General features: G+C 36.8%; 488 protein-coding genes, 23 tRNA genes, 1 rRNA gene, 1 other RNA gene, 12 pseudogenes, 4 riboswitches and 5 other annotated features (2 of these 534 running past the window's edge). Of the genes and pseudogenes, 177 read left to right on the forward strand and 348 right to left on the reverse strand.

What is annotated here, in order from left to right:
* Positions 1 to 81 carry the 5' portion of a LysR family transcriptional regulator gene (locus EKQ63_RS24750; RefSeq protein ID WP_087954091.1) on the reverse strand. It extends 762 nt beyond the left edge of the window, so 81 of the gene's 843 nt are visible here — the first part of the coding sequence; the start codon lies at positions 79 to 81; its stop codon lies beyond the left edge, outside the window.
* A 124-nt stretch (positions 82 to 205) separates the two neighbouring features.
* Between EKQ63_RS24750 and EKQ63_RS24755 the strand changes: the two genes are divergently transcribed.
* Positions 206 to 1,150: a DMT family transporter gene (locus tag EKQ63_RS24755; RefSeq protein WP_087954090.1), complete on the forward strand. Its 945-nt coding sequence runs from the start codon at positions 206 to 208 to the stop codon at positions 1,148 to 1,150.
* An 11-nt stretch (positions 1,151 to 1,161) separates the two neighbouring features.
* Here the strand turns inward: EKQ63_RS24755 and refZ are convergent, their stop codons facing one another.
* On the reverse strand, positions 1,162 to 1,800 hold the full coding sequence (refZ, locus tag EKQ63_RS24760; RefSeq protein ID WP_087954089.1) for a forespore capture DNA-binding protein RefZ: 639 nt from the start codon (positions 1,798 to 1,800) through the stop codon (positions 1,162 to 1,164).
* Positions 1,801 to 1,947: 147 nt separating this feature from the next.
* Between refZ and EKQ63_RS24765 the strand changes: the two genes are divergently transcribed.
* Complete coding sequence (locus tag EKQ63_RS24765; protein WP_000494335.1) at positions 1,948 to 2,427, forward strand: GAF domain-containing protein; 480 nt, start codon at positions 1,948 to 1,950, stop codon at positions 2,425 to 2,427.
* Positions 2,428 to 2,489: 62 nt separating this feature from the next.
* Here the strand turns inward: EKQ63_RS24765 and megL are convergent, their stop codons facing one another.
* Complete coding sequence (gene megL / locus EKQ63_RS24770) at positions 2,490 to 3,668, reverse strand: methionine gamma-lyase (protein ID WP_087996642.1); 1,179 nt, start codon at positions 3,666 to 3,668, stop codon at positions 2,490 to 2,492.
* A gap of 398 nt (positions 3,669 to 4,066) precedes the next feature.
* On the opposite strand from megL, the gene rpsD reads away from it, so the two are divergent.
* Entirely contained in the window at positions 4,067 to 4,669 is a 603-nt protein-coding gene (rpsD, locus tag EKQ63_RS24775) for a 30S ribosomal protein S4 (protein ID WP_000135311.1), read from the forward strand.
* A gap of 54 nt (positions 4,670 to 4,723) precedes the next feature.
* Here the strand turns inward: rpsD and EKQ63_RS24780 are convergent, their stop codons facing one another.
* On the reverse strand, positions 4,724 to 4,852 hold the full coding sequence (locus EKQ63_RS24780) for a hypothetical protein (RefSeq protein ID WP_000050944.1): 129 nt from the start codon (positions 4,850 to 4,852) through the stop codon (positions 4,724 to 4,726).
* 149 nt (positions 4,853 to 5,001) lie between these two features.
* Here EKQ63_RS24780 and EKQ63_RS24785 point away from each other — a divergent pair, with 149 nt between their 5' ends.
* Positions 5,002 to 5,304 (forward strand): YjdJ family protein, encoded by a 303-nt coding sequence (locus tag EKQ63_RS24785; protein WP_143881599.1) that lies wholly within the window; start codon positions 5,002 to 5,004, stop codon positions 5,302 to 5,304.
* Between the two features lie 77 nt (positions 5,305 to 5,381).
* On the opposite strand, the gene tyrS (EKQ63_RS24790) is transcribed toward EKQ63_RS24785, so the two are convergent.
* From tyrS (EKQ63_RS24790) to acsA, 6 genes are all read right to left on the reverse strand, one after another.
* Positions 5,382 to 6,638 carry a tyrosine--tRNA ligase gene (tyrS, locus tag EKQ63_RS24790; RefSeq protein ID WP_001994474.1) on the reverse strand — a complete coding sequence of 419 codons (1,257 nt, stop codon included), beginning with the start codon at positions 6,636 to 6,638 and terminating at the stop codon, positions 5,382 to 5,384.
* A gap of 70 nt (positions 6,639 to 6,708) precedes the next feature.
* Positions 6,709 to 6,938 (reverse strand) — a binding site (T-box leader).
* Positions 6,939 to 7,015: 77 nt separating this feature from the next.
* Positions 7,016 to 7,261 (reverse strand): hypothetical protein, encoded by a 246-nt coding sequence (locus EKQ63_RS24795; protein ID WP_087954086.1) that lies wholly within the window; start codon positions 7,259 to 7,261, stop codon positions 7,016 to 7,018.
* On the reverse strand, positions 7,242 to 7,787 hold the full coding sequence (locus EKQ63_RS24800) for an RNA polymerase sigma factor (protein ID WP_000057192.1): 546 nt from the start codon (positions 7,785 to 7,787) through the stop codon (positions 7,242 to 7,244). Before EKQ63_RS24800 ends, EKQ63_RS24795 begins: the two co-directional genes overlap by 20 nt.
* Positions 7,768 to 8,223 carry a hypothetical protein gene (locus EKQ63_RS24805; protein WP_087996640.1) on the reverse strand — a complete coding sequence of 152 codons (456 nt, stop codon included), beginning with the start codon at positions 8,221 to 8,223 and terminating at the stop codon, positions 7,768 to 7,770. Before EKQ63_RS24805 ends, EKQ63_RS24800 begins: the two co-directional genes overlap by 20 nt.
* Positions 8,224 to 8,316: 93 nt before the next feature.
* Positions 8,317 to 8,865 (reverse strand): GNAT family N-acetyltransferase, encoded by a 549-nt coding sequence (locus tag EKQ63_RS24810; RefSeq protein ID WP_087954920.1) that lies wholly within the window; start codon positions 8,863 to 8,865, stop codon positions 8,317 to 8,319.
* Positions 8,866 to 8,933: 68 nt separating this feature from the next.
* Complete coding sequence (gene acsA / locus EKQ63_RS24815; protein WP_000862052.1) at positions 8,934 to 10,652, reverse strand: acetate--CoA ligase; 1,719 nt, start codon at positions 10,650 to 10,652, stop codon at positions 8,934 to 8,936.
* Positions 10,653 to 10,828: 176 nt separating this feature from the next.
* Here acsA and acuA point away from each other — a divergent pair, with 176 nt between their 5' ends.
* The 4 genes from acuA (at position 10,829) to EKQ63_RS24835 (ending at position 14,305) form a co-directional block, all read left to right on the forward strand.
* On the forward strand, positions 10,829 to 11,461 hold the full coding sequence (gene acuA, locus EKQ63_RS24820) for an acetoin utilization protein acetyltransferase AcuA (RefSeq protein WP_000581384.1): 633 nt from the start codon (positions 10,829 to 10,831) through the stop codon (positions 11,459 to 11,461).
* Between the two features lie 17 nt (positions 11,462 to 11,478).
* On the forward strand, positions 11,479 to 12,123 hold the full coding sequence (locus tag EKQ63_RS24825; RefSeq protein ID WP_087954084.1) for an acetoin utilization AcuB family protein: 645 nt from the start codon (positions 11,479 to 11,481) through the stop codon (positions 12,121 to 12,123).
* The gene (gene acuC / locus EKQ63_RS24830) at positions 12,120 to 13,286 is read left to right on the forward strand and encodes an acetoin utilization protein AcuC (RefSeq protein WP_081110423.1); all 1,167 of its coding nucleotides are present in this window, start codon (positions 12,120 to 12,122) and stop codon (positions 13,284 to 13,286) included. The genes EKQ63_RS24825 and acuC overlap by 4 nt, the downstream gene beginning before the upstream one ends.
* A 179-nt stretch (positions 13,287 to 13,465) precedes the next feature.
* Complete coding sequence (locus EKQ63_RS24835) at positions 13,466 to 14,305, forward strand: alpha/beta fold hydrolase (RefSeq protein WP_087954082.1); 840 nt, start codon at positions 13,466 to 13,468, stop codon at positions 14,303 to 14,305.
* Positions 14,306 to 14,359: 54 nt separating this feature from the next.
* On the opposite strand, the gene EKQ63_RS24840 is transcribed toward EKQ63_RS24835, so the two are convergent.
* A complete protein-coding gene (locus EKQ63_RS24840; RefSeq protein WP_087954081.1) occupies positions 14,360 to 14,647 on the reverse strand; it encodes a hypothetical protein in 288 nt (95 codons plus the stop codon).
* 277 nt (positions 14,648 to 14,924) lie between these two features.
* Between EKQ63_RS24840 and EKQ63_RS24845 the strand changes: the two genes are divergently transcribed.
* Both EKQ63_RS24845 and mscL read left to right on the forward strand, forming a co-directional pair.
* On the forward strand, positions 14,925 to 15,851 hold the full coding sequence (locus EKQ63_RS24845; protein ID WP_087954080.1) for a Gfo/Idh/MocA family protein: 927 nt from the start codon (positions 14,925 to 14,927) through the stop codon (positions 15,849 to 15,851).
* 128 nt (positions 15,852 to 15,979) lie between these two features.
* The gene (mscL, locus tag EKQ63_RS24850; protein ID WP_000267012.1) at positions 15,980 to 16,378 is read left to right on the forward strand and encodes a large conductance mechanosensitive channel protein MscL; all 399 of its coding nucleotides are present in this window, start codon (positions 15,980 to 15,982) and stop codon (positions 16,376 to 16,378) included.
* A gap of 49 nt (positions 16,379 to 16,427) precedes the next feature.
* Here the strand turns inward: mscL and EKQ63_RS24855 are convergent, their stop codons facing one another.
* On the reverse strand, positions 16,428 to 16,700 hold the full coding sequence (locus tag EKQ63_RS24855) for a DUF3917 domain-containing protein (protein WP_048551339.1): 273 nt from the start codon (positions 16,698 to 16,700) through the stop codon (positions 16,428 to 16,430).
* A gap of 152 nt (positions 16,701 to 16,852) precedes the next feature.
* Between EKQ63_RS24855 and EKQ63_RS24860 the strand changes: the two genes are divergently transcribed.
* The 3 genes from EKQ63_RS24860 (at position 16,853) to EKQ63_RS24870 (ending at position 17,755) form a co-directional block, all read left to right on the forward strand.
* Entirely contained in the window at positions 16,853 to 17,074 is a 222-nt protein-coding gene (locus EKQ63_RS24860; protein WP_088326030.1) for a hypothetical protein, read from the forward strand.
* An 80-nt stretch (positions 17,075 to 17,154) separates the two neighbouring features.
* Entirely contained in the window at positions 17,155 to 17,391 is a 237-nt protein-coding gene (locus EKQ63_RS24865; protein WP_139866418.1) for a DUF3949 domain-containing protein, read from the forward strand.
* A 1-nt stretch (position 17,392) separates the two neighbouring features.
* Entirely contained in the window at positions 17,393 to 17,755 is a 363-nt protein-coding gene (locus tag EKQ63_RS24870) for a DUF4288 domain-containing protein (RefSeq protein WP_143881786.1), read from the forward strand.
* Between the two features lie 34 nt (positions 17,756 to 17,789).
* On the opposite strand, the gene ccpA is transcribed toward EKQ63_RS24870, so the two are convergent.
* From ccpA to EKQ63_RS24895, 4 genes are all read right to left on the reverse strand, one after another.
* A complete protein-coding gene (gene ccpA / locus EKQ63_RS24875) occupies positions 17,790 to 18,788 on the reverse strand; it encodes a catabolite control protein A (RefSeq protein ID WP_001103293.1) in 999 nt (332 codons plus the stop codon).
* A gap of 643 nt (positions 18,789 to 19,431) precedes the next feature.
* Entirely contained in the window at positions 19,432 to 20,448 is a 1,017-nt protein-coding gene (locus tag EKQ63_RS24885; RefSeq protein ID WP_001971058.1) for a CamS family sex pheromone protein, read from the reverse strand.
* Positions 20,449 to 20,565: 117 nt separating this feature from the next.
* Entirely contained in the window at positions 20,566 to 20,892 is a 327-nt protein-coding gene (gene ytxJ, locus EKQ63_RS24890; protein ID WP_001057468.1) for a bacillithiol system redox-active protein YtxJ, read from the reverse strand.
* Positions 20,892 to 21,404: a DUF948 domain-containing protein gene (locus EKQ63_RS24895; protein WP_087954076.1), complete on the reverse strand. Its 513-nt coding sequence runs from the start codon at positions 21,402 to 21,404 to the stop codon at positions 20,892 to 20,894. Before EKQ63_RS24895 ends, ytxJ begins: the two co-directional genes overlap by 1 nt.
* A gap of 187 nt (positions 21,405 to 21,591) precedes the next feature.
* Here EKQ63_RS24895 and EKQ63_RS24900 point away from each other — a divergent pair, with 187 nt between their 5' ends.
* The gene (locus EKQ63_RS24900) at positions 21,592 to 22,707 is read left to right on the forward strand and encodes an aminopeptidase (RefSeq protein ID WP_000654739.1); all 1,116 of its coding nucleotides are present in this window, start codon (positions 21,592 to 21,594) and stop codon (positions 22,705 to 22,707) included.
* 34 nt (positions 22,708 to 22,741) lie between these two features.
* Here EKQ63_RS24900 and EKQ63_RS24905 read toward each other — a convergent pair whose 3' ends face one another.
* The 7 genes from EKQ63_RS24905 to EKQ63_RS24935 form a co-directional block, all read right to left on the reverse strand.
* Positions 22,742 to 23,176 (reverse strand): hypothetical protein, encoded by a 435-nt coding sequence (locus tag EKQ63_RS24905; protein WP_088326026.1) that lies wholly within the window; start codon positions 23,174 to 23,176, stop codon positions 22,742 to 22,744.
* A gap of 15 nt (positions 23,177 to 23,191) precedes the next feature.
* Positions 23,192 to 23,374 carry a hypothetical protein gene (locus tag EKQ63_RS24910; RefSeq protein WP_087954074.1) on the reverse strand — a complete coding sequence of 61 codons (183 nt, stop codon included), beginning with the start codon at positions 23,372 to 23,374 and terminating at the stop codon, positions 23,192 to 23,194.
* The gene (locus EKQ63_RS24915; RefSeq protein WP_088326024.1) at positions 23,371 to 23,775 is read right to left on the reverse strand and encodes a PH domain-containing protein; all 405 of its coding nucleotides are present in this window, start codon (positions 23,773 to 23,775) and stop codon (positions 23,371 to 23,373) included. Before EKQ63_RS24915 ends, EKQ63_RS24910 begins: the two co-directional genes overlap by 4 nt.
* Positions 23,776 to 23,851: 76 nt before the next feature.
* Positions 23,852 to 24,343 (reverse strand): GNAT family N-acetyltransferase, encoded by a 492-nt coding sequence (locus tag EKQ63_RS24920; protein WP_088326022.1) that lies wholly within the window; start codon positions 24,341 to 24,343, stop codon positions 23,852 to 23,854.
* A complete protein-coding gene (locus EKQ63_RS24925; RefSeq protein WP_000494674.1) occupies positions 24,340 to 24,888 on the reverse strand; it encodes a GNAT family N-acetyltransferase in 549 nt (182 codons plus the stop codon). The genes EKQ63_RS24920 and EKQ63_RS24925 overlap by 4 nt, the downstream gene beginning before the upstream one ends.
* 57 nt (positions 24,889 to 24,945) lie before the next feature.
* Positions 24,946 to 25,851, reverse strand: a complete 906-nt coding sequence (locus EKQ63_RS24930; RefSeq protein WP_088326020.1) for a DMT family transporter — start codon at positions 25,849 to 25,851, stop codon at positions 24,946 to 24,948.
* Positions 25,841 to 26,254: a MerR family transcriptional regulator gene (locus EKQ63_RS24935; protein ID WP_088326018.1), complete on the reverse strand. Its 414-nt coding sequence runs from the start codon at positions 26,252 to 26,254 to the stop codon at positions 25,841 to 25,843. Before EKQ63_RS24935 ends, EKQ63_RS24930 begins: the two co-directional genes overlap by 11 nt.
* Before the next feature lie 123 nt (positions 26,255 to 26,377).
* On the opposite strand from EKQ63_RS24935, the gene EKQ63_RS24940 reads away from it, so the two are divergent.
* Positions 26,378 to 26,722, forward strand: coding sequence for a PadR family transcriptional regulator (locus EKQ63_RS24940; protein ID WP_088326016.1), 345 nt, complete (start codon positions 26,378 to 26,380; stop codon positions 26,720 to 26,722).
* On the forward strand, positions 26,719 to 27,381 hold the full coding sequence (locus tag EKQ63_RS24945; RefSeq protein ID WP_087954069.1) for an HAAS signaling domain-containing protein: 663 nt from the start codon (positions 26,719 to 26,721) through the stop codon (positions 27,379 to 27,381). The genes EKQ63_RS24940 and EKQ63_RS24945 overlap by 4 nt, the downstream gene beginning before the upstream one ends.
* Positions 27,382 to 27,434: 53 nt before the next feature.
* Here EKQ63_RS24945 and murC read toward each other — a convergent pair whose 3' ends face one another.
* From murC to EKQ63_RS25000, 10 genes and pseudogenes are all read right to left on the reverse strand, one after another.
* Positions 27,435 to 28,745: a UDP-N-acetylmuramate--L-alanine ligase gene (gene murC / locus EKQ63_RS24950; protein ID WP_000219470.1), complete on the reverse strand. Its 1,311-nt coding sequence runs from the start codon at positions 28,743 to 28,745 to the stop codon at positions 27,435 to 27,437.
* A gap of 252 nt (positions 28,746 to 28,997) precedes the next feature.
* Entirely contained in the window at positions 28,998 to 30,116 is a 1,119-nt protein-coding gene (locus EKQ63_RS24955; RefSeq protein WP_000658369.1) for a nicotinate phosphoribosyltransferase, read from the reverse strand.
* Between the two features lie 61 nt (positions 30,117 to 30,177).
* Positions 30,178 to 34,306: pseudogene (locus EKQ63_RS30755) on the reverse strand (DNA translocase FtsK).
* Positions 34,307 to 34,461: 155 nt separating this feature from the next.
* Positions 34,462 to 35,418: an N-acetylmuramoyl-L-alanine amidase gene (locus EKQ63_RS24970; RefSeq protein ID WP_143881600.1), complete on the reverse strand. Its 957-nt coding sequence runs from the start codon at positions 35,416 to 35,418 to the stop codon at positions 34,462 to 34,464.
* A 38-nt stretch (positions 35,419 to 35,456) separates the two neighbouring features.
* Positions 35,457 to 35,801 carry a thiamine transporter gene (locus tag EKQ63_RS24975; RefSeq protein WP_087954067.1) on the reverse strand — a complete coding sequence of 115 codons (345 nt, stop codon included), beginning with the start codon at positions 35,799 to 35,801 and terminating at the stop codon, positions 35,457 to 35,459.
* Between the two features lie 229 nt (positions 35,802 to 36,030).
* Positions 36,031 to 36,645: a YtpR family tRNA-binding protein gene (ytpR, locus tag EKQ63_RS24980; RefSeq protein ID WP_001006759.1), complete on the reverse strand. Its 615-nt coding sequence runs from the start codon at positions 36,643 to 36,645 to the stop codon at positions 36,031 to 36,033.
* Complete coding sequence (locus EKQ63_RS24985) at positions 36,642 to 37,454, reverse strand: DUF1444 domain-containing protein (protein ID WP_000784600.1); 813 nt, start codon at positions 37,452 to 37,454, stop codon at positions 36,642 to 36,644. Before EKQ63_RS24985 ends, ytpR begins: the two co-directional genes overlap by 4 nt.
* A gap of 78 nt (positions 37,455 to 37,532) precedes the next feature.
* Complete coding sequence (locus EKQ63_RS24990) at positions 37,533 to 37,847, reverse strand: thioredoxin family protein (RefSeq protein ID WP_000838192.1); 315 nt, start codon at positions 37,845 to 37,847, stop codon at positions 37,533 to 37,535.
* Positions 37,848 to 37,929: 82 nt separating this feature from the next.
* Entirely contained in the window at positions 37,930 to 38,439 is a 510-nt protein-coding gene (locus tag EKQ63_RS24995; protein ID WP_001971113.1) for a DUF84 family protein, read from the reverse strand.
* A gap of 279 nt (positions 38,440 to 38,718) precedes the next feature.
* Positions 38,719 to 39,792, reverse strand: coding sequence for a M42 family metallopeptidase (locus EKQ63_RS25000; RefSeq protein ID WP_002170155.1), 1,074 nt, complete (start codon positions 39,790 to 39,792; stop codon positions 38,719 to 38,721).
* A 148-nt stretch (positions 39,793 to 39,940) separates the two neighbouring features.
* Between EKQ63_RS25000 and EKQ63_RS25005 the strand changes: the two genes are divergently transcribed.
* Positions 39,941 to 40,252, forward strand: coding sequence for a PepSY domain-containing protein (locus tag EKQ63_RS25005; RefSeq protein ID WP_000118543.1), 312 nt, complete (start codon positions 39,941 to 39,943; stop codon positions 40,250 to 40,252).
* 216 nt (positions 40,253 to 40,468) lie between these two features.
* Here EKQ63_RS25005 and EKQ63_RS25010 read toward each other — a convergent pair whose 3' ends face one another.
* The gene (locus EKQ63_RS25010) at positions 40,469 to 41,323 is read right to left on the reverse strand and encodes a YtnP family quorum-quenching lactonase (protein WP_073530602.1); all 855 of its coding nucleotides are present in this window, start codon (positions 41,321 to 41,323) and stop codon (positions 40,469 to 40,471) included.
* 69 nt (positions 41,324 to 41,392) lie between these two features.
* A complete protein-coding gene (gene trmB, locus EKQ63_RS25015) occupies positions 41,393 to 42,046 on the reverse strand; it encodes a tRNA (guanosine(46)-N7)-methyltransferase TrmB (protein WP_001239380.1) in 654 nt (217 codons plus the stop codon).
* A 233-nt stretch (positions 42,047 to 42,279) separates the two neighbouring features.
* On the opposite strand from trmB, the gene EKQ63_RS25020 reads away from it, so the two are divergent.
* Positions 42,280 to 42,558 carry a YtzH-like family protein gene (locus EKQ63_RS25020; protein WP_001122234.1) on the forward strand — a complete coding sequence of 93 codons (279 nt, stop codon included), beginning with the start codon at positions 42,280 to 42,282 and terminating at the stop codon, positions 42,556 to 42,558.
* Positions 42,559 to 42,561: 3 nt separating this feature from the next.
* On the opposite strand, the gene EKQ63_RS25025 is transcribed toward EKQ63_RS25020, so the two are convergent.
* The 4 genes from EKQ63_RS25025 to pepV all read right to left on the reverse strand — a co-directional run bounded on the left by EKQ63_RS25025 (position 42,562) and on the right by pepV (position 48,038).
* Entirely contained in the window at positions 42,562 to 43,359 is a 798-nt protein-coding gene (locus EKQ63_RS25025) for a phosphotransferase family protein (protein WP_087954066.1), read from the reverse strand.
* A 227-nt stretch (positions 43,360 to 43,586) separates the two neighbouring features.
* Entirely contained in the window at positions 43,587 to 45,728 is a 2,142-nt protein-coding gene (gene pulA, locus EKQ63_RS25030) for a type I pullulanase (RefSeq protein WP_143881601.1), read from the reverse strand.
* A gap of 138 nt (positions 45,729 to 45,866) precedes the next feature.
* On the reverse strand, positions 45,867 to 46,412 hold the full coding sequence (thpR, locus tag EKQ63_RS25035; RefSeq protein WP_087954064.1) for an RNA 2',3'-cyclic phosphodiesterase: 546 nt from the start codon (positions 46,410 to 46,412) through the stop codon (positions 45,867 to 45,869).
* Positions 46,413 to 46,631: 219 nt separating this feature from the next.
* Complete coding sequence (gene pepV / locus EKQ63_RS25040) at positions 46,632 to 48,038, reverse strand: dipeptidase PepV (protein WP_087996616.1); 1,407 nt, start codon at positions 48,036 to 48,038, stop codon at positions 46,632 to 46,634.
* A gap of 357 nt (positions 48,039 to 48,395) precedes the next feature.
* Here pepV and EKQ63_RS25045 point away from each other — a divergent pair, with 357 nt between their 5' ends.
* The gene (locus EKQ63_RS25045; protein ID WP_000805512.1) at positions 48,396 to 48,617 is read left to right on the forward strand and encodes a DeoR family transcriptional regulator; all 222 of its coding nucleotides are present in this window, start codon (positions 48,396 to 48,398) and stop codon (positions 48,615 to 48,617) included.
* 81 nt (positions 48,618 to 48,698) lie between these two features.
* Here EKQ63_RS25045 and EKQ63_RS25050 read toward each other — a convergent pair whose 3' ends face one another.
* Both EKQ63_RS25050 and EKQ63_RS25055 read right to left on the reverse strand, forming a co-directional pair.
* Positions 48,699 to 49,427, reverse strand: coding sequence for a pseudouridine synthase (locus EKQ63_RS25050; protein ID WP_001234935.1), 729 nt, complete (start codon positions 49,425 to 49,427; stop codon positions 48,699 to 48,701).
* A 41-nt stretch (positions 49,428 to 49,468) separates the two neighbouring features.
* The gene (locus EKQ63_RS25055; RefSeq protein WP_087954062.1) at positions 49,469 to 51,121 is read right to left on the reverse strand and encodes a putative polysaccharide biosynthesis protein; all 1,653 of its coding nucleotides are present in this window, start codon (positions 51,119 to 51,121) and stop codon (positions 49,469 to 49,471) included.
* A 254-nt stretch (positions 51,122 to 51,375) separates the two neighbouring features.
* Here EKQ63_RS25055 and EKQ63_RS25060 point away from each other — a divergent pair, with 254 nt between their 5' ends.
* Both EKQ63_RS25060 and EKQ63_RS25065 read left to right on the forward strand, forming a co-directional pair.
* Positions 51,376 to 52,647, forward strand: coding sequence for a BaiN/RdsA family NAD(P)/FAD-dependent oxidoreductase (locus EKQ63_RS25060; RefSeq protein WP_042875807.1), 1,272 nt, complete (start codon positions 51,376 to 51,378; stop codon positions 52,645 to 52,647).
* Between the two features lie 202 nt (positions 52,648 to 52,849).
* The gene (locus EKQ63_RS25065; RefSeq protein ID WP_087954061.1) at positions 52,850 to 54,286 is read left to right on the forward strand and encodes an MDR family MFS transporter; all 1,437 of its coding nucleotides are present in this window, start codon (positions 52,850 to 52,852) and stop codon (positions 54,284 to 54,286) included.
* A gap of 32 nt (positions 54,287 to 54,318) precedes the next feature.
* Here the strand turns inward: EKQ63_RS25065 and EKQ63_RS25070 are convergent, their stop codons facing one another.
* Positions 54,319 to 54,642 carry an ArsR/SmtB family transcription factor gene (locus EKQ63_RS25070; protein WP_087954060.1) on the reverse strand — a complete coding sequence of 108 codons (324 nt, stop codon included), beginning with the start codon at positions 54,640 to 54,642 and terminating at the stop codon, positions 54,319 to 54,321.
* A complete protein-coding gene (locus EKQ63_RS25075) occupies positions 54,643 to 55,074 on the reverse strand; it encodes an SRPBCC family protein (protein WP_087954059.1) in 432 nt (143 codons plus the stop codon).
* A 423-nt stretch (positions 55,075 to 55,497) separates the two neighbouring features.
* On the opposite strand from EKQ63_RS25075, the gene EKQ63_RS25085 reads away from it, so the two are divergent.
* Positions 55,498 to 55,725 carry a DUF3973 domain-containing protein gene (locus EKQ63_RS25085; protein WP_048551376.1) on the forward strand — a complete coding sequence of 76 codons (228 nt, stop codon included), beginning with the start codon at positions 55,498 to 55,500 and terminating at the stop codon, positions 55,723 to 55,725.
* A gap of 34 nt (positions 55,726 to 55,759) precedes the next feature.
* Here EKQ63_RS25085 and EKQ63_RS25090 read toward each other — a convergent pair whose 3' ends face one another.
* Together EKQ63_RS25090 and EKQ63_RS25095 are read right to left on the reverse strand one after the other, a co-directional pair.
* Entirely contained in the window at positions 55,760 to 55,942 is a 183-nt protein-coding gene (locus EKQ63_RS25090) for a sporulation protein Cse60 (protein WP_000621752.1), read from the reverse strand.
* 1 nt (position 55,943) lies between these two features.
* Entirely contained in the window at positions 55,944 to 56,180 is a 237-nt protein-coding gene (locus EKQ63_RS25095; RefSeq protein WP_000533799.1) for a DUF2553 family protein, read from the reverse strand.
* Positions 56,181 to 56,435: 255 nt separating this feature from the next.
* Between EKQ63_RS25095 and EKQ63_RS25100 the strand changes: the two genes are divergently transcribed.
* The gene (locus tag EKQ63_RS25100) at positions 56,436 to 56,930 is read left to right on the forward strand and encodes a CarD family transcriptional regulator (protein WP_001993652.1); all 495 of its coding nucleotides are present in this window, start codon (positions 56,436 to 56,438) and stop codon (positions 56,928 to 56,930) included.
* Positions 56,931 to 57,003: 73 nt separating this feature from the next.
* Here EKQ63_RS25100 and EKQ63_RS25105 read toward each other — a convergent pair whose 3' ends face one another.
* From EKQ63_RS25105 to moeA, 7 genes are all read right to left on the reverse strand, one after another.
* Entirely contained in the window at positions 57,004 to 57,789 is a 786-nt protein-coding gene (locus tag EKQ63_RS25105; protein ID WP_138320943.1) for a glucose 1-dehydrogenase, read from the reverse strand.
* A gap of 13 nt (positions 57,790 to 57,802) precedes the next feature.
* Positions 57,803 to 58,660 (reverse strand): glucose uptake protein GlcU, encoded by an 858-nt coding sequence (glcU, locus tag EKQ63_RS25110; RefSeq protein ID WP_071743045.1) that lies wholly within the window; start codon positions 58,658 to 58,660, stop codon positions 57,803 to 57,805.
* 36 nt (positions 58,661 to 58,696) lie between these two features.
* Positions 58,697 to 59,116: a DUF3888 domain-containing protein gene (locus EKQ63_RS25115; protein WP_087954057.1), complete on the reverse strand. Its 420-nt coding sequence runs from the start codon at positions 59,114 to 59,116 to the stop codon at positions 58,697 to 58,699.
* 93 nt (positions 59,117 to 59,209) lie between these two features.
* Positions 59,210 to 59,443, reverse strand: a complete 234-nt coding sequence (gene moaD, locus EKQ63_RS25120; protein WP_087954056.1) for a molybdopterin converting factor subunit 1 — start codon at positions 59,441 to 59,443, stop codon at positions 59,210 to 59,212.
* Between the two features lie 2 nt (positions 59,444 to 59,445).
* Complete coding sequence (moaE, locus tag EKQ63_RS25125) at positions 59,446 to 59,910, reverse strand: molybdopterin synthase catalytic subunit MoaE (protein WP_087954055.1); 465 nt, start codon at positions 59,908 to 59,910, stop codon at positions 59,446 to 59,448.
* Complete coding sequence (gene mobB / locus EKQ63_RS25130; RefSeq protein WP_143881602.1) at positions 59,907 to 60,422, reverse strand: molybdopterin-guanine dinucleotide biosynthesis protein B; 516 nt, start codon at positions 60,420 to 60,422, stop codon at positions 59,907 to 59,909. The genes moaE and mobB overlap by 4 nt, the downstream gene beginning before the upstream one ends.
* A complete protein-coding gene (gene moeA, locus EKQ63_RS25135) occupies positions 60,392 to 61,681 on the reverse strand; it encodes a molybdopterin molybdotransferase MoeA (protein WP_143881603.1) in 1,290 nt (429 codons plus the stop codon). The genes mobB and moeA overlap by 31 nt, the downstream gene beginning before the upstream one ends.
* A gap of 83 nt (positions 61,682 to 61,764) precedes the next feature.
* On the opposite strand from moeA, the gene moaC reads away from it, so the two are divergent.
* On the forward strand, positions 61,765 to 62,250 hold the full coding sequence (gene moaC, locus EKQ63_RS25140) for a cyclic pyranopterin monophosphate synthase MoaC (RefSeq protein WP_087954052.1): 486 nt from the start codon (positions 61,765 to 61,767) through the stop codon (positions 62,248 to 62,250).
* A gap of 38 nt (positions 62,251 to 62,288) precedes the next feature.
* Here moaC and EKQ63_RS25145 read toward each other — a convergent pair whose 3' ends face one another.
* From EKQ63_RS25145 to EKQ63_RS25175, 6 genes are all read right to left on the reverse strand, one after another.
* Entirely contained in the window at positions 62,289 to 63,302 is a 1,014-nt protein-coding gene (locus tag EKQ63_RS25145) for a molybdopterin-synthase adenylyltransferase MoeB (protein ID WP_087954051.1), read from the reverse strand.
* A 16-nt stretch (positions 63,303 to 63,318) separates the two neighbouring features.
* The gene (gene moaA / locus EKQ63_RS25150; RefSeq protein ID WP_087996608.1) at positions 63,319 to 64,332 is read right to left on the reverse strand and encodes a GTP 3',8-cyclase MoaA; all 1,014 of its coding nucleotides are present in this window, start codon (positions 64,330 to 64,332) and stop codon (positions 63,319 to 63,321) included.
* Positions 64,333 to 64,505: 173 nt separating this feature from the next.
* Positions 64,506 to 68,390, reverse strand: a complete 3,885-nt coding sequence (locus EKQ63_RS25160; RefSeq protein WP_143881604.1) for a BclA-related collagen-like exosporium protein — start codon at positions 68,388 to 68,390, stop codon at positions 64,506 to 64,508.
* Positions 68,391 to 68,506: 116 nt separating this feature from the next.
* Positions 68,507 to 68,830 carry a hypothetical protein gene (locus EKQ63_RS25165; RefSeq protein WP_001110853.1) on the reverse strand — a complete coding sequence of 108 codons (324 nt, stop codon included), beginning with the start codon at positions 68,828 to 68,830 and terminating at the stop codon, positions 68,507 to 68,509.
* A gap of 23 nt (positions 68,831 to 68,853) precedes the next feature.
* A complete protein-coding gene (locus EKQ63_RS25170; protein WP_087954048.1) occupies positions 68,854 to 69,075 on the reverse strand; it encodes a spore germination protein in 222 nt (73 codons plus the stop codon).
* A 79-nt stretch (positions 69,076 to 69,154) separates the two neighbouring features.
* Positions 69,155 to 69,460 (reverse strand): rhodanese-like domain-containing protein, encoded by a 306-nt coding sequence (locus EKQ63_RS25175; protein ID WP_000141212.1) that lies wholly within the window; start codon positions 69,458 to 69,460, stop codon positions 69,155 to 69,157.
* Between the two features lie 199 nt (positions 69,461 to 69,659).
* Between EKQ63_RS25175 and EKQ63_RS25180 the strand changes: the two genes are divergently transcribed.
* The gene (locus EKQ63_RS25180; RefSeq protein ID WP_000171883.1) at positions 69,660 to 69,842 is read left to right on the forward strand and encodes a hypothetical protein; all 183 of its coding nucleotides are present in this window, start codon (positions 69,660 to 69,662) and stop codon (positions 69,840 to 69,842) included.
* A 49-nt stretch (positions 69,843 to 69,891) separates the two neighbouring features.
* Here the strand turns inward: EKQ63_RS25180 and EKQ63_RS25185 are convergent, their stop codons facing one another.
* Positions 69,892 to 71,016 carry a homoserine O-acetyltransferase family protein gene (locus tag EKQ63_RS25185; protein ID WP_087996604.1) on the reverse strand — a complete coding sequence of 375 codons (1,125 nt, stop codon included), beginning with the start codon at positions 71,014 to 71,016 and terminating at the stop codon, positions 69,892 to 69,894.
* A 152-nt stretch (positions 71,017 to 71,168) separates the two neighbouring features.
* Between EKQ63_RS25185 and EKQ63_RS25190 the strand changes: the two are divergent.
* From EKQ63_RS25190 to EKQ63_RS25210, 5 genes and pseudogenes are all read left to right on the forward strand, one after another.
* A pseudogene (locus EKQ63_RS25190) lies at positions 71,169 to 73,312 on the forward strand (spore germination protein).
* Positions 73,313 to 73,329: 17 nt separating this feature from the next.
* The gene (locus tag EKQ63_RS25195) at positions 73,330 to 74,430 is read left to right on the forward strand and encodes a spore germination protein (RefSeq protein WP_087954045.1); all 1,101 of its coding nucleotides are present in this window, start codon (positions 73,330 to 73,332) and stop codon (positions 74,428 to 74,430) included.
* Positions 74,400 to 75,485: a spore germination protein GerHC gene (gene gerHC, locus EKQ63_RS25200; RefSeq protein ID WP_087995863.1), complete on the forward strand. Its 1,086-nt coding sequence runs from the start codon at positions 74,400 to 74,402 to the stop codon at positions 75,483 to 75,485. The genes EKQ63_RS25195 and gerHC overlap by 31 nt, the downstream gene beginning before the upstream one ends.
* A gap of 90 nt (positions 75,486 to 75,575) precedes the next feature.
* Entirely contained in the window at positions 75,576 to 75,761 is a 186-nt protein-coding gene (locus EKQ63_RS25205) for a hypothetical protein (RefSeq protein WP_000038779.1), read from the forward strand.
* A 98-nt stretch (positions 75,762 to 75,859) separates the two neighbouring features.
* Positions 75,860 to 76,282 (forward strand): pyrophosphohydrolase domain-containing protein, encoded by a 423-nt coding sequence (locus EKQ63_RS25210; RefSeq protein WP_000180552.1) that lies wholly within the window; start codon positions 75,860 to 75,862, stop codon positions 76,280 to 76,282.
* Between the two features lie 44 nt (positions 76,283 to 76,326).
* Here EKQ63_RS25210 and EKQ63_RS25215 read toward each other — a convergent pair whose 3' ends face one another.
* The 11 genes from EKQ63_RS25215 to EKQ63_RS25270 form a co-directional block, all read right to left on the reverse strand.
* Positions 76,327 to 77,256 (reverse strand): hypothetical protein, encoded by a 930-nt coding sequence (locus tag EKQ63_RS25215; RefSeq protein ID WP_143881605.1) that lies wholly within the window; start codon positions 77,254 to 77,256, stop codon positions 76,327 to 76,329.
* Between the two features lie 203 nt (positions 77,257 to 77,459).
* On the reverse strand, positions 77,460 to 79,868 hold the full coding sequence (leuS, locus tag EKQ63_RS25220) for a leucine--tRNA ligase (protein ID WP_087995861.1): 2,409 nt from the start codon (positions 79,866 to 79,868) through the stop codon (positions 77,460 to 77,462).
* A 65-nt stretch (positions 79,869 to 79,933) separates the two neighbouring features.
* Positions 79,934 to 80,153: a binding site (T-box leader), on the reverse strand.
* A gap of 187 nt (positions 80,154 to 80,340) precedes the next feature.
* On the reverse strand, positions 80,341 to 81,534 hold the full coding sequence (locus tag EKQ63_RS25225) for an MDR family MFS transporter (protein WP_087954041.1): 1,194 nt from the start codon (positions 81,532 to 81,534) through the stop codon (positions 80,341 to 80,343).
* A gap of 277 nt (positions 81,535 to 81,811) precedes the next feature.
* A complete protein-coding gene (locus EKQ63_RS25230) occupies positions 81,812 to 83,035 on the reverse strand; it encodes a cation:proton antiporter (RefSeq protein WP_143881606.1) in 1,224 nt (407 codons plus the stop codon).
* 3 nt (positions 83,036 to 83,038) lie between these two features.
* Positions 83,039 to 83,536: a cation:proton antiporter regulatory subunit gene (locus EKQ63_RS25235; RefSeq protein ID WP_074620071.1), complete on the reverse strand. Its 498-nt coding sequence runs from the start codon at positions 83,534 to 83,536 to the stop codon at positions 83,039 to 83,041.
* A gap of 35 nt (positions 83,537 to 83,571) precedes the next feature.
* Positions 83,572 to 84,138 carry a tyrosine-type recombinase/integrase gene (locus EKQ63_RS25240; protein WP_000454216.1) on the reverse strand — a complete coding sequence of 189 codons (567 nt, stop codon included), beginning with the start codon at positions 84,136 to 84,138 and terminating at the stop codon, positions 83,572 to 83,574.
* A 331-nt stretch (positions 84,139 to 84,469) separates the two neighbouring features.
* Positions 84,470 to 86,329 carry an FtsX-like permease family protein gene (locus EKQ63_RS25250; protein WP_087995859.1) on the reverse strand — a complete coding sequence of 620 codons (1,860 nt, stop codon included), beginning with the start codon at positions 86,327 to 86,329 and terminating at the stop codon, positions 84,470 to 84,472.
* 16 nt (positions 86,330 to 86,345) lie between these two features.
* On the reverse strand, positions 86,346 to 87,107 hold the full coding sequence (locus EKQ63_RS25255) for an ABC transporter ATP-binding protein (RefSeq protein WP_029440190.1): 762 nt from the start codon (positions 87,105 to 87,107) through the stop codon (positions 86,346 to 86,348).
* Positions 87,108 to 87,453: 346 nt separating this feature from the next.
* The gene (locus EKQ63_RS25260; protein WP_087954039.1) at positions 87,454 to 88,476 is read right to left on the reverse strand and encodes a DUF418 domain-containing protein; all 1,023 of its coding nucleotides are present in this window, start codon (positions 88,474 to 88,476) and stop codon (positions 87,454 to 87,456) included.
* A gap of 136 nt (positions 88,477 to 88,612) precedes the next feature.
* A complete protein-coding gene (locus EKQ63_RS25265; protein ID WP_001129344.1) occupies positions 88,613 to 88,762 on the reverse strand; it encodes a hypothetical protein in 150 nt (49 codons plus the stop codon).
* 15 nt (positions 88,763 to 88,777) lie between these two features.
* Entirely contained in the window at positions 88,778 to 89,041 is a 264-nt protein-coding gene (locus tag EKQ63_RS25270; protein ID WP_143881607.1) for a YtzC family protein, read from the reverse strand.
* 111 nt (positions 89,042 to 89,152) lie between these two features.
* Here EKQ63_RS25270 and EKQ63_RS25275 point away from each other — a divergent pair, with 111 nt between their 5' ends.
* The 7 genes from EKQ63_RS25275 (at position 89,153) to EKQ63_RS25315 (ending at position 95,129) form a co-directional block, all read left to right on the forward strand.
* Positions 89,153 to 90,112: a tRNA modification radical SAM protein MnmL/YtqA gene (locus tag EKQ63_RS25275; protein ID WP_087954038.1), complete on the forward strand. Its 960-nt coding sequence runs from the start codon at positions 89,153 to 89,155 to the stop codon at positions 90,110 to 90,112.
* A complete protein-coding gene (locus tag EKQ63_RS25280; RefSeq protein WP_087954037.1) occupies positions 90,109 to 90,681 on the forward strand; it encodes a tRNA 5-(aminomethyl)-2-thiouridylate-methyltransferase MnmM in 573 nt (190 codons plus the stop codon). The genes EKQ63_RS25275 and EKQ63_RS25280 overlap by 4 nt, the downstream gene beginning before the upstream one ends.
* 281 nt (positions 90,682 to 90,962) lie before the next feature.
* Positions 90,963 to 91,796 (forward strand): ABC transporter ATP-binding protein, encoded by an 834-nt coding sequence (locus EKQ63_RS25290; protein WP_087995856.1) that lies wholly within the window; start codon positions 90,963 to 90,965, stop codon positions 91,794 to 91,796.
* Positions 91,797 to 91,814: 18 nt separating this feature from the next.
* Complete coding sequence (locus EKQ63_RS25295; protein ID WP_087995854.1) at positions 91,815 to 92,495, forward strand: ABC transporter permease; 681 nt, start codon at positions 91,815 to 91,817, stop codon at positions 92,493 to 92,495.
* A gap of 24 nt (positions 92,496 to 92,519) precedes the next feature.
* On the forward strand, positions 92,520 to 93,194 hold the full coding sequence (locus tag EKQ63_RS25300) for an aspartate/glutamate racemase family protein (RefSeq protein WP_143881608.1): 675 nt from the start codon (positions 92,520 to 92,522) through the stop codon (positions 93,192 to 93,194).
* A complete protein-coding gene (locus EKQ63_RS25305) occupies positions 93,191 to 93,715 on the forward strand; it encodes a tetratricopeptide repeat protein (protein ID WP_087995852.1) in 525 nt (174 codons plus the stop codon). Before EKQ63_RS25300 ends, EKQ63_RS25305 begins: the two co-directional genes overlap by 4 nt.
* 112 nt (positions 93,716 to 93,827) lie before the next feature.
* A complete protein-coding gene (locus EKQ63_RS25315) occupies positions 93,828 to 95,129 on the forward strand; it encodes a PepSY-associated TM helix domain-containing protein (RefSeq protein ID WP_143881609.1) in 1,302 nt (433 codons plus the stop codon).
* Between the two features lie 36 nt (positions 95,130 to 95,165).
* Here EKQ63_RS25315 and EKQ63_RS25320 read toward each other — a convergent pair whose 3' ends face one another.
* The 3 genes from EKQ63_RS25320 to EKQ63_RS25330 are packed head-to-tail and all read right to left on the reverse strand — an operon-like array spanning position 95,166 to position 97,347.
* Positions 95,166 to 95,399 (reverse strand): hypothetical protein, encoded by a 234-nt coding sequence (locus EKQ63_RS25320; RefSeq protein ID WP_140421175.1) that lies wholly within the window; start codon positions 95,397 to 95,399, stop codon positions 95,166 to 95,168.
* Positions 95,400 to 95,441: 42 nt separating this feature from the next.
* Positions 95,442 to 96,506 carry a tetraprenyl-beta-curcumene synthase family protein gene (locus EKQ63_RS25325; protein ID WP_001102457.1) on the reverse strand — a complete coding sequence of 355 codons (1,065 nt, stop codon included), beginning with the start codon at positions 96,504 to 96,506 and terminating at the stop codon, positions 95,442 to 95,444.
* A 37-nt stretch (positions 96,507 to 96,543) separates the two neighbouring features.
* Positions 96,544 to 97,347, reverse strand: coding sequence for an alpha/beta hydrolase (locus EKQ63_RS25330; protein WP_087954918.1), 804 nt, complete (start codon positions 97,345 to 97,347; stop codon positions 96,544 to 96,546).
* Positions 97,348 to 97,421: 74 nt separating this feature from the next.
* Between EKQ63_RS25330 and EKQ63_RS25335 the strand changes: the two genes are divergently transcribed.
* The 3 genes from EKQ63_RS25335 to EKQ63_RS25345 all read left to right on the forward strand — a co-directional run bounded on the left by EKQ63_RS25335 (position 97,422) and on the right by EKQ63_RS25345 (position 99,767).
* A complete protein-coding gene (locus EKQ63_RS25335; RefSeq protein ID WP_000640209.1) occupies positions 97,422 to 97,934 on the forward strand; it encodes a gamma carbonic anhydrase in 513 nt (170 codons plus the stop codon).
* 144 nt (positions 97,935 to 98,078) lie between these two features.
* On the forward strand, positions 98,079 to 98,612 hold the full coding sequence (locus tag EKQ63_RS25340; protein ID WP_087995848.1) for a phosphatase PAP2 family protein: 534 nt from the start codon (positions 98,079 to 98,081) through the stop codon (positions 98,610 to 98,612).
* A 12-nt stretch (positions 98,613 to 98,624) separates the two neighbouring features.
* Positions 98,625 to 99,767, forward strand: a complete 1,143-nt coding sequence (locus EKQ63_RS25345; protein ID WP_087954027.1) for a glycosyltransferase family 4 protein — start codon at positions 98,625 to 98,627, stop codon at positions 99,765 to 99,767.
* A 279-nt stretch (positions 99,768 to 100,046) separates the two neighbouring features.
* On the opposite strand, the gene EKQ63_RS25350 is transcribed toward EKQ63_RS25345, so the two are convergent.
* Both EKQ63_RS25350 and EKQ63_RS25355 read right to left on the reverse strand, forming a co-directional pair.
* A complete protein-coding gene (locus EKQ63_RS25350) occupies positions 100,047 to 100,649 on the reverse strand; it encodes a molybdenum cofactor guanylyltransferase (protein WP_087995844.1) in 603 nt (200 codons plus the stop codon).
* The gene (locus tag EKQ63_RS25355) at positions 100,646 to 101,155 is read right to left on the reverse strand and encodes a MogA/MoaB family molybdenum cofactor biosynthesis protein (protein WP_143881610.1); all 510 of its coding nucleotides are present in this window, start codon (positions 101,153 to 101,155) and stop codon (positions 100,646 to 100,648) included. Before EKQ63_RS25355 ends, EKQ63_RS25350 begins: the two co-directional genes overlap by 4 nt.
* 252 nt (positions 101,156 to 101,407) lie before the next feature.
* Here EKQ63_RS25355 and EKQ63_RS25360 point away from each other — a divergent pair, with 252 nt between their 5' ends.
* The 3 genes from EKQ63_RS25360 to EKQ63_RS25365 are packed head-to-tail and all read left to right on the forward strand — an operon-like array spanning position 101,408 to position 102,318.
* Complete coding sequence (locus EKQ63_RS25360; protein WP_087954024.1) at positions 101,408 to 101,587, forward strand: hypothetical protein; 180 nt, start codon at positions 101,408 to 101,410, stop codon at positions 101,585 to 101,587.
* A gap of 6 nt (positions 101,588 to 101,593) precedes the next feature.
* The gene (locus EKQ63_RS30045; RefSeq protein WP_087954023.1) at positions 101,594 to 101,770 is read left to right on the forward strand and encodes a hypothetical protein; all 177 of its coding nucleotides are present in this window, start codon (positions 101,594 to 101,596) and stop codon (positions 101,768 to 101,770) included.
* A 23-nt stretch (positions 101,771 to 101,793) separates the two neighbouring features.
* A complete protein-coding gene (locus tag EKQ63_RS25365) occupies positions 101,794 to 102,318 on the forward strand; it encodes a GNAT family N-acetyltransferase (protein WP_087954022.1) in 525 nt (174 codons plus the stop codon).
* A 41-nt stretch (positions 102,319 to 102,359) separates the two neighbouring features.
* On the opposite strand, the gene metK is transcribed toward EKQ63_RS25365, so the two are convergent.
* Positions 102,360 to 103,559, reverse strand: a complete 1,200-nt coding sequence (metK, locus tag EKQ63_RS25370) for a methionine adenosyltransferase (RefSeq protein ID WP_000163123.1) — start codon at positions 103,557 to 103,559, stop codon at positions 102,360 to 102,362.
* A gap of 169 nt (positions 103,560 to 103,728) precedes the next feature.
* A riboswitch (SAM riboswitch) is annotated at positions 103,729 to 103,850 on the reverse strand.
* A gap of 228 nt (positions 103,851 to 104,078) precedes the next feature.
* On the opposite strand from metK, the gene pckA reads away from it, so the two are divergent.
* On the forward strand, positions 104,079 to 105,665 hold the full coding sequence (pckA, locus tag EKQ63_RS25375) for a phosphoenolpyruvate carboxykinase (ATP) (RefSeq protein ID WP_000108805.1): 1,587 nt from the start codon (positions 104,079 to 104,081) through the stop codon (positions 105,663 to 105,665).
* A 288-nt stretch (positions 105,666 to 105,953) separates the two neighbouring features.
* Positions 105,954 to 106,151, forward strand: coding sequence for a hypothetical protein (locus EKQ63_RS25380; RefSeq protein ID WP_087954021.1), 198 nt, complete (start codon positions 105,954 to 105,956; stop codon positions 106,149 to 106,151).
* 257 nt (positions 106,152 to 106,408) lie between these two features.
* Here the strand turns inward: EKQ63_RS25380 and EKQ63_RS25385 are convergent, their stop codons facing one another.
* Positions 106,409 to 106,792: an ATP synthase subunit I gene (locus EKQ63_RS25385; protein ID WP_048551200.1), complete on the reverse strand. Its 384-nt coding sequence runs from the start codon at positions 106,790 to 106,792 to the stop codon at positions 106,409 to 106,411.
* A gap of 279 nt (positions 106,793 to 107,071) precedes the next feature.
* Here EKQ63_RS25385 and EKQ63_RS25390 point away from each other — a divergent pair, with 279 nt between their 5' ends.
* Positions 107,072 to 107,293 (forward strand): hypothetical protein, encoded by a 222-nt coding sequence (locus tag EKQ63_RS25390; protein WP_000639042.1) that lies wholly within the window; start codon positions 107,072 to 107,074, stop codon positions 107,291 to 107,293.
* Between the two features lie 28 nt (positions 107,294 to 107,321).
* Here EKQ63_RS25390 and EKQ63_RS25395 read toward each other — a convergent pair whose 3' ends face one another.
* Both EKQ63_RS25395 and EKQ63_RS25400 read right to left on the reverse strand, forming a co-directional pair.
* Positions 107,322 to 108,227 (reverse strand): DMT family transporter, encoded by a 906-nt coding sequence (locus tag EKQ63_RS25395; RefSeq protein WP_087954020.1) that lies wholly within the window; start codon positions 108,225 to 108,227, stop codon positions 107,322 to 107,324.
* 227 nt (positions 108,228 to 108,454) lie between these two features.
* A complete protein-coding gene (locus tag EKQ63_RS25400) occupies positions 108,455 to 108,778 on the reverse strand; it encodes an iron-sulfur cluster biosynthesis family protein (RefSeq protein WP_143881611.1) in 324 nt (107 codons plus the stop codon).
* Positions 108,779 to 109,104: 326 nt separating this feature from the next.
* Between EKQ63_RS25400 and EKQ63_RS25405 the strand changes: the two genes are divergently transcribed.
* The gene (locus EKQ63_RS25405; protein WP_087995832.1) at positions 109,105 to 110,025 is read left to right on the forward strand and encodes a Nif3-like dinuclear metal center hexameric protein; all 921 of its coding nucleotides are present in this window, start codon (positions 109,105 to 109,107) and stop codon (positions 110,023 to 110,025) included.
* Between the two features lie 21 nt (positions 110,026 to 110,046).
* On the opposite strand, the pseudogene EKQ63_RS25410 reads toward EKQ63_RS25405, so the two are convergent.
* Positions 110,047 to 110,319 (reverse strand): annotated as a pseudogene (locus tag EKQ63_RS25410) (HAD family hydrolase); the annotation flags it as partial.
* A gap of 690 nt (positions 110,320 to 111,009) precedes the next feature.
* Here EKQ63_RS25410 and EKQ63_RS25420 point away from each other — a divergent pair.
* Positions 111,010 to 111,915, forward strand: coding sequence for a collagen-like domain-containing protein (locus tag EKQ63_RS25420; RefSeq protein ID WP_411469473.1), 906 nt, complete (start codon positions 111,010 to 111,012; stop codon positions 111,913 to 111,915).
* 243 nt (positions 111,916 to 112,158) lie between these two features.
* Here the strand turns inward: EKQ63_RS25420 and EKQ63_RS25425 are convergent, their stop codons facing one another.
* Positions 112,159 to 113,379, reverse strand: coding sequence for an ATP-binding protein (locus EKQ63_RS25425; RefSeq protein ID WP_143881612.1), 1,221 nt, complete (start codon positions 113,377 to 113,379; stop codon positions 112,159 to 112,161).
* A complete protein-coding gene (locus EKQ63_RS25430) occupies positions 113,376 to 114,629 on the reverse strand; it encodes an ATP-binding protein (RefSeq protein WP_143881613.1) in 1,254 nt (417 codons plus the stop codon). Before EKQ63_RS25430 ends, EKQ63_RS25425 begins: the two co-directional genes overlap by 4 nt.
* 268 nt (positions 114,630 to 114,897) lie before the next feature.
* Between EKQ63_RS25430 and EKQ63_RS25435 the strand changes: the two genes are divergently transcribed.
* Positions 114,898 to 115,707, forward strand: coding sequence for an alpha/beta fold hydrolase (locus EKQ63_RS25435; RefSeq protein WP_143881614.1), 810 nt, complete (start codon positions 114,898 to 114,900; stop codon positions 115,705 to 115,707).
* Between the two features lie 206 nt (positions 115,708 to 115,913).
* Here EKQ63_RS25435 and EKQ63_RS25440 read toward each other — a convergent pair whose 3' ends face one another.
* Complete coding sequence (locus EKQ63_RS25440) at positions 115,914 to 117,983, reverse strand: LTA synthase family protein (RefSeq protein ID WP_087954010.1); 2,070 nt, start codon at positions 117,981 to 117,983, stop codon at positions 115,914 to 115,916.
* Positions 117,984 to 118,273: 290 nt separating this feature from the next.
* Here EKQ63_RS25440 and EKQ63_RS25445 point away from each other — a divergent pair, with 290 nt between their 5' ends.
* Complete coding sequence (locus EKQ63_RS25445) at positions 118,274 to 119,527, forward strand: glycosyltransferase family 39 protein (RefSeq protein ID WP_000956217.1); 1,254 nt, start codon at positions 118,274 to 118,276, stop codon at positions 119,525 to 119,527.
* A gap of 82 nt (positions 119,528 to 119,609) precedes the next feature.
* Here the strand turns inward: EKQ63_RS25445 and EKQ63_RS30405 are convergent.
* From EKQ63_RS30405 to EKQ63_RS25455, 3 genes and pseudogenes are all read right to left on the reverse strand, one after another.
* Positions 119,610 to 119,684, reverse strand: a pseudogene (locus EKQ63_RS30405) (DUF2196 domain-containing protein); the annotation flags it as partial.
* Between the two features lie 294 nt (positions 119,685 to 119,978).
* The gene (locus tag EKQ63_RS25450; RefSeq protein ID WP_087954009.1) at positions 119,979 to 120,209 is read right to left on the reverse strand and encodes a hypothetical protein; all 231 of its coding nucleotides are present in this window, start codon (positions 120,207 to 120,209) and stop codon (positions 119,979 to 119,981) included.
* Between the two features lie 11 nt (positions 120,210 to 120,220).
* Positions 120,221 to 120,517, reverse strand: a complete 297-nt coding sequence (locus EKQ63_RS25455) for a DUF3986 family protein (protein ID WP_087954008.1) — start codon at positions 120,515 to 120,517, stop codon at positions 120,221 to 120,223.
* 120 nt (positions 120,518 to 120,637) lie between these two features.
* Here EKQ63_RS25455 and EKQ63_RS25460 point away from each other — a divergent pair, with 120 nt between their 5' ends.
* The 3 genes from EKQ63_RS25460 to EKQ63_RS25470 are packed head-to-tail and all read left to right on the forward strand — an operon-like array spanning position 120,638 to position 123,232.
* The gene (locus EKQ63_RS25460) at positions 120,638 to 121,645 is read left to right on the forward strand and encodes an ABC transporter substrate-binding protein (protein WP_142940722.1); all 1,008 of its coding nucleotides are present in this window, start codon (positions 120,638 to 120,640) and stop codon (positions 121,643 to 121,645) included.
* Between the two features lie 11 nt (positions 121,646 to 121,656).
* On the forward strand, positions 121,657 to 122,421 hold the full coding sequence (locus tag EKQ63_RS25465) for an ABC transporter ATP-binding protein (RefSeq protein ID WP_087954007.1): 765 nt from the start codon (positions 121,657 to 121,659) through the stop codon (positions 122,419 to 122,421).
* Positions 122,414 to 123,232, forward strand: a complete 819-nt coding sequence (locus EKQ63_RS25470) for an ABC transporter permease (protein ID WP_087954006.1) — start codon at positions 122,414 to 122,416, stop codon at positions 123,230 to 123,232. The genes EKQ63_RS25465 and EKQ63_RS25470 overlap by 8 nt, the downstream gene beginning before the upstream one ends.
* A 21-nt stretch (positions 123,233 to 123,253) precedes the next feature.
* Here EKQ63_RS25470 and EKQ63_RS25475 read toward each other — a convergent pair whose 3' ends face one another.
* From EKQ63_RS25475 to EKQ63_RS25490, 4 genes are all read right to left on the reverse strand, one after another.
* The gene (locus EKQ63_RS25475; protein ID WP_000849109.1) at positions 123,254 to 123,481 is read right to left on the reverse strand and encodes a hypothetical protein; all 228 of its coding nucleotides are present in this window, start codon (positions 123,479 to 123,481) and stop codon (positions 123,254 to 123,256) included.
* A 215-nt stretch (positions 123,482 to 123,696) separates the two neighbouring features.
* Complete coding sequence (locus EKQ63_RS25480) at positions 123,697 to 124,812, reverse strand: hypothetical protein (protein ID WP_087954005.1); 1,116 nt, start codon at positions 124,810 to 124,812, stop codon at positions 123,697 to 123,699.
* A 169-nt stretch (positions 124,813 to 124,981) separates the two neighbouring features.
* Positions 124,982 to 125,461: an antimutator 8-oxo-(dGTP/GTP)ase gene (gene mutTA / locus EKQ63_RS25485; RefSeq protein ID WP_087995819.1), complete on the reverse strand. Its 480-nt coding sequence runs from the start codon at positions 125,459 to 125,461 to the stop codon at positions 124,982 to 124,984.
* An 84-nt stretch (positions 125,462 to 125,545) separates the two neighbouring features.
* Positions 125,546 to 125,863, reverse strand: coding sequence for a hypothetical protein (locus EKQ63_RS25490; RefSeq protein WP_000435820.1), 318 nt, complete (start codon positions 125,861 to 125,863; stop codon positions 125,546 to 125,548).
* A gap of 83 nt (positions 125,864 to 125,946) precedes the next feature.
* Here EKQ63_RS25490 and ytzI point away from each other — a divergent pair, with 83 nt between their 5' ends.
* The 5 genes from ytzI (at position 125,947) to EKQ63_RS25515 (ending at position 127,626) form a co-directional block, all read left to right on the forward strand.
* Positions 125,947 to 126,096, forward strand: a complete 150-nt coding sequence (ytzI, locus tag EKQ63_RS25495) for a YtzI protein (RefSeq protein WP_000472802.1) — start codon at positions 125,947 to 125,949, stop codon at positions 126,094 to 126,096.
* Between the two features lie 213 nt (positions 126,097 to 126,309).
* Positions 126,310 to 126,540 (forward strand): YczI family protein, encoded by a 231-nt coding sequence (locus EKQ63_RS25500; RefSeq protein WP_071722159.1) that lies wholly within the window; start codon positions 126,310 to 126,312, stop codon positions 126,538 to 126,540.
* Positions 126,541 to 126,888: 348 nt separating this feature from the next.
* Entirely contained in the window at positions 126,889 to 127,122 is a 234-nt protein-coding gene (locus EKQ63_RS25505; RefSeq protein ID WP_071722156.1) for a DUF3953 domain-containing protein, read from the forward strand.
* 24 nt (positions 127,123 to 127,146) lie between these two features.
* Complete coding sequence (locus tag EKQ63_RS25510) at positions 127,147 to 127,386, forward strand: hypothetical protein (protein WP_071722154.1); 240 nt, start codon at positions 127,147 to 127,149, stop codon at positions 127,384 to 127,386.
* Between the two features lie 9 nt (positions 127,387 to 127,395).
* Positions 127,396 to 127,626, forward strand: coding sequence for a DUF3953 domain-containing protein (locus EKQ63_RS25515; protein WP_087954004.1), 231 nt, complete (start codon positions 127,396 to 127,398; stop codon positions 127,624 to 127,626).
* Positions 127,627 to 127,689: 63 nt separating this feature from the next.
* Here the strand turns inward: EKQ63_RS25515 and luxS are convergent, their stop codons facing one another.
* On the reverse strand, positions 127,690 to 128,163 hold the full coding sequence (gene luxS / locus EKQ63_RS25520; RefSeq protein ID WP_074602366.1) for an S-ribosylhomocysteine lyase LuxS: 474 nt from the start codon (positions 128,161 to 128,163) through the stop codon (positions 127,690 to 127,692).
* A gap of 128 nt (positions 128,164 to 128,291) precedes the next feature.
* Between luxS and yidD the strand changes: the two genes are divergently transcribed.
* The gene (yidD, locus tag EKQ63_RS25525) at positions 128,292 to 128,528 is read left to right on the forward strand and encodes a membrane protein insertion efficiency factor YidD (RefSeq protein WP_000809329.1); all 237 of its coding nucleotides are present in this window, start codon (positions 128,292 to 128,294) and stop codon (positions 128,526 to 128,528) included.
* On the opposite strand, the gene EKQ63_RS25530 is transcribed toward yidD, so the two are convergent.
* Positions 128,525 to 129,088: a beta-class carbonic anhydrase gene (locus EKQ63_RS25530; protein WP_000838160.1), complete on the reverse strand. Its 564-nt coding sequence runs from the start codon at positions 129,086 to 129,088 to the stop codon at positions 128,525 to 128,527. The two genes, yidD and EKQ63_RS25530, sit on opposite strands and share 4 nt — an antisense overlap.
* A 224-nt stretch (positions 129,089 to 129,312) precedes the next feature.
* Between EKQ63_RS25530 and cydA the strand changes: the two genes are divergently transcribed.
* Complete coding sequence (gene cydA, locus EKQ63_RS25535; protein ID WP_001286198.1) at positions 129,313 to 130,662, forward strand: cytochrome ubiquinol oxidase subunit I; 1,350 nt, start codon at positions 129,313 to 129,315, stop codon at positions 130,660 to 130,662.
* Positions 130,652 to 131,680, forward strand: a complete 1,029-nt coding sequence (cydB, locus tag EKQ63_RS25540; protein WP_000017662.1) for a cytochrome d ubiquinol oxidase subunit II — start codon at positions 130,652 to 130,654, stop codon at positions 131,678 to 131,680. The genes cydA and cydB overlap by 11 nt, the downstream gene beginning before the upstream one ends.
* Positions 131,681 to 131,847: 167 nt before the next feature.
* Here cydB and EKQ63_RS25545 read toward each other — a convergent pair whose 3' ends face one another.
* On the reverse strand, positions 131,848 to 132,081 hold the full coding sequence (locus EKQ63_RS25545; protein WP_140168638.1) for a spore germination protein: 234 nt from the start codon (positions 132,079 to 132,081) through the stop codon (positions 131,848 to 131,850).
* Positions 132,082 to 132,163: 82 nt separating this feature from the next.
* Positions 132,164 to 132,988, reverse strand: a complete 825-nt coding sequence (locus EKQ63_RS25550; RefSeq protein WP_087995811.1) for an S-layer homology domain-containing protein — start codon at positions 132,986 to 132,988, stop codon at positions 132,164 to 132,166.
* A 708-nt stretch (positions 132,989 to 133,696) separates the two neighbouring features.
* Between EKQ63_RS25550 and EKQ63_RS25555 the strand changes: the two genes are divergently transcribed.
* A complete protein-coding gene (locus EKQ63_RS25555) occupies positions 133,697 to 134,731 on the forward strand; it encodes a YdcF family protein (RefSeq protein WP_143881615.1) in 1,035 nt (344 codons plus the stop codon).
* Between the two features lie 187 nt (positions 134,732 to 134,918).
* Positions 134,919 to 135,791 (forward strand): YitT family protein, encoded by an 873-nt coding sequence (locus EKQ63_RS25560; RefSeq protein ID WP_000411240.1) that lies wholly within the window; start codon positions 134,919 to 134,921, stop codon positions 135,789 to 135,791.
* 71 nt (positions 135,792 to 135,862) lie between these two features.
* On the opposite strand, the gene EKQ63_RS25565 is transcribed toward EKQ63_RS25560, so the two are convergent.
* The 5 genes from EKQ63_RS25565 to EKQ63_RS25585 form a co-directional block, all read right to left on the reverse strand.
* Positions 135,863 to 136,117 (reverse strand): hypothetical protein, encoded by a 255-nt coding sequence (locus tag EKQ63_RS25565; RefSeq protein WP_143881616.1) that lies wholly within the window; start codon positions 136,115 to 136,117, stop codon positions 135,863 to 135,865.
* Between the two features lie 97 nt (positions 136,118 to 136,214).
* The gene (locus EKQ63_RS25570; protein WP_088327160.1) at positions 136,215 to 137,030 is read right to left on the reverse strand and encodes a DUF4247 domain-containing protein; all 816 of its coding nucleotides are present in this window, start codon (positions 137,028 to 137,030) and stop codon (positions 136,215 to 136,217) included.
* Positions 137,031 to 137,042: 12 nt separating this feature from the next.
* Positions 137,043 to 137,549, reverse strand: coding sequence for a DUF4178 domain-containing protein (locus EKQ63_RS25575; protein ID WP_000051759.1), 507 nt, complete (start codon positions 137,547 to 137,549; stop codon positions 137,043 to 137,045).
* A 21-nt stretch (positions 137,550 to 137,570) separates the two neighbouring features.
* A complete protein-coding gene (locus EKQ63_RS25580; protein WP_000220322.1) occupies positions 137,571 to 137,975 on the reverse strand; it encodes a DUF350 domain-containing protein in 405 nt (134 codons plus the stop codon).
* Between the two features lie 80 nt (positions 137,976 to 138,055).
* On the reverse strand, positions 138,056 to 138,721 hold the full coding sequence (locus EKQ63_RS25585) for a PspA/IM30 family protein (protein WP_088327162.1): 666 nt from the start codon (positions 138,719 to 138,721) through the stop codon (positions 138,056 to 138,058).
* A gap of 403 nt (positions 138,722 to 139,124) precedes the next feature.
* Here EKQ63_RS25585 and EKQ63_RS25590 point away from each other — a divergent pair, with 403 nt between their 5' ends.
* The 5 genes and pseudogenes from EKQ63_RS25590 to EKQ63_RS25610 all read left to right on the forward strand — a co-directional run.
* Complete coding sequence (locus EKQ63_RS25590) at positions 139,125 to 139,703, forward strand: lipoprotein BA_5634 family protein (protein ID WP_088327164.1); 579 nt, start codon at positions 139,125 to 139,127, stop codon at positions 139,701 to 139,703.
* A 135-nt stretch (positions 139,704 to 139,838) separates the two neighbouring features.
* A pseudogene (locus EKQ63_RS25595) lies at positions 139,839 to 139,970 on the forward strand (YolD-like family protein); the annotation flags it as partial.
* 170 nt (positions 139,971 to 140,140) lie between these two features.
* Positions 140,141 to 141,513, forward strand: a pseudogene (locus EKQ63_RS25600) (WXG100 family type VII secretion target).
* Positions 141,470 to 141,871 (forward strand): hypothetical protein, encoded by a 402-nt coding sequence (locus EKQ63_RS25605; RefSeq protein ID WP_014893454.1) that lies wholly within the window; start codon positions 141,470 to 141,472, stop codon positions 141,869 to 141,871. The pseudogene EKQ63_RS25600 and the gene EKQ63_RS25605 overlap by 44 nt, the downstream one beginning before the upstream one ends.
* Positions 141,872 to 141,983: 112 nt before the next feature.
* Positions 141,984 to 142,082 (forward strand): annotated as a pseudogene (locus EKQ63_RS25610) (IS3 family transposase); the annotation flags it as partial.
* A gap of 49 nt (positions 142,083 to 142,131) precedes the next feature.
* On the opposite strand, the gene EKQ63_RS25615 reads toward EKQ63_RS25610, so the two are convergent.
* Genes EKQ63_RS25615 through EKQ63_RS25625 form a run of 3 tightly spaced genes read right to left on the reverse strand, consistent with a single transcriptional unit; the run spans position 142,132 to position 144,528 of the window.
* On the reverse strand, positions 142,132 to 142,299 hold the full coding sequence (locus EKQ63_RS25615; protein WP_000989597.1) for a FeoB-associated Cys-rich membrane protein: 168 nt from the start codon (positions 142,297 to 142,299) through the stop codon (positions 142,132 to 142,134).
* 16 nt (positions 142,300 to 142,315) lie between these two features.
* A complete protein-coding gene (feoB, locus tag EKQ63_RS25620) occupies positions 142,316 to 144,304 on the reverse strand; it encodes a ferrous iron transport protein B (protein ID WP_088327166.1) in 1,989 nt (662 codons plus the stop codon).
* Positions 144,301 to 144,528, reverse strand: a complete 228-nt coding sequence (locus EKQ63_RS25625) for a FeoA family protein (RefSeq protein WP_087953081.1) — start codon at positions 144,526 to 144,528, stop codon at positions 144,301 to 144,303. Before EKQ63_RS25625 ends, feoB begins: the two co-directional genes overlap by 4 nt.
* A 194-nt stretch (positions 144,529 to 144,722) precedes the next feature.
* Positions 144,723 to 144,824: riboswitch (TPP riboswitch) on the forward strand.
* An 86-nt stretch (positions 144,825 to 144,910) separates the two neighbouring features.
* Here EKQ63_RS25625 and thiT point away from each other — a divergent pair.
* Positions 144,911 to 145,579: an energy-coupled thiamine transporter ThiT gene (gene thiT, locus EKQ63_RS25630; RefSeq protein ID WP_087953082.1), complete on the forward strand. Its 669-nt coding sequence runs from the start codon at positions 144,911 to 144,913 to the stop codon at positions 145,577 to 145,579.
* A 209-nt stretch (positions 145,580 to 145,788) separates the two neighbouring features.
* Here thiT and EKQ63_RS25635 read toward each other — a convergent pair whose 3' ends face one another.
* The 6 genes from EKQ63_RS25635 to EKQ63_RS25660 form a co-directional block, all read right to left on the reverse strand.
* Positions 145,789 to 147,639 (reverse strand): sensor histidine kinase, encoded by a 1,851-nt coding sequence (locus EKQ63_RS25635; protein ID WP_087953083.1) that lies wholly within the window; start codon positions 147,637 to 147,639, stop codon positions 145,789 to 145,791.
* On the reverse strand, positions 147,636 to 148,325 hold the full coding sequence (locus tag EKQ63_RS25640) for a response regulator transcription factor (protein WP_087994072.1): 690 nt from the start codon (positions 148,323 to 148,325) through the stop codon (positions 147,636 to 147,638). The genes EKQ63_RS25635 and EKQ63_RS25640 overlap by 4 nt, the downstream gene beginning before the upstream one ends.
* Positions 148,326 to 148,364: 39 nt before the next feature.
* A complete protein-coding gene (locus EKQ63_RS25645) occupies positions 148,365 to 148,985 on the reverse strand; it encodes a class D sortase (RefSeq protein ID WP_087953085.1) in 621 nt (206 codons plus the stop codon).
* Between the two features lie 89 nt (positions 148,986 to 149,074).
* A complete protein-coding gene (locus tag EKQ63_RS25650; RefSeq protein WP_087953086.1) occupies positions 149,075 to 149,551 on the reverse strand; it encodes an LPXTG cell wall anchor domain-containing protein in 477 nt (158 codons plus the stop codon).
* 178 nt (positions 149,552 to 149,729) lie between these two features.
* Positions 149,730 to 150,062 carry a hypothetical protein gene (locus EKQ63_RS25655; protein WP_000415599.1) on the reverse strand — a complete coding sequence of 111 codons (333 nt, stop codon included), beginning with the start codon at positions 150,060 to 150,062 and terminating at the stop codon, positions 149,730 to 149,732.
* Positions 150,063 to 150,246: 184 nt separating this feature from the next.
* Positions 150,247 to 150,462, reverse strand: coding sequence for a hypothetical protein (locus EKQ63_RS25660; protein ID WP_143881617.1), 216 nt, complete (start codon positions 150,460 to 150,462; stop codon positions 150,247 to 150,249).
* Between the two features lie 161 nt (positions 150,463 to 150,623).
* Here EKQ63_RS25660 and hpt point away from each other — a divergent pair, with 161 nt between their 5' ends.
* Both hpt and EKQ63_RS25670 read left to right on the forward strand, forming a co-directional pair.
* A complete protein-coding gene (gene hpt / locus EKQ63_RS25665) occupies positions 150,624 to 151,151 on the forward strand; it encodes a hypoxanthine phosphoribosyltransferase (RefSeq protein WP_001019304.1) in 528 nt (175 codons plus the stop codon).
* 82 nt (positions 151,152 to 151,233) lie between these two features.
* On the forward strand, positions 151,234 to 152,136 hold the full coding sequence (locus EKQ63_RS25670; RefSeq protein ID WP_071722123.1) for a diacylglycerol/lipid kinase family protein: 903 nt from the start codon (positions 151,234 to 151,236) through the stop codon (positions 152,134 to 152,136).
* 100 nt (positions 152,137 to 152,236) lie between these two features.
* On the opposite strand, the gene EKQ63_RS25675 is transcribed toward EKQ63_RS25670, so the two are convergent.
* The 7 genes from EKQ63_RS25675 to EKQ63_RS25705 all read right to left on the reverse strand — a co-directional run bounded on the left by EKQ63_RS25675 (position 152,237) and on the right by EKQ63_RS25705 (position 158,466).
* Entirely contained in the window at positions 152,237 to 152,653 is a 417-nt protein-coding gene (locus tag EKQ63_RS25675) for an SRPBCC family protein (RefSeq protein ID WP_087953087.1), read from the reverse strand.
* A gap of 17 nt (positions 152,654 to 152,670) precedes the next feature.
* On the reverse strand, positions 152,671 to 153,681 hold the full coding sequence (locus EKQ63_RS25680) for an aldo/keto reductase (protein WP_143881618.1): 1,011 nt from the start codon (positions 153,679 to 153,681) through the stop codon (positions 152,671 to 152,673).
* 389 nt (positions 153,682 to 154,070) lie between these two features.
* The gene (locus EKQ63_RS25685) at positions 154,071 to 154,250 is read right to left on the reverse strand and encodes a hypothetical protein (protein WP_025966497.1); all 180 of its coding nucleotides are present in this window, start codon (positions 154,248 to 154,250) and stop codon (positions 154,071 to 154,073) included.
* A 190-nt stretch (positions 154,251 to 154,440) separates the two neighbouring features.
* On the reverse strand, positions 154,441 to 155,040 hold the full coding sequence (locus tag EKQ63_RS25690; protein WP_143881619.1) for a DedA family protein: 600 nt from the start codon (positions 155,038 to 155,040) through the stop codon (positions 154,441 to 154,443).
* Complete coding sequence (locus tag EKQ63_RS25695; protein WP_143881620.1) at positions 155,040 to 155,618, reverse strand: class I SAM-dependent methyltransferase; 579 nt, start codon at positions 155,616 to 155,618, stop codon at positions 155,040 to 155,042. Before EKQ63_RS25695 ends, EKQ63_RS25690 begins: the two co-directional genes overlap by 1 nt.
* A gap of 141 nt (positions 155,619 to 155,759) precedes the next feature.
* A complete protein-coding gene (locus tag EKQ63_RS25700) occupies positions 155,760 to 157,709 on the reverse strand; it encodes an ABC transporter permease (RefSeq protein ID WP_143881621.1) in 1,950 nt (649 codons plus the stop codon).
* A complete protein-coding gene (locus EKQ63_RS25705) occupies positions 157,696 to 158,466 on the reverse strand; it encodes an ABC transporter ATP-binding protein (RefSeq protein WP_087953092.1) in 771 nt (256 codons plus the stop codon). The genes EKQ63_RS25700 and EKQ63_RS25705 overlap by 14 nt, the downstream gene beginning before the upstream one ends.
* 307 nt (positions 158,467 to 158,773) lie before the next feature.
* Here EKQ63_RS25705 and EKQ63_RS25710 point away from each other — a divergent pair, with 307 nt between their 5' ends.
* A complete protein-coding gene (locus tag EKQ63_RS25710) occupies positions 158,774 to 159,646 on the forward strand; it encodes an AraC family transcriptional regulator (protein ID WP_087953093.1) in 873 nt (290 codons plus the stop codon).
* Positions 159,647 to 159,691: 45 nt separating this feature from the next.
* Here EKQ63_RS25710 and EKQ63_RS25715 read toward each other — a convergent pair whose 3' ends face one another.
* Complete coding sequence (locus EKQ63_RS25715; RefSeq protein ID WP_029440261.1) at positions 159,692 to 160,327, reverse strand: SdpI family protein; 636 nt, start codon at positions 160,325 to 160,327, stop codon at positions 159,692 to 159,694.
* Entirely contained in the window at positions 160,324 to 160,596 is a 273-nt protein-coding gene (locus EKQ63_RS25720) for an autorepressor SdpR family transcription factor (protein WP_087953094.1), read from the reverse strand. Before EKQ63_RS25720 ends, EKQ63_RS25715 begins: the two co-directional genes overlap by 4 nt.
* 208 nt (positions 160,597 to 160,804) lie before the next feature.
* On the opposite strand from EKQ63_RS25720, the gene EKQ63_RS25725 reads away from it, so the two are divergent.
* From EKQ63_RS25725 to EKQ63_RS25750, 6 genes are all read left to right on the forward strand, one after another.
* On the forward strand, positions 160,805 to 161,500 hold the full coding sequence (locus EKQ63_RS25725; RefSeq protein WP_000276738.1) for a response regulator transcription factor: 696 nt from the start codon (positions 160,805 to 160,807) through the stop codon (positions 161,498 to 161,500).
* Between the two features lie 2 nt (positions 161,501 to 161,502).
* Entirely contained in the window at positions 161,503 to 162,525 is a 1,023-nt protein-coding gene (locus EKQ63_RS25730; protein WP_000765345.1) for a sensor histidine kinase, read from the forward strand.
* Positions 162,526 to 162,619: 94 nt separating this feature from the next.
* The gene (locus EKQ63_RS25735; RefSeq protein ID WP_143881622.1) at positions 162,620 to 164,593 is read left to right on the forward strand and encodes an FtsX-like permease family protein; all 1,974 of its coding nucleotides are present in this window, start codon (positions 162,620 to 162,622) and stop codon (positions 164,591 to 164,593) included.
* 80 nt (positions 164,594 to 164,673) lie between these two features.
* A complete protein-coding gene (locus EKQ63_RS25740; RefSeq protein WP_087953095.1) occupies positions 164,674 to 166,629 on the forward strand; it encodes an ABC transporter permease in 1,956 nt (651 codons plus the stop codon).
* Positions 166,630 to 166,648: 19 nt separating this feature from the next.
* Positions 166,649 to 167,401, forward strand: coding sequence for an ABC transporter ATP-binding protein (locus EKQ63_RS25745; RefSeq protein WP_000393244.1), 753 nt, complete (start codon positions 166,649 to 166,651; stop codon positions 167,399 to 167,401).
* On the forward strand, positions 167,398 to 169,377 hold the full coding sequence (locus EKQ63_RS25750) for an FtsX-like permease family protein (RefSeq protein ID WP_088327180.1): 1,980 nt from the start codon (positions 167,398 to 167,400) through the stop codon (positions 169,375 to 169,377). The genes EKQ63_RS25745 and EKQ63_RS25750 overlap by 4 nt, the downstream gene beginning before the upstream one ends.
* Before the next feature lie 50 nt (positions 169,378 to 169,427).
* Here EKQ63_RS25750 and EKQ63_RS25755 read toward each other — a convergent pair whose 3' ends face one another.
* Positions 169,428 to 169,622, reverse strand: a complete 195-nt coding sequence (locus EKQ63_RS25755; protein ID WP_001290395.1) for a YjcZ family sporulation protein — start codon at positions 169,620 to 169,622, stop codon at positions 169,428 to 169,430.
* A gap of 277 nt (positions 169,623 to 169,899) precedes the next feature.
* On the opposite strand from EKQ63_RS25755, the gene EKQ63_RS25760 reads away from it, so the two are divergent.
* Together EKQ63_RS25760 and EKQ63_RS25765 are read left to right on the forward strand one after the other, a co-directional pair.
* Positions 169,900 to 170,493, forward strand: coding sequence for a TetR/AcrR family transcriptional regulator (locus EKQ63_RS25760; RefSeq protein WP_143881623.1), 594 nt, complete (start codon positions 169,900 to 169,902; stop codon positions 170,491 to 170,493).
* 47 nt (positions 170,494 to 170,540) lie between these two features.
* Positions 170,541 to 171,212: a YqeB family protein gene (locus tag EKQ63_RS25765; protein WP_143881788.1), complete on the forward strand. Its 672-nt coding sequence runs from the start codon at positions 170,541 to 170,543 to the stop codon at positions 171,210 to 171,212.
* A gap of 88 nt (positions 171,213 to 171,300) precedes the next feature.
* Here the strand turns inward: EKQ63_RS25765 and gntP are convergent, their stop codons facing one another.
* From gntP to EKQ63_RS25840, 15 genes are all read right to left on the reverse strand, one after another.
* Positions 171,301 to 172,626, reverse strand: coding sequence for a gluconate permease GntP (gene gntP / locus EKQ63_RS25770; protein ID WP_143881624.1), 1,326 nt, complete (start codon positions 172,624 to 172,626; stop codon positions 171,301 to 171,303).
* Positions 172,627 to 172,674: 48 nt separating this feature from the next.
* The gene (locus EKQ63_RS25775) at positions 172,675 to 173,400 is read right to left on the reverse strand and encodes a GntR family transcriptional regulator (protein WP_000539279.1); all 726 of its coding nucleotides are present in this window, start codon (positions 173,398 to 173,400) and stop codon (positions 172,675 to 172,677) included.
* Positions 173,400 to 174,416: a sugar kinase gene (locus EKQ63_RS25780; protein WP_143881625.1), complete on the reverse strand. Its 1,017-nt coding sequence runs from the start codon at positions 174,414 to 174,416 to the stop codon at positions 173,400 to 173,402. The genes EKQ63_RS25775 and EKQ63_RS25780 overlap by 1 nt, the downstream gene beginning before the upstream one ends.
* Positions 174,409 to 175,164 carry a 2-dehydro-3-deoxy-phosphogluconate aldolase gene (dagF, locus tag EKQ63_RS25785; protein WP_143881626.1) on the reverse strand — a complete coding sequence of 252 codons (756 nt, stop codon included), beginning with the start codon at positions 175,162 to 175,164 and terminating at the stop codon, positions 174,409 to 174,411. Before dagF ends, EKQ63_RS25780 begins: the two co-directional genes overlap by 8 nt.
* A 1-nt stretch (position 175,165) precedes the next feature.
* A complete protein-coding gene (locus EKQ63_RS25790; protein WP_087953101.1) occupies positions 175,166 to 176,269 on the reverse strand; it encodes a DgaE family pyridoxal phosphate-dependent ammonia lyase in 1,104 nt (367 codons plus the stop codon).
* Positions 176,247 to 177,347, reverse strand: coding sequence for an amidohydrolase/deacetylase family metallohydrolase (locus EKQ63_RS25795; protein ID WP_143881627.1), 1,101 nt, complete (start codon positions 177,345 to 177,347; stop codon positions 176,247 to 176,249). The genes EKQ63_RS25790 and EKQ63_RS25795 overlap by 23 nt, the downstream gene beginning before the upstream one ends.
* Positions 177,348 to 177,707: 360 nt before the next feature.
* The gene (locus EKQ63_RS25800; protein ID WP_087953103.1) at positions 177,708 to 178,568 is read right to left on the reverse strand and encodes a M15 family metallopeptidase; all 861 of its coding nucleotides are present in this window, start codon (positions 178,566 to 178,568) and stop codon (positions 177,708 to 177,710) included.
* Positions 178,569 to 178,650: 82 nt separating this feature from the next.
* A complete protein-coding gene (locus EKQ63_RS25805; RefSeq protein WP_143881628.1) occupies positions 178,651 to 179,757 on the reverse strand; it encodes a HAMP domain-containing sensor histidine kinase in 1,107 nt (368 codons plus the stop codon).
* Complete coding sequence (locus EKQ63_RS25810) at positions 179,750 to 180,448, reverse strand: response regulator transcription factor (protein WP_143881629.1); 699 nt, start codon at positions 180,446 to 180,448, stop codon at positions 179,750 to 179,752. Before EKQ63_RS25810 ends, EKQ63_RS25805 begins: the two co-directional genes overlap by 8 nt.
* 256 nt (positions 180,449 to 180,704) lie before the next feature.
* Complete coding sequence (gene menC / locus EKQ63_RS25815) at positions 180,705 to 181,811, reverse strand: o-succinylbenzoate synthase (protein ID WP_087994056.1); 1,107 nt, start codon at positions 181,809 to 181,811, stop codon at positions 180,705 to 180,707.
* Complete coding sequence (locus EKQ63_RS25820) at positions 181,812 to 183,257, reverse strand: o-succinylbenzoate--CoA ligase (RefSeq protein WP_143881630.1); 1,446 nt, start codon at positions 183,255 to 183,257, stop codon at positions 181,812 to 181,814. It abuts the gene before it with no gap.
* Between the two features lie 224 nt (positions 183,258 to 183,481).
* A complete protein-coding gene (gene menB / locus EKQ63_RS25825) occupies positions 183,482 to 184,300 on the reverse strand; it encodes a 1,4-dihydroxy-2-naphthoyl-CoA synthase (RefSeq protein WP_087953108.1) in 819 nt (272 codons plus the stop codon).
* 69 nt (positions 184,301 to 184,369) lie between these two features.
* Positions 184,370 to 185,182: a 2-succinyl-6-hydroxy-2,4-cyclohexadiene-1-carboxylate synthase gene (gene menH, locus EKQ63_RS25830; protein WP_143881631.1), complete on the reverse strand. Its 813-nt coding sequence runs from the start codon at positions 185,180 to 185,182 to the stop codon at positions 184,370 to 184,372.
* Positions 185,179 to 186,933 (reverse strand): 2-succinyl-5-enolpyruvyl-6-hydroxy-3-cyclohexene-1-carboxylic-acid synthase, encoded by a 1,755-nt coding sequence (gene menD / locus EKQ63_RS25835; RefSeq protein ID WP_143881632.1) that lies wholly within the window; start codon positions 186,931 to 186,933, stop codon positions 185,179 to 185,181. The genes menH and menD overlap by 4 nt, the downstream gene beginning before the upstream one ends.
* On the reverse strand, positions 186,930 to 188,324 hold the full coding sequence (locus tag EKQ63_RS25840; protein WP_087953111.1) for an isochorismate synthase: 1,395 nt from the start codon (positions 188,322 to 188,324) through the stop codon (positions 186,930 to 186,932). Before EKQ63_RS25840 ends, menD begins: the two co-directional genes overlap by 4 nt.
* 194 nt (positions 188,325 to 188,518) lie before the next feature.
* Between EKQ63_RS25840 and EKQ63_RS25845 the strand changes: the two genes are divergently transcribed.
* Entirely contained in the window at positions 188,519 to 189,472 is a 954-nt protein-coding gene (locus EKQ63_RS25845) for a 1,4-dihydroxy-2-naphthoate polyprenyltransferase (protein WP_087953112.1), read from the forward strand.
* A 109-nt stretch (positions 189,473 to 189,581) separates the two neighbouring features.
* On the forward strand, positions 189,582 to 190,313 hold the full coding sequence (locus tag EKQ63_RS25850) for a yteA family sporulation protein (protein ID WP_061182731.1): 732 nt from the start codon (positions 189,582 to 189,584) through the stop codon (positions 190,311 to 190,313).
* Between the two features lie 44 nt (positions 190,314 to 190,357).
* On the opposite strand, the gene cspD is transcribed toward EKQ63_RS25850, so the two are convergent.
* Positions 190,358 to 190,558, reverse strand: coding sequence for a cold-shock protein CspD (gene cspD, locus EKQ63_RS25855; protein ID WP_001193054.1), 201 nt, complete (start codon positions 190,556 to 190,558; stop codon positions 190,358 to 190,360).
* Between the two features lie 326 nt (positions 190,559 to 190,884).
* Between cspD and EKQ63_RS25860 the strand changes: the two genes are divergently transcribed.
* Complete coding sequence (locus EKQ63_RS25860; RefSeq protein ID WP_001147834.1) at positions 190,885 to 191,667, forward strand: TIGR00266 family protein; 783 nt, start codon at positions 190,885 to 190,887, stop codon at positions 191,665 to 191,667.
* A 23-nt stretch (positions 191,668 to 191,690) separates the two neighbouring features.
* Here the strand turns inward: EKQ63_RS25860 and EKQ63_RS25865 are convergent, their stop codons facing one another.
* Entirely contained in the window at positions 191,691 to 192,461 is a 771-nt protein-coding gene (locus EKQ63_RS25865; RefSeq protein WP_143881633.1) for a MerR family transcriptional regulator, read from the reverse strand.
* Positions 192,462 to 192,602: 141 nt separating this feature from the next.
* Here EKQ63_RS25865 and EKQ63_RS25870 point away from each other — a divergent pair, with 141 nt between their 5' ends.
* Together EKQ63_RS25870 and EKQ63_RS30535 are read left to right on the forward strand one after the other, a co-directional pair.
* A complete protein-coding gene (locus tag EKQ63_RS25870) occupies positions 192,603 to 193,325 on the forward strand; it encodes a lipase family protein (RefSeq protein WP_087953114.1) in 723 nt (240 codons plus the stop codon).
* A gap of 76 nt (positions 193,326 to 193,401) precedes the next feature.
* Positions 193,402 to 193,536 (forward strand): hypothetical protein, encoded by a 135-nt coding sequence (locus EKQ63_RS30535; protein WP_000911071.1) that lies wholly within the window; start codon positions 193,402 to 193,404, stop codon positions 193,534 to 193,536.
* A gap of 132 nt (positions 193,537 to 193,668) precedes the next feature.
* On the opposite strand, the gene glgP is transcribed toward EKQ63_RS30535, so the two are convergent.
* From glgP to glgB, 5 genes are all read right to left on the reverse strand, one after another.
* A complete protein-coding gene (gene glgP / locus EKQ63_RS25875) occupies positions 193,669 to 196,077 on the reverse strand; it encodes a glycogen phosphorylase (protein WP_143881634.1) in 2,409 nt (802 codons plus the stop codon).
* Positions 196,078 to 196,095: 18 nt separating this feature from the next.
* Positions 196,096 to 197,526 carry a glycogen synthase GlgA gene (glgA, locus tag EKQ63_RS25880; protein WP_143881789.1) on the reverse strand — a complete coding sequence of 477 codons (1,431 nt, stop codon included), beginning with the start codon at positions 197,524 to 197,526 and terminating at the stop codon, positions 196,096 to 196,098.
* Positions 197,527 to 197,638: 112 nt separating this feature from the next.
* Positions 197,639 to 198,673: a glucose-1-phosphate adenylyltransferase subunit GlgD gene (gene glgD / locus EKQ63_RS25885; protein WP_087953116.1), complete on the reverse strand. Its 1,035-nt coding sequence runs from the start codon at positions 198,671 to 198,673 to the stop codon at positions 197,639 to 197,641.
* Between the two features lie 18 nt (positions 198,674 to 198,691).
* Positions 198,692 to 199,822, reverse strand: coding sequence for a glucose-1-phosphate adenylyltransferase (glgC, locus tag EKQ63_RS25890; protein ID WP_000057613.1), 1,131 nt, complete (start codon positions 199,820 to 199,822; stop codon positions 198,692 to 198,694).
* The gene (gene glgB / locus EKQ63_RS25895; protein WP_087953117.1) at positions 199,770 to 201,707 is read right to left on the reverse strand and encodes a 1,4-alpha-glucan branching protein GlgB; all 1,938 of its coding nucleotides are present in this window, start codon (positions 201,705 to 201,707) and stop codon (positions 199,770 to 199,772) included. Before glgB ends, glgC begins: the two co-directional genes overlap by 53 nt.
* A 468-nt stretch (positions 201,708 to 202,175) precedes the next feature.
* Here glgB and EKQ63_RS25900 point away from each other — a divergent pair, with 468 nt between their 5' ends.
* Both EKQ63_RS25900 and EKQ63_RS25905 read left to right on the forward strand, forming a co-directional pair.
* On the forward strand, positions 202,176 to 202,781 hold the full coding sequence (locus EKQ63_RS25900; RefSeq protein ID WP_048551095.1) for a CalY family protein: 606 nt from the start codon (positions 202,176 to 202,178) through the stop codon (positions 202,779 to 202,781).
* A 32-nt stretch (positions 202,782 to 202,813) separates the two neighbouring features.
* Entirely contained in the window at positions 202,814 to 207,037 is a 4,224-nt protein-coding gene (locus tag EKQ63_RS25905) for a S8 family serine peptidase (protein WP_143881635.1), read from the forward strand.
* Between the two features lie 170 nt (positions 207,038 to 207,207).
* On the opposite strand, the gene EKQ63_RS25915 is transcribed toward EKQ63_RS25905, so the two are convergent.
* From EKQ63_RS25915 to rrf, 24 genes are all read right to left on the reverse strand, one after another.
* On the reverse strand, positions 207,208 to 208,152 hold the full coding sequence (locus tag EKQ63_RS25915; RefSeq protein WP_143881636.1) for an L-lactate dehydrogenase: 945 nt from the start codon (positions 208,150 to 208,152) through the stop codon (positions 207,208 to 207,210).
* A gap of 714 nt (positions 208,153 to 208,866) precedes the next feature.
* Positions 208,867 to 208,938: transfer RNA gene (locus tag EKQ63_RS25920), tRNA-Glu, on the reverse strand.
* A gap of 5 nt (positions 208,939 to 208,943) precedes the next feature.
* A tRNA-Ser gene (locus EKQ63_RS25925) sits at positions 208,944 to 209,034 on the reverse strand.
* A 7-nt stretch (positions 209,035 to 209,041) separates the two neighbouring features.
* Positions 209,042 to 209,116: transfer RNA gene (locus EKQ63_RS25930), tRNA-Asn, on the reverse strand.
* A 7-nt stretch (positions 209,117 to 209,123) separates the two neighbouring features.
* Positions 209,124 to 209,200, reverse strand: a tRNA-Ile gene (locus EKQ63_RS25935).
* Positions 209,201 to 209,210: 10 nt separating this feature from the next.
* Positions 209,211 to 209,281: transfer RNA gene (locus EKQ63_RS25940), tRNA-Gly, on the reverse strand.
* 13 nt (positions 209,282 to 209,294) lie between these two features.
* Positions 209,295 to 209,370 (reverse strand) — tRNA-Lys (locus EKQ63_RS25945).
* A gap of 10 nt (positions 209,371 to 209,380) precedes the next feature.
* Positions 209,381 to 209,456, reverse strand: a tRNA-Thr gene (locus EKQ63_RS25950).
* Between the two features lie 14 nt (positions 209,457 to 209,470).
* A tRNA-Phe gene (locus tag EKQ63_RS25955) sits at positions 209,471 to 209,546 on the reverse strand.
* Between the two features lie 12 nt (positions 209,547 to 209,558).
* Positions 209,559 to 209,634: transfer RNA gene (locus tag EKQ63_RS25960), tRNA-Asp, on the reverse strand.
* A gap of 3 nt (positions 209,635 to 209,637) precedes the next feature.
* Positions 209,638 to 209,714: transfer RNA gene (locus EKQ63_RS25965), tRNA-Met, on the reverse strand.
* 27 nt (positions 209,715 to 209,741) lie between these two features.
* Positions 209,742 to 209,834, reverse strand: a tRNA-Ser gene (locus tag EKQ63_RS25970).
* A 16-nt stretch (positions 209,835 to 209,850) separates the two neighbouring features.
* Positions 209,851 to 209,927, reverse strand: a tRNA-Ile gene (locus tag EKQ63_RS25975).
* A 4-nt stretch (positions 209,928 to 209,931) separates the two neighbouring features.
* Positions 209,932 to 210,008, reverse strand: a tRNA-Met gene (locus EKQ63_RS25980).
* A gap of 20 nt (positions 210,009 to 210,028) precedes the next feature.
* Positions 210,029 to 210,101, reverse strand: a tRNA-Ala gene (locus EKQ63_RS25985).
* 16 nt (positions 210,102 to 210,117) lie between these two features.
* Positions 210,118 to 210,191 (reverse strand) — tRNA-Pro (locus EKQ63_RS25990).
* Positions 210,192 to 210,201: 10 nt separating this feature from the next.
* Positions 210,202 to 210,275 (reverse strand) — tRNA-Arg (locus EKQ63_RS25995).
* Between the two features lie 3 nt (positions 210,276 to 210,278).
* Positions 210,279 to 210,367, reverse strand: a tRNA-Leu gene (locus tag EKQ63_RS26000).
* Positions 210,368 to 210,383: 16 nt separating this feature from the next.
* A tRNA-Gly gene (locus tag EKQ63_RS26005) sits at positions 210,384 to 210,458 on the reverse strand.
* A 29-nt stretch (positions 210,459 to 210,487) separates the two neighbouring features.
* Positions 210,488 to 210,568: transfer RNA gene (locus EKQ63_RS26010), tRNA-Leu, on the reverse strand.
* A 22-nt stretch (positions 210,569 to 210,590) separates the two neighbouring features.
* Positions 210,591 to 210,666 (reverse strand) — tRNA-His (locus EKQ63_RS26015).
* Positions 210,667 to 210,675: 9 nt separating this feature from the next.
* Positions 210,676 to 210,751 (reverse strand) — tRNA-Thr (locus EKQ63_RS26020).
* Positions 210,752 to 210,755: 4 nt separating this feature from the next.
* Positions 210,756 to 210,831 (reverse strand) — tRNA-Val (locus EKQ63_RS26025).
* A gap of 4 nt (positions 210,832 to 210,835) precedes the next feature.
* A 5S ribosomal RNA gene (rrf, locus tag EKQ63_RS26030) occupies positions 210,836 to 210,951 on the reverse strand.
* A 731-nt stretch (positions 210,952 to 211,682) separates the two neighbouring features.
* Between rrf and EKQ63_RS26035 the strand changes: the two genes are divergently transcribed.
* Both EKQ63_RS26035 and EKQ63_RS26040 read left to right on the forward strand, forming a co-directional pair.
* Positions 211,683 to 212,363: an MgtC/SapB family protein gene (locus tag EKQ63_RS26035; RefSeq protein WP_000386681.1), complete on the forward strand. Its 681-nt coding sequence runs from the start codon at positions 211,683 to 211,685 to the stop codon at positions 212,361 to 212,363.
* A gap of 94 nt (positions 212,364 to 212,457) precedes the next feature.
* Positions 212,458 to 213,453: an ion channel gene (locus tag EKQ63_RS26040; RefSeq protein ID WP_143881637.1), complete on the forward strand. Its 996-nt coding sequence runs from the start codon at positions 212,458 to 212,460 to the stop codon at positions 213,451 to 213,453.
* Here the strand turns inward: EKQ63_RS26040 and EKQ63_RS26045 are convergent.
* Both EKQ63_RS26045 and EKQ63_RS26050 read right to left on the reverse strand, forming a co-directional pair.
* The gene (locus tag EKQ63_RS26045) at positions 213,440 to 213,853 is read right to left on the reverse strand and encodes a YugN-like family protein (RefSeq protein ID WP_016718787.1); all 414 of its coding nucleotides are present in this window, start codon (positions 213,851 to 213,853) and stop codon (positions 213,440 to 213,442) included. The genes EKQ63_RS26040 and EKQ63_RS26045 overlap by 14 nt on opposite strands.
* A 107-nt stretch (positions 213,854 to 213,960) precedes the next feature.
* Entirely contained in the window at positions 213,961 to 215,313 is a 1,353-nt protein-coding gene (locus EKQ63_RS26050) for a glucose-6-phosphate isomerase (RefSeq protein WP_087954953.1), read from the reverse strand.
* Positions 215,314 to 215,587: 274 nt separating this feature from the next.
* Between EKQ63_RS26050 and EKQ63_RS26060 the strand changes: the two genes are divergently transcribed.
* Positions 215,588 to 215,821: a DUF378 domain-containing protein gene (locus EKQ63_RS26060; RefSeq protein WP_000105788.1), complete on the forward strand. Its 234-nt coding sequence runs from the start codon at positions 215,588 to 215,590 to the stop codon at positions 215,819 to 215,821.
* A gap of 111 nt (positions 215,822 to 215,932) precedes the next feature.
* Here EKQ63_RS26060 and yugI read toward each other — a convergent pair whose 3' ends face one another.
* From yugI to EKQ63_RS26075, 3 genes are all read right to left on the reverse strand, one after another.
* Complete coding sequence (gene yugI / locus EKQ63_RS26065) at positions 215,933 to 216,277, reverse strand: S1 domain-containing post-transcriptional regulator GSP13 (protein ID WP_000003767.1); 345 nt, start codon at positions 216,275 to 216,277, stop codon at positions 215,933 to 215,935.
* A 253-nt stretch (positions 216,278 to 216,530) separates the two neighbouring features.
* Complete coding sequence (locus EKQ63_RS26070) at positions 216,531 to 217,721, reverse strand: aminotransferase (protein ID WP_087954954.1); 1,191 nt, start codon at positions 217,719 to 217,721, stop codon at positions 216,531 to 216,533.
* Entirely contained in the window at positions 217,718 to 218,215 is a 498-nt protein-coding gene (locus EKQ63_RS26075; RefSeq protein ID WP_000255706.1) for an Lrp/AsnC family transcriptional regulator, read from the reverse strand. Before EKQ63_RS26075 ends, EKQ63_RS26070 begins: the two co-directional genes overlap by 4 nt.
* 118 nt (positions 218,216 to 218,333) lie before the next feature.
* Between EKQ63_RS26075 and EKQ63_RS26080 the strand changes: the two genes are divergently transcribed.
* Together EKQ63_RS26080 and EKQ63_RS26085 are read left to right on the forward strand one after the other, a co-directional pair.
* Entirely contained in the window at positions 218,334 to 219,326 is a 993-nt protein-coding gene (locus tag EKQ63_RS26080) for a 2-hydroxyacid dehydrogenase (protein ID WP_143881638.1), read from the forward strand.
* A gap of 109 nt (positions 219,327 to 219,435) precedes the next feature.
* Positions 219,436 to 220,275 (forward strand): alpha/beta fold hydrolase, encoded by an 840-nt coding sequence (locus tag EKQ63_RS26085; RefSeq protein ID WP_087954956.1) that lies wholly within the window; start codon positions 219,436 to 219,438, stop codon positions 220,273 to 220,275.
* Positions 220,276 to 220,305: 30 nt separating this feature from the next.
* Here EKQ63_RS26085 and EKQ63_RS26090 read toward each other — a convergent pair whose 3' ends face one another.
* The gene (locus tag EKQ63_RS26090) at positions 220,306 to 220,557 is read right to left on the reverse strand and encodes a YugE family protein (RefSeq protein ID WP_087954957.1); all 252 of its coding nucleotides are present in this window, start codon (positions 220,555 to 220,557) and stop codon (positions 220,306 to 220,308) included.
* Positions 220,558 to 220,674: 117 nt separating this feature from the next.
* Between EKQ63_RS26090 and EKQ63_RS26095 the strand changes: the two genes are divergently transcribed.
* Positions 220,675 to 221,826 (forward strand): MalY/PatB family protein, encoded by a 1,152-nt coding sequence (locus EKQ63_RS26095; RefSeq protein WP_143881639.1) that lies wholly within the window; start codon positions 220,675 to 220,677, stop codon positions 221,824 to 221,826.
* A gap of 207 nt (positions 221,827 to 222,033) precedes the next feature.
* Here the strand turns inward: EKQ63_RS26095 and sodC are convergent, their stop codons facing one another.
* Together sodC and EKQ63_RS30050 are read right to left on the reverse strand one after the other, a co-directional pair.
* Positions 222,034 to 222,573 carry a superoxide dismutase [Cu-Zn] gene (sodC, locus tag EKQ63_RS26100; protein WP_087954959.1) on the reverse strand — a complete coding sequence of 180 codons (540 nt, stop codon included), beginning with the start codon at positions 222,571 to 222,573 and terminating at the stop codon, positions 222,034 to 222,036.
* Positions 222,574 to 222,641: 68 nt separating this feature from the next.
* Entirely contained in the window at positions 222,642 to 222,818 is a 177-nt protein-coding gene (locus EKQ63_RS30050; RefSeq protein WP_000982762.1) for a hypothetical protein, read from the reverse strand.
* 269 nt (positions 222,819 to 223,087) lie between these two features.
* On the opposite strand from EKQ63_RS30050, the gene EKQ63_RS26105 reads away from it, so the two are divergent.
* Positions 223,088 to 223,471 carry a kinase-associated lipoprotein KapB gene (locus EKQ63_RS26105; protein WP_001209345.1) on the forward strand — a complete coding sequence of 128 codons (384 nt, stop codon included), beginning with the start codon at positions 223,088 to 223,090 and terminating at the stop codon, positions 223,469 to 223,471.
* Between the two features lie 41 nt (positions 223,472 to 223,512).
* On the opposite strand, the gene kapD is transcribed toward EKQ63_RS26105, so the two are convergent.
* Positions 223,513 to 224,136, reverse strand: coding sequence for a 3'-5' exonuclease KapD (gene kapD, locus EKQ63_RS26110; RefSeq protein WP_048553468.1), 624 nt, complete (start codon positions 224,134 to 224,136; stop codon positions 223,513 to 223,515).
* Between the two features lie 290 nt (positions 224,137 to 224,426).
* On the opposite strand from kapD, the gene EKQ63_RS26115 reads away from it, so the two are divergent.
* The gene (locus EKQ63_RS26115) at positions 224,427 to 225,752 is read left to right on the forward strand and encodes an ArsB/NhaD family transporter (protein WP_140168650.1); all 1,326 of its coding nucleotides are present in this window, start codon (positions 224,427 to 224,429) and stop codon (positions 225,750 to 225,752) included.
* Positions 225,753 to 225,806: 54 nt separating this feature from the next.
* Here the strand turns inward: EKQ63_RS26115 and EKQ63_RS26120 are convergent, their stop codons facing one another.
* Entirely contained in the window at positions 225,807 to 226,274 is a 468-nt protein-coding gene (locus EKQ63_RS26120; RefSeq protein ID WP_131100963.1) for a hypothetical protein, read from the reverse strand.
* Between the two features lie 118 nt (positions 226,275 to 226,392).
* Between EKQ63_RS26120 and EKQ63_RS26125 the strand changes: the two genes are divergently transcribed.
* On the forward strand, positions 226,393 to 227,106 hold the full coding sequence (locus EKQ63_RS26125; RefSeq protein ID WP_087954961.1) for a DNA alkylation repair protein: 714 nt from the start codon (positions 226,393 to 226,395) through the stop codon (positions 227,104 to 227,106).
* Positions 227,107 to 227,453: 347 nt separating this feature from the next.
* On the forward strand, positions 227,454 to 228,830 hold the full coding sequence (locus EKQ63_RS26130; RefSeq protein WP_000287154.1) for a glycine--tRNA ligase: 1,377 nt from the start codon (positions 227,454 to 227,456) through the stop codon (positions 228,828 to 228,830).
* A 40-nt stretch (positions 228,831 to 228,870) separates the two neighbouring features.
* Here EKQ63_RS26130 and EKQ63_RS26135 read toward each other — a convergent pair whose 3' ends face one another.
* Positions 228,871 to 229,254: a hotdog fold thioesterase gene (locus EKQ63_RS26135; RefSeq protein WP_001140611.1), complete on the reverse strand. Its 384-nt coding sequence runs from the start codon at positions 229,252 to 229,254 to the stop codon at positions 228,871 to 228,873.
* A 95-nt stretch (positions 229,255 to 229,349) separates the two neighbouring features.
* On the opposite strand from EKQ63_RS26135, the gene EKQ63_RS26140 reads away from it, so the two are divergent.
* The 3 genes from EKQ63_RS26140 (at position 229,350) to EKQ63_RS26150 (ending at position 231,720) form a co-directional block, all read left to right on the forward strand.
* Positions 229,350 to 230,093, forward strand: coding sequence for a DUF3298 and DUF4163 domain-containing protein (locus tag EKQ63_RS26140; RefSeq protein ID WP_087954962.1), 744 nt, complete (start codon positions 229,350 to 229,352; stop codon positions 230,091 to 230,093).
* A 50-nt stretch (positions 230,094 to 230,143) separates the two neighbouring features.
* On the forward strand, positions 230,144 to 230,737 hold the full coding sequence (locus EKQ63_RS26145) for a biotin transporter BioY (RefSeq protein ID WP_048553477.1): 594 nt from the start codon (positions 230,144 to 230,146) through the stop codon (positions 230,735 to 230,737).
* 146 nt (positions 230,738 to 230,883) lie between these two features.
* Positions 230,884 to 231,720 carry a hypothetical protein gene (locus tag EKQ63_RS26150; protein ID WP_143881640.1) on the forward strand — a complete coding sequence of 279 codons (837 nt, stop codon included), beginning with the start codon at positions 230,884 to 230,886 and terminating at the stop codon, positions 231,718 to 231,720.
* A gap of 104 nt (positions 231,721 to 231,824) precedes the next feature.
* On the opposite strand, the gene galU is transcribed toward EKQ63_RS26150, so the two are convergent.
* Together galU and EKQ63_RS26160 are read right to left on the reverse strand one after the other, a co-directional pair.
* Positions 231,825 to 232,712: a UTP--glucose-1-phosphate uridylyltransferase GalU gene (galU, locus tag EKQ63_RS26155; protein WP_087955269.1), complete on the reverse strand. Its 888-nt coding sequence runs from the start codon at positions 232,710 to 232,712 to the stop codon at positions 231,825 to 231,827.
* Positions 232,713 to 232,819: 107 nt separating this feature from the next.
* A complete protein-coding gene (locus EKQ63_RS26160; RefSeq protein WP_087954964.1) occupies positions 232,820 to 234,544 on the reverse strand; it encodes a phospho-sugar mutase in 1,725 nt (574 codons plus the stop codon).
* 143 nt (positions 234,545 to 234,687) lie between these two features.
* Here EKQ63_RS26160 and cdaS point away from each other — a divergent pair, with 143 nt between their 5' ends.
* The gene (gene cdaS / locus EKQ63_RS26165) at positions 234,688 to 235,293 is read left to right on the forward strand and encodes a sporulation-specific diadenylate cyclase CdaS (RefSeq protein ID WP_087954965.1); all 606 of its coding nucleotides are present in this window, start codon (positions 234,688 to 234,690) and stop codon (positions 235,291 to 235,293) included.
* Between the two features lie 84 nt (positions 235,294 to 235,377).
* On the opposite strand, the gene pepA is transcribed toward cdaS, so the two are convergent.
* The 5 genes from pepA to EKQ63_RS26190 form a co-directional block, all read right to left on the reverse strand.
* Positions 235,378 to 236,862 carry a cytosol aminopeptidase gene (pepA, locus tag EKQ63_RS26170; protein WP_087954966.1) on the reverse strand — a complete coding sequence of 495 codons (1,485 nt, stop codon included), beginning with the start codon at positions 236,860 to 236,862 and terminating at the stop codon, positions 235,378 to 235,380.
* A 144-nt stretch (positions 236,863 to 237,006) separates the two neighbouring features.
* Entirely contained in the window at positions 237,007 to 237,633 is a 627-nt protein-coding gene (locus tag EKQ63_RS26175) for a 3D domain-containing protein (RefSeq protein WP_140168651.1), read from the reverse strand.
* A gap of 86 nt (positions 237,634 to 237,719) precedes the next feature.
* Positions 237,720 to 238,037: a YuiB family protein gene (locus EKQ63_RS26180; RefSeq protein WP_000027015.1), complete on the reverse strand. Its 318-nt coding sequence runs from the start codon at positions 238,035 to 238,037 to the stop codon at positions 237,720 to 237,722.
* On the reverse strand, positions 238,034 to 238,540 hold the full coding sequence (locus EKQ63_RS26185) for an NUDIX hydrolase (RefSeq protein WP_087954969.1): 507 nt from the start codon (positions 238,538 to 238,540) through the stop codon (positions 238,034 to 238,036). Before EKQ63_RS26185 ends, EKQ63_RS26180 begins: the two co-directional genes overlap by 4 nt.
* Before the next feature lie 122 nt (positions 238,541 to 238,662).
* A complete protein-coding gene (locus tag EKQ63_RS26190; RefSeq protein ID WP_140168649.1) occupies positions 238,663 to 239,871 on the reverse strand; it encodes an NAD(P)/FAD-dependent oxidoreductase in 1,209 nt (402 codons plus the stop codon).
* 462 nt (positions 239,872 to 240,333) lie between these two features.
* On the opposite strand from EKQ63_RS26190, the gene EKQ63_RS26195 reads away from it, so the two are divergent.
* From EKQ63_RS26195 to EKQ63_RS26205, 3 genes are all read left to right on the forward strand, one after another.
* A complete protein-coding gene (locus EKQ63_RS26195) occupies positions 240,334 to 241,323 on the forward strand; it encodes an NAD(P)/FAD-dependent oxidoreductase (RefSeq protein ID WP_000829779.1) in 990 nt (329 codons plus the stop codon).
* A 125-nt stretch (positions 241,324 to 241,448) separates the two neighbouring features.
* Entirely contained in the window at positions 241,449 to 241,925 is a 477-nt protein-coding gene (locus EKQ63_RS26200; RefSeq protein WP_143881641.1) for a GyrI-like domain-containing protein, read from the forward strand.
* Between the two features lie 175 nt (positions 241,926 to 242,100).
* Positions 242,101 to 243,348: an MFS transporter gene (locus tag EKQ63_RS26205; protein ID WP_087954972.1), complete on the forward strand. Its 1,248-nt coding sequence runs from the start codon at positions 242,101 to 242,103 to the stop codon at positions 243,346 to 243,348.
* A 17-nt stretch (positions 243,349 to 243,365) separates the two neighbouring features.
* Here EKQ63_RS26205 and EKQ63_RS26210 read toward each other — a convergent pair whose 3' ends face one another.
* Positions 243,366 to 244,247, reverse strand: a complete 882-nt coding sequence (locus tag EKQ63_RS26210; RefSeq protein ID WP_143881642.1) for a helix-turn-helix domain-containing protein — start codon at positions 244,245 to 244,247, stop codon at positions 243,366 to 243,368.
* 79 nt (positions 244,248 to 244,326) lie between these two features.
* On the opposite strand from EKQ63_RS26210, the gene EKQ63_RS26215 reads away from it, so the two are divergent.
* On the forward strand, positions 244,327 to 244,788 hold the full coding sequence (locus tag EKQ63_RS26215; RefSeq protein ID WP_087996055.1) for a 2-thiouracil desulfurase family protein: 462 nt from the start codon (positions 244,327 to 244,329) through the stop codon (positions 244,786 to 244,788).
* Positions 244,789 to 244,815: 27 nt separating this feature from the next.
* On the opposite strand, the gene EKQ63_RS26220 is transcribed toward EKQ63_RS26215, so the two are convergent.
* Both EKQ63_RS26220 and EKQ63_RS26225 read right to left on the reverse strand, forming a co-directional pair.
* On the reverse strand, positions 244,816 to 245,169 hold the full coding sequence (locus tag EKQ63_RS26220) for a YxeA family protein (RefSeq protein ID WP_087995152.1): 354 nt from the start codon (positions 245,167 to 245,169) through the stop codon (positions 244,816 to 244,818).
* A gap of 105 nt (positions 245,170 to 245,274) precedes the next feature.
* The gene (locus EKQ63_RS26225; protein WP_223290772.1) at positions 245,275 to 245,376 is read right to left on the reverse strand and encodes a methyltransferase; all 102 of its coding nucleotides are present in this window, start codon (positions 245,374 to 245,376) and stop codon (positions 245,275 to 245,277) included.
* Positions 245,377 to 245,657: 281 nt separating this feature from the next.
* Between EKQ63_RS26225 and EKQ63_RS26230 the strand changes: the two genes are divergently transcribed.
* Positions 245,658 to 246,221 (forward strand): GNAT family N-acetyltransferase, encoded by a 564-nt coding sequence (locus EKQ63_RS26230; protein WP_087954977.1) that lies wholly within the window; start codon positions 245,658 to 245,660, stop codon positions 246,219 to 246,221.
* A gap of 109 nt (positions 246,222 to 246,330) precedes the next feature.
* Here EKQ63_RS26230 and EKQ63_RS26235 read toward each other — a convergent pair whose 3' ends face one another.
* From EKQ63_RS26235 to EKQ63_RS26245, 3 genes are all read right to left on the reverse strand, one after another.
* Positions 246,331 to 246,684, reverse strand: coding sequence for a HesB/IscA family protein (locus tag EKQ63_RS26235; protein ID WP_000573822.1), 354 nt, complete (start codon positions 246,682 to 246,684; stop codon positions 246,331 to 246,333).
* 41 nt (positions 246,685 to 246,725) lie between these two features.
* Complete coding sequence (gene dapF, locus EKQ63_RS26240; protein WP_048528380.1) at positions 246,726 to 247,592, reverse strand: diaminopimelate epimerase; 867 nt, start codon at positions 247,590 to 247,592, stop codon at positions 246,726 to 246,728.
* A gap of 245 nt (positions 247,593 to 247,837) precedes the next feature.
* A complete protein-coding gene (locus tag EKQ63_RS26245) occupies positions 247,838 to 248,077 on the reverse strand; it encodes a YuzB family protein (protein ID WP_000595026.1) in 240 nt (79 codons plus the stop codon).
* A gap of 352 nt (positions 248,078 to 248,429) precedes the next feature.
* On the opposite strand from EKQ63_RS26245, the gene EKQ63_RS26250 reads away from it, so the two are divergent.
* The 4 genes from EKQ63_RS26250 to EKQ63_RS26265 all read left to right on the forward strand — a co-directional run bounded on the left by EKQ63_RS26250 (position 248,430) and on the right by EKQ63_RS26265 (position 251,399).
* Complete coding sequence (locus EKQ63_RS26250) at positions 248,430 to 249,500, forward strand: NAD(P)/FAD-dependent oxidoreductase (protein ID WP_000682074.1); 1,071 nt, start codon at positions 248,430 to 248,432, stop codon at positions 249,498 to 249,500.
* A 230-nt stretch (positions 249,501 to 249,730) separates the two neighbouring features.
* Entirely contained in the window at positions 249,731 to 249,904 is a 174-nt protein-coding gene (locus tag EKQ63_RS26255; RefSeq protein ID WP_001103326.1) for an aspartyl-phosphate phosphatase Spo0E family protein, read from the forward strand.
* Between the two features lie 54 nt (positions 249,905 to 249,958).
* The gene (locus EKQ63_RS26260; RefSeq protein WP_087995168.1) at positions 249,959 to 250,618 is read left to right on the forward strand and encodes an ABC transporter ATP-binding protein; all 660 of its coding nucleotides are present in this window, start codon (positions 249,959 to 249,961) and stop codon (positions 250,616 to 250,618) included.
* Complete coding sequence (locus tag EKQ63_RS26265) at positions 250,602 to 251,399, forward strand: ABC transporter permease (protein WP_087995169.1); 798 nt, start codon at positions 250,602 to 250,604, stop codon at positions 251,397 to 251,399. The genes EKQ63_RS26260 and EKQ63_RS26265 overlap by 17 nt, the downstream gene beginning before the upstream one ends.
* A gap of 258 nt (positions 251,400 to 251,657) precedes the next feature.
* Here EKQ63_RS26265 and phnA read toward each other — a convergent pair whose 3' ends face one another.
* From phnA to EKQ63_RS26290, 4 genes are all read right to left on the reverse strand, one after another.
* Positions 251,658 to 251,999 (reverse strand): alkylphosphonate utilization operon protein PhnA, encoded by a 342-nt coding sequence (gene phnA / locus EKQ63_RS26275; RefSeq protein ID WP_000212737.1) that lies wholly within the window; start codon positions 251,997 to 251,999, stop codon positions 251,658 to 251,660.
* A gap of 519 nt (positions 252,000 to 252,518) precedes the next feature.
* Positions 252,519 to 253,196, reverse strand: a complete 678-nt coding sequence (locus EKQ63_RS26280) for a CPBP family intramembrane glutamic endopeptidase (protein WP_087954981.1) — start codon at positions 253,194 to 253,196, stop codon at positions 252,519 to 252,521.
* A 98-nt stretch (positions 253,197 to 253,294) separates the two neighbouring features.
* Positions 253,295 to 254,089 (reverse strand): nucleotidyltransferase domain-containing protein, encoded by a 795-nt coding sequence (locus EKQ63_RS26285; RefSeq protein ID WP_143881643.1) that lies wholly within the window; start codon positions 254,087 to 254,089, stop codon positions 253,295 to 253,297.
* Positions 254,090 to 254,141: 52 nt separating this feature from the next.
* Positions 254,142 to 254,450 (reverse strand): YuzD family protein, encoded by a 309-nt coding sequence (locus EKQ63_RS26290; protein WP_000248590.1) that lies wholly within the window; start codon positions 254,448 to 254,450, stop codon positions 254,142 to 254,144.
* A gap of 196 nt (positions 254,451 to 254,646) precedes the next feature.
* Between EKQ63_RS26290 and EKQ63_RS26295 the strand changes: the two genes are divergently transcribed.
* Both EKQ63_RS26295 and EKQ63_RS26300 read left to right on the forward strand, forming a co-directional pair.
* Complete coding sequence (locus tag EKQ63_RS26295; protein WP_000431159.1) at positions 254,647 to 254,883, forward strand: NifU family protein; 237 nt, start codon at positions 254,647 to 254,649, stop codon at positions 254,881 to 254,883.
* Positions 254,884 to 255,077: 194 nt separating this feature from the next.
* On the forward strand, positions 255,078 to 255,293 hold the full coding sequence (locus EKQ63_RS26300; protein WP_001125496.1) for a hypothetical protein: 216 nt from the start codon (positions 255,078 to 255,080) through the stop codon (positions 255,291 to 255,293).
* Between the two features lie 61 nt (positions 255,294 to 255,354).
* Here the strand turns inward: EKQ63_RS26300 and yutH are convergent, their stop codons facing one another.
* Positions 255,355 to 256,356, reverse strand: coding sequence for a spore coat putative kinase YutH (gene yutH / locus EKQ63_RS26305; protein ID WP_087954983.1), 1,002 nt, complete (start codon positions 256,354 to 256,356; stop codon positions 255,355 to 255,357).
* Between the two features lie 120 nt (positions 256,357 to 256,476).
* Between yutH and EKQ63_RS26310 the strand changes: the two genes are divergently transcribed.
* Positions 256,477 to 256,968 (forward strand): phosphatidylglycerophosphatase A family protein, encoded by a 492-nt coding sequence (locus tag EKQ63_RS26310; protein WP_000665103.1) that lies wholly within the window; start codon positions 256,477 to 256,479, stop codon positions 256,966 to 256,968.
* Between the two features lie 130 nt (positions 256,969 to 257,098).
* Here the strand turns inward: EKQ63_RS26310 and EKQ63_RS26315 are convergent, their stop codons facing one another.
* Positions 257,099 to 257,578, reverse strand: a complete 480-nt coding sequence (locus EKQ63_RS26315) for a GNAT family N-acetyltransferase (RefSeq protein ID WP_088326872.1) — start codon at positions 257,576 to 257,578, stop codon at positions 257,099 to 257,101.
* A 162-nt stretch (positions 257,579 to 257,740) separates the two neighbouring features.
* Here EKQ63_RS26315 and EKQ63_RS26320 point away from each other — a divergent pair, with 162 nt between their 5' ends.
* The 5 genes from EKQ63_RS26320 (at position 257,741) to EKQ63_RS26340 (ending at position 263,195) form a co-directional block, all read left to right on the forward strand.
* Positions 257,741 to 258,844: an HpcH/HpaI aldolase/citrate lyase family protein gene (locus EKQ63_RS26320; RefSeq protein ID WP_087954986.1), complete on the forward strand. Its 1,104-nt coding sequence runs from the start codon at positions 257,741 to 257,743 to the stop codon at positions 258,842 to 258,844.
* Positions 258,789 to 260,135: a phosphoribosyltransferase family protein gene (locus EKQ63_RS26325; protein WP_087954987.1), complete on the forward strand. Its 1,347-nt coding sequence runs from the start codon at positions 258,789 to 258,791 to the stop codon at positions 260,133 to 260,135. The genes EKQ63_RS26320 and EKQ63_RS26325 overlap by 56 nt, the downstream gene beginning before the upstream one ends.
* A gap of 5 nt (positions 260,136 to 260,140) precedes the next feature.
* A complete protein-coding gene (locus EKQ63_RS26330) occupies positions 260,141 to 261,253 on the forward strand; it encodes a cysteine protease StiP family protein (protein ID WP_143881644.1) in 1,113 nt (370 codons plus the stop codon).
* Positions 261,250 to 262,065 (forward strand): HAD family hydrolase, encoded by an 816-nt coding sequence (locus EKQ63_RS26335; RefSeq protein WP_087954989.1) that lies wholly within the window; start codon positions 261,250 to 261,252, stop codon positions 262,063 to 262,065. The genes EKQ63_RS26330 and EKQ63_RS26335 overlap by 4 nt, the downstream gene beginning before the upstream one ends.
* A 548-nt stretch (positions 262,066 to 262,613) precedes the next feature.
* The gene (locus EKQ63_RS26340; RefSeq protein WP_087995173.1) at positions 262,614 to 263,195 is read left to right on the forward strand and encodes an NAD(P)H-dependent oxidoreductase; all 582 of its coding nucleotides are present in this window, start codon (positions 262,614 to 262,616) and stop codon (positions 263,193 to 263,195) included.
* Positions 263,196 to 263,228: 33 nt separating this feature from the next.
* On the opposite strand, the gene EKQ63_RS26345 is transcribed toward EKQ63_RS26340, so the two are convergent.
* The 4 genes from EKQ63_RS26345 to EKQ63_RS26360 form a co-directional block, all read right to left on the reverse strand.
* Positions 263,229 to 263,759 carry a DUF5673 domain-containing protein gene (locus EKQ63_RS26345; protein ID WP_087954991.1) on the reverse strand — a complete coding sequence of 177 codons (531 nt, stop codon included), beginning with the start codon at positions 263,757 to 263,759 and terminating at the stop codon, positions 263,229 to 263,231.
* A 115-nt stretch (positions 263,760 to 263,874) separates the two neighbouring features.
* Positions 263,875 to 264,639 carry a TIGR01457 family HAD-type hydrolase gene (locus EKQ63_RS26350; RefSeq protein WP_000276470.1) on the reverse strand — a complete coding sequence of 255 codons (765 nt, stop codon included), beginning with the start codon at positions 264,637 to 264,639 and terminating at the stop codon, positions 263,875 to 263,877.
* Positions 264,640 to 264,748: 109 nt separating this feature from the next.
* Positions 264,749 to 265,381 (reverse strand): helix-turn-helix transcriptional regulator, encoded by a 633-nt coding sequence (locus EKQ63_RS26355; protein ID WP_000503352.1) that lies wholly within the window; start codon positions 265,379 to 265,381, stop codon positions 264,749 to 264,751.
* Between the two features lie 71 nt (positions 265,382 to 265,452).
* Entirely contained in the window at positions 265,453 to 265,893 is a 441-nt protein-coding gene (locus EKQ63_RS26360; RefSeq protein ID WP_087954992.1) for a DUF86 domain-containing protein, read from the reverse strand.
* A 147-nt stretch (positions 265,894 to 266,040) separates the two neighbouring features.
* On the opposite strand from EKQ63_RS26360, the gene glpX reads away from it, so the two are divergent.
* From glpX to EKQ63_RS26375, 3 genes are all read left to right on the forward strand, one after another.
* Positions 266,041 to 267,012 carry a class II fructose-bisphosphatase gene (gene glpX / locus EKQ63_RS26365; protein WP_000439091.1) on the forward strand — a complete coding sequence of 324 codons (972 nt, stop codon included), beginning with the start codon at positions 266,041 to 266,043 and terminating at the stop codon, positions 267,010 to 267,012.
* A gap of 17 nt (positions 267,013 to 267,029) precedes the next feature.
* On the forward strand, positions 267,030 to 267,296 hold the full coding sequence (locus tag EKQ63_RS26370) for a DUF3055 domain-containing protein (protein WP_000392606.1): 267 nt from the start codon (positions 267,030 to 267,032) through the stop codon (positions 267,294 to 267,296).
* Between the two features lie 368 nt (positions 267,297 to 267,664).
* Positions 267,665 to 268,162, forward strand: coding sequence for a DUF1062 domain-containing protein (locus EKQ63_RS26375; protein ID WP_087995174.1), 498 nt, complete (start codon positions 267,665 to 267,667; stop codon positions 268,160 to 268,162).
* A 40-nt stretch (positions 268,163 to 268,202) separates the two neighbouring features.
* Here EKQ63_RS26375 and EKQ63_RS26380 read toward each other — a convergent pair whose 3' ends face one another.
* Positions 268,203 to 268,505 carry a YutD family protein gene (locus EKQ63_RS26380; RefSeq protein WP_000435943.1) on the reverse strand — a complete coding sequence of 101 codons (303 nt, stop codon included), beginning with the start codon at positions 268,503 to 268,505 and terminating at the stop codon, positions 268,203 to 268,205.
* Between the two features lie 118 nt (positions 268,506 to 268,623).
* On the opposite strand from EKQ63_RS26380, the gene EKQ63_RS26385 reads away from it, so the two are divergent.
* On the forward strand, positions 268,624 to 269,202 hold the full coding sequence (locus EKQ63_RS26385; protein ID WP_000744038.1) for a YhcN/YlaJ family sporulation lipoprotein: 579 nt from the start codon (positions 268,624 to 268,626) through the stop codon (positions 269,200 to 269,202).
* 38 nt (positions 269,203 to 269,240) lie between these two features.
* Here the strand turns inward: EKQ63_RS26385 and EKQ63_RS26390 are convergent, their stop codons facing one another.
* Positions 269,241 to 269,972: a MerR family transcriptional regulator gene (locus tag EKQ63_RS26390; protein ID WP_000178117.1), complete on the reverse strand. Its 732-nt coding sequence runs from the start codon at positions 269,970 to 269,972 to the stop codon at positions 269,241 to 269,243.
* 99 nt (positions 269,973 to 270,071) lie between these two features.
* On the opposite strand from EKQ63_RS26390, the gene EKQ63_RS26395 reads away from it, so the two are divergent.
* Entirely contained in the window at positions 270,072 to 270,887 is an 816-nt protein-coding gene (locus tag EKQ63_RS26395) for a YhfC family intramembrane metalloprotease (RefSeq protein ID WP_140168570.1), read from the forward strand.
* A gap of 23 nt (positions 270,888 to 270,910) precedes the next feature.
* Here EKQ63_RS26395 and EKQ63_RS26400 read toward each other — a convergent pair whose 3' ends face one another.
* Entirely contained in the window at positions 270,911 to 271,354 is a 444-nt protein-coding gene (locus tag EKQ63_RS26400; RefSeq protein ID WP_143881791.1) for a hypothetical protein, read from the reverse strand.
* A 133-nt stretch (positions 271,355 to 271,487) separates the two neighbouring features.
* Between EKQ63_RS26400 and EKQ63_RS26405 the strand changes: the two genes are divergently transcribed.
* Positions 271,488 to 272,042, forward strand: a complete 555-nt coding sequence (locus tag EKQ63_RS26405; RefSeq protein WP_087954997.1) for a histidine phosphatase family protein — start codon at positions 271,488 to 271,490, stop codon at positions 272,040 to 272,042.
* Between the two features lie 74 nt (positions 272,043 to 272,116).
* Positions 272,117 to 272,596: a YbaK/EbsC family protein gene (locus EKQ63_RS26410; RefSeq protein ID WP_143881645.1), complete on the forward strand. Its 480-nt coding sequence runs from the start codon at positions 272,117 to 272,119 to the stop codon at positions 272,594 to 272,596.
* Between the two features lie 20 nt (positions 272,597 to 272,616).
* Here EKQ63_RS26410 and lipA read toward each other — a convergent pair whose 3' ends face one another.
* Positions 272,617 to 273,513 (reverse strand): lipoyl synthase, encoded by an 897-nt coding sequence (gene lipA / locus EKQ63_RS26415; protein ID WP_000166370.1) that lies wholly within the window; start codon positions 273,511 to 273,513, stop codon positions 272,617 to 272,619.
* 189 nt (positions 273,514 to 273,702) lie between these two features.
* On the opposite strand from lipA, the gene EKQ63_RS26420 reads away from it, so the two are divergent.
* Positions 273,703 to 274,686 (forward strand): M23 family metallopeptidase, encoded by a 984-nt coding sequence (locus EKQ63_RS26420; protein WP_000944672.1) that lies wholly within the window; start codon positions 273,703 to 273,705, stop codon positions 274,684 to 274,686.
* A 36-nt stretch (positions 274,687 to 274,722) separates the two neighbouring features.
* Here the strand turns inward: EKQ63_RS26420 and yunB are convergent, their stop codons facing one another.
* The 3 genes from yunB to EKQ63_RS26435 all read right to left on the reverse strand — a co-directional run bounded on the left by yunB (position 274,723) and on the right by EKQ63_RS26435 (position 277,292).
* On the reverse strand, positions 274,723 to 275,454 hold the full coding sequence (yunB, locus tag EKQ63_RS26425; protein WP_087955000.1) for a sporulation protein YunB: 732 nt from the start codon (positions 275,452 to 275,454) through the stop codon (positions 274,723 to 274,725).
* Positions 275,455 to 275,508: 54 nt separating this feature from the next.
* Positions 275,509 to 275,811: a YunC family protein gene (locus EKQ63_RS26430; protein ID WP_000248463.1), complete on the reverse strand. Its 303-nt coding sequence runs from the start codon at positions 275,809 to 275,811 to the stop codon at positions 275,509 to 275,511.
* A 65-nt stretch (positions 275,812 to 275,876) separates the two neighbouring features.
* On the reverse strand, positions 275,877 to 277,292 hold the full coding sequence (locus tag EKQ63_RS26435; RefSeq protein ID WP_206766604.1) for a bifunctional metallophosphatase/5'-nucleotidase: 1,416 nt from the start codon (positions 277,290 to 277,292) through the stop codon (positions 275,877 to 275,879).
* A gap of 541 nt (positions 277,293 to 277,833) precedes the next feature.
* Between EKQ63_RS26435 and EKQ63_RS26445 the strand changes: the two genes are divergently transcribed.
* Together EKQ63_RS26445 and EKQ63_RS26450 are read left to right on the forward strand one after the other, a co-directional pair.
* On the forward strand, positions 277,834 to 278,163 hold the full coding sequence (locus EKQ63_RS26445; protein WP_000356633.1) for a PadR family transcriptional regulator: 330 nt from the start codon (positions 277,834 to 277,836) through the stop codon (positions 278,161 to 278,163).
* Complete coding sequence (locus EKQ63_RS26450) at positions 278,163 to 278,891, forward strand: VanZ family protein (RefSeq protein ID WP_088326904.1); 729 nt, start codon at positions 278,163 to 278,165, stop codon at positions 278,889 to 278,891. The genes EKQ63_RS26445 and EKQ63_RS26450 overlap by 1 nt, the downstream gene beginning before the upstream one ends.
* A 240-nt stretch (positions 278,892 to 279,131) precedes the next feature.
* Here EKQ63_RS26450 and sufB read toward each other — a convergent pair whose 3' ends face one another.
* The 16 genes from sufB to EKQ63_RS26545 form a co-directional block, all read right to left on the reverse strand.
* Positions 279,132 to 280,529, reverse strand: coding sequence for a Fe-S cluster assembly protein SufB (gene sufB, locus EKQ63_RS26455; protein WP_001118827.1), 1,398 nt, complete (start codon positions 280,527 to 280,529; stop codon positions 279,132 to 279,134).
* Positions 280,530 to 280,577: 48 nt separating this feature from the next.
* A complete protein-coding gene (gene sufU / locus EKQ63_RS26460; protein ID WP_000009523.1) occupies positions 280,578 to 281,009 on the reverse strand; it encodes a Fe-S cluster assembly sulfur transfer protein SufU in 432 nt (143 codons plus the stop codon).
* Entirely contained in the window at positions 280,999 to 282,219 is a 1,221-nt protein-coding gene (sufS, locus tag EKQ63_RS26465) for a cysteine desulfurase SufS (protein WP_001020760.1), read from the reverse strand. The genes sufU and sufS overlap by 11 nt, the downstream gene beginning before the upstream one ends.
* Positions 282,219 to 283,511, reverse strand: coding sequence for a Fe-S cluster assembly protein SufD (sufD, locus tag EKQ63_RS26470; protein WP_087955003.1), 1,293 nt, complete (start codon positions 283,509 to 283,511; stop codon positions 282,219 to 282,221). The genes sufS and sufD overlap by 1 nt, the downstream gene beginning before the upstream one ends.
* Before the next feature lie 15 nt (positions 283,512 to 283,526).
* Positions 283,527 to 284,312 (reverse strand): Fe-S cluster assembly ATPase SufC, encoded by a 786-nt coding sequence (gene sufC / locus EKQ63_RS26475; RefSeq protein ID WP_061129185.1) that lies wholly within the window; start codon positions 284,310 to 284,312, stop codon positions 283,527 to 283,529.
* A 238-nt stretch (positions 284,313 to 284,550) separates the two neighbouring features.
* A complete protein-coding gene (gene metQ, locus EKQ63_RS26480; protein ID WP_087955004.1) occupies positions 284,551 to 285,357 on the reverse strand; it encodes a methionine ABC transporter substrate-binding lipoprotein MetQ in 807 nt (268 codons plus the stop codon).
* 71 nt (positions 285,358 to 285,428) lie between these two features.
* The gene (gene metQ, locus EKQ63_RS26485; protein WP_087955005.1) at positions 285,429 to 286,241 is read right to left on the reverse strand and encodes a methionine ABC transporter substrate-binding lipoprotein MetQ; all 813 of its coding nucleotides are present in this window, start codon (positions 286,239 to 286,241) and stop codon (positions 285,429 to 285,431) included.
* A 24-nt stretch (positions 286,242 to 286,265) separates the two neighbouring features.
* Positions 286,266 to 286,931 (reverse strand): methionine ABC transporter permease, encoded by a 666-nt coding sequence (locus tag EKQ63_RS26490; RefSeq protein ID WP_000359556.1) that lies wholly within the window; start codon positions 286,929 to 286,931, stop codon positions 286,266 to 286,268.
* A complete protein-coding gene (locus tag EKQ63_RS26495) occupies positions 286,924 to 287,949 on the reverse strand; it encodes a methionine ABC transporter ATP-binding protein (protein ID WP_088326906.1) in 1,026 nt (341 codons plus the stop codon). The genes EKQ63_RS26490 and EKQ63_RS26495 overlap by 8 nt, the downstream gene beginning before the upstream one ends.
* Positions 287,950 to 288,248: 299 nt before the next feature.
* Positions 288,249 to 288,356, reverse strand: a riboswitch (SAM riboswitch).
* Positions 288,357 to 288,481: 125 nt separating this feature from the next.
* Positions 288,482 to 288,826, reverse strand: coding sequence for a hypothetical protein (locus EKQ63_RS26505; protein ID WP_087955006.1), 345 nt, complete (start codon positions 288,824 to 288,826; stop codon positions 288,482 to 288,484).
* Positions 288,827 to 288,980: 154 nt separating this feature from the next.
* The gene (locus EKQ63_RS26510) at positions 288,981 to 289,289 is read right to left on the reverse strand and encodes a thioredoxin family protein (protein ID WP_081257791.1); all 309 of its coding nucleotides are present in this window, start codon (positions 289,287 to 289,289) and stop codon (positions 288,981 to 288,983) included.
* A 3-nt stretch (positions 289,290 to 289,292) separates the two neighbouring features.
* Positions 289,293 to 289,637 carry a toprim domain-containing protein gene (locus tag EKQ63_RS26515; protein WP_087955007.1) on the reverse strand — a complete coding sequence of 115 codons (345 nt, stop codon included), beginning with the start codon at positions 289,635 to 289,637 and terminating at the stop codon, positions 289,293 to 289,295.
* Positions 289,638 to 290,135: 498 nt separating this feature from the next.
* A complete protein-coding gene (gcvH, locus tag EKQ63_RS26520; RefSeq protein WP_000026900.1) occupies positions 290,136 to 290,519 on the reverse strand; it encodes a glycine cleavage system protein GcvH in 384 nt (127 codons plus the stop codon).
* A gap of 41 nt (positions 290,520 to 290,560) precedes the next feature.
* Positions 290,561 to 290,926, reverse strand: a complete 366-nt coding sequence (locus EKQ63_RS26525) for an arsenate reductase family protein (protein WP_000218967.1) — start codon at positions 290,924 to 290,926, stop codon at positions 290,561 to 290,563.
* Between the two features lie 526 nt (positions 290,927 to 291,452).
* Positions 291,453 to 291,692, reverse strand: a complete 240-nt coding sequence (locus EKQ63_RS26530) for a DUF3937 family protein (RefSeq protein WP_071722402.1) — start codon at positions 291,690 to 291,692, stop codon at positions 291,453 to 291,455.
* Between the two features lie 623 nt (positions 291,693 to 292,315).
* Positions 292,316 to 292,705, reverse strand: a complete 390-nt coding sequence (locus tag EKQ63_RS26545; protein ID WP_140168493.1) for a hypothetical protein — start codon at positions 292,703 to 292,705, stop codon at positions 292,316 to 292,318.
* 136 nt (positions 292,706 to 292,841) lie between these two features.
* Between EKQ63_RS26545 and EKQ63_RS26550 the strand changes: the two genes are divergently transcribed.
* A complete protein-coding gene (locus EKQ63_RS26550; RefSeq protein ID WP_088326910.1) occupies positions 292,842 to 293,231 on the forward strand; it encodes a hypothetical protein in 390 nt (129 codons plus the stop codon).
* A gap of 374 nt (positions 293,232 to 293,605) precedes the next feature.
* Here the strand turns inward: EKQ63_RS26550 and EKQ63_RS26560 are convergent, their stop codons facing one another.
* Positions 293,606 to 294,133 carry a hypothetical protein gene (locus EKQ63_RS26560; RefSeq protein WP_071730811.1) on the reverse strand — a complete coding sequence of 176 codons (528 nt, stop codon included), beginning with the start codon at positions 294,131 to 294,133 and terminating at the stop codon, positions 293,606 to 293,608.
* A 143-nt stretch (positions 294,134 to 294,276) separates the two neighbouring features.
* Here EKQ63_RS26560 and EKQ63_RS26565 point away from each other — a divergent pair, with 143 nt between their 5' ends.
* Positions 294,277 to 294,924 (forward strand): phosphatase PAP2 family protein, encoded by a 648-nt coding sequence (locus tag EKQ63_RS26565; RefSeq protein ID WP_087994651.1) that lies wholly within the window; start codon positions 294,277 to 294,279, stop codon positions 294,922 to 294,924.
* Between the two features lie 57 nt (positions 294,925 to 294,981).
* Here EKQ63_RS26565 and EKQ63_RS26570 read toward each other — a convergent pair whose 3' ends face one another.
* The 11 genes from EKQ63_RS26570 to EKQ63_RS26620 form a co-directional block, all read right to left on the reverse strand.
* On the reverse strand, positions 294,982 to 295,995 hold the full coding sequence (locus EKQ63_RS26570; protein WP_000666177.1) for a PTS sugar transporter subunit IIC: 1,014 nt from the start codon (positions 295,993 to 295,995) through the stop codon (positions 294,982 to 294,984).
* Positions 295,996 to 296,017: 22 nt separating this feature from the next.
* Entirely contained in the window at positions 296,018 to 296,968 is a 951-nt protein-coding gene (locus tag EKQ63_RS26575) for an L-lactate dehydrogenase (RefSeq protein WP_087955013.1), read from the reverse strand.
* 245 nt (positions 296,969 to 297,213) lie between these two features.
* Positions 297,214 to 297,462 carry a spore coat protein gene (locus EKQ63_RS26580; protein ID WP_001002987.1) on the reverse strand — a complete coding sequence of 83 codons (249 nt, stop codon included), beginning with the start codon at positions 297,460 to 297,462 and terminating at the stop codon, positions 297,214 to 297,216.
* A 13-nt stretch (positions 297,463 to 297,475) separates the two neighbouring features.
* Positions 297,476 to 297,661 carry a hypothetical protein gene (locus EKQ63_RS26585; protein WP_001180555.1) on the reverse strand — a complete coding sequence of 62 codons (186 nt, stop codon included), beginning with the start codon at positions 297,659 to 297,661 and terminating at the stop codon, positions 297,476 to 297,478.
* Between the two features lie 146 nt (positions 297,662 to 297,807).
* The gene (locus EKQ63_RS26590) at positions 297,808 to 298,521 is read right to left on the reverse strand and encodes a CPBP family intramembrane glutamic endopeptidase (RefSeq protein WP_088326912.1); all 714 of its coding nucleotides are present in this window, start codon (positions 298,519 to 298,521) and stop codon (positions 297,808 to 297,810) included.
* A 463-nt stretch (positions 298,522 to 298,984) separates the two neighbouring features.
* Complete coding sequence (locus EKQ63_RS26595; protein ID WP_088326914.1) at positions 298,985 to 299,551, reverse strand: permease; 567 nt, start codon at positions 299,549 to 299,551, stop codon at positions 298,985 to 298,987.
* 98 nt (positions 299,552 to 299,649) lie between these two features.
* Positions 299,650 to 300,207 carry a TetR/AcrR family transcriptional regulator gene (locus EKQ63_RS26600; RefSeq protein ID WP_087955016.1) on the reverse strand — a complete coding sequence of 186 codons (558 nt, stop codon included), beginning with the start codon at positions 300,205 to 300,207 and terminating at the stop codon, positions 299,650 to 299,652.
* 3 nt (positions 300,208 to 300,210) lie between these two features.
* Positions 300,211 to 300,933 (reverse strand): MBL fold metallo-hydrolase, encoded by a 723-nt coding sequence (locus EKQ63_RS26605; protein WP_088326916.1) that lies wholly within the window; start codon positions 300,931 to 300,933, stop codon positions 300,211 to 300,213.
* A gap of 139 nt (positions 300,934 to 301,072) precedes the next feature.
* Entirely contained in the window at positions 301,073 to 302,875 is a 1,803-nt protein-coding gene (locus tag EKQ63_RS26610; protein WP_002025016.1) for an acyl-CoA dehydrogenase family protein, read from the reverse strand.
* Positions 302,876 to 303,123: 248 nt separating this feature from the next.
* The gene (locus EKQ63_RS26615; RefSeq protein WP_001206342.1) at positions 303,124 to 304,296 is read right to left on the reverse strand and encodes an acetyl-CoA C-acetyltransferase; all 1,173 of its coding nucleotides are present in this window, start codon (positions 304,294 to 304,296) and stop codon (positions 303,124 to 303,126) included.
* 21 nt (positions 304,297 to 304,317) lie between these two features.
* Entirely contained in the window at positions 304,318 to 306,699 is a 2,382-nt protein-coding gene (locus EKQ63_RS26620; RefSeq protein WP_087955018.1) for a 3-hydroxyacyl-CoA dehydrogenase/enoyl-CoA hydratase family protein, read from the reverse strand.
* Positions 306,700 to 307,086: 387 nt separating this feature from the next.
* On the opposite strand from EKQ63_RS26620, the gene EKQ63_RS26625 reads away from it, so the two are divergent.
* Positions 307,087 to 307,233 (forward strand): YuzL family protein, encoded by a 147-nt coding sequence (locus EKQ63_RS26625; protein WP_001096347.1) that lies wholly within the window; start codon positions 307,087 to 307,089, stop codon positions 307,231 to 307,233.
* An 87-nt stretch (positions 307,234 to 307,320) separates the two neighbouring features.
* Positions 307,321 to 308,160: a D-alanyl-D-alanine carboxypeptidase family protein gene (locus tag EKQ63_RS26630; RefSeq protein ID WP_087955019.1), complete on the forward strand. Its 840-nt coding sequence runs from the start codon at positions 307,321 to 307,323 to the stop codon at positions 308,158 to 308,160.
* A gap of 22 nt (positions 308,161 to 308,182) precedes the next feature.
* Here the strand turns inward: EKQ63_RS26630 and EKQ63_RS26635 are convergent, their stop codons facing one another.
* The 5 genes and pseudogenes from EKQ63_RS26635 to EKQ63_RS30765 form a co-directional block, all read right to left on the reverse strand.
* Entirely contained in the window at positions 308,183 to 309,100 is a 918-nt protein-coding gene (locus EKQ63_RS26635; RefSeq protein WP_000436772.1) for a proline dehydrogenase family protein, read from the reverse strand.
* A 310-nt stretch (positions 309,101 to 309,410) separates the two neighbouring features.
* The gene (locus tag EKQ63_RS26640; RefSeq protein ID WP_001290594.1) at positions 309,411 to 309,656 is read right to left on the reverse strand and encodes a YusU family protein; all 246 of its coding nucleotides are present in this window, start codon (positions 309,654 to 309,656) and stop codon (positions 309,411 to 309,413) included.
* A 48-nt stretch (positions 309,657 to 309,704) separates the two neighbouring features.
* Positions 309,705 to 310,007: an MTH1187 family thiamine-binding protein gene (locus tag EKQ63_RS26645; protein ID WP_001018862.1), complete on the reverse strand. Its 303-nt coding sequence runs from the start codon at positions 310,005 to 310,007 to the stop codon at positions 309,705 to 309,707.
* A gap of 79 nt (positions 310,008 to 310,086) precedes the next feature.
* Entirely contained in the window at positions 310,087 to 311,094 is a 1,008-nt protein-coding gene (locus EKQ63_RS30760; RefSeq protein WP_411469474.1) for a methyl-accepting chemotaxis protein, read from the reverse strand.
* Positions 311,083 to 312,087, reverse strand: a pseudogene (locus tag EKQ63_RS30765) (cache domain-containing protein); the annotation flags it as partial. The gene EKQ63_RS30760 and the pseudogene EKQ63_RS30765, both read right to left, overlap by 12 nt.
* A gap of 186 nt (positions 312,088 to 312,273) precedes the next feature.
* On the opposite strand from EKQ63_RS30765, the gene EKQ63_RS26655 reads away from it, so the two are divergent.
* Positions 312,274 to 313,032 (forward strand): TrmB family transcriptional regulator, encoded by a 759-nt coding sequence (locus EKQ63_RS26655; protein ID WP_000939491.1) that lies wholly within the window; start codon positions 312,274 to 312,276, stop codon positions 313,030 to 313,032.
* Between the two features lie 29 nt (positions 313,033 to 313,061).
* On the opposite strand, the pseudogene EKQ63_RS26660 reads toward EKQ63_RS26655, so the two are convergent.
* From EKQ63_RS26660 to EKQ63_RS26680, 5 genes and pseudogenes are all read right to left on the reverse strand, one after another.
* Positions 313,062 to 313,508: pseudogene (locus tag EKQ63_RS26660) on the reverse strand (SpaA isopeptide-forming pilin-related protein); the annotation flags it as partial.
* A 564-nt stretch (positions 313,509 to 314,072) separates the two neighbouring features.
* Positions 314,073 to 315,866 (reverse strand): annotated as a pseudogene (locus tag EKQ63_RS26670) (SpaA isopeptide-forming pilin-related protein); the annotation flags it as partial.
* 270 nt (positions 315,867 to 316,136) lie between these two features.
* Positions 316,137 to 316,307 (reverse strand): hypothetical protein, encoded by a 171-nt coding sequence (locus EKQ63_RS30055; RefSeq protein WP_087994658.1) that lies wholly within the window; start codon positions 316,305 to 316,307, stop codon positions 316,137 to 316,139.
* A 79-nt stretch (positions 316,308 to 316,386) separates the two neighbouring features.
* The gene (locus EKQ63_RS26675) at positions 316,387 to 317,571 is read right to left on the reverse strand and encodes an MFS transporter (protein WP_143881648.1); all 1,185 of its coding nucleotides are present in this window, start codon (positions 317,569 to 317,571) and stop codon (positions 316,387 to 316,389) included.
* A gap of 107 nt (positions 317,572 to 317,678) precedes the next feature.
* The gene (locus EKQ63_RS26680; protein ID WP_000546300.1) at positions 317,679 to 318,995 is read right to left on the reverse strand and encodes an APC family permease; all 1,317 of its coding nucleotides are present in this window, start codon (positions 318,993 to 318,995) and stop codon (positions 317,679 to 317,681) included.
* Positions 318,996 to 319,060: 65 nt separating this feature from the next.
* Positions 319,061 to 319,298, reverse strand: a binding site (T-box leader).
* A gap of 165 nt (positions 319,299 to 319,463) precedes the next feature.
* Between EKQ63_RS26680 and EKQ63_RS26685 the strand changes: the two genes are divergently transcribed.
* Complete coding sequence (locus tag EKQ63_RS26685) at positions 319,464 to 319,691, forward strand: hypothetical protein (protein WP_143881649.1); 228 nt, start codon at positions 319,464 to 319,466, stop codon at positions 319,689 to 319,691.
* A 78-nt stretch (positions 319,692 to 319,769) separates the two neighbouring features.
* Here EKQ63_RS26685 and EKQ63_RS26690 read toward each other — a convergent pair whose 3' ends face one another.
* The 3 genes from EKQ63_RS26690 to EKQ63_RS26700 all read right to left on the reverse strand — a co-directional run bounded on the left by EKQ63_RS26690 (position 319,770) and on the right by EKQ63_RS26700 (position 321,957).
* Positions 319,770 to 320,732, reverse strand: a complete 963-nt coding sequence (locus tag EKQ63_RS26690) for a hypothetical protein (RefSeq protein ID WP_087994660.1) — start codon at positions 320,730 to 320,732, stop codon at positions 319,770 to 319,772.
* Between the two features lie 129 nt (positions 320,733 to 320,861).
* Positions 320,862 to 321,644 carry a membrane protein insertase YidC gene (gene yidC, locus EKQ63_RS26695; RefSeq protein ID WP_087955027.1) on the reverse strand — a complete coding sequence of 261 codons (783 nt, stop codon included), beginning with the start codon at positions 321,642 to 321,644 and terminating at the stop codon, positions 320,862 to 320,864.
* Positions 321,645 to 321,672: 28 nt separating this feature from the next.
* Positions 321,673 to 321,957, reverse strand: coding sequence for a hypothetical protein (locus EKQ63_RS26700; RefSeq protein WP_000394930.1), 285 nt, complete (start codon positions 321,955 to 321,957; stop codon positions 321,673 to 321,675).
* Between the two features lie 277 nt (positions 321,958 to 322,234).
* On the opposite strand from EKQ63_RS26700, the gene EKQ63_RS26705 reads away from it, so the two are divergent.
* Complete coding sequence (locus EKQ63_RS26705; RefSeq protein ID WP_000530037.1) at positions 322,235 to 323,128, forward strand: YitT family protein; 894 nt, start codon at positions 322,235 to 322,237, stop codon at positions 323,126 to 323,128.
* Positions 323,129 to 323,238: 110 nt separating this feature from the next.
* Here the strand turns inward: EKQ63_RS26705 and EKQ63_RS26710 are convergent, their stop codons facing one another.
* Positions 323,239 to 323,760 (reverse strand): GNAT family N-acetyltransferase, encoded by a 522-nt coding sequence (locus EKQ63_RS26710; RefSeq protein ID WP_087955028.1) that lies wholly within the window; start codon positions 323,758 to 323,760, stop codon positions 323,239 to 323,241.
* Between the two features lie 459 nt (positions 323,761 to 324,219).
* Between EKQ63_RS26710 and EKQ63_RS26715 the strand changes: the two genes are divergently transcribed.
* Positions 324,220 to 324,606, forward strand: coding sequence for a DUF3938 domain-containing protein (locus EKQ63_RS26715; protein WP_001077770.1), 387 nt, complete (start codon positions 324,220 to 324,222; stop codon positions 324,604 to 324,606).
* A 195-nt stretch (positions 324,607 to 324,801) separates the two neighbouring features.
* On the opposite strand, the gene EKQ63_RS26720 is transcribed toward EKQ63_RS26715, so the two are convergent.
* From EKQ63_RS26720 to EKQ63_RS26740, 5 genes are all read right to left on the reverse strand, one after another.
* Positions 324,802 to 324,942, reverse strand: coding sequence for a DUF3985 family protein (locus EKQ63_RS26720; protein ID WP_000404782.1), 141 nt, complete (start codon positions 324,940 to 324,942; stop codon positions 324,802 to 324,804).
* Between the two features lie 96 nt (positions 324,943 to 325,038).
* The gene (locus EKQ63_RS26725) at positions 325,039 to 326,091 is read right to left on the reverse strand and encodes a zinc metalloprotease (protein WP_140168502.1); all 1,053 of its coding nucleotides are present in this window, start codon (positions 326,089 to 326,091) and stop codon (positions 325,039 to 325,041) included.
* A 42-nt stretch (positions 326,092 to 326,133) separates the two neighbouring features.
* Complete coding sequence (locus tag EKQ63_RS26730; protein WP_140168497.1) at positions 326,134 to 326,841, reverse strand: DUF3169 family protein; 708 nt, start codon at positions 326,839 to 326,841, stop codon at positions 326,134 to 326,136.
* The gene (locus tag EKQ63_RS26735; RefSeq protein WP_000776157.1) at positions 326,831 to 327,052 is read right to left on the reverse strand and encodes a helix-turn-helix transcriptional regulator; all 222 of its coding nucleotides are present in this window, start codon (positions 327,050 to 327,052) and stop codon (positions 326,831 to 326,833) included. The genes EKQ63_RS26730 and EKQ63_RS26735 overlap by 11 nt, the downstream gene beginning before the upstream one ends.
* A gap of 215 nt (positions 327,053 to 327,267) precedes the next feature.
* Positions 327,268 to 327,882: a DedA family protein gene (locus EKQ63_RS26740; RefSeq protein ID WP_000454756.1), complete on the reverse strand. Its 615-nt coding sequence runs from the start codon at positions 327,880 to 327,882 to the stop codon at positions 327,268 to 327,270.
* Between the two features lie 404 nt (positions 327,883 to 328,286).
* On the opposite strand from EKQ63_RS26740, the gene EKQ63_RS26745 reads away from it, so the two are divergent.
* From EKQ63_RS26745 to EKQ63_RS26765, 5 genes are all read left to right on the forward strand, one after another.
* A complete protein-coding gene (locus EKQ63_RS26745) occupies positions 328,287 to 328,730 on the forward strand; it encodes a DUF3978 domain-containing protein (protein ID WP_000388760.1) in 444 nt (147 codons plus the stop codon).
* A 30-nt stretch (positions 328,731 to 328,760) separates the two neighbouring features.
* Positions 328,761 to 329,222 carry a L,D-transpeptidase gene (locus tag EKQ63_RS26750; protein WP_000735050.1) on the forward strand — a complete coding sequence of 154 codons (462 nt, stop codon included), beginning with the start codon at positions 328,761 to 328,763 and terminating at the stop codon, positions 329,220 to 329,222.
* Positions 329,223 to 329,586: 364 nt separating this feature from the next.
* A complete protein-coding gene (locus EKQ63_RS26755) occupies positions 329,587 to 330,252 on the forward strand; it encodes a response regulator transcription factor (RefSeq protein ID WP_000148833.1) in 666 nt (221 codons plus the stop codon).
* Positions 330,230 to 331,672: a sensor histidine kinase gene (locus EKQ63_RS26760; protein WP_087994667.1), complete on the forward strand. Its 1,443-nt coding sequence runs from the start codon at positions 330,230 to 330,232 to the stop codon at positions 331,670 to 331,672. The genes EKQ63_RS26755 and EKQ63_RS26760 overlap by 23 nt, the downstream gene beginning before the upstream one ends.
* Positions 331,673 to 331,811: 139 nt before the next feature.
* Entirely contained in the window at positions 331,812 to 332,714 is a 903-nt protein-coding gene (locus EKQ63_RS26765; RefSeq protein ID WP_087955032.1) for an EamA family transporter, read from the forward strand.
* A gap of 41 nt (positions 332,715 to 332,755) precedes the next feature.
* On the opposite strand, the gene metG is transcribed toward EKQ63_RS26765, so the two are convergent.
* Positions 332,756 to 334,390, reverse strand: a complete 1,635-nt coding sequence (metG, locus tag EKQ63_RS26770) for a methionine--tRNA ligase (protein ID WP_143881650.1) — start codon at positions 334,388 to 334,390, stop codon at positions 332,756 to 332,758.
* Positions 334,391 to 334,440: 50 nt separating this feature from the next.
* Positions 334,441 to 334,711: a binding site (T-box leader), on the reverse strand.
* A 114-nt stretch (positions 334,712 to 334,825) separates the two neighbouring features.
* On the opposite strand from metG, the gene EKQ63_RS26775 reads away from it, so the two are divergent.
* The 4 genes from EKQ63_RS26775 to EKQ63_RS26790 all read left to right on the forward strand — a co-directional run bounded on the left by EKQ63_RS26775 (position 334,826) and on the right by EKQ63_RS26790 (position 340,102).
* A complete protein-coding gene (locus EKQ63_RS26775; protein ID WP_087955034.1) occupies positions 334,826 to 335,644 on the forward strand; it encodes a class I SAM-dependent methyltransferase in 819 nt (272 codons plus the stop codon).
* 412 nt (positions 335,645 to 336,056) lie between these two features.
* The gene (locus EKQ63_RS26780) at positions 336,057 to 337,751 is read left to right on the forward strand and encodes a methyl-accepting chemotaxis protein (RefSeq protein ID WP_143881651.1); all 1,695 of its coding nucleotides are present in this window, start codon (positions 336,057 to 336,059) and stop codon (positions 337,749 to 337,751) included.
* A gap of 224 nt (positions 337,752 to 337,975) precedes the next feature.
* The gene (locus EKQ63_RS26785) at positions 337,976 to 339,667 is read left to right on the forward strand and encodes a methyl-accepting chemotaxis protein (protein ID WP_143881652.1); all 1,692 of its coding nucleotides are present in this window, start codon (positions 337,976 to 337,978) and stop codon (positions 339,665 to 339,667) included.
* Positions 339,668 to 339,784: 117 nt separating this feature from the next.
* On the forward strand, positions 339,785 to 340,102 hold the full coding sequence (locus EKQ63_RS26790; protein ID WP_087955037.1) for a metal-sulfur cluster assembly factor: 318 nt from the start codon (positions 339,785 to 339,787) through the stop codon (positions 340,100 to 340,102).
* Between the two features lie 77 nt (positions 340,103 to 340,179).
* On the opposite strand, the gene nprB is transcribed toward EKQ63_RS26790, so the two are convergent.
* The 7 genes from nprB to EKQ63_RS26825 form a co-directional block, all read right to left on the reverse strand.
* On the reverse strand, positions 340,180 to 341,829 hold the full coding sequence (gene nprB, locus EKQ63_RS26795) for a neutral protease NprB (RefSeq protein ID WP_140168498.1): 1,650 nt from the start codon (positions 341,827 to 341,829) through the stop codon (positions 340,180 to 340,182).
* A gap of 159 nt (positions 341,830 to 341,988) precedes the next feature.
* Entirely contained in the window at positions 341,989 to 342,684 is a 696-nt protein-coding gene (locus EKQ63_RS26800) for a pirin family protein (protein WP_143881653.1), read from the reverse strand.
* A gap of 50 nt (positions 342,685 to 342,734) precedes the next feature.
* Positions 342,735 to 343,145, reverse strand: coding sequence for a MarR family winged helix-turn-helix transcriptional regulator (locus EKQ63_RS26805; RefSeq protein WP_143881654.1), 411 nt, complete (start codon positions 343,143 to 343,145; stop codon positions 342,735 to 342,737).
* A 112-nt stretch (positions 343,146 to 343,257) separates the two neighbouring features.
* Positions 343,258 to 343,692, reverse strand: coding sequence for a DUF3920 family protein (locus EKQ63_RS26810; RefSeq protein ID WP_087955040.1), 435 nt, complete (start codon positions 343,690 to 343,692; stop codon positions 343,258 to 343,260).
* A 108-nt stretch (positions 343,693 to 343,800) separates the two neighbouring features.
* Entirely contained in the window at positions 343,801 to 344,409 is a 609-nt protein-coding gene (locus EKQ63_RS26815; RefSeq protein WP_143881655.1) for an undecaprenyl phosphate transporter UptA, read from the reverse strand.
* Positions 344,410 to 344,487: 78 nt separating this feature from the next.
* Positions 344,488 to 345,687, reverse strand: coding sequence for a cation:proton antiporter (locus tag EKQ63_RS26820; protein ID WP_087955042.1), 1,200 nt, complete (start codon positions 345,685 to 345,687; stop codon positions 344,488 to 344,490).
* On the reverse strand, positions 345,688 to 346,185 hold the full coding sequence (locus EKQ63_RS26825) for a cation:proton antiporter regulatory subunit (RefSeq protein ID WP_087955043.1): 498 nt from the start codon (positions 346,183 to 346,185) through the stop codon (positions 345,688 to 345,690).
* Positions 346,186 to 346,595: 410 nt separating this feature from the next.
* Here EKQ63_RS26825 and EKQ63_RS26830 point away from each other — a divergent pair, with 410 nt between their 5' ends.
* From EKQ63_RS26830 to EKQ63_RS26840, 3 genes are all read left to right on the forward strand, one after another.
* Positions 346,596 to 348,029: an alanine/glycine:cation symporter family protein gene (locus tag EKQ63_RS26830; RefSeq protein ID WP_087955045.1), complete on the forward strand. Its 1,434-nt coding sequence runs from the start codon at positions 346,596 to 346,598 to the stop codon at positions 348,027 to 348,029.
* Positions 348,030 to 348,242: 213 nt separating this feature from the next.
* Positions 348,243 to 348,683: a Dps family protein gene (locus tag EKQ63_RS26835; RefSeq protein WP_001041890.1), complete on the forward strand. Its 441-nt coding sequence runs from the start codon at positions 348,243 to 348,245 to the stop codon at positions 348,681 to 348,683.
* 432 nt (positions 348,684 to 349,115) lie between these two features.
* Complete coding sequence (locus EKQ63_RS26840; RefSeq protein ID WP_087955046.1) at positions 349,116 to 349,313, forward strand: hypothetical protein; 198 nt, start codon at positions 349,116 to 349,118, stop codon at positions 349,311 to 349,313.
* Positions 349,314 to 349,329: 16 nt separating this feature from the next.
* On the opposite strand, the gene EKQ63_RS26845 is transcribed toward EKQ63_RS26840, so the two are convergent.
* Entirely contained in the window at positions 349,330 to 349,611 is a 282-nt protein-coding gene (locus EKQ63_RS26845) for a hypothetical protein (RefSeq protein WP_000390910.1), read from the reverse strand.
* A 104-nt stretch (positions 349,612 to 349,715) separates the two neighbouring features.
* Positions 349,716 to 350,279 (reverse strand): LOG family protein, encoded by a 564-nt coding sequence (locus EKQ63_RS26850; RefSeq protein ID WP_170955601.1) that lies wholly within the window; start codon positions 350,277 to 350,279, stop codon positions 349,716 to 349,718.
* 88 nt (positions 350,280 to 350,367) lie between these two features.
* On the opposite strand from EKQ63_RS26850, the gene EKQ63_RS26855 reads away from it, so the two are divergent.
* Positions 350,368 to 350,691, forward strand: a complete 324-nt coding sequence (locus EKQ63_RS26855; protein WP_087955047.1) for a MazG nucleotide pyrophosphohydrolase domain-containing protein — start codon at positions 350,368 to 350,370, stop codon at positions 350,689 to 350,691.
* A gap of 53 nt (positions 350,692 to 350,744) precedes the next feature.
* Positions 350,745 to 351,251, forward strand: coding sequence for a ferritin (locus tag EKQ63_RS26860; protein WP_000949392.1), 507 nt, complete (start codon positions 350,745 to 350,747; stop codon positions 351,249 to 351,251).
* A gap of 25 nt (positions 351,252 to 351,276) precedes the next feature.
* Here EKQ63_RS26860 and EKQ63_RS26865 read toward each other — a convergent pair whose 3' ends face one another.
* The 5 genes from EKQ63_RS26865 to EKQ63_RS26885 form a co-directional block, all read right to left on the reverse strand.
* Positions 351,277 to 351,510: a hypothetical protein gene (locus EKQ63_RS26865; protein WP_087955048.1), complete on the reverse strand. Its 234-nt coding sequence runs from the start codon at positions 351,508 to 351,510 to the stop codon at positions 351,277 to 351,279.
* 92 nt (positions 351,511 to 351,602) lie between these two features.
* Positions 351,603 to 352,784, reverse strand: a complete 1,182-nt coding sequence (locus EKQ63_RS26870; protein ID WP_000706846.1) for a NupC/NupG family nucleoside CNT transporter — start codon at positions 352,782 to 352,784, stop codon at positions 351,603 to 351,605.
* A 350-nt stretch (positions 352,785 to 353,134) separates the two neighbouring features.
* The gene (locus EKQ63_RS26875) at positions 353,135 to 354,316 is read right to left on the reverse strand and encodes a NupC/NupG family nucleoside CNT transporter (RefSeq protein ID WP_016718867.1); all 1,182 of its coding nucleotides are present in this window, start codon (positions 354,314 to 354,316) and stop codon (positions 353,135 to 353,137) included.
* Between the two features lie 296 nt (positions 354,317 to 354,612).
* Positions 354,613 to 356,052 carry an alanine/glycine:cation symporter family protein gene (locus EKQ63_RS26880; protein WP_143881656.1) on the reverse strand — a complete coding sequence of 480 codons (1,440 nt, stop codon included), beginning with the start codon at positions 356,050 to 356,052 and terminating at the stop codon, positions 354,613 to 354,615.
* Between the two features lie 333 nt (positions 356,053 to 356,385).
* Positions 356,386 to 357,816, reverse strand: coding sequence for an alanine/glycine:cation symporter family protein (locus tag EKQ63_RS26885; protein WP_087968627.1), 1,431 nt, complete (start codon positions 357,814 to 357,816; stop codon positions 356,386 to 356,388).
* Positions 357,817 to 358,117: 301 nt separating this feature from the next.
* On the opposite strand from EKQ63_RS26885, the gene EKQ63_RS26890 reads away from it, so the two are divergent.
* Complete coding sequence (locus tag EKQ63_RS26890) at positions 358,118 to 358,756, forward strand: NAD(P)-dependent oxidoreductase (RefSeq protein ID WP_087955050.1); 639 nt, start codon at positions 358,118 to 358,120, stop codon at positions 358,754 to 358,756.
* 45 nt (positions 358,757 to 358,801) lie between these two features.
* Here EKQ63_RS26890 and EKQ63_RS26895 read toward each other — a convergent pair.
* The 4 genes and pseudogenes from EKQ63_RS26895 to EKQ63_RS26910 form a co-directional block, all read right to left on the reverse strand.
* Positions 358,802 to 362,016 (reverse strand): annotated as a pseudogene (locus tag EKQ63_RS26895) (putative mucin/carbohydrate-binding domain-containing protein).
* Positions 362,017 to 362,550: 534 nt separating this feature from the next.
* Positions 362,551 to 363,468 carry a thioester domain-containing protein gene (locus EKQ63_RS26900; protein WP_087955053.1) on the reverse strand — a complete coding sequence of 306 codons (918 nt, stop codon included), beginning with the start codon at positions 363,466 to 363,468 and terminating at the stop codon, positions 362,551 to 362,553.
* Between the two features lie 109 nt (positions 363,469 to 363,577).
* Positions 363,578 to 364,417 carry an aldo/keto reductase gene (locus EKQ63_RS26905; protein ID WP_048528200.1) on the reverse strand — a complete coding sequence of 280 codons (840 nt, stop codon included), beginning with the start codon at positions 364,415 to 364,417 and terminating at the stop codon, positions 363,578 to 363,580.
* Between the two features lie 16 nt (positions 364,418 to 364,433).
* Positions 364,434 to 365,597: an MFS transporter gene (locus EKQ63_RS26910; RefSeq protein ID WP_173601837.1), complete on the reverse strand. Its 1,164-nt coding sequence runs from the start codon at positions 365,595 to 365,597 to the stop codon at positions 364,434 to 364,436.
* A 373-nt stretch (positions 365,598 to 365,970) separates the two neighbouring features.
* On the opposite strand from EKQ63_RS26910, the gene EKQ63_RS26915 reads away from it, so the two are divergent.
* The 3 genes from EKQ63_RS26915 to EKQ63_RS26925 all read left to right on the forward strand — a co-directional run bounded on the left by EKQ63_RS26915 (position 365,971) and on the right by EKQ63_RS26925 (position 368,414).
* Positions 365,971 to 366,315 (forward strand): winged helix-turn-helix transcriptional regulator, encoded by a 345-nt coding sequence (locus EKQ63_RS26915; protein ID WP_000760472.1) that lies wholly within the window; start codon positions 365,971 to 365,973, stop codon positions 366,313 to 366,315.
* A gap of 435 nt (positions 366,316 to 366,750) precedes the next feature.
* Entirely contained in the window at positions 366,751 to 367,191 is a 441-nt protein-coding gene (locus EKQ63_RS26920) for a DUF1641 domain-containing protein (protein WP_001115309.1), read from the forward strand.
* 44 nt (positions 367,192 to 367,235) lie between these two features.
* Positions 367,236 to 368,414: an NAD(P)/FAD-dependent oxidoreductase gene (locus EKQ63_RS26925; RefSeq protein WP_000043204.1), complete on the forward strand. Its 1,179-nt coding sequence runs from the start codon at positions 367,236 to 367,238 to the stop codon at positions 368,412 to 368,414.
* A gap of 270 nt (positions 368,415 to 368,684) precedes the next feature.
* Here the strand turns inward: EKQ63_RS26925 and tyrS (EKQ63_RS26930) are convergent, their stop codons facing one another.
* Positions 368,685 to 369,944 (reverse strand): tyrosine--tRNA ligase, encoded by a 1,260-nt coding sequence (tyrS, locus tag EKQ63_RS26930; protein WP_001021075.1) that lies wholly within the window; start codon positions 369,942 to 369,944, stop codon positions 368,685 to 368,687.
* A gap of 51 nt (positions 369,945 to 369,995) precedes the next feature.
* Positions 369,996 to 370,211 (reverse strand) — a binding site (T-box leader).
* A gap of 96 nt (positions 370,212 to 370,307) precedes the next feature.
* Positions 370,308 to 371,225, reverse strand: a complete 918-nt coding sequence (murB, locus tag EKQ63_RS26935) for a UDP-N-acetylmuramate dehydrogenase (RefSeq protein ID WP_001057083.1) — start codon at positions 371,223 to 371,225, stop codon at positions 370,308 to 370,310.
* Positions 371,226 to 371,596: 371 nt separating this feature from the next.
* Between murB and EKQ63_RS26940 the strand changes: the two genes are divergently transcribed.
* Complete coding sequence (locus tag EKQ63_RS26940) at positions 371,597 to 371,692, forward strand: DUF3967 domain-containing protein (protein ID WP_087955055.1); 96 nt, start codon at positions 371,597 to 371,599, stop codon at positions 371,690 to 371,692.
* A gap of 92 nt (positions 371,693 to 371,784) precedes the next feature.
* Here the strand turns inward: EKQ63_RS26940 and EKQ63_RS26945 are convergent, their stop codons facing one another.
* The 5 genes from EKQ63_RS26945 to EKQ63_RS26965 form a co-directional block, all read right to left on the reverse strand.
* Positions 371,785 to 372,072, reverse strand: coding sequence for a DUF3986 family protein (locus EKQ63_RS26945; RefSeq protein WP_088327784.1), 288 nt, complete (start codon positions 372,070 to 372,072; stop codon positions 371,785 to 371,787).
* A gap of 20 nt (positions 372,073 to 372,092) precedes the next feature.
* Positions 372,093 to 372,689, reverse strand: a complete 597-nt coding sequence (locus tag EKQ63_RS26950; protein WP_087955057.1) for a hypothetical protein — start codon at positions 372,687 to 372,689, stop codon at positions 372,093 to 372,095.
* Between the two features lie 550 nt (positions 372,690 to 373,239).
* Entirely contained in the window at positions 373,240 to 373,635 is a 396-nt protein-coding gene (locus EKQ63_RS26955; protein ID WP_000573649.1) for an SET domain-containing protein, read from the reverse strand.
* 166 nt (positions 373,636 to 373,801) lie between these two features.
* On the reverse strand, positions 373,802 to 375,304 hold the full coding sequence (locus EKQ63_RS26960) for a DUF4077 domain-containing protein (RefSeq protein WP_088327786.1): 1,503 nt from the start codon (positions 375,302 to 375,304) through the stop codon (positions 373,802 to 373,804).
* Positions 375,305 to 375,331: 27 nt separating this feature from the next.
* Positions 375,332 to 376,390 carry an endonuclease/exonuclease/phosphatase family protein gene (locus tag EKQ63_RS26965; RefSeq protein ID WP_088327787.1) on the reverse strand — a complete coding sequence of 353 codons (1,059 nt, stop codon included), beginning with the start codon at positions 376,388 to 376,390 and terminating at the stop codon, positions 375,332 to 375,334.
* Positions 376,391 to 376,607: 217 nt separating this feature from the next.
* Positions 376,608 to 376,667, forward strand: a riboswitch (Fluoride riboswitch).
* A gap of 54 nt (positions 376,668 to 376,721) precedes the next feature.
* Here EKQ63_RS26965 and crcB (EKQ63_RS26970) point away from each other — a divergent pair.
* Both crcB (EKQ63_RS26970) and crcB (EKQ63_RS26975) read left to right on the forward strand, forming a co-directional pair.
* Positions 376,722 to 377,126 (forward strand): fluoride efflux transporter CrcB, encoded by a 405-nt coding sequence (gene crcB, locus EKQ63_RS26970; protein ID WP_000639329.1) that lies wholly within the window; start codon positions 376,722 to 376,724, stop codon positions 377,124 to 377,126.
* Positions 377,123 to 377,479 (forward strand): fluoride efflux transporter CrcB, encoded by a 357-nt coding sequence (crcB, locus tag EKQ63_RS26975; protein WP_087955060.1) that lies wholly within the window; start codon positions 377,123 to 377,125, stop codon positions 377,477 to 377,479. Before crcB (EKQ63_RS26970) ends, crcB (EKQ63_RS26975) begins: the two co-directional genes overlap by 4 nt.
* Positions 377,480 to 377,508: 29 nt before the next feature.
* Here the strand turns inward: crcB (EKQ63_RS26975) and EKQ63_RS26980 are convergent, their stop codons facing one another.
* The 7 genes from EKQ63_RS26980 to EKQ63_RS27010 all read right to left on the reverse strand — a co-directional run bounded on the left by EKQ63_RS26980 (position 377,509) and on the right by EKQ63_RS27010 (position 382,892).
* Positions 377,509 to 377,748 carry a DUF3947 family protein gene (locus EKQ63_RS26980; RefSeq protein ID WP_087955061.1) on the reverse strand — a complete coding sequence of 80 codons (240 nt, stop codon included), beginning with the start codon at positions 377,746 to 377,748 and terminating at the stop codon, positions 377,509 to 377,511.
* A gap of 78 nt (positions 377,749 to 377,826) precedes the next feature.
* Entirely contained in the window at positions 377,827 to 378,060 is a 234-nt protein-coding gene (locus EKQ63_RS26985) for a DUF3955 domain-containing protein (protein ID WP_087955062.1), read from the reverse strand.
* A gap of 157 nt (positions 378,061 to 378,217) precedes the next feature.
* Entirely contained in the window at positions 378,218 to 379,411 is a 1,194-nt protein-coding gene (locus tag EKQ63_RS26990; protein WP_142940753.1) for an MFS transporter, read from the reverse strand.
* 5 nt (positions 379,412 to 379,416) lie between these two features.
* On the reverse strand, positions 379,417 to 380,964 hold the full coding sequence (locus tag EKQ63_RS26995) for an ABC-F family ATP-binding cassette domain-containing protein (RefSeq protein WP_088327966.1): 1,548 nt from the start codon (positions 380,962 to 380,964) through the stop codon (positions 379,417 to 379,419).
* A gap of 437 nt (positions 380,965 to 381,401) precedes the next feature.
* Positions 381,402 to 381,917 carry a spermidine N1-acetyltransferase gene (speG, locus tag EKQ63_RS27000; protein ID WP_001071092.1) on the reverse strand — a complete coding sequence of 172 codons (516 nt, stop codon included), beginning with the start codon at positions 381,915 to 381,917 and terminating at the stop codon, positions 381,402 to 381,404.
* 142 nt (positions 381,918 to 382,059) lie between these two features.
* The gene (gene psiE / locus EKQ63_RS27005; protein WP_000834703.1) at positions 382,060 to 382,464 is read right to left on the reverse strand and encodes a phosphate-starvation-inducible protein PsiE; all 405 of its coding nucleotides are present in this window, start codon (positions 382,462 to 382,464) and stop codon (positions 382,060 to 382,062) included.
* Positions 382,465 to 382,535: 71 nt separating this feature from the next.
* The gene (locus tag EKQ63_RS27010; protein WP_143881658.1) at positions 382,536 to 382,892 is read right to left on the reverse strand and encodes a winged helix-turn-helix transcriptional regulator; all 357 of its coding nucleotides are present in this window, start codon (positions 382,890 to 382,892) and stop codon (positions 382,536 to 382,538) included.
* 164 nt (positions 382,893 to 383,056) lie between these two features.
* On the opposite strand from EKQ63_RS27010, the gene EKQ63_RS27015 reads away from it, so the two are divergent.
* Both EKQ63_RS27015 and EKQ63_RS27020 read left to right on the forward strand, forming a co-directional pair.
* Positions 383,057 to 383,704 carry a nitroreductase family protein gene (locus EKQ63_RS27015; protein WP_087955066.1) on the forward strand — a complete coding sequence of 216 codons (648 nt, stop codon included), beginning with the start codon at positions 383,057 to 383,059 and terminating at the stop codon, positions 383,702 to 383,704.
* 96 nt (positions 383,705 to 383,800) lie between these two features.
* Positions 383,801 to 383,914, forward strand: coding sequence for a DUF896 domain-containing protein (locus EKQ63_RS27020; protein ID WP_223290773.1), 114 nt, complete (start codon positions 383,801 to 383,803; stop codon positions 383,912 to 383,914).
* Positions 383,915 to 384,106: 192 nt separating this feature from the next.
* On the opposite strand, the gene EKQ63_RS27025 is transcribed toward EKQ63_RS27020, so the two are convergent.
* A complete protein-coding gene (locus tag EKQ63_RS27025) occupies positions 384,107 to 384,538 on the reverse strand; it encodes an Lrp/AsnC family transcriptional regulator (RefSeq protein ID WP_087955067.1) in 432 nt (143 codons plus the stop codon).
* A 167-nt stretch (positions 384,539 to 384,705) separates the two neighbouring features.
* On the opposite strand from EKQ63_RS27025, the gene EKQ63_RS27030 reads away from it, so the two are divergent.
* From EKQ63_RS27030 to EKQ63_RS27040, 3 genes are all read left to right on the forward strand, one after another.
* The gene (locus EKQ63_RS27030; protein ID WP_087994685.1) at positions 384,706 to 385,287 is read left to right on the forward strand and encodes a beta-class carbonic anhydrase; all 582 of its coding nucleotides are present in this window, start codon (positions 384,706 to 384,708) and stop codon (positions 385,285 to 385,287) included.
* Between the two features lie 31 nt (positions 385,288 to 385,318).
* A complete protein-coding gene (gene cynS / locus EKQ63_RS27035; protein ID WP_143881659.1) occupies positions 385,319 to 385,768 on the forward strand; it encodes a cyanase in 450 nt (149 codons plus the stop codon).
* A gap of 123 nt (positions 385,769 to 385,891) precedes the next feature.
* Positions 385,892 to 387,172: a purine/pyrimidine permease gene (locus EKQ63_RS27040; RefSeq protein ID WP_087955070.1), complete on the forward strand. Its 1,281-nt coding sequence runs from the start codon at positions 385,892 to 385,894 to the stop codon at positions 387,170 to 387,172.
* 52 nt (positions 387,173 to 387,224) lie between these two features.
* Here the strand turns inward: EKQ63_RS27040 and alo are convergent, their stop codons facing one another.
* From alo to smpB, 10 genes are all read right to left on the reverse strand, one after another.
* Positions 387,225 to 388,763 carry an anthrolysin O/cereolysin O family cholesterol-dependent cytolysin Alo gene (gene alo, locus EKQ63_RS27045; protein WP_088327964.1) on the reverse strand — a complete coding sequence of 513 codons (1,539 nt, stop codon included), beginning with the start codon at positions 388,761 to 388,763 and terminating at the stop codon, positions 387,225 to 387,227.
* Positions 388,764 to 389,213: 450 nt separating this feature from the next.
* Positions 389,214 to 389,966: an iron ABC transporter ATP-binding protein gene (locus EKQ63_RS27050; RefSeq protein ID WP_087955072.1), complete on the reverse strand. Its 753-nt coding sequence runs from the start codon at positions 389,964 to 389,966 to the stop codon at positions 389,214 to 389,216.
* Positions 389,963 to 391,027 carry an iron chelate uptake ABC transporter family permease subunit gene (locus EKQ63_RS27055; protein WP_000631245.1) on the reverse strand — a complete coding sequence of 355 codons (1,065 nt, stop codon included), beginning with the start codon at positions 391,025 to 391,027 and terminating at the stop codon, positions 389,963 to 389,965. Before EKQ63_RS27055 ends, EKQ63_RS27050 begins: the two co-directional genes overlap by 4 nt.
* Complete coding sequence (locus EKQ63_RS27060) at positions 391,024 to 392,040, reverse strand: ABC transporter permease (protein ID WP_000041820.1); 1,017 nt, start codon at positions 392,038 to 392,040, stop codon at positions 391,024 to 391,026. Before EKQ63_RS27060 ends, EKQ63_RS27055 begins: the two co-directional genes overlap by 4 nt.
* 19 nt (positions 392,041 to 392,059) lie before the next feature.
* Positions 392,060 to 393,076 carry a siderophore ABC transporter substrate-binding protein gene (locus EKQ63_RS27065; protein WP_143881660.1) on the reverse strand — a complete coding sequence of 339 codons (1,017 nt, stop codon included), beginning with the start codon at positions 393,074 to 393,076 and terminating at the stop codon, positions 392,060 to 392,062.
* 333 nt (positions 393,077 to 393,409) lie between these two features.
* Entirely contained in the window at positions 393,410 to 394,087 is a 678-nt protein-coding gene (locus EKQ63_RS27070; protein ID WP_087995395.1) for a response regulator transcription factor, read from the reverse strand.
* 601 nt (positions 394,088 to 394,688) lie between these two features.
* A complete protein-coding gene (locus tag EKQ63_RS27075; protein ID WP_088327963.1) occupies positions 394,689 to 395,645 on the reverse strand; it encodes a nuclease-related domain-containing protein in 957 nt (318 codons plus the stop codon).
* A gap of 607 nt (positions 395,646 to 396,252) precedes the next feature.
* Positions 396,253 to 396,651 carry a VOC family protein gene (locus tag EKQ63_RS27080; protein WP_087995397.1) on the reverse strand — a complete coding sequence of 133 codons (399 nt, stop codon included), beginning with the start codon at positions 396,649 to 396,651 and terminating at the stop codon, positions 396,253 to 396,255.
* A gap of 352 nt (positions 396,652 to 397,003) precedes the next feature.
* Positions 397,004 to 397,358, reverse strand: a transfer-messenger RNA (tmRNA) gene (gene ssrA, locus EKQ63_RS27085).
* Between the two features lie 126 nt (positions 397,359 to 397,484).
* Entirely contained in the window at positions 397,485 to 397,952 is a 468-nt protein-coding gene (gene smpB, locus EKQ63_RS27090) for an SsrA-binding protein (protein WP_001123905.1), read from the reverse strand.
* A gap of 123 nt (positions 397,953 to 398,075) precedes the next feature.
* Here smpB and EKQ63_RS30060 point away from each other — a divergent pair, with 123 nt between their 5' ends.
* Positions 398,076 to 398,246 carry a hypothetical protein gene (locus EKQ63_RS30060; RefSeq protein ID WP_176398076.1) on the forward strand — a complete coding sequence of 57 codons (171 nt, stop codon included), beginning with the start codon at positions 398,076 to 398,078 and terminating at the stop codon, positions 398,244 to 398,246.
* An 80-nt stretch (positions 398,247 to 398,326) separates the two neighbouring features.
* On the opposite strand, the gene rnr is transcribed toward EKQ63_RS30060, so the two are convergent.
* The 5 genes from rnr to EKQ63_RS27120 form a co-directional block, all read right to left on the reverse strand.
* Positions 398,327 to 400,765 carry a ribonuclease R gene (rnr, locus tag EKQ63_RS27100; RefSeq protein ID WP_087955078.1) on the reverse strand — a complete coding sequence of 813 codons (2,439 nt, stop codon included), beginning with the start codon at positions 400,763 to 400,765 and terminating at the stop codon, positions 398,327 to 398,329.
* A 142-nt stretch (positions 400,766 to 400,907) separates the two neighbouring features.
* Entirely contained in the window at positions 400,908 to 401,648 is a 741-nt protein-coding gene (gene estA / locus EKQ63_RS27105) for a carboxylesterase (RefSeq protein ID WP_000761976.1), read from the reverse strand.
* Positions 401,649 to 401,809: 161 nt separating this feature from the next.
* Entirely contained in the window at positions 401,810 to 402,043 is a 234-nt protein-coding gene (gene secG, locus EKQ63_RS27110; RefSeq protein WP_000557262.1) for a preprotein translocase subunit SecG, read from the reverse strand.
* Between the two features lie 94 nt (positions 402,044 to 402,137).
* Entirely contained in the window at positions 402,138 to 402,830 is a 693-nt protein-coding gene (locus EKQ63_RS27115; RefSeq protein WP_029440954.1) for an LrgB family protein, read from the reverse strand.
* Positions 402,827 to 403,195, reverse strand: a complete 369-nt coding sequence (locus EKQ63_RS27120; RefSeq protein WP_000673222.1) for a CidA/LrgA family holin-like protein — start codon at positions 403,193 to 403,195, stop codon at positions 402,827 to 402,829. The genes EKQ63_RS27115 and EKQ63_RS27120 overlap by 4 nt, the downstream gene beginning before the upstream one ends.
* A gap of 426 nt (positions 403,196 to 403,621) precedes the next feature.
* Here EKQ63_RS27120 and EKQ63_RS27125 point away from each other — a divergent pair, with 426 nt between their 5' ends.
* The gene (locus EKQ63_RS27125; protein WP_143881661.1) at positions 403,622 to 404,572 is read left to right on the forward strand and encodes a nucleoside hydrolase; all 951 of its coding nucleotides are present in this window, start codon (positions 403,622 to 403,624) and stop codon (positions 404,570 to 404,572) included.
* A gap of 50 nt (positions 404,573 to 404,622) precedes the next feature.
* On the opposite strand, the gene eno is transcribed toward EKQ63_RS27125, so the two are convergent.
* From eno to EKQ63_RS27170, 9 genes are all read right to left on the reverse strand, one after another.
* A complete protein-coding gene (eno, locus tag EKQ63_RS27130) occupies positions 404,623 to 405,918 on the reverse strand; it encodes a phosphopyruvate hydratase (RefSeq protein ID WP_000103949.1) in 1,296 nt (431 codons plus the stop codon).
* A gap of 30 nt (positions 405,919 to 405,948) precedes the next feature.
* Entirely contained in the window at positions 405,949 to 407,478 is a 1,530-nt protein-coding gene (gene gpmI / locus EKQ63_RS27135; RefSeq protein WP_001231152.1) for a 2,3-bisphosphoglycerate-independent phosphoglycerate mutase, read from the reverse strand.
* A complete protein-coding gene (gene tpiA / locus EKQ63_RS27140; protein ID WP_001231037.1) occupies positions 407,475 to 408,230 on the reverse strand; it encodes a triose-phosphate isomerase in 756 nt (251 codons plus the stop codon). Before tpiA ends, gpmI begins: the two co-directional genes overlap by 4 nt.
* Positions 408,231 to 408,262: 32 nt before the next feature.
* Complete coding sequence (locus EKQ63_RS27145) at positions 408,263 to 409,447, reverse strand: phosphoglycerate kinase (protein ID WP_088327961.1); 1,185 nt, start codon at positions 409,445 to 409,447, stop codon at positions 408,263 to 408,265.
* A gap of 139 nt (positions 409,448 to 409,586) precedes the next feature.
* Positions 409,587 to 410,591 carry a type I glyceraldehyde-3-phosphate dehydrogenase gene (gene gap, locus EKQ63_RS27150; RefSeq protein WP_000161236.1) on the reverse strand — a complete coding sequence of 335 codons (1,005 nt, stop codon included), beginning with the start codon at positions 410,589 to 410,591 and terminating at the stop codon, positions 409,587 to 409,589.
* 26 nt (positions 410,592 to 410,617) lie between these two features.
* On the reverse strand, positions 410,618 to 411,646 hold the full coding sequence (gene cggR, locus EKQ63_RS27155; protein WP_001258187.1) for a gapA transcriptional regulator CggR: 1,029 nt from the start codon (positions 411,644 to 411,646) through the stop codon (positions 410,618 to 410,620).
* Positions 411,647 to 411,781: 135 nt separating this feature from the next.
* The gene (locus tag EKQ63_RS27160; RefSeq protein WP_143881662.1) at positions 411,782 to 412,027 is read right to left on the reverse strand and encodes a glutaredoxin family protein; all 246 of its coding nucleotides are present in this window, start codon (positions 412,025 to 412,027) and stop codon (positions 411,782 to 411,784) included.
* A 9-nt stretch (positions 412,028 to 412,036) separates the two neighbouring features.
* Positions 412,037 to 413,344, reverse strand: coding sequence for an RNA polymerase factor sigma-54 (gene rpoN, locus EKQ63_RS27165; RefSeq protein WP_143881663.1), 1,308 nt, complete (start codon positions 413,342 to 413,344; stop codon positions 412,037 to 412,039).
* A 257-nt stretch (positions 413,345 to 413,601) separates the two neighbouring features.
* A tRNA-Arg gene (locus EKQ63_RS27170) sits at positions 413,602 to 413,677 on the reverse strand.
* 205 nt (positions 413,678 to 413,882) lie between these two features.
* Here EKQ63_RS27170 and EKQ63_RS27175 point away from each other — a divergent pair.
* The 8 genes from EKQ63_RS27175 (at position 413,883) to clpP (ending at position 418,466) form a co-directional block, all read left to right on the forward strand.
* Positions 413,883 to 414,089: a DUF1657 domain-containing protein gene (locus EKQ63_RS27175; RefSeq protein ID WP_000216166.1), complete on the forward strand. Its 207-nt coding sequence runs from the start codon at positions 413,883 to 413,885 to the stop codon at positions 414,087 to 414,089.
* 89 nt (positions 414,090 to 414,178) lie between these two features.
* A complete protein-coding gene (locus EKQ63_RS27180) occupies positions 414,179 to 414,667 on the forward strand; it encodes a YhcN/YlaJ family sporulation lipoprotein (protein WP_087955083.1) in 489 nt (162 codons plus the stop codon).
* A 29-nt stretch (positions 414,668 to 414,696) separates the two neighbouring features.
* Positions 414,697 to 415,173 carry a stage V sporulation protein AC gene (spoVAC, locus tag EKQ63_RS27185; RefSeq protein WP_016099831.1) on the forward strand — a complete coding sequence of 159 codons (477 nt, stop codon included), beginning with the start codon at positions 414,697 to 414,699 and terminating at the stop codon, positions 415,171 to 415,173.
* Positions 415,174 to 416,190 (forward strand): stage V sporulation protein AD, encoded by a 1,017-nt coding sequence (gene spoVAD / locus EKQ63_RS27190; protein ID WP_000938952.1) that lies wholly within the window; start codon positions 415,174 to 415,176, stop codon positions 416,188 to 416,190.
* Positions 416,187 to 416,537, forward strand: coding sequence for a stage V sporulation protein AE (gene spoVAE / locus EKQ63_RS27195; protein ID WP_000575919.1), 351 nt, complete (start codon positions 416,187 to 416,189; stop codon positions 416,535 to 416,537). The genes spoVAD and spoVAE overlap by 4 nt, the downstream gene beginning before the upstream one ends.
* A 9-nt stretch (positions 416,538 to 416,546) precedes the next feature.
* Entirely contained in the window at positions 416,547 to 416,753 is a 207-nt protein-coding gene (locus EKQ63_RS27200) for a DUF1657 domain-containing protein (RefSeq protein WP_002167398.1), read from the forward strand.
* A 20-nt stretch (positions 416,754 to 416,773) separates the two neighbouring features.
* Positions 416,774 to 417,643 (forward strand): DUF421 domain-containing protein, encoded by an 870-nt coding sequence (locus EKQ63_RS27205; RefSeq protein ID WP_000018910.1) that lies wholly within the window; start codon positions 416,774 to 416,776, stop codon positions 417,641 to 417,643.
* Between the two features lie 241 nt (positions 417,644 to 417,884).
* Positions 417,885 to 418,466 carry an ATP-dependent Clp endopeptidase proteolytic subunit ClpP gene (clpP, locus tag EKQ63_RS27210; protein ID WP_001049162.1) on the forward strand — a complete coding sequence of 194 codons (582 nt, stop codon included), beginning with the start codon at positions 417,885 to 417,887 and terminating at the stop codon, positions 418,464 to 418,466.
* 398 nt (positions 418,467 to 418,864) lie between these two features.
* Here the strand turns inward: clpP and EKQ63_RS27220 are convergent, their stop codons facing one another.
* The 23 genes and pseudogenes from EKQ63_RS27220 to EKQ63_RS27330 form a co-directional block, all read right to left on the reverse strand.
* Positions 418,865 to 419,113, reverse strand: a complete 249-nt coding sequence (locus EKQ63_RS27220) for an HPr family phosphocarrier protein (RefSeq protein WP_000250307.1) — start codon at positions 419,111 to 419,113, stop codon at positions 418,865 to 418,867.
* 23 nt (positions 419,114 to 419,136) lie between these two features.
* A complete protein-coding gene (gene whiA, locus EKQ63_RS27225) occupies positions 419,137 to 420,087 on the reverse strand; it encodes a DNA-binding protein WhiA (RefSeq protein WP_000006561.1) in 951 nt (316 codons plus the stop codon).
* Positions 420,088 to 420,176: 89 nt separating this feature from the next.
* Positions 420,177 to 421,130 carry a gluconeogenesis factor YvcK family protein gene (locus EKQ63_RS27230; RefSeq protein WP_000712175.1) on the reverse strand — a complete coding sequence of 318 codons (954 nt, stop codon included), beginning with the start codon at positions 421,128 to 421,130 and terminating at the stop codon, positions 420,177 to 420,179.
* A gap of 3 nt (positions 421,131 to 421,133) precedes the next feature.
* Entirely contained in the window at positions 421,134 to 422,015 is an 882-nt protein-coding gene (rapZ, locus tag EKQ63_RS27235; protein ID WP_087955086.1) for an RNase adapter RapZ, read from the reverse strand.
* A gap of 20 nt (positions 422,016 to 422,035) precedes the next feature.
* Positions 422,036 to 422,494, reverse strand: coding sequence for an NUDIX hydrolase (locus EKQ63_RS27240; RefSeq protein ID WP_001190080.1), 459 nt, complete (start codon positions 422,492 to 422,494; stop codon positions 422,036 to 422,038).
* Positions 422,495 to 422,722: 228 nt separating this feature from the next.
* Entirely contained in the window at positions 422,723 to 423,529 is an 807-nt protein-coding gene (locus EKQ63_RS27245; RefSeq protein ID WP_000455203.1) for a DUF368 domain-containing protein, read from the reverse strand.
* Positions 423,530 to 423,694: 165 nt separating this feature from the next.
* Complete coding sequence (gene trxB, locus EKQ63_RS27250; RefSeq protein ID WP_143881665.1) at positions 423,695 to 424,651, reverse strand: thioredoxin-disulfide reductase; 957 nt, start codon at positions 424,649 to 424,651, stop codon at positions 423,695 to 423,697.
* An 84-nt stretch (positions 424,652 to 424,735) separates the two neighbouring features.
* On the reverse strand, positions 424,736 to 426,247 hold the full coding sequence (locus EKQ63_RS27255) for a tetratricopeptide repeat protein (protein ID WP_016718902.1): 1,512 nt from the start codon (positions 426,245 to 426,247) through the stop codon (positions 424,736 to 424,738).
* Between the two features lie 142 nt (positions 426,248 to 426,389).
* A complete protein-coding gene (locus tag EKQ63_RS27260; protein ID WP_087955088.1) occupies positions 426,390 to 426,899 on the reverse strand; it encodes an acyltransferase in 510 nt (169 codons plus the stop codon).
* A gap of 23 nt (positions 426,900 to 426,922) precedes the next feature.
* The gene (gene ppaX / locus EKQ63_RS27265; RefSeq protein ID WP_088325759.1) at positions 426,923 to 427,573 is read right to left on the reverse strand and encodes a pyrophosphatase PpaX; all 651 of its coding nucleotides are present in this window, start codon (positions 427,571 to 427,573) and stop codon (positions 426,923 to 426,925) included.
* A gap of 67 nt (positions 427,574 to 427,640) precedes the next feature.
* On the reverse strand, positions 427,641 to 428,453 hold the full coding sequence (lgt, locus tag EKQ63_RS27270) for a prolipoprotein diacylglyceryl transferase (RefSeq protein WP_087955090.1): 813 nt from the start codon (positions 428,451 to 428,453) through the stop codon (positions 427,641 to 427,643).
* 24 nt (positions 428,454 to 428,477) lie between these two features.
* Positions 428,478 to 429,407, reverse strand: a complete 930-nt coding sequence (gene hprK, locus EKQ63_RS27275; protein WP_029440973.1) for an HPr(Ser) kinase/phosphatase — start codon at positions 429,405 to 429,407, stop codon at positions 428,478 to 428,480.
* Positions 429,408 to 429,563: 156 nt separating this feature from the next.
* Positions 429,564 to 429,944, reverse strand: coding sequence for a phage holin family protein (locus EKQ63_RS27280; protein WP_001267308.1), 381 nt, complete (start codon positions 429,942 to 429,944; stop codon positions 429,564 to 429,566).
* Between the two features lie 114 nt (positions 429,945 to 430,058).
* A pseudogene (locus EKQ63_RS27285) lies at positions 430,059 to 430,322 on the reverse strand (DUF4275 family protein); the annotation flags it as partial.
* Positions 430,323 to 430,350: 28 nt separating this feature from the next.
* The gene (locus EKQ63_RS27290) at positions 430,351 to 430,827 is read right to left on the reverse strand and encodes a DUF5680 domain-containing protein (protein ID WP_087955091.1); all 477 of its coding nucleotides are present in this window, start codon (positions 430,825 to 430,827) and stop codon (positions 430,351 to 430,353) included.
* A 125-nt stretch (positions 430,828 to 430,952) separates the two neighbouring features.
* Positions 430,953 to 433,829 (reverse strand): excinuclease ABC subunit UvrA, encoded by a 2,877-nt coding sequence (gene uvrA / locus EKQ63_RS27295; RefSeq protein WP_087955092.1) that lies wholly within the window; start codon positions 433,827 to 433,829, stop codon positions 430,953 to 430,955.
* Between the two features lie 5 nt (positions 433,830 to 433,834).
* Positions 433,835 to 435,811 carry an excinuclease ABC subunit B gene (gene uvrB, locus EKQ63_RS27300; RefSeq protein ID WP_087955093.1) on the reverse strand — a complete coding sequence of 659 codons (1,977 nt, stop codon included), beginning with the start codon at positions 435,809 to 435,811 and terminating at the stop codon, positions 433,835 to 433,837.
* A 275-nt stretch (positions 435,812 to 436,086) separates the two neighbouring features.
* The gene (locus EKQ63_RS27305; RefSeq protein WP_143881666.1) at positions 436,087 to 436,707 is read right to left on the reverse strand and encodes a hypothetical protein; all 621 of its coding nucleotides are present in this window, start codon (positions 436,705 to 436,707) and stop codon (positions 436,087 to 436,089) included.
* Positions 436,704 to 437,465, reverse strand: a complete 762-nt coding sequence (locus tag EKQ63_RS27310; protein WP_048553078.1) for a MerR family transcriptional regulator — start codon at positions 437,463 to 437,465, stop codon at positions 436,704 to 436,706. The genes EKQ63_RS27305 and EKQ63_RS27310 overlap by 4 nt, the downstream gene beginning before the upstream one ends.
* Positions 437,466 to 437,565: 100 nt before the next feature.
* Complete coding sequence (locus EKQ63_RS27315; protein ID WP_048553074.1) at positions 437,566 to 437,793, reverse strand: hypothetical protein; 228 nt, start codon at positions 437,791 to 437,793, stop codon at positions 437,566 to 437,568.
* Between the two features lie 57 nt (positions 437,794 to 437,850).
* Complete coding sequence (locus EKQ63_RS27320) at positions 437,851 to 438,072, reverse strand: hypothetical protein (protein WP_048553072.1); 222 nt, start codon at positions 438,070 to 438,072, stop codon at positions 437,851 to 437,853.
* 18 nt (positions 438,073 to 438,090) lie between these two features.
* The gene (locus tag EKQ63_RS27325; protein ID WP_143881667.1) at positions 438,091 to 438,480 is read right to left on the reverse strand and encodes a hypothetical protein; all 390 of its coding nucleotides are present in this window, start codon (positions 438,478 to 438,480) and stop codon (positions 438,091 to 438,093) included.
* Between the two features lie 11 nt (positions 438,481 to 438,491).
* Positions 438,492 to 438,689 (reverse strand): helix-turn-helix transcriptional regulator, encoded by a 198-nt coding sequence (locus EKQ63_RS27330; protein ID WP_000538359.1) that lies wholly within the window; start codon positions 438,687 to 438,689, stop codon positions 438,492 to 438,494.
* A 100-nt stretch (positions 438,690 to 438,789) separates the two neighbouring features.
* Here EKQ63_RS27330 and EKQ63_RS27335 point away from each other — a divergent pair, with 100 nt between their 5' ends.
* Entirely contained in the window at positions 438,790 to 439,803 is a 1,014-nt protein-coding gene (locus EKQ63_RS27335; protein ID WP_143881668.1) for a phosphotransferase, read from the forward strand.
* A 22-nt stretch (positions 439,804 to 439,825) separates the two neighbouring features.
* Here EKQ63_RS27335 and EKQ63_RS27340 read toward each other — a convergent pair whose 3' ends face one another.
* Positions 439,826 to 440,848, reverse strand: a complete 1,023-nt coding sequence (locus EKQ63_RS27340; RefSeq protein WP_049112546.1) for a YeiH family protein — start codon at positions 440,846 to 440,848, stop codon at positions 439,826 to 439,828.
* Between the two features lie 151 nt (positions 440,849 to 440,999).
* Here EKQ63_RS27340 and EKQ63_RS27345 point away from each other — a divergent pair, with 151 nt between their 5' ends.
* The 4 genes from EKQ63_RS27345 (at position 441,000) to abc-f (ending at position 444,762) form a co-directional block, all read left to right on the forward strand.
* Positions 441,000 to 441,893 (forward strand): LysR family transcriptional regulator, encoded by an 894-nt coding sequence (locus EKQ63_RS27345; RefSeq protein WP_087955098.1) that lies wholly within the window; start codon positions 441,000 to 441,002, stop codon positions 441,891 to 441,893.
* A 51-nt stretch (positions 441,894 to 441,944) separates the two neighbouring features.
* Entirely contained in the window at positions 441,945 to 442,313 is a 369-nt protein-coding gene (locus EKQ63_RS27350) for a MerR family transcriptional regulator (RefSeq protein ID WP_049112550.1), read from the forward strand.
* Positions 442,314 to 442,317: 4 nt separating this feature from the next.
* Positions 442,318 to 442,863, forward strand: a complete 546-nt coding sequence (locus tag EKQ63_RS27355) for a flavodoxin family protein (protein ID WP_088325765.1) — start codon at positions 442,318 to 442,320, stop codon at positions 442,861 to 442,863.
* A gap of 264 nt (positions 442,864 to 443,127) precedes the next feature.
* Positions 443,128 to 444,762 carry a ribosomal protection-like ABC-F family protein gene (abc-f, locus tag EKQ63_RS27360; protein WP_143881669.1) on the forward strand — a complete coding sequence of 545 codons (1,635 nt, stop codon included), beginning with the start codon at positions 443,128 to 443,130 and terminating at the stop codon, positions 444,760 to 444,762.
* Between the two features lie 248 nt (positions 444,763 to 445,010).
* On the opposite strand, the gene EKQ63_RS27370 is transcribed toward abc-f, so the two are convergent.
* From EKQ63_RS27370 to EKQ63_RS27435, 14 genes are all read right to left on the reverse strand, one after another.
* Positions 445,011 to 445,322 (reverse strand): heavy metal-binding domain-containing protein, encoded by a 312-nt coding sequence (locus EKQ63_RS27370; RefSeq protein ID WP_000637523.1) that lies wholly within the window; start codon positions 445,320 to 445,322, stop codon positions 445,011 to 445,013.
* A gap of 67 nt (positions 445,323 to 445,389) precedes the next feature.
* A complete protein-coding gene (locus tag EKQ63_RS27375) occupies positions 445,390 to 447,105 on the reverse strand; it encodes an ABC transporter ATP-binding protein (RefSeq protein ID WP_000944619.1) in 1,716 nt (571 codons plus the stop codon).
* 267 nt (positions 447,106 to 447,372) lie between these two features.
* Positions 447,373 to 448,575 (reverse strand): PDZ domain-containing protein, encoded by a 1,203-nt coding sequence (locus EKQ63_RS27380; RefSeq protein WP_087955101.1) that lies wholly within the window; start codon positions 448,573 to 448,575, stop codon positions 447,373 to 447,375.
* Between the two features lie 134 nt (positions 448,576 to 448,709).
* A complete protein-coding gene (locus EKQ63_RS27385; RefSeq protein WP_140168428.1) occupies positions 448,710 to 450,194 on the reverse strand; it encodes a S41 family peptidase in 1,485 nt (494 codons plus the stop codon).
* 70 nt (positions 450,195 to 450,264) lie between these two features.
* On the reverse strand, positions 450,265 to 451,158 hold the full coding sequence (gene ftsX / locus EKQ63_RS27390; protein ID WP_000645019.1) for a permease-like cell division protein FtsX: 894 nt from the start codon (positions 451,156 to 451,158) through the stop codon (positions 450,265 to 450,267).
* Entirely contained in the window at positions 451,148 to 451,834 is a 687-nt protein-coding gene (gene ftsE, locus EKQ63_RS27395; RefSeq protein ID WP_087955103.1) for a cell division ATP-binding protein FtsE, read from the reverse strand. Before ftsE ends, ftsX begins: the two co-directional genes overlap by 11 nt.
* Positions 451,835 to 452,124: 290 nt before the next feature.
* Complete coding sequence (gene cccB, locus EKQ63_RS27400; protein WP_000727972.1) at positions 452,125 to 452,448, reverse strand: cytochrome c551; 324 nt, start codon at positions 452,446 to 452,448, stop codon at positions 452,125 to 452,127.
* A 443-nt stretch (positions 452,449 to 452,891) separates the two neighbouring features.
* Positions 452,892 to 453,990 (reverse strand): peptide chain release factor 2 gene (gene prfB / locus EKQ63_RS27405; protein WP_096334510.1). Its coding sequence is split into 2 segments (ribosomal slippage): positions 452,892 to 453,917 and positions 453,919 to 453,990, totalling 1,098 coding nucleotides; the frame shifts between segments, so codons are not numbered across the junction.
* 144 nt (positions 453,991 to 454,134) lie between these two features.
* Positions 454,135 to 456,642: a preprotein translocase subunit SecA gene (secA, locus tag EKQ63_RS27410; RefSeq protein ID WP_143881670.1), complete on the reverse strand. Its 2,508-nt coding sequence runs from the start codon at positions 456,640 to 456,642 to the stop codon at positions 454,135 to 454,137.
* A gap of 276 nt (positions 456,643 to 456,918) precedes the next feature.
* Entirely contained in the window at positions 456,919 to 457,461 is a 543-nt protein-coding gene (gene hpf / locus EKQ63_RS27415; RefSeq protein WP_087955105.1) for a ribosome hibernation-promoting factor, HPF/YfiA family, read from the reverse strand.
* Positions 457,462 to 457,781: 320 nt separating this feature from the next.
* Positions 457,782 to 457,979 carry a cold shock protein CspC gene (gene cspC / locus EKQ63_RS27420; RefSeq protein WP_001162041.1) on the reverse strand — a complete coding sequence of 66 codons (198 nt, stop codon included), beginning with the start codon at positions 457,977 to 457,979 and terminating at the stop codon, positions 457,782 to 457,784.
* A gap of 126 nt (positions 457,980 to 458,105) precedes the next feature.
* On the reverse strand, positions 458,106 to 458,810 hold the full coding sequence (locus EKQ63_RS27425) for a ComF family protein (protein ID WP_087955106.1): 705 nt from the start codon (positions 458,808 to 458,810) through the stop codon (positions 458,106 to 458,108).
* Positions 458,810 to 460,159, reverse strand: a complete 1,350-nt coding sequence (comFA, locus tag EKQ63_RS27430; protein WP_087955107.1) for an ATP-dependent helicase ComFA — start codon at positions 460,157 to 460,159, stop codon at positions 458,810 to 458,812. Before comFA ends, EKQ63_RS27425 begins: the two co-directional genes overlap by 1 nt.
* 126 nt (positions 460,160 to 460,285) lie before the next feature.
* Positions 460,286 to 461,373, reverse strand: partial view of a C40 family peptidase gene (locus EKQ63_RS27435; protein WP_140421129.1) — the 3' portion only. The gene runs 328 nt beyond the window's last position; the window shows 1,088 of its 1,416 coding nt (coding positions 329-1,416); the start codon falls outside the window, past its right edge; it ends in the stop codon at positions 460,286 to 460,288.

The raw sequence follows: 461,373 nt of genomic DNA on the forward strand, positions 1-461,373 counted from the left end.
AATATGTAAAATCTTACTCGCCTTTGATAAACTTCGCGTATTCTTTACTTCAATAAACGATCGTACTGCCTCCAAATCCATCGTACACACCTCTAACAAAAAGTTATAACTGTCATAAAGAATCGATATTTCCTTCTATAAACAATTACTCTTTATACTTATTTCATCAACTTACTATAACGAAATGTAAAGGGGAAAGATACTCTTGAACAAAAAACAAATGCTACTCGGATCCCTCCTATGCTTACTTGCCGTAACGGCTTGGGGATTTATGTTTCCTGTCATGGCAAACGCCTTACAATTTATCGATCCGTTCTTCTTCACAACGATTCGCTATGGATCAGCAGCTATTATTTTTCTTATTTTGCTATTCACTACTGAAGGAAAAAATTCACTCCGCTTAGAAAAAAGAACACTTTCGTTATTCTTTTACGGAACGGTCGGCTTCGCTGGATATGGTTTTCTCGTTTTTTACGGCCAACAACTTGCCGGACCTTCTGGAGCCATCCATGCCGCGATGATTCAGTCTCTTATGCCACTCATCGCTTTATTATTACAGTGGATAACGAAAAACAAACGCCCACAAAACTACACATTCCTTTGTATGTTCGTTGCACTTATCGGTGTTATGCTTGTCATTTCAAAAGGAAATATTCACTTATTATTTGGAGCTGCCAGTCACCTCACAACAAATATACTTATGCTGTGCGGCGTTACTTGCTGGGTCATTTATACAAACGGTGGTGCTAGTTTTCAATCTTGGTCACCACTGAGGTACACGACGTTAACTTGTTTATTTGGCTCAATTTCACTCATTGTTATCGTCACTTTCTTTACTTACACAAACGTCATTACTGTACCGTCACTACGTACAATTATGAACGTTCGTTTTGAACTCTTGTATATGTCGATTATTGCAGGTGTTATCGCTGTATTTTGCTGGAACACAGGAAATCGCTATATTTCATCTATTAACGGCATATTATTTATGAATTTAGTTCCTGTACTTGCACTTATCGGTTCCATCTTTCGAGGTTATACAGTCGACAAAATTGAAATTGCCGGAGCTTCATTAACAATTATCGCGCTATTATGCAACAATGTATGGCAAAGAAAAGAAAGCACAAAAATCCCCACCTCAGTTCGTTAGGTGGGGATTTTTCACATATGAACAGCTCTTGGCCATTCCTGATACATATTCGTTATACATAATGTTTGTTCCATCCATTGTTCAATTTCTTTCGTGTACATTTCTAAGAAAAATGTCTCAGACGGAAAAGAATGCAGTACTTCTGATATATATTGCGGATATAAAAACGGCATATTCATCATGCCTTTTAATTGCGTCATAAACATTGTAAAAGATACCTTCTTAAACTCTCGTTTCATTTGTCCTTGCTTTATGATTTGCTCTATATAATATCTTTCTTTAGAAAAGTAAATGGTCATCACTTCTCGAATTAATGTCGTATCAAGCGACAGCTCTCGGTAAAAGAAACGTGTCAGCTCCCTATTATCAAATTGATATCGTAAAATCCCGCGCACCATTTGCACCATCACATCTTTAGCCGACAAATACTCTCTCTGTTCAAAGGACGTTTCAATCACATGAATATACCCTTCTAAAAAATCCGTAATAAGCTGCTCTAATAGGCCTTGCTTTCCAGCAAAATAATATGAAATATTCGCTACATTCACATCCGCTCGCTTTGCAATGTCTCGCACCGACGTTCCATCATAACCTTTCGTGTTAAACAACGATATTGCCGCATCAATTACTTTTTGTTTCGTCTGTTTCATGCGCTCACTTCCTCTCACTGAACAGCTATAGTGTAAATTTCTTGACTTTTAAGACAAATTCCTTTAATTTTCTATCGACAAAGTCATGTGAAATACATCGTATTTTGCTAATATTTTACACATCTCGATAAAAAAGGAGCTGTTTCCATGTTTACTAAAGAAAGTTATGCAGGATCTCGCGTGCAGCAATATGAGACAGTAATTAAACAACTGGATGCATTATTAACTGGCGAATCAAACGTAGTCGCAAACTTATCAAATGCGTCCGCATTATTAAACCAATTTTTGGATCGTGTGAATTGGGTTGGCTTTTACGTAACAGAAGGAAATCAGCTTGTTCTTGGACCATTCCAAGGAATGCCTGCTTGCGTGCGCATTCCATTTGGACGAGGCGTTTGCGGCGTTGCAGCTGAAACGAAAACAACGCAGCTTGTAGCAGACGTTCACCAATTCCCAGGACATATCGCTTGCGATAGTGCTTCGAATTCAGAAATCGTCGTACCGATTATTAAGGATGGGAATGTCATTGGTGTACTTGATATTGATAGTCCTGAAAAAAATCGTTTCGACGAAGTAGATCAGCGCTATTTAGAAAAGTTTGTGGAAACACTCCTAAAACATATGTAACAAAAAAAGAGCTAGTTATCGATTAAGTACATTACGTACAAAACCGATAGCTAGCTCTTTTTTTATTGATTACTAACCGTAGATATTTTCTTTAACGCTTGCTCTAAATCAGAAACGATATCCTCCCACGATTCTAAACCGACAGATAAACGTATTAAATTATCATAAATGCCCATTTCTTGTCTTAAATCAGCTGGAATCGCAGCGTGCGTCATTGTTGCCGGGTGCTGAATTAACGTTTCCGTATCTCCTAAACTTACCGCAATTGTAATAAAGTGAAGGTCATTAATAAACGCCTGCGTCTCTTCTTTCCCGCCTTTAATTGAAAAAGATATAACGCCGCCCCCACGTTTCATTTGGCGAGATGCTAACTCCCCTTCTGGATACCAAACATCTTCTACCGCATCATGATTTTTTAGGAACGATACAATTTTTTCTGCATTATCACAATGGCGATCCATTCTTACCGCTAACGTCTTTAATCCGCGTAACAATAACCATGCATCAAACGGCGCCATAATACCGCCGATATCTTTTCGCATCGGGCGAATTTTTTCAGCTAACGCTTTCGTTTTACAAATTGTTACACCCGCTACCACATCACCGTGACCACCAATATATTTTGTCGCACTATGAACAACGGCGTCACAGCCAAGTTCAAGCGGTCTTTGTAAATAAGGTGAACAAAACGTATTATCAACAATTACAAGTAAACCATTTCTCTTCGCAACCTGAATCACTTGTTTTAAATCAATTAATTTCATTGTCGGATTAATCGGCGTTTCAACGAAAATAAGCTTTGTATTTGGACGAATTTTATTTTCAATATCAGCCTCTGTCTCCATATCACAAAACGAATGCGTAATCATAAATTTTTCTTCTAACACTTCTAAAAAGCCGTACGTGCATCCATATAATCCATTTGAACAAATAATATGATCTCCAGCTTTTAAAAAACCAATTAACGTTGCGGAAATAGCTGCCATACCGGATCCGAAAGCAAGCGCTTCTTCTCCTCCTTCTAACACCGCCATACGTTCTTCAAATAATTTCACAGTTGGATTTCCAAGTCTTGAGTAAATATAAGATGGATCCACTCCCGCAAAACTCGCTTCTCCTTGCTGCGCAGTTTCAAATGTAAATGTAGACGTTTGAAATAAAGGCGGTGTCAAACTTCCTTTATGTTCCTCTGATGTATAACCGTGATGAATTAACGCTGTCTCCATATGCTTCTTTTTCATAAAAACATCCCCTTTTATGTTTTTATTGCCGCATATTCATCAACAAAAATTTGATGAACGTTTTTACTACATTTTATGTAAGCGTTTTATTTGTGTTTCTATCTCTTCTTTTATATCGTTTTAAATTCCTTCTTGTTCATTTCCAAAATTTATATGCATAAAACAAAAACGTACTCGCTTGACGAAACTCTGGGTAAAAGATATAATAGCGTTTGTGTAAAATAAAAAGGCAGCCTTGTAATGTGAGTTTATCGTTTGTATTTTGTTCCTCTACGGAGGTGTATCTCGTAACTCCCTGCTGCTGGAGCGAAGGTACATGAAAACAAAATGCCCGTAAATATCGATTACGTCTGTTTTTATTTTACGTAAATAAAAACATTTTAAAGGAGGAGTCAACTATGGCTCGTTATACAGGTCCAGCTTGGAAACTGTCTCGTCGTCTTGGAATCTCTCTAAGCGGCACAGGAAAAGAATTAGAAAAACGCCCTTACGCACCAGGTCCTCACGGTCCTAACCAACGTAAGAAACTTTCAGAATACGGTTTACAATTACAAGAGAAACAAAAACTTCGTCACATGTACGGCATGACTGAGCGTCAATTCCGTCGCACATTTGACCAAGCAGGTAAAATGCCTGGTAAGCACGGCGAAAACTTCATGATCCTTCTTGAAGCTCGTCTTGACAACTTAGTTTACCGTATGGGCTTAGCTCGCACTCGTCGTGCAGCTCGCCAATTAGTAAACCACGGTCACATCATGGTTGATGGCGCTCGCGTAGATATCCCATCTTACCGTGTAAAACCTGGTCAAACTATCAGCGTTCGCGAAAAATCTAACAACCTTGTTGTTGTTAAAGAAGCGATCGAAGTTAACAACTTCGTACCAGAATACTTAACTTTCGATGCTGACAAATTAGAAGCTACTTACACTCGTCACGCTGAGCGTGCTGAGTTACCAGCTGAAATCAACGAAGCATTAATCGTAGAGTTCTACTCTCGTTAATGACAAAAAGCCAATCCTGTGGATTGGCTTTTTTCGTTTATATATAAAATAAAATTATTTATTTTCCTCTTTCTGAACATATACATAAGCATCTTTCTGCTCTTTATGTACATCCACCTTCGAATTCTCTGCAAGCTGACCCGCATTTAGCAAAGAAAAAATAATGAGCGCTTCTAGTGACATTTCGTTTTACCACTCCTTTCTAGTTGTTATACATTTATCATACCGCTTACATGTGATTTCCGTATGAACTCGAAAAGGAGATTACAACAAAATGGTTACAGACATATGAATGCACGCTATAATAACCATTAAATAGGAGGTGGATTCTTTTGACAATAAACCAAATGGTTCAGTTAGGCAGTGCATGTATGCTATTTATTACTTCGGCACTTATGAGTTGGTATCAGGGAAGTAATTTGATAGATTATCCTGATGAATGGAAATATAGCGCTAAGTTTACAAATTACTTCAAAGGCACCGTTTCAAATTACGAAGATATTTATCAAATCGACTTCTTTATATATGCAGCAAAATTTTATCCAACAGCATTTATCGTTATGCTTATTAGTTTACTTTATATGCTCATATTAATTCTTTATATTCTATTTAAAAGAAAAGATCCGGCAATTTAAATCCATACATAAAAAACCCGAATCATAAACTTTTCAGCCTACAATTCGGGGTACTATTTGTTTATATTCGTTTCTAATTAGTAACGAATTAAGAAATATTTCTTTTTACCGCGGCGAATGATTGTGAATTTACCTTCGATGCGGTCGTTTTCTGTTACAACGTAGTCTAATGCTTGTGTACGCTCACCGTTTACGTAGATTGCGCCGTTCGTTACATCTTCACGTGCTTGACGTTTTGATGGAGAGATTTTGCTTTCTACAAGTAAGTCGATTAATACTGTATCTTCTGCAGTACGTTCTACAGATGGTACGTCTTTGAATCCTTGCTCGATTTCACTTGCAGTCAGTTCTGCTACAGAACCGCTGAATAATGCAGCTGAAATTTTAATCGCTTGCTCTAATGCTTCTTCGCCGTGAACAAGTTTTGTCATTTCTGCACCCAATGCTTTTTGTGCTGCACGTTTTTCTGGTGCTTCAGCTACTTGCTTTTCAAGCTCAAGAATTTCTTCATGAGATAAGAATGTGAAGTATTTTAAGTATTTAACAACGTCGCGGTCATCTGTGTTAATCCAGAATTGGTAGAACTCGTAAGGAGTTGTTTTCTCTGGGTCTAACCAAATTGCGCCGCCTTCTGTTTTACCAAACTTCGTACCGTCAGATTTCGTAACAAGTGGAATTGTTAAACCGAATGCTTTTGCATCTTCTTCTGATTTACGGATTAATTCAAGACCAGCTGTAATGTTACCCCATTGGTCACTACCACCGATTTGTAGGCGGCAATTATGGTGTTGGTATAAGTTTAAGAAGTCGTATGATTGTAAAATCATATAACTAAACTCAGTAAATGAAATACCAGTTTCTAAACGAGATGCTACTGTATCTTTTGCTAACATATAGTTTAAACCGAAGTTTTTACCGATATCGCGTAAGAATGAAATGACATCTAAGTTACCAAGCCAGTCATAGTTGTTAGCCATTGTTGCCGGGTTGTCCACGTTTTCGAACTCTAAGAAGTTTGAAAGTTGGTTTTTGATACTTTCTGTGTAGTAAGCAACTGTATCTTTCGTATTTAATGTACGTTCTGCTTTTTTACCACTTGGGTCACCGATCATACCAGTACCACCGCCAACAAGTGCGATTGGTTGGTGACCAGCTAATTGGAAACGACGTAACATTAATACTGGTAACATATGACCGATGTGTAAGCTATCCGCTGTTGGGTCGAAACCACAGTATAATTTAACGCTTTCTTTTTCTAATAATTGCTCAAGGCCCTCAGCGTCAGTTTGCTGATTAATTAGACCGCGAAATTCAAGATCTTGTAAAATACCCATATCCTACATACTCTCCTTTAAGTTCATTACTGGCGTGAAGGTTAAAAACATAAAAAAATCGCCCCTTCAAATAAGGGACGATTTTGATTATCGCGTTACCACCCTAGTTGCAGACCAAAAAAAGCCTACCACCTTATTTACATAACGGCTTAGCACCGTCTCTTCCCTTTTGAATACAATTCAATCGAAAAAAGATGCTCTAGGGGCGTAATTCGCGATCATCTATGTGCTGATTTTCACCGGCCATCAGCTCTCTAAAACAGGGAAATGATCACTACTTCTCCCTTTCCACGCTCAATTATTCATATACTTTTCTTTATACCATCATTTATATAGGCGTGTCAAATAGAGGTCAGGTTTCTCTCCTTGCCAATCCTTTACAGCGTCATAAAGAGTATCGTAATCAGAGAAAGAATTGGAACCCCAACTAATAACGATACATGAAACACAATTGATAAATCATTCCCAAGCGTAGCCTCCACAGGATCTTTCGCCGGGGAACCAAGAAACCCGATTAATCGATCGAATCGACTTACCGTTTTTGGAAAATCCGGTATTTCTACATGGTCACCATCTAAATGTTGCTTTAACTTATATTCATTCTTAAAGGGATTTTCGCTCAATTTCATCCACCTCCAGCAATTGTTTCAATTTCTTTATCCCGTTATGAAGTCTCGACTTCACCGTTCCCACCGGAATATCTAATACCTCTGCAATTTCTTTTTGCTGCATGTCATGATAATAAGAAAGGATTAGGACTGCTCTTTGCTCTTCTGGAACTTTCAAAATTGCTTCTCTTACTGTGAGCCGATCTTCGTGAGAAAATTCTTTTTCCTGAATCGGCACTAAAAACGGCAAAAGCGTACGCCACTTTTTTCTCCTATTTAATTTATTAATCATAAGACGATAACCGATTTGAAATAAATACGTTTTTATTTTACCTTTTTCAGGTTCATACATATGTTTCTTACGCTCTAGCGTCAAAAACGTATCTTGGACAAGATCGATACTCAATTGTTCATCTCGGTTAAATCGATATAAAAATGTGTATAGCGCTGGTTTGATTAAAACGTATAGTTTTTCCCCAGCCTGCTTATCTCCACTTTGATACGCAAGCATAAGTTCCTCCTCAATCCCAATCTGCGCCATGATTTTTGATCTCCTTTATTCCTTTTAACGTTAATGAAATACGGGAAATTAAATAGCAACTTGCGACAATAATCCATACTTGTGATTGATTCGTAAAAAATTGAACGTACGGATTTTGAATTGTCTCGCCGGTTGAAACTAAAATATTTAATGCTTGCACACATATACATGCATACACTGCAAGACAAGCCGAAATTGTATCAAATACATTCCAGCGAAAATACACCTTTGTTTTTGTAAAATCAATTTTATATCCATTTTTCCGTACGATATGTTTTCTATCAAACGGAATAATGATGGAAAACATAACAATCATCATAACCCCAGCTGTAATCATCGACACTTTAAATCCGATTGGCATCGGTAATATTAGACCACAAGAAAACACAACTATAGTTCCAATGAATGCAAAAGTAAGAAGTAATTTATTAGACATAAAAAAGCCTCCCTCATCTATTCTTTCATAAATGTATACAGACGAGGAAGGTGCTTCGTTCAAATATTATTTTATTTTTTTTACTATAATCTTTTATGCAAACCAATCCTTTTTATATAATACATAATGATTTTCTAAAAACATTTTATTGTATTTAGGGAATAAGCACTCCACTTGTTTCTCCAATTTAAATCCTATTTGCTCCATAGATTTGCATGAATTGATATTTTTATCCCAAGCCTGCGCACGGATCTCATCCACAGCTAAAGTTAAAAATAAGTAATTATATATTAAATTCCTTGCTTCTCGATTGACACCTGTACGCCAAAACTTACGTGCAATCCGCTGAGCCTCTGCCCTCACAATTAACTTTTTATTTTCATCCACCGTTGGCACAGAGATCCAATATGTCCCTACCATTTCCTTTGAGTGTTTCATTATAATTGACCAAGCTATAATATCTTTCAAATTTTTATAAGTATGTAACAGCTCTTTCATTTCATTACTATCTTTCGGGATCGTATTCGCTGTCCAACGATGCATATCAGGATCTTTCATTACCTCATACCACTCAGTGTGATCCTTTTCCGGTTCTACAGAGCGTAAGTATACTATGTCTCCTTCTAAATTTGGTATCTTCATCTACGTTAACTCCTTTATTATTTACAAAAAGAAAGGCCTGAACATTATTTCGTTCAGACCTTTCTCTCTTAATCTTCCATCGTTGATAAGTCACCTGTTGGTAAGTTTAACTCCCACGCTTTTAATACGCGGCGCATAATTTTACCGCTTCTCGTTTTCGGTAATTTATCTCTAAATTCAATTTGTCTTGGCGCTGCATGAGCTGCTAGACCTTTCTTTACAAATTGACGAATTTCTTCTTTTAATTCTTCAGATGGTTCGTATCCTGCTCGAAGTGCGATAAATGCTTTAATGATTTCGCCGCGCACCGGATCAGGAATACCAATTACACCAGCTTCTGCAACAGCAGCATGCTCGATTAATTTGCTTTCTACTTCAAATGGTCCAACGCGCTCACCTGATGTCATAATTACATCGTCAATACGTCCTTGGAACCAGAAGTATCCATCTTCATCCATGTATGCAGAGTCACCTGATACGTACCAATCACCCGGCATGAAGTAAGACTCATATTTTTGCTTGTTATTCCAAATTCCGCGCATCATAGCTGGCCAGCCTTTGCCAATTGCTAAGTTACCCATTGTGTATGGAGGTACTTCATTTCCTTCATTATCAACAATCGCTGCTTTTACACCTGGAATTGGTTTCCCCATTGAACCTGGACGGATTTCCATACAAGGGTAGTTACAAATAACTTGTCCACCTGTTTCTGTCATCCACCACGTATCATGAATACGAAGTCCAAATGCGTTCATACCCCAGCGAATTACTTCTGGATTTAACGGTTCACCAACACTTAACACGTGGCGTACTTGTGATAAATCATATTTTTTAATTGCATCTTGTCCAGCACCCATTAACATACGGAAAGCTGTTGGTGCGCTATACCAAACTGTTACACCGTAATCTTGCAGCGCTTCATACCAAGCTTCTGGACTAAAGCGTCCGCCTAAAATAACATTTGATGCTCCAACTAACCACGGTGCGAAAATACCGTAAGCAGTTCCCGTTACCCAGCCTGGGTCAGCTGTGCACCAATATACATCATCTTCTTTTAAATCTAATACCCATTTCGCCGTTTGATAGTGCTGAACCATTGCGTTTTGCGCATGAAGCACACCTTTTGGCTTACCAGTAGAACCAGACGTGTAATGTAGAATTAAACCGTCTTCACGGCCTAACCATTCAATATGTAATTCTTTTGAAGCTTGTTCAAATAAAGGGTTGAACGCTACCGTCTTACCGCCTTCTTCTACATTATCTCCAACAAGGAAAACTGTTTTTAAAGCTGGTAAATCATTTAATGGTACACGCTCTAACAATTCAGGTGTAGTAATTAACACCTTCGCTTCGCTATCTTCTAAACGATCGCGAACTGCACCTTCCATAAATGCTTCAAATAACGGACCAACAATTGCCCCTAATTTCACTGCACCGAGAAGTGCGAAATATAACTCTGGGGAACGCGGCATAAAAATAAAAACGCGATCGCCTTTTTCTACATCGCCATAATTTTTCAGGACGTTTCCTGCTTTATTAGAAAAATCCTTCATTTCCTTAAATGTATACTTCTCTTTTCGCGATCCATCTTGATAATAAAGGGCTACTTTATTCTTTCGATCGGATTTCGCATGCTTATCAATTGCCTCATACGCCATATTTACTCGGCCTGTTTCATTCCAAGTAAAGTTTTTATTAACCTCTTCCCAGTTAAAATTTGCGTATGCCTCATCATAATTCGGCAAATTATTTTCTCCTTTAATGACAGGAAGCGTTTCTACTTTCATACTTTACATCCCCCTCCTATGTATTCTATTATCTATTATAATAACATTATTTAAAATTTTCAGTATATTTGTTGATTTTTAGACAAATTTTTAATGACAAATTTCGATTCACATCGCATATATTATAAAGTACGATATGAATAGATTCACAAACCCTCAAGGTGGTGAGCAATACATTGATTCATAAAAAAATATATAATGCTAGAAACTTAAAAACAGCGAAAGGCACTTTAATTATTGAAGGGCCTGTCTCTACACATAACTTAGAAATGTATGAGTTTCATCCAGACTTAATTGCGTTTCGTCCTGCCGAGCAGCAATATAAAGCAATTGTCGAAATTTCTAAATTGCCAGAAGCTCGTCTCATTATTGCTAGACATGACCAAACGATTGTTGGATATGTTACATACTTGTATCCTGATCCACTTGAACGATGGTCAGAAGGAAAAATGGAAAACTTAATTGAACTCGGGGCGATTGAAGTTGTCCCTGCCTTCCGTGGTTGCGCTGTCGGAAAGAACTTATTAGAAGTTTCAATGATGGACGATTATATGGAAGATTACATTATATTGACGACTGAATATTATTGGCACTGGGATTTAAAACAAACAGGCTTAAATGTTTGGGAGTACCGAAAAGTAATGGAAAAGATGATGAATGCTGGCGGGTTACAATGGATGGCTACAGATGATCCTGAAATTTGTTCACATCCTGCTAACTGTTTAATGGTCCGCATCGGTAAACGCGTTGATACGGATTCTATTCAAGCATTTGATCGTCTACGTTTTCACAATCGTTTTATGTATTAATAAAGGGGGCAACTGGAATGATTGTAGAAGAAATTATGAATCAAGATGTAGTGACGCTACATCCAAACGATACAATCGAAACAGCAATCCGAACGATACGTACGAAAGGCATTCGGCACATTCCAATTGTCGATCAAAATAATCATGTCGTAGGCATTATTTCTGATCGGGATGTAAGAGATGCAAGTCCGTCTATTTTAGATGAACAAGTTTCACTCGATATGCTGAAGCAACCGCTTGAACTGATTATGAAACATCCTGTTATGACTTGCCATCCTCTCGATTTCGTTGAGGAAATTGCTACTTTATTTTTTGAAAATAAAATTGGCTGTCTTCCTGTTACAAAGGCTGGAAAGTTAGTTGGAATCATTTCTGAATCTACAGTACTGCACACGTTAGTGAAATTAACAGGAGCACATCAACCAAGTTCACAAATCGAAATTCAAGTAAAAAACGAACCTGGTATTCTCGGAAAAGTAGTTGCTATTTTTAGTGATTTACAAATAAATATCGTGAGCGTTCTCGTCTACCCAGCAAAAGATGAGAATGATAAAGTACTCGTTTTCCGCATTCAAACGATGAATCCGCTAAAAGTGATTGATACACTTGAAGCAGAAGGCTACCGCGTATTATGGCCGAACATTATGGGGATGCAAGCATGAGTAGCGCGTTTATTTATTCGGATGACTTTCGGGGCTATTCATTTAGCCCTGATCATCCTTTTAACCAACTGCGCGTCACACTTACGTATGACTTATTACAAAAGGGTGGTTTCATCTCTCCTTCCCAAATCATCGCACCACGAATGGCTACAGATGAAGAGATCGCCTACGTTCATACAGAGGAGTACATAAATGCGGTAAAACGTGCTGGAGAAGGTAAGTTAGAAAAATCAATTGCGATGACATATGGACTCGGAACAGAAGATACACCTATGTTTCCAAATATGCACGAAGCTAGCGCATTACTCGTTGGCGGTACATTAACAGCTGTCGATGCTGTTCTTTCCGGGAAAGTAAAACACGCGCTTAATTTAGGAGGCGGTTTACATCACGGCTTCCGCGGCAAAGCATCTGGCTTTTGTATTTATAACGATAGTTCTATCGCAATGAAATATATTCAAAAGAAATACGGTTTACGCGTATTATATATTGATACAGATGCTCATCACGGTGATGGTGTACAATGGTCTTTTTACGACGATCCTAACGTATGCACCATTTCACTACATGAAACTGGTCGATATTTATTCCCTGGAACTGGCGCTGTAAATGAACGCGGACAAGGGAATGGCTATAGTTATTCTTTTAACGTTCCACTCGATGCTTTTACAGAAGACGAATCGTTTTTAGATTCCTATCGAACTGTCGTAAAAGAAGTGGCCGCATACTTTAAACCGGATATTATTTTAACGCAAAATGGCGCTGACGCACATTACTACGATCCACTTACACACCTTTGCGCAACGATGAATATTTACCGTGAAATACCGAAGCTCGCTCGCGAAATCGCTAATGAATATTGCGAAGGTCGCTGGATTGCTGTCGGCGGTGGTGGCTATGACCACTGGCGCGTCGTCCCAAGAGCTTGGGCACTCATTTGGCTCGAAATGAACAACATCCAAAACATCTCAGGTTATCTCCCTCCAGAATGGATTGACGCTTGGAAAGGACAAGCAGAAACAGAACTTCCCCTCACATGGGAAGATCCAGACAACATGTATAAACCTATCCCCCGTAAACCAGAAATTGAAGAAAAGAATGCATTAACTGTAGCGAAATCTCTTGAAATTATTCGGAATAATATGACAAAATCTTTGTACTAAACGAAAAGGAGGCTCGTTTTTGAATAGCCTCCTTTTATTTGTATAATTACTACCCATGTCGTTTTTTGTTGGTAAATCGATATTCTGTGTCGAATCGCCGATATAGTTCGAGTTGTGGTCGATATATTCGAAAAATCGCTGATATATTTTAAGTTACTAATAAAAAAGGTCGTGATATTATGTGGACACAACAAATGATCCACACGAAACGTGGCACATTCGAACTTTTTACTAAAGGCAGTGGCGAACCGCTTTGCATTACACATCACTATTCACAATTTAATGAAACTGGTGATTACTTTGCGGATGTTTTCATTTCTACGCATCGTGTATTTCTCATTAATTTACGAGATGCTGGTAACTCGGCAAAAGCCAATTCAGAAAAAGAATTACGTATGATTGAAACGGCTCACGACTTAGAAGCAATACGAGAAGCATTACAACTTCCAATATGGCATTTCGCCGGCCATTCAACAGGTGGTATGCTTGGGATTTTATATGCAATTACCTATCCAAACTCCTTACAATCATTAGTCGTGGTGGGAGCCGCGGCAAGCAACTACACCGAAACACCCTTTTGCATTTATCATCCGGAACATCCTCAGTTTCATTATATGCAACAGCTCATTGAAAACTTAAAAAGCCCTCACCTTACAAGTGAAGAACGGAAAGAACTATCTACTAAACGAACAAAATTATCTTTATATAAACCGGAAAACTACAACTCTTATTTTGATAAGCCAATCAAAAAAACAATGTCTGCTAACCGAATGAATGCTTTTTCTCACGAATATCCAGCATTTAATTTACGAGATCATTTACCTTCTATGAAAACAAAGACGCTTATTATATGCGGACGACACGATGTGCAGTGCCCGATTCAGTATTCTATCGAGATGCATGAGGGCATACGCAATTCTATTTTTGTGATATTTGAAGAGAGTAATCATTATCCTTTTTTAGAAGAAGCTGCTCAATTTATTTCTACTACTCAAAAATTTTATAAATCGTTACACTAGTATCGTTATTATTAAAGAAAGCTCGCAGCCTCTATAAGACTATGAGCTTTCTTTTCAGACGAAATATTTCGTACTATATAAAAATAAAAGATAAAAGGAAAAGAGCACCAAACCTACATCAAGCAACACTGACTTTTTATCTCCTTCTTTCAAACCTATCGTAATATTAAAAATGCTTCTAACTATCCAACCTAACACCAAAAATAACCAGCCGAAATGATCATTCGTATAATCGTCATCATAAAACATTTGTATTGCACCAATAATTAATAAAATAATTATAATATTAGTTCCAATCCTTAAGACCTTGTTTGATTTATTATCCTTTAATTCAGCCCCCAAAATGTTGCACTCCCCTTCAAACCATCGTGCGTATTAGCAGAGATGTTTTTATCCCTCTTTATATTTTAACACAAATTACCTTATATATCCTTTTACTTACAGTTACAAATGTGAACAACCGTAATCATGTTCCCTCCATTGCAACATGCTCATAACTTTAAAGAGATAGAAAAGATTTTGCTAAAAGGATATAAGTAAAAAGCTAATTTTTGCCTTCCTCCCCCGCTCTATGCTACATTTAACCCGTTATATCAATATGAATAGGGTGGGAATACATATGAACAAACCGAAAATTGGGATGATTGGACTTGGAAGTATCGCACAAAAAGCCTATCTTCCAACACTTACAAAAGAAACAGATTGGAATTTTGTAGGGGCTTTTACACCTAATGCAGAGAAAAGGAAACAAGTTTGCCAGCAATACCGCATACAAGACTTCCATTCTATTGAAACGTTAACTTCAGAATGCGATGCCATCTTCGTTCATAGTTCAACTGCATCGCATTATGAAATCGTTTCTGAACTTCTGAAAAAAGGAATCGATGTTTATGTTGATAAGCCGCTAGCTGCTACAGTGGAACAAGCTGAGAAACTAGTCGAGTTAAGCGAAAAGTATAACCGAAAGTTAATGGTTGGATTTAATCGCCGCTTCGTTCCTATGTATGTTGCGGCAAAAGAGCAAGCTCATCATATTTCATGGATCCGAATTGAAAAGCACCGCACAAATAAAGTCGGGCCATATACGTACGACTTTACGATGTTAGATGATTACTTACATATTGTAGATACTGCTCGCTGGTTAGCTAACGATGAGCTTAACGTCGTTCATAATATGATGCAAATCAATGAAAAGAATGAACTTCTTTACGGACATCATACATATACAACTGCAAATGGAATGTTACTTTCTACCGCAATGCACCGCCATGCCGGTACAAATTTAGAACAAATTGAACTTGTCACAACAGGAAAAATCATTCGCGTAAAAAACATGAACACATTTGAAGTTGAGCAAGAAAATGCAGTTTCTCAAATTGGTTCCCCATCATGGGATACGACGTTAAAACAACGTGGTTTTGAAGATGCTGTTCATCATTTTATTGCATGTGTACAAGGAGATACAAAGCCTGTTGTAGATGGATTAGAAGGATTAAAAACGCAGCAACTGCTGCAATCCCTACTGGACGCTACAAGTAAAAATTAAAACGGATACATTTTTCAGAATTTACTTTCATTCCCATTTCCCCTTTATTTCTCACGCAAATTTCTATAGAATATGTTGATAGGAATTATAAATTTCATAATGAATCGTGGAAAGGATGGGATTAACACATGTGGAACGAGTTTAAAAAGTTCGCTTTCAAAGGGAATGTCGTTGATTTAGCTGTCGGGGTTGTAATCGGTGCTGCATTCGGTAAAATCGTTAGTTCTTTAGTAAAAGATATTATTACACCATTACTTGGTATGGTATTAGGTGGCGTTGACTTTACAAGTTTACACTTTGGATACGGTAAATCTGCTGTTATGTATGGTAACTTCATCCAAACAATTTTTGATTTCTTAATTATTGCAGCTTCTATCTTTATGTTTGTTAAAGTGTTCAACAAACTAACATCTAAAAAAGAAGAAGAAAAAGAGGAAGAAATTCCAGAACCAACAAAAGAAGAAGTTCTTCTTAGCGAAATTCGCGACTTATTAAAACAACAAAACTCTTCTAAAGATAGAGCATAATTGAACGGATAAAAAGGCATGCCCCTTAGGGACATGCCTTTTCTATATGCTATAACGTTTCCGAATTCATATGAATAAATAAAATAATACCAGCAACCATAAGTACCATAATACTACTTGCAAATAGTGTAATACCGATAAACATTAAACTTGTGCTCATTTCCGCCGATACACTTTCAATAAAAATAGAAATTACATACGTGATAAGGGCAATTCCCGCAAGAATACTTCCTGGAACAAATCGCTTTAAACCATTTTGTTTTAACGTCATATATGCAAAAATAGCAGTCATACAAAGCGTAATTATCCAAAGAACGATCATCTCTTTTCCCCCCTCACAAGCCTTTTCTTTCTATTATACATGACATTGCCCTATAATAGTTATTTTTACACTTATGTGACATATAACAAGGAATACCCCCAACTGTAGCGAAAGCATTACAACATACACTTACACAATGAGGAGTGGTTCATTTGGAATATACTACTGTAGGGGATTTAGAGTTAGTCGAACGATTCGATTATGTTATGATTGACTTAGACAAAGACGAAACGATGATAGAGGGAAATACAATTCAGTACGATACTTTGCACATAGAAGCATTATTACAAGGGTTAAAATGTGTTGCACAAACATGTATTGATCGCAATTTAAGCAACCAAGAGGAACTGTTCGCATTTCTAGAAGAAAATTAGCCCCAATTAAAAATGGTTATTTTTTCTATTTATTGATATAATTACCATATATAAATATTCTTTATAAGGGAGTGTTCATAATGATTTGGATTTCACTAATCGTATTAGCCTATTTCATCATTCTCGTCCCAATACAGTATAACTACATTAAAATACTCAAAGAAAAACAGAAGAAAATGAATGTGTCACAAAACGAATTATATGACAACATGTCTTATGAAGAATCTCAAATACATTACCATTATCAAAGTAACGTATTTACAATACCTGCTTCGCTTGTTGCAAGTATTATTTATAAAGTGAAACATGCAGCATAATATGTACGCTGTAAAATTATTGTTTGAATCTGTTCATTCTGGTGAGCCTAATCCTCCGAAAATTGATGAGGATTATGAAAAGGATTGCGATACACTTTTTGAAGAAAGTATTATTCTTGTTAAAGCAAGCAGTTTGGAAGAAGCTCATGCACTAGGTGAACAAATCGCTATACAGTCTGAGCATACGTACGATAATATGTACGGTGAGCAAGTAACGTGGACGTTTCGAAAACTATTGCATGTGTTTGAATTAGACGAGACACCATTTGAAACTGGAAAAGAATTATACGCAAGATTTTTACACGTTAAGAAAAATGAAACGGTGAATACCGTAGTAAAAGCATGCTATCCTGAATATGAATAAAAGCTCACAGCAATCGCTGTGAGCTTTTTTATCCTTACTTCGTTGAATCTCTAAATTGGATACGGTGAGGTAAGATAACAGTGTGATCTTCCACTTTTTCTTTGTTCATATACTTTGTTAATAGACGCATTGCTACTGCACCGATATCATACATCGGTTGTACAACTGTTGAAAGTTGTGGACGAACCATTAATGCAAGGCGTGTATTATCGAAACCAAGTACTTCTACATCAGTTGGTACATTTAATCCAGCGTCTTGTGCTGCGTGAATTACACCTAGTGCCATTTCGTCAGAAGATACGAAGATCGCTGTTGGCTTTTCATCAAGGCCCCAAAGCTTTTCAAATGCTTCGATACCTGAATCATATGTGTAATCTCCATCGATTACAAGATTTTCATCATATGAAATACCTGCTTCTTCTAAAGCTTTTTTATAACCTTGTAACTTCTTCGCGCTTCCCGCTTTATCAATGAAAGGACCAGAGACGAAACCGATACGCTTATGTCCTTGTTCAATAAAGTGCTTCATTGCGTCATAAGCTGCTTGTGTATAATCAATATTTACTGATGGCGTTTCATTTTGCTCATCAAATGACGCTGCTAATACGATTGGTACTGGAGACTTTTTGAATTCTTCAATGTGAATGTCTGTAATATCTTCACCCATGAAAACAATTCCGTCCACTTGTTTTCCAAGCATCGTATTTAATAAATGGAACTCTTTCTCTTTGTTTTGGTCAGAGTTACTTAAAATGATGTTATATTTGTACATTGTTGCGATATCTTCAATTCCACGAGCAAGTTCTGCATAAAACGTATTTGAGATATCAGGAATAATAACACCTACTGTAGTTGTCTTCTTACTTGCTAGTCCACGTGCTACCGCATTTGGGCGGTATCCTAAACGATCAATTGCTTCTAATACTTTCTTTCTTGTTGTAGGCTTTACATTTGGGTTACCGTTCACAACGCGTGATACGGTAGCCATTGAAACGTTCGCTTCGCGCGCTACATCATATATTGTTACGTTCATCTCATCGCACACTCCTTCTATTTTTGTTATCTATTTTTATGTATCGGTTACTTGAATGAAAAAAAGACATCAACTCTATTTGCAGATGCCACCAATCGTCCCGAGTTCTTCCTTTTACTAATGATACGATAAAAACGCAGACTCATACAATATTTTCCCGCAAAAGTTTCGAAAAAATTCGCTTCTTTTCTCGTATTTTCGTATTTTTTATGAAAAAAAGGGCATTTTTTGTAAAAATATAGATGTTTCATAAGTAGAAACCTTATTTCAAGCAGTACAATAGTAAATGAAATTTATATTGGTGATTTTTCGAATATATCGACCGCAACTCAAAATATATTAGCGATTTCCCAAATATATCAACCACGACTCCAATTATATTAGCGATTTTTTTCATATATCGACTTACCAACAAAAACCGACAATGATAGGCATTTGATGCACTGGACCTAGAAGTACTCCACAATTGGCCATAGAAGATCACATCTCCCTGTAGAATGCGTTACATCGACAATGCAAGGGGGAAATAGGTTTATTTTTTTAAAATCAGTACAGCGGAAATATGAAGCATATTACGCGTTGCTCCGTCCCATCGTACACTTTTATTTCCAATAAAAAAAGACAGTTTAAACACTGTCTTTTTTTATAAGAAGGAAACAAACGGTTTATCGCTGTTTTTCTCTTTTATAACAATTGCCTCGATTTTATTCTCAGACTTTATCTGCAATTGTACTTTTGCATCTTTCGGTAATTGTTCTAACATACTTTGAGCAGCCAGTTGGGTAAGGCCCATTAATTCTGTTTTACCGTTATATTTAATAACAATATCCATATTTAATGTATCCATTTGATCTTTCTTATAAGAAACTTTAGCATTTACTGGGATAAAGTCTCCAGGAGAAAAACCTTTCATTGCCTCAGCAAATTTATTTATTTTTGCATTATCTTCTCCATGTGCTTGTGTAAATTCATCAGAAGGATATGAATACGCTCTTTCTTCAATCGTATTCCAATTTCCAAGGTTCGTATCATTCTTTTGAACGGTAGCACTAGCAATATACGTACCATTTTTTAAAGAACTTGTACTTTCTTGCTTAAAGATAGCAAACGTAATTGGGGATTTATTATACTTGTCATTTTTATGAATAGCTTCAATAAGTTGCTTGGCAACTTCAGTCCCTTTAGACATTGCTTCTTCATTGGATACACTTGAAGACATAGCTAACCCAATTACAACGCCAGATAAACTTAATTCATTTGAATTCTGTTTCCCGAAATAGTCTTGTTCTATAATATTTGTCAAAACTGGTGCTTCTACTTTCGCGACTAGCTCATCAATTAACTTCTCAGGAATATACTGATTCAATTGAAGCACATGATTTTCTGTATCAAATTGCTCTTTTGCAATATTCATTAAACCATTTTCATACTCTGCTAAATCTAATTTAGAATTTGTTTTTACATTAGCTGTATTTATAACCTTTTGTTCTTTTAAAGGAATTACAGTTCTATAATAATCTTTAGAAACAGCAGTTCTCGGAATCATGCTTTTTTCTTTCGTATCTTTCTGTATAACTTCATCCTTCTTACTAATCGTATCATTACTACAAGCTCCTAGTAATAAACTTACGACTGCGAAGGATAATGCCATTTTCTTCATTACTTAAAACCTACTTTCAACAATCTAGTTATTTAGTTTGAACTATTAACAGTTTACCATTAAATATATTTCAACAAAAACAAAAAAAAGAAGCAAGCACCTTTCGCTTGCTTCTTTTTACTTAATATTCTCTTCTAAAGCATCTTTTTTAATGTTCCAATGAGACGTATTCCATACTACCATCCCATCTTTTATGTATAACACTTGCGGAGATTCATGTTTCATGCTGTACTGTTCTGCAACACGATTCGAAACATCTCTCGCATCTTGTACGTATAAGTAATACGCTGGTACCGCTCTTTCTTCACTACAATAAGCTTGAAATTCTGTATAGGCACCATGACTAATCGGGCATGTCGTACTATGTTTAAAAAGAACATAAGGCTCGTTTTTTTCTACTAGTACTTCAAGCTCTTCAATTGTTTCAAGTTTTGTCATATTCATTACGATTCACCTCTCATACGAAGTCTAGAGCGCTTCTCTTTCTTTTCAGCTTTTTTCTCAAGTCTTTCTAATTTACGCTCTTCTTTTTCAATTTTTTTCTCTTGTCTTGTCGCACGATAATGATTGTATACTTCAATTGCCGCGCTACTCCACTGTACAACTTGCGCTACTTTATCTGCATTATTTTCAATTTCGTCCGTAACAGACTCTGATACATTACGAAGTTTCGTATTTAAGGAATGGATTGTCGTTCCAATTCCATCTACACCCGATACTACTTTATTTAATGATTGTGACTTCTGTTGGATGTCATCAGCTAACGCATTTGTTTTATGTAATAATTGCTCCGTCTCTACGCTAATTCCTTGCATTTGCTTTTCTAAACCTTCTAACGTGCTTGCAACGTTTTCTAACGTCTTCTGAACCGATAACAACGTTCTGCATACATACACTACTAATACAGCGAAAGCAACCGCGATAATAGCTGCACTTACATATAAAAGAACTTGCATTTCATCACTTCCTTTATCTTTTTCATACTTTCCCCTATTATACAATCATTTTCCGTTTCGTTCTAATCCCTATCTTTCCATTAGAATTTTCATACTTATTCGTTAACTTTAACATAAATGATTCAACAAATTCCACTAAGTAGGTTACAATAGGAGAGGATACATAATTAGTAGGGAGGCTTTACATATGAAAGATCCACGCATTGAAAAGTTAGCATACAATTTAATTAACTACTCTATCCGCTTACAAAAAGGCGAAAAAGTATTAATTGAAAACTTTGGCTTACAAAAAGAACTTGTAACTGCACTTGTTAAAGAAGCATATGCAGCTGGTGGTTTCCCATTCGTTTCTTTAAAAGATCATCAAGTAGATCGCTCTTTATTAATGGGTGCTACTGAAGAACATTTTGAACAAATCGCTGCATATGAAGCAAGCGTAATGAAAGATATGGACGCTTATATCGGTCTTCGCTCTGGCGATAACATTAACGAACAAGCTGACGTGCCAAGTGAAAGAATGCAAATTCACGGTCAAACAGTTGGTAAAAAAGTTCATAGAGACATCCGCGTTCCAAAAACACGCTGGGTTGTTCTTCGCTACCCAAATGCTTCTATGGCGCAGCTTGCTAAAATGAGCACAGAAGCTTTCGAAGACTTCTACTTCGAAGTTTGTAACTTAGACTACGGTAAAATGGATAAGGCGATGGATAGCCTTGTTACATTAATGAATAAAACAGATAAAGTGCGCCTAACTGGACCTGGAACTGACTTAACATTCTCTATTAAAGACATTCCAGCAATTAAATGCTCAGGTCATTTAAACATTCCAGACGGTGAAGTATACTCTGCACCAGTTCGTGATTCTGTTAACGGTACAGTTTCTTACAACACGCCATCTCCTTACAACGGTTATACATTTGAAAATGTACAACTTAAGTTCGAGAACGGCCAAATCGTTGAAGCAACTGCAAACGATACAGAACGCATTAACAAAATCTTTGATACAGACGAAGGCGCACGCTACGTTGGTGAGTTCGCAATTGGCGTAAACCCATACATCTTACATCCAATGGGAGACATCCTATTCGATGAAAAAATCGATGGCAGCTTCCACTTCACTCCTGGACAAGCTTATGACGATGCATGGAACGGCAACAACTCGAACATTCACTGGGATTTAGTATGTATCCAACGTCCTGAATACGGCGGCGGCGAAATTTACTTCGACGACGTACTAATCCGTAAAGACGGACGCTTCGTTGTACCTGAATTAGAAGCTTTAAACCCAGAGAACTTAAAATAATGAAAAACGCTCGGGATTTTTTTCGAGCGTTTTTTTAATACTTTAATAACTCTTTCGCCACATCTTCTGGCACTTTAAAACTCATTTTCTTATTTTTCATTTCAACTTCAACATACGGGACATCTTTATATACTATCATCGTACCAATTTCATGTAATTCCTTTTTATCTTTACTCGACTCCGATAATTTTGTTGTACCTTCTTGATACATTTTAAATGTTTTCCCTTGCGGAGTATCTAAAGGAGCTGACTGCATTTCCCACTTATCCATTTTCATGACTTCAAACAGCTTTTCAATTTCTTTCTTATCGGTAATTACTTTCTTTTCAATTGAATCAGTAAGTGATTCAATTTCAACTTTTTGTGCCTTTTCTAAGTTTAGATCCGTCTTTTCCTTCTTCGTACTACATCCTATTAAAAGAAAGGATGCGGTTAGCAGAAATACAAATAACATAAGGACTTTTTTCATTTCTAATTCTCCTAACTATATAGAGCTACTTTTCTCGCTTTTCGTTTGCTGAAAATGAAAATAATATAAAAGCGCCACTGCGATAGTACCTATTAATATTGGTACATATAAAGGCAGATCCCATTTCATATATACTCTAGTGCAACCAATAAGCACAAATAAGATTTCTAAGCAAAACAAAGGTTTTACATATTTCATTTCTTCCCTACCATTTCTATTTTCACATGTGGATTCTCTTTCTCGATAAGCGCCAAGAATTCAGTCATATGTTGCGGCATCGCAACCATATGTACTTTGTATGCATTGGTCGTAATTTCAAGAGATTTCCCAACTTGACGAATGATTCTTATCTCTTTCAATACGATATCGTCATTTAAAATACCGTACTTTAATACACCATTTTCTACTTTATGCTTTTTAATAAACACTTCCCAAACGAGTGGTACATTAACAAGGAAGCATAAACCCATCCCAATTAACGCTGTCATCCACTGCTCTTTATTAACGATAATCATGACGAGTGGATATACAAACATAAAAGCTAACGTGAGACAAACGAAAATGACTACTGACTTACTTCTTTGAATCGGAAAGTTCATACACGCACCCACCCAACCTAGATTATACCACTTTTTCCATTTTAATCCATAAAAAGGCCATTTCTACATGACCTTCTTAAACAATATATCTATAAAATTTCTTATCCACCTGCAACACTGGAAAACTTTTTGGCAACTCATCTATACTCACACTTTGAAAACCATTCTTTTCATAAAAGCGATGTGCTGCTAAAAATTTAACTGTCGTTCCTAAGTAAATGTCTTTCAGCTTTTTATTCTCAGCCCACGAAATTGCCGTTTGGAGCAACTTATGTGATGCGCCCCACTCTTTTCCGCGAAACTCTTTTTTTACGAACATTTTTCTTAGTGCTACTTGATCGTTCCCAATATCTAATAAGGCCACTGTTCCAACTACTTTACTATCATAAGTTGCTACCCAAAAGTTGCCATGATTCCTTTGATAAAATGTTTCTATTTCAAGCAGGTCCGGCTGCTCTTCTTTCGTAATGGGGACATTGTACTCTTTTTGCTGAATATGAACGATAAGATCTACTACTTCATCTTGAAACGTACTTTCATACGGAATAATGCGTATCTTCTCGTTCATCGAATCTCCTTCCATTCTGAAGCTAGTAAACTATATACTGCGACATCATGAAAATGATCATATAACCATTCTTCATCTCTTAAAACACCATCTAACTTAAACCCTAAACGTTCTGGAATAGCGCGACTTTTCACATTTTCAACACCGCATCTAATTTCCATTTTATTTAATTTTAAATTCTCAAATGCATAGTGAAGTACAGCCTTCACGCTACGCGTCATAATACCTTTCCCGCCAGCATCTTCTGCCAGATAGTAACCGAGACTTGCCGCTTTCTTCCCCCAGCTCACTGGATGAATACCTACCATCCCAACGAGCTTTCCTTTATAACGTATGCCACTTTCAAAACCGTCTCCCTCTGCAAACTTCTTTAACCACATCGGACAAATCTCATTATAAGCATCAGCAGATTTCGTCCCATCTACCCAAGGAAGCCATCTTCTTAAATGATTGCGGTTTTGATTTATTAATTGATATAGTTCCTCTTTATGATGCTTTTCTAATAACTGTAATTCGATTTCGTCGTCTACTCGGAGTGTGAACATTTTTTTAGCTCCTCTTTTTATTTTTCTTATTATTCTAACATTTCTAAATAAAAAATGTTAAATATTCACACTTTCTTTTGATTTTATTTGTATAAAACCTGATGAACACAATACTCCCATAATAACTAATATCATCCCTATACATTGTGCGGGTGCTATATTTACTCCTTCTACAAAAGAAATAATCATTGTAACAACAGGGACTAGATTAAAAAATAAAGATGTCCTTGCTGCACCAATTTGAGCAATTCCATTATTCCACCATAAGTAACCGAGCACACTCATTCCGATTGCCATAAAGAGAATCGCTCCCCAAGCTAATAGGGGAATTTCAAAAACTGGTACCATATTTTTTTGCGTAGAAGATATGATAATAAAGGTAAGGGCACCAATAGTCATCGTATATGTTGTAGTTTGTATTGGGCTACCAGTTTTAATAAACCTTCTGCCTAGTACACCGTATAACGCCCAGCAAATATTTCCTAATAAAATATAAAAATCCCCTTTTGAAAATGATAAATTTTGTAGTGCGGTAAACGAGCCTTGTGTAAGCACAAAAACAACACCAAGTAGTGCAAGTAGCATTCCAATACCTTGGCGCTTTACTATTTTCTCCCGTAAAATGACACTTGCTAACAGCGTCGTAACAAGCGGGTTTGTCGCCATAATAAGTGCACCATTCATAGCTTCTGTATGTTTCATTCCTAAAAAGAAAAAGAAGTTAAAACCGAATACACCAACAATACCTAACAAAAAGTAATAGACCCTGTTCTGCCTCCATACCTCCACCTCAAAATCTTTTCGTATTTTTAACAGACATAACATCACAAATGCAGCAATCCCAAAACGCCATGCCGCTATATGAATCGCTTCGAAATACTGCACTGCATATTTCGAAGCATTAAATGTTCCTCCAGTAAATATTGCAAATCCTAATAACTGCGCATATACTTTATTTTTCATTGCCGGCCTCCGAGTCTTTTCCTTCTAGAAAACCGTAATAAATTTCTAACTTCTCTTCTGTTAGCTGGACAACTTTTCGCAATTGTTCTTGCTGTTCTTTTAACCTTTCTAAATGAGTTGTTAAAATTGAAATTCTCTTTTTCACTTTCGCTGGTACTTCCTCCTTCCTCTGCCTAATTTCTTCTATAATGCATCCATCACTTGCAAACTCAGCCATCTCTTCTAATGACATTCCAGTTTGTTTTAGCGAATATAAAAATTTTAATAGGTGCACATCACCTTCTGTATATTGACGAATCCCGCTATTTCGCGTTGGTGGTGGTAATAACCCTAATTTCTCATAGTAACGCAAAGTATGAATACCCATCCCAGTTAACTCTGCTACTTCACCGATTTTATACATGTTCTCTCCCCCTTGTTTTTACATATTCATCTTACAACCTAGAGTTAACTCTAGGTCAATACGTAAATAAAAATACAACTATATATGATTGATATATAGATACGTATCATATATAGTTAAAGTATGGAAAAAAATGATAATTTTATAATTCAATTACGTAAAGGTGTTTTTGATCTCGCTATTTTGTCTTTAATAAGTAAACAACCTATGTACGGATACGAAATTACAAGTGCATTACAAGATATCCCTGTATTTCATATCCCAAACGGCTCGATTTATCCTATATTAAATCGAATTACGAAAAACAACTGGGCTGCTTCCTATTGGGAAGAGTCCGGCGATGGTCCAAAAAGAAAATACTATCGCATTACAGACGAAGGGAGAGAAATTTTACATAATCGCTTACATGATTACGAGGCAGTTTATCATGCTCTAATGTTACTAGCTAAAGGAGAGGATAAAAAATGAACAAAGAACAATTCTTTGCAAATGAACTCATTGCTTCTTTCTTACATGACCTCCACAAAGGTTTAATGAACTTACCTACATCAGCACGAGAACAACATATGTTAGAAATTGAATCCGATTTATACGAAAATGCATTAAGTAAAGAAAGTGAAGGGATACCATTAGGAGTTATTCCTTCACAAGTGATTGAAGAATTTCTTCCTCCAAAAGAATTAGCAAAGGTAATTGCAGCAGAATATACAGACGTTATTCAAGATGTACAGCAATCTACGAATACATTTATTAAATACTTTACAGGTTTTTCAATTGCTCCACTTGGCGCTCTATCAATACCGATTGTACTTGGTTTTATCAATATTTCAGCCTGCTTGCCATTTTTACTAGCCTTTATCGCCAGCAACATTTGGTTTATTTGTAGAAAAAATCATTGGAATATAAAGCAATTACAATTTTTAAAAACAGTGATTTCCTTTAGTACTAGCGCTTTGATTGCACTTCCATTTGCATTTTTCGCGATTCGAATTATGATTACAAAACAATTCGATATGTTTTCATTCTATTATTTAATTGGATATGTACTTTTTAGTTCAATTTATATCGTTTTGTTAAAACAACTCTACAAAAAGAATAAACAATACCAACCTATCAATGCTTTTTAAATGTATCGAACACAACAAAAAAGACGCACAGCTAAGGCTATGCGTCTTTTCTATTACTTCTCTGCAACTTGAACTTCTTTTACGTAAGCTGCTTCGAATTTTTGGATGTCTCCTGCGCCCATGAAAATGAGAACGCCGTTTTTATGTTTCTTTAATACATCCGTTGTTGTATCTGTAATTAATTCTGCACCGTCAATACGCTTTTGCAGATCTTCGATTGTTAATTCACCTTTGTTTTCGCGCGCTGATCCGAAAATATCACATAAGTATACTTGATCAGCTTTGCTTAAGCTTTCAGCGAACTCATCTAAGAACTTTTCTGTACGTGAGAATGTGTGTGGCTGGAATACAGCGACAATTTCACGCTCTGGATGTTTTTGACGAGCTGCTTCAATCGTTGCATTAATTTCTGTCGGATGGTGTGCATAGTCATCGATAATAACTTGCTCTCCCATCGGCTTCTCATTAAAGCGACGTTTTACGCCTTCAAAAGTTGTTAACTGATGCTTAACTGCTTCTACATCAACGTTTTCATAATGGCAAAGCGCGATTACTGCTAATGCATTTAATACGCTGTGATTGCCGTATCCTGTAATTTTGAACGTGTCATAGTACGTATTACGAACGAATACATCGAAAATAGTACCATCTGTTCTCTTTTGAATGTTACGTGCTTGGAAATCATTATCTTCTCCAAATCCATAGAAAATAACAGGTACTTTCGCTTGAATTTTTTGAAGTTCTTCATCATCTCCACATGCAATAATGCCTTTTTTCACTTGCAATGCCATCTCTTGGAATGCACTGAATACATCATTGATATCTGTGAAATAATCTGGATGATCAAAATCAATGTTTGTCATAATCGCATAGTCTGGATTGTAAGACAAGAAATGACGACGATACTCACAAGCTTCAAATACAAAATACTTACTATTTTCTACCCCATGCCCTGTTCCATCTCCAATAAGGTAAGATGTAGGGTGTGCACCTTGCATTACATGGGCTAACAAACCAGTTGTTGATGTTTTTCCATGTGCACCAGTTACAGCAACACTTGTGTATTGGTTCATAAGGTCACCTAAGAAGTGATGGTAACGATGTACTGGGATGTTTAATTCTTTTGCTGCTACGATTTCTTCATGCGTATCAGGGAATGCATTTCCTGCAATAATCACTTGTCCTTCTTTTACATTACTTTTATCAAAAGGAAGAATCGAGATACTACGCTTTTCCAACGCTGTTTGTGTAAAGAAACGCTTTTCATAATCAGACCCTTGAACAGTATGCTTCATGTCATGAAGAATTTGCGCTAATGAACTCATTCCTGTTCCTTTAATTCCTACAAAATGGTAAACTGTCATCTTAAAGAACCTCCAACATTTCGAACTAATACAACGGCCTATCTATAAGACAGTATATGAATCTTTTCTTATTTTGGTAATCATCATACATTTTTGATGTAGTGAAGTTATTCTTCCCTTCACTTATCAGGATAAACTCGTACGTACTTCTTTTTTATGTCCATAACAAATCCATTATAGCAAAAAAGAAGCCGCTATACTATGATAACAGAAAAACTGATAGGGTCAATCACCTATCAGTTTTTCTGTCTTTTACATATCTTCTCTTTTTTCTAATTGAACACGTTCTAGACGTGGGTTTGGACGATATTTACGACCAGCTTTCGCTTCTGGTTTTCCATTTAATTCTACGTTATCACCAGTAAAGCCAATATTCATTTTTAATAAGCTACTTCCTACTCCGTATATATCAACAGGTACGTTTTGAGCTTCAAATTCACGAATACGCTTCTCATCAAATCCACCAGTTACAACGATGTCTACATGCTGGAATCCTTCTTCATCAAGTGCTTTACGAAGCGCGAATACAAGCGATGGGTTTACACCACGTGGATCGAATGTTCCAAGTACTTCTGGGTGGCGAATGAAGTATTGATCAATCATCGTGCGGGACGTATCTACACGTACACCTTTTAATGTTGATCCAAATTCACGCGCTACGCGAAGTGCATCTGTAATGACATCATTGTTGTAATCAATTAATACAACTAATTCATCTTCTGGAAATTTCTTATGATATGCTTTTGCCGCTTCCACAACATCACCATTAAACATTTGAATTAATGCGTGAGGCATCGTCCCCATACCACTTTTGCCCCACCATTCATTCATCGCATGCGTCGCTTGTGCGCTCATACCTCCGATGTATGCTGCATAACCGTCACCAGCTTGTTGTGTATAATGATCATCACGATCTCCCATGAAAATAACTGGTTTTTCTTTATCTACGCTACGCGCAGCTTGGACAACGTTATATACGTTTGTCGCAACCGATGTACGACGAGCTAAAATCCCATCAATGACACCTTCTAAAAATCCGAAATTTTCATAAGGACCATGAATTGTTAACACTGTTTCAAATGGACTAATTTTATCGCCATCTTTTAAAGAGTTAATCTCAAGTTCCTCAGGATTTTTAGCGAATGTTTGTAGCAATGCAATGACTTCATCTGTTCCGCAAAGAACTGCATTTTCCTTTTGGAAAAATTGCATCGTTACAACACTTTTCGGGCGAAATTCTTCGATGATTTCTCTAGTCTTTAAAAAGTAAACGGCAGAGAACCAACCTTCTCCAACCCGTTCGTCAAATTTAAATGTTTTATTTGTTAGTCTATTTATTTCACCTTTTAATTTTAATTCAATTTCTTTCATGTCGCTTTACTCCCTACTTTACTATCCAACATTTTCTCTTAGTATACAGCAAAACCGTTTACTATACATTTGTTTCCTGCATAGCGGCAAATTCATCCTCAGAAATAAGGACGTCTCTTGGCTTCGTTCCTCTACCTTCAGAAATAATTCCTTGCGATTCCATCTCTTCAATGAGACGTGCCGCGCGATTATAACCGATGCGGAATTTTCGCTGTACAGAAGATGTGGACGCTCCCCCTTGTTCTACAACAAATTGACATGCATCAAGGAACAATTCGTCTTCCGACTCAGCTTGTTCTGTTTTCGCTAATAAATCCTCTTGCTTAAATAAGTAATTCGGCTTCATTTGCTTTTTCACATGATCAACTGTTTTTTCAATCTCATCATCCGATACATATACACCTTGTACACGAACTGGCTTAGATGTACCGTTCCCTAAGAATAACATATCACCACGGCCAAGTAATTTCTCCGCGCCCCCAATATCGATAATCGTACGCGAATCAACTTGAGACGATACTGTAAACGCAATACGCGTTGGAATGTTTGACTTAATTAAACCTGTAATAACATCTACAGATGGACGCTGCGTCGCTACTAATAAATGAATACCACAAGCACGTGCTTTTTGCGCAATACGACAAATCGCTTCCTCAACATCACCAGGTGCTACCATCATTAAATCGGCTAACTCGTCAATGACAATAACGATATAAGGTAATGTCTCTCCTGGAATTTCTCGCTCACTTACAATCGTATTGTAGCGAGTTAAATCACGAGCACCTGCGTGTGCAAACAATTCATAACGGCGCTCCATTTCCTCAACTGCCCATTTTAATGCAGCTGTCGCTGCTTTTACATCCGTAATAACAGGCGCTACAAGATGCGGAACAGAATTGTATGGTGCAAGCTCTACCATCTTCGGATCGATTAACATTAACTTCACTTCATGTGGTTTCGCTTTATATAAAATGCTCGTTAAAATGGCGTTAATACACACACTTTTACCAGAACCTGTTGCACCCGCAATAAGTCCGTGTGGCATTTTTCGAATATCCGTTACAATTGGATCACCTGAAATATCAAGTCCAAGCGCAACCGTAAGCGGTGATTCGCTCTTTGTAAACACAGGACTTCTTAAAATTTCACGAAGAAATACTGGCTTACTTTCTTTATTTGGAACTTCGATTCCAATCGCACTCTTTCCTGGAATCGGCGCTTCAATACGAATATCTTTCGCCGCTAAACTTAGCTTAATATCATCACTTAAGTTTGTAATTTTATTTACTTTCACACCTGGATCTGGCTGTACTTCAAAACGAGTTACTGCTGGACCTTGCGATACATTAATAACATGTGCGCCAACGTGGAAATTATTAAACGTTGTATCTAATAATTCTTTCTGTTCTTCCAACCATTCCGTATTATCTAACGCTGCTTGCTGCGGAATCGATAGCAATGTTAATGGTGGAATCGTATACGTCGGTGGTGTTTGCAATACATTTCGCACATCGTTCTCTCTTTGATTTACAACATATGCTTTCTCTTCTACTTCCGTACTTGAAATTGGCTTTTGTACTTGCTCCGCCACTACTTGTTGTACTTGTTGTACTGGTTGCACTTCTTTCACTTGTGGTTCTACCACTACTTGCTGCATTGGTTTTTCTTCCACTTGTGGTTCCACTACTACTTGTTGCATTGGTCTTTCTTCCACTTGTGGTTCCACTACTACTTGTTGCATTGGTCTTTCTTCCACTTGTGGTTCTACCACTACTTGCTGCATTGGTTTTTCTTCTACTTGATGTACAGACTTATTCTCTACTCGTTCACTCATAGAAGGTTGCATTGCATTCGTTCTAGCCGCATGTCTTTCCATTAATCGCGTTCTGTCTTGTTTCAACATAACAACATTAAATGGTACGTGACGCTTTTTCTCACGTTTTGGTTCTTCTTTTTGTACAACTGGTTGTTCTTCTACAATCGGTGCTTCTTCTACAACTGGTTGTTCCTCTGCGACCGGTGGTTCTTCTACAACTGATTGTTCTTCTACAACCGGTGGTTCTTCTACAACTGATTGTTCTTCTACAACCGGTGGTTCTTCTACAACCAGTGGTTCTCCTACAACTCGTTGTTCTTCTACAACTGGTTGTTCTTCTGCGACCGGTGCTTCCTCTACAACTGATTGTTCTTCTGCGACCGGTGCTTCCTCTACAACTGATTGTTCTTCTGTAATTAAAACATCCGCAAAGCTTTGAACATCTTTTTTCGTTTGTTCATCAGCTTCAGCAACATGTATGAATTCATTCTTTTGTTCAATTGCTTCATTTAACACCATTTCTTGCTGCGTTTCCTCAATTACTACAGGTTCCGCTTCTTCTGGTGCTTCTGTTTCTGCAATTACTTCCACTTCTTCTGTTTCTTCTGCTTCCGCAATTACTTCCACTTCTTCTAACTCTTCCGCTTCCGCAATTACTTCCACTTCTTCTAACTCTTCCGCTTCCGCAATTACTTCTACTTCTTCTGACTCTTCCGCTTCTGCAATTACTTCTACTTCTTCTGACTCTTCTGTTTCTGCAATTACTTCTACTTCTTCTGACTCTTCCGTTTCCGCAATTACTTCCACTTCTTCTAACTCTTCCGCTTCCGCAATTACTTCCACTTCTTCTGACTCTTCTGCTTCCGCAATTACTTCCACTTCTTCTGACTCTTCTGTTTCTGCAATTACTTCTACTTCTTCTGACTCTTCTGTTTCTGCAATTACTTCTACTTCTTCTGACTCTTCTGTTTCTGCAATTACTTCTACTTCTTCTGACTCTTCCGTTTCCGCAATTACTTCCACTTCTTCTAACTCTTCCGCTTCCGCAATTACTTCCACTAATTACTTCTACTTCTTCTGACTCTTCCGTTTCCGCAATTACTTCCACTTCTTCTAACTCTTCCGCTTCCGCAATTACTTCCACTTCTTCTGACTCTTCTGCTTCCGCAATTACTTCCACTTCTTCTGACTCTTCTGTTTCTGCAATTACTTCTACTTCTTCTGACTCTTCTGTTTCTGCAATTACTTCTACTTCTTCTGACTCTTCTGTTTCTGCAATTACTTCTACTTCTTCTGACTCTTCTGTTTCTGCAATTACTTCCACTTCTTCTGGTATTTCTACACTAATTGTTTCTTCAATCTTTTCTTCTGCTTTAACAATCACTGATTCTTCTGGTGCTTGTTTTTCTACTTCAATAGTAGGCTGTTCTATTTCTGTATTACGTTTAATTTCTTCTGATAATATTGTATCCTCGTGCTCTACTTTAGAATCTACTGATTCCGCTTGTAGAGTGTTTTGGGCCACTACATCACTTTCTTGCTTCGTATCTTCCATACGCTCAGCAATTGTTTCATGAAGTAATTTAGCCGCTGGAACTTCCTGCGGTGCACTGATTTCTTGAACCACTTCTTTTTCTTCTACTATAGGCTCTTGGCGTTCGATTTCATAACCGTTTTTCTCTAACCATTGATCGACAACTGACTTTTCTTCCTTTTTACTCTGTTGATCTTGCTGATCAACTCCTTCATGACTGGAAGAAGTCGGTGCTTGTCCTTCTGAGAAATCAGATAGTGTATATCCTTTTTTCTCTAACCATGCATCAACGACTGATTTGCCCTCTACAGATATTTCAAGGTCTTCTCTTTCCTTTACTTTCTCCTGCTTTTCTTCCTTTTTCTCTACTGAAGGACGGTTATATCCGTAAATTGGCGAAATCATTTCTGTTGGACGAAATGGTCTACGGTTACTTTCTTGCGCTGGTGTAGATGCTTTCTTTACGACAGGCTCTCGCTCCGGTTCATATTGTATTTCCGGCTCTTCATATGTAGAAACTACCTTCTCCACATACTGTCGTCTGCTTCTTTCCACTTTGATTCCTCTTTGAATAGGCTGATTCTCATATGTTACAGCTTGAACAGGTGGTTCTTCAAAATGCCCTGTTTCTATAACATCCTCTTCATCGAACCCATTATCCGGTACTAATGGAAAACGGCATTTACCTGCATTCCTACTTGCCATTTGCGCTTCTCTTGCTTCAGTGTAGTGGTTTACACGAGGAATTTTCGGCTGACTTTCAACTTGCTTTGGTACTTCTTTATTCATCGCTGTTTGTTCTTCCTCTTTGTTAAACAGCTTTTTCATCCAATCTAACATGCTTACCACTCTTTCTACTAAATAGTAACATCCTTTATTGTATCAGCATTCGGCAAAAAGTGCAGGTAAAATTAAGCATGTCATATTTATCCATAATATTCTAATTTACGAGTGTTTTCATATGGAAAAACGCAGCCTTACATGTAAGACTGCGTTTAAGCTTTACTCTTCCGATACTCATCTACACTATCCGTTACACTTTGCAATAAAGAATTTACATACTGCGGGTCAGATAATTTTTTATCTTCTTGATGGTTTGACATAAACCCAAGTTCTAATAGTACGCCAGGTACTTTGGCCCAATTAAATCCAGAAAGATCATCCCTGAATTTAATTCCATTTACTTTCACTTGATGATTCTCTCTCATTTTATTTACTATCGTTTGAGAGATTTGAAGACTTTCAGCATAAATTTCTTTCGTATACGGACTTTCTTTTGCTGGCGTTAATACAGCAAATCCACTTTGATTCGGATTTTCAGAACCATCTGCATGAAGACGTAAAAACAAATTCGCTTTATGATCATTCGCAAATGTCGCGCGTTCTTTATTACTCATATCCACATCTTGTGACGTTCTCGTCATTAATACTTGTATTCCCTTTGCCTCTAACTTTTCTTTTAATACGAAAGCCATTTCTAATACAAGAACAGCCTCTCTTTTTTTCGTAACAACACCTGTTGTACCATCTGTCACTTTATATTTTTGCGTCGTTGCTCCTGGTCCAATCGGTTCTAAATTTAAATTCGCTTTTTGCTGATGCCCTGGATCAATAACAACAAGAAACTTTCCTTGTTTTTCATTACTCTCTACTTTTTGTTCATTATTTTGCACTGGTTGCTCTGCTGGTTGCACTGACGTAGCTTCCTCTTTCTTTTCCTCGACCGGCGCTTCCTCCTGCTTTTGCTCCACTTGCTCATTCGTTTGAACTGCTTGCGGTTCTTCTTTCTTTTCTTGTTCTTCTTGCTGCTTTTCTACCGGTGCGTCTACCTTTTTATTTTCGCTTGTTTCTTTTATAGAAGATGTTGTTTCTTTTTTCGGCCCTTCTTGCGAACAACCTCCCATATATATTCCAATGAATGCAATCATGCTCATTATTTTTATATACTTCATGTTTTTCTCCCATCACTTTGCACCGGTCTCAAAGTCTTTTATAATTGTTTTATAATCTCATCCATATTTCCAATATGAACGGGTTGCCACGCTTCTGTACCACGCTCTGCAGTATAAACTAAATACGCATCATCAGACACATTTACGAAAACTGGATCGCCCATATCTGTTTCATATCCGATAACAATCCATTCTTCTTTCCATTTTCCATTCTCTTCACTTATTAATGAATTTTTATGTTTATCATATCGATAACCGATTTGTCCTTGTTCTAATTCATTTTCACTAAACAAATAGATTTCATAAGAACCTAACTCAATATCTTGCTGTTTTGAAGTTTCAATTCGTTTCAGAAGTTCTGCGATTTTTAGTTGTTGTTTCATACGTCTATCCCCTTCTGTTTTTCTAAATTTTAACTAGATTGTTTATAAAATACAATATAGATTCAAAGAAAAAAGGTGACATCCTTATAATATGAACGATTTTTTGAATATATCTGTCATAACTCTAAATATATCAACGATTCGACACGGAATATGGACTTACCAACAAAAAATGCCAAAACAAAAAGAGAGGTCATCCAAAAGGACAACCTCTCTTTTCTTATATCAATTAAAATTTGAACTCTTGTCCAACTTCAAAGCTATCTTCTAATACAAGAATCCCTTTTTCTTGTGGAGCATCTGGAAGCTCTAATTCACGTGCTGAACAAATCATTCCAGCAGAAGGAACTCCGCGAAGCTCAGCTGGCTTGATTAACATACCGCTTGGCATTACAGCGCCGATTTTTGCAACGACAACTTTTTGTCCTGCATCAACGTTTGGTGCACCACATACGATTTGTAATGTTTCTGTACCGATTTCTACTTTACAGATGTTTAACTTATCAGCATTTGGATGCTTTTCTTTTTCAGCTACATAGCCTACAACAAATTTTGGAGAAAGATCTGCTTCTACTGTTTCTTCAAAGCCGTTCTTCGCTAAAATTTCGTTGATTTTTTCTACAAGTTCTTTCGTTAATGTAAGGTTACCTGTTTCTTTTACTTCTAAGTAAGAAGATGCATTAAAGATGTTGAATCCTGCTGTTTCGTTGCTTTCACGGTCATATACGCGTGCAACATCTCCTTTGCGATCAAAAGTACGGTTCTCTAAAGTAATATCTTGTAAGGCAACAATTAGAGTGTCACCAATTCCTTCAAGGTTGTAAAAAACGTTCACTTCGTTCATCCTTTCTCTTTTCCATCTGTCTTCTTCCGATTCTTCGCTAAAATAAAGATTGGTTCAAAGTCCCCATCTTCATATACGAATGAAAGTGATGTAATCGGAACATGCCCTTCGGCAAAAAATTTCATTGTCATTTGTGCAATAATATCATAACCGATTTCGTTGACGATATCAGCAATAATTAATACATCTTGGTGAGGAACAGCAACAACCATGTCACCAGAAATCTTTTCACGCATCGATTGTAGTAACGATTCGTTTAAAATACGAGTCGCATCATACCCATCATTTGTGTTTAAAAAGTAGAATGTATTCCCTGCTACTGTGTCTTGTTTAAACTCATAACCTAATGAGCGAGCGTTGAATAATGCCATTTCACGCACTTGTTGCTCTGTAAGTTCTAATTTTTGTAATAGACGTTCATCAATTAATCGATACGTTTTATTCGAATCTAACGCGTAGTAAATACGTGTTTCCGCCGTATGATCCGTCATAATAAACGGATTTCCTTCTTCTGCTTGTTTCGGGAAAGAAGTAGAGCGAATAACAGGTAAAATTTTCGCTGCGCTATTTTCTTCTTTATGCATCGCAATTAACGCTTCTTGTACGTAATAGGCAACCTCTTCAATCGCTTTTTCTTTATTCACTTCCCATTTCGCCACAACTCCCGGAAGCGATACGTTAATACCTTTTTTCGAGTCTTTCTGTTCTATACGTAGAACCTCTTTCTCGCTATCATACTGAAAGTCCCATTCCGGGCGAGATAATTTCTTCATTAACTCGTCTTTCATCTTTTTACTTGTCATCTTCATCTCTTTTTCCTCCCTTCCAAAAAAATAACCTCCCCCGCGAAGGTAGAGGTTGTTTTACAATTCAATTGGCAAATTGCCTTATTTTAAACCTTCAATGAACTCTTCGATTTGTTCTTGTGTTTTACGATCTTTGTTTACATAGCGACCTGTTTCTTCACCTTTATTGTACGCTACAAAGCTCGGAATGCCAAATACGTCTAATTTTACGCATAGATCAATAAACTCGTCACGATCTACATAGTAAAATGAGAAATCACTATATTTCTCTTCTACTTCTGGCATAAATGGATCTACAAAGCGGCAGTCTGGACACCATTCTGCTGAGAACATAAAGACTACATTCTCTTCATTTTTTAACTCTTGGAATTGCTCCATGCTTTCTAATGATTTCATCTATATTTCCTCCTCTAACGAGTGCATTTTTCATGTTATAATCTTTCTTTTATACTACCATACATCGCGCACGGTGCAAGGTTTATGCTTGCTTTTCATCATACTTATATTGCCCAACAAGTAACTTAACAACATGTACAAATAATTCCGTACGGTCCACATAATCATCCGTAAAAATACCGATAGCACCTTCGTGACTACGAATATCTTTTCTTTGTACAAACTCTTCCATCACTTCACTTAACTCCTTGCCCTCTTCAAGAGGTGCTAAAAAATCATCTGGTAACGTAATACGTGCCCCGCCGGCAACGAATGTTTTACCATCACTTGTTGCTAGCGCGCCCCAGTTACACATAAATAAACCGTGCTCTGTTTTCATTACGCCGCCTTCTAGTCCAATACCAATTTGAGCTTCCCCTTCCTCTAGCGCTCGCTTCGCTCTATTGATCGCTCCTTGCATCGTCTCTTCATCTGAAAATGGTTGTGCTGCTACTCCTGAAGGAACAGAAAGAGATGTAATTGTAGCATCTTTCCAAACCTTCTCCACAGCTCCAACCTTCGTTTTATTCTTCGATCCAACTACTACTTTCATTTCATTCACCTCTATAAAAATTTATCATTTTCCCTTAATCAAATTGTTCTTTATACACGGAAGCACGGCCACCACACATCGCTTGTTTGTCTCTTCACTCTGAAAAAGAAGAGTTTTTCTCACAACATCGCGGACCTCGAACCCAAAAGCAACCTTACTCTCACTTCCTACCCGGGGTTTTAATCCCCCGTACGAGAATCAATTAAGCACTGACCGCTACCATACATCGCTCGAGCATCTATTCAATCTAAAAAAAGAAGGGTTTTTCGCCCTTCTTCTCTACGCGTTATTCTTAATTGTTTCTAACGTCGTTTTATCCGTTGCTCTTACAAGCTTCGTAATTAGCTCTTTTGCTGCCGCATAATCATCAACATGTAAAATAGAAGCATGTGTATGAATGTAACGTGCGCAAACACCAATTACTGCTGATGGGATACCTGAGTTACTTGTATGTACACGGCCCGCATCTGTACCACCTTGTGAAATAAAGTATTGGTACGGAATATTGTGTGTTTCTGCTGTATCTAAAATGAATTCGCGCATTCCTCTATGTGTTACCATCGTACGGTCGTAAATACGAAGAAGAGCACCTTTTCCTAATTGACCGAACTGTGTTTTGTCACCAGATGCATCGTTAGCTGGACTTGCATCAAGCGCATAGAAAATGTCTGGTTGAATCATATTTGCAGCAGTTTGTGCACCGCGAAGACCAACTTCTTCTTGTACAGTCGCACCAGAGTATAATGTGTTTGGTAATGTTTCGTCTTTTAATTCTTTTAGTAATTCGATTGCAAGACCACATCCGTAACGGTTGTCCCAAGCTTTCGCCATAATTTTCTTTTCGTTTGCCATCGGCGTAAACGGGCAGATTGGCACGATTTGTTGTCCTGGTTTTACACCAATCTCAATCGCATCTTCATAGCTATCTGCACCTATATCAATTAACATATTTTTTATATCCATCGGTTTTGCACGTTGCGCGTCACTTAATAAATGAGGAGGGATAGAACCAACAACCCCAATAACAGGGCCATTCTTCGTCATAACTTGAACGCGCTGAGCTAATAGTACTTGGCTCCACCAGCCGCCTAATGGTTGAAAACGAAGCATTCCGTTTTTCGTAATTTGCGTAATCATGAAACCTACTTCATCCATATGACCTGCTACAAGAACACGCGGGCCAGTTTCGTCCCCTTTTTTCAGACCAAATACGCTACCTAAACCGTCTTGTACAATTTCATCCGCATATTTGCTTAATTCTTGCTTCATAAAACGGCGTACATCATGTTCGAAACCTGATGCACCTTGTAATTCTGTTAACGTACGAAATAATTGTAATGTCTCTTTATTCACGAAGTCCCCTTCTTTCAAACCTTAGTAGAATACCTCTTTTATTGTAACGAAATTTTCGAAATGTTTCTAGTTTCTTCTTTTTTAGCTGTATTTGCTTTATAATTATTATTGGTACACTATTTTTATTTTATAGAATTGAGGTGAATATATGAGCTGGAAAGGTTTAGTAGCAGGTCTTGGCGTTGGATTTGCAGCTGGTTATCTCGTTGCAAACAAAGTCCAAGAACAATCCCATATTTCTTCAGAAAAAGCATTGAAAATGGTGAAACAAGCATTAAGTCATAAAGGTGAAATTACTGGCTCTTGGGTACATATGGTTCCAGAGACATTTGAAAAATATGATGTCGCATACGAAGTGTATCGCGGCGGTCTTACAACGATGTTAAATGATATACAAGAACGATTTGAATTTTTAGTTGATGCTAAAACAGGTACTGTTTTAGAGGTTATAGCAGCATAAAAAGGAGGGTTCCCATTAGGTGAACCTCTTATTTTTTAATTGTGGATAGTAATTGAAATTATATCGGCGATTTTCCGAATATATCGACTGCAACTCCAAATATATCAGCGATTTTTTTAATATATCGACCGTAACTCAAATTATATCGGCGATTTTTCAAATATATCGACTTACCGACAAAAAACGACAACAAAAAGGAGATTGCTCCCCCCTTTTTTATGCTTCTATACCCGTTTTCCGTTCTATTTTTTCTACAATATGACCTTCCTCATTCCACTTTACTGCACGATAATACGCGTCATGATAAAAAGTGAACCAAGCATCGTTTTCAGCGCCATACTTCATCCACTTTCGCTTATTTTCAATCGATGTCATCGGATAATCATCATAAGCCATTACCCATAATACATTTTGATGGGCGTGCGTCGGCAATAGGTCTGCTAAATGCAGCATTGTTTCTCCTTTGCTTTCTAAAGCAATAACTGCATGTCCATCACTATGACCGCCTGTATGCGCCATTTTTATTTCATCTGTAATTTCTATTTCTTGCTGAAACGTAATAACTCGGTCTACAATCGGCTCCCAATTTTCCTTCCAATATGTATTACGGGATCTAATATTTGGGTTCCTCATTTCATTCCACTCTGTTTCACTTACGTAAACTTTCGCGTTCGGAAACGCTGGTACAAGGCGATCACCTTCCCATTTCGTTAAACCAGATGCATGATCAAAATGAAGGTGCGTCATTAAAACGTATTGGATATCCTCAGGTTTTAATCCTAGTTTTTCTAGTGACTCATAAACCGATGATTCTTCTGTTACACCTTGATTTCGCTTCATCTTCTCATTCAATTTACCGTTTCCTATTCCAGAATCAATAAGCATATTTCCGTCTTTCGTTTGCAAAAGTAACGGATCTGTTCGTAAATAAATATGATTTGTATCATTATGTTTATATTTACGTGACCAAAGTACTTTCGGTACAACGCCAAACATTGCTCCTCCATCTAAATGTGTGTTCCCGCCTTTTAACCATGTCACTTTTATATCTCCAATTTGTAACTGTTCCATTACACATCCCCCTTTTAAATTAATATTAACATAAAATTCCGATTATTTTAGATGCAAAAAGCCTATGCATTACTGCATAGGCTCTGTACGATATTTTGCTTCTACTCGGTAAATACGATGACCTTTACTAGAGAATTTCTCTTCGTACTCAGTCATAATGTTACCTTCAAAGTCGCTGTTATGAAGATCTAAGCTTAAGTAAGTTAGTAACATACCGTACTCAGCCATACTCATAAGAGAATATTCAAATAAACCTTGGTTATCTGTTTTGAAATGAATTTCTCCGCCTTCTACTAACACTTCTTCATAATTGCGTAAAAACGTTTTATACGTTAAACGACGCTTCGTATGACGTTTCTTTGGCCATGGATCTGAGAAGTTTAAATAAACGCGATCAATCTCACCTTTTGCAAAGAAAACTGTTAAATCTTCAGCATCTTTATTAATTAACTTTAAGTTCGGTAATTCTTCTTCAATTAATTTATCCAGTGCATCTACAACAACACTTGTGAATTTTTCAATTCCAATATAATTAATATGAGGATTCGCTTTTGCCATATCATACATAAAGCGACCACGACCTGTACCTACTTCAATATGAATGGGTTGTTCATTTCCAAATACTTCTTTCCAATTACCAGCGCGCTCCTCTGGGTTTCCGATTACGATATGTGAATACTCATTAATTCGATCCATTGCATATGGTTTATGTCTTAAACGCATAGATGTTTCCCTCTCTTTACATAGCTATTTTAAAGGAATAATTCCTTCTTTCTGTTTTTAATCAATCTACCAAACAAAAAACCAAGTACGTACGAGCACTCGGTCCGTTTCTTTCAAGTATAAGATGTACCATTTTGATAAAAACTACATACAGCATTAAACATTCCATGACGAAACAGCTTTTTCTCTTACTTTTCTAAGAAGAGAAAAACAATCGAAAGGATGATCCGTTCATGCCAATTAATCAACAACATCAATTAGAAGTGCTGAAAGATATTTTAGTTAATCACCAAAGTGATTGTTGCGGGACAGTTTCTGAATGCGAGCAATTAGAGCGTCTCATTCAATCGTTACTCGCAAACGATAATATAAGTAGTGACGCTAAAGCAATGCTAAACGATGTATATTCTTATAGTCAATCGGGTAAATCTTCCTCTAATTTGGACAACCACATTTCCAATAATCAAGAACAACTTACTCAGTGGATTGCTGGAATGGACAATTTTTCTTAAGTATTACTCTGAAGCAAGTAGTTGCTGTAAATATTGATGCCAATATTCAGCTTCTGCTTGCTGCTTTTTTGTTGTATGCCATTGAATAGACAAAATCGTTTGCGCTATCACATACCATCTCATACGTTTAAGCAGCGATTCATCCATTTCAATATCATAGTAACCGAGCCACTCACTCCATTCTTGGCGCGGAATGTACCAATATAATAACATACCGAGGTCTAGAGCTGGGTCAGCAATTACAGCTCCATCCCAATCAATTAAAAACAACTCATCTTCATCCGACAATAGCCAATTGTTATGGTTTACATCACAATGGCATACAACGAATTCATTGTATTCAATATCTTTTAATGAATCCATTAAATATTGAAGACCTTGCTGAATTATTTCCTCATCCCTTATATCTCCTCTTAAAACGAGTTGCAGCTGTTGTAATAACTCTTGTGCGTGAAGTGGCTGCTTTCCAAGTCTTTGAATCATCTGCACGAGTGCTTTAGAGGAGTGTATTTTTTTCAAAAGTTTCGCAACACGTTCTAGTTTCATATCCTCTGGCTCTAGCTTCTGTCCCGGAAGCCATTTTTGAGCAGAAATTACATCACCGTTCGTTACCCTTCTTGTCCAAAGTAATTTTGGAACAATTCCTTCTGCTGACAATACCGCTAAAAAGGGCGATGTATTCCGCTTTAAAAATAACTTCTGTTGTCCGTTTTGCGCAATATATGCATCGCCCGTTACTCCACCAGCCGGTACAAGACTCCACTCTTTTCCTAATAATTGTTCCAACCATTCCATATTCATTACCCGTTAACAAATCCTTATCTTTTATAGTTATGAAAAGAAAAACCGCAACATTTCTACACATGTTGTGGATTCATATATTTTACTGTAAATGAAAAGAAAACTTGGCATAAGCCAAAAATTCTCTATTTTATTTTACAAAACCAGCCATAGAATGACAACTTATCAAAATCGTCACCTTTGTCAATTCTACATTTATTACATTCTCATCGTCAAGTAGCGATTTGTCACATTATCGTCAATATATACGTGCTAATCGGAGCGAGCTTAAGTTCCTTTCCTCTAAATGAAGAAATTGGCTCTATTTTCGCTAGCTTTTCGTTTACTAACACATGCCACGTTTCTTCTTTCGGAAGTTGCACCGTTTTTGCTTCTAAACTGCTATTAAATAAAACGACAATCTCTTTCCACGGTCCAAACGACTCTACGTGCTCTAAATGATATGCAAGTACTTCTGGAGATGTTTGCAAAAAGGTCATGTGCTTTTTTATTAGGTCTGCATTTTGTAATCGGAATGCTCCGTACTCTTTACGAATCGCAATTAAACCTTTTATATAGTTAACGGTATCTATCTCTTTCTCTTTTCGATCCCAATCTAATTGATTAATTTCATCATTTGCATTATAACTATTTTCATTCCCTTGCTTCGTACGATAAAACTCTTGCCCAGCATGTAAGAAAGGGATGCCTTGCGACAGAATCACCATTCCAGTTGCTAGCACGTGACGTTTTTTCAAAATCTCTTCCGACTCTTCATTACTGCGCATTAGTTTATCCCACATCGTCATATTATCATGGCATTCTACATAGTTAATGCTTTGCACAGGCTCTAGAAATAAGCCTGTTTCTTTCATACTCAAAAGGCTTCCTGATGCAATATACTGCAAATGATTACAGTCTACATACCCACCAAATGCAAAACCACGTTTATTTATATGAAAGGTACTCCCTTTTATCCCATCACGAAATTGATCATTAAATTGCGCAATATGCGGCATTTTCTTTGCATTATTTAACGTTGCCTTTTCCTCTGGAGGAAGTGGTGTTTGTAGATCCCATCCTTCTCCTAATAGCAGTGCATCTCGCTTTATGTTTCGCACTTCTTTTTCTATTATATTGATTGTATCAACATCTAAAATTCCCATTAAATCGAACCGGAATCCATCAACATTGTACTCCGTAAGCCAATATAAAATAGACTCTACAATGAATTTCCTCATCATTTTCCGTTCAGATGCTATGTCATTTCCGACTCCCGTCCCATTAGAAGGCATACCATTTTCACCATGACGAAAATAATATCCTGGGACAAGCTTTTCAAATGATGAGAGCTCTCTTTCATAGACATGATTATATACAACATCTATAATCACCCTAATGCCATGCTCATGAAATGTTTCAATCAGCTGTTTACACTCTACGATCCTGTTATACGGATCAGATGGGTCTGTAGCATAAAATCCCGTTGGCGCATTGTAATATAATGGATTGTAACCCCAATTATATGCAGAGGAAGGGTTTGCCTCATCTACACCACCGAAACAATATAAAGGTAATAGTTCAACATGTGTAACACCTAAATCTTTTATATGAGACAAACCTGTTAACGTCCCATTTCGCCCTGTCGTTCCTTCTTCCATTAGTCCCTTATATGTTCCTTTTTTACTCACTCCACTGCCCGGATGAATAGTAGCATCACGAATATGCAGTTCATACAATATGGCATCTGTCATTGCTTGTAATGGTGGTAATTGCCCTCGCTTTGTTACATTCGTCTTTTCCAAATCAATAACAACGCCGTACTTCCCATTTACAGTCACTGATTTTGCATAAGGATCCACAGCTTCGTTCCATATTAAATTTATACAAACAAGAAATGTATACTTTTCCCCTGCTAAATCGCCGTGCAATGTATGAGCCCAAACTCCATTTTCTTCTCTGTACATTTCGTAATCTGTATATTCTTTATCACTTTTATAAATTCTTACTTTCGCAAGCCTCGCAGTTGGAGCCCATACTTTAAATGTAGTTGCTTCCTTTTGGTGCACTGCCCCTAAATCTGTACCTTCGTAATAATACTTTTCATCGAAAATCGCTGTTCTTATGACAGCACCTATTTGTAAATCTGTTTCTTCATTCCGTTCATCTCGTACTGTATAATACTTCCCCACATCTAGCGGCTCTTCTATAAAGCACTCATACTTCGTTGCATCCGGAAGCGCAATCGTATGAGCAATCGGTAGATCTTTCACGTTACTTCCTTCTTGCAAACGAAATGTCCGACTTGTTCCATACGCATGTGGGAGCAAAATTGTAATTTTATTCATTTCATCTAAATAGGCATCAAATGGACGTTTTACTTTCAACATAAAAAAATCACCATCATTCTTAAAGTTAAAATGAAACGAGCTGCAAATGATAAGGCTTTTCTTATCAGCGAAGCCCTATACAGTAACACATTGTTCTTTATAGTATATTCACCTGTATAAAAAACGTTTTCATACATTCTATTTTTGTAATTTTATTTCAGTAATTGCTTTATATTTCGGTGTCTCCTTCACGTGAGATTCGTATAAAGTAATCGTATCCGCTTGAAATGATATTTCAGGCACTTCCTTTATATGTTCTAAATCAAACTTTTCTTCTCCTACCCATTTACGTGCAACAGTAATATGCGGATGATACGGGCGCGTTTCTAAAGAAAATCCATTCTCTTCACACATAACGTGTACTTGCTTTTGCAATTGAAACAAATCTTGATTTTCGCTTACCTTTGCCCAAAAAATACGCGGCCTGTCTTCCATACCAAACGTTGAAAATCCTTGTAATGTGAACGATAGTTCTTTCATTTCTATAAGTGTTTGTAATCCATTCTTTATTCCTTCTAATTGTTCTTCTGTCGCACTACCTAAAAACGAAAGGGTAATATGATAGTCTTCTTTATGTACCCATGAACGAAATGGTAATTCCTCTTGCATTTCCTCTTTATAGTTAGACAGCACTTCTTTTATATGATTTGGTAACGTAATTGCGACAAAATAATGCAGTTCCATGTACATCTTCTCCTTCTTTCTATTGTTGCTTTTCTTTCTTATCTCATTCCATTAAAAAGAATCCAACTTCCCTACAAGTCTAACCAAGTTCAGGTCGCGTTAATAGATGAAATGATATCGACATTTCGACAAGGAACATCTGCTTACCAACAAACGGCACGTAATAGAAAACCGTCCCAAAGTATGTATCGGGACGGTCTTTTATTATTTATATATCCATTACTTCGCTAATTCATAAATTGCTTGCGCGTAAATTGCTGTTGCCTTTAATAAGTCTTCAATTTCAATATATTCATCTTTTTGATGTGCGAGTTCTTCTTTTCCAGGGAACAATGGGCCAAATGCAACACCAGCTTTTAATGAACGAGCGTAAGTACCACCGCCAATTGCTAATAGTTCTGCTTTTTCACCTGTTTGTTCTTCGTATACACGCTGCAACGTACGAATTAACTCGTGATCTTTATCAACGTGATGCGGGCGAGAGTTCGAATAATCCGCCACTTCAAATCCATGAGTACCCACATATCCTTTTAACTTTGCAATCATTTCTTCAAAGTTAGTCGTAACTGGGTAACGTACGTTTAACCCTAAATTACCACCATTCTCTTTCGCATAAGCAAGACGACCCACATTCACTGTTAATGGACCACTAACCTCATCTTTATAAGCGATAGTAGCCTTTTCACCATAAATATCACCAATAAATGTTTCTGCTACAAATGTTGCAAATGAAGCTCCTTTTCCATCAAGAGCGACTTTCGTTAAGAAGTTTGCCAGTAATAAACCTGCATTCTCACCCTTCTCCGGAGTAGATCCGTGAGCTGAAATCCCTTTAATTTGCAATGTCACTGTATTACCTTCTACAATTGCTTCACCTATTTTTTTAGCAGTTTGTAAATACTCTTCATATGCTACTGTAAGTGAATTTACATCTTCTCCTGTAACAACCGCTTCTGCAAAATCAGGAACCATATTTAAACGGCGACCTGACTCAAATGAAACAAGTTCATATATACCTTTCTTTTCTTCACTACCATTTTGCACAACTTGTATATCAGAAATCCCTTTTTCTGCATTAATAATTGGAAAGTCCGCGTCTGGCGCAAAACCAATTGTTGGCATTTCTTCGTTTTTAAAGTAGTGATCTACACATTTCCAATTGCTTTCCTCATCTGTTCCTAAAATCATGCGAACGCGTTTTGAAAGGGGTAAACCTAATTCTTTCACAATTTTCATCGCATAATAAGCTGCCATCGTTGGGCCTTTATCGTCAATTGCACCACGTGCAAAAATCTTTCCATCACGAATATCTGCACTATATGCAGGAGTTGTCCAGCCATCTCCTTCTGGTACAACATCAACATGACAAAGAATACCTACTAATTCTTCTCCTTGTCCCATTTCAAGATGACCTGCATACCCTTCTAAATTTTTAGAAGTAAAACCTTCCGTTTCTCCTTTATGTAACATGAAAGATAAAGCTTTTTCTACACCTTCACCGAATGGTGCGCCCTCTTTCGCCGATTCTTCTTCCCATACACTTTTAATTTGTAAAAATTGTTGCGTATCACGAATTAAATCATCTTTTCGTTTTGCAACTTCTTCTGTCCAATTAATTGCTGACATCACGCATCCATCCTTCACTATATTGTTTCTTTCATCATAACAAACCGAAATCTCTTATGCCATATACGAAAACCAAATACCGAACAATTGTAATATTTCAGATATTTCTTATTAGTTTTTCTTTTGTTTTTCTAAAAAAATTTGCAGGAATTTGGCGCTTTACGTAGAATTTTATGTGTTAGTTGACTGACCATATATACAATGTCAACTACCAATATTTTTCTATATGAATATTTGTTAAATTTCTGTAAAATTTAAGTAGATTAAAGCATGAATTTTATCATGTAGAGTACAATGGTAGTAACGACCTTCTTTCCTGAATGGGGTCAAAAAAACTAGTAGAGGAGTGGTTTTCTCTTGAAACCTACAACTACTCGTATGCTAACACGCATTAAATCAATTTATATGTACATCAATGAAAACGGAACGGTAACGACGAAAGACCTTGTAGATGAGTTCGGGATCACACCGCGAACGATACAACGTGATCTAAATGTGTTGCAGTTTAATGAACTCGTGTATAGCCCTTGCCGCGGTAAGTGGACAACAACAGGAAAGAAAGTGAGAATGACCTCATAACGAAAAATAATTGTATGTAAATAAATACATACCCCTTTCTAACTCATTAGAAAGGGGTCTTTTCTGCGCCTAAAAATAGCACTATTTCTCAGTATCTACTTGATATGTTTTTAACATCTCTACTTCTTCATCTGTTAGCTCTCGGTATTGTCCGAGTTCTAGCTCTTCATCTAACACTAACGGCCCCATCTCTGTTCTCTTTAGGTAGACTACTTTTTTCCCTACCGCTTCAAACATACGCTTCACTTGATGGAACTTTCCTTCTGTAATGACAAGCTCGATTTCAGAAATATCATCGCTTTTTAATATTGTAAGTGCACCTGGCTTTGTTTCATAGCCATCATCTAAAATAACACCTTTAGCAAACTCTTTTACATCCTCTTCTGTTACTACTCCTGCAACGTGTGCATAATATTTTTTCGGCACATGCTTTTTCGGAGATAACAATTGATGTGATAACTTTCCATCATTTGTTATTAATAAGAAACCTTCTGTATCAATATCAAGTCTTCCCACTGGGAACGGATTAAAAATCGCATCTTCTAACTCTAATAAATCTATTACCGTTTCATGATTATCATCTTCTGTCGCTGAAATAACGCCTTGTGGTTTATGCATCATTAAGTAAACAAACTCTTTATATTCCACAACTTCACCGTGAATCATAACTTCTTGTTCTTCTACATTTACATGAACCTTTGCATCTTTCACTGATATGCCATCAATTTTTACAACGCCGTCTTTTAATAATTTCTTTACTTCTTTTCTACTTCCATATCCCATATTTGCTAATAATTTATCTAATCTCACGTTCTTCACCTTCTTTATTTATCATAGAAAAGGGGACGTAATTACGCCCCTTTTGATTTCAACTTTATTTTGAATCTATTGCCAAGTTTACGCTGGATTTTCTCTAACGCTTCTCCGCCGAATACTCTTTCAAGTACTCCTGTGCGAATTGCTAACAATCCGTAAACAAGACCACCAATACCTGCACAAATCACTACTGTAATAAGAGCACCCACTCGGCCATCAGGCGAAATCATGAAGGATAGAATCCATTGTGATAATTTCACAGTAACGACCATTACAAGTGTTAATATTGCAATTTGGAACGTTCTCTTATATACAACACCGAATGAATAGTGTGCGTATTTTTTAATTTGTTGATTTGTGTACCAAACAGAAGCTAGGAAACCAACAGCTGTTGCTAGAATCGCCCCTACTGTACCGAAATAACGAATAAAGATTACGTTACATACAAATTTCAAAATAACACCCATTATAAGTGCGATAATCGCATGCTTTTGTTGGTTAATACCTTGCAGAATTGCCGCTGTTACTGTAAATAAAGCAAATAACAACGCAACCGGTGCATACCACATTAATACTTGTCCACCTAATGGATCTGCATCGTAAAATGCAGTATAAATCGGATAGGCAAGTGATGAAATACCGACAACCGCTGGCAATGTTAAGAACATATTTGCCTGGAATGTTTGTGTAATTTGTAACTTTAAATAACGGTATTGCTTTTCAGTAAATGATTTTGTAATCGCTGGTACGAGCGTTAAACTAAACGCTGTCGCAAGTGATACAGGAATCATAATTAATTTATGCGTCCACATTGTGAAAATACCGAGCGCTCGCTCTGCAATATCTCCTTGACCAATCGCCTGCATAATTGAGTTAAATGTCAATGTATCAATTTGTTGATATAAAGGAATTGTTAACCCAATTACAACGTAAGGAATCGCATATGCAAATAATTCTTTAAATAATTGAACAGTACTCACTGTCGATTCTGGTACAGTTTGTTCAATTAAATATTGATCCAAATGTTTTTTACGTTTTAACCAGTACCAAATGAGTACACCGAGCGCTCCAACTGCTGAAACGAAGGCAGCAAATGTCGCTACCCCAACTGCTGTTGCAACTGTACCGCCAAGTACTTTAATAACGATAAAACTACCCGCTAATAAAAAGACGATACGAATAATTTGTTCAATAATTTGCGAAACAGTAGTTGGTCCCATCGATTGGTGACCTTGGAAATAACCACGAATTAAACTCGCTGCCGGTACAACAATAAGCGCAAAACTTACAAGACGAATAATCGTCGTAACTTCTCCTATATTACTGTGTACACTTTGTTTACCAAGCATTGCTTCTGCAAACAACGGCGCCGTCATGTACAGTACTAGGAATGAAAGAACTCCTGTTACTATCATCATAACCATTCCCGAGCGGAACATTCTCCGGCTCGTTTTATAATCGCCAAGCGCATTATATTTGGAAACGAATTTTGAAACAGCAAGCGGCACCCCTGCCGTTGCAATACTTAAAAAGATCGTATATGGAATATATCCATATGTATAGAGCGTTCCGCCTTCTGTCCCTACTAATGCATGAAACGGAAAGACGTAAATCATGCCTAAGAACTTCACTAAAAATGTCCCTAACGTAACGATGAGCGTTCCGCGCAGAAATTTCGAATCGGACATACAAAAATCCTCCTACATCTACATAAAGTGAAACTTTAATAAATTGAACTATTCGAGCATTCGAGAACTATTAGACTTCCCCTAACGCTTAAGGTTTTAGTCCTATAGCCCACAAATAGCAGGATAGTGCTGAACTCTAACTTTTGTATTGTACCACAATTCTCTCCTTAAGCAGTACTTCACTCTATTTTTCTTTTAAGGGAAAACATGCTATTCTTTTAGGCAGGAAATGTAGAAAATGAGGTCGATATATTATGCATTATGATGTTATTGTCATCGGCGGCGGGCCTTCTGGTCTAATGGCTGCAATCGGTGCTGCAGAAGAAGGCGCAAGCGTCTTACTTCTTGATAAAGGAAATAAACTAGGGCGTAAACTTGCGATTTCTGGTGGCGGCCGCTGTAACGTAACGAACCGTCTACCACTTGATGAGATCGTTAAACATATACCAGGAAATGGCCGCTTCTTATACAGCGCTTTTTCTATTTTTAATAATGAAGATATTATTACATTCTTCGAAAATCTCGGTGTAAAACTGAAAGAAGAGGATCATGGTCGCATGTTCCCTGTTTCAAATAAAGCGCAATCGGTAGTAGACGCACTTTTAACACGATTAAAAGATTTAGGTGTAAAGATGCGTACGAATACACCTGTTGAAACGATTGAATATGAAAACGGTCAAACGAAAGCTGTTGTACTGCAAACAGGCGAAGTGTTAGAAACAAACCACGTCGTTATCGCTGTCGGCGGAAAATCAGTTCCGCAAACTGGTTCTACCGGAGACGGATATGCTTGGGCAGAAAAAGCTGGTCATACAATTACAGAATTATTCCCAACAGAAGTACCAATCCTTTCAAACGAACCATTTATTCGAGACCGTTCACTGCAAGGACTCGCTTTACGAGACGTAAACTTAAGCGTATTAAACCCGAAAGGAAAAGCTATCATTTCTCACAAAATGGACATGCTCTTCACTCATTTCGGCTTATCTGGTCCTGCTGCCCTTCGCTGTAGTCAATTCGTTGTAAAAGCACTGAAAAAGTTCAAAACGAATACAGTTCAAATGAGTATTGATGCATTACCAGAAGAAAATAGCGAGCAACTATTCCAGCGCATGCTGAAACAAATGAAAGAAGATCCGAAAAAAGGAATTAAAAACGTGTTAAAAGGTTATGTTCCTGAACGTTACTTCCTATTCTTATTAGAAAAAAATGAAATTGATGGCAGCGAGCAAGCTGGACAAGTTTCTCATGAGAAGATTCGTGCACTTGTGAAAGACTTTAAAGAATTTACTGTGAATGTAAATGGTACGCAGTCAATTGAAAAAGCATTCGTTACTGGCGGCGGTGTATCCGTTAAAGAAATTAATCCGAAAGAAATGTCTTCTAAATTCACGAACGGCTTATATTTCTGCGGAGAAGTTCTTGATATTCACGGTTATACTGGTGGTTATAACATTACATCTGCCCTTGTTACTGGTAGAATTGCTGGAACAACAGCTGGAGAAAACGCGAAAATGCAATATTAAAAAAAGAAACAGGGATTCCTGTTTCTTTTTTTATAGGTACATGAAATTATATCGGCGATTTTTCAAATATATCTACTTACCGATAAAGGACGACAAATATCCCCTCCCCTTAACTTCCCATTGCTTTTTTGTTGCTTTATTTACCTTAGTACCTTTATATTTTATATTGTTGAATATTTGAAAAAGGGTAAGGGGAAAACATATGAGAAAAAAAGTCATGATGTCTTTAATGCTAATGACGTTTCTTTCTGCGGTAGAAGGAACGATTGTTAGTACAGCAATCCCTCGTATAACGAGTGATTTATCCGGCGTTGAACTTGTAAGCTGGGTTTACGCAATTTACATGCTTGCCACAGCGGTTTCAACTCCAATATATGGAAAGCTCGCTGATTTATTCGGCCGTAAAAAAGTTTTACTCATTGGAGCTACAATCTTTTTAATCGGTTCTGCACTTTGCGGTGTCGTTACATCGATGGAACAATTAATCTTCTTCCGTGCACTTCAAGGTATCGGTGCTGGTGCTGTTATGCCGATCACAATGACGATTATTGGAGACTTATATAGCGAAGCGAAAGACCGCGCGAAAGCACAAGGCTGGATGAGTGCCGTTTGGGGTGTATCTGGTGTTATCGGACCGTTAGTAGGTGGATTTTTAGTTGATTCTCTTTCTTGGCGTTATATTTTCTTCTTAAACGTTCCATTTGGAATTATCGCCTGCTTAATGATTGCCATTTACTACAAAGAATCAATTAAACCTGCTAAACACCATATCGACTATCTTGGTGCAACAGTATTCTCACTAAGTACAATCGCTCTACTATATGCATTATTAACAGGTAGCAGTAAGCAAAACTGGGGAGATATAACAATTATCGGCCTATTAATCTTTGCAGCTGTTTCATTCATTATTTTCTTATTCATCGAGAAAAAATCTCCGGAGCCATTAATTCCGCTATCACTTTTCTCTAACCGTACATTATCTACGATAAACATATTAACGCTTATTGCCGGCGCTATGATTATTAGTATTACAATGTACCTTCCAATTTGGAGCCAAGGTGTATTAGGAAAAAATGCGACAGAAGCTGGACTTATTTTAATGCCAATCCCTGTTATGTGGACATTTGGCGCTATTTTCTCTGGTAACTTAGTAGGAAAATTAAAAACGAAACAAATCATTTTACTCGGGGCTAGCATTTTATCAGTCGCTACGTTCTTATTATTCACACTATCAACAAATTCACCATCGTTCCTTATTTATGTAGCAGTCGGATTATTCGGCTTAGGAATGGGGCTTGTGACACCGATTTACATGGTAACAATTCAAGCAGCCGTACCAGCTCATACACGCGGAACAGCTGTTGGTGTAAACACATTTATAAATACATTTAGTCAAACGTTAGGTGCTGCAATATTCGGTACAATCTTCAATACGATGATTCACGCACGTGGTATTAAAAATCTTGATCTTGTATCTGGCGGACATGGAGGTACTACAACAAACGTAGTAACTGAATCGCAATCCGCATTAGCATCAAGTGTACACGTCATTTATATGAGCACTTTCGTATTAGCAGTATGTACATTCATTATCGCTTGGCTTTTATTAAAGCCAGCTACACAAACAAGTGAGCAATAATAAAGAGGATGACCATTTCGGTCATCCTCTTTTTACTCTTCATTCTCCACAATATGTTTCAACATGGACAATTTATTATCCCAAAAACGTTCATAATACGAGAGCCACTGTTGTAATTCCTCTAATGGTTCTGGATGCAAGCGATATATCTTCTCTCTTCCGCTTTTTCTTCCGCTTACTAAATTCGCTTCTGAAAGAATATGAAGGTGCTTTACAACCGCAGTACGACTCATCGGAAAATGATCCGTTATTTTGGAAATCGGTAACTCTTTATCACTTAATAACCGTATTACTTCTCGGCGGGTTGGATCAGCAATTGCTTGAAACACATCATATTTCGCTGCTGATGAGGCCACTTAGCCTTCGACAACCTTTTTCAGTTTTTCATTTACAATCGCTACCCAGCCTCCGCTCATTCTATCGCGAATAATAGAGCTCTTCGCATTCGCTTTCGGAAGAATTTCATCAGGTTGTTTCCAGCCGCCGTGAATTAACGTAAATTCTGTTTTATTATCTCCTAGGTCTTTCAGATGAAATGAAACAACCCAGCCATCTGTATCCCATGAGAAAGATAGATGATTTGGCTCATCGATTTCTAATACTTTACATGGTGATGGTCCAAATGGTGATTGCACATGAAATTCATGTCCTACCTCTAATACGAAATCATTTGGCATAAACCATGAGGCAATCCCTTCTGCAGTTGATACTACATTCCACACCTTTTGAATAGACGCGTTAAAAACGATCGTTTGTTTAATGTCAGTTAATGTATTTTGTTGTTCCATTTTCATTCTCCTTTATTCAGCAATCAAATATAACACCTTTTAGTTACACTTCGATGATATAACACCTTTTAGTTTCATGTCAACACTAACTCTTTTTTACTGTTGAGAAATTCTCAACATTTTTTCAACAGGACAAACACCCTCTGAGCATTCCCTCATAATATACTCACAAAGGCAACAAAAAATAAAAACTTCTCTCAACATGAAACTCCATCATTCATCTTGGAAGAAGCGCCTTACGTATATCATGCGTATTTCGTCTCTCCTCCTTCCCTCAGGGACACTACGCGAGATATGAAAAATCAGAAGGAATATGCCCACCATTTGAGTAGGTAGTTATTTCTCTTCTCCTCAACATTTCCTTAGGAGCGAAATGACTACCGACTCACTTTTTCAAACAAAAATAAAAAGGGGATGAAAGCTATGTTCTATTGCATTAACTGCTCTGACATTCACCATGAAAAACATCCGAATGATAAAGTATTCAAAAACGGTTTTTATATTGATCCATTTTTAGGTGATCGTTATCACCTTGGTATGTGTAAAGATGCCCAAAATCATCAGACAGGGGAGCCTCTTTTAACGACGAAGAAATTAGGCACAACCCAATCTATTATGAACGTATTACCGACACATGTTGTCCCAACATAAAACATAAAAAAGAGCTGGGTGAGCCAGCTCTTTTTTATGTTTTATAAACGATCATTGCTGAAAAACAATAAATTTGGTTTTCGTCATCATTAATAGAAACACCTACTTGGTACTTAATATCTACAAAGTTACTATCATCAATTTTTTTCAAAAAAACATTTACAGCGTCTTCTAAGTCTTTTTCGTGACTTTCATCAAACACTTTCACACGAATCATGTTAACACCATCCTAGATCGCAGCCCTCCGCCGCTTGATTATTGCCACGGTGCGTATCTATGATGCGATAAAACTTTCCGTCTTCATATATATATCCGTCTTCTAACACATATTCTTTACCTTCAGTATAGACATAAAACTTACCTATCATAAATTTACTCGTATATAATTCCAAATAATCTGGCCTAAATTTGGCTACAACTTTATTTGTAATATCAATTTTTATTGTGCGCCCCACCTTCTCTCCCTCCTTTGCAAAGAACGGATTTAGGTATATTGTATTAGCGATTTTACATTTTATGCTTAAAAATAAGTGGATATGCCCCCCTTTCTCCGCCTGTACTATTTTTCTAACAAAATCATCAATAAGTAAAAGCAAAAAAATATATATAAAAGGAGCTTTTACTTATTGACTCAAATATAATTATTATGGTATTATATAAAATTTGACATTTTCATCCCCTTATGCTATCATTAAAGATGGTTACCACATATGGAGGTGGATGATTTGTTTCAAATTGGTGATAAAATCGTTTATCCAATGAACGGCGCAGGAGTCATCGAAGCCATTGAAGAGAAAGAAATATTAGGAACAACACGTCAATATTGTGTGATACGTATCATTAGTAAAGATATGCAAGTAATGCTTCCGATGGATCAATTACAAAAATCAGGTATTCGTTATATCGTAGATAAAGGTACGTTAGATGATATACTTCTTGAATTTCAAAACGGGGAATCAGATACATCACTTTCCTGGAAACAAAGATATACAATGAATATGGAAAAAATGAAAAACGGCAATCTGCAAGATAGTGCAGAAGTTGTTCGGGATTTACTTCGCCGCAATAAAGAGAGAGCTTTAAATGCGAGCGAAAAACAAATGCTAGATAACGCTCGAAAAATGATGATTAGTGAAGTTGCACTCGTACAAAATGTTTCTGAACATCAAGCAACAGAATATCTTCAAGACACAATTAATCACTAAATTTAAAATAGCTGGTCGCTATTTTTTTTTTGTAAAAAAAGGACGAAGAGTTTTATCTCTTCGTCCTTTTATATTACCCACGCCCAGCTTGAAACGATGGATATAACGTCATTCCACCATCTGCAAATAGCGTAATTCCAGTTACATAACTCGCCTCTGAAGAAGCGAGCCACGTTGCGACTGCTGCAATTTCTTCTGGTTTTCCAATGTACCCCATCGGTATCATACTTTCTACATCAGCACGTTTTTTAGGATCAGCAAACTTTTCTGCATTGATCGGCGTATTAATTGCACCTGGTCCTATATTATTTACTCGAATACCTTTTGGCGCATATTCCATCGCTAACGTTTCTGTCATCAGTTTAATACCACCCTTACTTGCTGCATAGTGCACAAATAAGGGCCACGGGATTTTCTCATGAACACTAGACATATTAATGACAGATCCTTTAATATCATGTTCTACAAAATATTTAATCGCTTCACGGCTTCCTAAAAAAGCACCTGTTAAATTTGTGTTAATTACCCTATTCCAGTCTTCAAGTGGCATTTCATGCGATGGTACCGCATTTTCTATCCCGGCATTATTAATCATAACGTCAAGCGTACCAAACTCTTTTACAGCAGATTGAATGAGATTCACCACATCTGATTCAACCGTTACATCACCTTTTACAGCAATCGCCTCTCCGCCTACCTTTTTAATTTCTTCTAACACATCATTCGCTTCTGATTCTCGTGAACGATAGTTAATCACTACTTTCGCTTTCTCCCTTGCAAACCTTACCCCCATCGCTCTTCCAAGACCAGTTGCTGATCCTGTAATAACGACAACTTTTCCTTCTAAATCACTATACATTTCCATACCTCCTTTAACTTTTCGCTATACCTAACATAATTCCGGCTGCGATAATAAAAACAATACCGACAACAATCCCTGTTAATTGGCGTTTCGTTTTTCTTTCACCTAATATAAGAATCCCGCCAAGCGTCGAAATAATAATTCCCATTTGCGATAGCGAGAAACTTGTTGCCACTCCGACACGCGGTTGCGAAATGAATAAAAACATATTTCCAGCTGCCCAAATTAATCCTGGAATAATATTTCGTATTGCATATTTATTAAATGGATGATGTTTAAACGTAAGCAAAATCCCTCCTAACACCATACCAACTGCTTGTGGCAACAAAGCTGACCAACCATCTACTTTAAATAGTCTAATCACTACTACGTAAACTAAATAACCGACTGTTGAAATCAATAAAATGATAATGCCCTTTTTAAAATTGCCCGCTTGCTCTGCACTCTTTTCTTCTTCACTTTGAAGCGATGTTAAAATAACACCGATAATAATACAAACGAGAGCTAATACACCAAGGACGACTGATATTGTCGTGGACCACTCATGAAATACGATGACTCCAAATAAAGTCGTCGCAACTAATTGAAGTCCTGTTGAAATCGGCATCGTCCTCGAAACGCCCATTAAATCAATACTTTTTAATTGATTCGCCTGACCAAGCGCCCAAAATAAACCTGACACAATACCAACTCCGATAACAGTAGGAGTCAATACTGGTTTCATAAAAATATAAACAACAATTGAGAAAATAAGTGCGCCAAGCGTTGTACCGAGCGTTTGGCTATAAGGCCCTCCGCCCAGTTTCACGTTAAATAGCACAATACTTCCCCAAAATATAGCTGGTAAAATCGCTAAAAATATATCCATCGCTCATTACCTTTCTTTACTAAATGTCATAGGTTATCACTCTGAATCAGTAGAGTGAGCTTTTATTTTTTCTTTTTGACGTTCACAAACCTTTTCTGCAATAGCACCAGAAACATTCTTTTCCCGTTCCACTTTCTTTATCTTTACGTGATCTAAATGATCCTCCAAAGTAAGTGTAACTTTATCATTCGGCGGATTATGCGCACCTTGGAACGTAAGAAATTGTAGCGTAATTTCAAATCTAGGAACGAACTCACCGTTTTTGCCGAGACGCTTTATATTTATAACTGAAGCACATTCATATTGATCTTCTGTCACTTGCCTAATAACTGAATAGTACCTATTCGATAATGCACTCTCTAAAAGTTGTTCTCTTGATTCTTTCGCGAAAGAATCACTTGGAGAAGAGAAAAAGGCCACACATAGCATTGCCATCACTGCACATATTTTTTTCATAGTTCCCTCCTTGTTCTATACATTAGTGTTCTCAAAACTGCCATAAAAAAACGACTTTCCCTATGTAGGAAAGTCGTTTTAATAAATCCAATATTAACCACCGCTCACTGGTGGGATAAGTGCAACAACATCACCAGATTGAATCATATCATCTTCATTTGCATACTCTTCATTAATCGCAACCATAATTGGTGCCGATACTGGCAAATTATATTCAGTTGCAACAATATCTTTTAACTCTGCAACCGTAATATTTTCTTTCTCCATTTGTAATTCACTTCTTCCTGCTTCTTCTTGCAAGTTCGCAAATAACAATACTCGAATCATACTTATAGCTCCTTCCCAGGCTCTCCCTCGGGATATGGCGTTTTTTCTAATTGATCGCCAATCCAAGAGTCTCCATCTTCCCAAAACTCCTTTTTCCAAATCGGAACAATTTGTTTTATGCGCTCCATAATATATTCATTTGCTTCATAAGCCGCTTTACGATGCGGCGTTGAAACAGCCACAACAACCGCGATATCAGAAATTTGCAGTGTACCAATGCGATGTGTAATCGCAACGTGTGTACCTGGCCATTTCTCTTTCACTTCTAATCCGATTTTCTCTAGCATCTTTTCTGCCATCGTTTTATAAGCGACATATTCTAAGTATAATGTACGACGCCCTTTCGTAAACTCTCTAACCGTTCCAATAAATGTTGTAACAGCACCACATTCGCGGCGAATTACTCTCTTCGCTACCTCTTCAACCAAAATTTCTGTATCAATTACTTCATAATACGTATTTGTCATTTCGCACTCCTTACCGTTTGTAAAAACCAGTCTATGCACAATTCTTCTTCTGTTATATGAAATACTTTATATTCTTCTCGTAAGTTTACAGGAGCATCATACCACGTAATAACTGCTATTATATTCTCTACGTTATGTAAAAGTTCAACGTCTTCCGCAGAACGAAGTAACACTACTTTCGGATAGCTCTCTTTTTTATAGCCCTCAATTACAATTGTATCTACTTCGAAAAACTCATATAAGCGAATAATTTCTTGCAAAGACCAGTTTTCTCTTAATGACGAAAGCGAAAGGAATCCAGCGCCTTCTACACTACTAACAACAGCACCAGCCTTTCGGTGCCTTTCACTATCCTTTTGCGCTACTTCTGGAAAACCTCCGTGCCCGTGATGTTTAATGGTAGCAACTTTCATTTTCCGTTCAGCTAACGTATGCACTATTTTCTCAACAAGTGTTGTTTTCCCGCTATTTTGATATCCTACTATTTGTAAGATTGAAGGGGCTTTGCCCATGGCCAATCACATCCCTCAGCGTGCTCTAACAATAATACAGACACTTTCATCCCTGCCTCGAAGCCTCTCGTTCCTCCAGGTAACACAATAAAAGCATTCGCATCTGCAAGTGAAGATACCGCACTCGATTTATCTAAACCGACCGGCATCGCTTGTAATGCCCCGTCCACGATTGTCACTTTTGCTCTTACAAAACGAGTAAACGGATTCGGCTTTGGAAAATCTTTTTGTAAAATAGCATCTGCTCTATATACGTGAGGTTCTTTCGCATACAAATATGTTTTTATAACCGGATGCACAAATAACTCAAATCCTACGTAACAAGCTGACGGATTTCCTGATAAACCGAAAAGTAACTTTCCATCAACTTCAGCTACGGTCGTTACACTTCCTGGTCTCATCGCTATTTTATTAAAGAGTACATTCGCTTGTAATCTTTCATAAATAGCTGGCAAGTAGTCATAATCTCCTACCGACACACCGCCTGTCGTAATTAAAATATCAACTTCATCCATCGCTGATTGAACAGCTGTAAAACATGCATCTAACTCGTCGGCAAGTTGGCCATAATACCGAACTTTACCTCCGGCTTTCATAATTTGAGCAGCAATCATATAAGAGTTACTATTTCTAATTTTCCCCGGCTGTAACGACTCATGTACTTCTAACAATTCACTTCCTGTCGTCACAATACCAACAACAGGCTGTTTTACAACTTTCACAGTACTATATCCAAACGTCGCTAATAAGGCCGCAACACCTGGATTGATTGCAACACCTTTCTGAACGAGAACTTGATTTTGCTTTATATCTTCTCCTTTAAATGACACATTGTCACCACTATGAAACGGACGCTTTAACTTCATATATGTTTTTCCGTTCTTCTCAAAATCTTCCGTCAGCTCTAGCATTACGACTGCATTACAATCCGCTGGAATAGCTGCTCCTGTCATAATACGAACCGCCTGAAAAGATCCTACTGCATCTAGAAAAACAGACCCCGCCCCAATTTCTCCTATTACTTCAAACTGAATTGCATTCTCTTGATTCGCTTCTTTCGTATCTTCCGCTCGAATTGCGAAACCATCGTAAGGAGAACGATCAAAATGAGGAACGTCATGATCAGAGATAACATCCTCCCCAAGAATTCTCCCGTAACTTTCCGTAATAGAAACCTCTTCTACTTCACCAATTTTCGCATATTCCATTACTCTCTCTACTGCCTCAGCAACTTGAATCGGAATTCGTTTTTCTACCATCGTTTCTCACCCCATATTTGCAATTTTTTTTATCTCGATTAAACTTTATATATTAAATAGAAATTACTTCAAGGAGGAATTCCATGTCTTCATTCACACACTTTAATGACCAAGGACGCGCGAAAATGGTTGATATAAGCGACAAAAAAGCAACCGTTCGAACAGCAATTGCGTGCTCTAGCATTGTCGTTACAAAAGAAATTTACGATAAAATCTCTCATAATGAAATCGGGAAAGGTGACGTATTAGCAGTTGCACAAATCGCTGGTATTATGGCTGCAAAACGCACTTCTGATATTATCCCAATGTGCCATCCTTTATTATTAAAAGGTGTTGACGTTTCTTTCGATTGGAAACAATCCGAAGAACAATATCGATTACTTATTGAAGTAAAAGTCAAAACAGAAGGTAGCACCGGTGTTGAAATGGAAGCTTTAACAGCTGCTTCCGCTACCGCTCTTACCGTGTACGATATGTGTAAAGCTGTTGATAAAGGTATGATTATTGGCGAAACGTACTTACTTGAAAAAACAGGTGGAAAAAGTGGAGGTTATACGAGAAAGTCTTAATCTTCTCCCTATTGAACCTAAAGGGTTTCCCTTTAGGTTCAACCTATATATCTTGCATATAAACGTTTTGCTACATTTATATCATTCGTCCCATGAATAAACGCTCTACCATCTGTAAATAAAACAAAACGAAATTCCTCTACTAGAAACGATACTAAATACGGAGTCGCTTTTACATCCACACTTCTTTGTAAGCGCTTTTTAATTTCTTCTAAATTAAATTCATTCCGCACACCTGGACGGATTTGTACTGTATTTCGTCCACACAAAACTTCTGTTTTCGTTTGTGCTTCAAATGTTAAACTCGGATATGTACGTAATCTTCCGCAAGATAAACACGTTTCTTTTTTCTGTCTATTCACTTTAAATGCCATCTGTTGATTATTCCAAAGATCAAACGATAACATCGTTTCGCGAAGCGCCCCATAGTCTTCTACTAATATTTTCAGCGCTTCCGTTATTTGATGCGCAACTACTAATTGTACTGCCGGCTGTATAATACCAGCCGTATCACATGTTGCTCCGCTCGCCGGATGCTCCATTAAACAGCGGAAACACGGTGTTTTTCCTGGTAAAATTGTATACGTTACTCCGTAGCTTCCGACACAGCCACCATATATCCACGGAATATTATATTTTTGTGAAATATCATTAATAAGAAGACGCGTTTCAAAATTATCTGTCGCATCTAATATTAAATCTACACCATTCACTAGCTCTTCCATTTCCTGCACTGTTACATCCGTCACAACCGGATTTATTTCCACCTCAGAATTAATCGCTTTTAAATGCTCTGCGGCTGCTACCGCCTTCGGTTTATACTGCGTTGCATCTTCTTCTGTATATAATTGTTGCCTTTGTAAATTACTCCACTCTACATAATCACGGTCTGCAATTGTTATTTTTCCAACACCTGCTCTAACAATCACTTCTGCATTTGCTGCACCAAGAGCTCCCGCACCAATAATAAGAACATGCTTCTCTCTAATTTTTCTCTGTCCTTCTTCTCCAACACCAGAAAATAATATTTGCCTTGAATATCGCTCCTGCATACGATAGCCCCCTTTCTTATCCTCCTATATAAGACATTTCAATTTTCGGACGATTTTTTGCACTTTCTTCTGTCCGTTCATCCGAATACCTATCTTTTCTATTCATCCATACATCTTGTATAACGCTTACTAACTCCTCATCTGAAAGATTCCCTCTAAGAAGTTCCCTTAGATCGAGTCCTTCTGTCGCAAATAAGCAAGTATAAAACTTTCCATCTGCTGAAATTCTCGCTCTCGTACAAGAGGAACAAAAGGACTCAGAAACAGAAGTAATAAAACCGACTTCAATATTTGTTCCGACGTAACGATATCGCTTCGCAACTTCACCAAAATAATGCGCTTCAGCTGGCTCAAGCGGATACACGCGATGAATCATCTCAATTAACTCTCGCTTCGTAACGACTTGATCAAAGTTCCATCCATTTGTACTACCAACATCCATAAACTCAATAAACCTAAGCGAGATTCCTTGCTCTTTAAAATACGCAGCCATCGGAAGTACTTGATGATCATTCATTCCTTTTTTCACAACCATGTTTACCTTTACATCAAGCCCGGCCTCTTTTGCAGCTATAATTCCCTTTATAACCGGTTTCGTATTAATATTCCGGCCATTAATAGCCTTAAATACATCATCATCTATTGCATCCAAACTAACATTTACTCTATGTAATCCAGCTTCTTTTAATACTTTTGCTTGCTTTGTTAAATGAATTGCATTGGTCGTTAACCCTATATCTAACAGCCCGTCAATTTTCACGAGACGTGCAATAAGTTTTGGTAAATCTTTACGAAGTAGTGGCTCGCCACCAGTAAGTCTAATTTTTCGTACACCGATGCTAACAAATAGTTTTGCCAAACGCTCAATTTCATCAAACGTCAGTAAAAACTCATCTTTCAAAAAAGCATAATCTGGCCCAAACACTTCCGCTGGCATACAATATGTACATCTAAAATTGCAACGATCAATGACAGATATACGCAAATCTTGAAGTGGGCGTCCAAAAAAATCTGTAACCATCTCCTGCATCGCCACCCTCCCTTTCTGCCAAATTTCTTTCTTTTCATTCTATTATAATATATTTTCGAACTGCGATGTTTTTGCTCATGTGAATAAAGTAAAACTTTCCTAATCAATGAGACTACATACAAACAAGGAGATAAAAAACCTTGAAGCATAAAAGCCCCAAGGTTTTCTTCTTATTAACTCAATCTAATAATCGTTAGAGTAGCTCCTGGCGTTGCCGTAGATAATGTAGCCACTGCAACTACTCCAAATAATTGCAAGCTAACAGCGGCTCCAGCAGGCAAGTTAGCAATTATTGTTGCACTAAAGGAACCAGTAGCCACTGTCGGGGCGTTTATCGTTCCCGCAAGCGGACTGCCATTTACAGTTATACGAGAACTTACAACTAATCCTGCCGTTAAATTAATTGTATAAGCTATATAATAGTTTCCTGCATTCGCAACTGTAAATACAGTATTTCCACCACTAACGGTTATTCCTGGGCCAATATTTTGATTGTTCGGTAATGGTACGTTCGTACCACCTAATAAAACGGAAATAGCGGTTCCTGATGTATTATTCGCAAATGCATATGTTGCAGTTGTACTAACTCCAGTCGCCCCGGTCGCTCCAGTGGCTCCAGCTCCGGTTGGACCTGTATCTCCAGTTGGACCTTGTGAACCGGTTGCTCCTGTTGCCCCCGTTGGGCCTTGAATTCCTTGCGGCCCTTGAATTCCTTGGGGACCTGTCGCTCCGGTTGCTCCCGTTGCTCCCGTTGGACCTTGAATTCCTTGCGGGCCCTGAATTCCTTGTGGGCCTTGGATTCCTTGGGGACCCGTCGCTCCGGTTGCTCCGGTTGCTCCCGTTGGACCTTGAATTCCTTGCGGCCCTTGAATTCCTTGGGGACCTGTCGCTCCGGTTGCTCCGGTTGCTCCCGTTGGACCTTGAATTCCTTGCGGCCCTTGAATTCCTTGGGGGCCTTGTGGGCCGGTCGGACCTATGTCACCTTGCGGACCTTGGATTCCCTGTGGACCTTGTGCTCCTGTTGCCCCTGTCGCTCCTTGGATTCCTTGAGGACCTTGTGGACCTTGAATTCCTTGGGGGCCGGTTGGACCTATGTCGCCTTGTGGGCCTTGAATTCCTTGTGAACCTTGTGCCCCCGTTGCCCCTGTTACTCCTTGGATTCCTTGGGGACCTTGAATTCCCTGTGGACCGGTTGGACCTATGTCGCCTTGAACACCTTGGATTCCTTGCGGACCCTGTAAACCCGTCACTCCGGTTGCTCCTGTCGCTCCTGTCACTCCAGTTGAGCCTGTCGCCCCGGTATCTCCTGTTACTCCTGTCGCACCTGTTGCTCCTGTTGCTCCTGTCGGGCCAGGTGGTCCACCTGATGGACCTGTCACTCCCGCCGGACCTGATGGCCCCGTTGGGCCGGTCGGTCCTGCTGGTCCTCCTGACGGGCCAGTCACCCCTGTTGGACCGGTTACTCCTGTTGGACCGGTAGTTCCTTCTCCCGTCGCTCCGGTTGCCCCCGTATCTCCTGTTGCTCCCGTCGGACCTTGTATCCCTTGAATTCCTTGTGGGCCTTGCACTCCTTGCGCACCTGTTGCTCCTTGAATCCCTTGAATTCCCTGCACTCCTTGGGGCCCCATCGGACCGGTTGGACCAATCGCTCCTTGTACTCCTTGCACTCCTTGGGGCCCCTCTGGACCCGTTGCTCCTATTTCCCCTTGTATCCCTTGAATTCCAGTTGCTCCTTGTGCTCCAGTGGCTCCCGTTATCCCTTGCACACCTTGTATTCCCTGAATCCCTTGTGGACCTTGCGGGCCTGTTGCTCCTTGCACTCCTTGAATTCCTTGTATCCCCTGAGGACCCTCTGGACCCGTTGCTCCAACTGGCCCTTGAACACCTTGTATTCCTTGCGGACCCTGCAGTCCCTCTGGGCCTTCTGGACCGGTTGGGCCTATTTCTCCTTGTATCCCTTGGATTCCAGTTGGGCCTTGTGGCCCAATCGGACCTATGTCACCTTGCGGACCTTGGATTCCCTGCGGGCCTTGTGCTCCTGTTCCCCCTGTCGCTCCTTGTAGGCCTTGAGAACCTTGTGGGCCTTGAATTCCTTGTGGGCCGGTTGGACCTATGTCGCCTTGTAGGCCTTGAATCCCTTGCGGACCTTGATCTCCAGTGGCCCCCGTTACTCCTTGAATTCCTTGCGGACCTTGAACACCTTGTGGCCCCGTTGGACCTATCTCTCCTTGCACCCCTTGGATTCCTTGCGGACCCTGTAAACCCGTCACTCCTGTTGCTCCCGTTTCTCCCGTCGCTCCTGTCACTCCAGTTGAGCCTGTCGCCCCAGTATCTCCTGTTGCTCCTGTCGCCCCGGTTGCTCCTGTCGGGCCAGGTGGTCCACCAGATGGTCCTGTTACTCCCGCCGGACCTGATGGCCCCGTTGGGCCGGTCGGTCCTGCTGGTCCTCCAGATGGGCCTGTTACCCCTGTTGGACCGGTTACTCCTGTTGGGCCTGTAGTGCCTTCCCCTGTCGCCCCAGTTGCTCCCGTATCTCCTGTTGCTCCCGTCGGACCTTGGATCCCTTGAATTCCTTGGGGGCCTTGCACTCCTTGTGCGCCCGTCGCTCCTTGAATTCCTTGTACTCCTTGCACTCCTTGTGGCCCCATCGGACCGGTTGGACCAATCACCCCTTGAGCACCTTGCACTCCTTGGGGACCCTCTGGACCTGTTGCTCCTATTTCCCCTTGTATCCCTTGAATTCCAGTTGCTCCTTGTACTCCAGTTGCTCCCGTTATCCCTTGCACACCTTGTATTCCCTGAATTCCTTGGGGACCTTGTGGGCCTGTTGCTCCTTGCACTCCTTGAATTCCTTGTATCCCCTGTGGACCCTCTGGACCCGTTGCTCCAACTGGCCCTGGCACACCTTGAATTCCTTGCGGGCCCTGAAGTCCCTCTGGGCCTTCTGGACCTGTTGGTCCTATATCACCCATCGGACCTTGTATCCCTTGAACTCCCTGTGGGCCTGTTGCTCCTGATGGCCCTGGTACTCCTTGTATTCCTTGTGGACCTTGATCTCCTGTGGCCCCTGTTGCCCCTTGTGGCCCTATAACCCCCTGTATACCTTGTGGACCTTGATCTCCTGTTGCTCCCGTTACCCCTTGAATACCTTGAACTCCTTGAATTCCTTGTTCACCAGTTACTCCCGTCGGACCAGGAATACCTTGAATCCCCTGCGGACCTTCTGGACCTGTTGGCCCAATTGGCCCTTGAATCCCTTGTATTCCTTGCAAGCCCTGTGCTCCCGTGCTTCCAGTCGGACCTGTACTTCCCGTCGCTCCTGTTACCCCTGTACTTCCTGTAGCCCCAGTATTTCCCGTTGCTCCCGTTGCTCCTGTACTTCCACTCGGTCCACCGCCCGGACCTGTCGCACCAGTTGGCCCCGTCGGACCAGGAGGTCCTCCTGACGGGCCAGTGATCCCTGTCGGACCTGTTACTCCAGTCGGACCTGTTATCCCCTGACCAGTCGCTCCGGTTGCCCCTGTATTTCCACTCGGTCCTTGTGGACCTTGTATCCCTTGCGCTCCTTGTATTCCTTGTGGACCAGTTGCTCCTGGTAACCCTTGGACTCCTTGAATTCCTTGTGGACCCTCAGGTCCCGTCGCTCCAATTGGTCCCTGTAATCCCTGTATCCCTTGTATACCTTGTGCCCCAGTCGCTCCCGTTGGCCCAATCGGACCTTGTAACCCTTGCACCCCCCCCGGTCCCGTCGCTCCAGTTTCTCCTTGTGGTCCTCTCAATCCTTGTGACCCCTGCTGTCCTTCTGGTCCCGTTGCACCTATTGACCCAACGGGTCCTTGAATTCCTTGTACTCCTTGAGGTCCTGTCGGACCCATCTCTCCCATTGGACCTTGTAATCCCCTTGGCCCTTGAGGTCCTGTCGGGCCTTGTGGACCGGTTGGACCAGTAATCCCAATACCAGTAAATCCCGTTGGAACAGGAGGAAAGGTAGGTCCAATAAGATTTGGTGAGATTCTGAAATTAGAGTTTAATGAATTTTGTTTATCGCGCTCTTTCATACTTTCACCACCTACACACCATCTTTTTTACATTACAAACCTCTTCTTAATATGTATTTACAAAAATAATCTCAAAGACTATTTTTATTTTAAATAATAAAAACTCCCTTAATTCCTTAAGGGAGTCCAGCAACTGAATCCATATTATCTGTATTAGGGACAGCTTGTGCTATACCCGATGCATTTACACTTTGCCCCATATTTGTTCCTGTTACAGTACCAGCAGGGGTGCCTCTTGTATATGTTGTCGTCACCGAATCACCCGGCTGTAAACAAAGCTTCGTCTCCGTCCCTATTACTGTAACAACGTCAATCCAAGTGCATCCCATTGAACCACTATACGATTTCGAAGCAGTAAATGACGTATCACTCAAATTATCACCTGTAAATATATTCCCAGTGTTATTCACAATAACAAACTCTTTTATATGTGCTGGCATACTAACACGCTACCTTTCCTTTACTAACCTAATGTACGTGTACTCGTTGCTAATGGTGGAAGAAATACTGATGTTCGAATCACCGCTGGTGGCTGCCTTTTCCCATTTAAAAAAATAGCCGCACTCGACCCTCCAGCACCAGCATAAGCTTTTGATACAGCAAAAGGCGCGATATTATAACAGTCGCCGACATTAACGGCTCCTGTATTGTTAATAATTTTTACTTTACGCATATTAATCCCCATTTACCTATCCCCCCTTTTGTACACTGTATGCAAAAGAAAAAAACTTGAAACAGACTCGTTTCAAGTTTTTAACTATTTACTATTTTGTTTCACCTTCATATTGGAGCATACCGCCAACCATATTTACCGTTTTAAATCCTTGCTCATTTAAATAATGGCATACATTTTCACTGCGCATTCCCGAACGACAAATAAAGATATATTCATTCTCTTTATCAAAGAAATCTACTTTATTTGGGATATCGCCCATTTTAATATGTACAGCTTCTGGAATTTTTCCTGCCGCTACTTCTTCATCTTCCCTTACGTCTACTAAAAATAACGTTTCTCCGTTTTCTAAACGTTCTTGCACTTCTTCTGTAGTAATTGTTTTAACTTCTGTCATATGTTGTTCCTCCTTATATACAATAAAACCTTTAGTTTCCTCTTTAAATAATCATTCCTCATCAATTTTAGCATGCGGAAGAAAGAACGCAAAGAATGGAAAATTTATTTCTCAATTTTCTCGCAAAACTTATTCTTTACAAACATAACCCTTGCATTGTATCCTCAATATACTTGTTTTATGAAAGGAGCCAATGAAAATGACACTTTTCCTTTTCATTATGGGCATCATTTTCTTAATCGCTGCAATTATTGCACTTAGTATGAAAAATAATAGAAAGATAAAATCACCACAAGAAATGTCATTCTTATTTCTATTACTTAGTATCGCATTCTTCGGTATAGCAATTGCCACATATATTTTCCGCCTACAAATCATGTAATAAAAGGTGCCTACTACATACATTGCACCTTTTTCACATCATTTATTTTCTACACAAAACTAGACACTTTCCGATTTAAAAATTCATAAACTTTCTTTTCAAACAAATGAATATCAAACACTCCCGCCATATGCCCATTTATACTTTCTATCTCATACACTTCTGCATACTTCCCTTGTTTTTGCAACATGTCTACCATTTTATAATTATAACGTGACGACTGAAGCAAATCTTGTTTACACGGAATCATAAGTACATTTGCTTCTATATTAGATAGTGCCTCTTCTAAAGACGAAAATCCATGCGCAATATCATGTAATAAAACTGCTTTCGCAGTGTACATCCATGAATTTGCATCTACTAAAGCTATACTTCTATTTGTCATTTTGTTAATTTCTTTCTCAAATGATGTTAATGTAGAAAATGTTTCATAAGGTTCTTTCTCTATACTATTACGAGGAAATGTCGTTTCATAAAAATGCTCATCAAACGCGTTCATAAACATCATTCTATTTGCTAACTGAAGCCCCTGCATTGGCTGCTCTTCTCCATATTTTCCGCCCTTCCAACTCGGATCCAGCTGGATAGCTTCAATTGCGTTTTGCGCTACATTTACCGACGTAATAATTGGATTTTGCGGGTTCGTAATAACACCAATCATCCGCTCTACCATATGAGGATAATGAACAGCCCATTGCTGCGCAATCATCCCGCCAGCTGACGGTCCCATTACAGCATGTAGCCTTGCGATTCCCATATCTTTTATTAACTCATATTGCATACGAGCTACATCAAGAAATGTAAAAACCGGAAAGTCCATCGCATATTCATCTCCAGTTTTCAGATTAATCGATTTCGGTCCCGTTGTAATGACATAAGGGTTCTTCACCTGCACATTACAAAGGTTATCAGTACATATAACAAAGTATTTATTTGTATCAATTGCTTTTCCCGGTCCAATTAAACCATCCCACCAACCAGACTCCTCATCATGCACCATGTATTTTCCTGCCGCATGACTTGTTGCACTAAAATAATGACAAACCAAAATCGCATTTGACCTTTCTCTATTTAAAGTACCATACGTCTCATACCCCATTTGAACAGGAATTGTCCTACCATTTTCAAATGTAAACTCCTTTAAAATAAATTTCTCCTTTTTTACAATTTGCACAGACTCGCCCTCTTCTCATCATAGTATGTACTGCTTACTAAAGGATTTTTTCTATGCAAACCAATCTCCTCCTTCTTTTCATAAATAAATGAATAATATACAAAATTAACCACAAAATAGCACTATATTACACAATCAAAGAGGGCATACATATGATTTGGAATTGGCTACGTAAGAAAAAAAAATCAAATACAACAGAGAAAAACGAAACAGATAACTCGGAGCAACATGCTAACAATCAAGAGGATGATAACAAAAAACTGACTAGAGGTATGAAGCATAATAAAGATAACAATGGCGAGCAAAAAAAAGAGGAACACAAGGGATCTTCCCACGATAAGCAGCAAAACCACTCGGATCAGGATCAACAGCAACATTCTAAGCAAGACAAATCCGAGCAAAATCAACAACAACACTCTAAACAAGACGACTCGGATCAGGATCAACAACACTCGAAGCAAGACAAATCAGAGCAGGATCAACAACACTCGAAGCAAGACAAATCCAAGCAAGGACAACAGCAACACTCTAAACAAGACGACTCGGATCAGGATCAACAACACTCGAAGCAAGACAAATCAGAGCAGGATCAACAACACTCGAAGCAAGACAAATCCAAGCAAGGACAACAGCAACACTCTAAACAAGACACAAATCAGAGCAAGGACAACAGCAAAACTCTAAACAAAACAGCTCGGAGCAAGGGCAACAGCAACACTCTAAGCAAGACAACTCGGAGCAGAATCAACAACAACACTCTAAACAAAACAACTCAGATCAAGGGCAACAGCAGCAAAACTCTAAAGGTAATAGTATTTATGATTTTACGAAACCAGAAAAAGACCGTATCCATTCTCTACAAAATTTAATAGAGAAGCTGAAAAAGTCTAGTGATTTTGTGAATTATCATACATCCGACGACGAAACGATGCCTTATTGGATTTCTTACTATCGTCCTTCGCTTGATGGAGAGAAATTACAAAAATATTTAATGCCCACTCTTTTAGAACGACCTAATGCATCACTAGAAGAGCTGAAGGAACATATTCCGATGAGCGGCATTACAATTACGAACGATTTACAAAAAATTGAAGACATGGTTTTAAAAGGGCATGCGATTGTTCAAGTAAATCAACAAGATCAAAAATGTATGCTCGCAAATATTGCAATTGATAATTATCGTGCGCCAACTCCTCCTTTAAACGAATCGACTGTTATTGGTCCGCAAGAAGGTTTTGTAGAGGATATTGATACAAACATAAATTTAGTACGAAAACGTCTTCCTGTTTTAGATTTACAAACAAAAGAGATGATTATCGGTGAGTTTTCCAAAACAAAAGTTGTCATGATGTATTTAGACAACCTCGCTGAAAAAGATAATGTTGATTTTCTAGAGGAGTCTTTACGTGCTCTTGAATATGATCAAATTAATGATAGCGCTTATATACAAGAATTGATGGGAGAAAAATCGATTTTCCCTCTCTATATCAATACAGAACGCACTGATAGAGTTACAAAAGCACTAATCGATGGTAAAATCGCTATTTTTGTGGACGGTTCTCCAAGTGTTTTACTAACACCTGTATCCTATTTCGATTTTTTTATTTCACCAGAAGACTACAACGTCTCCTGGATGTACGCTACATTTTCAAGGATTTTAAGATTAATTGCCGTTCTATTTTCAATTTGTGCTACACCGTTATACGTTGCAGTTTTAAATTATCATTATGAACTCATTCCAAGTGATTTACTTGAAACTTTAATTTTATCAAGAGCACAAGTACCATTCCCGCCTTTAATTGAAGCACTCTTTTTAGAACTTGCAATCGACTTACTGAGGGAAGCTGGCGCGAGGTTACCGATGAAAGTTGGTCAAACGCTCGGTATTGTAGGCGGTATCGTAATCGGGCAAGCATCTGTACAAGCTGGTTTAACGAGTAATATTTTATTAATTATCGTTGCCTTATCAGCACTCGCTTCCTTTATTACACCTATTTATAAAATGGGTAATGCGGTTCGATTACTACGCTTCCCATTTCTCATATTTGCAGAAATAGGAGGACTTTTCGGGATTTCTCTTGGATTTATCTTCTTATTTACGCATCTATTTAGACTTACTTCTTTACGCAAGCCATACGCTTTGTTCTACCCAACAAGACAACAATCTGTTAAAGATTCTTGGATTCGTTTCCCTTTAACAATGATTGATACAAGAGATGTACAAGCAAGACCACAACATGTAAAAAAAGCAGCGAAAGGAATTTCAACAAAACATAGATCGGACTTTGATGATTAAGAAATGAGGTGCATTCGATGAGTAAAGTTCAAGAAAAATATCAAATATCTCCTATCTTCGTTTTCTTCTTAATTCACGGTGCACAGTTCGGTGCTGGCGTTCTCGGCTTCGCTCGAATCATCGCAAAGGCCGCTGGATACGACGGATGGATGGGCGTTCTAATCACAGGACTCTGTATCCATCTCCTTATATGGATGATGTATTTTTTATTAAAAGAAACAAATGGAAATTTAATTGATTTACAAAGGCAAACGTTTGGAAAGTGGATAGGGAATGTCTTTAATATCATCTTTGCAGCTTATTTTTTAATCGTCAGTATTTCGGTTATTCGAACGTATGTCGAAATTATTCAAGTATGGATGTTTCCTACCGCTTCCACCTTTATGTTAACACTCTTTTTGTGCTTAGTTAGCTATTACATTATCTCTTCTGGATTTCGTGTAATTACCGGTATTTGCGTCATCTCTGTTGGTGGTACATTAGGATATTTATTTCTAAGCTTATTCGTTTTGAAATATTCACATTGGGATAATTTACTACCTATATTCACACATTCTTTTTCAGACATTTTAAAATCCGCTCAACTGTCAATCTACAGTATGACCGGTTTTGAGATTTACCTCATGGTATATCCATTTGTGAAAAAGCCTATGCAATCTCATAAATACGCTCAGCTTGGAGCACTATTTTCAAATCTTCTATATTTATTTAGCACCCTTTTAGCCTTTGCATTTTTTAGTGAAAAACAATTGTTAAAAACGATATGGGCACAACTTTCTATGACCCAAGTCATTCAATTACCATTTATAGAAAGACTCGAATATATTGCAATTTCAGGCTATGCACTCGTTATTATTTCAAGTTTTATCCTCCCTTTATGGGCGTCAATGAGAGCAACTCACGAAATATTCCGTGTAAAACAAAGGGGTGTTTTAATCGCTTTTATCTTTATCACTCTCATTGTTTCACAACTTTTAACAAACAGACAAGATATTAATAACTTTATTAGTAATGTATCAAAGGTTAGTTTTTGGCTCATTTATGTATACATCCCAATCCTATTTATTATTGTGTGGGTGAAAAGAAAATGGAAAAAATCAAAAGCACAAGCAAATTAATACTTATTTCTTGTATAACATTATTCAGTCTAACTGGATGTTTACAAAAAAATATTATCGACGATGTACAGCTGATTCAAGGAACAGTTTTTGATGCAGCAAAAGATAATAAAGTAAAAGTAACATTCGTTTGTCCGGTTCAAAAAAAGGGAAATAAAGTTCAAGTTTTTGAAGGAACTGCAAATGCGGTAAAACAAGTAAAAGCAAACACATCTTTAGAGTCTTCTCAACCTTTTGCTAGCGGGCAAATGCGTGTCGCTCTATATACGATCAGACTTGCAAAAAAAGGAATGTCTACTTCATTCGATACATTACTTCGAGATGTAAACATAGGGAACGCTTTATATGTTGGTTTATTAGAGGGGAATGGTACTGAACTTTTAAAAGGCAAATATTCGACTTCATACAACGTTGCAATTTATATAAAAAAGTTGCTAGAACATAATATGGAGACCGGTCCTTTACCAACTGATAATCTCCATGTAGGAGCATTCCGTTATTATCAAGAAGGGCAAGACTACTATATTCCCATTCTAAAGAAGCATGGTGATAAAATAAAAATTACCGGAATTGGCCTTTTTAAAAAGGATAAATATATCGGTAAAATTGCGGAAAAAGATATGTTCATATTTAAAGGACTATTAGAGAAACATAAATTAGATTCACATGAATTTAAAACAGATTCTGCGTATGTAATGATTAATAATATTCGTTCTGTTCCAACTTACGATATAAAAATTAAAAACGGGAAGCCTTCTTTTTTCATTCACGTTCATCTTGATGCACGTATTCAAGAACTATCAAAGCAAATTAACTTAGAAAATAACAAGAACACAAAAAACATTGAAAAAAATGTTCAAAAACAATTAGATAAACAAGCTGCTAAGTTAATTAAGCAACTTAAGTCTTTAGGCGTCGATCCTCTCGGGCTAGGTGCTAAATATAAGCAACATTATCGCCCATTCAAATTAGAAGAGTGGAGACAAATGTACAAAGATGTTCCAGTTACTATAAAATACACCGTAAATATTACAAATTCTGGTGTAATTGAATGAGAAATGATTGAACTCCTCTCTCCAGCATGATACAACGGAAAGAGGAGTTTTTATTTTAGATAGAGAGAGAAGATATTTATGGGGGAGCTTATGTCTAAAAAATTAGTAAAGCCTATTTTAAATGGTATTTTATTTCTCGGCGTCTTTTTATTTGCTCATACATATTTAAAAAATGTTTCCTTCACACGTTATTTACTTGTCGTTATCCCTATGTTACTCGTTGGTATATTTGGCATCGATCTTATTTTATCCATTTTAATTAAGAAAGAAGAATAACAGGCGAGCATCTTATTTTCTATAAGATGTTCTTTTCATTTCATAATCACCTTATGTTACAATGGGATTCGGCACAAAGCGAGAAAGGATGAAACAACATGACAAACGAAAAAGGTTTAGATAAAGGGTACGAACTTGTTGCGAAAATGCACGAAGTATTCGGACATCCTGTGACAAATACTCCAACAAAATTAGCAGAAGAGCGCGCAAAAATCCGTGCGAGTTTTATGCAAGAAGAGCTAGAAGAATTTCTAGAAGCAACGACTGTTGAAGATCAATACGATGCACTGATTGACCTTATTTACTTTGCATTCGGCACGTTTGCCGAAATGGGCGTACGTCCTGATAAAGGATTCGAAATTGTAAATAATGCAAACATGGCAAAACTATTCCCTGATGGGAAACCAAGATTCCGCGAAGGCGACGGCAAAATTCTAAAACCTGAAGGCTGGCAAGCACCAGAGCCACAACTTCGTGCTGAAATCGAACGTCAACGCCAAGAAGCTGAAAAAAACTGCTAGGATTTCCTAGCAGTTTTTTATTATGTCTTTTTTCTTTTGGCTCATTAATGACCCACGTGTCCAGCATGCCCTGCTGCTCCACCAATGCTAGCTGCTCCTGCCGCTGCCCCTCCTGCCCCCATTCCACCTGTCCAAGGAGAAGATTGTTGTTGTTGATACTGTTGATACTGTTGGTGTTGTTGGTGTTGTTGACCTTGATGACCATGTTGGCCATGATGACCGTGCTGACCGTGCTGACCTTGATGGTGATGCTGGCCATGGTGACCGTGCTGACCTTGATGGTGATGCTGACTATGGTGACCGTGCTGGTGGCCTTGATGTGTTTGATAAAGAACAGCTTGCGGATGAATGTGGTGTTGACCGTGGTGATGTACTTGTTGTTGGTGATGATGTACATGGTGGCCGTGTTGGCCTTGGTGATGGTGATGACCTTGATGACCGTGCTGACCTTGGTGATGGTGATGACCTTGATGACCGTGCTGACCTTGGTGATGGTGATGACCTTGATGACCGTGCTGACCTTGGTGATGATGATGTACATGGTGGCCGTGTTGGCCTTGGTGATGGTGATGTACATGATGACCATGAACAGCTTGCGGATAACCACCTACTCCGCCTGCCACAACACCTACTCCCGGTACCGGAAATCCTGTTTGTACTCCTCCAACGAAAGATGGGAATGTAGTTGGTACCCCTACTGGAATTCCTGTCTGTACGCCAGCTACCGATGTTGGAAATCCTCCTGTTACTGTAGGCATTCCAGCCCCTGATGTCGAAAAGCCTCCCATTAATGTAGGCATTCCAGTTTGCATACCAGCTACCGATGTCGGAAAACCTCCTGCTGCTCCGCCCATCCAGCTCGGAATACTACCGTATCCTTGTTGGCCAGCTCCTCCCATTAACATCATTTGTTCATAACTATCCGAACCACCTCCGAAAAAACCATGTGGTGCATTATTGTCCATCCCTTTCATTCCTTTCACCTCTTCTACTCAATTTAGCCTACCTTTTCTATCATATTTCCTATAGAAAAATAGGTGTTTGTCTGTATGGGAATTCCGCTCTTTTATTTGTACGTAATGGAATAATTGAAAACTTACACTAAGGTGATCCAGAGATTATTTTCTACACAAAAAAGCTCAGAGTATACATACTCTGAGCTTTTATTTAGAATGAATTAGTTTGCAACAACATTAACAAGTTTTCCAGGAACTACAATTACTTTACGAACTGTTTTACCTTCAATTTGGTCCTTAATTGCTTCAAGTGCAAGTTGTTCCATTTCTTCTTTTGATGCGTCTTTACTCATTGTTAGTTTTGCGCGAACTTTACCCATAACTTGAACAACGATTTCAACTTCATCTTCTACAAGTTTAGACTCATCAAATGTTGGCCAGCTTGCATATGTGATTGTTTCATTGTATCCAAGTTTGCTCCATAGCTCTTCCCCAATGTGAGGTGCAACTGGTGCAATCATTTTTACGAATCCTTCTACATATTCTTTCGGAAGTGTTTCAGCTTTGTATGCATCGTTGATGAATACCATCATTTGAGAAATCGCTGTGTTAAAGCGAAGCTCTGCATAGTCTTCTGTTACTTTCTTCACTGTTTGATGGTAAGCTTTTTCAAGCTCTTTATTTGGTGCATCAGTAATTTTCTCACTTAATTCACCGTTATCTTGAACGAATAGACGCCATACGCGGTCTAGGAAACGACGAGCTCCGTCAAGACCATTTTCAGACCAAGCAATTGAAGCATCTAATGGTCCCATGAACATTTCGTATAGACGAAGTGTATCTGCCCCGTGGCTTGCTACGATATCATCAGGGTTTACAACGTTACCTTTTGATTTACTCATTTTCTCGTTGTTTTCACCTAGAATCATACCTTGGTTGAATAATTGTTGGAACGGCTCTTTCGTTGGAACTACACCAATATCGTATAATACTTTATGCCAGAAACGAGCATATAGTAAGTGAAGTACAGCGTGTTCTGCTCCGCCGATATAAATATCAACTGGAAGCCATTGTTTTACTTTTTCAGGATCTACAAGTGCTTCGCTATTGTTTGGATCGATGTAACGTAGGTAGTACCAGCAGCTACCAGCCCATTGTGGCATTGTGTTTGTTTCACGACGACCTTTTTTACCAGTTTCAGGATCAACAACATTTACCCACTCGTCAATGTTAGCAAGTGGTGATTCACCTGTACCTGAAGGACGGATGTTTTCTGTTTTCGGAAGAACTAATGGTAATTCTTCTTCTTTCACAGCTGTCATTGTGCCATCTTCCCAGTGGATTACTGGAATTGGCTCGCCCCAGTAACGTTGACGGCTGAATAACCAGTCACGTAGACGGTACGTTACTTTTTGATTTCCTGCGCTCGTTACTTCAAGCCATTCAATCATTTTTGCGATTGCTTCTTCTTTATTTAAACCATCAAGGAATGCTGAGTTTACGTGTGCACCATCACCTGTGTATGCTTCTTTCGTAATGTCTCCGCCTTTTACAACTTCCTTCATTGGAAGATTGAACGTTGATGCGAATTCATAGTCACGCTCATCATGAGCTGGAACTGCCATTACAGCACCTGTTCCGTAAGTTGCAAGAACGTAATCAGCGATCCAGATTGGTAACTTCTCACCATTTACTGGGTTAACTGCGTAAGCACCAGTGAATACACCAGTTTTCTCTTTCGCAAGTTCTGTACGCTCTAAATCACTCTTCATTTTTACAGAATTAATGTAAGCTTCTACAGCTTCTTTTTGTTCAGCAGTTGTAATATCAGCAACAAGTGCATGTTCCGGAGCAAGTACGCAGTAGCTTGCACCGAATAATGTATCAGGACGCGTTGTGAAAACTGTGAACTTCTCGTCTGTACCATCGATGTTGAAGTGTACTTCGGCACCTTCAGAACGACCAATCCAGTTACGTTGCATATCTTTTAAGCTTTCTGGCCAATCAAGCTCATCTAGATCTTCTAATAGACGATCTCCGTAAGCTGTAATTTTTAACATCCACTGTCTCATCGGACGACGCTCAACTGGATGTCCACCGCGCTCACTCTTACCGTCAATGATTTCTTCGTTTGCAAGTACTGTACCAAGTGCTGGGCACCAGTTTACAGGTACTTCATCAACGTAAGCTAAGCCTTTTTCAAATAGTTTTAGGAAGATCCATTGTGTCCACTTGTAGTAGTTTGGATCTGTTGTATTTACTTCACGGTCCCAATCGTAAGAGAAACCTAATGATTTAATTTGGTTACGGAATGTATTAATATTATGCTCTGTAAATTCAGCTGGGCTGTTTCCAGTATCAAGTGCATATTGCTCTGCTGGAAGACCGAATGCATCCCATCCCATTGGATGAAGAACGTTATATCCTTGCATACGCTTCATACGAGATAAAATATCTGTCGCTGTATAACCTTCCGGATGTCCTACGTGTAAGCCTGCACCTGATGGATATGGGAACATATCTAGTGCATAAAATTTTGGTTTTTCTGTCTCATCTGGCGTACGGAATGTTTTATTCTCTTCCCAGTACCCTTGCCACTTCTTCTCAATTTCTTGATGATTAAAGCTCATGAGATACCCTCCTTGAAATTCTATTTATTTTCACCGCCCAAAATACAAAAAACCTCTCATCCCTAGAAAGGGACGAGAGGTTATAGATTCCCGCGGTACCACCCTAAATTAATGTAAAAATATACATTCGCTTAGATCCGTAACGTGGATTAACGGCAATTGCTACTATTAGTTTCACAACTGCAACTCAAAGGCGAGTTCATAACGAAACGTGGATTGACTTGCACCGACCGTCAACTCTCTAAACCAGCTTCTATTACTACTACTCCTTCTCACTGTTATTACAAATATGAGTTAAGTGAACTACCCTTCGCTTAGTATCTCTAAAGAGCTTACTTAAAGCGGGGCTTCTCGGTTAATCGTTACTTTTAATAACTAACGAATTCGTCTTAAGACAGCCGAGCTATCTCCCTTGTTCTAAAGGTTGTTTTATTTAAATATATTCTAAAACATGTGAACATGTTCCGTCAAACTAAACTGCAATTTTTTCTTCAACTGTTTCTTCTACTTTTACTCGTTTATCATACATACTCGTTGCGATAAGCGCTACTACAAGCATTACCATGATTGCTATAAACAATACTTCCATATTATATAAATCAACAATTGCTCCGCCAACGACTGGCCCGAACATTTTCCCTACAGTCGCTGCACTATTTACAACACCTTGATAAAACCCTAACTTATCTTTTGGCGCAAGTATATTTGCAATCGTTGGAACTGCTGGCCATACGAATAACTCACCAATTGTTAGTGTTACCATCGCAACAAGGAACATCGTAAATTGCTGCGCTTGACTTAATACAATGAATGACGCCGCAAAAATGATGATTCCGATTATAATTTGTTGTTTTAAAGAACGTTTCATCCAGCGAATTAGCATACTAACTAGTGGCTGTGCACAAACGATCATCGCTCCGTTTATCGTCCATAATAAACTATAGTGACGAAGGCTAATGTTTAATTCTTGCATATGTGTTGCGATCGCCCCTTGCCACTGTACGTATGTAACCCAGCATAAAGCATATGCTACACATACGATAAGAAGTGCTTTGAATCCAGGTGTAAGCGACCAACCTTTTTTCATTTCGGTTTCTTTTTGCACTCCTGGCTCTTTTTTGTCTTCCATACCACGGAATCCAATAAAAGCAATCAGAAAGAAAACAAAGTATAAAATAAAGTTTGCTAAGAAAATATAGTCAAAACGATACGATGCAACTAATCCACCACATGCTGTTCCGATTGCAATCCCAACATTTTGTCCAACATACATCGCATTAAATGCTCGTCTTCCGCCCTCTGGCCAAACCGTACCAACCATCGCGTACATCGATGGGAAGACCATTCCAGAACCAAAACCGATTAACGCTAGCCACACAACGTATAAAGGCCAACCGTGGAAGAACACAAGACCTAAAATCGATACGAGTGTAATCACAATTCCTACTAAAGTTGATTTATAACCGCCCCATTTATCAAATAAAACACCGCCGAGCAAGTTTCCGATTACACCAGTAAGCGAGTTGATCATTAATACCATTCCGGCCACAGATAAAGATTTTCCTAGGTGATCATGCAAATAAATTGTATTAAAAGGCCATAAAAAAGAAGCACCCGTGACATTAATAATCATCCCAGCTACTAATAGCCATACTTTCCTTGGCATAGTCTCCCCTCCTATTCTATTTTTTTCGTTCATATATATAACAGTAAAATTGTAGTCGTTTTTAAATAGGAAGGCAACTGATTAATAGTTGATGAAATTCAGATAATGGTTTGTCGGTAAATGAAATTATATGATTGCTGTTTGAAAATATATCGGCGATTCTCGAAATATATCAGCGACTATTAAGATATATTGACTTACCGACAAAAAACGACAGCAGTAACAATAAAAAAAAGAGGAGATTACATGAAGTTCATGCAGCCTCCCCTTATTTATACTATCCAACTTCCTTTTCTCGCTTTGCACGTTCTTTCGCACTCCATTTAAACACCTTATCTAATAGAGAGTATATTCTCCCAGACTCTTTCGTTAATAACGGTCCTAACGATGCCAATATTAAAACATATAAAGCAGAGAACGGTTTAATCGCTGCCATTAAGCCACCGGCAATGCCGATATTCGCTACAATAATAGAAAATTCCCCGCGTGATACGAGTGTTAAACCTATATTCGTAGAAGCCTTATGGGATAACCCGGCTTTACGTCCTGCAATCATTCCAGCAGTAAAATTGCAGATTAGAGTAATGAAAACTGCTCCTAATGCCAACCAGACTGCTCCTCCAAGCGAAAACGGGTCTATGCTTAAACCGAAGCTGAAAAAGAATATGGCTCCAAAGAAATCACGGAATGGGACGACGAGCTTCTCAATTCGATCGCTATGCTCTGTTTCAGAAAAGACGAGTCCTAACAATAACGCTCCAATTGCCTCAGCGACATGAATCGTTTCGGAAAATCCTGCTACGAAGAATAAAATAGCGAATATTACGATAATAAAAATTTCATTTGAGGAAATATCTAATATTTTATTTAAGAACGGCGTAGCTTTTCTAGCGATTACAAAGAATAGTAGCATATACCCTACTGCGATTAACACCGATGTAAGAGCACCTACAAATGATGTGGCACCACCGAGTACTAACCCTGAAACGACTGATAAATATACAGCTAAAAAAATATCATCAAACATGATGATTCCTAATATTAATTCAGTCTCTTTATTACCAGATCTTCTTAAATCAACAATTACTTTTGCAACAATTGCACTCGATGAAATTGTAATGATTCCAGCAATAATTAACGTCTCTAATAGGGGGAAGCCCATCACATAGCCATAAAGCAAACCTAATATGAAATTAAGTGATATGTGGACAGTCCCCCCAAAAGCAATTGATTTTCCTGATTTAATTAATTTTTTTATTGAGAATTCTAAGCCTAAATAGAATAGGAGGAATATGACGCCAACACGGCCGAGGAAGGAAATAACTTCTCCGCTTTCAATAAACCTTAAATCGATAAGTCCTAAATCGGGGGCATGAGGCCCCACTAACATACCGAGTATAATGAGAAACGGAATAATCGAGAACTTTAACTTCGCAGCGAGGATAGCTGCAAAAGCTACTAATACTAACGCAGTTCCAACTTCAAAGATTAAAGTATCCATCGATTATGAATCACCTCCTGATGAAAGCAATTCATTAATAATTCTTTTCACTTCATGTCTTTCACCCGATAACACGAGCATATCGCCAGCTTCAATAATAGAGTCTGGACCTGGATTAAAGAATTTCTTCATATTCTTTTTTAAAATAGCAATAATCGTTACGTTATATGTTTTTCTGACATGTAAGCTACCAATTGTTTTTTGTACGACTGGTGCATGATTTTCCACCTTAAACCATTCAATTGATAATCCTTCAAAAGCCATCTCAATCGTGTCTAACGCTTGTGGTCTATATACCATTCCGCCTAATATAGCCGCAATTTGTCTCGCTTCAGAATCACGAAGAGAAATGCTTGAAATACTCTCATCATGATCCGCATCAAAATGATACATTTCTCTTCGGCCATCATCATGAATTACAATAACCAGCTTTTCATTGCCTTTTGTAATTACTTCAAACTTACATCCAATGCCCGGTAGTTCACTCTCTCTAATATTCATAATTCCCGCCTCCTAAAGTTTTTTAGTTACGGCTTTTACAAATCTACATCAATCTCTGTTTTAAATTCTTCATCTTTTGAGATTCCCAAATACTTTAATGTCTCTGAAGGTGTCGCGTGATGGAAATGCTTTTGCAATAGCGCAATTGCTATTCCCCTTTTATACGCGTGAAATCCAAATGTTTTTCTCATTGAGTTCGTTCCAATCTTTCCAACAATCCCAACCGCTTCAGCAGCATTATGAATTACACGATACGCTTGTTGACGCGTAATTGAATTTTTCGTTTTATTCGATTGAAATACGTAGTTTTCTCTTTTCACATCAATAGATTGTACATACTCTAAAAGTGCTTCTTTTACTTTTGTATTTAAATAAATATCTTGTTTAAACTTTTCATCTTTCACAGGAAGAGAATAAAACTCTTTAACAGTTCCATCTTCATGTAATACCTCTTCAAATTTCATACTAAGTAGCTCAGTAATCTTTAATCCTGTGTTAATTCCAATAACAAATAAAAGATAATCTCGCTGTGAGTGCTCTTTTAAATACTTTTTCATAGCCTCAATTTGGCTTATATCTTTTAATGCCTCTACAACTTCCATACATGTATTCTCCTCATCTTATGAACGGTAATTTTCTCATCATGTTGTCCATTTTACCTTATCACGCTATGAGATTTCCATGTATTATCCATTATTTTTACAATATACTTTTAGGTTTGGAAATTTATAATTGTGCAAATACAGTAGGGGTAGGAATAATAGGGGGATACAAGTTCAGCCTCTTTCTCCAGATCGGATTCCTCCTTTCATTTTCCAGCTGCTTCTACTTCTATATTATGTTACTTACTTATATTATATTATATATTTCAGTAACATTAAAGTGTTTTTTTCTGAAAATAATAAAAACCGAGCAGTTTCGCTCGGTTTTTTACTAATCTTCTTTCGGAAGAACAATTCCTTTATACAATTGAACGGTAATGACGTAATAAATCGTGTAAATAACTACGAAAATTACGATTGGTACCCAAATACGGAAGTACGGATCGATTAAAATAAATCCGAAAATATTCATACCGACTAATACGTGAGCAATACCTACAATTGCTGGGAATAAGAATACTAAGAATAACTCTTTATAAATCGATTTCGTTAATAATTCACGGCGCACACCGATTTTACGAAGCATTTGATAACGCGTAATATCTTTTGATGCACCTGAAAGAATTTTAAACATGAGACAACTTGCCATCATTGCTAAGAAAGCAATTCCAAGGAAGAATCCCATAAATACTGTTCCGCTCGCAAAGCCGTAGAACATGTCATACATTTGATGTTTACTATTCATTTGTTCAGCTTTTACATTTTTATATTTATCTAGTTGCAACTCGTCAATTTTTTTCCATTCTTTTTCATATGTTAAGAAATCATCTACTTTTCCGATAAATGCTATACCTTCTTTACCATTTATCTCATCGTACATTTTTTGATTTACAATTTTAATTGCATGATCCTGATGTACATAGAATGGTTGGATTGTTCTGAAAGCCTCGTCCCATTCTTGTGGAAGTTCTTTCGCATTCGCATCTTTTTCATTCATTTCTCTAGCAACTGCACCTACTGGTAGTTCCTCTGAGACTTTTTTCGTTTTCACGCCATCCTTCATCGACTTCATATTTTCCATATCTCTTATTACAGGACGATTTTTCTCTAAATCCTCTTTTACATAGTAAACGTATTTATCATCGATTTTGTAACGATATTCATTTTTCTCTTTAAATGTAATACCATTTAAAATTTTCTTTTCTTCAGCCGTTGGATTATGAACTACTGAATCATAAATTTCAAATCCATCAACCATTTTTATAACGTTATTTTTAAACGCCATACCGCCTGAAATTGCACCAGCTCCGAGCGCAACTAACATTGCTACCGTCGCAAGCACCTTCGTTAAACTATTAATACGGAAATTTAATTGCGCAAATGTAAAAGCGTTAAGTCCTTTTTCACTACGCTTTTTATTACTTTTTAACTTTTTAATAATAACCGGGAGAAGTGATCCAAATAGCATGTAAGTACCAGCTGTTGTGGTAATTAATGCAATAATGATTCCCATTTCTCTTAGTTTTTCCATGTAAATCATTGATGCATAGCCCATTCCTAACAAAATAACCGCAAGGAAGGCAACTAAACCTGTCATTTTTCCTTTTACTGCAACACGTTCTGTTTGTGCGTCTGCATGTACAAGTTGCAGTACAGAAATACGTGATAACTTAATACTGTTCATAATTGCTGATAATACAAATAGTGCAAAGAAGAAGATGCAAGTAACAGTCATTGATGGTAAATAAAATGCTTTATATCCTTTACCAGTAAATTCTAATTGATTCATTAACAACTGTCCGATACCCTCTGCAAGTCCTACACCAACTATAAGACCAATCGCAAGAGACGCAGCACCTAATACGATTGTTTCGATAAACATAAGTAATGTAACTTTATGCTTTTTTGCTCCTAACATCATATACATACCAAACTCTTTTTGACGAAGAGATAATAAGAAAGAGTTCGCATATAAAATATAGAAGAACGTTATAATGGCTAGTAAAAATGAACCTGCTTGGAATACAAATCCAATTTGGCCAATAGTAGAATTTTCTTTAAGGAAAGCTTCGTTTAACGCTAATGTTTGGAACATATAAAAAATTGAAATGGACATGACAAGACCAACAAGTAAGACAATATAGTCCTTCAGCTTACTTTTTAATCCTGACATAGAAAGCTTAAATAACATGCCTGAACCTCCTTCCTTATGCTTTTTGTGTACCTAAATCTGCAAGTACATCTAAAATTTCTTTATAGAACTCTTCACGCGTACCGCCACGGTGAATTTCTTTATATAGCTCACCATCTTGAATGAATAAAATACGTTGACAGTAACTTGCACTATACGGATCATGTGTAACCATCATAATAGATACACCTTGCTCTTGATTTAAGTTTGTCATCGCATCAAGTAAGCTCGCTGCATTTTTAGAATCAAGCGCTCCTGTTGGCTCGTCCCCTAAAATAATTGCTGGCTCATGCACTAAAGCACGTGCTGCTGCTGAACGTTGTTTCTGTCCACCAGATACTTCAGATGGATATTTTTGAAGTATTGCCGAAATGCCTAACATATCAGCTACCTTTTCTACTTTCGGTCCAATATTACGTGATGAGACACCTTGCAGAGATAATGGAAGTGCGATGTTTTCATAAATAGATAAGTTCTCTAATAAGTTAAAGTCTTGGAAGATGAATCCTAACTTTTGTGAACGGAAATCTGACAGCTCACCTTGCTTCATTTTTGTAATATCCGTTCCTGCGATTTCAACAACGCCGCCTGTTGCTTTATCTAGCGTTGAAATTACATTTAATAATGTTGTTTTACCCGAACCAGATGGTCCCATAATCCCAACAAACTCACCCTCTTGAATTGAGAATGATACACCTTTTAATGCATGTGATTGGTTCTCACCTTTTTTACCGTACACTTTTTGAACGTTTTTCACGTCTACAACTGGTTTCGTCATATATATCCTCCTACGCTTGTTTTTCCATTACCTATTTTGCGCCTTTTGGAGATGAACTGCTATTTGTTAACATTACAATTACCTTACACTTTTGTAATATAAAAAAGGTTTGCTTGTAAGCTTGGCTTTTACTACTAGTGACATATTGAATCGGTAAATGAAATTATATTGGCGATTTTTCAAATATATCGACCGTAACTCCAAATATATCGGCGATTTTCAAAATATATCGACTTATCGACAAAAGCTGACAATAAAAATGAGCTGTTCCACAAAAGGAACAGCTCACTTCTCACTTTATCCCACTTTAATGGGCAGTAAGACCCCCACTGATTAAAGTTTCACTTTATTTCTTTAAAGGCGTTACCGTCCAGTACGTAATAACACGCCAAATCCATTCTAATGGACCCATTTTAAAGATTTTCATCCAAATCACACTAAACACAATTTGAATTGCATAAATTGCAATGCATACGTATAACGTCTGCATGTAAGTTAAATTTCCTGCAAAATTAAATACACTTCCTGCGATTAAAATCATTGCAGTTTGACCGATATAATTTGTTAAAGCCATACGTCCATAATATTTCAGTGGCGCTAACAATGTTTGAACTGGTTTTAATTGAAGTAATAAAATTAATGCTCCAACATAGAAAGCTGAAATAATTGGTCCAACAGTAATACCTATTTTTAAAAATTGGCTTGCAGCATCCATTGTTCCATCTTCAGTTTCCATTATCCCATTTATAAATGGTTCAGCAGGAACGTGCCCATATTGATACCATACAGCTATGACACTTAAAACAAACATAATACCTGTAAAAATAGCGACTTTCTTTATATTTTGCGCAAGATTTTCAAATACACGATATTGTCCTGCAGCAAGCCCTAATAAAATTAGACCTAGCGGTAAAAATTCTTTCGCTCCCATTATACTGAAGGTAATTGTCAAAATAAGCCCTAGTACTAGGTTCACTTCTTTTTTCGCTTTATAAAACGGTAAAACGATTAATCCGCAAATTGCATATAACGCTAATGCCTCTCCGGGTTGAAACATTTGATGAATCAAACCGAAAATGAATAGTGCAACTAAGCGGCGTAAAAATAAAACATATCCATTTTTGCCCTTTGCAATTGCTCTAGAGATAAAGATATAGAATCCCACTCCAAATAAGAATGAGAAGATTGAGAAAAAACGACCTTCTACAAACAAGTATAAAAACCTTTGATAGCTAGCATCCACTGTATTAGGATCTGGAATTTTAATGTTAAGTAGTGCAAGAATATTTACTAAAATAATCCCCAGTAATGCGAAGCCACGAATATAATCTAACTCATCAATTCGTTTGTTTGTAATATTGTTCCCCATAAAGCAACTCCTTGTCCAAAATTCAATCCTCCCTTACTCTACTGGAAAAGTAAGCTTACAACTATCGACAAACCTTACAGAAATCTTACATTATTGTCATATAGCAAAATAAAACCAGGTCATATTGCGACCTGGTCTACTCTGATTGCTTCGATTTTTGAGGTTGTCCTTTTTTACTGTTACGCTGTTTTACTTGCACAACTGGATCAAGTTCATTTGAAAACTCAGCGTTATGTCCATTTTGCGTTTTTTGCTCTGGATTATTTTGATCTGAACGTTTCGCCATTACATTCACTCCTTATTAGTGCGGTGTAATAATCATTTGATGTTGCAATTGGCGAATTGCCATACGTGCTCTATTTAACTGCTCACGTTGCTCATCATTCGCATGTTGTTGCATCGTTTGTAAATCGTTATATGCTTGTTCCAATTGCAACTGCGCATCTGAATACTCCATCGTATTGTAATGCTCTTGTCTCATACCTTGGTCTAATTGTTCTTTCGCATATTCCAACGCTTGTTCCGCTTGTGTAATATACGATTCAAGTGATTGACGCTCTGCCATAATTGTCCCTCCTTGCTTCAATTCCCCTTTAGTGTGTCCCTTCCATATGAACCTTATGAGTATGTTATAATGGATTTTGTTTCATTTTGACTCGGCTTAGGAGGGAAAGTAATGAAGGTTCAAAACCCTTTTCCATATACAAACGACAATAAACGTTATCATACATGGAATTACCATTTACGAAATGAATTTGGTGAAAAAATCTTTAAAGTATCATTAGATGCTGGCTTCGATTGTCCGAACCGTGACGGTACAGTTGCTTATGGCGGTTGTACATTTTGCAGTGCTGCTGGATCTGGTGACTTCGCTGGTGATCGCCGCGATGATGTTATAACGCAATATCATGAAATGAAAGAAAAAATGCGCTCAAAGTGGAAAGACGGAAAATGTATCGCTTATTTCCAGGCGTACACAAATACACATGCACCACTTGACGTGTTAAAAGAAAAATTCGAACCGCTTCTAGCTGAAAAAGACGTTGTCGGTCTTTCTATCGCAACTCGTCCAGATTGTTTACCGGACGATGTCGTTGCATATTTAGCGGACTTAAATAAACGTACGTATCTTTGGGTTGAACTCGGACTACAAACTGTTCATGAACGTACTGCAAACCTTATTAATCGCGCTCACGATTATCCGTCTTATGTGGAAGGCGTAAATAAATTACGTAAGCACGGCATTCGAGTTTGTTCTCATATTATTAACGGTCTTCCTCTGGAAGATTACGACATGATGATGGAAACAGCTCGTGAAGTAGCGAAGCTTGATGTACAAGGAATTAAAATTCATTTACTTCATTTATTAAAAGGAACGCCAATGGTGAAGCAATATGAAAAAGGACAACTAGAATTCCTTTCTCTTGAAGATTACGTAAGTCTCGTTGTTGACCAGCTTGAAATGATTCCAGAAGACATAATTGTGCACCGTATCACAGGTGACGGTCCACCGGATTTAATGATTGGTCCAATGTGGAGCTTAAATAAATGGGAAGTATTAAATTCCATCGATGCAGAATTTGTACGCCGCGGAAGCTGGCAAGGAAAATATGCAAATGAGGAGAAACAAAAATGAAATTAGAACGTGTATTACCGTTTGCTCGCACTCTCTTGCAAACGGCAGTAAAAGAAGGCGATTACGCTGTAGATGCAACTTTAGGAAACGGTCATGACACTTGCTTCCTAGCTGAAATCGTTGGCGATAACGGAAAAGTATTTGGATTTGATATTCAAAAAGAGGCAATTGAAAGCTCTACAACTCGTCTAAAAGAAAAAGAACTTTTCGAACGTACTGTTTTAGTTCACGATAGTCACGATACACTTCTATCCGTACTACCAGAAGATGCAAAAGGAAAAGTAACAGGCGCTATCTTCAACTTAGGTTACCTTCCAGGCGGGGACAAGCATATCGTTACAAAACCGAACTCAACAATTTCAGCAATCGAACAATTATTAGAAATAATGGCACCTGAAGGTATCATCGTCCTTGTTATTTACCACGGACATCCAGAAGGACAAGTAGAACGCGACGCTGTTCTCAAATTTGCCGAAGAACTAGACCAAAAACAAGCTCACGTACTGCGATATGGCTTCATTAACCAGCAAAATAACCCGCCATTTATTGTGGCGATTGAGAAACGATAAAGTGAAACTTTAATCAGTGGGGGGAATCCCCCACTGATTATTAGTTGAACCAATCGGGCATTTATGGGCAGTTTATCTCCCACCTAACTTCTTTGCTCCACCCGAATTTTAAGATGGGAGTTTTACTGCCCGTTAATGCGGGGTAATATATCAACGATTTCTCGGATATATCGATTGTTCGACAAAACATAACAAAAAAAGACGTGCACTCATTGCACGTCTTTTTGTTATTCTCCTATATAATGGATATATACACTATTTGAAGAAAGAAGGATAGAAGTTTGTTAGTAGAACTAAGAGGAATTCAAAAGAAGTATGGTAAATCACTTATACTAGACAACATTGATTTATCCATTCCAGAAGGAGAAGCACTCGCTATTATTGGCGGGAACGGGACTGGAAAAAGTACTCTGCTCAAAATAATTGCAGGATTTATTTTACCTACAGCAGGGACACTTCAAAGAAAAGAACATATACAAATCGGCTATGTACCTGAACATTTTCCTGAAGGAATTCGTTTTACATTAGAGGATTATCTATATCATCTCGGCCACATTCACGGTTTATCAACAAAATATGTAAAAGATAAAATTCCGATGCTCCTTGAGTCTTTCCATTTACATCATGCAAGGCATTCCGTTGTACGAAACTTTTCAAAAGGCATGAGACAAAAAACAGGTATTATGCAAGCATTACTTACGGACGTCCATTTATTAATTTTAGACGAACCGCTTTCTGGGCTCGATCCTAACTCTCAGCAAGAATTAGAACATATTTTACTCTCATTAAAACAACAAGGCATATCTATACTCTTCACATGTCACGAAAAACAACTATTAGAAAACTTCGCCGATAGAATTGTGACGTTAGCAAATCATACAATTGTGGAAAATATCCCTGTACAAAAAGGGGCAGAACAAGTCTATATTGAAGCAATCGTTCACGAAACATTTTCAGCGATAGAACTACAAAAACAATCCGGTTTTATACACGTTGCACACAATTCAAATCAAAACCTTATTCAATTGCACATCGAAAAAGAATATACAAATGACATACTTCAGTTTTTATTACATAAAAAAGCATCTATCACACTGCTACAACCTAACTTTTAAATCGAAAGAAGGTTTATTATGTTTGCTCTTATTCGTTATCACTTTCTCGACTATACAAAATCGTATAAGTACGTCCCTCCTATTACGATGTACTTCATGAGCTTACTTTTTGTATATGCATATAAACCGACTCCTATTGTACCGACATATTTAGAAACAGCACTCGCACTTTATTTATTATCCGCCTGGATTACAATCACAATTTTTCATACCGAAGATCCTGTACAAGAGCAAATCACTATTTCACATACAAATAATATTTCCGCATTATACGTTGGTAAATATATTACGGCTCTTCTCATTTGTACTGTATTATCTTTTATATCCGTAATCTATCCCATTATTTTGCAAATGTTTAATGAGAAAATGACAGTTTCTTTATTTCTAGTCGGATTTCTCTCTCACATGTCTTTCTCTATACTAGGAATTTCAATCGCAACATTATTTACTAGAAATACGATTCAAAAAGCAGGCACTGCTTGGCTTAGCCTTACATTTATATTGCTTATAACGATTGCATCTATCCGGTTTAAAAAAGAGTTACTATGGTTTTTACCACCTGTCGAAAGCTTTCTAATGCTTGGACAATACAAATATAATATACTGACTCACACGCTATGGCTCACAGCTTGGGCTATCGTATATTCATTTTTATTATTTACCTTATTTCTGTTTATCGTTCGCAAAAAACGTTTTTAATTACATATTAAAGGAGACGAAACAATGATCGGAATACTAGCAGGAATGGGACCAAAATCAACTGGTCCATTCGTCGATACAGTTGTAGCAAAGTGCCAAACAATATACGGAGCAAAGCATGATATGGACTTTCCTAATATGATGATTTATTCGTGCCCAACACCATTTTATATGGATCGCCCTATTGATCACGAAGCGATGAAAAAAGCGATTATTGAAGGGGCACAAAAACTCGAAAGTACTGGCGTAGAATTTATCGCTATGCCGTGTAATACAGCGCATCTTTATTTTGAAGAATTACAGCAATCTCTTTCTATCCCGATTTTAAATATAGTCGATGAAACGTTACAAGCAATTCCTAAAAACGTAAAAAGAGTCGCTCTTCTCGCAACAGAAGCAACTGTTCAAGCTGGTATTTACCAAGATGGGATTGCAAAGCGTAATATAGAATACATTCATCATGAAAAATGGCAAGAAATGATTAGTCAAATCATTTCTTGTATTAAATCTGGAGAGGTTGAAGAAGCTCGCGAATTGTGGAATGCGCTCGTTTTACAATTGAGAGATGAAGTAGATACTGCCATTATCGCATGTACCGATTTGAATGTTGTGGCGAGTGAGGATTTTGTTGATTCCTCTCAATGTCTTGCGAAAGCGATTGTTAAGATGTATTTAGAAAATATACGGGGGGCCAAATGAATATACCTTTTGAAATGGGATACACGTTTGATGAAAACCTTAGAGAAAAACCTTTATCCCTTGCTGAAATGAAGCAAGGGATTGTATTTTTGAAAGAGGATTTACATGAAGGACCATTATATGGGAAAAACTGCGGATTAATCGGTGTTTATGAACGAATCACTGGCAACCTTTCTGACAGTAAGTATTACTTACAGAAGGCCATTGAATATTACACACAAACAGACAACATCCAAGGGCTTTTTATTAACAAACTTCGTCTCGCACATACATATCATTGGGAAAGAAATTTTTCTGCTGCAAATACAATCTTTGCCAAACTTCTACAAACACTACCAGACTTACCCGCTTATGAAGATTTTTTCTACCAACATTATGGAAAAAGCAAATTAGATGAGGGTGACTTCCAAACCGCCCTTACTTATTTTCAAAAGGCACTTCAAATTAGGCTACAAAAAGGAAATGAAGAGCTAATTCATTCAACTAAGCTTTGCATTGCGTATTGTATGTCTCACCCATAAAAATCCCCAAAACTTTTAACTTTCTTCACAATTCTTTCAAAGTAATCACACTTAATCTCGCTATATTAAATAAGTAGTTATTCATATAGGGAAGGTTAGGGGAACTGAAAGTATGAAAGTAAATCGTTCGCTTCATTACATTTTTTGGCGTTGGCATTTTTATGCTGGGCTTTTTATTACGCCGCTTCTTATTACGTTATCACTAAGCGGAATTGGGTATTTATTTCGGGAGGAAGTTGAAGATTTCATCTATAAAGATTTATATTTTGGGAAGAGTGCTCAAACAGAATCTATCTCAATGGCTGATTCTATTTCCTTAACAGAGAAAAAATATCCACATTATAGTGTGGCGAAAATTAGTGAGTTTAATGGGGATTATAATACGAGACTTACGATTGCAAATGAGTATACTGGACAACAAAAGTATGTGTATTTAGATAGCAATAATCAAATTGTTGGGGATCAAAATGCAAGTGAAACATTTGCGAATATAATGCGTGAATTACATAGTTCTCTTTTAGTTGGTGGCACTGTCGTTAACTATATTGTAGAACTTGCGGCATGTTGGACAATCTTCTTAATTGTGACTGGGTTGTATATGAGTATTCGCCAGTTCAAAAACACACCGGCATCCAATAAGCGAGAAAAAGCAAAAAGACGTCATTCTTTTATCGGTATTATATTTACAATTCCTCTCGTTCTGCTAGTCGCATCTGGATTGCCGTGGTCAGGATTTATGGGCAACCAAATTTATAAAATCGCAGCGTCGAATGAATCAATCGGATATCCAAAGTTGTATCTGGCACCGCCTGAATCAAAGGTAAAAGAATTGCCGTGGGCAACTAGAAAAGAAGCTCCTCCTGAATCGAATTCGAATGAACCGAAAGCAATTTCTGTCGATGAATTACAAAAAGGAATTGAAATAAAGAAGCCATATGTTCTTTCACTACCAGCTGATCCGAAAGGTGTATTCACCGTTTCGAAATCAAGCGGTTCTGGTATTACAGGTATGCATGTTGCACCAAATGAGGAAATAACAGCTTACTTTGATCAATATAGCGGGGAACTCATTTCAAAAACGGACTATCGTGATTATGGCTTATTTGCACAATGGTTCACTTACGGTATCCCGCTTCATGAAGGTCATTTATTCGGATGGCCAAATAAAATATTATGCTTACTAACGACATTATCTTTATTACTTCTCATTTATTACGGAATAAAAATGTGGTTAGCAAGAAAGCCGAAAGGAAAATTAGCAGCACCGCCAAAGCAAAGAGATAAGAAAAGCATAGCCGTTTTCTTTATCATGATGGTTATACTAGGCGCTATCATGCCTTTATTCGGACTATCTGTTTTAGCTATTTTTGTGATTGAACTTCTTATATATGTATTTTCAAAAATACGATCATAATAAAAAGCATTTGTACTCTCGTGTACAAATGCTTTTTTATTTACTATTTTCTTTTTTTCTACCACTTATTAAAAAGACAATATCTACTATAATAATCAATGCAATAATAACTTGGGCTACGTAATCCATCATTGTAGGACCACCGGCTTTATTCATCATCATATACGTTCCTGTTACAAATGAAATGGAAAGTAGCACGAGTAATATAACCTCAATATGGTCATATAGCTTTTGAAACAATCTCTTCATTTCCGCCACCACCTTTACCATATTATAACAAAAAAAACCACTCTACATGAGTGGTTTTCTTCATCACTGCGCCGTTTTCTTTCGGTACATCTTCCCGTTCCAATAGAAGAATCGTGAAGTGAGACCACCGTATTTTACAATGCGCCGTGCCATTTTGTGCATATTCTTTTGTGCTGATACTTTTTGGTCTGATAAATAAATACCAAGTAACCCTCGGCTTATGAGACGATGAAACTTTGCATGAGGCAAATCACCAATGCTCTTCTCTGCTTCTTCTACAAAGTGTTTCATACGATCTAATATAACTTGCTCGTTTTCGTAATAACTACAGAAATTTAAATCTCCGCCTATACGGTCTTCTTCTTGATCAATGAAATAATCAAGTAAAATATGAAGTCCTTGTACGTAAGGGAAGTACCCTTGTCTAATTTTCGCAATATCTTCATCATGTAATTCATCATGAAAGGCATATGCCACAAGGCAGAAGATTCCAAGTGTAGAACCAGCACATGCTGAAAATTCAAACCAACTCATCTCTGGTAAGTTTTCTTTATGCGCTTCAAACCACGTTTGTAATCGTGGTTCTCTTTCTTCTAATTTCACATGTTTATGAATTTGCAAATCACAATAATAACAAGCAAGTTCATGAAGAATAGGAGCAATTTTGTCATAGTGCTTCGTTTTCTTTAAAACATCTTGGCATGTTTCAACAAGTTCATCTAAATAACCACCATCATCTTGATCATCACGATAACGATAATAATTACCGCCACCTTCTACTTCAGGTGATAATGCCATTAACATCGATTCATGCAGTGCGGCAAAATCATTTGGATCAAGTGATGTACTGCGATCACATAAATTATCTAAGTAGTCACTAATCGTTTGATATGCGACGATAAAACGAATACATTCCTCTCGGTGTTCATTTGCTAATAGCGCTAAAATGCCACCGCCTTCGCAATGAAACGTTTTATGCTCAATACTTGCGATTGCCTGACTATGAAGCTCATCATTCGGAATATGGTAGGCACGCTCTTTCCACATCGCTAGCTCATGGTGTACAACCGGAAACACATCACGGTATACTTTCGCCATGAGCGTTATGGGATTACTCGGTACGTTCACTTCTTCCTTCATCTCCTCTATTCAATGTACAAATAATTTACTTATTTGTTTCTATTATGTTATTGATGCGTATTTCAGTAAATGACTGAATATAATTCAAAATTTCATCACGCTCATACTCATTTAATAACTCATGATAACAATTCGGCCATTCTTTAAAAGCCTTATCACTTATTTTAACATTATCAAACCAAGTACGGACACGTATTTTATCTACAAGTTTATCCTCACATGCTTGCATTAGCAAGAGCGGAACATCTGGAAAATCATCTATTTTCTTATGGGCAATTTCAATAGACTTAATCAATTCACTATACCAACGTACTGATACTTTGCGCAAGAACAATGAATCATTCTCCATTGCATCTCTCACTTCATGATTACGAGTTGACATTTCCACTGTAAGATTCGTTGCGAATTGCAATTTTGGTGCGATAATATTTAATATTTTTGAGGCAGCTTGCAGCGGTGCAGAAGGTTCAGCTAATACGCCTAAACATGGCGAACTTAAAATAATGCCATCTACATCTTCTCTCTTCGTTTCTTGCATCATACGAATGACGATAAGACCACCCATACTATGACCAAATAAAAAGATAGGCAACCTATACTTTCTTGCCTCTTTCACCCATAATTTAACTTCCTCTATGTATTCATCAAATGAATCAATATGTCCTCTATTTCTTGAAGTCGTTCCATGTGACGGAAGGTCTCCCATCACGACGTGGTAGCCGTTATAATTCCACATTTCCGCCACGGCTTCATAACGTCCGTGATATTCCATCGCTCCGTGCACAATAACGATTACAGCCTTTGCTTCCTCCGCTTCGTAATTCCACATACGAACCTCCTCCATTTCACTCTTTTTCATAATTTGATACACTGAAACTAGTCTCTAGGAAAGGAAGGCTTTACATGATATATCCTTATAAAGAAAAAAATCCGAAAATTGCGAGTAGTGCTTTTATCGCTGACTACGTTACCATTACAGGTGATGTTTCCGTTGGCGAGGAATCAAGTATTTGGTTTAATACAGTTATACGCGGCGATGTTTCACCAACAATCATCGGAGACCGGGTAAATGTACAAGATCAATGTACACTTCATCAAAGTCCACAGTATCCTCTTATTTTAGAAGATGACGTTACAGTTGGGCATCAAGTTATTTTACATAGCTGTCATATTAAAAAAGATGCTTTAATTGGAATGGGATCTATTATATTAGATGGCGCTGAAATTGGCGAAGGAGCCTTTATCGGTGCTGGAAGCCTCGTTTCACAAGGAAAGAAAATCCCGCCAAACACGTTAGCTTTCGGTCGTCCAGCGAAAGTCGTTCGTGAATTAACAGAGGAAGACCGTAAAGACATGGAGCGAATTCGCACGCAATATGTTGAAAAAGGTCAATATTATAAATCACTACAAAAATAATTTTACCGCTGCCATAACACTGGCAGCTTTTTTTATATAAAATCTAACTTTTTCTTTACAAAACATTATTACTCCCTCAACAAAATCTTATTAAAATAAAAGCTAATATCTCCATATATATGTAAACGAGGGAGGAGAATTTTCATGAAGGTCAGTGGACTGTATAAAATAGAATGTTACATTTTCAAAGGAATTAACCAATACTTTGATCAAAAAACGTTAAATGTCTTTTTCAGCAATATTACTCATATCGGCGGCGCGACTTTCTCCATCGCACTCACACTATTCTTTTTAATTTTCGCAGATGGAACTTTGCACCAAGTTGCAATTGCAACTGCTATTTCGTTAGCAATTAGCCATATTCCTGTGCAAATATTAAAAAGATGGTATCCGCGAAAACGTCCTTATTTAACAATTCAGGATGCAAAATATCCAGTCCATCCATTACAAGACCACTCTTTCCCGTCTGGTCACACAACAGCCGTTTTCTCTGTCTTTATTCCATTTATTTGCTATAATCCAAGCTTACTTGTCTTTCTATTACCGTTAGCATTATGCGTTGGTATTTCGCGCATTTATTTAGGGCTTCACTATCCGTCTGATGTATTCGTCGGTATGTGCCTCGGCACTTGCTCTGGCATCATCTCTTTTTATCAATTCATCCCACTTTTCACATAAAGGAGTGATATGATGAGAGTCGCCATTTTTACCGATACTTTTACGCCACAAGTGAACGGGGTTGCGAAAACGTTAGCGCGGTTAACACGATATTTTCAGAGAGAAAAAATCGCCTATTCTGTTTTCGCTCCTCAGCATACAGCTGAAGATAATTTCGTAGCGAATGTGAATAAGATGAGAAGTATCCCGTTAACAATATTATATCCAGAATGTCGTTTTTCTTTTCCTACTCCGCGCATTAAACGAGAACTTCTTGCCTTTAAACCTGACATGATTCACATTGCCACACCTTTCAACATGGGACTTTGTGGACTGTATTACGCAAAAAAGTTAAACATCCCAGTTGTCGGTTCTTATCATACTGATTTCGATGCTTATTTACGCTATTACAAAATTGAATTTCTCTCCAATATGCTTTGGAACTATTTAAAATGGTTTCATAGTCATATGCAAAAAAATTTCGTTCCCTCCCCTGAAACATTACATCAATTAAAACATAAAGGCTTTCAAGCTCTCTCTATATGGGGACGTGGTGTAGATTGCACACTCTTTCATCCATCTTACAATACAGACCTATTCCGAAAAAAATATAATATTACAGCGAAGTATGTCCTTTCCTATGTTGGACGGATTGCTCCTGAAAAAGATATTGATACGTTGCAAAATCTTATCGTTAAATCAACGCATACTCGAAACGATATTCATTGGCTTATAGCAGGAGACGGTCCTCTAGCAACAAATTTGCGTGAAACTGTTCCGCAAACAAATGTCACGTTTACTGGCTATTTACAAGGCGTAGATTTAGCTGAAGCATATGCTTGTTCTAACTTGATGGTATTTCCATCAGCTACTGAAACATTCGGAAATGTTGTACTTGAATCGCTTGCATGCGGTACACCTGTCATCGGTGCAAATAGTGGCGGGGTTAAAAATATTATTACAGATGGAAAAACGGGAGTTCTTTGTCCGCCCAAAAATGAGGACGCATTTCTATCATCCATTTATTCTTTATTACAAAATGAAGAAAAACTGGAGCAGATGGGAATAGCAGCTTCATCTTATGCGAAATCAAAGAGCTGGGATGAGATCTTTCGTGGCTTGCTTAACCAATATGAAGAAGTCCTTCAGCATAACGAATCAGAGTTGCTTGCTTAAATAAAAAAACTCCCTTCAAAAAGAAGGGGGTTTTTTACATATTTGCAAAATTAACTTAATTTAATAATACACAAGGTTAAATATCCTTTTATCCCTATATTCATTATAACAAAAATAAACATAACTAAATAGACTTGTAATAAAAACCCATAAAAATCAATATATGGTTATACATTATTTTAACTGTATAGTGATTTTAAGAAATTCCCCTTAAAATCAACTTACTCACATACCTTTATACAGTAATTGTTCCCCAATTTCTGTATACCAAAAAACCTTTCATTCATTTGAAAGGTCTTTTTGAGCCTGCACATATTCTTCTTTCGTATTCACATTTATAAACCAATCCGCATTCGCTTGTACATCTTCACCAGCAATATATTTCACATTACATTGTGATAAAAGCTGGCCCATACTTCTTTTTTCTTTCTGAAGCAAAGCATAAATCTTTTCTTTCACGCGGTTATGATACGCTGCAAGTAACGGTTGTTTCCTTCCATTAATAATAGGTACAACCGCATCGTATTCATTGCTCGTTTGCTCTAGCAAAATGGTAAACCATTCTTGCGAAACATTTGGCGCATCGCATGGCATAATAGCGTACCAATCTGCTTCTATATATTCCATTCCTGATACAATTCCAGCAAGTGGCCCGTCCCCTTTATAATGCGGAATATCTTCGATAACAGGCACTTGTACGAATTTCTCTACTCTCTCTTTTATATGAGAATGACTAATGACTACAACTTCTTGGAGCGCACTTGTCATCACTTTCAAAATATGCTCAATAAAAGTACTCCCTTGCCAGCTTGCTAATGCTTTCGGCTCACCGAATCTACTCGACATACCACCCGCTAATACAATTCCAGCCCACTTACTCATTGGCGATGCAACTCAAATGTAATATGACCTAGTTCTGGTAAAATTAATTTATTCATCGCAAGGTGAACCGCTCCGCTCGATCCTGGCATCGAGAAAACTACTTTGCGCCCAATTGTGCCACCAATCGCTCTGCTTAACATTGCGCTGCTTCCGATATCTTCTAAATAACTAATCATGCGGAACAACTCACCAAATCCAACAATTTCTTTATGTAATAACGCTGATACTGCTTCAATCGTCACATCGCGTTTCGTAATACCAGTTCCGCCATTTGTTAATACAACGTCTACATCTTCCCTATGATAACCAGCTAATACTGCCTGCTGAATACTTTCTTTATCATCTTTTACAATTTCATAAGAAGTCACTTTATGTCCTGCTTCTTTTAGCAATGCATGTAATAGTTGTCCGCTCTTATCTGTCTCTTCTGTACGTGTATCGGAAATCGTCACGATCTTACAACGTACTTCTTTTGGCGCTTGTTTTTTATGTTCGGTTACGCTCATTTTTTCATCTTTCCTTTCTTAAAGACTTTTCTTCATTTTATCATACATATCTTTACACAATTATGTATGAAGCCAACAACGGGCCATGATACAATATAAGTATACTAACCCACAAAAAGGAAAATGAAAACATCCTTTCTTATCCCCCTAGACTTCACATCGTTAGCTAACCTTTAACTTTTTGGTATTTTCTACAGATTAAAATTCAGTTTTTAAAATTGCACTACCAAATAAATCGGAGGTCTACATATTATGGAACTATACAAAAAATTAACAACAACATTCATCCTCTTATTCGTCGCTTCCATCACTGTTGGCTTTTCTCTAAAAGGCGCAATTCCATACGCTACATCAGTAAGTATTATATGCGCAACACTATTTTTACTAAGCAGTGCTTTTTGCGCAGGCAAAGCACGTCAAATGAAAGGGTAATTACATATGTTCAAGAAGAAACCAATCCTTTGTAAATCATGCGGGAAAGAAATACAAACGTATGAAAAAGCGTGGATTCATATGCCATTTCCGTCAAGTGGTATGACTAATATAAGAAAGTATATTGAACTAGAAGGACACATTTATTGTAGCTCGTGTATTGAAATAATGAACAAAAACTAGTAAATACAAAAGGTGGGCTTATATTGTTTGAATCAAACCGTATCCAGTTACGAAAGTTTTCCGAAGATGATATTCTAACGTATTATAAATGGCATAATGATATAGACGTTATGAGTTCAACTACACTTAACCTTGATAAATATTCCTTACAAGATACAGAAAAACTTTGCCAGCAATTTATTCATTCTCCAAACTCTAAGAGCTATATCATTGAAGAAAAAGCTACGAACCTTCCAATTGGTATTACGTCTTTAATTCATATTGATTCGTATAATCGAAACGCTGAATGCATTATTGATATTGGTAAAAAGGATTACTGGGGGCAAGGTTATGGGAAGGAAGCTTTCACCTTATTATTGAATTATGCATTTTTAGAATTAAATTTACATCGCCTTTCTTTACGAGTATTTTCTTTTAACGATAGAGCAATTAAATTATATAAATCACTCGGTTTTCAACATGAAGGAACTTGTAAAGAAGCTATATTCCGCAACGGCACTTGGCATGACATTGAACTCTTCGCTTTATTCCAACGTAATTATAAATAAAAAAAGCTTTGCGCTCACCGCGCAAAGCTTTTTTTCATATATTATAGACCAGCTTGCTCTTTTAAAGCTGCAGCTTTGTCTGTACGTTCCCATGATAGATCTACATCAGTACGTCCGAAGTGACCGTAAGCTGCTGTTTGTTTGTAAATTGGGCGACGTAAGTCTAGCATTTTAATAATACCAGCTGGGCGAAGATCGAAGTTGTTACGAACTAGTTCTACTAGTACGTCTTCAGATACTTTACCAGTGCCGAATGTATCAACTGAAATTGATACTGGTTGTGCTACACCGATTGCGTATGCAAGTTGTACTTCTGCTTTTTCAGCAAGACCAGCTGCTACGATGTTTTTCGCAACATAACGAGCTGCATATGCTGCAGAACGGTCAACTTTTGTTGCATCTTTACCAGAGAATGCACCGCCACCGTGGCGAGCGTATCCACCGTAAGTATCAACGATGATTTTACGTCCTGTTAAACCAGCATCACCTTGTGGTCCACCAATTACGAAGCGGCCAGTTGGGTTAATGAAGAATTTTGTTTCTCCATCCATTAATTCTGCTGGTACTACAGCTTTAATTACGTGCTCTTTTAAGTCGCGATCGATTTCTTCCCATGTAACATCTGGGTGATGTTGTGTAGAAATTACGATAGTATCAACACGTACCGGTTTACCATTTTCATCATACTCAACTGTAACTTGCGTTTTTCCATCCGGACGTAGGTATGATAATGTATCATCTTTACGTACTTCAGTTAAACGGCGAGCTAATTTGTGAGCAAGCGAGATTGGAAGTGGCATTAACTCTTGTGTTTCATTACATGCGAAACCAAACATTAAACCTTGGTCTCCTGCACCAATTGCCTCAATCTCAGCGTCAGTCATTTGACCTTCGCGTGCTTCTAGCGCTTGGTCAACACCCATAGCGATGTCAGCAGATTGCTCATCGATAGATGTTAAAACTGCACAAGTTTCTGCATCGAATCCGTATTTTGCGCGTGTGTAACCAATGCCTTGAATTGTTTCACGAACGATTTTTGGAATATCTACGTAAGTAGAAGTCGTAATTTCCCCCGCTACCAATACTAAACCAGTTGTTACAGTTGTTTCACAAGCTACACGTGCATTTGCGTCTTTTGATAAGATCGCATCTAAAATTGAATCAGAAATTTGGTCACAAATCTTATCTGGATGTCCTTCAGTTACAGACTCAGATGTGAACAGATGACGTTTTTTTGTCATGTGGTAAACCTCCCTACAGTAATTGTATATATTGTACGGAACTCATCCTTAATTTGCCACAGATTGCGACATACATTTATTCTCCCACACAAGCATACAGAAAAACCTTTCCTACATAATAGAGAGGAAAGGTTTAATTTGCTACTTGCATACTGCTTTTTGCCCTTCGCTCTTATCGTTCGAGACCTGTAGCCTCGCACAGGTTTTAGCACCTATTCACTTGTGTTTACCAATACAAGTGAGGTTGCTGGGCTTCATCGGGCCTGTCCCTCCGCCAGCTCGGGATAAGAGAGTATCCGTCCCAACCTATACTAAAGAAATGATATTCATTTGTCAATTAATATTCACATTTTCCTGAAAGTTTTTCTCAGTGCGCCTGAAATGAAATATTAATAAGGAAATAATTCATTCACACAAACAAAAAGAAATAAATAGTATACATTATTTATATAATTGTGTTATACTCTTGTTGGGGATTACGAGAAATATTTCATTAAATGAAAAGGATGGTATATAAATATGAGTACTGTGAATGTCCAAATTGGTTTACACGAATTATTGAACGGAAGCAATGCACAGATTCAACTAAGTGTTCCGCAATTAGTGGAAAAAGTATTAATGCGAAATGAAGGGAAATTAACTTCGACTGGTGCCGTTTCTGCTTCAACTGGAAAATATACAGGACGTTCTCCTAAAGATAAATTTATTGTGAAAGAAGCATCGGTTGCTGACAAAATTGCTTGGGGAGCAGTGAACCAACCGATTTCTGAAGAACATTTTAATAAATTATATACGAAAGTTTTAGAATACTTAAAAGAGAAAGAAGAGTTATTCGTCTTCAAAGGATTTGCAGGCGCTGACCGCAATTACCGCCTACCAATTCAAGTTATTAATGAATATGCATGGCACAATTTATTTGTACATCAATTATTCATTCGTCCAACTGAAGAAGAATTAACAACTCATGAATCAGAGTTTACAATTGTTTCTGCACCGAATTTCAAAGCTGATCCAGCTGTTGACGGTACAAACTCTGAAGCATTCATTATGGTTTCATTCGAAAAACGTATCGTACTAATTGGTGGTACAGAATACGCTGGAGAAATGAAAAAATCAATCTTCTCTATTATGAACTTCTTATTACCTGAACAAGATATCCTTTCTATGCATTGCTCTGCAAACGTAGGTGAAGAAGGCGACGTAGCACTATTCTTCGGTTTATCTGGAACAGGTAAAACAACATTATCTGCTGATCCAAACCGTAAATTAATCGGTGATGATGAGCACGGTTGGTCTGATAACGGTGTATTCAATATTGAAGGCGGTTGCTACGCAAAATGTGTAAACCTTTCTCACGAGAAAGAACCACAAATTTTCGATGCAATCACATTTGGATCTGTTTTAGAAAACGTTATCATTAATGACCAAACGCGTATCGCAGACTATAACGATACTACTTTAACAGAAAATACTCGTGCTGCATACCCTATGCATGCGATCGACAATATCGTACTGCCAAGTGTTGCAGGACACCCAAATACAATCATCTTCTTAACTGCTGATGCATCAGGCGTATTGCCTCCAATCAGTAAGTTATCAAAAGAACAAGCTATGTACCATTTCTTAAGTGGTTATACTAGTAAACTAGCAGGAACAGAGCGCGGCGTTACATCTCCGCAAGCAACATTCTCAACTTGCTTCGGTTCACCATTCTTACCACTTGATGCATCTCGCTATGCTGAAATGCTTGGTGAAAAGATCGAGAAACACGATGCGAAAGTATTCTTAGTAAACACTGGCTGGACTGGTGGCGAATACGGCGTTGGTAAACGTATGAACTTAGGTTACACTCGCGCAATGATTCAATCGGCATTAAGCGGTGAACTTGCGAAAACTGAAACAGCTAAACATGACATCTTCGGTCTTGAAGTTCCACTTCACGTACCAGGTGTACCTGACGAAGTGTTAATGCCTGAACAAACTTGGGCTGATAAAGCTGCTTACAAAGCAAAAGCAATCGAACTTGCAAATGAATTCAAAGCTAACTTCAAAAAGTTCGACAGCGTATCTGAAGACATTATTAACTTAGGCGGCCCAATCGCTTAAGTGCAAACTTTCTGTTGGAATCACCCTTTACTCATATGAATAAGTGTCGTGTAACCGTAAAGTTTCGCGTACTCACCGACAAAACCCAATGCGGCTTAACGGTTACACACACTTACATAAAAAAGAAGCTTACGTTTTTGCGTAAGCTTCTTTCTTTATCTTATATAAAGTGAAACGTTAATCTCTCATCTGTGACTTAGTTCGTTAATTTACAGAATTTTCTCTTTATAGTTATTTACTTTTAGTTTTCTATGATACAATTTACATATATAGGAAGGGGTGAAACCTATGAAAAACTTTTCTCGTACAGGAAAAATTTTATTCAGTTATGGAGCGATCCAAATGTTTTGGGGACTTGTAATGCTTAACGTTCATTTATTTGAGCATACAAGTGAAACGATAAAATATATTATTCTAATTATCGGAATAGTTTTTTGTATTATATCCAACTTTTTTAAAGAACCTAAAAGTCATACTCATACTTGATTTCATGTTAACTTATTGGAAGCAGATACCTACATTTTATTCAAAGTTTCACTTCCTGTTGTACTCCCCCTCGCAGAATCCCCTATCCCAGAATAACCTCATTTCCACACAGACAAATCACGGCTTCTAACATATAAATTATATCCCTACTCGCTACATCCTTCTGGTTTTACTCCGCGTGGGGCTAAAACAGTCCCTAACCGCTTCTATCCCCCGCTGGATCCTCTATTCCATCTAAAAAGAGGCTTTTTATCTTTTTATCTCTTCGTTAATTCTTTCTCATCTTTCATACTATAGTATCCTAAATTCACAACGATTAAGAAATAACCACCCATAATCCCTACTGCAAATGCCCACATAACCATGTGGTGCTCAATTTCGTACATAATAATAGCACCTAAAATAGCAGCGGCAAAACGATTAAACATACCGAGCGTCGGTGCTTTCGTTTTCTTTACAATACTATCTCCAAGCTTCTCAATTCTTCTCCCTAAAAGCCAAACGCAATACATACTTACAATAAGCCCAATTCCAGCGCCTAAAAAATGTGCTGAAAAAGGTGTTAGCATCCATCCTATTAACAAAATACCTAGTATATAATACGATTGAATTTTAAATGACCTTAATGACATACTAATCATGCTGTACCTCTCTTCATTCGTTCTTATTTATCCAACAAAAAATTTCTTTTAAATGCATATTCCTTAAATTCATTTCACTCAAATTAAAAACAACATAAACAGTATGTTTATGTTGTTTAAATGTTTTTAGAAAATAATATTATACAAGATTTCAAACATCATATTCTCATATTTTGTGACGGTTTTTCAAACTTTTTTCGTCCATTTATGAAAAAAATGATATCAATCTATGAACATACGGATATGATGTAATAAGTACACAAATAAAGGGGGCGTCTAATGATTTATTTTTTAATGGCTCTCATCCACCTTATTATCCCTGCACTTATTGGACTTTCATTGTATTGGTACACGAAAAATCATAGCATTTTTTACGCTGTCCTCGGTGTTCTTCTCCCAGGTATTATTCTTATTACACTCTTCCGTATTCCATTTTTAAACTTAATTCCACTTATTACTGCTATCTTATTTCTCATCTTCTTACCAAAAATAAAAAAATAGGAAAGCAGATCATAGGTGATCTGTTTTCCTATTTTGATATAGGTTCCCCCGCAGTAGAATGCACTTTTACTTTCTCCGATTTCACAAACCATAAACCGAAGAAAATAATAATTCCACCAATTATTTGTTGAAATGATACATATTCATTTGCCCATACAGCTGCAAATAAAACAGCTACAAGCGGCGTTATATACATATATACCATCGTATGTGACGCCCCAATTTTTTGAACTCCAACATACCACATTACTAAACCAAACACTGTTACAAAGAAAATAGAATATAGTAAAGCGAATAGTGTCATTCCGTGTGTAATGTGAAATGGCATTATAAATACGTGTGGTCCACTTAACAATAAGAGCGGAATCGCACCAACTAATGCTGACCATGCGGTAACACGTAGTGCTGAATATTTTTGAATTAATGGACCAGCTAAAACAGGATAAAGCCCCCAGCATATTGATGTAATGAGTCCAATCCCATTTCCATAAAAAGAACTAGCAAGTGAATGCCCTGCTACTAAAACTAATGCTGCCCCACCAAAAGCAATCATAGAACCGATTAACTTTCGAGAAGAAAATTTTTCTTGTTTCAAGAAAATCGCAAATAACGTTGTAAAAATAGGTGAAATAGAAATGAGTAAAGAGGCATTTGTAGCGGATGTATATTTGACAGTTTCCATAAATAATGTTTGATACAGTATAATACCTACAACGCTAACGATGATTAATCTAGGTATATCCTTTCGCTCCATATAAACCGACTTTTCAATAAAAAATGTAAGGAGTAACATAAGCGGTGCCGCCGATATCATCCGAAGTGCAGTAAACTCAATTGCTGTAAATTCTAAAAGTCCATATTTCGCAATCGTAAAATTAATCCCCCAAATAATAACGACTGCTAAAATTAATAATTCAATTCCCCATCTTCTCATGCGTATCCCCTCCGCAAATACGATTATACAGAAAATTCAATCACATGTACATTTCATTATGTGAAAAAATCTTTGTATTATATGCAACGTTTTGGTACATGAAATTATATCGGTGATTTTTCGAATATATCAGCGCAACTCGAATTATATCAACGATTTTTTAAATATAGCGACTTATACAATAGAAAAGGTGGTTCCAAAATACATTTTGGAACCACCTTTCTTTACTACACTGGAACGTGTAACTTCATGTTTGGATTATAAAATTGGCTCGGACTCTTCAGCTGAAAAGTTCCTCCACCTTCATGCCAATCAACTGTTAACTTGTCGTCCATAAATACAAGTTTTGTACGATCAGCGATAAAGTTCATTGTGCTGGATTCGATATCCACATCGCGCTCATCTTTTTCTGCTACAGCTACTAAATCGATAATTCCGCTCATTACACAACCGCAACCTTCATTATCGTAAAATAACTTTATATATTTCGCTTCATTTGGAATCGTATCCATAATCTTTTTATATGCTGCTTCTGTTACAGTAACGTACATACGTTAATCTTCATCCTCTCTTCTCGTATCCTTCATATATTGTACCACTATTTTTCTTGAAAAATATATACAGAAAATTAAGACTAATATACAATGTATGTGATAAAGGAGGTTGTATTACTCATGCTCAAATTACTACGATACCCCATCTTTTTAGGTCTACTCGGTAGCTTTTTTATTTCTAGCGGAATGGTATTACAACATATACTTCCCTATTCTCCTTCTATTGGTTGGATTCTAGGCTTTATTTGTTTCCTATCCGCTTCCTATTTTGCTATGAAAAACAACTAATAGAACAAGAACCAGTTCAAGGAGGATAATACAACATGCGAGCTTTAAAAGACATAGAACAATCACTCAATCATTTATTCCAAATCGAAAAATATGGAAAAGATAGTGCCTTTAGCCGATTTATCCCAGCTGTATATGATCCTATCCAATTTCCGTGGCAACAATTTTTCGAAACCAATTTTGTAGAGCTATTTAACGGTCTTATGATACGAGGAGCCGAAAATGTAAATAAAGTATTTTTAGCTGTTTTTCCTACAGATGACGTTCTTGAAACATTCATTTCACAATCTACATCTGGTGATTTACTTTTTATGCACCACCCACTTGTAATGGAATGCGGTGATCCGCTTGGAAAATCAGGGCGTGGCTTTATTCCAATACCTGAAAAATATTTACAAGCGATAAAAGAAAAACAACTTTCTATATATACATGTCACGGACCAATGGATGTTCATCAAACGCATGGAACGAGCATTTCAATTGCAAAGTCCTTACATGCTCATGTAGTTGAAGGTTTTGCATATGAAGGTCCAGAACAAGAGCCAGTTGGCCTTATTTGTGAAATAGATGAAACATCCACAGAAGCACTCCAAAAGCGTCTAAAAAATATCTTCCATATTCCTTATACAGACTTCGAAGGTAACCAACATGATTCCCTCAAAAAGATTGCAATTATCGCGGGATGTGGAGATGTCGTATCTCTCATGAAAGAAGCAGAAGCAAAAGGCGCTGAAGCATATATTACTGGAGAAATCCATTGCCATATCGACAATGATTACGGCAGGCATAAATACTCACTCATTATGGATTACGTAAAAGAAACGAATATGTCACTCATCGGAGTGTCACACTCTGCCTCTGAATATTTAGTGAAAGAGACAGTGATGTATGATTGGTTTACAGAAAATTTTGATGTGGATGTTACTTTGGTTCCACAAGAGAAATGGTGGGTATAAATTTTTAAAGAGATAGCTAATTTAGCTATCTCTTTTTACTAAACTTAAAATTTCATGAGGCGTTTGAAAAATATAATCAGCCTCTTCGAATCCTTTCTTTGCCTTCGCTCCCCACAGTGCTAAACCAAACTTTGCTCCCGCTTGTTTTGCGCATTGTAAGTCATATACTGAGTCACCTATGTATATCGCTTCTTGTGCATCTATATTCAATCTTTTTAGGCATGTCACAAGTGGCTCTGGATGTGGTTTATGTTTCATTGTATCTTCCACACAAATAGAGTTTTCAAAATAAGTAATGGATATTTTATAACTACTTATTATTCTGTATTTATTGAAAAAAATTCGATATACAATACACAATCATCCTATTTTTGGAATCTAGATTTACAATACAATCGACCACACAAAAATATAGAATCCGTAATATACATATAGTAGTTCTATTTTAAAAACTAGATTTTCAAAATATAGAAAGGAGAACATACATGTACCCACGTAATTGTTTTAGTTGCGATGGTAGACGCAATAGTGGTTCTAACGGGAACACGGGACCTTCTGGGGCTACCGGCAGTACTGGGCCTTCCGGAGCTACTGGGCCTACTGGCAGTACTGGACCTTCCGGGGCTACTGGGCCTACTGGCAGTACTGGACCTTCCGGGGCTACTGGGCCTACTGGCAGTACTGGACCTTCCGGGGCTACTGGGCCTACTGGTAATACTGGACCTTCCGGAGCTGGTTTACAAAGTACTACCGCATTTAGCCTCCGGAAACACTGGATCTACCGGCATCACTGGGCCTACCGGAAATACTGGATCTACCGGCATCACTGGATCTACCGGCATCACTGGGCCTACCGGAAATACTGGATCTACCGGAAACACCGGACCTTCTGGGAACACTGGACCTTCTGGGAACACTGGACCTTCTGGGAACACTGGACCTTCTGGCAGCACTGGGCCTACCGGAAACACTGGATCTACCGGCATCACTGGGCCTACCGGAAATACTGGATCTACCGGCATCACTGGATCTACCGGCATCACTGGGCCTACCGGAAATACTGGATCTACCGGAAACACCGGACCTTCCGGAAACACTGGGCCTTCTGGGAACACTGGACCTTCTGGCAGCACTGGGCCTACCGGAAACACTGGATCTACCGGCATCACTGGGCCTACCGGAAACGCCGGACCTTCTGGAAACACTGGGCCTTCCGGAAACACTGGGCCTACCGGAAACGCCGGACCTTCTGGAAACACTGGGCCTTCCGGAAACACTGGGCCTTCCGGAAACACTGGGCCTACCGGAAACACTGGATTTACTGGCAACACCGGACCCACTGGCAGCACTGGACCCACTGGCAATACTGGACCTTCTGGCAGTACCGGGCCTACTGGCACTGCAGGTAGTGCATCAGCGAAAAGTATTGTGTTCCAAGGAAAGAATGGTGGGTTTCAGCGTATAGCGGGTTCTCCAGGAATTGACTCTAATGTTATTCCATATGTCACTGCTGGAGACGGTAGTATAGTTGGCTTTGCTGCATCTATAAATGTAAATAACTTACCTGCTGCTGTTTATACGATTGATATTTGCAGAAATATCCCTACAAACCTCACTGCTCCTACCTCTAGTTACATCCTATCTACTATCACCTTCACTACTACTGACAAAATTACAGGAACTATAACATTTTCGATTAAGCCTACGGATACTGGCTCTGGACAAATTCAAGTGTATAATCCTACCCCAGCGGTAGGTCCCGCTACTGTAACTTGGACTAGTACTACAACAGGAAACCCAGTTTCGAGAGGGGATGCGATATCACTTTATATTAATCCTGGCATTACTGAAAGTGCAGTATATTCTGTTTTTCTAATCACTAATATTTAGTTCTCTCTTAAAAGTAATTTATTTAACAAAAAAAGGCCCCAATAATTGAGGCCAACAAATAGAAATACAAATGAATTAAAACAAATAACAGACAAGCTCATTATATACTATCATTTTATGAATATCCATATTTTGTAATTTATATTATATATACTGTACTAATAATGCAAACACTTTCGAATCTCTATTCACAAAAAAGGGAAATCACTTTCACGTAAGTAATTTCCCTTTTTAAAATATTTTTTATTGTATCGGCAACATAACCTTCACCGTCGTTCCAACCCCAACTTCACTTTCAAAACTCATTTTACCGTTGTGATCTTTAATAATTTTTTCTGTAACTACTAAGCCTAAACCTGTTCCCGTTTCTTTCGTTGTGTAAAAGGCTTCATTTAGCTTCGGAATTTTGTCTTTTGGAATACCGCAACCTTCATCCTTAACTTGAACAATGATTGCATCTTCTACAGTCACTTTAATCGTAATCGTTCCGCCAACTGACATTGCTTCAATCGCATTTTTAATTAAATTAAAAAATACTTGTTTTAATCGTTTTTCATCGCATGTAATCGATGGTATGTCTTTACTATAAATACCTTGTATGTGCACACCTTGATTTAAAGCAGGCTTCCCCATAACTCGAATAACATAAGCGATAATTTCTTCTATATTATGAACTTCTGATTCTATTGATTTAGATTTCTCAAATCCACTAAGTTCTGTAGCGATTGTATGAATTCGTTCTACTTCTTGTTTCATAATATCACTATATATTTTATCCTCTGGATATTTAATCGCTTGCTTATTCACAAATTTATCTAAATTGGCTAAAGGTCTTTTAATTTTGTAACCAATAACTGTAGCCATTTTCCCAACAGTTGCTAGCTTTTCTGTTTGTTGTATTTCTTTATTCATCATCTCAAGCGTACGAACGTAAGATTGGAACCTTAAAAACATAATCCAACATATGATAGTAAATACGCTATATAATGCCATCGGAATTAAAACGATTGATGAATGAATAATGATTCCTATAAGAGCATATTTTCCAACAAGTATGCTCGGAACTAACCAAAAATATCTTTTATTCACAAAGAGTGGGGCAAATAAAATAAAAAATCCTTCTACTATATTCCCACCATCAAACTCAGTATCACTACCGTAGTAAATCATAAAATTATGTATAAAATCTAATAGATTATATCCAATTAGAATAATATACTTTACTGCAAATGGATTTTTCCATTTCATAAAGTATATTCCAGTACAAAATAGAACCACCATCAGAAAATAAAGCCATAAACCTAAACCATCTTCAAATTGTCCTACTCCTTCTTGCTCTCCTCCTATTAAAGGTACAATAAATTCGTAGGCAAGATCGTATACAAAAAATATAATGAAAAATAAACTTAAATATATTTTCAGCGCCTTCATTTCTTCATTTTTAAATATATCGTCTTTATTCATATGGTAACCCCTAGCTTTTCTCCCACTTGTATTTCATTATTTCCAAACTTTTTTGGAAGAATAATATCTATTCTCGTTCCCTTATCTCTTTCACTTGAAATATGTAACGTACCAAGGTGTTCGTTGACAATTCGATCTGCTACCGTAAGTCCCAAACCAATTTTATCTTGTTTTGTTGTATAAAAAGCTTCTGTAACACGAGCCAAATTTTCTTTCTTAATACCGTAACCATTATCGATTACACTTAATATTACATAATCTTGTCCTTTATTTTCTAATCGTAACTCTAATGTGCCACCTTGCTCCATTGCCTCCAGAGCATTTTTTATGACATATAGAAAGACTCCTCTTATTTTCCGCTCATCACATTCAACTTCTATTATCTTTTCTTCGATATTAGAAATAAGCGGAACACTAGATTCATTCATTTTTTCTCGAAGAATTGCTACTGCTTGTAATGCAATTTCACCTATATTATGTTTTTTATAAATAGAGGGTTTACATGTAGCAACTTCCATCAATTCACTTATCATATTATTCATATTTTCTATTTCAAAAATCATCTGTTTATAAATAGGGTCCTCTTCATGCTTCTCTCGTTGTAATTGCGTAAACCCTTTTAATGAAGCAAGTGGATTTTTAATTTCATGTCCCACTGTCGCTGCCATCTTTCCGATTACTGCTAATTTTTGTGATTCACTAGCAATCTTAATACTTTCCTTTACCGCTGAAAGGTATTGTATAAATCGATTTAAAATGATGTATGCCGCTATTAATATGAGTGTATACATAATGAGGTACATAAATCCTTTTACTTCCTTTAATACAAATAAGTAAATTACATATTTCCCTACAATAGTCGAAAGTACAAACACAAAATATTTTTTATTTAAAAATATAGGTACAAAGAAGATGAAAATAATTTCTATTATATTTACCCCATCAAATGCCGCCTTATTATAAAGCATATACGAAAGTATGTTAGCAATTTCTATTCCTATGTATGCAAATACACATGCATATTTAACAAAATTCACTTTCTCTTTTTTTATTAAATATACATTCACACCGAGTATTGCAGTTCCGCAAATAATTTGCCATAGTATGCTATGTCCCTTGTCCGTTAGTGATTTATCTTCTAATACGATTGCATAGAGAATTTGATATGAAACAACAATGACGTATAGCACCCACAAAAAGATTTTGGCATTCCTTTCTTCTTCTTTATATGATAGAAAACTTTCTTTCACTTCAACACCCCTTCAACATAATATCGCGAAGAATACCATTTATTATAATAAATGATTTTCTTATACAAACAAAGATAAATCGAACATTTGAGGAAAATCATCCCAACATTTTGATATTTTCAGACGATATGTAATCATAAAAATTATAAACAACAATACGTATATTATGTGGGAGAGATTTTATATAAATGGTAAAAAATGAAGGAAAGCTTGGTGTCTTAATAGAACGAAATCCTACGCTCCTGGCGTATGAATAGGAGGCTCATTCATGTTTGTTACCGTCGAGAAAGATGTGCATATTTTTGTGCAAGATGTTAATCCCAGTCCTGGTAGCAAAACTGTGTTCTTCGTCCATGGTTGGCCTTTAAATCATCAAATGTACCAATATCAGCTCAACGTGTTACCACAGCACGGTTTCCGCTGCATCGCTATAGATATACGCGGAAATGGGCAGTCTGATAAACCATGGACTGGTTACACATACGATCGTTTAGCAGACGATATCGCCATCGTTTTAGAAGCACTTCAAGTCGAAAATGCTACATTAGTCGGTTTCTCAGTAGGCGGTGCCCTTTCTATTCGGTACATGTCTCGCTATAATGGTCAGCGTATTTCTAAACTTGTATTAGTCGATGCCGTTTCCCCCTCTTTCGTTAAAAATCAAGAATCTCCCTATGGTGTCCCAAAAGAACAAGCAGATACTCTCATTAATCAAATGTATGCCAATCTCCCTAAATTTTTAAATGATGTATCTTTATCATTTTTTAATAGAAACTTAGGATCTGCTACGTTAGAATGGTTTTCTTATCTCGGTATGCAGTCTGCTTCCTATGCCCTCATCAAAATATTGCAAGCAGCTACAAATGAAGATGTAACAAAAGATTTAAGTAAAATTAACGTGCCAACAAAAATATTCCACGGTATTCACGATCAACTTATCCCATACAAAAGCGCTGAACTTACACAAAAACGGATTAAAAATTCTCAGTTACATCCTCTCACCAACAGTGGTCACGGCTCCCCAATCGATCAAGCGGATGAACTAAACGAAGAACTTATAAAGTTTTTGCATTCATAAAAACCTATGCCAAATCGTATCGATAGGAACGTAGTTTTCAAAAACGTTAAAATTCACACATTTCTCACAAATCAACTAATACAACGATTACATTTTCATTTATACTAAATGTACAAGTAATACTCCCTAAACCCAGCTTGTCTGGTTACCCCGTTAAATACTATAAAAAAGAACTTGTATCTTTATACAAGTTCTTTTTGTTTCTTTTATTTAAAAAGGATATCTTTACTATATTGATTTCCGACGAGTAAATCATATTGGAGCATTTTATATTGCTCTAACATTTCTTTTTGTTTCTTTGTTAAATCATTGATTACTTCTCCATTTTTATCAACTTTTAATTCATCTCTAAGCACCGGTATTTCCTTGTAAAATTCGGATAAAAATTGATAAAATAAGGATTTATTTAATCCTGCATAATCAAAAATAAGATTAGAAAAATAAATTGGACTTACTACACCTAAATTATCATTTGGCATATCAAAGTTTGCGTACATTAATAGCGGCGTTTGCGCCATCGCTAAACGTTCATTCGGTGTTTTTTCATTCGTTATATACCCATTTTCTTTATAAAAAGATTTATTTGTTCCTAATGATGGAAGATGATCTCCAAAAAATACTAATAATGTAGGTCTATCTAAATTATCTAGTTGTTCTATTAAATATTGAAGGGCCTCATCTGAACGTCTTAACCCTTCTGCATACGTCTCTAATTCTCCCTTTGATTCTTCATTTTCTAGCCCGCTAATTTCTATTAGGTTTTCACCAAATCGTCCCTCTGTAAATGGAAAATGATTTTGCATCGTAACTGCATGAATAAATGTAGGTTGTTTTTGTTTCTCTAACTCAGCAATTATCTCTTTACTCATCGCTAAATCACTAATATAATCTCCATCAATATCTACATTTTCCATCGTATCCTCTGCATTAAACTTATCAAACCCTAACACTCTGTATACGTCATCGCGTTTGAAAAATGAGCGACCAAATGAATGAATTGCACTTGTGTAATAACCTTCTTTTTTCAACGCCGTAGGAATTGATGGAATTTCTTTTTTATTTATAACGACCTGTTGATATGGTATAGAACCTGGCTTTAACAAACTCATTGAATAACTCGTTAACGCTTCAAATTCGACATTCGCCGTATTACCTCCAAATGTAGGAGAAATAGTTTGTCCACCAGGAAAATTTTCTATATAATGATGCAAATTTGGTACAGGATCTTCACTAAAAGAAAGATTTGTTACTTTCGTCGGATCCCAAAACGATTCACTCATTACAAAAATAATATTCGGTTTCTCTTTTTTCTTTTGATTCCCTATATTTCCACTATATTGTTGTTTTATATCGTTTGCTATTTGAAGCATATTTTCTTTAGAATAATTTTTTGGTTTTTCCATAACTGTTGTATCTAAATTGCTAATAAACCCAAGTACAAAACCATTTGAAGCATAGTTCTCATTTTGATCCCACAAAACAAAATCTACACCTGATTTTTGAAATACTTTATTCATAAATGTGTTCGCAAAATTACCGTACGCATATAGAACAAAAATAGATCCTACTACTAATAAGGCTCTTATTCCTAGATGAATCTTTACATTTTGAATATACCGTCTCATATATATCCCTGCTACAATACAAGCCACGATACTTAAGATAATGACAAAAATATAACCCCAGCTAAAATAGTCCATCACCATCGGTATAACAGATTGCATATGCATAATTTGTGTGAAATCAGAAGGATACAGCGGATCACCTCTAAAAATAAGCTTTAAATAATTCACAATGCCTAAAATGACTAACGTACAGCTCGTTAAAATCATACTTAGAAAAACCTTGCCTATTAAATTATAAACAAGAATGTATATTGCATAAATTGCTACAAAACTTAATATAAACTGCATGTTATAAAAGTAAATCCAATTCATTGCCTCTATGAAACTCATATTAACTTGCATGACAATATAAAATAACGCTACTGTATGAGCTAGTAAAAATAATATAAAATGCACTCGTAGGGATGCCCTAAGTATAGACATCTCTTTTTTATTAAAATGTGAAATATAAAATGTTATGCCCCATATGAAAATCATCATAACAATTAAAACAAGATTTTGATTTAAATGAGCTTTCATTATGTCTAAATTAAAAACCTTTAAAATCATAAACAGCATAGTTATTACTAATAAAGTCACCATACTACTTATAATACTAGAAATTAATATATTTCTTTTTGGAAGATCAAAAAGTGTAGAACCATACTTCAATTCATTCCCTCGTTTCTATGTCTTAATTTCCCCCGCATCGAAAGAACTATTTCTATTAAAATAACATATATGACATATTTCGTCTGCATACTTGCTTCTATCATAAATGTATTGTCTTAATATTCCCTTAATCACCAGTTAAATTGTAGCATACAAATTACTCATTCTTGAAAAACTTAATTTCAGCATTCCACTTTATGATATAATAACTATGTTTTGGAAATCCTTAATACTATTAACGATTTCACATGAAAATACGAAAGAATTAATAAAAAAGGAGTTGCTCATTTTTGCTTACTAAGTTTAAGAGTTTGCCTAAAGCGGTATATGCAATTTTGGCGCTTTCTTTCCTGTTGCACGTTTTTTGTTTAGTAAAACAGCCAGGATTAGATGGAGAGTTAGTCAAAGTAACATATGGTGCAAATGATGCCTTTAACTATTCGTTAACAGCTGAACAACTATTAAAACATGGTGTATTTGGTTATGTGTATTTAGAACCTAGTGAAGTTCCAGGGAAAAATGCATATATTACACCAGGTCAGCCATTACTATTAGCTGGCGCTATGATTATTTCTGATATTACATCAATTCCTTACTATTACGTAGCAACTGTTATTAACATGATCATGAACCTTTGCACAGTGCTATTAGTATTCTTAATAGGAAAAGAATTGTTCGAAAAAAACATTTATGGAATTGTTGCAAGTATTTTATATGCTATTTATCCAAGTAACTATACATACTTCCGTACATTGCTAACAGAAGTTCCATCCATATTCTTATTGGCGTTATGTGTATATGTATTTGTTCTCGCATGGAAATACAATAAAGTGAAATTCCATATATGGTTTGGAATTGTCGTTTCAATTTTACTTATGTTCCGTCCAAATCCAGCTCCAATGATGCTCATTCCTGTTCTTGTTGTGTTATTTACATATGGATTTAAAGACTCCATTCGAATCGGATTGTTATGGTTTATCGGACCTTTCTTTATTATTGGTGCATGGGTTGTTCGTAACTATTTAGCACTCAACCAATTTATTTTATTCTCAACCCAAGGTGCTGATCCACTAATTGCCGGTGCTGATCCATTTAATAAAATTGGATATGAAAATATAGTAAACGAAATGAGAGCCAAAGGCTTAGATGACAAAGGGGCATACGCAAAAGAATTAATCAAGAACGGCTTTAAGACGGACTTCACTTATTGGTTCTCTTGGTTCACTGTCGGTAAAACAATTGAATTATTCAAAACAGCTCCTGCTGTAGATCAATACCGTATTCACAACTTTATGCAACTATGTCATAGAGTGTTTATTATCGGTACATTCTTGAGCAGCTTCTGCTTCATGCTAAATTCATTTAAACATAAACGCGTTATGATGCTAGTAGCAAGTTCTATTATTTACATTATCTTCTCAAACTTATTCTTAGCAATTAATCGCTATGGATTTTTCATTAATCCCCTTATGTGCTTAATTCTTGCATACGGATTAATTCACATTGTGCAGAAGCTTCCATTCTTCCGCACTAACCAAGCATAATAAGAAAGAGGTCGTCCAACAATGGACGACCTCTTTCTTATTACCCCACACTTTGCACACAGCCAATTTGTCCATTCTGTAATCACACTTTAATTCCGTATGTATGTGTTTCTGTATTTGTCAAAATATCTTTCACAACACTACTCACTATTTTACTTATAACTGCAAGTTTTTTACGACTATTACTATAACGAAAAGAACCCGCCCCCACCTAACTTCTTTGCTTTCGCTGCATTTTGAGGTGGGGGGCGGGCTGCCCGTTAAAGTGGGATAAAGTGAAACTTTAATCAGTGGGGGTTTTCTTCATCCCCCACTGATTATTAGTTGAACCAATCGGACTTTTATGGGCAGTTGATCCCCCACCTAACTTCTTTGTTTTCGCTGCATTTTGAGGTGGGGGGGCTTACTGCCCATTAAAGCGGGATAAAAGAGAAAATCATTAGCATGTGTATTATATAAAAGGAAACAGCCATATTTTCCATACGATACATACGAGTACAATAACTACAAAATCAAAAAGATCTAATCTCGGTCCTTTTTTCATATTCATCTCTAGCCACAAATGAAGCCATTTTATTTTTGTGTATTTTTGGATGTTTTTCTTTGCAAATCGGTAAATGAGCACTTGCATAATAAAAAATCCGACTACAAAAATAAACAAGAAAATGAGAAAATCGACCACAAAATTCCTCCTTATTTTTGCAGCGATTTTTCTACGATATGATTTTTCAAAACCCACTCTTCAAATTGGGCACTTCCCAATTCCCAGCTAAGATCACGAGCATGTACAGAAAAAACGTAATAGCCAGCGTATTCGTCCATAAATCTCCCCGTCTCGATCCCATCTTTCTGAAGACCATATGCTCCAAAATTAAAATACACATCCCACACGTCTTCATTCTTCCGCTTATAAGCAATCGATTCCATATCACATTCTGTTCCGAAATAATCAAGATGTAAATGTACGCTATCATCATATTCGTACTCCATTTTATCACCCCTTATATTTGTACTTCTTTATCCCCAAAAAAATTCCTGCTATCTACACTCACATATGGGCACTTACCTACATATCATGCTTGTAGAGTGACTTCTAGGAGGTGTTATATAGTGAAAAAATTAATAGCTGTTTTTTGTATCATGTTACTAGCTGTCTTCACATTTATTGCTTGCAGTAGTAAAAAAGAAGATACGAAAAAACAAACTCAAAACGTTCGCGTCGGCGAAGTTACCCATTCTCTCTTCTATGCCCCGTTATATGTCGGGATTGAAAAAGGATTTTTTAAAGAGGAAGGATTAAATATTGACCTTCAAACGACAGCTGGCGGAGATAAAACGATGACCGCCTTATTATCTGGCGGGATTGATATTGCTCTCGTCGGTTCTGAAACGTCCATTTACGTTCATCAACAAGGCGCAAAAGACCCTGTCATTAACTTCGCACAACTTACACAAACAGATGGAACATTTTTAGTTTCGCGTAAAAAATTAGACTCTTTTAATTGGAATGACGTAAAAGGTGTTACATTTTTAGGACAGCGTAAAGGCGGCATGCCACAAATGGTTGGAGAATACGTTTTAAAGAAAAATGGCATTGATCCTCACAAAGATACAAACTTAATTCAAAACATCGAATTTGCTAACATTGCAAATGCCTACGCATCTGGTACGGGAGAATTTGTCCAGCTCTTTGAACCGACTGCAAGTATATTCGAAAAAGAAGGAAAAGGTTATATCGTCGCTTCGTTCGGAAATGAATCTGGTACTGTTCCGTATACATCGTTCATGGCAAAGGAAAGTTTCTTAAAGAAAGATAAAGCTGCTGCTGAAAAATTCACACGGGCGCTCTATAAAGCGCAACAATGGGTTGATACTCATAGTCCAGAAGAGATTGCTGATGCCGTTTCTCCGTTATTTAAAGACACTTCAAAAGACATTACAGTAAAAGTAATTGAACGGTATAAAAAGCAACATTCTTATGCGACAAATCCGCTATTAGATGCTGAAGAATGGAAACAGCTCCAAACGATTATGAAAGACGCTGGCGAATTACAAAAAGAAGTTCCACATGAAGCGCTCGTCAATACAAAAATTGCCGAGAGCGTTATTAAGAAATAGAGGCGAAGTGTATGAGCTTTTTACAAATACGTAACGTTTCTCACTGCTTTTTCGCAAAAGAGAATGCCAAATTAATTCTCGAAGATATGAGTTTACAAGCGGAAGAAGGCGAATTCATTTCGATACTCGGTCCAAGTGGTTGCGGCAAAACGACACTCCTCTCCATTATTGCCGGGCTACTTGATCCAATTGAGGGTATCGTCTTTTTAGATGGCGAGCCCATTACAACGAAAACTTCATCTATGGGGTATATGTTGCAGCAAGACTACTTGTTTCCTTGGAAGACAATTGAAGAAAATATTATGCTTGGACTTCATATCCGAAACATTTACGATGAACAGACGAAAGAACATACTTTACAGCTTTTAAAGCAAGTCGGTCTACATGATGTAGAGCAGCAATATCCTCGTGAACTATCCGGTGGTATGCGTCAACGTGCCGCCCTCGTTCGAACGTTAGCGACCGACCCAAAAATTTTATTGCTAGATGAACCTTTTTCGGCGCTCGATTATCAAACGAAATTGAAACTAGAAGATCTCGTTTTCAGCTTACTACACAAATATAAGAAAACTTCACTACTCGTGACACATGATATTGAAGAAGCCATTGCGATGAGTGATCGTATTTATTTACTGCAAGCGAATCCTGGAAAAATTGCAAAAACATTTATCGTCCCAGAAAGCATACGTTCCCTATCACCGTTAGAATCACGCCACCACCATGACTTCCCATCCCTCTTCCAAAATATATGGAAGGAGCTGGAGCGTCTTGGATAATATAAAACAACTACATGAACGGTTTCGGAAGAAAGAACGCAGGCGCGCATGGTTAGCACGCTCTTTGCAGCTTTTACTACTCATTCTTTTCTTTGCACTATGGGAAATCGCTAGCAAAAAAGAATGGATTGATCCTTTACTCTTTAGCTCTCCTTCAAGCATTTGGGAGCTCTTCCTTAGTAAATGGATGGATGGTTCGCTTTGGGTTCACATATGGACGACATTACTTGAAACGGGAGTAGGCTTCATTCTTGGAACAGTGCTCGGAGCTATTATCGCTACTTTCCTTTGGTGGCTACCACTTCTCGCCCGCGTACTCGATCCATATCTCGTCGTCCTAAACGCCATGCCAAAAGTAGCACTTGGTCCGATTATCATTGTAATCTTCGGTCCAAATATTTCTTCGTCGATTGCAATGGGAGTAATCATTTCCATCATCATTACCATTCTCGTTATTTACAGCGCATTTCAAGAAGTCGATTCTAACTATATAAAAGTGATGGACACATTTGGTGCAAATAAATGGCAATGTTATAAACAAGTCGTTCTCCCTGCATCTTTCCCAGCTATTATTTCAACGTTAAAAGTGAACGTTGGATTATCGTGGGTCGGTGTTATATTCGGCGAACTTCTCGTCTCTAAACAAGGCCTTGGCTACTTAATTAGCTATGGATTCCAAGTATTTAATTTCACACTTGTCTTACTGAGCGTACTACTCACGTGCGTCCTCGCAACACTTATGTATGTGTTTGTTGAGGCATTTGAAAAACTTCTAATTGGAAAACGAAAAAAAGCTGACTTAGGGCAATAGACTATAGTCAGCTTCTTTCTTTTACTTTTTATCACACATCTTTGTTTCATTTTTAACGTTTCCATCCGCAACCGTAACTGTATGGAAACAATCTTTCACACGTACTGTAACGACATTATCTTTTCGATCTATCACATGATAATCATTAAACTTTTTATCCAATGCACTACGAATTTGCTCCCCTTCAAAAATCGGAAAACCGTGAGACATTACCCAAATGAGACCAGCGACAGCAAGAATCGTTTTCATACGTTTCATTACCTCCTCGAGAGTAAACTTATATTCCCTATAACACGCGCATTATAATTGTGTCTAAATTGTGACATTTTTATACTAATTCTATTTTATAATGATAGTTCCTTCTTCTTTTTTGGTAAAAATACAGAATTTTCAATTTTATAAACATAAAAAACGTAAAGAACTAAAATTCTTTACGTTTTGTTAGCTAACATATATAACTCTCATTAGTTTCCACTGTATTGTTCTATCGTTTTCGAAACATCATATAATCCCGACAACACTTCCGCTCTCATTTTTACAAGCTCAGGGAATTGATAGAAAAAGGCGATTTTTTTATACTTTAACTCCGATCCTTCTTTCACCTTTTTTGAATCTTGTAAAATAAATGCTGTAAACGTATCTGCAATATCTTCCGCTACATTTGTCGTTCCATACTGTGATACAAACTCATCATGTTTTTCTTTAAAAAATGCAATTTGCGTTTCTTCATTTTCTTCTACTTTCTTTTCTGCCCACTCCTGCTCAATAGGCTTCCAGAAAGAATTATAAAATTGATTAATATAAGAGGTTTTCTTTGCACATCCCTCTTGTAAGAAAAGATTTCCACATTTATTTCGGTACATTGAAATATCTTTATCCTCTTCAAAATCCTTTACATAGTTTTCATCTACTGGTATTTGCTTATGCCCGAGCGTCAATACGTGAGCCGTCTCATGAATTAATGTTTTCATCACTTCATCGATATTCACCGCAGAATCAAGTGTATCTAAGCTAAGAGTCCATTCTTTCGGATTCTCTATACTAGGCATAACGTGAGCAACAACACCGTCATAACCATCCGTTATTAGATCAAATTCTGTTATATTCCCGCGATATTTTGCTGGAATGAGCGTGCGATACATATCCCATAAATCTTCATGATACCCTCTATCTTGACGTTGTTGTAGCACCTCTTCTTTCGCTTCTTTATCATCAGCAAATACTTTATTTAAACGTTTCCGTTCTATTTTTTCAAAATAAGGATCTACAATTTCATCACCATCAATATAATAAGAAGCTAAAAAGAAGTAATTTTCATCATCATCTTCTTTTTTCTGCTCTGCCTTTTTCATATCTGCACTTTCATGCTCTTCTATTTCATAATCTTCTACTGCTTCAAGCTCAGATAATCCATCTATTTTTTCATATGCTTTTTGAAGTTTCTTATCTCCTATTTCCACACATTCTTCGTCTGTTTTACACACTTCTTTTTCTTTCACACTCTTCATAGAACTTTCGCATCCTGCTAGTAAGCCGATTGCAACGATAACCCCTACTAACTTGCCATACAGTCTCTTCATACATTCCTCCATCAATACATTCTACAAACATATAATAATCATTTTTTAACAAATATGCGATAATGAATTATAAAAACTGTAAGGAGGTTTCCAGAAAGTTTATCAGCGATTTTTGAAATATATCGACTTACCGACAAAAATTTACAAACAAAAAAAGAAACCGGCTACTTTACTTCGTAAAACAGCCGATTTCTTCTATATGTTTCATCGTACGCGCCAATACATCGTCGCGCATTATAAAGCTAAATTTTCTATCCGTTTTAATGTTTTCAGGAATGTCTGTTAATAAAACAGATCCTTTCGTTTCTTCGTAATGCGTATGTTCTTCTACCGCACTAATTGTTGCAAAATAAATGTTTTTAATGATTATTTTGTCTTTTCCAGATACTTTATATTGTCCTAAGTAAGTTAAATCAGAAACTATGCCGCCGGTTTCTTCATGAACCTCTCGAACTGCCGCTTCTTCCGGTGTTTCCCCTAGTTCTACTTTTCCACCTGGAAATTCAAGACCGCGACGTAAATGATGCGTTAATAACCATTGATCCCCGTACCGGCATACAACCCAAACATGCTTTGGCTCAGGAGAAAATGGGTAACGTTCAAACGATAATTGTACAGTGTTGTGGTAATAATCTTTAAATTTGTACATGCCATTACTCCCCTATTGATGGTTACAAGTTTTTCCTACCACAAATTGTAGCATATTCTCGCTTTTCTGCATAATATTATCCAATTATAATCCATTGATTATTCCCATTTGCGCGACTAATTCTTTCGTCTCATGATTTCCTAAATCGTAAATCATTTTATATGCTTTTTGTAGTTGTTCATCATATCGGTCATTATTAGAATCGTGATGATACTCAACAAATGGAACGTGGGAGCGTACAAATGACCCTAAATCCTCTACATATGCTTGATCGAAGTACTCTCTTAACTCCGTAATTTCCTCATCATTTGCGGAAATCTCAAAATTATACGTATCCGCTGTCTTCACTTGTGAAATTTGACCGTTTCCTATTGATATATAATATGTTTTTTTCTGCTCCATGTAACACCCTTCTTTCATCCTTTTTATTTCTATTGTTTTCATCAATTACAAAATTATGTAAAATAAAGAAAAGGAGGGATTCCATGTTTAAAATATTAATTATCGGTATTATCATCGTCCTAGTCATATTAGTACTCTCCGTCATGACGATTAATAAAGGCTACGCTTATAAACATTCCGTCGATAAACCAGAAGATAACCCGTATACAAAAAATAGCAAGAAGAATTCATAATACGCTTCGTATACTACTACTTATTTTAGCCCACATCATATTCAGTATTCGTTTACTAGCAGGTCAACATAACTTTCTATCACTTTCACAATTTCTATTAGGAACTTTCATACTCCTCATTACCTTTGAACAAATAAAGAAAAAAGATTCAGGAACCGAATTTATTTAGATTTTCCTTATCATTAGCTATATAAAATAACAGGGGGGATATATATGCTAAAAGGATTACAGATTACTTTTGCACTCATTGCATTATGTATAGTAATCTACGGATATTTTACTGGTAATAGAGAAATGATGCCTTATATGTTCATTTTCTTAGGATTAATGGCTTTCACTATAGGACTAGGAGAAATAAAACAAGACAGAAAATCTAGTGGTATACTTGCTTTTCTCGCTGGATCTGGCGCTTTATTTCTTAGCTTCTCAGAAATATTCCGGTAAATAATCTATTTAAGGGGGGAATTACATGCTAACTGGTTTACGGATTGTTTTAGGACTTTTCACGCTTCTCATACTCTCTCTTTGCACTTATATCCAGATTACCGATCGTTTCTCACTTCTCCCATACGTACAATTTATTCTCAGTTGTTTCTTTATTCTTGTCGGAATTAACGAAATTATATCCGGACGAAAATCCATGAGCATTCCGTTTTTTTTCGTCTCTATTCTTACGCTCTTCGTTCTCATATCAAACTAACTTCGCTACGTATAGAATAAAATCTTGAGCAATTTAGCATTTACAAACACGTAATAAAATAGAGGATGATTTTTTAAAAAGGGGAGATTTATATGCTAAAAACATTACGAATTATATCCACCCTTATCGTCATCGCTCTCGCTCTATTTGAAATGTTTACTAACGCACTTATTATAATGCCCTATACCCTCATCGCTTTATCCATTATGACCTTCATCATGAGCGCAGAAGAAAAACAGAAACAAAAGAAAGTATATAGTACACTCGCCTTCTTTTCTAGCGTATTCATTTTAATCGTTGCTATTATAATTTTTGTCTCTCAATAACTATCTTTCTACTAGGAGGTTCAAATGCATATAAGAAAATTACAGCTAACCATCGTTTTTACTACTTTGATCTTATGTTTATACAGCACATTTACAATGAACTTTCAAATCCTTTCACCTATCATTTTGTTCCTTTTTAGTTTATATGGCATTTTAGTAGGCATTGAGACAATTCAAAAACAACAAAAGCAAATTGGAGTCATTAGCATCGGTTTAAGCATGTTTACAATTATTTTTGTTATTCCATTTATACTGTTCTACTAAAGGAGGATTATGTTTAAAAACACTCGAATTATACTCGCAACAATTGCCCTCATCCTCGCTATATTTAGCCTCTTTGCAAATATCTCTATACTTTTGTCATTCGTATTTATCCTTTTAAGTATTATGTTTCTCCTTTTTGGAATCGATGAAATAAAAGAGCAGCAAAAAGCAAAAACATTTGTTTATTTTCTCGGTTCTGCTTTTGTTTTATATGTTGGAGTGTCTAGTTTATTTTTATAAAAAAGAAGAATATGGTGACTCTTAACAAAATAAAAAAACTGCCCTTTCACAGGCAGTTTTTCTTTATCCAAATACTTTCTCAAGTTCCTCTTTATCTTGGCTTAACCAGAAGTTCATTAAGCGTTTTGCTCCTTCTAAATCGTGAAGCTTCGCTTGACCACATTGCGTTTCATTTGCAGCTGGAATTTCTGTAATTTGAACCGCATCTTTTAATGTTAGTTCTAATAAATCAATAATTTCTCGAACTGTCGGTGTTCCGCTTACTACAAGGTAGTATCCTGTTTGGCAGCCCATTGGTGAAATATCGATAATATCGAAATGTGGATAACGATCAATATATTTACGTAAATTAAATGCTAATAAATGTTCTAACGTATGAATAACATCTGGTTTCATTGCTTGTTTATTCGGTTGGCAAAAACGAATATCAAATTTATTTACAATACCGTCACTACCTACATTGTGAACTCCGCAATGTCTTACATAAGGTGCCTTTACAATCGTATGATCTAATTCAAAGCTTTCTACTGATGGCATACAACATCTCTCCCGCTTTTAATTTAATTCCGTTATATCCAATATGATATAACGGAAATGCACATTAGTAAAGTATTATGTACAGTCGTGCTATAATACTTTAAGAATATGCTGAAAAGGAGATCGTTATGAAACAGATTTTTATTGGGATTATACGCTTTTATCAAAAGTTCATTTCTCCGATGACACCACCAACTTGCCGCTTTTATCCAACTTGTTCTCATTACGGATTAGAGGCGTTTCAAAAGCATGGCGCATTCAAAGGCTTTTGGCTTACTTGTAAGCGTATATTAAAATGTCACCCTTTCCATCCAGGAGGATTTGATCCTGTCCCAGATAAAAAGGATGACAAAGTACATTCTTAATTTTCGTAACCATTCACAACTAAATCTAATTTTCCTGTATCAGGATCGATAACAAGACCGTGAACAGGTACTTCTTCCGGAAGTAATGGGTGGTTGCGAAGTACTGATACGCTATGTTCTACACTTTCTTCCACACTAGAGAAACCGCGCAAGAATTGTTCTAAATCGATTCCAGAATAACGAAGCATATCTAATTTCTCTTCTGTTATACCGCGTTCTTTCATTTTCTCAATCGTACTGCTTGCTTGAATTTTTGCCATACCACAATCATGGTGACCAACTACACATACTTCATCAGCGCCAAGTTCATATACAGCGACTAAAATACTACGCATAATACTTCCAAATGGATGTGAAATAACAGCGCCTGCTACTTTAATAATTTTCACATCGCCGTTACGCATATTCATCGCTTTCGGCAATAGTTCAACAAGTCTTGTATCCATACAAGAAATAATTACCATCTTTTTGTTTGGAAATTTCCCCGCTACAAACTCTTCATACTTTTTCTCTTCAACAAATTTCTCATTGTATTGCAAAATCTCTTCTAATGACTTCATAGTAAGGAACCCTCTTTTCTCTCGTTTACACTACATAAATAGTGTACCAAAATATGAAAAACACAAAAAGGATATCGCTTTATAGTAAAAATAAGATATTTTCAGATAATCGACATAATTCTTTCAAAATATACACACAGCTTTGTAACAAGTTTCACATACTTTAAACGCATTTTCACTATAAACTGATTGTAGATAATGTAAAAAAGGAGTGAATATTTATTATGTCCGACGTTCTGTTACTGAGTCGTTTTCAATTTGCAATTACTGTTTTTTATCATTTTTTATTTGTGCCTTTGACAATCGGACTTGTGATTTTAGTAGCGTGTATGGAGACTCAATACGCCCGCACATTGAATCCAACATACCGCAAAATGGCAAATTTCTGGGGTAAATTATTTACAATTAACTTCGTAATGGGGATTATAACCGGGATTACGATGGAATTCCAATTTGGAACAAACTGGTCTGAGTACTCAAAATATATGGGAGATATTTTCGGATCCCCTCTCGCAATCGAAGCACTCGTTGCCTTCTTCTTAGAATCTACTTTCATGGGAATATGGTTATTCGGTAAAGACAAAATTTCACCAAAGTTCCGTGCCTTCTGTATGTGGATGGTCGCACTTGGAACAAATATTTCCGCACTTTGGATTATTACAGCAAACGGCTTTATGCAAAACCCTGTTGGCTACGTCGTACGTAACGGCCGCGCTGAATTAAATGATTTCTGGGCACTCGTTACGAATCCATACGCTTGGAATATGTTTTTCCATACTGTAGTTGGTTGTTATATTGTTGGTGCTTTCTTCGTTATGGCAATTAGTGCCTATCACTTATTACGTAAAAATGAAGTTGAATTCTTCAAAAAATCATTTAAGTTTGGCTTAATGTTAGGCTTATTCGCCGCAACAATTACACCGTTTATGGGACATCAATCTGGTGTATCAGCAGCTAAATATCAACCTGCTAAAGGTGCTGCGATGGAAGCTGTTTGGGAAACTGGAAAAGGACAAGGCTTCTCAATTGTGCAAATTCCTGATGTAAAAAACGAGAAGAACTTTGAATTCCTAACGATTCCAAAGTTAGGAAGCTTCTTCTATACAAATTCATTTGATGGCGAAATTGTTGGTTTAAAAGATATTCCGAAAGAAGATCGTCCAAATGTTAACCTCGTGTACTATAGCTTCCGCTTAATGGTTGCACTTGGCATGTTCTTTATGGCATTAACTTGGTACGGTTTCTATTTAAATCGAAAAGGAAAACTAGAAAACTCAAAACGTTACTTAAAAATTACAATATGGTCTGTTTTACTACCATATATCGCAATTAATGCTGGTTGGATTGTTGCCGAAGTAGGTCGTCAACCATGGACAGTATATAAACTAATGCGTACCGCAGAATCTGTATCACCTATATCTGTCCCACAAATTTGGTTCTCATTAATTAGTTTAATCTTGTTCTACACTTTACTTTTAATCGCAGACGTATACTTAATGCTGAAGTTCGCAAAAAAAGGACCAGCAGCATTAGAGGAACCTGCTACTGAGGGAGGTGCAGCTCATGTCTCATGATATGCTTGCGATTATCTGGTTTGGTTTATGGGGCGTGATTTGGACAGTTTACTTTATTCTTGATGGATATGCACTTGGTAACGGAATGATTTTTCCTTTCGTTACGAAAGACCGACAAGAACGAAATCAATTACAAGAAGCAATTGGCCCGTTCTGGGGCGGTAATGAAGTGTGGTTAATTACAGCTGGTGGCGCAACATTTGCTGCCTTCCCAGTCACATATGCAAATATGTTTAGTTATTTATATACACCGTTATTCTTAGTATTACTTGCACTATTTGCTCGTGCTGCTGGACTTGAATTCATGCATAAAGATGATTCACCAATTTGGCAAAAAACTTGTAAATGGGCATTTGCAATTGGTAGTTTCTTAATTGCTTTCCTATTCGGTGTTACATTTGCTAATCTTTATTACGGACTACAAATCGGAAAAAATGGCTATGAAGGAAATTTACTTAGTTTACTAAATCATTACGGCATTTTAGGAGGTCTGTTCTTTACAGCTATATTCGTCGTATCTGGTGCACTTTGGGTTATGATTAAAACAACTGGTGAAGTATCTGACCGTGCTTATAAAATCGCTAGACCATTTTCAATGGCAGCTGCTATCATTTTAGCTATTTTCTATGTAGCAACTGCAAATCGTACAAATTTATTCCAAAACTTCACGGAATATCCTGTACTATTCATTCTTCCAGTACTTGCAATGTTAATGAGTGTACTCGCACTTATTATGGTGTACAAACACAAAATTGGTCTTGCATTCACATTCGTTTGCTTAACAATCGCAATGTTTATGACAACTGGCTTTGCGGGTATGTTCCCAAGAATGTTACCATCTCGTATTAATGATGCTTATAGTACAACGTTATACAACGCGGCTGGTAGTCAATTAAACTTAAAAATTATGTTCTTCGTTGCAATGGTTATGGTACCAATTGTTATTGGATATCAACTTTGGAGTTACAGTATCTTTAAAAATAAAATCCATAAAGACTCTGCTAAAGGGTATCACTAAAATGAAAAAAGACACTTCGTTTGAAGTGTCTTTTTTATACGTATGATTTTCGATAAGATGTTATACTTCTAATCTAACAACTATAATACAGAAGAATCATTAACAGCTCACAAATAAATTGTAGCACAGCATAAACATGTTACTTTATGCAATTTTGCATATAAAAATTATAACGTAGATTGGATTACTTGATCATATACATCGCTATCTACTACATCGGCTGTACTAACCCCGCTAAACGTTTGTACTTTTATTCCTGTATTCGATGATCCCGATCCATTATAAGCTTTCGTTTTTTCAATCGGCTGCACGTTATATTTATCTCCTAAATTAATCGTTCCATTGCAGTTTTCAATAATAACTCCTTCCACAACTGACGGCATTTTGTCACCTACTTTCATTTCCTTACTTTCATTTTATGAAAAGTGCCTAAAAAAATAGCATGTTTCCATAAGAAAAAGCACTCAGACTGAGTGCTTTTTCTTATTTACCTTTTTTCTTTTTCTCACAAGCAATTCCATCTCCATCACGGTCTAAATGCTTACCGTAATATGGACTATCTCTTGTAATGTCATAATATCCCGCATCGTTTGCTTCTTTACAGTTAGCAAAACGTTTTGGATCTGGCTTTACTTCTGGTTTCGGTTCTGGTTTTACTTCTGGTTTCGGCTGTGGTTGTTTTGCTCCTGGTCTTTCTTCAAGTGGTAACGTTGCATTATATAAGAACTGAACATATTGCTCACGACTTACATGCATTCTAGGTGCGAATGTACCGTCACCAGTTCCAGCTGTAATATAATTTGATTTAATTGCAGTAATCGCAGGATTCGCCCATCCATTTCTATCTACATCCGTGAAATTATGATCCCCTCTAATTTGCAATTGGAATCCTCTTGTCAAAATTTGTGCCATTTCTTCACGAGTTAACGCATCTTTCGGTCTGAATTTCCCTGTGTTATCTCCAACGAATACGCCCATCTCTGTTAAAGCAAGAATCTCTTTTTTAAACATAGTTGAACGATCCGTAACATCTTTATATGGATTGTTATACTGTTCTTTTACTGTCGGTTTTAAGTGACGGAACATAAGAGCTGCAACTTGCTCACGCGTTACATCATCACCAAATCCAAAAAGTCCATTTCCGTATCCAGCAACAACGTTTTTATTTGCTAAATCCATAATTGCTTTATAAGACCAATGATTGTTTGGAACATCTTTAAAACCTGCGTTTGCCTCCGCTGTTCCAATTGAAGTAAATGCTGTAGTTGCAACAAGTGCACTTGTTAAAATTAATTTCTTAAATCTCATACTTAAGTCTCCTTCTCTTTCCATAATAACCTTTTAACAATATAACAAATTATTCAAATGTATTTTGTCATATTCTGTCGAACACAAAAAAGAATCCTGCAGGATTCTTTTTTGCTAAGCATGAATGGCAATTTTGGAGACAGTTGACTTTTTCAAAAATTTATTAGGGGTAATATTTTGAAAAAGAAAGCCTTTCATATGTAGGTTAACACTACTGGAATATATAGTAAATTGATAATGTTTATACGGAAGATTGCTAATGTTTAGTATAGATACTTTCCACTATATCAACAGTGAAAAGTATCTACATGAAACAACAAAAAGGCGCCTTCAAAGAAGACGCCTTTCATAAACAGACACTATAAAACAGAATTATGTATTGTTATACGATTGTTAGATACAAAAAGTAGAGGGAAATGTTTGTATTAAATTCTATTTTATAAAGTATGTCTACCACTTATATTTTAATCCTCTTCACTTGAAAATAAATATAATATGCATAATTACATACAAAAAAGAAAAGACACTCCATAGAGTGCCTCTTCAACCATTTTACTTTTAATATATCGCTTTACATACATTGTAACATATGTATCCATATATTTTATTGAGAAAATTCAAAATCCTTTTTCTTTCATTTTCAATTATAAAATCATGTAATATAAAAGGTATGTCAAATTCTTATACAAGTTGAGGTGTACTATATTTATGTCTTTCGGAATCATTCCTCTTATATTGTTTATTATTTTTCTTATCTCCTATTTAAAAGATCCACGAAAAATAGTAAATGGGTTTTTATTTAATGCCTTTTTCTGTTCATTTCTATTATTTTGCGCTATAGCCTCATATGAGTCTGGTAGTAATTCTTTACATTTTATCGTTATTATTCCGATGTTAGCGCTCATTGTAATGATACCTTTTGCTATAGTCGCTTTAATGTTTGGGCTATTTCTTAATGCAAAAATTTTAATGCAACGTGAAGGAAGACGCTTCACAAACTCTTTAACTTTAATTGCTGCTTTAGGGATTTTATTCTTTATAATGCTCCCTATTATAAATCCAGCAAGCTTATTCTCAGAGCATTTTCAATTTATTTTTGCTGCTATCTCTCTTATAACTATGTATTTCTTTGTGCATTTATCTAACTTCTTAAGCGCGTATTTTTTATACCAATTCAACAGACCAAGACGTAATCAAGATTTCATTATCGTTCTTGGTAGTGGCTTAATTAATGATAAAGTACCACCTTTACTTGCAAGTCGTATTCATAAAGCAATCGACTTTTACTGCAAACAAGCCGCTGTAAATACGCCACCAACAATTATTTTCTCTGGTGGACAAGGTCCAGATGAAGGTCTTCCAGAGGCAGAAGCGATGCAAAAGTACGCTGTTGAAAAAGGAATTCCGCTTGAACATACAGTGCAAGAAAATCGCTCTGTAAACACATATCAAAATATGTTATTCTCTAAAGAAATTATGGATTCTTTAAAGCCTGAAGGTAAGTATAATAGTATCTTTACAACGAACAACTTCCACCTATTCCGCGCTGGTATATATGCAAGACAAGCAGGTCTTAATAGCCAAGGAATTGGATCAAAAACAGCCTTTTATTATTGGCCTAATGCAATGATTCGTGAGTATGTTGCAATCGTTGTGATGGGACGTAAGCGCCATATGAAAATATGTGGAACTATTTTAGGTTTTGCTTTATTCCTAACAGTCCTTAGTTTTATTGTTTCTTAATAGCATCCCATCCTTTGAAAGGATGGGATTTCTTATACTCATTTCAAAAATATTTTAAAGTTAATATGGTCATAATATTCCCTGCATACATCCATTAAAGGAGAAATTTTTCAAATTAAATGTTAAAATGGAATGTAGGTGTGAATTACGTAACAAATAAGAAACTAGTTTGAAACGAGGAAATTATATGGAGAAAATTATCAAAAACAAGCCCAATAAGCTAAAAATTGCTTCTAAAGCTTTGATGATTATTATTGGGGCATTTATCACAGCGTACGGATTAGAAGCAGTATTAATTCCAAATAACGTATCAGACGGTGGTGTAACTGGTTTAAGTATCGTTAGTTCAAGATTGTTTGGATTGCCATTAGGAGCTCTAATCGCAGTTATTAACATTCCTTTCGTTTGGTTAGGATATAAGCAAATCGGTAAAAGCTTTGCGATTTATTCTATTATCGGGATTGCTTCATTAGCAATAGGTACCGTTGTCATGCACGGAATACCAGCTATTATTGAGGGCGATACATTATTAGTTACAGTTGTTGGTGGTATTATCATCGGTTTTGGTATGGGACTAGCATTACGTAACGGCGGGGCATTAGATGGAATCGATATGCTAGCTGTATTGCTTTCTCGTAAGTTACCATTTGGAACGAGTGACCTTATTTTATTCTTAAACATGTTCGTATTTATTTTCGTATCAACTGTATTCGGTCTTCAAGGAGCTATCCTTTCGGCAATTGCTTATTTTATTGCTTCGAAAGTGATTCATATCGTTGAAGTTGGTTTAAGTGGTTCGAAAGCATTTAAAATTATTACAAAAGAGCCTGAATTAATGGTAGAAACCATTCGCGATCGTTTAGGCCGAAGTGCAACATATAACGAAGTATACGGTGGTTATTCAAGAGAGAAATTCAAAGAAATTTCTTGTGTAATTAACCGTTTAGAAGAAAGTAAAATGAAAGAACTTATTAACGAAATCGATCCACACGCCTTTATTACAGTTTATGACGTAGCAGAAGTAAAAGGCGGTAACTTTAAGAAACGTGATATTCATTAATCTTTATGAAAAAAGAGGGTGTGCCAATATGCTGGCACACCCTCTTTTTTATCGTTGTCAGTTTTTGTCGGTTAGTCGATATATTTCAATAATCGCTGATATATTTTTACTCCCCCCCATCTTCCCCCGCTCTTAATCCATGCCACGTATTTTTGAAAGGCTGGCACTTCTTGTTGGAAACGAAGCGGAACATACAGAAAAAGAGTACATGTACATAGTATCCATAGAATACCTACTACAAAGTGAAATTTCATCGTTGTGCTAATGAATAAACTTAAGAATAAGACGAGGAACATAATTACACTAAATCTTTTATACATAGTCATAATAATCTCCTCCTTATAACTTCATTGTACCAGCTACAAGGAATTAATTTCCATAAAAAAAAGACCGAAAAGCAAATTTCACTTTCCGGTCTCTACACTATCTTCTCTTCGTAATCTTTCCTGAACCACCGACCCTCGTTTTCGGAGGAGAGGTATTCCTTGGTGGCGTTTTAATAGATGATTTCGGCTTCACATCTGATCCGCTCGAACCACCTGGTGTTTTCGTTATTTTCCCTTTGCTTCCAGTAGAAGGCGGAGGCGTGCTACTTCCTTTTTTCGTAATACTTCCTGTATCTCCTACAGAAGATTTCGAATCTACATTATCGCCACGCTTAATGATAGACCCTTTCCCTTCCTTCGTAATTGGAGGCGGGGTTTTCTTTTCTTCTTTCGTAGGCGGTCTCTCTGGAATAACTGGTTTATGATTTTGTCTGTCATTATATCCGCGATAATCACCGTACGATGATTTTCGTGAACCGAATATATCATTTAATATACTACCCATAATATATCCTTGCAGGAAGGACGGTTGGTAATTTTGACGGACAAACTCTTTATTACTTATTTCAATTAACGTATCAGATGGCTTCTCTTTATCCCTTTGCAGATTATAAATCTTATCAGAATAAACGAGGAACATTTGATTTTCGTCTTCTTTAGATGCTTGCTTCGGTTCTCTTTCATTAATGAGTTCCTTCGCGACTTCAGGAACTGACCGATTGGCGGCCCTATACACGTAAGATTCTTGTTTACCTTCTTTTGCGACAGATTCAAGTGGATAACGGTCTTGAATCGACTTTGTCTGTCCGCCTTGACAACCTGATAAGGCATATCCAGCAACAACAAGTAATGTAACGATAGCAAGTATAGGGATCACGAACGATTTAATCATGGTAAACAATCGGTTTGACATGATTACGCCCCCTTACGTTGCTCTTATAATTTGTACATCAGCAGGAATAATTGCTTCTCCCTCATACATCATTGTGCGACCATTTTGCCATTCGATACGTAATAATTTTCGATTATCTGATTGGAATTCCCATACATACTGTTCTTCTGAAGCTGAGAATGGTGTTTTCCCCATCACAACAACACGTCCGTTATATTGCTCTTCCATATGGTACTCTGTATCATCCATCTCAATTGTCGTCGGAATTTCATCAATCGAATCTAAACGACCATCAATTGGTGTATATAATTTGTAATACGTATTTTCACGGTCTTCAATTTTTAAATAACGAATATCTTTCCCGTCTTGCAGCGTTAAAACAATTTCTTTACGAGAATGCATACTCGTTTTCCCAATTAATTCATACATGACTAATGAAACTTCAACCATATCGCCAGGAGCTAACGTTAACAAACTTTTCTCTGGTTTCGGTGGTTCTGGGCTTTTCATTATATTTTTAATTCGTTTAAATAAACTCATAATCTATCCCTCCTTCTCTCTTTATAAACAAGCACCTAAAATAAGTGCACCAACTATATGTAATGATCCGGCCAACATCGCGTGAGCAACACTGCCTTCTTTCGTACCTTCTTCTAAATCTAAGCCAGCCATTTTCTTTAAAACAAATTCGATAAACATTTCTACTACTAATAAAATAACGAAAGAAACTGCTGATGCAAGTAATGCTTGCCATAAGTCATTTGCTTTCGTTATCGATTGAGATAAAATGTACCCTTGCGCGAATAATTTCATAACGAAACGAGTTGTTACAGCTGTATTCCCATTTTTTATTTCTTTTAAATCATTGTATTTTGTAAAAATTGAATCAACCCACATAATTGCAAATAAAAGTACTGCACTCGCTCCAGTCCATACAAGCATGGCTAATACATTTGTCCATGTCATTGCAAAACCTCCTCTAAAAAATAATAGAAAACCGACATGAATTTGTTTAGACATGTCGGTTCATTTGTCTCTATTCTATATTATTTCTCATACTGCTTCATAATACGAGCTAATTCATCGTCAACAGCAGAATTTTTGTTTAAGCTTGCGAATTCGTCATCTAATGATTTTCCTTTTTTGTATACTTCACCGCTTGCTTCTGCTTCAGCCTCTAATTGAAGAGCTTTCTCTTCCATACGGCTTAAACCAGCTTTTGCTGAGTTTGAATCAAATCCAGACATCGCCTGATTAATATTCTTTTGTGCTTTCGCCGCATTTACACGTGCCACAAGTGTTTCACGTTTATTTTTCAGCTCTGTTAATTGCTTACGCATTTCTTCTAGCTTCAGGCGAAGATTATCAGCAGCAGCTTTGTTTTGCTCATAGCTTGCTTTATACTCATTCATCTTTTGCTCTGCGTTTTGTTTTTCTTCTAGTGCACGACGCGCAAGGTCAAGATTGCTTGCTTGAACAGCCATATGAGCTTGCTCTTCACGTTTTTTCACAAGTGCTTCTTGCTCTTCAAATAATATTTTGAATTTCTTCTCAAGTGCAATTTGAGCTGCTACACTTTTCTCAGCTTCTTGTACATCCGCTTGCATATCGCGTAAATATTGATCCGTCATCTTAACTGGATCTTCCGCTTTTTCAATTATTGAATACACATTCGACATTGTTAAATCTCTTAATCGTTTAAATACAGACATTCAAATTCCTCCTATGATATACCTCATATTTCAAATTCACTACTTGGAAAACTGAAAAATCTCCCTTTACAGTAAAGAATATTCATTTTTACAGCCTATGTGTTCATTATAACAAAACTAATATGTCCTTACATGTTATTTCCAAAATACAGCCAATATAATATGACATTACCTACAAAACATTGTATTCCTAATATATTCTCATTAATTCTCTTCAAAATTGACTCATTTTTATGTACTTTCACTAAATTACATTATTGTAATGTTACTGTAAGCTAACTCGATAGTTACGTCTCCCTATTTCTTATACACTAATACCAGAAGCGACAAACAAGCTTCTCATCATTTCAAAACTAATACAAAAATTGTATTTACTATAAAACATATAAAAGGAGAAATCATCATGAAAAAATTAGTAGGAATCGGGTTAGCAGCAGCAATTTCATTTGGAGCATTATCAGGTTGTTCTTTATTAGGAGAGAAAGCGAACGGTTTTGTACTTTATGGATCAGAAGAACAAGTTCAGCAAATTACAGATAAAAACAAAAAAGAAGTGAAAGAAAAAGACTTCTATAAAATGAAAATGACAACATTAGAAGGTAAAAAAGTTCTTGTCATGGATAAGAAAACTGGTGAAGAACTGGTGAAGAAAGAATTACTTAACAAAGTGGATGCAAAAGACGACACGAAGCCACTTGATAAATTACCAGCTATAACAGCAGAACAAGGTGTATTATTCGCAAAAGAGAAAGTAGAAAATGCTGCACTTGATGGGGCAAAATTAAAATATGAAGGCAACACAATTATCGGAAGTGGCCGTGCATATACAGATATGTATGCGATTGTTGATGACGCAACTTACAGCAATGTAAAAGGTGAAGAAAAATCTGTAGGTGTATTAAAATTTGATAAGGATCCAAGTAAAGAATTCCCTGGAAAGAATGGTGTAGAATCATCACAACTTGTAAAAATTAAAAAGTAAAACAAAAAAGCTTCGTGAAATTGAAGTGCACCCCAATTGTTAGACACATAATTAACAATTGGAGGTGCATTTTTTATAGCTAAATTTTCTTCAAAAGATAAAATACAAGCAATAAAACGATATCTAGAAGGTACTGAAGATGTTTTTTTACTTACTAACTATATGACTGTCGTTGACATTGATCCGCTGAATAAATCTATAATTTGTACGGATGCATTTTATAATAATATGACTTTGAAGTTTATTGATATTATTGATGCAAAATAAAAAACCGCTCACAATCGTGGCTCTAATTGTTACTTTACATACACATAAGCTTTATTTACAATTAAGCAGGTTTCATTTCACATCAATATTATTATACTAATCTAAAGTTTCCGTATTTACATTTTTTTCTTTTTATCTCATAATTTTAATTGGGGAAAGGGAGGAAATAAATGGTTCAAATCAAAGTGACACCTGAAATGCTAGAAGAAGTTGCTAATCGTGCAAATAATACCAGAATCGCATTAGAATCTATACACAATAATCTATGTAATGAAATAGATCATTTATGTTTTCAATGGATTGGTGCCTCTAACCAACAGTTCATTCAAATGTTCAATGATGCAAGACCAAAAGCTTTTACATCTATCAATTCGATTATAAAAGTGGAAGAGGATTTGAAACGAATTGCCGAAAAATTCCGTACCGCAGATGCTTCATATGATGGAAATCTTGAAGAAGGAGCAATGTGTGGTAAGTTAAATAGTGAGAAAAATGATGGATCTTTACGTGACAAGGTTTGGCATGGTCTCAAGGAAACTTATGAGGATTTTAGTAAAGTAAAAAATTCCGATGAGTCTTTATATGATAAATTTAAATATGGTATCGATGCAGCATATAAAGATGTGAATAAAATAAAAGACACTTAGGTGTCCCCTATCACTTAAAAAAAGGAATGGGCGACGCTATAGGTGATGAATTATTAGGACTTGCAGATGCAGTTATCCATCCAATTGACACATTTAATAACACGATTGAAGCCGTTTCTCATCCAGTCGAGACATTCAATACGATAAAACAAACAATTTCTGATTCTTGGAATCGTGATGTTACCAATGGTGACTCGTATAGTGGTGCAGAATGGTATGGAAGCGCGGCTGGTCATACTATATTGGCTGTTGGACAACTATTCGTAGGAACAAAAGGCGTGGATAAAATTGCAATGTTGAATCCTGGCACAAAATTAGCTGAGATTTCACGAACTGCTAATCAAAGCTTGCAAGACGCTGCATCCTTATTCAATCGTAATCGCAATGAGTTTGCTTTAACTGGTGGAAATAATATACGCTCTGTATTTGATACACCTGATTTTAGAGCAGCTGAGGAAAAGCTATCGACCCATCAGTTTGCTAGGGGGGAAGGAACTTCCAGTGGGAACACGCCATATAAATTTGACTCATCACTTATGGAGCATGTTTTTCATGGTGAAGTAAGACAAAAATGGTGGGGATTAAAAGCTGTTGGTTATCATCACGAGAATATGATGGGGGGAGAGATAATTCGCGTTACTAGGCCACCAAATCCTGCAGGAGTATATGTTGCAGAGGTAAAGATTGATGGTATTGTAAAACAAGCTAAATCTTCATTTTTCCCTAAGGATTGGAATAGAGTCCAGGTAGTTGATTCTATTAAAGAAGCATATACCAATCGTGTTCAAATCGCTCCAAATAAATACGTAGGGCAAACTTCTTCTGGATTTAAAGTTGAGATGATTATTGAAAATGGAGAAATTACCACCGCTTATCCAAAATATACGAGAAGATAGTGAGGTTGTATTAATGAATTATTCACATGAATTTTGGCGTGACCCATTTGGTGGACTAAGAATTCGTTTACCAAAAGAAATTGCTATTGTATCTGACTTTATAGAAAACCTAGATGAAGATGAAGCGGATGAATACATAGAAGTTTTAGACCATGTCGTAGAGGGAAAGTACCCTAGTTATGAACTAGAATACAATGCTGCTGCTGTATTTATTGAACCTAAATATACAAGCGCGATTAATTATTACATTAGCCCACCAAATAATCAATGTAAATTAGAAACTTCAGAATTTAGGAGATTACTTTTGCTTTGGAGAAATAAAGTGATGACAGAAGGCCGAGATATTGAAGTAGATTAAAAAGACTGCCTGTAATGAAGTGCACCCCAATTGTTAGACACATAATTAACAATTGGAGGTGCATTTTTTATGGCTAAATTTTCTTCAAAAGATAAAATACAAGCAATAAAACGATATTTATATTCATTACTACAATCACAAAAGAATTAAAACAAAACTAAAAGGATTGTCCCCTGTGCAATACAGAGTTCAATCCTTAGTAGCTGCTTAATATATTTGTCTAACTTTTTGGGTTCAATTCAAATTCGCAAAGCTTTTTTCTATTTATGAGCAATTTGCTCCATATCCGGACTACATGTTTGTGACTGACATGACTTATTTAAAGAACATGCGGCGCATTTTCCCTTTTTACTTCTCTTTACAAAATTAACTAACGTGTATGCTGCATAACCAAAAATGATAGCTCCAATTATAATATTGACCATCATCACAATACATCTCCTTCTAGAATCCGAGTAAGGATCCAACTTGGTATATAATGAACGTTAATACATAAGCAACAACGAGTGGATACACGACAGAGAAAATCGTCCACTTCGCTGATCCTGTTTCACGTTTAATAACGGCTACTGTCGCTAAACACGGAACATATAATAAAATAAAGAACATAAATGCATAAGCTGATAATGCTGTATAATGTGCTCCCATTACGTTTCCAAGCACATCTTCTTTCACCGCATAAATAATTGCCATTGTAGAAACGACAACTTCCTTCGCTAAAAATCCTGTTAAAAGGGATGCTGCAGCTTGCCACGTTCCAAAGCCAAGCGGTGCAAATAGTGGTGCGATAAATCCACCAATCATTGCTAAGAAACTGTCTCCCATATCAACACCAAATCCTGATGGACCTGCATAATTTAATAGCCAAATGACAACAGAACCACCGAAGATAAATGTACCTGCTTTACGAACAAATCCTTTCCCTTTCTCCCATGTGCTCAGCCATAATGTTTTTGCTTGTGGCACGCGATAAGGAGGTAGTTCAATGACGAAAATAGACTTTTCCGCTTTTAAAATGGTAAGAGACATAATTTTTGTAACTAATAACGCAAGGACAATCCCTGCAACATATAAAGAAAACACAACAGTCGCCTGACTATGCGGGAAGAATACGCCCGCAAATAACGCATATACAGGTAAACGTGCCGAACAAGACATAAATGGCGTTACAAGAACTGTAAGTAAACGTTCTTTTTCTTGTTCAATCGTTCTCGCTGCCATAATACCTGGAACATTACATCCGAAACCGATAATCATTGGAATGAACGCTTTTCCATTCAAGCCGAAGAATTCCATAATTCTATCCATAACAACTGCAATTCGCGCCATATACCCTGAGTCTTCTAATAATGAAATGAAAAAGAATAATGCAAAGATTTGTGGAACGAATACTAATACGGCACCAACACCGGCAATAATACCTTCTGTAACGAGTGCTTGAATAAAATCAGAAGCTCCAACACTTGTAAGTCCAGCTGTCACCCAATCCGTAAGCTTTCCACCAAAAAACTCATCTAACATATCAGATAATGGTGTACCAATCCACGTAAACGTAACCTGAAAAATAAAAAACATAACTGCTAAAAAGATTGGAAGTCCTAAAATTTTATGTGTAATTAATCTATCAATTTTTTCTGAAAAAGGAATTTTCCCTTCTTTCTCATGCTTCATAACATTTGTTTTTAACTTTTCAATATACGCTTCACGAGTTTTGTAAATGTGCTCTTCCAACGTACAATCAAGTTTTCCTTCTAAGCGAGATCGAATGGCTACAAGTTCCTTATAAATTGGTAATGCTTTCATTTCTTTTTCTACTACTTCGTTATTACTTAAAAATTGAAGAGCTAACCATCTTGGATGCTCATAATTCGCTTTCTCTAAAAGAGAAATTACCTCTTCGATTCCTTCATCCATTTGTACACCATATGAAATAAGGAATGGCTTTTTCTCTTTTTTGTCATTTTCTTTAAGAGTCGCAAGTAGTTCTTCACAGCCTTTTCCACTTCTTGCAACGACAGGAACGACTGTTACACCTAATTGTTCTGATAATCGTTTTACATCAATTACAATTCCTCTTTGCTTCGCCACATCAATCATATTTAAACCAATTGAAACTGGCTTACCAAATTCAAGTAATTGCAACGTTAAATGCATATTTCGTTCAAACTGCGAGGAATCCACAATATTTAACATATGCTGAAATTCTTCTGTTAGTAGAAAGTTTGTTACAACACCTTCATCACGTGAAACTGGATTCAAGTCATAAACGCCTGGTAAATCAATTAATGTTCCTTGCTTATCTTTTAATTTACCAACCTTCTTTTCTACTGTTACACCACTCCAGTTTCCTACATACTCATAAGAACCAGTAAGTGCATTAAATAACGATGTCTTCCCTGTATTCGGGTTCCCTAGCAAAGCAACCTTATTCACGCTAATTCCACCTTTATCATTTTCGCGTCACAATGACGAATACTAATTAACTGTCCACGACACTCCAATGTACAAGGACCTTTGAACATCGCTTTTTGTTTCATACGAAGTTCGCTTCCTTCAGAAAGACCGAAAGCAGCTAGTCTTCTCTTTAATAGTTGATCTAAAGAATGAACGCTTTTTACTAACACTTTCTCACCAATTTTAATATCTACTAAACTCATAAACTTCCCCCTCAGAAGAGAATGATAATTATTTTCAAAAAAATTATATCATACTCTATTTCACTTGGACTATAACTTTTTACTTCATATTTATTAACATTTTGCTACAATTCTATTTCAATTATTGTCATACTGTATTCATTTGCCATTCTCATCCATTTCGCTTACAATAAACAGTAGCAAATAAAGAATCTCGTTATCACAGGGGGAGCCATGTCGCTGAGAGGGAACACTTCGTTCCGACCCTTCGAACCTGTTAGTTAATGCTAACGCAGGGATTGTGCAAACGTCCGAAATACATACCTCATTTTTATTTACGTATTTCGTATCCTCCTATGATATCTATTCTTTTTTGTACAACTTGGATTTAGGGGGAGACAACATGCGTAACACCAATTTACAAGCGATGATCGAATCTGCTATTCTTGCAGCCTTCGCCCTGGTCATCGATATTTTACCATTATCAATTAAACTTCCAACAGGCGGTTCCATTTCATTTGCTATGATTCCTATTTTTATTATTGCATACCGCTGGGGCTTTAAATCAGCTTTCTTAGGTGGTTTAGTTTGGGGACTATTACAAATTGTCGTGGGAGATGCTTACATTTTAACACCTATTCAAGCATTCATTGAGTACTTCATTGCCTTTGCTTTTATCGGATTTGCTGGCTTATTCTATCGTCCAATTCAAAAAGCACTTTTAACGTCTAATGAAAATAACTTAGAACAATCAAATTTAGGTAGCCGTAAAGACAAACCTTCTTCAAAACAAAACGAAGGAAAAAAAGTTCTTGGTTATATTATCCTTGCTACATTTATCGGTAGCTTTGCTCGCTACTTCTGTCACTTTATTGCCGGTATTATTTTCTGGGGGCAATATGCGCCGAAAGGTCAATCAGCTGTGCTTTATTCATTAATCGTAAATGGTAGTACAATGATTGGTTCCTATATTCTATGTACCGTTTTACTTATATTTTTATTCCTTACTTCACCACGCTTATTCAAGAGCATCAATGCTTATCAAATAAATGCAAACAAAAAGGGCGCTTAATAAGCGCTCTTTTTGTTCATATCGTAATATCAATTAAAAAAACAATAAATGCGCAAAGAAAAATAAATACCATTATACTTAGCCAATTGCTATGCACGGTTCATCGACTCCTTACATAACCTCATTTTCTAACCAGATTATATCGCTTAAAAATAAAGATTAAGTAAAGATAATATGAAAATAAATTAAAAAAGCGTAGCATGCATCATCTACGCTTTTTTCAATAAGTAGAAATAAAATAATACACCATCTTCTGTATTCTTTACTCCATATTCAGCATCATGTAGTTCTAAAATATTCTTTGAAATGGCAAGCCCAAGACCTGTTCCACCTTGCGAACGTTGACGAGCTGCATCCACGCGATAAAAACGATCCCAAATTTTATCTAATTGCTCTTCTTCAATGTGAGTACCTTTATTTTCAATACACACTTTTATACGATCCTTCTCATCTATTGTAGAAATAATAATATCTTCTTTATTTGGTGTATAACGTATAGCATTCGTAATGAAGTTCACGATGACTTGTTCAATCCGGCTTTGATTTGCGACTACTTCAAATGGACCTATATTTTTATGAACATGAAGTTCTTTTTTCTCTATTTCTACAGAAAGGTGTTCACATATATCTTCCATTACTGTATCAATATAAAATGGATCCTTTTTCATTTTATATGTACCTGACTCAAATTTAGCTAACTCCAGCATATCCAAAATTAACGTATCCATTTTATCTACTTCTCGTTCCATCGCTTGAAAATAATACTCCTTTTTATGCTCAGCTACTCCATCTTTTAAAATAGAAATACAGCTTTTCATAATACTCAGCGGTGTTTTTAGTTCATGCGAAACACCAGAAATGAATTCTTTCCGCGTCTTTTCTAATTTTCTTTCCTTTTCAATATCTTGTTCTAGCTGTCCAATATGGGAATGGAGTTTATTGGATAATACATTAATATTTTTCGATAAATCACCAATTTCATCTTTTGAAGTAATCGGTATTTTTTCTGTAAAATCTAAATGCGCTATTTTCTTCGTTGTATCATTTATTTTTAATAACGGCTTTGCAATTTGTTTTGAATAATAGAATGACGCTAGAAAAATAAGAACAACTACAAATGCAATGATGTAAATGTAGTAATCTTGCACCATTTGTACAGCTTCATCTACAGGCTGTAAAGAGGCCATCGCATATATATAAGTTACTGATCCATCTTTTTCTTTTGTTGGCTTGATTAATAATTTATATTTAATATCATTTTTTTCATAGTCCATTGTTTGTATTGCATATTGTATGTGCTTGCTCTCTTTTAATAATAAATCCGTTTGAAATTCTTTTATGTTATCTAAGAAGATGCTATTTTTATAAATTGGATTTATAGGACCTGTTACATCAGGAAGCTGAACTTTCGTAACCCGCCCACTTATGTAAGCATCTAATTCTTGAGCAGATTCTTCCTGGACAGCTGGTTTCTTTTCCTTAGCAAGTTGTTCCCCGGCTGCTCTCTTTTTCTCCTCATTTAATTTCCTTTTCTCCTGAAACGCTTTTTCTAACGGTTTATTAGATCCGCTTAAATTTTGCTTGCCTAACGCGAAATAGAATGGAATATAACTATCATCTTTTTTCACGCCAGAAAAATAAATTTCTTGGCCTAAAAACGGATTTGATGATTTATTATCAATCTCTTCTATATTGACGAGATTGTATAAAGGAATTTTGAATGTTTGTTGTCCAAAACTCTTCTGTTGCTTACGATCTATCGTTACTTCAAAATAAAAATCATCTGCATGTTTTAAATTCCCATTCTGGTCTAATGTCGTAATCCACGTATTATTTTCTCTTAAAAAGTCTTGCTCCAGCTTCTGAATTCCTTCTACACTTCCTGCATAGTTCAAATAATTCTTTTCGAAGGAATTTAAATTCAATTTAATATCTTCCACTTTTCTATTCGCATAATATTGTTTAAAAAATATCGTTTGTCCAATAAATATCGTCGCTAAAATTAACATACATAATGCTGTAGTGAGGATAAATAATTTTAGTACAATCCCTTTTCTCATACATTCCCCTCAAATTTATAACCTGTTCGTACTACAGTTGTAATGTACTTTGCTTTCTCTCCTAATTTATTTCTTAAATTACGAATATGGCTATTAACGGTTCGGTCATCACCAGCAAATTCATATCCCCAAATTCTTGAAATTAATTGCTCTCGTGTTAAAACAATCCCTTGATTTTTCATAAAATACGTTAATATTTCAAATTCTGTATGTGTTAAATTAACGTCTATTCTATCTACCGTAACAGTACGCGACGGAAAATGGACATGGATACCATGAATCGATAATGTATCATCTTCATTCTCTAAAAGTTGCTTTGTCACTTTTCTACTCTCTAACAACCTTTTTGCTCTTGCTAATAAAATTGGTGGGCTATATGGCTTCGTCACATAGTCATCTGCCCCAAGTTCAAATCCAAGTAACGTATCATCTTCATCTACACGTGCCGTCAGCATAATGATAGGAACCTCGGATGTTTTACGGATCCTTCGGCAAACGGACCACCCATCAAGTTCTGGCAACATAATATCTAAAATAACTAAATCAACCTCTTCTTCCTCAAATACAACTAAAGCCTCTTTCCCGTCTCTTGCTTCAAACACTACATATTGCTCACTTAAAAAATAGTCTTTTAATATTTCACGTAATATATCTTCATCTTCCACAATTAAAATATTTTTTGCCATAACTTATGTATCCTCCTCCCGCTTTTAGAAATCATAATTTCACTTTGAATAACTAGCAGTTAACTTCGCCTCGATAATATATCTATCTGGCGCATCCCCTATATAATTAAATGGGTAACAAGTTGTCAGTGTTAATATCGGTTCTTCTTTTTTTATAATAACAGTGCGATCATCCGCATGGGTAATCCATATTTTTTGAATTTCATATGTGTACGTTTTATTATCATACTCTAAAATAAGCTTGTCTTTTTCTTTTAACTCTCCTAAATCTGTAAAGACAGTATCCCTATGCCCACTTAGTACAGTATGTCCCCCTCCAGATGGCGTTGTCGTTACATCACTAACGAACATGCCAACCCCTTTCTTCAGCGTTGCATCATCCGCTCCCCAATATATAGAAAACTTCTTCTTTATTCTCGGTATATTTAACAGTGCAACCTTTTCTCCTTCTTTATGTTCTGTTTGAGAAGAAGGCACTTGGGAAGTTACAGGTGTTTCGTAAGAAAGTTGATTATGTTGTATATTTTCAAGGCTCTTTATTTCTTCTTTCGTTAATTGCCCCGCAGAGCTTTTTCCTTTATACCATTCCATAGCGTAATATGATCCCATACATAGTCCTATGGCAATCAATACAATACCGATATAATTGAGTAACTTCATGTTTCATCCCTCCATGCAAAAAATGGTAGGAATAACCTACCATTTTTAATATATGAAATTATTCCATTCTTTATAGGACAATATTTTAATTACGCCTTAACTTTATTGCGACGATTCAAACCAAATAATGTACCGATTGCTACAAGACATGCACTTAGACCCATCATCACTACATTATTTGATGCAGTGTTTGGTAATTTTTCACCTTGTACAGCTGGCTTTGCTACATCTTTTTTTTGCTGTTCCTTAATTGCGGCTTCTTTTTTTGCCATATCACTTTTTAACTGTTCTTGCGCTATCCTCTTTTTCTCTTCTTCACTTTTTTTCTCAGCTTTTATTGCTTCCTCTTTTTTAGCCATATCATTTTTTTCTTGTACTTGCGCCGCTTGCTTTTTCTCTACTTCACTTTTTTGCTGTTCCTTAATTGCTTCTTCTTTTTTAGCCTTATCTTGCTGCAGTTGCGCCTCTTCCTCCTTCGTTACTGTTCCAGTATCCGCGCTTGCTACTGAAGAATATCCTACTGTTAAAAGTGCCATTGCACAGATTGGTAATAGCTTCTTTTTCATTTCATTTCTCTCCTTTTATACGTTTTACATCACTTCGCATCGGATGTATCACTAGAATAAACAAGAGATATAAATATAAGATGCAGATGAAATATATTTCATTTAAAGATTTCATTGTAGAAAAATAAAAAAACATCGCAATGTATACGATGTTTTTTCGGGTGTGTGTCTCAATTATTTACATGTTACTTTCGCGTGATTTAGAAGTAGAACGGGCCGGAGCGATAACTAATTGTCTCGGCTCAGTTTTCTTTAAGTGATTTTTGACGTTACACTTACGACGTTGAACAACCCACGCTTTAATAGGGTTTGTCAAAATAATTTTTTGCTCTTCGTTAGGGGCCTCTTCTTCCAACCTACAACTTTCGCTCCATTTATTCCATTTCATTGTAAATTTAGAAGAAGAATGATCGTCTTCTCGATCAAACAAGTGCAAAAAATCCATCTCGCCCGCTAGCATTACGGTGTTGCTAGTTGCTAAAAAAGAAAAGGTCGTCCAACGTTTCTCCATGCCCTCCTACTCCTTTTTCACATATAGAGTGCCTAAAACTTAATTTACCTAAAATATGCTTGCCTTTTACCTTACACCCATAGTTTATCCAAAACACTACTATGCAACTATCGATTTCCCTTACAACTACCTTACATTTTTGTAAGAAACAAAAAAACCTTCACTATGCATATGTGAAGGTCTCTTATTTCTTATCTATATGATCTTTCATATCATCAAGTCCAGCTTCTTGTAGCTGCGACATCATACCATGAGAAATTGCGCCTAATACTAAAGTCATTCCAATTAGTGAAATCCGAATCGCTGGTATATCAATTATGTATGCTAACAGGCCAAGAACAATTGTTAATAGCAATGCTTTTATAAATGTTGCACTTGTATACTCTTTCTTTTTCATCATAATCACCCTTTATGGAAGCGTTTTCTTAATGTAATCAGTATATCATATCATCTGACTATTTTGTGGAGATTTTTGTAAAAAACTTATATCTTCTTTGACTTTTTTCTTTCTATCCTTTACAGTCGAAATGTTCGCAAGTTTTACACTGTAGGAGGACTCCAATGAATATTGAAATAAAAGACACTTTAATTTCTGAAGAACAATTACAAGAAAAAGTAAAAGAACTAGCACTTCAAATCGAACGTGATTTTGAAGGAGAAGAAATCGTAGTAATCGCTGTATTAAAAGGATCTTTCGTATTCGCTGCTGATTTAATTCGTCACATTAAAAATGATGTAACAATCGACTTTATTTCTGCATCTAGCTACGGAAATCAAACAGAAACAACTGGAAAAGTAAAACTATTAAAAGATATCGATGTAAACATTACTGGCAAAAACGTAATTGTCGTAGAAGACATTATCGATTCTGGTTTAACACTTCACTTCTTAAAAGATCACTTCTTTATGCATAAACCAAAGGCACTCAAATTCTGTACGTTGCTTGATAAACCTGAGCGTCGTAAAGTGGACTTAAAAGCTGAATATGTTGGCTTCCAAATTCCAGACGAATTTATCGTTGGCTACGGTATCGACTGTGCAGAAAAATATCGTAACTTACCATTTATCGCTTCAGTTGTAACGGAATAATATAATAAAATAAACTTTCATCAATTACTGGTGGAAGTTTATTTTCTATCACAATTCGTAAAAGACAAAGGGAGAGAAAAAAATGACAAAGACAAAATTTGAAAAAGTACTCCTCATCGTAAATCCAAAAGCTGGACAAGGCGACTTACATACAAATTTAACGAAAATCGTACCACCTCTTGCCGCAGCTTTTCCTGACTTACATATCCTTCATACGAAAAAGCAAGGTGATGCAACGAAATATTGCCAAGAGTTTGCTAGTAAAGTAGATTTAATTATCGTCTTTGGTGGTGACGGCACTGTATTTGAATGCACAAATGGCTTAGCACCTCTTGAAACTAGACCTACACTTGCAATCATTCCAGGCGGAACTTGCAATGACTTCTCTCGCACACTCGGCGTTCCGCAAAACATTGCAGAAGCAGCAAAGCTGATCACAAAGGAACACGTAAAACCAGTTGACGTCGCAAAAGCAAACGGACAACACTTCTTAAACTTCTGGGGCATTGGACTCGTATCTGAAGTATCAAACAATATTGATGCAGAAGAGAAAGCAAAGCTTGGTAAAATTGGTTACTACTTAAGCACCATTCGAACTGTCAAAAATGCTGAAACATTCCCAGTGAAAATTACGTACGACGGACAAGTATATGAAGATGAAGCTGTCCTTGTTATGGTTGGAAACGGTGAATACCTTGGCGGTATTCCTTCCTTTATTCCGAATGTAAAATGCGATGACGGAACACTTGATATTTTCGTAGTCAAATCAACAGGTATTCAAGCATTTAAAGATTACATCGGAAAGAAACTATTTGAAGACTCAAATGACAATGACATCTTCCACGTAAAAGCGAAATCCATTCATATTGAAACAGAGGAAGAAAAAGAAGTAGATACAGATGGAGAAAGCTCGCTGCATACACCTTGTCATATTGAATTGTTGCCAGGGCACTTTACGATGATTTATAATCCTGCGGTTGTATAATACAAAAAGACGAACTAAAGTTTCAAACTTTAGCTCGTCTTTTTTATGTTTAATCAGTTTTTTTAATCTATTCTCAAACTCTCATTGTTTAATAAATTGATTAACCTAAATATGCTTGTTGTAATGCCTCTAAACCGTCTTTATAAATTCCATGGAATAGATTAATTGCATCTTCATCAGTAACCTCTACAGGAGTGAAGCTACCAGACCATTCAACTAATGATGTGTTAGCATCTTTACCTTCTTTAACACGGATTGTAGATAAATAATTCGTCACAGGGAATGGTGCTTGCATAATTGAATATGTGTAGTAACGTTCTTTCTCATTAAATGCTTCTAAACGCTCTACGATTGCATCGCCATCAGGATTAGCTAAATGACGTACACGTCCACCTTCCGTTACTTTACTGCTAGGGATATATGGTAACCAATCTGGAAGTGCATCAAAACCTCCAATTAATTTCCATACTTGGGCAGGTGAAGCTGGAATTTCAATAGATGTAATAGTATTTGCCATTTTCATTACTCTCCTTTTTATTTAACGTTAATTGGTAGTGGTGCATTAACTGCAACTAATTTTTGTTCACGCATTTCTTCCCAGAACGCTGCTGGAATCACTGTTTTTAATGCAGCTTGGTCTTCTGCAATTCGTTCCGGTTTACTTGCACCAGGAATAACAGCTGCAACTGCTGGGTTAGCCAGTGAAAACTGTAAAGCAGCAGCTTTAATACTGATTCCATGACGATCTGCAAGGTTTTTCATTTTATTAACTTTTGCAATGATTTCTGTTGACGCTTTTTGGTATTCGAAGTGAGCACCTCCAGCAAGTACACCTGAGCTATATGGTCCACCAACAACAATGTCCATATTGTTTTTTACAGCCGCAGGCATCACGCGTTCTAACGCACGCTCGTGGTCTAATAATGAATAGCGACCAGCTAGTAAAGAAACATTTGGTTTTGCTTCTTCTAAATCCAACATAAGTTCAATTGATTCTACTTTATTTACTCCAAGTCCCCAGCCTTTAATTACACCTTCATCACGCAATTGAGTAAGTGCACGGAATGCTCCTGTTCGAGCAATTTCAAATTGTGAAATCCACTCATCTCCATAAAAATCTTGTGCTACATCATGAATATAAACAAAATCTAGACGGTCTGTTTTTAAACGTTTTAAGCTATCCTCAATAGAACGAAGAGTTGCATCCGCACTGTAGTCATTGATGATTTTATTTTTACGGCCAAATTCGAAAAGTCCGCCTTTTTCACCTAAATCACGTGTAGATGGATCTTCCAATTCATCTGAAATAATTCGACCTACTTTTGTACTTAAGAAGTAATCATCACGATTTCTTTTCGATAATGCTTCACCAAGACGAATCTCTGCTAAACCAGATCCATAAAGTGGAGCTGTATCAAAGTAACGAACACCATTATCCCAAGCAGCATCCACTGTTGCGATTGCTTCTTCCTCTGGAATATTACGGTACATATTACCTAGCGGTGCCGTACCAAAACCAAGTGTATCTTTTAATAAATCTTTCATTTAAAATCTCCTCCTAAAATCTATTTAAAAATGATGAATGGATATCAATTAATGTGAAAAGGGATGACCAATCAAAGCACGATAATTATTAAAAATAACGTAGATGCTTTTTAGTTCTACACTACTCATTTCCCTCTCACATATGTAATTATGTCTTATCAGCAACACAATAAAAAGTACGCACTTTAAAGTGTTATAGATACTAATAAGTAACAATTTTATGTTTCAACGTCTGTAGCTCCAAAATAAAATGATTTTATAAAAAAAAACCTATTTTTGCGGAGATAACCGTAGAAATTATGAGTGGAACATAGAAAGTTGTTGTTATTCTTCATTCAAAAAAGGCCACAACGAACTGAAATATGTTCGTTGTGGCCTTTTTATCTTCTTTAAAATATTACATTACATTTCGAACAAAAAGGAGCAGAATTCCCTTTTCTAATTTTCGCATCACATTTTGGGCAATATACATATCGCTCTTCTATCTTTTGTCGTTCTATCATATGTAAGGATACTATTCTCATACTACACATAATTCCAATTAATATAAGACTAACAATGAGTAGCATAACTCACACTCCCCCTCCTATATTTTACCATAAAATAACAAACCCGATTCTCTTATCTAGAACCGGGTTTATACTTACAATCCTAACTTTACCTTTGCACTATTAGGAATTTTATCTACTTCTATTTGTACTTTACCGTGCAAAAACTTCCCTCTTATAATTACACGCCAATACGAACCTTTCGCCTCCTTTATTTACTCATCACTGTATTTCTTTTTTGTCTGTATAAATAAAACACACTCACAATCAATGCGATGCTTCCGCCAAAATACAAACCATACTCTATCGCAACTGCGACAATACTTTCAATATGTTGTCCAAATAAAGAACCTAGCACAAAGTAAACGAGTGTCCAAACAAATCCTGTCGTATAAGAATACAAAGCATACATCTTAAATGACATATTATTCATCCCAACTACATACGGTACGATATGTCTTACAACCGGTATGAAGTAACTTGTAACTAACGCATAATGACCATATTTCTCTACCATTTGTTGAGATTTCAAAAGATATTTCGCCTTTTTCTTTTTCATTAGCTTATGAAGTACTTTTGTACCAAATATTTTCCCTAGTATATAACCTAAAAAAAGCCCCGATACAACGCCTAAATACGTTAATAAAAACGCAGGAATAATACTTAATATCCCTAGTGATGATACAAAACCACCGCTCATTACAATCATTTCGTCTGGAATTGGCATACCGATAATCCCTAACCATAAACAGAAAAACAAAGCCCAATAACCGTATTGTTCAATATAAGATAATAATTCATGTAATTCCATTATGCATACGCTCTCCTTAGCTCTTTTTTACAGCTAAAGACGTACGCTGGTGGGAAATTGAGCCACACTTTCTCTAGCGTAATTTCAGGAAAGAAGTGCTGTATAAATCCTTTTTTTACCAGTGAATATTGAAATGTAATAAATTCACCATTCTCATGTATCGCTTCCATTACATTGTTTAAAATACGCTTTGAAACTTCTTCTGGTAAAGATGTAAAAGGTAATCCCGATAAGACGTAATCCACGCATTCTATATGGAACTCTTCCATATACTTCTTTATATTTTCAGCTGAACCGTGTACAACAATGACGTTCTGCTCATCTTTATATTTTCTCTTTAGCTCTTTGCAAAACACTTCATTAATTTCAATAAGAAGAAATATTGTTTCCTTCTTTTTTCTCTTCATAATCTTCTTCGTAAAAACCCCTGTACCAGGCCCTAACTCTACGATGCATTTCGCTCTATGAAAATCAATTACATCTACCATTTTTCTTGCTAATATTTTTGAACTTGGCGCAATTGCACCAGTATGTTTCGGATGTTTAATAAATTCGTGTAAGAATGTTATGAGTTGCATGTAACCATCTCCCCATTCGTTCAATAGTTTTTAACTTGTTTCTAAGTATAACTATCGTTTCTTAACAAAAATTAAGGAGATTTCTTAAGATTTTATGAAGAATAAAAAACAGCTATCGCCTGTAGCGATAGCTGTCCCTTATTACTTCGCACTCACGATCTTATAATAAGAACGAACTGTTATGAAGTAATACCCAATATAAATGACACCGTATACTCCGATACTAATTAGAAGCGGAATCATAATTTCAAATGGTAGTATGTTCCCTAAACCTTTTAATGCAAACAAGCTGTGCAGGATTCCGATTACTAACGGGATTGCAAAGATAAAGCTTACTTGTTTTGCGATAGCTTTTTTCATTTCTTGTTTTGTGACCCCTATTTTGTGAAGTACAACATAACGCTCACGATCAGCATTTGCTTCTGTTAATTGTTTAAAGTAAATAATAGAACCTGTTGCTAGTAAGAATACAAGACCTAAGAACATTCCAATAAACATCATTAATCCTGTTCCTTCAAGCCCCATATGGAAACCAGTGTAGAAATCTCTAAATGATGGCACCATTTCTGATTCACCAGTTGGCATCACTTTTGTTAATTTTTCTGTTAATACTTTACTATCTTTTTCATCTTTTACATCAATATTTTTTACAACGCGTGTTCCAAATGCTTGTTTCGCTTGCTCATACATTTCATCTGAAACGACAACAACTAATTCACCTAAATTTGTAATCGCAACGTCATTTGCACCTTGGATTTTTAATTGCTTCGTTTCGTCTCCAATTTGGAATACTGCTTTGTTTCCTTTATATTGTGGACTAAACTCATGTCCTTCTATATACGAACTATCATATATAAATGCTTCATCAGCAGCTACATTCACTGTTTCTGCGTCGATTTTTTTAGCAAATTTATTAAATTCTGACTGAGACATAAACTGATATTTCTCTGAAATCCTATAGTTCATGTTAAGAATGAAATCAACTTTGTCTCCTTCAAACTTCCCTTTTACAGGAACTGTCTCAATTTCAAATTGATCTTTGATCGGGTGATCTTTCTTCTCTTCTGCAAAAATTGCATTTACTTTCTTATCAAGCTCTGCATCTTTTTTCTCATAAGAGTAACTGTAAGGTGCAACTGCTTTTGACTGTGTAAATGTGTTGTAATACATCGTAACTGATGTACCAACTGCCGTTAATGTTACCGCGCTTAAAATAGAAATTGTCGCAAGTGACTTTGCATTTCCTTTAATACGATATAGTAGCTGTGACGTCGTTACCATATTCATACCGTTATAAAACGATGATTTATTCGTTCTTGCACGTTTCAATACGAATACTGTAAAGAACATAAATAGTAAGTACGTACCTAATACTGTTGCTAGTAAAATATAAAGTGCAACTGCCATAAAGTCTGCATATTTAACTGCCTTCATGAACATTAATGCTAAGAAATAACCTGAACCGATTAAGACAACTGAAATAAATGCCATAATGACAGATCCTTTTGGCATTGCTTCTCCTTCACGTTCTGCGCGGAAAAGTTCAATTAACTTAAAGCGATAAATTAAACGATATCCTTGAAGTGATGTATACAAAATAATCACAAAGAAAATAAGTGCTGTATCAATAATGGCAGCCATCGGTACTTCAAAATGAACATTTAAATTTAATCCCATCATGCTTACTAGCAGTTCAAGGAATAATTTTGAAAGGACACTACCAATCGCAATACCGATAATTAAAGACATTAATCCCATTAACATATTTTCATAAAAGAGCATTTTACCAATTTGTCTTTTACGAATACCTAATAACGAATATAAGCCAACTTCTTTTTTACGTTTACGTGTAAAGAATCCGTTCGAATATATAATAAACACTGCTACGAAAATGATAAGCATGACACTTGAAACTTGGAACGCTCCACTAATCTTTTTAGAAGCTTCTGCTGCTTTTTCCATTTGTGAATTATATTGCAGTGCTTTAAATGTAAAATAAATAACGATACTAAAAATCATAGATGCAAAATATACAAAGTAGTCTTTAAAGTTCCGCTGTATGTTGCGGAGGGCAATGCTAGATAAGGTCATCAGCCATACCTCCAGAAATAGAAGACATTACGTCAACAATTTTTTGGAAGAACTGTTTACGCGTTGATTCACCACGGTGCAATTCTTTATATAGTTCACCATCTTTAATGAAAATAACTCGTTTACAATAACTTGCTGCAAATGCATCATGCGTTACCATTAAAATTGTAGAGTTATCATATTCATTTAACGACTTCATACTTTCAAGTAAATCTGTTGCTGATTTAGAATCAAGCGCTCCAGTCGGCTCGTCCCCGAAAATCATACTTGGATTTGTAACGATTGCACGTGATGCCGCACATCTTTGCTTCTGTCCACCAGATACTTGATATGGGAACTGACTTAAAATATGATCAATACCGAATTTCTTTGAGATTTCAAGAACACGGCGATCAATCTCACTCGCTTTCACCTTTGATAACGCAAGTGGTAAAGCGATATTCTCTTTCACCGTTAACGTATCTAATAAGTTATAATCTTGGAAAATGAAACCTAAATGATCGCGGCGGAATAACGCTAACTTATCATCATTCATTTTTACAATATCTTTTCCATCGATTAAAATTTCACCGTTCGTCGCATTATCAATTGTAGAAAGAACATTTAGTAAAGTCGTCTTACCAGAACCAGAAGGTCCCATAATTCCAACGAACTCACCTTCTTTTACTTGTAAGTTAATACCTTTTAACGCTGCAAATGTATTACCACCTGTGTCATATACTTTTTCAATATTTTTTGCTTCTAACACTGTTTTCATCTCGACATCCCTCATTTCTTCTATTCTCTATTTTCAACTATATACACTCTCTACTCTTGCCACTATCGATGTTTCTTACACAAACATGACAGTTATGTAAGGCACATAAGTAAAGAAATCAAAAAGTTAACGTAATGAATTAAAGTACTTTGTTACTATAACATTGGGATATCATACCATCCATTCATTCTCCTTACAGGAACATTACAATTTTGTAAGGTACAAAATGTACCCTACAAAGTTGTGCATGAAATGTCGGATGGGGCTATTTCGTTCCTGCTATTCTATATACAGAGGAGGTCATCATATGGATTCACTTAAAAATATGAATGCTGCAATGCGCTATATTGAAGATAATCTTACGAATGAAATTGATTTTAAAGAAGTTGCGAGGCTAGCTCTTTGTTCTGAGTATCACTTTAAAAGAATGTTTTCGTTTTTAGCAGGCATATCACTATCAGAGTATATTCGCTGTAGACGTCTTACTCTCGCTGCCTTTGAACTAAAAAACAGCAATGTAAAAGTCATTGATTTGGCTATAAAATATGGCTACAACTCACCAGATTCATTCGCTCGTGCCTTTCAAAACTTGCACGGTATCACACCTTCAGAAGCCCGAAATAGTAGCCATTCTTTGAAGGCTTATTCACCAATGACCTTCCAATTATCCATTCAAGGAGGAAATGAAATGAACTATCGAATTGAAGAAAAAGAGCCATTTCGAATTATAGGTATTACAAAACGAGTACCAATCGTTTTTAACGGTATAAATGAAGAAATTACTTCTATGTGGAAAAGTTTAAACCCAGAGTCTATTCAAACGTTAAAGTCACTTTCAAATATGGAACCTACTGGAATTATTAGTGCTTCTACTAATTTTTCTGAAGGAAGAATGGAGGAAAAAGGAGAACTTGATCACTATATTGGAGTAGCTAGTGTGGAAGATTGCCCAGAGCAATTCGCACAACTTGAAGTCGCAGCTTCAACGTGGGCTATATTTGAAGCTGTCGGACCATTTCCTGATGCATTACAAAATGTATGGGGACGTATTTATTCTGAATGGTTTCCTTCTTCCAATTATGAACTAGCGGAAGGACCGGAAATATTGTGGAATGAACAGAAAGACATATCTTCTTCAAACTTTAAAAGTGAAATTTGGATACCGGTTTTGAAGAAGTGATAAAAAATAAAGCTGCTTTTCCTTAAAAGGAAAAGCAGCTTTGTCTTACATTTTTAGTTCTTTTTTATAAGCGACATAGGAATATCCCATCGTTAATCCTACTGCACCAATAATAATTCCAACCATTATGAAAGATTTCCACGTTACTGGTACAAAAACACTTAAAATCATAATAATTCCTAATACAACAAACACCTTTCCGCTAAAACGGTGCGTTTTTCTCCATACTTCTTCGTTGCTTAACGTCCACGGTGTTTTTATACCTACAAAGTAATTTGGTTTACATTGTGGTAAATAGTTTCCGATGACTATAAATAAAAGACCAACAAGAATAAGCGGTGTACTATTCATTGGAATGTCATAGCCTAACCCCACTCCAATTACAAGCATATTAACTAAAAATAATAATACTACTACGCTATAGTTTATTATCATATAACCTTTAGAAAACTTATCATAATTCTTTTTCTTAGGATCAATCTTTGGGGTAATTGTTAATAAAACGTAAGTAAAAATCATAATCCCAAGTAGCAACAACATTGCATTAAATTTGGAAGCATAACCATTTACACCTTCCATTCCCCAATGAACTGCCATTGTATCAGGCAAATTCGGCCATGCATATGCCCAAGCTAAACCAGTTATAAGAATCAATATAATTGCGACAAGATGCTTTTTCATTTGCTCTCTTCCCCCTTATTCGTAAACGTAAACACCCAAGTCAACAAATCTTGAAAGACAGTTGTATTTAAAGAGTACATAACGAATTGCCCTTTCTTTTCATCTTGAATAAGTTCAGCATTTTTAAGTGCGTTTAAGTGGTGTGAAATACTTGGTTTTGTCATATTGAAATGTTCAGCAATTTCTCCAGCGGTTAAATCACCTTCTTTTAATAAGTCTAAAATTTTTCGCCTTGTTGGATCTGCTAACGCTTTGAATGCTTGATTCAATGTCTTTCTTCCTTTCACTAATTAGACATTTAGATATTTATCTAAATGTTAAAATGATTTCAGTTAATTGTCAATTATATACGAAGCCCTTTTTACTTTCTCCGCTTTTGACCTATACTGTTTACTAGCTTATCTTTCAACTTAATGAAAAGACTTGAAACACATGATACACTATATCTACAATTGTTTTTTTAGGAGGAATATACATATGTATAAAATTTTAATCGTTGAAGACGATCCAAATATTTCATCATTACTACAATCTCACATTCAAAAATATGGCTATGAAGCTGTTGTTGCAGAGAATTTCGATGATATTATGGAATCGTTTAACGCTGTGAAACCACATCTTGTTTTACTTGATGTAAACTTACCGAAATTCGATGGGTTCTACTGGTGCCGCCAAATCCGTCATGAATCTACTTGTCCAATTATTTTCATTTCAGCTCGTGCTGGTGAGATGGAACAAATTATGGCGATTGAAAGCGGTGCGGATGATTACATTACAAAACCATTCCACTACGACGTTGTAATGGCAAAAATTAAAGGACAATTACGTCGTATTTACGGTGATTATGCACCAAATATTTCTGAACGTATCGTTGAAGTAGAAGGTTTAAAACTATTCCCTGAACGTCCAGAAATTCATTTTGGATCTGAACAAGTTCTTTTAACGAAGAAAGAGGCAATTTTAGCAGAAATGTTATTATCTAAATTCCCTCGTACAGCGAGCCGTGAGGATTTATTAGCTGCGCTTTGGGATGACGAAAGTTTCGTTGAGGAAAATACATTAAACGTAAACATTACGCGTCTTCGTAAAAAGTTTAATGAGCTTGGCATTGAGAACTCTATTGAAACAGTACGTGGACTTGGATATCGCTTTAACGCAACTTGGAGTGAATAAGCATGAAGCTATTTTTACGTGATCATTTTGCATTTTTTCTACTGTACGTATTAAACTTCGGTATCATTTTCGTTCTTTATGATGCAGTAGATGGATTTCAAAATAATAAATTTTACTTCGTCGTTTTAAGTTTATACTTATTTATTTGTTTCCTCGCTTACCGTTACGTCCGCAATCGTAGAATGTACCATAGATTAAGTGAGCAACCAGAAAAAATGGAAGATGCGTTTATTGAAAGAGCGACTGCTCCAATGCCTCACGGTGTCAATGAACTCGTGCGTACGCAGTACCGCCTCTTCCAAAAAGAACTACAATCGTATGAAGTAAAACAACAAGAACATCAATTATTCATTAACCATTGGGTACATCAAATGAAGACACCTGTTTCTGTTATGCAGCTTATGGTGCTAGAAATGGAAGACGAACATTTAATTCCAAAGTTTAAAAAAGAATTAGAGCGTCTAAACCAAGGGCTTGATATGGCTTTATACATGGCTAGGTTAAATAACTTCCATGAAGATTTCCATGTCGAGACGATTTCATTAAAAGATACGGTAACAAAAAATATTAACGGATTAAAAGAACTATTCATTCGTAATGGTGTCTTCCCTGTTTTAGAAGTTCATTCTGATTTAAAAGTTGCTTCTGATGCGAAATGGCTAAAATTTATCATCTATCAGTTAATGACAAATGCTGTTCGTTACTCTGGTGAGCGCGGAAAGAAAGTATTCTTATCCGCTTACCGAAACGGAAAAGATATTATTTTAGAAGTTCGTGATGAAGGTGTTGGTATTCCGCAAGAAGATATTCGAAGAGTATTCGAACCGTTTTACACTGGGAAAAACGGTCGTACATTCGGAGAATCTACTGGTATGGGACTTTATATTGTAAGTAAAATTTGTGATTATTTAGGTCACTCTGTCAAACTAGATTCTGAAGTTGGGAAAGGAACGACGATTAAAATCATCTTCCACAACGCTGCAAATAATCAAGCAGAACATACGGAGAAGGTGACCGAAGCATGATCGTGACATATGCTAGCAAAATGTATGAGAACTTACTCTCATACATTTTTTGCAATAAAACTACATATTTGTCTTCTAGCGGGAGGTACGTATTATGACATTTTGGCAGTTTGCCTTTAAAAATGTAACACGTAATTCCAGAGCTTATTTTGCTTATTTCGTAAGCAGTTCTTTTTCCATTGCTGTTTTCTTTTCGTTTGCTGTTTATTTATTTCATCCTAAATTACAAAATTTCAGTATGATCTCAGAAATTTCAGGATTAATGATTTTTTCAGAAGTTATCATTGTCTTGTTCTCGTTCTTCTTTCTACTTTATTCAATCGGATCGTTTTTAAAAGTTCGGAAAAAGCAATTTGGTGTGTTAACCGTTTTAGGTATATCAAAAAAGCAATTACATCGACTCATTTTCACTGAAAATATGTTAATTGGTATTTTATCTATCTTTTTCGGCATGCAGTTTGGACTTGTCTTTTCGCAATTTTTCTTATTAGTAACAGCGAAAATTACATATCTACCAGGACTATATTTATATTGGCCAACGAATGCTTTTATTTTAACAACAATTGTATTTCTGAGTCTCTTTATCGCCGTATCTTCATTTACACCAATGCTGATTCGTACGAAAAGGGCGGTAAACCTTTTAAAAACGAATAGTAGTGGGAAACAAAAAGAAAGAAAACCATCCATATTCATCTCTCTATTTGGTGCGATTTGTTTATTAGGTGGTTATATTTTAGCTGCAAATCCTAAATATTTCTTCTCAATAAACCCGCAAGTAGGCGTTATATATATGGTTTCAAGTATTTTTGTGATCCCATCACTTGTGACAGTTGGGACATATTTTTTCTTTTCTCAAATTAGTTTCTTACTTATTTATATTTTAAAGAAAAGAAGAAAGTTTTATATGAAACGAATTAATATGCTGTGGATTTCGGATTTAGCAAGCCGCATCCGAACGAATATTAATATGTTGTTTATTGTAGCGATGCTATCTACAATCGCTTTCACAATGATTACGTTCCTATATGGGGTCGGAAAGTTTACAAAGCTAGAGGTTACGCGAAGTTCACCGTTTCCATTCTCTTATTTTTCTTATGAAGCAAATCCTTTTGTGGACAATCATTTAAATTGGCTTGAACAACAATTACAAAAAGAGAATTTCTCTTATAAAAAAATAAAGGCTGATTTATATGAAACACCATTGAAAGAAGATGAAGGTATAACAGCTTATAATGACATATATGCAATAAAACAAAGTGACTATAATAAACTCGCAGCTTCCCTGCGAATGAAACAACTATTCATGAACGAAAATGAAGTATACATCTTAACAGGTAACGCTTATATAACCTTATTCAGCGAATTTGAGCCAAGCTACAATAGAAAGTCTATTACACTTTCTAGCACAAATACGCAATTACAAGTAAAAGGCTATGAACAAGCAGGGGCCATTCCATCTAACTTTTCATACCAAACTTTAATTTTACCTGACTCTGTTGTAAACAACTTACCAAATACAACAAAGCACGTAACAGCGTACAATTATAACGTACAAAATTGGGAAAAGACTTATGAAATTGCTGATGATTTTATGAAAAAAATACAAAGAGATCGACAGGAATTCCAATACGAAGGCCCTCTTATACGCTCCTATGAATCAGCAGGTTCATTATACAGAATCACATCTGGTAGTGCTGCATACTTTCTAATCGGAACATTTTTAGGTGTTATTTTCTTCATTGGAGCCGGTAGCGTTCTTTATTTTAGAATGTATACAGATTTAACGAACGAACAAGAGAAATATATAACGATTTCTAAGATTGGTGTAACAGATAAAGAGATGAAACGATCTGCTACTATTCAGCTTAGCATTTTATTTTTCATTCCATATGTTATGGCATCCATTCATACAATGTTTGCAACAAAAATGCTCCAAGATGTAATTGATCTATCACTATTCAAAGAAATTTCAGCTGTTCTTATTATTTTTGGCGTAGTTGAAATCGTCTTTTTCTTATTCATTCGTTCTTTTTACATGCAAAAGTTATCAGAGTATACGAATGGTTAAATTTTATGAATGTATTTAATAGGGGAAAAGGATATCTCTTATATCCTTTTCGTCTTCATCCTACTAGGAGGTCTAGGTGAATGACATTTTGGCAGTTTGCATTTAAAAACGTCACAAGGAACGCCAGAGCTTATTTCGCCTATTTTGTAAGCAGTGCGTTCTCTATCGCAATTTTTTTCTCATTTGCAGTTTATTTATTTCATCCGAAATTGCATATGACAGACATTAATTATGCTCTGAACATACTAATGACAATTTCAGAGGTTGTCATTGTGTTCTTTTCATTTTTCTTTTTACTATATTCGATCGGTACTTTCTTAAAAGTACGAAAAAAACAGTTCGGGATTTTAACTGTACTTGGTATATCTCAAAAACAACTAAAACGACTTATTTTTTTAGAAAACATGTTAATCGGTATTCTTTCTATATTTTTTGGTATTCAATTAGGACTTGTCTTTTCACAGTTCTTTTTATTAGTTACCGCAAAAATTACGCATGTACCAGGTCTATATTTATATTGGCCTACAGGTGCTATCATTTTAACAATAGTAATCTTTCTCGGTCTCTTTATTCTCGTATCGTCTTTTACACCGATGCTCATTCGTACAAGAAAAGCGGTACGACTTTTAAAAGAAGGAAAACAGCAAAAAGAAAGAAAAGCATCCGTGCTCATCTCTCTATTCGGTGCGACATGCTTAATAACTGGATATGTATTAGCAGCCAATCCACTGTATTTTATGTCGTTAGGTGACATCATTGGGCTTTTATATGCCGTCTCTAGTATATTTGTCATTCCATCGCTTATTTCAGCTGGGACATATTTTTTCTTTTCACAGATTAGCTTCTTGCTCATTCGTATATTAAAGACGCGAAGAAAATTTTATATGAAACGTATTAATATGCTTTGGATTTCTGATTTAGCAGCGCGTATTCGGACAAACATTAACATGCTCTTTATTGTAGCAATGCTATCGACTCTCGCTTTTACAATGATTACCTTCTTATATGGATTCGGGAAGTTTACAAAGTTTGATGAAATTAGGAAAAACCCTTTCCCGTTTACTTATTTATCTCATACTGAAAATACGTTAGCGGATGAACATTTAAACTGGTTAGAACAAAAATTTATTGAAGAGCACTTTACTTATACAAAATTTAAAACAGATATATATGAAGTATCTTCATCTGAAGATAACACGCAGCTCTATTACGCCATTAAACAAAGTGACTATAATGTACTTGCTAAGGCTTTAAATTGGGAAACGCTCACGGTAAATAAGAATGAATCTTATATTCTTATGACAGACTTAGATGATCAAGTTATTGGAACGCTTCATAATAAAGACAAAAAAAATACTCTTACACTTACTCAAAACAATTTACAACTACAAGTGAAAGAATATAAAAGTTATAATCCATTCCCAAATCGCTTAATATACCAATTGCTCATACTATCTGATGAAAATGTAGAAGCATTATCCACCATTTCAAAACAAATGAGTGTATATAGCTTTAAAGTGTACGATTGGGAAAAAGCACATAACATCGGTTCGGCATTTACAACAAAAATTTATAATGAAAGTGAAGCGATCAAAGCAGAGCATCCTCCTTTCCACGCAAGTGAAGCGAGTGATTCTCTATATAAAGCAAAACTAAATGTCGCTTCGTTCTTCTTAATTGGTACTTTCCTAGGAGTTATTTTCTTTATCGGTGCTGGCAGTGTTCTTTACTTCCGAATGTATACAGATTTAACAAATGAGCAAGAAAAGTATGTAACGATTACAAAAATTGGTTTAACAGAAGCCGAAATGAAACGATCTGCTACAATTCAACTTGCTATTTTATTCTTTGTTCCATACATTATGGCATCGATCCATACGATGTTTGCGACAAAGATGCTACAAGAAATTTTACATCTCTCGTTCTTCGCTGAGATTACAGTCGTACTGATGATTTTTGGAACAGTTGAAATTTTATTTTTCCTTTTAATTCGTTCCTTCTATATGCAAAAATTATCACAACACATTAAGTTTTAAAATTAGAAAGGTGATTATTATGGAAGAAGTATTACACATAAAAAATGTCTCAAAAGTGTATGAAGGAAAAGTCCCTCATACTGCTTTAAAAAATATAAATTTACATGTAGATAAAGGTGAATTCGTTGCGATCATGGGACCATCTGGTAGCGGTAAATCTACGTTTTTAAACGTTATCTCTACCATTGATTCTCCGACTGCTGGTGATGTCGTGATTAACGGAAAAAAACCGCACACATTTCGTAGAGAGAAGTTAGCTATTTTCCGCCGCCAAGAGTTAGGATTTGTTTTCCAAAACTTTAACCTACTAGATACACTAACAATCGGTGAAAATATCGTACTACCTTTAACATTAGATAATGTTCCTTTAAAAGAAATGGATGAAAAGCTTGATAACATTTCAAAAAAGCTTGGAATTGATCATATTTTAGACAAGCGTATCTTTGAAGTGTCAGGAGGACAAGCACAGCGTACCGCAGTAGCACGTGCTGTTATTCATCATCCTTCCCTTCTACTTGCCGATGAACCGACAGGAAACTTAGATTCAAAAGCGGCAATTGACGTAATGGAGCTATTTACGAAATTAAACAAAGAAGAAGATGCAACGATTTTAATGGTTACGCACGATCCGTTTGCAGCAAGTTATTGCAACCGCGTCATTTTCATTAAAGATGGCGAACTTTACAATGAACTACACCGCGGGCTATACCGAGAGAAATTTTATCAAGAAATATTAGATGTTCTAGCATTATTAGGAGGAAGACGTGGATGACATTTTGGCAATTCGCATTTAAAAATGTCTCGCGTAATTCGAAAGCATATTTCGCTTATTTTGTAAGTAGTGCGTTCTCTATCATGGTTTTCTTTTCATTTACTGTATACGCGTATCATCCACGCTTACAAATTATAAATAAATTACAGGAACAAGATCCGCTCATGAACTTGGCTGGCATGGCACAGTTTGTTATCGTTTTGTTCTCGTTCTTCTTTCTCTTATATTCTATTGGGACGTTTTTAAATGTACGGAAACAACAATTTGGCGTTTTAACTGTTCTCGGTATATCTCAAAAACAATTAAAACGTCTTTTGTTTACTGAAAATATGATTATTGGAATGCTAGCTATCTTTGCTGGTATTCAAGGCGGTCTTGTGTTCTCTAACTTTTTCTTACTCGTTACTTCTAAATTAACAAATGCAAAAGGTCTCTATTTATATTGGCCAACAGAAGCTATTATCGTAACAACAGTAACTTTTATTATTTTATTTTTCATCGTTTCTACATTTACACCGATGTTCATTCGTACTCGGAAAACAACACGATTAATTAAAAATAATAAAAATAAAAAAGATGAAAAAAGGCCATCTATACTCATTTCATTGTTTGCCTTAATTTGTTTAGGCCTGTGCTATTATATCGCTGGTTATCCGCAAGGCTACGTAACAGAAAAAAACGTACAAAATGGATCTGTATACCTTATCATGTTATCTATTTTACCGCTCGTAATAGTCGGAACATATTTATTCTTTTCACAGACGTTTCTCCTCTTTATCTTTATCTTAAAAAAGCGGAGAAAGTTTTATATGAAACAAATAAACATGTTATGGATTTCAGATTTAGCTAGCCGTACACGTAGTAATATTAATGTGCTCTTTATCGTTTCTATGTTGTCAGCACTTGCATTTACAATTATTACCGGGCTATTTGCTGCTAATAATAATACGAAAGTATCGATATTAGAACGATATCCTTTCCCCTTCACGTATACGTCCAAAGGTGAAAATCAATTGGAACAAAAACACATTGCTACAATTGAAACGGAGCTTACAAAGGCTAATTTTCAATACAATAAGCATAAGTTTACAGTATTACAAGATACTGCTTTAAAAGAAAACATTACTCTTATGAAAATGAGTGACTATAATTCACTTGCGAAACAGTTAAAGAGGCCGGAAATAACCCTTGATTCTACACAAGTTTATATTATTTCTCGTTACTCGCCAGAACTCGTAAATCTTGTATCCAATCCATTTGCAAAACAAAATACAATTACATTGGGATCAAATAAAACGGAATTTCATATTAAAGGATTTATTAATAAAGGGATCTTACCAGCCTTTAAATTTCCGCATGTAATTGTTGTACAAGATTATGTATTTGATAATATGATTCCTCATATTGAAACGACCATAGTGTATAACTACTTCGTTGAGAATTGGGAAAATACAGTTGTTCCGACGAAAAATATGTTAAAACATATTCAGAAGGATACAGATATCTTCTATGAAGCATATAAAGATACAGAACTGGCTCCTTCTCCCCCGTTTGATATTGATACAGCTGCGGTTGATCTAAACTACAGTAAAGGGAATTCAATTGCCGCTTTCTTTATTTGGACATTTCTCGGCTTTATTTTCTTTATCGGAGCAGCTAGTGTTTTATACTTCCGTATGTATAATGACTTAACGAATGAAAAACAAAAATACATTACGATTACAAAGCTTGGATTAACTGAGTCAGAAATGTTTCGCTCCGCAACGATTCAGTTAGGAATTTTATTTTTCGTTCCTTACATCGTTGCTGGTGTTCACACGTTATTTGCGGTTAAGTTTTTACAAAGCATGTTTTCTTTCTCATTACTAAAAGAGACATGTATCGTACTCACCTTTTTCGGGATTATCGAGATTGTTTTCTTCTTCTTAATCCGTTCTCTGTACATTAATAAATTATCACAGCATATCAAAATATGAATAAAATGGCCTTGTGCGTATTGCACAAGGCCATTTTCAATAGTTTTTAATTAGCAGCAATATCCGCCGTAGCCACCATATCCGTAGCCGCCGTAACCGCCATAACCACAACCGCCTCCGCCACCGAAGCAGCTAGCACCGATGATAATTAATAAAATAAACAATACGATTAGAAGCGCAAAACCGCCTCCGCACCCATGTCTGCGGTTACAATCATCATGTCTGTGTTCACACTTTTCGCTCATTACTCTATTCCTCCTTTAGTATCATTCATAACAAGTTCACCTTGCTCTAAATGAGGGGATTCCATTTATATTATGTTTTCAGGGCGAATCGGAAGCTTGGCTTACTTAAAAACGGGCTTGTTTTAGGAATTGGGCTTGATCAATAGGCGAATTACCCTTATCAAGATGTAAGCATAAAGCATTTGACATACTTCTAATTTCTTACTAAAATTTAATTGAACGACCAATCAATTTTTTGATTATACATTCAAATTATAAAAATCAGGAGTTGAATAGCGTGACTGATTCTTTTATTGCAGAGGCTAGACGTGAACAAATTATTCTTGCATGTATTGATACATTAGAAGAAGTTGGATATAACAACTTAAGCTTAACGAAGGTAGCAAAAAAAGCTAAGATTAGCACTGGACTTATTTCTTATCATTTTAACGATAAGCTTTATCTTATGAATCGGACTTTACAATTTTTAGTTGATAAACAACATGAATTTATTAGCAATCGAGTACTATTAGCCCAATCTGAAATAAACAAACTAGAGGCTTTTATTGAAGCACATTTGGCTTATCAAGAAACTCATTACAAAAATAATATTGCCTTAATTGAGATTGTCTTTAATGCAAGAAATGAAGAGAATGTTCCTTATTACAGAATCGAAGACGACGAAGAAGATGATGCTCTTAGAACGATGTTATTAAATATTTTGAAGACTGGTCAACAAAATGGAGTGTTTTCTAACTCTTTCCGAATTGACACATTGGCTTCATTTATTTTAGGAGCAATCGAAGAAAGAATGCTAAAGGCAAATTCATCTATATCTATAGAAAATTACTCGGATGAGCTCATCAAAATGGTGAAGAAACTCACTGTTTAAATGCCCTGATTTTGAAAAAATATAGATTAAGAAAGGATGAACTACAAATGAAAAAGGTATCTGTCATTGGATTAGGTTTTTTAGAAAAATTACTTGCTATAGTAAGTCCAATCCTTTTAGGCATTATTGGATATTTTTCACCTAAATTAATAGAGATTATAAAAAAGATTCCTCTCTTTTCTGATTCAAAAATTATAGAACTTTTAAATTTTATTAACCCCTTCTGGCTTCCTGTTATTCTCATGCTCATTGGTGTTATTGCAGGAGTTTTATTTTCTTTAATTATTTATAGTGAAGCTTTAAAAATGAACATTACTTCGGAAAGCATTCACATGAATAAGGACGATCAAAAGAAGCAAATTACCAGGTCAAATGTAAAAGCCGTTTTTGTAGATAAGCGTCAAGTGGTTATCATTGATCAAGAAGAACGAGAATGGTTACGTGAAACATCTGACATTAATCCAAGCAAAATTAAAGATACTTTCGTAATGCACGGCTTCCCCTGGGTGGAACAAGATCCTTATAAACAAGAGTATAGCTTATGGAAATTAGAGGATGAGCGATTTAATAAAATCATAAATACTATTTTGTATGAAAGACGAAATGCTCTTCGAGAAGGAAACTCGAAAAAAAAGAAGCATTTACGCAAAGATTTGAATGAGCTAGGAGTCTTTGTCAAAGACGATGGAGAAGATCAGTATGTCCGTTCCATTAAGTAATAGAGCGATAGAAAGCACAAAAAAACGAATAAAGCACACAGAGAAATTACATTTTCTCTGTGTGCTCTATTCGTTTAAATCGGCTCTTCTAAATAAACATATTCAATAAAAGCGCAAAACCAAATGCAATAAATGATAACAATGTCTCGAGTACCGTCCACGTTTTAAACGTTTCCTTCACCGTCAAACCTAAATACTCTTTTACAAGCCAGAATCCTGCATCGTTTACGTGAGAAAACATTAACGATCCTGCACCGGTTGCTATAACGAGCAATTCTAAATTCACACCAGACATGTGCTGAATAACTGGTGAAACAATTCCTGCTGCTGTCGTTAATGCTACTGTCGCTGAACCTGTTGCAATTCGAATTAATCCAGCTACCATGAAAGCTAATACAATTGGTGATAACGATATATGTTCTGCCATTTGCGCAATCGCCGTTCCAACGCCGCTTTCAATTAATATTTGTTTAAATCCACCACCAGCACCGATAATTAAAATAATGGAACCGACCGGTAATAAACTTTCGTCTGTTAATTTTTTAATCATCTTTTTATTAATTCCTTGTCTGATTCCAAGTAAATAAAATGCTGCGAAACATGAAATAAGTAAAGCAATTACTGGACTTCCTATAAATACAAAAAATTCAGTCATCTTTTTCGGTAATGAAATATATGGTGCAACGACCGATAAAATCATCAATACAACTGGTAATAAAATAATAAAGAATGAAGCTTTACGACTCGGTAAATCAGTTGAGACAGTCGTAACTCGAATAAGCTCTGGTTCATTTTCAGGTATAACCCTTTTATGTACCCACTTTGCAAATATCGGTCCTGCGATAATGGCTGTTGGTAACGCGATAAGTAATGAATATAAAAGCACCTTTCCTAAGTTCGCGTTATAAATACCGATTGCTGTCATCGCCCCTGGATGTGGTGGCACGAGCCCGTGAACAATAGATAATCCAGCAATAACAGGTAACGCAATTAATAATATATTTTGCTTCGTCGTTTTTCGAATGGAAATCACAAGTGGTAATAAAATGACGATCCCTACTTCAAAAAAGACTGGAATCCCTATAACGAACCCTGCAAATAACATAGCCCAAGGTAATTTTTTTACGCCGAAAAATCGAATAAAGAAATTTGCAACTTGCATGCCTGCCCCTGAATCAGACATCATTTTCCCTAAAATTGTTCCGAGAGCTAAAATACCAACTAAATGCCCTAGTACACTACCAACACCAGTTTCATAGGCAGCCACTATCTTCGTTACATTCAGTCCAGACATAATCGCTAAAAATAAACTCGCAACTGTTAAACTAATAAATGCATGCCATTTCCACCATGATACCCCTAAGATAACAATCGCAATTGCAAGTAACGTGACGATTAATAAGTATATATCCATCTCTCATTCCCCTTACTTTATAAAAAAAGAGGGAACATCCCCTCTTTTTTATACGTCATAATTCACTACATAATGCTGCATTTCTGTATTGTAGTAGCCTTCGCTATATTCAATTACTTCTCCAACTTCATCGTAAGAATAGCGCATGCGTTTTAATAGCGCTGTCCCCTCTTTTTCACCTAACGCTTCGGCAACGAAACTAGGCGCAAGACCAACAGCGAATTCATCTCTGAAGTTTTCTAAATGTATACCTCGGTCTTCTACTAAATCGTAAAGCGATTGCAAATCAAAGTCCGATAAATCTGTACTTGCCATGTGTGCTGAGAAATAGTGCGTATAATGAATGTACGGTGCATCATTTAACGTATATAAACGTTCAATACGAAAACTCTCTTTACCGAATAATCGAAATGGCACTGTTCCTTCTTCATTCTGAACGATTTCTGCTTTTAGCAATTTCTTCTGTACTTTATATCCTTCTTCCACTAAAACTTCAGTAAATTTCTTACCCTTTGACAACTTTGTCGCAGAAGTGTTACGGATGACTTTCGTTCCTTTACCGCTTTTCTTTTCCAAATATCCTTCTTGAGCAAGTTCTTTAATCGCATTACGCACTGTAATTTTGCTCACTTTGAACTCTTCTTCTAACTGTGGTTCGGAAGGAATATTCGTATGAATCGCATATACACCATGCAATATTCGATCACGAATAATGTTTTTTATTTGTAAATATAATGGTCCTTTTTTTCTCGTTACGTTCACCGTTACACCCACTACCTTTCTACATCACCTACTGATGCCGTCATTGCCCGAAGTATATCCTTCTCTGATGACATTGGCGTATCACCGACGATTGTATGTGCAAGCATTCCAGCTGCTGACGCAAATGAAACAGCTTTCTCTGGTGCAAACTCTTCTATCTCGCCATGAATAATCCCGCTCGTATAAGCATCTCCAGCACCTATTCTATCATATACAGAAAACGTAAGTGTTTTTGCAAAAGTGAATGTACCATCTTTACATATAAACCCGCGAAGCGAGTGTGTATTATCGCTATTAATAAAGCGATGTGTGCCAGCAATTGTAGCGATACTATATGTTTCAGCTACTTTTGGAATAAGATCAACAAGCTGCGCCTCTCGCTCCGTCTCTTCTGTTTTCATTCCTAGAACGAACATCGCATCTTTTTCATTCATCATAACGATATCAGCAAGAGCGAGCATTTCTTCATAATTTGGTTTCGCCTGCTCATACCCATCTTCTCCCCAAAGAGATGGACGATAGTTACAATCAAAGACGACAGTTCCTCCGTTTTCTTTTACTGCTCTCGCTAAAGATTTCATATGATGGCGCACCGTATCATTCATTGCAAGTGTAATCCCGCAAAAATGAATGATATCAATTTCCTTCGCGATTTCTTCAAATTGATACATTTCTTCAGACGCCGTATTAAAGCTACTTTCTAATCGATTCGAATATGTAACGCGGCTTGCGCGTGCACCAAATCCATTTTCTAAAAAGTACATACCGACATATTTACCGCCTCTTGAAATGAACGAAGGGCGAATACCTAATTTTTGAATGTGCGATACCGCAGCATCTCCAACCGAATTTTCCGGTAAAGTTGAAATAAGAAATCCTTCATGCCCGAGATGAGAAAGTGCTGCTGCCACGTTCACACCCGTACCAGAAAAGGAATAATTTAATGTGTTAGCTTGCGATAACAATTCATATCCTGGTACTTGCAGGCGCATCATTACTTCACCGAATGCTGCAATTTTCTTACGCATATTGATCAACTAACTTCTTCACGACTGCTAATAATTCACAAACATCTTCTACTTTCGTATTACCAGTTTCTTTATCAATAATAGAAGAGTACACGTGCGGAATCACTTGTTCTACGTTTGCCTCTAGCGCAATACGTACAATTGTTTCAAAGTTTTCTTTATCGATTCCGCCCGTTGGCTCTAATGCGAATCCTTCTTCTGCACAAGCTTTCGCAACTGCGCGATATTCTTCTTCATGAGCTAGCCCTTTCATTGGGAAGTATTTCAATGAATTTCCACCCATATCACGTACAAGTGCGATCGCTGTTTTAATTGGAACGATTGCTTTTTCTTCTCCAGCTGCACTAATTGGACCAGTAGAAATATTTACGTACCCTACTTTTCCTGTTGGCGATACTAAACTATTAATCCAGCTATCTTTTTCACCAAGATTTGCACGTGTCGCTCCAACTGAAGGGAACACTTGGTTAATATGGCTACCAGGATAATGCTTCGCAATTTCAGCTACAACTGTTGCTTGGCGATTATCTCCTGCGCCTAGTCCAATTGATACAGCGTCATCAATTTCTTTTCCGTATGCTTTCATCGCTGTAACAGCTTCTTCTACTGTTGGATAATCTTTTGATAATACACCTACTACTACATAACCTTCTGCTGCTTCAAAAATATCTTTTGCATTTTCGATATTGTTTGCCAATACATTTAATGCTACGCGGCCTTTATAAAAACGTTTTTGAATGTTTGTCATTTTAGTTTCCCCCTACAATTTCTCTCAATTTTTCTTCAATCACATGTATGTCATCACCTTGAAGTGGACGTGGATCGATATCAAAGAATCCTTGTCTTACTCCGTAATCACGTGTATAAATCGCGATTTCCCCTTCGCGTAATGCTGTCACAACGTCTTTTGCTGATTTATTTAATTCTTTTTCATTAATATGAATACGTGCTCTAAAGATTGCTCTTCCTGCTTCATCTTGAACAATCGTTACATTGACGCCGTTTAATTCTTTTAGCGGCATAAGTACTTGTAACAACTCTTTTTCTTGCTCACTCTTATCTTCTTTTACTCCGTACTCATCAAGCGCTTGAAGTAAGCCAAATGTTGTTTCTTTCCCAACTTTCATACTTCTTCCGATGCAATGTAATTGCACTTTCAGCCACTCAATATATTTTCGTTTCCCGCCAACAATACCAGAAGTAGGCCCTTCAATCGCCTTTGAACCGCTATAAATGGCAAGGTCTGCATACTTCACATATTTTTGAATGTCTTCTTCAGCTGCCGCATCGACGATAAGCGGGATGTTATTTCGCTGCGCAACTTCCCATGCTTCTTCAACAGAAATCATATTTTTTTGTACTGCATGATGGGATTTCACATATAGAATCGCTGCTGTATTTTCACCAATTGCATCTTCAATATGCTCTGCTTTCCCTTCATTTGCGTAACCCACTTCAACAAGCTTACCTCCGCCTAAGTAAATCATCGTTTCAACTGGAGCACCGTATTGAACGTTATGACCTTTTAACATAATCACTTCATTTTTCGCGATTACATCTTGATGAAGTCTTTCACTTTTACGGCGATTTCCTTCTGTAACGATACCAGCGATAGAAAGCGCAATTCCGCTCGATGCTGAGTTCACAACGACCGCTGCCTCTGAATCTAGAATTCTCGCAATATGGTCTCCCGCTTTATCTACTAAATCAGCAATTTCCACATAATTTTGTCCACCATGTTTCATCGCATCCATAACTGTATCTGTCGGAGCGGATACACCTAAAATACTCATTCTACCGCTCGCATTAATTACTCTCTTTAATCCGTACTTAGCATTCAATGAATGACCCATTGATTACAACCCCTTTCGTATCAATTCTTCTTTCAGCAATGCGCTGATCCCCTTCTGAATCAATTAACGTAACCTTCTCATCTTTCACCGTAAATAAAGTTAAATTTGCAATATCTCCTTCTTGAATACGGCCAAGCTCTGGTTTCTTAAGCCATTCTGCTGCATGTTTCGTAACCGCATCAATTACTTCTTCTAGCGGATACCCTAAGTAAAGGAATTTCGAAAGAACGTGAGCCATACTATACACTGGACCATGCACACGATTCTTCCGGTAAATATCTGTACTAATTGTATTAAAGGCAATACCGTGACGCTTTGCTGCCTCTGCTACTTTAAAAGAAAAACTAGCATTACCATGCCCAACATCTAAATGCACACCGCGATTCACTGCATCTAGTAACACAGGTAGCGGTTTGCCTTCTTCATCAAATAAATTATTTTCTTTCCCGTTTAAGTAATGTGTAATAACATCATCTTTTTCTAAAAGAGGTACAACTTCCTCAATGCGAGGAGGCGCTGAACCGATATGTACCATAATTGGTAATGATGTTTCACGGGATAAAGAGCGCGCTACATGCAGCGGTTCAATTCCACTATCACAAACAACGCTTTTACTCATTCTCGCCTTTAACCCAACGATTACATCTTTATACTTTTCTACTGCTTCTATTACTTTCTCTTTATCGATCCATTCCATATTGGATAATTCATCAATTCGTTTCAAACCGATGCGAGAAATATTTAAAAAGGCAAATAAATTCGTTTTTGCCTGCTCTCTACTTTTTACTAAATCTTCAATGCGATCAGCTCCGCAGCTACCCGCATCAACAATTGTCGTTACCCCTTGCTTAACGCCAATTTCGTCCACCTCATCGCCATACGGATCAAACTCTGGAAAAGCATGAACGTGCAAATCAATCCAGCCACTCGATACGTAAGTACCTGAGTAATCAAGAACCTTTCCACCTTCGCCAGCACCAGCTTTCGTCACCTGTGCGATTTTATTATTTTCAATTACAATGTCAATCTCTTCCCCGTTCACACGTTTCACATTACGTAGTACGAATCGTTCTGTCATTGTATTTCCACCCTTTTCTATAAGAAGCCATAAGAATACGCTTACATTAAAGTTTCATTTTATATGTTTTTCACACGTTTAGCGTAACACAAAAAAAGGGAGAAGTAAATATAACGTTATAATGTTTAAGAGTAAAATAAAAGATACTCCTCAAAAGGCTGATAGTACAGGAAATTATATCAACGATTTTTCGAATATATCTATCGTAACTTGCAATATATCAACGATTTTTCAATTATATCTACCGTAACTCACAATATATCAACGATTCGACAAGGAATATCGATTTACCGACAAAAAACATCAATCCCTTTCTTATATATACGAAAAGGTTGCTCCAAACCGGAACAACCTCTTTATTTATTCCTGTACCGTCACAATAACCCCATCCATATTATTCCCCGAAATGTCATACTGCTTATTCACCGGAACATCCACTTTCATGTTCCCAGAAACTTTGTAATAAGAAACCTTATATTTCTTACCTTCTACATCAGTTGAAATTTCTTTTTTCTCTTTTAAGAAGTCTAAGTATTCCTCCAATGTAATTTTCTCTTTTTGCATAATCGCACTATGAGGTAAGCCGACATAACGTATATGCCACGGCTCATATTGAATGCCTGTAATGTTACTTTTATTTTTCGGATAACGTAAAACAAAGCCGTGCTTCCATACATTCTCTTCAATCCATTTTCCTTCAGGCGCTTTTTCCATTTTCTTTTGCGTCGATCCAACGTCTAGTGATAACCCTAAATTATGCTCACTGTATCCTGCTGGGAGTGCATAATCCGATCCCATGTCTTTATATAATTTACTTTGCTCTTTAAAATCTCTATACCCGCTATTCATTAAGAAATGTTGTACGCCATCTTTTCCAGCCGCATCGACAACGTTCAAAAACTTTTTTACAACATCCTTTGATAAACGAAGATTTCTATCAAATATTACGTAACCTCTTACTAATTCACTGCTATGATTTACATTTATAATGTCAGACCTAATACTATCTTTTTTTACTGGGTAATCTTTGTTAACTAATAATAGATCCCCTTTATAAATTTCTTCTTTTGTAACCTCTACCTTTTTCATATTTTCATTCTTTACTGCACTATTTTCCCCGCCGATTTTCACATCAATTTCTTTTTGAAATAACGGTGATATATAAACGCCTACACAGATTGTGCATGCGATAAAAAAAGAAATAAATACCCACTTTTTCATTTCTAGTTCCTCCTTAACGTAACTTACGTCTAGAATAGAAAAAACTATTAAAATAAAAAGTGGGATAAAGTTTAAATTTTTATTAAATTGTTACGTTCTCGTCTTTTGGCAATCGCACTTCAAATATTGTTCTAACTACATTACTTTCAGCAGAAATTGTACCGTTATGCTGCTCGATAATATTTTTCGCAATAAATAGCCCAAGGCCTGTCCCGCCACGGTTCTCCGTTCTCGATTTATCACCTGTATAAAACATATCAAAAAGATACGGTAAATTTTCTTCTGGAATGCTATCTCCATAATTTATAACTTGTACGACAACTTCTTCATTATCGATATACCCATTCAGATCAACAAATTGCCCATCATATCCGTATCGAACGGCATTTGTTAACAAGTTTTCAAATACTCTAGCTAACAATTTTCCATCACCGTTAATCGGCAAATGCGGATCAATATTCAATCTAGCTTCTAAATGATGTTTCTCTAACAGCGGATATAATTCCTCATCTAGCTGTATAAGTAGCTCACTTATATCAATAGGCTTTTTATTTAGTTGTAACATGCCATAATTCATACGTGTAATTTCAAATAACTCATCAATTAAACTTTCAAGCCTTTGCGATTTCGTATATGCAATTGTGGAGAAATGTTTAATTTGTTCTTTTGTTAAATTCTCATCTTTAAGAATTAAATCTAAATACCCTAACACGGATGTTAATGGAGTTCTTAAATCATGAGCTAAGTTTACAACGAGCTGATCTTTACTACTTTCAGCAAAGTCTCCTCTTTCCACCGCTTCCTTTAATTTCTCACTCGCTACATTAATTTCGTTTGCAATATATCCAAACTCATCATTTGATGAAACGCGCACTTCATTTGTAAAATCTCCGTTCGCCAAATGATGAATTCCGTTTGAAATCTCATCAAAATATTTTAAATACGGCCTAGTAAGGAAGAAGAAAAACATAATGGACAGAGGGATGAAAATAATTAAAAAGAAATTAACATCCCCAATTTGTCTTATCATGAAACGCACTTCGGCTAAACGATCCTCATAAAGAACTTCTGATTTGTAATAAATCCGTAATCCTTCATAAATGATATACGTTACGCCACCAGCTAATATCATACTTAACGCAAATAGCATAACCATCTTTGAGCGAAAACTTCTCATCTTTTTACCCATTGAAAGTATACCCTACCCCCCACACTGTTTTTATTAACTTATCTTTTCTTTTATCTTCTCCAAGTTTTTTCCGCAATGTACGAATATGTACCATAACTGTATTTCCACTTTCGTAATACCCTTCACCCCATACTTGCTGAAAAATATTTTCCACATTGTATACTTTCTTCGGGTGACTCGCTAATAAATATAAAATATCAAACTCTTTTGGCGTTAATTCAATTTTCTCATCGTACACATCTACCGTTCGGCGCTCAGGATCAATCACAACTCCGCCTATCGCTAAAGCAGATTTATTCTCCGCTACTTTCGGCTGATTTAACGTAAGAAACCTACGTAATTGTGCATTTACACGTGCAACTAATTCAATCGGTGTAAAAGGTTTCGTCATATAATCATCTGCACCTAATATAAGACCTGTCACCTTATCAAAATCAGACGTTTTCGCACTTAAGAAAATAATTGGCATATGGTGCTTCGCGCGAATTTGACGCGTCACCTCATACCCATCCATTTTCGGCATCATAATATCTAAAACCACTAGATCGATTGGCTGCGTTTCAATAATATGAACGGCCTCTTCCCCGTTCGCTGCCTTCACAACATGGTACCCTTCTTTTTCTAAATGTATCTCAATTAAATCAGCAATTTCTGCCTCATCATCCGCTATTAAAATGGAAATGCGCTTCATTTTACTCCCCCTTTTTATACGATCGATTGTAAACTAGTCTATGCAATTTGTACAATGCGAAAAGGTTACCCTTTAGAGTAACCTTTGTAAATAAAATTATATCAGCGATTTTCCAAATATATCGACCGTAACTTGAAATATATCGGCGATTTTTCAATTATATCAATCGTAACTCGAATTATATCGGCGATTATTGAAATATATCGACCAACCGACAATTAACGACGAAATTCGCCCGCTATTTGAAAGACTCAACTTACCGCTCCAAAACAATCCGCTGCTTCGTGATTTCCGCCAGCCTTCCGCGGTCCACTCCGTACTCATCTTCAACGCTTTGCGGTACAATCACTTTCCCGCCCTCAAGCGTCACTTCCGGCGAAATAATATCTCTCTCCCAATGTCTGCTAGAAGCAGATATATCGCCTGGAATCGTAAAGTTCGGCAATGAAGCAAGCGCAACATTTTGCGCTCGTGAAATCCCCATCTCCACCATACCGCCGCACCAAACTGGTATGTTATGCTCCATACAATAATTATGGATCTGAACCGATTCTGTTAATCCGCCCACTCGCCCCGGTTTAATATTAACGACGCGGCAACTCCCAAGCGTAATCGCAACACGCGCGTCTTCTAAACTATGGATGCTTTCGTCTAAGCAAATTGGTGTTTCAATTTTCTTTTGCAGCTGTGCATGATCAAGAAAATCATAATCCGCTAGTGGTTGTTCAATCATCATCAATTGAAATTCATCTAACCGTTTTAATTTTTCTACATCAGCTAACGTGTACGCTGAATTGGCATCAGCCATTAACGGGATATGCGGAAATTCTTTACGAATTTCTTTCAATAACTCATAATCATGCCCCGGTTTTATTTTCACTTTAAAACGCTCGTATCCTTCTTCTGCATACTTCTCGATTTGTTTTAACATAACCGGAATCGTATTGATTCCAATGACAACACCGACTTCAATTTCAGCCTTCGTTCCGCCAAGCACTGTCGCTAACGATTTCTTTTGACGCTTCGCATATAAATCCCAAACAGCCCCTTCAATTCCCGCCTTTGCCATTCGGTTTCTTTTTATATGCTGGAACAAGCTCGGTACCTCATTCGGATGAGAAATTTCAGCCTTTAATAAATCAGGTAATAAAAAGTCTTGCAGTACATGCAGCGCAGTCTTCACCGTTTCTTCCGTATACCACGGTTCAGAAAATGCAACGACTTCGCCAAAACCAATGCACCCGTCCGTATCTTCTAATTCAATGACGATACTTTCACGCTTTTCATACGTTCCGTAGCTTGCAGCAAACGGGATGACGAGTGGCATTTCTGTTATATGAAGTGTCGCTTTTTTTATTTCCACCTACATCTCCTCCGCTAATTGTCTTAGCTCTCGTCTTAACAATTTTTTCGAAGCATTTCGTGGTAATTCCTCTAAGAACCATGCCTTTTTAGGCACTTTATATTTCGCTAATTTCTCCTCGCAAAAATGAAGAATTTCTTCTTCTGTTACCTCTCCACTTTTTACAACAAAAGCAGCGGGTACTTGTCCCCATTTATCATCAGTCATACCGACAACACCAGCTTCCGCTACCGCCGGATGAGAAAGCAACACTTCTTCAATTTGAGCCGGATATATATTCTCTCCGCCAGAAATAATTAAATCACTGCGGCGATCTAATACGTATAAAAATCCTTCTTCATCTAAATAACCGAGGTCACCAGTATGAAGCCATCCGTTTTGAATTGTCTCACGCGTCGCATCTTCACGGTTAAAGTAACCACCTGTTACGTTCGGTCCTTTTACTACGATTTCGCCTTCCGCAAATGGCGGTACTACTACGCCATCTTTTTCAATACGAAGTTGGCACTGAAATAGTGGTTTTCCAGCTGACCCTACTTTCGTTAACATATAATCTGCGGATAACGTACAAATTTGCGAAGACGTTTCTGTCATTCCATACGTTTGATATACAGGAATTCCTTTTTCTACACACGCTTCTAATAGTGGTTTCGGCGCTGGTCCTCCGCCAAGTAACATGCATCGTAAAGAAGGTGGATATGTCTCTGCCCCAAGTCGTTCTAATAAATCAGTTAACATTTTTGATACGACAGAAATAATCGTAACGCCTCTCGTTTGAAGTGCTTTATGAATAAAATCCGCATCATATTTCGGAACGAGTAAAATGCGCATGCCGTACATAATGTTTTTCATTAAAAGAGATAAGCCGCCAACGTGGAACATCGGCATACAAGCTAACCAGCAATCATCATCACGAAGGCCTAAATTAAGCGAAGAACCAACTGCGCTTGCCCAATGATTTCCGTACGTTAAAATAACGCCTTTCGGTTTTCCTGTCGTCCCTGACGTATAAATAATTGTCATCGCCTCTTCTAAAGAAAACTCTTCTTGTATAGGGGCTTCCTCTTTTGGTCCATTCATTATGTCGGCGAATGAATATACAGGAATATCTTTAGCCTCAAAATCTTGATCCGTCACTAAACAAATAACTTCAGCATCATCCATTTGCCAAAGTAGCTCTTCTCTTGAAAGACGCGTATTTAAAAGCACAGCTACTGCACCTACGTACGATAGGGCGTGAATAACTGTAATCATCTCCATACCATTTTTCATCAGAACAGCCACCTTTTGCCCAGGCTTCACTCCAACATGCGTGAGGTGTTCACAAACAGATACTACTTTTTCATGCAGCTGCATAAAAGTAACTTTCTCTTCCTCTATTTCAATTGCAGTGCGATCTGGTGTTAAAAATGCACGTTGCATTAACCAATTTGGCATCGTCTCCATCACTCATTCTCCTTTCATGAAAGAAAGAGACTTGATATGACATCAAGTCTCTTAGTTGTTTTGTTTCCATCTCACACTCTGGACGAGCCGCTTCCGCTTTTGATCTTATCCAGCTGCGCCTCCTAGCCCCTTCCGTCTAAGAACCTTCCGCACGAGAAAGTAAGAAACACTTTCTGTACGAAAGAACCTTAGCCAACGGGGCTAAACAGTCGGCTTCGCTTTTATCACGGGAAACGAGGGAATTGACCGAAGTCCGGACTGCGTTTTTCTTTGAACGCGTCGCGACCTTCTTTTGCTTCGTCAGTTGTATAGTACAATAACGTTGCATCTCCAGCTAGTTGTTGAATACCAGCTAGACCGTCTGTGTCTGCGTTGAATGCAGCTTTTAGGAAACGAAGTGCCATTGGGCTGTTTGCTAAGATTTCTTTTGCCCATTGTACTGTTTCTGCTTCAAGTTCTTCTAATGGTACTACTGTGTTTACTAAGCCCATATCAAGCGCTTCTTGTGCGTTGTATTGACGGCATAGGTACCAAATTTCGCGAGCTTTCTTATGGCCTACCATACGAGCTAAGTAACCAGCTCCGTATCCACCGTCAAAGCTTCCTACTTTAGGACCTGTTTGTCCGAATACAGCGTTGTCTGCAGCGATTGTTAAGTCACATACGATATGAAGTACGTGTCCTCCGCCAATTGCATAACCTGCTACCATTGCGATAACTGGTTTAGGAATTGCGCGAATTAGACGTTGTAAGTCTAATACGTTTAGACGTGGGATTTGGTCGTCACCTACATATCCACCATGACCGCGAACTTTTTGGTCGCCGCCAGAACAGAATGCACGTCCACCTTCACCTGTTAAAATGATAACGCCAACATTCGCATCATCACGAGCTTGTGCAAAAGCGTCGATTAACTCCATTACCGTTTTAGGACGGAATGCGTTATGTACTTCAGGGCGGTTAATCGAAATCTTTGCGATACCATTGTATGTTGAATAAATAATATCTTCGTAATTGCCTTCTTTTACCCATTCAATAGCCATTACAACTACCTCCTTGTATATTTCTGATCTCCTCTATAAGTGCAACTTCATTCTTAACTGAAAAAAGCATCACTGCATAGTTTTTAGAAATCCCTTTACTATTGTATCAAACTTTTCCGGTTGTTCCACATGAATTGCATGGCCAGCACCATCAATTTTGACAAATTTCGCATCAGAGATGCATTTTTCGATGTTTTTTAATATGCGAAAGAACTTTTCATCATGCTCACCGTTCATTAAAAGAACAGGCATTTTTAAATTTTGTACCTCATTCCACCATGAAGGCTGAGCCCCTGTTCCCATGCCGCGCAAGCTATTTGCGAGCCCTCTTGGATTGTTAGCAAGTCGTTCTTCTCGCACTGCTTCTTGTACGTTTTGTGCTAAACGTTTTTGCGTTTCAAACAGCGGAATATTTTCCCACATCGTTACAAAGCTTTCGATGCCTTCTCGCTCAATTTTCTGAGCAAGCCGCTCATCTTTTTCACAGCGTTCTTTTTGCTCATCTTCACTTTCAAGCCCAGCTGTACAATTTTCTAATAAAAGAGAGTGTACATACTCTGGATATAGACATGCCATCGTAATCGCTAATCTACCGCCCATTGAATAACCAAGTATGTGCGCTTTTTCAATATGAAGGTAATCTAGTAGTTCTTTCATTTGCAATGCTACATTTCGAATATCATAATGAGTCACATCTTCAGGACTTTCCGTTTTTCCGTGCCCAACAATGTCTACTAAAATGACTTGAAATTGCTCACTCCAAGAAGGAACGAAGGAACGCCACGTTTCCATGCTTCCCGTAAAACCATGAAGAAGTAGAAGTGGTTCCCCGCTTCCGACTACTTCATATTCATACGATACACCTTGCAGCGTTACGTTCATTTTGATTCACCTTGTAAAGATGTAGTAATTACGTCCTGTGTTTTTGCCCATAATTTGCGGTGTAACGTTAAGTTTTCATCACGGTTCGTACAAATTTCCACAACGTGTAAACCTTCTGTCGTTGTTCCTTTTTGTACTTCTTCTCGGAATTGCTCCCAACCATTTACACGGCTAAATGAACCACCGTACATTTTGACAACATGCTCATAATCAAGACCAATCGGTGTTCCAAATAACGATTCGAAATGTTCCTTTTTCTCATACTGTGGTAAGAATGAGAAAATACCGCCGCCGTCATTATTTACAACGATAATCGTTATATTTAATTCATGTAATTTTGCGGCTAATAATCCGTTTAAATCGTGATAAAATGATAAATCACCGATTACTAATACGAGCGGATCGCAAATAACGCTCGCTCCTAAAGCTGTCGAAATGATTCCATCAATCCCATTTACACCGCGATTAGCCATCACTTGAATATTTTTATCCGATGTGAAAAAGAATGAATCTGTATCACGAATTGGCATACTATTACTCGCAAATAACGTTGCTCCCTCTGGTAATACGCGGACAATATCCGTAATGACTCTTCCTTCAAATGCAGTATCATATGTTTCCATTTCACGAAGCGTTTCCTTCGTTTTTTCGTTTATATGTTGCCACATTCGGGACCAATCATTCTTTTTCATAACTGGCATTTTTTCTATTAGTGCACTGCAAAATGCAATATCACTTGCTTGGACAACTTCTGTGGCAACGAGAGCTGGATCTCTCCATTGTCCTGATTCGTCAACAACGATATGAACAGCTTTCGTTTGTTTTTTGATGAACTGCGTTAATGCTTTCGAAACAGGCATACCACCGAAGCGAATTAAAACGTCCGGCTTCCACGTTTCTTTTAACAGCTCATTTCGTAAAAATGTATCGTAACAGTCGATTACCATCGTTTTATCGTGGTGTCCGCTACGAATGTTAGAAAGTGGATCCGCTAATATTGGATATCCCGTTTTTTCAGCTAATTGTGCGGCAAATGCTGCGAGTTCTGAATGAATATCGTCTCCACAAATAATAAGCCCCTTTTCTATATGTGAAAGGCGCCCTACAAGAGAGTCTACATATTCACTCGGCATCACCGCATTCCCTTGCTGAACTACTCCTGTATATTCCCCGCGTCCTTTATCCCATAAACTTTCTAATGAGAAGTCCGGGATAAGCGGTTCGCGAACTGGAAAATTAAGATGAACAGGTCCTTGCGGTGCTAAAAGCGCGCTTGCTATCATGCGCTGCGTTGTCATGCGAGCATAGTGGTACATCGCTTCACTCGCTTCTGGAAGTGCCATCTCTGTAAATTGCTTCACAAACGTACCGTATAAATTGAATTGATTCATCGCTTGTGGTGCACCGACATCTCTTAATTCATGCGGTCTATCTGCCGTTAAGACGATAAGCGGCACTCGTGAATGAAAAGCTTCACATACAGCTGGATAATAGTTCGCTGCTGCCGTTCCTGACGTACATAATAATGCAACCGGACGTTTTTTCGCTTTTGCGATACCGAGCGCAAAAAATCCTGCAGATCTTTCATCTACATGTAAATATGTGTTCATTCCTTCATGTTGTTCCATTAGTAGAGCAATCGGCGTTGACCGTGAGCCTGGACTAATGACAACATCACATACATTTAGACGCGTCAGTTCATCCACGAACGCGCCTAAATAATATGATAATGCTTCTATATGATTGTTCATTTCATTAATTCCTCCAAAGCACCAAGCATCGGTCTAAACTTCAAACTTGTTTCTTCATATTCAAGTTGTGGTACTGAATCAATTACAATCCCGCAACCGGCGAATAAGGATGCTTTCTCGCCATTTAATAATCCGCAGCGAAGTGCAACCGCAAATTCACCATTTCCTTCATCATCTATCCAGCCAATCGGTGCACCATATAATCCTCTGTCTAACAATTCAACATCACGAATCAGTTTCATCGCTTCCAAACGAGGTGTCCCGCCAAGAGCTGGTGTTGGATGTAATTCTTCTACCATTGTTAAAAGACTCGCATCGCCTTTTGCCTCTACAGGCGTATATAAATGAATTAAGTTTTTCGTTGTTAATAGACCTGGACTTTCCGGAATATTAACGGATTCGCAGTGCTCATTTAATACAGACCTGATCATGTTCACAACATAACCGTGTTCAGCTAAATTCTTTTCATCATGAAGAAGCGCATTACTATTTCGCTTACTTTCTTCTATAGATTGACCATGACCAGTTGAACCAGCAAGACACATTGAAGTAAACTTCTCATCTTCTTTGCGAATTAATCTTTCTGGCGTCGCTCCTAAGAAGCATGCTCCTTTATAATCAAAAGAAAATACGTAACAATCTGGTTGCCCAATGCGAAGTGCTTCTAAAACAAGCGCAGAATCAATATGATGATCCATCTCTACTTTTAGCTCCCTCGCTAATACAACCTTCTGTACGTTCCCCTGCTTCATCTCATCTTGCACTTTCTCAATAGCCTTCATCCAGCCTTTCGGATCTACTTCTACTTTAGAAGTAACTGTTAATTTCGATCCTTCTAGTGCACATTTACTCTCCTCCAAAATTTTCTCTTCTAAAGAAACAATTTCATTATAAAGAGTTTCTGCACAATCTGTTGCTGAAACGAATGTATTCATTGTTAACCATGCTTTTTCATTTTTTACAGTTAATAAAAATGCTGGTAGTGAAAATGTCGTATCATCAAATTCTTTCCATAAATCGGTTTTCTCTTTTTCTTGGTCAAATGAAAATCCACCAAATAAAAGAGGACCTGTTCCAAACTCGTATCTTTCTCTTTGTACAAATGATTTCTCTTTTACTTTATCCCACTCGTCACGAGCAGTTTGAAAGCGTTTGTGAGAAGCAGTTGCTATAGTGAAAACAGAGCCAATTCCAGCAAATATTACATGCTGAGCTGGGTCTGCAAAATAACATCTATTTTCGAATGAAATCCTTTTTCCCGCTGCATAAAACAGAAGCGGATCCATCCAGTCTATTTGTTTTACAAAACTAACCAATATTTTTTCATCAGTTGCATGCTTAATGGCTGCACTCAGAACTTCTTGCAAGCCTTTTTGTTTCGTTTGAATCACAATTGTCTCCCCCCTATGGGCGAAAAATAGTCATAATTACGCTTGATTTTAAGATACACCTCAAACGAAAGGCCTGTCAACGTTTAGCATTTCTGAGAAATTCACCTTCTCTTCCTAGAAAATAAACGTTGACACTAAATGATGCTTTTTCTACACTTAGTTGTGTACAATATGTGACCAAAGGAGGATTCAACATGGAAATGAACGTCGAAACGAATTCCTCTCCTACGGCGCCAAAGCCAAGCAAGCAAACAGGCTGGCGCATTTGGTGGAGTTTACTACGTCCCCATACATTAACAGCAGCTTTCGTTCCTGTTTTCATCGGAACAGCCTATGCAATGCAGGTCGGAGGTATAAATCAAATACATCTCCCTCTTTTCCTTATAATGCTTCTTGCTTGTCTTCTCATTCAGGCAGCAACAAACATGTTTAATGAATACTTTGATTATAAAAGAGGACTTGATCACGAAGGTTCAGTTGGTATCGGCGGCGCTATCGTTCGCGATGGCATTCAGCCAAAAACAGTGCTTAACTTAGCATTTGGATTTTTCGGCATCGCGATACTATTAGGTGTTTATATTTGTATGAATTCTAGCTGGTGGCTTGCTGCAATCGGTCTTGTTTGTATGGCCGTTGCTTACCTTTATACAGGCGGCCCACTTCCAATTGCATATACACCATTTGGAGAGTTAACAGCCGGATTATTTATGGGTGTCATTATTATCGGGATTTCATTCTTTATTCAAACTGGAACTGTAACATCAGAAGTCGTTTTACTATCTATTCCAAGCTCCATTTTAATTGGTGCCATTTTACTAGCGAATAACATCCGTGACTTAGATGGCGATAAAGAAAATGGCCGTAAAACGTTAGCAATTCTCGTTGGACGTGAGCGAGCAGTTGGTGTACTTGCTTCTATGTTCATCGTTTCCTACATTTGGACAATTGCTTTAATTCTCGTGGGCATCGTATCACCATGGATGCTGATCGTATTTTTAAGTGCACCGAAAGCATTTAAAGCGACGACAGGCTTTATCGGCAAAAGCATTCCAATGGAAATGGTACCTGCGATGATAGCAACAGCAAAAACAAATACAATCTTCGGTCTCTTAATGGGAATCGGATTATTACTTGGATATTTCCTTTAAAAGGAGCTGCTAATGCGGCTCCTTTTTCATATACCAATTTCAGCTCATAATTCCTACTCGCAACGCTCATACTATGTAAAGAAACTGAATTGTAGGAAGGTGGACGACTATGTTAACTCCACAACAAATAAATCAATTTAAATCCGTTTTAGAAAAACAAAAGCAAGAACTAGAGCAAACGATACAAACACACGAAAATGAAGATCGTGCATCTGAACGTGAATCTGTTGGGGAATTATCTAGCTATGATAACCATCCGGCTGATATGGCAACAGAGCTATATGAACGTGAAAAAGACTTCGGGCTTATTGAACTTTGGCATAAACAGCTTGAGGACACGAAGCATGCCCTGCAAAAAATAGAAGCGGGTACGTACGGCATTTGCGAAGTGTCTGGCGAAGAAATTCCATTTGAAAGATTAGAAGCGATGCCAACCGCTACAACATGCGTTCAGCACGCAACAAATAAGTTAAATATGAATACACGACCAGTCGAAGAAGAAGTATTGTCTCCTTCTTTCCACAAACATGATGAAGATCATTCTGTTGAATACGATGCAGAAGATGCATGGCAAGATGTTGCCAATTACGGAACATCTGAGACACCATCTGATTTAGAAAGACAAGATTCGAAAAACTATAATGGCATGTACGTAAATAGTGAAGAAAACGTAGGCTACGTAGAGGATTTTGAAAACTTTATCGGTACAGATATGTATGGAAAAAATCCGCAAGTTTTCGCTACGGAAGAACATGAAGAATATGAGCAAATGCTTGATGACTTTGAAGAGCGTACCTTTAAGGGCGAATTGTCTTCAAATGAGTCGAGTTCCAAAGAATAAAAAAAAGCATTCCGAAAATCGGAATGCTTTTTATCGCTAGCTAATTAGTTTTTTGTAACGTTAGCAGCTTGTGGTCCACGGTTACCTTCAACGATTTCGAAAGAAACTTCTTGACCTTCTTCTAAAGTTTTGAATCCGTCACCTTGGATAGCTGAGAAGTGAACGAATACATCGTCTCCACCTTCAACTTCGATGAAACCGAAACCTTTTTCGCTGTTGAACCATTTAACTTTACCTGTTTGCATGTCATGTACCTCCTAAATAAAAATGAAACTATGAATCCACATGAAAAGGTGGATATAAAGGACATGAATGTATAACAAGCTTACAGCCTTTAATTCAACGTGCTTTATTTCCGTACCACATTATGTAGCTCAATAGTGACTTCACTATATCACGCTATATCAAAAACGTCAAATGAGAACACTTTCATTCCACCATTTTTTTATAATTTTAATATAATGTTGAATTTCCATATTCATATTTTATTGGAAAATTAACAAAACTATAGTGTTCTAATTCTAATAATTTCTGTACAATATAATTACTACATATTTATGAGGTGAAAAAAATGCAAGCACATGAAATCGAGTATAAATTATACGGCGATGATATGCAGTTTGTTGAAATTGAGTTAGACCCAGAAGAAAGCGTTATCGCAGAAGCTGGCGCAATGATGATGATGGAAGATTACATTGAAATGGAAACAATCTTCGGTGATGGTTCTGGCCCATCTGGAGGTTTATTCGGAAAATTAATGGGCGCTGGTAAGCGTCTCGTTACAGGCGAAAGCATGTTTATGACTGTATTTACAAATACAGGTCACGGCAAGCGTCACGTATCCTTTGCTGCTCCTTATCCGGGTAAAATTATTCCTGTAGATTTAACAGAATATCAAGGAAAAGTAGTTTGTCAAAAAGATGCATTTCTTTGTGCCGCAAAAGGCGTTTCTATCGGAATCGAGTTTACGAAAAAAATCGGAACTGGTTTCTTCGGCGGTGAAGGTTTCATCATGCAGAAACTCGAAGGTGATGGACTTGCTTTCATGCATGCAGGCGGAACTGTATATAAACGTGAATTAAAACCTGGCGAAAAGCTTCGTATCGATACAGGTTGTCTCGTTGCCATGACAAAAGACATTAACTACGATGTCGAGTTCGTTGGAAAAGTAAAAACAGCTCTATTTGGCGGCGAAGGTTTATTCTTCGCAACGTTAGAAGGTCCTGGAACAGTTTGGATTCAGTCCTTAACACTTAGCCGCTTAGCAGCACGTCTGACAAGCCCAGCAGCACAAAGCACTGGTGAAGGCAGCGTTTTAGGCGGACTTGGTCGTTTATTAGATGGAAAAGAGTAAAAGGTGCCCTTATCGGGCGCTTTTTATTTTGGTGGACTATATAAACCATTTCGAATCATATAATACTCCATTGCTTCATTAAGCCATACCTCTTCTTCTTCCGTATAAGGAGATGGCATCATATTATTATATTGTTCTTCTGCATTCTCTAATTTACCTAGAGAATACATTGTCTCTTCACCAACATACTTAAGAGTCGCCTTCATATGTTCATCAACCAATTTTTGCACTTCTGAATCCTCAATTTGTCTTCCGAATAACCTTTTCACTTCTTTTGCTAAACGCACAAACTCTTTATCAAGTGCTATGCCCTCTTCTTCCGGCTTATTATATAATCCATCAACCAACTCTTTTGATACATATCCTTCAAGCCATAAACGTTGTTCGCTTTCTTTTTGAATGCTGTTAATTAGACTCATTAATATGTCACTATCCAACTCTTCATCTTCCTCAAGGCATACCATTGTTCGTTCAAGCGCCTTTATCGAAACTTCAATTTGTTTTCTTTTTTCTTCAAAGGCTTTTCTTTGTTGCTCCAATGTTTCTTTTAAATTTACATTCAAACTTGGCATTTTCAGCATGACGCTTATTTCTTCTAAACTATATCCTAATCCTTTAAGGCTCACTATTTTCTGTAGCTCTAATATATCTTTTCCTTTGTACACACGGTGACCAGAGCTAACATTCTTTTCAGGTTTAAGTAATCCAATTTCATCGTAATATTGGAGCGTTCGTATCGTTGTACCCGTTCTCCTTGAAAACTCACCAATTGAATAGCCTTCTCTTTTGCTCATCTTACACTCCTCCTAACAGTATGTTTACAAAAATCATACTCCCTCACGTAACTGTAGGTTCAAGCTTTTTTTCTAAAAAGAATGAATCAAGTCCCTCACTGCATATATTGAACTATACCTTTTCTTAAGGAGGCTTCCTTAATGCGTACTCCTTTATCCTTTGATAAAGATACTGCCATACTGTTAGCTTCTTGTTGTGAGTTAACGTATGAACAATATAAACAAAATGGGATTTTTGAAATACCAGATGGTTTTCAATATGTACAAGGCTTTCAAGGAAAAACCATTCAAACGACAGAATGGTTCGGATTCATACTAGAATCTGAGGATACCATTATTGTAGCTTTTCGCGGAACACAAACGGATACAGACTGGATTATCGATTCACTCGTTAACCAAAAACCATACCCATATGCTTTAAATAGTGGAAATGTCCATAACGGCTTTCTTTCCATTTATGAGTCTTGCCGAAATTCTATTATGGATATGCTCGTATCATTACCAGCCCATAAGAAACTTCTTGCAACAGGTCATAGTTTAGGCGGCGCGCTCGCTACACTACATATACTCGATGCGCGTATAAACACTGCCTTCGCACAGTACGGTCTGTATACATTTGCCTCCCCAAAAGTGGGAGATATTGCATTTCGTAATTATTATAAACTCCAAGTAGCTAGTAGCTTTCGTTTCGTCAACTTATTTGATGTCGTTCCACTTCTTCCTCCTCGAAACATAAATTTCAATGACCAAGACTGGGAATATGCACACGTTCATCACAACATGACTTTTACAAAAAACACAAAATCGATTGCAAATAATCATGCCATGACAACATACAAAACATGTCTGACTTCTCATTTTTAACCAGTAAACAATTGGAAATTAAATATCCTTATACTATAATAATATATGAAGTTACTTTTGGATGAGGGGACCTTACATGCTAAAATTTATCTTTGCACTTTTTCTCATTGTAATTTTTACGTTTACAGGTTTCTTTACATTTTCATACTTTGCGACAGGAGAATATGATGGAACAGGTATCATATATACTGTGATCCCATTTCTTTCTTAAGCAAAAAAGAAAACCGAGCTTAATGAGTTTAAGCTCGGTTTATTTATTAGTGTCAATTTTTTTCGGTAAATCGATATCTCTTAAAAACCGCTGATATATTTTCATATTGTCTTTTCCAACGTAGCGACCTCTTTAATACTGCGTAACCGTATTACCAATACCCCAAATCTCATTACTATACTGCAAAATCGTTCGATCGCTCGCAAAATGACCAGATTGTGCAATATTTAAAATCGACATTTCCAACCACTTCGTTCGGTTTTCATAAGCTCTACCAACAGCTTCTTGCTTTTCCGCATATGGGCTAAAATCTCGCAGAACGAAATATTCATCATTTTGAATAACGAGAGAATCGTAAATTGCTTCAAATTCAGCTCCAGACTGTGCAAAGAAACCATTCGTTAACTGGTCTACTACCTTTTTAATGTGCCCATTGTGGTGATAATAATCACTTGCACGATATCCACCATTTTGATAGTAATGAAGAACCTCTTCGGCCGTTAAGCCGAAAATGAAACAGTTATCCTCACCGACTCTATCTTTTATTTCAATATTCGCTCCGTCTAACGTGCCGAGCGTAATCGCACCATTCATCATAAATTTCATATTACCTGTTCCCGATGCTTCTTTACTTGCAGTTGAAATTTGTTCACTTACATCGGCCGCTGGGAATATATCTTCCGCTACAGACACTCGATAGTTTTCTAGAAAGATAACTTTCATATATTGGCTTACGTACGGATCATTATTCACTTTCCTTGCGAGTTCATTTATTAATTTAATAATTTTTTTCGCATAGTAATAGCCAGGTGATGCTTTCGCTCCAAAGATAAAAGTACGCGGATAAAATGTAAAACTAGCATCCTCTTTCAAACGGTTATACAAATATAAAATATGAAGAACATTTAATAATTGTCGCTTGTAAGCATGTAGCCTTTTTACTTGCACATCAAAAATAGAATTAGGATCAATTGTAATCCCCATTGTATTATGAATACGCGCTGCTAAAATCTCTTTACGCTCTTGTTTTACCTCTGCAAATTTCTCTTGGAAACTCGCATCGTATTGAACTAATTGTAGCTCTTGAAGCTTAATCGGTTCTTTCTTCCACTCTGTTCCAATCACCTCTGAAATAAGGTTTGTCAGCTGCGGATTCGCTTTCATTAACCAGCGTCTATGAGCGATTCCATTCGTTTTATTATTAAACTTATCTGGATAAAACTCATAAAACAATCGCATTTCACGCTGCTTTAAAATTTCTGTATGAATTTTTGCTACGCCGTTTACACTATGGCTACCGACAATTGCTAAATGAGCCATTTTCACAAGATCATGCGCAATAATTGCCATCTCTTCAATGCGATGCCATTCATATGGATAACGTTCCCAAAGCTCATGACAGAAACGTTCATTAATCTCTTCAATAATCATATAAATTCTCGGTAATAACGGTTTAAAAATGTGAATTGGCCACTTTTCAAGCGCTTCTGATAACGTCGTATGATTCGTATAAGAAATCGTTTGCGTTGTTATGTGCCAAGCTTCTTCCCATGCTAGTTTTTCTTCATCTAATAAAATACGCATCAGTTCTGGAATCGCCAAAACTGGATGGGTATCATTAATATGAATCGCAATTTTCTCATGTAATTGACGAAGGTCACCATATCTTTCTCTATGCATTCGAACAATATTTTGCAAGCTTGCTGATACGAGGAAATACTGTTGTTTCAAACGAAGTATTTTCCCCTCATCATGGGTATCATCTGGATATAAAAACTCCGATACCGCCTCTGTTTCACGCTTATATTTCAAAATATCTTTGCAATTTTGTGGGAAAGGAACTGGTTCCGCATTCCAAAGTCTAAGTGTATTTACAGTACTCGTCTCATAACCTACTACTGGAACGTCATATGGTACGGCCATAATTACTTCTGCATTTGTATGCCTGAATTCTAAACGTCCATCAATGTAGAGCGGTTCAACATTGCCGAAATAACTTACTTCTACAGCTTGATCATGCCTTCTTACTTCCCATACGTTTTCATGAAGAAGCCACTGTTCTGGAAATTCAACTTGATAACCATCAACAATTTTTTGATCAAATAAGCCGTGTTTATAACGAATGCCACATCCATGACCTGGTAAATCTAAAGATGCAAGTGAATCAAGGAAACAGGCTGCTAATCGTCCAAGTCCACCATTGCCAAGACCTGCATCTGCTTCCACCTCTTCTAATTGTTGCAACGAAATCCCAAGCTCAGAAAGTCCTTGCTCACATACATCCCTGATTCCTAAATTTAATATGTTACTTCCAAGCAAACGTCCAAGTAAAAACTCAATGGATAAGTAATACATTTGCTTTCGCTCTCCAGACCGATAGCTTTCATTCGTTGCAATCCATTGACTATTCATATACTCACGTACCATGTACCCAAGCGTATTGTATTGATCACGAGTTGTAGAGTCTTTGAAACTTTTACCATACATCGTCTCTAACTTTTCTAGAAAAGCTGATTTGAAACTTTCAACATGAGTAAACATTTCTTCACCACCTACATGTTATTCCATGAGACTTTTATACAATTTCTTATAAGCAAGAGCTGATTTCTCCCAGCTATAATCTTCAGTCATCGCTTGTTTTACAAGCTGCTCCCATACCGGTTTATCATGATAAAATCCAATTGCACGACGAACCGTGTGCAACATGTCATGTGCATTAAAACTCGTGAAACTGAAACCATTTCCTTCTCCAGTTTCTTCGTCATAAGAGTGTACCGTATCATTTAATCCGCCTGTTTCCCTTACAATTGGAATCGTACCGTACGCTAATGCGATAAGTTGTCCAAGTCCACACGGTTCAAACAGTGATGGCATTAAGAATAAATCACTTCCCGCATATACTTGATGAGCTAACTCTTCATTAAAGCCAATATACACTTTTACCTTCTCAGGATACTCATATGCCATCCACTCAAAGAATTGTTCATATTCCGAATCACCTGATCCTAAAATAATACATTGTACATCTTCCTCCATTATTTCTCGGAATACAGTACGTACTAAATCAAGACCTTTTTGCTTCGTTAATCTCGTTACCATAGAAATAATTGGTGTATCTTCTTTTTCTGGCAAACCAAAATAACGCTGCAACGCGCGTTTATTTTCATTCTTTTCATATAATGAATCTGCATCGTACTGAGCAGTAATATACGAATCCGTTTCTGGATTATATACGCTCGTATCAATTCCGTTTACAATGCCGCTTAGCTTATCATTATATTTTCGCAGTAATCCATCTAACTTCTCACCGAAAAATTCATATTGAATTTCTTCTTTATATGTCGGGCTAACCGCTGTAATTTGATCAGAAGCGATAATGCCACCCTTCATAAAGTTCACATTTCCATAAAACTCTAACTGCTCACTATGAAAATATTCATCACCAAGTTCTAACAAGTCATACATCACTTCAGGAGGAAATACACCTTGGAACTGCAAGTTATGAATCGTATATACTGTTTTAATATGCTCATATAATGGATTATCTTGATACTTTTCACGCAGCAAGAAATTGACCATAGCTGTATGCCAATCATGGCTATGAAGAACATCCACTTCAAAATCAAGATGCGGGATACACTCTAATACTGCTTTCGAGAAATAAGAAAAACGCTCTCCGTCATCATAATGGCCATACAGAGAATCCCTCTTAAAATAATATTCATTATCTATTAAGTAATACGTAATCCCGTCTTGCTCACCTTTTAAAATTCCGCAATATTGATTTCTCCACCCAAGCGGGACGTTAATTACTTTATGTAACGTACATCCATCCCTTAATTTTTGCGGAATAAGACTATAATTCGGGAGTATAATGCGAACTTCCACACCTAATTTTTTGAGCTCTTTTGGGAGCGCACCTGCTACATCAGCTAATCCTCCCGATTTAACAAATGGTACACATTCTGATACTGCAAATAAAATATTCACTTGTTGTCCCACTGCACGAAAAGTTTATACTACTTCCCTTGCAGCTTCCTCCCTTCGAGTTTTCATTTAAATTAAAACTTTAATCAGTGGAGGAAAACCCCCCACTGATTTCTTAAGAATAACTATTAATCGTACTGTTTTGAATGCTTCCTTTTTCTACAACGTATGGCTCATCGGCGGTTCCTTTTAAAACAACACCGTCACCAATTTTCACGTCTTTATCAATAATAACACCGTCTATTATACAGTTATCTCCAATTTGGCTCTTTTGCATAATAATGCTATTACGAACAATTGAACCTTTTCCAATTTTAACAGAACGGGAGACAACGCTATTTTCTACTTCACCTTCAATAATACTGCCGTTTGCAATCATTGTGTTTTTCACGACTGCACCCTTTAGGTAACGAGTTGGTGGTTCATCTTTTACTTTCGTAAAGATCGGTGCTTCTTTCTTAAATAGTTGCTTCCAAATAGCAGGTTGCAAAATTTCTAAGCTATGTTTATAGTAACTTTCAATCGAATCAATAATAGCTACATATCCTGTATGCTCATACGTAGCAATATGTAGTGATTTTCCGCGCTTTTCTCTCACTACATCGAATAAGCTATATTGTTCCACATCTTTATATGACTCAAATAAATCTAACAATAATTGTTTCTTTAACACGTATGTTTGAAGCGAAACCCCTTCATGGCAAACTTCCGTAATATCAGCTGCCGTATGTATATGTCGCTCTAACACAGCTTGAAAATTTAATGCTGTTACGAGATGGCTATTCGTAATAACAACGTATTCTTCTCTAGCTCTTAGAAAATAATCAATATGTCTTCTAAAATGCGCAAAAGATCCAAATTCATCTTGATCACATTGGCAGTTTGGCGGGAATAAAAACAGTCCGTCTCTTTTTCTATCTAAATCCCACTGTTTTCCTGAACCAACGTGGTCCATTAGCGAACGGTTTTTATGGCTTGTAAAAACTGCCACACTATGAATATTAGAATTCACCATATTTGAAAGCATGAAATCAATGAGTCGATAACGGCCCCCAAACGGTAACGCCGCTAGTGAACGATGCCCTGTTACTTTCTTTAAGGAAGGAAAACTTCCCGTTGCATTAATAATTCCTAACATTTTTTCTCCCATTCATTTCATCCCCCTTTTCTATTTCCCTTCAGCAATGAGTACTACATCGTCAACATTTTTCTCTGGACGAATGATTGTTCCATCTTCAATAACCATTTCCGATCCAACGATTGCTCTTTCAATCACAACATTTTTACCAATCTTCGCTCCAGGCATAACGACAGAATCAATAACCATACTACCTTCTTCCACCGTCACTCCTTGGAATAATACAGAATGCTTCACGTCCCCTTCAATGACGCATCCTTCGTTAATAAGTGATTCTTCTACTTTTGCCTTTTCAGCGATATATTGAGGTGGTTCGTTTGGATTAACAGAATAAATACGCCAATTACGATCATTTAAATTCAGTGATGTTTCATCGCGAAGTAAATCCATATTCGCTTCCCATAAGCTCTTCACCGTTCCAACATCTTTCCAATACCCTTCAAACGGATACGCCATTAACTTCTTCCCTTCATCTAATAAAAGCGGAAGTACATCTTTTCCGAAATCATTACTAGATTCAGGGTTTCTTGCATCCATTTCTAAATACTCTTTCAAAATTGCCCAGTTAAAAATGTAAATTCCCATTGATGCAAGATTACTTCTTGGAAATTGCGGTTTCTCTTCAAATTCAACAATCTCCATCTCTTCGTTCGTATTCATAATACCGAAACGACTCGCCTCATCCCAAGGCACTTCAATAACAGAAATGGAAACGTCCGCTTCTTTCTCAATATGGTAATCTAGCATTTTACTGTAATCCATTTTGTAAATATGGTCGCCTGATAAAATGAGAACATACTCTGGTTCATATTGACTTAAATAGTTTAAGTTTTGATAAATGGCACTTGCCGTACCTGTGTACCACTTCACACCTGAAGACTCCGCATAAGGAGGTAATACTGTGACTCCACCGCTTACTCGGTCTAAATCCCACGCATTGCCGATTCCGATATAATTATGAAGTTCGAGTGGTTGATATTGCGTTAAAATCCCAACCGTTTCAATACCAGAATTTGCGCAGTTACTTAGCGTAAAATCAATAATGCGATATTTACCACCAAATGGAACAGCTGGCTTGGCTAAATTTTTTGTTAATGCACTTAATCGACTACCTTTTCCCCCTGCTAGTAACATTGCTACGCACTTTTGTTTTTGAGCCATCTTGTTTTTTGCTCCCCTTTCTCGTCTTCACTGGTCGTAATATGGATACGCCAAATGGTGGAATTGTAATTTCTACATGTGCTGCTTGATTATGAAACGGTTCTTGAATCGCCTTCAGACGTTTCTTATTTACTTGCCCTGATCCGCCATATTGCTCAGCATCACTGTTTAAAATCTCGTTATAACACTCGAAATCTGGTACACCTACTTTATAGTTTTCATATGTAGCTTTCGTAAAATTACATACGACAACTAACGCATCTTCTTGTTTATCCCCTTGGCGGATAAATGAGAAAATACTTTGCTCATTATTATTAGCATCAATCCACTGAAATCCTTCAGGCGAATGATCAAGCTGCCAAAGTGGTTTAGAGCGCTTATACAATGCTATGAGCTCTTTAAAGTAATCATGCATATAACGATGCATTTCAAAATCATGTAAATTCCAATCTAAATCTTCAAGGTCTTTCCACTCATCAAACTGCCCGAATTCTCCTCCCATGAAAAGTAATTTCTTTCCTGGGTGAGTAAAGAAATATCCATATAATAAACGAAGTTGAGCAAACTTATCCCAGTAGTCTCCTGGCATTTTATTTAATAACGACTTTTTCCCATGAACGACTTCATCATGAGAAAGCGGTAATATGAAATTTTCAGAGTAAGCATATAGTAAAGAGAACGTCATTTTCTCATGAATATATTTTCTGTACTCTGGCGCACACTCCATATATTTCAACACGTCATTCATCCAGCCCATATTCCATTTGTAATTGAATCCAAGCCCACCTTCATACGTTGGAGCTGTTACAAGTGGCCAAGCTGTTGAATCCTCAGCTGTCATAAGAAAATCTTCATCCTCTGCAAATACCGCTTCATTTAACTCCCGTAAAAATGAAACAGCGTGCTCATTACTTTGCTCTTGTCCTTCTTTATTCCAGTAGAGCATGTTCGCAACTGCATCTACCCTGAAACCATCAATATGGAAATATCTCATCCAAAATAACGCATTTGAAATTAAGAAATTACGTACTTCCCTCTTTCCTAAATCAAAGTTAACAGTTCCCCATACTGGATTTTCTTGTACATCTTTATCTTTATATTCATAGGTCGGTGTGCCATCAAACAAATATAAACCGTGAGCATCTTTACAAAAATGCCCCGGCACCCAATCTAAAATGACACCGATTCCATATTTATGACATTCATCGACAAAATGCATCAAATCATGTGGCGTGCCGAATCTACTCGTTGCTGCATAATATCCCGTCCCTTGGTATCCCCAAGAACGATCATATGGATGCTCAACAAGCGGCATAATTTCAATATGTGTAAATTGATGCTCCACCACATAAGGAATGAGTTCTTCTGCCATTTCCCTGTAAGAATACAGCGTTCCATCTTCTTTCTTTTTCCAAGAACCGAAATGCAATTCATAAACTGTCATCGCTTCTTTATAAACCGATTTTTTCTTTTTCTTACGACTCCAGTTTTTATCATTCCATTCGTATCCCTTTATATCAAAAACTACAGATGCCGTATTCGGTCTTACTTCTGCATACACAGCATACGGATCTGCCTTAAAAATGACATCACCAGCCATCGTTTCAATCGCATATTTATATATTTCTTTTTCTTCAATATGCGGTATAAATAGGGACCAAATTCCCTCTTCTGTCACTTGTAGCATCTTATGTTGCTCATAATCCCATTCATTAAAATTTCCAACAACACTCATTGCTTTCGCATGAGGAGCCCATACTGTAAATCGTACACCTCGCATCTCATCTTCCGTCACAATATGTGCACCAAAGATGTTATAACTGTCATAGTACTTTTCTGTATGAAACTCATCTCGTTTCACTTCTTCACAATTTATTACACTCAATATGCTCACCTCACTAAGATGACAGAATTTTTTATACTTTACCAATTCTGCGAAAAACTGAAATATCCTTGTTCATTTATAAAAAATATACGTTTTTTTCTTGAAAATGTTGAATTTTTTTTACATTTCTATATAAAATATCGAATTTTGACGAATATTCATTGAAAACGCTTCATTTTTTACTAGTCTTTCATCTTACTATTTATTTCTCAACCTCTATTTTATTAGATTCATCCTCTTTTTTATCCTATTTCCACTTGAAATCGTAACAAAATAATCTGTCATAAAAAAATGTTTCTCAACATTTTTCGTCACAATTGTATTGAAATGGAAAATTTATACGCATATACTTGTTCTCAATAAAGAACATCGATTTTTCGTAACTATAATTCATAGCGGACTACTATGTTTACTTATTTATCCTTGTTACGAACAGTCGCCATAAAAATTTAATTAGGGGGCTTTCTTATGTCATTAAAACAAAAGGTTGGAATGGGAGTTGTCACAGCTTCGCTTGGCTTATCCCTTACATTCGGCGGTGTATTCGCCTACTTCAGTGATTCTGAAACATCTAGTAACTCATTTCAAGCTGGAACACTAGACCTTTCTATTAATCCAAGTGTAATTGTTGATGTGAAAGATTTAAAACCAGGTGACTTTATTGAAAAAAATTTCACGCTTGAAAATAAAGGATCATTGGATATTGCAAAAGTAGCACTTGAAACATCCTATGAAGTTACAGATGCAAAGAAAAATAATGATGGTGAAGATTTAGGCGATCACATCATCGTCAAATTTTTAGTGAATGATGGAAAGCCGTCTAATCCAAACGATGATCATGAAATTTTGTGGGAAACAAAACTATCAGAATTAAAAACTATGAAACCTGAGGATGTGGCTACTTCTCTAGAACGTCATAACTTAATAGATGGTATTAAATCTGGTGAAACAGATTATTTACACGTTCTCTTCTCCTTTGAAGACAACGACCAAGATCAAAATAAATTCCAGGGCGATTCCTTACAGCTAAACTGGACATTCCATGCAGAGCAAACACCAGGCACAGAGAAGTAATATTTAAAATATAAATTATCGGAGGCTTATACATGAAAAAGAAAAATCGTTTTGTTACCGGAATTGTAACGGCTGGCGTTCTGTTTTCAACTGCCCTTCCGTTCAATGTACTTGCTGAAAATCCAATTAACCAAATTGACTCTTCAAACGCCCAGTCTTTACTATCAAAACTTTCTAAAGAACAGCGTCAGGCATTACAAACGTTAGATGCCAATCCTGGCTTTACGATTTCGCCAGATATTAATACGAGTAGTTCCGAACCAGTAAATATCATTGTAGAATTTCAAACTGCTCCAGTAAAAATTAATAAATTAAAGCAAAAAGAAAAAGGACTACAAGCTGCTCCTGAAAATATAAAAGCACGTATCGATCAAGAACATGAAGAATTCCAAAAAGGACTAAAACGTCTTCATCAATTCAGCCCATCAGTAAAGTCAGGGAATTTCCAGTCTGTACAAATTAAACGTTCTTATAAACATGCTATAAATGGGGTTGCCCTAACATTACCTGCAAATACAGTGGAAGAATTGTTACGAATTGGTGTTGTAAAACGTATTTGGAAAGATTACGAAGTGAAATTAAATTTACCAAAACAAGCAGAGCAAAAAGCACCTCAAAAACTAACAGATAGTATTCCGCAAATTGGGGTCGATAAGTTACATAGCGAAGGCATTACCGGAAAAGGAATTAAAGTTGGTGTATTAGATACAGGCATTGATTACAATCATCCTGACTTAAAAGACGTCTATAAGGGCTATCGTGCAAAACCAGGTGAAGATTCTAGCAGGGTAGACCCAAACTCCGTAAAAGGTTGGGACTTTATTAATAACGATGCGGATCCGATGGAAACAACTTATACAGAGTGGCAACAATCTGGTGCTCCTGAATTTGATGATCGTGGTTCTTCCTTCTACACAGCCCACGGTACTCACGTAGCAGGTATCGTTTCTGCTCAAAAGAAAAACACATCAGATTCCGCAGTAAAAGGTGTTGCACCTGACATTGAACTGTATAACTATCGTGTACTCGGTCCATACGGAAGTGGAGATAGTTCTGGTATTATTGCTGCAATCGATAAATCTATTTCTGACGGTATGAATGTTATTAATTTATCGTTAGGTGACGATAGCAACAACCCGCTTGATCCTACGTCTATCGCTGTCAATAACGCTATGCTTTCCGGTGTTGTTACAGTCGTTGCTGCTGGAAACTCTGGTCCAAACCCAGCGACACTCGGATCACCAGGTGCTTCTCCATTTGCGATTACGGTCGGGGCAAGTGATAGTTCTATTTCCTTGCCGAAACTATCAGGTCATGCTGGACAGGTACAATTCCCTAACTTAATTTTATTTGGCAAAAACTTCACTGATAAAATAGAAGATTTCAAAGGACAATCTTTACCTATTGAATCTGTAGGAATTGGTACACCTGACGAATTTAGTAAAAAAGATGTAAAAGGAAAAATCGCTCTCGTTGCACGCGGTACACTGTCATTTGATGAAAAAATTGCGAATGCAAAACAAGCAGGTGCAAAAGCCGTTATTATTTATAACAATGTGGACGGAGAAATTCCTTTCTACGTTGGCGAAAGTACAAAATACATCCCAGCATTCCGCCTAACGAAAGAAGACGGTGAAAAACTAAAAACTCAAATCGAACAAGGTAATACATCCTTTAGCTTTGACGAACTTAGTTATATTCAAACAGAAGGCGATCATCTTGCAGACTTTAGCTCACGCGGTCCTGTTACATCAAATGATGATATTAAACCAGATATTACAGCCCCTGGTGTTGCTGTACTTTCAACAGTACCTGAATATATTAATGACCCACAAGAGGGCGAAAACTATGACGTTTCCTATGAGCGTATGCAAGGAACATCTATGGCTTCTCCTCATATCGCGGGGGTTGCTGCTCTTATTTTACAAGAACACCCAGAATACTCTCCGTTTGATGTGAAAGCATCTCTTATGAACACAGCTGATGATTTAAAAGAAAAGTATTCCGTATATGAAGTTGGAGCTGGACGAGTAGATGCGTACAACGCCGTTCATACGGAAACAAGTTTTAAAGTGCTAGATACAACAAAAACAGTTGTAAATGATGAAGTAATTGAAGTGCCAGAAGAAACCGGATCCATCGCATTCGGGAAGTTCTATCAAAAAGACGGTGAAGCTCTTGAACAAAAACGAAATATAAAAGTACAAAATCATAATAAACAAGAGAAAAAAGAATTTAAAACAGAAATTTCTTATACACCGGCATCTTCTTCTATTAACGATGCTACCGCAAACGGTGTAAAAGTTTCTGTTCCAGAAACAATTACTCTTGATGCTGGAAAATCAGATGAAATTGAAGCAAAAATTAATGTTCCAGCCGGTGTAAAACAAGGCCGATATGAAGGATATATTCATATTACAAATACGAAAAATAAAGAAGAAACGTATCAAATTCCGTTCTCTATTCGTGTATCAGAACCTGGTATTGAAAATGCCATATTATCAAGAAAAGCAATTTCAACTGATACATCGAAATTTAATCCATACGGTGAATCATATGTACACGGGGCATTCCAATTAAATAGCGAACTTGAAACGTTAGATCTTATCGTGAAAGATTCGAAAACAAATAAAGCGCTCGGTTTCCTTGGGACATTAAACACGAGTGGACTAAAAACGGATAGATATTACTACTTAGATTCATTCTTTAACGGAAAAGTGTATCCTTTCACAAATGATCCTGCAAAACCAATTGGTGATGAGAAAATCAGCTTACCAGAAGGAGACTACACAATTGAGTTTGTTGGCTATGACAAAGCTGGGAAAGCACGTGTGAAAGGTGATTATGTCGTAATTGATAATACACCGCCAGAAGTAAAATTAACTGGATTAAAACCTGGTATTTATGAATTAAATGAAGAAAATTATACAGTAGAAGATGGTAAAAAAGCGTTATGGATTAAAGGAAATGTGTATGATTCGAACGTTGATTACTTAAAAGGAAAAGGGTTAAATATTACGCAAGAAGCGAATGGCGTTATGTATTATGACTATTCTCCATACTTGCATAAGTTTTTACCTATTAATGCAAACGGAGACTTTAAAGTTGGCATTACTCCTGAATCCTTTAAAGTGGAAGGTCCAATGAACACAGGCGTATATATTTTCGATTATGCAACTGCAGCTCTTGATTATCCAAGCGGTGTAAATAACTACTGGTTTATCCCGCAAGGAGCTCAATATGCGAAAACTAGCTATGATAAAAAAGAAGTATATAAAGGTGATGAATTCACTGTGACGCTAAACGCCAAACATGTGAAACAATTTGTTGCTGGGGAATTTAACGTAAAATTCCTAGAGAAGAACTTCAAATTTGCAAATGCGAAATTCAATCCTGCTTTTGAAAAACTCCTTTCTGAAAAAGGTGTAACGGCAAAAGTAAATGAACCGAAACTAGAAGCAGGCTCTGTTACAGTTGGCGGTGCTATCGATAACAAAAACTTCGCTGGATTAGATGGTGATTTCCCGTTCATTGATGTAACGTTCAAAGTAGAAAATGATGAGTTTTATGAAGCAAATGCCCAATTAGAGTCAGCCGTGTTTGTATACTGGAAACCAGGAGAAACAGAGCCAAATAGAATGCGTGTCCTTCAAGATCAATCATTCTCAGTTATGTCCTTAAACTCACTAGTAGAAGGCAATATCAAACCGGGCGCATTCTTAAATGAACGTGGATATTTAGATGAAAAGTTCGATTATACAAAGCTTGGCGTAAAAGTATATGCGACTGATTCTTACCGTCATAAGTTTGAAGGCTCACTAGATAAATACGGATACTTCAAATTAAATGGACTTCCTGTTAATAAACGCGACTACAACTTATATGTAGAAGTACCAGGGCATTTGACAAGCCGACTAACAACGAAATTAGGTACCGAGAAAGATGGTAAGCTAATTGGCCAATATTATTATGCACGCTTTGATGAAAACCTTGCAGGTGATGTAAATGGCGATAAAGTAATTGATATTAAAGATGCAGAAATTATCGCTAGCAACTATGGTAAAAAAGGGCTATCTGTGAAAGACGGCGACCTTAACAAAGATGGTATTGTCGACGAAAAAGATATTCGCTTCGTTGAAAAGAACTTCTTGAAAAAAGGTCCAGATGCATCTAAATCACAAACAGCTGTTGAAAAATCAAAAAGCGGTACACTGACAGATATTTTAAAGAAATTAGGATTAACACCTAAAAAATAATAATAAAGAGCACTCTACTTAAAGTAGAGTGCTCTTTTCTATAAACAACCCTGATCCAGCAAAAGGGGTATATTGGGGATATACAAGGGAAACCGGAAAAGGAATTTATATTAAATTATATGAATTCAGAGGTAGGAAGCGTGTCCCGCCCCTGAATGATTTAGCAATTATTATAGTACTGGTACCATTGTTTCTTTTAATACTTTTACAGAATGAGCGAATTTCGCTTTTTCTTCTTCATTTAACTCAAGCTCTACGATTTCACGTACACCTTCACGGTTAATTACAGCTGGAACACCTACGTAAGCATCTTTCTCACCGTATTGACCTTCAAGGTATGCAGATACAGTTAATACGCTGTTCTCGTTGTTTAAGATTGCTTTAGTTACACGAAGTAGTGACATACCGATTCCGTAGTAAGTTGCACCTTTACGCTCGATGATATGGTAAGCTGCATCACGTACGTTTTCGAAGATTTTATCTAAGTCTTCTTGTTTGTACTGTTCGTTGTTAGCTAAGATTGTTTCTAGTTTTTGTACACCGATAGTAGCGTGACTCCATACTGGAAGTTCAGTGTCACCGTGTTCACCAACGATGTAAGCATGAACGTTACGTGGATCTACATCTAAGTAGTCACCTAACATGTAACGGAAACGAGCAGAGTCTAAAGTAGTACCAGAACCAATTACGCGCTCTTTTGGTAAACCAGATTCTTTCCAAGTTACGTAAGTTAAAATATCAACTGGGTTAGTTGCGATTAAGAAGATTCCATCGAATCCGCTATCCATAATACCGCGAACGATTTGTTTAAAGATCTTTGTATTTTTCTCAACTAAGTCTAAACGAGTTTCACCTGGCTTTTGTGGTAATCCAGCAGTGATGACTACTAAATCTGCATCTTTACAATCTGCATAGCTACCGCTCCAAACTTTTGTTGGTGATGGAGAGAATGGTACCGCATGGCTTAAGTCCATTGCTTCCCCTTCTGCTTTTGCTTCATTAACATCTACTAATACAAATTCTTCAGCTACACCTTGGTTGATCATTGAGTAAGCGTAACTACAACCTACAGCTCCTGTTCCTACTAATACTACACGATTGATACCTTTTTTCATGGTAATTTCCCCTCTCTATTGTTCACATATATTTTTTATGATTGTTTAAGTAATTAATTAAAATACTAATTTAATGTTGTTTAACTTCTTTACACTCATATTGTAGCACGTATTATTGTGAATTACTTCACAAATTATGACCTATTTGTGAACTTTTTCACATAGAGTGTAAAGTTATTAGGATAGGCGTGGAATCCATTTCAATGGAGGCGTTTTCTTTAGATTGTGAAAGGAATTTTCTTATGTTTTTGTCGGTAAGTGAAATTATATCGGCGATTTTTAGAATATATCGACTGTAACTCCAAATATATCAGCGATTTTTGAAATTTATCGACCGTAACTCAAATTATATCGGCGATTTTTGAAATTTATCGACCGTAACTCAAATTATATCGGCGATTTTTGAAATTTATCGACTTACCGACAAAACTCGACAATAATGACAACATAAAAAAGCTGTCTCCGGTAGATCCCCTCCACTTAGAGACAGCTTCTTCTATATATTATTTATTTTCCGCGGTAGCTCTCAGATATATTAGCTGGAGTAAAATTTGTTAGATAGATCATTCCTTCATATCCATGCAGGTCCAAATAAACAACATGATTGTATTTACGGCTCTCTATATTCTTCTATTACATAAAAAAAGCAGACTATCCAAAGTCCACTTTTACACAACAAAAAAGAGATAGCAGATTATGCTATCTCTTTTAGTATGACCCGTACGGGATTCGAACCCGTGTTACCGCCGTGAAAGGGCGGTGTCTTAACCACTTGACCAACGGGCCAGTTCTGGCAGAGAAGAAGGGATTCGAACCCTCGCACCGCGTTCGCGATCTACTCCCTTAGCAGGGGAGCCCCTTGAGCCACTTGGGTACTTCTCTATAAATATGGCTCCGCAGGTAGGACTCGAACCTACGACCGATCGGTTAACAGCCGATAGCTCTACCACTGAGCTACTGCGGAACAATTATGGTGGGCCTAAATGGACTCGAACCATCGACCTCACGCTTATCAGGCGTGCGCTCTAACCAGCTGAGCTATAGGCCCATAATTGAAAAGCGGGTGAAGAGAATCGAACTCTCGACCAGAGCTTGGAAGGCTCTTGTTTTACCACTAAACTACACCCGCATTAAATTGTAAATGGTGAGCCATGAAGGACTCGAACCTTCGACCCTCTGATTAAAAGTCAGATGCTCTACCAACTGAGCTAATGGCTCATTTTGAAAGTGGTGCCGACTAGAGGACTTGAACCCCCAACCTACTGATTACAAGTCAGTTGCTCTACCAATTGAGCTAAGTCGGCTCGTGATTTCAAAATGGTGGCTCGGGACGGAATCGAACCGCCGACACGAGGATTTTCAGTCCTCTGCTCTACCGACTGAGCTACCGAGCCTTTATGTAAAAATGGCGGTCCCGACCGGGGTCGAACCGGCGATCTCCTGCGTGACAGGCAGGCATGTTAACCACTACACCACGGGACCATTTGGTTGCGGGGACAGGATTTGAACCTGCGACCTTCGGGTTATGAGCCCGACGAGCTACCGTGCTGCTCCACCCCGCGATGATAAAATATTTACTTTAGAAAAAATGGAGGAGGTAGAGGGATTCGAACCCCCGCGCGACTCTCGCCGCCTGTCGGTTTTCAAGACCGATCCCTTCAGCCGAACTTGGGTATACCTCCGAGATAGAAACGTCTATGGTGGACCTTGTAGGACTCGAACCTACGACCGGACGGTTATGAGCCGTCTGCTCTAACCAGCTGAGCTAAAGGTCCTTTATGGTAGCGGCGGAGGGGATCGAACCCCCGACCTCACGGGTATGAACCGTACGCTCTAGCCAGCTGAGCTACACCGCCATAAATGATATTAAGATAAGTGGAGCCTAGCGGGATCGAACCGCTGACCTCCTGCGTGCAAGGCAGGCGCTCTCCCAGCTGAGCTAAGGCCCCATGTTTTTGGGTAATATCGGGAAGACAGGATTTGAACCTGCGACCCCCTGGTCCCAAACCAGGTGCTCTACCAAGCTGAGCCACTTCCCGTTAATAAAAGCGCGCCCGAGAGGAGTCGAACCCCTAACCTCTTGATCCGTAGTCAAACGCTCTATCCAATTGAGCTACGGGCGCATATGGTGCCGAGGGCGGGGGTCGAACCCGCACGGTGGTCACCCACCGCAGGATTTTAAGTCCTGTGCGTCTGCCTGTTCCGCCACCCCGGCATGTCATATTGAAAATTGGAGCGGAAGACGGGATTCGAACCCGCGACCCCAACCTTGGCAAGGTTGTATTCTACCACTGAACTACTTCCGCAAGACATGTATGAGTTATTTAATTAAAAGTGCGGGTGAAGGGAGTCGAACCCCCACGCCAAAGGCGCCAGATCCTAAGTCTGGTGCGTCTGCCAATTCCGCCACACCCGCATATTAATTTACTTAAGAAAAATGGGGCGACTGATGGGAATCGAACCCACGAATGCCGGAGCCACAATCCGGTGCGTTAACCACTTCGCCACAACCGCCATGATTTCTGGTGCCGACTAGAGGACTTGAACCCCCAACCTACTGATTACAAGTCAGTTGCTCTACCAATTGAGCTAAGTCGGCTAAATGGTGGAGGATGACGGGATCGAACCGCCGACCCCCTGCTTGTAAGGCAGGTGCTCTCCCAGCTGAGCTAATCCTCCATTTGCCTGGCAACGTCCTACTCTCACAGGGACAAGGTCCCAACTACCATCGGCGCTAGAGAGCTTAACTTCCGTGTTCGGTATGGGAACGGGTGTGACCTCTCTGCCATCATTACCAGACTGTATTCATTTAAGACAAGAATTATTGTAACTCATTTAACTTTGAAAGTCAACAAGTTTTTTATATTCTTTCAAAACTAGATAACATTGCTTCATATTATATGGTTAAGTCCTCGATCTATTAGTATTCGTCAGCTCCACATGTCACCATGCTTCCACCTCGAACCTATCAACCTGATCATCTTTCAGGGATCTTACTAGCTTACGCTATGGGAAATCTGTCCGCCGCTAACTTCATAAGAGCAAGCTCTTAATCCATTCGCTCGACTTGCATGTATTAGGCACGCCGCCAGCGTTCATCCTGAGCCAGGATCAAACTCTCCAATAAAGTTAGTTTGTCTAGCATCTAAAATAAAAATTGACGTTTCACGTTGTTTGTTTCGTTCAGTTTTCAAAGAACTACTTGGTCGCTCATTTGCGACTTCCTTATGTTAACATCTTCGTTTTTCGATGTCAACTAAGTTTTTTAATTTCTTTTTTGTCGTTTTCTGCGTTTCCGCATCAGCGACGGTTATTAATATATCATGGTGAAAAATGAAATGCAACACCTTTTATAAACTTTTTTTAAATTAACTGCATTTCTTTTTTAATATCATATACTTAAACGAAATATCTCTTTCATTTCTAAGAGATTCCTACATATATTCTATATAAAGTCACTCTATCCAAAAACGTTTCTTTCTATAAAAAACGTTTTATTTATATACGATACCATACAAGGAGGAATATATATGGACTATACCGATTTATTAATCAAACTAGGTCTCTCGGCTATTTTAGGGTTCGCCATCGGTTTAGAGCGCGAATTAAAACGTAAACCACTTGGTTTAAAAACATGCTTAGTTATTTCTATCATTAGTTGCCTCCTGACGATTGTTTCTATTAAAGCAGCTTACAATTTACCACATACTGATCATATGAATATGGATCCACTTCGACTTGCCGCTCAAATTGTATCAGGGATTGGTTTTTTAGGTGCTGGTGTTATTTTAAGAAGAGGAAACGATAGTATTGCAGGATTAACGACTGCTGCTATGATCTGGGGCGCATCTGGTATTGGTATTGCTGTTGGAGCTGGATTTTATATCGAAGCGATTTTCGGAATGTGTTTCCTTATGATTAGCGTTGAACTTATACCATTAACAATGAAATTTGTAGGACCTAGATCCTTTCGTCAACGTGATATCGCAGTAAAACTTGTTGTGCGAAATATGGACAATATTCCGGTTGTAATTGAAGAAATAAAAGAAATGGATATAAAAGTGAAGAATATGAAGCTCAAAACATTGGAGAATGGCTCGCACTATTTACATCTTAAATTATGTATCGATCAAAAAAGACATACTGCTGATGTTTACTATGCTCTCCAGCATCTTGAAAGTGTTCAACAAACTGAAGTGGAAAGTATGTAACGTAAAACAAACTCTCTTTTAAATTAGAGAGTTTTTCTTTTTTCTATAATGGTAACAATGAATGTAGTCCTGCAAAGTAAGGAGGAATAAGAGTTTGAAATCCCGTCCAAATTTAGTAGATACATTTCGTGATTCCATTATTTTTCGTTTAATTTGCTTTATTAGTGTACTTACTGCTTTTTCTGGCTTTCTTATACATAGATTAGAACCATCGCACTTTACCACATGGTTTGATGGAATATGGTGGTCAATCGTTACCATTTTCACTGTTGGCTACGGTGACTTTGCCCCGCATACACTAATGGGCAAACTTATCGGTATAGGTATTATTTTATTAGGAACAGGATTTTGTTCTTATTATATGGTATTGTTCGCTACTGAAATGATTAGTAAACAATATATGAAGATTAAAGGAGAAGAAGCTGCAACTTCTAACGGTCATATGATTATCGTCGGCTGGAATGAACGGGCAAAACATGTTGTAAAACAAATGCACGTATTACAACCGAACCTTGATATCGTTTTAATTGATGAAACACTTTCTTTACTTCCAAAACCATTTCATCATTTAGAATTTATAAAGGGGTGCCCCCATCACGATCAAACGTTATTGAAAGCTAATATTACAACAGCTCACACTATATTAATAACAGCTGATAAAGAAAAAAATGAAAGCCTAGCAGATACACAATCCGTTTTAAACATTTTAACTGCAAAAGGACTCAATCCAAACATTCACTGCATCGCCGAACTTCTTACTTCTGAACAAATACAAAATGCAACGAGAGCTGGCGTGTCAGAAATTATAGAAGGAAATAAATTAACGAGCTATGTATTTACCGCTTCTCTTTTATTCCCTTCCATTTCAGGTGTACTATTTTCACTTTACGACGAAATCTCTGATAATAAATTACAACTGATGGAGCTCCCCCCATCCTGCACCGGCCAAACTTTTGCAAATTGTAGCTATACTCTTTTAAAGCAAAACATTCTCTTACTAGGTATAAAGCGCGACGAACAATATATGATTAACCCAGTTCATTCTTTTGTTCTCATTGAAAGCGACATACTCATTGTTATTCATCATTAGTAAAATGACGCTCTAGTTCCTGCATGAGCACTTTCCCAATATTGATATATTTTCTTTTTACATCTCCATCTGGATCTTTCGGCTCAGCAAATTGATCCAATCCACTCGTGCCGGCTGTTAACGTATTTACATGATCATCTAGTTCGTCTTGATATACGTGCGAAAGAATATACGGCGTTTCAAGACGGACTATTACGCCTGGCACATCTAATTCACCATTTACCGCTGTAAATGGCACTCGTAGAAATTGATAGCCATCTTCTTCATCAATTTTATAATCAAAGCATCCTTTATCATAATCCCAATTGCCCCCAATGCTATATCCGAGTGGCTTCATTATTTCTTCTAACTTATATAACGCATATGTACGTCCTTCTAAATTTGATTGAATCGGAATCAAGTCCATCCCTCCTAGACTTTTTTCCTTAGCATACCCACTCTAGTTGGAATATACTGATGGACTTTTCGATGAAATAATAAAAAGCGGCCGGATCCGGCCGCTTTTTATTATTTTAAACGCTCTTCTAATTCTGCTTTTAATTCTTCAAATCCTGGTTTACCAAGTAAAGCAAACATGTTTTTCTTATATGCTTCTACTCCTGGTTGGTCAAATGGATTTACGCCTAATAAGTAGCCGCTCATCGCACATGCTTTTTCGAAGAAGTATACAAGGTAACCGAATGTGTACTCATTTAATGCAGGAATATTTACGATTAAGTTTGGTACTCCGCCATCGCTATGTGCAAGTAATGTACCTTCGTATGCTTTCGTGTTTACGAAGTCTACAGTTTCACCAGCAAGGTAGTTTAATCCATCTAAATCGTTTTCTTCTGATTCGATTGTTAGTTCATGTGTAGGTTTACCTACTTTTAGAACTGTTTCAAATAAGTCACGACGACCTTCTTGAACGTATTGACCTAATGAGTGTAAGTCAGTTGAGAAGTTTGCTGAAGATGGGAAAATACCTTTTTGATCTTTCCCTTCACTTTCACCAAATAACTGTTTCCACCACTCAGCGAAGTATTGAAGTGCTGGCTCATAGTTAACAAGCATTTCAATTGTTTTTCCTTTATTGTATAAAGCGTTACGAACTACTGCATATTGGTAAGCTGGGTTTTCTTCTAGTTCTGATGTACCGAAGTCCTCACGACCAGCAGCTGCACCTTTCATCATCTCTTCAATATTTAAGCCACTTACTGCGATTGGTAATAAACCAACTGGCGTTAATACAGAGAAACGTCCTCCAACATCATCTGGAATAACAAATGTTTCGTAACCTTCATTATCAGCTAATGTTTTTAATGCACCACGCGCTTTATCTGTCGTTGCATAAATACGTTTGCGGGCTTCTTCTTTTCCATATTTTTCTTCTAATAACTTACGGAAAATACGGAATGCTAGTGCCGGCTCTGTTGTTGTACCTGATTTGGAAATAACGTTAATAGAGAAGTCTTTACCTTCTAATACATCCATTAAATCTTTCATGTAAGTGGAGCTAATGTTTTGTCCAACAAATAGCACTTGTGGAGTTTTACGTTGTTCTTTAGAAAGTGTGTTGTAGAAAGAATGGTTTAACATTTCAATTGCTGCACGTGCTCCTAGGTAAGAACCACCGATACCTACAACTAGTAAAATGTCAGAGTCATTTTTAATTTTTTCTGCGCATTTTTGAATGCGAGCAAATTCTTCTTTGTCATATTGAAGCGGAAGGTCTACCCACCCAAGGAAATCGTTCCCAGCTCCAGTTTTTTCGTGGATTGCGTGATGTGTTACTTTCACTGCATCACGTAAATAAGTGATTTCATGTTCACCGATGAAGGATAACGCTTTAGAATAGTCGAACGTTACATGTGTACTCATCTTTTTCCCTCCAATTATGGATATGTATTTCTGTATTCACTTTAGCGAAACTGAAGTTGTAAATCAAGCGATTAGCCAATTGTAAACGTAACCAATATATATTTTTTAGAAAAAGTTCATTTTTTGCATAAAAATTCGCATTTTTCGGTATAGATGTATATACATCCTGTTTCGAACATTTTTTATGTATAAAAACAACATAACTACCCCATTCTATAAAAGAGTTAATTAACTCATCGCTTGCTCATGCTTCACAATTAAGGGGGGCTTTTTCATGAGTACTTTACAACGTATCGCATTAGTCTTTACTGTAATTGGCGCTGTAAACTGGGGATTAATCGGTTTCTTCCAGTTTGACTTAGTGGCAGCCATTTTCGGTGGACAAAACTCCGCTCTTGCACGTATTATTTACGGCATCGTCGGTATTTCTGGGCTGATCAATCTTGGTTTACTCTTTAAACCATCAGAAAATCTTGGTACTCACCCAGAAACGAACGAAATTCGCTAGTCAGTATGTCCTTACTCACCTCCGACATACGAATATGATTGCCTGCAATCATATTTGCAAATATATATCATAAGAAAAAGTAAAAGAGGAACGCTCATATGCGCTCCTCTTTTACTTTGTTAACTCGGACTCTTCAATCCATTCTGTTAGCTTTTCTCGCAGCGTATTAAATCCGTCCTTAGATGGATTCGGTATAAGAATCCGTCCTTGTTTTCTTTTCGCCGCTTTTAACGATAAACTCATTTTTCTGTGTTCTTCATCAATTGAAAGTACTTTTACTTCTACTGTATCGCCGACTTTTAAAAAGTCATGAATATCCTTTACATATCCATTTGTAATTTCAGATATATGCACAAGTCCTTGTGTTTCTGCATCTAACGCTACAAATGCACCGTAATCTTGAATCCCAGTCACTTTCCCTGTTACAACCACTCCTGTTGTATATTGTTCTGACATATGAAACACTCCCATACGTTTACCATTTTCTCTACAATTGTAGATAGCAAAGCAGATGATTTATTGTTAAATATCCGATTAGTTCATACGTACCCTAAGTAAAGCAACTCAGGATACGCACACCTTATATTAGTAAATTATACCACTATGACAGAGCTCATTCAAAATTCATGAAAAAATTTCCTGAAATAAGTATAATTCTCCAATATTAGGATAGAATACTAACACATGGCTTTCTAGTATTCCCCCCCTTTTATGGACAAAACGTATTGTGTTTTGTCCTTTTTTTATTCTCTATAAACCGTTCCATTCTCTTCATTGCTTCCATAAGCTGTTCAAGCGATGTTGCATACGAACAACGAATAAACCCTTCGCTACTTTCGCCAAATACACTTCCAGGTACAACAGCCACTTTTTCTTCTAATAATAACTGTTCTGCAAATTCCGCTGAAGATAGTCCAGTTGAAGAGATTGAAGGAAAGACATAAAACGCTCCGCCCGGCACATGACACGTTAATCCCATGTCATTGAAAGATGTCGTCATAAAATTACGGCGTTTCTTATAACTATCTCTCATCCGAATTACTTCATCATTCCCCGCACGTAACGCTTCAAGTGCTGCGAACTGAGACATCGTCGGGGCACACATCATAGAATATTGGTGAATTTTGAGCATTAATTCTGAAAAATGAACAGGAGCTGCAATCATACCAAGACGCCATCCTGTCATCGCAAATCCTTTTGAAAATCCCGAAATTAAAATCGTATGCTCGCGCATATTTTTAATACTCGCGAAACTTGTATATGCTTCGTCGTATACAAGTTCTGCATAAATTTCATCAGATAATACGATTAAATTGTACTTCTCAACAATCACTGCTATTTCTTCAAGCTCGGACTTGTTTAACATTGCACCTGTTGGGTTATTTGGTGAACAAAGTAAAATTGCCTTTGTCTTCGCTGTAATAGCTGCCTCAATTTGTTCTGGTTGTACTTTAAATTCATTTTCTAAAGTAGTCGCCACAGGAACTGGAACGCCTCCAGCTAATGTCACAAGCGGGGCATAAGAAACGAAACTTGGCTCAATAATGAGTACTTCATCATCAGGATTTATAATGGCGCGCATCGCTACATCTAACGCCTGACTTGCTCCAACTGTAACAATGATTTCATCGTTTGGATCATAAGAAACTGCAAATTGTTTTTTTAGATACTTTGCTATTTCTTGACGGAGCTCCAATAATCCTGCATTTGCTGTATATGACGTATATCCTTGTTCTAAAGAACGGATACATGCTTGCCTCACATTCCAAGGTGTAACGAAATCAGGCTCTCCTACTCCAAGGGAAATAACACCTTTCATATTTGCTGCTAAATCGAAAAACTTTCGAATACCAGATGGTTGTAAAGATTCCGCTGCTCTAGATAGTTCAAATTGCTTCATGGTGTCACCACAATTCGCTTATCATCATCGTTTTTTTCATAAATAATTCCCTCATGTTTATACTTCTTCAAAATGAAATGCGTTGTCGTAGAAACGACAGATTCAATTGTTGCTAATTTCTCAGAAACAAACATCGCCACTTCTCCCATTGTCTTTCCTTCTAATGTAATAGAAAGGTCATATGTCCCTGACATTAAATACACAGATTTCACTTCTGAATAACGATAAATTTGTTCCGCAACCGCATCGAACCCAACGCCGTGCTTTGGCGTAACTTTCACATCGATCATTGCCGTTAAACCTGTATGTTCTTTCACCTTCGTCCAATCGATATGTGTGACATAATCCACAATAATCTTTTCCGCTTCTAATTTTTCAACCATTTTCTTTACTTCTTCTACTTCTATATTTAACAGCTTCGCTAATGTATCTACAGTTAATCGACTACTTTTTTCAAGACAAGCTAATAATTCTAATTCTTTTTCTGTCACCATATAAATCATCCTTCCTTTTCGTTTGTGTCTAAATTATACAAATACACTTTCCAGTTTGAAAAGAAGATTTTTTTAGTGAATTATGTCAAAATAAAGTGAAACTTTAATCAGTGGAAAAATGCGTGATAAAGCGAAAGGGGATGGAACCGTGAAACCAAAAGTTTATATTGCTGAACCAGTTCCAACATTTGTAGAAAACTATTTATCAGAACACTGTGATTATGAAAAATGGGAGCAAAATGAGAAGGTACCTCGTGATGTTCTACTAGAGAAAATACAAGATAAAGATGGTTTATTAAATTTTGGATCTGCTATTAATGAAGAATTATTGGAAGCGGCTCCTAACTTAAAAGTAGTAAGCAACATTTCTGTCGGTTACGATAATTTTGATTTACAAGCGATGGAAAAACGCCATGTAATCGGAACAAATACACCTTACGTACTAGATGATACAGTAGCTGACCTCGTTTTCGCTCTTATGTTATCTGCTGGTCGTCGTGTTTGTGAACTCGACTCCTACGTAAAAAATGGTGAATGGAATGCAGAAATTGGAAAAGAGCACTTTGGGCTAGATGTACACCATAGTACAATCGGCATTATCGGTATGGGACGAATTGGAGAAGCCGTTGCAAAACGAGCGAAATTCGGATTTGATATGAATGTCCTTTATTATAACCGTCGCCGTAAAGAAGAAGCTGAACAAAAATTCGATGCTACATATTGTGATTTACAGACGCTACTCAAACAGTCTGACTTTATCGTTCTTCTTACTCCATTAACAGATGAAACGTATCATCTTATCGGAGAAAAGGAATTTTCATTCATGAAAGAAACAGCTATCTTCATTAATGCTTCTCGCGGGAAAACAGTAGATGAAGAAGCGTTAATCCATGCGTTAACTAAAAAGAAAATCTTTGCAGCAGGCATCGATACGTTTACACAAGAGCCAATTCAAAAAGATAATCCGCTCTTATCATTACAAAATGTTGTGACTTTACCACACATCGGATCTGCAACATTAAAAACTAGGCAGCAAATGGCTATGACCGCCGCTGAAAATTTAGTTGCAGGGTTACAAGGAAAAATACCGCCTAATATTGTTCGCGGATAATATCGAGTAAACGAAAGGCAAGATGACATCGTCATCTTGCCTTTTTTTGTTAACATATTTTTTTCTGCCTTGGAGATGATATGAACAAAAATCAATGGAGTGACAAAAAATGAATCACCAATATACTTGTCCTTATTTCACTTTTTCCACTCGCGGCACTACGATTCATTACGAATTGTATGAACATGATAATAAAACAAAACGTCCGACTTTCGTACTCGTTCACGGTTTTTTATCTTCCTCATTCAGTTATCGCCGTCTTATTCCTTTATTATCGAAAGAAGGAACAGTCATTGCTCTTGATTTACCACCGTTCGGAAAGAGTGATAAGTCTCATCTATTTAAGTACTCTTATCATAATTTAGCAACGATTATAATCGATTTAATTGAACACCTATCTCTCTCAAATATTGTGTTAGTTGGACATTCTATGGGTGGACAAATTTCTCTTTATGTAAACCGTATACGTCCTGAATTAATTTCAAAGACAATTTTACTATGTAGCTCGAGTTATTTAGCACGGGCAAACTTACCTTTAATGTATTCTTCTTATTTACCGTTCTTTCATTTATACGTAAAGAACTGGATTATAAGGCGCGGCATCGTTCATAACTTAATGAATGTCGTTCATGATCATTCATTAATTGACGATGAAATGAAGGAAGGTTACTCCGCTCCTTTTTATGACGACCGTATATTCCCCGCTTTAACTCGTATGATACGAGATCGTGAAGGTGACTTATCTTCAACTGAATTACAAAAAATCGAAACACCTACGCTACTCATTTGGGGTGAAAAAGATCGGGTCGTCCCTGTACATGTAGGTCATCGTCTGCACAAAGATTTACCGAATTCGAAATTTGTTTCTTATGAAAATACAGGACATTTACTACCTGAAGAAAAACCGGAACATGTTTATGAAGAAATTATGGCGTTTTCTGCACAATAATATAAAAAGGCTGTCGGAAATTCCGACAGCCTACAATGAACAACTTCCGCCTTCTTTTATTACAAGTAATTCCACAGCTAACTTCTCACATTTTTCAAGCGCAGGTACTTCTTCAAAAGACATAAAGTATATATGTTGAATCTTCTTTGCGATGTATTTTGCATCATCAAATACACTTGCGACATTCACAACATCGCTCGCTTCTGTTTCATAAAACTCCGGTCCCATTTGAAACGGATCCCAATTCTTCACAACCTCTATCATCTTTTCATATGTACCCATTCGCTTCCCGCCTTTTCACTTTTTAATACTTTTCTTTATCCTATCACATCAGCTATTCTATAAGAAGAGAGAGAACTTTCATAACTTAACGGTTTTACAGAAGAAGGGGGCAAACTTATGCAATTATTTCATAAAGCAGTCAATCGCCGTGGAACCCATAGTACAAAATGGGATACATATAAAAACGAAGAACTCATCCACGCTTGGATTGCTGATATGGATTTTGAAGTACCACAACCAATTCAAGTTGCTTTAAAGAAACGTATCGAGCATCCTATTTTCGGCTATACACTTCCTCCCGAAAATATTGGCGATATTATTTGTAACTGGACAAAAAAACAGTACAACTGGGATATTCAAAAAGAATGGATTGTCTTTAGCGCCGGAATCATTCCAGCTCTTAGTACGAGCATACAGGCCTTCACAAAAGAAAACGAATCCGTTCTCGTACAACCACCTATTTATCCCCCATTTTTCGAAATGGTCACAACAAACAATAGACAATTATGCGTAAGTCCATTACAGAAACAAAATGATACATATGCGATAGACTTTGAGCATTTAGAAAAGCAATTTCAACAAGGAGTCAAACTTATGCTTCTTTGCAGTCCTCATAATCCAATCGGGCGTGTTTGGTCAAAAGAAGAACTCACACAGCTTGGCGCGTTATGTACAAAATATAATGTAATCGTTGTCGCAGATGAAATTCATTCCGATATTATTTACGCAGATCATACACATACACCGTTCGCTTCTTTATCTGAAGAACTAGCAGCGCGCACAATAACTTGTATGGCTCCAAGTAAAACATTTAATATCGCTGGATTACAAGCATCGATTATTATCATTCCAAATGAAAAACTCCGTCAAGCCTTTACATCTATCCAATATAGACAAGGCTTCCACGGATTAAATACTTTTGCCTATACAGCGATGCAAAGTGCTTATACAGAATGTAACGATTGGCTAAATGAAATTCGATTATATATAGAAGATAACGCTAAGTTCGCTTGTGAATATATGAAAAATCATATCCCTACTCTTTCCGTAACGAAGCCAGAAGGTAGCTTTTTATTATGGATTGATTGCTCTCGCCTACATCTTTCTCAAAGTGAGCGCACTAAATTACTTGAGGAAAAAGGAAAAATTATCGTTGAACCTGGTGAGAAATACGGACTAGGCGGCGAAGAACATATTCGAATTAACATCGGCTGTCCAAGATCTGTTTTAGAAGAAATTTTAAATAGACTGCGCCATACGTTTTCATAATAAGAAAGGAGGCTATTTTGAACAGCCTCCTTTGTCATATTTTATCGGTAAGTCAATATATTCTAAAAATCGCTGATATATTTCGAGTTACGGTCGATATATTCCAATAATCGCCGATATATTTCGAGTTACGGTCGATATATTCCAATAATCGCCGATATATTTTTAATTACGTTCCACAAAAAAAGCTACCGCGCACGGTAGCCTTTACTTTTTCTTCATATCCGACGCTTTCTTTACAATGACACCACAAGCAATTCGATCACCTGATTTACCTGTCGGTTGTGTCATGCCATCATCAGCGTTTTCTGTAATAATAATAGACGCTCCATCTTTTCTATGAATCGTCGTTTTCCCTTCTTCCAGCGTTATATGCGGCGCATCGATTTCTGCTTTAATTTTCCCAGAACCGTCTGCAATTACATTCGGTAAATCACCGTTTTCTGCACCCTTCGGATTAAGAAGTCCATGCTTTTTATTATCCGGATTAAAATGATTCCCAGATGATTCAAAACGCGGTGCTTTACACTCACCAATTTCGTGTACATGTATGCCGTGCGGGCCGGGTGCGAAACCTTCTCCTTTAATCGTAATTTTCACTCCGCTTGTTTGCTGCACTACTTTTGCAGTTGCCACTTCATCTCCTGAAGCATTATGTAATTTTACGTCAATTTCTTTCGGCTTTCCTTGGTCACAACCTGCCATCAGAAATAATAAACAACAACTGAAAAAAAGCCGTTTTTTCATTTTATTCCCTCCAAAATACATTCTGCCCTTAGATTGTCCGAGCATAGAGGGAAACATACAAAAATGAGTTACTGTTTCTTTTCAGCTAACAGCTTTTCTTCAACTTTCTGTAATCGATCTGCTTCTCGTTTTGATACACGAATAAACATACGCCACGTGGCAACCGCACCGATAATAAATAGAACACAAACAATCCCTGGAATAATATATTCTGTTTTATCTTCCGGAAAATATAATGGCATCATATAAATCACTCCTTCGTATAGGATTTATCCCGCATTAACGGGCAGTAAGACCCCCACCTCAAAATTCAGCGGAAGCAAAGAAGTTAGGTGGGGGATGAACAACCCCCCACTGATTAAAGTTTCACTTTATAAAACATCAGAATTTTCTGTTATATCATCTTAAATTATAGTGGAACCTATCCACATTCTCAAGGGGGCGCATTCCGAACGCGAATGATTTCTTTGACTCCTTCTCCTACTTTCCTTACTATAAACTTGAGGTGAAAAATATGAGAGAAACATTTGAAATTGGCGAAATCGTTACTGGTATTTATAAAACGGGAAAATACATTGGCGAAGTTACAAATAGCCGCCCTGGCAGTTACGTCGTAAAAGTATTAGCTGTTTTAAAACATCCGGTGCAAGGTGACTTACATAACGTAAAACAAGCTGACGTACCATTTTTCCACGAAAGACGTGCTTTAGCTTTTCGTGAACAGACGAACATCCCAGAGCAAATGGTGAAGAAATATGAAGGTGAAATTCCAGAGTATACAGAGTCACTCAAATTAGCATTAGAAACTCAAATGAATTCATTTTCTGAAGATGATTCACCTTTTGCGGTTCGTAGTCTAGAAACATTAGAGCAGTTAAAAAAAGACTACAAACTTTAAAAAAACAAAACGACCAAATTACATACTGTGCAATTTGGTCGTTACTGTGTACTCACTTTCTTTAACACTTTTGAAAAATCAACGAGCTCCCCTAATGTTGGAGGTGCTGGTTTCACTAAATACTCTTTATCTTTTTCTACTAATTTAAAAATATTATACGTCGTCATCGCATCGTCTAGCGCACAATGATGCTTACCCGTTCCTACTTTTCCATACGCCTCAATTGCTTTCCATAGCCCCGTTTGATTTCGTTCACCAAAAAACTTCTTATACTCAAGTGATAAGTCACGACACTGTCCTAAGAATGGGAAGTCTACTCCCGCCATTTCACAATTATGTTTCAACACTTTCATATCCATATTTCCCCACGTAACAATGGTTGGTTTACATCTCTTTTCATATTCTGCAAGTTTTTCAACGAGTTCTGGAAACGAAATTCCTTTATCTACAGCTTCTTGTTTAATTCCTAAAAATTTCTTACATCGATCTGTTAAAGAAGGAAAAGTTTTCGGCCTAACATGAGCTGAATACGTGTCTTCTACCTTACAGCCAACAACCGAAACGAGTCCTACCTCAATAATCTCCGGGAAAAATCCTTTTGGTTTTTTTCTGTGCTGGGGCATCGTAAACTCAAAATCCAAAAATAAAAATCGTTGTTCATCCATACGATCCCTTCCTTATCATCTTTGTCATTCCTTTCTATTTGACACTCCTACACGAACAAGCTCGAATGCTAATTCCATTTTAAATATTCAGATTGGATGTATCTTATATATATGTCAAATGCCCGCAAATATTTTTAAAAATAAGAAAAAATGACCGATGCAGAAAATATGACAAAATAAACCCTTTCATTTACATCCTCCTTTTTTCTACTTTATAATGACGTTATGTGTGTTTCATCCAGTTAATTTTTTGACACACTAAGAAAAGTGAATGAAAGGAGATGAGAATTTTGCACGAAACAACGCAAGAGCTCGCAAACTGGCAGTATTATTTTGCTATCGCAGTCTTTTTAATTACATATGCCATTATTATTTCTGAAAAAATTAATCGCGCTGTCATCGCACTTCTTGGTGCAGCACTCATGGTAATTATGGGGGTTGTTGATTTACACAATGCCTTTACGAAACATATTGAATGGGGGACGATTACACTACTCATCGGTATGATGATTTTGGTGAACATTACGAGTAAATCGGGTGTCTTCCAATACGTTGCCATTAAAGCAGCAAAAGGAGCGCAAGGAAATCCAATTAAAATTTTAATTTCACTTTCCTTACTTACTGCACTTGGTTCCGCGTTTTTAGATAACGTTACAACTGTACTTCTTGTTGTTCCAGTTACTTTATCTATTACGCGCATACTGCAAGTAAATCCTGTCCCTTATTTACTTTCTGAAATTATTTTTTCAAACATTGGGGGAACAGCAACATTAATTGGTGATCCACCTAACATTATGATTGGTTCTGCCAATAAGCATTTAGATTTCAATGCTTTCTTGCTAAACTTAGCGCCAATCGTAATTATTATTATTGCTGTGACAGCGGCAATACTTTACTTCATGTACCGCAAACAATTAATCGCTGATCCTGTACAAGTTAAAAAATTAATGAGTTTAGATGAAAAACAATACATTAAAGATCCAGTATTAATGAAAAAGTCTTTAACAGTACTTGGACTTACAATTGTAGGTTTCATGACTCATTCCATTTTCCACGTTGATGCAGCTATCATCGCTTTAACTGGTGCTACTGTTCTTATGCTAATCGGTGTGAAAGAACATGAAATTGAAGAGGTATTCGCAAGTGTTGAGTGGGTAACAATCTTCTTCTTCGCAGGACTATTTGTACTCGTTGGAGGACTTATCGATATCGGCCTTATTAAAATGCTAGCTCAAAAAGTAATTGGCATAACGGGCGGAGATATTTCTTACGCATCTATCCTTATTTTATGGGTATCTGGTATCGCCTCTGCAACCATTGATAACATTCCATTCGTCGCAACAATGATCCCACTTATTAACGATATGGCAGTTGGGCTAGGATTATCACCTTCTGATGCACAAATCGACGTATTATGGTGGGCATTAGCATTAGGTGCTTGTCTAGGTGGAAACGGAACATTAATCGGGGCTTCTGCTAACGTAATTGTTGCAGGTATCGCAAGCCGAGAAGGACATAAATTTAGCTACATGGACTTCCTAAAAGTCGGTTTCCCAATTATGATCGTTTCATTAATCATTTCTCATATTTATATTTATGTACGCTACCTTATGTAGTACAAAAAGCGCCCTGCTTTCAGGGCGCTTTTTCTATCTCAAATATTATATATATTACTCATTATACCTCACCGGCTCATTTCGAATAATAAACAAGTGAATCGGCAAGAACACTGAAAATGTGATGACATGAATAATCGTAAATAATATAGAATTCGTTCCATATCTGTCTAAGATAGCGTAGATGAGATAAATGGACAACACAATCAATACAGCTGTTGCTATTAAATATAGAATTGGTACGAAATTAAAAATGAAACATGCGACATATATACCGAATACTTTCCATCCCGCTTCTTCTTTCAAAAAATCTGGTAATTTATCTTTCGCTAAATCTCCCCATATCTTACTATTTAAAAAAGGAATAAAAGCGAGAACACCATCCGTTGCACCATCATTTTTCGCCATCGTATACAGTGCAAAAGCCGTTAACAAATACGCAATAATTGCCCAAATTATAATAACAAGAATAAACGCAAAACTAAGAGCAAAGAAACCTGCTAGTAACCCCTGATCTTCCATCTTATCCTCTCCTCTCTACTCTCAACATATTTCGTTACATTGCAAGTTATGTTTTAAAATTCACCCAAACTCTCTGTATAATAATAGGAGCAAGATAATAAGAGAGGAGAACGGACCTATGCACCCATTTGTACAAGCATTACAAGAGCATTTCACAGCTCATAACAATCCTGAAAAAGCAGAACCGATGGCACGTTACATGAAAAATCACTTCCCGTTTCTCGGTATTCAAACTCCCGAGAGAAGACAATTGTTGAAAGATGTCATTCAAATACATACTCTCCCAGATCCAAAAGACTTCCAGATTATCGTACGTGAGCTTTGGGATTTACCAGAACGAGAATTTCAGGCAGCCGCACTCGATATAATGCAAAAATATAAAAAGCATATAAACGAAACACAGATCCCCTTCTTAGAAGAACTGATTGTAACAAAATCTTGGTGGGACACTGTCGATAGCATCGTCCCTACATTTTTAGGTAATATCTTTTTACAACATCCAGAATTGATTTCTGCCTATATTCCAAAATGGATTGCATCAGATAACATATGGTTACAACGCGCCGCTATTTTATTCCAGCTAAAATATAAACAAAAGATGGATGAAGAACTTCTTTTTTGGGTTATTGGACAACTACATTCTTCAAAAGAATTTTTCATTCAAAAAGCGATCGGATGGGTGCTTCGCGAATATGCAAAAACAAAGCCCGATGTCGTTTGGGAATACGTGCAAAATAACGAGCTTGCCCCGCTTAGTAAGCGCGAAGCAATTAAGCATATTAAACAAAATTACGGAATAAATAACGAAAAAATAGGCGAGACTCTATCATAGATAGACGCGTTCCTCTATTGAGATTTAAAAAAGAACGTGTTAGAATATGTTCATTATTATTAATATAAGTAGCGATGACGGACTTATAAGTACTTGCACAAAAAGCGATTCAGGGATAGTGAAAGCCTGAAGCTGCAAGGAAACGGCAGTCTCGAGCAATACGTGATAAAGTGGATGCACCTTTTGTGTATCAACTAGGGTGGAACCGCGGGCAAACGCTCGTCCCTAGGCAATGAAGCCTTGGGATGAGCGTTTTTTTATGTTTTTCAAAGCATATACTGCTCGTTTCACAAGTCACCTGAGCACGTCATCGCCAATACGTTAACTTTCAAAAGGAGGATTTTCTTATGTATTCAATGGAACAAGTAGTAAACTTAGCGAAACATCGCGGTTTCGTTTTCCCTGGTTCTGAAATTTACGGTGGTCTTGCAAACACTTGGGATTACGGTCCACTTGGAATCGAATTAAAAAATAACGTTAAAAAAGCTTGGTGGAAAAAATTCATTCAAGAATCTCCATACAACGTTGGTTTAGACGCAGCTATTTTAATGAACCCAAAAACTTGGATCGCTTCTGGTCACGTTGGTAACTTCAACGATCCAATGATCGACTGTAAAAAATGTAAAGCGCGTCACCGTGCTGACAAATTAATTGAAGATGCATTAGATGCAAAAGGCATCGAAATGGTTGTTGACGGTCTTACTTTCGACCAAATGGCTGACTTAATGAAAGAACATGAAGTAAAATGTCCTGATTGCGGTAGTGAAGAATTCACTGAAATCCGTCAGTTCAACTTAATGTTCAAAACATTCCAAGGTGTTACAGAGTCTAGCACAAACGAAATCTTCCTTCGTCCTGAAACAGCACAAGGTATTTTCGTAAACTTCAAAAACGTACAACGCTCTATGCGTAAAAAACTTCCATTTGGTATTGGCCAAATCGGTAAGAGCTTCCGTAACGAAATCACGCCTGGTAACTTCACATTCCGTACACGTGAATTCGAACAAATGGAACTTGAATTCTTCTGTAAGCCTGGTGAAGATTTAGAGTGGTTCGCATTCTGGCGTGAAACTTGTAAGAACTGGTTACTTTCACTTGGTATGACTGAAGAAAGCATGCGTCTTCGTGACCACGGTGAAGAGGAGTTATCTCACTACAGTAACGCAACAACTGATATTGAATTTAAATTCCCATTCGGTTGGGGCGAACTATGGGGCGTTGCATCTCGTACAGACTTCGATTTAAAACGTCACATGGAACACTCTAACGAAGACTTTAACTATATCGATCCACAAACGAATGAGCGTTACGTACCGTATTGCATCGAGCCATCTTTAGGTGCTGACCGCGTAACATTAGCATTCTTATGTGATGCATATGAAGAAGAGCAATTAGAAAACGATTCTCGTACAGTTCTTCGTTTCCACCCTGCTTTAGCACCATACAAAGCAGCTATCTTACCATTATCTAAAAAGCTATCTGAAGGTGCTACTGAAGTATTCGCAGAACTAGCTAAAGACTTCATGGTAGACTTTGACGAAACTGGTTCTATCGGTAAACGTTACCGTCGTCAAGACGAAATCGGTACACCATTCTGTATTACTTACGACTTCGACTCAGTTGAAGACAAAGCTGTTACAGTACGTGACCGTGACACAATGGAACAAGTTCGTATGCCAATTAGCGAACTAAAAGGTTTCTTAGAGAAGAAAATCCAGTTCTAATTATAAGAAAAAGAGGCTGCTCTAATGAGCGCCTCTTTTTTTACTTTTCACGTTTTTCTTTAATTGCTACTGTACATCTTGAAATACATAATAAATCGTCATTCTCATCAATGATACGTACATCCCAAACCATCGTTGAGTTTCCTCTATGTATCGGTGTTCCGATCGCTGTTACAATTCCATCTTTCTTTGAGCGAATATGATTTGCATTAATCTCTAAACCGAAACAAATACATTTCTCTTGATCAATTAAATTGTATGAACCGACACTTGCTACTGTTTCCGCCAACGCAACAGAAGCACCACCATGTAAAAATCCAAATGGCTGATGCGTACGCTCATCTACGGGCATTGTAGCAACCACCTTATCTTCTGTCATCTCTAACAACTCAATTCCAAGTGAATCCATTAAAGTTTTTGCCATATCGTTTCCCCCTTCTCTTACTTTAATAAAATGTATAATTTTACCTATTTATTTTCAAACTACTTATAACACTTATATAAGGAGGTTTCACCTAAATGAAACAGAAATTTTGTATATTACTGCTTATGTGCTCCTTGCTGACTATTGTACCAAATTGTGCACTAGCAGCCAAAGCATCCAACCTGACAATCGATGTTCAGACTGTCACGCAAAAAGGTAAGAAACCTTATATAGAATATCAAATTAACAGACCTTCTTTTCATAACTTTTCCGATTCTAAATTTCAAAATAAGCTCAATTTCTATTACAAAAAATCTACTGACAAATTTAAAACCAAATTAGAAAAAGACGCAAAAAAATATTATAAAGAAACAGAAGGGTCAAGTACACCATTTCATCCGTACGTGGCGAATGTAGATTATAAAGTCTCTTTAAATAAACCACCTTTTCTTAGCCTATATTTGAATTACTATCAATATACAGGCGGAGCACATGGTCTGTATACGTGGAAGGCAAACACATTCGATTTAAACGAAAAAAAGTTACTACACTTAGACGATTTATTTCAACAAAAAGATGCATACAAAGAAGTAATTCGTGCTGAGATTGTAAGACAAATTAAACAAAATGAAAGTATTTATTTTCCTGATGCATCTGAAAAAGTCATGAGCACGAAAAAGTTCCACTTCTTTTTAGAACCGGACAATCTCGTCATTTATTTCCCTTTATATGAGATTGCCCCTTATTCAAGTGGAATTCCGCAATTTCGTATTCCGTATACGTTGTTAAGAGACTATTTGAAGCCGTCTTATCAAACTATTTTAATTGACAACAAGTAAATCTTTTCGCTACGATAATGTTAACCTAAAAACAACAGGAGGTTAACATTATGAGAAGATTTCATGTTTTAGATTTAGCATTAGCTGCCATGTTCGTTGCTCTTATGGCCATTGGTGCAAATATTGTATCTTGGGCACCATTCTTACAAATAGCGGGCGTCCCACTATCTATGCAACCATTTTTCGCAATTTTAGCAGGGCTTCTTCTTGGAAGTAGACTTGGCGCATTATCAATGACGGTTTATATGCTTGTTGGAGTAGCAGGTGCGCCAATCTTCGCTAACTTCAAAGCTGGATTTGGAGCACTTTTAGATCCTACTGGTGGTTTTATTATCGCATTTATTATCGTTGCTTACGTATCAGGAAAATTAGTAGAACAAAAGGAACGACCGACATTTCGTACATTTGCAATTGCCTCTTTCACAGGAATCATTTTAACGTATATTATCGGTACTACTTACATGTACGGGGCAGTCAATCTTTTCATGGGTGGTAATATGAGCTATAAAGCTGCTTGGATGATTATGATGTGGTTCGCAGTAAAAGATATTGCATTTACCATTATCGGTGCTATTATCGCACCTCGTATATACTATGCTGTACGTCGTTCCGCTTATCAGCATTCTCATTCGACGATTTCATAATAAAAAAGAGTTATCTTACTATGTTAAGATAACTCTTTTTTATTTTCGACAATATACGACACATATTAGAAATGATTTTTGTTATGCTAATTCAGCAAATCTTATATTTACACATCTAATTAGAACAATGTTTTGGAGGAAAATCAGTGAATTTATCAAAAAATACACTGATTAAAATAAGTGTCGGAGTACTATCTTTATTTTTCATACTAAGTATGAGTATCGGTTACAAATTATACGGAAATAGTGAGTTAGGAATGTCATATACCTTTGGAAACGGCCTAGCATTTTTCTTTTTAATTCTTACTATAGCTAGTTTATGCACGACTTTAATCTTTATTGTTATTGGGGTAATTAAGAAAGTACGAAAATTGCCAGCAAAAAAATCTTTAGTAACATCTATAATATTATTTGTTACATCAATTATATCCATTATCGTTCTACTCTTTACGATAACAAAAGTAACAAATATAGAAGAGGAATACCAAGCTCTTCAAGCCCAAAAGAAAAAAGAAGCTAATTACTTAATTGCCGCAGCATCTTTTTATAATAATATAAACACCTTTAAATATGCAGCATCTTACGTATTATCCGAGTATTCAACTACATGGTCAAGTGCAATAGATAAAAGACAAGACTTCAATAACGCACTAAGTTCTAAGAGAACAGAAATTGACGGAATGATTACAACTGTTGATACGTTTTATAGCACAATGGGAAATGATTTAAAGTTAGTCTCTGAAGCCGCAAAAGAACAGCCTAATAAGTATAAAGAAACCTATGAAGAATATAAAAAAATATACGGGATTATTACAGCGCTTAACGAACAAGCCCAATCTCCAAGTGGCAGCTTAATTTCATTTAATCAAAATGTTAATGCATTGATTCAAGAATACAAAAAAGCAGCTGGAAATATTAATATCGCTATTACTGATGAAATTAAATCCAAAGCTAATGAGCTAAAGCCTACTGATAAAAATTAAAGACACTCTCTCCAGAGTGTCTTTTTTATCAAAAAATCCCCTTTTAGATTAAGCAGTAAATACGTTCTTTTACCGCCCATCCAACAGGGGATTATATCATTATATTAAGACTCTTGATTCGTTTGTTCTTCTAAAATTTTCTTCATCATCGTAACCATGTCATCACGTAATTCTGGGTGTTGCAGTGCCATTTCGATTGTTGTTTGAACAAATCCTAACTTTTCACCTACGTCGTAGCGCTTTCCTTCGAAGTCGTAAGCGAATACACGTTGAATTTCGTTTAAGCTTTGAATCGCATCTGTTAACTGAATTTCGCCACCAGCACCAACTTGTTGCTCTTCTAAGAACATGAAGATTTCAGGTGTTAAAACGTAACGTCCCATAATTGCTAAGTTTGAAGGTGCTGTACCTGCTGCTGGTTTCTCAACGAAATTACGAACTTGGTAACGACGTCCTTCCTGCTCTAACGGATCGATAATTCCGTAACGGTGTGTTTCATCTTCTGGAACCGTTTGTACACCAATAACAGAAGAAAGCGTTTTATCATATTCTTCAATTAATTGACGTAAACATGGTTTTTCAGCTTGAACGATATCATCACCTAATAAAACAGCGAATGGCTCATCACCAATGAATTTACGTGCACACCAAACAGCGTGACCTAATCCTTTTGGTTCTTTTTGACGAATATAGTGAATGTCTACCATTTTTGAAGAAGCCTGTACTTTTTCAAGTAATTCATACTTTTTCTTTTCTAATAAGTTTTGCTCTAACTCAAATGCATTATCAAAATGATCTTCAATAGAACGCTTCGTTTTACCAGTAACGATAATAATATCTTCGATTCCTGATTTTACTGCTTCTTCTACAATGTATTGGATAGTTGGTTTATCAACAATCGGTAACATTTCTTTCGGCATTGCTTTCGTTGCTGGTAAAAAACGTGTCCCTAATCCAGCTGCTGGGATTATCGCTTTTCTTACTTTTTTCATCACAAAATACCCTCTCTCCTGTCGGAATCAATAGCAATCATTTCCTACATAAAACAAAAGGGAGGTTTCGCTCCCTTTTGTTTCCTACTACTTAAAATTACTTTATATTATAAACGATTCATAATATCTTCTTTAATAGTAAGTAACTTTTGTTCACTATTTTGTAAAGAATTATCTTGAACACCGAAGTAGAACTTAATCTTCGGTTCAGTTCCAGATGGACGTAGGCAGAACCAAGAACCATCTTCTAATTGATATTTTAACACATTTGATTTCGGTAAGTGAATCTCTTCTTTATGTCCATCTTGTAAAGATGTAATAATGCTCGCTTTATAGTCTTCAACTGCTACAACTGTTAAGCCCGCTACTTCTTTCGGAGGATTTTCACGGAATGTTGCCATCATTTCTTGGATTTGTTCCGCTCCATCTTTTCCTTTTAGCGTTAACGATACAAGATCTTCACGGAAGAAACCGTACTTCTCAAACACTTCTAATAGACCATCGTATAACGTTTTACCTTGTGATTTGTAGTACGCAGCTACTTCACATGCAAATAGAACAGATTGTACTGCATCTTTATCACGGCAGAATGGACGGATTAAATAACCATAGCTTTCCTCATAACCGAATTGGAATTCGTATTGTCCGCTTTCTTCATACTGTTTAATTTTCTCACCGATAAATTTAAATCCAGTTAACGTATCAACTGTATCTAAACCGTATGCTTTCGCGATTGTACGACCAATTTCAGACGTTACGATTGTTTTTAATACAACACCGTTCTCTGGTAGCGTTCCGTTTTCTTTCTTTTGAGATAATAAGTAATCAAGCATTAATGCACCTGTTTGGTTACCAGTTAATACTTGGAACTCACCATCGTGATTACGAACTGCTACACCAAGGCGGTCTGCGTCAGGATCCGTTGCGATTAACACATCTGCGCCTACCTTCTCACCGTCACGAATTGCATATTCAAATGCTGCATGCTCTTCTGGGTTCGGTGATTTTACTGTAGAGAAGTTTGGATCTGGTAACTCTTGCTCTTTTACAACTGTTACATCTGTAAATCCAACTTCTTCTAAACCACGGCGTACAGAAATATTTGATGTTCCGTGTAGTGGTGTGAAGACGATTTTTAAGTCTTTCCCAACCTTTTGTACCATTTCTTTATTAATAATGACATTGTTCAATTCTGCAGCATATGCATCATCTACTTCTTGTCCAATAATATGTAATAAACCGTCAGCTTTTAATTGCTCCACATTAGCAACCTCAACTGTTAATTCATCCTCTACTGCGTTCACGTAGCTAATTAATTCATCAGCTTCTTTTGGAGGCAACTGCCCACCATCTTCACCGTATACTTTATAACCGTTATATTCAGGCGGATTATGGCTTGCCGTAAGAACGATTCCACTCACTGTATGTAAATGACGAACTGCGAAAGAAAGCACTGGCGTTGGACGTAAGCTTTCAAACACATATGTTGTAATGCCGTGTGCACCTAGTGTAGCAGCAACTTCCATTGCGAACTCAGGTGATTTATGACGAGAATCATACGCTACAACAACACCACGCTTCTTCGCTTCTTCACCTAACTTTTCAATAAACTTCGCTAATCCTTGTGTCGCTTTACGAACTGTATATACGTTCAGACGGTTCGTACCAGCACCAAGTTCACCACGCATACCACCTGTGCCGAATTCTAGATTTTTATAAAAGCTGTCCTCGATTTTTTTCTCATCTTGCTTCATATTTTCTAACTGTTCTTTTAGTTCTGCTTCTAACTCTGCATATGAAAGCCAGCGACTAAATTCCTGTTTCCAGTTCATACTTCTATCTCCTCTCGCTTGTCATACCTTTATTATATGAAAAAAACAACCTGTATCTCAATATTTTTTACAATCTAACAGGATTTTACTAGGAATATTTGTATACACTATGATTAAATACTCCACTAAAGGGAATGAGGATTATGCAAGAATGGGGATTGTCAGAAGAGCTCAAAATACAAACAAAGCAAATGATTGAAATTGCTGAAAAAGAATTATCAATTATGAGGCAAGCAATTGATAAAGAAGATGAATGTATTTTGTGCAAGATGGAAGATATTCATCATATGTTAGCAAATGTACAAACACTGGCAGCTACATACTATATTCAAGCGTATTTATCACCTTATACAGAAAGCTCACAGTTCATTACAACAGCTGTTCAACATTTAAGTGCCAGAAAACATGGTGCCCTTATTGTTGTGGAACGAAACGAGACACTTGAATCTTGTATTCAAACTGGAACAACGTTAAACGCTCATTTAACCGCACCACTGCTCGAATCGATTTTTTATCCAGGTAACCCTCTTCATGACGGAGCCGTTCTCGTTAAAAATAATCATATTGTTTCAGCTGCTAATATTCTTCCATTAACGAAAAGCACAGAAGTTGATCCTGAACTTGGAACACGTCACAGAGCTGCAATTGGCTTATCAGAAAATAGCGATGCACTTATTTTAGTTGTGTCTGAAGAAACGGGCCGCACTTCCTTTGCTTTAAACGGGACTTTATATACGATTTCTTTATAAGACAAATGAACATGTAGAATAAATCCATTTATACAAAAAGAAAAAGCTGTCTCAAACATTCGAGACAGCCTTTTCTTCAACAAATTATTCTTCTCCGAAACGTTCAACAAGTGTTGCAAGTGTACGTACCATTGCACCTGTCGCTCCAGCCGGTCCTAAATCATGCGCTCCTGATGATTCAGATGTTCCAGCGATGTCTAAGTGTACCCAAGGTGTATCTTCAGCGAATTCACCTAGGAATGTACCTGCCATAACCGCATGTCCTTCGCGGCCTGGTGAATTATTTAAATCAGCGAACTTACTATTTCTCACACGTTCTTTATCACGATCAAAAATCGGTAATTGCCAAATTGATTCATCTGTTTCCATAGATGCCTCTAGCACTTGCTCAAATAACTCTTCATTGTTTGTCATTGCGCCTGTCGTATGATTTCCAAGTGCAACAATTACACCGCCTGTTAATGTCGCAACATCAATCAAATAGTTTGCGCCTAATTTTTTCGCATACGTAATACCGTCAGCTAATGCTAAGCGACCTTCTGCATCTGTATTTAATACTTCAATTGTTTTTCCGCTCATAGATGTGATTACATCGTCTGGCTTAAATGCTGTACCACTTACAACGTTATCTGTTGATGGAATAACAGCGATCACATTTTGCTCTGGGCGAAGTTCACCGATAATTTCCATCGCACCTAATACAGCAGCCGCACCGCCCATATCACCTTTCATACCGACCATGCCTTCACGTGGTTTTAAAGAATAACCGCCTGTATCGTATGTGATTCCTTTTCCAACGAATCCAATAACATCTGTCCACTCTTCTTTTCCTTTATAAATAAGAGCGATCATTTTTGGTGGCTCTACACTACCTTGGTTTACTGCAAGTAACGCACCCATACCAAGCTCTTCCATCTCTTCTTTCTCAAGAACTTTATAATCCATATCATACTTCTCAGCTAACTCAACAGCATACTCAGCGAGCTTTGTCGCTGTTAATACGTTTGGCGGCATATTTACAAGTGTACGAGCTGAATTTGTTGCACGTCCATGTACGTAGCCAACTGTTAATGCAGCTTCAATTTCTTGTGTATCTTCCGCTGTAATAGCCGTGAACTTCTCTAGCTCCACACGATCCTTTTTATCTGATTTATACGTTTGTAACTCATATGTACCAAGGCCTTGTACCTCTGCTGCGATATGAGCGACATCAATCGCGTCTAATTTCTCTGTTACGAAAGAATCAAGCAAGACTGCTGCATCTTGTACTTTTGCTGCTTGCAATGTTTTAAATGCCTTACCAAGAGCCGCACGTAATGTTTCTGTCGTATAAGATTTTTTCTTACCCAAACCAACAAAATAATAACGTTTCACATCTGTTTTTCCTAAACTATGTACTTTTGAAATAGCTTTCTTCTTCGTAGAAAGTTCTTTCTCTTCTAATAAAACTTGTAATTGTCCTTCAAACGCTTTGTCCAGCTCTTGTACAAAACTACTCGTTTTCTCTTCTTCAAATAAGGCAACAATCACCGCTTCATGGCTTCCTAATTCTTTTTGTACGTAAAACATGTTCAGACCCCCTAAATTTCTCTACTCTACCTTTATTATAACTTTATTTTCGATAAAATGCGACAATTCTAACTTCTGTTATTTTATACATAATCGCCTTCCTACTTTATAAAATAAAAAAAGTCTAGCGTAATTAACACTAGACTATCTTTGTTTTAAATATTGACCGCGAAACACTTGCATCGTTTCATCTTGATTTAACATCGTTAACTCTTCTTCTGAAAACTTACCATTTCCTAGCTTAACTATATACACATTTACTTTTTTCTTACCCCATTGGCTATAAACATCTTTCACCGTATCATAATACAAATCAAGACGGTTTCCTTTTATTGCACCGCCCTTATCAGCTACTACACCATACCCATAACCTGGTACGAATAAAATTGTTCCAATTGGGAATACGCGTAAGTCCGCTGCGATTGTGGAATATAAATCCCGTTTCGCCTTAACACCTGAATATGTAATACCATACTCCGGATGTCCCGGCCTCTTACCAGTTGACTCAATTCCCGATGTATAACCTGTTGCAGTCATTTCAATTGAACGATATTTAGACCAGTCATTTGCCTGCTCTAAAGCATTTATCACTTCTTTACTCGGAGCAACATTTCTCTTAACTTCTGCTGCATGTACTTCTTTTGCACTCGTTCCCTCATATTTCTTTACAATCTCTAATAAAGAAACTCCTGTGAAAGCATTCCATGTTACGCATAATGCGGATACAAGTAAACAAGTCATCATAATGCGAATACAATATCGTTTTAACATTTTTATATTCCACACTCCTTCATCGTTAATCATTCCCTATACGATGAAAGAATATGCAAAAAAATAATCTCCAATTGCATTGGAGATTAAAACATTTGATATCCGCTTTTCCGAAGTTTCTTAATGACGATTCCTGCTAAAGCAGCACCAACCAATCCAGTAGATAAAATAAACACATCTGCTTGTCCTAAATGCGATACACTTGTCCCAAATGAAGAGAACGTTTCTTTTGGCTTTGAAAAATAATCCCACATACTCGCCTTATTAATAATAAGCATACAAACAATCGGATATACAATAACCATTACCCATGTCGCTCGTAATATCATGTTGAGTAAAAATCCAATTCCAAAAAACAAAATGAAAAATAACATCATTGAAATAAGTAGTACCGGTATACTCACTCTTTCTCCCTCTCCTTCGTATGTGCCGTAAATACGTGATAGGCTGTATAACCAAACTGCTCTCCTGGATTTAATGTTTTGTCCATTTCAAGATGTAATTCTGATTGTCTTTCTAACAAATATGTAATAAGCACAGACGTATTTGGATCGTCCGCAATCGTATCTGGATGTAGAAATGCTACTTCAGACAATTCCTTCTCCTGTACAATAATATTTTCCCCTTCAGGTTCCAAAAGGAAAATAATCATATTATCACTAATCTCATTGCGAATTACGCCCGATCTAACACCAATGATTCCCTTCACATGAGCGACAATACCTGTTTCTTCTAACACTTCGCGTTTCACAGCTTCATCAACGGTCTCACCTTCATTTACAAAACCAGCCGGTAAAGACCATTTCCCCTTTAATCCACTATATTTTTTCTTAACGAATAGCCACCTGCCATCTTTGGTAGCTACTAGGCCACTGACAGCTAACCATACTTTTCCTCGCTTCTCCATGATGCAATACCCTCCTCTACTAGAACGGACAGAATATTCTTTCTTTTTATATATTATACTATATTTTTCAAATGAAAAAAGCAGAAACAGCTCTTAGCCGTTTCTGCTTTTTCTACTATATATTAAAAGAACTTTAATTTACCTTTTTTAAGAACTAATAAAGGTCCACCTAATAAGAATAGGTAACGGTTATCGATAACTTTCTTCATGAAGGAAGCTTTCCAACCTGTTAACTTTTTGCCCATAACAACGCCCATTGCATCGTCATGACCTAAAGAACATACAGATCCTTTATTGTCGAATACGAATTTTTTCATTTCGCCTTTACCACGAACTAACACAGTTAAGTTGTGCGCAATGTTGTAACCTTGTTGAATTGCGATCTGTGCTGTTGGTGGGTATGGACGGTTAATTTCTTCGTTAATGATTAACGCTGCGTCACCAACCATGAATACATCTTCGTATCCTGGAGCGTGCATGTACTCATCAACTTTTACACGTCCGCGCATTGCTTCAAAACCAGACTCTTCCACAATACCGTTACCACGAACACCTGCAGCCCAAACTACTGTTTCAGACTTAATTAATTCAGTGTCATCGCCATTCGCAACGATAATACCTTCTTCAGTTGCTTCTTTAATTGCTGTACCGATGCGGAATTCTACACCTTTTTTCTCAAGCTGTTTTACAGCGTATTCTACTAATGCAGGATCGAAACCTGGAAGTGCTGTTGGAGCAGCTTCTACACAGATGATACGTGCTTTTTCACGTGGTACATTGTACTCTTTGCAAAGTTCAGGAACACGGTTCGCAAGCTCACCCACGTACTCGATACCAGTAAATCCAGCACCACCAACAACGATTGTTACTAACTCATCGCGCTTTTCATCTGCATATTTAGCGAAACTAGCTTCCATATGCTCACGAATTTCACGAGTTGCATTAATGTTAGCGATTGAGAATGCGTGCTCTTTTAATCCTGTAATTCCGAATGTTTCTGATTCGAAACCAAGACCGATTACTAAGTAGTCATACTCTAACTCGCCGTCTTTTAAGATAATGCGTTTTTCAGCAGCTTTAATTTCTACTACTGTATCTTGTACAAAGTTCACTTTATTTGTATCAATAACGTCTTGAATATCTAGACAGATTTTTTCATCTTGTAATGTACCAGCTGCGCTCTCATGTAACCAAGTCGCTTGGTAGTGATAGCTGTTGTTGTTTACTAACGTAATTTCAGCTTCATTTACAGATAATGCTTTTTGCAGACGAACAGTCGTAATCATCCCGCCATAACCTGCACCTAAAACTACGATTTTTGGAGTCTTCACCAAATCACAACCCTTTTCTTTATATAATAGTAATAAAAAATAATACCAAGTACTAAAAACTCTATTTGTCAAGAATGTGGAATTTATCACATTCTATATCATAACAAAACGCAGTCAAAAAATCGTACGAATTTTGTCATAGAAATTTAACATAATACTTCCCTATATTAGTCGGTTTTATTCCAGAATTCAAGCGTCTGGAGAATTATCAATATTTTAAAATAACATAGCGTTTTCAAGGGTTTTTCAGCCTTTTTTTCATGTATTTTCCTTTCGCCATATTTTATACAATTAAAAAAGCATCTATGCGAAAACTTACACACAATTCAGTCGTTTTCAGAAGTATTATGAACTCAAATATGCTATCATTTATTTGAAGGTGTCATCATTTGCAGGATTTTCGTGTACATATGAACAATATATGAAATCAATATCAAAATTCCATCTATAGGGGGAATGAAAGTGGCAGAAAATCAAAAAGTTTACGACATAACAATTATTGGTGGTGGTCCAACAGGACTATTCACAGCATTTTATGGCGGTATGAGACAAGCAAGTGTAAAAATCATTGAAAGCTTACCTCAACTTGGAGGACAATTATCAGCACTCTACCCTGAAAAATACATTTATGATGTAGCTGGATTCCCTAAAGTGCGCGCACAAGAATTAGTTGATAACTTAAAAGAGCAAATGAAGAAATTTGATCCAACCGTTTGTTTAGAAGAAGCTGTTGATACGCTTGAGAAACAAGCTGACGGTATATTTAAACTTGTTACAAATAAGCAAACTCACTATTCTAAATCAGTAATTATTACTGCTGGCAATGGTGCTTTCCAACCACGCCGCTTAGAATTAGAAGGGACAGCAAAGTACGAAAAGAAAAACTTACATTATTTCGTTGATGATATGAATAAATTCGCTGGTAAGCGCGTCGTAGTATTTGGCGGCGGCGATTCAGCTGTTGATTGGACAATGATGTTAGAGCCGATCGCTGACAAAGTTACAATCGTTCATCGCCGTGATAAATTCCGTGCGCATGAACATAGCGTAGAAAGCTTAATGAACTCTCGTGCAGAAGTAAGCACACCGTACGTTCCAGTAGAACTCATTGGTGATGACAAAATTGAACAAGTCGTTCTTCAGCATGTAAAAACGGAAGAAAAAATTATCATCGATGTTGATGATGTAATCGTAAACTATGGCTTCGTTTCCTCTCTTGGTCCAATTAAAAACTGGGGCTTAGATATACAAAAAAACAGCATTCTCGTGAACTCGAAAATGGAAACAAATATTCCTGGCATTTACGCTGCTGGTGACATTTGTACATATGAAGGAAAAGTAAAACTCATTGCTTGCGGCTTCGGTGAAGCACCAACAGCAGTAAACAATGCGAAAGCTTACTTCGATCCAAACGCAAAACTTCAACCGATGCACAGCTCTAGTATGTTTTAATATAGAAATGAAAAGAACTCCTTTTACGTGAAGGAGTTCTTTTTTTATTACGCTACCGTTCCCTTCCAAAATATGTTACAATAAACTAGAACAAATGTTCTATTCAATAAGGGGGATATTTTAAAATGAAAGAACCTATCATCTTAAAAAAAGAAGCTTTCCAAGCAATCGGCGTTTCGCTTACGACGACAAATGAAATAGAGGCATCTACTGACGGAAAAATCTCCGGGCTTTGGAACCGCTACTTCCAAGAACAAATGATGCATCACATCCCAAATCAACAAACGCAAGAAACATTCGCTTTCTACTCCAATTACGAATCAGACGAAACTGGTACATATCAATTTACAATCGGTATGCCCGTTTCTTCATTAGAAGACGTTCCTGAAAATATGACAACTTTAACAATACCTGCCGCTACGTATGCGGTATTTACAACGAGAAAAGGACCGGTTGCTGAAGTCGTTTGCGAGGCTTGGGACTATATTTGGAAATGGTCAAAAGAAAACAAACGTGCTTTCTCAATAGACTTCGAGCTATACGATGAAAAAGCAACAGATCCAAACAACGCACAATTGGATATTTATATTGCATTAGCCTAAACGACAAAAGAGAAGATACCAAATGGTATCTTCTCTTTTGTCGTTAAATAGCCACTGTGCAAATGCAACATTATTGTCTACAATGAGAAAGTGCAGTATAGAAATATTAGAAACTGTATAAAGTGATTGTTAACAAGTTTTTTAGTTTAAATTTGTCACATAGAAAGGAAGCAATATGGAGGAACTACAACAAAATAAATCTGCTTTAGAAGGAAGCGGAAAACCGTTATTAAAAAATACGAATTTCCTTTTTCTTTGGGCAGCTACTCTTTTTTCAAGTTTCGCTTTAGCCTTTTTTACTTTTTCACAAACGTGGTACATAGCAAAAACATTAAACCTTGAGGCATCACTCGGTGTGGTTTTCGTAGCTCTTAGTGTTCCAAGGCTTATTTTTATGATTATCGGCGGCGCTGTAGCTGATAAATTCCCGAAAAAAAACATTATGTTTTATTCTAATATTGTTCGTGCTATTCTTGTCGCAACTATCCTTACATGGTTTATCGTAGGTGATGTAACACTATATACATTTGCTTTATTCGCTTTATTCTTCGGGCTTGCTGATGCTTTTTTCTGGTCAGCTGATGGATCTATCTTGCCTGAACTTGTAGAAAAAAGCCGTTTAACACAAGCAAACTCACTTACACAAATGACAAACCAAGCATCGGTCATCTTAGGCCCTGTACTTGGCGGCATTCTTATCAAATTTACGAACTATGAAACGATTTTCTCAATTACAATTTTATTACTCATTATCGCAGCCATACTCGTTCAAAAAATACAATTTACGATGCCAGAGCAGCAAAATACAGACAAGAGCATGTTCACTTCTATTAAAGAAGGAATTTTATATGTAAAAGAATCGCCATTCCTTTCAACTTTCCTTATTTGTAGCGCCTTTCTAAACTTATTTTTAATCGGTCCGATGCAAGTCGGTTTCCCGCTTTTCATTAAAAATGTTCTGCATGGTGACTCGCTTCAGTTTAGTTACTTAGAAGCATCTGTAGGTGGCGGAATGGCAATAGGCGCTGTCATTGTCGGTTTAAAAAATATTAATCGTAGACGCGGTCTATTTTGCATTATCATGATGCTACTGTCTGGTGTCTTCTTCTTATCCATCAACTTTAGCACTGTACTATGGCAAGCATTATTAGCTGGCATGTTTTACGGTATTACAATCGCAATGGCTATCGTTCCACTGATGGCGATGATTCAATCGACAGTAAAAGAAGAAATGATGGGACGCGTAATGAGTTTGCTTATGCTATCATCAATGGGCTTTATCCCGCTTTCTTATGCATTCACATCCATCGCGCTTGCACTTGGAATTCCAATCGTAACCGTTATGAAAAGTGGTGCAATCGCCGTTATCGTCTTCGTACTATTTGTAGCGATTCGTGTTCCAGTTGTGAGAAAGTTTGATTAACTACTTGGAGTCATGCGTTATACGCATGGCTCCTTTTTAAACGGATCAAATAACGGTATTCCCTTACTTCTTCTCACAGCTGCTCCCCATTCTAATCCAACTTCTAAAAATAAATCCCGCACTGTACTATATAAAAGAGCCTTCACATTTTTACGGATTTCTCCGTATTTATACGCTCTCACAACACTTTTCACGCGCCAAATGAAATTTCCATACACTTCTTCATCAGCTAATATTTGCTCCAGTAAAACACCTTGCTCTAGTAACCCACTCTTTTTATATGCAAGTTCCACCTTACTCCAAAATATATTAATCTTCTTCGGATTACTCGTCATCGGTAGAAGTGCATATATAAAAGGCTTCGGTATATCATGACGGCAATACGTCTCATCAAGTTCGTACGTTCCTTTTCTATTCTCTTTTATTTGTGGAAAGTTTTTAGACAGAATTGTTTCCCCCTCATTTTTTTGCTCATTTTTACTACAGCCAGCTGCACGATCCTCACTTTCACATGCGGACATTTTCATACGGTCATCCATGCGGTCAATTGCAGATGTAAGAAATACATATAAGTTCGCACTATATCCGCCGCGCTTATGTCTTTCTTTTGTTAAAACACGCTTTATAATTCCTAAATCCTCTAACTTTGCAATAGAGCGGCGTATTGTACGAATACTTTTTCCAACATTCGTCGCAATCGTCTCCATTAATGGACAAGCAACTCCCACTGTTTTCAGTTTCTCATTCACCGCATACTTCCCTAAAAAATGAATGATGGTAGTATCCGTTTTATTTAATTGGAATCGATAGCACTTCAAAACTTGTCTTTGATATGTATTAAACTCTTCTTTACTTCGAAATTCACTATATGGTTTCATTAAGTTATATAAGCTTCCCATTTTTATCACCTCATTTATAAGTAAGAGGCAGGAAGGAAATTTGGCGTGCTATTTAATATTTTTTAGTGGAGATGAAAATATGATCGTAATTAGCGCTTGTTTAGGTGGTATTGCTTGTCGGTATGATGGAAATGACAATCTCGTTTCAAAAATAGGGGATTTGCTGCAGCAAGAAGAGACACTCCTCATTTGCCCTGAAGTATTAGGCGGACTACCAACGCCTCGTCCCTCAGCTGAAATTATTGGCGGGAATGGCGATGACGTGTTGGATGGAAAAGCAAAGGTGATGACAAAAGATGGGGAAGATGTCACGGAAGCTTTCGTAAATGGTGCTTATAAAGCATTAGAACAAATGAAAGATTTGCGCCCAGAATATATTATTTTAAAAGAACGCAGTCCCTCTTGTGGTAGTTCTACAATTTATACGGGAGAATTTAACGGGAATAAACAAACTGGTTACGGGGTAACAACTGCTTTATTCAAAAGACATGGATTGAAAGTCATTTCAGAAGAGGATTTTGAGAATATAAAAAGGAATTGACCCTGTTCGTCAATTCCTTTTTCTTTCTTATTTCACGCCTAGTTTTTCTTTCACTTTCGCAGGAAGCTCGTCTTTCTTCACTTCTTCCCAAGCCGTTACACCTTTTTTATCTGAATGGTATAAGCGTAAGAACGCTTCTTTACGAAGGTTTTTCACAGCTGTAAATTCTAATTCTTTCTCTTTACCTTCTTTATCAAATGCAGGTAACTTATACTCAAATGATTTGAATGGCTGACCACCATCAGCTTTTTCATTCTTCTCAATTCCATCAGTCTTAATTTGAACGTAGTACTCATCTTTACCCATACGGTTAATATCACAACCAACTAACAAACTTGCAAATACAACTAAAATACTAAACAGTGCAATGTATCTTTTCATTTCCTTCACCTCATGTGTTTTTCTTATATTGTTATCTTAAAGCACAGAGCTTAAAGAAGAAATTCAAAAACATGACATGAACATTACACTTTTGTAAGATAATGATTATTTCTTCACTTTAGAATCCATACTTATTCCATCAACATTTGGAATAAGTATGGATTCTAAACTTGGATGAGTTGCTACCACTTCGTTAAACTTCTTCATGCACATAAACCAACCTCTAATTATGCAAAAGACAAAAATCATAAGAAAATAGATGAAAAATAATAATTCCTTATTCAACTAACTCATACATTAGTTGAATAACATAAAGCTACTTCAGCAGCCATTTTTTGTACCAACTAGCAGTTTCGTCTTCAATATATGAAAAGGGATTTCTAAATGATGAAGTGAATATGTATTTATTGTTTTCTAACTTTTGAGCGAAAGTTTTTTACATAAGTTTCATTCTGTCCTAATTTAAAGGTTTCGAGAGGAGAAATAATATGAATCCCATTTTGTTAGATGTTCCGTTACAAATAGAAACAGATAGACTCATCCTTCGGGCACCACTTCAAGCTGGTGAAGGGAATGTAGTACATGAAGCTATTAAAGATTCAATTCTTGAATTAAAGCCATGGTTGTCTTTATTCCAGTCAATTCCTACTGTTGAAGAAACGGAAATTCTCCTGAGAAATGCGCATTTAGATTTTTTGAAAAGAGAAAGCTTTCGCTATCTTATCTACCATAAGGAGACGAATGATTTTGTTGGAACGGCTAGCCTTCACCGAATTAATTGGAATGTTTCTAAATGTGAAATTGGGTACTGGGTTAACACGCAATTTAGTGGCAGTGGCTATATGACCGAAACAGTAAGTACGTTAATAAACCTTGGATTTCAGTTATTCAACTTTAGAAGGATCGAAATACGATGTGAATCTCATAACACGAAAAGTCGTGCGATTCCTGAAAAACTAGGCTTTGAGCTTGAAGGGATATTACGTAATGAAGATCTTTCAGCTGACGGCAAGCAACTAACTGATACTTGCATCTATGCAAAGATAAAGTAAAACTTTAATGAGCCATTACCAATTGGACTTTTACGCCAAAAGAAAAGGCCTTTTTAACGATTATTTTATTCCATCGCTAAAAAGGTCTTTTTCTATTCCTGCTAAAAACTTAGCACTCTTCTGGCTTACCAGCATTCGTCGCTGTACGGAAAGATGATCCACATCCGCATGATGCGATTGCGTTTGGATTGTCAATTGTGAATCCGCCGCCAAGCATAGATTGTTTATAATCAATTTTTACTCCTTTAACAATTGGAGCACTCTCTTTATCGATAACAAATTCAACACCGAAAAACTCAAGAACTGTGTCGTCTTCTTTTGGTTCTACTTCAAATCCTAAGCCGTAAGAAAGACCACTACATCCGCCGCCGTGTACAGCAAGGCGCACGTACTTCTCTCCATCTTCAGCATCTTTTAACATATCTTTAATTTGAAAAGCTGCTTGCTCTGTAACTTCAATCATGAAATACACCATCCTTTCTGTTCTCATTCTATTATACATCTTTACGCTTCTATCTTGTACTCATACACTCCGCGGCAAATTACTTCCGCTGGTCCTTTCATTAACACGTTTCCTTCTTCTGTCCATGCAATCATTAAATCGCCGCCAGCTAAATGAACTGTAATTTCCTTACCACGTTCCATCTTTCCATTTAAAATAGAGGCTACAACTGCAGCACACGCCCCTGTTCCGCAAGCTTGTGTTACACCGGATCCACGTTCCCAAACGCGGAAATTCATCTCTTCCTCATTCAAAATCTCGATAAATTCAACATTTACTCGTTCCGGGAACATTTCATGCGTCTCAAGGACTGGACCAAGTGTTGTAAGAGGTGCTTGTTCTACATCATCAACAAAAATAACCGCATGCGGATTTCCCATTGAAACAGCTGTAAATGCATAACGATGATTATTGTATAAGAAGTTTTCACGAATAAATGGTGTTTCCCCTTCACCAAGCATCGGTATTTCTTCACGTGTTAAACGAGGTGCTCCCATATCGATTTTCGCTAATGTAACTTTCCCTTCTTCTACCGTTACTTCCGCCGTTACAATGCCAGCTAACGTTTCAATTGTGAAAACTGTATCTTCTACTAGTTTATGCTCATACGCATATTTCGCTACGCAGCGTAAGCCGTTACCACAGCTCTTTCCTTCTGATCCATCATTATTAAACATGCGCATTTTCACCGGCGCTACGTCAGATGGACAAATTAAAATCATTCCATCTGCTCCAATACCAGTATTAATATTTGAAACCTTTTCCGCCACAAGAGCTAAATCTTCTTCAGGAATTTGTTCTTCAAACATATTTACATATATATAACTGTTGCCAAGACCATGCATTTTTGTAAAAGAAAATTGGCTCATTTGTATTCACTCCAAAAATAATTTGTTATGTTAAGTATAAAATGCACGCTTTTAGAACACAATATGAATGTCCCCCGTTTCTCATATTTGACAACATTTGGCGATGAGCCATTCTTGCACAAATGGTGTAAGAAAAAAAGCCCTTCTAAAAGGGCCTTTTTTTATTTACATACAATATTATCCCCCCATGCGAAAGAAGATTTTATCTAATAGAAAAAGAAAAAGGTGCTGCCGATTGCAACACCTTAAAACATTGGATTTTCATCCAAATACTCATATACATTATTAACAAGCTCTTCTACTGTAGCACCTTGTACAACTTCACCATTTACAAGTGCAAACGGTCCTTCAAAACAAATGCCACAATATCCTAAACAACCATACTCCATTACATCTAAATTCGGATCTTTTTCTAATTTCTCTAAAGCTGCTTGTGAGCCACTCGCAAGGTTACCTACACAAAATTCAATTAATGGTTTAATCAAAATTCTCCCCCCTGTACTACAAAACAAATTACCTTCTGACTTTATCTATAAGAAGAAAACTAAGCTGTCTCTTGTTGTTTTCGTTATACATCCTAAACTATTTAGTTACTTCACTATTTCACTTCAAAGTAGATGGTTTTATTTTATATAACATGCTACTTGCGATGAAATGGTAACTAAATAAGAAAAACAGTTTACTCTACTTTTCTTCTTATTGTACAACAGAGTATTCATTCATGCATTGTTATTTGTTCACAAATTCGATATAATTTGATTGAGTAAAGTCAAAATATTTTATTAATATAAAATTTTATGATTAGGGGATATTTCAACAGAAAAGGGGTAATCCATCATGAAACACCTCGTAATATTAGGTGGCGGCTACGGTGGAATGAGAATTCTGCAGCGGCTACTTCCAAGCAACCAACTTCCAGATGATGTACAAGTGACATTAATCGACAAAGTACCATATCATTGCTTCAAAACTGAATATTATGCATTAGTTGCGGGTACTATTTCAGAAACGCATATTCGTATACCGTTTCCTGAACACCCACGCCTCAATATTCAATACGGCACAGTAACAAATATTGATCTCGAAGAAAAAGCTGTTCATCTCGATGGCGGCGAAGCGATCCAATATGATGATTTAATTATTGGACTTGGCTGTGAGGATAAATACCATAACGTTCCTGGGGCGAAGGAATATACACATAGCCTACAATCGATTGAACAAACACGTAAGACATATGAACAATTAAATAGTCTAGAACCAAATGCAACGGTAGCTGTCGTTGGTGCTGGATTAAGTGGCGTTGAAGTTGCAAGTGAACTTCGCGAAAGCCGTTCTGATTTAAAAATTTACTTATTTGACCGAAAAGATAGAATTCTATTCCCATATCCAGAAAAATTAAGTAGATATGTAGAAGAATGGTTCGTAAAACATAAAGTTACTATCATACGAAACTCTAACATTACAAAAGTAGAGCCAAATATTGTGTACAACCACGATGAACCACTTGAATGTGATGCAATCGTCTGGACAGCTGGTATTCAAGCAAATGAAGTTGTTCGAAACCTTCCAGTTGAACAAGATGGTAGCGGACGGGTTGTTTTAACAAAATATCACAATATTCCAAATAACGAGCACGTATATGTTGTAGGAGATTGTGCAGCACTTCCACACGCACCATCTGCACAACTTGCTGAAGGGCAAGGAGAACAAATTGTCCAAATATTATTGAAACGTTGGAATAATGAACCGCTTCCTGACGAACTACCTGTCATTAAATTAAAAGGTGTTCTCGGCTCTCTTGGTAAGAAGCATGGCTTTGGTTTACTAGCAAACCAGCCATTAATGGGACGTGTACCGAGGTTATTAAAATCCGGTATCCTCTGGATGTACAAATATCATAACGGTTAATACTTTACAGGCTGTCTACTAAGTAGGCAGCCTCTCTTATTCGTTAAAATATAATTATCAGACACATCTTTCTCAATATGAATCATGATTTATTTTTCATTTTCATATTAAAAACTACCAATAAACAGTGTATGCTATTGATAAGTTGTTTTATTTCCTTTAAGGCCGAATTCATTCGGTCTTATTTTTTGTGTTGTAAATACTTTTACAGGAGGCATTCCATTTCACTTATGAACGTAACGAAACTAAACGATCGAATAGAAGCGAAGAAGAAAGAGTTGATTCATCTCGTTGAACAATATGGATTCACTCATCATAAAGTAATTTCTTTCAGCCAAGAATTAGATCGTTTACTTAACTTATTAATAGAAATCAAGACGAAGAAAAAACGTTGCTCTTTATAACCGTTACCTTCTCTTTTTTGATACGATAGAACTAGAATCAGAAAGGAGCCATCTATGTTTATATTAAAAGACGTTACATATAAAGATATACTGCACATTCCTTATTTACAGATTCAAAAAGAAAAAATCACATGTATAATCGGTGAGAGTGGGAGCGGAAAAAGCACACTGCTCCGTATGTTAAATGACTTACAATCTCCAACATCTGGAACAATTGAATATAACGGAAAATTAATTTCTGACTATCCCCCTATTCAATTACGACGTGACGTAGTCATGCTTGGGCAAACGCCACCTATTTTCGATGGAACCATTAAAGACAATCTATTAATGGGACTTCGTCTTTCTGAAAAAAACTTTCCAAATGATGATATTTTGCAAAGCGCATTAAAGATTGTTAGCTTAGAAAAAAATTTAGAAGACAACGCTAATTCATTATCAGGCGGGGAAAAACAACGACTTGCTTTTGCACGTATCGTACTTATGGATCCACCTGTTTATTTATTAGATGAACCAACTTCGGCGCTAGATAGCGATACAGAACGACGCGTTATGAAACAATTTACTACGCTAGCAAGAGAAAAGAACAAAACAGTTATCTTCATCACACACTCGCAACAACTTCCAGAAGAAATTGCAGACGATATTATTGAGATTAGTAAAGCAAACGGTGCAACTAGAAAGGACGTGCTCTCAGTTGAAGGGCGTGATTGAACTCCAAATTTGGCAACTTGCCGCTGCATATATTTTCATTCTTATTTTAATCGGGCTCGTGAAATTAAAAGGGATACCTCGCGAAAAACAAATCGCGCTCGCAACGTTCCGTATGACGATTCAGCTCGTACTTGTTGCCTATGTCCTTACATACGTATTTGAAAATAGTAATCCATTTTATACAATTGCTCTCATTACTTCTATTACTACCTTTGCAATTTTTAATATTTATAAACGAGTCAACATCCCAATGTCAAAAGACTTAAAACGAGTAGCCGCTCTTTCCATGGTCGCCGGATCAATTGGGCCACTTCTACTATTTATCTTTGTTATTATCGGACACGATCCATGGTATGCCCCGCAATATATCGTTCCGATTACCGGAATGTTAGTTGGGAATGCGATGACAGGTGTTTCTCTCGGTGCAAATACATTCTTAAACAATATGAAATCGCAAAGAGGTCAAATCGAGGGGGCACTTATGCTCGGTGCCACACCGAAAGAAGCCGCTGCTCCGCTCATACGCGACGCTTTTGACTCCGCTATTTTACCAACAATCAATTCGATGGTCGGAATGGGAATTATAAGCTTACCGGGCATGATGACTGGTCAAATCTTATCTGGTGTATCACCATTTACAGCCATTCAATATCAAATCGCAATTATACTTGGTATTTCAGGAAGTACCGCTTTTGCTGTCATTATCTTTTTACAGCTTGGCTATAAAACTTTCTTTAATAAGCGGTGTCAGTTGAAGGAGATTGACTATGGCGGACGGTAAATCTTGCTTTTTGCTCGGTAAATGATGCACCTTTCTCGGTGAGTAAAATTATATCGACGATTTTTTGAATATATCGACTGTAACTCAAATTATATCGGCGATTTTTGAAATATATCGATCGTAACTCAAATTATATCGGCGATTTTTGAAATATATCGATCGTAACTTTAATTATATCGGCGATTCGACAAGGAATATCGACTTACCGACAAAAAATGACATAATAAAAAGAGGAGGCTAGTCGCCTCCTCTTTTTACTTACGCCTTCTTAACAAATTGTGATTTTAACTTCATAGCTCCGAAACCGTCGATTTTGCAATCAATATCGTGATCGCCATCCACTAGACGGATGCTCTTTACTTTCGTACCGATCTTCACAACTGAAGAAGTTCCTTTTACTTTTAAATCTTTAATGACAGTAACAGCATCGCCGTCTTGAAGAACGTTTCCGTTCGCATCTTTTACAACTTTTGCACCATCATTATTTTCAGCTTCTGCTTCTTGGCCCCACTCATGAGCACATTCTGGACATACGAAAAGAACGCCATCCTCATACGTATATTCTGAATTACATTTTGGACAATTTGGTAAAGTAGCCATAAATTCATTTCCTCCGTTCATTATTTATACGTAAAAATCAAATTTGATGTTTACATCTCGATAAATAAAATTTGTATAGCATTTCTATATAGTGCCATAGTCTCACGTTATTGACAAGCCTACCTCAAATTCTCATTTTTTATTGTATTTTACAAAATTTCAATCCGTATGGTGTTTCCAAGTAAAAAAGAAGAACCTTCACAAGATTCTCCTTTTCAAAATGAACGAGTTCTCACTAGAGCCCCCAACCATTTTCCTCAATGTAAAATCGATACTCTTCTAGCTCATCTTCACTTAACTTCTTATTATTCTCATATACTTCTTGCCATTCAAAATAGCCTTCACTTAAATATATTAGAATACTTATGAATGATACGTTCAATACACTAAGTTAAGCATTTTACATATTTGATAATAAAAATGTTTCACATGAAACTATCTATATTTTGTATTACCTTGTCCCTACACAATGTGTGTAAAGACACTACAAAAAGACGCCCTTTTCAAAGAGGCTTCTTTTTATAGTTGAAAATTTACTAATAAATAAAATGAATTGTTTAATACATGAATTCCAATTGGAACGAGTAAATTGTTTGTTTTCTTATAGGTGTAGGCTAAACATATCCCTATACCAAAAATATATAAAATACTCCCTACTGTAAGGGGATGCCCTAAAGTAAATATGAAAGCACTTATAACGGCACTACTAAGTGTAGAGAAGCGCTGAGATAATTTCATAAAAAACATACCTCGAAATACAATTTCCTCCCAAATAGGCACAAAAATTGTGAGCACAACTACGTATAGAATGATTTCACTTGAAGTAGGCTCTATCACTATATTAGATTCACCCACACGAAGCCCATTTGATAAAACTAAATTTAACACCGCAAGATATATAAGCAGTACGATTATCGTCATTACTATTGTTACATAATGTTTAAAATGATTGAACTGTATTGATTTTAATAGCTCCAAACAGTAATTTCTTGCTGGTGAATATATTAAAATAATAGTGAGAAATGTTAAAGGCGGAATAAGATGATTTACATACCACGGATATAATGAGAAGTCATATAAAAAGTTCAAATAACCAATTCCATACATTACCCCAAAAATAATTATTATCATACTGATTACTTCTAGCATACTCATTTGTACATTCTTTTCTTTATATGTAACTAATTCCGTGTCCATCATATCCCCTCCAGTATAATTAAACCTTTTTAACCATTATATACCAAATTTTATGTAAAAAAAGACAATACACCACAATGTATTGCCCATTTTCTTCCCTACCATTTCTCTCTACATGTTTTAATTAAATGCAGTAAGTACTTCTTTGTCATATCTGCCCTTCTCCACCTTGAGAGCATTCGCTTTTCTTTTGGATTCTGCCGTATTCTTGCTACTTCTTTTAATAAAAGCTCCCATTCTTCCGCTGGATGTTCTAATAAGTATTGTAGTCCTCTATCTTTTGAAACGATTGTTTTATGATCTAGTGTATATAAAATACGCCCCATCGTAACGACCGCTGATTCTACCCATTCTTCTATAAAGAATAAATATGGCTGCTTCGCCTTTCCACTCCAGTACTGTTCTACGTTGTATTTCATCGTATTTACTACATCATCCCACCTTATTTGAAACGGGAGATCCTCTGCTTCTTTCCCGATAACTGTAATACCTTGATTTTTCAATGTCCACCATGTGACTGCATTAATGTCCCAATGACCTATATTCGCCTTACCATCTGCACAATACACGTACTCATTCATTTCATCATTGTATTTTCCTAAATCAGCTAGTGGAATATACATACCATCCATTCTTTTACCTAACGTACTACCGCCAAGTTTCTTATGAAGTTCTACCAGTTTCTGTTTTTCAGCTTCATTCACAGAATCACTTATTACCGTAACAAAATCAACATCACTCGTTTCTGTATGAAATGCACCGAGTGCGATGGATCCGTAAATATACACCCCGACTATTTTTTCATCTAAAAAAATTTCTTCCAGTCCTCCTATGTACTGCTCCATCAACTGCTCTACTTCTTTTGGTAACGCATGCTTTACTACATTCTCCACATCTATCCCTCCAATAAAAAAAGCCTTTGCAAATTCGCAAAGACTTCCTACTTTATAAATACTTCTCGATTTCTTCGTAAACATCCTTCAAACGAGGATTTCCTTCTCCAACAATTTCTCCGTTTACAAGAACGACCGGATAAAATAAATCTTCCTCCACTACACGCTCTGCGAATGCTTTTTTGTCTTCATCTTCTTGTTCTTCTTGAAAATCAATATACTCGAAATTAAATTTATTTTCTTGTCCTTCATATTTACGACCAATTGCTGCTTGTAACCACTCAAACGTTTCTGTTGAAGATGGCATTCCAACGCAGCTTGCACAAATTACTTTCGTCCCATACACTTGCACATTAACCATTTCTTCTCCCCCCACTTCTTGTTCTAACAGTATATTCAGATGTCTTAGTACATAAGCACATCATTTTACAAACTTATTCCATACCCCTATACTGAAAAAACACGATACAATATTTCGACAATAAAACAAGAAGAGAAAAAATAGATTTTCCCCTCTATCTTGATTATAATAAAACTGATGAAAGGAGTCGATAAAAATGGAAAACCCACATATGCAAGAACAAGTACTAGAAGTATTAGATAAATTACGTCCATTCTTACTTCGCGATGGCGGAGACGTTGAATTAGTAGACATTGAAGAAGGTATCGTAAAATTACGCCTTATGGGTGCATGCGGAAGCTGCCCAAGTTCTACAATCACACTAAAAGCTGGTATCGAACGCGCATTACTTGAAGAAGTACCAGGCGTTATCGAAGTAGAACAAGTATTTTAATTAAAAGCGGAAGCGGCTCGTTCAAAGTCACTTTCTAAAAGGAGACCAAATTTGGTCTCCTTTTTTTATTCAAATAACACTTATCCGTTAACATCATAAAACAAAATTGGAAATCCTTCTCAAAAAATGCGATAATTGATACTATATAGTGAATCGTTCACACATATAAAGTAAAAAACATAGGGGGACGACACATGCCAAAAATGGGGAACACTTTTTTAACAATTCAAGAACTAGAAAAGAAAAAAGAATATTTATTAGGCCTTTCATCCGTTATACCAACATGGAATGCGAGCTATCAATTTTTATTTAAAGAAATCCAGCAAGAATTATTGGGTAAAGTAAATGAAAAACTCGAAAAACATCAATTCGTTTTAAATATATGTGCAGAGCAACAAGTAGGGGCATAATGTATTACATACAATTGTGGTATATAAAAAAGAGACCTCACTCGGTCTCTTTTTTATATTTTTAAGACAGCCAATCTAATTTTCTAATCCCGAGCTTATCAACTGGTAAACGAAGTGAGCCATAAAAGTGCTTCATAAATTGCTCAGAGCGGTTCACATCGTGTAAAATGGCTTCTAAGCGATCTCTATATATGCTTTTTTGTTCTTCATTTCCAGTTTGGTAATATCGTTCGACTGTTTCAAAATAGTGAAGCGGGAACAAGAGCCTTGCAAATAATAGGCGCCAACCAAATGAGGATAGCGAATAATTCCGTTCATAATCTGTAACAAATTGAACAATTGTTTGCTCCCAGTCTTTCTTTTTTTCTATCATCATATAGCGAATCCATTCTGCTATATCTCGAGTTGGGTGATCATACACCCAGTCAAAAGGAAGTTTGAGACGCTTCGTTTGATGCCATAATAAAGGTGTGAATCGTTCTTGGCAAATTGTTGCGGCATCAGTTAGTTGTGGCGTATCATCCATCTCTGTATCAACAACATATTGAATGGCATTTTCTGCAACTCCTAAGTAATACGGGAAGGATTCGATAAACAATTGATCGAATACGTCTGTAGGGTGATTCATCACTTGTGATTGCCAAAACTTTTCTAACTGATCGAGCCTTTTTTCCCATAACGCTTTCCATTCACCAATGCGGCTTAATTGCTCAATTTCTTCTGGAAAGAATGCACCTCGTTTATGGAATATAGAAAGCTCACTTCCTAATGACGTAGCATGTCGTTCTAACGCGCGCATACCTTTTAATAAGCAGTAATTTTGTTCTTCTATCTCACTTACATAGTACCCGTGTATAGTCGGAACGAAAGTCGCTACAGTTATATCCCCTTGCTGGTTCATATAGTCACTGAGCTTTTTCATCTCTACAAGTACTTCTTCCTCCATTTCTCCAATTGGAACAAGTACATAAATTTTGTTGCGAATCCAAAAGCTTTTATAGGGGCCAAGGGGGATTAATTCTTTAACATGCATGTGATAATGCTCATAAATATGATGAATCATCGCAGTCGCCACCTATGGTTTTTCTTTATATATATGAGCTTGTGCTCGCCTTTCATTCCTATGCACATGATAAAGCAACGAAACGTATACAAATACTAAAAAGAAAAAAAGGTGATAAACATGAAAGAATCAAATCAACTACAAGAAAGAGCATTACAACTATTACAAGAACGTGGTGTAACAATTGACGATATTGCTGAACTTGTTCATTTTCTTCAAAAAAAATATCATCCAAATTTAGAGATGTCAGAATGCCGTTATAACGTTGAGCGTGTATTATCAAAACGTGAAGTACAGAATGCACTAATTACTGGTATCGAACTCGATGTTCTTGCTGAAAAAGGAATGTTAAGTGAGCCGTTACAAGATATCGTAAAACGTGATGAAGGCTTATACGGAATTGATGAAGTTATCGCACTTTCTATCGTTAACGTGTACGGCTCTATCGGTTTCACGAACTTTGGATATATCGATAAATTAAAACCTGGTATTTTAGAATACTTAAATGATAAATCAACTGGAAAGGTGCACACATTTCTTGATGATATCGTTGGCGGAATTGCTGCCGCTGCTTCAAGTCGCTTAGCGCACAGAGCTGAGCATTCGGAATAAAGTAAGACTTTAATCAGTGGGGGTTTTATGGGCAGTTGATCCCCCACCTAAATTCTTTGCTTTCGCTGAATTTTGAGGTGGCGGTCTTACTGCCCATTAAAGCGGGATAAAATATGAAAGACCGTCAGTTTCATACTGACGGTCTTTCGTATTCCATGAGCATAAATTCCCTTCCGCGGCTCAAAAAAATAGGACCTTGCTGAAAACCTATTTTTTTATATAGCTTAGTCGCTCTTGTATTAAATGTCGCAACACTAAGTCGCAACGTTTTCGGCTTATATTCTTTCACAACAAACGCTATCCCAGCTTGCAAAAACATTTCGCCCATCCCCTTCCCTGTTAACGCTGGCTTCATGCCAAGTCCGATATCCATTACATCTTCTCCGCCATATAAATGAGCATCTCTTCCACCTGGAACTTGTGCATTTTTTCCAAAACAAAAATAGCCGATGAACTCTCCTTTATCGTCAAAACAACCATAATACGTCCCATCTAATAGCTCTTCTATTACTTCAGCCTCTCCTGAAAAACTATATAGATTATATGGCTCCTCGTACGTCCACGTATTTATCTCATTTGCTTCTTCTACTGTTAACTTATGTATATCCACCTTTCTCTTCCCCCTATTATATTTCTACTAACAATATTCGATACTCATCTTATAATTCATCTTTCTCAATATGTTTTTTTAATTTCTCGCTTTATTTTTATGGAAGATTTTTCTTATTATGTTACGATTAAACAGAATCATTTGAAATAAGGTGGTGACAATTTGAATTATTTTTCTTATCTCTCCTTAGAAGAACGTCAAAATTTTTTCTATAAAGAACCTCTTAGTTTTTCAAAAAATATAGAGAAAGAGCAATTAGCGTACGCATTAGGTGCTACACTATATACTCCTGGCACGAAAGAAACGATCGCGGAAGATATAATTAGAAAAAAACATGTGGAAGCTACCTCGATTATTTTTTGTCTAGAAGACTCTATCAGCGATAAGGAAGTAAAGTTTGCAGAGCAAAATATCGTCTTTCAAATACAGCAAATCGCCAACTTGGTCAGTGCTAACATACTAAATCAAGCAGACATCCCCCTTCTTTTTATTAGAGTTCGACAGCCAAGTCAAATGAGGACAATTGTTACTGAATTAGGTAGTGCGGTTCATTGCTTATGTGGTTTTGTCTTTCCAAAATTCACACCCGTTAATGGAAAGTCTTATATCGATCAGCTTGCCTATATAAACAAGCTATATTCATTATCCCTTTATGGAATGCCGATTTTAGAATCACCAGAAATTATGTATAGAGAAACACGTGTAGAATCATTGTTACAAATAAAAGATCTACTAGATTCCTATCGTGATTACATCTTAAATGTACGCATTGGTGCTACTGATTTTTCAAGCATATTTGGTATTCGGCGTAATAAATACACCCCTATCTATCATATTACTGTTGTTCGTGATTGTATTTCCGACATTATTAATATTTTCTCCAGAGCAACAAATGGATATGTTATTTCAGGATGTGTATGGGAATATTTTTCTAATGATTACAAAGAAGGGCTCATTCAAGAGGTATCGCTTGACCATGCAAATGGATTAATCGGAAAGACAGTCATTCACCCATCTCATATTAAAGTTGTACAAGCAATGCACATTGTTACAATGGAAGATTATTTAGACGCAAGGTCAATTTTACAACATGCAAATACGTATAACGGAGTGCTAAAAAGCAGTTTTGCTAACAAAATGAATGAAGTAAAGCCCCATTATAACTGGGCTCGCAAAACCATTTTAAAATCTAATATTTACGGGGTGCTACATGAAAACAAACAATTCACCGATCTCCTTATTACAAACGCAAAACAACACGTATAACGTTTTGAATAATATAAAGGTTCATGTAGAAGTACGTGATAATCCATATAACTTAGAGTTAGACAATCTTTTTCAAATGGCTGCGAGGATCAATAAAAAGCGGAGTTTTTTATTTGTAAGTACAATTCTTGGAAAGCATCTTCCTATTAAACCTGCAGTCTCTCTAGCAAGTGGATTTGCTCTCGCTGCAAGATATATGGAAATACTACATAATACTTTTCATCCATTTCAAAAAGAAATTTTAAATCTTATTTCATTAGAAATTGATAAAATTCCAGAGGAAGTATTTCGTTATCAATATCCCTTACAAGAAGAAGTGTTATTTATCGGATTCGCTGAAACAGCAACAGCACTTGGCCATTCTATGTTTCAATGCTTTCAAAATGCAAAGTATGTACATACAACTAGGGAATCGATACCCAATCTCGAATCTGTCATTACATTTGAGGAAGAACATTCCCATGCAACCTCACACCGTTGTTATGTAGATAAAAGCTTTTTTCAAAACAACAATCCAATTGTTCTCGTAGATGATGAGATGACAACTGGGAAAACCGCACTAAATATTATCAGGTCTATTCAACAGCAATTTCCACGAGAAGAGTATACCATCGCTTCGTTATTAGACTGGCGTTCTAATACTAATAGAAGACAATTTAAACAACTAGAAGAAGAACTTCAAATAAAAATTCATGTTATTTCTTTATTAGAAGGCCGCATTCACCCAACTGGCCAGCCATTGAATATTACAAAAACAGATACTCATATTGAAAAAACAAAACCTTATTTCAAAAAACATACGATTATTTGTCCGGCATTATCCTATACATCAAATTATATAAAATATACTGGACGCTTTGGCATTTCATCCTATGAACAAAAGCACATTCATTCTTTTGCTCAAGAAGCAGGAAAAATGTTACAAAGAAAAAGAATTGGAAAACGAACACTCTGCCTCGGAACGGGTGAGTTTATGTATATTCCAATGAAAATTGCTGCTGAAATGGGTGAAAATATTTTATATCAATCTACAACACGAAGCCCTATCCACCCTGTTTCAAATGATGTGAACTACGCCATTCATAATCATTTCTCGTATCCAAATCCCGAAGATTCTACTATTACAAATTACTTTTATAATATTTCACCCCATGAATACGATGAAGTATTTGTGTTTATGGAACGTGATGTAGGAGAAGAAGCCTTATCGCCTCTTCTACAGCAGTTACAAACAGTTATTCCTTGTATTCATATCGTCTCATTTTCAAATAGCATAGAAAAGGAAGGTTGATAATTATGGTAAAGGTAAATTCCCATATTAGTAGTTACGATCCAAATGATGCTATTTTTCTATTAAAAGATATTAGCGATTTAATGAAAGAAAGTTCCACAGAAACGAGAGAACAAGCCATTCAAGCTGGCATACATTATTCTGAAATGTTACCAACGGAATATAAACCATCTAAAGCATATATGGATTTATTCTTTTCTTCCCTGCAACATTACAAACACAAACTAGCCATCGCTGTCGGAGTTGTCGCTGAACAAATTATACAGACTAAAGGAACGAATCTCGTCCTCATCTCATTAGCGCGTGCTGGTACACCTATTGGTATTCTTATAAAACGCTACATACGCTATCAATATAACCTTGATGTACCTCACTATTGTATTTCTATTGTTCGTGGACGCGGCATCGATGAAAATGCACTTCACTATATTTTAGAACATCATCCTAAAGAAACAATTCAATTCATTGATGGCTGGACTGGAAAGGGTGCAATAAAAAAGGAATTGGAACAGGCAGTACATACATTTAACGAGAGAAATAATACACACCTTTCTCATTGTATGGCTGTACTTGCTGATCCCGGTTACTGTACTTCAATTTACGGTACACGCGAAGATTTTCTTATCCCTAGTGCTTGCTTAAATGCGACCGTCTCTGGACTAATTAGCCGCACTGTACTAAATGACACCTATATTGGCCCAAATGATTTTCATGGTGTTAAATATTATAAAGAGCTAGAACAAGAAGATTTATCAAATTTCTTTATCGATGAGATAACAGATTTATTCCCTTCTGTTCATTCTCATATAGATAATCAATTACATTATATTGCTTCAACATACACCGATCCATCTTGGCAAGGATTAAAAGATATACAATCTATCCAAACTCACTTTGAAATTGATGATATTAATCTAATTAAACCAGGAGTCGGTGAAACAACTCGCGTATTACTCCGGAGAATACCGTGGAAAATTTTAATACGAAAGCAAGACACTCCTGATTTAAGGCATATTTTACTTCTCGCTAAAGAAAAGAATGTCCCTGTTGAAATATATGAGAATATGACTTATTCATGTTGCGGACTCATTAAGCCTCTTAGGGGGAATACGATATGATTTTCGCCAGTGATCTTGATCAGACACTTATTTATTCCCGTAAATCATTTCGTGCTCATATAGAAGATAATTCAATTCAGCTCATTGAAACTTTAGATGGAAAAGAAATTTCTTTCATAACACATAAAACCATTTCACTACTAATAAAATTGCAACTGCATTCATATTTTATCCCAGTTACAACAAGAACGATTGAACAATTTCAACGTATTACTTTATTCCAAAATGAAATCATTCCTAAATATGCCATTACAAGTAACGGCGGTAATATCCTTCATAACGGTAAGCAAGATGTTACTTGGAACAAAGAAATAAAAAAAAGAATTTCAGTAGAATGTATAGAGAGGAACGATATACTAAAGGAATTTGAACAAATCGCTCATAAAGATTGGGTTATATCACAAAAAACGGCTGATGATTTATTCCACTATTGCATCATTAAACGAGAGAACATTCCTTATGATGAATTATCATCCTTCACTTCCTGGTTAGACAAACAGGGCTGGAATCATTCACTTCAAGGTAGGAAACTATACTTTGTACCAAAACCAATTAACAAATGGGACGCCGTGCAATATATACAAGAAATACTACAAATGGATACTATTATTACAGCTGGGGATTCTTTACTTGATTTATGCATGCTTGAAAAGGCGAACTATGCCTTCGCGCCACTTCATGGTGAATTAGGGGCAACATATAATCATTTACAACCCCATATTGTAAAAACAGATGCAATCGGCATATATGCCGCAGAAGAAATCGTAAGTAAATCACTTCAAATCATTCATAGTTCATTACCTACCTCATAATTAAGATATGCACAATTGCATACGCGCACCTATGAAACAAATGGTACAATGTATTCGAATCGCTGTTGCTACACTTCTTGATCAAAGAAAAGGCGTTAAAACGGATATTAGCGCCTTATCAAACTCAAGCAATTGGCACATTTTGTCATCTTGAAAGACACTCGAAAGAGTGTCTTTTTTTCTATACCTTACAAGGACTTACTCATTTCAAAGCATAAACACATAAAATAATGTAACTCTTTACACACATGAATCCCTTTCTAAAAGTTGCGAAGTAGACTCAAAATAAAAAAGCACTCTTGGCTAGAGTGCTTTTTACTTTCAAACAAGGAGGTTACATAATATGGATAGTACTCTCGTATTTAACTTTGGCATTGGTATTGTCATCATTTTATTTGTTTTCTTTGTTCTTTGTATGAGCGGAGTATAGAAAGGCGATTTTTGGCGTCTTTTTATACATATGTATTATTTGACTTTCACAAAAGAAGTAACCATAATAGTTACATGATTAAAAACTACTCATATATCCACAAATAGGAGGAAGAACAATGAAACATGTAATCGTTTATGCACACCCAAATACAGAAAGCTTCAACCATGCGATTTTAGAAACGGTAAAAAGTGAATTAGAAGAAAAAGATCATGAAGTACGCGTTCGCGATCTATACGAGTTAAACTTTAATCCAGTATTAGGCGCTTCCGATTTCATCTCATTTTCTCAAGGCAACATACCAGACGATATTAAAGAAGAGCAAGAGCATATCTCTTGGGCTGATAGCATTACATTCATTTATCCAGTTTGGTGGGCGGGACTTCCTGCTATTTTAAAAGGATACGTTGACCGTGTGTTTAGCCACGGATTTGCTTATGCTTACGGTGAAAACGGCATTGAAAAATTATTAAGCGGTAAAAAAGGATTATTACTATCTACAATGGGCAATACGAAAGAAGCATACACAGCAGGCGGTATGTTTGACGCAATGAAGAAAACAGCGGATGTTGGTATTTTTGAATTTACAGGCATTGAAACAATTGAGCACACATTCTATACAAGTGTTCCTTCTGTGGATGATAATGTGCGTAAACAATACCTTGAAGAAGTTAAAGATGTTGTGAATCGTGCATTTTAATAAAAAAACTCCGGCTTTAACAACCGGAGTTTTTCATTTCATCATTAATTTCGGAATATACCTTTGAAGAATGCTTTCTAATTCATTCATATCTTCCTGTCTAATAAGTAAATTCACATTATCATTCATTTTTTCTCGCCCACGATATAAAAATATATTTTCTTTTGGATTTTCCCATGTTGATGTTTTATAGCCTTTCAATTCTTCGTATGAATAAAAGTTTAATCCGTCTACTACACCTTTTTCATATATTTGTACACTTTTAATAAGATGGATGGCTATTAAAGTCATAAAACAACTTGCTACAGCATGAATACCTAGCTGAATGAAAAACTGTTCAACTGTATCAATATCGCCACTTACATACCGAGCATATATATACATACATTGTCCAATGAAATACGCTGGTCCAAGTAACGCAATCCAACGTCTTTTCACCCGAGGATACATTGAAATCAGTTTTCCTGCGCTTTTTTTCATTTCATTTATTTTATATATTTTCCATAGAACAAAAAACAAAACACATAATGTAAAAACAAACATAATACATGACATCCAGTACATTCTTATTCTCTCCCCCTTACATCATTACATTTAAATTTTACATTTTATATACTTATAGTACATATGCAATTATGCATAAAAAAACAGGTAACCTCTTCCGGTTACCTGCATTTCATTACATCTTCTCAATCCACTCCGTCAAGTTATGCACAACTTGCGTTGGTTGTACTTCATATTCTGTTAACTTCTCCACAGTTGTGACTCCAGTGTGGACAAGAAGCGTATGCATGCCAGCATTTACTCCCGCTAAAATGTCTGTATCGTAGTTATCCCCAACCATTAATGCTTCATCTTTTCCTATACCAAGCACTTTTAGCGCTTGTTCCATAATGATTGATTCCGGTTTTCCGATAAAGATTGGATCCACACCTGTTGATACTGCTACAACTGATGTTAATGAACCGTTTCCTGGTAATAATCCGCGCTCAGTCGGAATGGCAATGTCTCCATTTGTGGAAATAAACGTTGCGCCGTTACGCACAGCAAGACACGCCTTTGCTAATTTTTCATATGTGATGTCACGATCTAAACCGACAACAACGAAATCAGGATTTTCATCCACAAGTTCAAATCCTTTTTCCACAAGTGCATCATGTAAACCTTCTTCACCAATCATATATACAGTTGCATCTTGTTTACGTTCATAAATGAAGTTCGCTGTCGCCATACTCGTTGTGAATACTTGCTCTGCTTTCGCTGGAATATCAAAACGAACAAGTTTTTCTGCCACTTGTTCTGGTTTACGAGTTGAGTTATTTGTAACGAATAAATACGGAATACCGCGCTCTCCTAATGCTTTTACGAAGTCGCTCGCTTCTTCAATTTGTTCTTCTCCCCGATACATTGTACCGTCTAAGTCAATTAAGTAACCTTTATACATCGATTATGTCTCTCCTTCTATGCTAACGTTCTCACCTTATCATACCACTCTTATATTACCCGCTTTTTACAAAGAAAAAAACGCTTTACCTTAAAGCGCCCCATAACGTTCATTTTTTCTCTTTTATTTGGTAAGAACAACTACAATCGCCCTCGCACATGTTTGCTAGCGTTTTCACATCTGCGTTCGCAAATAAACGATTATACATCTCTTTTTCATCTTCACACACTTGCGGGAATCTCTCTGCAATTTCCTTTAACGGACAGTTTTGTTTTTCAATTACGAAAGAGTTCTCTCCGTCTCTCTTAATTTGAACCATATAACCATTTTTCTCTTGCATAGCTGCTATCTCTTGCACTTTATATGCTAAATTCTTTTGATTACTCACTCGCTTTTGCAATTGTTCTTCCATTCGCTTTGTTCTCTCTTTTAAAACGTAACGAAGTATTTTTTCATCGCCCATTCGCGCTAAATCTTCTAGCATATCAATTGCAAATTGTTTATACTCTTTCGGGAATGTATCTTCTCCCTTTTCGCTTAATCCATACAAATAAGTTGGTCTTCCGACATGTTGCCTTACCATCTTGGAATAGATGAAACCATCTTTCTCAAGATTACTTAAATGTCTTCGAATTGCCATTTCTGTAATCTCTAAAATTTCAGCTAGTTCCGCTACCGTGTGCTCTCCTTTTACTTTCAACAACTGTACAATTTCATCTTTCGTCGTACGTGCTTCCCCCATGCTTCACCCTTCTCCCTCACATACAATATAAGACCCCCAAAAGGCATTCTCTGGGGATCTTATAAGCATAATTATTCTGGTACAAATGCAGATACAGGTCCTAATTCCTTCTCTAAATAACTACGAATATTTGCTGGGTATTTCTCTACCACTGCAATGTGTTTTTGAATCGTCTTATATAATTCATCATGATTCATTTGAATATAATCTTGCGTAAGCATTTTTCGAAGAAGGATAATTTCTTTCATCCCTTGTCCATCTTTTGCACTTATCACTCGCTCGTCCATTAAAATATCGATAATATCTTCATAACTTCCTGGGTCGCGCATAATAAATCCATCAATCATCGCATTCCCTACATCTAATACAGAATCAATAATAAGATGGGCTATGCGTTCTAATGCGTAAAATTCAAACTCGGTTTCATATATCTTTTTCTCTTGAAATGTACTTGTTGCTCGTTCTAAACATACTAGCATTTGTTCTATTTTCTTTCTGTCTACAAAATACATGAATGTCACCTACCTGGAAATTAAAGCATTTACATTTTAATTGTAACGCTTTCTTCTGAAAAAATCGACAATTTTTCGAATTCACCTTTTCTCCGTTATTTGTTATAGTTATATTTGTATGATTTTTGAAATTGGAGGAATGGAATCTTGGAACGTGAACTCGCACTAGAAATTGTCCGTGTAACAGAAGCAGCAGCATTAGCATCCGCACAGTGGATGGGCCGCGGAAAGAAAAACGAAGCAGATGATGCAGCAACTACAGCAATGCGTGATATGTTCGATTCAGTAAACATGGCAGGTACAGTTGTAATTGGTGAAGGAGAACTTGATGAAGCACCGATGTTATATATTGGTGAAGAACTAGGAACAGGTAACGGTCCAGAAGTAGATATCGCCGTTGACCCATTAGAAGGTACAAACATCGTTGCAAAAGGTCTTGCAAATGCAATGGCAGTTATCGCAATCGCAGATAAAGGAAACCTTCTTCATGCTCCTGATATGTACATGGAAAAAATCGCGGTTGGTCCAAAAGCAGCTGGTAAAATTAGCTTAGATGATCCAATTGAAAAAACAATTGAAATTGTAGCAGAAGCTAACAATAAAAAGATTCGCGATCTAACAGTTATCGTTCAAGAACGTGAACGTCATCAAGATATTATCGATCGTGTTCGTGCAAAAGGTGCACGTGTAAAATTATTTGGTGACGGTGATGTTGGTGCGTCAATCGCAACAGCACTACCTGGAACAGGTATCGACTTATTCGTAGGTATCGGCGGAGCTCCAGAAGGCGTTATTTCTGCAGCAGCATTAAAATGTCTTGAAGGTGAAATGCAAGCTCGCTTAGTTCCAATGAACGAAGAAGAAGAAGCTCGTTGTCGTGAAATGGGATTAGAAGATCCTCGTCAACTTCTAATGCTAGAAGACTTAGTATCTGGTGATGATGCAATCTTCTCAGCAACTGGTGTATCTGCTGGTGAGTTATTAGACGGCGTGAAATTCCTAGGCGGAGATTTAGCTGAAACATACTCTATCGTAATGCGTTACAAAACAAGAACAGTACGATTCATTAAAACGCATCACCATTTAGATCATAAGCCACACTTAAACTTAGATATTTAATAAAAGGAGCCATGTGTATGGAAGAACGTTTCTTTCTGTACGACGACACTGTCGCTACAAAAACTCGTTTCGTTAGCTTTATGGGAGAAAATGAGCGTCATGATTTAGCGCTATTATACTCCGATCGTCATTACGGTAAAACAATTGTCCTTGATATGCAGCGTAATAAATTCGCAATCATCGGCGCTGACGATTTAAACGAACCAGGCTACTTAGAGCACGCATTTTCTATGACTGAAGAAATTGCAGAAGAACTACGCTCATTTTTATTTGAACTTATATAATTTATCTTAGGCACCAGCTTTTTAGCTGGTGCTTTTCATCAATAGAGTTTTGAATTTTCAATCTTTTATGTTATAATGAAGAATAAATCTATTTGGATAGAAAGGACGTTATCTACGTATGCCAACATCTACTTTGTAATGGACCAGCAATTGGATAGCATTACTCTCAAAAAAGCACCGTGCTTTTTCAAGGGAGTAGTCTGCCCATTCCCATTACAAAGGAACGTATTGCATCTGTAGTATGATGTTTACGGAGGTTCCTAAGGGAACCTCCTTTTATTTTTGTCTTTTCCTCATGTCTTCATACTACAAGACATCCAAATAGCTGTATTACGTTCCTTTACCACTACTATAAGAGGTGAAGGAAAATGCAGAAAGTACAACTTTCTTGGAGCTTATATGAAAATGAACAAGGTACAATTGAAAAATATTGTAAAAATTGCAGACGCACTACCCTATTTACTGACACAAATATTCGTAGGCATAATGCCAACGGAAAAAACATATACCGCTTTGCCATTTATAAATGTCCGAAAGATCATACGTGGAATCAAAAACTTCGTATTTATAAAGCATTTACTGATCACGTTGAAACAGTCGATATGACGCAGCAGGATCAACCAGAAACAACTACTACCATTTCCATTACACAACATAAAGAAAACGGCATAGCCGAAATCACGATCGTACTAGATATCGTTTTCGGTTCACACCGAATCGATAAAGCCTTATCCACATATATTTCCGACTGGAGCCGTACACGCATTGTGGATAAAATTAAAAATGGGGATATTCAATTGAACGGACAACAAATGAAACCAAACGCAATACTTTCTGAAGGCGATTCTATTTCAATTTGTTTGTGAGCAAGTAAAAAAATCCTCTTACAATCGTAAGAGGATTTTTTTACTTCTTCACTTTTCGTAATACGAAGTGTGCACAACCAAAGTTACAGTACTCGTATAAATACTCCGTTAACGTACTAATTTTCGTATCATATGTCGCACGCTGGTTACTATCATCAAAGAATCCGCGCAATCTAAGTTGCTCATAACCCCAGTCCCCAACGATGTAATCATATTTATTTAAAATTTCTGCATAGCGCTCTTTAAATGCTTCTTCACTAAAACCGTCACGAAAGTTTTTAATTACTTCGTACTGAACATTATTAATGCTCACCGTAGCATGAATCTCTTGCTTTTGCTCCATCATTAACTTCCTCTCTAAGCATTCTTCTTTTTATCGTATCACAAAGCATACCAACCAACAATTTCAAATACAAAAAATTGAAAATTAGTGCATGCTATGGAGAAGGAGGTGATACATCGTGAAAAAACAAATTATACTTTCTCTTCTCACTCTTTCCTTATTTGCAGGCTGCCAATCAACGAATAAAGCCGAAATGGAACGTGAAGAAGGAAGTCGTGTTCTTGTTTCCAATAAAAACGACATGTATCATACGGAAAATACAAATACACGGCTTACAAGAGTCGGCTATTCATCTAAACAAAAGCATGAAGTATCTAACAAACAAGTAGGAGCCATTAACCGTGAGAAAGTCGCTGAAATGATTACAAGTATGACAGTCAAACTTCCTGACGTTACAAACGCTGCTACACTCGTTACCGATGATGAAGTATTTGTTGTATACCGTGCAAACACAACAGATCCAAAACTCGTAGCGGATCAAGTATATAGAGCTGCTTTGTCCATCGTCCCTCGCTATTATAAAGCATATGTATCAACAGACCAAAAGTTGATTTCTCAAATTCAAGGCCTTCAATCTGGTGCCTTAAATGATACAGAATATACACAGAGCCTCGATATGTTAAAACGTGAAATGAGCAAAAATCCTCATTTGAACAATACGGGGGATCAGACTTTGAATGATATGATAAAAAAATAAAGAAGGTGGAGAAAACCTCCATCTTCTTTATTTTTTTACTATTTCTTACGATTTGCGTAAACCTCCATCGCGTCACACATAAACTGAGCTAATCCTTCACCAAACTTATCGATATTTTTCGTAAAGCGCTCATCAGCGACGTACATTTGACCAAGTCCTTTAAAAGCATCTAATGAATATTCACCGAAGTTTTGCAAGTAATTGTACCATACTCCAATTGCTTCTTGTGCCTCTTTAGAATCTGGTGCGCCGTGTCTAAGTGCCGCTAAGTTTCTGTAAATCGTATTAAACTCTTCTTGATTGTCTTTTGACATACCTTTCGCATATTCATTCGCTTTATCTACAGCTGCGTCTCCCCATCTTTCACGCGCTTCTTCTTCGTACGGATTATGGCTGAAATCGAAGCCTTCAAATTTCTCTTTGTTCGTCATTTCAATCTCTCCTTTTGTATGCTGAATTGTCTTATCAATCGTCGCAATCACTTTATCTAACCGAGCACGCTTTTCAAGAAGCATTTTTTTATGAAGCTGCAGTGCCTCTTTCCGGTCAAATGATGGACTCATGATAATGTCTTTAATTTTCTTCAAAGGGAAGCCTAGTTCTTTAAAAAATAAAATTTGCTGCAATGTCTCTAAATTTTCATTGGAATACAGACGATATCCAGACTCTGTCGTCTCGTCTGGGGTTAACAACCCAATTTCATCGTAATGATGCAGTGTGCGCACACTAATTCCAACTAAACTAGCTACTTCTTTTACCTTCATTGTCATGTGTATCTCCCCCTTAATACATACGATAAAGTATGACGCAACGTTAGAGTCAATAAGTAAATTCATTATTTGTTAAAAGTTTCATCTCCACTATATTTCATGCATAATAGATATGTACATATATTAGAAAGCGGTGAAAGTATGGTTTCAAATACTGTAATTGCCAGCATCATATTTCAACTCGTTGTTTCGATTCTGGTCCCAATTATTGTACTCGTTTATTTCCGTAAGAAATACAATATTAATTGGAAAGTAGTCGGCGTTGGTGTTCTTATCTTTATCGGATTTACCCAAATTCTCGAAACACCATTCCACCTATTTATGCGCGGTAATCCAGCAATCGCTCCAATTTTAGAAAATCCATTTGTCTTCGCACTTTATGGGGGACTAACTGCTGGTATTTTTGAAGAATTAGGTCGCTTCGTTGCCTTCTTTTTCTTACTAAAAAAATATCAAGAATATAAAGATGGCTTCGCTTATGGAATTGGTCACGGCGGGATAGAATCTATTTTAGTTGGTGGGTTCTCTGCATTCCAAGCACTTATATTTGCGAATTCAATTAACAATGGTAGCTTCGCTCAAATGGTTGAAAAAATGCCGGAGCTAAGCCGCCTACAGGACATGTTAATTCAGCAACCTGCCTACTTATATTTCCTTGGTAGCTTAGAAAGAATTATGGCTCTCGTGCTGCAAATCGCCTTTACGATGCTTGTTTTATACGCAGTAAAACAGAAGAAGTATATCTTCCTTGTGTACGCTATACTATTCCACGCACTTGTAGACTTCTTCGCGGCACTTTATCAAACGAAAACAATTAACATCTTTGTTGTAGAAGGAATTACCCTTCTCTTCACAATCGGTGCTATCATTCTTATTCGTAAAATGAAAGAGAAATTAATGAGTGTGCCGGAATAAAAAATAACCCGCCAATTGGTGGGTTATTTTTTATATGGATTATCATAGTGATGATAACTTTTGCCACTTTGCAGCTCCTTCTTTGTTTCTGCATCTATAACGATGTACTTGTGTAACTCTTCTACTTCATTTTGAGAAAAGGAAGCGAAAAAATAAACTTGGCGATCAGGGTGAACAAAAGCATCTTGAAGCACCACTTCACCCCGACAACCCACGGCTGTTTTTTGCCGAAAATAAGATTCTTCATCAGGTACTTCTTTAAATGAAATTTTTTTCCGAACACTATACGCTGCATTATTGTATTCTTTATACATTTTCTTATCTAACTGTTCGTAAAACACATCTTCGCTCACAAATGACTTATTTCGATTACTTGGATAATCTATTTTTTGATTGGATTGTGCATATGTTGTGGACATTTGTGTAAGAAAACAAATAATGAATACGGTATATATCATTTTTTTCATCATTGCACCTCAATTTTTTATTATCCACATTACTTTTCCACATGCTTAGATCATTATGTCGTTTCCAATAAAAAGGAATTTTTTCCACATTTGTCGAAGTATATAGCGTCAACTTGAAAGATGGGGATGAATTATGAAGAAATTGATTGTAATACGACATTGTTCAGCAACTGGACAAGAACGTGATGCCGAATTAACGACCGATGGAAAAAAACAAGCAAACACCCTTGCTACATTCCTTTTAGAAAACCAACTACAAATAGATCATATTATTTCAAGCCCATTTGTGCGAGCTATCGATTCTATTCGGCCCTACGCGTTCCAAGCTAGCTTACCTATCCAAGAAGATGAAAGATTAGCTGAACGCATATTAAGCAACGTTCCAATGGACGATTGGATGCAAAAACTAGAATCTACTTTTACAAATATAGATATTGCCTTTTCAGGCGGAGAGTCGACAAAACAAGCAACGGACCGTGCTATATCGCTTATCCAAAACGTTTTAAAATTAAACCATACTACAACACTACTCGTTACACATGGAAACTTACTTACGCTCATTTTAAAGCACTTTGATCATACGATTGGTTTTCATGAATGGCGAGCTTTAACGAATCCTGATATGTACGAAATTACAATTGATGAACAATGTAGCCTAAAACGATTATGGACAGCACCGTCCAAGTAATATCTCTTTCCAACACATTCAGTTGACGCCACGAGAAGAAACTGTACTAATAATAGAAAGGGGTATCACTCCATATGTACGAAGATGTACTTGCTTTACTACATAAAACAAATGTTTCTTATGAAAAATTCGAACACGAACCAGTACTCGATTATGAGACAGACCGGATCGTACGCGAGAGGCTTGGCTTACAAGGTACTCCAAGTAAAAGCTTATTTTTAAAATCAAAATCCGGAAATTATTACGTCTTTTTTACGTTAGAAGGAACTCGGCTCAACCGAGGAGAGATGAAAGAAATAACGGGAGAAAGCTTATCCCTCTGTTCACCTAATGAGCTAAGGGAAGAAACTGGTTGTACGCCAGGATGTGTAGCTCCTTTCGGTTATTCACAACATGTAGCGATTATTGTGGATAGCGCTATTTATATGTACGATAAAATTTTAATTACACCCGGTGTACCTGAATTTACAATTGAATTATCCACAGAGGAATTAAAAAAAATTTTATTAACATGTTCAAACACTGTTTTAGAGTACAAACAAAAAGAGAGCTAATCATTAGCTCTCTTTTTTCATTATTTTGCTTCTGCTGTGTTTTCTTTCGCAGAACGAACTTGCTCGTCCGCATGATAAGAAGAACGCACAAGTGGGCCAGCTTCACAGTGGCTAAAGCCTTTGCTAAGTGCAATTTCTTTTAGCTCTGCAAATTCTGCTGGTGGGTAATATTTAAGAACTGGTAAATGCTTCTTAGATGGTTGTAGGTATTGTCCAAGAGTTAAAATATCCACATTGTTTGCACGTAAGTCATCCATTGCTTCAATTAAATCTTCTCTCGTTTCACCTAAGCCCACCATAATGCTCGATTTAGTTGGAATATCAGGCTGCATTTCTTTTGCTCGACGTAAAAACTCTAATGAACGATCATATTTTGCTCTAGCGCGAACTCGGTCAGATAATCGACGTACTGTTTCAATGTTATGGTTTAAAATATCTGGTTTTGCATCCATTAACATTTTTAAGTTTTCTTCTACTCCACCCATATCAGATGGTAATACTTCGATTGACGTAAATGGATTTTTACGACGTACAGCGCGTACTGTTTCAGCAAAAACAGCTGCTCCACCATCTTTTAAATCATCACGTGCAACCGCTGTTATAACAACGTGCTTTAAGCCCATTTGTACTACAGAATCTGCTACGCGTTCTGGCTCTTGTAAATCAAGCTCAGTTGGTAAGCCTGTTTTAACCGCACAAAAACGACAAGCACGTGTACAAACCGCACCTAAAATCATAAATGTTGCTGTTTTTCTTACAGCCCAGCATTCATGAATATTCGGACATTTTGCTTCCTCACAAACTGTATGAAGATTTTTAGAACGCATCATTTTCTTTAAGCCTGTATAGTTTTCATTCGTGTTTAACTTAATTTTCAACCATTCGGGCTTGCGCTTATATTCTGTTTGTTTTGTCATGGTTATCAACTCCGCACAATATGAAATAGTTTACCGTGTTCGCTTCTTTCAATGTAACATATCTATTCTAACGTATGAAAGCGATTTGCTCAAATGAAGATTCTAAGATTTTTTCCAATCGTTCCCTATAATGAAATACTCCGTATATCCCACACTAAAAAGAGTGATGATGTGAAAGGAGTCTATTTCATGCTTCGAAAAATTTCTCTTTTGCTTTCGATTTGCTTTCTTCTCCACCAAAACATCGCTTACGGTGAAGATAATCAGCAAAGCATATACGAAAAGCGCATGGCACTATATAAAGAAACCGAGCAATCTTCAGGCATTCCGTGGTATTACTTAGCTGCAATGGATCAATACGAAAGAAATATACGGAGCGTAAGAAAAGATATTCCGAAAAAACCAGATGCCATCATTTCCCTTTATTTCAAACCAGAAATATGGGCTGGACCTGTTAATGGTAACGACACTCTCCCCCATACAATTGCTCTATTTGGCGGATTAGGTTTAGATGGTGACAAAGATGGATTTGCAAATGCAAATAACGACCGTGACCTTTTGCATACAGCAGCAACAATTTTAAAGAAACAAGGAACGTCAGAAGAACGTATTAAAATCATGCTCTGGGAATATTATAGACGTGCAAAAACAGTTGATTTAATTACCGAATACGCCCAAATCTATAAACATTATGGACGTATTAATTTAGAAGGAAATGCTTTCCCTCTCCCTATTCGCAGTGACCATAGCTACCGAAGTACTTTCGGCGCTGGAAGAAGTTTTGGAGGAAGAAGAGTTCATGAAGGAACCGATATTTTTGCAGGCTATGGCGTACCAGTAAGATCCACTTGCTATGGCATTATTGAAACAAAAGGCTGGAACCGCCTTGGCGGATGGCGCATCGGTATTCGTGACCTTCATAACAATTATCATTATTACGCTCACTTAGGCGGATTCTCAAAAGAAATACAGCTTGGACAAATTGTCGAGCCTGGAAAAGTAATCGGATTTGTTGGTAGCACCGGTTACGGCCCTCCCGGCACAGCTGGAAAATTTCCACCCCACTTACATTTCGGCATCTATAAAGACAACGGTTATACAGAATGGGCTTTCGATCCATACATGCATTTAAGTCTATGGGAACGAAAAGAACGCGCGAATACAAAACGATAACCGTAGCACATTGCTACGGTTATTTTTTAACTATGGCTAACTACCCGTTTTCTTTTTATCAGGTACAAAAACACTTCCGCTTCCATAATACGTAGGCACTTCCCCTTGAACGATACGCGTCGCAATCGGAACATCTTGTTTTACTTTTATTTCTTTCGTATGAAATGGAATAATCACTTGCAACGTCACTTCCATCTCCATAATAATTTGAATCGCAGTCGTATTGATTCCGTGCGGCTCAATTTTTTGTTTAATATCCGTATTTACATGACCAATCGTTGTGAAATCAATTGGAATGTCGGGTCCTATATTTCCAAGAAGCGCATTATTTGTTACACGACCAAACGGAACTGCCATCGTTGCCCCAGTCTTTTCAGAAATACCTAGCCCCTTCAAATCACCTTGTTCTACTTGCTGTAAATATTTTTCTATGTATGTGGTCGTTGATGTTACAATTTCATTTACTTGTTTTGTATTCAAATTAATTGTGGATACTTTCCCGTTTTTATCATTTTGTACTTTCATTAATGAATCGACATCGAATCCTTCATCGATTCTATCTTTTAGCGCCTTCGTCATAACCGCTGTCGCCATTTTATGTGTCTCTACTTCTCCATATTTCATTAATGTCGGCTGAATGCTGCTATTCACAATCCATAATCCTTGCACGAGTAATATGACAAAAAGAATAAACGACATAAGCAGTATGTGCCGAAAGGAAATAGGTCCCCTTCGAAAACGCGAATTTTTCGAACGAAATATACTCATACAAAACCCTCCTTCTTATATCATTTCTATGCAAGAAGGAGGGACGATATATGCTTATCTCATTTTTAATAATGCTTCTTTTCCGATTGTGCCAGCCGTAATACCTAACGCTTCGGCTTCAATCGTTACTGATTCTAGCGGTGCTTCAAGAAGTTGTTCAATCGTTCTTACACCAACCGCGCGACCAGCAATAATACCTCGATCCCCTAACTTCTCATTTAAAAGACCTACATCTAATGCACCGCACATAATATATCCTTTATCGCTCATTACAGCTAGCAAGTTTGTCTTTGGAAGTTTGACGCTAACCGCAATAAACGTATAATTATCAATTATAATTGGCTCCACGTTAACCATAGTTCACACTCCTCTCTTTCTTATCTGTATGACAAGAGAAAAATGAGTGTTACAAGTTAACTAGCCTATAGTTTGACGGAAGATGTATGAGTTATTAACATGTCTGTTAACACATCTCTAAGTAGTTCTGGCATATAATATTGTTTGTCAGAAAGTGTGGATAGCTCTGGGTATAAGTAGCCGAATGTAAACATATCAATCGTTCCTACTGTATATATACGATCTAATTCCAGCGATTCCCCGTTAATTAATACATCTTCGAGTAAAATTTTATTCCCAGGAATCGTATCTGGAATGACTTCTATACCAGCGTAAATCATTTTCCCCATCACTTTCCCGCGGAATCCGAATCCTTTTACCTCAAGGTTCTCCATATTCGGGCGACGTGCTTTCAAGATCACTTCTCGTAACGTTTTCCCCGGCACTTTCAATAAACATGGATTAATGGGATGTGGACAAATTCTGTGAATATCTCCGCGCGTCACAACGCCTTCTTCTAATCCTTCAAGAAGTACACCAGCGTTCACCATGCCAATCTCTGCACCGCACCACGTTTTTAGCGCATTTGCTAACATGTGCGAAAATGCTGTCTCATGAAACCAATTAACCGGTAATGATTCCTTTAGATGAACGACAGGCTCTTCCATAATATGTTCACTTTCTTCCTGCAGCGCTTCAATTGTGGATAATGGTTTGTTATAAGCACCTAAACGTTCAGTCTTAATCGCTCTACCATCCTTTTTCAACAGCTTCTTCGTCTCTTTATCCACAGTAAGTTGAACGTGCCCAACGTAACGTCCCCACTTCTCACAACAGCATAGTAACGTATGATTCATAAGAACACCACGCTCAAATAAATGATGCGTATGTGCCCCTAAAATAACATCTATATCATACTGCTCCGCCATATGCTCATCCATGCTTTTTCCAAGGTGAGAAAGGACAACCGTTATATGAGCCTCATCTCTCACTTCTTCTAAAATAGACTCTAAATGCTCAATTGGATCTTCAATATGCCAATCTAACATTTGATAAAACTCTGGATACGCAACCGTTAATCCGATAAAAGCAATCGTAATCCCATCTGTCGTTGTATGTAATTTATAAGGCTTTGCCCACTCTGGACGTACCCCTTCTTTTTCAAATAAATTCGCGACAAGCACCTCAAATCCAGCATCATCATATAGACGATTCAAATGCTCCTTCGCTAACGTAATTCCTTCATTGTTTCCGATCGTTACATAATCATATAACGCCTCATTTAAAAGCTTCGTATTGCCAAGCCCATTCGTCGCTTCCGAAATACTATGAAAACGATCCACATGATCGCCGATATCTACAGTCAAAACGGTCTCTCCCGCTCCCTGTCTTCGCTTTTTCTCTCCTTGTACAAACCGAGAAATTTGCGGCCAATTTTCAAAATGACTATGTATATCGTTTGTATGATAAAGGTGGATAATTGTTTCTTTATTTATATTCAGAGAAAAAACCTCCTCTCAGTTCCTTACTGCCATTTACGCTACACGTACGCAATAATCCTGTAAATACTTTTCGTCTTTTCTTGCTATTTTACATTGTACTCGCATTGTGAGAAAAAGCAAAAGATTGCCCTTTTTCATATGAGAAATTTTCTTTTTTTAGTTGTTGGATTCGTTGGTAGAACGGGGGGATTTGTCAGAAAGTTTGTTGAGTGTTTTACAAGGAGTTTGGTGGGGTTCCTTGTGGGGATTTGTCAGTATCTTAGCCTCAACTACTTCCATTCGGCCACTTCATGCATATCATCTAAATATTGAGGGGTATACGCCCGCTCTACTATGTCGTAATTTGTTGATAAATCGATATTCCTTGTCGAATCGTCGATATATTGAAATAATCGCCGATATATTCCGAGTTGTGATCGATATATTTGAAAAATCGCCGATATATTTCAATATATACTAGCAGGGGTATACTCATGTACATATACCTTGTAACACGACATATGTCGTGTTACAATCTCATTATAAGGTGGTGAACCATAAAATGGATAAAGAGATATTAAAAGGAAGTATTGATATTTTACTTCTCTCCATCATTAAACAGCATGATACGTACGGATATGAAATTATTCAAAAGCTAAAAGAAAACAGCAATGATTTATACACAATGAGCCAAGGTACACTCTATCCAGCACTCAAACGTCTGGAGCAAAAGGATTTAATCAATTCCTACTGGGGTGAATCTGAAACGGGTATGAAACGAAAATTTTATCGCATTACTACGAACGGAAAGAAAATTTTAGAAGAAAAACTAACAGCGTGGGATTCAGTTACAGCTCTTATTAAAACTTGTCAGAAAGGAGCTTTAAATTAATGACGATTGAAAAATACATAAAGAGTATCGTTCAAAAAACAAACCTATCCCAATCTGATAGAGACGAACTATACTTCGAAATTTACGATCATCTTACAAGTTTAAAACAAGAATTTCTCGATCAAGGAAAACCTGAAGAAGAAGCTACTGCATTAGCCATTCAAAATTTTGGAGAAGCCTCAACTTTAGGAACCGAAATTGAAAAAGCGATGCAATCTTCTACGCAAAAATATGTACAGTGGATTGGCTGGGTATTGTTTTTACCGTATTCATTTGTTTTATTATTTAAACTATTGATCGGGAGGTCAGCTTTTTACTTTGGTAATCTGAAGTACTTCTTTGAAACAGGTGACTGGCATGCTATACACGGTGGGTTAATAAACTTAGTTCCTTTCAAAAGTACAATCCGCTATTTAACTGAATTTGATTCTTATAATCTAGACATCGTACTTATGAATACATTAGGAAACGTCATCATATTCATCCCATTCGGATTCCTGCTACCTTTATTATTTAAACAAATTAACAATGTAAAAATAGCATCCAAAATTTTTATTAAGTTTATTTTATTAATTGAATCGTTACAACTCCTTACCTTTACTGGTGTTTTCGATATTGATGACATCATACTCAATGTGCTAGGAGCTTTAATTGGGTATGGTTCTTTTGTTGGGATGAATTATATTTGGGAACGTGTTAAATCTGTGGATAAGGTGGATACGATTTAGGTTCGGGGTATACGGCCTGTTCTTCCTGTCGTAATTTGTTGATAAGTCGATATTCCTTGTCGAATCGTCGATATATTGAAATAATCGCCGATATATTCCGAGTTGTGATCGATATATTTGAAAAATCGCTGATATAGTTAGCCAGAAACCCACCTAGGTATCTCGGCTAACCCCACCCCAAACCAAGCTCACACAACATAAAAAAGCGCCCTGCACAGCAGGGCGCTTCTACTTTCTCTATTAACCAATAGAACCTTCCATCTCAAACTTGATTAGGCGGTTCATTTCAACTGCGTATTCCATTGGAAGTTCGCGAGTGAATGGCTCGATGAAGCCCATTACGATCATTTCTGTAGCTTCTTGCTCAGAAATACCGCGGCTCATTAGGTAGAATAATTGTTCTTCTGATACTTTTGATACTTTCGCTTCGTGCTCAAGTGAAACGTAATCGTTTTTGATTTCGTTGTAAGGAATTGTATCAGATGTAGATTGGTTATCCATGATTAACGTGTCACACTCGATGTTAGAGCGAGAGTTTTTCGCTTTTGGTCCGAAGTGTACGATACCACGGTAAGTTACTTTACCACCATGCTTCGCAATCGATTTAGAAACGATTGTTGAAGACGTGTTTGGTGCTAAGTGAATCATTTTTGCACCAGCATCTTGGTGTTGGCCTTTACCAGCAATCGCGATAGATAATGTTAAACCACGAGCGCCTTCGCCTTTTAAGATAACTGCTGGGTATTTCATCGTTAATTTAGATCCGATGTTACCGTCAATCCATTCCATCGTTGCGTTTTCTTCACAAACCGCACGTTTTGTAACTAGGTTGTATACGTTGTTCGCCCAGTTTTGGATTGTTGTATAACGGCAATAAGCATCTTTCTTAATGATGATTTCTACTACCGCACTATGAAGTGAGTTAGTCGTGTAAACAGGTGCTGTACAACCTTCTACGTAGTGTACGTGTGCGCCTTCGTCTACGATGATAAGCGTACGCTCGAATTGTCCCATATTTTCAGAGTTTATACGGAAATACGCTTGAAGTGGTGTATCAACTTTCACACCTTTTGGAACGTAGATGAATGATCCACCAGACCAAACTGCAGAGTTTAATGCAGAGAATTTGTTGTCTGTTGGTGGGATTACTTTTCCGAAATGCTCACGGAAAATATCTTCGTTCTCTTTTAATGCGCTATCTGTATCTTTGAAGACGATTCCTAGAGCTTCTAGGTCTTCTTTCATGTTGTGGTATACAACTTCAGATTCGTACTGTGCAGATACACCAGCTAAATATTTTTGCTCAGCTTCTGGAATACCTAATTTATCAAATGTTGCTTTAATTTCATCAGGTACTTCATCCCAAGACTTCTCAGATTTCTCAGATGGTTTTACGTAGTACGTAATTTCATCGAAATCTAAGTCGTTTAAGTCGCCGCCCCATTGTGGCATTGGCATTTCGTAGAACTTATCCAGTGATTTTAAACGGAAGTCTAACATCCACTGTGGTTCTTCTTTCATACGTGAAATCTCTTCAACGATCTCTTTTGTTAAACCGCGTCCAGCACGGAAAATCGAAACGTCTTTGTCTTTGAAACCATATTTATAATCGCCGATATCTGGCAGTTGCTTCGCCATGTTGGTGTGTCCCTCCTTAGATAACCTCGTTTTTAGGAACCTTTAACATTACTTATCTTCGTTTAAGCCCTTTTCTAACGCTTTCCACGCTAATGTTGCACATTTAATACGTGCAGGGAACTTGCATACGCCTTGTAATGCTTCAATATCTCCTAAATCGATGCTGTCATCGTACTCTTTTCCTAGCATCATGTCAGAGAAAATTTTCGAAAGCTGAAGTGCTTCTTCAATTTTCTTACCTTTTACTGCTTGTGTCATCATTGAAGCTGAAGACATTGAGATTGAACATCCTTCGCCTTCAAACTTCGCCTCTTGCACAATACCTTCTTCTACTTTCATCGTAAGTTGAATACGATCACCGCAAGTTGGATTGTTCAAGTTAACGGTAACACTATCTTCTAATACGCCATGGTTACGAGGATTTTTGTAATGATCCATAATAACTTGACGATATAACGTATCTAAATTATTAAATGACATTTGTGAAATACTCCTTTGTCTTGATTAGCGAGTCAACAAATGTATCAATTTCTTCTTTTGTATTATATAAATAGAAGCTCGCACGTGCTGTTGAAGAAGCTTTTAGCCACTTCATAAGCGGTTGTGCACAGTGATGTCCTGCGCGAACTGCAATGCCTTCTACATCTAATACAGTCGCAACATCGTGAGGATGTACGTCTTCAATATTAAATGTAACAAGACCAGCGCGATGCTTTGGACCATAAATTGTAACGCCATCTACTTCTGATAGTCTTTCTAAAGCGTATTGCGCTAATTCATGCTCATGCTTTTCAATATTATCAAGACCGATTTCTTCTAGGAAATCAATTGCCGCACCAAGTCCGATTGCATTACCGATAATCGGTGTACCTGCTTCAAACTTCCACGGAAGCTCTTTCCAAGTAGATTCTTGTAAATCTACGAAATCAATCATTTCACCACCAAATTCAATTGGCTCCATATTGTTTAGCAATTCTTTTTTACCATATAATACGCCGATACCTGTAGGTCCGCACATCTTATGAGCAGATAATGCGTAGAAATCACAGTTTAAATCTTGTACATCCACTTTCATGTGAGGTGTACTTTGTGCACCGTCAACGACCATAATTGCGCCATTTTCGTGTGCAATTGCTCCGATTTCTTTTACAGGGTTAATCGTTCCAAGTACGTTAGAAACATACATGATAGAAACGATTTTTGTATTCGGTGTAATTGTTTGACGAGCATCTTCTATTGAAATTGTCCCATCTGGTTGAAGCGGAAGATATTTTAAAGTTGCACCAGTTTTCTTCGCAACTTGTTGCCACGGAATGATATTACTATGGTGCTCCATGTAAGAAATAACGATTTCATCGCCCTCTTTTACATTTTCAAGACCATAGCTAGCTGCTACTGTATTTAATGCAGTTGTCGTTCCGCGTGTGAAAATAATCTCTTCCATTGATTTCGCATTGATAAACTTGCGAACTTTCTCACGTGCACCTTCATACGCGTCGGTAGCTTTCGTACCGAGCGTATGAACACCGCGATGCACGTTAGAATTGTATTCTTTATAGTAACGCTCTAACGTTTCAATGACTTGAATTGGTTTTTGAGAAGTTGCTGCACTATCGAAATAAACAAGTTGTTTGCCGTTCACTTTTTGATCAAGAATTGGAAACTGTTTGCGTATTTCATGAATATTCATTAGCGAACTTTCCTTTCAATTACCTCAACAAGCTGTGCTTTTACTCCTTCAATTGGAAGCTCATTAACTACAGGTGCTAAGAATCCATGGATGACTAAACGTTCTGCTTCGCGTTTTGGAATACCACGGCTCATTAAGTAGTATAGTTGAGTTGGATCTACGCGACCTACTGAAGCTGCGTGACCTGCCATTACATCATCTTCGTCAATTAAAAGAATTGGGTTTGCATCACCGCGTGCTTTCTCATCTAACATAAGAACGCGAGAAGATTGTTGTGCATTTGATTTAGATGCACCGTGTTCAATCTTACCAATTCCGTTAAAGATAGATGTTGCACTATCTTTTTGTACACCGTGTTTTAAAATCCAACCTTCAGAGTGTTTACCGAAGTGAACAACTTTAGTTGTAAAGTTTTGCGTTTGGTTACCACGGCCAATTGTTACTGTTTTTGTATCAGCATATGAACCGTCGCCCATTAAGTTTGTAACGTTCTCTGAAATTGTGTTTCCGTCATTCATAAGGCCTAGAGCCCAATCAACACGGCCGTCGCGTCCAACAATACCACGGCGGTTAACGTAAGTTGTTACGTCTTTTGCTAATAGATCAACCGCACCGAATTTCACTTGTGCGCCTTGTTCCACGATTACTTCTGCTACGATATTTGCAATACCTTTAGCATTTTCATTTGCAACGTAGTTTTCTACATAAGTTGCAGTACTGTTCGCATCAGCTACGAATAATACGTGGTTATATACGTTAGCTTCTTCACCGTCTACTAAGAATACAGCTTGAAGTGGAGTTTCAAGAACAACGTTTTTCGGAACATATATGAATGCACCGCCGTTGATTAATGCAGCATGAAGTGCAGTTAGACGATGCTCGTCTACCTTCACGCCGTCTTTCATTAAGTACTTTTGTACTAGTTCAGCATGCTCTGTTGCAGCTGTTACGATGTCTGTAAAAATAACACCTTTTTCTTTTGCTTCGTCTGCTAAAGAAACGAATGCAGTTGTACCAGTACGTTGCACTAATACGCTGTTATTTTCATCGATTAAGTTTTTCACTGCTTCTGGAAGCTCTGTTAAAGAACTTACAGGCTCTTGCTTAGCAGCGTCGCCTTTTCCGATAAAGTCCCATTTGTCAATTTTCGTTTTATCAGGCGTTGGCATTGGAAGTTCAGTTGCTTGTGCAAGAGCTTGTAAGCGGAACTCAGTCAACCAAGCTGCTTCGTTTACTTCGCTTGCGCGTTGACGGATTGTTTCTTGATCGAAAGGTAATGTACCGATTGTCATGTTTATGCTCCTCTCTTACGCTTCTTGCTCTGTTGTTTCGTCTTCAATACCTAATTCTTTTTTAATCCAGTCGTAACCTTCCGCTTCTAGACGTTGTGCAAGCTCAGGGCCACCAGATTTAACGATGCGACCGTTCATCATAACGTGAACGAAGTCTGGAGTGATGTAGTTTAATAAACGTTGGTAATGCGTAATCATTAGGCAACCGAAGTCTTCGCCGCGCATTTCGTTAATACCTTTAGATACAACTTTTAATGCATCGATATCAAGACCTGAGTCAATTTCGTCTAAGATTGCGATTTTTGGCTCAATCATCATTAATTGAAGAATTTCGTTACGTTTTTTCTCACCGCCAGAGAAACCTTCGTTTAAGTAACGTTGTGCCATTTCTGGATCCATTTCTAGGAATTCCATGTTTTTATCTAATGTACGGATAAATTTCATAAGAGAAATTTCATCGCCTTCTTCACGACGTGCGTTAATTGCAGAACGTAAGAAGTCAGCGTTTGTTACTCCGCTAATTTCACTTGGATATTGCATTGCTAGGAATAGACCTGCTTGTGCGCGCTCGTCTACTTCCATTTCTAATACATCTTCACCGTCGATGATGATGCTACCTTCTGTTACTTCATATTTTGGGTGACCCATAATTGCAGAAGATAAAGTTGATTTACCTGTTCCGTTAGGTCCCATAATTGCGTGGATTTCTCCACCTTTTACTTCAAGGTTTACACCTTTTAAAATTTCTTTGCCATCAATTGATACGTGTAAGTCTTTAACCGTTAATGTAGAACCAGCCATCTCAATACCTCCATTAATCCTATATATACATTTTAAAAATTCCTAAAACGTTCATATTCTCATTTTATTCTCATTCTAATTTTATATCAAATAAAATGATATCGCAAACGACGAAAAAAAGTAACAATTTTTTCACAAATGTATATAAGTATTTCCTTCACATCTTTCTATGATACACCTTTCTTCTTATTTATATAAAGAAAAAAGGACTGGTAATTTTCCAGTCCTTTCCTTATATTTATTCACTTACTGGAAGTACCGCACCTTTATATTCTTTATTAATAAAATCTTGAATTTCTTTTGAATGCAGTACTTCTACTAGCTCTTTAATTTCTTTTTTCTTCTCGTCACCTTTACGAACTGCAATAATATTTGCATACGGAGAGTCTGATCCTTCAATGGCAATAGCGTCCTTTGTTGGATTTAATTTCGCATCAATTGCATAGTTTGAATTAATAAATAATGCATCACCCTCATTATTTTCATATAACTTCGGTGAAAGACCAGGCTCTACATCTGTTTTAAACTTTAAGTGTTTCGGGTTTTCTACAACATCTTTCACTGTTGCTTTAACAACATCTACTCCGTCTTTTAATTTAATAACACCACCTTTTTGTAACAATGCTAGCATACGGCCACGCTCCGCTACGTTATTACTCATAATCACTGTCCCGCCATCCGGCAAGTCTTTTAAGCTTTTATATTTCTTAGAATAAATGCCCATTGGCTCTAAATGGATTTTTCCTGCGTTTACAATTTTATATCCCTTTTCTTGAATTTCTTTATTTAAGTACGGAATGTGTTGGAAGTAGTTCGCATCAATTTCCTTATCCGCTAACGCTTTATTCGGCAACACATAATCTTGGAACTTTTTAATTTCTAATTTAATACCCTTTTTCTCTAATATTGGCTGTGCTTTTTCTAAAATAACAGCGTGCGGCACGTTAGAAGCTCCAACAACAAGCTTATTCTCATCTTTTCCCCCGCAAGCAGCTAATGTAAATACAGATAGTGCTGTAACAACTGACAGTAAAATCTTTTTCATATGATGTCCCCTTCTCCCCAATAGTTATGTAGTTATAAAAAGGGCCGGCATACACCAACCCTTTGCAGCAATTATTCTTTTACAGGAACAACCGCTCCTTTATATTCTTTGTTAATAAAGTCTTCAATTTCTTTAGAATGTAATACTTCTACAAGAGCCTTGATCTCTTTCTTATCTTTATCACCTTTACGAACAGCTACTACGTTTGCGTACGGTGAATCATTTCCTTCAATTGCAATTGCATCTTTTTCTGGGTTTAACTTCGCATCAATTGCATAGTTCGAGTTAATTAAAACAGCGTCGCCTTCTTTATTGTTATACACTTGTGGTAATAAACCAGGCTCGATATCTGTTTTGAATTTCAAGTTTTTCGGGTTATCCGCGATATCTTTTGGAGTTGCTTTAACTGGATCTACTCCGTCTTTAATTTTTAAAATACCTTCTTTTTGTAAAATTGCTAAACCACGTCCATGGTCAGCAACTGAATTACTCATAATAATTGTCGCTCCGTCTGGAAGTTCTTTTAAGCTCTTATATTTTTGAGAATATACACCAATCGGTTCTAAATGAATTTTTCCTGCTACTTCAAAATCATATTTTTTATCTTTCATTTCTTTTTCTAAATACGGAATGTGCTGGAAGTAGTTTGCATCTAATTCCTTATCCGCTAACGCTTTATTTGGTAAAACGTAATCTTGGAATTTTTTCACTTTTAATTCAATTCCTTTTTTCTCAAGTAACGGTTTTGCCTTCTCTAAAATTTCAGCGTGCGGTACGTTAGAAGCCCCCACAACAAGTTTCTTTTCATCTTTATCTTTTCCGCCACAAGCAGCTAACCCAAAAATTGAAGTTGAAATCAATGCTGTAAGTAATAATTTTTTCATTTGAAACATCCTCCCGTTTGTTTATTATCGTTTATCTATTCGAGTCGTTACACGATCACCAATCCACTGAATGAAAAATACAACTAGTAATACACAAATTGTCGCAACGATTGTTACATCGTTATTCCCTCGTTGGAATCCTTCTAAGTAAGCAAGTGTTCCAAGTCCACCAGCACCAACAACTCCCGCCATTGCTGTATAGCCCACTAAAGCAATTGTCGTAACCGTAATACCAGATACTAACGCTGGTAACGATTCTGGAATTAACACTTTCAAAATAATTGTGCTTGTTTTTGCTCCCATCGCCTTTGAAGCTTCAATTACCCCTTTATCAATTTCACGAAGTGCAATTTCAACCATTCTTGCATAAAATGGTGCCGCTCCAATAATTAAAGCTGGAAGCGCAGCACTCGCTCCAAGAATTGTTCCAAGCAAAATCTTTGTGAATGGAATTAATAAAATAATTAAAATGATGAACGGTATCGAGCGAAAAATGTTTACGAACGCTCCAATCGCTGTGTTAACCGCTTTGTTTTCCCATAAATTATCTTTCGCTGTCATAAAGAGTAACAATCCTAAAATGAGTCCTAAAACAAATGTGGCAAGAGCTGCGATTGCCGTCATATATAACGTTTCACCAGTTGCTTCTAACATTTGATTCCAATCAACATTTGTGAGTAACTTATCCATGTGCAATCACCTCCAGCTCTACTTGATCTTGATGTATTCCCTCTATTGCTTGCTGAATCGCTGTTTCCTCACCATTTAAATGAACAACTAAACTACCGTAAGAGCCGTTATTCGTTTGTGCGATATTTCCTTGCAAAATGCTAACTTCTATATCACTGCGTTGCATTAATCTTTGAAGTACTGGTCTTTCTACCGCTTCACCGATAAACTGCAAACGAACTACTTTTCCATCTGGATATTTTTCAATTAAACTTTCAATCGTTTCATTTGTATCTTCAGAATCCGTTAACTGCTGTACAAATCGTTTCGTCATGTCTTGCTGTGGATTACGGAACACATCAAGTACTGGACCTGTTTCTACAATTTTCCCTTTCTCCATTACCGCAACACGATTACAAATCTTTCGAATTACGTGCATCTCATGTGTAATAAGTACAATCGTTAAACCGAGACGTTTATTAATATCTAATAATAAATCTAAAATTTGATCTGTCGTTTCTGGATCAAGAGCTGACGTTGCTTCATCACATAAAAGTACTTGTGGGTTGTTAGCTAATGCTCTTGCAATCCCAACACGTTGCTTTTGGCCTCCGCTCAGCTGAGATGGATACGCGTCTCCTCTCCCTTCTAATCCAACAAGATGAATTAGCTCATCAACACGTTTTCTTCTCTTCGCCTTATCAACACCTGCAATTTCAAGTGGGAACTCGATATTTTCACGTACAGTTCGTGACCAAAGTAAGTTGAAGTGTTGAAAAATCATTCCGATTTCTTGCCTTGCCTTACGAAGTTCGCTTCCTGTAATCGCTGAAATCACGCGATTTGCAATTGTAATTTGGCCTGAAGTTGGTTTCTCCAACTGATTGAATAATCGAATTAAAGAACTTTTTCCAGCGCCACTATATCCGATAACACCAAATATTTCACCTTTATCTATTTTTAAATTGGCATTATCTACAGCAGTGACATCACCGCTTTTTGCTTTATATATTTTCTTTACATTCTCTAATAGAATCATGGTGTATCACCCCTTTTTTTAATAAAAAGCGTAAGCGGCTCGCTTAGAACAAGAGGGCGCCCAAATCCCAGACGTAGAGGCGCTTTTTGCCTCATAGGAAGGGATGAAACGACCGACTATTCTAGCCGCTGGAGCTAGATTTTTGGTCGACTCCGCAATTTTTTATGTTTAATGCGTGTAGTCCACCATTATCACTACTTTTATTATTTGAATGTCCTCCACATTCAAACAACAAAAAAACCTTTCCGCTTTAGAGAAGCAGAAAGGTTTATGTGCGTATATAACAACATTATCCCTCTCTCTCATCTCTCAAAGCATTTGCTTTGCAGGAATTGGCACCATTTCAACATAAGTTGACGGTTGCCGGGCTTCACAGGGCACAGTCCCTCCACCTCTCTTGATAAGAGAAATCAGATTACATTTTCGTCTGATTTGTAATTTATGAAATTGTCTATATTTTATGAATTGAATTGTATCAATATCCACACACCATGTCAACAGAAATTTTCGCAAAAAATGAAACTTCAGAATTTTAAGCACCTACTGACATCGGTTTACATATATGAAACATCGATTCAACTAATAGCATCGTTCGATACGTTCCCGAATATTGTACACGTCCATCATTCATTAACATTTGCAATCGTACATTACCATTCACTAATTGTTTTACATCTTCTTCATCTGCACAAACGATTTGCTCCGTTCCTCTTTCTTCTTTCAACAGCTCTATATAATCTCTTGAAATTTGTAACGAACAACTTTCATCTCCAAAGCGGAAATTAACAGTTTTTTCTCCTTGTCTTAAAAGCGGCTCTAAATGATATTGACCATTAGCGTAATTTACAAATGATTGCAGCAAAGAATATAATTCCACTCTAAATCACATCCTTCATATCACTTTCTATTACACATACCATTCCCTCTCACTAAAGAGCAATCCTGTTACTTTCGCTCGACAAATACTGTAACCACCCTGCATCTCGACATATTTCCCGAGAAATATGTCGAGGCGGCAAAAACTTTGCCGCCTACTTTAATTCCGTATATAAATATTCAACCGAATGAAATGCGTATATCTTCTTCATCAGTGTCCCATTTTCAAAAACAAGTAAACACGGTACACTTTCGATTCCATACTCTTTTGCTAAATGCGGAGCATAATTTAAATCCAACATTCCAATTTTCAAATCTTCAATTGTCAGCTCAACAACCGTTAACATCTTTTTTGCTAATTGGCATGTTCCACACATTGGAGTATATACATATAACACTGTTTTTTCTTCATTCTCTATTAGGGCTGTAGCTTCGGCTCCTGTCCAGTCAATCACTTCTATCATTCCTTACCGTAAATATTCTGTATAAACGTCAATGTCAGCTCCCCATAATACATTTGCTAAGTGTGAAGATGGCGCAGTTGCCACTTCTCTGTACGAGCGATCAATATAAATATGCTCTGCTTGCGGAAATTCTTTACGGAATTGTTTCCTTAACTTTTCTCCAGCATCATCAGCATCCACTAGTACATACACATCCTTATCAAAAAACTGATCAATGAGCTCATCCATTTTCGACAAACCAATTGTACCATTTGTACAAACAATTTCCACCGGTTCACGAATAATAGATTCAATCTTTCTTCTATCTGATGTACCTTCTACAATAATGACTTTTTCTACATAAACCATATGTCATCACCCGATCACCATATACTATACAACCTTTAACTTAGTATATAGTATATTCGTTATTTTCATGTTGTTTCCTGTTTATTTTTGCAAAAGAAAAGCGGAAGCGGCTCGTTCAGATTGTGAGGGGGATGGAGCTTCTGACGTAAAGGCGCTTTTTGCCTTGCAGGAAGAAGCGAAGCCACCGAACAATCTAGCCGCTGGAGCTGGATCATAAAGAAAAGCGGAACCGACTCTTAGCCCTGTTGGCTAAGGTTCTTTCGCACAGAAGACGCTTTTTGTCTTCTCGTGCGGAAGGTTCTTAGACATGAAGGGCTAGGAGGTGGAGCTGGACAATGAAAAGCGCAAGCGGCTCTTTCAGGTTGTAAAGTTCCATAAAACCTTACCGAAAAACATTCATTCCTATAATAGCTTATTCATTTACACTCGATTTTAAATGTATTATGTAACACAAAATAAAAAAGGACAGCACAAAGGCTGTCCTTTAGTCGACTATGATTAGTCTTGGTTTGTCATTTCTGCATATTTTTCAGCAGTTAATAACTTCTCAACTTGGCTTGCATCAGAAAGTTCAACTTTAACCATCCATGCACCCTCGTATGGAGATTCGTTAACAAGTTCTGGTTGGTCACTTAATTCTTCGTTTACTGCTACAACTTTACCGCTTACAGGTGCGTATAATTCAGAAACTGTTTTAACAGATTCTACGCTTCCGAATGGCTCGTCAGCTTCGATTGTTGCACCTACTTCTGGAAGTTCAACGAATACGATATCGCCTAGCTCACTTTGTGCAAAGTGAGTAATACCGATAACAACTTCATTACCTTCAGTTTTTACCCATTCGTGTTCTTCAGAGTAACGTAAATTATTTGGAATGCTCATGACTGTACCTCCAGTGAATGTATTAATTATGTAAAAATACCTTATTGGTACTTTTTCCACACACTTTCAAACTGCTCTTCGTTAAAACCAAGTGTTACCTTCGTTCCATCTGTTACAATTGGACGTTTAATCAACATGCCATCAGATGCTAAAAGCTCGTACATTTCGTCTTCACTTGCATCTTTTAGCTTATCTTTCAGACCAAGTTCACGGTAACGCATTCCACTTGTATTAAAGAATTTTTTTAATGGTAATTCACTTTTTTCATGTAAATTACGTAAATCTTCTTTTGATGGTGGATTTTCAACAATATGAATCATCTCATATGCTACATCGTTTGCCTCAAACCATTTCTTTGCTTTTTGACATGTGCCACACTTTGGATATGAATAAAATGTTACTGTCATAAATTCACCTACTTTTTTACTAACCTTTACCTTTATCATATAGAAAACGTTTTATTATTTCAAACGATTATTCGCTAAACTTTTACTTATTTCGTGATAATTTTTAATAATCCTGCAAATTTTTCTTATTTTTCCGCCATTTGTTAAGAAAAAATAAATTTATAAATTTTTTAGATCCTTTCCCAATTCCTTGCCGAACATATATCTTAAACAAACGTTTGATTAACTCACTATTTTTCTTTGTTCACCCTTGAGCTGCAACAATTTCTCCCTACCGAACATATCCCTTAAACAAACGTTTGATTAACCCACTATTTTTCTTTGTTCACCCCTGAGCTCCATCGATTTCTTCCTACCAAACATACATCTTAAACAAACGTTTATTTAACCAGTTCAGCCTAGTCACAAAATCTAGAAATAATTCACATGACAAAGGCGTACAGATAAAAGGAAATAATGATTTTGGCCGTAATAGTGAGAGTATTCCATGATGTTAAAGAAATTACTGCAAAGAAAAAAGACGCATTTAAATAGATGCGTCTTTTGGCGATGTTTCTTTTGTGAAATCATATAAAGCAATTGCGCCTAAAATAACCAATATACTTTCAGGGGCATCTAACAAAATAGTTCTCCAAGTTTCTGATACTATCCATTTAATACCTGCTGATTCAAGATATGCTTGAAAATAACTGATTGTAAAATCAATTACAAATAAACATACAAGTAATGTTAGACCGAATCGAATTAATTTCTTGTTTTTAAACATGTAACACCTCTCAAAATTCATTGGATATTTCTAATTTTAGTTCATTACATATAAAAATCTCTATATTTAATTTTAACATATAAAAATTCCAAATAAATACAATATGCATATTTGCATATTTCGTGTATCTTGAGGAATTACTGTTAATAAAAAAGCCCTACTAGTGTAGGACAAAATGGCTTTAGCAACCCCAACAAATAATCCCATAAATAACGAAATTATTTGAACCACTGTATAGTCAATCCCCGCCCTTGAAATACGGGGAAATCCCTGTTCCTGGCTACTAGCCCTAATGAATAACCCACCGCATAACACTACGACGGATGGATACTATTGAGCTCATAATTAAGAAATTACTACAAAGAAAAGCCATGAATAAACATGACTTTCATAGCATAATCACTTCTATATTCAATACAAATTAAAGTGAATTATATTTCTTTACTTTTAAAGGAATAGATATTACATATAAATCTATAGCATAAGTAATAATCAAAATCCCTTTTCCTTCATCCGCAAATTTTGCTTGCAGAAACTTTTCTGAAACTTTCCTTTTTCCCCATCTCTTTGGAAGATATCCGAATCCTAAGAACATAATAATAGCCCGATACTCATTAACTTAACTACCTTTCTTTTTTCCATGATATTTCAAATTCTCCACCATGTTCTTCTGTTATAATTTTAACTTTATATGTATCATCTTTAGACACTTTAATATTATTTTTACTGTTTCCACTATTAACTTCCAGTATTGTATTATCATTTGAATCTAAAACATAAGCCTTTATGGTTCCTTGTTTAGTTTTGTCATCAAAGGTAAATGTCCAGCTTTCACCTTTTTTTACATCCATATCTTGAGTTGCAAAACCTGTGAAACTTTTATACTTTCCATCTATACTATTTGAACCTCCATGAACCTTACCACCAACAATCGTTCCCTCTCTTGTAAAACAACCACTAAGAACCACCAAACATAGAACAAATAATAATGTATTTTTAATAATTTTCAACATCATTCCCCCTTATCCTCTTATTTACATTTTTTCTTTCATAAAGAAAAATGGACCTATGCCCCCGTAAATAACGTGATGAATCTTGACAATCCCCTTGTTAGAGTACCATATGAAAAATAAAAAGGAGTAATAAGCAATGAATATTGAAATAGTGGATATATCAGACAAATTATTAGATGGCTATAAAGTTTTAGTTCAAGTAGATAGCAATCAATTTATCGCTGAGTGGGATGGCGATAAGCCAGAAAAATACGAAAACTATAATGTAGAAATACATATAGATGATGAATTTATATGGAATACAAATATAGCCTTTTCAGATAAAAATGCAAATGCAATAATTCAGAATAGTAAAGGCTTTAAAGTAATTGCTAAGCTAGATTATAACGTTGAGGATAACTTAGCAACACTACATATCTACGATAGTATAATACTAATTGATTTAGAAGAAATCGAGCAAGATATAGAAAATGAATGGGTAGAAATGCAGTGCACTTCAATTAAGATATTTAATACTAATTTTTAAAAGAAACCCATTACATAACTATGGCATAGTCGTTATGATGTAATGAGATATAGAAAGAGTAAACGAGCATATAAATAAAGGTGTTTATATGCATATGAATATCCTACTGCAATTCCTGCTCAAGCAGACGCCACTAACCAATACCAATTACAAAGGGAGATGTGGAACTAACATTATCACCCCTTAATAAAACGAGCTAATAATGGATGCGCTTCATTAAAAATTTATATTTAAATCCGCAATAGCTGATATAAAATTATAAATCGGTATCATTACATCTCGCATACGTTGTAAAGCTTGCATGAACTTCTCAATCATATTTTTATCTGTGCTTCTGCATAAAAAATAAGAAGCCTCGTTTACAGGCTTCTTTCTCATCTATTCAAATAATCTGCAATGGTTTGAAATACGACGATATACATATTATGAATGCTTTCTTCAGTATTTCCGCCATTAGATAAACCAACTGCCCATTGTTGTCCTTCACCACTTCCGATATTTGCAAACCCTTGCGTGTACATAGCATTTACATCTTTTCGGGCACTGTTATACTCTATCCCTTTTGTAATAAAAATCGAATATGATTTATCTTGTAAACCGATAAAAAACACTGGTTTCTTTAGTGATGAAAATACATTTTTATATTGCTCTGTTGAGGCTTCTTGAAAGTGATCTTTCATTATTAGAAAACCATCTACTTCCTTAGATTTCTTTTCCAGTTCCTCTAACTTCATTTCCTCAAACTTTACATTCCTAAACGTATCTTTCGGTTTTTCTCCAACAACTCCAATTACGAGTGCTCTTCCGTTATATTCTAATTTCTCTCCTTCTTTATCCTTTGCACACCCAGCACTCGCTAGGCATATCAATATAAAAACTAAGAAATACGATAAACGCTTCATTTAGCACCCTCCCCTTCTTTTCAGTCAAGTGACAAAAACGTAAGGTGAATTCAAGAAAATGTAAGCAAAATCGATAGCCCAAATTGCGTTTCTATATTATAATCAATTGAATTTACTTACATTACTAAACATAGGAGATTATCATGAAGAAATTTAAACTTTCATCTTTTCTTCCGTTAAGTTATATACTTCTACTCGTACTCGTAAGTCCCCTTTACGATGTATTAAATAAATCGGCTGTACACGCAGTAGATGTCACAACTGTAGTAGATGATTGGATTCCATTTGTGAAAGCATTTATTATCCCTTATTTACTTTGGTTTCCTTACTTATACGGCGCACTTATTTATTACTGCTTTGCAGATCGAAAGCAATATTATGTCACTTTAAGTAGTGTCATTCTTGGAAAACTTGCTTGTTTTTCTATTTATTATTTTTGGCAGACAACTGTACCACGTCCAACAGTCGTTGGATCAGACGTATTTTCCGAACTAGTCCGCTATATTTATAGTATCGATCAACCGGTAAATTGTTTCCCAAGTATTCACGTTCTTACTACATTTGTCATTATGCTAGCTGCCTTTAAACGTAGAGAACAACATGCATTTGAGTATTACATCCTTACGTTCTTCGGTACGCTTATTATTTTATCAACGCTATTTACGAAGCAACACGCATTTGTAGACGCCATTTCTGGAATGACGCTTGCAAGCATACTATACTTCGGCGTTCAACTTTTATTAGCAAAAGAAACCGTACGTGTTCCAGTAAAACAAAATCAAAAAATGTAAAAAGCAGACTGTGGCTTCTACAGTCTGCTTTTCTCTATATAAAAGGAGATTTTCAAGTTAAGATTGCGGTACAGTCATATCACCAGAGTGAATACGACCTGCTTTTTTAAGAGCAATGTAAAGTATATAAGAAACAGCTACTGGAATGACGATATAAGTGATTACCATCGCTGGGACAACTTCCCATCCTTCGCTGGAAATTAAATTAATTGGTGCGATAAGAGAACTTAATCCAAGGCCTGCAATTTCTTTTCCTGCTTCCAGTTGGAAAATTAATGCGGATACTGGACCAACTATCGCACTGGCGACAACAGTTGGGACGAGAATCATTGGATTTTTAGTGATATTTGGCAACTGTACTTTCGGAGTACAAAGTGCTTGAGCTAATATGCCACCTAAATTATTTTCTTTCGCTGAGATAACAGAGAATCCGATAAACTGAGCAACGCAGCCTGCAAGAGCAGCACCACCTGCAACACCGTCTAAGCTAAGTGCGATCGCTAACGCAGCTGATGAAGCTGGAGAGATAAGTAATAATCCCCAAACGACCGCAATAACGATAGAAGCGATGAACGGGCTACCAGCTGAGCTATCTTTAATAAATGCTCCAACTGTATTTAAAACAGGAGTAATATTATGAGATAACCAAATACCGACTAAACCAGAACCTAATATTGCTGCAAATGGAACGAGCATCATATCTAACGCAGTTTTTCCACTTAAACGTTTACCAATATATACAGCTAAAGTCGCTGTTAATAATGCACCGATTGGCTCACCTGTTTTAATAATTAGACCTGCTTCAGTAATTGAAATGGATCCGGCACCAATTGCTCCAGCTACCATAGCCGAGAAAATTACAAGACCGTTTGCACCGAGCATAAAAGCAATTCCGGCACCAATTGCTGGTGCCATAAGTGATTTTGCAACAACTCCGATTGTAATAAGCAACGGAATATCAACAATTCTTCCTATATTTTCGATCAGTAAACCAATTCCGAGGGATACGAAAATACCTTGTGCAATTCCAGCAGAAGCTTTAAATACACGAGACATTATATATTCCTTCATTTGTTTCACCTTCTCCTATAAGTTAGTAACCAATTGTTTTCATATAATCACGTAAAATGTCGTTTGATTTTGCGAATCGAGATTCTTCATCTTCTGTTAAGTTTAGTTCTACAATTTCTTTTATACCGTCTCTAGTAATAATAGCTGGTACTCCTGTGCAAAGATCATATTCACCATACTCACCATCTAAAATAGCTGATACAGCAATGACACGGTAATCATCGTTAAAGATTGAGCTCGCAATATATGCTAGAGAATTTCCGATTCCGTAATAAGTAGTTCCTTTACGCTTATAAATTTCCCATCCAGCTTTTGCAGTCTTCTCAACGATTTCATCTAAATCTATTTCACCAAATCGTTCTTTTTGTTCTTCTAAGATTTGCAGAATTGGTTTTCCACCAACAGTTACGTGCGACCAAGCAACCATTTGAGAATCACCATGTTCCCCTAATGAATACCCGTGAATACTACGAGGATCTACATGTAACATTTCAGATAAAATTGTTCGTAAGCGAGAAGAATCTAGTGATGTACCAGTACCGATCACACGATTTCTAGGTAATCCAGATAATTTCCACACTTGATATGTAATAATATCAACTGGGTTCGATGCAAGTAAGAAAATACCATCAAATCCACTTTCCATTACGCCGCCAACAACACTTTCCATAATCTTTGCGCTTGCTCCTAAAGTATCTAAGCGACTTTGCCCTGGTTTTGGCGCTGGTCCTGCTGTAATAATAACAATATCCATATCTTTGCAGTCTTCATAGCTTCCTGCATATACTTTTGTTCTTGTATTTGTAAAGTTAATGCAATGTGATAAATCCATCGCTTCCCCAACTGCACGTTCATGATTTATATCAATTAATAATAGCTCTTCGCAAATGCCTTGATTCACAATGGAATATGCACAACTTGATCCAACTAATCCAGTACCGATAATTGCAATTTTTCTTGTATTTCGTTTCATAGCAATCTCTCCTAATTGATCATATAATCTATTTCTTTTGTTCTTTACACTCCTAATTATAGAGATTCCCACGATATAAACCATGGATACTTTGTGAAATATTGAGCAAAGTTTTTGTCCTTTTTGTGAATTGTTATATTCCATTTACGTCATATTTGTTACAACTGGAAAAATATTTATTATGTATTTATTGACATATACAAAAAGAAAACGAGCGAATAGATTCGCTCGTTTTCTTTTTTCTGTTATTCCGCACTTAATTGGCTTTTTAATTGTTGTACAATCATCGGATTTGCAGGTGCTGCCGGTTTGTAATAACTCTTTTGCTTTGCATACTCATACATATTACGTTGACGCATTTCATCTTGATTACGAATTTGAATTAACGTTTGGTGTAACTGTTCATTATCAGACTGAGCGATATAGTTTGCATAACTTGTTAAACTTGCATTTAATCCTGCTAAATAATCATTTACCATATCTTTTTCATTCATCTTTCGCTTCCTCCTATCCTAAGAAAGTCATTAATTGTTGTTTCGTATTTCGTGCATCTTGCGCATCTTTTTGTAGCATTTGTTTCAGTTGTGGATCCGTACACGTCTGTGCATACTGCTCCAACTTGTTAATAATTGTTGCATGTCCACCAATTAAATGACGTAAGTTTTCTACTTCAAGCTCTGTTAAATTTTGCATAGAATACTCCTACCTTTCTTTATTCGTTCACTGTTAGTATTTAGCTATTTTTTGATTGTATACATAAATTAACTTTTTCACGTGCATACAAAATAAAAGATGAATAGCTAAGCCATTCATCTTTTGTACTGGTTATGTATTTATTTTTATAGAGATACAATCATACTTATACTCACAAGTAAGTTCCATACAATATGTAAAATAATACTAGGTATAATAGATTGTGTCTTTTTGTATAACATTGCAAATACCATTCCCATAATCGTTGCCGTAATTAGAAGACCTCCATGAAGAATTCCAAAAATGAAGGAAGAAATAATGATACTAACTAAAAAATTATATCTCTTTTCTAAAAATCGATATAAAATACCTCGAAATAGAATTTCTTCTTTAACCGGTGTAATGATAGCAACACTTAACACATATATAATACTTTGTATGCTATTTTGAAGGCTTAAACTTCCTAATTGTTCCTTTTGTTCTGCTGCACTTTCAAAACTAAATACATGTAACATTAAATATTGTGATACTGCAATGATAATAAAACCAATTAATAGATATAAATATGTCTTCCCACTCTTCAAAACGGATAAATCCCAAATAGATTTAATAAAATAAAGAACCGGTTTATAAGCTAATAAAACGATAGCAACAACAGATGCATCGAATAAGAGCAAATAATATCCTTCTAATTTAGTACTTAATGCTTCTTCTCCATAAATCCCAAAGGCTAAACCAAGGAATAATCCTCCTAGGAGTGAAATCCCTATAATCATTGCTATCATTACAAATAGATTTTTATATGTTATATTCTCTATTTTTCTTTCCGCACTATACGCTTCTAACACTGTTTTACTCACAGTATCCCTCCAGTTATTCTCATTTATATCATTAAAATCCTTTAATTTAAATATAAAGATAATATAACAAATTTTACAAAAAGAATAATATGCAATTTTACATATTATAAAAACTTTATATTTTATAGTTTTAGGAATACAATTGCTATGCAATAATTATTATATGAAATTTCAAAAAACACTTCCTATTCACCATAACCCTCGCATCATATAAAACTTATTAGTTAAAGGAGCAATGAACATGAAAACACATGACTTCCTTACAGAAATCCAGAAGGGCTCTGAGCCTAGTCCATATCAAGATCCAATCTCATTTATTTTCGTTTGCCTTTCCTTAGCCATATACACATTTTTCAAACCTGCTAAATAATATTATTTAATAAGGAAAAACCTACCATTCTTTTGGAATCATATGCACTAAAAAAACCTTAGAATCATTTCTAAGGTTCCCGGCTATTCATATTCAAGACACTATACTGATAAGTAACGAAAGAATTAATAATCCAACTACCAATCCACCAGTTACTTGTGCTATAAATTTCTTTTGTGCGCCCGCACTTGAAACAATATATCGGAAGTATAATATACCACCTACTGCAATAAGAATACATTCCAATATGATACTAATAGCCGGAAATCGCCACAATCCAAAACCGAGCATAGGTAAGTCTCCGTAATTCCCCGGAAGTAACGGCAAATCAGCACGATGCACAAGTAAATCAAGAATCCAATGACTAAAAACTACAGCACCAACAACAAAACCACTCCGCTTGCCCCAAAACCTCATACCTACTATCCCTGCAACAAAAGCAATAAACAGTGCCCCTATTAAAGAGTGTGAATAATCCGCATGAATGATTGCTTCACCATAACCATTACTATAAATAGACTCAATTGTCTCTACTCCTAAAACATAAAGCGGCAAAAAAATGACATCCAACAATTGTGTGCTTAACATGAGAACCCAAAGTGGTAGTTTCGGTGACTTTGTTTTCACTACTGCTGCTAAACCAAAATGCCCTGCAAACATTTCATATCACATCCTTTTGCAATTTTGCCTCCAGTAAATCGCAGCCTACTATACAAAAAGCATGATTAATAACAAATTCATGTTTTCTCGCTTCTTATTCACTCTCTCATTCCATGTAACCCTTTGATAAACGTTTCCAATAATACATGTAAACTTATATCCAAATCTAACGGCAAACCAAATCCACCTTGCTGTTCAATCGACGCAAATCCATGACAAATACTTCTAAATCCACGTGTCGCATGAAGTGCATTCTCTCCTTCTAAGCCGTACTGTTGTAAAACCTGAAGACAAAGCTTTACAATTCCGTCACCTGCTTTCCTTACTTCTTCATCTCGTAAAAAAGTTGCTTCATACAATCCAGGATGTTTTCGGACAAATGCTACATACGCTTCTCCTAAAGCATGAATTGCTTCATCCATCCGTTTACCTTCCGCCGCTTCTTCCAGTCTGTTATACAGCTGTTTGATTCCGTAAATACCAAGATGTTTCCGTACATCTTGTAAACCTTTCACATGATTGTATAGCGAGGGGGAACGTACCCCTAATGTTTGCGCTAATGAAGCTAACGTTACTTCTTGTATTCCATTTGTATCTGCAATTTCTGCTGCTGTTTCTACAATTTTCTGTAATGTAAGTCCGATTCTCGGTGACATCAATTAACCCTCTTTTCTACTTTCTATATTCCGCTTCGCTTCCTTAATAGCAAGCTCTATGACAGCCCCTGGATCGTTTATCATTTTTCCATGTCCTGCCGCAAGCAAGGACGGCTCATATTCTCTTAACTTCTCTGCACTTTGTAATGATATTTCTTTACTCCACGTTGCCATCGCCGGAAACGGAAACCAAAATTTCATTTGTCCTGAAACAGCCATACCTCCTCTTGTTTGGAATGCATCCCCGACAATCAGAGCTTTATTTCTTATATCAAGAAACGACATGGAGCCTGGCGTATGTCCCGGTGTTATAATCGCAAGAAGCGATCCAACTCGGTCGCCATCTTCCAATAAAACATCAGGTACCGTTTTTACCTTTTTAGGTACACCGCCTTTTATCGGTATATTCGGTTCATCCTTTTGTAACGTCGTATCTCCTTCTAACAGCTTTGCGTCTCGCTTAGAAATATAGACTGGAACATGAGGAAGTACTTCCTTTAATGCGTCTAATGCACCGATGTGATCATCATGTGCATGTGTTAATACAATATTCGTAATTGGTTTTCCTATTTTCTCAGCCGCCTGTAAAATTCCTTTTGCGCTATATGGCAAAGCAGCATCAATTAAAGTTAAACCATCTTCTTCCTCCACAAAGTAACAATTTACAGGAAACACTCTTGGCAAAAATGACAATTGATATACCGTTTTTTCATGCATCATTCTCATATTCCCATCTCCCTTTTCACGAAAACTAATGCCATTAGTTTTATTATACTAATGGCATTAGTTTTATGTCACTAAAAATTTCTTTTTTTCAAAAAAAAATAACAGTAGTCGTATAAACGACTACTGTTATTTATAGATATTAAACCGTGTAACGCTCATCTTCTAAAATTTTCGCAGCGATTTCACGTTTCTTCGGAATTACGTTAAGTGGTGTGTGGCGAGTTAATTTACGTAATGATGATAACATCATGCGTAGCATGTCGCCGTTTTCAACTGCGATAAGTGTTTCTTTCGCATCTGCTTCGATTTCGTTAAATGCTTCTTGGCAGAATACTTCAGTGTATAACACTTTTTGTTTATTCTTTTCAAGACCAGTTGTTTTGATTGCTTTTTCTGTACGAAGAACAGCTGATTCCATTGCGTATAGATTGCTTACGATGTCAGCGATATTGACAAGAATTTCTTGCTCTTTATCTAATGCTTTACCGTATTTTTGAGCAGCTAATCCAGCTACCATTAAGCCGATTTTCTTCGCGTTAGTTACTAAATATTTTTGAAGTGCTAATGGCTCATCGCCTACTTCTTCTGGCATCATCATCATTAACTCTTCTTGTAATTTTTGTGCTTTCTGAAGAAGTGGTAATTCACCTTTCATCGCTTTACGTAAGAACGTACCTGGTACGATTAGGCGGTTAATTTCATTCGTTCCTTCGAAAATACGGTTAATACGAGAATCGCGGTACATTCTTTCAATCTCGTACTCTGCCATAAATCCGTAACCACCGTGAATTTGAACACCTTCATCTACTGTATAATCTAGTACTTCAGAACCGAATACTTTATTTAAAGAGCACTCGATTGCATATTCAGCGATAGAAGCTGCTACTGCTTTACCGTCTTTTACTTCTTCTTCAGATAATGTGCTCATGCGGCTTTCGAATAAACCTACTGTACGATATACAGAGCTTTCAGCTGCATATGTTTTTGCTGCCATATTCGCAAGTTTCTCTTGAATTAATGGGAAGCGAGCGATTGGTTGTTTGAACTGTTGACGTTGGTTTGCATATTGTGCTGAAATCTCTACTGCACGTTTCGCAGATCCAACTGTACCAACACCTAATTTATAACGACCAATATTTAAAATGTTGAATGCGATAATATGACCTTTACCGATTTCACCAAGTAAATTTTCTTTCGGTACTAACGCATCTTCTAAAATTAACGTACGAGTTGAAGAACATTTAATACCCATTTTCTTTTCTTCTGGGCTTGTAGATACACCAGCATAGTCTTTCTCCACGATAAATGCTGAGAAGTGCTCTCCATCAATTTTTGCATATACGATAAATACGTCAGCGAATGCAGAGTTTGTAATCCACTGTTTTTCACCATTTAATACGTAATGTGTACCTTCTGCATTTAAACGTGCCGTTGTTTTTGCACCTAATGCGTCAGATCCTGAACCTGGCTCTGTTAATGCGTATGCAGCTAATTTTTCACCAGTTGCAAGTAATGGTAAATACTTTTTCTTTTGCTCTTCGTTACCGAATAACACGATTGGTAAAGATCCGATACCTACGTGAGCACCGTGAGTAATTGCAAAGCCACCAGCGCGAGAGAATTTCTCTGCGATTAACGCTGAGCTTACTTTATCAAGACCAATTCCGCCGTACTCTTCTGGTACGTCAGCGCCTAATAAACCAAGTTCCCCAGCTTCCTTTAAAAGACGAACAGAACGATCAAACTCATGTTGCTCTAAATATTCAAGCTCTGGTAGAACTTCATTTACGATAAAGTCCTCTGTCGTTTTTGCAATCATTTTATGCTCAGATGAAAAATCTTCTGGCGTAAACACTTGATCAATCGTAATCTCATCTACTAAAAAGCTACCGCCTTTAACCGCATTTCCTACTGTTTTTTCCATGAAAATTTCCTCCTTCATATTTTCATAAGCCGCTTCTCTCATTTTGAAAGAAGCTGGCTCTCCCGTTTATTTTTTATAAACCTTTGTTGCTTCCATTCTTTGCATTGGCAGCGTCTCGTTCTAAGCAATCCGCTTCCACTTTTTTTATAATCCAGTTCCAGTGGCTAGAACAGTCGGTCGTTTCACCCCTTCCTGTGAGGCAAAAAGCGCCTCTTCGTCAGGGCTTCCAACGCCCTCCTGTTCTGAACGAGCCACCTGCACTTTTTTTATAGTAATTCAAACACTCCCGCTGCTCCCATTCCGCCGCCGATACACATTGTTACGATACCGAATTGTTCGTTGCGACGTTTCATTTCGTGAATAAGAGATAGTGTTAGTTTTGCTCCTGTACAGCCAAGTGGATGTCCAAGTGCGATTGCACCGCCGTTTACGTTTACTTTTTCTTCATCTAAACCAAGTTCACGAATAACTTGAATGGATTGAGAAGCGAATGCTTCATTTAGTTCGAATAGGCCGATATCTGATAGCTCTAAACCAGCTAATTTTAACGCCTTTGGAATTGCTGCAATCGGGCCGATTCCCATCACTTCTGGTGGTACACCAGCTACTGCAAATGAACGGAATTTCGCAAGTGGTTTCATGCCATCGCTCACTGCTTTTTCACGATCCATTAATAGTACAGATGCTGCACCGTCACTCATTTGTGAAGAGTTACCAGCTGTTACAGAACCGCGAACGTTAAATGCTGGACGTAATTTACCTAAAATGTCTAGCGTCGTTTCTGCTCTTACACCTTCGTCTTGTGCGAAAATGATTGTTTCTTCTTGCAGTTTGTTATTTGATCCAACAGTACGTAACGTTACATCTACAGATACTGTTTCATCAGCAAAGTTTCCTGCAGCTAATGCTTTCGCAGCACGTTGATGACTTCTTACTGCAAATGCATCTTGCTCTTCACGAGAAATTCCATATTTCACAGCAACTTGCTCTGCTGTATGTCCCATACCCATATAATATTCTGGAGCTGCCTCTACAAGGCGACTATTTGGACGAACAACGTGTCCCATCATTGGAACTAAACTCATTGATTCCGCTCCGCCGGATAATACCGCTTCCGAGTGACCAAGCATAATGCGCTCTGCTCCGTAAGCGATACTTTGTAAACCTGAAGAACAGTAACGGTTAATTGTAATAGCTGGAACATCGTAAGAAAGTCCTGCTAATCCGCCGATATTACGAGCCATATTTAAACCTTGCTCTGCTTCTGGCATCGCACAACCGAAAATTAAATCATCGATCGGTCCTTCATAATTCGCACGCTTTAACGTTTCCTTTACTACTAACGCCCCTAGATCGTCAGGACGAACTGTTTTTAATGAACCCCTCTTTGCTTTTCCAATTGGTGTTCTTGCTCCCGCAACAATGACAGCTTCTCTCATGAACGATATCTCCCCTCGTTATTAGTTACGTAATGGCTTTCCTTTTACAAGCATGTGCTGCATTCTTGCTTGTGATTTCATCTCACTTACTAAGCTAATAAATGCTTCACGTTCTACATCTAATAAATACTGCTCATCAACTTCTGTTCCATACGGCACTTTTCCGCCCGCGATGACATATGCAAGTTTCTTCGCAATGTGAAGATCGTACTCTGAAATGTAACCAGATAAATGCATTGCTTCTGCACCAAGTGCAAGAGTTGCATATCCTGTTTCACCAACAACCGGTATCTTTTTACGGATCGGTGCTTTATAACCAGCTTCATATAAAGCAAGTGCTTTCTGTTTCGCATCGTATAGTAAGTGATCACCATTCACACTAATACCGTCTTTATCACCTAAGAAGTTATGAGAAACTGCTTCTTGTCCTGAAGTTGAAACTTTCGCCATTGCGACTGTTTCGAACACTTTATTTGCAACTTTTTGTAGATCAAATTCTACGCCGTTTGCCATTTTATTTAAGTGCTTAATGTATAGCTCTTTATTACCGCCTCCGCCAGGGATTAAGCCAACACCAACTTCTACTAAGCCCATATACGTTTCACTAGAAGCTTGAATGCTCGCTGCTGGTAAGCAAACTTCTGTACCTCCGCCAAGCGTCATACCATATGGTGCTGCTACAACTGGCTTAGAAGAGTATTTAATTTTCGTCATTGCATCTTGGAAGTTTTTCACAACCCACTCAATTTCAAAGTAATTGTCGTCTTGTGCTTCCATTAAGATCATTGCTAAGTTCGCACCAACGCAGAAGTTCTTCGATTGGTTACCGATAACAAGACCTTTATAATTCTTTTCTACTTCATCAACAGCGTAGTTAATCATTTGCGTAATATCCATACCGATTGCATTGCTCTTCGAATGGAATTCTAAACAAAGGATGCCGTCGCCTAAATCGATTAAGCTCGCTCCGCTATTTTTCTTTAATACGCCATTTTTCGCTTTTAATTGCTTAAGAGAAATTGCCTTTTTATTACGTTCGATTAGCTTATATTCGCCATTATCGTAATAGTAGCTATCTCCGTTATCATGTTTGTAGAAAGTAGTGAAACCTTTCTCTAACATTTCTTTCACCCAAGTCGGTACAACTACGCCGTTTTCTTCCATCTTTTGAACGGACTTTTCAACGCCGATTGCATCCCAAACTTCAAACGGTCCTTGCTCCCAGCCGAAGCCCCACTTCATCGCTTGGTCAATTGCAACGATATCGTCAGCAATTTCTTTATGAAGTTTTGCAGAGTATAAAAGAGTTGGTGTGATGATATTCCATAACAACTCTCCTGCGCGATCTTTCGCATATACAAGCGCTTTCAATTTATTCGATAAACCTTTTTCTTGTTTACTTAACTCGATCGATGCAGCTTTTAATTTTTTACGAGCTTCGTACTCCATCGTTTCTGGATTTAATTCTAAAATTTCTTTTCCTTGTTTTAAGAAGAATCCTTGACCTGTTTTGCTTCCGAGCCATTTTTTATCAAGCATGTCATGCATGAAAGCTGGTACTTTAAATACATCGCGCTCTTCTTCTTGTACGTTTTCATATACGTTATTTGCAACGTGTACGAATGTATCTAAACCGACAACATCTAATGTACGGAACGTTGCGCTCTTCGGACGACCAATAAGCGGGCCTGTTACTGAATCAACTTCCCCAATGCTATAGCCGCGTTTTACCATCTCTTGAAGAGTTACTAATAAACCGTACGTACCGATGCGGTTTCCAATAAAGTTTGGTGTGTCTTTTGCGATAACAACGCCTTTTCCAAGAACGTCTTCGCCAAATAGTTTCATGAAGCTTAATACTTGTGGATCTGTTTCTTTCGTCGGTATTACCTCTAGAAGTTTTAAATATCGTGGTGGGTTAAAAAAGTGTGTGCCTAAGAAGTGTTTCTGGAAGTCGTCTGAACGACCTTCTGCCATTTTTTCAACTGAAATGCCTGACGTATTCGAGCTTACGATAGAACCCGGTTTACGAACAGCATCTACTTTTTCAAATAATTTCTTTTTAATATCTAAGTTTTCAACTACTACTTCAATAATCCAATCTACATCAGCTAGACGCTCAAGATCATCTTCTAAGTTACCTGCTTCAATCAGTGCTAAATTTCCTTTCACTGTCAGAGGAGCTGGTTTTTGCTTTAATAGTTTTTGCAGTGCCGTATTACTAAAACGATTTCTCACACTTTTATGTTCTAATGTAAGTCCCTTCGCTTCTTCTTCTTTCGTAAGCGCAGGTGGTACAATATCAAGCAATAATGTCGGAATACCAATATTAGCTAAGTGTGCCGCAATTCCTGAACCCATTACGCCTGACCCTAGAACAGCAGCCTTTTTAATTTGGAACATCCAATTCTCCCCCTATTCTTGAATGAATGCTCATTCAATTTTTCGACATAAGTCGCAATCAATGAGTGAGCCTCTACTAATAAATATATGATACTATTTAAATTTTCGCAATATATTTATTGATAAAATTTTCTGAAATAAAGAAAAACTTTAATCAGTAAGGGTTTCCTTCATCCCCTACTGATTATTAGCCCTCACCAATCGGACTTTTATGGGCAGTTGATCCCCACCTAACTTCTTTGCTTTCGCTGAATTTTGAGATGAGGGTCTTACTGCCCATTAAAGTGGGATAAATATTTTTCTTTTATTTGCCCATGCTATATATGTATTTTCTTCACGAAAATACACTTTCCCTTTTTATAATCTGACGAAACTGGAGGAATATATATGGCAAAACTTAAGAAGAACCCTTCAAAGGCTGGAATTAGCGCAGCAAGTGTGACAGGAAACGCTGGCCCAACTGATCGAGGTGTAGAAAAAGGACGTCAAGGTAATAACCAACAATATAAGAAGCATAATATGGGCGAAAAATAACGCTATATTTTTGGGCAGAGAACGTGGCATAATGGGTAATGGCTGCTTTTTCTGCCCAATTTATTTGTAACAAATGAGGGAATTATAATGAAACGAACAATAGTTATGATTGTAATGATTGCCACACTCTTTACAGGGATGATTTTCTTCTCTTACGCACAAAGACAACAAACTGTAAGAGCCGATCAACCTAGCATCACTGGGCAATACGGAATTACAATCGATGCAGACACAGGTGAGATTTTGTATGGAAAACGAGAAGACGAACGCTCTTATCCGGCTAGTATAGCCAAAATGATGACAACCCTTCTTTTACTAGAGAATGTAAAAGAGGATGAGGAAATTACAGTTACAGAGAACGCAATTAAAACAGAAAGTCAAAGTAAGAAAATTAAACTTCGTGCTGGGGAAAAGTTAAAACGTGATGAGGCATTAAAACTGATGCTTATCATTAGTGCAGACCCAATAGCTGAATCCATCGCAGAACATATCGCAGGATCAAAAAATGAATTTGTAAAAATGATGAATGCTAGAGCGAAGGAACTCGGTACAAAGCATGCGACTTTCAAAAACGCAAGTGGTGCTGATGCACTAGGAAACAAAGTATCACCATATGACATTGCTATAATTACGAAAGAAGCATTAAAGTACCCAGTTGTTTTAGAATATATGAATTCAACGCGTACAACTCTACATACTTCAGAACGCTCTCCAAAGATTGCAAACTATGGACGAGAAGAACTATATGACGATCCATATGCAATTGGAAGTAAAAGCGGTCTATCAGCACTCGGAAAATATACAGTCGTAACAGTGGATGAGAAAGACGGTAAACGTGTCATTAATGTTGTATTATCTTCTACTCGCAAGCAACTGTATCCTGATACAAAGAAAATGGCACATTACGCATTTCAGCAATTAAAATAACCAAGGAGTATTTTCTCCTTGGTTATTTTTTAACCATACCTTTTAATACGAACGCAACGTTTGCTGGACGCTCTGCTAGACGACGCATGAAGTAGCCATACCAGTCGTTTCCATAAGGTACGTAAACACGCATTTTGTAACCTTCTTTTACTAGCTCAAGTTGACGCTCATTACGAATACCATATAACATCTGGAATTCAAATTGATCCCTTGGAATGTTGTGTTCTTCGGCAAGTTTTTTCGTATATTCAATAATCGCTTCGTCATGTGAAGCAATTGCAGTATAATTTCCATTTAATAAGTGCATTTTAATAATCTTTTTATAATTGTCATCTACATCTTTCTTGTCCGGGAACGCCACTTCTTCAGGTTCTTTATAAGCCCCTTTTACAAGACGTAAATTAGGATTATAAGCATTTAAGTCCTCAATATCTTTTTCTGTACGATATAGGTAAGCTTGAATAACAGTACCAATATTATCGTACTCAGACTTTAACTGTTTAAAGATATCAATTGTCTTTCCACAGCGTGTATAATCTTCCATATCAATTGTAACGAACACACCATTTTCTTTTGCAGCTTCTAGAATGCGGCGCATATTGTTCATTACGATTTCATCAGAGATATCTAATCCCATAGAAGTCATCTTTAAAGAAAGTTGCGAATCAAGACCTTCTCTTCCAATTGCACGGATTGCTTCAATCGATTGGTTAGCCATTTCATTTGCTTCCGCTTCATTATCAACGAATTCCCCTAAATAATCGATTGTTACGCAAAGTCCTTGCTTGTTCAATTGTTTAATAGCTGCTGTCGCTAATTCAATTGTCTCCCCTGCGACAAAGCGGCCTGCACCAAAGCGTAAACCGTACTTTTTAGCCAGTTTTGTTAGCGCTTTATTTTTAGATAAGAAAAGAAACGAATTTCGCATTAATTGTTCCATGTAATTCACCCCTATGACTTGATTTATCTGTTTTTTACCCCTCTTCAAAATTATATCATTGTTTAAAATTATTGGATACAAATAATTATTTAGATAATTTATAAAATACTATAAAAACATTTAAAACCCTATATTCTCGCTTATAAATATGACTAAAATATTTTTCGACATTTAGAAAAATGGAGTTTACTAGGCGCAAAATAGGCATGTCGAAAATATTCGACATACCTATAAAACCCTTTATATTCCATGTAAATTATATAAGGATATTAATACAGAAAACTTGAGATTATATTTTCTCCAAGCTTTTTTATTGCTCATTTCTCTTTTCTTCATTCAGCCTTTTAATATCTGTAATTAACTGCACCATCTCTTCTTTTGCATCCGGATATGTTTCATTCCAATGCTTCACTAAAGCCGGCATCGTCTTCGCTATGTAAGAATACAGTGCCCACTTCTGCACCTGTTCTTTTCTCTCTTCATTGCTCTCTCCAAGTAATAGTTCCGTGTATTTCTCTAACAACCCGTCAAATTGTTCATTAAACTTTTCACTCATCTTATCTACCTCCTATATGAAAAAAGCAGCGAAAATCGCTGCTTTTCTTTATAATTTTGATCGAACAGAGTTTAATTTTTTCTCCATTGTGCTTACTTTATCACGACGATCATCAATACGAATTGTTGTTGCAACGCGCTGTGCACCTTTCGTATATGGAACTTCATGCATTTGTTGAATAACTTCTAGAATGACAGGAAGATCTCCTTCAATAACTGTATTCATTGGTGTTAATTGATACTTCACGCGATCTGCATTTTTCTCTAGCACCTTTTGTACTTCTGCTACATACTCACTAACACTTGGATTACCTGTTCCTACTGGAATAATCGATACGTCAACAATTGCCATAGTAGTCTTCCTCCTATACTTGCTTCTTATATATATCCATTGTCTATTTTACCGAAATACGCAGCATTTTACTAATTTGTTATTCCTCTATTTTAAATTGCTCAACCAATCTTTCTAAGTCTCTCATATGCTCCGTCAAGCTTTCCATCGTATGAGCTACCTTTTCTAGATGATTCACTTGTGATTCAGTCGCAGCATTTACCTCTTCCGAAACCGCTGCGCTTTCTTGACTCGTACCGGCAATTGTATGCATTACCGCTGTAATTTCTCCTTGCTCGTGACCGATATTATGTACCTCTTCTACAATTTGTTCCACTGAAGTACTAATCGTATTTACAACTGACATAATTGTGCGGAATTCCGTTTCTGCCTCTGTCGTAACTGTATTTTGTATATCCGCGATATCTTTCAATTTACTTACAACTTCTACAACTCGCCTTACCTCTACTTGTACATCACCAATCATCGTCGCAATTTCTACTGTTGCTTCTTTTGATTGTTCCGCTAATTTTCGAACTTCTTCAGCAACAACAGCAAAACCTTTACCTTGTTCGCCCGCACGTGCCGCCTCGATTGAAGCATTTAAAGCAAGTAAATTCGTTTGATCCGAAATCCCCTTTATAAGCTCTACCACATTTTGAATCGAGCCAACTCTTTGTTCTAACTTTCCGGATGCTTCCTCTGTATGAACAACAATCGAAGATGATTGACCCCTTGTACGAACTAAATTACGCATCGTATTTAGCCCTTGCTTAGATGCCTCTTCCGCTTTGCCAGCCACCCCTTTTATTTCACCAACAGAGTTATTCATTTGTTCCACTGACTGCGCCATATTCTCGAGCTGTTCTGAAACTTCATCTACACTATTAGCAAGAGTGGACGCTCCTCCGCTCACATCATCCATTGCCCCTGACACTTCTCTACTAGCAGCTACAGTTTCATTCGTTAAATAATGTAGATTATTCGTTGATTGCTGCACAGTTGATACACTATTTTTAATTTTACTTACCATTTCATTCATTTGCTCAACCATATGATTAAAATGGTTCGTCAGTTCTCCAACTTCATCCTTACTTGTCACTTTCATTTGCAACGTTAAATCACCTTCTGCTACTTTTTGAACGTGATTCGTTAATAGTTGCAGTGGTCTTGCTAGCCTTCTTGAGAACAAGTATGAAGCTACGATTCCAACTAATAAACTAATACATGCCATTATAATGACTGTATTTCTCGTACTATTTAATAGCCCATCAATCGTTTCTTTCGGATAAACAATCCCAATTTTCCATTTCATCTTATCAAACAGTTGACTATAGGCTACTACATCTTTTCCGCCTAATGTTGTCACCGCAAATTTTGTTTCATCTTTATTCAAACTTTTTAAAAGAGGTTCCTTTGAAACATCTTTTCCTACTTTCTCTGGATATACAATGGCAATATTTTTATCATTTACGATAAACATTTCTCCGCCGTTATTATATTGAATATTGTGGAGTAGCTTTTGAATTGTTCCTAGTGATACATCCATTGCTACTACTCCTAATACAGAACCATCTTGTCCGACAATGGCTTTTGAAACCCCAATGCTTAACTTACCTGTCGCAATTTCATATTGTGGTTGTCCCCAAATAATTGATTTTGTATCGGATTCAGATGCTTTATACCACTGACGACTTGTTGGATCATACCCTTCCGGTACTTTTCCTCCGTCAGCAAGATTTGCACTCAATGTTTTTTTATCTTTTGTCCCAATGTATACATCTAAAATATCAGGATGGTTCTTTTTAAATCTTGAAAACTCTTTTAAAATAAAGCTCTCTTCTTCTACAGTAACTCCATCCTGTAACATGTTTTGAATATCATCATGACTTCCATAATGACCCATATCTTCTTCAATTCGCTGCATAAATGCAGTTAACTGCTCTGTCACAAGATCCATCGTATTTTGAGAATACTGGTCTAAGGAGCGCACTTCCTTCTCTTTCTGTAATTGATACATAGCTGTACCTAATATTACGAACATCATAGAAATAAGTACCGAAAATACTACCGCAATTTTTAAACGTAAACTTCTTAACATCTTCCCCCAAGCATCCCCTTCGTATTGAATTCAATTCTTATTAATCATTATATTAAGTATAATAGATAAAATTAAAAAATTGAAATTAATTCTCACCTTAATACAATTAGAAAACTGACTACCACTTGTGCAAAAACAAATAGTTCATTATCCTTAAAATATAATCTCATTCGTTCGGAGGTAACTATGTTACAAAAATTCGGTTTCTCACAATATGAAAGCCAAGCTTACGAAGTTGTCGTATCAAGCAACGAACCATTAGATGCTACAACGATTGTGAAGCATTCTGGTGTACCAAAAGCCAAAATATATGAAGTGCTTGCACGCCTAATCGATAAAGGAATGGTAATGGATTCTGTTTCGGAGAAGAAAAAGATGTATACAGCATTACCACTCAAGCTAGCAATTGAAAAATTAACGACAGAATTTCAATCCAACATTAAAGAATTAGAGACAACTATATCGAAAAAATCATTTACAGATGACCGTGTATGGAGCTTAAAAATGCAATCGTCTATTCGCGTTCAAAGTAAAGAACTCATCGAAAGTGCAAAAGAATCGATTCGCATTTCAGCTTGGAACGATACTCTTTTAGAATATCTTCCGTTATTAGAAGAAAAGGCAAAACAAGGCGTCAAAACCGAGTCCCTTATAGTTGGAAAAGTAGAAACAGACTTAGAAAACATGCATTTTCTAATCCCAGCCGAAGAGCCTAACGCGCTAGAGCGATACTTACTGCTCATCGTTGACGACCGCGAAATTTTATTTGCTGGCGTAGAACAAGAGTCATGGCAAGCAATGAAAACAATGTCACAACCATTCGTGAAGTTCTTTACAGAATTTTTCTATCATGACGTTGCACTTGCAAAGATTACTCAGAAACACCATGACCTCTTTATGGAAGATGAGGAAATTAAGAGTTTGTTGATGAAGTTGAGATACTAAAAAACGCCTCTATTACAAGGCGTTTTTTTCTACATTTCTTTTCTATTTTTCATCTTTAACACATAAGCTCCTGCAATAATAAAACCAAGTCCTAGAACAAATAAAACCGTAAATTCATTACCGACGCCGCCAGTAGCTGGCAAACGCACTTCATTATGAGTATTAGGTTGTTGCATCGGCTTCACATCAGCGGAAGGTTTCACTTCTCCATTCGGTGTTGGCTTATTTGGCTTAGAAGGAAGCGATGCCTTTTCTTCTTTCTTATTTTTCACAATATGTTTAATAATTTCTCCATCCTCTTTTATTTCAAATCCGAATGTCTCTTCATTTATTACATATCCATTTGGTGCTATTGTTTCTTTATACGTGTACTTTCCGTATGGTAGTTTGAATTTCGCTATACCTTTTTCATCCGTTTTTCCTTTTACTACTTCTTTCCCTTGTTCGTTGTAGATTGTAAACTCTGCATTTGGTAGAGCTTAAACAATCTCATGTTTTTCTGCTTTTCTTCGCAATTATTCTTGACTGAAGGTCTTTAGGGTCTTTATCATGTGGGAACGATTATGGAATACGGCTGGAAGGCAGATTTATCCCCTACTTTGAAAGACTACAAAAAAGTAATCGATCAAAATAGATGGATAAGCGTCTTGTTTTCGCCATGCGGTCACTTATAAGGTATCCGTATGTATAGACCCTGTTCACTCAGCGATTTTCACCGCATACATCCTTTTTCTATGGCTTGTCCTTGTAATATCGTCCCTACACGACAAACTGAATGTACTCCCTAGCACCGTAATGCTAACGATAACCACCCGAACCTTTTAGAGAATCGTCCCTGGGTAAGTTCTCACCCACCCTCACCAGAAGAACAGGATTCCGATGAGGGGTGCTGTTTTTGTAGGCGCATACTCTGTACCCCCTGCACGACCAACAGCTAGCCACGCGCGTAACACGTTCCTCCTATATGTATAGCAGCACGGAATTACGGCTTATCAGTTTTTATTTACGTGGTTTCAGGCAATTCCACGCGAACCAAAACATTTCGCTATACCTTTTTCATCCGTTTTTCCTTTTACTACTTCTTTCCCTTGTTCGTTGTAGATTGTAAACTCTGCATTTGGTAATTTCGTATTCCCATCCGCTACATCTACTTTCGTTATTTCTAACTCACCTTCTACCTTCTTATCTTGAACGATATGTTTAATAATTTCTCCATTCTCTTTTATTTCAAATCCGAATGTCTCTTCATTTATTACATATCCATTTGGCGCTATTGTTTCTTTATACGTGTACTTTCCGTATGGTAGTTTGAATTTCGCTATACCTTTTTCATCCGTTTTTCCTTTTACTACTTCTTTCCCTTGTTCGTTGTAGATTGTAAACTCTGCATTTGGTAATTTCGTATTCCCATCCGCTACATCTACTTTCGTTATTTCTAATTCACCTTCTACCTTCTTATCTTGAACGATATGTTTAATAATTTCTCCATTCTCTTTTATTTCAAATGCGAACGTCTCTTCATTTATTACATATCCATTTGGCGCTATTGTTTCTTTATACGTGTATTTTCCGTATGGTAGTTTGAATTTCGCTACACCTTTTTCATCCGTTTTCCCTTTTACTACTTCTTTCCCTTGTTCGTTGTAGATTGTAAACTCTGCGTTCGGTAACTTCGTATTTCCATCCGCTACATCTATTTTCGTTATTTCTAACTCACCTTTTACATTTTCATTTTTCAACTCTAATACAGCAGTTTCACCAGTTTTCACTTCAATTTTTTTAACGCTTCCGTCTAACACATATCCAGCTGGCGCTTGAATTTCTTTGACGCTATATATACCGATTGGAAGATTACCTAACTCCGCAATCCCCTTATCATTAGTCGTAACATTTTGTTTAAAGTTTTCATTAGAAACTTCAAACACCGCCCCTTTTAATAATTCCTTTTTTTCTCCTAATTTCATAATCTTTAAAGAGCCTACTGATTCCCAATTTACAACTAAATCTGTACTGATTTTCTCACTATTTCTTTGTAACAATACCGTTGTATTTTGAACTTTTTCCGGTCCTTTAAAAGCTATTGCTTGTAAATTTGTTAAAGTAGACTTCACTTTCATTTTAAAATTACCACTACTCGTATCTTTCGGAATTAAGATTTTGAATTTTTCGTTAATTGATAATGTGCTTTTCTCTTCTCCATTTTCATTTACAATTCGAAGCCCTTTAGGAGCATTTTCAGGAAGAATTGTATAAGAGCCAGAAACCGCATTTGTTTGCACTACATAAAATCCTGTTTCTAAATAATCACCTTTTTGTGTAGCAGTTTGTGAATCGACAGGATTAACTTTAAAAAATATATCTTGTGATCCAGTTTCTTTTTTTGAAGCCTCTACTAAACGCTTCATAAGATTATGTACACGTTCATTTTTTGCAACTAAATCTTCTTCCGTTAATTCATTTGCTGCAATCCATACTGCTAATTGTGTAGCATAATGCGCTTCTTCCATTGTCGCTACCCCTAATTCAGATGGGCTTTTTTGAGGATATCCATTTAATAAAACACGATATACGGCATCAGATGTTTTCCCCATCTCAGGCAAATCATCCCCATTGGGCGAACGTAAATCTGGCGTTAAACAATACGCAATACTACCCGAAGCCGTTTTAATTATTTCGGTCTTTATTTCACGCTGTTTCGAATTACTATAGCTCCAATCCATCTTATATGTTTCTCTGTTCATTACTTCTGCCTTTACTTGTGGCATTGCAATTCCTAATAAAATAATAAGAGCACTTAAAAAACTAAACCATTTTCCTGCCATCTTTCGTTTCATTCTCTCCACCACCATATATAAATTTCTACATGAATCAATCTTACTGTTTCATTGTACTTATAGTGAAAAAAAGAGAATAGGTGGTTTTTTTGTAGTATCTTGTCGAATTGTTGAGAAAGTTTCATAGTAATAAGCAACTTTAAAACGGTTTGTTGTCATGCTGCTATTGACAAATAAACATTACATGTTTCCAATTTTCAAACATAATAAAAAAGACACTTTATAAGTGCCTTCATATCTTACGAGAAACAAATTTCAAACGAATACATATTACTTATCTTTTTCCTTTCTCTCCGTCAACAGCTCAATAATTTTCTCATTTTGCTCCACTTGTTTCTCAGAGTTTTGATAGATGAAACGAACCCATCTTAATACAAAAACAACTATCAATATCGGTAGTAGCGCAATTATCATGCCGAATACCGAGAAATTAGACATCATTTTCCATCACCTCGCTATATACACCTTTCTCCATCCACCCACCAAATCCTTCCATTTTTTACAAATAAAAAAGAACCTATCAAACGATAGATTCTTCCTTCGCAAACTGAGTAGAACGTCCTCTCGTAATCGAGAAAATTGCGCAAAGCAACGCTAATATAATAAAGCCGCCGCCTACCCAAGCATTATATATAACAGATGATTTCTCAATAACAACTCCGCCTACTGTTGAACCGAGCGCAATCCCTAAGTGAAGGGCAGAGTTATTTAAACTTTGCTGAATACCAGCTGATTCTGGTGCAATTTCAATCAAATAATTTTGTTGTGCTGGCGAAATAGCCCAGCTCAGCATACTCCAAAGTCCCATCATCATAATGAACAGCGGGAATGAGAATGTCATCATTGGCAATATGAAGATTGCACACGCAAATACGATAATAATTGAGATAATACTTTTCTTCGATCCCCATTTATCAGCAAGCCAGCCTCCGAAGCCGCCCCCAATTACTGCTGCGATTCCGAAGATGAAGTAAAATACACTAATCCAATTCGCTCCCACATGCATAACATCTTTTAAAAATGGTGTTAAATATGCATATAGTGTTAAATGACCCGTTAAAAATAAGAATGATGTTAACTGTGCACTTACGATTTTTTTATCTTTTAACGTAGCAATTTGCTCTCTTATTGATAATACCGATGTTGGTGGTACTTTCGTTAAGAATAATGAAATACAAGCGATTGCCATCACTGTTAAGATTGAAATGAGTACAAATGGTGCACGCCATCCATATGCGTTTCCAAGTACAAGACCAAGTGGTACTCCAAGTACAAGTGATCCACTAATCCCCATGAAAATGATTCCAATTGCACGCGCACGAAAATGCGGTTCTACAACGCTAGAAGCAAGTGTTACTGACAGTGCAATAATAAGCGAACCACTCGCCGCACAAATCACCCTTGAGAACATTAACATCCCGTAATTCACACTACATGCTGAAATAATATTTCCGATTAAGAAAATTGATAATGCCCCAACATACAATGTTTTTCTTTCAAATTTCCCTGTTAATGCTAATAAAACAGGACCTGATAAAGCAAATACTACTGAAAATATTGTGATAAGCTGACCGGCTGCACTAATAGATACTCCTAAATCATCGGCAACTAAATCAAGCGTTCCTCCTATAATTAGCTCAACCGTTCCGACTACGAAGGCCGCGATAGCTAAAATATACACACGAAAATTCAAGTCTTTCCCCACGCTTTCTATTTTGGTTACTACGATTATAGTAACCAAAATAGAAGTTGAACACAAGTACAATTTTTTTACATTAAAAAAGGTAGGCGTATGATACGCCTACCCTTCACTCATGATACTTCATTTTTATTCTTCTTATTTAAATACCAATATACCGGAAGCCCCGTAAAGACAATTCCAATGGATAAGAAACAACTTATCGGATCATTGATAATTGCACTACCAATTACAAAGAACGAACCTAAAATCGCAACGATTGGTACGATTGGGAATAACGGTACACTGTATGCACGCTCTTTATTCTTATTACGTTTTCTTAAAATGAAGACACCAATAAACGTCATTACATAGAAAATATAAATAATGAATACGGAAATCTCAGATAGCTTATTCGGATCACTAATAATCATTAAAATAATTCCTAAAATGATTTCAACAGTAATCGCATTTGCTGGTGTTTTAAATCTTGGACTTTCCTTTGCAATAAACTTAGCAAATGGAAGTTGTCCACGTTCTGCCATCGACATCGGGATACGTGGGAACGTTAAAATCTTTCCATTTAAACAACCGAAAATAGAAACGATAATACCGATACTAATAATTTTTCCGCCATATTCTCCAAGTAGCATTCCTGCAGCTGTCGCTGTTGCATTTTCTCCAAGGTCTACAATTTGCGTTGCTGGTAATACATTCAATAACGCCAAATTAATTAATACATAAGCAGCTGTTACAATTAAAATCCCAACTGTCATTGCTTTCGGTAATAACTTTGTTGGATTCTTCATTTCTCCGCCAATCGAAGCAAGTAAAATCCAGCCGTCATAAGCAAATAACGTTGCTAAAATCGCCATCCCGATACTTTGATTTTCTGATATCGGTACAACTACGTTAAAAATATCGCTATTCCCTTTCCAGAAACCTAACACAACAATTAATACGATTGGAATCATCTTTCCGATTGTCGTAATTGTTTGGACGATACCTCCGTATTTTGTTCCCATACTATTTACAACGCCAAGGAACACAACTGTTCCAATTGCGATTGGTAAATTCCATACTTTATCTAAATAGAAAAAATTAATCATTAAAGAACTAAAGTATAACCCTAATGTTCCAATAATAGCTGGCCCATAAACAATCGTTTGCATCCAGCCTGATAAATATCCCCAAAAACTTCCGTAAATCTCCTCTAAATACGTATACAACCCACCATTTTTCGGGATTTGCGCTCCAATTTCAGCTACTGTCAAACCACTTGCTAACGTCAACAGACCACCAATTATCCAAGCAAGAATCGCCATATTAGAACTCCCCGAGTAATCTAATACGCTGCCTGGTTTCATAAACACACCAGACCCAATAATCGTTCCTACTACGATAGAAAGTGCTACCGTTAAACCAATTTTGTTCTTCTCATCATGATGCATGCTGCGTATCCTCCTTCCAATCCTAGTGTGATGCAAAAATGAAATAAAAAAACACTCCTCCCTAAAAAAGGGACGAGTGTTATATTCGTGGTTCCACCCTTGTTTCAATTCGCAAAGTAACACACTTCACCAATTTCTCAAGTCTAAAATAACGGTTTTTGCCGGCAAGCAATTACTAGATGTTCGTTCACTGCTGCAGTTCAGAGGTGGTAATCTATTTTTCCGTATTAGGAAGCTCACAGCCAAAGGCCTCCCTCTCTGAGAATCGTAAAAAATTGATCGTGTCCTCATCATCACTTCTTGATGTCGAATTTTGTAGTTATTGTTCATTATATTGAATTGTTAGAAAAAATCAATATATTTTTTATATAACATACGAAATATTTCTCTTCTTATATTATAACAGAAGTTACGCCACTTCTCTAATCCCCTAAAAATGGTATACTCCATATAGGAGGTGCATCAATTATGATTGCTGTTTTTTGTATCATCGCTACAGTTCTTTCTGTTCTATTCGCTATCATATATCGACATAATTATCCTGGTTATAGCATTTTAGTGGTAGCTATTATACCAGCTGTTTCCTTCTATGTATTAGGTAAATATCAATATACGGAAGTGTTTATCGGTTTTGCAATCTTCTACTGCGTCTTTGGATACATACTAACAATGAAAAAAATTTCATTGAATCATTAAAAGGGACCGATTTCTGCTGACAGAAATCGGTCCTCGCACGTATCTTCCGGTTGCCCACACGAAAGATACGTAATTCAATTATTTATCTTCTTTGTTCATAAAAAACTTATGATGCGGAAGATCCACATTTAATGCCTCTAATTGTTTCTTTTCATTGTCTAAAATCGCTTTTGCTTTTGTTTTTGTTGCTTCATCTAATCCCGCAAAGATATCTTCATGCTTCTCTTTCTCTGGGAGTTTCACACCTAGTTTTGTTAATTCTTCTTTTGCTTGCTCATGCGTTAATTTCCCGGACTTTTCCTGTTCAAAAATAGACTTTGCTTTTTCCTTTGTTGCTTCATCTAAGTTAGCAAGTATGTCTTTATGCTTACCCTTCTCTGGCATTTTCACGCCTAACTTCGTTAATTCCTCTTTTGCTTGTTCACGTGTTAATTTGCCTGATTTCTCTTGACCTAAAATTGATTTTGCTTTTTCTTTTGTTGCTTCGTCTAAGTTAGCAAACATGTCCCCATGTTTACCCTTTTCCGGGAACTTCACGCCTAATTTTGTTAATTCTTCTTTTGCTTGTTCACGTGTTAATTTCCCGGACTTTTCTTGCTCTAAAATTGATTTTGCTTTTTCTTTTGTTGCTTCGTCTAAGTTAGCAAACATGTCTCCATGTTTACCCTTTTCCGGGAACTTCACGCCTAATTTTGTTAATTCTTCTTTTGCTTGTTCACGTGTTAATTTCCCGGACTTTTCTTGCTCTAAAATTGATTTCGCTTTTTCTTTTGTTGCTTCATCTAATCCCGCAAACATTTCTTTACGTTTTTCTTTCTCTGGAAGCTTTACACCTAGCTCCTCTAACTGTTTCTTTGTATCATCCATAATCGTTTTTACTTTTTGTTTTGTAGCGTCATCTAAATCTTTTTTCGCCGTTTTTGTCGCTTGCTCAGCTGCTGGAGTATTCGTTGCCGCGAATGCCGGGATACCGACTCCTCCAATGATTCCGAATGATAAAGCACCTGCAATCGCTAAATACCCAACTGTTTTCTTCTTCATAGGAAATTTCCTCCTTCATATTTCTAATGTATGTACACTTGCGTATACACTGCCTATAGTAATGTTGGTTTCTTAAAATTTCCTTAACGACTTAACAAAAAAACACCGCTCATGATGAGCGGTGTTTTTCTATGCTTTTTGTAATTGTAATTCTTCACGTTCCATTATTTTTCTTAATACAATTGTTTGTGTCATTGTAAATAAATTACCTGTTATCCAGTACAACACAAGTCCTGATGGTGCTGCGAATCCCATAAATAGAATCATTGCTGGCATCATAATTTGCTGCATCTTTAGCATCTGTACTTGTTCTCCAGCTGTAATATTAGACTGGAAAACCTTCATCTGAATAAATGTCGTTAACGCTGCAATAATCGGTAATATATGATAAGGATCTGCATGTCCTAAGTTCACCCATAAAAACGAAGATGTGCGAATCTCTTCTGTTCGGCTAATCGCATAATACAAAGCAGAGAAAATCGGCATTTGTATAAAGATTGGCCAGCAACCAGCAAGTGGATTCCAACCGCCTGATTTCATTAGTTCTGACATTTCTTTTTGATACTGTTTTTGTTTTTCAAGATTTTTACTTACATCACCATATTTTTTCTTTAGCTTCTGCAATTCAGGTTGCATTTTCTTCATTTTCGCTTGGCTACGATATTGCGAAACAGCTAATGGAATCATTGCTGAACGAATAACGAGCGTCATAATAATGATAGCAATCCCGAAGCTAGCTCCCGGTATATGATGAGCAACAAATTGAATCATAAACGAGATTGGATATACAAAATAATGATCCCAAATTCCCGTACTATGTGCATCAATTGGGGCTGTATTACTGCAACCAGATAAAACAAAAACAAGTAATAATGATAAACTAACGAGCGCAGTTCGGTATGATTTTAACATGTTCATTCCTCCAATGTTTCGTAATTATTTAGCGAAACATTGGTGTATACGGACCGACCTCGTCATTCTCTTCACTCGATTCTTGTCTGCGTACAGAACGAATCATTCCATATTTATAAAAAATCGAAAATAGCGGTACATTTCCTGCACTATCTTCACACGTATCAACTAACGCAAATGCTCTTTGTCTACCGCTTGATGCTTGCTGACGCACAAAGCGAGAAACGTTAGCAAGGAAGAAAACTTCTAATAAACAAAGTGCTGTCGTTACAAACGATATATATAGAATTGCATCCTGCAATAAAAATTCCATCGCTTCACATCCTTAATAAGGTCATTTTAGCACATTCGGCAAACATTCTCTATTTCCTTTTATCGTCAAAAAAAGTATTTTGCATATTTTCTCAAGAAAACAATAATTAAGAAACATTGTATTCGCTTTCTTTAGTATATTCACACACCTCAATGAATAGGCTTGATTTATTAGAAATTTATAAAATTTTTGCATTATAATAAAACTATTGCCAGTTTTTGAAAAAACCTTTATTCTCTTCTTGTAATCAAAAATGAATATGGAGATGAAACATACTATGGGTCAACTAGGAGACGCCGATTACGTTCCCGACACCGCCTTTTTATCCTTCCCAGCAGCTAAAACATTTCACTTAGAATTTATCATACAGTTGGTTGTTATTTTCGTAGCTTCTATTTTGTATGCAATTTCTATGAATATGTTCTTTATCCCGCATAACATGATTAGTGGTGGATTCGCTGGAGTAGGGATGATTATCGGTTATTTAATGCACTACAATATCGGTGCACTTATCTTTTTACTAAACATTCCTCTTCTTATTTTAAGTCACTTTTACTTAGGCAAGAAGACAACCTTTTTAACAGCGTACTTTGTAGCTGTATCATCATTAGCGATGAACATTATCCCTGTACACCAAGTTTCAGACGATATTTTACTATCTTCTGTATTCGGCGGTGTAATCTGCGGAGCAGCTTCAGGAATCATATTCCGATTTGCTTCTTCAACAGGTGGATTTGATGTCGTTGGATTGATTGTAGCGAAATATCGTGATGTTTCAATTGGAGCAATCATATTTGTATTCAACTTAATCTTACTTGTTGTAGCAGGATTTATTTTCGGATGGGATATTACACTTTATACGTTAATTAGTCGATTTGTAGTCAGCAAAGTGATCGATGCTGTGCATACGAAACATATTAAATTAACGATAATGACAATTACAGAAAAAGGCGAGGAAATAAAAAGCGCCCTACTACATCACGGCATACGTGGCGTGACGATGGTAGATGCTGTCGGCGGCTATACAAACCATAAGAAAAAAATGATTTACACTGTCGTGACTCGCTATGAGTTAGGCGAAATGAAACGTATTATCCGTCAAGTGGATAACAAAGCATTTATGAACATTACTGAAACAGTTGAAATTGTCGGCCGTTTCAAACGTATATAAAAAAGGTCAATACATTAAAGGGCATAACATATTAGTCATATATAATATGTTATGCCCTTTGTTATTCAACTAACGCACCCTTTAGCATAATACAATTACTACGTTTATTACTACAAATCGGAGGATAGCATTCCATATACAATACTATCTGTCCACTCACCTTTATTCCAAAAATCTTGTATGAAATGGGCTTCCTTTCTCATGCCTATTCGTTCACACAATTTTTGTGAAGCTGTATTACGTGCATCAAGATTAGCTTGTATACGATGTACATTACATTCATTAAATAATTTAAATACCAAACTACTTACTGCTTCTGTTGCCAACCCTCTCCCAGCTACTTCATTTGAAAAACTATAACCAATCTCAACAGTGTCTTTCATATTTGTGTACCATACAGATAAATCACCAACTACTTTCGTTTTGTATATAACTGCCAAACTTAATATTGAGTCTTTAGTAAGCACATTATTTGCTAGCTTTTTATTAAATCTTTTCTGCATGTCTTCATGAGTCCACTTATTATGTAATAGGAACTTACATGTATCATCACTATTATAAATAGCAAATACATCCTGTAAATCAGTACTTTTAAAAGGTCTAATTATTAATCTTTCTGTTGTGATCTCCAAGTTAGCTCTCCTCCCTTACATTCATGCCATAAAACATTTTTTATAGTATTAAGCCTCCTTCTTAGATCTCACCTTGATTACATATTTCATCAAAATACATTAAAATCCTTCTTCCACTAAACCGCACCGTTAATGGTATTTCCTTGCTTTTTTTATTTTTTACACTTATTACAAAATCAGATAATTCTATTATTATGTCTCTAAATGTGTTATAATGAAAACAGACTCACAAAAAAAGAGTATATAGACTTGGAAGTTTCTCTTATTTTACAAGCAAAAAGAAACGAGCAGTCGGGTATATTTCAGACACCATACACGTAACGGTTTAAACAACCGATCATCTTAGTTACTCTTCAATGATCTTTTTATAAAAAGATACGTACAATTAAAACTCACTTCAATATACTATACCTACCTTTTTGACTTCCAAATCATCTTATTACATAGGGAGATGAACATATGAATCAATATATACGATATACAATAGCTGTCCTGTTTGCTATTATCGGCGGTACAATCTGCTTCTGGACAAACACTCAGCTTGGAGAGAATATCATTTTTAATGGAATCGAAACACTTGTAAGCGCTTCAATTTTAGGGGGATACATTTTCTTCCTCTTTAATCCAGAAGAAAATGCGCAAAAAACAATGTTATTAACAATGATCGGAATCGTTGGCGGATGTATTTCCTACTCAATGACTAACTATACATTACCACTTCAATTAAGCTCAGCTTTCTTCCACGGTCTATGGACTTGGTTCATTGCATTCTGTCTAGCAGATGTATTCAACCTATTACAAGACAACGAAGAAGAAAACGGTCGCCAAATTGAAAGTAACTCGTAAGCTGGAAGATATTCTTCCAGCTTTTTTTATGTTGGTTTGCATACCCCGATTAGTATTTACCGGATTATATCAGCGATTTTTCAAATATATCGACGATTTCTCCACTTATATCAGCGATTTTTTCATTATATCGGCGATTCGACACAGGATATCGACTTACCGACATTCTTCGACACTCAAGACGCTCAACATACCCTATCCCCCAAGCAATTTACTGCCGAACTCTACGATTAAAAAGATAATTAATAGGATCGCGAGTATTTTTAATGCTACATATGCCACTTTAAAAACAGCATAAATGAGTAAGACGATTAAAATAATCGTTAAAATTTCCATCTAGAATTCCTCCAAGCTTTGCTCTTCTTATCTTATTTTACTCGCCCCACACTTTTTATGGAACGGCATAAGACGACATAGAAAAAAGAGGATACCTCACCCATCGTAAGATACCCTCTTCTTTAGCTGCTCAAACCATTCTCTCTCTAATTGTAAATATCCCATTCCACTCTTCTCAGCGCTCTTCAATTCTTTATCAGCTTTCTTCATATAAGTACGGGACGCTTCCACATCGCCCTCTAAATATTTAATAATTCCTTGTGTACGGTAATATCCGTTTAAGTCCATTTTTGTAATAGTCTTTGCATGTTCCTTTGCTTCTTGCAAAGAAAGACTATCCATCTGATAAAGGGCTTTATATAAAAGATACCAACTATGAAAACTACTAACGAAAAACTTATTTTCTTTCGTTACAGGTAGTTGAACAATTGGTTCTATATACGGTATCGCTCTTTCCATTCCCTCTTGATCCGCACGAGCCAAAAAGACGAGCATAAGTCCACTCATTATATTTCTTATACTTTTATCCTCTTTTAATTTTTCCTCACTAAGCTCTATTAATCTCTCATCCCAATCTTTCGGCCTTTTATAACTAAATAATTCACTCGATACTTGAATGTTATATAAATGCTGCTTCGCCTTTTCATCATCTTTAATTAAAATGAGAAATTGCATACCATCACTCAAAAATGTTCCTTTTATCGGTATGATTGTAGCTGCAAAAATCACAAAGTGTAAAACAGAAAAATATAAAAGATATTGATAATAACTCACCATATATATGTAACCGGAAGTAATACCAAATAGTAAACTCGTAATCGGTCCACCTAAAGTGAGCCACGCCCATTTTTTCGAAAGATTCGGTGTCTCTATAGAAGGAGGCACTAACATCGCCACGCCTCCAAAGTACATCCACAATTTATTTTCTCGAACGCGTACTTTCCCCTTCTCTTTTTGAAAAGTAATCGGCCCTACTGTCATAAATTTAAAATTCAAACCACCTATTAAACCAAACACTACATGTCCTAGCTCATGAATGGCTAACACTAATAATGCAATTCCAAATACCGCCCATATATCCAACATTACTTCTAATTTCCCAGTTCGGATTACTCCGTATAAAATGGACAGAATTAGCGCCACTGTCATTGAGCCAGCTGGCCTTCTTAAAATATCCACCTTTTTCTCCCCTTAATAAATCATTTTTCTCTGCATTTCGTACATGAACTTTCCAAGATGCAATATCCAAATAAATGAGATTAAGCCAATTAATACAAAATTGATATCACTAGCCACCGTATATATAACGGCAGCCCACCATACATATGCCAATATTGTATTCGTAAATTCATACGCTTTATATCCAGCCTCATGCACAATGTGCTTTAATCCTTCATCTGCGTTTTTCGTCCACATTTTCATAGATTCCATATATGTTACACCTTGTTCAGGATACAGCTTGTTATAACGATTTTTTGTTATGAGCCCACTAATCACTACAATAGTTAAACAAACAATAGCAGCTACTAAATTCCACACTGCAAATGAAACATTTGTATCCTGCAACAGTGCACGTCTACATGCAATAACTGCATATACAAACCATGCCTGCGTAACTATATCACCTACACGTAAATATATACTTATAATGCCTAATTTTCTGCCTTGTACACTCTCTTCTTCATCACGTGCCTCCGCTAACATACGTGTATTCTTCCAAGTGTAGTACATCATTAAGATTCCAAAAATGGTGCATATACCTATAAATAGATTAGATGATAATTTTCTCGGTTCATGCGAGAGTAAATCTAAAGCTATATACGATGTTAAAAATCCACCCATCATACTTAATGCCATTTTCCCCACAAAATCAAATTGTTTTTTTCGTTTACTCTTCATCATCCTCTTCCCCCTCCACTAACGTGAATATTTCCTCCACCGGTACATTGAAAATGTGTGCAATTTTTAACGACAATACAATTGATGGTGCATAATCCCCGCGCTCAATTAAACTAATCGTTTGCCGCGATGATCCAATCGCTTTCCCTAAATCCCCTTGTGATAAACGATGCTTTGCCCGCAATTCCCTCACTCGATTTTGAAGCTTCATGTCTTCCCTCTTTTTCATTTATTTAATTAGAATTGTAAATAATATCCTTATACTTGTCAATTATAATTGTCATTTTGACGTTAATCATTGACAAGATACTCTATGGAATTTTAAACAGATAAACAAAAACTTATTAAAATAGATTGGGACATCAAATAAAAAAGGCAGTGCGTCTGCACTGCCTTCCTAAATTCTGACATAGAATGGATTCCATATTAACTTGCGTTTTGTAAGAATGCTCGTTTTAACTGTTTGCGGAAACGAACTCCTAACGTAATTGCTACAATTGCAATCACTCCAAAAATGATTTTACCGATGTGACCTTCTAGCGCCCCAAAAATATCATGCAAGTTTCCACCTAACCAGTAACCACCGATTAAGAAGAATGATACCCAAAATAGAGCACCTGAGTAAATTGTAATTGCAAAACGGCGGAATGGTAAGTTAATAATTCCTGCAAAGTATCCTGTAAAGTGACGTACACCAGGAATAAAGAAACCGATAAAAATCAAGAAGTATCCATACTTATCAAACCACATTCTTGTTAAGTCGATTTTTCTTTGTGTTAAAAATACGTATTTCCCATACTTTTGAACAAAGGGCATTCCTAATTTATTTCCTAAAAAGTATTGGATTGTCATTCCTACACTTGTCCCAATGAAGGATAGGATAATTAAAATCGGTAAACTTAAATCACCCTTATGTGCTAAAAATCCCGCATATGCTAACGTTGGCTCTCCCGGAAACGGAAGTGCAATATATTCTAACAGCAAACCAACAAGTACAACATAGTACCCGTATTGCTGAAATAATTCATGAATCCATTCCATGCCATCTCTCCTTTCAATCACGTGCAACTTCTTACTAATATTGTATAAAAAAATTGTCGAAATAACTATCACAATAGCTTACATTTTTATTACATTTTTGTAAGGCTCTCACTAAACTTTTACGTTCATTATGTACTCTCATTTTAAAACAATGTAACAAGTATATACTGTGAAAAATTAGGGCCTTAATATGCATTTTTCATCCATTTTTTAACACTTGAAAATCGTTATATTTTGTTCTTAATAAAAAACCACTACAAACTCATACTAACTTCATATTAGCTTCATATACGTATTGTAAGATTATATCGGAATTTGTTGAAAAATTTAACTAATAAATGACTAAGCATTAATTTGAATAAATATGAATAGCTTTTCGAAATTGAAAAAAGGGTGAATAAGAAATGGAAGCTTATAAAATGCACGATTTTATTAATACAAATGTTGAATCTCACCAAAATGAAACCGTTTTTAATTTACACATATGTGAAACAAGTGAATTTGACGTAAGTTTAACAAAATCTACTACACTATCTTTTATCGTTTCAAAAAAGAACATTAAAATTGTCACGAAAAAATGGATTAATTCAAATCAAGAAAGCATGATTGGCAAAAGCTATATCATTCCAACGAAAGCTTTTCACTACTTCTTACCAATTATTTCTGAAACTGAAGATGAATTAAATATTCAAGTTCAAAGCTTTGGACTACATGGGGAACTTTTATTAAATGAGAGATTACTTATTGATAAAAACAACAAATACAATGCCAAAATTACTACTTTCTTTGAGACATTAGATGAAAATGTAAATAAAGTATTACGAGGATTGCAAATTCATTGTATGTAAGACTACTACAATAGTAAAAAGGAGAACATAATGAAAAAACTATTATTAAGTGCACTATTATCATTAGGATTTTTAACTATTCCATTCACAAATGCCGAGGCAGCTACAACGAAAGATCAACTGATTGTAAACACGCAGTTAAATAAAATGGATTATTATCAAAACGGAAAATTCATAAAAAGTTTTACTGTCGCTACTGGAAAAGCAGCCACTCCTACACCTAAAGGTACTTTTCAAATCGTAAATAAAATTAAAAACCGTCCTTACTATACAGGTAAAATTAAAGGCGGCGACCCACGTAATCCACTTGGTGACCGTTGGCTTGGATTAAATATGGCGGGAACTTACGGAACAACTTATGCGATTCACGGAACTAACAATAATCAAGCAATCGGCAAATGGACAACACTTGGTTGTATTCGTATGTATAATAATGATATACACTGGTTATTTGAGCGTATTCAGCAGCAAGCTACTGTCACTGTAAAATAACTTAAGAACAAGATTTGTGTGTAGCCAAGAATTTTATGTCTTGGCTTATTTTATTTCTTCATTTACAGTAGCAAAACAACTGTATTTACATATATAATAGGAATAGATTGTGTTAGGTAACATCCAAACATTGATAAACATGGATATTAAAATTATACAGTTATAATATTTTATAAATTTTACAATACATACTATAATAGAATTACTGTAATTCTTAAATATTCAGTTTCACTAAACAACTCCCCTTGCTACTTTCATGATTATTTTATGGCGGGGGCTTATTATATGTATAAACAATCTGAGTCATCGAAAAAATGATGAATTCGAATATTGCAGTAAAAAGCGTTATTTAGGAGGTGTTACTATGACGCATATACTGGTGATTGAAGACAACCCAGATATACAAGAACTAATTCGTGAATTTCTAATGGCACAAAACTTTACTGTTGATGTCGTTGGTGCCGGAACAGAAGGTATACTTCTTTTCCAAAAAAATTCATACGATCTTGTCCTCCTTGATGTGATGTTACCAGATATAGATGGCTATAGTATTTGTAAAATTATGCGAGGACAATCTGATGTACCAATCATTATGTTAACAGGCTTACATAATGAAGAAAGTGAAATTAAAGGATTTGAATTAGGTATTGATGACTATATTACGAAACCGTTCCATTACACCGTATTTATTAAACGTGTAGAAGCTGTATTAAGAAGGGCAGCAACGAAGGAAGCCGAAGCTGCGACTATACTACAATTCCATGAATTGATGTTAAATTCTACAGCATACGCCGCTTATGTTCATGGTAATCAAATTGAATTAACAACAAAAGAATTTGAAATTATTTATACTTTACTGCAAAATCGAGGAAAAGTATTATCAAGAAGTGATTTGTTGAATAAGGTATGGGGCTATGAACATTATGGTGATGTAAGAGTTATAGATACACACATTAAAAACTTACGAAAAAAATTAGGAATTCCTTATATTAAAACGGTGAAAGGCATTGGCTACAAAATCGAATCGTAGCAAAGACAACATCACCAAAAATATTTTCATCAAAACCTTATTATTTTGTATTCTTTTATCACTTTGTCTTTATCAAGTTATTTACTTCTTAGCTTCAAACTACGATAAAGAACGTTTTGCGAAAGAAAATGGAACGCATACTACAGAACAAGCGGATTCAGATAAACAAAACGACCAAAGTAAAACGAATCAAAATAAAGCTGTATCACAGGGGGACATGTTTAATTTCCAATCTTCTATTATAGATTATAACTCTCTCTCTACAGCTATCAATCATCTTTTGCAGCCTAGCCAAACTGCAAAAGCAAAAGAACATACTCAAAATATTTCGGGGAAAAATAGCGCTTCTGCTCCATCTACAGAAACGGAAAAGCAAGTCGCTACTAATGATGCCTTACATAAACAAAATGCAGCAAGTAAAGCAAATGATGCACAAGATAATCCAAAATTAACAGATGTACTGCAGCAATTAGCTCCACATATTGGCGCAACAATGCTTGCACTCTCTCTGCTTGGATCTTTAATTTATGCAAAACTAATTGCTAAACCTTTTCAATATATGAGTGATGCTTTAAAAGATATTATGAATCTTGATTTCTCAGATAAAAAACTACTCAACAAAAATAATGATCAAACAGATTTTAATTTACAAGTAGCTGCTTCACAAGTACCAAATATAGTGAAGAATTTACATGCCAGCAATCAAGATTTAAGAAATGAACTCAAAAAGGAGCAACAATTAGAACAATCTCGTAAAGAATTTATGTCTATGGTTTCCCATGAATTAAAAACACCAATCGCAGCCGTTATGGGACAACTAGATGGTATGATTCACGGAATTGGAGCTTATAAAGATAGAGATAAATACTTAAAACGTTCCTATGAAATGATGCAAGACATTAACATATTAACGGAAAAAATGTCGGAATTATCCAAAATACAAAACCCTCAATTTAAACCTGATTTAAAAGTTATCTCATTAACTAATATTATTGAGGATGTTATGAAGAAAGTAGATTATTTCGTATCTGTAAAGCAGTTAAATGTTCAATCTAACATTAAACAAGATGTACAAGTTTTAGCTGATCCTAAATTTATTCAAACTGCCATTTTTAACATTATTTCAAATGCAATTCATTATACAATTGACCATCAGCATGTATATATAAAGCTTTATGAAAAGCCAAACGGTTACGCATTAGAAGTATTAAATACAGGTTCACAAATAGATGAGGATAAACTTGCCCATTTATTTGAGCCATTCTATCGCGCAAACCCTGACAAACACGGCTTAGTACAAGGTAGTGGTCTTGGGTTATACATTGTAAAACAAATACTAGATAAACATCAATTTCCTTATGGTATACAAAACACGCCTCAAGGTGTAAAATGTTCTATTGTATTCCCAAAAGCAATGTAAAAACCTACTACAATTTCATATCCCAAATTCATACTTCGTATGAGTGGCGGAATTTTGTAGAGTATATGACTCTGTTTCGTTCGCCCGTTATCCTTATTTGGATAGCGGGCGTTTTTTATTATGTAAAAGGAGGATTTTCATGGAGAAATTTAAGTATTCATTACTCGTTTTATTCGGAGCTTGTAGCTACGGCGTACTTTCAACTATTTTCAAACTCGGATTCATTGATGGATTTTCAGCCCATCAACTATTAGGAGGTCAATATGTCTTCGGATGGATCGGTCTTCTTCTGCTCGTTCTTTTCGTTTCACGTCATAAAGTAACAAAAAAGCAATTCTTTTCCTTACTAACAGTTGGCACAACGATGAGTATGACCGGTATCTTCTACGCTATTTCTGTAGAAGAACTACCAGCATCTATCGCTGTCGTCCTACTTTTCCAGTTCACATGGATTGGTGTCGTTATTGAAGCAATTGCAAATCGAACATTTCCAAGCCGTGAAAAAGTTATATCTATCATTATTTTATTTACTGGAACATTGTTTGCTGGCGGTGTCTTTGAAGGCCTCGGACAAAACTTTTCCACGAAAGGTATAATCTTTGGTCTATTAGCCGCTGTCTCTTTTTCATTCTATGTTTTCGCAAGCGGACGTGTTGCTACAGAAGTTCCGCCTTATACGAAAAGTTTTCTTATGACAACAAGCGCTACTCTGATCGTATGCCTATTCTTCCCGCCAACCTTTTTAACAGACGGTGCTTTGCAAGCTGGCCTATGGAAATATGCTTTCTTCCTCGGCTTGTTCGGTGTTGTCGTACCTGTCATTTGTTTTTCAATTGGCGTACCGAAAGTAGGAACAGGACTTGGTACAATACTAGGAGCAGCTGAATTACCAACAGCTATTATCGCTTCTATTACACTTGTACATGAAGTCGTAACGTTCATGCAGTGGATTGGAATCATCTTTATACTACTTGGGATTTTCACCCCTCAGCTCCTTACGGCTAGGAAAGAAAAGAAACGTAGTAGCGTGCATAGTGCCTAACAAAAGACCTTTCACTGATTTGAAAGGTCTTTTTCTCTATCTCACTTTAACGCACTAAATAGCTTTTCTATTTCACACTCAATTTGTTTTATATCAATTCGTTCAAATAGTGGCTGTACACTATCAATTCTACTTGGCAACGTATGTTGAGGCTCCCAATTCCGGTTCACAATTGCTAATGTGTTTCTAACTCTTTCACTTGAAAATGGTAAAAACGGTTCAAGGAGATTTGCAAAATTAGCGATGAGATAAACACAGTTATAAATCGTTTCTTCGCATGAAACTGGATCATCCTCCCTTTCTTTCCAAGGCTGCCTCTCATCAAAGTATTTATTTGCAAAACGTACTGCATCAAATATTGATTCTAGCGCCACCTTAAATTTAGTTTGCTCAATCGCCTCTCCTACATGTTTATATAATCCTTCTACTTTATCTTTCAGCTCTATATCAATACTTCCCTTCGGCACGATACCACCATAATATTTTTCAATAAACTTTAATGTCCGGTTCACAAAGTTCCCGTATGCACCTAATAATTCACTATTATGACTGTAAATGAATTCACGCCATGAAAAATCAGTATCACGATTTTCTGGTGCATTTACTGTTAAAAAGTAACGAATAGAATCTGGATTGTAGCGTTCTAATATGTCAGGCACCCATACCGCCCAGTTTTTACTTGTAGATAATTTTCTTTTTTCAACTGTTAAATATTCATTCGAAACGATATGATGAGGAATGGCTCCTTCTCCTATTCCAAGCAATACCGCAGGCCAAATGATGGAATGAAACGGAATATTATCCTTTCCGTGCACATAATATGTTTTCGCTTCTCTATCCCAAAACTCTTGATCATCTTTCCCTGTTTCTTCAGCCCAATGTTTACTCGCTGAATAATAGCCTGTCACAGCTTCAATCCATACGTAAATTTTCTTATCTTCATACCCTTCTACTGGAATTGGTACCCCAATTGGTAAGTCACGTGATACGGCCCTATCTAGTAATCCTTCCTTTACATATCTCTCTGTTAGTTGAATCGCATTGTCGCGCCATGTCCCTGTTTGTTTGGAAATTTCTACAGCCCTTTTAATTTGCTCCTGAAATGTATGCAACGCGAAATAGAAATGCTCTGTTTCCTGTACAGACGGCGTACTACCACATAACTTACATTTCTTTTCTAACAAATCGAGTGGATCTAAAATAGCTGAACACGCATCGCATTGATCTCCTCTTGCTGCTTCATGGCAGTGCGGGCAAATTCCTTCTACATAACGATCCGGTAAAAACTGCGTACACGTTTCACAATATGCTTGTTCCACTGTTTTTTTATAAATGTGGCCTTCTTCTAATAAACGTAAAAAAACTTTTTGAACCGTTTCATGATGGTGCTCACTATCTGTACGTGTGTAGCAATCATACGTAAAACCAAGGCTACGAAAACATCGCTCAAACTCTTCATGATACTTATCAGCAATTTCCTTCGCCGTCACACCTTCTTGTTTTGCCCGAATTGCAATTGGTGTTCCATTACAATCACTTCCCGAAACATACAACACATTCTCACCTTTTGCCCGATAATAACGTGCTAAAATATCTCCAGGTAACAAACTCGCAATATGTCCAAGATGTAACGAACCATTTGCATACGGCCAAGCGCCTCCAATAAAAATACTCATCTTACATTCCTCCTTTAAAATATAAAAAGCCCCGCCCTTATCTAAAAAAAGATAAGGGCGGGGCTGTATAAACAGTCGCGGTACCACCTTATTTCGCCAATTACTCACATAATTAGCCTTAACAAGTACGGAGCTATATGCTCTTATACTGTGGTTTTGATAACGAGTACCAACTCTCGTCGCCGCCTACTATTATCATTTGATAAGTTCAGAACGAAGCTCAAAGGCCATTGTTCAAATGAATATTCTTGCTTCTTCTCAGCTACCGAAGCTCTCTGGAAAGAATGTGTTCATCCTACTTTTCCTTTTCAACGCTTTTACGTATAACAAGTATTGTACGACTTAATCACAGAAAAATCAAACTTTTACCCAAAAAGAAAAGGAAATCCCATCCTCCCGCCGAATACCTATACGTTCACAAAAGGAGTGATACGATTGAATCAAAAACAACTAAGCGCGCGGAATGAAAAAAGCTGGAATGCAGCTGCTTATGAAGCTTGGACGAATCGCCACGGGGCGCCAGCAGATTATGCAAAAAAGCTTATGGAAGATCCCAGGCGCGAGGTAGATCACTATTTACCTTACATACAATCTCCAAAAGGAAAACGTATTATTAATTTACTCGGGTCAAAAGGAAATAAAGCTGTTGCTCTCGCTCTTTTAGGAGCTGACATAACGGTTGTTGATATTTCAACAAGTAATGCAAAATATGCAAATGAACTTGCGGACGCAGCAGGTGTCTCTATTCAGTATGTCGTTTCTGATGTATTACATGTACAGCTATCAGAGTCATTCGATATTGTATTGCTGGAACTTGGTGTACTCCATTACTTTCTCGATTTAAAACCGCTTTTTCAAAAAATTGCTACCTTGCTTAAGCAAGATGGAATGCTTATCCTTCGTGACTATCATCCTGTTTACACAAAATTATTAGGAGTCGACCATCCATCATTTCAGGCCAATGGAAATTATTTTGATGAAGAATTGATTGAAGATGATGTTGCTTATAGCATCCTTCTTACAGAAGCACAGAAAGAATCGCTACCTAAAACAACTATCCGTCGCTGGACGCTAGGAGAAATCATTACAACGCTCGCGGAAGCACATTTTAAAATTGAAAAACTAGTTGAAGAACACGGGTCACATCAAAGATGGGTCTTCCCTCCTACTGCACCGGAAGGAATGGAAGAACGTGTGCCAGGTCTATATACATTAATTGCAACAGCATGCAAAAAAGGATCCCTTCACGGATAGGATCCTTTTTGCATGCTCACGCATATAAGTTGAGGTTGGAGATTACCATAATTCTGTAGAATAGGACACAAGATATTTCAACATTTCGTCTCTGACTTACGTCGTCAAAAAGGGGTATGACCAACATAACGAAGAGTAATGTTATTAGTTGATACTGATAATCGTTATCAACTAATTAGAAGTATACATGATGTTTTTTCAAATTACAATAGCATTTCTAATTTTTATTTATGAATTTTTTGATAGACAAATGTATACATTTTAAGAACATTTACTCATACTGATTTGCTATCTTCCATTATCTGCTATAATTTTCATTGAACAGATTAATAACTTCATAATAATGTTTTTATTAACTCTGTATCAACATTTATAAATCATAATAAATAGTTTTTAAAAGGTAGGGGTAACGATGAAATATGTTAGCATTCGAAAAAAACTACTCTTCACACTCTTAAGTATTTGTTCCTTATTTAGCATTGCTCTTATTGTTATTCTTTCATTCGCTATGAATCAAGCAAATGAAGTCGAAACCTTAAAAAATGATGTATCAAAAAGAGCAACCATTTTAAAAGAACGTGGCGATTGGTTCCAAGCACAAGTTGCGGGCTTACAAGAATATTTACTGTCACATGATCAAAAAGGATTGGATAAATTCAACCGAGAAGGAAAAAAACTAGCCGATACGCGTGAAAAAGTAACTAGTGATAAAAAACTTTCGGAAGGAATGAAAGAAGCCATTTTAATGGGCGGAAAATGGCGAAGCGTCATAGATAATGAAGTCCTCCCTCTCGCTCGCGAAGGAAAATGGGACGAAGCATCCAAAATCGCTTTAGCTCAAACTGATTATGTAAACGACCTTTTAGGTAGATTTACGAAATATGCAAATGAAGAAAATGATAAACGTGACGCATTAATTGCTGACGTAGAATCTTCTTCATCTCTTATTCAATATATTATTTTCTTCTCACTTATTACATGTACAGTAACATCTATTTTATTAGCATGGTGGTTCTCTGGTAAACTCGTTAAACCGATACGACAAATTGATGAGAAATTAAAAGAATTAGCTTCTCAAGATGGCGATTTAACTGCTAGATTACACGTAACGAGTAAAGATGAAATTGGTGATATCGCCAATTCCTTTAATCAAATGCTCGCTAACTTACAACGTATAATAAAACAAGTGCAACAAACATCAACAAGTGTAAAAGAAGCGTCTGAAAATGTGTTTATCGAAACAACTGCTTCTATGGAAAACACTGCAAAAACTGAAGAAACTATGAATGCTCTCGAACACAATATTCGTTCCCAAGTTTCCAGCATCGAAGAAAGTTCAACTGCAATGGACGATATGGCAACGAGTGTTCAGCGTATTGCAGAATCCGCCTCTTCTGTTGCTAGCCTAGCTGTTACAACTTCAGAAAAAGCTGATAGTGGTAATAAAGTCATTGAGAAATCTATTACACAAATGCATACCATTAATGAAGCTGTTAACGCTACATCACAAGTAGTAGAGCGACTCATTACACATACAAATCATATTGATACTGCACTTCAATCCATTTCTAATATCGCGGAACAAACGAATTTACTCGCTTTAAATGCTTCTATTGAAGCAGCCCGTGCTGGTGAACATGGAAAAGGCTTCGCTGTCGTTGCTGATGAAGTACGAAAACTTGCTGAACAATCTCAGCTAGCAGCAACTGATATTAACCATTTACTTCATCAAATTCAAGCAGATACAAAAATAGCATCTGAAATGATGACGCAAGGTCAGTCAGAGGCTTCTGAAGGCATTACAGTCATTCGTACTGCTGGATCTTCATTCTCAGAAATTGTTAACCACATTAACAAAGTTTCTACACAAATGCAAGAAATGTCTGCAACTGCTGAAGAAATGGCCGCAAGTTCTGAAGAAATGAATGCAGCTTTAAATAACATCGCTTCTATTTCAAATGAGGTTGCCGCCGAAACATCACAAACAGCAACTTCAGCTGGTGACCAAGTAAACAAAATGAGTGTCGTTGCAAAAAAAGCATCTGAAATGAAAACGACCGTACAAGAACTTGAAGTTCTCGTTTCTCATTTCAAAACAAACGTTTAAAGCAAAACTTTCATTTATACTTCTATGAGCTCCAAATTATTTAAAAGAGAGATTTACAGTCTCTCTTTTTTCACTTTAAAATATTTCTTTCTATCTCTCATTACGTCTGCTATAATTCCTAAAGGAAAGAAGAAAGCTTTGTTCCAAATGGAGTAAAGCTTTCTTTCGGTTTTTTACATTAATTAATTCTAATACTAAGATTTCACAAAGGAGGCTTTTATCATATGAATTTTATTAGCATTCGAAAAAAACTAATGTTCATGATGGGAACGATTTGCGCTTTATTTGGCATCGCCTTAGCTTTTATTTTATTTTTTGCTATTGATCAATCTCGTCAAGCTGAAGCATTACAAAAAGAGATTTCCCCCCTTGCAACACAATTAAAAGAGCGCGGAGATGCTTATCAAGTACAGCTCTCTGCTTTAAGAGGTTATTTATTACAACATGATCAAGTCGAATTAGACAAGTTTAATGAGATGAGTAAACGTCTGGAGGATTCAAAAGATAAACTTCTTTCTAATCCAAATATTTCTCAATCCGTGAAAGATACAATGGAATCAGGATCAGCTTGGAGAAAATTTATTGAAGAAAAAGTTTTCACTCTTGCAAAAGAACAAAAATGGGAAGAGGCCCTGCAAGTAGCTTATGCAGAAAATGGTACTGTTTATAAAGTAATTGGTGACTTCACAAATTATAGTAATGAACAAGCTAAGTTACGTGATCAATCTATCGAAAAAATCGATCAATCTTCGTTACAAATTGAATATGTTATCTTCTTATCACTTGTTATTTGTATTATCGTAGCTATCACACTTGCATGGTGGTTCTCTGGTAAACTTGTAAAACCAATTCAACAAATTGATAGCAAGCTAAAAGAATTATCATCTCAAGAAGGTGATTTAACAGCCCGCTTACAAGTAAGTAGTAATGATGAAATTGGTACGATTGCAACATCATTTAATAAAATGTTAGAAAACCTACAACATATTATCAATCGTGTTCAAAAAACATCTGTGGAAGTACAAAGCGCTTCTGAAAATATGCTAGAAAAGACGAATATATCACGCGAAGCAACAATAAAAGTTCGAAGCTCGATGTCCAACTTAAATGAAAGTATTCAATCGCAAGCCTCTAGCATGGAAGAAAGCTCGACTGCAATGGACGATATGGCAGTAAGTGTTCAGCGCATTGCTGAATCTGCTTCATCTGTAACTGAACTTGCTGTAGCTACATCTGAACAAGCTAACGACGGAAGTTCGGTTATTCAAAAATCTGTTTCACAAATGACAACGATACACGACGCGGTAAATGCTACGTCAGAAGTGGTCGAACGTCTAATCACTCACACGAAATATATTGATACAGCTGTACAATCTATTTCTAATATCGCAGAGCAAACAAACTTACTTGCTTTAAATGCATCTATCGAAGCAGCTCGTGCTGGCGAACAAGGAAAAGGCTTCGCTGTCGTAGCTGACGAAGTTCGAAAACTTGCTGAACAATCTAAAACAGCTGCAACAGATATTAACCAATTACTACATCAAATTCAACAAGACACTGAAACTGCGAGCTCTATGATGTCACAAGGTCGTTCTGAGGCATTTGAAGGCATTCATGTCATTCGTGAAGCTGGCAATTCTTTCACAACGATTGTGGAACAAGTAAATAAAGTATCTACTCAAATGCAAGACATCTCAGCAACTGCTGAAGAAATGGCGGCAAGCGCTGAAGAAATGAACGCTTCACTGAATAACATCGCTTCTATTTCGACTGAAGTATCTAGTGAAACAGCTGCAACAGCACAATCTGCTGAGCAAAAAGTCATTACGATGAATGAGATGACACAAACTGCTAAACAAATGAAACAAACAGTTGAAGAATTAGATCAACTCGTATCACACTTCAAAACTGAATAGCCTAAAAAAAATATCCCTCTTCCAAAAGGGATATTTTTTTGAGCTCATTCCCTGCATATTATACATATTTCCGTTATAATGAGAATCGATATCATTAAAATGCAGGGGGTGCTACTTATGTCACAAGAAGCATTTGAAAATAAATTATATGCCAATTTAGAAGCTGTTATTGATCCAGAACTAGGTGTTGATATCATTAATCTTGGATTAGTTTATGACGTTACAGCAGATGAAAATAATAATGCTGTCATTACGATGACGATGACTTCTATCGGTTGTCCAATGGCTGGGCAAATTGTATCAGATGTAAAAAAAGTATTATCAACGAACGTACCTGAAATCAATGAAATAGAAGTAAATGTCGTTTGGAATCCACCATGGTCTAAAGAACGCATGTCACGTATGGCGAAAATTGCATTAGGTATTCGCGACTAACTAAGTGGAACTTTAATCAGTCTCGAATAGCAAGATAAAGAAAAGACCTGACATTCTAGTCAGGTCTTTTTCTCTTATTATTTTACGCCTACTGCATCGTAAGCTTTCGTTACAGCTTGTACAGCTTTAGAGTTTTTACCATATAAATCTTCAGCTGACTGAAGAGCAGCTTGACGCATCATCTTAAAGTCAGAGTTTGCAGTTAAATATTTCGTAAGAGCACGGTAATAAATTTTTTCTGTCGCTTCACGGCCTACTCCAGTTACTTTCACGCCGTAATGCTCTCCACCATCAGATACTAAATATGCTGCTTTATTGTTGATACTACTGTTAATATGAACGCCACCATTATCAGCTGTTCCAGTGTAGCGCTTATTGTAATGATCTGGGTAACCTTCACCTGGTTTTAATGGATTTGGAATAGACGCTGGATCTTTCAGAGAACGAAGTGCATCACCAGGTTTTCCAGGTGTATAAATGTCAGCACCTAAATCCCAGCTCTTTTTCTCAACCATGACACCCATAATATCAGATAACGATTCATTTAACGCACCTGACTCATTTTTATAAACAAGATTTGCTGTATGTTCCGTTACAGCATGCGTTAATTCGTGACCGATAACATCTAACCCAGCAGATAATGGAATGAATGTTTTTCCATCGCCATCACCATACATCATTTGCACACCATTCCAAGCTGCGTTATTCCAAGCTGTACCTACGTGAACAGTAGAAATAAGCTTCGCGCCTTTATCATCGAAAGAATTACGATTAAATGTCTTTTTGTAGTAATCATATACTTTTCCTGCATTTACATGCGCATCAACTGCAGCTTTATCTTCGAAGAACTTAGATTTACTTTCAACTTCTTCTCCTGTATATCCAAGCCATTGTGAGAATAAATTAAACCAGTTCTCGTCCATATTTTCTGCATCAAATGTATGGATACCTTGTCCTCGTTTACCATCAAACAAGTTGAATTGTCCTGTTTTCGTATCTTGCGCAATTTCAAATGATTGTCTACCGCCTAATACTCCGTAACCAAATCCTGTAATGTTATCTACAGCATTATATTTCTCAATCACATTTCCATTTGTCGCATCAACAAAATAATGCCAATAACCTGGAGTTGGTTTTGAAATCGATGCTTTAACTAAATATGCAAGATAGTAGTTTCCATCTTTTTCATACACAAATAAATCTTTTTTCACACCGTCATAATTCTTTACTTTACCAACTTCTTTTTCAATATCTGCCTTTGCAATTGTTTCTGCTTGTTCAGCACTAATCTTTGCAAAAGCAGGAATGTTTTTATCATCTAAATTCGGAATAACTTGTCCGAAGAATGCTTTTACATTATTCTCTTTATCAAGTGTAACAGTTTGATCAGAACCGTACACAGGAATGTTATTATGTTTCTCAACTAGCTTCACATGTGTCGTATCAGATTCAGCGTCTTTTTCTTCCCCAACGATATTAAAATGCTTTTCAATATTTCCTGCTAATTTAAACATATCTTTCTTACTCTCTAAGTATTGAAAGACCGTCTCTTTTTTATCTAGTCCTTCCGGCGCTTTCCACTCTTCACCTATGTATGCAGGTGTTTTAAATTCTTGATGATATTGAATTTTTTGTTCTTCCGCTTTCGTTGTCGTTGCCCCAAACGCTCCAAATCCCCCGGCGATAACAGTTAACGCTAATGCTGATGAAATGACTTGCTTTTTCACTATAACATTCCCCATTCCCATAAAGATTTTTGACACTTTTATACAATTCTTATTTTTTCAACCGATACCTTCTCCAAAAATTTGAGAAAGTTTTTTCTGACAATTCCACTCAAAAAAAGAGGACATCTACTCGATGTCCTCTTTTCTATAAACGTTTTATTACTTTTTCAATTCAATTGCTAAATAGTGTGATTGCTCTTTCGCTTCAATATGAATATCTTCTTCAATCGCTTCTGCCGCATCACGCATAACAAGTTTCTCACCATTTATTACACTACTTCCTTCAATTTGTACAAGGTATAATTGACGACCTTCTTTCACAGGAAAATGAATTTCTTTTCCAGCTTCTAACGATAAAGAATATAAATTCGCATCTTGGTGAATTTGAATTGGTGCCTCTCCTTCTAATGGAGATACCATATGGAACCACTCGTTTTCACGCTTGCTCCAATCAAATGTAAACTCACCATAGTTTGGCTTATGATCTGCACGGTCTGGTAAAATCCAAATTTGTAATAAACGCAATGTCTCATTTCCTAAATTATGCTCACTATGAAATACACCTGTGCCAGCACTCATATATTGAACATGCCCTCGCTCAATTGTTCCGCGGTTCCCCATGCTATCTTCATGTGTTAAAGCACCATCTACAACGTACGAAATAATTTCCATATCGCGGTGGGGATGCATATCAAAACCAGTTTGCGGTGCTACTAGATCATCGTTAATTACACGCAATGCTCCAAAGTTCATGTTATCTGGGTTATAGTAATTTGCAAAAGAAAAATGAAAATGTGTATTTAGCCAACCGTGATTTGCTCTTCCCATATTTTTATGATCAACTTTTCTAAACATATCCTTCACCTCATATTATCTCGAATTCAAGATTTATTTTAAAATTTTTCTCACTGTAACTTTTTTAGTAATTGTAGTAATTGATGTTGTTCTTCTACATTTAAATTTTGAAACTGCTCCGCTTGGAATGTTTCTTGAGGCGGGACGATTTCTTCATATAAAGCTCTTCCCTTTCCTGTTAACGAAATATATTTTGTAGTACCTTCTTGTTCACGACGAATCCACTCGAGCTGCTCCATTTTATTTAAAAGCTGCGTAATATTTCCCTTCGTAACAAATAGCTTCTTTCCAAGCTCTTGTTGCGTTAAACGATCATGCCCTCCAACTTGAGCTAGTACATCAAACTGAGCGGCAGATACTTTCCATTCTTTCAAATGCTGATTCGTCTCACGAATACTTTTATTATAAAAACGTGATAAACGAAACCACAGTAGTAAACCTAGTCTATCTTCTGTTTTCATTTCATCACCTCGCTCGTTTCATACCATTAGTTTAGAACTAAACTTTATATAAGTCAATTACTTATTTTTAGTAAGAAACAAAGAAAGCACAGCGCCATTTCTCCACTATGCTTTACATTAACTTTCTATTTTTATATTCATCTAACTTCCTCTCCGCGAACTTTCTCGCATCTTTCTCAATCCATCTATCTTCGTACAATTCACTTCCAATATACAACACTTCGCTCTTATGCTGCATCGCATGACGAAATTCATGCAGTAGTGTTTTAAGCACTTGCTCATACTCTTCCCACATACAAACAAAAATTAATTGTTTTTCTTTATGATAAAAACCACCTACTGGGAATAAGAATTCCTCTTCTTCTTCTCCTAATGATAAAAGCACATGATTCGCATCACACGTATCACAAAAAATAACCGGCGTTTTACATACTTCAATCAGTGAGAACAAATCGTCTCTAAGCCTTTTGACATCCCAAGGAAGCTCCGAATCCAACACATACCAATTCTCCACCTGTTGATATACATTTTGAAACTGGAGTTCCATTTCTCTTTATTCCCCTTTCCAAGCACCCTTTTTCTATATGTATGCCACAATATGGTAAATATTAAACGTATTCTTTCCTCCTTGAAAAAATGCCAATCAAAAAGGAATCTATGTCGACATAGATTCCTTTTCCTTAATCATTTTTTTTAATACAAAGTAACCAATTGCACAAACAATAGCAGCAAGTGCAAAGTATTTCACATATGGTCCAGCTACTTTATTAATACTTTCCCACTCTGTTCCTAATTTAAAACCTAAATATACAAATACAATTGACCATGGGATAACAGCTATTGTAGTTAGCGTAATAAATTTAGCATGTGACATTTTTGCAATTCCCGCTGGTATCGAAATAGCATGACGCACAACAGGAATAAAACGCGCTGTAAAAATAACGCCAGTTCCGTAACGATTAAACCACGCTTCAGCATAATCAATATGTTTCTTCTGAATCAAAATATATTTTCCATATCGCTCAAGAACAGGTCTTCCTCCGTATCGGTCAATCCAATAAATGAATAGTTGTGCGATTACACCACCAATTGTACCAAATGCGACGGCCCCCCAAAATGTAATGCTTCCTGTTGATACTAAATATCCTGCATAAGATAATACGATTTCACTTGGGATAACCTCTAGCATTAATCCAAGCATAATTCCCCAATAACCAAGTCCTTCTAGAAAAACTAAAACGGAATGAATCAACTCTCCTAACATCATGTACCTCTCTTTACTGTTTTCATTGCAAAAATAAAAGTACAAGCAGGAAATATCTTGTACTTTTATTTTTTTAATTTAGTTAGTCTTCGTATCCCACTTAAAGACTTTATTTAAAAATTTATATACATTCTTTGACTCTTTTGTCAGAAGTGGACCTAAGATAGATAATATAAGCACGTATAGTGCTGAGAATGGTTTCAAGACTGACATTAAACCACCAGCGATACCGATATTGGCCATAATGATGGAGAATTCTCCTCTTGAAACGATTGTTAACCCAATATTTGTTGACGCTTTATGAGATAATCCAGCTTGTCTTCCTGCAATCATCCCTGCTACAAAGTTTCCGATGATTGTAAGAAGGACAGCTCCTAACGTTAACCATATCGCCCCGCCTAATGAAAACGGATCAATACTTAATCCGAAACTAAAGAAGAAAATAGCTCCGAAAAAGTCCCTAAATGGAACAACGAGATGTTCAATTCTATCACTATGTTCTGTCTCAGAGAAAACTAATCCTAAAAGAAGTGCTCCAATAGCTTCTGCAACATGAATTGTTTCCGAGAAACCTGCAATAAAGAATAACGAAGCAAATACTACAATAATGAAAATTTCATCTGAACTAATATTGAGCAATTTATTTAATAACGGCGTAGCTTTTCTAGCGACAATAAAGAATAGAAGCATATATCCTAAAGCAATTCCAATTGAAGTAAGGGCACCTAAGAAGGAAGCATGATCCCCTAGAACTAAACCAGAAACAACTGATAAATATACAGCAAGGAATATATCTTCAAACATAATAATTCCTAAAATTAATTCGGTTTCATTATTACCAGTTCTTCTTAAATCCACTAACACTTTAGCAACGATAGCACTAGAAGAAATCGTAATAATACCCGCAATAATTAAGATTTCTAGTAAAGGGAATCCCATTATAAATCCGTATAATAACCCAAGTGAAAAGTTAATTAAAATATAGATCGTTCCGCCAATTGCAATAGAACGTCCAGATTTAATTAGTTTTTTCATCGAAAATTCTAGTCCTAGATAGAACAGAAGGAATAGAACCCCAATCCGTCCAAGGAAGGAAATGACACTTGCACTTTCAATAAACTTGAAATCGATCACACCTATTGTCGGCGCGTGTGGACCTACTAACATCCCAAGAACAATTAAAAACGGAATGACTGAGAATTTAAACTTTCCAGCAATTACTGCCGCAATTGCAACTAATACTAACGCTGTACCAACTTCAAAAATTAACGTATCCATCTAGTCAGTCCCCCTATTCGAAAGTAACTCATTAATAATTTTTTTAATTTCTTCTCTCTCACCAGAAACTACGAGCATATCGCCTTCTTCAATTACCGTTTCTGGCCCTGGATTAAATAGCTTTTTCATATTCTTTTTCATAACAGCTATTATCGTTACGCTATATGTCTTTCTTATTTCCAGATTACCAATTGTTTTTCCAATTGCTGGAGCTGCATTCTCCACTTTGAACCACTCAATCGCTAAACCTTCAAAGACCATCTCAACATTTTCTAATGCTCTAGGCTTATATACCATTCCGCCTAATATTGCTGCAATTTGTCTTGCCTCTGAGTCACGTAATGAAATACTTGAGATGCTTTCTTCATGGTCTGAATCAAAATGATACATTTCTCTACGCCCGTCATCATGAATCACAATCACCATTTTTTCATTACCTTTCGTAACGATTTGAAACTTATAACCAATACCCGGAAGTTCACTTTCTCTAATATTCATATTTAGCTCCTCCAAACCAATTTGTATTTGAATTTTCTGTTTTTCTGTCTTTTATTCATCCAATCCACTTTAGAAACTCTAACCATTCAGGATACCTATGACTTGGAAATCTTTTATTGTAATAATAAGTGGATCCTAAAAAGATACTTAAAGATGTAACGATAAAAAATATATTACTTCTCATTTTCAAACTCTTAAGGCTTACTTTCCATAAAGTTTCTTCTTTCAAATTATCCCCTCTTTCTCGCTTTACATTTAGTTTTTTAAAATGGAAATAATTCTAAAAATAATACTATGTAACATAATCATAACATAAAATAACTTTAAGTAACATAATTTTTTAGAAAAATTGATTCTCGTATATTTTTTGCATATAATTTTCTTATTACGGAAAAAAGGAAGTGTATTATATGGTTGATATCTTTAGCAGATTCCTTGAGGTAACGAATAATATTTTATGGTCATATATTCTTATTGCAATGCTAATCGGCTTCGGTCTTTATTTCTCTTTTAAATTAAAATTTGTCCAAATTACTCATTTCGGTGACATGGTCGGTTTAATTAGTAAAGGATTTAATCGAAAAGAGAAAAAGAAAGATAGCATCTCCCCGTTCCAAGCATTTTGCTTAAGTGCAGCAGCACGTATCGGTATCGGAAATTTAGCTGGTGTAGCATTAGCTATTTCAATGGGTGGACCTGGCGCAGTATTTTGGATGTGGTTTATCGCCATCCTCGGAGCAGCTACTAGTTTCGTAGAATGTACGCTCGCGCAAATTTATAAAGTAAAAGATGGAAGCAGATTCCGTGGTGGACCTGCATATTACATGGAAAAAGGATTAAACAAACGCTGGATGGGCGTTTGGTTCTCACTTCTTATTACAGTTGCATACGGATTAATTTTCAATTCTGTACAAGCAAACACGGTAACTATAGCATTTGAAAATGCTTTTGGACTAGAGCGAACGATCGTAGGAGCTCTATTAGCTTTATTAGTTGCAGTTATTATTTTTGGTGGTATTAAGAGCATTTCACGTATTACAGAAATGATTGTTCCTCCAATGGCAATCATTTATATTGGTGTGGCTATTTTTGTCGTGATTAACAACTTTACTATGTTACCAAGCATTTTTATGGAAATATTTAATGGTGCATTCGGCTTAGACCAAGCCATCGCTGGTGGTATTGGAGCAGCAATTAAGTTCGGAATTCAGCGCGGTTTATTCGCGACAGAAGCCGGTATGGGTAGCTCTCCTAACGCAGCCGCAACATCAGATGTATCTCACCCTGTAAAACAAGGACTTGTTCAAGCATTAGGTGTTTTCGTAGATACATTCTTAGTATGTACATCAACAGCATTTATCGTATTATGTTCTGGACTTTACAAAGGAACAAATTTACAAGGTATTGAACTAACTCAACAAGCATTAAGTTCACAAATCGGACCGTGGGCAAGCACTTTCTTAGCGATTATTATTTTCCTATTCGCTTTCAGTTCTTTACTAGGAAATTACTATTATGGTGAAACAAACATCGCATTCATTAAAGAAAGCAAAACATGGTTAATGATTTATCGCGTGGCAGTTGTCGGAATGGTATTCTTCGGATCAATCGCTGCCCTTCAAACAGTTTGGAGCTTAGCTGATTTATTCATGGGACTAATGGTATTCACAAACTTAATTGCCATCTCATTCCTAAGCAAGTTCGCCTATGCAGCATTAGTAGACTATATGAAGCAAAAGAAACAAGGAAAAGATCCTGTTTTCCTTGCAAGTTCTATCCCTGGCTTACAGAATACAGAGTGCTGGGATGGACAGGATGTAGAAGAAAAACAGAAGGCTGTGTAACAAATAAAAGCAGAAGCGGCTCGTTCAGAACAGGAGCTATATATCAAACAAAATCCCTATTACTTCAACGTAATAGGGATTTTTATTTACCACAGTTCATAAATTGTTCAAATTAATTCCAGCAAAAGGGTTGATTTATACGAATTACTAGATTATAATAATTATAAATTAGTAATTGATATCACATAACAACTCAAAAGGAGATTGATCATAATGAACAAACAAGTAATCGAAGTACTAAACAAACAAGTAGCAGACTGGAGCGTTTTATTCACAAAACTACACAACTTCCATTGGTATGTAAAAGGACCTCAATTCTTCACATTACACGAGAAATTCGAAGAACTTTACACAGAATCAGCTACTCACATCGATGAAATTGCAGAACGTATTTTAGCAATTGGCGGCAAACCAGTAGCAACAATGAAAGAATACTTAGAAATATCTTCTATTCAAGAAGCAGCATACGGAGAAACTGCAGAAGGGATGGTCGAAGCAATCATGAAAGACTACGAAATGATGCTAGTCGAACTGAAAAAAGGCATGGAAATCGCTCAAAACTCTGACGACGAAATGACATCTGACCTACTATTAGGCATCTACACAGAACTAGAAAAACACGCTTGGATGCTACGTGCTTTCTTGAATCAATAATAATTAAAAGCGGAAGCGGCTCGTTCAGAATCGCAGGGCATTGGAGCTCTCGACCTTGAAGCGCTTTTTGCTTCGAGCGAGAGAGCGAAGCCACCGAGCATTCTAGCTGCTGAAGCTGGATAATAATTAAAAGCGGAAGCGGCTCGTTCAGAGTCGCTTTTTTCTATAGATTGGTCGCGCATGCTGGTACATGAAATTTATATCAGCGATTTTTCCAATATATCGGCGATTCCCTCCAATATATCAGCGATTTTTCAATTATATCGACTTATCGACAAATCACGACAATATTAACAAACACCTCTCCCCTACTTTTATCAACATATTACAATCTCATCTATGTTAAAATATAGGAAACACCCTTTAGCATCATAGATTCAAAAGGCTTTTCCAAATTCATCATTTACTACTTAAATGACGGGAGTGGTTCAGTTGAAAGACTACTTAATTAGAGCATTTTTTGCGTTAATAACAGTTGGGATTCTCTTACTTATAGCTAATATTTTCAATATACGTGTCGAGGTTAAGGACTATGCTTTCCTCGTTGTCATAGCAATTGGTGGCGGCTGGGGTGGCTGGTACTTGTATAAAAAACAAAGTAATCAAAATGATAAAGGCATTCCAAAGTAATACGGAATGCCTCTTTTTATTGCCTTCTGTAATAAATAATGAAATTCAGGCCACTAATACAACCAATCGCAATAAACATACAAAACGATTGTGGATCTCCACCTAGATTATACTCATCAACGATGAATCCCGACATAAACAACGTTATCGCGGAAACACCGATACACAATACCGAGATAAACCAAAGCGAAAATTCATTAATCAACTCTTTCTTCTGTCTCAAAACAATTAGCATAACAAGAATAGACGCTGCTAAAATACTTTTAAAAACCGGACGTAAATATACGAACTCCTCCATCTATTTCTCCTTTCCCAAAAACATTACATCTAAAAATTAATATATTTAACTAAATTAAAAACACATGCCATCTTAAATTAAAACGACATGTGTTTCCGTATTTGCTATGATAGTTGCTTCCACTTCGTTCCCAAAACAGGACGCTCATAATTTTGGATTGCATGAATTAGTTTATCTGCCGTCTCAGCTGAAACGATTAACTCTTTATTTGATGGATTCATAAATCCTTCTTCTGCTGCACGTTCAACCATTTGCAGAATTGGTCCGTAGAAGCCTTTTATGTTCAATAAACCAACTGGCTTATTATGTATACCAATTTGTGACCAACATACTACTTCAAATAGCTCTTCAAACGTTCCATACCCGCCTGGAAGCGCAATAAAAGCATCGGCAAGCTCTGCCATTTTCGCTTTACGCTCATGCATTGTCTCTACTTCAATTAATTCTGTTAATCCTGTATGTACAATTTCCCCTCGGAATAGACCGCGCGGCATAACACCTGTTACACGCCCACCTAAACGAAGAACTTCATTTGCTACTTCTCCCATTAATCCAACGCAAGAACCACCGTATACAAGCTCATAGTCGTTCTCAACAAACATTTTCCCTAACGCTATTGCCTGCTCTTTAAATTCTGGTCTCTCCCCTAAGTTGGAACCTGCAAACACACAAATCTTTCTCATCCTTACACCCCGAAACTATATATTGTTATGATACAATTGTCATTGTACAACATATTGAAGGGATGAGGAAGAAATGGATATCGTTGCATTTCAAAGATGGGTTGAGGAATTTTACGAAAAACGAAGCTGGTCACAGTATAATGCCTTTATTCGCTTAAATTTCTTAACCGAGGAAGTTGGGGAAGTTTCACGAGTCGTTCGCGCTATTGAAATCGGCCGCGATCGCCCTGATGAAGATGCGAAAACAGAAAAAGAGCTAAAACAAGAACTAAAAGAAGAACTTGGTGATGTACTATCTAATCTTATTATTCTTTCACAAAAATATGATTTAGATTTGCAAGACATTATGGACGCACACGTCACAAAGCTTTCGAAAAGGTTTGAAACATCCAAATGAGAATATTATCAATTGTGATATAATATTCTTGTCACAATACTAAGGGGGATTTTATGTTATCTAAAAAATTGCACGATGCACTAAACGATCAAATGAACTTTGAGTTTTACTCTGCCCACGCTTATATGGCAATGGCTGCTTACTGTACAGCCGAAAGCTATGATGGATTCGCTAACTTTTTCCTTGTACAAGCTGAAGAAGAACGTTTCCACGCAATGAAGCTTTACAACTATATTAATGACCGCGGTGAGCGCGCTATTATTACTGGATTTGATAACCCGAATAACGAGTATGAATCTGTATTAAACGCTTTTGAAGTGGCACTTGAGCACGAGCGTGAAGTAACGAAGCGTATTTACAACTTATCTGATATCGCTTGGGATGAGCGTGAACACGCAACAATTACATTCTTAAAATGGTTCGTCGATGAGCAAGTAGAAGAAGAAGCCTCATTCGATAGCATCATCCAAAAATTAAAACGTATTACAAGCGATTCAAACGCATTATTTATGTTAGATGCTGAATTAGAGAAACGTACATTTACGCCTCCAGCTGAGTAGTATTTCAATCACCTTAATGAATGGATTAAGGTGATTTTTTTATTTCTTCTCTCAGCTGAATAACCCTCACCACATCTTTCTTATAAAACCTAGAAACCTTTTCAACAAAATCACTATGAGTAAAAGTCCCATCGCCTTCTTCTACTATGCTCAAATATCCATGTATCAATTTCAAAAACGCTCTAGCATCTTCTCCAGTTAATTGATCAATGTTATCTATAATCTCGTCAAACTCCTTTAAAATATCCTGTTCTTCCAACCTAATTCCCCCTCTCTGTATTATTTATCATACCAAAACAAAAAAGTCGTTCATCCCTCTAAGCGAGAGATAAACGACTTCTTTACTATTTATTAAAGCATAACCCCAACGATAACCGCTGATAATATACTTACTAACGTTGCACCGTATACAAGTTTTAATCCGAATGATGATACAACGTTTGCTTGTTTGCCATCGATACTCTTCGTTGCACCTGCGATAATTCCGATTGATGAGAAATTCGCAAATGATACAAGGAAGATGGATAAAATACCTACTGTACGAGCTGATAAATCACCAGCTACTTTACCAAGGTCAAGCATTGCAACGAATTCGTTCGTTACTAATTTCGTTGCCATAATTTGTCCTGCTGTTAGCATCTCTGATGTTGGGATACCCATTACGAATGCTAATGGTGAGAAAATGTATCCTAAAATGCTTTGGAATGTGATTCCGAAAATTGAATCGAACACACCATTAATTGCTGTAATTAATGCTACGAAACCAATTAACATCGCCGCTACTGTTACAGCGATAGAGAAACCAAGCATAATATATTCGCCTAACATTTCAAAGAATGTTTGCTTTTTATCTTCTTGTAATTCTAAAATGTCGTCTTCTTCTTTCACGTCATATGGATTAATAATATGAACGATAATGAATCCACTAAATAAGTTTAATACAAGTGCCGTTACTACATATTTTGGATCAATCATTTTCATATAAGAACCGACAATTGACATCGATACTGTTGACATAGAAGATGCACAAAGTGTGTATAAACGATTTTTCGGTAATTTGCTTAATTGATCTTTTACTGTAATGAATACTTCCCCTTGACCAACAATCGCAGCTGCTACTGCATTATATGATTCTAGTTTTCCTAAACCGTTCACTTTACTTAATAGGAAACCGACTGCACGAATGATAATCGGTAAAATTTTAATATGTTGTAAGATCCCAATTAATACTGCTAAGAAAATGATTGGTAATAATACCGTTAAGAAGAATGGTGCTTGTCCATCATTTGCTAGACCACCAAATACGAAATTAACCCCTGCTTCCGCAAATTTTAAAATAGCGCCAAACCCATCTGCAATCCCTTTTACTAATACAAATCCGACCTTTGTATTTAGTAAGAAATATGCAAGTACCAATTGAATGACAAGCATAAGTGCAATTGGTTTATATTTAATTTTCTTACGATCTGAACTGATAAGGAAACCTAGTACAAATACTACAAGTAAACCGACTAGAAACATTACTATTTTCATATGTGAATCCTCCACTTCTCCCACGAGTTATTGGTCGTATAACGTATAACGAATGACGTCTGACCATTGATGTTAAAAAAATTTAAAACCCCTAAATACTATTCAACTGTTATCTAAAATCAGTAAGCGTTTACATAAATTGCAATTTATTAAAGGTAGCCTCTTCTCTCCTACCATACTTGAAAGTCTGAAATTGATACCACCTACAAATCAAATTGTAAGCGTTATCTAACTGAAAAGCAATATAAATTTAAAAGATTTTTATATGTTAATATATTCCTAATTAATTGGTTTTTCTATGCATATTTACCATAAAAAATAGCCCTAGCTATGAGCTAGGACCATCTTTTTTATAACATAACACCAACGATAATCGCTGATAGAATACTTACTAATGTCGCACCGTACACAAGGCGTAAACCGAATGATGATACAACATTTGATTGATTTTCATCGATACCTTTCGTTGCACCTGCAATAATTCCGATAGATGAGAAGTTCGCAAATGATACAAGGAATACAGAAAGAATACCTACTGTACGAGCTGATAAATCACCAGCTACTTTTCCAAGATCAAGCATCGCAACAAACTCGTTTGATACTAATTTTGTTGCCATAATTTGTCCCGCTGTTACCATCTCTGCTTGCGGGATACCCATTACAAATGCTAATGGTGAGAAAATATATCCTAAAATAGCTTGGAATGTAATACCAAACATGGAATCAAACAAGCTATTGATTGCTGTAATTAATGCTACGAAACCAAGTAACATCGCTGCTACCGTAATCGCGATTGTGAAACCAAGCATAATATATTCGCTTAGCATTTCAAAGAATGATTGTTTTTTCTTATTTTCTAATTTCAGTGTATCTTCTTCTTCTGTAATATCGTACGGGTTAATAATATGAATGATAATGAAACCACTAAATAAATTTAATACAAGTGCTGTTACTACATATTTTGGTTCGATCATTTTCATATAAGAACCGACGATTGACATCGATACTGTCGACATGGAAGATGCACATAATGTATATAAACGATGTTTTGGGATTTTACTTAATTGATCTTTTACTGTAATAAATACTTCCGCTTGCCCAACAATAGCAGCCGCTACTGCGTTATATGATTCTAGTTTTCCTAGACCATTAACTTTACTTAACAAAGTACCAATAGCACGAATAAATATCGGTAAAATTTTAAAGTGCTGCAGAATTCCAATTAAAACGGCAAAGAATACGATTGGTAATAACGCTGTTAAGAAGAATGAAACCTCTCCTTTATTAACAAGGCCACCAAATACAAAAACGATTCCAGCTTCTGCATATCCAAGAAGCGCGCCAAATCCATCTGAAATTCCTTTTACTAAAATATAACCAATTTGCGTATTTAATAAGAAATAAGATAATGCTAGCTGAATAATAAGCATAATTGCGATTGGTTTATACTTAATCTTCTTTCGATCGGAGCTTATAAGAAAACCGAGTACAAATACAACGAGTAATCCTACAAGAAACATAACAAACTTCATTAATAAAATCCTCCATTTAACTCTTCATTAACGTTGAACGTCTGACCACTCAAAACAAGAAATAATCCGAACTTTCCATTTCTCCTCCAAAATCTTCAATCGGATAAGAAAAATCATAAAACCTCTTGTTTCAAAGGCATTTTCCATTCTAACATAAATCACAACTCATATCCGCACTTTTCTTTAAAAAATTACATTTTATTATAAAACACTCATTAATGTTCGTCTTTTACTACCAACAAATATCTGGATAAAACAAAAAAATGAGCATCAAGTTTCACTTGATGCTCACCTCATTATACCGCTTTTTCTTTATCTGCTACTTGCTCTTCCCAGCACTCTGTATTTTTCAGACCTGGAATTGAATTCGCATAGAAGACTGGATCTTTTCCTTGTTTCTTTTGCTTTACGTAATCTGATAACGCTGCAAAAGCATACTTAGAAAGGAATACGATTGCAACTAAGTTAATAACAGCCATAATACCCATGAATAGATCTGCTAAATCCCAAACGATTTGAATTGTTGCTACAGACCCTAACATAACCATACCAAGTACAGCAATGCGGTACGCTGTTAATAACACTTTACTTCCATTTAAGAATTCAATATTCGTTTCACCGTAGTAGTAGTTACCTACTAATGAACTAAATGCAAACAAGAAGATTGCAACTGCTACAAATATAGATGCCCACGGTCCGATATGTTGACTTAATGCTTGTTGCGTTAATTGAATACCATTTAAATCAGCTGCATTATGCACATCTGATAAAAGAATGATAAATGCTGTACAACTACAAATTAATAATGTATCTGTAAATACCCCTAAAGTTTGAATGAAACCTTGTTTAACTGGGTGCGTTACGTTTGCAGTCGCAGCTGCGTTCGGCGCACTACCCATACCTGCTTCATTTGAGAATAATCCGCGTTTTACCCCTAATAAAATCGCAGCACCTAATCCTCCACCTACTACTTCTTTAATTCCGAAAGCATGTAAGAAAATTTCTTTAAATACATACGGAATTGCCGTAATGTTTGTTACAACAACGAATAATGCTACTGCTACATAAATAATCGCCATTACTGGAACAATCATTTCAACCGCGCGTGCAATTCGCTTTACTCCCCCAAAAATAATAACTGCAAGTAAACCAGCCATTACAAGACCTACTAATCTACTATCTGTTTTGAATGCCCCATCAAAAGCAGCTGCTACAGTATTAGATTGTACAGCGTTAAAAATTAATCCGAAACTTACTGTTATTAATACAGAGAAAATAGCTCCAAGCCAGCGCTTATTTAAACCCTTTTCCATATAATACGCTGGACCACCACGGAACGTATTCCCATCTTTCACTTTATAAATTTGCGCTAATGTGCTCTCTACAAATGCAGAAGCACCCCCAATTACCGCAATTAACCACATCCAAAATACTGCTCCTGGTCCACCTGCTGAAATTGCGATAGCTACACCAGCTAAGTTCCCAGTACCTACACGAGAAGCTGTACTCATACAAAAAGCCTGGAACGATGATACACCGCTCTTCTCCTTTTGTGCTTTCCTCGTTTTCGAACTCGCCCCATCCCCAAGCAATCGAATCATTTCACCGAAGTAACGAACTTGGACAAATTTCACACGGAATGAAAAGTAAAGCCCTAACCCAATTAACATCGCAATAATGACATATGACCAAAGGACATTATTTATATCCCCAATTACCTTAGCTAAAAAATCCATAATTGCATTGCCCCCTCTTCCTAACAATAAGAAAATTATATTCTAAAAACTCTTAGTAATCAAGAACTTTATGTTAGGTTTTCTAACATGAGTAAGTCAACTTATTTAACACGCATGTTTTTTTTACGTAAAATTATAACTAGTACGCGCATTTATTCAATACTAAATCACTCACCCTATGCGACCAATCATACCTTTAAGACAGTACGTTCCCTAAAAATAACATGAGAAATGAACAAACAAAAATTATATTAATCATTACCTCTCACTCTTTTCATCATTTACTACAATAAAAAAACGAGCACCGGATTCATCTCGATGCTCGCCTTTTCATTATACTGCTTTTTCTTTATCCGTTACCGCTGACTTATCCCAACACTCTGTGTTCGTTAAACCAGGAATAGAATCTGCACGGAAGACTGGATCTTTTCCTTGTTTTTTTTGCCTTACATAGTCTGCCAATGCAGCATACGCAAATCGTCCAAGAAGTGTAATCGCAATTAAGTTTGTAATTACCATTAGGCCCATAAATAAATCTGCCATATTCCATACAACTTGAAGCGTCGCAACAGAACCGAATAATACCATTCCCACTACCGCAATACGGTAAATTGTTAACCAAGTTTTACTTTGTTTAATAAATTCAATATTTGTTTCACCATAATAGTAGTTTCCTAGAAGTGAACTGAAAGCAAATAAGAAAATAATAATCGCTAAGAAGCTACTTGCCCATGGGCCAATTTGTGAACTTAATGCATTTTGCGTGAGTTCAATACCTTCTAAATTCGTTGCTTTATATGCACCAGAACATAGTACGATAAATGCTGTTGATGTACATACTAAGAATGTATCTACTAATACTCCAATTGTTTGAATAAAACCTTGTTTTGCTGGATGCGTTACATCAGCTGTTGCTGCTGCATTCGGCGCACTACCCATACCTGCTTCGTTCGCAAATAATCCGCGCTGAATACCATATTTCATCGCAGCACCTATACCGCCACCTACAGCTGAATCTAAACCGAATGCACCTTTAAAGATTTCCGTAAACACATCTGGTATTAAATAGAAGTTTTTAATGACAACAAAAATAGCTACCGCAATATAAATAAGCGCCATTGGCGGAACAATCATTTCCGACATACGTGCAATACTTTTTACACCACCAAAAATAATAACCGCAACTAATGCAGCTAATACAATACCAACAATATAACGCTCTAAACCAAATGCATTTTCAAACGCTAATGTTACTGTATTCGCTTGTACTGAGTTGAAAATTAAACCGTAACTAACTGTAATAAGGATAGAGAACCAAATTCCCATCCAACGTTTATTTAAACCTTTTTCCATATAATAAGCAGGACCACCACGGAAGCCACTGCCATCTTTTACTTTATAAATTTGGGCAAGCGTACTTTCTACAAAACTTGAAGACGCTCCGATAATCGCAATGACCCACATCCAAAATACTGCACCAGGTCCTCCCATAGAAATAGCTAACGCTACACCAGCTAAGTTCCCAATTCCAATACGAGCTGCTGAACTCATACAAAATGCTTGGAAAGATGATACACTCCCCTTTTTACGCGTCTTTCCAGTTAATCCATCACTCATTAGTCGAACCATTTCCCCTAAATGAGTAAGTTGTACAAATTTTAATTTAATAGAAAAATAAAGACCTAAACCAATTAACATTGCAATAAGAATATATGACCAAAGAATTGTATTTGTTGATGAAATAAATTGCTCTAAAATATTCATACAATTAACCCCCTCCTTTTCTCCATAAAACGAATTATATTTAAAAAACATTCAAAAATCAACATTTTTCGACAATTTGCAATTTCCAAATATTAGACAGGGTCGCAGTAACAATATCGTTATGACTACCCTCCCTCTAACTGTGCATACTAAAACAAAAAATAAATCTACAAACTACCCCATTGACAAAAACATCAACCTGTAACTATAATGATTACAACAGGTTGTAACAAACCTAATTACAATACATTCATTCACTTTCAGATATACACTTTAACAAAACACTTTGGAGGGATTTATTATGAAAATCGGAATTATCGGAGCAACTGGTAAAGCAGGAAGTCGTATTTTAAAAGAAGCATTGGATCGCGGACACGAAGTAACTGCAATTGTAAGAAACGCTGCAAAAATTACAGAAGACAATGTAAAAGTTTTAGAGAAAGATGTATTCTCTCTTACATCTAACGACCTACAAGCGTTTGACGTAGTTGTAAATGCATTTGGCGCTCCTGCAGGACAAGAACATCTTCACGTAGATGCAGGAAATGTACTAATTGAAGCTATGAAAGGTGCACCTAATACGAAATTACTTGTAGTCGGCGGCGCTGGTAGTTTATTTGTAGACGAAGAGAAAACAACACGTGTATTTGATACACCAGGATTCCCAGGCGAATACCTTGCAACTGCTCAAAACCAAGGTAAAAACTTAGAAATCTTACAACAAACAAATGATATTACTTGGACATTCATCAGCCCTTCTGCACTATTTGCATTAGGAAAACGTACTGGCTCTTATACAGCTGGTAAAGACAACCTTCTTGTTAATGCAAAAGGCGATAGCTACGTAAGTTATGAAGACTTCGCAGTTGCAGCACTTGATGAAATCGAAAATCCAAAACACGTAAACGAACGCTTCACAGTTGTTTCTGAAGCTGAATAATAAAGAAAAGCTCGTAAAACATAGTGTTTTACGAGCTTTTCTTTATTATACTTGTTCTAAACCATTTGGAGTAATCTTGAAGGAAATCTCTTTAAATTTCTTCGCATCTCCTTTTCCAAGTAACTCACCAGTTTTATACCAACTTAAACGATCAGATTCTGCATGATACACTTTTATCGTATCCCCATACTGGAATGGCGTATCGTTTACTTGCTCTGCAAAATTCTTTGAAGTTTCTTGTCCTTCTGCTGTTACATGCTTTTTCTCTTTTCCTTCTCCATCATATAACGTAATTCCCATGTATAACTCGTTTTTAAAGTAGCTATGAATTTGTTCATTTGTATGTGTTACATGTAATTTCTTTTCATCATGATTAAACGTTACAATTGAACGAATACTATTACTGAGTCCCTGATACACTAGACTATCTCCATATGTTACTTCTACCGGGACTTCTGTCACTTTCTTATTGCCAAAACGGTCTTTCGTTTCTACTTTTACTGTTTGTTTACCAATTTTTGATGTATCTAGTTTTCCTACAAAACCAATTACTTCTCGATCTTTTACTTCAACAAAGTTTTTCGCATCTAATGTTTCACTATTTGTTCCGATTACTACTTTTTGCGGTTTTGCTTTTACTTCTTGCAACATATCCATTCTCTCAAAACCTTTTTCTGTCACTTTGAAGAATAGTTCTTTTGCCCCTTTTTTCTCACCTTGACCAGTAAGGGTATTATTTTGATACCATTTCAAACGAACCGGTTCTGCGTGGAATACTTTCACCACATCTCCATACTCGAACTGCATACCATTCACTTGCTTCGCAAAGTTCTCTGATGTTTCTTGTCCCTCTGCTGTTACATGTTTTTTCTCTTTTCCGTCTCGATCGTATAACGTGATCCCCATGTATAGCTCTTTATTAAAATACTCATGAATCTCACTATCCATATCAGTTGCATGGAATTTCTTCTCTTCGTGCTTTAAAGTTACAATTGAAGCAATATCATCGCCATATCCTACATATGCAATACTATCTCCATAAACCACTTCTAACGGTACTTCTGTTACTTGCTTATTTCCAAAACGATCTTTCGTTTCTACTTTTACGTTTTGTTCACCAATTTTTATTGTATTTGGTTTTTCTACAAACCCGATTACTTCTCCATCTTTCACTTGAACAAAATCTTTCGCTTCTAACTTTTCAACATCTGTTCCAACTGTTATCTTTTGTGGGACTGCCGTTACTTCTTGCTGGGCCCCCATTCGCTCAAAGCCCTTTTCTGTTACTTTAAATAATAATTCTTTATCTACCTTCGCCTTACCTTGGCCGATAAAGTCATTATTTTGATACCAATTAAAACGATCTGATTCAGCGTGATATACTTTCACTACATCACCATACTCAAACTCTAACCCATTAATTGATTTCGCGAATTCTTCCGCATTTTCAACACCTTTTACTGTTGCTTTCTTTTTCTCATTTCCATTTTGGTCTAGTAATGAGAATTCAAAATACGTGTCTTCTTTAAAATAATAGTGCACTGGATTTGAATCAGCCATCGCACTAAACTTTTTCTGATCATGTTGCAGTGTTACGATTGATTTAATATTAGTATCATAATTAAGTCCTTTGAATACTAAGCTATCACCATAACCAACATTTGCTATAACGGGAATTAAATTCTTATTACCTTTTTCATCTGTAATTTCTACTTTTACAATTTTTTCTCCAACTTCAGGCTTTCCTTGTGTAATCACACCTGTTGTTTTTACACCTTCTCCTAAATTCTGTACAAGTTCCTTTGCTTTTTTCTCATCATATGTAGTACCGATTACTACATTTTGTATTCTTTCATTATTTGGCTCGCCATATGGAGCTTCATATAACTCAATTTGTTTTTCACGAATTGGATTACTATCTGTAGATAACCAAATTTCTTTTTCTAATTTTGGTAAATTTAATTTTTCAATCTTTTCTCTTGTAGCATCATTTGCAATTAATCCCCATTTATCAAAGAAAGGAATTAAATTTTGTCCTGCCACTTTTGACGTCATATAAATAAACATCTGCTTTTTCTCTTCATCAGATTTAGGCAGTTCTGTACCATGTAACAAACGATACATTTGATGTAAATTCGGATAGAATTGATCCCCATAAGCTAAATGCAACTGCCAAAACATAACTAACTTCTCGAATTCATCCATCTTCTCTTGTGCATCCGGTTTACCTAAATAAGCAAATGCAGCTTCATAGCGCCTCTCTTGCTCTAACCTTGTTTTATGCCCAAATGTAGTTTGAACTGCCAAAGAATAAATATTAACGGTTACTTCTCCAAGTCCATCCCATAACCAAGTGTCTTGTTGATGTTGATGTCCAACTTCATGCCAAGGACCCATCCATCATTAGTTAACTCTTCTAGATTTAGTACTGACTCTAAATTGCCTTTACTATAAGCTGTTCGATAATAAGTCGCATACATATAATCGTCTGTATACCAGTCTTCAACAAAATGAATGGAATGTTTACTTTGATTCGCAACACCCGCACCATCTTTTGATAAACCTGATATCTTATGTTCTATATTAATTATTTCATCGTGTTTCTTTAATAACGCAGCTGGATCTTCTTGCTTCAAATGTTCCGCCACAGTTTCAGGGTGCATAGTTAATAAACTATTTTCTCCCTTCATTTCTATTGCATATGGATTAGGGTTCTCTGCCAACATACGCTTCCAATCTTTTGTCGTATGCTTTCCTAAAATAAATAAAGGATTTGGTGTACCACCTTTTTTCACTTTAGCAACTACTTCTCCTGTGTTGTGATAATTATAAAAGTATAATAGTCCCCCATTTGAAGAAGAAATTTTATTCTCACCAGGATTTAAGTTGAATTGTTTAGGCTCTTCTTTTTCATAAGAATATGTACCAATATAAGCTTTAATCTGTTGAGTCCCTTCTACTTGAATAACTACTTCTTCACCTGGCTTTACATAAATGCCCGTTGGTTCATAAGGAGAAAAACTCATTTGACGCTGATGCAACTCACGCATCCCTTCTACATCACCTTTTGGCAGCAATTGATACACTCGCTCTTCTTCCTGTTTCTCCTTATCTTCAATTGCCATCTCTGCATACACCTTAGGTAATTCAAGTCCATATGGCGTTAACAACGTAGCTAAACAAACACCAGCCACTAATACCCTACTCTTTTTTTCTTTGACATAATCTGTGTCCCCTGTTCCTTTATTTAGAAAAACCATCCTATATATTCATTTAATTAAAAATCCTATTATTTTTATAAAAACATTTAATAAATAGACGAACACCTCGCGCACCTGTATCTCTTACTACCGCATTTCCCTCCATGTATTCGCTTTCTTACATTGTAAAATTTTTATATAATATGTCCTCCTCACTTCTCTCTATTTGTGATGAGTTCTCTTCGTACATAAAAAGAAAATAGTAAAAGATATCATTTAGTATTGTCATCTATACATCTAGAAATAAAAATAGAAATAGAATCTTACATTTTCTTCATATATGACCATCTATAGGTAGTTTTTCCAACTGAATTGTACACGCTTTACACTTTGTCTGATAGACTTTTCAATTAGAATAATGTTACAATTTCGTGAATTTAATCTATTAATCTTAACGTTTGGATTTTATTATATTTTGTTATTTTCAAATATCTTTTACAACATAAAAACAGTGTTTTGTTTAATTAATAATTATTTTAATATAATTTTACATTTCATATATAAAAAGCATTGGCACACGCCAATGCTTTTTCTTTATCTCTTTTGATTCGGTTTATGCGGTTCGTTTGGAGTATGTGGTTTATTATTATCATGACCATTTCCTTTTTTCCAGCTCACTGATAACTCCGGACTTGTTTCTTCTTCACTGCGCTCAAGTAATACAACTGCATTTTGAATTGTCGGTGTACCTTTATGCGCAATGCCTTGTAGTTTCGTTAATTTTCCTATTACTTTAAAGCTAAATCCACCAGCTGGTGTTTGTTTCGGAATTAAAATGCGGAACTTTTCTCCTACATTAAATTCCGTTTTTGCTTCGCCTTTTTCATTTACAAATTTGGCTCCCGCTGGTGCACCTGTTGCTTGCACTTTATACGTTCCACTTTTTGCATTTGTTTCTACTGTATATAAGCCTGTTTCAAAGAAATCATTTTTTAATACTGCTTCTTGTTCTTCTGTAGGAGTTACACTCATCGTAATTTCTTGTAACTCATCACTAGCACTTGCTTTTGCAACGATATCTTTCGTTACCTTTTCTACATTTTTATTGCGGAAATCTAAATCATTAATATCGATTTGCTTTAACGCATTCCATACTGCAAGCTGCGTTGCATAATGTGCTTCTCTCCAATCAGAAACACCTAATTCTTGTGGACTCTTTTGTGGATATCCATTTAATAATACACGGTATACGTTAATATCCACTTTCCCCATTTCCGGTAAATCTTGACCGCTTGGAGATTTCAAATCTACATTTAAGCAAAAAGCAATTTTGCCATCTGCCGTTTTAATAAGCTCTGTTCGGATTGGTTTCTTCTTGGACTTACTATAACTCCAATCCATTTGATACTTTGTATGGTCCATAACTTCTGCGAATGCTTTTTGAAGTGGGAATAACACAAATAAAACACTTAAAAACATAGCTAAAAGTTTGAACGATTGCTTTATATTCATGTTTACAGCCCCTTAATAACAAACTTAATACTAAGTAGTATTTATTTAGAAACTATTTTTATGCACAAAAAAAGAGTGCTTTTACGCACTCTTTTTTCTTACCTTAATCTTAGAAATCGAAGTTATCAGGATCTGGACCAACGCGGTGATTTTGATTTAACGCATCGATTTTTTCCATATCTTCTTTCGTTAATTCAAAGTTAAATACATCAGCATTTGCAATAATGCGGTGTTCTTTCGTTGATTTTGGAATTGTGATTACTCCATTTTGAAGATCCCAACGTAAAATAACTTGAGCTGTTGTTTTACCATGTTTCTCAGCAATTGCTTGTAATGTTTCGTTATCTAATAATTGACCTTGCATAAGTGGTGACCATGCTTCCATTTGAATACCTTGTTCTTTACAGAAAGCTTGTAGTTCTTTTTGTGTTAAACGAGGGTGGTATTCTACTTGGTTAATCATTGGTTTAATTTCTGCATCTTTCATTACATCTTGTAAGTGATGGATTTGGAAGTTACTTACACCAATTGCACGTACGCGCTCTTCTTTATAAAGTGTTTCTAGCGCTCTCCATGTATCTTTATATTTTCCTTCTACAGGCCAGTGAACAAGAAATAGATCTAAATAATCTAGTTCTAATTTTTTTAAGCTCTCTTCATATGCAGCAATTGTTTCTTCATATCCTTGATCTGCGTTCCATACTTTTGAAGTGATGAATAGATCTTCTCTTGAAATACCAGTTGCTTCGATACCTGCACGAATTCCTTCACCTACAGCTTTTTCATTTCCGTAAATTGCAGCTGTATCGATGCTGCGGTATCCTGCTTTAATCGCTGATTTTACAGCTTCTACAAGTTCTGGTCCTTCTTCTACTTTGAATACACCTAAACCGAACCAAGGCATTTCTACACCGTTATTTAATACTGCTTTACTTTGTAAGTTTTTCATTTTATTTTCTCTCCTTTTATTTTACTTGATCTCTTTTTTCTAATGTCATGCTCCACGCTGTTAAAATCACAGCGGCTACTACCATAAGGCCACCTACCCAAGCAGTATGGATTAATCCTAACGAATTCGTTACAAGGCCACCTATATAAGAACCTAAAGCGATTCCTCCGTTAAATGCAGCAATATTAATTGCTGAAGCAACATCCACCGCACTCGGAACAAAGCGCTCTGCCAATATAACTACATATACTTGTAGTCCCGGAACATTCATAAATGCGAATAGTCCCATGAAAATAATTGTGATTAATCCAGCTACTTTAAATGGCGCTGTAAATGTTAAAACAAATAATATAATCGCTTGAATCAAGAACATGTAAAATAGCGCTCGAATCGGATTATGATTCGATAATTTTCCGCCAACCATATTCCCTATCGCAATTGCAATTCCATACACTAATAAAATGATGGTAACCGTACTTGCTTCAAACCCTGTTACTTCTTGTAATAGTGGTGATAAATACGTAAATGTTACGAACGTACCGCCGTATCCAAGTGCAGTAATAATGAAAACAAGTAACAGTCTTCCATTTTTAATTAGTTTGAATTGATCACGAAACGATACAGGTACACCATTTTTTAAATTAGATGGGACGAGTATGCTATTCGCGATAAAAGCAATAATTCCGATTACAACGATCGCCATAAATGACGCTCTCCAGCCAAACTCTTGACCGATAAACGTTCCAATTGGCACACCTGTAATAGTTGCAACTGTTAATCCAGTAAACATAGTAGCAATGGCACTAGCACGTTTATTCTCTGGTACGATTGCTGCCGCGATTGTAGATCCAATTGACATAAACACACCATGTGCAAATGCAGATACAACCCTTGCAATAATTAATATGGTGAAGCTTGTTGCTAATGCCGCAATACCATTACCAATAATGAAGATAACCATAATCCACATTAATAATGTCTTTCTCGACATACTAGCCGTTAACGCTGTTAAAACAGGAGCTCCTACTGCCGCTCCTAACGCATATAGGGAAACAGTTAAACCGGCTGTTGTAACCGAAACATTTAAATCTTTTGAAATAGATGGTAATAAACCGACACTAATAAACTCGGTTGTACCAATTCCAAACGCACTGATTGCTAGTGCTAATAAAGCAAACATACTTCTTCGATTTGTCTGAACTTCCGAAGATGGTACTGTATATGAACTCAATTGAATTCCTCCTTATTACAAGAAATCCAATCATAATAGTGCGATAAAAAGGCCCTTTTATCTTCTAAAAAATATATTTAATCTCTACAAATGCTATTATGAATGGTTTCATTCTTTTTTTGAAGAACGCACTTTAAAGTACTATAGGCACCAAAAAGTAACATAGTCACTTTTCAGTACCGTACTACTCATTTGCCTCTTACATGTGCTATTATGAAACATATTTAACCTGATAAAAAGTACGTACTTTAAAGTGCTATAGGTACTAAAAAGTAACATTTGTATGATTTGGCTTACTTTACTTACAAAAGGAGGGCTTTATATGAAGAAATACAATATTCCTGTAGAGGCGACTTTAGAAGTTATCGGCGGAAAATGGAAGGTTGTTATCCTTTGTCACTTAACGAAAGGTACAAAGAGAACGAGTGAATTAAAGCGTCTTATGCCCGGTATTACACAAAAAATGTTAACGCAGCAATTACGCGAATTAGAAGACGACGGTGTTATTCAAAGAAAGGTATACAATCAAGTACCACCGAAAGTAGAATATTCCCTTACGGACTACGGTTGGTCTTTAGAATCCATTCTTGATTCTCTTTGTACTTGGGGCGAATGCCATCTTGAAAAAGAAGGTAAGACATCGATGCTAATTGCAGAAAGTGAATAATAGGAAAAAGGAAAAAACGAACGTGAATTTGTTCGTTTTTTCCTTTTTTTGTTTATATATATGTACATTTCTAACTGGAACAAAATATTTTATACGCTTTCATACCTTGTCAGTACTACGTTATACGCTCAATATCAAATAATTAGGAATCATTTTTATGTTAACATAGGTGTATATAGTATATAATATAGGATATATATTATATACACTTTCCGGTAACGGAGCTTTTCCATTATGCGGACAAGCCATATATCGGACAGTTCATAAATAATAAGTAAGACGTTATGGTTTTAGATTTATGGTTGCAGCTTACTTGCGGTCATAAATTTAAAGGCATTTTATTGTGTTTTGTGAAACTTTGTATAAAGTTTCGTAACCGTTTACTATCTTACTTATCAAAAATAAGAGTATTGCTATCGTAAAGGAGAATTGGAGATGCCAGAAACTATGACTCAAACAAAGCCAGAACAAGAAACTGTACAAATTTCTGCTAGCCAAGGACAACTTGATGTACTTGATCAGTTGTTAAAACCTGAGGTACAAGAATCATTAACAACACTAGTAGAACAGCTTCCAAAATTAACTGAGCTTGTTAACATTTTAACTAAGTCTTATGACTTCGCTCAAACTGTTGCTACTGATGAAGTATTAAAAAGCGACACTGTTGGTGCAATCACAGAGCTTGTAGAACCTGTAAAAGATACAGTTAAAAGCATGGCTGCTACTGCAATCGAAGCGAAAGATCGTGCTGACGAAAGCAACGAAGTTATCGGCCTGTTCGGTCTATTGAAATTATTAAAAGACCCACAAGCACAAAAAATGTTCCGCTTTGTGAACGCATATCTTCAAATTAGTGCAGAACGTAACAATAAATAAGTTAACTTATAACAACAATTAGTAAAGACGGGGGATATCATACTATGTCAAAACAAATTGTCATCTTAGGCGCTGGTTATGGCGGTCTTCTTGCCGCTTTAAACGTACGTAAATATTACAGCAAATCAGAAGCACAAGTTACAGTGATTAACCAATACCCAACACACCAAATTATCACTGAACTACACCGCCTTGCAGCTGGTAACGTGTCTGAGCAAGCAGTTGCAATGCCACTTACAAAGCTTTTCAAAGGTAAAGATATCGATCTTAAAATCGCAACAGTTGAGTCATTCTCAGTTGATAGCAAAGAAATCAAATTAGCTGGCGGCACTACTTTATCTTACGATGCACTTGTAGTTGCTCTAGGAAGTAAAACTGCTTACTTCGGTATTCCAGGACTAGAAGAAAACAGCATGGTATTAAAATCTGCTGCTGATGCAAACAAAATCTACAAACACGTTGAAGACCGTATTCGTGAATACGCGAAAACGAAAAACGAAGCTGATGCTACAATCGTAATTGGTGGTGGCGGATTAACTGGCGTTGAGCTAGTTGGTGAGCTTGCTGACATTATGCCTAAACTTGCAAAAAGCCACGGCGTAAATCCAAAAGAAGTTAAACTTCTTCTTGTTGAAGCAGGTCCAAAAATCCTTCCAGTATTACCAGACCACTTAATCGAACGTGCAACTACTAGCCTAGAAGCACGCGGCGTTACATTCTTAACTGGTCTTCCTGTAACAAACGTTGCTGGCAATGAAATTGACTTAAAAGACGGTCAAAAACTTGTTGCTAACACATTCGTTTGGACAGGTGGCGTTCAAGGTAACCCACTAATCGGTGAATCAGGTCTTGAAGTAAACCGTGGTCGTGCAACAGTTGATGCATACCTACAATCTACTTCTCACAAAAACGTATTCGTTGCTGGAGACAGCGCTGTTGTCTTCGCTCCAGACGGACGTCCATACCCACCAACTGCACAAATCGCTTGGCAAATGGGTGAGTTAATTGGATACAACTTATACGCTGCACTAGAAGGCAAAGCATTCGAAGAGTTCGCACCTGTAAACTCTGGAACACTTGCTAGTCTAGGACGTAAAGATGCTGTTGCTACAATTGGAGCAAGCAATACTCCACTTAAAGGCTTACCAGCATCATTAATGAAAGAAGCAAGTAACGTTCGTTACTTATCACACATTAAAGGTCTATTCAGCTTAGCTTACTAATCTGAATATAAGCCCGAATCATGCCCTGCATGGTTCGGGCTATTTTTATCCGTAATTTTCTCTAACTTATTTATTCGCCAAAAAAATTATATACCCTTTAAATTTATCTAAATATACTGACTTTTTAACAATAAAAGCTGTCCCGTTTTGGAACAGCTTTTATTGTCATCTTTTGTCGGTAAATCGATATATCGAGAAAATCGCTGATATAAGTCGAGTTACGGTCGATATATTCGAAAAATCACCGATATAATTTTTCCGTCTTGTTCACTATCCTAATTTTACAAGGCTGTAGTTCTTCTTCCCTTTACGAATAATAATAAATCTTCCATCAAATGAATTCTCTACCGTAACATCCGTACCTACATCCGTTACTTTTTCGCCATTCATAGAAATAGCTCCATTATTAATATCTTCACGTGCTTGTCGTCTAGATGGTTCAATACCTAAATCAACTAGCCATTCTACGATATTTTTCGTCTCTTTTGAAGACTGGAATGTTGGCATTTCTTTAAAGCCTTGTTCAATTTCATCGGCTGTTAACGATTTAATATCTCCACTAAATAACGCTGCTGTAATTTTCACAGCTTGCAGGAATGCTTCTTCTCCATGAACGAATTTCGTCATTTCTTCCGCTAATACTTTTTGCGCTTCACGTTTATGAGGCTCTGTTTCTACCTTCACTGCCAATTCATCGATGCGCTCTTTCGTTAAGAACGTAAAGTATTTCAAGTATTTAACGACATCACGGTCATCTGTATTCACCCAGAACTGGTAAAATTCAAATGGTGTTGTTTTTTCAGGATCAAGCCAAACTGCACCACCTGCTGATTTACCAAACTTCGTACCATCTGATTTCAATAGTAACGGAATCGTCAATCCAAATACTTTTGCTTCATGCCCTTCTAACTTACGAATTAAATCTAAACCACTCGTAATATTTCCCCATTGGTCACTACCACCAATTTGCAGTTGAACATCTTCTTTCGTGTATAAATGATGGAAGTCCATCGCTTGCAAGATTTGGTACGTAAATTCTGTGAAAGAAATCCCTGTATCTAAACGACTTGCTACGATATCTTTTGCTAACATGCTATTAATGCTAAAGTTTTTCCCGTAATCACGTAAAAACTCAATAATATTTATTTCATGTGTCCAATCGTAGTTATTTACCATCTTCACTTCACTATTTCCACCAAAATCAAATAGCTTTTTCATTTGCGCTGTTAACGCATCCACATTATGTTGAACTACTTCTAACGTTTGAAGTTGGCGTTCTGATTGACGTCCACTCGGATCACCAATTGTTCCTGTTGCTCCACCAATTAAAATAACTGGATGATGACCGGCTAACTGGAATCTTTTCATCATCATAAACGGAATCAAATGTCCAATATGCATACTATCACCAGTCGGATCAACTCCGCAGTATAGTGAAATCTTTTTCTCTTCTACTAGCTTACGTAAACCTTCTTCGTCAGTCTGTTGATTAATGGCGCCGCGCCATTCTAATTCATCAATAATGTTCATCTTTTGTCATCCCCTTTATTTTTTAAAAACAAAAAATCCCTATGTCTATGACATAGGGACGATGATTCACCGTGTTACCACCCAGTTTGTATAAATAGCATAGCTACTCATACCACTCTTAGCAATAATATCGATTGCCAATCCGCTTAGCATTACCTAAGATACTCCAGAGTGTAATTCGCAAGTTTGTTTGTGCTAGGTTCCAGCATCCCCTAGCTCTCTCGTTAACAGTGACAAACTGCTACTGGGCTCTTTCAACGTATGTTATTTGTTAAATTATTAGCCATTATATTGAATTGTAAACAATTTGTCAACAATACCCAAATGTTATTTTAAAATAATTCGCAGTTTCATACGTATATGTTATTCTTTATCTTCTCCAATAATCCTTACTTCACGCTCTAACTTCACACCAAATTTCTCTTCAACTGTTTTTTGTACGAAGTGAATTAAATCGATGTAATCTTGTGCTGTTCCGTTATCAACATTCACCATAAATCCAGCGTGTTTTAGAGAAACTTCCACTCCGCCAATTCGCTTACCTTGTAGTCCTGATTCTTGAATCAATTTACCAGCAAAGTTATTGGGTGGACGTTTAAATACACTACCACATGAAGGATATTCTAGAGGCTGTTTTGACTCACGTTTAAACGTTAAATCATCCATTTTTGCTTTAATTTCTTCATGTACACCTTCTTCAAGTTCAAATCTCGCTTCAAGAATAATGTAATGGTTGTTCGCAAATACACTCTTACGATATCCAAATTCAAACGCTTCTTTCGTCAAAGTACGTAGCTCTCCATCACCTGTCATTACGACAGCTTCTGTTAATACAAACGAAATTTCACCCCCGTATGCACCTGCATTCATATATAATGCTCCGCCAACTGAACCTGGAATACCACAAGCAAACTCAAGACCCGTTAAGTTATGGTCTAGTGCAATACGTGATACGTCAATAATTGCTGCACCGCACTGTGCTACAATCGTCGTTCCTGTTACAGTAACACCTGTAATATGAATTAAACTTACTGTAATCCCGCGAATTCCACCATCTTTAATAATGACATTCGATCCATTTCCTAAAAACGTAACCGGAATATTATATTCGTTCGCATATTTAATAACTTCTTGAATTTCATCATAATTTGTCGGTGCAACGAACACATCTGCTTTTCCACCAACTTTAATATGCGTATGATTCTTTAACATTTCATCTTGTTTCACATGACCTTCAGGCAATACCGTACTTAAATATTCATAAACCTCTTGCATATTCATTTTACGATTCCTCTATTTCTATATTCTTTTTATCCCGTTATACGGGCCCATAATATCCCCACATACATGAACGAACTTAAAGTGGTGGATACAGTGTACCCAAAATCAATTCGAGACACCTATAAACCTCTTAATTTATAAGAGGTGCCACTCATATTAAAATATATATTGCATAATAAAGCAACCCAAATAGGCTACTAAACTTGACATGTCATCAGAAAGACAACAATTTGTAAAATATATTACTTTTTCAAAACACTACCCTTCAGTATCTTACTATACCACACGAAAATAAAGTGGTATTTTTTTGTAATTTTTACTTTGTTTATGACATATAAGAAGATTGATTGAAGGCGGGAGATAAGACTCTCATGAAGATACTAAGTGAGATACAGGAATCAAAGGGTTTAACGAAGGAATTTCAAGATGAAGTGGCAGTTGCGAAAGAGAAGAAAAAGCCGTGGTAGAAGTTTTGGTAAGGTTTGTATATAAACTACAAAAAGGTAGAAAAGTATACTTTTCTACCTTTTCGATTAGCGGAATAAAGATAAACCAATTTTTAAACAATGCTATTCGTTTTTAACCATTTTTCAAAAATTAATCTAGATTGTTCTTCAGTAGCATCTTTATCCCCTATTGAAAATATTTTCAAGCCGTAACCAACAAATTTTTCACCCAAATTATGTTTACTAGCATATTCATACAAAAAATCCGCGCCAGCTTCATATTCTTCAATAAAAACATCCCATATAGGCTTGTCTATTTTCTTATATGCAATAACTTCTAAATCATATCCATCTTCATAATATCCTATATGCATATGTTGGTATTCTTCATAGTTACACATACTATTAAATAATCTCTCCTTTACCAAATAATATGATGATCATTCAAATTTGGCGGGACATGATAATGTAAATATGGTCCTTTATTTTTTACTGGACCATAATCTAACCTAAATAACACTTTTTTAGTAACTTTAGATCTGACTTGAATAATTCTAGTTTTATATGGACCTTCAAGAATATATTTATTTGGTGCGTCTAATGCTTTTTGTACATAAGGTCTCGCTATTTTCCAACCTTTATCTGCAGCTGTTCTTCCCGCTTTTGAAGTTAAAACCCTTAATGCTCCAATAACAAGAGTTGGTAATATTTCTTGTTTAACTATTAATTCACCTGTAAGAGGATTTTTTTCAATAACATATTCAACTCTTGGTTTACTTAGTTCTCCTTCTAATTGTAAAAATACAGGGTCAGTTATTAAAAAATCATATTCGTTCTCGAATTTTTCAAAATCGAAGTTAGAAACATCGACATTAGATAAATCAATACCACTATCTTCTTCAGGAACATATTCTTCGACAATTGTATCATCATTTAATTCAACAGTTGCATCAACAAATGATGGCAATGCAAAACTAAACATCAAAACGCAAGAAAGTATCCCAGCTATAATTCTCATCTACCATTCCCCTCTCAAATTTTATAATAGTGAGAAATAACTAAAATTTATATTTCCTATCATTTCTTACTATTAAATAGTATAAAATATAAAATTTTCTAACAATAATGAAAGTAAATTGATAAATTTGTTATTATTAATTTGTATAAAATAATCACTTAATAAGATTAAAAATAAATAAACTAAAAATCTCTTCCTCTACAATATAAAGCTAATAAAGCATCGCCCCTAAAGGTACAATACTGTATCTTTTAGGGCGATGTTAGCGCAAACCATTCTTAAGACACACCAATCTATTTTACCCCATTGGAGATGAGATATAGTAACTTTCAAATACTTGTAAGGTTAGATTTAAGCCTTTCACCATATCATTTAGTTGTAAATATAGTGTATTTCTTGGCTCTGTATACTCCTAAATGCTCTCCTATTTCTATAAATAGAAAAATTACTTTATCACAGGGCTCAATCGTAGGGTTTCTCCACCAACTGACTCGACACGCCATAAAAAAGAGCACATCCCACAGAATGTGCTCTTTCCATACTCTTTATATTACTTTTCGTTCTCTTCTTTTTCTTTATCAAACCATAACAGTTCATCGTTATCCACTTCACCATTATAATTGATTAAGATTTCTTCTCCTGCTTTTATATCTTTATAAGCATAGAAGTTAAATGTATGATTCTCAAAGACAATATCATACGTCGCATTCGGTGTATATGAATGATTGAATAACATGCCGTATCCTAAAAGGATTGCCGTATGATTAATCCCATACTCAAATGCGTAGTCAGCAAGTAATGTTTTCTCAATGTGTTCATGCTGTTCATTCGGATAAGAGATAACTGGCGCTGCGTGTATCAACTCACCTTTTTTAATATCACGAGTTGCAAATACACCTCTATTAAATTCTCCATCACTAAGTTCAGAAGTCTTAACTTCGATCATATGCGTCACCTATTTAATTCTTTCTTTGAAGTATTTTAATTCCGCTATTAGCTGAATTTTATCTTCTTAAGCTTGGCAGAAAACGAGCAGAAAAGCAATTAAAATCCGAGCAAGTCTTCGTTTAAATGAAAAAAGGGCACAAACGTTGCGCCCTTTTTAAGTGATATTACTTTTCTAAAATATCTTCTAACAATTTCACTTGCTCGCTAACAGTATGTAATGTCTTCACAGATGTATCATTTCGATGTTTTTCTTCTTCCACACTTGCTAACACTTCTTCTGTAGCCGCAGAAGTTTGCTGGATTACATTAGAAGCATGTGTAACATCCTTTACGATATTCGTCGTTTTAACTTGGAAACTTTCTTGATGACCAACGATTTCCCTCATTACATCATTAATTTCATCAATAAATTTCCCTAAATCCGTTACATTTGTTAAAACACTTACTAACATTTCATTACATTCTTCTTGTACTCTTTCTGATTTCTCTACCTGCACTTCTACCTTACTTGCTTGATTACTAAAATCCTTCAAAATCCCTTGAATTCTTCCCGCAGAACGATTTGATTCCTCAGCAAGCTTTAATACTTCATTCGCTACAATAGCAAATCCTTTTCCATGCTCACCTGCTCTCGCAGCTTCAATATTTGCATTTAAAGCTAGCAAACTCGTCTGACTTGAAATATTCGTTATTACATCTACAATTTCATTAATTTGTTTCGATTGTGTCATTAAATCTCTAAATATAATTCCTGATTGTGAAACAACATCATTTAAACTTCTCATATTCGCTTCAAAACTTCGTAGAGTATGTACACTACCTTTTGAAATTTCTAAGCTTTCATCAACACGAATCGATGCATTTCTTACTTGAGAAATGATTTGTTCAATATTTCCCTCCATATCGTTCAATACTTCTACCGAACGATGCATCATCTCTGATTGTGATTGCGTGCCAACTGCTACCTCTTCAAAAGCGAAATTAATTTCACTCATCGACTCCATCGATGTATTCATATTTTGTCTTAAATAATTGAAATTACGATCTAGTTTCACAACCGTTTCCTCAATAAGCCTTTGCGTTTCTTCTAACTCCTGAGCTTTTCTCATTACTTCTTGCTTTTCATCACTTAAACGAGCCAGTAAGTTAGAACCAATTTTCGTTACGCCCCACATAGCGATCGTTACGATTGCTAACAAGCTTGCGAAGTTTGCAGCTTCAGATGCTGCTGTATAAGCAAAAAATTGCTCCGGCCAATAACTACAAAGAATAAATGTAAGAACAACTGCCACTCCGCCGAGAATTACAACGAGACGTTCACTTAAATAAATAAGTGAAACGGCTAATGTAAAATAGACCATTTGAAATACAGCTGGGCTTTCATTAAAAGCTTGTACCATAATGAAAGACATCATAAGCAACATAAATGTCATGATATATTTATACGTCGTTTCCATGCTTTTTATAAAAGTAAGAAGTGTTCCAAATACAACCACAGAAATACCACAAACCCAAAACGCGATTGCTCTCTCTGTAAAAATATATCCGTAATACCCAATCGCGATGATTCCAAGGAAGAAACTACAAATCGTAATAAACAGCAATAAATGATTTTTCTGTGATTCTTTCTCAAGGTTAGAAAAACAAGTTTTCTTTAACCATTCCATATATAAAGTCCCACTTTCTACACTTAATTACTTCAACTTAAAGACCGCACTCACTGGGTTATGATCACTATTTTCAAACTTTAAATCTTTTCCTTGCACATTTACAATCTCCACATTCGGTGAAACGATAAAGCCATCAATAATCGTGACGAAGTTTTCACCTTCTACATACTTCTTCACATCGTCTCTCACCGTCATAACAGATGAGTCTACAGCCCACTTAAAGCCACCATCAGTAAAGTCCTTTGGTAACTCTACTAACCACTCAGGGCGCTCTTTCACAAACTTTGGATCACTTAATTGAACGTCAGAAAGTAATTGATTCCAATCCCCGCCCATAATTACGTAATCACCATTTTTATAATGCTTGTTCATATATTCTTTTAAATACTCTACTTGCTGTTTTCTAATTTTCCCGCCTTCATCGTACGCAGACAAATGTAAGTTTACAAGTCTAACATTCTTTCCATTATTAACAGGAATTTTATACTCAACAATCGCTCGATCTAAATCGAATAAACGCTTCGGCCAAGGCTCCATTCCAGGAAGCTGGAACCTCTCAGCTGTTTCAACTTTATATTTAGAAAATGTACTTAATCCAGCCTCCGCATATCCCATTGGACTTGTAATTGGGACAGGGACCCATTTTGTATCATAGTTCTTTCCGAACGATGAAGCATAATCAGGTAGTCCGTTTTTCAAAAATTCATGGCCATTTACATCAAAAGATCGCATTGATTTTATATCGACTTCTTGTAATAACGCAAAATCACTATTCTCATTTTGTAAAAACGAAAGTATATTCTTTAGGTTAACTTCCGTTTGTTCTTTGCTACTTGAACCAGATCCTTTTCCTCCATCCATAAAGAAGTCTTGGTCCTTATCTAATCCGGCATATCCAATATTAAATGTTGTAACTTTAAATTCATTTCCTGTCGCTAATACGCGCTCTTTATTATTTTCCACCTTCAAACTTACAACATCAGCAGGCTGTTCTTTAGTAAGTGTCATATACCCTAAAAAACCACCTACAACTCCCAATCCTACTAAAATACATATAAGTACTATTTTTAATAATTTCTTCAAATAAACGCCCCTTTTCTAAAACACACAACTTAATTTTCCTTATTTTCAGTTAACTAAAACTGAATGCCAGACATAAGAAATATTTTATCACACCAAAAACCTTATATCACTATATTTAGTTTATAAGCAGTTCCACTTGCTCTTACATTATCAAAAATACAAAATCCCCTAACTTCTTCACTGGAAATCAAGCGCAATGTTTAGTACACTATATGTAATAATTATAGGCGATGGAGTTCGCCATAAACGCTGCTTAGCTAATGACTCCTACCAGTATCACTACTGGTAGGAGTCTATTTTTTTGAGCAAGCTATTTAAAGAGGTGAGAAAATTGATTTATATTATCGTTGGCATTGCCGGTATATTAGGGGCGCTTTCTCGTTATTATTTAGGTCTTACGATTCATGAATTTTGGCATCATACATTTCCACTAGCTACATTACTCATTAACTTAGTCGGCTGCTTCTTATTAGCATGGCTGACTACGTATATCGCCCAGCGAAACATCTTGCCCTCAGAAATTATCACAGGCATCGGGACTGGATTCATCGGTTCCTTTACGACGTTTTCAACATTTAGTGTAGAAACTATTCAATTGATTAATCATTCTGAGTGGAGCATAGCCTTCTTATATGTATCATGCAGCATACTTGGTGGCCTCATTATGTCTGGACTTGGCTATACATTAGGTGATTTCTTAATTAAGAAACATCTTACGGAAGGTGATCACTTATGATAGAAGCTTTATTAGTAGCAACAGGAGGATTTTTCGGTGCTATTACACGATTTGCAATCAGCAATTGGTTTAAAAAAAGAAATAAAACTTCCTTTCCAATCGCTACATTTCTCATTAATATAACAGGAGCGTTTTTACTCGGATATATAATTGGCAACGGAGTCACTACAGGTTGGCAATTATTATTAGGTACTGGATTTATGGGTGCCTTCACGACGTTTTCAACGTTTAAGCTTGAGTCCATTCAGCTCTTCAATCGTAAAAACCTTAGCATACTATTTCTATATTTAAGTGCTACTTATATCATTGGTATCCTCTTCGCATTCCTTGGAATGCATCTAGGCGGAATATAAAAAAAAGCGACTCTTATCAGTCGCTTTTTTTATAAGAAGTAAGTCCCGCCATATGGAATGGAAAGTAAACTCGCTGGATACACATCATAATGTATACTTTGCATTGGAAGTTGTGAGTATGGCATATACTGTCCTTGCATCATTTGTGCAAAATATGCTTGTTGCTGCATTTGAATCACTTGATTCACAGCATGAATGGTCCCCTGTGCCCCAGCAAGTGTAATAGCTGCTCCCACTTGTCTACCTCTATAAATATAATGGTTCATCATGATTCAACTCACTTATTATTTTTCTTCCATATCGTATGTTTCTATTTCATAGTGAGTGTTTTATCCCGATTAACAGCCCTATCTATTGCTCTTGTTCAGCTTTGAAGTAATAAGTCCAAATAGTAATACACCAATACCACTAAGGAACAATATATAACTTATCGGTACTAAGAAAAAGAAAGGTTCTTCAAGGAATCCATTTGCCCCTACTTTACTGTTTGAAGCATGTATAGCTAAAGTAATAATCGCTAAAATCATGAAAGAAATAGCTACTACGTATTTGTTTTTCATTTCACATTCTCCTCTATTCATATAATTACCCTTAGATTGTTAACATCATATTACCCAAAACAACATTAACATTCAATATTTTTTTATTGTTTTACAATAAAAAAATATTGAATGTTATAAACAAAAAGGTTTGCGAAGCATCTTAAATTACCTCACAAACCTTTTCAAACATCAATATTTACACTTCAAATCTCTTACTTACTACAACATAAATCGCACACAACAGCACAAATATTCCAGCATAAATTAATAAAACTTCTACGCTAAACATATCAGCCAATGGGCCAAATATTATCATTCCTAAAGGAAGCGCGCATGAATTCGCGATTTGTACAACACTAAACATCCGCCCATGCATAGAAGGTTCTACTTTTTCCTGTAATAACACGGTAACTGGTGTATTGAAGCACGGCATTGTTATACCAATTAAAAAATTAAATAGTAAATACATAATAAATATTGGTGCAATCCCTAATCCAATCATAAGCAGTCCATATAACGCACAAGCTAGCGCTGTTGTATGCATACGATTACGAAAGCCACCCCACGCCGCAATTAATGCGCCACCAGCTGCTGCCCCCGCACTAAAAGTCATCTCGCTAGCAGTAAGTCTCCACATTTCTGCACCGAAAGAACGAGTTACCATTAAAGGTGTTAAAAAGGCAGCTGGACTTATTAAGATCATGACAATGATTAATAAAACAAGTAGCCTTTTAATAAATACATTTTCTTTTAAATAAACAAAACCTTCTTTTATACCTTGCAGATTAGATTTTTGCTTACTCCCTACATTCACATGTCCTTCCACTTGAATGATAAACATAATACTAATTCCGATCATAGCTGTCATAACATCAATAAAAAATGTCGCTTCAATGCTAGCAATAGAAAGAATTGCAGCACTTACTGCTGGAGAAAGAAACATAATTAAAGATGTAATACTGCTATTGATCCCATTTACTTTCATAAGAAAATCTTTTGGAACGATTTGTGGGATTAACGCATTCACAGCTGGCGTTTGTACCCCTGTCCCAGCAGAACGAATGAGTAGCACTATAAAAAGTAACCAAATACTTTTATATCCTGTTAAAAAGAAAATCGCCAAAACTAACGTAGCAATTGCTATAATCCCATCCGATAACATAATCATCTTTTTACGGTCGTAACGATCAATCCAAACACCCGCAAATAAAGAAATCGCAATTTGTGGTAAGAAACCACAAACGGTTGAAATGGTCAACATTACCCCTGACGATGTTGTAAGGGTGATATACCATATAATTGCGTACTGCACGAGAGATGAACCGAACAACGAAATCGTTTGAGCAGTCAAAAATAATATAATTTTCGTTTTCCAATTATTTTCACTCATATGCTTCACACTCCCTTAACTAATCCCATCTCTATATTAAAAATACTATCTGCCCAATCAAGATAAAAACTTGCTTCGTGAGATACGAGTATAACGCTCCCCTTAAACTGTACTAACGCCTTTTGCAAAGCTTCCTTCGCTTCTGCATCTAAATGATTTGTCGGCTCATCTAAAATTAAGAAGTTACAAGGTGATAGTAATAATCCACACAGTTTCACCTTCGATTGTTCACCACCACTTAACGTACGAATTTCTTGCGAAACGTGCGTATCTTTCACTCCACACGCAGCTAAATGATGGCGTATTTCCTTCATATTCAGTTTAGGAAACTGTTCTGAAATAATTTGAAGTGGCGTTAAAGAATCATTGCTCCAATGTAAATCTTGCTCATAATATCCAATCTTTATTTGCTCTGAAAAGTGAAACTCTCCAGAAATACTAGCAATATTTCCAACGATTGTTTTTAATAAAGTAGATTTCCCTACTCCATTGAATCCTGTAATAACAAGTTTTTGCCCACCCATTACTGAAAAATTCAACTTTGGTAAGAGAGCGAAGTCGTAACCAACTTCAAGGTTATTTACTTCAAGAACTGTCTGAACTGAAATAGGAAGTTCCTGAAAATGAATAGACGGTTTATGAGTAAAACTTGGTGGCGCAATTCTTTCCATACGCTGCAACTGCTTTCTACGTCCTTGTGCTATTTTTGAATTCACCCCAGCAATATTTCTACGAATATACTCTTCCGTTTTTTCAATTTTCTTTTGCTGTGCATAATATTGGCGAATATAATCTTTTCGCAAATGCTCTTTTTGTCTTACAAAATCTGAGTATTTGCCGTAGTACTTCTTCACCGTTCCGAACTCTACATCACATATACAAGAAGTCACTTTTTCTAGAAAATCAAAATCATGCGACACGACAATAAACGCCCCTTCAAAATTCATCAAATAATTAGCAAGCCACTCCACATGCTCCTTATCGAGAAAATTCGTCGGTTCATCTAGTAATAAAATATTAGGCTCTTCTAATAAGAGCTTCGCTAAAATTACCTTTGCACGCTGACCTCCGCTTAATTCACCAATAACACGATTCATCCTAATCGCATCAATACCTAAACCGGCTGCCACCTTATTTATGACGCTATCTACTGAATAAAAATCACGAGCCTCCAGCTGCTCTTGCATTTCAGCTGCTTTTAGTAGTTGATTCTCATCTCCAGTCATCGCACTTTCTTCATATAACTTGTTCATTCTCTTTTCTATTTCATACAAATCATAAAAGGCTCTCTTTAAATATTGTGAAATGGTATAACCCTCATCAATTTCAGCGTATTGATCAAGATGCCCAATTTGAATATTAGGCTGCCACTTTATGTCTCCCTTATCAGAAATAATTTCCCCCACCAATATTTTCATTAATGTGCTTTTTCCTGCACCATTCTGTCCAACAATTCCCATATGCTCCCCTTTATGCAAATCAAAAGAAGCATTTTCGTATAATACTTTATCTATAAAACTATGTGATAAACTTTCAACTTTAAGTAAACTCATTCTTATTCCTCTTTTCCTGAAATTAAAAAAAGCAGAGGGATAGCGTCATTCGACACTAGCCCTCTGCTTCGTGGTTTTTCCTATACTACTCCAATTTACAGTAAAGACTCATCGGAATAATATACACAAAGGGCCATAGACAAAGCATTGTCTATGGCCCCTTAATCTATTTTATACACCAGCTGAAAAACCATAACGAAATAAGCATAGGCAAACTATACTTTTTTCAAAAAGTTATTCAGCCGATGAATATAGGGGATTTATGCCCCTTGATTAAGCTCCGTACAACGCTTCACCGTATACATTTGTGCGGAGCAAAGTTTTCTAATGAGTTTTACAAATTTTATATAAAGCATGTTCTGCACCTTCCTTAATACTTAAAAGGGATTTTAGCATACGTTTTTACGAAGCGTCAACATTACTTCCGAATCTTTCAACTACTTGTTTTCAAAATATTGCTTCTGAAACATACACATTCTTATCGCATTATGATAGTTACCATCAACGAAAAACTCATCAATAAGCTCACCTTCTACCATAAACCCAACTTTTTTATAAACATGTACTGCTTTTTCATTTTCCTTATCCACAACTAAATAAATCTTATGCATATTTAGTACAGAAAAAGCATAATCCATTGCTAAACGCGTCGCATCCACTGCATAACCATATCCTTGATAATTCGGATCAATAATAATTTGGAATTCTGTTCTACGGTGAATATAATCGATTTCTACTAACTCAACTAATCCAACCATTTCATTGTCTTTCTCAACGATAAATCGGCGTTCGCTTTGATCATGTATATGTTTATCGTATAAATCTTGCAGCTCCACAAATGCCTCATACGGCTCTTCAAACCAATACGACATAATATGCGCATTATTATTCAGTTCGTGTACGAACTTTAAATCTTCTCGTTCTAATGGACGTAACTTCAATTCCTGATTCATTTCTATAACCTCCAAGTAAAAGAAACCTCTTCACTTAATTTCTCAATTTTTTTCAATTTCAAACGCCCTATTTACATTGTAAACTTTCAAGTAACTTAAAGGTCAAGATAAAAAAAAGTAGTGCAAACTTATGTCTGCACTACTACTCTTTTCTCAAATCTCTCATATTTGATATGTATAAAGCGATAACTAAAATAAGAATTGCTCCTGCATATAATAACGTCTCCATCGGTTCCTCATGAGACACAATAATCAATCGAATTAACGCCGTGATTCCAATATAAATAAAATAACGTAACGGAAAATGGTAGTTCGACTTAAAATACTTAATAATTAATGCAATGAACTCGAAGTATAAGAAATAGACGATAATACTTTCAACTAATTTATATGACGTATACTTCTTCGCTGAAAATATGTATTGGATAAAAGTAATCGTCTCATTAATTAAAAAAATAGATAAGACAATGGATAATATAATTAACGCTATATTTAATATCCACTGTAAAACACTTGCGATAAAATGATCAATATTGAATGATTTCATTTTCCCATTAAACTCCCCTTCGTATAAGTACGTATTTATTATAGCAAAATTATACTTACAGAAGTGTTAAATCAAATATGATCGTCCTCTCTCACTATCACTTCACCATTCGGATATTTATGCTTAATATAGTCGCTTCCCCAATCACAAAGTACTTTTAAGCCTTGTTTTAATGATTGTCCCTGTTCTGTAAGGGAATATTCAACTTTCGGCGGTACTTGATTGTATACCTTTCTAGATACGAGCCCATCCTTTTCTAGCTCTTTCAATTGTTCCGTAAGCATTTTTTGTGTAATACCGGTTACCAATCGTTTTAACTCACCCGTTCTTGTCGGTCCGCTTGTTAAATGATATAAAATATGGGATTTCCACTTACCTCCGATCACATCTAAAACGACTTCACTTCTATTGTTATACTCTTTTTTCATACCGAACTCCTTCTGCATTTTTATAGGCACTTTCTCGTGCCTATGTCACGAGATGGTGTCTATATCACGGAAAAGTGCGTACTTTTCATAGTACCTGTACTATACCATAATGATGCATGTAAGCAACTTATAACAGAACAGAAACTTAGTGGAGGTATTTTAAAATGAAAAAAGAAAATCGTACTGCAAATTTTTATGATGTGATTCGTGAGCGTCGTTCCGTTCGCTCCTATGATCCATCCGTTACAATCTCTGATGAAGAAATTAAAGAACTTTTAGAAGAAGCAATGTTAGCACCAAGCAGTTCAAACTTAAACCCATGGCGTTTCATGGTAATTACAGATCAAGATTTAAAAGAGAAGCTTCACCCAATCGCTTTAAATCAACCACAAGTGTTAGAAGCATCTGCTATGATCGTAATTTTAAGCGAAAATCATGCTCATGAATTCGAGCATATCAATAAGGTGAACGAACGTGCGGTAGCTGCTGGATTTATGACAGACGAAATTAAAAACAGACTAAACAACAGCATTCGTGAGTTTTATGCACCTGTCAGTGACCAAGGAAAAAGAGAATGGCAAATGCTTGACGGTGGTTTGCTAGCTATGCAGTTGATGCTTGCTGCAAAAGCGAGAGGATATGATACAGTTCCAATGCTTGGCTATAACGCTGAAGAATTCCGCCAAGCATTTAACGTTCCAGAAAACTTAACTGACGTTTTAATGATTGCATTAGGCAAAGCAAAAGAGCCGGGATTCCCATCAGTTCGATTAACTGTAGATGAAGTAACTTCTTGGAATGGCGAATTTTAATCACCATAATCATCGTACTTTTAGAATGAAAGTACGATGAATCCTATTAATTAAACTATGATCGACTACTTGCAAAAAAAGAAAGGTAGGAAAACAATGCTTGAAGTTTTAAATCGAATTAATGAATTAGCTAAAAAGCAAAAAGAAGAAGGCTTAACAAAAACAGAATTAAATGAGCGTATGAAAATACCAAGATTTTTTGTTACTTAGTGATTCATCTCCTATACTGAGCTACAGGATTTTTTTAAGGTAAAATTATTTATAACTCTCTAAAAAAGCCTTACTACACATACATTGTAGTAAGGCTCTGACTATTTAAGATAAACATTAAACGACTTCATTATCTCTATACAAATAAGGTTTAGCAAATAATGTTACCATCCCCTCCAAGGAAAAGAAACCTTATTTCAACTTTCCTATTGATAAGTTAACACGATAATTCCCGTATTTTAATAGTCGTCCTAGAAAGTTATCTAAGTCTTCATTGGACGCAAAATGTGTTTTTAATAAATAACACCCCTCACCACTTACACGGTGTACCTCAGAAATCCCTTCTTCTCCTTGAAAGAAATTCATAAACTCTTGGTGATTAGCTGTTGTTACGAACAAAGTAACAAATGCAGTCACTACTTGTCCTAACTTGATTCGGTTTATTGCAATTGTATATTGTTCAATAATTCCTAGATCCTCTAATCTCCGAATTCGATTTCCTACAGCCTGCCCTGTCATATGTATTTTCTGACCAAGTTCTTTCCATTGTATTCTCGAGTTTTCTCCTAATAATTTCAGTATCTCAAAATCTGTTTGATCAATGATATAAACCAATCCTTTCACCGTGAAAGTAGAAAGCCCGAAAGTGTTTCGCCAACTTATTCTGCTTATCGATACAATTCACTATACTTAGTTTATCCTCTTACATCACATTATTTATCAGGTATATTCACTTATAACATAGAGGACACATCAAAAAAATAAATCTAGATTTAAAGGAGGTTACAAATATGTTATTACAAGAAATTCTATCGTTCAATGAACAATTTGTAGAAAATAAGGAATACGCTCCTCGTGAAGCGACAAAAATGCCTAAAAAACGTATGGTTGTTGTTTCTTGCATGGATGCTCGTTTAATTGAGCTACTCCCAAAAGCTTTAGATATACACGACGGTGATGCAAAAGTTATCAGAAATGCAGGTGGTAAAATTGCTTCTCCTTTCGATAGTGTTATGCAAAGTGTTGTAGCGTCAGTATACGATTTAAATGCAGATGAAATCTTCCTTATTGGACACCATAGATGTGGTGCGAGCCAAACGAATCCAAAAGGAACACTTCAAAAAATATTAGATCGTGGAGTAGCTTCACCAGAAATTTTATCAGCAATTGAATATGCTGGTGTTGACCTTGAAAAATGGCTATTTGGATTCGATGATATCTGCGATTCGACTCAAGCTAATGTTGATTTAGTAAGAAATCATCCACTTATTCCAAAAGATGTTCCTGTACATGGTTTAGTTATCGATCCTCACACAGGTAAATTAGATTTAGTAGTCGATGGATATAAAAAATTAAATGGTATGAAACATTAATCATTACTTAAATGAAGGGAAGTTATTAAATATGAATAGACAAGAAGCTACGCAAAAAATTATGGAAGCAAAAATCGCAAGAGGTTTAACATGGGAAGAAATCTCAAAAGTAAGTGAAAACTCTGAGACTTGGGTTGTAACAGCATTATTAGGACAAGCTACAATGACACGTCCAGAAGCAGAAAAAATCGGTAAACTATTAGAATTAGATGAAGAAGTAGTTCGAGCATTAACAGTAGTTCCACTTAGAGAGCAAGTAATGCAAATGCCTCCTACTGATCCAATCTTATATCGATTATACGAAATGATGTTACAATACGCACCAACTCTTAGAGAATTAATCTTAGAAAAAGCCGGCGAAGGTGTAATGAGTGCAATTAACTTCAACCTAGGTGTGGATACACAAGAAGATCCACAAGGTGGCGACCCTCGTATCGTCATTACACTTAACGGGAAATTCTTACCATTCCGTACATGGTAAATAATCAAAAAATCCATCTATATAATTAAAATAATTTTATAGATTTACAAAATCCATCCTTTCTAACTGTGTAGAAAGGATGGATTTTAACTATGAAATTCTTTTTGGGCAAAGGAGACTAATATGAATAAAAAATACTTTGATACGAGCTTTAGTATTCTACAGTGGTTTGTGTTTTTATTAGCAAATGCAATTGCACTACCTATAATTATTGGTGGTATATTCCATTTACCAATAGAAGATATCTCAACATTAATGCAGCGAACTTTTTTAGTTGTAGGAGTAAGTTCATTTATACAAGCATGGTTTGGGCATCGCTATCCTATTGCGGATGGACCAGCCGGTTCATGGGTAAGTATATTTGTCATATTGGGACAAGTCGCTATGTATCAAGGACAAAGTGCAAAAGGCGTGTTGCAACTTTTAGAAGGCGGATTAATTATTGCAGGTATATTACTCTTCGTTCTTGGTATAACAGGGCTTGTTCATCGAATCTTATGTTTATTTACCCCTTTAGTTACAGGAACTTTTCTTTTAATCTTAGCACTTCAGCTTAGTGGTGTGTTACTAAAAGGCATGATGGGATTACAAGGATATGCAACTCACCCTGACTATACAACAGCTACTATTGCGCTCTTTGTTTTTGCCCTTATTACTTTCTTATCAATTAAAGGGAAAGGATGGATGAAAAGTTACGCTGTATTACTTGGAATTTCATGCGGTTGGCTTTTGTATGCAGTATTAGGAAAATCATCTCATATACCTTCGCACACAACGCTAGTTAAGTTACCAGAGATATTTGCTTGGGGCACACCTAAATTCGATATTGGAATGACTCTAACTGCAACTTTATTTACATTTCTTTTAGTTGCAAATACAATTGCTGCTATTTCGGCTGTAAAACAAGTGGCTCCGTTATCTAAAGAAACTGAAAAGCAAACACTGAACCGTGGTGTATGGGTAGGAGGTATATCACATATTATCTCGTCGTTGTTCTCTACAATTGGAATTGTACCATTACCTGCATCGGCAGGATTTATCCAACTAACAGGGCAAAGAAAAGTGAAGTCGTTCCTTATAGCCAGTCTTATATTAGCAGGTATTTCTTTTATCCCCTCAATTGTAAGCTTTATATCCTTGCTACCAGGACCTATTGCTAATGCTGCACTTTTAGCAACATTTGTCCAAGTAATAGGCATTTCACTTCAATCCATTTTACGTGAAGAATTAAATCAACGCCGATTAACTATATTAGGAATTTCATTATTAATCAGTTTGGGTATAATGTTTCTTCCAGAAGGTGTATTTAGCGGAGTTCCTTCTTCCTTACAATATGTTTTAAGTAACGGATTACTCGTAGGTACTATGATCGTTATTTTGCTAGAACAGTTTTGGAAAGATTAAAATTTGTGACTAAGTAAAAAAGCGCCCTACTTATAGGGCGCTTTTTTTATACTTAATGACTAATACTAGCTGTTGGGTATAATGTTGTTCCTCCAATTGAAACTTTTATTTCATTTGTTAATGGAACGTTTTGTTCATTAATAATTGTTCTCCACCATTCCCATGCAAGACCTGTACATTCTCTTGCTACAATTTTTATATTTTTTGAGTTCGGTGGAAGAGGGATAACTGTAGAGTAATGAGCCGTTTTGTCTTTTCCGCTACCATCCCATGTTTTATGTGTTAGTACTTCGTTACCCTTTTGGTCAAATGTGAATTCATCCCAAGATACATCAAATTGAGCAACGTAAGCACCGTAATGATCAAGTGTCATTTTAGCACTTGAATATTCTGTAGTTGTCGTCTCAATATAATCTGTATTGTTATGAACAGCAGCAGTTGCATTATCTTTTAAGAAAGTACTTGTATATGAAATTGGGTATGCTGGATTTTTAAGACTTAATTCAGCATTATCTTTAATGATATTTCGGATTTCATTGAAATCTTTAGTAACAACCTTGTTATGCTCTTTCGCATCTCCGCCTAATACTACAGCAGTAAAGGTACTTTCTTCAAAAATATCTTTATACTGTCCACTTGTTTCAACGCTGTTATCCTTAAGTAAGGCTTTAAAAGCAGCTTGTACATCTTTGCTCTTAGATGTTGTTTCTAATTTTACATAAATCGTTCTACCATAAGCTACATTTGAAACCATAACAGGTGGAGCCGAATTACTTACGCCTTTTCGAGTTAACTCATCAAAAGTAACGCTATTATCAAAAAGGTCGGATGGATTGTTAGGTAGTTCAGCACTTACCGTATAAAATATTTGCTTATACGCCGCTACCATCACTTTTTTCTCTCCATTTGCAACCGCATTAAAATCAATGTTTAGACTGTTATCAAGATATTTAGCGTTAACATTAAGAGCGCTTGCGATTTGCGATTTACTATAAACCATGGATTCCGTATACTGCATTCTTGCAGGTAACGTATGTGTTGTAGAATACTTTTCATTCCAAGTAGATACTAAATCGTCTACTGCTCCAGCTACATTACCATATGTCGGATTTTGGACAGTGATTGTATTTTCTTTTCTCATGCCCGGTAAGTCTATACTAATATTCAAAGGCTTTCTCTTAGCCACTAATAAACTCGGTTGATTGTCTGCAAAAGCTTTATTTGCAAGTTGTACAGCTCCTGGATACGTGCGATTCACTACAGAATCAATAATTGAAATATCGACTGGTGACGTTGTAAGTGATTTTTTCTCGCGTTCCACTACTACAAATTTACCATTTGAATTGATACTTTCTTTCGGAACAAAACTTTCTACTTTATCACCATTTACAGCTAAAACCTCTTGATTATTATATTTAAGATTTGCTATACCAGTATCAATGCCACTAGCATTTTTGATTACATCAGTTGCATTACCTACTTGTGTTTCTGCGAAGGAAATAGATGAATAATTAATAGTGCATAGACTAACTAATAAACATGCAAGGAACTTTCTTCTTTTAGTGTTTTTCTTAATATTCAGAAAAATCACCCCGTTCTTTTTTTAGTAAAATATGATAATGATTGATAAATGATAGCTAACTAATAAACTTACATAAATGCTTTTAAAAGTTCTTGAATTAACGGGATTACGCCACCTACAAATTTTAAAACTGCCATTGCGATTTCCATATTATTTCCTCCTTTTTATTGCTACGAAAATGTGATTTATCTTTATGCCCTCATTATAGTGACCCCTTGCACTTTTATCAATACACTCTGATATGCAATATTACATATAAAAAAACAAGCTGGATTCTTTTAAAAAGTTATACAGAGATATTTTTTTCGCTTGGTATATACTTGAAAAGGTGAAGCATTCTTTTGCATTTTATGAGTAATTACATAAAAAAAGCTGCTGCCTATAAAATATAGACAGCAACTTCAACTAGAGTAGCTTGCATAATCTACGCAAGCTACAGTATTTTTTTACATTTTATAACTAATAAACAGCGATCGGCCCATAAGGACCATCAATAATCTCTATTTTTGTTTCAAAAATATCTGTCAAAAGTGTTGGGTCCATAACTTCTTCTACTGTTCCAAAAGCAGCAATTTGTCCATCTTTCATAGCACAAATTTTATCAGAGTATTTAGCTGCAAAATTTATGTCATGCATAACCGTCAAAATTGTTCTTCCAAATTCATTAGCTGCACGTCTTAAATGCTCCATCATTTGAACAGAACGAGCAACATCAAGGTTGTTCAAAGGTTCGTCCAAAAGTACATATTCCGTCTCTTGGCACAATACCATCGCTACATATGCCCTTTGTCTTTGACCACCAGAAAGCTCATCTAAATATCTATTCTCTAAACTAGTTAAATCTAAGAAATCGATATATTTAGAGATGATAGCCTCATCTTCTTTAGTCAATCTTCCCTTTGAATAAGGAAAGCGCCCAAATCCAACTAATTGTCTAACAGTAAGCCTCGTTACAAAATGATTTTCTTGTCGCAATATAGTCAAAACTTTTGCTAAGTCTTTTGATTTGGATTCAGAAACATCCATATTTGCTACCTGGATTTGCCCTTCGTCCATATCTAAAAGTCTACCAATCATCAAAAGTGTCGTTGACTTTCCAGCCCCATTCGGTCCAATTAAAGAAGTAAAGCCCGCTTTTGGTATTTCAATATCCAAAGGTCCTATTTTTACCTTATCAGTATAGAACTTTTTAACATTATCAATTTTTATCATAAAGCCCTCTTCCTTAAAACTATAGTTAAGAATATGATTCCACCGAATAATTCAATAATAACTGAAACTACACCTTGAGCATGGAATACATGATACATTAAAAAGTATGCGCTCGTCATTATTAAAAATCCTATAGCAAAAGCCATCGGAAAAATATATCTATGATCATACGTTGACGCTGCCTGATAACTCAAAGTTGCTACTAAAAATCCGTAGAAAGTAAGTGGCCCAATTAGAGCTGTTGAAATGGACATTAAAATAGCTACTAATACAAGCGTATAAATTACACTAGGTTGATATTTAACTCCAAAAGAAGTAGCAACATCTTTTCCTAGTGATAAAACATTCAAATTCTTAGAATGAGCAAAAATTAATACCGCTACAATTATGATCATAGGAATTACAATAGGAAAATATGCAGGATCTGCATGATTAACAGAACCAAATAATCTTGCTTGTAAAATATCAAATTCTGAAGGCGCAAGTAGTTTTCTCATGAAAGTTGACACAGAATTTAGCCCGGTACCAATAATAATTCCAACTAAAAGCATAAGTTGTAAATTCCCGTATTTACCGGAAAGTAACCATCCATAAAGTATCAAACTCATGAAGACCATAACAACAACTTGGAATAAAAATGATCCAATTCCATTAAAATTTATTAACGCACTAGCACCAAAGAAGAATACTGTACTCGTTTGAATTGCTGAATAAAGTGATTCGAAACCTAAAAGTGAAGGAGTAATAATTTTATTATTCGTAATAGATTGGAAAGCAACTGTCGACAAGCTATGGCAAACCGCAGCAATAATCATTGCAACAATAGCTACTATCCTTCTCTTAACGACTGGGATAAAAGAAGGTGAATCTATAGGAACTGGATTGTTATAAACTAAAAGTCCATATGAAGAAAGAAGACCTAAAGCAATCAATGTTATCAGTAAAATCCAATAACGTCTTGCTTCCTTCTTAGACCGAAAAGCGCTAGCTGATCTACTTTCATTATGAAGGCTAGAATCGATTTCGACATTTTCTTTTTTTCTATATTCTAATGTGATCATCGTAGCCTCCTTGGTTTTCTTTGTCTCAATAAAATAGTAATAAACACGACTGCTCCCACTGTTGCAAGTATTAAAGAAACCGGTAATTCAAAAGGCTGTATAATTGTTCGAGAAATGATGTCACAGGCAGTTATTGATCCCATTCCGATCACACAAACCCAAGGTAAATTACTCCTAAGATCATCACCTCTAAACATTGAAACGATATTTGGCACAATTAATCCTAAGAAAGGTAAGTGTCCAATAACAGCCGCAACAATTCCAACTGCAACAGAGATAAGAGCAGTCCCAAAAAGAACAATTCTATTGTAATTAACTCCAAGACTTGTTGCGACATCTTCTCCTAGTCCAGCTAAAGTCAATCTATTAGCATACATAAAAATAAGAAAAGTAATGATAACAATCAGCCATAAATATTCATATCTTCCCACCTGAATGTTAGCAAATGAACCTACAAACCAAGTTTCAATACTTTGCGTCTTTTGAAAAAGGAGTCCTAAAAAAGTAGACACTGCAGAAATTACTGCTCCAAGCATCAATCCAATAATCGGAACAATTAAAGACGAACGAAGCTTAACTCTTCTTAAAAATAGAAAGAAAATCATAGTTCCTATAAAAGAAAAAATGATTGCACCAGTCATTCTTTGAACTAAAGTCGGGGCAGGAAATAATAAATACACAAAAAGCAGGCCTAAGCCTGACCATTCAATAGTCCCCGTTGTAGTAGGTTCAACAAAGCGATTCTGTGTAATGAGTTGCATTACGAGCCCTGCCATCGCCATCGCAGCTCCAGTAAGCATTAATGCAGCTGTTCTCGGAACACGAGTTATGAAAAACATCTCTGTCCCGTCCTCTTGTCCACGTATATCATAAACTCCAGTAAACAGTGATATAATCCCTAAAATTATAACAACTATAATCGCTATTATAAAAGGTTTTGTCCATAATTTATTGTGATTATAAAACTGGGGTTGAGAAATATTCTCAACCCTAGAAATTATATTTTTTGACACTGTTTCGTACTCCTTTACACTACTTAGTTAAAGTTTTTGCCATATTTCCAAATAACTCTATATAAGTTTGAATTGATTCATTTGTGTAAGTATCTTCTGGTGCATAAATAACTTGTTTTTTAGAAACAGCAGTTGTGTTTTGAAGAGCAGGTGATTTAGAAATAACATCCTTAGCAGGTGTTGACTTAGCTGCATCAGATGTTGCAGCATCACGATCTAATACGAAAATCCAATCAGGATTTGTTTGTGCAATAGCTTCAACAGAAACGTCATCACCTTTATGACCTGCAGTAGAATTTGAAACTTCTAACGCTGGAGTCCAACCGAAAATTTCATACATTGGTCCCCAAACGCGACCAGAATGTGGAGCAGCAAAACCAATATTACCACCAGTAACGATAACACTCATAACTTTATCTTTTCCGTTATAAGCAGATTTTGCTTTTTCAATAGATTTATCAAAATCAGCTACTAATTGTTTAGCTTCTTTATCTTTATTAAAGATTTTTCCTAAAGTAACTGTAGAATCTTTAAGTCCTTTTACTAAGTTTTCGCCAGGCTTAGTAGCTTTCTCAGAGACATCAAAATTAAGATCAATAACTGCTGCATTTGGTACTAATTTTTTGATTTCTTCGTAATGGTCAGCAAATCTTTGACCAACGATTACAAGGTCAGGGTTTGCCGCTGCAATAATTTCAAGATTTGGTTCACGGTGATTTCCAATATTTTGAACTGAATTATCCTTTACATACGCTGAATCTGCAGGCATTACATCCTTCGGAGCAGCCGCTAATTTAATTCCCCAATCAGCTAAAGTTTCAAACGTTCTATTATCTAAAGCAACTACATTCTTTGGATTTACAGGAACTGTAACTTTTCCATGTGCATCAGTGATTTCAACCGTTTTTGGCTTATCACTACTATTATCTTTATTATTAGCCTTCGAAGTTTCTTTACCTGAATCTGAGCAAGCTACTAACATTAATGTAAAAATTGCTAGAATACTTACTAATTTTAAAAGCATAGTTTTTTTCATACGTATACTCCTTATAGTGTAATTTATTTCGAAAATGATGACTTTCATAGATTGAGTTAGATAGTAACTTCTATTCACCTAAATCAATATTGATAATCATTTTCATTTGGATATCCTGTAAATAAGTATAGTCATTAATTATGTGAAAATCTTGTGAATGGTGTGAGTTAATAAAATTAAACATAACTTAGATATGATCTCAACTAATGCGCAACAGATTCATCCCCCACACGTACTAACCAGTAGATTAGCACCTTATAAACTGTGATTTCTACTGTAAAAAAAAAATGACCATTAATAGCTAATTTTTCATATTTTACATAAACTATTTTATCATTCAACCATTGAATAGCCTCTGCCATGTATCGTTTGAATGTATCTGTCTTTCTTCTCACATTTCAACTTTTTTCTTACATACCCAATATATAAGTCTACTACATTTGGATTTACTACTACGTTATATCCCCAAACTTGATTCAAAAGCATTTCGCGGCTCAATATTGTATTTTTATTCTTGATTAAAAATACAAGTAAATCGTACTCGCGTTTCGTAAGCGAGAGATTTTTACCGCCTTTTTTCACAATATTGCTAGATGCATCAACAAGGAGATCTTTAAACTGAACAAAATTCGGCTCATTTTGCTGAGTATAATCACTTCGCCTTAAAATAGCTTGCACCCTTGCTACTAATTCTTCTTTCGCAAATGGTTTTCTTATATAATCATCAGCTCCTGCTTGTAACCCTGCTACGCAATCCTTGCTAGAAATATTGTCGGTCACAATAATAATCGGTGTCATTTTAACAAGTCGTATTTGCCTGCAAATTTCTGGTCCAGATATGCTTAATGAATCCCAATCTAATATGATAATATCCCAATCTTGTTCATATACTATATTTAAACCTTCGTTTTCATTGTGAAGTTTTAAAATGAAATGGCCTTCTTGCTTTAAACCACTTACGATTTTCTTCGCTAAAGACCTTTCATTCTTAATTACTAACACCTGCCTCACCGATGGTTCACCTCTACTTCAATATAACTTGGTTAGATAAAAAATTATCTCCAAAAATAATTTAAGATTTATAAGTATGAAACTCCTAAAAAAAGTCATTATAACAGCTTATTAGGAGAACTCTATATAATCTTACAATAGGTATGGATAGAAATACAAAGTATATGAAGATTTGAATAAATTAAAATTAACATATCTACTTACCAATCGGACATTTACAAGCAGCAGAGCTTCCACCTAACCTCTTTACTTCAGCCAAATTTTGAGATGGGAGTTTTACTGCCCGGCAAATAGCGGGATAAATATTATTTAATCATTACGGGGTTGCTATAGTATCTACCTACTTATCGTCAATAACTATTTCTTCGTTTTCTATTTCAAGGGTACCGCCCATCCCCACCAATTTAAGCATATTATAAAACCTCCAAAACAAAAAAACTGCATTCTTCTTATTTTAAGATTAAATTTAATAGAGTTTAAGATCAATGTCCTATAATGCAATTGTAACAAGTTAACTAACAATGAAAAAACAAAAGAAACACTGAGTGTAAAATAAATTTTCAAAAGGATCATCACTGTATTAATAATCCTTTTCCATTGCTCACTGATACATTGTTAAATCATACTTCCTCCCTTTATTCTCACCAACATACGGGATTTTCAGTAATTGAAGGATGCGTTTCATAATTGAACTTGATTGGATATTTAGAAATTCTTTCAACTTACTATTAGTAGCCTCGGTTTCGATAAGAAGCGCATAATCTTGTAAAGCACACTTATGTGCATCCTTAGATACAGTATTACATTTCGAGCAATACCACCCTTTTTTCACTTTAACCATTGGTATAGAGGTACATTCCTCACACAGTACCCCCTTTAACAATTCTTCTTTTTTCATTTGATATTTTTCAAGAACATTGTGTTGCAATGGGGAATGCTCCATCATCATTCGCTGAATAAGCTCATTTATATTATATATAGTTTTTTTCTTATATTTAATTTCTAGCCACTTTATTTTATGAGGTAAATTAGCACTATGAATGATTTTATTAGAGAGGTTATCATCTGAAGATTTAACAACGGTACGCGGCGTACTAATAACAACGAAGGATTCAATTGGGAATTTAGAAAACCCGTATAACCTTAACCATTTCTGAAGCTGTAATTCCTGTCTTTTTATTTGCAAAATTGGATTTGGAAATCCTTCTGACTTTTCTTCGGATATGCGAATGAGCTGATTAAATGTTGAGTCGAAAAGTAGTGTACCTACTATATTCTTTATTTCTAAAAATAGAAGAAAACGCGAGGAAATGATGATAGTATCAATTTGAAAGTAATGATTTTGATCAAATAAACGAATGTCATGTAAAATGCTATAATCTTGCTCAGGGAGAAAACTTAATGAATAATCAACAGCTCGTTCCCCTTTATAACCTGCCTTATATCTCGCTATATTTTCAGCGATTATATTCCGTTTTGGATGATGAACAGGCAATCTTCTGAGTAGCGCTTCTAATTGACGTAAATAAATCGGCATTCTCCGTTCTTTCACAATCATTTTATCACTCCTCTAGAAATATATCGGCGATTTTTTCATTATATCGACCACAACTTCAATTATATCGGCGATTTTTCCAATATATCGAACGCAACTTCAATTATATCGGCGATTCGACATAGAATATCGACCGCTCGACAAAACACGACATCACCCCACCTCCCAAAACAGCATACCACCCAAAACCCACTACTAGCAAAACATGAAAATCCTATTTTCCTGCAAACAAAAAGAACCATAACCTCGCCAACCTAGCAAAGTTATGGTTCGTATCATACAATGTCACTTTGCCCATAAGTTTGCCGCAGTTGGAATCATAAACTTGCCGAAAACCGCTTATTTTAGAAGATATTTATCTAATTGTCCAAAGAAAATGGAAGCATAACTTTGCCGTGAGTTTTATTAATGTAGATTTTGAATAATGTTTAGTCAAATTGATACTAATAACCTTGATAAACGAGCAAAAAGAAAGAGCGTGTTTTTAAAGAAAATTGATCAAAACACGCTCTTAACTTATTTAATTGAATCATTCTTTTATAAAAAAGTCTGTAATCCTTCTTTCATTAAAGTGCCCTTTAGTTGAGGAAAGGGTGGTTATACGGACTAACTACTTAGCCGTCGTTCCATGAACTCTTTTTATTGTTTCATCCCTTTCATTCTCATTCAAATATTCGAAAAAACCTAAGCGATTCCCCCAGGGGTCTGTAAAGCTACTCCATTTTACGGGAACCTCTTCTCTTGAATATATTTCAAAAGGCTCAATATTTAATTCCTTTATCATTCTATCCCTTTCAGCCTCTATATCCATCACACCTATGCGTATAGGACCGCTACCTTCTGTTGGCGTTCCCTCGGCTACCTGTAACCAACTCCCGGGCACGAGTTCAAACTCAACAAATCCCTCATGAGGTACAAAATCAGGCTCTTTATTCAGTAGTGACTTGTACCATTCCTTTCCCTTTTCAAAGTCTGAAACACGAACTTGCACAGTCGTTTCAATAATCACCATAACCCCTCCATTTTTTTAATATCGACCTTAATCTACTTCAACACAGTTGTATACGTTCCTTCTTTGCTGATATGGAGCAACTTTATTACTACTCAACAGTTCCTTTATCGGTATTTCAGTTCAGATTTTCTTTTCACTATAAAAACATCCCTTTAGATAAACAGATCCAAAGGGACAAAACATCACATCTTTTTTATAAGCACTGTAACTTTATTTAAAAGGCGACTTAAAAAATTTTCAAATCCTGGAAGCATAAGTTTGCCATAAACCAAAAGAACCATAAGCTTGCCGCCTTGGCAAAGTTATGGTTCAAATCACATACAAAATAAAAAAACCACCAAATATGTATTGGTGGAGACGGTGGGAGTCGAACCCACGTCCAAAAATATCGGCACTTAAGCTTCTACGAGTGTAGTCGATATATTAGCATTTCGCGAACTCTTCGGCCTATCGACAGGCTTCCAAGTTGCTAGTCTGGTTGTTCTCTTCCTTTGTCCTCAGACGGCGAACTCCGGCGTAGTCCACTTAGTTTGAGTCCCTTACCCTACCACATGGACGATGGAGGGAGGAACCTTTAGTGCAATTAAGCAGCTAAAGAAAGATTGTTTTGTTTGCCAATTATAGGCTTTGACGTTTTAACGAGGCCGATCCCCTCGACTCGCAACCTAAGCTCGAACTATCCCTGTCGAATCCGTAACGTCCCCATGATAAAAATGGAGCATACGAAGAAAATTTCGTGATAGCTACTAAGAGCTGTTTTTCAATGTGCAACAATCTTACATAAGTTATTATAACATACGCGTGCCGTTTTACAAATGTAAATATCTGTATTACATCTTTTGGCGATCACGGAACGCGCGTGCAATTTCACGTTTAGCTTCTTTCTCTTTTAAATCGTGACGTTTATCGTATTGTTTCTTACCTTTTGCTAAACCAAGTGCCATTTTCGCAAATCCATTTTTCAAATAGATTCTAACTGGAACTAGTGCATATCCTGTCTCTTTTGAAGCACCCGCTAACTTCTCAATTTCTTTTTTATGAAGAAGTAACTTTCTCGTACGAAGCGGATCGTGGTTGAAACGATTTCCTTGCTCGTACGTACTAATATGCATATTATGAACCCATACTTCACCATTATGTACACGTGCAAACGCATCTTTCAAGTTCACGCGTCCAGCGCGAATCGACTTAATTTCTGTTCCTTGAAGGACAAGCCCTGCTTCGTATGTTTCTTCGATGAAATAATCATGAAATGCTTTTTTATTTTGTGCAATAACCTTACCTGAACCTTTTGGCATATAACGTCCCTCCTCTATTTTTACTATTGTAACAAATGTTACTAAAAAGCGAAAGTGGCTCGCTCAGAATCTTTGGACATTGGAACTCCCGACAGAGAAGCGCTTTTTGCTTCGTCCGAGGGAGTGAAATGGCCAACAGATTCTAGCCACTCTGTAGCTGGATTCCAACAAAAAGCGAAAGTGGCTCGTTCAGAATGTGAAGTGGATGGAGCTTCTGACCTTGAGGCGTTCCTTGCCTCTAGCGAAGAAGCGAAGCCGCCGAACATTCTAGCCACTGTAGCTGGATTCCAATAAAAAGCGAAAGTGGCTCGCTCTCAAGCCACTAAGAAAAAAGAAAAAGCCCCGCTTTTCATCAAAGCGAAGCCATCCTTTTCTTACTTACGCTTTTTCTTTTTCTTCTTGAATCCTGGTACGTTTTCGAAGAATGCTTTTTTCTTCTTGCCGTTACCATCTTTTTTCCCTGGCTGGCTTGCGGACGAAGATGCGGATGCAGATCCTCTTCCTTTTCCTGTGCCTTTACCTTTGCCACCACGGTCAAATTTTCTACCTGTGCCACGTTCTCCGCCGCGCTCATTACTGCGTTCGCTACGTCCGCCGCGTTTCTTTCTGCCTGTTCTTGGCTGTTCGATAACGACTGGGCGGTCTTTGAACTTACGACGAGGTGTACCTTTCATGCCAACGATTTCAAAGTCGATTGCACGCTCGTCTTTGTTTACATTAATAACGCGAATTGTAATTTCGTCACCAATGCGGAATACGTTACCTGTACGTTCTCCAATCATTGCGAAATGCTGCTCATCATAACGGTAGTAATCATCCGTTAAGTAGCTAACGTGTACAAGACCTTCAATTGTATTTGGAAGCTCTACGAATAAACCGAAGTTTGTTACAGAGCTAATCATACCGTCATACTCTTCGCCGATTTTATCAACCATATACTCTGCTTTTTTCATTTCGTCTGTTTCACGTTCTGCTTCAACAGCACGGCGTTCCATATTAGAAGAATGATCTGCAATCTCCGGTAACTTTTCACGCCATTTTGCTTGCGTTTCATTGTCAACTTTACCGTTAATAATGTATTCACGAATTAATCTATGAACAATTGTATCTGGGTAACGACGAATTGGTGATGTGAAATGCGTGTAGAACTCAGTTGATAAACCGAAATGTCCTAAGCTATCCGCATCGTAACGTGCTTGCTTCATAGAACGAAGCATTACTGTTGAAATAACTACTTCTTCTGGTTGCCCTTGAACCATTTCGAGAATTTGTTGCAGCGCACGAGGATGTACTTCATTCGCACGTCCTTTTACCGCATATCCGAAGTTCGTTACAAACTCGAAGAAACGCTCTAGCTTATCTTCTTTCGGATCTTCATGGACACGGTACATGAATGGTACGTTCATCCAGTGGAAGTGCTCTGCTACTGTTTCGTTCGCAACAAGCATAAATTCTTCAATTAACTTCTCTGATACAGAACGATCACGCATGACAACGTCTGTCGGTTTTCCTTCTTCATCTACTAATACTTTCGCTTCTTTAAAATCAAAGTCGATTGCACCGCGGCGCATACGTTTTTCACGTAAAATTTGTGCTAATTGCCCCATCTCTTTAAACATCGGTACTAATGGCTCATAACGCTTAATTAACTCTTCGTCCTCATCTTCTAAAATGCTTCTTACGTCAGCATACGTCATACGCTCTGTCGTTTTAATCACACTTTGGAAAATCTCGTGTTTAACAACATCACCTAAGTTGTTGATTTCCATTTCACAAGATAATGTCAGACGGTCTACTTTCGGATTTAATGAACAAATACCGTTAGATAGACGATGTGGAATCATTGGAATTACACGGTCAACAAGATACACACTTGTCGCTCTTTCCGCTGCTTCAACATCAATTGGAGAACCTTCTTGAACGTAATGACTTACATCCGCAATATGAACGCCTAGCTTGTAATTGCCGTTCTCAAGCTTCGTTACTGTAACAGCGTCATCTAAGTCTTTCGCATCTGCACCATCAATCGTTACGATCATTTGATCACGCAGGTCGCGGCGATCTTTTAAATCTTCTTCTGAAATCGTTTCTGGTACACTGTTTGCATGCTCCATCACTTCTTCAGGGAATGCTAAAGGTAAATGATGTTTATGAATGACAGATAAAATATCTACTCCTGGATCATTTTTATGACCTAGAATTTGAATAACTTCACCTTCTGCACTTAAACGATTCTCTGGATAGCTCGTAATTTTCACAACTACTTTATGGCCTTCTACAGCACCCATTGATGCACTTTTCAAGATAAAGATATCACTTGTCCAGCGCTTATTGTCAGGTATAACGAACCCAAAGTTTTTCGATTCTGTATATGTACCAACTAGTTCTTTCGTTCCACGCTCTAAAATGCGTACAATTGAACCTTCTTGACGTGAACCACTTGATTGAGAACTAAGGCGTGCTAACACTGTATCGCCATGAAGTGCACCGTTTAATTCTGTAGGCGGGATGAAAAGATCATCGTCTCCCGTTTTCTTCTCGTCTGGTACAACGAATGCAAAACCACGTGCATGTCCAATTAACTTACCTCTTACTAAATTCATCTTTTCAGGAAGACCGTAACGGTTGCTACGTGTACGAATAACAAGCCCCTTCTCTTCCATCGTTACAAGTGCCTTTACAAAATCTTTAAAGCCCTCAGAACCTTCAATTCCAAATGCCTCTTCTAACTCTTGTATCGTTAGCGGTTTATACGCTTCTTCTCTCATAAATAATAACAACTTATCAATATGTTCTTGTATGATTTCTTCCAAGCAAAAATACCTCCTTTAAAACCTTATATTATTTAGTGTATCCGAAAGATAGGGGATGTATAAAGTGAAACTTCAATACTCCCCTTATGATTTTTACAGTTTTCACAAAAATTCCCTTATGAAAAAAAGAGGCAACTAGATCTTACCAATCTAGTTGCTCCAAGAAGTTATATACATCCTCATGTAGCTCGTCACGCTGTTTATCCAGTGTAATGACATGCGTAGAGTCTTCATACCATTTAATGTCTTTTAACGTAGATTCTACACCGTTATAAATAATGTTAGCACTATCTGTATTAATCATTTCATCATGGCGCGCTTGTACAACAAATGTTGGGGCATAAATCATGTCCACATTGTTACGTACGTCAGCAATTAATTGTTGTAATGCTTTTAATGTATTCATCGGTGTCTTTTGGAATTCCAACATTTCTTGTTCGATTTGCTCTGGTGATTTTTGCTCACGCTTTTTATATTCGCGGGCATATGCCAATATACCTTGGTACATCGTTTCTTCACTCTTAATATACATCGGTGCACACATTGGTACTACACCTAAAACCGGTACTGTATAACCTAATTTTAGAGAAAATACGCCGCCAAGTGACAATCCAACGACAGCAATTTTCTCAAAACCTTTATCTTTTAAAAGCTGATATGCCTCCGTTACATCTTGCCACCAATCTTCAGGACCTGTATGAACAAGCTCTTCTGGCGGTACTCCATGCCCTTTATAAATTGGCGCATGACAAGTGTAGCCTTTCTTTTCTAAGAAACGCCCTAACATACGTACATCAGCTGAGTTTCCTGTGAATCCATGTAGTAATAAAACAGCGCGGTCTCCACCCTCAAATGTAAATGGTTTCGGAGATGCTAATTTCATCATGTACTTCTCCTCTTTCTCTTCTGTAATCTAGTCGTATTCTTTCTATATCTAGTGTACCATATTTATATTTCTATAATCTAATTAGAAACATCTTTCAAATGGCAAAACAAAAAAAGAAGAACCATTAGTACATCTTACTAACGCTTCTTCTTTCAATTCTATAAGTTTAAGTACGTAACACCAATTGTTAATGCGAAGAACAATACAGCTAAAACAATTGTAATACGGTTTAATACCGCTTCAATTCCACGTGCTTTTTGCTTACCAAATAATTGCTCTGCACCGCCTGAAATTGCACCTGAAAGGCCTGAGCTATTACTAGACTGCATAAGTACCATAACAATCATTAAAATCGATACAATAATAAGTAAAACGGATAATAACGTATGCACTTGGCGTACCTCCTACAAAGATTCAGTTATTGTAACTGTAGCATAAATTCTATAGAAAAGCGAGAGCTATAAGGTTGCTCTCGCTTTTCTTCTATTACATGAACATCATTGCAAATAACGGCCCGAGCAAACATGTCAAAATGGCTGTTAATGTCATTGTTACCGATCCAATAACACCTTCATGTTCATTATTTTTCATCGCTCTCATCACACCCATAATATGAGAAGCACATCCAAATCCGATACCTTTACCAACTGAGTTTGTAACGCGGCTCCATTTTAATAAAAGCGGGCCAGTAATCGTTCCGGTAATACCTGCAATAACAACGAAAGCTGCTGTTAATGACGGTACACCACCAACTTGCTCTGAAACACTCATCGCAACTGGCATTGTCACTGATTTTGGTAAAGAAGATAAAATTAAGCTTTTATCTGTTCCCATAAGTGAGGCAATAGCAAAGTCACTTGCAATGGCAACTGTTGTACCTACTAGTACCCCGCCGGCAATTGGTACAACATATTTTTGCAGAACGTGACGTTGTTTATAAAGAGGAATTGCAAATGCTACAACACCAGGTCCGAGCAGCTTCGCAATCCAGCCACCACCACTTTCCATATAATGTTGATACGGTATATCAAGCACGATAAATAAGAAAGCCATTAATCCTGTTGCTACAAGCATTGGAATGGTGAATGGTGTTGGAAATAATTTATAGATTTTTTTAGATAATTGATATAATAGCACCGTAAAAAGAACCCAACCGATTCCGATTAACATTTGGCTCATCGCGACTCTCTTTCCTTTCTATTCGCAAGATATTGTCCTGTATGTCCTGCGACAATAATAATTAAAAATGTACTCGCTACAACTGTAATGAAAAGAGAAATTCCTTTACTCATAAAAAAAGCACCGTAATTCATTAGGCCAAGCGTTGGCGGAATTAATAAAAACGGCATAATAGCAACGAGTGTTTCTGCTCCTAAATCGAACCATTTCACTGGAAGAACTTTTAGGCTAAGTAAAACAAGTAAGAGGAACATTCCAATCAAACTTCCTGGGATCGGAATATTTAACATTTCTTGTACCCAAGTTCCAACCATATAAAAAACGTAAAGAGCAGCAATTTGGACAAGAATCTTTGTAAATTTCATGTTCATCATCCCTCTTGTTTATACGATCTTCTCTTAATATCTTTATCATAGTATAAATTGTAAAAAGCTGCAATTTATCAACTTGACAGCAAAAAACGACTATGTTATACGCTTACAACCTTGATATGACTACATTTCTAAAAGGAAATTAAGTCAAAAACCTTGACCTAATATAAGAAGTTTTTATTTTCTGAATTTTAAATGTTATTATTTCAATAAAATAATCTTTTTATCCTTAAGCTTACATATATATAAAGTGAAACTTTAATCAGTGGTGGGTTCTTTATCTCCCACTGATTATCAGCCCTCACCAATCGGACTTTTATGGGCAGCCCGAACCCACCTAAATTCTTTGCTTTCGCTGAATTTTGAGGTGGGGGTCTTACTGCCCATTAAAGTGGGATAAACAAGATAGGTGGTGAACATATGCCCAAAAAAGTTCTCATTTTTTGTGATCCTGGCATTGATGATACAATGGCTCTCCTCTTAGCGTTCTTTATCGATGAAATAGAAATCATCGGGATTGTTGCTGATTATGGCAATGTTCCAAAAGAGATGGCCGTACAAAATGCTCATTTTTTTAAGAACGAAACAAAAAATAGGAATATCAAGATATTCGGTGGTTCAGAGCGTCCACTTACTGGTGCCCCCCCCTGCTTTTTTACCGATGTACACGGAAAACAAGGGCTCGGGCCAATTATTCCAAAAGGGAATGTAACTAACGGGGAAATGGAGAATTTTTTCGAAGTTATTCCTCTTATTGAACAGTATAAAGATGAATTAATCATTGTAAGTTTAGGAAGACTTACCTCCCTCGCAATTTTATTTATCGTATGTAAACAGTTAATGAAGCAAATTAAATCTTACTACGTAATGGGCGGTGCCTTTTTACACCCGGGTAATGTTACCCCTATTTCTGAAGCAAATTTTTATGGTGATCCTGCTGCCGCTAATATAGTCCTTCAATCCTCACCTAACATGTACATCTATCCATTAAACGTCACCCAATATTCCATCATTACACCAGAAATGGCTGAATATATTGAAGCAAAAGGAAAAGCCCCACTCGTCAAACCTTTATTCGATCATTATTACTACGGCTATTATAAAAATGCTCTACCACATTTAAAGGGTAGCCCCTTCCATGACACAATGCCAATACTCGCTTTACTTGATAACTCTATGTTTACGTATCACAAATCACCTATCGTTGTCATGACCGAATCTTATGCACAAGGGGCAAGCATTGGGGAATTCCGCTCTTTAGAAGAATCTAAACCATTTATTAATCGGCCGATTCATCAAATCGCAATTGATTTTGATTATAACCGCTTCTTTAAACATTTCATGTCACTTATGACGGATGAGCAATTTTAACATAAAAAAACAGACCGCGATTTCTCACGGTCTGTCGTTATGTTCTACAATTATCGTTTGATGTTGTAGAAAGATTTGATACCATCGTAAACAGCGATTTCGCCTAGTTCGTCTTCGATGCGTAATAATTGGTTGTACTTAGCAATACGGTCAGTACGGCTCATAGAACCAGTTTTGATTTGGCCAGCGTTAGTTGCAACTGCGATGTCAGCGATTGTAGCATCTTCAGTTTCACCAGAACGGTGAGATACAACTGCTGTGTAACCAGCACGTTTAGCCATTTCGATAGCTTCGAAAGTCTCAGTTAAAGTACCGATTTGGTTAACTTTAATTAAGATTGAGTTAGAGATACCTTTTTCGATACCTTCAGCAAGTTTTTGAGTGTTAGTTACGAATAAATCGTCACCAACTAATTGTACTTTATCACCGATACGCTCAGTTAATAATTTGTGACCATCCCAGTCGTTTTCGTCTAAACCATCTTCGATAGAGATGATTGGGAAGTCTTTGCAAAGCTCTTCGTAGAAATCAACCATTTCTGCAGAAGTTAAGCCAGTACGGCCTTCGCCTGCAAGGTCATATTTACCAGTTTCTTTGTTGTAGAACTCAGAAGAAGCAACGTCCATTCCTAAGAATACGTTCTCGCCAGCTTTGTAACCAGCTTTTTCGATAGCTTCGATGATTACTTCTAATGCTTCACGGTTAGAACCAAGGTTTGGAGCGAATCCACCTTCGTCACCTACTGCAGTGTTAAGACCTTTGTCATGTAATACAGCTTTAAGTGCATGGAATACTTCAGCACCCATACGGATTGATTCTTTGAATGTTGGAGCACCAACTGGTAAGATCATGAACTCTTGGAAGTCTACGTTGTTATCAGCGTGAGAACCACCGTTGATGATGTTCATCATTGGAGTTGGTAATTGTTTTGCATTGAATCCACCAAGGTAACGGTATAATGGAAGACCTACGAAGTCAGCTGCTGCGTGAGCTACTGCCATAGATACACCAAGGATAGCGTTAGCGCCTAGTTTACCTTTGTTTGGAGTGCCATCTAATTCGATCATAGCACGGTCGATACCAGCTTGGTCAGTTACGTCGAAACCAACGATTTCTGGAGCGATTGCTTCGTTAACGTTGTTTACTGCGTTCATAACACCTTTACCTAGGTAACGAGATTTGTCACCGTCACGTAATTCTACTGCTTCGTGCTCACCAGTAGATGCACCACTTGGTACGATAGCGCGTCCGAAAGCGCCGCTTTCTGTGTAAACTTCTACTTCTACAGTTGGGTTACCACGAGAGTCAAGGACTTCGCGAGCATAAACATCAATAATTGTTGACATAATAAATTCTCTCCTTTTTATATAAGCAAATTATTTAATAATTGTTTTACCTGTCATTTCTTTCGGTTGCTCAACACCAAGAAGTGTAAGCATAGTTGGAGCGATATCACCTAAGATACCATCTTCACGTAATTCTACGTCGTTCTTAGTAACAATGAAAGGAACCGGGTTAGTTGTATGAGCTGTCATTGGCTCTCCTTCAGAAGTTAATTCTTCATCCGCATTACCATGGTCAGCAGTAATAAGTGCTACACCATCTTTTGCAAGAATCGCTTCTACAACTTTTCCTAAACATTCGTCAGTTGCTTCTACTGCTTTAATTGTTGGTTCCATCATCCCAGAATGGCCAACCATATCACAGTTCGCAAAGTTAAGAATGATAACATCGTGTTTATCATTTTCGATTTCATTTACTAAAGCGTCCGTTACTTCGTAAATGCTCATTTCAGGTTTCAAGTCATACGTTGCAACCTTCGGTGAGTTAATTAAGATACGCTCTTCTCCTGGGAATTCAGCCTCACGACCACCGCTAAAGAAGAATGTAACGTGCGGATACTTTTCAGTTTCCGCGATGCGAAGTTGCTTTAATCCCGCTTGCGCAACAACTTCACCTAAAGTGTTATCAAGGTTCATTGGCTTGAATGCCACGTAACCATCTACTGTTTCACTAAAGTGTGTCATACATACGAATTCTGGAATGTGAGGTACTTTTTCACCACGATCGAACTCACGGAAGTCTTCGTTTGTAAATACACGAGCAATTTGAATTGCACGGTCTGGACGGAAGTTATAGAAGATAACTGCATCATCATCATTGATTGTTGCAACTGGCGTGTTATCTTCGTTAACAATTACAGACGGCAATACGAATTCATCGTAGATACCATTTGCATAAGAGTCTTCTACACACTCTTCTGCTGATTTATAAGTAGGGCCTTCACCATTCACCATAGCACGGTAACATTTTTCTACGCGATCCCAACGCTTGTCACGGTCCATGGAGTAATAACGACCAGAGATAGTCGCGAATTGTCCTACTCCTGTTTCTTTAATTACTTCATTTGTTGCATCGATATAGCTTTGTGCTGTTTTTGGTCCAACATCGCGGCCATCTAAGAATGCATGAATGTATACTTTCTCAACGCCTTCTTTAGCTGCTAAGCGAAGAAGAGCAAACATGTGGTTCATGTGACTGTGCACACCACCGTCAGAAAGTAAACCGAATAAATGAAGTGCAGTACCTTTTTCTTTTACGCTTTTAATTGCACTTTGGAACGTTTCGTTCTTGTCGAACTCACCTTCACGGATTGCAACGTTTACGCGTGTTAAGCTTTGATATACAATGCGGCCAGCACCGATATTTAAGTGACCAACCTCAGAGTTACCCATTTGACCTTCTGGAAGACCTACTGCCTCACCACAAGCTGTAAGCGTTGTGTGAGGGAATTTGTTCCAGTAACCATCAAAATTAGGTTTCTTAGCTTGTGCTACAGCATTCCCGTAAGTTTCTTCACGAAGTCCGAAACCGTCAAGAATGATTAAAGCTGTTGGCTTTCTCATTTTACCGCCCCCAGAAGACCTAAGAACGAAGCAGGCTCTAAGCTAGCACCGCCAACTAAAGCGCCGTCGATGTCAGATTGTGCCATGTACTCTTTAATGTTTTCTGGTTTTACGCTACCGCCGTATTGAATACGAACAGCTTCTGCAGCAGCTGGAGAAACAGCTTCTGCAACAACTTTACGGATGTGCGCACATACTTCGTTTGCATCTGCAGAAGAAGAAGATTTACCTGTACCGATAGCCCAGATTGGCTCATAAGCGATAACAGTTGCTTTAACTTGCTCTTCAGTTAAACCTGCAAGTGCTTTTGTCACTTGACCTGCTACTAGATCAAATGTTTTTCCGCTTTCGCGCTCTTCTAAAGTCTCACCACAACATACGATTGGTGTTAAACCATGTTCAAATGCTGCGATAGTCTTTTTGTTTACTGACTCATCTGTTTCAGCAAACATTTCACGACGCTCAGAGTGGCCAAGTACTACGTAGCCTACTTTTAAGTCGCTAAGTGCTACTGGGCTAATTTCGCCAGTGAATGCACCATTTTTTTCGAAGTGCATGTTTTGTGCACCTACTTGTAAATCAGTTCCTTCAGTCGCTGCTACAAGGCGCTCTAAGAATAGAGCTGGAGAGCAAACTACTGCATCAACAGCTGAAGCTGCTGGGATTTGACCTTTAACTTCCTCTACGAAGCTAACTGCTTCAGATAGAGTTTTATTCATTTTCCAGTTACCTGCGATAATTGGTTTACGCATGCTTTGCACCGTCCTTTTTCTTTGGCTGCTACTTATTTGTCGTTAAGACAAACTACACCTGGAAGCTCTTTACCTTCCATGAATTCTAATGACGCACCGCCGCCAGTAGAAATGTGGCTCATTTTATCAGCCATACCGAATTTTTCAACAGCTGCTGCAGAGTCACCACCGCCGATAACAGAGTATGTACCTTCTGCATCTGCTAATGCTTGTCCTACTGCTTTTGTACCTTCTGCGAATGGAGTCATTTCGAATACACCCATTGGTCCATTCCATACAACAAGCTTAGAGTTTTTAATTACATCTGCATAAATTTCACGTGTTTTAGGACCGATGTCCACGCCTTCCCAGTTAGAAGGGATAGAATCGATATTAACGATTTTAGTTGTTGCAGTTTCAGAGAATTCCTCAGTGATTACAACATCAACTGGCATGTAGAAGTTTACGCCTTTTTCTTTTGCAAGTTGCATAAATTCTTTAGCTAGTTCAATCTTGTCGTCTTCACATAGAGATAGACCAATTTCATGACCTAAAGCTTTAACGAATGTGTAAGCAAGTCCGCCACCGATGATTAAGTTATCTACTTTGTCTAATAGATGACGAATTACACCGATTTTATCTTTTACTTTCGCACCACCGATGATAGCTGTGAATGGACGTTCTGGGTTAGAAAGTGCTTTACCTAATACTTCTAACTCTTTTTCCATTAATAGACCAGATACTGCTGGTAGGTAGTCTGCGATTCCTGCTGTAGAAGCATGAGCACGGTGAGCTGCACCGAATGCATCGTTTACGAAGATATCAGCAAGAGCTGCAAATTCTTTCGCAAGTTCTGCATCGTTCTTTTCTTCGCCCGCATAGAAACGTACGTTTTCAAGAACTAATACGTCGCCTTCATTCATTGCTGCAACCATTTCTTGTGCAACTGGTCCGAATGCTTCGTCTGCTTTTTTAACATCTTTACCAAGAAGCTCACCTAAACGTGCTGCTACTGGAGTAAGACGTAATTCTTCTACTGCTTGACCTTTTGGACGGCCTAAGTGGCTTGCTAAAATAACCTTCGCACCTTGCTCTACTAAATATTGAATTGTAGGAAGAGCTGCACGGATACGAGTTTCATCTGTAATTTTGCCTTCTTTCATAGGTACGTTGAAGTCAACGCGGCAAAATACACGCTTACCTTTTAAATCTACGTCACGAATTGATTTTTTGTTCATTGGATTTCCCTCCGACTACTAGTTAGGATTGACAAAACCCACTCAAAAGCTTAACACATTTGCTTTTAAAACGAAAGAAGAGAGAGAGGGAACAAACCCTCTCCCTCGTTTTGTCATTGATAACTTATATAATTAAGAATTAAAGACCTTTTGAAGTCATGTAAGCTGCTAAGTCTACTACGCGGTTAGAGTAACCAGTTTCGTTATCGTACCAAGAAAGTACTTTAACCATGTTACCTTCCATTACCATTGTAGATAATGCATCGATTGTAGAAGAAGCTGTACATCCGTTATAGTCGATAGATACTAATGGCTCTTCGCTGTATCCAAGGATACCTTTTAATTCGCCTTCAGCTGCTGCTTTGAATGCTGCATTTACTTCTTCAACTGTTACTTCTTTGTCAAGTTCAACAACTAGGTCAACTAGAGAAACGTTAGCAGTTGGAACACGTACAGCGCCACCGTTTAATTTACCTTTAAGTTCTGGTAATACTAATGCTACTGCTTTAGCTGCACCAGTAGATGTTGGGATCATGTTTTCAGCTGCTGCACGAGCACGACGTAAATCTTTGTGTGGTAAGTCTAAGATTTGTTGGTCGTTAGTGTAAGAGTGAATTGTTGTCATCATTCCGCGTTTTACGCCGAATTTTTCGTTTAATACTTTAGCGAATGGAGCTAGACAGTTTGTAGTACAAGAAGCGTTAGATACTACATTGTGGTTAGCTGCATCGTATTGTTCGTGGTTAACACCCATAACTACAGTGATATCTTCGTCAGAAGCTGGAGCTGAGATGATAACTTTCTTAACTGATCCACCTAAGTGTTTTTCAGCGTCTGATTTTTTAGTGAAACGGCCAGTAGATTCTACTACTACTTCTACTCCGTAGTCGCTCCATGGTAATTGAGCTGGGTCACGCTCAGCGATAACTTTAATTTCTTTACCGTTAACAACGATGCTGTTTTCGTTAGCAGATACTTCTGCATTTAAAGTTCCGTGAACTGTGTCATATTTTAAAAGGTGAGCTAATGTTTTAGCATCTGTTAAGTCGTTGATTGCTACTACTTCTACCTCAGAGTTGTTAAGAGCTGCGCGGAATACGTTACGTCCGATACGTCCAAATCCATTAATACCAATTTTAGTCATTTGAATTTCCTCCTTGGGGGATTATATTAAAGGGTAATACCCTTTGTTAACTGTTTTGCTGCACCTTCATCTGTAATTAGAATTGAAGTGTGCCCTTGTTTAATTACAGCCTGTATTGCCTTTGCCTTTGAAGAACCTCCAGCGACTGCAACAACGTGAGATACATTTTGTAAATCCTCTAGTTGCATACCAACTGTTCTTACTTTATGAACAACATTTCCTTGTTCATTAAAGTAGTAACCGAAAGCTTCGCCAACTGCTTCGCTTGCCTGAATCTTTAACCAATCTGCTTCCGAAGTATTTCTGCGACGTGCCATTGTTAACGCATCACCTATTCCATGAATGACGATATTGGAAGATCGAATCAACTCAAGAACTTCTTTCACGGAAGGCTCTGTCACAATAGACGCATATGCTTCGCTGCTAACATGATCTGGAACATACAATAAGCGATAATTACTCATCGTATTTTGCGCCATTTTGGCACAAATGGTATTGGCTTCTAACTCGACGCCTTCTCCAATTCCACCACGTGCTGGGACAAATAGCATATGTAAATCTTTGCAATCAAGCTGCATCATGTCCGCAACAGCAGCTAGCGTAGTTCCTCCAGCCACAGCAACGATATTATTCGCTGTCAGACGGTCTTTTATACAAGTCACACAAGCACGGCCCATCTCCAGTTTGACCCAAGGTGATTCATCACTATCACCAGGGACAACGAAAACTTCATCCAAGTCTAATGTTTCCTTAAGTTGCTTTTCTAAAACCTTTAACCCGGAAATTTCTTTCATAAAGTCTTCCAAAGCAAGAACTAAAGCTGTTCCTTCTTCTGTCAATGTCATTCCAGAAGAAGCGACGTGAACTAAGTTTTGTTCTTTCAAAACTTGAACTTCACTTCGCAATACTCGTTCTGTCATACCGAGACTTGCTGATAAGTTTCTTCTTCCAATTGGCTGCATGAGCCTAATGTATTGAAGAATTTGCATTCTCGTTTGCATAACAGGTAGCAGATCAGGTAATAATTTTTTTGTGTTCTGAATCCATGAGCGCATATCTTTTCTCCTCACTACATCGGTTCATTTTCCCTCGTGGTCACTTTACGTCCCGTAGTGACATTTTGTGTCCCACATAGGTTAAAAAAATAATCCCTGCTACGTGTATTATTGTAACAGGAGATAGAAACTTATTCAACTCTTAACTGCATTCTTTATATAGTTTATTATGACACCTTTGTGAATGTTACCATATTCTACTTGTTTTCCGTCTATTTCTACAACCGGAATCATTAGATGATATTTTTCTAAAAGGTCATTATCTTCATATATATTTATTTCCTCAATTTGAAAAGAATATTCACATTGTACTTCCTGTAAAACTTGTTTCGCCTTCACGCAAAGGCCACAATCTTTTTTTGTATACAGTACAACTTTCATCTTCTTCACCTATCCGATTGTTTTTCGTAATGACGACGCTGGAATGTGCATTTGCTCTCTATACTTCGCCACTGTTCTTCGAGAAATAACGATTTCATGCTCTTCTTCTAATAATTTTGAAATCTTTTGATCTGAAAGTGGCTTTTTCTTATTCTCTGCCTCAACAAGCGTTTGAATAAATTGTTTTACGCGCTTTGTAGAAACTGCTTCATCTTCAGTAGTCGAAACGGCATTACTAAAGAACGATTTCATCTCAAATAAACCGTGTGGTGTTTGCACATATTTATTTCGCGTTGCACGACTAATTGTCGATTCATGCACGCTTAACTCTTCTGCTACTTCTTTTAAAGCAAGTGGCTTTAAATACTCCGGACCTTTCCAGAAGAAATCACGTTGTTTTTCCATAATAATGGTCATCACTTGCAGAAGAGTTTGTTTTCTCTGTTTTAAACTACGCATAATCCACTGCACATGTTGATACTTTTCTGATACGTAAGATGCCACTTCACTTTCACTATTATTGAGAAGCGCACTATATTCAGAATGAATTTCAATTCTTGGCATATTTCTCTCATTCATTTGTAAAACGAGACGATCACCATCTTTTTTCACCGCCATATCAGGCACAATATAAAGTGGTTTATCAGAAGAAAACGCAAGACCTGGTTTTGGTTGTAATGACGTTATACAATTTACAGCACTCTGTAATTCCTCATTACTACACTTCAACACTTGAACGAGCTTTCGCCAATCTTTCTTCACGAAATAAGCAAAGTGATCCTCTATAACCTCTTCCGCTAATCCATTCCGCCTTTGTAAGCGCTTCAATTGCAAGGTTAGACATTCCTGAATATTACGCGCCCCTACCCCTGCTGGCTCAAGTGATTGGACAAGCTCTACAGAGCGGTCGACTACATGAATCGGTGCGGAAAGGAGGCTTGCTAACTCTTCGTTCGTTTCTTGTAAATACCCATTTCCATCCATGTTCATAATAATGAAAGAAGCTACTTTTCGCTTTTCTTCCTCTATTTTATAATACTGTATTTGATTTAATAAATGTTGCTGAATCGTTGTAGAATCCACACTGTAGATTTCCATCTGATTCTCGACTTGTTTGCTGGTACTTTTACTGTTGTTAGAGCTCTTTTTCTTCTCCCTCTCAAAACCACCTAACTCAATAAGGGGATTCTCTAACGATTGCTCATACAAAAACTCCGATAATTCTTGTACATTATACTGGAGCATTGTAATCGCTTGCCTTAACTCTTGTGTCATTGCCAAACGTAAGCTTTGTTCTTGTAAAAGACTTGCCTTCAAACTAATCTCCCCCTTGTTTCTATTGTACAATAAGTTTGGTAAAAGGAGAATGCTATCACAGACACCCATTCCAAAATATTATTAATTTATATGTATTAATGAGATTTACAACTTACAACCGAAATTTGAATAATATTGAAAGAAAATAATAGTGCAATAAAATTATTACCACATACTAATAGTAAATCTTATTACTTGATATAACAAGAGGGAATAAAAAAGTCCTAACCTACAAAACGTAAGTTAGGACTTTTTGACGCGCCCAGAGGGATTCGAACCCCCGGCAGACGTGGTACCGGAAACCACCGCTCTATCCGACTGAGCTATGGGCGCATGATTATAAAAAACACTTCATTTTCTTCTCATAATAATAGCAATAAAATCCATCTAAATCAATAAAAATATCCCCATAATCCTTTATACACCTTAGTTATGATTACATCAACAAAGCAACATCCCCTAAAATTTCCAATCATAAATTCACCCCAACTCACAAATTATAACCTTTGAATTGATATTCCAAAGGGGGCTTCATTCAATGACTGTAATTACGAAATTAAAGCAAACTGTTTCTGGATTAAAAAGTGCACAAGCTAGCTTAGAGGGATTCGCTCTTGATACGGATAACCAACAAGCTAAGCAACTTTTCCAAACAGCTGCGCAGCAAACACAAACAATTATCGATTCTTTAAACCCACGTGTTGAAGAAGTCCAACAAGAAGAACCACAATACTCACAGCAATAACGTTTCATGCTGTGAAATAGAAAAAGGGTGATATGCAGTCATCCTTTTTCTATCACATTACATATTGCAATAGAAATGGAATGATGATTATGCGAAAGATTGGACTCATTACCGCGTTATTTATACTTCTATTTAGTTCTTTTACCGGTTGTGATCACAGCCCATTAGATAAAAAGGTAAAAAAAGAAGAAGCAAAACGAACGGAGAAAGAGAAAGGTCCCAAATTAACAAAGACGAGTACGGAATCCTTTAATCAATCTATATCACAGGGAGCGAAGGAAAGAGCTCTCGCTATGGATGAAATTATAAAAAGTACAGCAGTGAATTCCAATTTAGATCTCTACATAGCAGTTAAGCCTGAGCATCATGAACGATTTGGGTTAAAACCTTTACGCAAGAAACTTCAAAAGCAACTAAGTGATGAATATCCCACTTTCGATGTTCGTGTTAGTACCGACAAAAAAATCTTTATGTTACTCGAAAAGCTCGAAAACAGAATCAAGAAAAAAGAAATATCTAAAGATGAAATCAAAAAACAGTTAAAACTTATCGGATCAGAAATGGAATCTAACACTTAACGCTTTCGAATAGAAAAGGAAGGATTTAAATGTCTAGTAAAGATAAAAACTTAACCCCTGTACAACAGGAATATAAAAAATTTGAGCAAGAACGCGAACCGAAGCGTCCTGTCTTAAAAAACTGTATAAAAGCCTTTTTCGTTGGTGGTTTCATTTGCCTAATTGGGCAACTCATTTCTACTTTTTATATTACGTATTTCGATTTCACTGAACGTTCAGCAGGAAACCCAACAGTCGCAACTCTTATTTTCATCTCAATGTTACTAACTGGATTCGGCGTATATGATCGTCTCGGTCAATTTGCAGGTGCTGGGACAGCTGTACCTGTCACTGGATTTGGTAACTCTGTTATCGCCGCATGTATCGAACACCGGACGGAAGGATTTGTCCTTGGCGTTGGCGGTAACATGTTTAAATTAGCTGGTTCTGTTATTTTATTTGGTGTATTTTCGGCTTTCGTCATCGCACTTATTAAAACGATTCTCGTTCAATGGGGAGGGCTATAAATGTTACAAGGACACCGAACGTGGGTATTTGAAAACAAACCAGTTATCATTTCAACTGGAGTCGTTGGCGGACCGTTTGAAGCAAAAGGGAAAATCCCAGAAGACTTCGATATCCTTCATGAAGATTTATGGCTCGGACAAGATTCCTATGAAAAAGCACATAAAATTTTGTTCGAAGAAGCTTGTAGCCGCGCCACTGAAAAAGCAGAACTTCGTAAAGATGATATTCAATTTGTACTCGCAGGTGATTTAATTAATCAAATCACCCCTACAAGCTTTGCTTGCCGTACACTGGGCACTCCTTATCTCGGACTATTCGGCGCTTGTTCTACTTCTATGGAAGGTTTAGCACTTGGGGCGAGTATCGTAAATGCAAAAGGCGCAAAATATTTATTAACGGGGGCATCAAGTCATAACACCGCTGTAGAAAAACAGTTCCGCTACCCTACCGAATATGGTGGACAAAAGCCACCTACTGCGCAGTGGACAGTAACTGGAGCAGGAGCCGCTATTTTAAGCGATACTGGACACGGCCCTAGGGTAACGTCCGCAACAATCGGAAAAGTGGTTGATATGGGATTAACAGATCCGTTTAATATGGGAGGCGCAATGGCTCCAGCTGCCGTTGATACAATTGAGGCCCACTTACGTGAACGTCAAATTGACGCCTCTTACTACGATTTAATCGTAACCGGTGACCTCGGACATGTCGGTCGCGAAATTGCTTATGACTTATTACATAAACACGGAACGAAAGTAACGAGCGAACAGTTTCAAGATTGCGGGCTACTCATTTATAGAGAAGGGCAACCTGTCATAGCTGGGGCTAGTGGACCAGGATGTTCCGCAACAGTCGTGTACGGTCATTTATTAAACCGAATGAAAAGAGGAGAGTTCAAAAAAATACTTGTCGTTGCGACAGGCGCTTTACTATCTCCACTTACATTCCAACAAGAAGAAACGATTCCGTGCATCGCTCACGCCGTTTCAATTGAATTCGGAGGTGCAACGCAATGATTTTTTTCTGGGCTTTCGTCATTGGCGGACTCATATGTGTAATCGGCCAACTTATGTTTGATGTCGGCAAGCTAACACCCGCTCATACAATGGCAACACTCGTTGTTGCTGGAGCTATATTAGATGGATTCAATTTGTATGAACCATTAATCGACTTCGCTGGAGCTGGGGCAACCGTACCTATTACAAGCTTTGGTAATGCCCTCGTTCACGGCGCAATGGAAGAAGCTGCAAAACATGGCATCGTTGGCGTTATTACCGGCATGTTTAAAGTAACAAGCGCCGGTGTATCTGCAGCTATTATTTTTGGATTCATCGGAGCATTGCTATTCAAACCGAAAGGATAAGGTGTTCGTATGACAGTTATCGCTAGCGTCAAAACCTGCCTTGCTAGTGTAAGGGGCGCTCAAGCAAGTTTAAGCTCCCTCTCACTAAATTCACAGGACGCAGAATCAAAACGTGTATTTCATGAATGTATGTTAGAAATGGACAGCATCATCGCTGATTTACAAAATAGAGTTTCAGTATTAGAACGTGAAGAACCTCAATATAAAGGGTTTTAAGTAGACTGGAGGAAATGACTATGTCTCACCTGCCGGAATGGACACTTGTCATTCTTCGCTCTGTATTCATATTAATTATTTTATTCGCTATTACGAAATGGTTAGGGAAAAGACAAATCTCTCAGCTCTCCTTTTTTGAATACATAGCCGGAATGACAATCGGTGACATCGCTGCCCAAGTATCTACAGGGCTCGATTCAAAATTTTTTCACGGCGTCTTTGCGATACTCATTTTCGCTGTGGTACCTTTTTTAACAGGAATCCTCTCTTTAAAGAACAAAACAGCTCGAGATTTTTTTGAAGGAAAGTCTACCGTATTAATAAAAGACGGAAAGATACTCGAAGATAACTTGAAGAAAGAAAAATATACAAGTGACGAATTACTGGAACTTCTCCGTGGAAAAGATGCTTTCAGCGTAGCTGATGTTGAATTTGCTGTACTAGAACCGAGCGGAGAATTAAATGTATTATTAAAGAAAGATCGCCAACCACTCACAGCAAAAGACATCGGTTTAAAAGTGCCGAATGAAAAAGAACCACAAACTGTTATTATGGATGGCAATGTCTTAGATGAACCGCTATCCGCAAGTGGACATAACCGCGCTTGGCTACATGCTGAACTAGAAAAGCTCGGTGTTGTTATCGAAAATGTCTTTCTCGGTCAAGTTGATTCATACGGACAACTGACTATCGACATTTATAATGACAAACTACAAATGCCTTCTCCTCAAAACAAACCTTTATTATTAGCATCATTAAAAAAATGTCATGCTGATCTTGAACTATTTTCCCTAGAAACAAAGTCGAAATCAGCAAGCGAAATGTATAGTAAAAACGCGAAACAAATCGAAAAGATTTTAAATAAAGTAACCTATCTTTTAAAAGAATAGATATCGAAAGAACGCTTCAGTCAAAAGGCGTTCTTTTCTTTTTTTCTACAGTTTTTATAACGTTTAAATTTATGTAATTCGGTTATGATGTTGAAGATACATAAGCAGGGAATTTCAAAAACATAGCGAATATTTCATGGTACAACTACATATTTTTTTGATTTAAAGTGGTTTCGTTTGACCTTTATTGACCATAATTGTATTATAAGACTAAGAAAGCTTTATAAGGAGGAAATAACAGATGAATTTAATTCCTACAGTAATTGAACAAACAAATCGTGGAGAACGCGCTTACGATATTTACTCTCGACTATTAAAAGACCGCATCATTATGCTTGGTAGCGCAATTGATGACAACGTAGCTAACTCAATCGTTTCCCAGCTTTTATTCTTGGAATCTCAAGATCCAGAAAAAGATATTCACATCTACATCAACAGCCCTGGTGGTTCTATCACAGCAGGTATGGCAATTTACGATACAATGCAGTTTATTAAACCGCAAGTATCAACAATCTGTATCGGTATGGCTGCATCTATGGGTGCATTCTTACTTGCAGCAGGTGAAAAAGGAAAACGTTATGCACTTCCAAACAGTGAAGTAATGATTCACCAACCACTTGGTGGAGCACAAGGTCAAGCGACTGAAATCGAAATCGCTGCTAAACGTATCCTATTCTTACGTGAAAAACTAAACCAAATTCTTGCTGACCGCACAGGTCAACCACTTGAAGTATTACAACGCGACACAGACCGCGACAACTTCATGACAGCAGAAAAAGCTTTAGAATACGGTTTAATCGATAAGATTTTTACAAATCGTTAATAGATATTTAAAGCGAAAGCGGCTCGTTTAGCTCTGATTGGCTAAGATTCTTTCGCATAAAAGGCGCTTTTTGCCTTCTTATGCGGAAGGTTCTTAGACACGAAGAGCTAGCCGCTGGAGCTGGATAGATTAAAAGCGGAAGCGCCCTATAACAGGGCGCTTTTTTTATATGCTGTTCTCCGCCCGCATCCCCCACCTAGTATCAACCGAAATATATCAGCGATTTTTCAAATATATCGACCGTAACTCCAATTATATCGGCGATTATTTTAATATATCGACGTTTCGACACAACTTATCGACTTACCGACAATTCTCGACAAGCACGCACATCCCACATACCCCCACCAACAAGCCCCAAACAACAAAAAAAGCTATCGCACATGCGCGATAGCTTTTTATTGTACATATGCAGCTAATGCTTCTAAAGCTTCTTCTGCATCTGAACCTTCTGTTGTAATTGTTATCATGCTACCAGTACCAATTGCTAAGCTCATAATCCCCATTATGCTCTTTGCATTTACTGTCTTCCCATCTTTCTCGATGAAGATATCTGCATGAAAGCGATTGGCCTCTTGTACAAACAACGCAGCCGGACGTGCTTGTAAACCGTTTTTTAATGAAACCTGAACTCTTTTTTGAACCACAGCTCCATTTCCCCTTTAACCTTTTATTTTTTTGCTACCGTTTCTCCCGCGCGTAATTTCTCTGCAATATCATCGATTTTACGCAAACGATGATTAATACCCGATTTACTAATTTTCCCCCCGGATACCATCTCACCTAACTCTTTCAATGTTACATCTTGATAATCTCTTCGTAATTGCGCAATTTCTCGTAGTTTATCCGGCAATATATCAAGGCCAACCGTCTCATCAATATAGCGGATATTTTCAATCTGCCTTAGCGCTGCACCAATTGTTTTATTTAAATTAGCTGTTTCGCAGTTCACTAAACGATTTACAGAATTACGCATATCACGTACAATTCGAATGTCTTCAAATCTTAAAAGTGCATTATGAGCACCTATAATATTTAAAAACTCTGTAATCTTTTCTGCTTCTTTCAAATACGTAATGTACCCTTTTCTTCTTTCCAACGTCTTACTATTTAAATCAAATCCGTTCATCAGTTCACATATAGCATCATTATGTTCCTTATATAACGAAAAGATCTCTAAATGATAAGATGATGTTTCTGGGTTATTTACTGAACCACCTGCTAAAAATGCACCGCGTAAATACGATCGTTTACAACATTTCTTCTCAATTAATTCTTGTGATATATTTCGAATAAATGAAAAGTCATCTCGAACGATATGAAGATCAGCTAATATTTCGCGCGACTTCTCAACAAGCCTTACGATATATACATTGTTTTTCTTCAATCGCATTTTTTTACGAACAAGTAGTTCTACCGTCACGTCATATCCTTTTTTCAAAAGCGTATAAATCCTTCTTGCAATTGCCGCATTTTCCGTTTGAATATCGATTGATAGACGACGATTTGAAAAAGAAAGCGATCCGTTCATTCGAAGTAACGCTGATAATTCTGCTTTCTCACAGCATTCCTTCATCTCCAGATTCGTCAACTCTTTCTTTGTTTCTGATGCAAATGACACAGTCAACACCTCCTTATACGATTATTGTGGAACAAAAATCTTGTCCTATATGAAATGAGGAGCGTTACCTCAAACGAGGCAACGCACATCTACAACAGTGAATATAAAATAGAAGCTAGTTTTAATGTATCGTGTCTTACAACACGGTCATCATACTTCGCTAATTGATCTTGAATCACATTAATATTATTTTCAGTAAAACGCTCTTCATCTACTACAACTGGCGCTGACATTTCTTCCTCATATAACTGACGTAATTCACAAGGAATATCACGGTTATTTACAATTGCAGTATCGATAAATGGTTCACCTAAATGATCATGTAACGCCTGCACATGATCAAACGCAGTATATCCCATCGTTTCACCAGCTTGCGTCATAACATTACACACATATACCTTCTTCGCTTTTGCAGCAAGAACAGCGTCCCCAATTTTGTTAACAACTAAATTCGGCAATATACTCGTATACAAACTTCCTGGACCGAAAACAAGTAAATCAGCTCGTTTAATTTCAGTCAACGTTTCATGTAACGGCTCTACATCTTCTGGAGTTAAAAAGACACGGTTAATCTTCTTTCCGAAATAAGGAATCTTTGATTCACCTGTTACAATTTCTCCATCTTCTAGTTCCGCATGCAGTACTGCACTTTGATTCGCTGCCGGTAATACACGTCCTCTAACATTTAAAACTTTACTCGTTTCTGTAATAGCATGGAAGAAGTCTCCTGTAATCGAGGTCATACCTGCCAATAATAAATTTCCTAACGCATGACCTTTCAGCCCATCTCCCGTTGTGAAACGATGCTGAAATAAAGCTTCCACCAGTGGCTCTACATCTGATAACGCAACAAGTACGTTACGAATGTCACCTGGGGGTGGAATTTCTAGCTCATCACGTAATCTACCTGAACTGCCACCATCATCAGCGATTGTAACAACTGCTGTAATATCAACCGGATATTGTTTTAATCCTCGTAATAAAACAGAAAGTCCCGTTCCGCCTCCCATGATAACAATTTTAGGTTTCCTCTCTTTTTTCATCCCTTAATGACCCTTTCTCTTCTCCACATCACGATGAGATACATGAACGCTATACTCTGGTTTCAAATGTTTCCCAAGGTATTCTGTAAGCGTAACAGAACGATGCTGTCCACCTGTACATCCAATTGCAATTACAAGTTGACTCTTGCCTTCTCTCTTATAATGAGGCAGCATGAAAGTGATAAGATCAGTCAATTTCTCTAAAAACTTATGCGTCTCATTAAATTTCAGCACATACGATGAAACTTCTTCATCTAGTCCTGTTAATGGCTTCATATGTGGAATGTAATATGGATTTGGTAAAAAACGAACATCAAATACTAAATCTGCATCAATTGGAATACCGTACTTAAATCCAAATGACATAACATTTACACGAAATGCTTGCTCAGTTTCAGTTGAAAATAGGTGAACAATTTTTTCACGTAATTCTTTCGGTTTTAAATCAGATGTATCAAGCACAATATTAGCGCGTGCCTTCATATCTGTTAATAGGCTACGCTCTGCTTCAATTCCCTTTAACGGTAAACCAGTTGGTGCAAGTGGATGTGAGCGTCTCGTTTCTTTATAACGAGTTACAAGCGTGCTATCTTTCGCATCTAAGAATAAAATATGAGGAATAATCCATGTACGTTCTGATAAATCATCAAGTGCTTCCCATAAATGTTCGAAAAACTCTCGGCCACGTAAATCAATACCAAGTGCTACTTTATTCATTTTTCCTTTTGAATCCGCCATAAGCTCAATAAACTTCGGCAATAACATCGGTGGTAAATTATCCACACAGAAATATCCTAAATCTTCAAAACTTTGTAAAGCTACTGTCTTTCCAGCTCCAGACATTCCTGTAATAATTACCATTTTTATATCATTATTCTCTGTCATCGTATCCTCTCCTTGACGGTTTAACTCGGATCTAATCGATATGAAAGCAACTCAAAATCTGGGGTATATACAAATGTACCGTAGATTATGCCATTTCCTTTAATTAAATAATCAATAATGTGATAATCTCCTGGTGCCATTGCTAAATCATCAATTTTATCAAATGTATGCCAACCAATGATGCCTTCTTCGCTCTCTAGTTTGTTTTCTCCTGCAAAATCTGTCGCTAAAAAGGAGAACATCATCCATTCAGAAACAACTTTATCACCTTCTTGGATAACAAAGGTGAAGACCCCCTTTAACGCTGGGTTCTTTAAATAAATACCTGTTTCTTCACGATACTCGCGAACAACGGAATCTCTTACAGTCTCACCGCGCTCCATTTTTCCGCCTGGTGCAACCCACCAATTCCGGCGAGGTTTTTGGAGTAAGAGTACTTCATTATCTCTAATTAACACACAGTTTGTCACTCTTTGCATGTTTCTTCACCTCAGCTACTTGCAGCAAATTTCTCACTGCATACTCATTTCATTATACTATCAAAAACAGTTTGCTACAACGAAGGAGCCAGTCCCCTTTCGCTAAGCATACGCTACTCAACAATTTTAAGAAAGCTTTCTATAACAAGCAATGTAAATGCCTGGACTTTCCGTGAATAGCATGAAAAATCCCCTTAACGATTTTTATCGCCAAGGGGACTAAAGCCTTTATTTCTTACCGAAATAAGTAACAATCGCAAATCCTAAAATAAAGGTAATAATTGAACTTATAATTGAAAATCCTCCAGTTGGAATACCAGGGAACACAATTACAATCGAACCGATAACTAGTCCAATAATTGCCGCAAATGTCATACTTTTATATCGATCTAATAAGAAACTAATTCCTTTACTACTTACAACGAACCCTACCATAACGCCAGCACCAATAACTGCGATTAAAGGTAAGTTGAGTGTAGTTAAAGCATTAATTGCTGTCGGATATACACCAATAATTAACAAAATAAATGATCCGCTAATTCCAGGAAGTAACATCGCCATACTAGCCATCCACCCTGCAAAAAATAAGCCAATTGCATTTAAAATTGTTAACGTCGTAATTGGGTCTGCTGTCTTATCTGGTTTAAAGAAAGCTGTAATCGCAACAAGAATTGCTGCAACTATTAATAAAACAATATGCTTACCTTTAAACGACGACTTTGCATCGGCTTCTCTCATTAACATCGGTAATATACTAATAATTAAACCGAGGAAGAAAAATTGAGTCGGTTCATAATGATTTGCAAGTAAATATTTAATAACGTGACTTAACGTTAAAAATGCTGCTGCCACACCAGCTGCAAGGGGAATTAAAAATCCTAAATGTTTTTTCCATTCACGACTAAAGAATCCGCTAATTGCCGCAAGCAATTGTTCATAAATCCCTAACACAACAGCGATTGTACCGCCGCTCACACCAGGAATTAAATCACTAACGCCCATACAAAATCCACGATATATATTACGCCATTCCATACTGAATAAATTCCTCATTTCTTATAGTGATTTTTTCCGTAAAGTCCAGTATATCAATAAGAAAGCTTATAATCCCAATATTTTTTGACAAAACTTTGACATTTTCACACAAAAAAAGAAGAAAGCTCCTATCGGTAGCCTTCTTCTCAAAAGGTATGTTATCCCTTATTTTTCTGATACAGTTTTTAGTTCTTCTAATAATTCTTCTACGTAATGTTGTGCACTTTGTGCTGCAATACTACCATCACCTGTTGCAGTTACAATTTGACGTAGCATTTTTTCGCGAACATCACCTGCTGCGAAAATACCAGGAACTTTCGTTTCCATACGCTCGTTTGTTTCAAGGTAACCATTTCCATTTGTAATACCTAGTTCAACAAATGGTTTTGATAGTGGTAGCATACCGATGTATACGAATACGCCGTCAGTTTTGACTTCTTTCTCTTCTCCACTGTTTACATCTACAAGTGTTACACTTCCTACTTTACCATTTGCTTCGTTAATTTCTTTTATCGTGTGGTTCCAAATGAAGTCTACTTTTTCATTTTGGAAAGCACGATCTTGTAAAATTTTCTGTGCACGAAGCGTGTCACGACGGTGAACGATCGTTACTTTTGATGCGAAACGTGTTAAGAACACACCCTCTTCAACAGCAGAATCTCCGCCGCCAATAACTACAAGTTCTTTACCTTTAAAGAATGCGCCATCACATACCGCACAATATGATACACCGCGGCCGCCAAGTTCTGTTTCACCTGGTACACCAATTTTTTTATACTCTGCACCACTTGCAACGATAATTGCACGTGCTTTATATTCTTTTTTACCAGCAATAATTGTTTTGTATTCTTTACCATCGATGACTTCTTTCACATCACCGTATGCATATTCAGCACCAAATTTCTTCGCATGCTCAAACATTTTATTTGATAAGTCTGGTCCTAAAATGGACTCATAACCTGGGTAGTTTTCTACATCTTCTGTATTTGCCATTTGTCCGCCTGGAATACCACGCTCAAGCATTAATGTGCTTAAATTCGCACGAGATGTATATACTGCAGCTGTCATACCAGCTGGTCCTGCACCAATAATAATGACATCATAAATTTTTTCTTCCGACACACTATTCACTCCTATCCATTCCTACACAATTAAGTTACCCTCATTATACTGTTCGCATCATTTTTTTCCCAATGATTTGCTTATCTATGTGTGCGTACGCTTAACAGCTTGCACATACTTTCGAACAGTCGCTACAGATACATTATACACATCTCCGAGCTCCGACTGTGTCATCTTATTTCCTTGTTCACTGCGTACGATATATTCAACCGCAGCTGACCACCCGTATACATTTGTAAAAACTGCCCCAGATGTATATAAACGTATGAACGTACAAAACCAAAATTGTAAACACTCTTCGATTAATTCATCATCTTTTTTCGTATAATTGTATAAAGCATCCGCGATTCGAGCGCACTGTTCAAATTGCTGTAAATCAGCTGGAATACTCTTATGGCTATTCAGTAAAAAGAAATACTTTGCAAGTTGCGATACGATCGGAACACCATTCTTCGCCTGCGTTACATCAAAGAAGAATCCAACCTTCTCTGGCGTTGATAATTCATTCATTAAATATAAAGCTAGCATTTGTTCCTCTAGCGTCGCACTTTGCTGAAATGATTTTCGTAATTCTTCAAATAACACGTTTTGTCCTTCATCCGCTAAATTCAATGCATTCCACGGTTCTTTTCCCTTTTTATCAGGGTGCAATTCTACAACATGTTGCCACATTTTTTCAGCTACTTGCTGATCTTTTACCATATACGCAGAATATGCAAACCAATAATAAAAACTAACGTCTCCTTCGTATCCTTGACGCTTTAATAATTTGAACCATTTATATGCAGGCTCGAAATGACCAATTGTTGCAAGTGTCGTCCCAAGTTTCAAACGATGTTCAAACGAAATCGGATATACCGAAACTAACTGAGCAGCTAACGCCTCTACTTGTTTATGCTCTCCAATTGAATATAGAAAAATAAGCGTATTACAAAGCGCATGTATATTACCTGGATTTTTCTCTAAAATCATTTCCGTTAACTTCAGTGCCTTATCTACATTACCAGATTGAAAATGCGCAATGGCTAAATTATTATGCCCCGACCAAAATTCCGGATAATCTTTCGTAACAATTTCTAATGTAGCAATTGCTTCTTCCAATTGTCCGTTACGAATATAACGATTGGCTTCTTCCTGCATAACAATTAAATCATCTTCATCCTCAATCTCTTCCGCACCCATCGCTTCTTCTTCCATAATTTCAAGTAATTCTAATGTATCTTCTACGAATTCCTTCTCTTCTGCAACTTCTAAATAGCGATCCGCATACTTCTTCGCCTGCTGAAATAGCCCCATATACGCATAATTATTTGCAATAAAATAATAACACTGTTCAAGTTCTGGATTAGATCTAACAAGCTTAAAGAAGGTTTGATTTGACTCTTGATATTCACCAGCCTCAGATAATACTGTTGCTAATTGACATAAAATAAACGGCTCCTTCTCGCTTTGTGCCGCTCTTCGAAAATATTTAATTGCATCTTGCAATTTTTGTCCTTTGTAAGCCCTCATCCCTTTTTTATAAAAGAAGTCCGCTAATTGATTAAAAGAGATAACTTGTCCGTTCTCCTTATATATTCTTTGATTTTTCCCCATATATCCTCCAGTTTTTTGTTTTCTTCGTTCACACATTCTTCTATCTATAAGTATAAACGATTCCGTAAAAAACAAAACAGTATATTATACTCAATTATTTCCTTTTTATTCATTAAAAAAGAAGAGAAATGTTACATTTTTATCATCGACCTTCTCTAGCATCCATTTCTTCTTTTGTATAAATAACACGCATTGGATTTCCACCTACGAAAGCACCACTCGGTACATCTTTATGAACGAGTGTGCCAGCTGAAACAATTGCGCCATCTCCAATTTTCACACCTGGTAATATAGTCGTATTTGCTCCGATCATCACTTCGTTTCCAATGAAGATCTCTCCAAGTCGATATTCGCGAATTAAATATTCGTGCGCTAAAAGCGTCGTGTTATAGCCAATAATCGTATTTTCTCCCACAGTTATCTTTTCTGGGAACATAATGTCCGGCATTACCATAAGCGCAAACGATGTTTTCTTTCCTACTTTCATCCGCAAAAATGTGCGGTATAACCAATTCTTGACCGATAAAAAAGGTGTATAACGTGCAATTTGGATAATCATAAAGTTTTTCATTACCTTCCAAAAAGACACTGTTTTATACACATTCCATAATGAATTCTCTCCTGAAACAGGATAGCGCGTTGTCCGTCGCACTTCACTCGCTCCTCTACTTATCTTTACGAACGATTCATGTCGGACAAAATCGGCAATAAATCACTCATTTTATCTAGCATAAAGTCTGGCTTGTAAGCCTCTAAATACGCTCTACCTTTCAATGTCCATGAAACCGCAGCTGTTTTCGTACCCGCATTTTGTCCACCAACAATATCATGATGATTATCCCCAACCATCAATGCTTCTTCTGGTTTCGCATCTAATAACTGAAGCGCTTTTTGAAGTGGCTCTGGATGTGGTTTCACATGCTCTACATCATCAATTGTCACAACAACATCAAAAAACTCATCAAGCTTTGATAGCTTTAATCCCATCTCAACGGTTTGTCTCGCTTTCGTTGTAACAATACCAACCTTATAACCTTGTTTCTTCAACTCTTGAACTGTTTCATATACAGTTTCATATTCTTCTACTAATTCATCATGATGATCATGGTTAAATTGACGATAGCTTGTAATTAACTCTTCAACCTTACTTTCATCAATCTTGCTGAAAGTATCATGCAAAGATGGACCGATAAATGGCAATACATCTTCACGCTTATATTGATTTGGATAATATGTATTTAAAGTATGTAAAAAAGAAGAAATAATAAGTTCATTTGTATTAATTAACGTTCCATCTAAATCAAATAACACTGTATTTATTCTCATTGCCTTAGTCCTTTCTCTTTCCTGAATATGAAAGAAGCAGCATCTCATAATAAGATGCTACTTTTCTCTAATTTTCTAAATATCTTTTATCAGCTTGCCCCATTTTTCGTCTCACAATAATGAAAATAATAGAAATAACAACAATTCCAATTGACATTACTTGTGCGATACGAAGTGGTCCTAGCATTAAACTATCTGTACGTAAGCCTTCTACAAAGAAGCGCCCTACTGAATACCAAATTAAATATGTGAAGAATAATTCCCCGCGGCGTAAATTCACTTTTCGTAATGCAAGTAATAGAATTACCCCTGCAAAATTCCATAATGATTCATATAAAAACGTCGGGTGATAGTAAACACCATCAATATACATTTGATTAATAATAAAATCCGGTAAATGAAGGCCTTCTAAAAACTGTCTCGTTACTTCATCACCATGTGCCTCTTGGTTCATAAAGTTTCCCCATCGGCCAATTGCTTGTCCTAGTAAAATACTTGGTGCAGCAATATCCGCCAACTTCCAGAACGAAACTCCGCGGCGTTTCGCAAAAAGAATCCCTGTAATAACAGCCCCGATTAAGCCACCATGAATCGCCAAACCACCTTGACGAATATTAATAATTTGACTCGGGTTTTGCGCGTAATATTCCCATTCAAAAATAACATAGTACATTCTCGCAAATAGAATAGCGATCGGTACTGCAATTAATACAAGGTCAACAAATGTATCTTTTGGAATACCTAGCCTTTCTCCTTCGCGAGTTGCTAGCCAAAGACCTAATAGCACACCTGTACCGATAATAATCCCGTACCAATAAACAGGAAACGGCCCAAGTTGGATCGCTACGCGGTCAAGCTGTGGTACAGAACCTAACAGCATATGTATGACCTCCCTCTCCAATGTTTACTCCTGATTTCCTAACTCAATCGCACTCATTAACCGTTCTGAGAACTGCTGTGCTGCATTGACTCCCATACGTTTTAAACGGAAGTTCATCGCTGCCACTTCAATAATAACAGCTAAGTTTCGACCAGGACGAACTGGAAGTGTAATCTTCGTAAGTTCTGTATCAATAATCTTCATCTTCTCTTCATCAAGACCTAAGCGATCATAATTTTTCTTTTGATCCCAAATTTCAAGGTTAATAACAAGTGTAATACGCTTATAATTTCGCACTGCCCCTGCACCGAATAACGTCATAACGTTAATGATACCTAAGCCACGAATTTCTAATAAATGCTCAATTAAATCTGGTGAGCTTCCTACTAATGTGTCTTCATCTTCTTGGCGAATTTCTACACTATCATCCGCAACAAGACGGTGACCACGCTTCACAAGTTCAAGAGCTGTCTCACTTTTACCAACACCACTTTGACCTGTAATTAAAACACCAACACCATAAATATCTACTAGTACACCATGAACAGCAGTTGTTGGCGCTAACTTACCTTCTAAATAATTTGTTAAACGACTTGATAATCTTGTTGTCGTTTGAGAAGAACGCAATAAAGGCATGCCTGATTCACGTGATGCTTGCAGTAACTCATCTGGTACATCTTGATTACGAGTTATAATAATACATGGCGTCTCTTCAGTACAAAGCGCTTTCATTCTCTCTTGTTTTTGCTCTGATGTTAACGTGTCAAAGAACGTAAGCTCCGTCTTTCCAAGAAGCTGTACGCGATCAGCTGGATAATATGTAAAAAATCCTGCCATTTCAATTCCAGGTCGTGATAAATCACTTGTATCAATCGGACGATGAATTCCTTCTTCACCACTTATTAACTCCAATTGAAATTGTTCAATTAAATCTTTTGTCCTTACTTTCGGCATATGTATAAACCTCCACTCCGCTGCGGGTTCAGTCTCATTTGATGTAAAATTCCATTCTACCGGATATTGTACCATTTTTTTCTGGAAACAAGAAATACGGTTTCTAATAAATAGAAAAAAACATTTCATACACATCATGAAATGTTTTTCTTTTTGTCATTTTCTCTTTTTTTCATATAAAGGTTCCACAATTGCCTTTTCAATAATCATATTAAAAATTGAAATACAAATTGCCGCAACGATCGCTACACCAAACCCTGATATATTAAATGCATCTCCTAATAATGAATCTGCTATTTTTAACGTAATCGCATTAATAACAATTAAGAAGAACCCGAAAGTTACAACCGTAATTGGTAGCGTAATTAAAATTAAGAACGGTTTTACAAACACATTTAAAACAGCCAAAATAATACTCGCAATAATTGCAGTTTGTATATTTGCTACGTAAAACGCATCTGGTGCAATCCCTTTTAAAAGTCCCGATACAGCGATTAACACAACGCTATTTACAAGAAGTGATACAATCCATCTCATTTTCTTACACATCCTTTTGACATATATATTTCATCATACGCTAATAGATAAGAAACGCAAGTATCCTATACACACTTATATCAACTTATTCTACTCTTCATGCTTGTATACCTACTAACACTTCTTTGCGAAATAAGGCCCACACCATCTATGCTCATGCGTTTTCACAAAAGTCCAAGTGAAATCTTTATCTACAATGTAAATATCGCCTTTATACATATCATCTGTTTCACGTAATATATCATCCATACTTAATAAACTTGCATCTTTTATTAGTAGTACATCATCACAGTGTTGATAGAAGATGTAGCACTCCTTTTTCACTTCATTATGAAACGCGTTTTCTGCTTCTTTACCCTTTAAGTATTTCTTTTTCTCTTTTCACATTGTGGTTCTATTAAAATAATTATCGTACTATTCCACCGCTATATTTCAATTCATACACCTTTTCATCACCTATGAGAATGATTTCTTTACCTTGAAAACAATCAAGAGTACCTTCATACTCATTCTTGAAAATATATGTACCTGATTTATAGTAATTTGGACCACGATAGATAGAATTCGTATCAACTGACCTTAATGCTTGGCGAAGGAAGTTATAAATTGGACCCATGATATCCCAATCTGAGTTTGAATTAGTGACACCACCTGAATAGACCATTGACCAAATGGGACGATTCTCAAACTCTACAGTTTCTTGTCCAATAAAAAAAGCTGAACCAAAATAAATATCTCGATAAAAATAATCACCGCTACTGTACTCAAGTTGTTTCGATCCGTTTAATAACGCCTGAACTGATGCGTCATCTCCCTGAGATGCATATGTCTTTCTTTTCGCTTCTACAATAAATTGGGCAAGTGATTTATGATTAATTGACATAATCCCCCTCCATTACAATTCAATTTTGATAACTTATAAATTTCTTAAAACATCTAAAAACTCCATCTTCTCCCCCTATATAATAAAAACCGAGCGTCATTTCAACTCGGTTTTTATTACTAAACTTATTGTGATAACTCTACTTCTTTTATTCTCTCTTTCATTCTTGCTTTATCACGATTTAAAATCTCTTTTAAATACTTACCTGTATACGAGCGCTCTTCTTTCACTACTTGCTCTGGCGTTCCAGAAGCAACGATTTGTCCACCTTTGTCTCCGCCCTCTGGTCCAAGGTCAACGATATAATCAGCTGTTTTAATTACATCTAAATTATGTTCAATTACCAGTACCGTCTCACCGCTCTCAACAAGACGCTGCAATACCTCTAGAAGACGTGCAATATCATGCGCATGTAAACCAGTCGTTGGCTCGTCTAAAATGTATAGTGTACGTCCTGTAGAACGACGGTGTAATTCAGAAGCTAATTTCACACGCTGTGCTTCACCACCAGATAACGTCGTAGCTGGTTGCCCTAATTTCATATAACCAAGACCAACGTCTACAAGCGTTTGAAGTTTACGCTTAATTTTTGGGATATTAGCAAAGAACTCTACTCCATCTTCAATTGTCATCCCTAACACTTCAGAAATGTTTTTATCTTTATATTTCACTTCTAACGTTTCACGATTATAACGTTTACCATGACAAACTTCACAAGGCACGTATACGTCTGGTAAGAAGTGCATTTCAATTTTAATAATTCCATCACCACGGCACGCTTCACAACGTCCGCCTTTCACATTAAAGCTGAAACGCCCTTTTTGATATCCGCGCACTTTCGCTTCATTCGTTTGGGCAAACACATCACGAATATCATCAAACACACCTGTATAAGTCGCTGGGTTAGAACGTGGTGTACGTCCAATTGGCGATTGATCAATATCGATTACTTTATCTAAATGCTCAAGACCTTTAATCTCTTTATGAGTACCTGGCTTCGCTTTCGCTTTATATAACTTTTGCGCTAACGATTTATATAATACTTCATTAATCATCGTACTTTTACCAGAACCAGATACACCCGTTACCGCTACAAACGTACCAAGCGGGAATGACATTTTCGCGTTCTTTAAATTATTCTCTTTTGCACCGACAATTTCCACTTTTCGTCCGTCACCTTTACGTCTTTCAAGTGGAACTGGAATAAACTCTTTACCGCTTAAATACTTCCCTGTTAGCGAATTCTCATCTTGCATCACTTCGGCTGGTGTACCTGCTGATACGACTTGTCCACCGTGAATACCTGCGCCAGGCCCGATATCAAGTAAATAATCAGCTGCCATCATCGTATCTTCATCATGCTCAACAACAATTAACGTATTACCTAAATCACGCATTTCTTGCAATGTACGAATAAGACGGTCGTTATCGCGCTGATGCAAACCGATAGAAGGCTCATCAAGAATGTAAAGTACACCAGTAAGACGAGAACCAATTTGCGTTGCTAAACGAATACGTTGCGCCTCACCACCCGATAAAGTTCCTGCGGCACGACTTAACGTTAAATAATCTAAACCAACGTTCACTAAGAACCCAACGCGCTCCTGAATCTCTCTTAAAATTAAATGAGCAATTTTTTGTTGTTTCTCTGTTAGCTCCACATTTGAGAAGAACTCCTGTACTTCTTGAACAGAATATTTCGTTACATCAGCAATCGTTTTATCACCAACAAAAACAGCCAAACTCTCAGGTTTTAAACGTCCACCTTTACACTTCGGACAAGCTTGTTCTGCCATATATTTTTCCATTTGCTCACGAATGTAATCGGAACTCGTTTCACGATAACGACGTTCAATATTTGGAATAACACCTTCAAATAAAATCTCATTTTCCTTTACTTGACCAAATTCATTTACATAACGGAAATAAACTTTCTCTTCTCCGCTTCCGTACAACACTTTATCAAATAAATCTTTCGGTATATTTTTCACAGGCACATCCATATCAACGCCGTAATGATTACATACAGATTGTAAAAGCTGTGGGTAATATTGTGAGCTTGTCGGCTCCCAAGGCGCAATCGCATGTTCATTTAATGATAAATCCCAGTTCGGAATAACAAGTTCTAAATCTACCTCTAGCTTTGAGCCAAGTCCATCACAAGAAGGACATGCACCGAACGGACTATTGAATGAGAACATACGCGGTTCTAATTCTCCAATTGAAAAACCACAATGTGGACAAGCATGATGTTCACTAAATAACAGTTCCTCTTCTCCCATTACATCGATTAACACGCGGCCCCCGCCAAGCTTTAATGCACTTTCAAGTGAATCAGCAAGACGGCTTGCGATTCCTTCTTTTACAACAATACGGTCAATTACAACTTCAATGGAATGCTTCTTATTTTTATCTAACGCAATATCTTCAGACACATCAAGCATTTCACCATCAACACGTACACGAACATACCCTTGCTTCTTAATATCTTCAAGTACTTTCACATGTGCACCTTTACGTCCAGAAACGATAGGAGCTAAAACTTGTAATTTCGTACGTTCAGGATATTCAAGTACACGGTCTACCATCTGCTCTACTGTTTGTGACGTAATTTCAATGCCATGATTCGGACAAATCGGTGTACCAATTCGCGCAAATAATAGACGTAGATAATCATAAATCTCCGTTACCGTTCCGACAGTTGAACGCGGATTACGACTTGTCGTTTTTTGATCGATTGAAATCGCTGGTGACAATCCTTCAATTGTATCTACATCCGGCTTATCCATTTGTCCTAAAAACTGACGCGCATACGCAGATAACGATTCTACGTATCTGCGCTGCCCTTCTGCATAAATCGTATCAAATGCTAATGATGATTTCCCCGAACCAGACAATCCTGTTACAACGACAAGCTGATTTCTCGGAATGGTTACATCAATATTTTTTAAGTTATGTGCTCTAGCACCTTTTACAACAATAAAATCCTTGCTCTTACTCACTCTTTTCACCCTTCCGCTTTTAATTCTAATAGTAAATCTCTTAATTCAGCTGCACGCTCGAAGTCTAACGCTTTTGCTGCTTCTTTCATTTCTGCTTCCATCTTCGCAATTGTCTTTTCACGCTCTTTTTTCGTCATCTTCTTAGCTGGCGTTGCCTCATATGTTTCCGGCTCTTCAGCAGCTGTCGTTGCACGGATTACATCACGCACACCTTTTTGAATCGTTTTCGGCGTAATACCATGCTCTTCATTGTAAGCCTCTTGTATACTACGACGACGCTGTGTTTCTTCAATCGCAATTCCCATCGATCTCGTTATACGATCTGCGTACATAATAACGCGGCCGTTTTCATTACGTGCTGCACGACCGATTGTTTGAATTAATGAACGTTCTGAACGCAAGAACCCTTCCTTATCAGCATCTAAAATAGCTACAAGGGATACTTCTGGAATATCTAATCCTTCTCGCAATAAGTTAATACCGACAAGAACATCAAACTTACCAAGGCGAAGATCTCGTATAATTTCAATACGTTCTAACGTTTTCACTTCAGAATGCAGGTAATTCACCTTAATTCCTACATCTTTTAAGTAGTCTGTTAAATCCTCTGACATCTTCTTTGTTAAAGTTGTAATTAATACACGTTCATTTTTTGCAATGCGATCTTGAATCTCTCCTAATAAATCGTCAATCTGCCCTTCAATTGGTCGTATATCAATTGGCGGATCTAAAAGCCCTGTTGGACGAATAATTTGTTCTATTACTTCTGGCGACTGCTCTAATTCATACGGTCCTGGCGTTGCTGACACGTAAATAACTTGATTCGTTTTCTCTTCAAACTCATCAAATGTGAGCGGTCTATTATCTAAAGCTGATGGCAGACGGAATCCATGATCCACAAGCACTTGCTTACGCGCTTGGTCCCCGTTATACATCGCTCTTACTTGCGGCACTGATACATGCGACTCATCCATAACGATTAAGAAATCTTTCGGGAAATAGTCTAATAACGTATACGGCGTTGCTCCCGCTGGACGAAGTGTTAAATGACGGGAATAGTTTTCAATACCTGAACAAAAGCCCATCTCGCGCATCATTTCTAAATCATAACGTGTACGCTGTTCTATACGCTGCGCTTCTAACAACTTGCCGTTATCATTTAATTCCTTTAAACGCTCTTCTAATTCTTTTTCGATATTTTCAATAGCGACCTTCATTTTTTCTTCACGTGTAACGAAGTGAGATGCTGGGAAAATTGCTACATGATCACGCTCTGCTAATACTTCCCCTGTTAACGCATTTACTTCGCGAATACGGTCAATTTCATCACCAAAAAACTCAATTCGAATACAATGCTCGTCAAGTGATGCCGGGAAGATTTCAACTACATCTCCGCGCACACGGAATGTACCACGCTTGAAATCAATATCATTACGTCCATACTGCACATCAACAAGTTCACGAAGCAATTGATTGCGATCCTTTTCCATACCAACTCGAAGTGAAACAACTAACTCGCGGTATTCTTCTGGAGAACCTAAACCATATATACACGAAACACTCGCAACAATAATTACATCATCCCGTTCAAATAATGCAGACGTTGCCGAGTGACGCAATTTATCAATTTCATCATTAATCTGTGCGTCTTTTTCAATAAACGTATCTGTTTGCGGCACATACGCTTCTGGTTGATAATAATCGTAATAACTAACAAAATATTCAACCGCATTATTTGGGAAAAAGTCTTTCAACTCACTATATAACTGTCCTGCTAACGTTTTATTATGAGCCATGACAAGTGTTGGCTTTTGCACTTCTTTAATGACATTTGAAATCGTAAATGTCTTACCCGTTCCTGTCGCCCCAAGCAACACTTGCTTTTTCTTTCCACTATTAATTCCCTTTACAAGCTTCTCTATAGCTACCGGCTGATCACCTTGCGGGGAATACGCTGAGACAATTTCAAATTGACGTTCCAAGAAAATCCGACCTCCTCATAAAAATCTGTATTATTATTTTACCACGAATGCCTATAAAAAACCTAAAAAAACGAACAGATATTCGGTAAAGTTTTCGACAATATATATAGAAAAAGGAAGAAGAGTACACCTCCTTCCTTATCAAATCTTCTTCCGCATGAACAAACAGTAAGCACCACACTGATTAAGGTTCCACTTCATTTAAAATCAGCTCTTTTTCCTACTGTCATCCTCTCCTATATAAACTATTGGCATACTAAAAAAGCTACTTTCCCCTAAGAAAGTAGCTTCTTGTTCCCTTTCCCCTTCTTCGGAAAAAGAACATATGAAAATGAAATAGCTGCATCCACTAAAAGTATAATCGCCCAAACTTGGCTAACCCGACTCGCTGCTTTATTTAAAACAATTCCCGTTTCTAACCAATTACGCCATTGTTCAACCGGGGCAAGACCGTACAGAAAGAAAAAGAAAATATGCACAACAACAAACAAACTAAGGTGCAATACCCAATTTTTTATTTCCTGCTTCGCATAAGCCATACCTGTTAATTCTACCTGTTCTTCTATAATAGGCGCCGGTTCATTCCGCCATTTCGCAACTAATTTTTGCGCAAATATATCAAGCTTCTTCAAATCCTTTTTCCCGTAGAAAACTGCATACAATAAAATGATTACAGTAATGATTTGAAAGTTAGAAAACTTTCCTGTTTGATAGTAATCCACTACTGCTAAAGTTAAAATAAATACTTCATTTACGAGTAGTACAATCCCCATAATAAAACTTGCCTTTTTCAAACGGAATCCGTAACGGAATAAAAAGAAACCGATAGCCGATAACCAAAATACAATCTCTGCCCCAATTAAAAAATACCAACGATATTCTGCGAGCATACTCATTTATCCCTCTCCTTTTCATCATAAATACGACAAGCTTCATCCATATATAGTAAAAGTTCTTCTTCGATTGGATACATGCTCATTTTCTGTGAAGCTTCTTTCGATTTTCTAACTTCCCATAACTTATCTAAAAATGCTTCGTCACCATTAGCCATCTCTAAACACTTCTGCATTAATTTCTTCGTTGCTTCTTGTACCTCATCACTAGCGGCTTCTTTACCTTCTTTCATAAAAGTACGTAATTGCTTTAATAAATCTACCCATTCTAAAACATTCGGATCTTCTTCACTCATATTTGGCAAATTCTGAAGCAATTTTTGTTCTTCCTTTGAAAACACTTCATTTTGGAATATTTCACGTATACGAGGAGACTGTTTCGAAAGCTGAATTAATTCAAACATAACTTTCCAATCGAGCTCTCCCTCTACATCTACTGAATAAACAACCGCTTGTAGAACACGCTCCATTCGATTAAATTTCTTTTGTTCTTCCTGTACAAATCGAAGTTGTTTTTCAAGCGAATCCTTTAAGTTAAGCTCACCTTTTACTAACATATTCGCAGACTCTTTTAGTGAAAATCCCATTTCCTTTAAAAATAAAATTTGTTGGAGACGTATTACGTCAGCTTCACTATATAAACGATGGCCCCCTTCTGTTTTCCCGCTCGGCTTTAATAAATCTATTTGATCATAATAACGTAATGTACGTACTGTTACCCCTGTTTCTTTCGTCAATTGTTGTATTGAAATCACTACCATCACCTCTTCCCCTTCATTATAAAAGATGACGTTACGTCACTTTCAAGCCTTTTGTAAAAAAAATACAAAAAGCTGTTTATACTCTTTGTATAAACAGCTTTTACGGAAATAACCCCTTGTGTACAGCACGACCACAACATAAAATAAGCGCGCCAACAACAACGCTCGTTGCGGTTTTATGATAATGAGCTAATAGTAATAAATAATACGATAAACCTACAGTACCAATCATAATACAAATGCTTGGCACTGGATTACGAGAAAAATTTTGCATTCCCCAAAGAAGCGCAAATATAACTGTAGCGACACATAATACCGGTAATCCCATCCCAGTTCCCCTTTTTCTATCTATTCCTTGTTGCAAAAATACTCATCGATGCCATACTTATACACGATCAGCCTCTTTACTATTTCTATATCTCCATTTTGGCCAATAGTTCACAAAGAAATAAACAAACTGCCCTAGTACAAATAACACAAACGGCATACCAGCACTTCCGTCAACAATTAAATTATATAAACTCCATATTGCTAAACTAATCGTGAAAAATAACCCTACATATTTAAACGCTTTATCCGACTGAAATCTCTCAAACTCATCTTGCATTTTTCATTCCTCCTATCACTATGCTCGTTTGCCTACCATAACTCCTATGATGAGACTACCTGCAAATAAGGAACTACAGATCATAAGTATTTCTTGCACTGGTATAACAGCTCTACCTATTGCTTTACTCGCAACAATATAAACAATAAGTAATAGAAACACGAATACAAATGAGACATTCACATACCTTTTTATGTTTTCATTTACTCGCTCATCTATATCCGGAAGTTCTTCTTTTCTGTACTTACGCTTTTTGTAATACGCATACACTAACAAAAATACAATCGCTAAAACGTTACTCACTACGAGTGTTAAAATTGGTATAGCCGGATTCATAATATGAACTAAAATGTCTCCTAAAAACAATCCAAAAGTCGCACCGATCAATAACTTTTTAGTATCGTTCATTTTCTCTCCCCTTACTCTAGCGTAAATATTTCCTCCACCTTCACTCCAAAATATTTGGCGATTTTTAAGGATAACTCTAGACTCGGGTTGTAATGATGGTTTTCAATCGCTACGATTGTCTGCCGCGTCACCTGCATCGCCTTTGCCATTTCAACTTGCGTTATATGATGTTGCTTTCTTAATTCTTTAATTTTATTTTTTACACCCATAGGCTCCACCTTCAAAAGTAAAGATATCTTTACATAAAAAGGTTGATTTTTCATTACATAGAAATATACATTTAAGCAACTTATATCGGAGGAAATCATTATGTTTAAAAGCGCTACTATACAACAGCTGCTACAAGTATTCCGTATACAAGAATCATTTCACTATGAAGTAATACGCTTTTCTAAAGATAAAGACATACTCATCTCATGTTCCACACCTAACCTCAAACTATTAATTCGATTTTACAAAGACCCTTTCACAACACTAGACGGTCTTCAAACACAAGGAGAGCTTTGCCAAGCTTTTATTGAAAATGACATTCCTGTACCCCGCCGGCTCCAAACGAATGATGGACGATACTACTTACCTGCCCACTCATTTGAAATTCCGTTTCCTATCACAATAGAAGAATGGATGCCGGGAAGAGAATTGAGAGACGAAGAAATAAATAAATCGTTACTGCATACCTTGGGACTTTTACTTGGGAAAACACACGTTATTTCTGAAAAACATCATATTCATTTTGAGCACGGCACTTACTGGGGAATGTTTGGAGGGAATACTTCCGATAAACCTGGTATATATGATGATATAGAATTAGAAGCCAATCTTTTAAAAGAGAGTTTAAAGACTACTGAAATTAACCAAGTATTGGTGGATAAAGTGTTTACACTTTTTTATAAGAAACGTGAGGAATTACGAAAGGTATGGAATGACCTACCTAAAGGGGCTGTACAAGGTGACCTCTCCCCAAATAATATTTTATTGAACGATAATAGTACATTTGAATCACTGATTGATTTCAACATTGCTGGAGATGAAGTTTTTATTAATCACCTCGTCGGAGAAGGGATTTTTTTAGCTTACGAACTTATGGGCGATGATAAGGAAGATTGTTTTCAAGAATTTTTATCTGCTTATATGAAAATACGCCCTCTCTCTACTCTAGAAAGAAAAACCTTGCCCCTCATCATCCAAATTGTACGTCCATTTCGCTTTAGACGAACTCAAAAAATAATCCAGCTTATAAATGAAGGACAATTTACTGATGTGGAAAAAGAATTATCTATTATGCTGGATTTACTACAATACAAAAAAGAAGGAGATATCTAAAAGGATACCTCCTTCTTTACTACTACATAAACCCTAACACATATACAAGAACATATCCAAGCACCGATAAGCAAACCGAGCCAATTAGCCCTGCCACGAATGCTTTGCTTCCTAACTTACGGAACGTTTTAAACTCTACATTTAAACCAAGCCCCGCCATCGCCATTGCGATAAGCATATAAGCAAGAACAACAATATATCCCGCAACAACTTCTGGAATAATCCCGAGCGAATGCACCGCACTCATCGCTAAAAATCCGAAAATGAACCACGGAATTGGAAGGTCGCGCCATGATCTTTTTTCCTTGCTTCCCTCACTCTTACCAAACCATAACCCAATTAAAATTGCTACTGGTACAAGCATTGCAACGCGCGTTAGTTTCACGATAACTGCGATGTCTACAGCCGTGCTTCCTCCTGGCGCCGCAGCTGCGATGACATGAGCGATTTCGTGAAGCGTCGCACCTGAGAATACACCGTAACCGTACGGAGATAAACCAAGCACTGGATATAATAACGTATAAATAAGCGTAAATATCGTACCTAAAATTGCGATAATAGCTGCTCCAACTGCTGTTTCGTCATCTTTCGCTTTCACTTGCGGCGCAATTGCCACGACCGCTGCCGCGCCGCAAATTGCTGTTCCACATGCTGTTAAAATCCCAAGTTTCTTTTCTACCTTAAATACTTTCGTTAGTCCATATACAACGAAAATCGTAAATGTAATAACAACCGCCGCGATGACCAATACTTTCGGTCCCGCCTTCGCAATATCAACAAGATTTAATCGCATTCCAAGTAAGATGATCCCGAAGCGAAGTAATTTCTTACTCGCGAAATTCGTCCCTGCAATCGCATCATGAGGAACTCCAATTGCCGCACGCCAAACCATCCCAATTAGAATAGCAATTACTAATTGTCCCATAATATTTAAAAATGGAAGCTCTGCTAAATATTTCGCGGCAATTGCGATTAATAATGTAATCCCAATTCCTTGCGAAAATCCAAAGCCCTTCTTCTTTTGTATAACAAGTGTTTGTTCCACCTTGTACCACCCCAATAATCGTATTGGAACATGCATGTTCTTTCTACTTACATTATAAGAGAGTTTCTATAATAAGTTTAATACCAATACCAAATCTCTATCATCAGAAATACTTATGATAAGATGATAGAAAAAGAAAGGAGCCCACTATATGAACGTAGACATTTTAAAAATTTTTGTTACTGTCGTTGAACAGAAACATTTCTCCCGTGCAGCAGAATTATTAAACCTTTCACAGCCTGGAGTAAGTATGCATATACGCAATTTAGAAAACGAATTTGGCACTACACTTATTCAACGCTCTCCGAAACATGTCCAAGTTACGGAAGCTGGAAATATTCTATACATACATGCAAAGCAAATGCTCTCTCTTTACGAAGATGCTAAGCAAGAAATTAACGAACTACATAACGTTGTAACAGGAACACTTCGCATCGGTGCTAGTTTTACAATTGGCGAATACTTACTTCCAAAAATACTGGCTAACTATGCGAATGAAAATCCACGCGTTGAAGTTCATACCTTTATCTCGAATACAGAAGACGTTTTGCAAAGCCTTCGCTCTAATCAAATTGATATCGGCTTAGTAGAAGGTCAAGTTATATACGCCGACGTTGACGTTGAAACGTTTATGCAAGATGAAATGAAGCTCGTCGTTCCGCCAAATCATCCACTGCTCCGCACAAATGAAATAAATGAAAGGACACTCCAAGACCAAGTATGGGTATTAAGAGAAAGTGGTTCTGGAACACGTGCTTATAGCGATCGCTTTATTCATCAACACCATTTAAAAATGAAACGATTCTTTACATTTAGTAGTATTCAAAGCGTGAAGGAAGCCGTCGCAGCCGGGCTTGGCATTGCTATGCTTTCTGATTGGACTGTACGGAAAGAGCTACTAGCAAAAGAACTATTCCACGTCGAAGTTCCAAATGAACAACTTATCCGTCCGTTCTCCATTGTGCGTGGCAAATATTTCATCCCATCTAAAGCTATTCAAGTGTTTTTAAATCATGTAGATTCTTTTGCGAAAAAACAGAGTTGACCTTCACATTAGTGTGAAGGTTTACAATACATGTAAAAGGAGTGAAACGCATTGCGAATTGGAGAGTTATCAAAAGAAACTGGCGTTAGCGAAAGATCACTAAGACATTACGAAGAAAAGGGATTACTCCCTTCGAAACGCCTCGCAAATGGCTACCGTGATTTTGATGAAAGTGCCATCGAAAAAGTGGAGCTTATCCAAATGTACTTACAAATTGGGTTAAATTTAGAAGAGACGGCAAGGATGCTGCGCTGCCTTGAAATTGAACCGCACTTGTACGACAATCCGTGCAGCAGCATCCTTACGCTTTATGAAGATAAACTTAATGAAGTAACAAAGCAAATCTCATTGCTATCCAATATTCAAACGAATTTGCAAAAACACGTTTCACTCCTAAAACAAACAAAAGAAAAGGAATGATGACATGTTTGTTATACACGGCAGTTCAAGACAAAATGGAAATACGGAATTTTTAACACATATGATGATTGATGGAATTGAAACAGAACAAATTTATTTACGTGATCACACAGTCTATCCTATTACAGATCAGCGTCATGATGCAGAAGGATTCCAATCTGTAGATGATGACTACGAGCAGTTAACGAAACGCATGTTAGAGCACGACACAATTATCTTTGCTACACCATTATATTGGTACGGGATGAGCGGTCATATGAAAAACTTCATCGATCGCTGGTCACAAAGTTTGCGTGATACATCCCTTCATTTCAAAGAAAAAATGAAAGGCAAAAAAATGTACGTTGTTATCGTTGGTGGAGATAATCCGAAACTAAAAGCATTACCGCTTATCTCCCAGTTCCAATACATCTTTGATTTTGTTGGGTCATCATTTGAAGGGTATGTTATTGGGGATGCGAATGGATTGGATGAAATTCAAAATGATGCTGAGGCGCTGGCGAAGGCTCAAATTCATAATAACGAATTCAAAAATCAAAAGCTGAAATAAGTTTGACAAACCCTTTTGTATGCGCATACAATAAAAATAATATTATGAAAGGAAGGTACTTTGACCAATGAAGTTCTAATTCTCTTATTTATTTCATCCATCACAAATAGTGAACAAAAATGATGAAAACTAGCAGAGGATTAGTCTGTCCATTTGTCGATACTTTCTTTCGAAACGATCATGTAAAAAATCGTTTATTTATGTACGATTTTTACATGCAAGGGCGACGTTTATCCTCTCTAGTGAAACTAGGGAGGTTTTTTTATGACTATTTTATTCGCACGTAATATTGAAAAAAGCTTTGGTGATCGCACCCTATTTACGTTACCATCACTGGAAATTCAATCACAGGATCGCATAGGAATTGTCGGAGTCAACGGTGCTGGTAAATCTACGTTATTACAAATATTAAGTAAAGAAATAGAAGCTGACGAAGGTACAGTAACTCATCATAGTTCTATCAGCATCATTCCTCAGCTTAGCGAAGAACTACCAGAAACCGCTTCTTCTCTCGCAAAAGGAAAATGGAGCATTTCAAACGTTACAGATTCAATGAGCGGCGGTGAACGAATGCGTCTAAAGATTGCCCACGCTCTTGAACAGAATGCAGGCATTTTATTCGCTGATGAACCAACAAGCCACTTAGATATGGCCGGTACAGAACAATTAGAAAAGGCACTTTCATCTTATAAAGGGGCACTTGTTTTAATATCACATGATCGTGACTTTTTAGATGCGATATGTACAAAAATCATTGAAATCGAAGACGGTACTATTCAAGAGTATAAAGGTAATTATTCAAACTATCGCAAGCAAAAAGAACGTGAGCGAATACAAAAACAAGCAGAATATGAGCAATATGTACAAGAAAAAAATCGTTTAGAGCAGTCCATTTTACAAAAAAAGCAACGTACTTCTAGCATGACAAAAATCCCAACACGGTTTAGTTCATCTGAATCTAAACTGTATAAATTAAGTGGGGCTCATGGCCAAGAACAGGTTAGTAAAGCAGCGAAAGCATTAGAAACACGTCTCGAAAAACTAGAAAAGAAGGAAAAGCCAAAGGATCTTTCTCAAGCTCAGTTTGACGTGCAATACCATACACCCATTCATAGTAAAGTGGCAGTACAGTTCAATAAAGCCAAAAAGAAAATAGGTGATCGTACACTATTTAAAAATATGAATGGAACTATTGCTCCTGGTGCAAAGCTTGCTATTTTAGGGGCAAACGGAAGTGGCAAAACAACTTTGTTCAACATGCTTCTTGCAAATGAAAGTGGAATGCAGCTCTCGAAGAGTTGTAAAATTGGATACTTCGAACAAACACTATCTATTTTAAAAACAGATAAAACCATTTTAGAAAATGTTCTAGAAGAAACAAACTATACAGATTCGTTCGTTCGCACTATACTTGCAAGGCTTCTATTCCGCCGTGAAGATGTTCATAAACCTGTGCACGTTCTAAGCGGGGGTGAGCGAATGAAGGTTGCACTCGCAAAAGTATTTTTAGGAAACTATAATATGCTTCTGCTCGATGAACCAACAAACTATTTAGACTTAGCAACACAAGAAGAATTAGAAAGCATGTTACAAGAATATCCTGGCACAATACTTTTCATTAGCCATGACCGCGCCTTTATTCGCTCTGTTGCAGACCATATTCTACAAGTAGATGAGAGTGAACCAAGAATCTTCCACGGTAATTACGAGCAATACACAAAAAGAACAACCGAGGATTCTGTAAACGTTACTGAACAAGAATTGTTACGATTACAAACAAAATTAACAGAAATCATTGGCCGAATTTCCATACCAAATCATCATAATGACATTAAATCTCTCGAACAAGAATACGAAACATTATTAGCTCAAATCCGGAAATGTAAAGAAGCACTCTAATATCTTCCCTATATATCGACGGGACCTTCCGCATTTCCCAAGAAATATTGAAACTTCGACATAGAATATAAAAAGCCGTGCACCAGCACGGCTTTTTACTTTATCCCGAATTAACGGGCAGTAAGACTCCCACCTCAAAATTCGGTTAAGGCAAAGAAGGTAGATGGGAGACCAACTGCCCGTAAATGCCCGATTGGTTCAACTAATAATCAGTGGGGAACAAACACCCCACTGATTAAAGTTTCACTTTATATACGAACAGCAGTCCCGCTCACCGCAACCATTAACATCCCTTCGCGAACTACTTCGTAATCCACGTCGATACCAACAATTGCATTCGCATTTTTTTGCCTTGCGAAAGTTTTCATTTCTTCCATTGCGATGTCGCGCGCTTCTTTTAATTTACTTTCATAAGCGCCAGCACGACCGCCGACAACGTCACGAACAGAGGCAAAAAGATCACGAACGATATTCGCGCCCATAATCGCTTCCCCATTGACGATATCGATATACTCAATAATTTCTTTTCCTTGAATTGTAGACGTTGTTGTTACAATCATACTTTATAGCCTCCCATATGAGATTTCCATCTACTTATATGGTGTGCTAATTGGGCAAAAATTATATTTACGAACTAAATTGCGCTTCGTATAATCTGCTATATCCTCCGCCTTGTTCAATTAATTCATCATGTGAACCTTGTTCTGCAATCCCATCTTTATTTACAACGACGATTCGATCTGCATTTTTAATCGTTGCAAGCCTATGAGCGATAACTAATGTTGTACGGCCAACAGATAGTTCAGCAAGTGATTTTTGAATTGCAAGTTCTGTCTCTGTGTCTAGTGCAGAAGTCGCTTCATCAAGTATTAAAATTGGTGGGTTTTTCAAGAACATACGAGCAATCGCTAGACGTTGCTTCTGTCCGCCTGAAAGTTTCACGCCGCGCTCACCGATAACGGTATCTAAACCGTCTGGTTGTGAGTAAATTAAATCTTCTAATTGCGCACGTTTTACTGCCTGCCAAATTTCAGCCTCTGATGCCTTTAAATTTCCGTAAGCAATGTTTTCACGAATCGTTCCTGAGAATAAGAACACATCTTGCTGCACGATTCCAATTTGCTTACGAAGTGAAGATAACGTCATATCTTTCGTATCAATACCGTCAATTTGGATCGACCCAGACGATTGTTCATAAAAACGTGGGAGTAAACTACATAACGTCGTTTTTCCAGCTCCAGATGGCCCAACGAACGCAACTGTTTCACCTGCATGTATTTTCAAACTAATATCATTTAAAATCGGTTCTTTATTTTCATATCCGAATGTAATGTTGTTATATTGAATATCACCATGTACATGCTTCACTTCCATCGCATCTTTAGAGTCCACAATATCTGGCTCTGTTTCAAGAAGCTCTACATATCTTTTAAAACCAGCAATCCCTTTCGGATAACTTTCGATTACCGCATTAATTTTTTCAATTGGGCGGAAGAAAATATTCGTTAATAGAACGAATCCGATAAATCCACCGTACGTTAATTCACCTTGCAGAACAAACCATGTACCGCATATTAAGACGAAGAGCGTTACGAGACGCATGAGCATATAACTAATCGATGAATTTAACGCCATAATTTTATACGCCATTAATTTCGTTGTACGGAAACGAGCGTTGTTCACAGCGAATTGCTCTTTCTCAAACTTTTCATTTCCGAATGCTTGTACAACGCGAATACCACCAACGTTGTTCTCAATACATGCATTAAAATCAGCAACGTCTGAGAATAAACGTCTGAACGTACCTGTCATTTTTTTGTTGAAGTAAAGCGCCAACCATAATAGGAATGGAATAACGAAGAATGTTAATAGCGCTAACTTCCAGTTGATCATCATCATAAATGAAAATGCCCCGACTAAAGTCATAACAGCGATAAATAAATCTTCTGGCCCATGGTGAGCAATTTCCCCAATTTCCATTAAGTCGTTTGTAAGACGTGAAATTAAATGACCTGTTTTATTATTGTCAAAAAATCTGAATGATAGCTTTTGAATATGATCAAATAATTTCTGCCTCATATCTGTTTCAATGTTAACACCAAGCATATGTCCCCAGTATGTAACAACATATTGTAAGCCTGCATTTAACATATACACTGCAAGTAAACCGAAACAAGCCCATAAAATAAGTGTCCAGTTTTGCCCTGGCAATAACTTATCAATAAATTGATTTACGATAAGCGGGAAGCCAAGTTCTAGTAATCCTGCGACGACTGCACAAGAAAAGTCGAGTATAAATAAACCTTTATACGGTTTATAGTAAGAAAAAAATTTACGTAGCATATCTTCCCTCCATTTTCCAAAATTAAAAAGACTCCCTAAATGATAACCATTATCAAATAATTATTCAAGTGATTCGATTATGAAACTAAACTAAGGTTTGCGATAGTTATCGTTTTTTGCCGGAAAGTTCATATATTTGAATAATCGCTGATATATCTCAAGTTGCGCTGATATATTCCGATAATCGCCGATATAAATTTCGTGTACTATAACTACCGCCCAGCTTACAAAAAAAGGCATCACCACAAGGTGATACCTTTTCTTCTATTACATCGCTTCCGAATCCCATTCATGCTCCTGCTGAACAAACACAATACCTAATTCGTGATGTCCACCAGCGTATAATGCCGTTTGAGCAAGACGTAACTCTCCATTTGTATCTAATACTTCTAATTTACAAAATGCTCCTGTCGTCTTCGTTTGAAGCGCATCATAAAATTCCTCAGCACTTCTTGGAATGACTCCATTTACTTTCGTAATCATTTCTCCAGGTAGTAAATTTAGCTCTGCTCCAATTGTATTTGGAATTGTATCTAATACAACGAGTCCATCATTACGTGCAGCGAAGTACGCTGGTCTTGTTTCATCCGCAATTTTCTCTTGCATGGAAATTGTAAAACGTCCAAGCATTGCAACGCCCATTGCAATAATGGCAAGTACGTGCCACCAATAACTTGCGATTCCTAAAACAAGCACAAGTCCTGCTAATCCGTACACACGTCTTCCTGTAAATAATAAAGCTTCTGTCGGCTCATAACTTCTAATCCTTCTCATAAATCCAATTAAAAATGGAACGAGGAATAGAGAATATGTGTGTGAACCGATTGAAACGACAGGCCACCATGAAATAAACTGCGTTACTGCGTCACCTGGTACAAGAATAAAAATAGGAACGATCCATAAACGCTTTGATTCGTGTAAACCAATCTTTAGTCCGCGCTTACCCTTCCTAATCTTCGGCGTCGAATATCCTACTGCATTTTTAGAAATCAACAAGCCCTCTACAACGAGCATGATGCCTAGCAAAATAGCAAGGGATACAATTGTATTCTCTTCACCTTCTCTAAGCTGTAAGAAAGAAACTGGTAGCTTAGAAGATAATAGAACACATACAATCGCGATACTAAACGTATAAGCTGCTGATAAATATCGATACATAGCAGTTAATCCAAATAGTAACGTCCAAAGTAAAATGGCCCATAAGCTCGCCTTAGAAACGACAAGTCCGAGCCCAATCGTAATGATAGATACGATTAATCCGTATTTAACCCCCGCCAATAAAGATGTTCGCAGTTCGAACCAAATATCATAAACTTTAAAAGAAAAATCTTTTCGTTCTCGTAACATACGTAAGTATCCAACGAAGATACTACTTATTAAAAATACATAGACAGCAGGGTGTAAGAAAAAACGTCCAACTGCCCGCATTATTTCAAAAATCCATGCCTCCACGAACCCATTCACCACCATTTATATCATTCTTTCTTTTTATATTATCATAACTGGACAAACGTTTGTTTAACACAAAAAAATACAGGCAGCAAACTGCCTGTATTTCTTATTATCAGCGGGGGATGAAGCCCCCCACTGATTAAAGTTTCACTTTATTTCGCCATTAATTTTAATGCTGACTGTAATTGTAGATCATTTTCTCCAGAACGGATTTTTTCAATAATTTTCGTTTGAATCGCCTCAGCTGTCTTTTTATCGAGCTGTCCTGTCGCTTCCATCTTATTCGCATTTTGGAATGCTTTCAGTGCTGATTCTGTCTCTTTACTAAAGTATCCATCTTCACGTCCTGGTACATATCCTAAACTCTTAAGCATTTCTTGTGCGTGTTTTACTTGTACATCATTTGAATTGTATGAAAGTGTCTTCTCAATTTGAATTGGTGTCGCATGATAATAATCTGGTTGTTTCACTTCTACAGTTGGCTTGATTCCTTTTTTATGAATCCAGTTTCCATCCGGTGTTAACCATTTGAACATCGTTAATTTGATGTTGCTGCCATCTTTAAATGGAACAGCTTGCTGAACAGTCCCTTTACCAAACGTTTTTTCACCAATTAAATCGTATCCTTCTCCCTCTTTTAACGCACCCGCTAAAATCTCTGAAGCAGAAGCACTTCCGTTATCAATTAATACTGAAATTGGATATGGCTTTCTCTCTTTCAGTTCCGTAGAGAATTTCTTCTTCTCACCATTTCGTTGCTCTACTTGCAGCATCGGCTTTTTATCCGTCATAATTTCCCCTAGTATCTCTTCTACACTATTTAAGTAGCCACCAGGATTACCACGCACGTCAATAACTAAGCCTTTTATGTTTTTCTTCTCTAACTCTTTTAACTGATCCTTAAATTCTTTCGCTGTATTTTCAGCAAAAGAAGTGATTTGCATATAACCGATATCTTTTCCGCTCTCTTGTTTCACAGAGCTAAACACTGTGAAGATTGGAATTTTTTCACGCTTAATTTTAAATACAATCGGATCAGCCACTCCTGCACGCTTAATTTCAATCGCAACAGTCGTTCCTTTTTTACCACGAATCTTTAATACCGCTTCTTCACGTGATAAATCTTTCACACTATTTCCATCTACAGATAAAATTTGGTCATTCGGTTTAATTCCAATCTTTTCTGCTGGTGAGCCTTTAATTGGAGATACGATAATAAGCTTACCGTCCGTTTTGTTCACCTCAGCCCCAATCCCTTCTAACTCGGGATCAAGCGATTCACTAAACTGTTTAGCCGTTTCTTTATCCATATACGTGGAATAAGGGTCCTTCAGCGTAGACAACATGCCTTGTATTGCACCTTCGACTAATTTTTCATCTTTCACGTCTTCCACATAACGTGAATCAATTAGTGCATACGCCTCATTAATTTTTGCCAAATTCCCTTGCGCAGTGCTAGCGTTTCCACTCGAAATTGTTTGCGTTACTTCTGCTGGGTTAACCCCAAATAAAGACATACCCGCAAACATTCCGCCAGCACCAATTAAAAATGCAACAACCATTCCAATAATTGCAACTCTACGTTTCAATGCGGAATTCCCCTTTCCAAAACACACAGGTGGTGTAGCAAAAGGCATCACACAGTGTGTGATGCCTTTACCTATTTCTACTATATGATAAGCTTGTACGAATTATGTTTGCAACTTTTTATACTTTTAAGAAGCGACGAATTGACATTACACTTCCCCACATACCGATTAAAGCCCCGATTAACACTAGTAAACCAGCTAATTGGAATACGAATGGGCTGTATGGTAGAAGTTCGAAAATTGTTCCGCCAAGTTTTTCGTTAAACACACCTTGTAACGAATTATACGTAACTAGAATTAAGCCAATTGGAATAATTGATCCTAATACTCCTAGGAATAATCCCTCTAATAAGAACGGCCAACGAATAAACCAGTTTGTTGCACCTACAAGTTTCATAATTTCAATTTCTGTACTACGAGCATAAATTGTAATTTTAATTGTATTAGAGATTAAGAACATCGCTGTGAATAAAAGACCAGCAATTAACACAATACCGATATTACGACCAGTTTTTACAGTATCAAATAATCGTTCAACTTGCCCTTTTCCGTACTGAACATTACTTACAAACTGCATTTTTTCAATCTTTTTCGCAATTGTCGCTGTATCTGTTGGTTCTTTTGCTTTTACAACGAATACGTTTTTAAGTGGGTTATCTTGTTCAAATAACTCAAATGTCTTTCCGCTATCGCCTAAGCTTTTAATTAAACGTTTTAACTCTTCTTCTTTAGAAGAATATTTAATAGAGTCTACTTTTGCAATCTTACTCATATCATCTTCTAATTTCTTTTGATCAGCTTCTTTTGCTGCTGGATCAATGTGTACACGAATCTCTACATCTTGCTCTACTTTCGTCGCAAAATGGTTCATATTCATAATCGCTGTTAAAAAGACACCTACAAGTAATAATGTAACTGTTACTGCACTAACAGAAGCAAACGTCATCCATCCGTTACGTGATAGATTCTTTACACCTTCTCGCAAATGTCGACTAAGGGTCTTAGCCTTCATATCCGTATCCTCCCTCAATCTCATCTCGAACAATTTTTCCGCCTTCAATCGCGATTACACGATGACGGATTGTATTTACGATATCTGCGTTATGTGTCGCCATAACAATCGTTGTACCACGCTCATTAATGCGCGTGAAAATCTTCATAATATCAAGAGCTGTTTCAATATCTAAGTTACCTGTTGGCTCATCGGCAATTACAACCTTTGGTCTATTAACAATTGCTCTCGCAATCGCAACACGTTGCTGCTCCCCGCCTGAAAGTTCGCTTGGAAGTGCGTCTGCACGATCTTCAAGACCTACAAGACCTAACACTTCTGTTACACGCTCACGAATTGCATCTGGCTCTTCTTCAATTACTTCTAAGGCAAACGCAACATTCTCATATACTGTTAATTTAGGTAGTAATTTAAAGTCTTGGAAAATCACGCCTAATTGACGACGGAAATATGGAACGTCTCTTTCTGCTAAAGACTCGATAGTAAGTCCATTTACATTAATAGATCCTGTAGATGGTTTCTCTTCACGATACATCATTTTAATAAATGTAGATTTCCCGGCTCCACTCGGTCCAACTACGTATACAAACTCGCCTTGTTTAATGTTAACTGTGAGACCAGCAATGGCTTTCATACCATTCGGATACTCCTTATAAACATTGGTCATTTTTATCATTATTTATCACCCAATACTTAATGATTTTTTTTCGAAATACTTTTCTGTACATTTGGAAATAAAAGCTAAACCTTTATTCTCTTTTAAACCACTCTTGTTGAAGGTAGTCTACTTATACTCTTTTTCTAAGCAATACTACTCTATGTAATATATTTCAGCAAAATTCTACAAACCTCATTGTAACATCAAACGGTTTCCAATTCGGATACATTTTTGTTACAGTTATGTTACATTCCAAAAAAAGGGAAACGAGTTGATTATATGAATCAACTCGTCCATTTTACCCCTTTTTATTTATGTTCAGCTAACCATTCAGCTACTTTTTTCGCATCTTCACCTTGAATAAGTCCTGGTGACATTGAACCGCGACCTTTTTTAATAATTTCTTCAATATCTGCAGCGTCGTACTTCCCGCCTACTTTTCTTAAATCAGGTCCAGTTGCTCCTGATAAATCTGTTGCGTGACACCCGGCACAACTTCTTTGGAAAATTTGTTCTGCACTGTCTGTACTTGCAGACTGGTTCGAAGACTTACTCTCTTCTTTATTTCCACACGCTCCTAAAGCAAAAACGACTGATGTTCCTAGCGCAATAGCCAACAATTTCTTTTTCACTTCTATCGCTCCCCATTGTTGATATTCTTTTCATTCCTAACACACTCATTTTCATTATAAGCATTATCTTTATATAGAAAAACTAAGGTATATTTCATATTCTTCAAAAATACAGTGGGAACCCTAGTGATATAAAGCTTTTATAAGTTGTTTCAATTCTGTGAACAACTTATAAACTTCTATAAAGGATCCTTTTTGAACGGGAATTTAGAAAAATTCTGTAGAAAGCCTTACTCTATTGCCAATCTGTTTTACTATTTTCTACTTTTTACAAAACAATATACAACATTGTATGCTACATATAATCCCATCAAAAAGAGAAGTTGTCGTTTCCAACTTCTCTTCCTCTGTACTTCATCCATATAAATAAAATAGCACTCTTTATGTCCTCTATATCCTCAACGTGCGCCAACAATTTTGTTGGCTTTTTTTCACTTAGCTTATTAGATGCGAGAACGTAAGTAAGCATCAATAAACGGATCAATTTCTCCATCCATAACGGCTTGCACGTTACCGACTTCTGTATTTGTACGGTGGTCTTTCACAAGAGAATATGGGTGGAATACGTAAGAACGGATTTGGCTACCCCATCCGATTTCTTTTTGTTCTCCGCGAATTTCATCTAACTCCGCTTGTTGCTCTTCTAATTTCTTTTGATATAATTTCGCTTTTAACATTTTCATCGCATGCTCACGGTTTTTAATTTGAGAACGCTCTGACTGACACGTTACAACCGTATTTGTCGGTGTATGCGTAATACGAACTGCTGAATCTGTCGTATTAACGTGCTGTCCACCCGCTCCACTTGCACGATACGTATCAATTTTCAAGTCTTCTGTACGTATTTCAATTTCAACTTCATCATTGAATTCAGGTACAACTTCACAAGATACGAACGATGTATGACGACGGCCTGAAGAATCGAATGGTGAAATACGTACAAGACGATGTACACCTTTCTCAGCTTTTAAGTAACCGTAAGCGTTATGACCTTTAATTAATAAAGTAACGCTCTTAATACCAGCTTCATCACCTGGTAAGTAGTCAACAGTTTCTACTTTAAATCCACGTTTTTCAGCCCAACGTGTGTACATACGTAATAACATAGAACCCCAGTCTTGTGACTCTGTTCCACCTGCACCTGGGTGTAATTCTAAAATGGCGTTATTTTTATCATAAGGATCACTTAATAGTAACTGAAGCTCATACTCATTCATTTCTTGAATTAAGCCTTTTACTTCTGATTCAAGCTCTTCATGTAAATCTTCATCATACTCTTCTTTTAAAAGTTCATGCGTTATTTCTAAATTTTCGAATGTCTCATCTAACTGACGGAAACTCCCAACCATATCTTTTAACGCATTTGCTTCGTTAATGACAGCTTGTGCGCCTTGTTGGTCATCCCAAAATCCTGCGCCCATCATTTTCTCTTCTAATTCTGCAATTTGTTTCTCCTTAGTAGGGAGGTCAAAGAGACCCCCTAAAAGCCGCTAATCTCTTAGCCATTTTCTCTAATTCCTGTCTAATTTCTACTAATTCCATTTCCTTCACCTCTATGTAATTGCTGTTACTTTCGTATGAAAACAAGGGAAACTCTCTCCACTTATGACGGAGAGAGTTTAATCCTTCTTAATTATACATTTTTGATGTAAAAGTTTGCAAAGCAACCTGGGCTACCGTCCTATATTACTTCCCAATACCACAGCAGTTTTTATATTTTTTACCACTACCACATTTACATAAATCGTTGCGGCCCACTTGGTCACCTTTTACAACTGGTTTTTTCTTCACCTCTTCGCCATCGCTAGATGGGTGAACAGCTTCACCTTGAACAACTTCTTGACGCTCTAAGTTTTGTTCAATCTCAGCTTTCATAATGTAACGAGAAATTTCCTCTTCAATAGAAGCAATCATTGATTCGAACATTGCGAATCCTTCCATTTGATATTCACGAAGTGGATCAATTTGACCGTAAGCACGTAAATGAATACCTTCACGAAGGTGATCCATCGCATCGATATGCTCTGTCCATTTCGTATCTACAACACGGAATACAACAACTTTTTCGAACTCACGCATTTGCTCTTCTGGCATAAGCTTTTCTTTGTCATTGTAACGCTCTATTAATTTCGCGATAATTGGCTCGCTCATTTCCTCTGGAGCAAGGCGACGTAATTCTTCTTCTTTCACATCTCCTTCTTGCAGAAGGTTTGTATTTAAGTAGTCAACAAGACCTTTAATGTTCCAATCTTCTTCAATTTCCTCTTGTGTATGAAGTGCAACCGCACGCTCTACTGTAGATTTCATCATACCTTCAATAATACCGCGTAAGTTCTCAGACTCCATTACCTCTTGACGCTGTTTGTAAATAACTTCACGTTGCTGACGAAGCACATCATCGTATTGTAGTAACTGCTTACGTGCATCATAGTTATTTCCTTCTACTCGTTTTTGCGCAGATTCTACTGCACGAGAAACCATTTTACTTTCGATTGGCTGAGAATCATCCATACCAAGGCGATCCATCATCGCTTTCATATTATCAGAACCGAAGCGGCGCATTAGTTCATCTTCCATTGATAAGTAGAACTGCGTAACACCTGGGTCCCCTTGACGACCAGCACGACCACGTAACTGATTATCAATACGACGACTTTCGTGACGCTCTGTACCGATAACTGCTAAACCAATGTTTTTAATATCGTCTCCAAGCTTAATATCCGTACCACGACCCGCCATGTTCGTCGCAATTGTTACAGCACCTTTCATACCAGCTTCTGCAATGATATCCGCTTCACGCGCATGGTTTTTCGCATTTAAGATGTTATGACGTACACCTTTACGCGTTAACATTTTTGAAATAAGCTCTGACGTTTCAATCGCAACTGTACCGACAAGAACAGGTTGCCCTTGTTTATGACGATTTACAATATCCTCAACAACAGCATTAAATTTACCTTCCATTGATTTGAAGATTAAATCTGCACGGTCATCACGAATAATCGGTTTGTTTGTTGGAATTACGATAACGTTCATATTGTAAATGTTACGGAATTCCTCTTCCTCTGTTTTCGCTGTACCAGTCATACCAGATAACTTTTCGTACATACGGAAGTAGTTCTGGAATGTAATTGTCGCAAGCGTCATACTTTCATTTTGAATTTCTACGCCTTCTTTTGCCTCGATAGCTTGGTGTAACCCTTCGCTATAACGACGACCTTTCATAAGACGACCAGTAAATTGGTCTACAATTACGATTTCGCCTTCTTGTACAACATAATCTGTATCACGATGCATAACAACGTGCGCACGAAGTGCCTGATTAATATGGTGAAGAAGCGCTACATGTTTTAAATCAAATAAGTTTTCAATATGGAAAGCTTTCTCCGCTTTCGTAATACCATCTTCTGTTAACATTACATTTTTCGTCTTCACATCAAATGAATAATCTTTTTCATTTTCTAACGTACGAACGAATGCATTTGCAAACATGTACAGCTCTGTTGATTTTTGAGCTTGTCCAGAAATAATAAGTGGCGTACGCGCTTCATCGACTAAAATAGAATCGACTTCATCGATAATAGCAAAGTGAAGTGGGCGTTGAACGCACTGCTCTTTATATAAAACCATGTTGTCACGTAAGTAATCGAATCCAAGTTCATTATTTGTGCTATACGTAATATCAGCAGCATAAGCCTCTTGTTTCTCTTCGCGTGACATACTGTTTAAATTAATTCCTACTGTTAATCCTAGGAACTCATGAAGTTGTCCCATTTCGCTCGCATCACGTTGTGCTAAGTATTCATTGACTGTAACAACGTGAACACCTTTTCCTGTTAAAGCATTTAAATATACAGGTAATGTAGATGTTAACGTTTTACCTTCACCCGTTTTCATCTCAGAGATATTCCCTTCATGTAAGGCAATACCACCCATTAACTGTACACCATACGGACGCATTCCAAGAACACGAGTCGCAGCTTCACGAACAACCGCAAAAGCTTCAGGTAGTAGATCATCTACTGTTTCACCTTTTGTTAGACGTTCTTTAAATTCAAGCGTCTTCCCTTTTAATTGTTCATCAGTTAATGGCTTAATAGATGGCTCTAGTGCATCAATTTGCTCAACTGTCTTCTGCATACGTTTAATTTGGCGTTGATTTACATCAAACACCTTTTTTAAAATACCGATCATAGGAAATACGCTCCTCTTTTTATTAAAATAAAACTTCCGATTGTTTTTTCTTTTTCTCTATTACAATCAGTCGTTATAAAAATCAAATGTATGTTATGCCAATTTTTCTCCTAATTAAAAAAACTAAAATGTATATACCTAATGATAATTGTAACACTTGTCTTATAACTATGACAACAATCGGCCGAATGTCTCGTTCTAAATTAAGAAAACTTTTTTTCAGGAATCTATTTTCAGCAAAAAAAGCGCAGCCATTTCGGCTGCGCTTTTGAATTATTATTTAGTTTCGATTAAACCATATTTCCCATCTTTACGGCCATATACAACATTAGTTTCATTTGTATCAGCATTTGTGAAGACGAAGAAATTATGTCCTAGCATATCCATTTGTAGGATCGCTTCTTCAACGTCCATCGGTTTTAAATCGAATCGTTTTGTACGTACAAGCTCTAGTTCATCCTCTTCTACCTCATCCAGGACAGCTACTGCTTGTGGAAGGATAAAGTTCGTTTTCATAGAACCTTTCTCACGTAACTTACGATTTACTTTTGTTTTATGTTTACGAATTTGTCGCTCAAGTTTATCAACTACTAAATCGATAGCAGCGTACATATCGCTATTAGTTTCTTCTGCACGAAGTAATAAATCAGTAAATGGAATTGTTACCTCGACACGTTGCTTGTCAGAGTATACTTTTAAATTAACTTTAATCTCTGGGAATGTATCAAAATAACGCTCTAACTTACTTAGTTTTTTCTCTACATATTCCTTTAATGCTGGAGTTACTTCAATATTTTCACCACGAATGTTGAATTTCATAGATGAATTCCTCCTTTCAAGCCTATGTACTATAATTTCGACACCGGCTTAAAAACTCCTTCTAACTTTTTTAAAAAAATTAGTGGAATTGCGATTTTTTTATCGTTTTTTGTTGAAATGAAAAGATGCATCGTTTCTATCTTTATTTTATCCTATTAACATCGTGAATAACGAATGTAACTGTGGACAATTCGTTACAGAAAAGAAACAACTTTTTGACAACTCCATTCATAACAAAAACCCCTTGCAAAAAACAAGAGGTTCTACCATATATATAACGTTGCCACAAACGCAGCTTTCTCTTCCCAAAAACAATATACCTACAATTTTACAACATTAGCTGCTTGTGGTCCACGTGCTCCCTCTACAATATCAAACTCAACTTGTTGCCCTTCTTCTAATGACTTATATCCATCTTGTTGAATAGCAGAAAAATGAACAAACACATCATCACCGTCTTCACGCTCAATAAACCCAAATCCCTTTTCTGCATTGAACCATTTTACTCTTCCTTGCATGTTCATTCCATTCCCTTCACTCTAAAAATCAGGGCATTTGCCCCATAATTTCACTATAACGAATGACAACTTACGAAGTCAAAGAAGACTTATCGTCTTTTTATTATCTCTTTCGACAGCTACAGATCAACTTCTACAGAGCGTCAAACTAGAAACTTCGCTTGCTCCTCTATCGTATAAAAGACTTCCAATTTGTCTCACTGTAATTCCTGTCGTGTATACATCATCCACGAGTAAAATGTGTTGACCATGAAACATCTCTTCTCCTTGAAAATAAAAAGGATTCCTTCCTGAAAGCCTTTCTTTACGCGACTTCTTACTTTGCTTTTCTGTTTCCTTCCTTCTTAATGATGAATAAAAATTTTTGACAGGCAAACAAGCTGCTAATAACTCTGCTTGATTAAAACTTCGTTCATATTCCCGTTCCCTACTAAGCGGAACAGCAATAACAGTTGAAACGTCCGTAAAATACTTTTGAAATAACTCCCGAAAAGATTGATAAAAAATACGAACTAACTCCGCATCACCTCGAAACTTAAACTGCGCTAGTATACCTTTCATGTCATCATTGTACACGTACAACGAACGATTTTTAAAAGGACGATATCCTTCCTCATTCCTCCATCTTATACAGTCCATGCAAATGTCATTTTCTTTATATCGAGTAGGTAAGTCATCTAAAGGACGACCACAATCCATGCAAATTCCTCCTATAATATAGGAAAGTTTTTGCTCACATCTATCACATACATATTTTTTATGGGACTTTACAAAGAAGGCGTACCAACTAACTGTTTCCACCATATACTCATCACAAAGTAAACAATGCATTAATCGATCAATCCTTGTTCTTTCGCATTTTTGTTCATACTTTGAATGTGTTTTTTCGCACGTACCATTGACTCTGTCTTACCGTAATGAAAATACACAACCTCGCCATATGGCTCTTCAAAACTACGACCCGCTCGGCCTGCAATTTGTACGAGCGCGCTCTCTGAAAAAATTTCTTCTTCTGCCCCTAGCACCGCCACTTGTAAGTTCTTCACAGTTACTCCTCTTTCTAAAATTGTCGTTGTAACTAATAACGGAATTTCTCCCTTTCTGAACGCTGCTACTTTTTCTTTTCTCATCGAATCTTCTGCATGTACACCATCGATTCTATTATCCAACCCTTTCAATAACAGGCTCATTTCTTCTACATATCGCACATGAGGAACAAATAAAAAAATAGGATACTTTTTATTTAAGTTCATTTTTAACCATTGTAGTAACACGCGAGGAATTTTTTTATGATGAAGGCTTTTCTTCCAATTTCCGCACCAGCTAAATAGAGGAACTGGTAACGGGTGACGATGGTATCGTCCTGACACAATAACACCTTTTTGTTTCCCCTTTCTGAAATTACGCTTCCACTTTTCATCAGGAGTTGCTGTTAAATAAATACGCGCCGCTTTCTCTTTCATCGCTTGCCTCACCGCATACTGTAACATTTGATCCGCATGATACGGGAAGGCATCAATCTCATCTACAATCATCACATGAAACGCTCTATAGTAACGTAACAGTTGGTGAGTCGTTGCAACGACTAACGCTGCATCTTTTTTATGATCTACACTCCCTCCGTATAAAGCAGCTACAGTTATACTTGGAAACACTTCTTGTAATCTCGGCGCTAATTCCAGTACAACGTCCGTCCTTGGCGTTGCGATACAAACTCTTTCTCCTTTTTGAAGCGCCTCTTCTATACCGTAAAATAACATTTCTGTTTTTCCAGCCCCGCACACAGCCCAAATAAAAAAAGATTTTTTCTGCTTAATCGCTTCTATAACCCCTTGCGCCGCCAACTCCTGACCAATCGATAAAGTTCCATTCCACTGTAATGGATTTAGCTCCCTGTCTCCGTTTCTTTCATGGATCCCGCGAACAAGTACAGTACATTCACTAACTCTCCCCATCGTGATACACTTCCGGCAATACGCGCATGCTTTACCGCACCTTTTACATAAAAATGATGCAAATAGTCGCTGCTCTATATTTCCACAGCGCTGACATATATATTTAGAAGCCTTTTTTATTACACCTTGCACACATACGATCTCTCCCTTCTCTTTTAAATTACTTATTTCTCTCCGTAAATCTGAAGAGAGTTCTTCTAATAGCAACTGTTTTCCAGCAAGCATTAACGTCACCTCCAGCACTACTATAAACCTTTCTCATAATCTCGTAAAAACTCAAAAAAGCCGATAACCTACTTATAAAATAGTAAGCTATCGACTTTATACACATGTTTTATTTGATTATAAATCCTAGAATCTACCGTATCCTAAGAAATGTTTTTGGTTGTAGCTACTGCTTAAGCTAGAATAAGCAATCCCTTTGTCACCAGCATGAATCATTTGGCCATTACCAACGTAAATACCGATGTGAGATGGACCTGGTTTATAAGTACCTTGGAAGAATACTAAATCTCCAGGTTGTGGGCTACTTACTTTAGAAACTGAATTCCAGTAACCTGCAACGTCTTGACGACCTACACCGAATACGTAAGAAATGAATCCACTACAGTCAAAACCACCGTTTGATGGAGATGCACTTCCCCAAACATATGGTAAACCTAAGTATTGTTGTGCTTTACCAATTACGCCAGGAGCTGGAGCTGGGCCTGGTGTCGGTTCTGGTTTTTTATCTTCTTTTTTAGGTGCTTCTTTTTTAGGCTCTTCCTTTTTAGGTTCTTCTTTTTGAGCTTGTCCACCGTTGTTTGCTGGCGCTGCTGGCTGAGCAGGTGCCGCTTGTGCTGGTTGAGCTTGCGCATCTTTAGCAGCTTGCTCTGCTTGTTTTTGAGCAGCAGCTTCTTGTGCAGCTTTTTCTTGCGCTTCTTGTTCAGCAATACGTTGTAATTGTAATGCTTGTTTTTCAAGATCTTTCAATTGACTTTCCGTACTTGTCATTGAAGTTACAACTGTATCCATTTTACCGCTTAAATCGTTTACTGCCACTGCTTTTTTCTCTTTTTCAGCGTCAAGTTCTTTCTTAGCAGTTTCAATTTGAGCTTGTGCTTCTTTTAATTCTTTTTGCTTTGTTTTTACCGTTTCAACATCTTTTTTCACGTTCGCTTGATCTTCTTGTTGTGTTTTCATGATATCTTCGTCAGACTCAAGAATTTTAGAAACAGAAGTTAAACGATCAACTAAATCTGCAACGTTTTTAGAGTTTACAAGAACTTCTGTTACAACGTTCGTATTTGGTTGCTCTTGAAGTGCAACTAAACGTTTTCTTAATAACTCTTCACGTTTTGCAATTTTCGTTTGTAATTCTGCAATATCTTTATTTTTCTTTTCGATTAATTGCTCAGTGTCCGCAACTTTTTTTGTTGTTTCATCAAGCTTTGCAGCAT

This window comes from Bacillus sp. BD59S, assembly GCF_007363175.1.
Lineage (GTDB): Bacteria > Bacillota > Bacilli > Bacillales > Bacillaceae_G > Bacillus_A > Bacillus_A pacificus.

Bases quoted from the DNA above. Each gene is read 5' to 3' on its own strand.
- EKQ63_RS27315 (WP_048553074.1), bottom strand. From the start codon at position 437,793: ATGGGATTACCGGTATTATGTGTCGCTACAGTTATATTTGCGCTTCTT.
- EKQ63_RS25115 (WP_087954057.1), bottom strand. From the start codon at position 59,116: ATGAAAAAAATATGTGCAGTGATGGCAATGCTATGTGTGGCCTTTTTC.
- EKQ63_RS26575 (WP_087955013.1), bottom strand. From the start codon at position 296,968: ATGAAACGAAATACAAGAAAAATTGCAATTATCGGTACTGGATTAGTT.
- EKQ63_RS26280 (WP_087954981.1), bottom strand. From the start codon at position 253,196: ATGGACACGGAATTAGTTACATATAAAGAAAAGAATGTACAAATGAGT.
- EKQ63_RS25265 (WP_001129344.1), bottom strand. From the start codon at position 88,762: ATGGCGAAACGTTCAGATCAAAATAATCCAGAGCAAAAAACGCAAAAT.
- luxS (WP_074602366.1), bottom strand. From the start codon at position 128,163: ATGCCATCAGTAGAAAGCTTTGAATTAGATCATACGATTGTAAAGGCA.
- metK (WP_000163123.1), bottom strand. From the start codon at position 103,559: ATGACAAAAAAACGTCATCTGTTCACATCTGAGTCTGTAACTGAAGGA.
- metQ (WP_087955004.1), bottom strand. From the start codon at position 285,357: ATGAAAAAGATTTTACTGTCAGTTGTTACAGCACTATCTGTATTTACA.
- EKQ63_RS24995 (WP_001971113.1), bottom strand. From the start codon at position 38,439: ATGAAAGTAGTAGTTGGATCGAAGAATAAAACGAAGGTTGGAGCTGTG.
- EKQ63_RS26135 (WP_001140611.1), bottom strand. From the start codon at position 229,254: ATGGCAAAAACTTTAATGGATTCACTTGGAATTGAGTTGTTAGAGATG.
- EKQ63_RS26725 (WP_140168502.1), bottom strand. From the start codon at position 326,091: ATGACAGTGGCGCTAATTCTGTCCATTTTATACGGAGTAATCCGAACT.
- EKQ63_RS25005 (WP_000118543.1), top strand. From the start codon at position 39,941: ATGAGCTGGAAAGGTTTAGTAGCAGGTCTTGGCGTTGGATTTGCAGCT.
- EKQ63_RS26955 (WP_000573649.1), bottom strand. From the start codon at position 373,635: ATGATCGAAGTTAAGACTTCTGAACTTAGTGATGGAGAATTTAATAGA.
- EKQ63_RS26095 (WP_143881639.1), top strand. From the start codon at position 220,675: ATGCAATTATTTCATAAAGCAGTCAATCGCCGTGGAACCCATAGTACA.
- EKQ63_RS25345 (WP_087954027.1), top strand. From the start codon at position 98,625: ATGAGAGTCGCCATTTTTACCGATACTTTTACGCCACAAGTGAACGGG.
- EKQ63_RS26845 (WP_000390910.1), bottom strand. From the start codon at position 349,611: ATGGAGGAGTTCGTATATTTACGTCCGGTTTTTAAAAGTATTTTAGCA.
- comFA (WP_087955107.1), bottom strand. From the start codon at position 460,159: ATGCTTGCTGGAAAACAGTTGCTATTAGAAGAACTCTCTTCAGATTTA.
- EKQ63_RS25590 (WP_088327164.1), top strand. From the start codon at position 139,125: ATGAAAAAATTAGTAGGAATCGGGTTAGCAGCAGCAATTTCATTTGGA.
- EKQ63_RS30050 (WP_000982762.1), bottom strand. From the start codon at position 222,818: ATGATGCCATTATATTTTCCGGAAGATAAAACAGAATATATTATTCCA.
- EKQ63_RS27355 (WP_088325765.1), top strand. From the start codon at position 442,318: ATGTTTGTTATACACGGCAGTTCAAGACAAAATGGAAATACGGAATTT.
- EKQ63_RS26875 (WP_016718867.1), bottom strand. From the start codon at position 354,316: ATGAAGTTTGTTATGTTTCTTGTAGGATTACTCGTTGTATTTGTACTC.
- EKQ63_RS24855 (WP_048551339.1), bottom strand. From the start codon at position 16,700: ATGATCGTTCTTTGGATAATTACGCTTTGTATGACTGCTATTTTTGCA.
- kapD (WP_048553468.1), bottom strand. From the start codon at position 224,136: ATGGATGAACAACGATTTTTATTTTTGGATTTTGAGTTTACGATGCCC.
- EKQ63_RS25645 (WP_087953085.1), bottom strand. From the start codon at position 148,985: ATGAAGTTACTCAATTATATCGGTATTGTATTGATTGCCATAGGACTA.
- EKQ63_RS25865 (WP_143881633.1), bottom strand. From the start codon at position 192,461: ATGAGCAAAAGAGAAGGCTATTCAATTGGTGAGTTTTCAAGGAGAACG.
- EKQ63_RS25500 (WP_071722159.1), top strand. From the start codon at position 126,310: ATGCTAAAAGGATTACAGATTACTTTTGCACTCATTGCATTATGTATA.
- EKQ63_RS26805 (WP_143881654.1), bottom strand. From the start codon at position 343,145: ATGAAAACAGAAGATAGACTAGGTTTACTACTGTGGTTTCGTTTATCA.
- EKQ63_RS27120 (WP_000673222.1), bottom strand. From the start codon at position 403,195: ATGAAATTTACAAAGATTCTTGTCCAAATTGCTGCTCTTTACGTTTTT.
- yidD (WP_000809329.1), top strand. From the start codon at position 128,292: ATGAAACAGATTTTTATTGGGATTATACGCTTTTATCAAAAGTTCATT.
- EKQ63_RS26450 (WP_088326904.1), top strand. From the start codon at position 278,163: ATGACGATTGAAAAATACATAAAGAGTATCGTTCAAAAAACAAACCTA.
- EKQ63_RS25585 (WP_088327162.1), bottom strand. From the start codon at position 138,721: ATGTCTGTATTTAAACGATTAAGAGATTTAACAATGTCGAATGTGTAT.
- EKQ63_RS26910 (WP_173601837.1), bottom strand. From the start codon at position 365,597: ATGTTTGCTTTATTAGCACTAGCAATCAGTGCGTTTGGAATTGGTACA.
- EKQ63_RS26510 (WP_081257791.1), bottom strand. From the start codon at position 289,289: ATGATAGAAGTGATTGACTGGACAGGAGCCGAAGCTACAGCCCTAATA.
- EKQ63_RS26810 (WP_087955040.1), bottom strand. From the start codon at position 343,692: ATGGAACTCCAGTTTCAAAATGTATATCAACAGGTGGAGAATTGGTAT.
- EKQ63_RS27125 (WP_143881661.1), top strand. From the start codon at position 403,622: ATGCCCAAAAAAGTTCTCATTTTTTGTGATCCTGGCATTGATGATACA.
- megL (WP_087996642.1), bottom strand. From the start codon at position 3,668: ATGAAAAAGAAGCATATGGAGACAGCGTTAATTCATCACGGTTATACA.
- EKQ63_RS26125 (WP_087954961.1), top strand. From the start codon at position 226,393: ATGCACCCATTTGTACAAGCATTACAAGAGCATTTCACAGCTCATAAC.
- EKQ63_RS26645 (WP_001018862.1), bottom strand. From the start codon at position 310,007: ATGGCAATTGTTGACGTATCGATTATTCCAGTAGGAACAGGTAATCCA.
- EKQ63_RS24935 (WP_088326018.1), bottom strand. From the start codon at position 26,254: ATGTATAAAATCGGTGAAGTAGCAGAGTTAACTGGGATGGGTATTCAT.
- EKQ63_RS26640 (WP_001290594.1), bottom strand. From the start codon at position 309,656: ATGAGTGAAAAGTTTAATGAACAATTTGACGGGTTGTTAGAGAAATAC.
- leuS (WP_087995861.1), bottom strand. From the start codon at position 79,868: ATGAGCTTTAATCATCAAGAAATTGAGAAGAAGTGGCAAGGGTACTGG.
- EKQ63_RS25820 (WP_143881630.1), bottom strand. From the start codon at position 183,257: ATGGAGACGATGCCAAATTGGTTAATGCAACGTGCATTTTTAACACCA.
- EKQ63_RS25675 (WP_087953087.1), bottom strand. From the start codon at position 152,653: ATGGCAAATACTATTACATCTATTGAAATTCCAGCTTCACCTGCCCAA.
- EKQ63_RS25725 (WP_000276738.1), top strand. From the start codon at position 160,805: ATGTATAAAATTTTAATCGTTGAAGACGATCCAAATATTTCATCATTA.
- EKQ63_RS25640 (WP_087994072.1), bottom strand. From the start codon at position 148,325: ATGGCAAAAAATATTTTAATTGTGGAAGATGAAGATATATTACGTGAA.
- EKQ63_RS25695 (WP_143881620.1), bottom strand. From the start codon at position 155,618: ATGCAACTCATAACATTCTTACACGAATTTATTAAACATCCGAAACAT.
- EKQ63_RS26750 (WP_000735050.1), top strand. From the start codon at position 328,761: ATGAAAAAACTATTATTAAGTGCACTATTATCATTAGGATTTTTAACT.
- galU (WP_087955269.1), bottom strand. From the start codon at position 232,712: ATGAAAAAAGTAAGAAAAGCGATAATCCCAGCAGCTGGATTAGGGACA.
- EKQ63_RS24975 (WP_087954067.1), bottom strand. From the start codon at position 35,801: ATGAAACAACAACTAAAAATCGCAGAACTTCTGAAACGAATTGAAACT.
- ytxJ (WP_001057468.1), bottom strand. From the start codon at position 20,892: ATGAATATGACAAAACTTGAAACAATTGAAGAGCTTGAAGTACTAGTA.
- tyrS (WP_001994474.1), bottom strand. From the start codon at position 6,638: ATGGGTATTTTACAAGATCTTGAATTTCGCGGTCTAATTAATCAGCAA.
- EKQ63_RS26720 (WP_000404782.1), bottom strand. From the start codon at position 324,942: ATGGAAATTTTAACGATTATTTTAATCGTCTTACTCATTTATGCTGTT.
- EKQ63_RS26105 (WP_001209345.1), top strand. From the start codon at position 223,088: ATGAGAGAAACATTTGAAATTGGCGAAATCGTTACTGGTATTTATAAA.
- EKQ63_RS26445 (WP_000356633.1), top strand. From the start codon at position 277,834: ATGGATAAAGAGATATTAAAAGGAAGTATTGATATTTTACTTCTCTCC.
- EKQ63_RS25545 (WP_140168638.1), bottom strand. From the start codon at position 132,081: ATGAAAGTAGGTGACAAAATGCCGTCAGTTGTGGAAGGAGTTATTATT.
- EKQ63_RS24915 (WP_088326024.1), bottom strand. From the start codon at position 23,775: ATGAACTTTCCGATTCAAAGAAGTAAGTCAGTAGTCATTTTCGTTTGT.
- EKQ63_RS26605 (WP_088326916.1), bottom strand. From the start codon at position 300,933: ATGAGAATGATGCATGAAAAAACGGTATATCAATTGTCATTTTTGCCA.
- sufD (WP_087955003.1), bottom strand. From the start codon at position 283,511: ATGACAATCGGTACATTACCTTTCGATCAAGAAACAATCCGTCAACGC.
- EKQ63_RS27330 (WP_000538359.1), bottom strand. From the start codon at position 438,689: ATGGGTGTAAAAAATAAAATTAAAGAATTAAGAAAGCAACATCATATA.
- EKQ63_RS24895 (WP_087954076.1), bottom strand. From the start codon at position 21,404: ATGCAAGTTCTTTTATATGTAAGTGCAGCTATTATCGCGGTTGCTTTC.
- speG (WP_001071092.1), bottom strand. From the start codon at position 381,917: ATGAATCAGGAATTGAAGTTACGTCCATTAGAACGAGAAGATTTAAAG.
- EKQ63_RS25260 (WP_087954039.1), bottom strand. From the start codon at position 88,476: ATGGGGAACAATATTACAAACAAACGAATTGATGAGTTAGATTATATT.
- ytpR (WP_001006759.1), bottom strand. From the start codon at position 36,645: ATGAACGAAGTGAACGTTTTTTACAACCTTGAAGGAATTGGTGACACT.
- EKQ63_RS25515 (WP_087954004.1), top strand. From the start codon at position 127,396: ATGTTTAAAAACACTCGAATTATACTCGCAACAATTGCCCTCATCCTC.
- menB (WP_087953108.1), bottom strand. From the start codon at position 184,300: ATGGCTATTGAATGGGTAAAAGAAGGCAATTACGAAGATATTATTTAT.
- dagF (WP_143881626.1), bottom strand. From the start codon at position 175,164: ATGACAAACATTCAAAAACGTTTTTATAAAGGCCGCGTAGCATTAAAT.
- EKQ63_RS26515 (WP_087955007.1), bottom strand. From the start codon at position 289,637: ATGGTTTATGTAGAAAAAGTCATTATTGTAGAAGGTACATCAGATAGA.
- EKQ63_RS25765 (WP_143881788.1), top strand. From the start codon at position 170,541: ATGAAAAAGGTATCTGTCATTGGATTAGGTTTTTTAGAAAAATTACTT.
- EKQ63_RS26330 (WP_143881644.1), top strand. From the start codon at position 260,141: ATGGTAAAGGTAAATTCCCATATTAGTAGTTACGATCCAAATGATGCT.
- EKQ63_RS26295 (WP_000431159.1), top strand. From the start codon at position 254,647: ATGGAAAACCCACATATGCAAGAACAAGTACTAGAAGTATTAGATAAA.
- EKQ63_RS26345 (WP_087954991.1), bottom strand. From the start codon at position 263,759: ATGTACTGGATGTCATGTATTATGTTTGTTTTTACATTATGTGTTTTG.
- EKQ63_RS30045 (WP_087954023.1), top strand. From the start codon at position 101,594: ATGTTCAAGAAGAAACCAATCCTTTGTAAATCATGCGGGAAAGAAATA.
- EKQ63_RS26075 (WP_000255706.1), bottom strand. From the start codon at position 218,215: ATGGTGACAGAAAAAGAATTAGAATTATTAGCTTGTCTTGAAAAAAGT.
- EKQ63_RS25740 (WP_087953095.1), top strand. From the start codon at position 164,674: ATGACATTTTGGCAGTTTGCATTTAAAAACGTCACAAGGAACGCCAGA.
- EKQ63_RS26615 (WP_001206342.1), bottom strand. From the start codon at position 304,296: ATGAGAGAAGCTGTCATTGTTGCGGGAGCAAGAACACCAATTGGAAAA.
- EKQ63_RS26250 (WP_000682074.1), top strand. From the start codon at position 248,430: ATGAAACACCTCGTAATATTAGGTGGCGGCTACGGTGGAATGAGAATT.
- ppaX (WP_088325759.1), bottom strand. From the start codon at position 427,573: ATGAGAATAAATACAGTGTTATTTGATTTAGATGGAACGTTAATTAAT.
- psiE (WP_000834703.1), bottom strand. From the start codon at position 382,464: ATGAAATCATTCAATATTGATCATTTTATCGCAAGTGTTTTACAGTGG.
- EKQ63_RS27010 (WP_143881658.1), bottom strand. From the start codon at position 382,892: ATGAAAAAAGAGTATAACAATAGAAGTGAAGTCGTTTTAGATGTGATC.
- EKQ63_RS25505 (WP_071722156.1), top strand. From the start codon at position 126,889: ATGCTAAAAACATTACGAATTATATCCACCCTTATCGTCATCGCTCTC.
- EKQ63_RS25025 (WP_087954066.1), bottom strand. From the start codon at position 43,359: ATGAATATGGAATGGTTGGAACAATTATTAGGAAAAGAGTGGAGTCTT.
- EKQ63_RS25650 (WP_087953086.1), bottom strand. From the start codon at position 149,551: ATGAAAAAGAAGCTATTACCAATCTGTGCAATGGCACTTTTAACAGTA.
- EKQ63_RS26960 (WP_088327786.1), bottom strand. From the start codon at position 375,304: ATGGAATGGTTAAAGAAAACTTGTTTTTCTAACCTTGAGAAAGAATCA.
- abc-f (WP_143881669.1), top strand. From the start codon at position 443,128: ATGACTATTTTATTCGCACGTAATATTGAAAAAAGCTTTGGTGATCGC.
- EKQ63_RS25400 (WP_143881611.1), bottom strand. From the start codon at position 108,778: ATGTACGTTACTGTAACAGAAGCAGCATATAAAAAGATTATGGATACG.
- EKQ63_RS24955 (WP_000658369.1), bottom strand. From the start codon at position 30,116: ATGAAAGAAATTGAATTAAAATTAAAAGGTGAAATAAATAGACTAACA.
- EKQ63_RS26765 (WP_087955032.1), top strand. From the start codon at position 331,812: ATGGAGAAATTTAAGTATTCATTACTCGTTTTATTCGGAGCTTGTAGC.
- EKQ63_RS25435 (WP_143881614.1), top strand. From the start codon at position 114,898: ATGTTTGTTACCGTCGAGAAAGATGTGCATATTTTTGTGCAAGATGTT.
- yidC (WP_087955027.1), bottom strand. From the start codon at position 321,644: ATGTTAAAATCATACCGAACTGCGCTCGTTAGTTTATCATTATTACTT.
- EKQ63_RS25560 (WP_000411240.1), top strand. From the start codon at position 134,919: ATGGAGAAAATTATCAAAAACAAGCCCAATAAGCTAAAAATTGCTTCT.
- EKQ63_RS27280 (WP_001267308.1), bottom strand. From the start codon at position 429,944: ATGAGATGGATTGTATCACTTCTTGTAAATAGCGTTGTGTTAATCGCT.
- EKQ63_RS26550 (WP_088326910.1), top strand. From the start codon at position 292,842: ATGAATATTGAAATAGTGGATATATCAGACAAATTATTAGATGGCTAT.
- glcU (WP_071743045.1), bottom strand. From the start codon at position 58,660: ATGGATATATTTTTAGCGATTTTACCAGCTATATTTTGGGGAAGTATT.
- cspC (WP_001162041.1), bottom strand. From the start codon at position 457,979: ATGCAAGGAAGAGTAAAATGGTTCAATGCAGAAAAGGGATTTGGGTTT.
- phnA (WP_000212737.1), bottom strand. From the start codon at position 251,999: ATGGCTACTTTACCAAATTGTCCAAAATGTAATTCAGAATATACGTAT.
- EKQ63_RS25315 (WP_143881609.1), top strand. From the start codon at position 93,828: ATGAAAGTAAATCGTTCGCTTCATTACATTTTTTGGCGTTGGCATTTT.
- yutH (WP_087954983.1), bottom strand. From the start codon at position 256,356: ATGATTCATCATATTTATGAGCATTATCACATGCATGTTAAAGAATTA.
- ytzI (WP_000472802.1), top strand. From the start codon at position 125,947: ATGTTTAAAATATTAATTATCGGTATTATCATCGTCCTAGTCATATTA.
- EKQ63_RS26570 (WP_000666177.1), bottom strand. From the start codon at position 295,995: ATGAAGGAATATATAATGTCTCGTGTATTTAAAGCTTCTGCTGGAATT.
- EKQ63_RS24900 (WP_000654739.1), top strand. From the start codon at position 21,592: ATGAAAGATCCACGCATTGAAAAGTTAGCATACAATTTAATTAACTAC.
- yugI (WP_000003767.1), bottom strand. From the start codon at position 216,277: ATGTCAGAACAATATACAACAGGAGTGGTTGTAACAGGGAAAGTGACT.
- EKQ63_RS25550 (WP_087995811.1), bottom strand. From the start codon at position 132,988: ATGAGATTTAAGAAATTAATTTTAACAAGTGCACTTGTTGCAACTACA.
- EKQ63_RS25090 (WP_000621752.1), bottom strand. From the start codon at position 55,942: ATGATTCGTGTGAAAGTGTTTGATGAAAGTCACGAAAAAGACTTAGAA.
- EKQ63_RS26310 (WP_000665103.1), top strand. From the start codon at position 256,477: ATGAAAGAATCAAATCAACTACAAGAAAGAGCATTACAACTATTACAA.
- EKQ63_RS26200 (WP_143881641.1), top strand. From the start codon at position 241,449: ATGAAAGAACCTATCATCTTAAAAAAAGAAGCTTTCCAAGCAATCGGC.
- EKQ63_RS25635 (WP_087953083.1), bottom strand. From the start codon at position 147,639: ATGAGAAAAGGGATTGTACTAAAATTATTTATCCTCACTACAGCATTA.
- EKQ63_RS26525 (WP_000218967.1), bottom strand. From the start codon at position 290,926: ATGACAGTAACATTTTATTCATATCCAAAGTGTGGCACATGTCAAAAA.
- yunB (WP_087955000.1), bottom strand. From the start codon at position 275,454: ATGAGTATATTTCGTTCGAAAAATTCGCGTTTTCGAAGGGGACCTATT.
- EKQ63_RS27380 (WP_087955101.1), bottom strand. From the start codon at position 448,575: ATGGTGGTGAATGGGTTCGTGGAGGCATGGATTTTTGAAATAATGCGG.
- EKQ63_RS25020 (WP_001122234.1), top strand. From the start codon at position 42,280: ATGCCAATTAATCAACAACATCAATTAGAAGTGCTGAAAGATATTTTA.
- EKQ63_RS27370 (WP_000637523.1), bottom strand. From the start codon at position 445,322: ATGATTGTAACAACAACGTCTACAATTCAAGGAAAAGAAATTATTGAG.
- EKQ63_RS26420 (WP_000944672.1), top strand. From the start codon at position 273,703: ATGCTTCGAAAAATTTCTCTTTTGCTTTCGATTTGCTTTCTTCTCCAC.
- EKQ63_RS25530 (WP_000838160.1), bottom strand. From the start codon at position 129,088: ATGAAGTCATTAGAAGAGATTTTGCAATACAATGAGAAATTTGTTGAA.
- EKQ63_RS25800 (WP_087953103.1), bottom strand. From the start codon at position 178,568: ATGAAAAAGTGGGTATTTATTTCTTTTTTTATCGCATGCACAATCTGT.
- EKQ63_RS26630 (WP_087955019.1), top strand. From the start codon at position 307,321: ATGAAACGAACAATAGTTATGATTGTAATGATTGCCACACTCTTTACA.
- EKQ63_RS26835 (WP_001041890.1), top strand. From the start codon at position 348,243: ATGAACAAACAAGTAATCGAAGTACTAAACAAACAAGTAGCAGACTGG.
- EKQ63_RS25160 (WP_143881604.1), bottom strand. From the start codon at position 68,390: ATGAAAGAGCGCGATAAACAAAATTCATTAAACTCTAATTTCAGAATC.
- EKQ63_RS26430 (WP_000248463.1), bottom strand. From the start codon at position 275,811: ATGGTTAACGTGGAGCCAATTATAATTGATAATTATACGTTTATTGCG.
- EKQ63_RS26600 (WP_087955016.1), bottom strand. From the start codon at position 300,207: ATGTCACCGAGAATCGGACTTACATTACAGAAAATTGTAGAAACAGCA.
- EKQ63_RS26745 (WP_000388760.1), top strand. From the start codon at position 328,287: ATGGAAGCTTATAAAATGCACGATTTTATTAATACAAATGTTGAATCT.
- EKQ63_RS26595 (WP_088326914.1), bottom strand. From the start codon at position 299,551: ATGTTTGCAGGGCATTTTGGTTTAGCAGCAGTAGTGAAAACAAAGTCA.
- EKQ63_RS25790 (WP_087953101.1), bottom strand. From the start codon at position 176,269: ATGGGTCATTCATTGAATGCTAAGTACGGATTAAAGAGAGTAATTAAT.
- EKQ63_RS25010 (WP_073530602.1), bottom strand. From the start codon at position 41,323: ATGGAACAGTTACAAATTGGAGATATAAAAGTGACATGGTTAAAAGGC.
- EKQ63_RS24810 (WP_087954920.1), bottom strand. From the start codon at position 8,865: ATGAAGATACCAAATTTAGAAGGAGACATAGTATACTTACGCTCTGTA.
- EKQ63_RS24990 (WP_000838192.1), bottom strand. From the start codon at position 37,847: ATGAAATCATTAGAAAGCATGGAGCAATTCCAAGAGTTAAAAAATGAA.
- EKQ63_RS26560 (WP_071730811.1), bottom strand. From the start codon at position 294,133: ATGAAGCGTTTATCGTATTTCTTAGTTTTTATATTGATATGCCTAGCG.
- EKQ63_RS25605 (WP_014893454.1), top strand. From the start codon at position 141,470: ATGGAGAAATTACCACCGCTTATCCAAAATATACGAGAAGATAGTGAG.
- EKQ63_RS26940 (WP_087955055.1), top strand. From the start codon at position 371,597: ATGAAGATACTAAGTGAGATACAGGAATCAAAGGGTTTAACGAAGGAA.
- EKQ63_RS26585 (WP_001180555.1), bottom strand. From the start codon at position 297,661: ATGCAAAATTTAACAGAGCTTGAAGTAGAAAACTTACGTCATTTAATT.
- pckA (WP_000108805.1), top strand. From the start codon at position 104,079: ATGAGTACTGTGAATGTCCAAATTGGTTTACACGAATTATTGAACGGA.
- EKQ63_RS24985 (WP_000784600.1), bottom strand. From the start codon at position 37,454: ATGAAGATGACAAGTAAAAAGATGAAAGACGAGTTAATGAAGAAATTA.
- menH (WP_143881631.1), bottom strand. From the start codon at position 185,182: ATGAACGTAACGCTGCAAGGTGTATCGTATGAATATGAAGTAGTCGGA.
- EKQ63_RS27055 (WP_000631245.1), bottom strand. From the start codon at position 391,027: ATGATCACATTAGAATATAGAAAAAAAGAAAATGTCGAAATCGATTCT.
- refZ (WP_087954089.1), bottom strand. From the start codon at position 1,800: ATGAAACAGACGAAACAAAAAGTAATTGATGCGGCAATATCGTTGTTT.
- EKQ63_RS25170 (WP_087954048.1), bottom strand. From the start codon at position 69,075: ATGGGGATTAATATGCGTAAAGTAAAAATTATTAACAATACAGGAGCC.
- EKQ63_RS26255 (WP_001103326.1), top strand. From the start codon at position 249,731: ATGAACGTAACGAAACTAAACGATCGAATAGAAGCGAAGAAGAAAGAG.
- EKQ63_RS25100 (WP_001993652.1), top strand. From the start codon at position 56,436: ATGGAGGTGGATGATTTGTTTCAAATTGGTGATAAAATCGTTTATCCA.
- EKQ63_RS24845 (WP_087954080.1), top strand. From the start codon at position 14,925: ATGAACAAACCGAAAATTGGGATGATTGGACTTGGAAGTATCGCACAA.
- EKQ63_RS25465 (WP_087954007.1), top strand. From the start codon at position 121,657: ATGAGCTTTTTACAAATACGTAACGTTTCTCACTGCTTTTTCGCAAAA.
- EKQ63_RS26490 (WP_000359556.1), bottom strand. From the start codon at position 286,931: ATGGATAAGTTACTCACAAATGTTGATTGGAATCAAATGTTAGAAGCA.
- EKQ63_RS26755 (WP_000148833.1), top strand. From the start codon at position 329,587: ATGACGCATATACTGGTGATTGAAGACAACCCAGATATACAAGAACTA.
- EKQ63_RS27175 (WP_000216166.1), top strand. From the start codon at position 413,883: ATGACTGTAATTACGAAATTAAAGCAAACTGTTTCTGGATTAAAAAGT.
- cydB (WP_000017662.1), top strand. From the start codon at position 130,652: ATGTCTCATGATATGCTTGCGATTATCTGGTTTGGTTTATGGGGCGTG.
- EKQ63_RS25320 (WP_140421175.1), bottom strand. From the start codon at position 95,399: ATGGTAAAGGTGGTGGCGGAAATGAAGAGATTGTTTCAAAAGCTATAT.
- EKQ63_RS27030 (WP_087994685.1), top strand. From the start codon at position 384,706: ATGTTATTACAAGAAATTCTATCGTTCAATGAACAATTTGTAGAAAAT.
- menD (WP_143881632.1), bottom strand. From the start codon at position 186,933: ATGAACAATCATATAGAAGCATTATCATATTATTTAGGCGCGTTCGTG.
- EKQ63_RS26060 (WP_000105788.1), top strand. From the start codon at position 215,588: ATGAGTACTTTACAACGTATCGCATTAGTCTTTACTGTAATTGGCGCT.
- EKQ63_RS25330 (WP_087954918.1), bottom strand. From the start codon at position 97,347: ATGTGGAATTACGAAGCGGAGGAAGCAAAGGCTGTAATCGTTATTGTG.
- EKQ63_RS25225 (WP_087954041.1), bottom strand. From the start codon at position 81,534: ATGCCAAGGAAAGTATGGCTATTAGTAGCTGGGATGATTATTAATGTC.
- EKQ63_RS26350 (WP_000276470.1), bottom strand. From the start codon at position 264,639: ATGTATAAAGGTTACTTAATTGACTTAGACGGTACAATGTATCGGGGA.
- EKQ63_RS26205 (WP_087954972.1), top strand. From the start codon at position 242,101: ATGGAGGAACTACAACAAAATAAATCTGCTTTAGAAGGAAGCGGAAAA.
- sufU (WP_000009523.1), bottom strand. From the start codon at position 281,009: ATGTCATTTAATAATTTAGATACGTTATATCGTCAAGTTATTATGGAT.
- EKQ63_RS25295 (WP_087995854.1), top strand. From the start codon at position 91,815: ATGTTTGCTCTTATTCGTTATCACTTTCTCGACTATACAAAATCGTAT.
- cydA (WP_001286198.1), top strand. From the start codon at position 129,313: ATGTCCGACGTTCTGTTACTGAGTCGTTTTCAATTTGCAATTACTGTT.
- EKQ63_RS27075 (WP_088327963.1), bottom strand. From the start codon at position 395,645: ATGATTGTGAAAGAACGGAGAATGCCGATTTATTTACGTCAATTAGAA.
- EKQ63_RS25360 (WP_087954024.1), top strand. From the start codon at position 101,408: ATGGAACTATACAAAAAATTAACAACAACATTCATCCTCTTATTCGTC.
- EKQ63_RS25275 (WP_087954038.1), top strand. From the start codon at position 89,153: ATGAAGGTTCAAAACCCTTTTCCATATACAAACGACAATAAACGTTAT.
- EKQ63_RS26090 (WP_087954957.1), bottom strand. From the start codon at position 220,557: ATGGGTACATATGAAAAGATGATAGAGGTTGTGAAGAATTGGGATCCG.
- gerHC (WP_087995863.1), top strand. From the start codon at position 74,400: ATGGAAAAAATCAAAAGCACAAGCAAATTAATACTTATTTCTTGTATA.
- sufB (WP_001118827.1), bottom strand. From the start codon at position 280,529: ATGGCGAAGCAACTGCCAGATATCGGCGATTATAAATATGGTTTCAAA.
- EKQ63_RS25065 (WP_087954061.1), top strand. From the start codon at position 52,850: ATGAGAAAAAAAGTCATGATGTCTTTAATGCTAATGACGTTTCTTTCT.
- EKQ63_RS26405 (WP_087954997.1), top strand. From the start codon at position 271,488: ATGAAGAAATTGATTGTAATACGACATTGTTCAGCAACTGGACAAGAA.
- EKQ63_RS27180 (WP_087955083.1), top strand. From the start codon at position 414,179: ATGCGAAAGATTGGACTCATTACCGCGTTATTTATACTTCTATTTAGT.
- EKQ63_RS26050 (WP_087954953.1), bottom strand. From the start codon at position 215,313: ATGAGTACACATGTAACGTTCGACTATTCTAAAGCGTTATCCTTCATC.
- EKQ63_RS26530 (WP_071722402.1), bottom strand. From the start codon at position 291,692: ATGTTTAAAAACAAGAAATTAATTCGATTCGGTCTAACATTACTTGTA.
- rpsD (WP_000135311.1), top strand. From the start codon at position 4,067: ATGGCTCGTTATACAGGTCCAGCTTGGAAACTGTCTCGTCGTCTTGGA.
- EKQ63_RS25215 (WP_143881605.1), bottom strand. From the start codon at position 77,256: ATGAAAGGGATGGACAATAATGCACCACATGGTTTTTTCGGAGGTGGT.
- EKQ63_RS26140 (WP_087954962.1), top strand. From the start codon at position 229,350: ATGAAACAGAAATTTTGTATATTACTGCTTATGTGCTCCTTGCTGACT.
- moeA (WP_143881603.1), bottom strand. From the start codon at position 61,681: ATGGTAGAAAAACGAATTCCGATTCAAGTTGCTGAGGCAGTAGAGAGA.
- EKQ63_RS25195 (WP_087954045.1), top strand. From the start codon at position 73,330: ATGAGTAAAGTTCAAGAAAAATATCAAATATCTCCTATCTTCGTTTTC.
- EKQ63_RS26915 (WP_000760472.1), top strand. From the start codon at position 365,971: ATGAAGAAATACAATATTCCTGTAGAGGCGACTTTAGAAGTTATCGGC.
- EKQ63_RS26905 (WP_048528200.1), bottom strand. From the start codon at position 364,417: ATGAAAAACTTACAAAGTAAAGCAGTATTAAATAACGGTGTAGAAATG.
- EKQ63_RS25575 (WP_000051759.1), bottom strand. From the start codon at position 137,549: ATGAGTTTATTTAAACGAATTAAAAATATAATGAAAAGCCCAGAACCA.
- cynS (WP_143881659.1), top strand. From the start codon at position 385,319: ATGAATAGACAAGAAGCTACGCAAAAAATTATGGAAGCAAAAATCGCA.
- EKQ63_RS25580 (WP_000220322.1), bottom strand. From the start codon at position 137,975: ATGACATGGACAAATGTATTAGCCATGCTTGTATGGACTGGAGCGAGT.
- pepA (WP_087954966.1), bottom strand. From the start codon at position 236,862: ATGTTTTACGTACAAAAAGAATTAGGAAGCCATGAAGCGGTGATTGTT.
- EKQ63_RS27050 (WP_087955072.1), bottom strand. From the start codon at position 389,966: ATGATAAAAATTGATAATGTTAAAAAGTTCTATACTGATAAGGTAAAA.
- EKQ63_RS26395 (WP_140168570.1), top strand. From the start codon at position 270,072: ATGCATAATAGATATGTACATATATTAGAAAGCGGTGAAAGTATGGTT.
- cspD (WP_001193054.1), bottom strand. From the start codon at position 190,558: ATGCAAACAGGTAAAGTTAAATGGTTCAACAGCGAAAAAGGTTTCGGT.
- EKQ63_RS25565 (WP_143881616.1), bottom strand. From the start codon at position 136,117: ATGACTATGTATAAAAGATTTAGTGTAATTATGTTCCTCGTCTTATTC.
- EKQ63_RS30760 (WP_411469474.1), bottom strand. From the start codon at position 311,094: ATGAAAGTGACAAGTAAGGATGAAGTTGGAGAACTGACGAACCATTTT.
- EKQ63_RS26855 (WP_087955047.1), top strand. From the start codon at position 350,368: ATGGATATCGTTGCATTTCAAAGATGGGTTGAGGAATTTTACGAAAAA.
- EKQ63_RS27325 (WP_143881667.1), bottom strand. From the start codon at position 438,480: ATGAACGATACTAAAAAGTTATTGATCGGTGCGACTTTTGGATTGTTT.
- EKQ63_RS26145 (WP_048553477.1), top strand. From the start codon at position 230,144: ATGAGAAGATTTCATGTTTTAGATTTAGCATTAGCTGCCATGTTCGTT.
- sodC (WP_087954959.1), bottom strand. From the start codon at position 222,573: ATGAAAAAACGGCTTTTTTTCAGTTGTTGTTTATTATTTCTGATGGCA.
- mobB (WP_143881602.1), bottom strand. From the start codon at position 60,422: ATGGGCAAAGCCCCTTCAATCTTACAAATAGTAGGATATCAAAATAGC.
- EKQ63_RS25340 (WP_087995848.1), top strand. From the start codon at position 98,079: ATGAAGGTCAGTGGACTGTATAAAATAGAATGTTACATTTTCAAAGGA.
- EKQ63_RS26185 (WP_087954969.1), bottom strand. From the start codon at position 238,540: ATGGAGAAGCGAGGAAAAGTATGGTTAGCTGTCAGTGGCCTAGTAGCT.
- EKQ63_RS26085 (WP_087954956.1), top strand. From the start codon at position 219,436: ATGAATCACCAATATACTTGTCCTTATTTCACTTTTTCCACTCGCGGC.
- EKQ63_RS26700 (WP_000394930.1), bottom strand. From the start codon at position 321,957: ATGGAATTTTTATTGCAGGATGCAATTCTATATATATCGTTTGTAACG.
- EKQ63_RS26495 (WP_088326906.1), bottom strand. From the start codon at position 287,949: ATGATTCTATTAGAGAATGTAAAGAAAATATATAAAGCAAAAAGCGGT.
- EKQ63_RS24870 (WP_143881786.1), top strand. From the start codon at position 17,393: ATGTACGCTGTAAAATTATTGTTTGAATCTGTTCATTCTGGTGAGCCT.
- EKQ63_RS27200 (WP_002167398.1), top strand. From the start codon at position 416,547: ATGACAGTTATCGCTAGCGTCAAAACCTGCCTTGCTAGTGTAAGGGGC.
- EKQ63_RS24805 (WP_087996640.1), bottom strand. From the start codon at position 8,223: ATGTCTAATAAATTACTTCTTACTTTTGCATTCATTGGAACTATAGTT.
- EKQ63_RS27385 (WP_140168428.1), bottom strand. From the start codon at position 450,194: ATGCCTTTTGCTACACCACCTGTGTGTTTTGGAAAGGGGAATTCCGCA.
- EKQ63_RS27205 (WP_000018910.1), top strand. From the start codon at position 416,774: ATGTCTCACCTGCCGGAATGGACACTTGTCATTCTTCGCTCTGTATTC.
- EKQ63_RS26790 (WP_087955037.1), top strand. From the start codon at position 339,785: ATGTCACAAGAAGCATTTGAAAATAAATTATATGCCAATTTAGAAGCT.
- smpB (WP_001123905.1), bottom strand. From the start codon at position 397,952: ATGCCAAAAGGTTCAGGTAAGGTTATTGCACAAAATAAAAAAGCATTT.
- tyrS (WP_001021075.1), bottom strand. From the start codon at position 369,944: ATGAACATTATTGATGAATTAGAATGGCGCGGCGCCATTAATCAACAG.
- EKQ63_RS25145 (WP_087954051.1), bottom strand. From the start codon at position 63,302: ATGCAGGAGCGATATTCAAGGCAAATATTATTTTCTGGTGTTGGAGAA.
- lipA (WP_000166370.1), bottom strand. From the start codon at position 273,513: ATGACAAAACAAACAGAATATAAGCGCAAGCCCGAATGGTTGAAAATT.
- EKQ63_RS26220 (WP_087995152.1), bottom strand. From the start codon at position 245,169: ATGAAAAGATACATTGCACTGTTTAGTATTTTAGTTGTATTTGCAAGT.
- EKQ63_RS25060 (WP_042875807.1), top strand. From the start codon at position 51,376: ATGCATTATGATGTTATTGTCATCGGCGGCGGGCCTTCTGGTCTAATG.
- EKQ63_RS24940 (WP_088326016.1), top strand. From the start codon at position 26,378: ATGGAAAAAAATGATAATTTTATAATTCAATTACGTAAAGGTGTTTTT.
- EKQ63_RS26705 (WP_000530037.1), top strand. From the start codon at position 322,235: ATGGGTCAACTAGGAGACGCCGATTACGTTCCCGACACCGCCTTTTTA.
- EKQ63_RS25075 (WP_087954059.1), bottom strand. From the start codon at position 55,074: ATGGAACAACAAAATACATTAACTGACATTAAACAAACGATCGTTTTT.
- EKQ63_RS25655 (WP_000415599.1), bottom strand. From the start codon at position 150,062: ATGGAGAAACGTTGGACGACCTTTTCTTTTTTAGCAACTAGCAACACC.
- EKQ63_RS26950 (WP_087955057.1), bottom strand. From the start codon at position 372,689: ATGAGAATTATAGCTGGGATACTTTCTTGCGTTTTGATGTTTAGTTTT.
- EKQ63_RS27305 (WP_143881666.1), bottom strand. From the start codon at position 436,707: ATGAGTATGCTCGCAGAATATCGTTGGTATTTTTTAATTGGGGCAGAG.
- EKQ63_RS24970 (WP_143881600.1), bottom strand. From the start codon at position 35,418: ATGAAGTATATAAAAATAATGAGCATGATTGCATTCATTGGAATATAT.
- EKQ63_RS25210 (WP_000180552.1), top strand. From the start codon at position 75,860: ATGACAAACGAAAAAGGTTTAGATAAAGGGTACGAACTTGTTGCGAAA.
- cdaS (WP_087954965.1), top strand. From the start codon at position 234,688: ATGCAAGAATGGGGATTGTCAGAAGAGCTCAAAATACAAACAAAGCAA.
- sufS (WP_001020760.1), bottom strand. From the start codon at position 282,219: ATGAATATTCATGAAATACGCAAACAGTTTCCAATTCTTGATCAAAAA.
- EKQ63_RS25690 (WP_143881619.1), bottom strand. From the start codon at position 155,040: ATGGAATTACATGAATTATTATCTTATATTGAACAATACGGTTATTGG.
- EKQ63_RS24780 (WP_000050944.1), bottom strand. From the start codon at position 4,852: ATGTCACTAGAAGCGCTCATTATTTTTTCTTTGCTAAATGCGGGTCAG.
- EKQ63_RS24910 (WP_087954074.1), bottom strand. From the start codon at position 23,374: ATGAAATATGTAAAACCTTTGTTTTGCTTAGAAATCTTATTTGTGCTT.
- rapZ (WP_087955086.1), bottom strand. From the start codon at position 422,015: ATGACAGAGAATAATGATATAAAAATGGTAATTATTACAGGAATGTCT.
- EKQ63_RS26635 (WP_000436772.1), bottom strand. From the start codon at position 309,100: ATGGAACAATTAATGCGAAATTCGTTTCTTTTCTTATCTAAAAATAAA.
- EKQ63_RS24925 (WP_000494674.1), bottom strand. From the start codon at position 24,888: ATGTTCACACTCCGAGTAGACGACGAAATCGAATTACAGTTATTAGAA.
- ftsX (WP_000645019.1), bottom strand. From the start codon at position 451,158: ATGAAGGCTAAGACCCTTAGTCGACATTTGCGAGAAGGTGTAAAGAAT.
- EKQ63_RS26620 (WP_087955018.1), bottom strand. From the start codon at position 306,699: ATGTTCCAAATTAAAAAGGCTGCTGTTCTAGGGTCAGGCGTAATGGGT.
- EKQ63_RS25180 (WP_000171883.1), top strand. From the start codon at position 69,660: ATGACACTTTTCCTTTTCATTATGGGCATCATTTTCTTAATCGCTGCA.
- EKQ63_RS25380 (WP_087954021.1), top strand. From the start codon at position 105,954: ATGAAAAACTTTTCTCGTACAGGAAAAATTTTATTCAGTTATGGAGCG.
- EKQ63_RS24930 (WP_088326020.1), bottom strand. From the start codon at position 25,851: ATGAAAAATAAAGTATATGCGCAGTTATTAGGATTTGCAATATTTACT.
- EKQ63_RS25425 (WP_143881612.1), bottom strand. From the start codon at position 113,379: ATGAATAAAGACGATATATTTAAAAATGAAGAAATGAAGGCGCTGAAA.
- EKQ63_RS25780 (WP_143881625.1), bottom strand. From the start codon at position 174,416: ATGCGTAAGAAAATTGCAGCATTCGGTGAAGTAATGATGCGCCTGCAA.
- ftsE (WP_087955103.1), bottom strand. From the start codon at position 451,834: ATGATAAAAATGACCAATGTTTATAAGGAGTATCCGAATGGTATGAAA.
- EKQ63_RS25615 (WP_000989597.1), bottom strand. From the start codon at position 142,299: ATGATGGTCAATATTATAATTGGAGCTATCATTTTTGGTTATGCAGCA.
- EKQ63_RS27040 (WP_087955070.1), top strand. From the start codon at position 385,892: ATGAATAAAAAATACTTTGATACGAGCTTTAGTATTCTACAGTGGTTT.
- EKQ63_RS26375 (WP_087995174.1), top strand. From the start codon at position 267,665: ATGCAGAAAGTACAACTTTCTTGGAGCTTATATGAAAATGAACAAGGT.
- EKQ63_RS25165 (WP_001110853.1), bottom strand. From the start codon at position 68,830: ATGCCAGCACATATAAAAGAGTTTGTTATTGTGAATAACACTGGGAAT.
- metG (WP_143881650.1), bottom strand. From the start codon at position 334,390: ATGAGTATTTTTATTGGAGGCGCTTGGCCGTATGCAAATGGTTCGTTA.
- EKQ63_RS26035 (WP_000386681.1), top strand. From the start codon at position 211,683: ATGGACTATACCGATTTATTAATCAAACTAGGTCTCTCGGCTATTTTA.
- EKQ63_RS25455 (WP_087954008.1), bottom strand. From the start codon at position 120,517: ATGGAGTACGAATATGATGATAGCGTACATTTACATCTTGATTATTTC.
- acuC (WP_081110423.1), top strand. From the start codon at position 12,120: ATGAGTAGCGCGTTTATTTATTCGGATGACTTTCGGGGCTATTCATTT.
- EKQ63_RS30535 (WP_000911071.1), top strand. From the start codon at position 193,402: ATGCTAAAATTTATCTTTGCACTTTTTCTCATTGTAATTTTTACGTTT.
- EKQ63_RS26690 (WP_087994660.1), bottom strand. From the start codon at position 320,732: ATGAAGAAGAAAACAGTTGGGTATTTAGCGATTGCAGGTGCTTTATCA.
- EKQ63_RS26340 (WP_087995173.1), top strand. From the start codon at position 262,614: ATGAAACATGTAATCGTTTATGCACACCCAAATACAGAAAGCTTCAAC.
- EKQ63_RS25055 (WP_087954062.1), bottom strand. From the start codon at position 51,121: ATGTCCGATTCGAAATTTCTGCGCGGAACGCTCATCGTTACGTTAGGG.
- EKQ63_RS27375 (WP_000944619.1), bottom strand. From the start codon at position 447,105: ATGCTACGTAAATTTTTTTCTTACTATAAACCGTATAAAGGTTTATTT.
- mutTA (WP_087995819.1), bottom strand. From the start codon at position 125,461: ATGTACAAATTTAAAGATTATTACCACAACACTGTACAATTATCGTTT.
- EKQ63_RS25355 (WP_143881610.1), bottom strand. From the start codon at position 101,155: ATGAGCGTAACCGAACATAAAAAACAAGCGCCAAAAGAAGTACGTTGT.
- EKQ63_RS25085 (WP_048551376.1), top strand. From the start codon at position 55,498: ATGTTCTATTGCATTAACTGCTCTGACATTCACCATGAAAAACATCCG.
- trmB (WP_001239380.1), bottom strand. From the start codon at position 42,046: ATGCGTTTAAGACATAAACCATATGCAATGGATCGAATTAATGAGTAT.
- EKQ63_RS26175 (WP_140168651.1), bottom strand. From the start codon at position 237,633: ATGTTAAAACGATATTGTATTCGCATTATGATGACTTGTTTACTTGTA.
- EKQ63_RS25250 (WP_087995859.1), bottom strand. From the start codon at position 86,329: ATGTTATTTAAGCTTTCTATGTCAGGATTAAAAAGTAAGCTGAAGGAC.
- EKQ63_RS26360 (WP_087954992.1), bottom strand. From the start codon at position 265,893: ATGTATTTTGTAGACAGAAAGAAAATAGAACAAATGCTAGTATGTTTA.
- EKQ63_RS25510 (WP_071722154.1), top strand. From the start codon at position 127,147: ATGCATATAAGAAAATTACAGCTAACCATCGTTTTTACTACTTTGATC.
- EKQ63_RS26870 (WP_000706846.1), bottom strand. From the start codon at position 352,784: ATGAAAATAGTAATGTTTCTAGTCGGTTTACTTGTAGTATTTGTACTA.
- EKQ63_RS24835 (WP_087954082.1), top strand. From the start codon at position 13,466: ATGTGGACACAACAAATGATCCACACGAAACGTGGCACATTCGAACTT.
- EKQ63_RS26130 (WP_000287154.1), top strand. From the start codon at position 227,454: ATGTATTCAATGGAACAAGTAGTAAACTTAGCGAAACATCGCGGTTTC.
- EKQ63_RS24905 (WP_088326026.1), bottom strand. From the start codon at position 23,176: ATGAAAAAAGTCCTTATGTTATTTGTATTTCTGCTAACCGCATCCTTT.
- EKQ63_RS27320 (WP_048553072.1), bottom strand. From the start codon at position 438,072: ATGCAAGATGAGTTTGAGAGATTTCAGTCGGATAAAGCGTTTAAATAT.
- EKQ63_RS26120 (WP_131100963.1), bottom strand. From the start codon at position 226,274: ATGGAAGATCAGGGGTTACTAGCAGGTTTCTTTGCTCTTAGTTTTGCG.
- EKQ63_RS26325 (WP_087954987.1), top strand. From the start codon at position 258,789: ATGAAAACAAACAATTCACCGATCTCCTTATTACAAACGCAAAACAAC.
- EKQ63_RS27310 (WP_048553078.1), bottom strand. From the start codon at position 437,465: ATGGTAGTGATTTCAATACAACAATTGACGAAAGAAACAGGGGTAACA.
- EKQ63_RS25900 (WP_048551095.1), top strand. From the start codon at position 202,176: ATGTCATTAAAACAAAAGGTTGGAATGGGAGTTGTCACAGCTTCGCTT.
- EKQ63_RS25680 (WP_143881618.1), bottom strand. From the start codon at position 153,681: ATGAAAGATTTATTAAAAGATACACTTGGTTTTGGTACGGCACCGCTA.
- EKQ63_RS26235 (WP_000573822.1), bottom strand. From the start codon at position 246,684: ATGATTGAAGTTACAGAGCAAGCAGCTTTTCAAATTAAAGATATGTTA.
- EKQ63_RS27240 (WP_001190080.1), bottom strand. From the start codon at position 422,494: ATGCAAAGAGTGACAAACTGTGTGTTAATTAGAGATAATGAAGTACTC.
- EKQ63_RS26625 (WP_001096347.1), top strand. From the start codon at position 307,087: ATGGCAAAACTTAAGAAGAACCCTTCAAAGGCTGGAATTAGCGCAGCA.
- EKQ63_RS26900 (WP_087955053.1), bottom strand. From the start codon at position 363,468: ATGAATATAAAGCAATCGTTCAAACTTTTAGCTATGTTTTTAAGTGTT.
- EKQ63_RS26210 (WP_143881642.1), bottom strand. From the start codon at position 244,247: ATGGGAAGCTTATATAACTTAATGAAACCATATAGTGAATTTCGAAGT.
- EKQ63_RS26160 (WP_087954964.1), bottom strand. From the start codon at position 234,544: ATGAACTGGAAACAGGAATTTAGTCGCTGGCTTTCATATGCAGAGTTA.
- EKQ63_RS24885 (WP_001971058.1), bottom strand. From the start codon at position 20,448: ATGAAGAAAATGGCATTATCCTTCGCAGTCGTAAGTTTATTACTAGGA.
- moaC (WP_087954052.1), top strand. From the start codon at position 61,765: ATGTCTTCATTCACACACTTTAATGACCAAGGACGCGCGAAAATGGTT.
- EKQ63_RS25305 (WP_087995852.1), top strand. From the start codon at position 93,191: ATGAATATACCTTTTGAAATGGGATACACGTTTGATGAAAACCTTAGA.
- murC (WP_000219470.1), bottom strand. From the start codon at position 28,745: ATGACAGTTTACCATTTTGTAGGAATTAAAGGAACAGGAATGAGTTCA.
- EKQ63_RS24945 (WP_087954069.1), top strand. From the start codon at position 26,719: ATGAACAAAGAACAATTCTTTGCAAATGAACTCATTGCTTCTTTCTTA.
- EKQ63_RS26545 (WP_140168493.1), bottom strand. From the start codon at position 292,705: ATGTTGAAAATTATTAAAAATACATTATTATTTGTTCTATGTTTGGTG.
- EKQ63_RS25350 (WP_087995844.1), bottom strand. From the start codon at position 100,649: ATGAGTAAGTGGGCTGGAATTGTATTAGCGGGTGGTATGTCGAGTAGA.
- gap (WP_000161236.1), bottom strand. From the start codon at position 410,591: ATGACTAAAATTGGTATTAATGGATTTGGACGTATCGGACGTAACGTA.
- EKQ63_RS26885 (WP_087968627.1), bottom strand. From the start codon at position 357,816: ATGAATATTTTAGAGCAATTTATTTCATCAACAAATACAATTCTTTGG.
- EKQ63_RS25870 (WP_087953114.1), top strand. From the start codon at position 192,603: ATGCGTACTCCTTTATCCTTTGATAAAGATACTGCCATACTGTTAGCT.
- EKQ63_RS25385 (WP_048551200.1), bottom strand. From the start codon at position 106,792: ATGATTAGTATGTCATTAAGGTCATTTAAAATTCAATCGTATTATATA.
- EKQ63_RS25390 (WP_000639042.1), top strand. From the start codon at position 107,072: ATGATTTATTTTTTAATGGCTCTCATCCACCTTATTATCCCTGCACTT.
- EKQ63_RS26215 (WP_087996055.1), top strand. From the start codon at position 244,327: ATGATCGTAATTAGCGCTTGTTTAGGTGGTATTGCTTGTCGGTATGAT.
- EKQ63_RS26335 (WP_087954989.1), top strand. From the start codon at position 261,250: ATGATTTTCGCCAGTGATCTTGATCAGACACTTATTTATTCCCGTAAA.
- EKQ63_RS25405 (WP_087995832.1), top strand. From the start codon at position 109,105: ATGCGAGCTTTAAAAGACATAGAACAATCACTCAATCATTTATTCCAA.
- EKQ63_RS26400 (WP_143881791.1), bottom strand. From the start codon at position 271,354: ATGAAAAAAATGATATATACCGTATTCATTATTTGTTTTCTTACACAA.
- EKQ63_RS25915 (WP_143881636.1), bottom strand. From the start codon at position 208,152: ATGAAAAAAGGTATCAATCGTGTAGTATTAGTAGGAACAGGAGCTGTA.
- EKQ63_RS25240 (WP_000454216.1), bottom strand. From the start codon at position 84,138: ATGGAAGTTGTAGAGGCATTAAAAGATATAAGCCAAATTGAGGCTATG.
- spoVAC (WP_016099831.1), top strand. From the start codon at position 414,697: ATGTCTAGTAAAGATAAAAACTTAACCCCTGTACAACAGGAATATAAA.
- crcB (WP_087955060.1), top strand. From the start codon at position 377,123: ATGATAGAAGCTTTATTAGTAGCAACAGGAGGATTTTTCGGTGCTATT.
- EKQ63_RS25555 (WP_143881615.1), top strand. From the start codon at position 133,697: ATGTCTTTCGGAATCATTCCTCTTATATTGTTTATTATTTTTCTTATC.
- EKQ63_RS26225 (WP_223290772.1), bottom strand. From the start codon at position 245,376: ATGAAGAAGTTTAACGAAGTGGTAGCAACTCATCCAAGTTTAGAATCC.
- EKQ63_RS26825 (WP_087955043.1), bottom strand. From the start codon at position 346,185: ATGAATATTAGAGAAAGTGAACTTCCGGGTATTGGTTATAAGTTTCAA.
- hprK (WP_029440973.1), bottom strand. From the start codon at position 429,407: ATGCCGAAAGTAAGGACAAAAGATTTAATTGAACAATTTCAATTGGAG.
- eno (WP_000103949.1), bottom strand. From the start codon at position 405,918: ATGTCAACAATTATTGATGTTTATGCTCGCGAAGTCCTTGACTCTCGT.
- glgD (WP_087953116.1), bottom strand. From the start codon at position 198,673: ATGGGAGAAAAAATGTTAGGAATTATTAATGCAACGGGAAGTTTTCCT.
- EKQ63_RS25705 (WP_087953092.1), bottom strand. From the start codon at position 158,466: ATGAAAACAGTGTTAGAAGCAAAAAATATTGAAAAAGTATATGACACA.
- glgC (WP_000057613.1), bottom strand. From the start codon at position 199,822: ATGGCTCAAAAACAAAAGTGCGTAGCAATGTTACTAGCAGGGGGAAAA.
- EKQ63_RS26390 (WP_000178117.1), bottom strand. From the start codon at position 269,972: ATGACAATGAAGGTAAAAGAAGTAGCTAGTTTAGTTGGAATTAGTGTG.
- EKQ63_RS26890 (WP_087955050.1), top strand. From the start codon at position 358,118: ATGAAAATCGGAATTATCGGAGCAACTGGTAAAGCAGGAAGTCGTATT.
- EKQ63_RS26565 (WP_087994651.1), top strand. From the start codon at position 294,277: ATGAAGAAATTTAAACTTTCATCTTTTCTTCCGTTAAGTTATATACTT.
- acsA (WP_000862052.1), bottom strand. From the start codon at position 10,652: ATGAAAGTAGAAACGCTTCCTGTCATTAAAGGAGAAAATAATTTGCCG.
- moaD (WP_087954056.1), bottom strand. From the start codon at position 59,443: ATGATTCGAGTATTGTTATTTGCGAACTTGCAAGAAGAAGCAGGAAGA.
- thiT (WP_087953082.1), top strand. From the start codon at position 144,911: ATGCGTAACACCAATTTACAAGCGATGATCGAATCTGCTATTCTTGCA.
- EKQ63_RS25490 (WP_000435820.1), bottom strand. From the start codon at position 125,863: ATGGAGCAGAAAAAAACATATTATATATCAATAGGAAACGGTCAAATT.
- EKQ63_RS26080 (WP_143881638.1), top strand. From the start codon at position 218,334: ATGCGTGATAAAGCGAAAGGGGATGGAACCGTGAAACCAAAAGTTTAT.
- EKQ63_RS26715 (WP_001077770.1), top strand. From the start codon at position 324,220: ATGAATCAATATATACGATATACAATAGCTGTCCTGTTTGCTATTATC.
- EKQ63_RS26580 (WP_001002987.1), bottom strand. From the start codon at position 297,462: ATGAATGAAAAAGATATGGTAAATGATTATTTAGCAGGATTAAATGCA.
- EKQ63_RS26680 (WP_000546300.1), bottom strand. From the start codon at position 318,995: ATGCATCATGATGAGAAGAACAAAATTGGTTTAACGGTAGCACTTTCT.
- EKQ63_RS26830 (WP_087955045.1), top strand. From the start codon at position 346,596: ATGGTTGATATCTTTAGCAGATTCCTTGAGGTAACGAATAATATTTTA.
- EKQ63_RS26655 (WP_000939491.1), top strand. From the start codon at position 312,274: ATGTTACAAAAATTCGGTTTCTCACAATATGAAAGCCAAGCTTACGAA.
- EKQ63_RS26230 (WP_087954977.1), top strand. From the start codon at position 245,658: ATGAATCCCATTTTGTTAGATGTTCCGTTACAAATAGAAACAGATAGA.
- EKQ63_RS26410 (WP_143881645.1), top strand. From the start codon at position 272,117: ATGTACGAAGATGTACTTGCTTTACTACATAAAACAAATGTTTCTTAT.
- thpR (WP_087954064.1), bottom strand. From the start codon at position 46,412: ATGGAACTGCATTATTTTGTCGCAATTACGTTACCAAATCATATAAAA.
- EKQ63_RS26260 (WP_087995168.1), top strand. From the start codon at position 249,959: ATGTTTATATTAAAAGACGTTACATATAAAGATATACTGCACATTCCT.
- gcvH (WP_000026900.1), bottom strand. From the start codon at position 290,519: ATGAGCATTCCAAATAATTTACGTTACTCTGAAGAACACGAATGGGTA.
- EKQ63_RS25235 (WP_074620071.1), bottom strand. From the start codon at position 83,536: ATGAATATTAGAGAGAGTGAACTACCGGGCATTGGATGTAAGTTTGAA.
- sufC (WP_061129185.1), bottom strand. From the start codon at position 284,312: ATGGCTGGTTCTACATTAACGGTTAAAGACTTACACGTATCAATTGAT.
- moaA (WP_087996608.1), bottom strand. From the start codon at position 64,332: ATGCAGGAGATGGTTACAGATTTTTTTGGACGCCCACTTCAAGATTTG.
- EKQ63_RS25755 (WP_001290395.1), bottom strand. From the start codon at position 169,622: ATGAGCGAAAAGTGTGAACACAGACATGATGATTGTAACCGCAGACAT.
- EKQ63_RS24920 (WP_088326022.1), bottom strand. From the start codon at position 24,343: ATGAACGAGAAGATACGCATTATTCCGTATGAAAGTACGTTTCAAGAT.
- gntP (WP_143881624.1), bottom strand. From the start codon at position 172,626: ATGGATATATACTTATTAATCGTCACGTTACTTGCAATTGCGATTGTT.
- EKQ63_RS25805 (WP_143881628.1), bottom strand. From the start codon at position 179,757: ATGGGTAAAAAGATGAGAAGTTTTCGCTCAAAGATGGTTATGCTATTT.
- EKQ63_RS27160 (WP_143881662.1), bottom strand. From the start codon at position 412,027: ATGAAAGTTGTACTGTATACAAAAAAAGATTGTGGCCTTTGCGTGAAG.
- EKQ63_RS26730 (WP_140168497.1), bottom strand. From the start codon at position 326,841: ATGAAGAGTAAACGAAAAAAACAATTTGATTTTGTGGGGAAAATGGCA.
- hpt (WP_001019304.1), top strand. From the start codon at position 150,624: ATGAATATTGAAATAAAAGACACTTTAATTTCTGAAGAACAATTACAA.
- EKQ63_RS25670 (WP_071722123.1), top strand. From the start codon at position 151,234: ATGACAAAGACAAAATTTGAAAAAGTACTCCTCATCGTAAATCCAAAA.
- EKQ63_RS25810 (WP_143881629.1), bottom strand. From the start codon at position 180,448: ATGAAGCGCATTTCCATTTTAATAGCGGATGATGAGGCAGAAATTGCT.
- EKQ63_RS26300 (WP_001125496.1), top strand. From the start codon at position 255,078: ATGCCAAAAATGGGGAACACTTTTTTAACAATTCAAGAACTAGAAAAG.
- EKQ63_RS26610 (WP_002025016.1), bottom strand. From the start codon at position 302,875: ATGAAGGAGGAAATTTTCATGGAAAAAACAGTAGGAAATGCGGTTAAA.
- spoVAE (WP_000575919.1), top strand. From the start codon at position 416,187: ATGATTTTTTTCTGGGCTTTCGTCATTGGCGGACTCATATGTGTAATC.
- hpf (WP_087955105.1), bottom strand. From the start codon at position 457,461: ATGAAATTCAACATTCGTGGTGAAAATATTGAAGTAACTCCAGCATTA.
- metQ (WP_087955005.1), bottom strand. From the start codon at position 286,241: ATGAAAAAATTATTACTTACAGCATTGATTTCAACTTCAATTTTTGGG.
- EKQ63_RS26740 (WP_000454756.1), bottom strand. From the start codon at position 327,882: ATGGAATGGATTCATGAATTATTTCAGCAATACGGGTACTATGTTGTA.
- EKQ63_RS26290 (WP_000248590.1), bottom strand. From the start codon at position 254,450: ATGGTTAATGTGCAAGTGTATGGGACGAAAGTAATTTGTGCAAGCTGC.
- EKQ63_RS25270 (WP_143881607.1), bottom strand. From the start codon at position 89,041: ATGGCAGAGCGTCAATCACTTGAATCGTATATTACACAAGCGGAACAA.
- EKQ63_RS26925 (WP_000043204.1), top strand. From the start codon at position 367,236: ATGTCAAAACAAATTGTCATCTTAGGCGCTGGTTATGGCGGTCTTCTT.
- EKQ63_RS26785 (WP_143881652.1), top strand. From the start codon at position 337,976: ATGAATTTTATTAGCATTCGAAAAAAACTAATGTTCATGATGGGAACG.
- EKQ63_RS27145 (WP_088327961.1), bottom strand. From the start codon at position 409,447: ATGAACAAAAAATCAATTCGTGACGTAGATTTAAAAGGTAAGCGTGTA.
- EKQ63_RS25625 (WP_087953081.1), bottom strand. From the start codon at position 144,528: ATGAGTTTAGTAGATATTAAAATTGGTGAGAAAGTGTTAGTAAAAAGC.
- EKQ63_RS27290 (WP_087955091.1), bottom strand. From the start codon at position 430,827: ATGTCAATTAATCATAAATCACTTGCCCAATTTATTGTAGAAGCGAAA.
- EKQ63_RS25685 (WP_025966497.1), bottom strand. From the start codon at position 154,250: ATGCTACTCATTGTTAGTCTTATATTAATTGGAATTATGTGTAGTATG.
- secA (WP_143881670.1), bottom strand. From the start codon at position 456,642: ATGATCGGTATTTTAAAAAAGGTGTTTGATGTAAATCAACGCCAAATT.
- EKQ63_RS26945 (WP_088327784.1), bottom strand. From the start codon at position 372,072: ATGTGTAACTATGAAGAATACCAACATATGCATATAGGATATTATGAA.
- EKQ63_RS27245 (WP_000455203.1), bottom strand. From the start codon at position 423,529: ATGGAATGGCGTAATATATATCGTGGATTTTGTATGGGCGTTAGTGAT.
- EKQ63_RS27335 (WP_143881668.1), top strand. From the start codon at position 438,790: ATGTTTAAAAGCGCTACTATACAACAGCTGCTACAAGTATTCCGTATA.
- EKQ63_RS27345 (WP_087955098.1), top strand. From the start codon at position 441,000: ATGAACGTAGACATTTTAAAAATTTTTGTTACTGTCGTTGAACAGAAA.
- EKQ63_RS27015 (WP_087955066.1), top strand. From the start codon at position 383,057: ATGAAAAAAGAAAATCGTACTGCAAATTTTTATGATGTGATTCGTGAG.
- EKQ63_RS26370 (WP_000392606.1), top strand. From the start codon at position 267,030: ATGGAAGAACGTTTCTTTCTGTACGACGACACTGTCGCTACAAAAACT.
- EKQ63_RS25335 (WP_000640209.1), top strand. From the start codon at position 97,422: ATGATATATCCTTATAAAGAAAAAAATCCGAAAATTGCGAGTAGTGCT.
- EKQ63_RS24865 (WP_139866418.1), top strand. From the start codon at position 17,155: ATGATTTGGATTTCACTAATCGTATTAGCCTATTTCATCATTCTCGTC.
- EKQ63_RS25735 (WP_143881622.1), top strand. From the start codon at position 162,620: ATGACATTTTGGCAGTTTGCCTTTAAAAATGTAACACGTAATTCCAGA.
- EKQ63_RS25205 (WP_000038779.1), top strand. From the start codon at position 75,576: ATGTCTAAAAAATTAGTAAAGCCTATTTTAAATGGTATTTTATTTCTC.
- lgt (WP_087955090.1), bottom strand. From the start codon at position 428,453: ATGCTGTTAGGTTCTGTACCACAGCTTGACCGCGTAGCGATCCAACTT.
- EKQ63_RS26820 (WP_087955042.1), bottom strand. From the start codon at position 345,687: ATGGATACGTTAATTTTTGAAGTTGGTACAGCGTTAGTATTAGTTGCA.
- EKQ63_RS25730 (WP_000765345.1), top strand. From the start codon at position 161,503: ATGAAGCTATTTTTACGTGATCATTTTGCATTTTTTCTACTGTACGTA.
- EKQ63_RS25105 (WP_138320943.1), bottom strand. From the start codon at position 57,789: ATGTATAGTGATTTAGAAGGAAAAGTTGTCGTTATTACAGGATCAGCA.
- ccpA (WP_001103293.1), bottom strand. From the start codon at position 18,788: ATGAACGTAACAATATATGATGTAGCGCGCGAAGCGAACGTTTCAATG.
- moaE (WP_087954055.1), bottom strand. From the start codon at position 59,910: ATGACAAATACGTATTATGAAGTAATTGATACAGAAATTTTGGTTGAA.
- mscL (WP_000267012.1), top strand. From the start codon at position 15,980: ATGTGGAACGAGTTTAAAAAGTTCGCTTTCAAAGGGAATGTCGTTGAT.
- tpiA (WP_001231037.1), bottom strand. From the start codon at position 408,230: ATGCGTAAACCAATTATCGCAGGTAACTGGAAAATGAATAAAACTCTA.
- EKQ63_RS24825 (WP_087954084.1), top strand. From the start codon at position 11,479: ATGATTGTAGAAGAAATTATGAATCAAGATGTAGTGACGCTACATCCA.
- EKQ63_RS26070 (WP_087954954.1), bottom strand. From the start codon at position 217,721: ATGAAGCAATTTGAACTATCTAGAGCAGCGGAATCTTTACAACCATCT.
- EKQ63_RS26880 (WP_143881656.1), bottom strand. From the start codon at position 356,052: ATGGATTTTTTAGCTAAGGTAATTGGGGATATAAATAATGTCCTTTGG.
- EKQ63_RS26990 (WP_142940753.1), bottom strand. From the start codon at position 379,411: ATGAGTGAAAATAATTGGAAAACGAAAATTATATTATTTTTGACTGCT.
- EKQ63_RS30055 (WP_087994658.1), bottom strand. From the start codon at position 316,307: ATGATGTCTAATTTCTCGGTATTCGGCATGATAATTGCGCTACTACCG.
- EKQ63_RS25255 (WP_029440190.1), bottom strand. From the start codon at position 87,107: ATGACGAAACCAGTTGTAGACGTGAAAAACGTTCAAAAAGTGTACGGT.
- EKQ63_RS25475 (WP_000849109.1), bottom strand. From the start codon at position 123,481: ATGAAAACGATTCTTGCTGTCGCTGGTCTCATTTGGGTAATGTCTCAC.
- EKQ63_RS26980 (WP_087955061.1), bottom strand. From the start codon at position 377,748: ATGATGAACCATTATATTTATAGAGGTAGACAAGTGGGAGCAGCTATT.
- EKQ63_RS25280 (WP_087954037.1), top strand. From the start codon at position 90,109: ATGAAATTAGAACGTGTATTACCGTTTGCTCGCACTCTCTTGCAAACG.
- estA (WP_000761976.1), bottom strand. From the start codon at position 401,648: ATGAAATTAGCATCTCCGAAACCATTTACATTTGAGGGTGGAGACCGC.
- EKQ63_RS25300 (WP_143881608.1), top strand. From the start codon at position 92,520: ATGATCGGAATACTAGCAGGAATGGGACCAAAATCAACTGGTCCATTC.
- EKQ63_RS26995 (WP_088327966.1), bottom strand. From the start codon at position 380,964: ATGAGTTTACTTAAAGTTGAAAGTTTATCACATAGTTTTATAGATAAA.
- EKQ63_RS25660 (WP_143881617.1), bottom strand. From the start codon at position 150,462: ATGATGAAAAAGAAAGAGTATACAAGTGCAACATTTATAAAAGCATTG.
- EKQ63_RS25750 (WP_088327180.1), top strand. From the start codon at position 167,398: ATGACATTTTGGCAATTCGCATTTAAAAATGTCTCGCGTAATTCGAAA.
- EKQ63_RS25715 (WP_029440261.1), bottom strand. From the start codon at position 160,327: ATGAAAAAGCATCTTGTCGCAATTATATTGATTCTTATAACTGGTTTA.
- dapF (WP_048528380.1), bottom strand. From the start codon at position 247,592: ATGAGCCAATTTTCTTTTACAAAAATGCATGGTCTTGGCAACAGTTAT.
- cggR (WP_001258187.1), bottom strand. From the start codon at position 411,646: ATGCGCTCATGGATTCAGAACACAAAAAAATTATTACCTGATCTGCTA.
- EKQ63_RS25395 (WP_087954020.1), bottom strand. From the start codon at position 108,227: ATGAGAAGATGGGGAATTGAATTATTAATTTTAGCAGTCGTTATTATT.
- EKQ63_RS24800 (WP_000057192.1), bottom strand. From the start codon at position 7,787: ATGGCGCAGATTGGGATTGAGGAGGAACTTATGCTTGCGTATCAAAGT.
- EKQ63_RS26380 (WP_000435943.1), bottom strand. From the start codon at position 268,505: ATGGAGCAAAAGCAAGAGATTCATGCTACGGTGAGCATTAATAATGTT.
- pulA (WP_143881601.1), bottom strand. From the start codon at position 45,728: ATGTTGAAAGTAAAACGTCCATTTGATGCCTATTTAGATGAAATGAAT.
- spoVAD (WP_000938952.1), top strand. From the start codon at position 415,174: ATGTTACAAGGACACCGAACGTGGGTATTTGAAAACAAACCAGTTATC.
- EKQ63_RS25795 (WP_143881627.1), bottom strand. From the start codon at position 177,347: ATGACAGAACGATTCGTACTACGTAATGTGAAACGTGTGAACGGGGAA.
- EKQ63_RS25480 (WP_087954005.1), bottom strand. From the start codon at position 124,812: ATGAAGAGACTGTATGGCAAGTTAGTAGGGGTTATCGTTGCAATCGGC.
- EKQ63_RS25230 (WP_143881606.1), bottom strand. From the start codon at position 83,035: ATGGATACTTTAATCTTTGAAGTTGGAACTGCGTTAGTATTAGTAGCT.
- EKQ63_RS25845 (WP_087953112.1), top strand. From the start codon at position 188,519: ATGGAAATGAACGTCGAAACGAATTCCTCTCCTACGGCGCCAAAGCCA.
- EKQ63_RS26815 (WP_143881655.1), bottom strand. From the start codon at position 344,409: ATGTTAGGAGAGTTGATTCATTCCGTTTTAGTTTTTCTAGAAGGACTT.
- EKQ63_RS26920 (WP_001115309.1), top strand. From the start codon at position 366,751: ATGCCAGAAACTATGACTCAAACAAAGCCAGAACAAGAAACTGTACAA.
- clpP (WP_001049162.1), top strand. From the start codon at position 417,885: ATGAATTTAATTCCTACAGTAATTGAACAAACAAATCGTGGAGAACGC.
- EKQ63_RS26355 (WP_000503352.1), bottom strand. From the start codon at position 265,381: ATGGGGGAAGCACGTACGACGAAAGATGAAATTGTACAGTTGTTGAAA.
- gpmI (WP_001231152.1), bottom strand. From the start codon at position 407,478: ATGAGAAAGCCAACAGCTTTAATCATTCTTGACGGTTTCGGACTTCGT.
- EKQ63_RS27255 (WP_016718902.1), bottom strand. From the start codon at position 426,247: ATGGGGAAAAATCAAAGAATATATAAGGAGAACGGACAAGTTATCTCT.
- EKQ63_RS25570 (WP_088327160.1), bottom strand. From the start codon at position 137,030: ATGTCAAACCGATTGTTTACCATGATTAAATCGTTCGTGATCCCTATA.
- EKQ63_RS25710 (WP_087953093.1), top strand. From the start codon at position 158,774: ATGGATTCACTTAAAAATATGAATGCTGCAATGCGCTATATTGAAGAT.
- EKQ63_RS27115 (WP_029440954.1), bottom strand. From the start codon at position 402,830: ATGAGCCAAATGTTAATCGGAATCGGTTGGGTTCTTTTTACGGTGCTA.
- EKQ63_RS27020 (WP_223290773.1), top strand. From the start codon at position 383,801: ATGCTTGAAGTTTTAAATCGAATTAATGAATTAGCTAAAAAGCAAAAA.
- EKQ63_RS25745 (WP_000393244.1), top strand. From the start codon at position 166,649: ATGGAAGAAGTATTACACATAAAAAATGTCTCAAAAGTGTATGAAGGA.
- EKQ63_RS26735 (WP_000776157.1), bottom strand. From the start codon at position 327,052: ATGAAGCTTCAAAATCGAGTGAGGGAATTGCGGGCAAAGCATCGTTTA.
- EKQ63_RS27425 (WP_087955106.1), bottom strand. From the start codon at position 458,810: ATGCATTGTTTACTTTGTGATGAGTATATGGTGGAAACAGTTAGTTGG.
- EKQ63_RS25860 (WP_001147834.1), top strand. From the start codon at position 190,885: ATGCAAGCACATGAAATCGAGTATAAATTATACGGCGATGATATGCAG.
- EKQ63_RS26800 (WP_143881653.1), bottom strand. From the start codon at position 342,684: ATGTTTAGAAAAGTTGATCATAAAAATATGGGAAGAGCAAATCACGGT.
- EKQ63_RS25850 (WP_061182731.1), top strand. From the start codon at position 189,582: ATGTTAACTCCACAACAAATAAATCAATTTAAATCCGTTTTAGAAAAA.
- glgP (WP_143881634.1), bottom strand. From the start codon at position 196,077: ATGTTTACTCATGTTGAAAGTTTCAAATCAGCTTTTCTAGAAAAGTTA.
- murB (WP_001057083.1), bottom strand. From the start codon at position 371,225: ATGAATATGCAAGAGGTTTATGAATATTTAAGTACGGTATTGCCTGAA.
- EKQ63_RS25905 (WP_143881635.1), top strand. From the start codon at position 202,814: ATGAAAAAGAAAAATCGTTTTGTTACCGGAATTGTAACGGCTGGCGTT.
- EKQ63_RS26860 (WP_000949392.1), top strand. From the start codon at position 350,745: ATGTTATCTAAAAAATTGCACGATGCACTAAACGATCAAATGAACTTT.
- EKQ63_RS26685 (WP_143881649.1), top strand. From the start codon at position 319,464: ATGATTGCTGTTTTTTGTATCATCGCTACAGTTCTTTCTGTTCTATTC.
- EKQ63_RS25700 (WP_143881621.1), bottom strand. From the start codon at position 157,709: ATGACCTTATCTAGCATTGCCCTCCGCAACATACAGCGGAACTTTAAA.
- EKQ63_RS26985 (WP_087955062.1), bottom strand. From the start codon at position 378,060: ATGAATAGAGGAGAATGTGAAATGAAAAACAAATACGTAGTAGCTATT.
- EKQ63_RS25175 (WP_000141212.1), bottom strand. From the start codon at position 69,460: ATGACAGAAGTTAAAACAATTACTACAGAAGAAGTGCAAGAACGTTTA.
- pepV (WP_087996616.1), bottom strand. From the start codon at position 48,038: ATGTCAGCAATTAATTGGACAGAAGAAGTTGCAAAACGAAAAGATGAT.
- EKQ63_RS26780 (WP_143881651.1), top strand. From the start codon at position 336,057: ATGAAATATGTTAGCATTCGAAAAAAACTACTCTTCACACTCTTAAGT.
- EKQ63_RS24765 (WP_000494335.1), top strand. From the start codon at position 1,948: ATGTTTACTAAAGAAAGTTATGCAGGATCTCGCGTGCAGCAATATGAG.
- EKQ63_RS27065 (WP_143881660.1), bottom strand. From the start codon at position 393,076: ATGAAAAAAACTATGCTTTTAAAATTAGTAAGTATTCTAGCAATTTTT.
- EKQ63_RS27230 (WP_000712175.1), bottom strand. From the start codon at position 421,130: ATGAAAAAAGAGAGGAAACCTAAAATTGTTATCATGGGAGGCGGAACG.